Here is a 461373-nt window from a genome sequence, read left to right on the forward strand (position 1 = left end):
TCATAAGCGGTGGCAAATTTTACTTTTTCCTATTTTAAAATTAGAGCTTAAAAAATTCATCCCGACTAACCGAAAAAATCAGTGTCAGATAAAATATATTTTATATTTAAACCAAAAAATAATTAGTAACAGCTTCTTTTTTAGTAGCTCTATGTGAAAAATAATAATAAGTGTAAAAAATACATTTACAAATGTAAACAAATTTTTTTAACAATGACAAATAAATTTTTTTCTTGCAATTTTAAAATAAGAATCGCATTTTTTTTGCCAATAAAAAATGGCAATACTAATTTTTTAAAAATAGTATTGCCATAAGAAGATTGAATTGCTACAATGAATTTCGAATAATTAAGCCCTTTTATTTTAAGATGCTTTAATTGGTTTTCAAAAATCGGAAGCTTTCCTTTTTTGCTTGCAATTGTAATTCTTGGTCTTTTTCAACAAAATTCATTTCAATAATTGCTACTTTTCTGGGCGCTTCGCTCGTTGCGCTGAAATGGGTATGAAGCACATATTGCCATTGATTGTCTTTGTCTAAAAATAAATCGCCGTGACCAGGACCGTTTTCTCCAATTAAATTTCGAGATATAATCGGACTTGATGTTGCTTTTTTCCAAGGACCTAACGGTCTTGTACTGGTTGCATATCCAACGGCATATTCTGGATTTCTAAAATCATTTGCCGAATAAATTAAGTAATATAAACCGCCTTTTTTCAATACTGTAGGACCTTCAGCAACTGGCCAGCTCACATTTTGCGTGTTTTCCCATTGCAATTCTGCAGCGATACATTCTTTAAGTGTTTCTGGTTTAATACTTAAAAGGTCATCGTTTAATTCGGCCACAAAAATTCGGTTTCCATTGGTAAGTCTAACATGGTACAAATATTTTTTTCCGTCATCATCTATAAAAACAAAAGGGTCAATTTGTTTTACGGATGCGGCCAATGGTTCTTTAGAGGTGTTTCTGAAAGGACCAAGTGGGGAATTACTTGTTGCAACAGCAATATTTTCATTAGCGGTATACATCATGTAAAACTGATTGTTATATTTCAATATTTGGGGAGCCCAAAATCCTTGAGAACCATAAGCATCTCCTTTTTTGAGCGCAAGACCGCCTTGAGCGCCAACAGGTCCTTTCCAGTTTTTTTTATCGGAAGACGTATAAACCTGAAATCCTTCTCCGTTTAGTGAGCTGTTTCCAGTTGTTGTTCCATAGAGATAATAGGTGCCTTCATTATAAAAAATGGTTGGATCTGCCAGAAAAATATCTTTTAAAACAACAGCAGGCGGGGGAGTTGTTTTAGTTTCCTCCTCTTTTGGTTGCGAGCATGAATTTAGACTTAGCCCTGTAAATAGAATTATAAATATTTTTTTCATTTGAGTTGATTTGGAATTCGATATTATTTACGAACTGAAAATTGGTAATACGAAACAGTTTGGTATTTCCCCCCTGGTTTTAATGTAATCGATGGAAAACTAGGTTGATTGGGTGCATCCGGAAAATGTTGTGTTTCTAAAGCGAAAGCTGTTCTGAAATCATCTTTTGCTCCAGATTTGAACGTGTTTTTACCTTGCATAAAGTTTCCGCTGTAAAACTGAATTCCAGGCTCTGCTGTATAAATATCCATGGAAATCCCTGATTGGTCTCCGGTAATGGTTGCGGCATGGTTCATTCCTTTTTTGATGGTTCCGCTTAGCACATAATTATGGTCGTATCCTTTTCCGAATTTTAATTGCTCATTAACCACTTCAATGCGTTCTCCAATAGTATGTTTTTCAAGAAAATCGAAAGGAGTTTGTGCAACGTTTTCCAGTTTCCCTGTAGGAATTAAACCGGCATCTACGGGAGTGTATTTATTGGCAAATAATTGTAATTCGTGACCCAAAATACTTCCGCTTCCTTCTCCGTTTAAATTAAAAAAAGCGTGATTGGTCAAATTGACAACCGTAGTTTTGTCAGTAGTGGCCTCGTATTCCATTTTTAAAGTTTTATCAGCCGTAATGGAGTACGTTACTTTTACTTCTAGTTTTCCCGGAAATCCTTGTTCCATATCGGGAGAAGTATAGGTGAAAACTAAAGTATGGTCATCTGTTTTCTCAGCATTCCAAACCACATCCTGGAAACCTTTTTTTCCGCCATGCAGTGCATTTTCTCCATTATTTAATGGAACATTGTATTCCTTTCCTTCCAAAGTAAATTTTCCTTTGGCGATTCGGTTTCCAACTCTGCCAATAGTGGCTCCAAAATAAGGTTCTGTTGATTTTTGAAATCCGGTAACGCTGTTCATCCCCACCACAACATCAGTGAGTTTTCCGTTTTTGTCCGCTACCCATAATCCTACTAATCGTCCTCCGTAATTGGTGAAAGCTGCTTTCAAACCGTTATTTTCAATCCAATATAAGTGCGTATTTTTATTATCTATTACTGCTTCAAAATTTTTAGTTTCTAAAAAAGTCTGAGCGGAATCAGTAGTTGTTTCTTGATTCATTTCTTTTTGAGTTGAATTATTATTTTTATTTTCTTTGCAGGAAACCTGAAATACAGCAAGAATAATCACTGCGTAAATCTGAATTTTTTTCATGTTTTAAAATTTTATATCGTTTAATAAAAACCTATCTAGCGGGAATTTCTAATTTTGTTCCTTCACTAACGGGTTCTCCAAACACTGGAAATCCATTCGAATCCCAGTTTATTTTTTGCATTCTTGGCGCTCTTTTATTTCCGCATCCTTCTCCTGGATTAGAGTTAGCGTGGTACAAAATCCAGTCTTCTTTTCCGTTTGGAGATTTAAAAAACGAATTGTGTCCGGGAGCAAAAACTTGGTTTTTTACAGATTGTTGGAACAATGGTTTCTCTGATTTTACCCAAGAAGAAGCATCGAGTAAATCTCCATTTCCTTGAAAATGCAACAAGCCCAAAGCATAAAAATCGGTCCAACAGCCACTGGCAGAATACACGATAAATACTTTGTCATCGTGCATTAAAAACTGTGGTCCTTCATTGACATTTACCTGAGGCGGATTATTCGGGTCGTTCAAAGCGCCGTGTGTTTCCCAATCGAATGTTGGTGAAGAAATCAAAACCCGATCGCCTTCTATTTCGCAAGGATTTTTCATTTTGGCAATGTAGATATTCTGCTGTCCGTTAGTATCGCCTTCCCAACCGGCCCAAATCATGTAAAGGCTGTTTTTGTAGGTAAAAACATTTCCGTCAATCGCCCATTTATCTGTTTTTGCAGCTATTTTACCTTTAAATTCCCATGTTCCTTTAAAAGGATCTTCTGATTTGTTTTCGATAACATACATTCTGTGGGTATTATTATTTCCATTGTCTGCGGCAAAATAGACGTACCATTTGCCATTGATAATATGAAATTCCGGTGCCCAAATATCTGTGGAATAATCCGTGTTTTTTGGTGCTGTCCAAATGGTTTTACTTTCCGCATTTTTTAAATCAGCCAAGCTTTTTGTTTTCCATAATACCAAACGATTTTGCAAGGTATGGGTGTAATAATAATAGCCATTGTAATAGGTGCTGTACGGGTCTGCACCAGATGGCAAAATAGGATTGGTAAAGGTTTCTTGTTGCGAATAGGCTTCTGAATTACAGCCCGAGGCAATAATATATACAATCAGTATTAAGTATTTTTTCATTATAATTTTTTTAGTCCGATTAATGATTTAGAGCATCGATAACCTCTTTGTTAATAGTTCTTACTTTTTCGAAATCCATTTTGTCCACTTTTCTGTCGTAGGTCATAAAACCATTTACTTCTCCTTCTACGTCAGTAGTTTGCGTATAAACTGCCGCAGAAAATCCAGTTTTGACTAGTTTTTTTAACTCCTTGGCATACTTGATATATTCATTGGTAACTTCGGTAGCGTTTTTGAATTTGATATAACCCCAATTGTCGTTTGCTTTCCACAAATGACCTTCAAGCGGTAATCCTATTCCGCCATATTCACCAAGAACAGTAATTCGTCTGGCATCATAAAGATACAATTCCGGTCCGGGATATTTGTGTAAATCCAAAATATCGCCCGTTTGGAAATGATTTCCTCCGCTGGATGAATTCACTAATCGGCTAGGATCGTGATTCTTGGTCCACTCGGTAATTTCAACCGTTTTGAATTGTCCCCAAGCCTCATTAAAAGGTACCCAAACTACAATACTTGGGTACGAATACAAATGGTCCATAATGGCTTTCCATTCTTTTTTATAAATCTCTTCCGATTTAGGCGTTCTTTGCAATTCAGTACCTTCAAAATATTTTTTGTCTTGCCATATAGGCTGTTCGTCACCACTTGGCATGTCTTGCCATACCAAAATTCCCAGTTCATCACAATGCGTATACCAGCGTTCCGGTTCTACTTTAACATGCTTACGAATCATATTAAAACCTAATTCTTTGGTCTTAACAATATCATATTTTAAAGCTTCATCGGTAGGAGCAGTGTACAATCCGTCTGGCCACCAACCTTGATCTAACGGTCCAAATTGGAAATAATCCTTGTTGTTTAATTGCATTCTAAGCACGCCATTTGCATCTCTTTTAGACCCAATTTTTCGCATCGCAAAATAACTTTTTACTTGGTCGACAACTTTTCCGTTGCTAATCAATTTCACATTGGTTTTGTATAAAAAAGGAGATTCCGGAGACCATAATTTTGGATTATTTAAAACAATTTCTAAGTTTTCCCCAACGGAAGCTTTCCCGGTTGCAATTGTTTTTGAATCATCATAAACGGTCACTTCGATTAGATCACCATAACTCGCCCCCGCAACCTCAGGTTTGATACTAATCACATTTTGATCAATATTTGGAGTAGTTTTAAGCGTTGTAATGTTCTTTTTATTTACTGGTTCTATCCAAACCGTCTGCCAAATTCCCGTAACGGGTGTGTACCAGATTCCTTCCGGATTTTTCACTTGTTTTCCTCTTGGTTGTGTTCCTTCATTGGAAGGATCCCAAACTTTTACCGTTAATTGCTGTGTTGTTCCAGTTATGAAAGGAGTGATGTCAAAAGAAAACGGAGTATATCCGCCAGTATGTGAACCAATTTTAACGCCATTCAACCAAACTTCAGTTTTCCAATCCACTGCACCAAAATGAAGTAAAATATTCTGGCCTTTCCAGTTGGATTCTATGTTGAAAGTGGTGTTGTACCAAAGTTCATTTTTAGCGCCTACTTCTTTCATTACGCCAGACAAACTGGATTCTACTGCAAATGGTACTAAAATTTGACCGTCATATTTTGCAGGAGCTGATTTTCCAACTTCTTGAATAGCGTAGTTCCATAATCCGTTAAGGTTTTTCCATTCCTTGCGCTCCATTATCGGACGGGGATATTCAGGAAGTACCAGTTTTGGATTTACTTTATTCGCCCATTCTGTTTTGATTTTTTCTCCAGCTGGTTTCCATTGTGCGGATAATGATAATCCTAAGCATAAAAAGAGAAGTACTGTTACATTTTTTTTCATCGGTATCTAATTTATTTTGGTGTACCTCATTAAAAAATGAGATACTTTTTTTCTATTTTCTGTTACTAAAAATTACCAGACTATTTAAAAACAGCCTGGTAATCAAACAAACCTAACACAACTAACCTCCTTTTAGTGACGTTTTAAACCATTATAAACGCCCTGTCTTTTTTACCTTTTTGTATTAATTCACCAGTTTTAAAGTGGACCAAGAATACGGTTTGTCACTACTATTGGGTGCAATACTTTCAGTATAATTATTTGTTCCTTTTTCTCTAAGTTCAATGTTGTAGCCTATCCTGGTTTGTTTTGCAGGCATTCCACCTAATACATTCCACGGTATTTTGACTTCTATTCGATACCCGTTTGTAGTTTTGACAGTCGCTGTCGCAATTCCTTGCGAATCCTCTAATTTTTTCCATTTGCTGTTTTCTCCTTCGTATATCGAAAACATATTGGATTGTCCTAATTCCAGTTTGAAAATGGATTTTCCCGAGGCGATTAAATTTCTGTTTTTAGGGTCTAAATACAAATTCAAACCATCGCTTCCGGTTAACGCATCGGTACTTATAATTTGGCTGTCTTTTACCTGGGCAAAAGCATACAGAAATTCAGTGTCATATGTAAAATTGGCTTCTAATTGAGTGTTGCTTTTTTGACCAATAAAAACAGGGCTTTTCTTTTGCCAAACCGCTTCATTGCTTTGTCCGTCAATTATGGCTGTTTCTTTTGTCGCATTGATTTCAGGTATAACGCGTCCTTTTATCATCCAGATTTGGGATGAATTCGAAAATTGATTTGTGGTAGTTAAAGCAACAATCGTATCGTCATCCAACACTTTTATACTGTTCCATAAAGCCGATTTTCCGCTCGAAAGTAGAAATGGAGTAGATTTCCTGTTGAAATTTTTAGCATCATTAGTACCAATAACCACTTTCATATCGGCATTATTAATGTCGTTAGTTGCTCTGTTTTCGGTTCCTTGGTAGGACATCAAAACTTCTCCTGTACTAATTTGTGACAGATGCGGAGCGCCCGCATAAACCGGGTTGCTCAATACTTCTTCCAAAGCATAATTCCTGTTATTGCTATTCGCATCGACGGTTTGTTTCCAGTTTTCTGTAATTGTGTTTCGAATGATATACGGTTTAAACTGATTCTCAACGCTATTGTCCTCAATAGAAAAAACAATTTCATTTTGGTTTTTTAATAGAATCGGAGAGGGCATTCCATCTCTTTTTCCGGCTCTGAAACTCACAATTTCTGGAGTTGTTGACCATGTTAATCCATTATTTGAAGAACGAATCAGCGAAATGTTTTGCTCATTGGAATTGCGGTACACATTTTCATTGGAAAAAAACAATTGAATTTCGCCACTCGGAATTTGTAATGCTGAAGGTTCCCAACAGCCGTTTTCAAACTCAGAACTGGCTTCATACACGATTTGATTTTCTTTCCAAGTCAAACCTCCGTCATAACTTTTAATCGTATTGATAGAAAATTTTGCAGTGCCGTTCCCAGCAATTGGTCTTGGATTATAACAAATCAAAATAGAATTATCCTTTAATTGTAAAATATCAGGTGTGGTCATGTTCACCAAAGTATTCCCGGAAACTACTGTAATGGGTGCGCTCCAAGTGCTGCCAAAATCACTGCTTGTTTTAACTAAAATTGCTCCGCCGGATTCATAAGTGCACATTAATTTCTTGTCGTTTAATTGCACTAATCTGGCGTATCCATTGTAATCCGTATTGTTTTTATCCGAAACCTGAACTAAGGAGTTATAGTCCCAAGCGATTCTGATGCCTTCTACAGCTGGTTTGGACGCAATGTTTTCTACAACTGGTTTTTCATCAATCATATCCGGTGAATCGCTACAGGAAAGTAACGGGATGAAAATAAGTCCTAGAAATGCATAGTTTATTTTTTTCATTTTTTACTTTTTGGGATTCGATTCTGTTTTGGTAATACCAAATTTTTGCACCAAACTATCGTACTCTTTTGTGGATATAGAAATCATGCAGCCGTGTCTTGCTTTTTCAGGTAAACTGTATTTGTCCCAGTCGCTATAAAAAGTATATCCCGATGCTTGAAACCAAGGCCCGTTTAAATTATCTGCAATGGATAATCCATAAGAAACTCCAGGATATTGCTCGTAATACATATACCAAATTTTATCATCTGGAGATGGAATCAACATTGGTGCTTCCCTGAAATTCGGACTGATTGATTCCTGCGGTAAGGAATAAGGCCCTAACAACGATTTTGATTTAGCAATTCGGATGGTTTTTCCCGTTGTCCAATATAAAGTAGGGTAGGTTTCGTCTTTTAAAATCGCGTAATAAGAATCTCCCACTTTTCTGATGAATACATCAATTGTTCCCATGTCCCAATCAAACAATCGATTTGGAGTGCCTTCAAATGTTTTTAAATCTTTGGACATCACATAAAGTGTTCTTTGACTTGCCCAATAGGCTTCCGGATCTTCTTTAGAACCTGGTTTGTGAGGTGTATGCCATGTTAACATAAACTTTGCGGAGTCTTTGTCGTAATATAATTTTGGAGCGCCTATTCTTTGTAATGCGTTAGAATAATCAGGAGTGCTTTTTAGGTTTGGCGTATAAACAGCATGCTTTTTCCAAGTTATTAAATCATCAGAAACCCATATATTAATTTCTGGTGAATCATCGCTGGTGTTGCCTGCTATATAGTATTTGCCGTCTGGACCTTTGCAAATATCCGGGTGTCCTTGATATTCAGGGAAAACTCTTTTGCCATTGTTTAAATTAGTCCAATGCAAGCCATCAAGACTTACAGAATAATACAGTCTGCCGTAATCATTATGAGTCATGTGCGCAAATAAATAGGCTTCGTTCTTCGGTTTTGAACCTTTTTGCACTTGTCCCGGCGGATTGGGTTGCTGCGCAAATAATGCCGTTTCTAACAATAAAACCGCAAGTATTAAAACCGTATTTAGGATTCTGTTTTTCATTCTTTTTGGTGTTATAACCCTATTTTATTGAGTAAAATAGGGTTAGTTTTAACTTTTTTTATTTGGCATTAGCCTCAGAAGTCATTTTTTTAATTAAATCGGTTTCTGCTTTTTTATAAGGCGTACCGTCAGTATGAAATACTTCGTGAAACCATAATTCCGGTTCCGCATCGTATTTTTTAGTCCAGCTGTCCCAAGAGTATTTCGTTTGGCTTTTGCCATCAACAAATCCCCAGTTAATCATCCCTACATTATACTTTCGTGCTATTGGTAAAAAACCTTCAAATGTACTTCCGTTTGGACGCGCCATATATTCGGTACATAACAATGGTTTTCCGTAGCGTTGCAATTGTTTGATTACTTTTTCAAAATCTTGCGGCTTGTTATAATTGTGAAAAGAAATAATATCCGATTGCGCTAATTGCAGTTTGTGCATGGGCAGCATTTTAGTTTCATCACTCCAATCGCCAACCCAAACTCCAGAAGTTAATGGTTGTGATGGGTTTGTTGATCTTGCCCATTGAAACGCTTTTTCTAAAAGAGGCAATATTAAATCTGCTTTGTTTTTAATTTCGACAGCCTCATAGGATGGTCCAGTCATGTTGTCCGGTTCATTCCAAACGTCCCAAGCCAGTACACGATTATCGTCTTTAAATTCAGCTACGGTTTCTTTTACATATTTTTCTAAACGAGGATATTGTGTAGCATCCTGTAATACTTTTTGACCCGGACTTTGTACCCAGCCTGAGTTGTGAACATGCGGTTTTGGGTCGCGTTGTTTACCAGATTTTGGAAATGGATCCCAACACGAATCGAATAAAACAAATACGATTTTGATATGATGTTTATCAGCAATTTCTAGAAAGGTGTTCATTCTTTTGTAAAGACCTTCAGCATCATCTTTGTGCAGTAAATCATGTAGATAAACACGCATGGTATTCATTCCGATTTGTTCTGCCCAACCCAGTTCTTCATCAATTCTTTTAGGGTCAAAAGTATCCTCTTGCCACATTTCCAGTTGATTTATGGCTGTGCTCGGGTTATAATTTGCCCCTACAAGCCACGGCTGTTTTGCATACCATGCATTGGCCTGTTCTTTTGTCCAGATTTCCCTTTTTTCAACAGCTGTTGTTGTTGCATTCTTCTCTTCCTCTGAACTTGATTTCGTTTTGTTACAACTAACTAATAGGATTCCAGCCAACATAAGTGCCAGATACAGTTTTGTTTTTTTCATTATAATTTTTTTTATTGGGACAAGTTTTTGCTAATTTTAGAGGAATGATTCTGGAACCATTCCCCTAAAAATTATAGTCTAATATTCCGGGTGTTGACTCAAATTTGGGTTGTTATCAACCTCTACTTGAGGAATTGGTAATCTTTGATTCTTTCCAACAACAAAGTTTTTGAAATCAGGATCACGAAGTGCAATTTTATCCACAGCAGCTTGAGTGTCTAAATCTCCCCAACGTTTTAAATCTTCCCAACGAACACTTTCGCCAGCCAATTCTAAAACGCGTTCCATTTTTAATTGCTCTAAGAATTTAGTTTTATCATTCCCAATTTCAGGATGCGCAACTGCTAAAGTTCCTATGTTTGCACGAGCTCTTACCATATCTACATATTGGTAAGCACCGGCAGTATTTCCTGTTTCGTTCAAGACTTCGGCGTAACGTAATAAAATATCTGCATAGCGAATTAATCGGTAATTTACTTGGCTGTAATAATCTTCATTGTCTCTGTAATAATCCCTGCTGCCTTTTCTAAACCAAGCTTCAGTTCCCCATTGCCACGTTTTATTGTATGTTTTGTCTCCAAAATCAGCCAATAAACTAGGATAAAACAAAGTGTATCTTAATCGGATATCTAAACCACCGTCTTTGTTTTTTTCTTTTTTGAAAGCGTCAACTAACCACATTCTGGCTTGTCCATCTGACCAACCAATACTTCTTGGAGCAAAAAACTGAGCACGGTTGCTGGAAACAGCAGCACTTGGACCTTCGTCAGTTCCACCTTTTCTTTGGTCTCCAAACTGAATTTCAAAAACAGATTCGCTGTTATTTTCATTCACATCAGTGAAATTATCTCTGTAATTGGATACCAAACTGTATTTTGCACCGGCACCTGAGATTAAATATTCTAAAGCTGTTTTTGCTTCCGTCCATTTGCGTTGTTGCATGTAGATTTTAGCAAGCATTGCTTTTGCGGCACCTTTATCTGGTCTTCCTGTTTGATCTCCAGCCCATTCATCAGGTAGGTCAGTGTATGCATCATTTAAATCAGTTTCTATTTGTGCCCAAACTTCGGTGATGTTTTTTTGTTCCGGACGATCGTTTGGTGTTGATGGCTCTAAAACAATTGGAATGTTTTCCCAAAGGATTGCCGCATAATAGTAATGTAAGGCTCTTAAGAATTTCGCTTCCGCTAAAATTTTCTTTTTGTCGTCTTCATTTTTGAATTCGATTTTTGGAACATTGGCAATTACTTGATTGCATCTGAAAATGGCTTTGTAAGTATCTCTCCACGTTACATTGTTGCCTTCCCAGAAATTGTAATTAATGTAATTAAATCTCGTCCAGTCGGCTAATTCTATCCATGGACTTTGGCTATAGCCTTCGTCTGAGGTTAAATCTAAACGGAAATAAATCCATCTGGCCCATAAACCATCTTTGTAAAACATGGCATAAACAGAATTTATTCCTGCTTGCGCATCACTTTCTGTAGACCAATATTGAGTTGTTGTTAATGTATTTGGGTTGTCAAGTTCCAACTCATCATCACATGAAGACAAGGATAGGAGGTTGAGGAAAACTACAGTTATTAAAAATATTTTTTTCATTATGCTATTTTTTTAAAATTAAAAACTAAACTCCACACCAAATGAATAGGTTTTTAGGTTTGGAAAAGAACCTACATCTACGCCTCTTTCAAAAATATTACCATTACTGAACTCAGGATCTAACCCTAAATATTTTGTAATTGTAATCACGTTCTGTGCTGATAAAGAAAATCTGGCGCTTGTAAGACCCACTTTTTGTAAAATGTTTTCAGGTAGGTTGTAACCAAATCCAATGTATTTAAGTCGGATGAAATCACCGCTTTCTAAAAAACGATCACTATCACCTCTAGCGTTTAGAGTAGTTCCTTTGACAATTCTAGGGAAATCCGTGTTGGTGTTATCAGGAGTCCAAGGTTGAATACCGGCTCTGTAGTTACTATCGTCATCAAAACGGTCAACTGTACTTCTAAATCCGTTATAAACCGTTGCTCCGTGAGAGCCAATCCAGTTCATGGAAAAGTCAAAACCTTTGTATGAAGCACCGGCATTGAATCCCATTTCAAATTCCGGCCAAGGACTTCCTACAATGTCTTTGTCTTCATTTGTAATTTCGCCATCGTCGTTAACATCTTTAAAACGGATGTCTCCAGGTTTTGCATTTGGCATAATTACTTTTCCTGCAGAATTTACATAACTTTGAATTTCATCTTGGTTTTGGAACAATCCATCTGTTTGTAACACATACCACATTCCTACGGCATTTCCTGCTTTGGTGATTGTGTTTCCTTGAATATGTTGGTTTTGTCCGTTACCAAGAGCAACTAATTTATTGTTTAGTTTGGTAAAGTTTATAGAGGCATTGAAGGAGAAATCATTGATTTTTTTGCTGTAGCTTAAATCGAATTCGAATCCTTTGTTTTCTACTGTAGCAGCATTCGAAATAGGATTTCCTCCGTCATTTCCGGTTGTCATTAATATTGGGAATCCAAATAAAACATCTTCGGTACGAGCAATAAAATAATCAGCGGTTAAACGCAAGGAACTGTCAAGCATTCCTAAATCCACCCCAATATTGGTTTGTTTTAGTTTTTCCCAACGCAATTCAGCGTTTGCCAAACGAACTTGAGTAGCTGATGGATATAAAGTTTGTCCGTTACCAAGAACAATAGCACCAAAAGTGTTTATAAAACCTTGGTATTCGTAGTTTCCAATGTTTCCACTTCCTAATTCCCCATAACTGGCTCTTAATTTCAAATCGTTGATAAATTCAGATTTAAAAAACGATTCATTGCTGACTCTCCATCCTAATGAAGCCGATGGGAAATTCCCCCATTTATTGGCATCACTGAATTTTGAAGAACCGTCACGTCTGAAAACAGCATTAAATAAATAACGTTCATCATAGTTGTATTCCAGTCTTCCCAGATAAGAGGTTAATGCAGCTTCGTTTCTAAAACCACCCACTTCTGCTTGATCTCCTAAATTTAAAACATCAAAATACTCTCCTGTGCTTGGATTAACTAAAAGATTTCTTTTGGTACCATAAATTTGGTTGTAATTGTCTTTTTGAAATGTTTGACCTGCCAAAACAGTAATATCATGTTTGCCAAATTCTTTCTTGAAAGTCAATGTGTTTTCCAATAATTTAGTTTCTGAACGACCTTTGTTTTGGTTGATGAACGATTGTTCAAAAGGCTGATTCAACGTCCAATTTCCTAGTTTTCTAATAAAGTTGTAGCTGTCAAAACTGGTTTCGTAACCAAAATTAAAGCGATACTTTAAAAAAGAAGCCAATTTTATTTCCGACCATAAGTTTCCTCTGATTCTGAAATTTTCGTTTGTAGTATCAAGAAAATCAGCTAATGCCAATGGATTTGTTCCAAAAGTATTTGCCACACCTTGTTTTCCGTAACCATAACCTCCAGGATTAGTTTCGTCATAAACTGGAATTGTAGGCAATAATCGGTAAGAATCAATAATCGGATTACCGGACATTTCATCTGTTTTAGAATTACTGATGGCTAAGTTTTGACCGATGCTGAAAATACCTTTTGTACCGCTTGAATTTACTCTAAACGAAACACGGTCAAAATCAGTTGAGATTACAGTTCCTTTATTCCCAAAATAATTCGCTGACATGAAAAAAGTTGAATTGTCTCCACCGCCCGAAAAACTGGCGTTATAATCCTGAAGCAATCCTTGTTGTGAAATTTCTTTTTGCCAATCAGTATTCACATCAAGATTTAAGTTTTGTCTCGGAATACCCGCATTATCATAGGCTTGGAAATTGAGTTTTGAAAACTCTTCCGTTCCCATCAAATCATATTTTGGCATCGTTGAAAAACTCGTTTTAGACGAAACCTCAATTTTTAAAGGTCCTTTTTTTCCTTTTTTAGTGGTAATAATGATTACACCGTTTGCAGCTCTGGAACCGTAAATAGCCGCTGCAGATGCATCTTTTAAAACCTGAATGGTTTCAATATCATTTGGATTGAAATCTCTGTTAGCTGTGGTAATTAAACCATCAACAACATACAGCGGATTTGTGTTTTGAAGATTTTTAAGACCACGAATTTCAATACCGGCTTCTTGACCAGGTCTTCCGCCACCTCGAACTTTAACACCAGTTACTAAACCTTGCAGGCCTTCTGCCATTGTGGTTACTTGTCTTTTCTGAATTTCATCTGCTCTGACTACTGAAATAGCTCCGGTAAGATCTTTCTTTTGTTGCGACCCATATCCTACGACTACAATTTCATTCAATGCAAGAATGTCCTCAGCTAAAGAAATATTAACGACAGTTTCTTTAGTTACCGTAATCTCTTTCGTTTTGTATCCTTGATAAGTAACAACAAGAATTTGACCTGTTTTAGCGGTAATGGTGAAATTTCCATCAAAATCTGTTGCGGTACCATTTGTAGTATTCTTTACAAGGATATTGGCAAGTGGAATAGCATCTCCGTTGACTGCGGATGTTATTTTTCCCGTAATTTTAATTTGCTCTTGAGCATAACTTTGTTGTAGTAAAAAACTAAAAAAAAGTAAGAGGTAATATCTCTTCTTTAAAATTTGGTTGAATTTTGTTTTCATTGATTTTTCATTTTAAATAGTTTTAATTTGTTTTGGTTTTTGAAAGGATTATAAATTTTAATCGTCTCTGATTCGAGCAAAAAAATAATTAAGATTGCTCTCTAATAGAATTTGATTCATTTTTTTCAAATTAATGATTGTGTATTTTTACCAACTTTTTTTTATTGATATAATAATTTTATTGTGAATAAAATATCAATATCTTTTTTATTTGGAAATTCAAATTAGACCATTTTTATTCAAAAAAATTCTATTCATTTGTGTCAATATTTATTAGAAATGATGCAAATACTTGTTTTTTAGCTATAAAATTAAGTCGCTGCAACATTTGGAATATAATTGAGACGATTCGTCGAAGTCGACATTTAAGATAAAATTCACAAACATGCGTAAATTCTTATTATTTTATATTTTTTTAATTTTAACGACGTCTTTTGTTCAGGCGCAAGATTATTATTTTAAGCATTATCAAGTAGAAAATGGCTTGTCTAACAATACCGTTTTATCGTCATTACAGGATGAAGATGGCTTCATGTGGTTTGGTACAAAAGATGGTTTAAATCGCTTTGATGGCTATAGATTTAAGACCTATCGCGGGAATTCTAATCCCATTCATAGTTTAGGAAGTAATTACATTCAGTCCTTGCATGAATACAAAGGGATTATTTGGGTTGGAACAGACAAAGGATTGTATAAATACGATAAAAAATCAGATCGTTTTAGTATTCTCAATGAAGCTATAAATGACCGAATAGCATCGATTGAACATGATGAACACGGGAATATTTGGTTCATTTCCGGGAATATTCTATATAAATATTCAACACTTACAAAAGAAACCACGACATTCAATCCTAACAATTATTTTATAGCGACTTCAATTACCAGAGATGCTAAAGGAGAAATATGGATTTCATCTTTAAATAAATTATACCATTATTCAGAAGAAAGTTTATCGTTTGAAACCATTTTATTAAATAATGATGCTACAGCTAAAACAGCCTACAGAATTACGGTAATTTATGCTTTGGATAAAAACAATATATTAATAGGTACACAGGAAAATGGTGTGCTATCCTATAATCGCATTAGCAAGAGTACAACTGTGCTGCCGTTTTCTGCAAAAGAGTCTTTGTTTGTGCGCCAATTCAAAAAAAATGGAGCAAATGAAATTTGGATAGCCAGCGAATCGGGTGTATTTATTTATAATATCAAAACCAAAAAATACACGAATCTCAAAAAAGATTTTAATGATCCGTTTAGCATTTCGGATAACGCGGCTTATTCAATTACGATTGATAAAGAAAATGGAGTTTGGATAGGAACTTATTTTGGCGGCATCAATTACCATCAAAAACAATACACACAATTTAAAAAGTATTTCCCCAAGAACAATCAAAACTCGATTAGCGGGAGTGCAGTAAGAGAAATTCACAAAGATGAAAACGGGGATTTTTGGATTGGTACTGAAGATGCTGGTTTGAATAAGTTCAATCCAAAAACACAAGTCTTTACTTCGTACAAACCTGGAGCAGGAAAAGGCGCTGTGTCGTATTACAACATCCATGCTTTGATAGCTCGAAAAAATACCATTTGGATTGGAACTTTTGAGCATGGCTTAGATGTTCTGGACAGTAAATCAGGAAAAGTAATTAAACATTATAGTGCTAATAATGAAGTTGGCGGTCTTAGAAGTAATTTTATTTTTAGCTTTTATGAAACCAAAAAAAAGGAACTTTTAGTTATAACTTCGGTAGGGATTTATAAATACAATCCGGTATTAGATAATTTTGACATTCTGAAATTCTTTCCTGAAAACATGCATTATACGTCATTTATGGAAGATAACGACGGGAATTATTGGGCTGGAACGTATAGAGATGGATTGTTATTTTACAATCCTAAAAACAAGAAAAAAGAAATTTTCAGATACAATTATAAAGACACTAAAGGAATTAGCAATAATTCTATCAATTCTATTTTTCAGGACAGTAAAAACAATTTATGGATTGCTACAGAAAACGGATTGAATCTGTTTGATAAAACCACACGAACCTTTACGAAATACAATACCAAAAATGGATTTCCAAGCAATGTTTTCTATTCTATTCTTGAAGATGACCAGAGCAATTTATGGATAACCACTTCGAAAGGCTTAGTGAAATTTGGTCCAAAACAAAACAGTATTAAAATTTATACCACTGCAAATGGCTTATTGAGCGACCAGTTCAATTATAATTCTGCGTTTAAAGATGCTAACGGCGATATGTATTTTGGTAACTTAAACGGAATGATTAGTTTCAATCCTAAAAATTTCAGTAAAAATAAATACGCTCCAAAAACGTTCATCACAGGGTTGCAAATCAACAATCAGGAAGTTCAGGCAACCGATGAAAATTCACCTATTAAAAAATCAATTTCGTACCTGGATGAGCTGGAACTGGAACACGATCAGTCGTCTTTCAATATTGAGTTTGCGGCTTTAAATTATACTGGAGCTGAGCTCACGGAATATTGGTATAAACTGGAAGATGTAAATAAAGATTGGGTTTATTTAGAACGAAATAACAAAGTTTTCTTCACGGAACTGTCTCCTGGAACGTATGTTTTTAAAGTAAAATCACTCAACAGTTTTGGGGTTTGGAGTAAAGAAATTGCTATCACAATAAAAATCCTTCCGCCATTTTGGGCCAGTACGTATGCGTACTTATTGTACTTTATATTGATATGCTATGGTTTGTTTATGATTATTCGTTACTCTAATTATTTGAGTCAGGAGAAAAATAACCGAAAAATAAAACATTTGAATGATGAAAAGGAAAAGGAAATTTATCAAGCCAAAATTGAGTTTTTTACAAATGTTGCCCACGAAATAAAAACACCGTTAACGCTTATCAAAAGTCCTTTGGAAAAACTCTTGAAGTTTGAATATGAAAAGCCCGAGATTCCGCAGAATCTTTCGATAATGAGGAAAAATACCTCCCGATTATTGAAGTTGGTAAATGAACTTTTAGATTTTCGGAAAACAGAAATTGGTGGTTTGAAACTCACTTTTGTAGAAGCTAATATTTCATCAATGGTGAGAAGTATGCATCTGCGATTTAGTCAGCTTATCGAAGAAAAGAATATTGATTTTGAATTAGAATTAAGTGAAAAGGACATTTATGCTTTTGTGGATAAGGAAGCTTTAAAAAAAATAATGAGTAATTTATTTAATAATGCCATCAAATATTCTGAAAATAAAGTCATTGTGAGTTTAATCAGAGATGAGAAAAAACTAAAATTAATAGTCAAAAATGATGGAAATTTGATTCCAAGTCATCTGAAAGATAAGATTTTTGAGCCTTTTTTCAGAGTTGAGAATATGGATAATAATTCCGGAACCGGGATTGGATTATCCTTGGCTCAGTCACTAACGCAGCTTCATAATGGTAGTTTGCAGTTGATTTTTTCTGAAGCAGAAATGAACGTTTTTGAACTCATCATGCCTTTGCATCAGGAAGAAGAATTTATGTTATATGACGAGCAGGCCAAAGATTTAGACGCTAACGAAAATAAAGTGACAGAACCGGAAAACAAGAGCGAAAAAACCACGATTTTGGTTGTGGAAGACAATGAAGATTTGTTGCAATTCATTACTAAAGAATTGCTTCCGTTTTACATCGTTTTTAATGCAAATAATGGAGAAGCAGCGCTGGAAGTGATTCATAATGAAAATATTTCTTTAGTAATCAGCGATATTGAAATGCCAATTATGGATGGAATTACGCTTTGTAAAAAAATCAAAACCAATCTGGAAACCAGTCATATTCCGGTTATATTATTAACGGCAAAAAACTCATTGAAATCTCAAATTGATGGACTGGAAGTAGGAGCAGATTCCTATATTGCCAAACCTTTTTCTATGGAATATTTAAAAGTGCAATCTTTGAATTTAATAGAAAACAGGAAACAAATCATGAAATATTATGCAAGTTCTCCGCTTTCTCACATCAAAAGCATTGCACATAATAAAACCGATGAAGCCTTTTTGAAAAAACTAGACGAAGAAATCATCAAAAACATAACCGATCAAAATCTTAGTGTTGAATCGCTCTCCGAAATCATGAACATGAGCAGATCGACTTTGTACCGAAAAATCAAAGACATTTCGAATTTGAGTCCCAATGAGTTAATCAATATCGTCCGGTTGAAAAAAGCGGCTGAATTGTTGCTGAGTGGAGACTACAAGATGTATGAAATCGCTGAAATTGTTGGGTATAAATCACAAACCAGCTTTGGAAGAAATTTTCAAAAGCATTTCAAAATGTCGCCTTCGGATTATATTTCGATGAAAAAATAAGCAAAAGTACATTAGAATAGAAAACAACGGAACGCTACAGAAATTTCAAGTATTACGCGTAAATTTTATAAAGAATTTCGAATTATTAACGTGCTTTTGTTTTCTATTTGTTCTTTTTTGCCTTGTAAAATCATCTCTGCCAAAATTTTCCCCATAGCTTCAAAATTGGTGGAAATGGTTGTAATTCCATTGGCAACTACCTTTTTTAGAGGAGTTTCGTTATAGGAAATAATACCAAAATCGCGCCCTAATTGTAAGTTTTGAAGCTTTGATTTTTCGATAACACGAACGAGATCTCGGTCATTTGGAATCACATAAACTTCTCCTGCTTCTATAGCTCTATTGTTGAATTCAGTGATGGTTTCGTGGTCAAAAATAAAATTTTCACAAAAGTTTTCGAAACCAATTTTCATTCCTAGAGGTTCTCTAAATCCTGGGAATATCATGATTATTTTATTGTATTTGACTAAGCGGGATTTTGCTTTCATTAAGCCTTCATAGATGTCTTTTTTATGATTTTGATATACTGCAGGAAAGGAATTTAGTCCAGGATTGGTTTGATCTAATATATAAACTTCGTTTACTGGTAGGGTTTTTATAACTGATGCCGCCTCAGCCAAATTGGTAGGCATGATGATGTATTTTGTATAATTTCCATTACTGTCATTTATTAGTTTTTGGAAAACTTGAATATTAAAATGATGAAAGAAAATATCAACCTGAACGTCATTCCCAATGTTTTCCAAGAATGAGTTGTAGATGTCTTCTTTGAAAATATTTAATTCATCAAAAAGTAAAAATATCCTTTGTTTTATGGTAACCGCGATACTTTTTACATAATATCCTTTTCCAGGAATTGCATAAATAATACCTCTTTTTTTTAATTCATCATAGGCCAGTAGAACCGTATCACGAGACAGTGAAAACTCTAAACTGACTTTGTTTACAGAGGGAAGTTTGTCTCCTTTTATTAATTTTCCTTCTTCAATTCCCTTCTCAACGGTAATGATAATTTGTTTGTATTTAGGAATTCCAAGATTATTTTGAATCGAAATAATTTTCATAAATGAATGAATTTTTTCGCAAGATACAAAAACTGGTGGGTACTGGTATGTAACTGATAATAATTATTTTACTTTTGGTTTTCACATTTCATAAATAAATCATGAAAATAAAACACATATCACATTTTAAAGCTAGTTCTGCAATGAAATTATTTGGTTTTACATCAGATGGCGAAGAGGTTTCTCTTTATGAATTGACGAACAAAAACGGAATGCAGCTTAAAGTTACTAATTATGGTGCAACTATTACCTCGTTGAAAATGCCACTGAAAAACGGTGAATTTGTAGATGTGGTTTTGGGTTTTGATACTTTAGAGGCTTACATCAAATCATTTGATTTGGAAAGCGCGCCTTACTTTGGAGCAACAGTAGGAAGATTTGCAGGAAGAATAAATGACAGCGAATTTGTATTAAATGGCGAATCAATTCGTTTAAAAAAGAATTATAAGGATCATTCCTTACATGGTGGAAATAGTGGTTTCAGTCAAAAAATATGGAAAGTCAAAAATATAAATAACGGTAAAAGTCCTTCTATAACGTTAGCTTATTTTAGCCCTCATCAAGAAGAAAATTTCCCTGGGGATTTAACGGTTGAATTGACGTACACTTTATCTGATGCAAATGAATTAATTATAAATTACACGGCATCAACTACAGAAGATACTGTTGTGAATTTAACACATCACAGTTATTTTAATCTTGATGGTCACAAATCCAATGTTTCTGAACAAGAAATAATGGTCAACTCGCATAGATTGTTAGAAACAACCAATGAGAATATTCCAACCGGAAGGTTTTTGAACGTAGCAAATTGTCCGTTTGATTTTACGTCACCAAGAAAGTGTCCTTCTAAAATTGACAATACCTTTATTTTGAATAAAGAAAATGAATTTGCAGCTTCACTTTTCAATAAAAGCAATAATTTGAAAATGTCAGTGTATACCAATCAGCCGGGTGTTCATATTTATGTTGGCGGTAATTGTTTTAATACTTTAAAAGGGAAAGAAAATGCGGATTACCATGCTTTGAGCGGTATTTGTTTTGAGACGCAAAATTTCCCTAATGCACCAAATTACAAGCATTTTCCCAACTCAGTTTTGAGAAAAGAAGAGCTGTATTATCACAAAACCATTTATAAATTTCAATCTTTTTAATATGAAAAAACACATTTTTGTTTTTGGAGTATTTGCACTCCTGGGAATGTTTTTTTCCTATTCAGCCAATGATACAAATGAAACGCCAATAGTTGAACCGCCAGTTGCGGAAGATACTTTTATCAGAGCTGCGGATATTTCTTTTCTGCCGGAAATAGAAAGTTCGGGGACTATTTTATACAACAATACAAAAGCGGAAGATATGCTTACGACTTTAAAAACTGCAGGTTGTAATGCGGTACGAATTCGTCTTTGGAAAAATCCTTCAAACGGACATTCAGGAATGACTGAAGTAAAAGTTTTGGCGGCACGTGTGAAAAAAGCAGGAATGAAAGTTTGGTTAACCGTTCATTATTCAGACACATGGGCTGATCCTGCGGTGCAAACGATACCAGCTGAATGGAAAAATTTGTCTTTTCTAGATTTAAAAACGGCGGTAGCTACTTATACTTCGACAATTATTACAGAAATTAATCCTGATATTATACAAATAGGGAATGAAATAAATAGTGGATTGCTTTGGCCACAAGGTCATTTAATTAATCAGGAAGTTCAATGCCTGGCCTTATTATCTGCGGCAAGTGCAACTATTCGTACCAAAGCGCCAAATACCAAGATAATGATTCATTATGCAGGTGTTAAAGCTTCGGATACTAATTGGTTTTTTAATAAAATTAAAAGTGTAGATTACGATTATATTGGTTTATCCTATTATCCGATTTGGCACGGAAAAGATTTAGAAGTTGTCAAAACGACCATTAATACTTTAGGAAAAATATACAATAAAAAAGTAATTATTGCTGAAACGGCTTATCCGTTTACGTTAGGATATAATGACTGGACCAATAATATTGTTGGTTTAGACACACAACAGGTTTCAGGTTATCCGGCTACTCCTGATGGGCAAAAAAGTTTTGTAATGGCAATAAAAACAGTCGTAAAAGAGTCTGAATACGGCTTGGGATTTGCGTATTGGGGAGGCGAATGGATTTCTTTCAAAGGGAATCAAGCCGCAAATGGCTCTACTTTTGAAAATCAGGCCTTTTATGATTTTAATAATAAAGCATTACCTGTTTTGCAGGTTTTTAATAAATAAGTACACATGAAAAATTCACCAATGTATTTCCGATTCGTTTTGATGTCTTTAATGGTCTCACTGCTTTATTCTTGTAGTACATCCAAAAATATTCAAACAACATCAAAGAGTTCTTTTGCAAAAGGAGCCGATGTGGGATGGTTGCCACAAATGGAAGCCACAGGATACAAATTTTACGATACCGATGGCTCTGAAAAAGATTGCTTGCAACTGCTGAAAGACAGAGGGATGAATACCATTCGCCTTCGCGTTTGGGTAAATCCAAATGACGATAAAGCCAGTGGACATTGCAGCAAGGAAGAAACCGTTGTCATGGCTTTGCGTGCTCAAAAAATGGGAATGCGTATCATGATTGATTTTCATTACAGTGATTCGTGGGCCGATCCAGGCAAACAATTCAAACCAAAAGCTTGGGAAAACCATACTTTTTCAGAGTTAATGACGGATGTGTACGACCATACTTTTGATGTTTTGAGCGCATTAAAATCAGCTGGAGTTACTCCGGAATGGGTTCAAGTAGGAAATGAAATTCCAGGAGGCATGATGTGGCCGGAAGGAAGTACAAAAAATTGGAGCCAATTGGCACAATTACTCAACAAAGGCTATGAAGCAACAAAGGCTATTGATGCTAAAATCAAAGTAATCGTTCATCTTGACGAAGGTAACAATAGTGAAAAATTCAGATGGTTTTTTGATAATGCTACAGCAAATAATGTAAAGTACGATGTGATTGGGCTGTCCTATTACCCTTTCTGGATCAAGAAAGATTATACTGAAACCATTGCGGATTTAGCGAATAATCTTAACGACATGGCTACCAGATATAACAAAGAAGTGATGGTTGTAGAAGTTGGTGGTGAATATGACAAAGTGCAAAACACGTACGAAATGTTAGCAGCAACAATCAAAGCGGTCAAAGCAGTGCCAAATAACAAAGGACTTGGTGTTATTTATTGGGAACCACAGGGAGAAAAGAGTTGGAGTCACTATTCGTTAAGTGCTTGGCAATCTGATGGGAAACCTTCGCCGGCTTTGGATGCGTTCAAAGAATAATTTGGATTAATAAAATTTTAAAAAAGATTTGAAAATGAAGAAAGTAATACACGTTCTGTTTGTATGTTTCACTTTTACACAATTGGCTGTGTCTCAAACACGAGAAGTTAAAGTGTTAGATACCAATTGGAAATTTCAAAAAGGCGATTTTGAAGAGGCAATTAAAGTAAATTTTAATGATTCGAAATGGGAATCCGTAACTGTTCCGCATGACTGGGCAATTTACGGACCTTTTGATAAAAATGTAGACATACAAAAAGTTGCGATTGTTCAAAACGGAGAAAATATAGCCACCGAAAAAACAGGAAGAACTGGCGCTTTACCTCATATCGGGACAGCGTGGTATCGCAATACATTTACATTGCCTAAAGATGTAAAAGGGAAAAAAATAATTTTGCTTTTTGAAGGCGCAATGAGCGAACCTCAAGTGTATTTAAACGGAAAAAAAGTGGGAGAATGGGCGTATGGCTATAGTTATTTTTATTTTGATGTTTCCCAATTTATACAAGAAGGAGCGAACACATTGTCAGTAAAACTAACCAATAAAGAATTTGCTTCCCGCTGGTATCCTGGTGCCGGTTTATACCGAAAAGTAAGTGTTATTATAAAAAATAACGAAAGCATTGACCAATGGGGACAGTTTGTAACGACACCTTTTATAAGTTCAGAACTTGCTAAAGTTAATATTAAGACCAAAGCTTCTGGGGAGAATACTCGTTTAGTCACCACTATTTTTGATGCCGAAGGACATGAACTTAGTTCAGAGGAGTCGATTATGCAATTCGGAAAGGAATTCGATCAAAATTTAAAAGTAGAAAAGCCAAAATTATGGAGTCCCGAAACCCCTTATTTGTACAAAGCGGTTTCCCAATTGTATGTTGGAAAAGAATTGAAAGATGCCATTTCAACCCGTTTTGGAATTCGCGAAATAAAATACGAGGCCAATAAAGGCTTTAGTCTTAATGGAAAGATAACCAAATTTAAAGGAGTTTGTTTGCATCACGATTTGGGTCCGCTTGGAGTTGCCGTAAATAAAGCCGCGTTACGCAGGCAAATGGAGATTCTAAAAGATATGGGCTGTAATGCAATTCGCAGTTCGCACAATATGCCTTCTTTCGAGCAATTGGAGTTGGCGGATGAAATGGGATTTATGTTTCTAGCAGAGAGTTTTGATGAATGGGTATTGCCAAAAGTAGAAAATGGCTACCATCGTTTTTTTGAAGAATATGCCGAAAGAGATATCGTCAATTTAGTGCAGGCAACAAGAAATCATCCTTCTATTGTGATGTGGAGTTCTGGAAATGAAGTGCCTGATCAATGGGGAGAAGCTGGTGTAAAAAGAGCCAAATGGTTGCAGGAATTATTCCATAGAGAAGATCCAACACGTCCGGTAACTGTAGGTATGGACCAAGTAAAAGCTACTATGGAATCTGGTTTTGGAGCTTTGCTGGATGTTCCAGGGTTAAATTATCGGGTACATTTATATGATGAAGCATTTAAAAAATTTCCGCAAGGGTTTATTTTAGGTTCAGAAACAGCTTCAACGGTTAGCTCCAGAGGGATTTATAAATTCCCTGTGGTGCAGGAAAAAATGAAACAATATCCTGATTTTCAATCTTCCTCTTATGACTTGGAAGCCTGCAGCTGGTCTAACGTGCCTGATGAAGATTTTGTGCTTCAAGATGATAAACCATGGGTAATTGGCGAGTTTGTTTGGACTGGTTTTGATTATTTAGGAGAGCCTACACCTTATGACGAAAGCTGGCCGTCCCGAAGTTCTTATTTTGGAATTAATGATTTAGCTGGTTTACCAAAAGACCGCTATTATTTATACCGAAGTCGTTGGAATACAAAAGAATCCACGCTTCATATCCTCCCACATTGGAACTGGGAAGGTCGTGAAGGAGAGATAACCCCCGTTTTTGCATACACGAGTTACAACAGCGCCGAACTTTTTATCAATGGAAAAAGTATGGGTATTCAGACGAAAAACAAAAACACTCCACAGAATCGCTATCGCCTGATGTGGATGGATGTGAAATATGAGCCAGGAACGGTAAAAGTGGTGGCTTATGATGACAATGGTAAAGCTGTTGCTGAAGAAGAAGTACGTACTGCCGGCAAGCCTTATAAAATTGTTTTAGATGCGAACAGGAAAACAATCACTGCCAATGGCGAAGATATATCCTTCGTGACCGTATCTGTAGTGGATAAAAATGGAATTCTTTGTCCTACGGCGACTAACCAATTAAAATTTAAGGTTTCTGGAGCAGGTACTTATAGAGCTGCCTGCAATGGAGATGCTACTTCTCTAGAAATGTTCCATAAAGATACCATGAAACTTTTTAGTGGGAAATTGGTAGTGCTTGTAAAATCGAAAACAACCGCAGGGGATATAAAACTTGAAGTAAATGGTGCTGGGCTTAAGAGCGGAAAATTGAACTTGGTATCTACAAAATAAATAGAAAAGGCAAGTAAGTATTGCAGCGATACTTTTGAAAACAAATGATTTAAAAACAGCAATATAACTAAACGCTACAACTGAAAGTTTTAAAAAAAGTAGCGTATCAATACTAAAATTATGAACGATATTCTAATTAAAAAAACGACCGCTTTCTTTGAAGAAAGTTTTGGTTCAGCCCCAAAAAAAATAGTGCTGTCACCGGGAAGAATTAACATTATCGGGGAACATATTGACTACAATGATGGTTATGTTTTACCGGCAGCGATTGATAAAATTATATGTTTTGCTTTCGAAAAAAGTAATTCCAATACCTCGAAAATTATTGCGATTGACCTTGACGATTCGTTTGAAATCGACGTTACCGATTCAATGGAATTAACCGATAATGTTTGGACGAATTACATTCGAGGCGTTGTCAATCAATTGAAAATTAAAGGGTTTAAATTTGATGGTTTCAACTGTGTTTTTAGCAGTAATATTCCTGTAGGTTCTGGTTTGTCTTCATCAGCGGCTTTGGAATGTGGATTTTTGTTTGGAATCAACGAGCTTTTTGAACTGAAAATAAAACCGGTTGATATTGCCTTAATGGGACAAAGTGCTGAACATTGGGTAGGAATCAATTGCGGGATAATGGATCAGTTTTCGAGTGTTATGGGTTTAGAAAATAAAGTCATAAAAATTGATTGCAAGACCTTAGAATATGAATACCATAATGCTGATTTTAATGATTATTCTTTGATTTTATTCGATTCGAATGTAAAGCATTCCTTAATGACTTCGGCTTATAATGAGAGAAGACAGCAATGTGAAGAAGGTATTGCTATTATAAAAAATAATTTCCCTGAGATAACGAGTTTTAGAGATTGCACGGAAGAACATGTTTTAGGATTGCAACATATAATGAGTGAGAATGTTTTCAAAAGGTGTCTTTTTGTAGTAAAAGAAATCAATCGGGTGAAACTTGCCTGTGAAGCATTAGATAATGGAAAGATTGAAGTTTTAGGGAAATTAATGTTCGAAACACACGAAGGATTATCGGTTGATTATGAAGTAAGTTGTGCTGAGTTAGACATGATTGTGGATACACTCAAAAAGGAAGAAGCCGTAGTTGGTTCCCGATTAATGGGCGGTGGCTTTGGTGGTTGCACTATCAACTTAATCAAAAAAGGACATGAAGAGCGAATTAAACAACAGCTTTCTGCACTTTATTTAGATACTTTTGGAATAGAATTAAAAATTTACGATGTAAAAATCGGAAATGGAACATCACTTTATATCGCGAAATAATGAAAAATTTTGATATCAACGAGGATCCGCACAGACGCTATAATCCGTTAATCAACGAATGGGTTTTGGTTTCTCCACACCGTTCGAAACGCCCTTGGCAAGGACAAAATGAAACAGTAACTTCGGATGCATTGCCGGAATATGACCCAACTTGTTATTTGTGTCCTGGAAATGTTCGAGCAAATGGAATGGTGAATCCGGATTATGAAAATTCTTTTGTTTTCGAAAATGATTTTGCCGCTTTAAAGCAAGAAGAAATTGCATTTGAAGAAAACAAAAACGACCCGAGCGACAGCGAACTGGCGAAGCAAACTTTTTTTAGAGCTAAACCAGAAAGAGGAATTTCTCGAGTGGTTTGCTTTTCGCCAAAACATAATTTGACATTGCCTGAAATGCCAGCAACTGCGATTGAAAACATCATTCATACTTGGCAAAAAGAATATACTGATTTAGGTAATGTGGACTACATCAATCATGTTCAGATTTTTGAAAATAAAGGAAGCGTTATGGGTTGCAGTAATCCGCATCCTCACGGGCAAATATGGGCGCAATCGTCTTTACCAACTGAGGTGGAGAAAACGCAAAATAACTTAAAAACCTATTTTGAAAAACATAACAAAACACTTTTTCAGGATTATTTAACTGAAGAAATGAAACTCGACGAGCGTATTGTTATTGAGAATGATCATTTTGTGGCATTGGTTCCTTTTTGGGCGATTTGGCCGTATGAAACGATGATTGTCAGCAAACGAAATGTGAGTAAAATTACGGATTTCACGGAAACGGAAGTAACCGATTTTGCAGTTATTTTAAAACAATTGACTACAAAATATGATAATCTTTTTGAAACTTCTTTTCCATATTCATCAGGAATTCATCAGTCACCTACTGATGGGGAATTGCATCCGGAATGGCATTTTCACATGCATTTTTATCCACCATTGTTGCGATCTGCAACCGTAAAGAAATTTATGGTAGGATATGAAATGATGGGTGAATCACAGCGGGATATTACGCCTGAGAAAAGTGCCGCGGTTTTAAGAGAACAGTCTAACGTACATTACAAAAATAAGTCATGAAAATAGTTGTTACCGGAGGTTTGGGATTCATTGGTTCGCATACCGTAGTAGAATTACAAAATGAAAATTTTGAAGTTGTTGTTGTTGATAATTTGTCTAATTCTTCGATTGATGTTTTGGATGGCATAGAACGAATTACAGGTAAAAAACCGCTTTTTGAACAAATAGATTTAAGAGATAAAGCAGCTGTTCAAGCTTTCTTTCAGAAGCATGATGATGTGGCTGGGGTGATTCATTTTGCTGCCTCCAAAGCAGTTGGTGAAAGTGTCAAAGAGCCTTTGTTGTATTATGAAAACAATGTTGCTTCGCTGGTTTACATTTTACAGGAGTTACAGAAAAAGCCGGAAGCCAATTTTATCTTTAGTTCATCTTGTACCGTTTATGGTCAAGCCGAAGTGATGCCCATTGCCGAAACTACGCCTGTACAAACGGCAATGTCGCCGTATGGAAATACCAAACAAATTGGGGAAGAAATTATTACCGATGTCACTAAAATAAGTAAAGTCAATGCTATTTTGTTGCGTTATTTTAATCCAATAGGTTCTCATCCATCAGCTGAAATTGGGGAACTGCCTATGGGTGTACCGCAAAATTTAGTTCCTTTTATTACTCAAACCGGAATGGGTTTGCGTGAATCATTATCCGTTTATGGGAATGATTACCCAACGATTGATGGAACCTGTGTTCGCGATTATATTCACGTAGTTGATTTGGCGAAAGCCCATGTCATTGCTTTACAAAGATTAGTGAACAAAAAGAATTCTGAGAAATTAGAAGTTTTTAATTTGGGAACCGGAACCGGAAGCTCGGTGCTGGAAGTGATTAGCGCTTTCGAAAAAGTTAGCGGACAAAAATTACCTTATACCATTGTTCCAAGAAGAGAAGGCGATGTGACTTCGGTTTATGCCAATACCGATAAAGCGAATACTGTGCTTGGATGGAAAACACAGTCAACTTTGGAAGAAGCGATTGCCAGTGCTTGGAAATGGGAACAAAAGGTCAGAAATAGCCATTAAAAATTTATGGAATCCATTTTTTGTTGTGAAACACATATGAAAATGGGATTTAGATAGTAGTTTAAGTGCTTTTTTTTAAGATTTAACCTATACAATAATAATAAATGTAAAAAATACATTTATAAATGATGTAAATAAATATTTTTATTTTACTTTTGACTTTCATAATTCATAAAAAAACAATAAAATTAAAATACATATCACATTTTATATTCAATTCTATAATGGAATTGTTTGGTTTTAAGCCAAGTTGTGTGTAATTTGTTTAAAAAAAAGCAGTATAATTACACTAATAAAAACATTACATATTACAAGACAATAATCTCATTCATTTATATTAATTTCTAAAAAACAAATTACTCATGAACCAGAACCTTGCTTTTGCTGATTACGCAGTATTTATTATTTATTTTATCGTGGTGTCCACTTACGGATATACCGTTTATCGCAAACGTGAGAAAAACGAACATGATGCCAAAGCCTATTTCCTGGCTGAGGGAACATTGACATGGTGGGCTATTGGGGCTTCTTTGATTGCTTCTAATATTTCTGCTGAACAGTTTATTGGAATGAGTGGTGAAGGATTCTTTTTAGGAATTGCAGTTGCCGCTTATGAGTGGATTGCCGCTATTGCTTTGATTATTGTAGCCGTTTGGTTTATTCCTGTTTATTTAAAAAACAAGATTTATACCATGCCTCAATTTTTAAAAACAAGGTATAACGAATCAACTGCGTTAATTATGGCCGTTTTCTGGTTGTTCTTATATGTATTTGTAAATCTTACCTCTATTTTATATTTAGGAGCCGTTGCCATTAATGGATTGGCTGGTGGTGAATATTTACACGCTATTATGATTGGGCTTGCCGTTTTTGCTTTAGTAATCTCTTTAGGAGGTATGAAAGTGGTGGCATACACGGATGTAATTCAGGTTGCGGTTTTAATTATCGGTGGACTGGTTACGTCATATATTGCTTTGACTACAGTTGGACAATATTTTGGTGTTGGAGAAAATGCAATTGCAGGTTTCAAAGTATTGATGCGAGAAGCTCCGGATCATTTCAAAATGATTATCCCGGAACCAACAGCAACTTCTTCTCAAAACGATATTAATAAGTATCTTACTTTTCCAGGAATGATGTCCTATTTGGCGGGTATTTGGATTATTAATCTTAATTATTGGGGTTGTAACCAATACATTACGCAGAGAGCTTTGGGTGCCGATTTACAAACTGCTCGTACCGGTATTTTGTTTGCAGGTATTTTGAAATTATTAATGCCGCTTATTGTTATGTTACCAGGTATTGCTGCTTATGTTTTGTATGAAAACGGACATTTACCTCAATTAGTAGGTGGAAAAGATGGTGCGTATTCTGCTGTGTTGACGTTCTTGCCTACGGGATTAAAAGGATTGTCTGTTGCTGCTTTAACGGCTGCAATTGTTGCTTCTTTGGCTGGAAAAGTGAATAGTATTTCTACTATTTATACCTTAGATGTGCATAAAAAATACATTCAAAAAGATGCAAGTGACAGAAGCCAGGTGAATATTGGAAGATATGCTGTTTTTGCAGCGATGCTTCTTGCTGTTTTGTTTACTTGGAATGATATATTAGGAATTGGTGGTGTAGGTGGATTTACCTATATCCAAAAATATACAGGGTTTATCAGTCCTGGAGTTTTTGCTATGTTTTTCCTTGGTATGTTCTGGAAAAGAACTACTGGAACTGCTGCAATAATAGGGGTGATTTCCGGTTTCTTATTGTCGGTTTTGTTTAACGAATTTGCACCGGCATTATTTGGCACCGAAACATTACTTTACACGGCTTACGCCAATGGAAAAGGTGGATATGAAATACCATTCCACATTTGTATGGGATTGTCATTTATGTTTACAATGCTTATTATGATTGCAGTGAGTTTTGCCGGACCAAAAGTGAATCCAAAAGCTTTTGAGTTAGATACTGAAATGTTCAAGGTAAAACCACAAACAACAGTATTAATCGTAATTACTTTATTGATTATTTTTGCATTGTACGCTAAGTTCTGGTAGTATATAACAACTAGTTTCAAGTTACAGGAATAACTATCATTGCCGTTTAGTTAAGATCAGTTGGTAATCCCAAATGAAAACTTAACTAAACGGCATTTGATTTTAAATGTATTTGGAGTAGGTGACAATAGACTTTGAAAGCGTTTCCACAAAAGAATCTCTGTGCCGTTAAAGTAAATAGAATCGCTGTAAGACAATTTAAATATCAGAATTAGTACTGGTAAATCTTGCGAGATTAGCCGTGTTTCAGGCGGATTAATTGCTCTGTTTTGAGAATTTTCAACTAGTGATTGAAAGAGTTGTATTTATTGCTTATTTAGTAAATAGTAGGCATAAAAAAAGCTTCCGTTAATTTCGGAAGCTTTTTTTATATTTTAAGTGATGCTTTTTAGTCTCTGTTGACCAATGCTTCTTGTTTCCATGTTTTTACGGAAGCAATTCTGCTGTTAGAATAGTCTACTTCGCTTAAGTTGTTACCATTCCAAAAAAGCCATTTTCCAGTTTTTTCTCCATTTTCATAATTAGCAACAGATAATTTGTTACCATTTGTGTCATATGAAGTCCAAAGTCCTTCAAGTTTCCCGTTTTTAAAGAAACCTTCTTGTTGTACTTTTCCATTTTCAAAGTAGTAAGTTGTTTTTACTAATTCACCTACAGCTTCTAATTTTGGATTGTTTTCTTGAGCAAATGCTATACCTGAGAAGATTAATGCGGTTAAGATTATATATTTTTTCATGTCGTTTGGATTTTTAAATTCATATTAGCTTAACAAATATATAAAACATTTTACAATAAAAAAACTTTAAGTTAACAATTTAGTAACATTGGAGTAAAACTTAACATTGAAAATAAAATTTTCAGTAAAAATCTAACACTAAAAAATGGTATTTCTCAATTCATTATTCATAATTAGTCTTAAATTTGCACCCGAGCCTTAAGGGCGAAACAATTTAAAATTAGAATAATGTATAGAAGTCATAATTGTGGCGAGTTGAATGCCTCACATATTAATACAGAAGTTACACTTGCGGGATGGGTTCAAAAATCGCGTGATAAGGGATTTATGAACTGGGTTGATTTACGGGATCGTTATGGAATTACGCAATTAATTTTTGACGAAGGTCGTTCAGAGAAATCAGTTTTTGAATTGGCTAAAACTCTTGGTCGTGAATTTGTAATTCAGGTAAAAGGTACTGTTATTGAGCGTGAAGCTAAAAATAAAAATATTGCAACAGGTGAGATTGAAATTTTAGTTACTCAACTTACTATTCTTAACGCTTCTCTTACGCCTCCTTTTACAATTGAAGATGAAACGGACGGTGGAGAGGATATCAGAATGAAATACCGTTACCTTGACATTCGAAGAAATCCGGTGAAAAACAGTTTGATGTTTCGTCATAAAGTAGCAATGGAAGTACGTAAATACCTTTCGGATTTAGACTTTTGTGAAGTGGAAACACCTTATTTAATTAAATCTACTCCAGAAGGAGCAAGAGATTTTGTGGTGCCTTCTCGAATGAATGAAGGACAGTTTTATGCGTTACCACAATCTCCTCAAACGTTCAAGCAATTATTGATGGTGGGCGGAATGGATAAATATTTCCAAATCGTGAAATGTTTCCGTGACGAAGATTTACGTGCAGACAGACAGCCAGAATTTACGCAAATCGATTGCGAGATGGCTTTTGTGGAGCAAGAAGATATCTTGAATGTTTTCGAAGGATTGACAAGACATTTATTAAAAGAAATAAAAGGTATTGAAGTAGAAAAATTCCCAAGAATTACCTACGAATACGCCATGAAAACATACGGGAATGACAAGCCGGACATCCGTTTCGGAATGGAGTTTGGGGAGTTGAATGAAGTGGCGCAACACAAAGAATTTCCAGTTTTTAATGCTGCGGAATTAGTGGTGGGAATTGCGGTTCCGGGAGTTGGAAACTATACTCGTAAAGAAATAGATGGATTAATTGACTGGGTCAAACGTCCTCAAGTGGGTGCATCTGGAATGGTCTATGTGAAATGTAATGAAGACGGAACCTATAAATCATCAGTAGATAAATTCTACGATCAAGACGATTTAACGGAATGGGCAAAAATCACTGGCGCAAAAGCGGGAGATATGATTTTTGTGCTTTCTGGTCCAGCCGATAAAACGCGTGGACAATTAAGCGCATTGCGTATGGAATTAGCAACGCGATTAGGATTGAGAAACCCGGCTGAATTTGCACCTCTTTGGGTAGTTGATTTTCCTTTATTGGAATTTGACGAAGAAAGCGGTCGTTACCATGCCATGCACCATCCTTTTACATCTCCTAAGCCTGAAGATATGCATTTATTGGAAACGAATCCAGGTAAAGTTCGTGCTAATGCGTATGATATGGTTTTGAATGGAAATGAAATTGGTGGTGGATCGATTCGTATTCATGATAAAGCGACGCAACAATTGATGTTTAAATATTTAGGTTTCACCGAAGATGAAGCTAAGGCTCAATTCGGATTCTTAATGGATGCTTTCCAGTTTGGTGCACCGCCACACGGAGGTTTGGCTTTTGGATTGGATAGATTGGTGGCAATTCTAGGTGGTCAGGAAACAATTCGTGACTTCATTGCTTTTCCAAAAAATAATTCCGGAAGAGATGTCATGATTGATGCTCCGTCAGCAATTGATGATTTGCAATTAAAAGAGTTGCATATAAAATTAGCGTAGTTGTACTTTATCGATTAAATTTGTTAGAAAACGTTGAATATCAATATTTTTACAAAATAAAAAGAGAAGAATGTCTTTCGTATTATATTAAATATTACATTTGCTCCATTATAAATTATTATTACTATTACAATGCGTACAGGTACAGTTAAATTTTTCAATGAATCTAAAGGTTACGGATTCATTACAGACGAAGAAACAGGAAAAGACATTTTTGTTCATGCATCAGGAATCAACGCGGAAGAATTACGCGAAGGTGACAGAGTTAGCTATGAAGAAGAAGAAGGAAGAAAAGGAAAAGTTGCTGCGAAAGTAGCAGTGATCTAAGCATAAAAAAATTAATTTTTTTTGCCTACGAATGTTTAAAAAACGTTCCGAATTATTTCGGGACGTTTTTTTTTATTCAAAATTGTTGTCATTTTCGGAATAAATGAACCTTCTTTTTAGAATTGTTAAATTTTTAAACGTTAAACACATCTTAAGATAAAAATCTTTTCTTATTTATAATTAATAAAAATTGTAAATTTACAACGTTGTAGTTGCGATGTATTTTTGAGTTTTTATTGTTATTTAATAATTTGAAAGTTATCTTTGTGGCTTATTTTTATTCAAAAAAATCGATAATATGCAATCCGATCAATTAAATTATATACCAATTTTAATGCAGTTTGTCCTAGCTGTAGGATTTGTTGTAGGAACTATAATAGTTTCAGGAAAATTAGGCCCTAAAAGATCTTCTGAAATCAAAGATAAGAACTTCGAATGTGGGATTGAATCTGTTGGAAATGCGAGAATTCCATTTTCAGTAAAATATTTCCTTGTGGCCATCTTATTTGTTTTGTTTGACGTTGAGGTGATTTTCTTGTATCCATGGGCAATCAATTTCAAGGAATTGGGAATGGAAGGAATGGTTAAAATGGTGATTTTTATGCTTTTGCTTTTGGTGGGATTTTTCTACATCATCAAAAAGAAAGCATTAGAGTGGGAATAAAAATTTATTTTAAATGCTGAATTTAAATGATGTCATTGTAATTCAGAATTTATAATTCAAAATAATAAAAAATGAGTGATTCAAATATAAATATGGTTGCCCCTCCGGAAGGCGTTGTTGGTGAAGGTTTCTTTGCTACAAAGCTGAATGATGTTGTGGGATTGGCTCGTGCAAATTCTTTGTGGCCTTTGCCTTTTGCAACATCTTGTTGCGGGATTGAATTTATGGCAACAATGGCTTCGCATTACGATTTGGCACGATTTGGTTCGGAGCGAGTGAGTTTTTCTCCTCGTCAAGCGGATATGCTAATGGTAATGGGGACGATTTCGAAAAAAATGGCGCCAATTTTACGTCAGGTTTACGAACAAATGTCAGAGCCTCGTTGGGTAATTGCTGTTGGAGCTTGTGCTTCATCAGGTGGAATTTTTGATACTTATTCTGTTTTACAAGGGATTGATAAAGTAATTCCGGTTGATGTTTATGTTCCGGGTTGCCCGCCAAGACCAGAGCAAATTGTTGACGGTGTTATGAAATTGCAAGAATTGGTTAAAACGGAATCGGTAAGAAGAAGAAGTTCTCCAGAATACCAAGAATTATTAGCTTCTTATAATATCAAATAAAATAATGGCGCTAGAAACGATACAAATCCAAGAAAAATTAGTTGAAACATTTGATTCAGCTGTTTTTGAATTCAATCAGGAAAGAGATATTTTTTCATTTGAGGTCGCTGCTGATAAGATTACGGCAGTGATTCTTTTTTTGAAAAATGACCCAACATTACGTTTTCATTTTTTAACTGATTTGTGTGGGATTCACTATCCTGATAATGATGTTGATCATCAATTTGCAGTGGTATATCATTTGCACAATTGGTACGAAAATAAAAGGATTAAAATTAAGGCATTTATCAACGGTGAAAACCCAGAAATAAAAACGATATCAAACATTTTCTTGAGTTCTAACTGGATGGAAAGAGAAACGTATGATTTTTATGGGATAAACTTCATTGGTCACCCACAATTGAAACGTATTTTGAATATGGATGAAATGATTTCTTTTCCAATGCGAAAAGAATTTCCAATGGAAGATAGCGGTAGAACAGATAAAGATGACCGTTTCTTTGGAAGAACAACCGACAATTATTAAAAACACACACTATTATAATTTTTCACATTAAATAAATGTCAGAACTATTATTACCACCAGAGCATCGCTATGCTAAAAGAATTGCAGCCCAACTAAACGATGACGGAAGCGAGCTTTCGATCTTAAATTTAGGGCCTACTCACCCAGCTACACACGGTATTTTTCAAAATATCTTGTTGATGGATGGAGAAAGAATTCTAGAAGCGGAACCAACCATTGGTTACATTCACAGAGCTTTCGAAAAAATCGCTGAAAATCGTCCTTTTTACCAAATCACACCTCTTACTGATAGAATGAACTATTGTTCATCGCCTATAAACAATATGGGTTGGTGGATGACATTAGAAAAATTATTGGATATTGAAGTTCCTAAAAGAGCGCAATATTTAAGAGTAATTGTAATGGAATTGGCTAGAATCACGGATCATATCATCTGTAATTCAATCCTTGGTGTGGATACCGGAGCGTACACCGGATTTTTGTATGTGTTCCAATTTAGAGAAAAAGTCTATGAAATCTACGAAGAAATTTGCGGAGCTCGTTTGACTACTAATATGGGAAGAATTGGTGGTTTCGAAAGAGATTGGTCACCAGAAGCTTTTAGAAAATTAGATGTGTTTTTAGCGGAATTTCCTGCTGCCTGGAAAGAATTTGAAAACTTATTCGAAAGAAATAGAATTTTTATTGACAGAACTGTAAATGTTGGAGCTATAACGGCTGAACAAGCTATGGCTTACGGATTTACAGGTCCAAATTTACGTGCTGCAGGTGTCGATTATGACGTCCGTGTAGCGCAACCGTATTCTTCTTATGAGGATTTTGATTTTATTATTCCTGTTGGGAAATCTGGAGATACGTACGACCGTTTTTGCGTTCGTAATGCCGAAGTTTGGGAGAGTTTGAGTATCATTCGTCAAGCATTAGAAAAAATGCCAGAAGGAAATGATTTTCATGCTGATGTTCCGGATTATTATCTTCCTCCAAAAGAAGATGTTTACACGAGTATGGAATCGTTGATTTACCATTTCAAAATTGTGATGGGAGAAGTTCCTGTTCCAGTTGCCGAAATATATCATCCTGTTGAAGGTGGAAATGGAGAACTAGGTTTTTACTTGGTTACTGATGGAAGTCGAACTCCATATAGATTACATTTCCGCAGACCTTGTTTTATTTACTATCAAGCGTATCCAGAAATGATTAAAGGATCATTATTGTCGGATGCAATTGTTATTTTGTCAAGTTTAAATGTTATTGCCGGAGAATTAGACGCTTAATAAAATTATAAATGATGAATTGTAAATTAGGAATGGAAGTCAAAAAACATTTAAAATTTAGGATTCAAAATTTGAAATAATAAAAAATGGAACGTACGTATCACAAACAAGAAATAAATATGACTGAAGCATTGATGACTCGCATCAATGAACTAATCAGTCATTATCCTGAAGACAAAAGAAAATCGGCATTATTGCCTGTTTTACATGAAGTTCAAGATGCTCACGAGAATTGGTTGAGTATTGAATTAATGAATAAAGTAGCCGAAATCCTTTTGATTAAGCCAATTGAAGTTTATGAAGTAGTTTCGTTTTATACGATGTACAACCAAAGACCAGTTGGAAAATACATGTTTGAATTTTGTCAAACTTCTCCTTGTTGTTTGAATGGAGTAGAGGATTTAATGGATTATACTTGTGAAAAACTAGGTGTAAAAGTAGGTGAGCCTACTCCAGACGGTCTGTTTGAAGTTAGAGGAGTTGAATGTTTAGGTGCTTGTGGTTACGCTCCAATGATGCAATTAGGCGATTTTTACAAAGAACATTTGACGGCAGCAAAAATCGACCAGTTAATTGATGATTGCAAAAACGATACAATAATATTACACGATAAATAATATGTCACAAAAAATATTATTAGACAAAATAAATATTCCAGGAATTAAAACGTACGAAGTATACCGTCAAAACGGTGGTTATGCTTCAGTAGAAAAAGCCCTAAAAACATTAACGCCAGACGAAGTAGTTGAGGAAGTGAAAACTTCAGGATTGCGTGGTCGTGGTGGAGCAGGATTCCCAGCAGGAATGAAATGGAGTTTTATTGATAAAAAATCAGGAAAACCAAGACATTTAGTTTGTAATGCGGATGAATCAGAGCCGGGAACTTTCAAAGACCGTTATTTGATGGAATTTATTCCTCATTTATTGATTGAGGGAATGATTACTTCCAGCTATGCATTGGGTGCAAACCTATCTTACATCTACATTCGTGGAGAATACATGTGGGTTTATAAAATATTAGAAAGAGCCATTAATGAAGCAAAAGCTGCTGGATTTTTGGGTAAAAATATATTAGGTTCAGGGTACGATTTAGAACTTTATGTTCATTGTGGTGCCGGAGCTTACATTTGTGGTGAAGAAACTGCATTGATTGAATCATTGGAAGGAAAAAGAGGAAATCCTCGTATCAAACCACCATTTCCTGCTATTTCAGGACTTTGGGCAAATCCAACGGTTGTAAATAACGTAGAAACAATTGCCGCTGTGCCTTGGATTATCAATAATACAGGAGCGGAATATGCTAAAATTGGTATTGGACGTTCTACAGGAACCAAGTTAATTTCAGCTTCCGGGCATATCAAAAACCCAGGTGTTTATGAAATTGAATTAGGTCTAAGTGTTTACGAATTTATGAATTCTGATGAATATTTAGGCGGAATGAGTTCTGACAGACCTTTGAAAGCATTTGTACCGGGAGGAAGTTCTGTTCCCGTTTTACCTGCGAATTTAATTTATAAAACGGCAAACGGTGAAGATCGTTTGATGTCATACGAATCGTTAAGTGACGGTGGATTTGCAACAGGTTCTATGTTAGGATCAGGCGGATTTATTGTTTACAATGATACGTCTTGCATCGTTCGTAATACTTGGAATTTCTCTCGTTTTTACCACCATGAAAGTTGTGGACAATGTTCTCCATGTCGTGAAGGTACTGGTTGGATGGAAAAAGTATTACACCGAATCGAAAACGGTCACGGTCGGGAAGAAGATATCGATTTGCTATTGAGTATTCAAAGTAAAATTGAAGGAAACACCATTTGTCCATTAGGTGACGCGGCAGCTTGGCCAGTGGCAGCAGCAATTCGTCATTTTAGAGAAGAGTTTGAATACCATATTCGTTTCCCGGAAAAAATAAAAAATAGAGATCATTTTGTTGCTGAACCTTTTGAAAAAGTAAAGCATTTAGTTTCTAAAGTAATCGTATAAAGTCAAGAATTTCAGAAAATGAAAGTAACCATAGACGGTCAAAGCATAGAAGTAGAACCAGGAACAACAATCCTGCAGGCAGCACGTATGATAGGTGGAGAAGTAGTTCCGCCAGCAATGTGCTATTATTCTAAACTAAAAGGTAGCGGTGGAAAATGCCGTTGTTGTTTAGTGGAAGTTTCCAAAGGAAGTGAAGCCGATCCAAGACCAATGCCTAAATTAATGGCATCTTGTGTAACCGGTTGTATGGACGGAATGGAAGTAAACAGTAAATCTTCGCCAAGAGTAACCGAAGCAAGAAAATCAGTAACGGAATTTTTATTGATTAATCACCCGTTAGATTGTCCGGTTTGTGATCAGGCAGGAGAATGTGATTTGCAAAATTTAAGCTTCGAACACGGGAAATCAGAAACTCGTTTTATCGAAGAAAAAAGAACTTTTGAGCCAGAAAATATTGGTCCAAATATTCAATTGCACATGAATCGTTGTATTCTTTGTTACCGTTGCGTAATGGTGGCAGATCAATTGACTGATGATCGTGTACACGGAGTAATGGATAGAGGAGATCATTCTAATATATCAACTTGTATCTCAAAAGCGGTTGATAATGAGTTCTCTGGAAATATGATTGATGTTTGCCCGGTAGGAGCTTTAACTGATAAAACATTTAGATTTAAATCTAGAGTTTGGTTCAGTAAGCCTTATAATGCACACAGAAATTGCCCTACTTGTTCTGGAAAAACTACCGTTTGGATGTTTGGTGACGAAATCCAACGTGTTACCGGAAGAAAAGACGAATACCATGAAGTAGATGAATTTATTTGTAATGGATGTCGTTTTGATCACAAAGATATTGCAGATTGGACTATTGAAGGACCAAGAGCATTCGAAAAAGATTCGGTTATCAACCAAAATAAATACAACAGAAAATTACAAAAAGTGGAAATCGCTACTGAAGAAAATATTCTTTTAGGTAGAGAAGAAGACCGTAAGAAAATAAGTATGGTCGAAATTCCATTGACTGAGGAAGACATTATTAATCAAAAAAGCTTGGGTAATAATGGATAGTACTATTATCATAGAAAAAAGTGTCATTATTATTGCGGTTTTTGCTTTGACAATGTTAATGGCAATGTATTCCACTTGGGCTGAACGAAAAGTTGCCGCTTGGCTTCAAGATCGTGTTGGACCAAATAGAGCCGGTCCTTTTGGATTGTTTCAACCGCTTGCCGATGGTTTAAAATTATTCTCGAAAGAAGAATTTGAGCCTAATACACCAAACAGATTTTTGTTTTTTGTAGGTCCGGCAATTGCAATGAGTACCGCTTTAATGACCAGTGCCGTAATTCCTTGGGGAGATAAACTGCATTTGTTTGGAAGAGATATTTTATTGCAGGCCACTGATTTAAACATTGGATTATTATACTTTTTTGGAGTTGTTTCAGTAGGTGTTTACGGAATCATGATTGGTGGTTGGGCATCTAATAATAAATTCTCTTTGATGGGTGCGGTTCGTGCTGCTTCGCAAATGGTATCTTATGAAGTTGCCATGGGACTTTCGATGATTGCTTTGTTGATGATGACCGGAACGTTGAGTTTAAGAGAGATTTCAGCGCAACAAGCAGGAATGAATTGGAATGTTTTTTACCAACCGTTATCTTTTATTATATTTTTAATTTGTGCTTTTGCAGAAACGAACAGAACTCCTTTTGACTTAGCGGAATGCGAAAGTGAATTAATTGGAGGTTATCATACCGAATATTCCTCAATGAAAATGGGATTCTATTTATTTGCTGAATATGCTAATATGTTTATCTCTTCTACGATTTTGGCGGTTTTATTCTTTGGAGGATATAATTATCCTGGAATGAGTTGGGCTGTTGAAAATTGGGGTGTAAATATTGCCAACATTATAGGATTTGGTGCTTTGTTTATCAAATTGTGCGGATTCATATTTTTCTATATGTGGGTTCGTTGGACTATTCCAAGATTCAGATACGATCAATTGATGCATTTGGGTTGGAGAATACTAATTCCATTGTCGATCATTAATATTATAATTACCGGAATTGTAATTTTGAGAAGTGAAATTGCAACTTATTTAGGATTTTAATTAGTACCGAAAAGCCCTAGCCCTGATAGCAGTGGAAATCCTTTTATCCTGAACTTGTTTCAGGATCCTGAAACAAGTTCAGGATAAAAGATTGAAACGAATAGCAGGATTAAGCTTCAAATAAAAATAAAAAATGTCAATAGAAAGTATATCCTTATCGGGAAGAAAAAAGCAAGTCTCTAACAAGGAGATGACTTTTTGGGAAAGAATGTATCTTGTTGCGATTGTCAAAGGTTTGATAATTACGATTCAGCATTTGTTCACCAGAAAAGTAACGATTCAGTATCCGGAGCAAGTACGTGTAATGAGTCCGGTGTATCGCGGTCAGCACATGTTGAAGCGTGATGAGCAAGGTCGTGAGAACTGTACGGCTTGTGGTTTGTGTGCGTTGTCTTGTCCTGCGGAAGCGATTACGATGAAGGCTGAAGAACGCAGAGCAGATGAAAAACATTTGTACAGAGAAGAAAAATATGCATCGATTTATGAAATCAATATGTTGCGTTGTATTTTTTGTGGATTGTGTGAAGAGGCTTGTCCGAAAGACGCTATTTACTTGACAACTTCTAAAGTTCTGGTTCCTTCAAGTTATGAAAGAGAAGATTTTATCTTTGGAAAAGACAAATTGGTCATGCCGCTTGAAATGGCAATGAAAAACGCTCAACTTAAAAACGCTAACTAATGTCTACGATACTTATAATTTTTTGTGTATTGGCTGCTATCACATTAGCAACCGCATTTTTGACAATTTTTAGCAAAAATCCGATTCACAGTGCTATTTATTTAGTGATTTGTTTCTTTTCGATTGCAGGTCATTATCTATTATTGAATTCTCAATTCTTGGCGATAGTGCATATTATTGTGTATTCTGGAGCGATTATGATTTTGTTTTTATTCACGATAATGTTGATGAATTTAAATGAGGAAAGAGAAGTGCACCGACCTAGAATTACGCGATTAGGAGCTATTGTTTCTTTTTGTTTAATCTGTTTGGTTTTGATAGCTATTTTTATCAATTCAAAACCTATTGTTGGAGAATATGTAACTACTGGCGAAGATTATCAGTCTATAAAAGTATTGGGTAAAATCTTGCTGAATGAATATATGGTTCCGTTTGAATTTGCTTCCATATTACTTTTAGTTGCTATGATTGGAACTGTTTTATTGTCTAAAAAAGAAAAATTGCAAAAATAAGATGAACAATATTTTAAACCACATTGGTATTGAAAATTATATATTCCTAAGCGTAATACTTTTTTGTATTGGCGTTTTCGGAGTGTTGTACAGACGAAATGCCATTATCGTATTTATGTCAATTGAAATTATGCTGAATGCAGTAAACTTATTGTTTGTAGCATTTTCAACTTATCATCAAGATGCGCAAGGACAAGTTTTTGTGTTCTTCTCGATGGCTGTTGCTGCGGCAGAAGTTGCGGTAGGATTGGCAATTCTGGTTTCTATCTTTAGAAATTTAGGATCAATTACTATCGATAATTTAAAAAACTTAAAAGGATAAATGGAAATGAATACCAATATAGCTTTAGTTTTAGTTCTCGCTCCTTTTTTAGGATTTTTAATCAATGTTTTCTTTGGCAAAAGCCTTGGAAAATCCCTTTCTGGAATAATTGGAACGCTTTCAGTAGTGGTTTCTTTTATTGCGACTGCTTACTTCTTTGGGGGAATTGCAGCGCAACCGGAAGGAATTCGAATTTCACTTTTTGATTGGATCCAAATCAGTAATTTCAAAGTTGATTTTGGATTTCAATTGGACCAATTGTCCATTTTATGGTTGCTTTTCGTAACTGGAATTGGGTCTTTGATTCATTTGTATTCCATAAGTTACATGCACGATGATGAAAATATGCACAAGTTTTTCGCGTATTTGAATCTGTTTATATTCTTCATGATTACATTAGTAATAGGAAGTAACTTATTAGTGTTGTTCATCGGTTGGGAAGGCGTTGGTCTTTGTTCGTATCTGTTAATTGGATTTTGGCATAAAAACCAAGAGTACAATGACGCTGCTAAGAAAGCATTCATCATGAACCGTATTGGTGATTTAGGGTTGTTAGTTGGAATTTTTATTCTAGGGAATTTATTTTCGACTTTAGATTACGCTACTTTAAAAACGGCTATCGCTGGTGCAACGGATCTTAATATGTATTGGCTTTCTGTTGCTGCTTTCGCTTTATTTATTGGAGCTTGTGGTAAATCGGCACAAATTCCATTGTATACTTGGTTACCGGATGCGATGGCTGGTCCAACACCAGTTTCGGCATTGATTCACGCAGCTACAATGGTAACTGCAGGGATATTTATGATTACCAGATTGAATTTCTTATTTGATTTAACTCCAGATGTACAATCGATAATTGCTGTAGTTGGAGCTGTTACTGCTTTAGTTGCTGCAACCATTGGATTGGTTCAAAACGATATCAAGAAAGTTTTGGCTTATTCTACTGTTTCTCAATTGGGATTAATGTTCTTGGCTTTAGGTTTAGGCGCTTATGAAGTGGCTGTTTTCCACGTAATCACACACGCTTTCTTCAAAGCTTGTTTGTTCTTGGGTTCAGGTTCTGTAATTCACGCTTTGCACGGAGAACAAGACATGCGCAACATGGGTGGTTTGAAAAAAGCAATGCCGATTACTTTTGCAACAATGTTGATTGCTTCTTTAGCAATTTCCGGAGTTCCATTATTCTCTGGGTTTTTCTCGAAAGACGAAATCTTATTAGTGGCTTTCCATCATAATATTCCGTTATGGGTTGTGGCTTCGGTTGCTTCTATAATGACTGCTTTCTATATGTTCCGTTTGATGTTCTTAACGTTTTTCCAAGAATTCAGAGGAACCGCAGAACAAAAACATCATTTGCACGAAAGTCCTTCTTTGATTACTATTCCTTTGATTGTTTTAGCAATTTTGGCAACTATCGGTGGTTTGATTAGTTTACCAGGAAACAGTTGGTTGAATCATTATCTGATTCCAATTTTACCAAAATTAGCAACCGCTGAACACCATTTAGGAACTACTGAATATATCTTGATGGCCATTGCTGTTGTGGGTGGATTAGTAGGAATTGGTATTGCTTACGCCAAATACATCAAACAAAATACAGTTCCGACTGAAGATGCTGAAATTACAGGATTTTCTAAAGTGCTTTACAATAAATATTATGTTGATGAATTTTATGACGCTATTTTTGTTAAACCAATTAATTTCTTGTCTCGTTTTTTCAGAGACACTGTAGAAACTGGTTTGTCAGCTTTAGTTTTTGGATTCGGAAAAGTTACCAACGAAATAAGTTACCAAGGAAAGAAAATACAAAATGGAAGCATTGGTCTTTATCTTTTTGTTTTCGTATTAGGGCTTTGTGCCATTGTTTCTTATTTATTTTTAGCTCAATAATCTTATACTATGAATGTATCTCTAATATTAATTATACTTTTGGTTGGTGCGTTTGCAACTTATCTTGCAGGCGATAAACTGGCTTCAAAAGTGGCTTTGTTCTTTGGATTAGCTGCTGCAGGCGCTTCTGTTGTATTATTAAATCACTATAATTTAGGTGAAAATATCAGTTTCATCAACCAGTGGATTACGCAGCCTAATATTTCTTTTGCTCTAAAAGCAGACGGATTATCAATGGCAATGCTGTTATTGACCACAGTTTTGACTCCAATAATTATATTTTCCTCTTTTGGAAATGACTATAAAAATTCAAAATCATTTTATGCTTTAATCTTGTTTATGGCGTTTGCAATGGCAGGAACTTTCTTGGCATCAGATGGTTTGTTGTATTATATTTTCTGGGAATTAGCATTGATTCCAATTTACTTCATTGCTTTAATTTGGGGTAACGGAGATACAGAAGAACGCAAAAAAGCGGTAGTTAAATTCTTTATCTACACACTTGCTGGTTCTTTATTTATGTTGGTTGCTTTTGTTTATATGTATCAAAAATCAGGAAGTCTTTTATTAGAAGATTTATACAAATTAAATTTATCAGCAACGGAACAATTGTGGATATTCTTGGCTTTCTTCTTGGCGTATGCCATTAAGATTCCATTAATTCCTTTTCACACTTGGCAAGCAAATGTGTACCAAAAAGCACCAACTGTTGGGACAATGCTTTTGTCTGGTATCATGCTAAAAATGGGATTGTACAGTGTTATCCGTTGGCAATTGCCATTGGCGCCATTGGCAGCCAAAGAATACATGTATATTTTCATAGGACTTGGAATTGCAGGTGTAATTTACGGATCTATCGTAGCATTGAAACAAAAAGATTTAAAGAAATTATTAGCGTATTCTTCTTTGGCTCACGTTGGTTTGATTGCTGCAGGAACATACACTTTGACATTAGACGGATTGCGTGGAGCAGTTTTACAAATGATTGCACATGGATTTGTAGTTGTTGGATTGTTTTATGCTGCTGAAATTATTTTCAGAAGATACGAGACCAGAGCCATTGGTGAAATGGGAGGTATTCGTACACAATCACCAAAATTCACTTCGATGTTTATGATTTTGGTTTTAGCATCTGTTGCCTTGCCAACTACTTTTAACTTTATTGGAGAATTCACCGTTTTATACAGTCTTTCACAAATTAATATTTGGTTTGCCATTTTAGGAGGAACTACAATAATTTTAGGAGCGTATTATATGTTGAAAATGTTTCAACATGCCATGTTGGGAGAAACCAATTCTAAAGTTTTTGCTGATGTAACGATCAATGAAGGAATAACATTGGTACTTATAATTGGTGTTTTATTCTTTTTTGGGATGTATCCAAAACCAATTACCGATCTGATTACTCCAAGTCTGGAAGAAATTTTAACTCAAATAAACCGAATTAACTAAGTCAAATAAAAAAATGAATACATTAATAGCTATAATAGGATTAGGTGTTTTATGCCTTTTATTTGAAATTTTTAATTTAAGGAAAGCCATTGTTCCAATAACAATACTTGGATTATTGGGAGTGCTGGGTTTAACTATATCTGAATTTAATTCTACGGAGAGTTACTACAACAACATGATTGTTGTCAGTAAATTTTCAAGTACTTTTTCGTCTTTGTTTATTGTGCTTACCATTTTCTTAGTGGCTTTAGGACATAACTTTTACGAAAATCATCAATCTAAAATCTCTGATTATATTGCCATAAAAATATTTTTATTGGCTGGAGCAGTAGCAATGGTTTCTTTTGGGAACTTAGCAATGTTCTTTTTAGGAATTGAAGTATTATCAATTGCGCTTTATATTCTTGCGGCAAGTGATCGTATGAATTTAAAAAGTAATGAAGCGGGAATGAAATATTTCTTGATGGGATCTTTTGCATCGGGAATCATTCTGTTTGGTATCTGTTTAATTTACGGAGCTATGGGAAGTTTTGATGTTACTGAAATCAGCGAATTATCACAATCAGCTGAATTGCCAATTTGGTTCCCAATAGGGATTGTATTGGTAACGATCGGTATGTTATTTAAAGTGGCTGCAGTTCCATTCCATTTCTGGGCACCGGATGTATACGAAGGTTCTCCAGCGTTGACAACAGCATTGATGAGTACTTTAGCGAAAGTAGTTGCTATGGCAACTTTGTACAAATTATTATCTGTTATGAATGCAGATGTTTCAGAGTCATTCAAAATGGTAGTAGTCGTGATTTCTATGGCTTCGATGACCGTTGGTAATATTATGGCATTAAGACAAACGAATGTAAAACGTATGTTGGCTTTTTCAGGGGTTTCTCATGCTGGTTTTATGTTGATGACTTTATTGAGTTTGTCTACATCAGCTGGAAGTTTGTTGTATTATGCCTCAGCGTATTCTTTATCAGGAATCGCAGCTTTTAGTGTAATTTTATACGTTTGTAAAAATAGAGACAACGAAGATGTGGTTAATTTCCACGGATTAGGAAAAACAAATCCATTATTAGCAGCCATTCTTACGGCAGCTTTACTTTCTATGGCTGGTATTCCAATTTTTGCCGGATTCTTTGCTAAGTTGGTTTTGTTCAATCAAACGATTCAAGCAGGTTACTTGGCTTTAGTAATTGTAGCTGTAGTAAATTCCATTATAAGCGTTGGTTACTACTTCAAATTAATTTTGGCGATGTACACTAAAGAACCAAACGAAGAAAGAAAAGGAACTCCGGTTATTATTTATGCTGTTGCTGTTATTGCAATTGTATTGAATATCGCATTAGGTTTGTACCCTTCATTTGTGTTGGATTTATTGGCATAAACCAAAGTTTTTTAAAAATATACAGAAAACCATCAAGAGCAATTTTGATGGTTTTTTTATGAATTACCTCGAATAAAGCCAATCTCTCAATTCCTAATAAAAGTATAATATCGAATTGATTTCAAACTAGTTTTATTAAATTTGTATATACAAATGATTTAATCGTTTACTAAATAAAGAAAGATGGCAAATACATTAAAAATACAAATTTGGTCGGATATCATGTGTCCGTTTTGTTATATAGGAAAAAGAAGAATTGAAGGTGCGCTACAAAATTTCGAACATAAAGATGCAGTTGAAATTGAATGGAAAAGCTTTCAGCTAGACGCTGGCTTTGTTGCTTCTCCCGAGGATAATATGGTAGAGCATTTGGCAGAAAAATATAGAAAAGATACTGATTGGGCTCAAGAGATGCTTGACAATATGACCCAGAATGCTAAAAATTCAGGTTTGGATTTTCATTTTGAAAAAGCGATTATGGCCAATTCATTGCATGCGCATCGCTTGTTGCATTTGGCGAAAAAGTATAATATGGCAAATGATTTAGAGGAATTACTGTTCAAAGCCTATTTGACTGATGGTAAGAATATTAATGATTTGAATACATTGAAGGCATTGGGACTGGAAGTAGGACTAAATGCAGAAGTGATTGATGAAGTATTGCATTCTGATGCTTATAAAAATGAAGTACAGCAGGACATTGCAGCAGCACAATCTATCGGTGTTCAAGGGGTTCCTTTCTTTGTTTTCGATAATAAATATGCTATTTCGGGTGCGCAACATGTTGAAACATTTGTGAAAACACTAGAGAAAGTATGGGAAGAAGGAAAGTTTGATTCAAAAGTAACGCTATTAAATGCTACCGATGGAGACAGCTGCGGAATCGATGGTTGTGATTAAAACTATAAACCTTTTTATTCTAAATTCTCAGAAGCAATAAAAAATCAGTAATTATGAGTGATAGTACAAAAGTAATCCGTTGGGGAATATTGGGATGTGGCGATGTTACCGAACTGAAAAGTGGTCCTGCATACCAGAAAACGGATGGCTTTGAAGTGGTCGCAGTAATGCGAAGAGATGCGGATAAAGCTGCAGATTATGCTAAAAGACACGGAATAAGCAAGTGTTACATGAATGCCGATGATTTGATTAATGATCCTGAGATTGATGCGATTTACATTGCTACACCTCCGGATGTTCATAAATTATACGGACTTAAGGTGGCCGAAGCGGGAAAGATTTGTTGTATCGAAAAACCTTTGGCGCCAAATTATCAAGACAGTCTTGCAATTTACGATGCCTTTGCCGCAAAAAACATTCCTTTGTTTGTAGCTTATTACAGGCGTACCTTACCTCGTTTTGAACAGATAAAAACATGGCTTGATACAGGTTGCATTGGTGAAATCAGGCATATAAGATGGCATTTGAGTAAACCGGCAAATGCTAAGGATTTATCTGGGGAATACAATTGGCGAACTGATACCGCTATTGCTACCGGTGGTTATTTTGATGATTTAGCGAGTCATGGTCTGGATTTATTCACACATCTTTTGGGAAATATAAAACAGGTTTCCGGGTTAAGTCTCAATCAACAAGGATTGTATTCGGCTAAAGATGCAGCGACTGCCTGTTGGCTGCATGAGTCTGGTATTACTGGCTCAGGAAGTTGGAATTTTGGTTGCTATGAACGGGAAGATAAAGTGGAGATTTTTGGAAGCAAAGGAAAAATAACATTTTCTGTATTTGAAAATGATCCTCTGGTACTTTCGAACGAAGCGGGGCAAACAGAAGTATTCATTGAACATCCTAAAAACATACAGTTGTATCATGTTCAGCAAATGCGAGAAGACCTTTTGGGGAATAGTAAACACCCTTCTACAGGTTTAACAGGAGCTCATACGAGCTGGGTTATGGATAAGATTATTGGGAATCTTTAGTGTTTTTCGATTGTTTAAAACCAAAAAAAAAGGCTGTCTAATAAAGACAGCCTCATAATTACTACAATTTATTCAATCACTATTTGGTAGTAACTGTTTCGCTAAATGTTTTACCATTGTAGGTTATCTCAAACGTATATTTACCGTTATGAGCGCTACTCAAGTCAAATATTTTACCTACATAAAGATCAGCAGCCAAAGTTTCTTTATACACTTCAGTTTGATCCGAGTTGTAAACAGCAACAGTAACCGGAACTTTTTCAAGGTTTAAAACATTAACAGTAACGATTCCGTTTTTATTTGCCACAACTGGTTTGTACACTTCAGAAATAGCATTGGCAGACAATTTTGCTTTGTTACCCACTACCTCAATTTTATACTTTGAAATTTTAAGAGCACTTTCTGCTTTCAAGAAGTAGATTCCGTCTGGCAAAGCAGTCAAATCGTATGTTCTGTTGATGTTATCTTCAGAAGTTACTTTTTCCTGATAGATTAAACTGTCATTAGTGTCATAAATTGACAAATCAATTTTCTTAATCTCTTTCAAACTAAAACTTACAGTTTTTCCTTCTTCTTTTATTAAATCCAGTGAAAAATCTGCGTTTCCTGCATGTGCTTGTACGGCAGTCAAAACTACTGCGGCTAATACTAAACTAAATTTTAAAATCTTTTTCATAATCGTAAACTTTTTAGATTTATAATGATATTTATCCGATGCTAAATTACCCTAACCTATTCAGTATGAGTAGTGCTGAATTTTCTATTTTGTGTGCTATTTTACCTTTTACGAAATCGATTAAGGTTAAAAAAGTTAATCGAGTGTCTATTTTCGATAATTTTGTGCTAATTCTAAATACGTATTCGTATGAAAATTATACCACCAGCTTTTGAAATTATTGCTCCATCCTTTGGGAGCTCTTTTTCTTTTTCGAAATATGTTGAAAATGCAAACAGTAAAGCACACTTGTGGCATTATCATCCTGAAATAGAACTGGTTTTTGTTAATGGGGGTTCTGGAAAACGCCAGATAGGAAGTCATATTTCATATTATACCGATGGTGATTTGATTCTGATAGGAAGTAATTTACCCCATTGTGGATTTACCAATGAAGAAACCGGAAACAAAAATGAAACGGTCATACAGATGAAACCGGATTTCTTGGGGAATGGATTTTTTGATATTTCGGAAATGACCAATATTAGGAATCTTTTTAGTCAAGCCAAAGCCGGAATTGCTTTTGAAGGTGAAACTAAAAGAAATATAGGAAAGAAAATAGAGTCGATGGAAGAACAGTCGCAGTTTGAAAGACTGTTGACCATGTTAAGTATTCTAAATGAGTTGGAACTCTCCAAAGAATCTACCGTTTTGAATGCCGATGGATTTTCGATAGAAATGCAAATGCAGGATAATGACCGCATCAATGCTGTTTTTAATTATGTAAAAGATAATTTTCAGGATCATATTACGCTCGAACAAGTTTCGGAATTGGTGAGTATGACGGAACCTTCCTTTTGTAGGTATTTTAAAAAGATAACTAATAAAACCTTTACCAAATTTGTAAATGATTACCGTTTGGTTCACGCCTCAAAATTGCTTGCTGAAAAGCCCATCAGCATTTCTGAGATATGTTATGAAAGTGGTTTTAATAATTTCAGTTATTTCAATAAATCGTTCAAAGAATTTACAGGTAAAAGTGCTTCGCAATACCGTCAGGAACTGAAATCGGTGCTGAAGTAAATAAGAGCTTTATGTGCCTGGATTTTTTCTGCTACAATTTTATGCAGTAGTCAGAATGGGAAAAACTATTTAGGATAACTCGCTATAAATTATTTTGTCGTTGAAAATGATTTTTATTGTTGATGAATTTCTCTCAAGTACTGTGTTTAGTGCTTTTTTTATTTTACAAAAGTAAAAACACACAGTAATATTTTTTTAATATGGAAAGAATTAATGTGTTTTAACGGATTTTTATGTTTTTAATCGATTTTTTAATTTTTAACATTTTTTTCATAATTGTATGTTAATAAATGTAGTAATTTTGGTAATTTTTTTCTCCTTTTTTAAAAACCATTAAGAAGTTTTTAACGTATTTAGAATAAATACCCGGATTCAAAATAGGCATTTTTAGAGTTAGATTACAGCAATTTCAGGATATTTTGCGCTAATTCTTTCGATATATCATCATAAAGTATTTTTAAAAAATATATAAAATTACCATCATGTTCATTTTAGTTTGTTTAAATTTTTAACAAATTTTTAACAAAACTTTCATTTTAAAAATACAAAATCACAGGGTTTCCAAAAAGTATAAAAATATAGATTTTAACAACAAAGCGTATGCATAACTTTACTAAAAGTCAGTCACAAGTTTATTTGTCCTTATTATTTCTGATTCTTTCGCTAACGTTTGCAGTTAGTAGCTTTGCCCAAGCTCCTGCATTAGAAATGGCAAGTGTTACCCCGGCGGCAGATAATGGTAGGGTAACTGCGTACACGGTACAGTTGCAAAAAAACACTAATAATCCTACTGGAAATACATTTGCTAATTACAACACCCCATCGGCTTTATCCACAGCAATGACGGTAACGCAGTTTGCATTTACTAATTCTATATATTTTGGTGATACTGCCGAAGCTCCTTATCAATTATTGAATGGTGTAGGTAATGTTGGTGGTGGAAACGATAATAATCAATATACCAGCTATGGCGCTGCTAATGGTACAGGTCTAGATATAGCAACCAATTTTGGGGTAAGAATTGTCACTGATCTTGCGACTGCGGGTACTCAGCCTGGAAACGGTAGGGTAAAAATGGGTGAAGTAACAATTGTGTATACAAGAGGCACCCAAAACCCTCTTTTGCATTTCAAGGGTCTTGGTGGTGCAATAGGAGGAGTGTCTTTGACTTCTGAGTTTACAATTAAGTCCATATTAAACTCCTCAGGTGCTGAGGTTCTTACAAGTACTAATATTTCGCAGCGTTCAGGTACAAATTTAGTGGTTGATAACGTAACTAAAACAATAAACAATAGTTACACAGGTGTAGACAATCCTGCTACAGTGAATTCAGGTAGAGGTACGATTCAATTTACCGGTAATGATGTACGTACTATTGTGTTAGAAATATATGCAAATAGGAATGGTACTGCCACCAACGTTGCATGGTCGGGAGCTGATGCTTTTTACATTAGTACCTCTATTGGTGAAACAGACTTGCTTGTAACCAAAACCATAAACAATATTACGCCAATTATAGGTAGTAATGTTGTTTTTAATATTAATTCTTCAAATGTAGGTTCTAGCAATGCGACAGGTGTTTCAGTCAATGATTTATTGCCAACGGGTTATACCTATGTGAGCCATATTGCTAGCTCTGGTACATATAACAGTGCAACTGGAGTTTGGACAATAGGAAATTTGAATGACGGTGCAACTAGCAATTTAGCAATTACAGCGACTGTAAATTCTGCCGGTAATTATACAAATACTGCAACTATTTTAGGTAATGAATCAGATCCAGTATTGTCAAATAATACGGCTAATGTTACCCCAATTCCTTTTAGTAGTGCTTCACAAAGAAATTGTAACAGCACAGCCACAACAGTACCAAATCTTAGCTTTCAAAATCCAGTTTTCTTTAGCGGTTCAGATAATGGTGTACCAGATGTTGGGGATGTATATCGTTTTCCTAACGTTACAACAGGTATTGATGCATTGTTAACAATATCAGGTTTGAGTGGAAATGGTGGAACACCAACTCTAACTGCAATAGATCAACCAGCGGTAACTGAGGGTACCGATGGTTTTGACGATGCATTTCAACCATCATTAGCTACCAACGGAGGTAATCCTGCTACAGCAAGTTTCGCTATTAATTTTGTTACGGCAGGAGGAACATTTGCTAATCCTGCAAATATCAACTATTACGTTTCGGCATTAGATATAGATGGAGATGAGGGTACTCTCCGAGAGTTTGTTGAAATGAATAGACCTGATGCTCGATTTAATTCGAACCCTACAAATTTAACTTTTGCTACAACTGCAACTACTTTTAGAGGGACAGCTACAAATGTAACAACTCAGCCAGGTACTGGAGTTACTCCAGAATATGCGTACACTGCTTATTTTGAAAATCGTAACTCAATGGTGTTTACTTTAGGTGCACAGGGAGGCACGACTGTTAATAGGCTTTATTCGCTTTATTTCAGAGATATAACCTATACAAACAGGCAAAGTACTGTTGTAACCTCTCCATTTTTATGTGGTAACGTATCCGTACAAGGAGGTGGTAATGTAGCAGGTTCTACTGTAACACTGAGTGGGCCAAGTAGCCAAACTACCACAACAGATTCAAATGGGAATTATTCGTTTGCTATTCCTGTTGCCAGCTTAGGTACTTATACAGTAACACAAACTAATTTAGCTGGATATACAAATGTTTCAGATGTTCAAGGTGCAAATGACAATATTATAAACAATAATGTTTTCGGTTTTCAATCCATAACAGGTAGAAACTTTGTAGATGGGTCAGCAAATTTAGGTGTTGTTAAAACAGTTAATAATGCTACGCCAAATGTTGGAAGTAATGTCATATTTACGATTGTTGCAAGCAATGCTGGACCAGGTTCGGCTACTTCAGTAATAGTAACAGACCAGCTACCGGCAGGATATACCTTTGTAAGTTCCACCCCATCAACAGGGACATATACCAGTGGAACAGGAGTTTGGGCTATTGGCAGTTTAGCCAATGGAGCAAGTGCCACTTTATCAATAGTAGCCACAGTAAATGCCACGGGAAGCTATGCTAACACAGCAACAATAGCAGCCAATGAAACCGACCCAACCCCAGCGAACAATACGGCAACTAATACACCAGTACCGGTTCCACAATCCAATGTTGGTATCACCAAAACGGCAAGTACCGCTACACCAAATGTGGGAAGTAATGTCACTTTTACGCTAACGGCGAGCAACGCAGGGCCGAGTGCAGCAACAGGCGTATCGGTAACAGACCAGCTACCGGCAGGATATACCTTTGTAAGTTCGACGCCATCAACAGGAACGTATACCAGTGGAACAGGAGTTTGGGCTATTGGCAGTTTAGCCAATGGAGCAAGTGCCACTTTATCAATAGTAGCCACAGTAAATGCCACGGGAAGCTATGCTAACACAGCAACAATAGCAGCCAATGAAACCGACCCAACCCCAGCGAACAATACGGCAACTAGTACACCAGTACCAGTTCCACAATCCAATGTTGGCATCACCAAAACGGCAAGTACCGCTACACCAAATGTGGGAAGCAATGTAACTTTTACGCTAACGGCGAGTAACGCAGGACCGAGTGCAGCAACGGGCGTATCGGTAACAGACCAGCTACCGGCAGGATATACCTTTGTAAGTTCGACGCCATCAACAGGCACGTATACCAGTGGAACAGGAATTTGGGCTATTGGCAGTTTAGCCAATGGAGCAAGTGCCACTTTATCAATAGTAGCCACAGTAAATGCCACGGGAAGCTATGCTAACACAGCAACAATAGCAGCCAATGAAACCGACCCAACCCCAGCGAACAATACGGCAACTAATACACCAGTACCGGTTCCACAATCCAATGTTGGGATCACCAAAACGGCAAGTACAGCTACACCAAATGTGGGAAGTAATGTCACTTTTACGCTAACGGCGAGCAACGCAGGGCCGAGTGCAGCAACAGGCGTATCGGTAACAGACCAGCTACCGGCAGGATATACCTTTGTAAGTTCGACGCCATCAACAGGAACGTATACCAGTGGAACAGGAGTTTGGGCTATTGGCAGTTTAGCCAATGGAGCAAGTGCCACTTTATCAATAGTAGCCACAGTAAATGCCACGGGAAGCTATGCTAACACAGCAACAATAGCAGCCAATGAAACCGACCCAACCCCAGCGAACAATACGGCAACTAGTACACCAGTACCAGTTCCACAATCCAATGTTGGCATCACCAAAACGGCAAGTACCGCTACACCAAATGTGGGAAGCAATGTAACTTTTACGCTAACGGCGAGCAACGCAGGACCAAGTGCAGCAACAGGCGTATCGGTAACAGACCAGCTACCGGCAGGATATACCTTTGTAAGTTCCACCCCATCAACAGGGACATATACCAGTGGAACAGGAGTTTGGGCTATTGGCAGTTTAGCCAATGGAGCAAGTGCCACTTTAGCAATAGTAGCCACAGTAAATGCTACGGGAAGCTATGCTAACACAGCAACAATAGCAGCCAATGAAACCGACCCAACCCCGGCTAACAATACGGCAACTAATACACCAGTGCCGGTTCCACAATCCAATGTTGGCATCACCAAAACGGCAAGTACCGCTACGCCAAATGTGGGAAGTAATGTCACTTTTACCCTAACAGCGAGCAACGCAGGACCAAGTGCAGCAACAGGCGTATCGGTAACAGACCAGCTACCGGCAGGATATACCTTTGTAAGTTCGACGCCATCAACAGGCACGTATACCAGTGGAACAGGAGTTTGGGCTATTGGCAGTTTAGCCAATGGAGCAAGTGCCACTTTATCAATAGTAGCCACAGTAAATGCCACGGGAAGCTATGCTAACACAGCAACAATAGCAGCCAATGAAACCGACCCAACCCCAGCTAACAATACGGCAACTAGTACACCAGTACCGGTTCCACAATCCAATGTTGGTATCACCAAAACGGCAAGTACCGCTACACCAAATGTAGGAAGCAATATCACTTTTACGCTAACAGCGAGCAACGCAGGACCAAGTGCAGCAACAGGCGTATCGGTAACAGACCTGTTACCGGCAGGATATACCTTTGTAAGTTCGACGCCATCAACAGGCACGTATACCAGTGGAACAGGAATTTGGGCTATTGGCAGTTTAGCCAATGGAGCAAGTGCCACTTTAGCAATAGTAGCCACAGTAAATGCCACGGGAAGCTATGCCAACACAGCAACAATAGCAGCCAATGAAACCGACCCAACCCCAGCTAACAATACGGCAACTAGTACACCAGTACCGGTTCCACAATCCAATGTTGGCATCACCAAAACGGCAAGTACCGCCACACCAAATGTAGGAAGCAATATCACTTTTACGCTAACGGCGAGCAACGCAGGACCGAGTGCAGCAACGGGCGTATCGGTAACAGACCAGCTACCGGCAGGATATACCTTTGTAAGTTCGACGCCATCAACAGGCACGTATACCAGTGGAACAGGAGTTTGGGCTATTGGCAGTTTAGCCAATGGAGCAAGTGCCACTTTATCAATAGTAGCCACAGTAAATGCCACGGGAAGCTATGCTAACACAGCAACAATAGCAGCCAATGAAACCGACCCAACCCCAGCGAACAATACGGCAACTAATACACCGGTACCGGTTCCACAATCCAATGTTGGGATCACCAAAACGGCAAGTACCGCTACACCAAATGTAGGAAGCAATATCACTTTTACGCTAACAGCGAGCAACGCAGGACCAAGTGCAGCAACAGGCGTATCGGTAACAGACCAGCTACCGGCAGGATATACCTTTGTAAGTTCCACCCCATCAACAGGGACGTATACCAGTGGAACAGGAATTTGGGCTATTGGCAGTTTAGCTAATGGAGCAAGTGCCACTTTAGCAATAGTAGCCACAGTAAATGCCACGGGAAGCTATGCTAACACAGCAACAATAGCAGCCAATGAAACCGACCCAACCCCAGCGAACAATACGGCAACTAGTACACCAGTACCGGTTCCACAATCCAATGTTGGGATCACCAAAACGGCAAGTACCGCCACACCAAATGTGGGAAGTAATATCACTTTTACGCTAACGGCGAGCAACGCAGGACCAAGTGCAGCAACAGGCGTATCGGTAACAGACCAGCTACCGGCAGGATATACCTTTGTAAGTTCGACCCCATCAACAGGAACGTATACCAGTGGAACAGGAATTTGGGCTATTGGCAGTTTAGCCAATGGAGCAAGTGCCACTTTAGCAATAGTAGCCACAGTAAATGCCACGGGAAGCTATGCTAACACAGCAACAATAGCAGCCAATGAAACCGACCCAACCCCAGCGAACAATACGGCAACTAATACACCGGTACCGGTTCCACAATCCAATGTTGGGATCACCAAAACGGCAAGTACCGCTACACCAAATGTAGGAAGCAATATCACTTTTACGCTAACAGCGAGCAACGCAGGACCAAGTGCAGCAACAGGCGTATCGGTAACAGACCAGCTACCGGCAGGATATACCTTTGTAAGTGCCACCCCATCAACAGGAACGTATACCAGTGGAACAGGAGTTTGGGCTATTGGCAGTTTAGCTAATGGAGCAAGTGCCACTTTAGCAATAGTAGCCACAGTAAATGCCACGGGAAGCTATGCTAATACAGCAACAATAGCAGCCAATGAAACCGACCCAACCCCAGCGAACAATACGGCAACTAATACACCGGTACCGGTTCCACAATCCAATGTTGGCATCACCAAAACGGCAAGTACCGCTACACCAAATGTAGGAAGCAATATCACTTTTACGCTAACGGCGAGCAACGCAGGACCAAGTGCAGCAACAGGCGTATCGGTAACAGACCAGCTACCGGCAGGATATACCTTTGTAAGTGCCACCCCATCAACAGGAACGTATACCAGTGGAACAGGAGTTTGGGCTATTGGCAGTTTAGCTAATGGAGCAAGTGCCACTTTAGCAATAGTAGCCACAGTAAATGCCACGGGAAGCTATGCTAACACAGGAACAATAGCAGCCAATGAAACCGACCCAACCCCGGCTAACAATACGGCAACTAATACACCAGTACCGGTTCCACAATCCAATGTTGGTATCACCAAAACGGCAAGTACCGCCACACCAAATGTGGGAAGCAATATCACTTTTACGCTAACGGCGAGCAACGCAGGACCAAGTGCAGCAACAGGCGTATCGGTAACAGACCAGCTACCGGCAGGATATACCTTTGTAAGTGCCACCCCATCAACAGGGACGTATACCAGTGGAACAGGAATTTGGGCTATTGGCAGTTTAGCCAATGGAGCAAGTGCCACTTTAGCAATAGTAGCCACAGTAAATGCCACGGGAAGCTATGCCAACACAGCAACAATAGCAGCCAATGAAACCGACCCAACCCCGGCCAACAATACGGCAACTAATACACCAGTACCAGTTCCACAATCCAATGTTGGCATCACCAAAACGGCAAGTACCGCTACACCAAATGTAGGAAGCAATATCACTTTTACGCTAACAGCGAGCAACGCAGGACCAAGTGCAGCAACAGGCGTATCGGTAACAGACCAGCTACCGGCAGGATATACCTTTGTAAGTTCGACGCCATCAACAGGAACGTATACCAGTGGAACAGGAATTTGGGCTATTGGCAGTTTAGCTAATGGAGCAAGTGCCACTTTAGCAATAGTAGCCACAGTAAATGCCACGGGAAGCTATGCTAATACAGCAACAATAGCAGCCAATGAAGCTGACCCAACCCCAGCGAACAATACGGCAACTAATACACCAGTACCGATAAATATTATTGATGCAGTAAACGACGGACCAACGACAGTTGCGACAGCCACTACACCAACCACCGTTCAAAACGTAACGGCGAATGACAGGTTAAACGGAGTAGCTGTAACAGCCGCTAACACGGATGTAACACCAATCACGACAGGCCCATTGAGTGTAGACGCTACTGGAGTACTAACATTGGCAGCGAACACCCCATCAGGCACCTATACGATTACTTACCAATTGTGTGAAGCAGGCGCTAACCCAGCGAATTGCGATACGGCAACCGCTACGGTAGTAGTAGCCAATCCGATTGATGCAGTGAACGACGGACCAACGACAGTTGCGACAGCCACTACACCAACCACCGTTCAAAACGTAACGGCAAACGACAGGTTAAACGGAGTAGCCGTAACAGCCGCTAACACGGATGTAACACCAATCACGACAGGCCCATTGAGTGTAGACGCTACTGGAGTACTAACATTGGCAGCAAACACCCCATCAGGCACCTATACGATTACGTACCAATTGTGTGAATCAGGCGCGAACCCAGCGAATTGTGATACGGCAACCGCTACGGTAGTAGTAGCCAATCCGATTGATGCAGTAAACGACGGACCAACGACAGTTGCGACAGCCACTACACCAACCACCGTTCAAAACGTAACGGCGAACGACAGGTTAAACGGAGTAGCCGTAACAGCCGCTAACACGGATGTAACACCAATCACGACAGGCCCATTGAGTGTAGATGCTACCGGAGTACTAACATTGGCAGCAAACACCCCATCAGGCACCTATACGATTACTTACCAATTGTGTGAAGCAGGCGCTAACCCAGCGAATTGCGATACGGCAACCGCTACGGTAGTAGTAGCCAATCCGATTGATGCAGTGAACGACGGACCAACGACAGTTGCGACAGCCACTACACCAACCACCGTTCAAAACGTAACGGCAAACGATACCTTAAACGGAGTAGCTGTAACAGCCGCTAACACGGATGTAACACCAATCACGACAGGCCCATTGAGTGTAGACGCTACCGGAGTACTAACATTGGCAGCAAACACCCCATCAGGCACCTATACGATTACTTACCAATTGTGTGAAACAGGCGCTAACCCAGCGAATTGCGATACGGCAACCGCTACGGTAGTAGTAGCCAATCCGATTGATGCAGTGAACGACGGACCAACCACAGTTGCGACAGCCACTACACCAACCACCGTTCAAAACGTAACGGCGAATGACAGGTTAAACGGAGTAGCCGTAACAGCCGCTAACACGGATGTAACACCAATCACGACAGGTCCATTGAGTGTAGACGCTACCGGAGTACTAACATTGGCAGCGAACACCCCATCAGGTACCTATACGATTACTTACCAATTGTGTGAATCAGGCGCGAACCCAGCGAATTGTGATACGGCAACCGCTACGGTAGTAGTAGCCAATCCGATTGATGTAGTGAACGACGGACCAACAACAGTTGCGACAGCCACTACACCAACCACCGTTCAAAACGTAACGGCAAACGATACCTTAAACGGAGTAGCCGTAACAGCCGCTAACACGGATGTAACACCAATCACGACAGGCCCATTGAGTGTAGATGCTACCGGAGTACTAACATTGGCAGCGAACACCCCATCAGGCACCTATACGATTACCTACCAATTGTGTGAATCAGGCGCTAACCCAGCGAATTGCGATACGGCAACCGCTACGGTAGTAGTAGCCAATCCGATTGATGCAGTGAACGACGGACCAACGACAGTTGCGACAGCCACTACACCAACCACCGTTCAAAACGTAACGGCGAATGACAGGTTAAACGGAGTAGCTGTAACAGCCGCTAACACGGATGTAACACCAATCACGACAGGCCCATTGAGTGTAGATGCTACCGGAGTACTAACATTGGCAGCGAACACCCCATCAGGCACCTATACGATTACCTACCAATTGTGTGAATCAGGCGCTAACCCAGCGAATTGCGATACGGCAACCGCTACGGTAGTAGTAGCCAATCCGATTGATGCAGTGAACGACGGACCAACGACAGTTGCGACAGCCACTACACCAACCACCGTTCAAAACGTAACGGCGAATGACAGGTTAAACGGAGTAGCTGTAACAGCCGCTAACACGGATGTAACACCAATCACGACAGGTCCATTGAGTGTAGACGCTACCGGAGTAGTAACATTGGCAGCAAACACGCCATCAGGCACCTATACGATTACTTACCAATTGTGTGAATCAGGCGCTAACCCAGCGAATTGTGATACGGCAACCGCTACGGTAGTAGTAGCCAATCCGATTGATGCAGTAAACGACGGACCAACGACAGTTGCGACAGCCACTACACCAACCACCGTTCAAAACGTAACGGCGAACGACAGGTTAAACGGAGTAGCCGTAACAGCCGCTAACACGGATGTAACACCAATCACGACAGGCCCATTGAGTGTAGATGCTACCGGAGTACTAACATTGGCAGCAAACACCCCATCAGGCACCTATACGATTACTTACCAATTGTGTGAAACAGGCGCTAACCCAGCGAATTGCGATACGGCAACCGCTACGGTAGTAGTATCCAATCCGATTGATGCAGTAAACGACGGACCAACGACAGTTGCGACAGCCACTACACCAACCACCGTTCAAAACGTAACGGCAAACGATACCTTAAACGGAGTAGCTGTAACAGCCGCTAACACGGATGTAACACCAATCACGACAGGTCCATTGAGTGTAGACGCTACCGGAGTACTAACATTGGCAGCAAACACCCCATCAGGCACCTATACGATTACTTACCAATTGTGTGAATCAGGCGCTAACCCAGCGAATTGCGATACGGCAACCGCTACGGTAGTAGTATCCAATCCGATTGATGCAGTGAACGACGGACCAACGACAGTTGCGACAGCCACTACACCAACCACCGTTCAAAACGTAACGGCGAATGACAGGTTAAACGGAGTAGCTGTAACAGCCGCTAACACGGATGTAACACCAATCACGACAGGCCCATTGAGTATAGACGCTACCGGAGTACTAACATTGGCAGCGAACACCCCATCAGGTACCTATACGATTACTTACCAATTGTGTGAATCAGGCGCGAACCCAGCGAATTGCGATACGGCAACCGCTACGGTAGTAGTAGCCAATCCGATTGATGCAGTGAACGACGGACCAACGACAGTTGCGACAGCCACTACACCAACCACCGTTCAAAACGTAACGGCGAATGACAGGTTAAACGGAGTAGCTGTAACAGCCGCTAACACGGATGTAACACCAATCACGACAGGCCCATTGAGTATAGACGCTACCGGAGTACTAACATTGGCAGCAAACACCCCATCAGGCACCTATACGATTACTTACCAATTGTGTGAATCAGGCGCTAACCCAGCGAATTGCGATACGGCAACCGCTACGGTAGTAGTATCCAATCCGATTGATGCAGTAAACGACGGACCAACGACAGTTGCGACAGCCACTACACCAACCACCGTTCAAAACGTAACGGCGAACGACAGGTTAAACGGAGTAGCCGTAACAGCCGCTAACACGGATGTAACACCAATCACGACAGGCCCATTGAGTGTAGATGCTACCGGAGTACTAACATTGGCAGCAAACACCCCATCAGGCACCTATACGATTACTTACCAATTGTGTGAAGCAGGCGCTAACCCAGCGAATTGCGATACGGCAACCGCTACGGTAGTAGTATCCAATCCGATTGATGCAGTGAACGACGGACCAACGACAGTTGCGACAGCCACTACACCAACCACCGTTCAAAACGTAACGGCGAATGACAGGTTAAACGGAGTAGCTGTAACAGCCGCTAACACGGATGTAACACCAATCACGACAGGCCCATTGAGTATAGACGCTACCGGAGTACTAACATTGGCAGCGAACACCCCATCAGGTACCTATACGATTACTTACCAATTGTGTGAATCAGGCGCGAACCCAGCGAATTGCGATACGGCAACCGCTACGGTAGTAGTAGCCAATCCGATTGATGCAGTGAACGACGGACCAACGACAGTTGCGACAGCCACTACACCAACCACCGTTCAAAACGTAACGGCGAATGACAGGTTAAACGGAGTAGCTGTAACAGCCGCTAACACGGATGTAACACCAATCACGACAGGCCCATTGAGTATAGACGCTACCGGAGTACTAACATTGGCAGCAAACACCCCATCAGGCACCTATACGATTACTTACCAATTGTGTGAATCAGGCGCTAACCCAGCGAATTGCGATACGGCAACCGCTACGGTAGTAGTAGCCAATCCGATTGATGCAGTAAACGACGGACCAACGACAGTTGCGACAGCCACTACACCAACCACCGTTCAAAACGTAACGGCGAATGACAGGTTAAACGGAGTAGCTGTAACAGCCGCTAACACGGATGTAACACCAATCACGACAGGCCCATTGAGTGTAGATGCTACCGGAGTACTAACATTGGCAGCAAACACCCCATCAGGCACCTATACGATTACTTACCAATTGTGTGAAGCAGGCGCTAACCCAGCGAATTGCGATACGGCAACCGCTACGGTAGTAGTAGCCAATCCGATTGATGCAGTGAACGACGGACCAACGACAGTTGCGACAGCCACTACACCAACCACCGTTCAAAACGTAACGGCAAACGATACCTTAAACGGAGTAGCTGTAACAGCCGCTAACACGGATGTAACACCAATCACGACAGGCCCATTGAGTGTAGACGCTACCGGAGTACTAACATTGGCAGCAAACACCCCATCAGGCACCTATACGATTACTTACCAATTGTGTGAAACAGGCGCTAACCCAGCGAATTGCGATACGGCAACCGCTACGGTAGTAGTAGCCAATCCGATTGATGCAGTAAACGACGGACCAACCACAGTTGCGACAGCCACTACACCAACCACCGTTCAAAACGTAACGGCGAATGACAGGTTAAACGGAGTAGCCGTAACAGCCGCTAACACGGATGTAACACCAATCACGACAGGTCCATTGAGTGTAGACGCTACCGGAGTACTAACATTGGCAGCGAACACCCCATCAGGTACCTATACGATTACTTACCAATTGTGTGAATCAGGCGCGAACCCAGCGAATTGTGATACGGCAACCGCTACGGTAGTAGTAGCCAATCCGATTGATGTAGTGAACGACGGACCAACAACAGTTGCGACAGCCACTACACCAACCACCGTTCAAAACGTAACGGCAAACGATACCTTAAACGGAGTAGCCGTAACAGCCGCTAACACGGATGTAACACCAATCACGACAGGCCCATTGAGTGTAGATGCTACCGGAGTACTAACATTGGCAGCGAACACCCCATCAGGCACCTATACGATTACCTACCAATTGTGTGAATCAGGCGCTAACCCAGCGAATTGCGATACGGCAACCGCTACGGTAGTAGTAGCCAATCCGATTGATGCAGTGAATGACGGACCAACGACAGTTGCGACAGCCACTACACCAACCACCGTTCAAAACGTAACGGCAAACGATACCTTAAACGGAGTAGCTGTAACAGCCGCTAACACGGATGTAACACCAATCACGACAGGCCCATTGAGTGTAGACGCTACCGGAGTAGTAACATTGGCAGCGAACACCCCATCAGGTACCTATACGATTACTTACCAATTGTGTGAATCAGGCGCTAACCCAGCGAATTGTGATACGGCAACCGCTACGGTAGTAGTAGCCAATCCGATTGATGCAGTGAACGACGGACCAACCACAGTTGCGACAGCCACTACACCAACCACCGTTCAAAACGTAACGGCAAACGATACCTTAAACGGAGTAGCTGTAACAGCCGCTAACACGGATGTAACACCAATCACGACAGGTCCATTGAGTGTAGACGCTACCGGAGTACTAACATTGGCAGCGAACACCCCATCAGGCACCTATACGATTACTTACCAATTGTGTGAAGCAGGCGCGGACCCAGCGAATTGCGATACGGCAACCGCTACGGTAGTAGTAACCAATCCGATTGATGCAGTAAACGACGGACCAACGACAGTTGCGACAGCCGCTACACCAACCACCGTTCAAAACGTAACGGCAAACGACAGGTTAAACGGAGTAGCTGTAACAGCCGCTAACACGGATGTAACACCAATCACGACAGGCCCATTGAGTGTAGACGCTACTGGAGTACTAACATTGGCAGCAAACACCCCATCAGGTACCTATACGATTACTTACCAATTGTGTGAATCAGGCGCGAACCCAGCGAATTGTGATACGGCAATCGCTACGGTAGTGGTTGCTAATCCAATCGTTGCAAATAATGATGTTACCGGTGGATTACCTGGTCAAACTACTGGTTCAGTATTAGGAAATGATACACTAAGTGGTATTCCTCCAGTTAACCCATCTGATGTTATACTAACAGTAACAGTTACTAATACTTATTTGACTTTGAATCCAGATGGTAGTATAACTATTGCATCTGGAGCACCTAGTGGACCACAAACTTTAGAATATCAGATTTGTGAAATAGGATCTAACCCTTTAAATTGTGGCACAGCGACAGTAACAGTAAATGTTGGTCAATTTGCAATAGACGCATTAGTTGACGATTATACATCTTTACCAATTAACGGAGGTACTGGCGGTACAACAGCTTCTGTATTAGACAATGATAGTATTAATGGTGTTACATTGAACTCTTCTGATGTAATATTGACACTAGTAGGAACTGCTCCAACAGGATTTACTCTTAATGCTGATGGTACAGTAACTGTAGCAGCAGGTCTACCTTCTGGTTTGTACATGTTGTTTTATCAAATTTGTGAGCTAATTAATCCATCTAATTGTGATATAGCTAATGCTAAAATTCTTATTATCAATCCGATTGATGCAGTAAACGACGGACCAACGACAGTTGCGACAGCTGCTACACCAACCACCGTTCAAAACGTAACGGCAAACGACAGGTTAAACGGAGTAGCCGTAACAGCCGCTAACACGGATGTAACACCAATCACGACAGGTCCATTGAGTGTAGACGCTACCGGAGTACTAACATTGGCAGCGAATACCCCATCAGGCACCTATACGATTACTTACCAATTGTGTGAATCAGGCGCTAACCCAGCGAATTGCGATACGGCAACCGCTACGGTAGTAGTAGCCAATCCGATTGATGTAGTAAACGACGGACCAACGACAGTTGCGACAGCCGCTACACCAACCACCGTTCAAAACGTAACGGCAAACGATACCTTAAACGGAGTAGCTGTAACAGCCGCTAACACGGATGTAACACCAATCACGACAGGCCCATTGAGTGTAGATGCTACCGGAGTACTAACATTGGCAGCGAACACCCCATCAGGCACCTATACGATTACTTACCAATTGTGTGAAGCAGGCGCTAACCCAGCGAATTGCGATACGGCAACCGCTACGGTAGTAGTAGCCAATCCGATTGATGCAGTAAACGACGGACCAACAACAGTTGCGACAGCCGCTACACCAACCACCGTTCAAAACGTAACGGCAAACGACAGGTTAAACGGAGTAGCCGTAACAGCCGCTAACACGGATGTAACACCAATCACGACAGGCCCATTGAGTATAGACGCTACCGGAGTACTAACATTGGCAGCGAACACCCCATCAGGCACCTATACGATTACTTACCAATTGTGTGAAGCAGGCGCTAACCCAGCGAATTGCGATACGGCAACCGCTACGGTAGTAGTAGCCAATCCGATTGATGCAGTGAACGACGGACCAACGACAGTTGCGACAGCCACTACACCAACCACCGTTCAAAACGTAACGGCAAACGACAGGTTAAACGGAGTAGCCGTAACAGCCGCTAACACGGATGTAACACCAATCACGACAGGCCCATTGAGTGTAGACGCTACTGGAGTACTAACATTGGCAGCAAACACCCCATCAGGCACCTATACGATTACGTACCAATTGTGTGAATCAGGCGCGAACCCAGCGAATTGTGATACGGCAACCGCTACGGTAGTAGTAGCCAATCCGATTGATGCAGTAAACGACGGACCAACGACAGTTGCGACAGCCACTACACCAACCACCGTTCAAAACGTAACGGCGAACGACAGGTTAAACGGAGTAGCCGTAACAGCCGCTAACACGGATGTAACACCAATCACGACAGGCCCATTGAGTGTAGATGCTACCGGAGTACTAACATTGGCAGCAAACACCCCATCAGGCACCTATACGATTACTTACCAATTGTGTGAAGCAGGCGCTAACCCAGCGAATTGCGATACGGCAACCGCTACGGTAGTAGTAGCCAATCCGATTGATGCAGTGAACGACGGACCAACGACAGTTGCGACAGCCACTACACCAACCACCGTTCAAAACGTAATGGCAAACGATACCTTAAACGGAGTAGCTGTAACAGCCGCTAACACGGATGTAACACCAATCACGACAGGCCCATTGAGTGTAGACGCTACCGGAGTACTAACATTGGCAGCAAACACCCCATCAGGCACCTATACGATTACTTACCAATTGTGTGAAACAGGCGCTAACCCAGCGAATTGCGATACGGCAACCGCTACGGTAGTAGTAGCCAATCCGATTGATGCAGTAAACGACGGACCAACCACAGTTGCGACAGCCACTACACCAACCACCGTTCAAAACGTAACGGCGAATGACAGGTTAAACGGAGTAGCCGTAACAGCCGCTAACACGGATGTAACACCAATCACGACAGGTCCATTGAGTGTAGACGCTACCGGAGTACTAACATTGGCAGCGAACACCCCATCAGGTACCTATACGATTACTTACCAATTGTGTGAATCAGGCGCGAACCCAGCGAATTGTGATACGGCAACCGCTACGGTAGTAGTAGCCAATCCGATTGATGTAGTGAACGACGGACCAACAACAGTTGCGACAGCCACTACACCAACCACCGTTCAAAACGTAACGGCAAACGATACCTTAAACGGAGTAGCCGTAACAGCCGCTAACACGGATGTAACACCAATCACGACAGGCCCATTGAGTGTAGATGCTACCGGAGTACTAACATTGGCAGCGAACACCCCATCAGGCACCTATACGATTACCTACCAATTGTGTGAATCAGGCGCTAACCCAGCGAATTGCGATACGGCAACCGCTACGGTAGTAGTAGCCAATCCGATTGATGCAGTGAACGACGGACCAACGACAGTTGCGACAGCCACTACACCAACCACCGTTCAAAACGTAACGGCGAATGACAGGTTAAACGGAGTAGCTGTAACAGCCGCTAACACGGATGTAACACCAATCACGACAGGCCCATTGAGTGTAGATGCTACCGGAGTACTAACATTGGCAGCGAACACCCCATCAGGCACCTATACGATTACCTACCAATTGTGTGAATCAGGCGCTAACCCAGCGAATTGCGATACGGCAACCGCTACGGTAGTAGTAGCCAATCCGATTGATGCAGTGAACGACGGACCAACGACAGTTGCGACAGCCACTACACCAACCACCGTTCAAAACGTAACGGCGAATGACAGGTTAAACGGAGTAGCTGTAACAGCCGCTAACACGGATGTAACACCAATCACGACAGGTCCATTGAGTGTAGACGCTACCGGAGTAGTAACATTGGCAGCAAACACGCCATCAGGCACCTATACGATTACTTACCAATTGTGTGAATCAGGCGCTAACCCGGCGAATTGTGATACGGCAACCGCTACGGTAATAGTAGCCAATCCGATTGATGCAGTGAACGACGGACCAACCACAGTTGCGACAGCCACTACACCAACCACCGTTCAAAACGTAACGGCAAACGACAGGTTAAACGGAGTAGCCGTAACAGCCGCTAACACGGATGTAACACCAATCACGACAGGTCCATTGAGTGTAGACGCTACCGGAGTAGTAACATTGGCAGCAAACACCCCATCAGGCACCTATACGATTACTTACCAATTGTGTGAAACAGGCGCTAACCCAGCGAATTGCGATACGGCAACCGCTACGGTAGTAGTATCCAATCCGATTGATGCAGTAAACGACGGACCAACAACAGTTGCGACAGCTGCTACACCAACCACCGTTCAAAACGTAACGGCAAACGATACCTTAAACGGAGTAGCTGTAACAGCCGCTAACACGGATGTAACACCAATCACGACAGGTCCATTGAGTGTAGACGCTACCGGAGTACTAACATTGGCAGCAAACACCCCATCAGGCACCTATACGATTACTTACCAATTGTGTGAATCAGGCGCTAACCCAGCGAATTGCGATACGGCAACCGCTACGGTAGTAGTATCCAATCCGATTGATGCAGTGAACGACGGACCAACGACAGTTGCGACAGCCACTACACCAACCACCGTTCAAAACGTAACGGCGAATGACAGGTTAAACGGAGTAGCTGTAACAGCCGCTAACACGGATGTAACACCAATCACGACAGGCCCATTGAGTATAGACGCTACCGGAGTACTAACATTGGCAGCGAACACCCCATCAGGTACCTATACGATTACTTACCAATTGTGTGAATCAGGCGCGAACCCAGCGAATTGCGATACGGCAACCGCTACGGTAGTAGTAGCCAATCCGATTGATGCAGTGAACGACGGACCAACGACAGTTGCGACAGCCACTACACCAACCACCGTTCAAAACGTAACGGCGAATGACAGGTTAAACGGAGTAGCTGTAACAGCCGCTAACACGGATGTAACACCAATCACGACAGGCCCATTGAGTATAGACGCTACCGGAGTACTAACATTGGCAGCAAACACCCCATCAGGCACCTATACGATTACTTACCAATTGTGTGAATCAGGCGCTAACCCAGCGAATTGCGATACGGCAACCGCTACGGTAGTAGTAGCCAATCCGATTGATGCAGTAAACGACGGACCAACGACAGTTGCGACAGCCACTACACCAACCACCGTTCAAAACGTAACGGCGAATGACAGGTTAAACGGAGTAGCTGTAACAGCCGCTAACACGGATGTAACACCAATCACGACAGGTCCATTGAGTGTAGACGCTACCGGAGTACTAACATTGGCAGCAAACACCCCATCAGGTACCTATACGATTACGTACCAATTGTGTGAATCAGGCGCGAACCCAGCGAATTGTGATACGGCAACCGCTACGGTAGTAGTAGCCAATCCGATTGATGCAGTAAACGACGGACCAACGACAGTTGCGACAGCCACTACACCAACCACCGTTCAAAACGTAACGGCGAACGACAGGTTAAACGGAGTAGCCGTAACAGCCGCTAACACGGATGTAACACCAATCACGACAGGCCCATTGAGTGTAGATGCTACCGGAGTACTAACATTGGCAGCAAACACCCCATCAGGCACCTATACGATTACTTACCAATTGTGTGAAGCAGGCGCTAACCCAGCGAATTGCGATACGGCAACCGCTACGGTAGTAGTAGCCAATCCGATTGATGCAGTGAACGACGGACCAACGACAGTTGCGACAGCCACTACACCAACCACCGTTCAAAACGTAACGGCAAACGATACCTTAAACGGAGTAGCTGTAACAGCCGCTAACACGGATGTAACACCAATCACGACAGGCCCATTGAGTGTAGACGCTACCGGAGTACTAACATTGGCAGCAAACACCCCATCAGGCACCTATACGATTACTTACCAATTGTGTGAAACAGGCGCTAACCCAGCGAATTGCGATACGGCAACCGCTACGGTAGTAGTAGCCAATCCGATTGATGCAGTAAACGACGGACCAACCACAGTTGCGACAGCCACTACACCAACCACCGTTCAAAACGTAACGGCGAATGACAGGTTAAACGGAGTAGCCGTAACAGCCGCTAACACGGATGTAACACCAATCACGACAGGTCCATTGAGTGTAGACGCTACCGGAGTACTAACATTGGCAGCGAACACCCCATCAGGTACCTATACGATTACTTACCAATTGTGTGAATCAGGCGCGAACCCAGCGAATTGTGATACGGCAACCGCTACGGTAGTAGTAGCCAATCCGATTGATGTAGTGAACGACGGACCAACAACAGTTGCGACAGCCACTACACCAACCACCGTTCAAAACGTAACGGCAAACGATACCTTAAACGGAGTAGCCGTAACAGCCGCTAACACGGATGTAACACCAATCACGACAGGCCCATTGAGTGTAGATGCTACCGGAGTACTAACATTGGCAGCGAACACCCCATCAGGCACCTATACGATTACCTACCAATTGTGTGAATCAGGCGCTAACCCAGCGAATTGCGATACGGCAACCGCTACGGTAGTAGTAGCCAATCCGATTGATGCAGTGAATGACGGACCAACGACAGTTGCGACAGCCACTACACCAACCACCGTTCAAAACGTAACGGCAAACGATACCTTAAACGGAGTAGCTGTAACAGCCGCTAACACGGATGTAACACCAATCACGACAGGCCCATTGAGTGTAGACGCTACCGGAGTAGTAACATTGGCAGCGAACACCCCATCAGGTACCTATACGATTACTTACCAATTGTGTGAATCAGGCGCTAACCCAGCGAATTGTGATACGGCAACCGCTACGGTAGTAGTAGCCAATCCGATTGATGCAGTGAACGACGGACCAACCACAGTTGCGACAGCCACTACACCAACCACCGTTCAAAACGTAACGGCAAACGATACCTTAAACGGAGTAGCTGTAACAGCCGCTAACACGGATGTAACACCAATCACGACAGGTCCATTGAGTGTAGACGCTACCGGAGTACTAACATTGGCAGCGAACACCCCATCAGGCACCTATACGATTACTTACCAATTGTGTGAAGCAGGCGCGGACCCAGCGAATTGCGATACGGCAACCGCTACGGTAGTAGTAACCAATCCGATTGATGCAGTAAACGACGGACCAACGACAGTTGCGACAGCCGCTACACCAACCACCGTTCAAAACGTAACGGCAAACGACAGGTTAAACGGAGTAGCTGTAACAGCCGCTAACACGGATGTAACACCAATCACGACAGGCCCATTGAGTGTAGACGCTACTGGAGTACTAACATTGGCAGCAAACACCCCATCAGGTACCTATACGATTACTTACCAATTGTGTGAATCAGGCGCGAACCCAGCGAATTGTGATACGGCAATCGCTACGGTAGTGGTTGCTAATCCAATCGTTGCAAATAATGATGTTACCGGTGGATTACCTGGTCAAACTACTGGTTCAGTATTAGGAAATGATACACTAAGTGGTATTCCTCCAGTTAACCCATCTGATGTTATACTAACAGTAACAGTTACTAATACTTATTTGACTTTGAATCCAGATGGTAGTATAACTATTGCATCTGGAGCACCTAGTGGACCACAAACTTTAGAATATCAGATTTGTGAAATAGGATCTAACCCTTTAAATTGTGGCACAGCGACAGTAACAGTAAATGTTGGTCAATTTGCAATAGACGCATTAGTTGACGATTATACATCTTTACCAATTAACGGAGGTACTGGCGGTACAACAGCTTCTGTATTAGACAATGATAGTATTAATGGTGTTACATTGAACTCTTCTGATGTAATATTGACACTAGTAGGAACTGCTCCAACAGGATTTACTCTTAATGCTGATGGTACAGTAACTGTAGCAGCAGGTCTACCTTCTGGTTTGTACATGTTGTTTTATCAAATTTGTGAGCTAATTAATCCATCTAATTGTGATATAGCTAATGCTAAAATTCTTATTATCAATCCGATTGATGCAGTAAACGACGGACCAACGACAGTTGCGACAGCTGCTACACCAACCACCGTTCAAAACGTAACGGCAAACGACAGGTTAAACGGAGTAGCCGTAACAGCCGCTAACACGGATGTAACACCAATCACGACAGGTCCATTGAGTGTAGACGCTACCGGAGTACTAACATTGGCAGCGAATACCCCATCAGGCACCTATACGATTACTTACCAATTGTGTGAATCAGGCGCTAACCCAGCGAATTGCGATACGGCAACCGCTACGGTAGTAGTAGCCAATCCGATTGATGTAGTAAACGACGGACCAACGACAGTTGCGACAGCCGCTACACCAACCACCGTTCAAAACGTAACGGCAAACGATACCTTAAACGGAGTAGCTGTAACAGCCGCTAACACGGATGTAACACCAATCACGACAGGCCCATTGAGTGTAGATGCTACCGGAGTACTAACATTGGCAGCGAACACCCCATCAGGCACCTATACGATTACTTACCAATTGTGTGAAGCAGGCGCTAACCCAGCGAATTGCGATACGGCAACCGCTACGGTAGTAGTAGCCAATCCGATTGATGCAGTAAACGACGGACCAACAACAGTTGCGACAGCCGCTACACCAACCACCGTTCAAAACGTAACGGCAAACGACAGGTTAAACGGAGTAGCCGTAACAGCCGCTAACACGGATGTAACACCAATCACGACAGGCCCATTGAGTGTAGACGCTACTGGAGTACTAACATTGGCAGCGAACACCCCATCAGGCACCTATACGATTACTTACCAATTGTGTGAAGCAGGCGCTAACCCAGCGAATTGCGATACGGCAACCGCTACGGTAGTAGTAGCCAATCCGATTGATGCAGTGAACGACGGACCAACGACAGTTGCGACAGCCACTACACCAACCACCGTTCAAAACGTAACGGCGAATGACAGGTTAAACGGAGTAGCCGTAACAGCCGCTAACACGGATGTAACACCAATCACGACAGGCCCATTGAGTGTAGACGCTACTGGAGTACTAACATTGGCAGCAAACACCCCATCAGGCACCTATACGATTACTTACCAATTGTGTGAAGTAGGCGCGAACCCAGCGAATTGCGATACGGCAACCGCTACGGTAGTAGTATCCAATCCGATTGATGCAGTGAACGACGGACCAACGACAGTTGCGACAGCCACTACACCAACCACCGTTCAAAACGTAACGGCAAACGACAGGTTAAACGGAGTAGCCGTAACAGCCGCTAACACGGATGTAACACCAATCACGACAGGCCCATTGAGTGTAGACGCTACCGGAGTACTAACATTGGCAGCAAACACCCCATCAGGCACCTATACGATTACTTACCAATTGTGTGAAGTAGGCGCGAACCCAGCGAATTGCGATACGGCAACCGCTACGGTAATAGTAGCTAATACAATCGTTGCAAATAATGATGTAACAGCAGCTATAGATGGTGCTGCCGGAGGAATTACGCCTCCATTGACAGGGAATGATACTTTAAATGGAAGTTTCGTGGTAATAGGTACACAACCTGGGCAAGTTACATTGGGAGTCGTTGCTATTCCTATAGGGTTTGTATTAAATGGAAATGGTACAGTAACTGTTCCTCCAAACACCCCATCAGGGAATTATACTATCACTTATACGATTTGTGAGGTAGGCAACAATTCTAATTGTAGCACTGTTTCAAGTATTATAGTTGTAACTAATGGAGCAACAATTATAGCTACTAATAATAGTATAGGTCCGGTTGATGGAATAAAAGGAGGTGATTTAGGAATAAACATTTTGGATAACGATATTTTAAACGGCATGGTAATCAATCCTTCGGATGTGTTTGTAACGCAGATGACTGATGGTCCTATTACAATCAATGCTAATGGAACAGTAACTTTATTACCTAATACTGCAGCAGGTACGTATGTAATAGAATACAGTATTTGTGAGAAAGCAAAACCTTCAAATTGCGCCAGAGCCTTTTTAACAGTTATTGTAGCAGAATCTCCAAAAATATCCATTGTTAAAACTGCAGTCTTTAATGATGAAAATGGAGATGGATTTGCGCAAGCTGGAGAAACGATATCGTATAGTTTTTCAATTACAAACATGGGTAATACTCCTCTTTCAAATGTAATAGTTAAGGATAATTTACCTGGATTAATTCTATCTGGTAATGCTATACCGTTGTTAGAAATTGATGAGACAAATAATACTGCTTATCAAGCTGTATATAGACTAACGCAAAATGATATCAATTTAGGTTCTGTGTCAAATCAAGCAGAGGTAACGGGTGTAAGCCCTAACGGTACTATCGTTAGAGATTTATCGGATGATGCTAGTATGGCGGAGGATAAACCAACAGTTTTAGCTGTAGAAGGTTGTCTAATAGAAATCTTTAATGCAGTTGCTCCTAATGGTAGCGGTGATAATAAGATTTTCCGAATCAGAGGTTTAGAATGTTATACTGATAATACAGTCGAAATATACAACCGTTGGGGAGTATTAGTATTTGAGAGAAGTGGTTACAATAATGATGACAGAGCTTTTAGAGGAATTTCAGAAGGTAGAGTAACAGTTAAACAATCTGAAGAATTACCAGAAGGAACCTATTATTATATTTTGAAGTATAAAGATAGTGCTGCTAACTCTCATGAAAAAGCTGGTTATTTATATATTAACAGATAGTCAATCTAAAATCTCCTTAGTTTTAAATAGAAGAATATGAAAACAAAATTAATATTAATTCTACTGTTGCTGTCTGGTACTATTAGAGCACAGCAAGACGCCCAGTTTACACAGTATATGTACAATACGATTAACGTGAATCCTGCTTATGCAGGATCACGGCAGTCGATGAATATTTTTGCTTTACACCGTACACAATGGGTTGGTTTAGATGGTGCGCCAGTAACCAATACTGCATCAATCAATACTCCTCTGAAAAACACTAATATGGGTATTGGAGTTTCTATTATTAATGATAAAATAGGACCATCTGATGAGAGCAATTTAGCGGTTGATTTCTCGTATAGTATTAATACATCTGAAGAGTTCAAGCTGTCTTTTGGGATTAAAGCATCAGCTAATTTATTGAATATAAATTTTGATAAATTAAATCAATATGATGCAAATGATTATAGCTTTGAAAATAATGTCGATGATAAATTTTCACCAAACATTGGTGTTGGTCTTTATTGGTATTCTGACAAAACATACATTGGTTTATCTGCTCCCAATTTATTAGAAACCAAACATTTTGACAAGTACGCAGGAACAGGTGCAAATTCATATATTGCTAAGGAAAGAATCAATTACTATTTAACTGCGGGACATGTATTTGATTTGAATTACAATTTAAAGTTTAAACCTGCCCTGATGACTAAATTAGTTCAAGGTGCTCCATTACAAGTTGATATATCAGCAAATTTCCTGTTTAATGAAAAATTCACTCTTGGTGCTGCATACAGATGGAGTGCCGCTGTAAGTGCATTAGTAGGATTTCAAGCAACTGATTCATGGTTCATAGGTTATGGATATGATTTAGAAACTACACGATTAGCAAACTATAATTCAGGATCCCATGAGATTTTTTTGCGATTTGAATTGTTTAAAAAATACAATAAAATTACATCTCCAAGATTCTTCTAAATTCAAGATAGTGATATGAAACTAAGCTCTAAATATTTCAGTTATTGTGCAATCCTTTTGTTGTTTACCTTACATGGATTTGGCCAGAATAAGAGTGTCGTCAATGCCGATAAAAAATTTGATGATTACTCTTTTATAGATGCTATCGATACTTATGAGAAAGTAGCAGATAAAGGTTATAAAGATGAAAAAATGTTTCAAAAACTAGGCGACTCCTATTATTTTATTGCTGATTTAGTTAAAGCAGAAAAATGGTACACGGAACTTTTTAGTATGAATGAAGTACAAGAAACAGAATATTATTACAGATATTCACAATCATTAAAAGCAATAGGGAATTATACCAAAGCGGATAAAATGCTTGAAAAATTCATTGCTAAATCTGCCAATGATGAAAGAGGAAAACTTTTTGCAAATCAAAGAAATTATTTAGAAGATATTAAAACAAATTCTGGGCGATACGAAATAGCAGATGCAGGTGTAAATTCGGAATATTCAGATTACGGAAGTTCTTTTTATGATAAGAATCTTATTTTTACTTCTGCCAGAGATATTGGAGGTGTGTCCAAAAATGTATTCATGTGGAATAACGAATCCTTTACCAATTTATATTTGTCTGAAATAAAATCAGATACTGACATGGGTAAACCGGAGTTGTTTAGTAGCAGTATTAATACTAAATTTCATGAATCTACTCCTGTTTTTACAAAAGATGGTAACACGATGTATTTTACCAGAAATAATTATTTAGACGGTAAAAAACAAAAAGATTCCCGAAAAGTTACGTTACTAAAACTTTATAAAGCAACTAAAGTAGACGAAAAATGGGTAAACGTACAAGAACTTCCTTTTAACAGTAATGAGTATAGTGTAGCCCACCCAACTTTGAGCCTTGATGAGAAAACCTTATATTTTGCTTCTGATATGCCCGGAACAAATGGATTGTCGGATCTGTTTACCGTGACTATTAATGCAGATGGAACCTTTGGTAAACCGCAAAATTTAGGTTTTCCAATAAATACTGAAGCGAGAGAAACATTTCCTTTTATTTCACAGGAGAATAAATTATATTTTGCTAGTGATGGTCATCCGGGTTTAGGCGGTTTAGATATTTTTGTTGTAAATCTAGCGGTCAACAACGGAACGAAAACAATTAAAAATATCGGAGCTCCAATCAATAGCTCTAAAGATGATTTTTCATTTTTAATTGACAGTAAAAATCACAAAGGTTTCTTCACTTCTAATAGAGATGGAGGTAAGGGGTCTGATGATATCTATAAATTTACAGAGTTGCCTAAACCTATTTGTGTACAAATATTGAAGGGTGTAATTACGGATCAGGATTCTGGAGCAGTGCTTTCAAATTCAAAAGTTAGCTTGTTTGACGAGAAATTTAATTTGATTAAAGAGATAACTACAAATGCAGATGGTTCATATGCTTTTGATGTAGTATGTGAAAAAATGTATTATGTGAGAGTTCAGAATCAGGATTATGAAACAAAAGAAGGACCACTGACTATAGCTGAAACTTCAGGAGAAACAAGGCATCCAGTGAGTTTGCAAAAGATTAAAAAACCAATTTTGGTTGGTACAGATTTAGCAAAAATGCTCAACATACCAAGGCTTTATTTTGATGTAAATAAGTCTGTTATTAGAAAAGATGCTGCATTTGAATTAGAAAAAATTCTAATAGTATTGAAAGAATATCCAACCATGAAAATAGATATTCGTTCGCATACTGACAGCAGACAAACTGATAAATATAATGAATCTTTATCTGATAGACGAGCACAAGCTACAAAGGCGTGGTTAATTGCCAATGGAATTACTACAGATCGATTGACCGCTAAAGGATATGGTGAATCTCGTTTAATAAATAAATGTGGTGACAATGTTCCATGTACTGAGGAAGAACATCAAGCAAATAGACGTAGCGAATTCATCGTTACATCTATCTAATACATTTCAGTCAAATTAAAAAAATGCCCACAAAAAGGTTCTACTTTTTGTGGGCATTTTTATTTAATAAAATCAAGTAAGATTACGCATTAAAAAAAATTCCCGCTGATACAACTACCAGCAGGAATTTCAAACAAACCATTTATATAACTAACTAACTATCTTCTGTCTATTCTGATGGCTACACTTCCTGATACTCTAGTATCCTCGATTTTGGCTTTTGTACCATTTGTTCTGTAATAGTAGTAGTCATCATCATTCGAGTTTTGGCTGTTGCCATAATCGTTGCTTCCGTTGTTGTTTTGGCTATATTCATAACCTCTACCACCTTTTACGGCTCCAACAATATCAACAATTTGACCACGACGGTTGTAGATAATTTCTAAACCACCCACTCGTTCCAAAGCATAACGGTTGTATGTCATGTAAACTGAACCCACTCGTTTAACTCTATCATTTGAGTCATAGTTGATCATCACGTTTCCAATACGTCTTACTCTGCCCATGTTGTCGTGTTCTACTTTTACACCATAATTTCCGTTGCGAACATTTGCTGGTGCACCATACGTTTTATTCATGCCACCTTTTTTGCTTGCTTTATAATACATACCGCCAGTTGAACCGGTTGAAGGGCGTGTATTAAAATCAAATTGTCCGTCAGCGAATATGAAGAACTCAATTCCTCTTTCTGTGAACACAATTGGGTCGGCGTCTCTAAAATCTACAGGAGATCTTCTTTCTACAGAGAAATCGATTTTCTCTGCTGCGTTTGCTACACTACCTCCAAATACGAAGATACTAGCTACTAAAAGGGTAATTTTTTTCATGATAATTATATTTTAAATTTTGCCTACTCTTGAGCTTTTCGGCTTTCGCTTTTTTTACTTATTTGATTAGGTATATCCAAGTAGCGTGCCAAAGATTTGAATCGTGGTTTTGTATTTTTAGATTAAGAATTGATTTTTTGTTTTTAAAATACTTAAAATCAGTATGTTGTTGTTTGTAAAAAAATATAAAATAATTTTATTCAGAAGCGAATATTAAGATTTTTTTAATACAATTCTTGTTGGACCCGATACGTTCTCTTGTGCTTTTGACGAAGAAATAATCTCAAGAAAAGAGAAATCACCTCATTTTTAAAAATATTTTTATATAAAACTACTTATCAACATTACTTAAAATTAACTTTTGTTACGAACTCGCATCAATGGATATTGAGTAATTTTGTAACATGTATGCTTTAGTCGATTGTAATAATTTTTATGCTTCCTGCGAACGTGTTTTTCAACCGGAATTCGTTGGGAAACCCGTTGCAATATTGTCAAATAATGACGGCTGTGTGATTTCCAGAAGCAATGAAGCAAAGGATGTTGGGGTTCCTATGGGTGCGCCAATATTCAAGATTAGGGAATTGGTAAAAGAGAAAAATGTAAAAGTGTTTTCTTCGAATTATCCGCTTTATGGAGATTTGAGTAATCGGGTGATGGCAATTTTAGGCCAATTTACACCTAATCTAGAAATTTACAGCATCGACGAAGCCTTCCTGAATTTTGATGGTTTGACTATTTCCGATTATCATGATTATGGAATCCAAATGAAAACCCGCGTGCAAAAATGGGTAGGAATTCCCGTTTGCATTGGTTTTGCACCCACAAAAGCATTGTCAAAAGTAGCCAATAAAATTGCCAAGAAATTCCAAGGCAGAACGCAAGGTGTTTATGTTATTGACACGGAAGAAAAGCGCATTAAAGCCTTGAAATGGACAAAAATTGAAGATGTTTGGGGCATTGGTTATCGGATGAATAAAAAGATGAAAGCCAAAAATATTGTGACTGCTCTAGATTTTACAGCACCACAACACGAAGCTTGGATCAGGAAAGAAATGGGCGTAACAGGACTGCGTTTAAAATACGAACTCGAGGGTAAATCCGTTTTGGATTTAGAACCCATTGTTGATCAAAAGAAAAGTATTGCAACCACCAGAAGTTTCCCAAAACAAATTGCTGATTTTGATTTGCTGCGCGAACGTGTTGCCACTTTTGCTGCGGTTTGTGCAGAGAAATTGCGGAAGCAAAACTCCTGCTGTCATACTATTATCGTAATGTTAGTAGTTGATAAACATACGGTGGAAACCTCGAAATATTATTTTAACATGGCGATTACGTTGCCTTATGCATCAAATTCTACACTGACGATTTCCAATGCAGCAATTGATATCTTGAAAAAACTGCACAAAGGAAATGAAACTATAAAATTCAAGAAAGCGGGCGTCATCGTTACCGAATTGATTGATCAGGACAAGAAACAGTTGCAGTTGTTTGACGAGGAAAACCCAAAACATTTGGTGCTGATGAAAGTGATGGATGGCCTCAATAACAAGATTGGAGATAAAAAAGTAAAGCTGGCTACGCAAAATTTAAGTTTGACCTGGAACATGAATCAGAATCATTTGTCACCCAGATACACCACTAATTTTAAAGATATTCTCGAAATAAAATGTCAATAAACAAAGAGCAAAAATTAAATTTTTTTCTGCCTGATTTTGAAAGTGAATTGCGAATTCCTTTCATAAACGAAGGTGTTTCGGCTGGATTTCCATCGCCAGCGGCTGATTTTATGGAAACGAATATTGATTTGAACAAGGAATTGAGTGAAAATCCGTTGGCGACTTTTTACATCAAAGTCAAAGGAAATTCCATGATTGATGCCGGAATCAATGACAAGGATGTTCTTGTTGTGGATAGAAGTTTAGAACCGCAGAACAATAAAATTGCAATTTGTTTTATCGATGGAGAATTTACTGTAAAACGCATGCAACTCGAGAAAGACTGTTTGTATCTGATGCCAGAAAATCCAAGTTATTCTCCGATAAAAGTCACCGAAGAAAACCAATTAATCATTTGGGGAATTGTGACCTATGTGATTAAAAAGGTATAAAAAGCGAGTCGTTACCATTATTAAAATGGAATTTTTAACCATAAAAAAAACCTGTTCAAATAAATGAACAGGTTTTCTGTTTTAAAAACAATTACGTTTTATACGGTATGTTTCGGATTAAATCCGTCTTCGCTTAATTCAGTGTGCACATAATCAGCAACCATTTCAGCTTCATAATCAACTTTTTCTCCTTTAGAAAGTCTATTGATGGCTTTTTCCATAATTTGGTAAATTACAGGAACTACGACCAAGGTTAAGAATAATGAGGAAATTAATCCCCCAATAATTACCCAAGCCAAACCGTTTTTCCATTCAGCTCCAGCTCCAGAGGCTAATGCAATTGGGAACATACCAAACACCATCGCGATAGTTGTCATCAAAATTGGACGAAGACGCGCATGATTCGCTTGGATTAATGCTGTCCTAACCGTTTCACCAGCTTTACGCCTTTGGTTGGTATAATCTACAAGCATAATCGCGTTTTTACAAACTAGACCAATAAGCATGATGATACCTAAAATAGTAAATATATTCAGTGTATTATTGGTTAAAGCCAAAGCCAACATTGCTCCAATAAAGGAAAGCGGAATCGCAAACAATACTACAAATGGATGTGCAAAACTATCGTATAATGAAACCATTACCAGGTAAACCAAGATAATCGCAGCTAATAATGCAATTCCTAATGTACCAAAACCTTCACTTTGGTTTTCCTGATCACCACCCCAAATGTAATTTACACCTGTTGGTTTTTTCAATTTTTCAATTTTTTCTTGCCATTGTGATACAATTGTTCCTGAAGCTACACCCACATTCTGACCTTTTACAGTTACCGATGCCGATTTGTCTCTTCGTTCTAATTCACTTGGTCCAGAACCTTCGGTTACGGTTGCAAATTGATTCAGTTTTATTTGCTGCCCCATATCATTAATGAAGATCAAGTTACTTACATCGGCAATACTTTTTCTGTCGAATGCATTGTACTTAATATTGATGTCGTATTCGTATTCACCAGCTCTAAATCTACCATCAGTATTTCCACTAAAAGCAGTTTGCATGGTAATACCTACTGTTTGCAAACTCAATCCCAGAGCTGCCATTTTATCTCTATCCACTTTTACGTTCACTTCCGGATTTCCATCTTCTACTGATAATTCGATTTCTGTTGCTCCTGGAATGGTACGTAATTCTTTTTCGGCTGCTTTTGCAAATTGCATGGCGCTTTCTACATTTGGACCAGTTACAATTAATCCTAAAGTCGCATCTTCTGCAGTTCCTAAAATACCAACTGGAACCGTTTTAACTTTTGCTCCAACTAATATTTTTTCTAATTTACGTTTTGTTTTTGCAGCATATACATTTGCAGGTTCATCACGTTTGTCTAATCCAACCATTTTAACGTTTATCTCAGACTTGTAAGCAGTTGCTTGCGAAGCACCAAGACCTTCACTGGTTTGACCAATCGTTGTAATTTGACTAAAAACATACTCTTCGTTCTTCAAAAATGCTTCTGCTTTTTGCGTCATGAAATTGGTTTGCTCTAATGAAGCATCTTTTGGCATTTCTATTTGAACTAAAAACTCACCACTATCAGACGCTGCAAAGAATTCTCCACCAATAAATCCACCACCAAATAAACTAATCATAGAACCAAAAAAGATTACTAAAACGATAGCCAGTGTTTTAAAATAATGATCCAAACACCATTCTAATAATCCTGAAACCCAATTTGTAAAGCGTGTTAAATAGCTTTCAAATCCAAGGATGATTTTTCCAAAAAGGTTTTTACCTTCAATGTGTTCTAATTTTCCATATCGTGAAGACAACCATGGAATAATTGTAAATGAAGCTACTAAAGACAACAATGTTGAAATAATTACCGTTACACAGAATTGCGTAATAATGTTAGAAACCAATCCGGTACTCATTGCAATTGGTAAAAATACCACCACAATTACTAAAGTAATCGATACAACGGTACCACCAATTTCCGCAGTTCCATCATAGGCTGCACGAACCTTGTTTTTACCCATTTCCATGTGCCTGTAAATATTCTCCAGAACCACAATGGCATCATCCACAAGAATACCTACAACAAGAGACAGACCTAATAAACTCATTAAGTTTAAAGTATATCCCATCAAATAAATTCCGATGAAAGTAGCAATTAATGAAGCAGGAATAGAGACCATTACAATCAACGAGTTTCTAATACTGTGCAAGAAAAACAACATTACAAGTGCAACTAAAAGTACTGCAATAAGTAAATCATGTACAACAGCATCAGCAGCTTCTAGCGTAAAAATGGTACTGTCTTTTGCAATTTCTAATTTTAAACCATTCGCTTTATAATCGGTTTCCAGTTTAGCAATTGTTTTAACTAATTCTTCACTTACCGCAACCGCATTGGCATCCGATTGTTTAATAATTTGTAAAATAATAGCACTTTTTTGATTGACACGCGCTACTTTTTCAGTGATTTTTTGAGTATCTTGAACATCAGCAATATCACTTAAACGAACTTGAATTCCGTTTTTAGAGGATACAACCAAGTTTCTTAATTCGTCAACATTTTTATATTTTCCAGCCAAACGAATTAATATTTTCTGCTCACGAGTTTGAATGTTTCCTGTTGGAAAATCCAAATTAGAAGATAAAATATTTTGTTGTACTTGCGGAACAGAAAGTCCGTAACCTTGCATTTTTACTGCATCAAGATTGACTTGAATTTCTCTTTCTTGTCCACCAATAATATTTACTTGCGCCACACCTTCTACTCGAGAAATAACGGGTGCTAATTTTTTATCAATTAAGTCGTAAAAAGCAACTTCATCCATTTTTCCGTTGGCACCAATAGTCATAATTGGTAAATCGCTTAAGGAAAATTTACTCAACGAAGGCGTTTCAACATCATCCGGTAAATCACTAAGAATAGCGTTTATTTTACGTTGCGCATCGTTCATAGAGATATTAACATCAGCCGAAGAGGTCAATGTAATAGACACGGTAGACAAACTTTCGTATGACTTCGAGTCTATTTTTTTAATATTTTCTAAGGATGCAATCGCATCTTCAATTTTTTTAGTTACCGTATTTTCTACCTCACTTGGAGACGCTCCAGGATAAATAGTAGCAACAGTAATTACATTGGTTTCGAATTTTGGAATCAATTCGTAGCCCAATTGGCTGTAACTGAACAGTCCTCCTAATGTTAGAATCGTAAATAATACGATAACTAATGAGGGACGTTTTATGGATATTTCTGCTAATTTCATTTTTTTCTTTGCTTTAGGCTTTAAGCTTTAGGCTTTAAGCGGTTTCTTTATGACTTTAAGACTATCGACTTTAAGACTTATTTTATAACGTCCACTTTAGATCCGTCTTGAAGGTTGATTTGACCTGTAACAATTACAGTTTCACCATCAGAAAGTCCGTTTAAAATTTCTACTTTATCACCAAGGATTCTTCCTGCAGTAACCGTTTTCAGTTTAGCAGTTCCATTTTCGATTACAAATATTTCGTTGCTGCTCACACTTCCTACAAAAGCATTTCTAGGAACAATCATCAACGATTGTTTTTGTTGGTTTGAAGCAAATTCAGCAGTTCCGTACATTCCGGCTTTCAAATCATTTGAAGCGTTATTAGCAATTTCTATTTCTACCGGAAAGTTCAAACTTGCATCTGCTTTTGGCGCGATGAAGGTAATTTTTCCAGAGAATGTAGCATCAGGATACACACTTGCTTTTACGGTAATCGTATTGCCTACTTTTAAACCTGCTACTTGATTTTCGTTAACGTTTACTTTTAATTTCAATTTTGAAACATTTACAATGTCAAACATTTGCGTAGCAGCGCCAAGAACTGATCCTGGTTCAATGTATTTTTTGTTTACGATTCCGTTAATTGTCGCTTTGATATTGGTATCGCCAATATTAACTTTTGCTTGTTGTAATCTTGATTTTGAAGTTACCAAATTCAATTTGGCCTGATCCAATTGTTGTTTCGTCACACCACCAGTTTTAAAAGCATTTTCAAAACGGCTGTAATCCGTCAATGCATTTTGATACGAAGCTTCTGCAGTTTGTAAATCAGCCGAAATTTGTTCGCTTCTTACAACTGCTAAAGTTTGACCTATTCTTACTCTGTCTCCTTCTTCAACTAAAACACGAACTACTCTTCCTGGTTTCTCAGCAGAAAAACTCAATTCTTGTAGTGGAGCAAAATTTCCATTTGCAGAAAAATCAAGAGAGACTTCTTCGATTTTTACGGTTGCAACTTTTACAGAAACACTGGCATTTTTCTCTGCAACAATAGCAGTTTTTGCTTCATTTTCTTCTTTGTTTTTCGTTAAAGTATATGCGATAACGCCTAAAGCTGCTAAAATTGCTACTATGATTATTATATTTTTTTTCATTTTTGTTAGTTATTTATAAGTGTTTTTAATTCGCCTTTTGATTTGATTAATTGTATTTCTGCCAGTTTATAGTCTAATATTGCAGATGTATAGTTGTTTTGCGCTTCAGTCAATGAGTTTTCAGCATCCAGTAAATCAGTTAAAGAGGCTAATCCTTGTACATAATTGTTTCTGGTGTTGTCTAAAACTTCTTTAGCTAATTGCGCATTTTCTCTTTGATTGTTGATAGTGGTTAAGCTATTGTCAATTTGCGTTTTTGCATTGGCAAAAGCCAAATCAAGAGATAATTTTGTATCGTTGATATCTTCTTTTATGGTTCTCAAATCAATATCGGCTTGTCTTACTTTGGAACGAGTACTAAATCCAGTAAAAATAGGCACTTTTAAATTCAATCCAATTGAAGAGAAATCAGACCAATACACGCCGTCAGATGGTTTTCCTCCAATAGGCATTTTTGGACCCTGACCAATATAATTGTATCCTGCGTTCAATGATAATGTTGGGTAATATCCAGCTTCAACTGCCTTTTTTTGATAAAATAAAAGTTGTTCTTGTTTTTTCAAAAGCAAATATTCTGTTCTGTTTGCCGTATTTGGAACTTCTGACAATGATTGTGGGCTCACTTCAAATGCCGTTTGTGGAATCTCGATTTGAGTTTCTATTGGCATTCCCATGTAAAATTTCAATGCATTTTCTTGAATTTGAACTGCATTCAAAACTTGTTGACGTTGCGTATTGATGTTTGAAATCCTTACTAAAGTTCGATCCAAATCAATTTTTTTGGCTAGACCATTATCATATTGACCTTTAATGATGTCTTTTACTTTAGTGGTATTTTTATACATACTGTCAATAACAGTCAGTTTTTGTCTTTGAACATAAACCTGATAATAATTATTGGCCACGCGTTCAATTACTTGCTCTTCAGTTAATTGTTCGTTGATTTGGTAAAACTCTCTAGTGGATTTTGCCGCTTTCAAACCTGTAAAAACCGTTTGGTCGAATATAGCTTGTGTCAAAGAAACACCGGCTGTTGAAACCCATTTTTGACCAAAAGCAGCCTGAATGGTTGTTCCCGGTGCGCCAAATCCTGCACCATCAATAACGGTTGTTTGTATTATAGGATTGTAAGTCAAATTACCGTTAGCAGAAATTTGAGGTAACGCTTGTGAACGCACTTCCTGAATTTGGTACTCACTATTTTCTACTTGTAGTTTTGCTTTTTTGGCTTCCGCTTTATTTTCTAAAGCGTAGTTAATCGCTTCTTTTAGCGTAAGTGATTTGACTTCTTGTGCATTGGCGCCAAGTGCAAATGTTAGGGTTAATAGTGTGATTATTTTTTTCATTGTTTATGTAATTGGATTAAGTAAGTTTTTTTCTAATTCGGTAATTCCTTTTTCTGTTGCCATTGCTCTTGTGTGGTATTCTAAAGCATCAAATTCAAGGCTATAAGCTTCTCTTTCTGAAGGTGTGTTCTCGTTAATACTGAAAATTAAGTAATAGTAAAACTTTATATAAGATTCAATATTTAGGCTTTCTCTGTACAAACCTTGTGCAATTCCTTTTTCAATATTCTGTCTAAAACAAAATTCACATTCATCAACTTGAAACTTTAAGGCGTTTTTGTAAACTTCCGGGTAATGTTTTTTTAATTGATAAATAGGTGATGTTTCAGATGATTTAAACATATCATCAAACATGCGTCTGATTTGAAAGTTTTCTTCAATGGCATTGTAGTTTTTAGAAGTTACTTCCTCAATAAGTTGGCGCACTTCTTTGTGAATGATTTGAACACTTTCCTCTATCAATAATTCTTTATTGGCAAAATATTTATAAATCGTTTTCTTGGAAATGCACATTTCACCGGCAATATCATCCATAGTAATACTTTTGAAACCAAGTTTCAAAAACATCTCTTTTGCTTTGGATATAATTTTCTCTTTCATTTTCTTTATTCTTAATCAGTTGTGATTTATTTAAACTGTTAAATTTGGTGCAAATGTAATTTGGAAACTTTGAAAACCAAAATAGTTTCCTTAAATTTTATGTTTATTTAACATTTGCTTTCTTATTAAGCGGTTAATTCTAAGTTTGCCATGAACTTAATGTCTTGTCCTAAAGCTAAACCGCCAGTTTGATTAAATGAAGTAAAGTTCAAACCAAAGTCTTTGCGATTAATATGACCAGTTATTTCAAAGGCAGCTTTTTGATCGCCATCATACGTATTGAATCCAATGAATTCAGCATCAAGCTCCACTACTTTTGTGATGTTTTTTATGGTAAGATTTCCTTTCAAAAAATTGATGTTTTTATTGACTTTTTCGAATGAGGTCGACTTGAAACTAATAATTGGAAACTGCTTAATGTCGAATAAGTCATTCAACCCCAGATGAGTATCTATTTGTTCTAGTTTTGCATCTTTATTATTAACATCCAAAGAGAATTCAATCGAAGCATCTTCTATTTGATTATCCTCAATATCAATATGTCCGTTGAATTTATTTATGGAACCTGCCAGATAAGCAATTATTGAGTGTCTCATTTTTATCAGAACATCTGATTGATTCGAGTCAACTGTCCATTTTGTTTTCATAATTCGTTGCGTTGTATTTGGAATTTATTTTAAAACCGCTAAAGATTTCAAAACGTTAAATTTTCGTTGGCAAATGTAAGAAGGAAACTTTGAATACTAAAATAGTTTCCAATGTATTTTGATTTATTTAACATTTGATGACAAAAGGGAGTTTGTAATGCAAATTGAATACTGTAAATTAGCCAAAAAATTATTTTATGCATTCTATTTACCAGTATCAAGAGTTTCTTTCGGATTATTTGAAATCACAATATGAAACCAAAGAACCGAGAAATCTATACGAACCCATACATTATATATTAGATCTTGGTGGGAAAAGAATGCGTCCGGTGCTTACATTAATGAGTGCAGAGGTTTTTGATGCAGATTATAAAAAAGCGTTACCGGCAGCTTTGGCTGTTGAAGTTTTTCATAATTTCTCATTGGTTCATGATGATATTATGGATGATGCGCCATTGCGAAGAGGACAGGAAACGGTGCACGAGAAATGGAATTTAAACACCGGAATCTTATCTGGTGACGCCATGCTGATTTTAGCGTACCAATATTTCGAACAATATGAACCTATTATTTTTCGGGATTTAGCGAAGTTATTTAGCAAAACCGCTCTTGAAGTTTGTGAAGGTCAACAGTGGGACGTTGATTTTGAAGAAAGAAATGACGTTACCATTCCTGAATACCTGAAAATGATTCAATATAAAACCGCCGTTTTGGTTGCTGCGGCCATGAAAATGGGAGCGATTATAGCAGAAACTTCAGAAGAAAACGCAAATTTAATTTATGATTTTGGACTGAATTTAGGTTTGGCTTTTCAATTACAAGATGATTTTCTAGACGCTTTTGGTGATCCGGAAACCTTTGGAAAACAAGTAGGTGGAGATATTATAGAAAATAAAAAAACGTATTTATATCTTAAAGCAGTTGCTTTTTCAAATGAAGCAGAAGAATTAAGGCGATTGTTCTCCATTCAGCCAGAAGATAATACGGAGAAGATCAAAACGGTAAAAGAACTTTTTAATAGCTCAGGTGCTTCAAAAGCAACTCAAGATGCGATTCAGGATTTTACGTTTAAGGCTTTTCAAACGTTGGATAAAATGAATATCAGCGTAGATAAAAAAGAAATGTTGAAGGCTTTTGGTGAAAACTTAATGGGAAGAAAAGTTTAGATTTTTGATTGCAGAAGTTTTACTTCGGATAAATAATGGTTTATTTCAAAAATCAGTATAATTCAAAAAAATCAAACATTTTGAGCAGTTTCTTAAAATCAAAAATCTAAATTCGTTAATCAACAATCTGAAATCAAATGTTTATAGTTCCAAAAAATACCGATTTACTACTTACTGAAGCAGAAGGCGAAAACTTATATTTGAAATTAATAGAACAAATGAATAAGGATTTTAATTTGGCTAATGAAGCAATTGATTTCCCTTTGAGTATTTCTCCGAATGAATTGAAGTTGCAATTGCATGAGAAAATCTACCGCCTTATTCAATACAAGTTTGCTGAATATCTCAATTTACTTTACATAATTGATGTTTCTGAGGAAGAAATAAAAAAACTAGACGGTTCTGATTTAGTAGTTCTTGCAGAACAAGTCGCTTTTTTGATTCTAAAAAGAGAATGGCAAAAAGTCTGGTTCAGGAATAAGTATTAGTTATTATTCGTATCCAGGTCAGAGTACGTTTATGTTAAAAATAAACTCTGATAAATGGCATAAAGGCACTGCCGTAAATATTATTCTTATCGGTCAAAACATTGTAGCGGGCACCAATTGTTGCATTTCCGGATCGGTAACCTGCACCAATAAACAATCCCGTATTCCAGTAATCTTGTGAATTACTATTGGATCCATCCAGATTTACATTAACCCTTAATTGTTCCAGTTCAGCGGAAAGTTGGATTTCTTGTATTGGATTAAAAAGACCTATAACACTGCCGCCATACAAATGGGAAGCGTAATAATCTCTTTGTTTTAAATATTTATATTGTAAGCCAACACCTAAAGCCACATAATCATTGAAATTGTAAATGGCACTTGGCGCCAATGAAATGTCCGTATAGCCAGAACCAAAGCCTAAACCTATTCCACCTCCAAATTGTACGTTCCTCCAAAACTCATTTTGGGTTTTAGTAGAGGATGTGTTTTGTTGTGCAAACAGGCAACTTGAAAAAAATAGGATAATAATCACCATTAATGATTTGGAATCGTCTAAAAAGCTATTCTTTGTCATAAGTTTTCAGTTTTTTAACATTTTTCAATGTAAAAGTATCTTAAAATAAATTATAAATTTATTCTATTATTGTACTTTTGCCAAACTATTTTAACAAAAAAGTATATTCACTAAATATTATGGATAGGTTTTCATTTTTAAACGCAGCACACACCGAATTTTTCGCACAATTATACGATCAATATTTAGAGAATCCAGATAGCGTTGAGCCAAGTTGGAGAGGTTTTTTTCAAGGTTTCGATTTTGGGATGACTACTTACAACGAGGAGAACAAGGTTGAACAAATCGCTAATTTTGCAGCTAATAATTCAGATATTAATTTAGTATCAGATAAGCTTCAAAAGGAATTTAATGTATTGAAATTAATAGATGGATACCGTTCTCGAGGGCATTTGTTTACCAAAACAAATCCGGTTCGTGAAAGAAGGACTTCATCACCTACACTTGAAATTTCGAATTTCGGACTTTCAGCAGCAGATTTAGATACTGTTTTTGACGCAGCAAAGGTTATCAATATACAACCGTGTACGCTTCAAGAAATTATAACTCACCTTGACACTATATATTGTCAGCATATTGGGGTGGAGTACATGTACATCCGTAATCCAGAAGTGGTGGAGTGGATTCAGAAAAAATTGGGGGTTAATGACAATCAACCTAAATTTTCTTTGGACGAAAAGAAATCAATTCTGAATAAATTAAACCAAGCTGTTTCTTTTGAAAACTTTTTGCATACTAAATATGTAGGTCAAAAACGTTTTTCTCTTGAAGGTGGAGAATCAATCATTCCGGCTTTGGATGCTTTAATTGAAAAAGCAGCCGAAAAAGGAGTAGAGCAGTTTGTAATGGGAATGGCACACCGTGGTCGTTTGAATGTTTTGGCAAATATTTTTGGCAAATCAACCCAAGATATTTTTGGTGAATTTGATGGTAAAGATTACGATCAAGAATACTTTGATGGAGATGTAAAGTACCATTTAGGACTTACTGCTGACAAAGTTACAAGCACCGGAAAAAAAATCAATATCAATTTGGCTCCAAATCCTTCGCATCTTGAAACTGTTGGTGCAGTTATCGAAGGAATTACAAGAGCAAAGCAAGACAAATATTTCCCTAACGATTTCTCTAAAGTATTGCCAATCGCTGTTCACGGTGATGCTGCAATTGCAGGTCAGGGAATTTTGTATGAGATTGTACAAATGGCACAACTTGACGGTTATAAAACTGGAGGAACAATCCATATTGTAATCAATAATCAAGTAGGTTTTACGACTAATTACCTTGATGCACGTTCTTCTACGTATTGTACGGATGTTGCCAAAGTAACACTTTCGCCAGTATTACACGTAAATGCAGATGATGCTGAAGCGGTAGTTCATGCGATGTCATTTGCGTTGGATTTCAGAATGCAATTTGGTCGCGATGTATTTATCGATTTACTAGGATATAGAAAATACGGACATAACGAAGGTGATGAGCCTCGTTTTACCCAACCGGTATTATACAAAATCATTGCAAAGCACAAAAATCCAAGAGATATCTACATGGACAAACTGCTTGCAGAAGGATTGATAGACAGTACTTTTGTAAAAGGATTAGAGCAAGAATACAAGTCAAACTTGGAAGTGAATTTAGAAGAATCGCGTAAAAAAGATTTGACTATTATCACTCCATTTATGAAGAATGAATGGAAAGGTTTTGAGCAAGTTTCAGATGTTGAAATGCTTAAAAAAGTAGATACTACTTTCCCAAAAGAAGGACTTACTGAAGTTGCAAACGTGATTTGTAACTTACCGACAGATAAAAAATTTATCAGCAAAATACAAAAACTGATCAACGACAGAAAAACAATGTTTTTCGAAACGAATAAGCTGGATTGGGCTATGGCCGAACATTTAGCGTATGGTTCGCTTCTGAAAGAAGGATACGATGTTCGTATTTCCGGACAAGATGTGGAGCGTGGGACATTCTCTCACCGTCATGCTGTTGTAAAAGTAGAAGATTCAGAAGAAGAAGTAACCTTGTTGAGTAATTTAGAAGGAGCAACCGGAAAATTCAATATTTTCAATTCTCTTTTATCTGAATACGGTGTTTTAGGATTTGATTATGGATATGCTTTGGCAAACCCAAATACATTAACCATTTGGGAAGCACAGTTTGGAGATTTCAGTAATGGAGCCCAAATTATGATTGACCAATACATCTCTTGTGGAGAAGATAAATGGAACAACCAAAACGGAATTGTTTTATTATTGCCTCACGGATATGAAGGACAAGGAGCAGAGCATTCCTCTGCAAGAATGGAGCGTTATTTACAACTTTGCGCCAGACATAATATGTATGTTGCCGATTGTACAACGCCAGCCAACTTCTTTCACTTGTTAAGAAGACAAATGAAAACGACTTTCCGTAAACCGCTTATTGTGTTTACACCAAAGAGTTTGTTGCGTGATCCAAGAGTAGTTTCTTCTGTTGAAGAATTTGCAACAGGAAGTTTCCAGGAAACATTTGATGATGAAACAGTGAATAAAGCCGATGTGAAAACATTAGTTTTCTGTACCGGAAAATTCTATTACGACATCACTGCCGAAAGAGAAAACAATGGTCGTAAAGATGTAGCAGTTGTTAGAATCGAACAATTATTCCCATTGCCTGTTGAGCAATTAAAAGCGATTATTGCTAAATATCCAAACGCTGATGATTATGTTTGGGCACAAGAAGAGCCAAAAAACATGGGAGCTTACAGTTACATGTTGATGAATTTCGATTTAGTAAAATGGAGATTGGCTTCACTAAAAGCCTACGCAGCTCCAGCGGCTGGAAGTTACACCAGAGCAAAACGTCGTCAGGCCGATGCTATAAAAATGGTTTTTGATAAAAATTTATTTAGATAGAAAAAAGTTTAAAGTTTAAGGTTTAAAGTCCCATTTGTAAAACTTTAAACCTTAAACTTTAAATGATTTAACTTTAAACTTTAAACTAAAAGAAAGATGATTTTAGAAATGAAAGTCCCATCACCAGGGGAATCTATAAAAGAAGTTGAAATTGCAACTTGGTTGGTAAAAGATGGAGATTATGTAGAGAAAGACCAAGCAATTGCTGAGGTTGATTCTGATAAAGCAACATTAGAATTGCCAGCAGAAGCAAGCGGAATCATTACTTTAAAAGCAGAAGAAGGCGATGCAGTAGCAGTAGGAGCGGTAGTTTGTTTAATCGATACTAGTGCAGCAAAACCAGCAGGTGATGCACCAGCAGCAGTTGAAGCTCCAAAAGCTGAAGTTAAAGCAGAAGCGCCAAAAGCGGCTCCGGTAGCAGCAGCTCCAGCAGCAACTTACGCTTCAGGAACTCCATCTCCAGCAGCAAGAAAAATATTAGACGAAAAAAATATAGCGCCAGCTTCCATAACAGGAACTGGAAAAGACGGAAGAATCACTAAAGATGATGCAGTAAATGCTGTGCCTTCAATGGGAACTCCTACAGGTGGTTCTCGTGGAACAGAGCGTACTAAATTATCAATGTTGCGTCGTAAAGTGGCTGAAAGATTAGTTGCCGCTAAAAACGAAACAGCAATGTTGACTACTTTTAACGAAGTAAATATGACGCCAATCAACTTGATTCGTAATGAGTACAAAGATGCGTTCAAAGCAAAACATGGTGGAATTGGTTTAGGATATATGTCTTTCTTTACTAAAGCAGTAACCAGAGCATTAAAATTATTCCCGGATGTAAACTCAATGATGGATGGTGATCATAAGATTGCTTTCGATTTTTGCGACATTTCAATTGCGGTTTCAGGACCAAAAGGATTAATGGTTCCTGTAGTTCGTAATGCGGAGAACTTGACTTTCCGTGGAGTTGAAGCAGATATTAAAAGATTGGCATTAAAAGCACGTGACGGGCAAATCACAGTTGATGATATGACTGGCGGAACGTTCACGATTACTAACGGTGGTGTTTTTGGAAGTATGTTGAGTACACCAATTATCAATCCTCCACAATCTGGAATCCTTGGAATGCACAACATTATAGAGCGTCCAATTGCTGTAAACGGTAAAGTTGAAATTCACCCAATGATGTACGTAGCGTTGTCTTATGACCATAGAATTATTGATGGTCGTGAGTCTGTTGGTTTCTTAGTTGCTGTAAAAGAAGCGTTAGAAAACCCAATGGAATTATTGATGGATAACAATCCTAAAAAAGCATTAGAACTATAGTTTTAAGGTTTTAGAATATAAAAAAATCCTGTTTAGTGTTTCTAAACAGGATTTTTTATTTATTTGTATTACTAACCAATACTATTTATGGCATCAAATAAAAAACAGGCCGCTATCAGCTTTATTTTCATCACAATGTTAATTGATATAACTGGTTGGGGAATTATCATTCCAGTTATTCCAAAATTAATTAAAGAATTAATTCACGGCGATGTTAGTGATGCAGCAAAATATGGTGGTTGGTTAACATTTGCTTATGCGATAACTCAATTTATGTTTGCACCTTTAATTGGTAATTTGAGTGATAAATTTGGTCGAAGACCCATAATTTTAATTTCGCTTTTTGCCTTTTCATTGGATTATATATTGTTGGCGTTTGCCCCAACGATTACATGGCTATTTATAGGAAGAGTAATTGCAGGATTAACAGGTGCGAGTATTTCAACCGCTTCAGCGTATATAGCCGATGTGAGCACGCCAGAAAACAGAGCCAAAAATTTCGGAATGATTGGTGTGGCTTTTGGGCTAGGATTTATAATTGGACCCGTTATAGGAGGAGTTTTGGGGCAGTACGGATCTAGAATTCCGTTTTATGCAGCAGCCGTCTTATGTATGCTAAATTTCTTGTACGGTTATTTTATTTTGCCCGAGTCATTATCAAAAGAAAATAGGAGACCAGTAAATTTAAAAAGAGCCAATCCAATTGGGGCTTTTTTGAATTTAAAAAAATACCCATCGTTATATGGATTATTGATTGCTTTGTTTTTGATTTATGTTGGATCACATGCTGTCGAAAGCAACTGGAGTTATTTCACTATGTACAAATTTAGTTGGGACGAAAAAATGGTAGGGATTTCGCTGGGCGTTGTTGGGGTTTTAGTAAGTCTTGTTCAAGGAGGATTGATACGATGGACTAGCCGAAAATTAGGAAATGAAAAAAGTATTTATGTTGGAATGGTATTATATACTATTGGAATGTTTTTGTTTGCTTTTGCTTCAGAGGGCTGGATGATGTTTCTCTTCTTGGTTCCGTATTGTCTTGCCGGTATTGCTGGTCCAGCATTGCGAGCTATAATTTCAAACCATGTTTTGCCATCAGAGCAAGGGGAAATTCAAGGAACTATTGCCAGTTTAATGAGCGCCGCAACTATTATTGGCCCGCCAGTAATGTCAGGTCTCTTTTATTATTTTACACATAAAGGGGCACCATTTGAATTTGCAGGAATGCCATTTATTCTTGGGGGTTTATTGATGATGATAAGTGGTGTTGTTGCTTATTTTTCGTTGAAAAAGTATAGTGTTTCAAATACAAACAATGATTAAAGTAATCGACAATTGCTTTCCCTTTCATTAAAATATCAGCACCTATAATGCCATGAACCGGTTTTGCCTTGTGTTGTGTTAGCGCTTCATTTACATGAGATAAATCAAAAATAACGAGTTCAAAATCAGAATCTTTCCAAGTACCAAGTTGCAATTGATTTTTTAAAGCCAGTTGCGTAAACATTCCTGTGGCTCCCGCACCAGCGGCTTTTGTCTTTGATTTTTTGGCTTCCAATAAAAACAAATCGACACTCTCAAATCCTACACAGCTGTTTGAAGCTCCTGTGTCTAGAATGAAGTTGCCTATTACACCATTGATTTTTGCTTTTATCAAAAGATGCTGTGTTTTAGTTATCTTAAATTTTACTTTTCTGTAGTTTTCTTTTTTAAGGATATCGTGTAGGTTCTTCATTATGCTGAATTTATTTCAGTGATTTATTTCTGTTTTACAAAGATACATGGAGTTAGTGAAGGAATTGTATGAATCTTTTTAAAACCATTTTTTCGACAACTTTTATTCTTGTAATTTTGTACCCTTAAACTTTACACTTGGAAGCAGCTATAACAATCACCGATACGCATACACATTTATATTCAGAGGAATTTGATCAAGACAGAAACGAAATGATTCAACGCGCTATTGATGCCGGTGTTTCCCGTTTTTTTATACCCGCAATCGATTCTTCCTGCACAGAATCGATGTATGAATTGGAGAAAAATCATCCCAATACTGTTTTCTTAATGATGGGGTTGCACCCAACGTATGTAAAAGACAATTATCAGGAAGAATTGCAACATGTGGAAAACGAATTGGCGAAAAGAAAATTCTACGCAGTGGGCGAAATCGGAATCGATTTGTATTGGGATAAAACCCATTTGCCTCAGCAACAAATCGCTTTCAAAAGGCAAATTCAATTGGCAAAACAATATAAATTACCTATTGTGATTCATTGTCGTGAAGCTTTTAATGAAATTTTTGAAATTCTGGAAGAAGAAAAATCAGATGATTTATTTGGGATTTTCCATTGTTTTTCAGGAACTTATGAGCAGGCATTACAGGCGATTTCGTACAATATGAAATTAGGAATAGGCGGAGTTGTGACTTTCAAAAACGGAAAAATCGACCAGTTTTTGAATCAGATAGATTTGAAACACATTGTTTTAGAAACGGATTCCCCATATTTAGCACCGATTCCTTATAGAGGAAAAAGAAACGAAAGTAGTTACATTGTTAATGTTGTAGATAAGTTAGCGCAAATTTATAGCCTTTCGGCAAATGATATTGCGGCAATAACAACGGAGAATTCTAAAGCTATTTTTGGGATTTAAAGTAGAATTCACCTTATTTTGATATTTTTTTTGTTCATTTGTCCACACAAAAATTGAGAACCAAAATGCAGAAATTTGACGCTATTCGGCCTTTTTATGATTCCGAAATAAACGAGGCACTCCAAGATGTCATCCATCATCCAATGATGAAGGCATTAATGAATTTTACTTTTCCGGATGTTGCAGACGAAGTTTGGAAAGAACAACTCAAAAAAACGCATTCCATTCGCGACTTTCAATGTAATTTTATTTATCAATCGGTTCAAAAAATACTAGAAAAAAGCTCGGAAGGTTTGACTACTTCTGGTTTTGAAAATTTAGAACCCAATACTTCGTATTTATTTATTTCGAACCATCGAGATATACTTTTGGATACCACTTTATTAAATTCGGCCTTGTTTGAACATGGTTTAGTGATGACTGCATCAGCTATTGGAGATAATTTAGTAAAAAAATCTTTTTTAAAGACATTAGCAAAACTGAATCGTAATTTTTTGGTACAACGTGGCTTGACGCCAAGAGAAATGTTGCAAAGTTCAAAGCTGTTGTCCGAATATATTGGAAACTTATTACAGCATGAAAACCGTTCCGTTTGGATAGCACAACGGGAAGGAAGAACGAAAGACGGTAATGATGCCACTAATCCAGGTGTTTTGAAAATGCTGGGAATGGCTTCTGATGAAAAGAATTTGATGGATTATTTCAAGAAAATCAAAATCGTACCGGTTTCTATTTCGTATGAATACGATCCAACGGATGCTTTGAAAATGCCTCAATTGATGGCTGAAGCCAATAATGAAATCTATGTTAAAGAAAAAAACGAAGATTTTATGACCATTCTTAGTGGAGCTTTGGGTCAGAAAAAAAGAATTCACATTCATATAGGTAAAGTTTTGGACACTGAAATAGATGCCATCCAAGCTGAAAACGATAATTCAAACAAGCAAATAGTAGCCTTGGCACAAGTAATTGATGATGCAATATTGAGTAATTATAAGTTATGGCCAACGAATTTTATTGCGTACGATATTGTAAACAAGATTGATACCCATTCGCATCTTTATACAGAAAATGAAAAATCACTTTTCGAACGCAGATTAGAAATGCGTATCGATGAGGAAAATCCAATTGCATTACAAGGATTTTTGGCAATGTATGCAAATCCGGTTATGAATAAATCAAAATATCACGATGTTATCTAAAGCTAAAATACTTTTAATTTATACCGGTGGAACCATTGGTATGAGGAAAGATTTTGAAACTGGAGCGCTCAAGGCATTCAATTTCAGTAAATTATTGCAAAGGATTCCAGAGTTGAAACAATTGGATTGTGATATCGAAACTATTTCTTTCGAAAACCCAATTGATTCGTCGAATATGAATCCTGAAAAATGGGCTAAAATCGCGACGATTATCGAAGAGAACTATGCTTCATTTGATGGATTTGTGGTGCTTCATGGATCAGATACGATGTCGTATTCCGCATCAGCATTGAGTTTTATGCTCGAAAATTTATCAAAACCAGTTATTTTTACGGGTTCTCAATTGCCTATTGGAGATTTACGTACTGATGCTAAAGAGAATCTGATTACCGCCATTCAAATTGCGTCTTTGCGAAATAATGACGAACCGGTTATCAGTGAAGTGTGTCTTTATTTTGAATACAAGTTATACCGAGGCAATAGAACCACAAAGATTAATGCGGAACATTTCAAAGCTTTTACCTCTCCAAATTATCCTGAATTGGTTGAATCGGGTGTGCATTTAAAATTAAACCCGGAATTATTTTTGGCTAACAGCCAAAATAAAGAATTCAAGGTTCATAAAAACTTAGACAATAACGTAGCAATTATAAAAATGTTTCCGGGTATCAGCGAAGCAGTTTTAGCAGCAATTTTAGATATTCCAGATCTTAAAGGAATTGTTTTAGAAACGTATGGAGCAGGAAATGCACCTACTGAAGATTGGTTTTTGAACTTATTAAAAAAAGCAATTGGTAGGGGTTTGCACATCATCAATGTTACACAATGTTCCGGCGGAAGCGTGAGTATGGGGCAATATGAAACCAGTACAGGGATGAAAGAAATAGGTGTGATTTCTGGAAAAGACATCACAACCGAAGCTGCTATAACCAAATTAATGTATTTGTTAGGTCAAAAAATAGCTCAAAAAGACTTCAAAAGTATTTTTGAAACTGCTTTGCGAGGAGAAATAGCATAATAGTTAGATTTTACTTTTCTAACTCATTTTTTTTATGGTTATTTGCAACCTCAAATAAAATAGAGAGGTGTCCGAGTGGTTGAAGGAGCTAGCCTGGAAAGCTAGTATGTGGGTAACTGCATCGTGGGTTCGAATCCCATCCTCTCTGCAAAAAAAACTAATGCTTCCTGAAAGGGGAGCATTTTTTGTTTTATAGCGTGGCAAACTTTTTAGTTTGTCTTAGCGTATAAAACAAAGAAGGATCCGGCACGAAGTGCCGAGCATTAATTTTTTTGTGAGACGCCCTTCTTGGGATCAACGAAGTTAATCTCTAGTTATAGCGTGGCAAACTTTTTAGTTTGTCTTAGCGTTTAAAACAAAAAAGGATCCGGCACGAAGCGCCGAGCATTAATTTCTTCTTTTTAAACATCTTTCAACAAGGAATACACCTTTTTGAATTTCTCAAAACTTTGTTCGTAGATTTTCTTATAATTTCTATTTGGCGAAAAGGTTTTTCCTATTTTATTTTCAGTTGGGATTTCAATAGCAGTAGCTTTAAATCCAATCAAAACGGCTCCCCAAGCAGAAGCTTCGATTGTTTCGGCTACGATTACTTTCATTTGAAAAATATCAGCAACCATTTGCAACCAAAGTTCACTTTTTCCAAAACCGCCACTCGCCATTATGGTGATTTTGTGTCTTTCTTCGGGATTTGGAAGTAAGATTTCGGTAATGCTCAATAGTCCAAATAAGATGCCTTCCAGTGTTGCTCTAATCAAATGCGCTTTGGTGTGGGTAATTCGGATTCCTAAAAGTGTTCCTTGAGCAGATGCATCCCAAATAGGAGCTCTTTCACCTAATAAATAAGGAACAAAAAGTAAACCTTCGGATCCTGCGGGAATTGTTTCAGCTTGTTTGAACAATTCTTCGAAAGATTCATCTGTTTTTAAGATGGATTCTTTGAGCCATTGCAAAACAATTGCGCCATTATTAACCGCTCCCAGTTTCAAATACTGATTGTCCATCAAATGATAACATTGCGTTCGCATTTCTGGGTCAATAAAAGGTTTGTCTGCAGGTAAACGAACTGCGCCGCTGGTCCCAATGGATAACGCCATTCGGCCTGTTTCCATAGCTCCGGTTCCTAAATTTGCCAATACGCCGTCACCGCCACCCAAAATATACTGAAAACCATCGGATAGTCCTTTGGCTTTGTGGGTTGGACTAACAATGGTGGAAAGCTGGGATGCTGCTATTTTCAAATAATCCAAAATATCCGATTCCCATTGTTGTGTATGAATGTTCATTAAACCTGTACCTGATGCCATCGAGGAATCAATTACATATTCGCCGGTAAGATGATGCCAAATGTATTCTTTGATACTAATGAATTTATACGTTTTAGAAAAATTGAGTGCATCGTGATCCTTTAACCAAGCAATTTTGGTCATGGGTGAAAAGGTATGAATTGGAATTCCTGTTTTTTGATAGAAATTTTTTCCTTGTTCGGATTTTTTTAATGCTTCGGCTAATGCATGCGCTCTATTGTCGGCCCAAATAATGGCATCAGTTAGCGGTTCTCCTGTATTGTCTATTGCAATTATACTTTGCATAGCCGAACTAAAACTGATGAACTGAGGCTGAATCCCTTTTGTTATTTCTTGGATGCATCCTAAAACAGCCACTAGAATTTCATCGGGTTTTTGGATGCTCCAATCGGCTTTCGGATGGTACATAGAATAGGATTGACTACATTCCCGAATCACTTTTCCGGTTCTGTCAAAACACACGGCTTTTGTTGCTGTGGTGCCAATGTCTATTCCAATGTAAAATAACTTCATTTTCTTTAGTTTAATTTGGATTATGCGACTAGTAAATTAAGCAATAGTACGCCAATCAATCCCATCACTCCAATGATGGTTTCCATAACGGTCCATGTTTTAAAGGTATCCGAAATACTGATTCCGAAATACTCTTTAAACATCCAAAATCCCGTATCATTTACGTGAGAGCACATTAAACTTCCGGCTCCAATTGATAACACCATCAATTCTGGACTTATTCCTGAGCTTACCACTAAAGGTTGCACAATCCCTGCCGCAGTTAATCCCGCAACAGTTGCTGAGCCCAAAGCTATCCTGATAATCGTAGCCACAAGCCAGCCTAATACTAACGGAGAAAGTGTAGAAGTTTCGAAAAAAACGGCTAAATCAGTACCAATGCCACTGTCAATCAATACTTGTTTGAAAGCGCCTCCGGCCGCAATAATCATAATAATCATCGTGGCGGAACTCAGTGCCGAACTAGATTTATCCATAATGTCCTGCATCTTTCGACCGCGATTGATGCCTAAAAAAACAATTGCAAACAATACTGCAAGAAGCATAGAAGTGGTTGGACTTCCAATAAATCCAAGAATCTGACGTATAGAAGATGTTTCAGGCAAGGTCAACTCGCTTATTGTTGCCATAGCCATTAAGATAACAGGAATCAGAGCCGTTATAAAACTGATCATGAAAGAAGGCATTTCGTTTTCAGCGAATGTTTTACTTTCGAATAATCCTTTGGGTGGATTAGCGACAATCTTCTTAATAAACTCTGGGAACACAATTCCCGCAATCAATAAAGTAGGAATAGCAATTATCAATCCGAATAGCAGCGTTTTACCAATATCAGCCTTGAAAATTACCGCAATGGCTGTAGGTCCGGGATGTGGTGGCAAAAAACCGTGAGTTACCGAAAGTGCAGATGCCATGGCAATTCCAAGATAGATTATAGGCTGCTTCGTACTTTTTGCGACAGCGAAAACCATTGGAATCAAAATCACAAAACCGGCATTGTAAAACATCGAAATTCCTACGGCAAAACCCGTAACTAACATTGCCCATTTGATGTGTTTCACTCCAACAGACCGAATCATCACCGAGCTTATTCGTTGTGCCGCACCACTGTCTGAAAGGATATTTCCCAATATAACTCCAAGAGCAATAATCAAAATCAAAGAACCTAAAGTGCTGCCAATTCCTTGTTGGAGGGAATTTAGGATGTCAGGAAATAGCATGCCTTTGGCAATTCCCACAAAGAAAGAAGCGATAATTAAGGAGATGAACGCATTGAGTTTTACTGCGGATATCAAGACAAGTAATAAAAGAATACTTGCAATTAAGATCAATATTGACATGTACTTGAATTTGAAAAATTAAAAATTAGCTTCGAATTGGTTTGCGGGTTGTGTAAGCTGCTATTCGTTTTTTTCGACTGCATGGCCGCCAAATTCATTGCGAAGTGCCGCTACCACTTTTCCGGAGAACGTATCTTGCATCTGGGAACGGTAGCGCATCATTATCGATAAAGCAATAACCGGAGTAGGAACGCCTAGATCTAAAGCGGTTTCCAGTGTCCATTTTCCTTCGCCTGAAGAGTGCATGATTCCTTTGATACTGTCTAATTTAGGGTCTTTCGAAAAAGCATTTTCGGTGAGTTCCATTAACCAACTGCGCACAACGGACCCGTGATTGAACAGTTTGGCTGTTTTTTCGAAATCTATGTCAAATTCAGAATGCTCAAAAACTTCGAAACCTTCAGCAATAGATTGCATCATTCCGTATTCGATTCCGTTATGAACCATTTTCGTGAAATGTCCGCTTCCTGCTGCACCAGTATAAAGATGTCCGTTTTCGACAGAAATATCCTTGAAAACTTGTGCTACATATTCAAATACGGCTGGTTCTCCGCCTATCATTGTACAAGCACCATTCAACGCTCCCGATGTTCCGCCTGAAGTTCCACAGTCTAAAAAGTCAATACCAAGTTCCTTTAATTGGGAATAACGGCGTTTGGAATCTTTATAGTTAGAGTTTCCGCCGTCAATGATAATGTCGTTTTTTTCTAAAAAAGGAAGCAATGAAGTGATTACTCCATCTACAATTTCACCTGCAGGAACCATTAACCAAATCACTTTTCGAGTATTCAATTTTTGACACAATTCTTTAACAGAATGTGCCGTTGTAATTTCTTCCTGACCGATTTTCTCTACGAAGTCAGTATTGACATCTTGGGCTACTACGTCGTAACCATTTCGCTGTAAATTAAGGGCAAGGTTGAAGCCCATTTTTCCTAATCCTATAATTCCAATTTGCATGGTTGTATTGTTTTAAGTCTGATTTGAAGACGTTTTTGAGTAATCGTTAAAATTTTTAAAGTAAAAATATTGGTTTTAATTTTTTAACAAGCAATTTATTCGAAAAATATTAAACTTGTTGGATTCAATATGTTAATTATTTTTTTTGAGGTTTTGTATCGACTCATTTTTATGAAAGTTTATTTGTTGTCATAATCTATAAGAAAACCATCAAAATGGTATATTTGTAACGTTATAATGAGAATTGAAACCTGAAATGTGTTTTAAACAACCATTGAGCAATTTAAACCCAAAACAATATGCGAATTTTTCTTAGTTGTTTTCTTCTTTTATCGGTTTTGAATGTTTTTTCACAAGAAAATACAACAACTGAAAATGCTCCGGAAATAAAGGTTGATTCCTTGTATAGAGAGGATCAGTTTTATTTTGCGATAACGTATAATACCTTGATGAATAAGCCGTCCGGGGTGACGCAAAGTAAGTTTTCTTCGGGGCTGTCGGCAGGTTTTTTGAGAGATATGCCCATTAATAAAAAACGAACGGTTGCTATAGCTTCCGGTATTGGTTTTTCATATAATAATTACAATCAGAATCTAGCCATTTCTTCACCTGCAGGAACGCCGGTATATACTATTATCGATTCGGATATTGCTTACGATAAAAACAAATTCTCTCTGCTTTCTGTTGATGTTCCCCTAGAGTTCAGATGGAGAACTTCTACTTATGAAAGTCATAAATTTTGGAGAATTTACGGAGGATTTAAGCTGAGTTATTTGCTTTATGACAGGTCTATTTTCAATAGTGCTGATGGGAAAGTGGTAGTGACGGGAAATCAAGATTTCAATAAATTTCAGTATGGCGCTTATATTTCATCGGGTTACAATACGATCAATTTATACGCCTATTATGGTTTGAATTCGCTATTTAAATCTGCTAAAGTCAATGACGAATCGGTTGCTATGAAATCACTGAATATTGGAATTATATTCTACATTTTATAACCACAGCACTAACAAAAGCAACTGAGGAACTGCTCCGAACATAAAACCTATAATCAATTCTTTATTGGTGTGTGCTTTCATTTCTAATCGGGAGGAAGCCACAAAACCATTGAGGAGAATCAGAACAGCAATTGTAAATGTGTTTTGAATTTGAAGGTGTAAACTCAATCCAATTATAAAAACCGTCAAGGAACTGATTGCTATCATGTGAAGGCTCGCTTTTATATTGGCAAACAAAAGAATAAGCGCCAATATAGTGCTCAAAAGTGCGCCTAAAAGAAAAAAATGCAACTCAGGATATCGGTCTATTGTTATGCTTTTTTTTACCAATAAAATAAGCAAAAAGCAGTGAAGTATTAACGGAATTTTGCGTTGAGATACTTCGGCAAGCATTATGGAATCTATGTTTCCTGCCGTGCGTAATAATAAAAATACCAAAGAAGGCAGAATTACCGTTACCACCAGAACTTGAAACAAAACAAATAGTTTTTCTTGACTTACAAAATCAGCACCGCTAAAATAAAGGTAAAACAACGTAGCCATTGCCGGTATGAATATCGGATGGAAAACATAGGAAAACAATGGGAGGATTTTTTTCAAAACGTCTGATTTTTATCTAAAAACAAATATAAGTAATCTGTCAAAATTAGTAAAGCGAATGCTATTGTTTCTTTTTTGTTCTACCGGATGTTTTGTGAAATATATTCTATTTTATAGTTAAACCATTAAGAAATTAAGTTTCATTAAGCGCTACCTCTTAATGAAACTTAATTTCTTAATGGTTTGAAAAAAAATTTTAAATTTTCCACAAAAAAGCCAATAAGCCATTTTTCTTAAATAAACGGAATTGGGTATAATTATAGTGTGTCTAAGTCATCGTTTTGAAAAGAAGTGTTATTTTTGAGGAAGTTTTATAATAGCGAACTATTAAAAGAATAATTTCTATACCAGAAATCTACTCCAATCTCTTTCTAATTCCATGAGCCAGAAAATCCTAAAAAGTATTCAAAATATTCCTGCTACATTCATTGGTAACAACGCTAATTTGGCAATAGAAACCATTTCTATAGACAGTCGTTCTTTGCAAAACGGATCACAGACTTTGTTTTTTGCATTGGTCGGAGCCAATAATGACGCGCATCAATACATCAAAGATTTAATTGCAACTGGCGTTCAAAATTTTGTAGTTACCCATATTCCGGAAGAATGTGAGGGTAAAGCTAATTTCTTTGTTGTTGACAATACACTGGCTGCTTTACAACAATTTGCGGCAAACTATCGCGGTCTTTTTGATTTTCCTATTATCGGATTGACTGGGAGTAACGGCAAAACGATAGTTAAGGAATGGCTTAATTTTTTATTGAGTCCTGATTATAATATCATTCGAAGCCCAAAGAGTTACAACTCACAAATTGGTGTTCCATTGTCAGTAATTGCAATCAATGAGCAACACAATCTGGGGATTTTTGAAGCCGGAATTTCTACCCATTCTGAAATGGAAAAACTGGAAAAAATAATCAAGCCAACGATTGGGATTCTTACCAGTATTGGTTCAGCACATGATGAAGGTTTTATAAGTTTAGAGAATAAAATAAGAGAGAAAATTACCCTTTTTGAAGATTCAGAAGTGGTTATTTACCAAAAAAACGAAATGGTTGATGCCATTATTTTTCCAAAAACAAATGTGTTTACTTGGAGTTTTGACTCACAAGAAGCGGATGTTTTTGTCTATAATGCAGCGATAAAAAACGACAGCACCACCATTCAATACCGATATAAAGTAGATTCATTCGAATTGATAATTCCTTTTCAGGATAAAGCATCTGTTGAAAATGCGATTTCCTGTTTGATGGTTTTATTGTATTTTAAATACGATGAAAAAACCATTCAAAATAGAATGGAATTGTTGTACCCGGTAGAAATGCGTTTGAAAGTCAAGAACGGAATCAACAACTGCAGTATTATTGATGACAGTTACAGTTCCGATTTTCAGTCGTTGAAAATAGCGTTGGATTTTCTCGAAAGTCAAAAGCAATACAAGAAGAAAACGGTGATTCTTTCGGATATTTTTCAAAGCGGTTTGTCTAATGACGAATTGTATGCTAAAGTTTCCCAGTTGATTGTTTCTAATAAAATTGACCGCGTTATCGGGATTGGAGAAACCATTTCAGCATTTGAAAAAAAGTTTGCCAATTGCATAACGTATAAAAATACAGCCGAGTTTATATCAAAATTTGATGATTTGAATTTTGCCAATGAAACCATTCTAATCAAAGGAGCGAGAACGTTTCAATTTGAGGAAATTGTCTCTTTGTTAGAAGAGAAAACTCATGAAACTGTTCTGGAAATCAACCTGAATGCGATTAGTCATAACCTGAATTTCTTTAAATCAAAATTGAAGCCGAATGTCAAAATTATGGTGATGGTGAAGGCTTTCGGATATGGAAATGGCGGTTTTGAAATTGCCAAATTACTGGAACATCACAAAGTGGATTATCTGGGTGTGGCTTTCGCCGATGAGGGAATTTCGCTGAAAAGCGCAGGGATTCATTTGCCTATTATGGTTTTAAATCCCGAAACAACCAGTTTTTCTGCGATTATTCAACACCAATTGGAACCTGAAATTTATAGTTTAAAAGGACTTCATGCGTTCCTTAAAATTGCCGAACAAAAGAATTTAAACCATTTTCCGATACACATTAAGCTCGACACGGGAATGCATCGTTTGGGTTTTGAGAACAATACGATTGATGATTTGATAGCGACTTTAAAAGGAAATCAAACCGTTAAAGTAAAAAGTATTTTGTCACACATGGCCACAAGTGATGACTTGGAATTCAAGGATTTTGCACATTCACAAATAGATTTATTCGAAAAATTATCGTCTAAATTGATGTCAGAATTACAAATAAAACCGTTGCTACATATTTTGAATACTTCCGGAATCAGTAATTATCCGGATTCACAATACGATATGGCGCGTTTGGGAATTGGTCTTTATGGAGTTTCGAATGATGCTGAAGAACAAAAACAGCTTGAAAATGTGGGAACACTCAAATCGGTGATTTCACAAATCAGAAGTATTGCTGCCGGCGAAAGCGTTGGTTATGGCAGGAGATTCATTGCCGAGAAACCTACAAAAATTGCCACAATTCCTATTGGGTATGCCGATGGTATTTCCAGAAGTTGGGGAAATAGTGTAGGTTTTGTAACGATTAAAAAATCAAAAGCAACCATTGTTGGCAGTATCTGTATGGATATGCTGATGGTTGACGTTACTGAAATTGAATGCGCAGAAGGAGATCAAGTAATTATTTTTGGCGAAAGCCCAACGGTAACGTATATGGCACAAAAATTAAACACAATACCCTATGAGATCCTTACCAGTATTTCCCAACGAGTAAAACGAGTTTTTTATAGAGAGTAATAAAATATTGTGTAAAAGACTGTTAATTATGTTAATTTTTTTATTACATTCGTTATTCAAGTATATTTTTAACCTAAAAAAATAAATTATGGGATTCTTTAGTGATTTTAAGGCTTCTTTAATGAAGGGAGACGTTTTAAGTTTGGCAACTGCTGTTGTTATTGGTGGTGCATTTGGTAAAATTGTTGGGTCTGCCGTTGATGATGTTATTATGCCAATTGTAGGTTTGTTAACTGGTGGAATTGATTTTACCCAGAAATTCGTAACCCTGGATGGAAACAGTTATGCAGATTTAGCTGCTGCTAAAACTGCCGGTGCCGCTGTAATTACATACGGAAACTTGGTACAGGCAATTATTAATTTCATCATTATTGCGTTCTTTATTTTCGTTGTTTTAAGAGCTGCTGAAAAAGCTAAAAAGAAAGAAGAAGTTGCTCCTGCTGCTCCAGCCGGTCCAACTCAAGAAGAATTATTGACTCAGATTAGAGATTTATTGAAAAAATAATTTCCGCTACATTATATATTCTAATTTATCCTGAATTAATTTCAGGACTAAACCGCTTCGTAATTGAGGCGGTTTTTCTTTAAAAGTTTGTCTAAAACAGTAGCTGCTTTTTGACCATTAAGAAATTAAGATACATTGAGAAGCACTTTAAAACTTAATCTTCTTAATTTCTTAATGGTAAAAAATTATATAGAACGTTATTTCACAAGCTTTACCATTCAAAAAAAATTAGTACTCGAAACAATTTTACTTTCTTTTTTCATGTCTTTCAATTAAATGTTATAAATTTAACATTTTGTTATTTTTTGTTAACACTCTTGTTTTGATTTCAATATTACTTACTTTTGTACTTCAAATTTAATGTTCACCCGAGCCTGAAAGGCGAACGGACGAAGTAATAATATAAATATAAGATGAGAATAGCAGTTGTAGGCGCTACCGGAATGGTTGGCGAGGTAATGTTGAAAGTTTTGGCAGAAAGAAATTTCCCTGTAACAGAATTAATTCCGGTTGCTTCTGAGCGATCAGTGGGTAAAGAAATTGAATACAAGGGTAAAAAATATAAAGTAGTTGGGATGCAAACGGCAGTAGATATGAAAGCAGATATTGCTTTGTTCTCTGCAGGTGGCGATACATCATTGGAGTGGGCTCCAAAATTTGCGGCAGCAGGAACAACTGTTATCGATAATTCATCTGCTTGGAGAATGGATCCAACCAAAAAATTAATCGTTCCGGAGATTAATGCAACTGAATTGACTGCAGCAGATAAAATCATTGCAAATCCTAACTGTTCTACAATACAAATGGTGTTGGTTTTGGCTCCTTTGCACAAAAAATACAACATCAAACGTGTGATTGTTTCTACTTACCAATCCATCACTGGAACAGGTGTAAAAGCAGTACAACAATTGGAAAATGAATACGCAGGTGTTCAAGGTGAAATGGCGTACAAATACCCAATTCACAGAAATGCGATTCCACAATGTGATTCTTTCGAAGAGAATGGATACACTAAAGAAGAGATGAAACTGGTTCGTGAAACCAAAAAAATCTTAAGTGACAACACGATTGCCGTTACAGCAACTGCAGTTCGTGTGCCAATTGTAGGCGGACACAGTGAAGCAGTAAACGTAGAATTCTCGAATGATTTTGATGTAAATGAAGTGAGAAACATTTTGCATCATACCGATGGAGTGGTGGTTCAGGATAATAATGATACTTATACGTACCCAATGCCAATGTATGCGCAAGGAAAAGATGAGGTTTTTGTAGGTAGAATTCGTCGTGACGAAAGCCAAGAAAATACATTGAATATGTGGATTGTTTCGGACAACTTGAGAAAAGGAGCAGCGACAAACACAATACAAATAGCAGAATATTTGATTGCAGCCAAATTGGTATAAATCAAATTTTATTTTAAAATGAAACCATTTGTTTCGCAAAAATATATTTTGTGAGACAAATGGTTTTCTTTTTTCCTGTTTTTGTTACCTTTGGCTCCAATGAAAAAGAATAAACTCATACTAAGTCTTTCTCTGGTTATTACAGTATTGTTTTCAATGCTGTTCCAGTCATTGCATACGTATGAGCATTTGGCAAAACAGCTTTCCCAAAAGCAATGCCACCATAAATACAATGTTACCGGTACGGAGATAACGCACCAACACCACAAATTAGAGCACTGTTTTGTTTGTGAATTTGCTTTAGGCAGTTACATAACTCCAAAAGATTTCTCCTATCAATTGTATTCCAGTATTGAAGAAATCCCTTATTTTTTTACTGCAACGGAAACCATTATTTCGTTTTCCGGCAGTTTGTATTCCCATCGCGGACCACCTGTAAATAGTTTAAGCTGAATTTATTTCAGCTTCTGTTGAATTTATTTTCCATGCAACGTCATTCATTTGATTTTGTTGGATATTTTTTATTTACTAAATAATTCCGGTCTCGGTTCCCTCTCCTTTGGAGAAAGCTGACAGCAGGAATACTACAATCATTTTCAATGAAAAAATTTATCATAGCCCTATTCTTGGGGTTTTCGGCGATGCTTCAAGCGCAAAATACCCTTTCGGGAACCGTAACCGATTTAAAAAATCAACCCCTAAAAGGCGTTTCAGTCTATGCATCAGAATTGCATAAAGGAACCACTACAGATGAAAACGGAAAATACACACTTTCCAATCTTCCAAATAGAAACTTAAAAATCAGCTTTACGTTCGTAGGATTTGCAACCCAAAATAAAACTATAAACAGTCTTCAAAAAGAAAACACACTTGATGTTATTCTTGAAGAGGCAATTTTTGAAATGGATGAAGTAATCGTTTCTACCGCTTTCAATAAAATACAATCACAGAACGTGATGAAAGTGGAGCATGAAAGCATCAAAAATTTGCAACGAAAAGGGACCGCCACTTTGATTGAAGGATTGGCGACTATTCCCGGAGTTTCTCAGGTTTCTACCGGAACATCTATCGGGAAACCGGTGATTCGTGGTTTGAGCGGCAATCGTGTTTTGGTGTATTCTCAAGGTGTTCGAATAGAAAATCAACAGTTTGGTGACGAACACGGTTTGGGATTGAACGACTCAGGAATAGAAAGCGTTGAGGTAATAAAAGGACCTGCTTCGTTGTTGTACGGTTCCGATGCTTTGGGTGGTGTTTTGTATTTTAACCCAGAAAAATTTGCTGATGCGAATACTTTTAAAGCGAACTTCAGTCAAAAATATTTCTCGAATACCGCCGGAAGCAGTTCTTCTTTAGGTTTGAAAACATCTACAGACAACTGGAAATTCATGGCTCGTGGAAGTTACAACACGCATTCTGATTATAAAATTGCCGATGGTGACCGAGTGACAAATACTCGTTACAATGAAACCGATTTCAAAACAGGAATTGGTTACAGCAATGCCAAGTTCTCAAGTGTATTGCGTTACAATTACAATGAATTGGATTTAGGAATTCCGGAAGATGGAATTGCAGACCAATCGACGAGCAAGAAAACCGGATTTCCAAAACAAGGCGTTTTCAATCATTTATTGAGTTTGAATTCTGTTTTCTTTTTCGAAAAATCAAAATTAGATGTTGATTTGGGTTATGTTGCCAATGATCGAAGTGAGTTTGAAGACAGCAATGTGGCCGTTTTACACATGAAACTGAAGACATTCAATTACAATGCAAAATACCATTTACCAAAAATGGGAAAAATAGAAACTATTGTTGGAGTTCAGGGAATGCACCAAACCAACACAAATTCAGGAGAAGAATATTTAATTCCGGATGCGGTTACGAATGATTTTGGTGTTTTTGGAACGGCTAATTATGAGTGGAATTCCAATGTGTTGCAAGCTGGATTGCGTTTCGACAATAGAAATATTACTACGGATGCGCAAGGAATTGCAGGCGAAGAAGGTTCTTTTGAAGCCATCGATAAATCATACGACAGTTTTAATGCGTCGTTGGGTTATAAAACCAATCTGACTGATGATTTGACGTTGCGTTTGAACGTTGCTTCTGGCTTTAGAGCGCCAAACCTTGCTGAGTTAACTTCAAATGGAGTGCATGAAGGAACGAATCGCTATGAAGTAGGAAACAGTGATTTAGAAACCGAGCAAAACGTGCAAACGGATTTAAATTTAGAATACAAAACGGATCATTTTGAGTTTTTTGTGAACGGATTTTACAATCACATCAATAATTATATCTACACTTCGCCAACAGGAGCAGTGATTGACGAAAATGCTGTTTTTGATTATATTCAGAATAACGCCAAATTATACGGAGGTGAAGTTGGACTGCATTTTCACCCGCATCCATTGGATTGGTTGCATTTTGAAACCAGTTTTGAAACCGTTACCGGCGAGAAACAAAACGGAGATTACTTGCCGTTAATCCCGGCTAACAATTGGAACAATACCATTAGAACCGAATTTAAAATCAAGAACTGGTTAGAAGATGGTTTTGCAACTTTGAATGTTTCCAGCACGTTCAACCAAAAAAATGTAAGTGGATTTGAAACAGAATCAAATGGCTGTAACTTGGTGAATTTAGGTTTTGGCGGAACAGTAAAACTGGGTAAAACCGCTTTTGATGTTAACATCAACGGGAATAATTTATTTGATAAAAGATACATTGCCCATCTTTCCCGTCTAAAAACGGATGGCATTCCAAACATTGGAAGAAACATCGTTTTGGGTGTGAATTTTAATTTGTAATTCATTTGCATGAGCAAAAAAACAAAAAACGCTATTCGAAAGAGTAGCGTTTTTTTGGTTTTTAAGTACTAGGCACGAATTTTTAATTTTTGATAGATGAATGTTAATCGTGATTGAATAAATCTAAATAATCTTTAAAAACATATAACTTGTTTCGTTGTGCTCCAGATATTTCTTTTATGACATCCAGTCGCTCTAAATCTGCCAAAAGTTTATAAGCTGTAACTGATGACTTTTGTAATAGTTCTTCCACTTTTGTTACCTCAATTATTGGCTGAGTATAGAGGTAATCTACTACTTTTCGTGCGTCCATATTGCGATTCCCAAATGACTTTAATTTTTCTTCTAAACTTTTTTGCAGTTGCAAAATGCCATCAAAAGTAGTTACCCCTTTTTTTGCAGTTTCAATAATACCGGTTAAGAAAAATTTTAACCATTGGTTAATGTCGTTGTGGGTTCTGGTTCGCATTAGATTATCATAATATAATATTCTGTTTTTTTCAAAAAAATCAGAAAGATATAAAATGGGTTGTTTTAGGATTCCCTTGCTGACTAGATATATGGTTATAAGTAATCTGCCAACTCTACCGTTTCCATCTAAAAAAGGGTGAATAGTCTCGAATTGATAATGTATAATTGCAATTTTTATTAAATCAGGCAGTGGTGATATTTCATCGTTTGCAAATATTTCAAGATCCGAAATGAACTCATTAATACTAGAGTGAATGGGAGGGATAAAGGTTGCGTCACTAATACTGGCACCGCCAATCCAGTTTTGGCTAGTTCGATATTCTCCAGGTAATTTGTGTTCGCCACGTACACCCTGCAAAAGTATCTTGTGTGTTTGTTTTATAAGTCGGGATGAAAAAGGAAGTTGGTGTAATAGTTTAACCGCTTCATTCATTGCACTGATATAGTTTTGCACCTCTTCCCAGTCGTCTCTTTTATCATAAGCGATTTCTTCTTTGCTTAAAAAAGCTTCTTCCATATTGGTTTGAGTACCTTCAATTTTTGAAGATTGAGTAGCTTCTTTGGCGATATGCATTCTAATAAACAAGTCAATGTTTACGTATTCTGAATACATATCTAATCTGCCTAAATGTCTGTCGGCTTTACTTAGTAGGCGAATAACTTCCATATCATTCAATATCCAGTCTCTGTGAATGGTGTTGGGTTGAAAGCTTTTGTAATATCCTTGATTGATATATTTGCCAGAAGTAAATTTTTCCATTTTGATGATTTAAAAACTTAAACAAATGTATTCTTATTTAAGTAAATCGACAAAAAATTTAAATAACTTTTTCTTTATTTAAGTAAATCGACAAAAAACTTAAATAAGAAATGGGTAATTTAAGTAAATGAAAGAGAATCTTAATTAGTGTTTTTGAACTTAAAAAAAATATTTTATAAAATCACATTTCTCTAAACATCAGTTTTTTTAGTTTTATTTAAGACTTTTCCTCGTTTACAACACTAACTATTTCCTTATTTTTGTAACAACCTAAAACAGAATCTAATGAAATGAGCATGACGGTAATTGGGTAGCAAACACCAATGATGATATGCAAATTACATAGGACCGATGAAAAATAATAAATACCAACATATGAAAAAAACTTTTTTAATAATGGCTGTATCTTCTGCAATGGCGACTTTTGGCCAAAACCAAAAACCTGTAATTTATCCCACAACAAGTAAAGGGGAAATTGTTGACGTGTATTTCGATACCAAGCTTTCGGATCCGTACCGTTGGCTCGAAGACGACAAATCTGCGGAAACTGGTGCTTGGGTAAAAGCCCAAAACGAAGTGACCTATGGTTATTTGGCTCAAATTCCGTTTCGTGATGCGTTAAAATCCCGAATGGAAAAACTGTGGAATTACGAAAAAATAGGCGCGCCTTTCAAAGAAGGAAATTTCACGTATTACTATAAAAATAACGGTTTGCAAAACCAATCGGTGTTGTATAGAAAAGACGCCAAAGGAACTGAAACAGTGTTCTTGGATCCCAATACATTTTCTAAAGACGGAACCACTTCGCTTGGCGGATTGGATTTCTCTAAAGACGGTTCTAAAGTAGCCTATGCCATTTCAGAAGGCGGAAGCGACTGGAGAAAAGTCATTATCATGGATGCCATTACCCAAAAAGTAATTGAAGACACTATTGTCGATGTAAAATTCAGCGGTGTGTCTTGGAAAGGAAACGAAGGATTCTACTATTCCAGTTATGACAAACCAAAAGGAAGCGAATTATCGGCAAAAACTGACCAACATAAACTGTATTTTCATAAGTTAGGAACCGCACAAAAGGATGATAAAGTAATTTTTGGTGCCGACCAAAAACGCCGTTATGTAGGCGGTGGCGTGACAGAAGATGACCGTTATTTGGTTATCACAGCGTCTAATTCTACGTACGGAAACGAGTTGTACATCAAAGATTTGACAAAACCCAACAGTCCTATTGTAACTATTGTAGATAATTTCAAGAGCGACAACAACATCATTGAAAACGAAGGTGGAAAATTATTCATAGAAACCGATTTGAATGCGCCCAACAAACGCATCGTTACCGTTGATGTTAATAATCCAAAACCGGAAAACTGGAAAGATTTCATTGCAGAGACGGAAAATGTTTTGTCTCCATCAACAGGAGGCGGGTATTTCTTTGCTAATTATATGAAAGATGCCGTTTCAGTAGTGAAACAATACGATTATTCCGGGAAACTGGTTCGTGAAATTAAATTGCCGGGCGTAGGAACTGCCGGTGGTTTTAGCGGAAAGAAAAAAGAGAAAACCTTGTATTATTCGTTTACAAATTACATTACTCCGGGTTCTACTTTTTCATTCGAACCACAAACCGGAACTTCGGCGGTGTATCAAAAACCAAAAGTAGATTTCGACAGCGAGCAATACGAGTCCAAACAAGTGTTTTATACTTCTAAAGACGGAACCAAAATCCCAATGATTATCACCCACAAAAAAGGATTGAAACTTGATGGGACAAATCCAACAATGCTGTATGGTTATGGAGGATTCAATGTGAGTTTGACACCAAGTTTCAGCATTGCCAATGCCGTTTGGATGGAAAACGGAGGCGTTTATGCCGTGCCTAATTTACGTGGCGGTGGCGAATACGGAAAGAAATGGCACGATGCGGGAACCAAAATGCAAAAACAAAATGTATTTGATGATTTCATCGCAGCGGCAGAATATCTGATTGCTCAGAAATACACGTCTTCACAATACTTGGCCATTCGTGGAGGGTCAAACGGAGGATTGCTAGTAGGTGCTACCATGACGCAACGTCCTGAGTTGATGAAAGTCGCTTTGCCGGCGGTGGGCGTGATGGACATGTTGCGCTACCATACCTTTACCGCAGGAGCAGGTTGGGCGTATGATTACGGAACAGCGCAGGACAGCAAGGAAATGTTCAACTACATCAAAGGGTATTCTCCCGTACACAACATAAAAAAAGGAATTCAATATCCGGCAACCATGGTCACTACGGGCGATCACGATGATAGAGTAGTGCCGGCCCACAGCTTCAAGTTTGCTGCCGAATTACAGGAAAAACAAACTGGAACAAACCCAACCCTAATCCGTATTGACATCAATGCAGGACACGGCGCCGGAAAATCCGTGGCGGCAACCATTCAGGAAAATGTCGATATTCAGGCCTTTACCTTATTCAACATGGGAGTCGTGTTATTGCCATAGTTGGCTAACAGGATTTATTCTGTCCCGACGCTTCGGGATATTTCAGGATTCATCCTGTCTCGACGCTTCGGGATATTTCAGGAGCTTTTTCCTGCTATCCGTTACAATCTTTATATCCGCCGAAAAGGCGGAAGGAAAAGGATGTCTCCCGATACTTCGGGACTATCAGGGCTAGGCATTCGATTCCTCACACGATTGTCATTGCGAGGAACGAAGCAATCACATCACAAATTGATACAAAATTCAAAAAACGCTATTCGAAAGAGTAGCGTTTTTTTATTAGTTAGTTTTTTTAATATTGATATAAAACAGACTATCTTTCGTACAAATTAAACATTACTTTTTTATAATTATTCATAAAATGTCAAACATTGTAAACGTCACTTGTGCTATTATCTTAATTGAGAATAAAATTTTAGTCGCTCAACGCAGTGATAAAATGAAATTGCCTTTGAAATGGGAATTTCCAGGAGGGAAGCTAGAAGAAAATGAAAGTGAAATAGATTGTATTAAAAGAGAAATAAAAGAAGAGATAAATATTGAAATTGAAGTTCTAAGAAAATTGTCAAATAGCATTTATGATTATGGAAATTTTAAAATTAATTTAATTCCTTTTATAGCGAAACATATACTTGGTGAAATTATATTGGCAGAGCATAAAGATTACAAGTTATTAGAAAAAGTAGAACTATTAAATCTTGATTGGGCAGAAGCAGATTTACCAATCGTTGAAGAATTTTTAAAACTCGAATTATGAACCAAGGACTGTATGAGGAATTAGTTACTAAGCTAATAAACTATAAAATAAACGAATTAGATAAAGATACTTTTCAGGTTAAGAAAACTTCAATAGATAAAGCCGAAGCTGCTCAATTACTATCTCAACATATCGGTAAAACAATTAAACATGCTTTTACTTTAATTAAGGGAGATGATGTTGTAGAGACACAAATTGAGATTGCTAATAAAATTATTTTATTTCTGAAAGAAGAATTAAAAAAAGAAGAGTTTGAGGATGATTTAATAGAAACCGAAGGTAAAATTCTAAAAGCTGTTTTTACAAAAGTGGATGCTCATTTCACTGATTTGGATTTGCATTTAAAAGAAATTACTCCTTACACAAGATTGATTCACAGTGAACTTTTTACAGGTGGAAATTCAGGGACAACTCTCGAAAGTGAATTGAGAAAAGAGATTCTATCTTCAGACAGAATTGATTTATTAGTTTCTTTTATTAAATGGAAAGGAATTAGAATTTTAGAACGTGAACTTAGAGAGTTTACGAGTCGTGGAGGAAAATTAAGAGTAATTACAACTACTTATGTTGGAGCTACAGATGCTAAAGCAGTGGAGTTTTTAGCTTCTTTAGAAAATACGGAAGTAAAAGTTTCATACAATACAGGTAATGAAAGATTGCATGCAAAAGCCTATTTGTTTCAAAGAAATACTGGTTTTCACACAGCATATATCGGCTCTTCTAATTTTTCCCGTTCTGCTTTAACCGATGGTTTAGAGTGGAATCTAAAAGTGACGACTAAAGAAGTGGGGCATATAATTGATAAATTCAAGAAAACATTTGAGGCATACTGGCAAAATTCAGAATTTGAATTATATGATCAAAATATTCATTCTGTAAAATTAGTCGAAGCTTTAAAGCAAGGGAAGTTTTCAAAAGAATATACTTTTACAACATCGTATTTTGACATTAAACCGTTTCATTATCAAAATGAAATACTTGAAAAATTAGAAGTTGAAAGAACGGTTCATAATAGATATAGGAATCTTATAGTTGCCGCTACAGGAACTGGAAAAACAGTTATTTCTGCATTTGATTATAAAAATTTTAGAAGTAATAATAAATCATCGAAGCTACTTTTTGTGGCTCATAGAAAAGAAATTTTACAACAAGCAAAAGCCACATTTCAAGGAGTTTTAAAAGATAATAATTTTGGAGATTTATGGGTTGATGGAATGGAACCAAGTTCAAATGAATATGTTTTTGCTTCGGTTCAAACTTTAAATAATAGATTAAAAGATATTACTCTAACTCCTGAATATTATGACTTTATAATTATTGATGAAGTGCATCATATTTCGGCATCAACTTATAGACCAATAATAAATTATTTCAAACCAAAAGTGCTTTTAGGATTGACAGCAACTCCTGAAAGAATGGATAATGAAAACATATTAGAAGATTTCTGTAATCGTATAGCTGCTGAAATTAGACTTCCTGAAGCATTAAATAAAAAATTATTAAGTCCTTTTCAATATTTCGGTATTACTGATAGTATAGACTTAACTAATGTAAAATGGGAGAAAGGGAAGTATGTAGCAAGTGAATTAACGAGCTTATATACTAAGAACAATATTCGAGTTGGAGAGATAATTCGCAATCTTGATAAGTATACAAATGATATAAATGATGTTCGAGCAATTGGATTTTGTGTGACAATTGAACATGCAACTTTTATGACTGAAAAATTTAATTTAGCAGGATTAAAAGCAGAATGTTTAACGGCTAAGAATTCTAATGAGCGAGATAGAATTAGAGAACAATTCAAGAAAAAAGAATTCAATTATTTATTTGTTGTTGATATTTTTAATGAAGGTGTAGATATTCCTGAAATTGATACAGTTTTGTTTTTAAGGCCAACAGAAAGTTTGACGGTTTTTCTTCAACAATTAGGACGTGGATTACGTTTGTCAGAAGGAAAAGATTGTTTGACAGTTCTAGATTTTGTTGGAAATTCAAGACCTGAATATGATTTTGAAAGTAAGTTTAGAGCGTTAATTGGAAAAACAACAACTTCGGTTCAAAAAGAAATTGAAGATGATTTTCCACATTTGCCATTGGGATGTTCCATAGTTTTAGAGAAAAAGACGAAAGAAACTATTCTTGAAAACATTCGAAAAGCAACATCATTAAATGTAAACCAACTGATAACTAAAATTAGAAATTTTCAACACCAAACTAGTTTGCCTTTAACATTAAATAATTTTATTGAATTGAATAATATTTCAATTGAAACGATTTACAAAAAAGATAGTTGGTCAAGATTATGTCAAAGAGCCGGAGTGATTGAAGATTTTGAGAACATTAATGAAAAACAAATTTATTCTGCAATAAGCAATAAGTGGCTTTCTACAAACTCAACAAGTTATTTCAATTTTATTTTGAAGATTGCAAAACTAGGTTTTAATATTAAAGTCAATGATTTTGATGAAAATCAAAAAACCATGTTGTTGATGTTGCATTATGATGTATGGCAGAATGCAGGAGGATACAATTCTTTAGAAAAAAATATAATCCAAATAGGAAAAAATAAAATTCTCGTTAATGAAATTATAGAAGTTTTAGAAATGTTGATTGATAAAGTTGGTTTTAAAGAAATTGACATTGATTTACCGTATAACCAGCCTTTAAAATTACATGCTCGTTATACAAGAGATCAAATCTTAGCAGCTTTCGGATTGAGTACTTTTGAAAAAAAATCATCTAATAGAGAAGGTGCTGCCGAAAATAAAGGCTTAAATACAGAAATACTTTTTATCAATTTAATTAAATCTGAGGAGAACTTTTCACCAACAACGATGTATGATGATTATGCAATAAGTGAAACATTGTTTCACTGGCAATCGCATAATGCCTATGGACCAGATACAACTAAAGGTATGTCATATATAAATCATCATGAAAATAATAAAAAAATATTACTTTTTGTGAGAGAAAAAGGAAAAGACGAAAACGGAAACACACTTGGTTATGTTTTTATTGGAGAAGGAATTTTTAAAGAGACAGAAGGTTCAAAACCTATGAGTATTAAATGGGAACTTAGTGAGCCAATGCCAAATTATCTTTGGAAAGAATCTGCAAAAATGTCAATAGGCTAATTAATTCAAACTTTATAATAATGACTTCATTTATGATTATTTAGAAAATGAATAACCCAATCCCTTCCTTAAATCCAGAATTTCGCCCTTTTATTTTCCCAATGTTTTATTAATTGGTTCGGTTTTTCATACTGCAATCGGTAAATTTGAAAGAGAACATTAAATATATAAAAACATGACAGTACAGATCAACACAGACAACAATGTAGAAGGACACGCACGTTTGAAAGCTTATATTGCGGAGGAATTAGGAACAGCTTTGGCTCGTTTTGAAGATAAAGTAACCCGTTTAGAAGTGCATCTTGCAGACGAAAACAGTGATAAATTTGGAATCAACGACAAACGATGCCTTATCGAAGCCCGTCCAGTAAATATGCAGCCTGTAGCGGTTACCAATCATGCCGATACTACCGAAAAAGCCTTTCACGGTGCCTTGGACAAAATCAAAAAAGTGTTGGACACTGCTTTCGAAAAACAGAAAGCGTATTAAATAGTTGCCTTTTGGGAAATACCAATAAAAAAATGACACTGTCTAAATAAGATAGTGTCATTTTTTTGTTAGTTATTCTCTGGAGAAACAGGTTGTCTTTTATTTATCAAACAGTAAGGTTGCCAATGTTTCATCCCTTTTATATACATCTTCGTAGAAATGAATTACGCCATCCGCATCTACCCAAGCGGTGAAATAACCAATATAGACCGGAATTTTGTTTTTAAGCGTGTACCAATATTCCTCTCCGCTGTTCATTGCGGTTTCTATCTTTTCAGGATTCCATTTTTTGTCATTTTTCATAATCATAGCGGCAAGTTCTTTTGGCTTGGCTACGCGAATGCATCCGTGGCTAAAAGCGCGGTCTTCTTTCCCAAATAAACTTTTGGATGGCGTATCGTGCAGATAAATCGCATTCGAATTGGGGAATAAAAATTTCACTAATCCCAATGAATTTTCAGGTCCGGGTCTTTGTCTTACATTGCTGTCTTTCCATTCCATGTTGTGCTCGGCGAGGTAATTAGGATTTTTCTCAATGGCAGGAAGAATTTCTTTCTTTAAAATACTGGTCGGCACATTCCAATATGGTCTGAACACAATATATTTCATTGGCGCACTAAAAATCACGGTTTTATGCATGGCTTTTCCCACCACAACTTTGGAGCGTAATTCGGGCTTTCCGTCTCTGAAGAAGGTTAATTCATACGCGGGAACATTGACTACAATTAATTCTTTGGATTTGGTGATATCATTCGAAATCCATCGGCAACGTTCCATATTGACCATGATGGTTTTGATGCGTTCTGCAACAGACACATTCATGTATTTGATATGTTCCGGCAGAATCGTTTTGTTGAGGAGATTGCCACTTCTCTTTTTGAATTTCAAAATTCCTTTGGCTAGTTCAGCATCATATACGGCACTTTTGGAATCTCGGGAAAGATCATCCGTGATAAACAGGCGCGTTCTGATTTGTGCAATGGCTGCGGCACTGTCTCCGGGTTTATAGGATTTGACCGTTGTGTCTATAACGATGGCTTTCCATCCGCCCTTTTTTTCTATTTTGCGGTATTCCTGCAAGACATCTTTAAGCAGGTAATACTGTTTCAATACACCTTTTTCTTCTTTGTTGATTAACGAAGGATTGATTAACAATGAATCTAAATAATTGACATACGATTGTCTTTTTCGAGGCAAAAACCATCCTAAATCCTTTGATTTTTGAGTGCTGATTCCATCGTATACTTTTTTCGTGTAAAAAAAGTACAGTGCGGAGCTCAATAACTCGGTATCAATACTTGCTTTTTGATTGTCCTCCGGATTATCATAAATGTCATCTAATTTTTCCTTGTACGGAATCTCAGTTTCAATTCCTTCCTGACTCAAATTATTCACTTTGTTGTATAGCAAACCTGCAAATTCATTGAGTCCGTCTTTGTCAAACCAGATGTAATGAAATTGATGTTTGCGGTATAATTTTTCTACATCAGCTTGGTAGTTTTTCAGTTTTGGATATTTTTCAAAAAAAGTAGTAAGCTGTGTGCTGTCAAAAGCAATTTCAACGGTATTTAAACTGGTTTGATTCTTAGAGGAATCGGGATTATTTTTCTTTTTACAGGAAACAATAGTCAACAGCATTGTAAAAGCAATAATCAGTATTGGGGAACATAACTTTCTCATAGGTTGAATTTTAACGGGTAAAAGAATTCTTTTAAGGCATTACAAAAATACGTCAAATCCCGTATCGTACTACCAGTGCTGAACGGGCTGTGTTTTTTAAGGTTAAAACAGTATCTTTACTTTTAGAGTAAAATTTAATCTTTTACGGGATTTAAATAGCTGTAAATTAGCTGTTTAATTTTTTTATTTTATTTTTAAACCAAATTTTTTTATCCAATAAATTTCTGAAAATCCAAAAATTATGAAAAAAATAATGTTGTTCTCTTTAAGTATTTTGCTGTTTTCCTCCTTTATTTCTGCAGATCAAGACAATACTAAAGAAAAAGCAAACATCAATTCTACACTTGATGCTTGGCATAAAGCCGCATCAGAAGCTAATTATAATGCTTATTTTAGTTTGATGACAGAGGATGCTATTTTCATTGGTACCGATGCGACCGAAAACTGGAATAAAAAGGATTTTCAGGCGTATGCAAAACCACATTTTGATAAAGGGAAAGCGTGGAGTTTTACTGCTTTGGAGCGCCACATTTATTTTGACAAAACGGGTAAAACTGCTTGGTTTGATGAATTGTTGAATACCCAAATGAAGATTTGCCGTGGCTCGGGTGTTTTGGTAAAAATAGGCAAGGAGTGGAAAATAAAACACTACGTTTTGTCTATGACGATTCCAAATGACAACTCGAGTGAAGTCATAAAAATTAAGGCTTCTATCGAAGATGCGATGATAAAAACATTGAAATCGAAACAATAAATCCGTTTAGCATTTTTGGTAGGATTGCTTTTTTTGCATAAAAAAACCTCTGCTTTTTAGCAGAGGTTTTTTATTATGAATACATCGTATGATTACCAGATTTTGACTCTTTTCTCTGGAGCCAGATACAAGGAATCGGTAGGTTGTATGTTGAAAGCGGTATAAAACTCAGGAATATTTCGCACTACACCATTAACTCTGAATTTTGCCGGCGAATGTGGGTCAGTAGCGATTTGATTTCGCAAAGCTTCGTCACGAGTATTATCTAACCAACATTGTCCCCAGCTTAATAACACGCGTTGTTCACCGGTGAAACCTTCTAATACGGGCGATTCTTTTCCTTCCAGACTCATTTTGTAGGCTTTTATAGCAATGGATAATCCGCCCAAATCCCCTATGTTTTCCCCTTGGGTAAATTCCCCATTCACATTAAGATCTGGAAATACTTTAAAAGCATTGTACTGCGCAACTAATGCGCCTGTTTTTTGTTTGAAAGCAGTTAAATCTTCAGGCGTCCACCAATTGCGCAACACTCCATCACCATCAAAGGTACTTCCTTGATCATCAAAACCATGACCAATTTCATGCCCTATTACCGCGCCAATTCCGCCATAGTTTGCAGCACCTTCCACTTTTACATCAAAGAAAGGTGGCTGTAGTATGGCTGCAGGAAATACGATTTCATTAAGTGGAGGATTGTAATATGCGTTTACGGTTTGCGGAGTCATTCCCCATTCGGTTCTGTCTACAGGTTTTCCTAATTTATTAATTTGTCTGTTGTATTCAAAAGCGGTGGCTTTTTGTTGGTTGCCGTACAAGTCGCCTTTTACGACTTTCAAGGTAGAATAATCTCTCCATTTGTCAGGATAACCAATTTTTGGTGTGAATTTAGAGAGTTTGTCCAAGGCTTGTTTTTTGGTTTCCGGACTCATCCAATCCAGATTTTTTATGCTTTCCCCGTAAGCTTTAAGAAGATTTTTAACCAAAAGTGTTACTTGTTCTTTGGCTTCAGGAGAGAAGTGTTTTTTTACATAAACCTTTCCAACGATTTCACCAAGGCTATTGTTTACTCTGTCAACACCTCTTCTCCATAACGGTTGTTTTACTTGTATCCCGTTAAGGGTTTTGCCATAGAAATCAAAATTTTCATTGTCTAAAGCGGTGTTCAATGATGTTGCCGATCCATGAATGGTATTCCATTTCAGGTAGGCTTTCCAAGTGGTTAAAGGTGTTGTTTTTATGATTGTGTTGAGCGATTTGATGTAATCAACTTGTGCAACGACGATGTTTTGTTGGTTCAGGATTCCGGCGTTCTGTAACATGCTGGCCCAATTAAAATCAGGCATAAGTTGGTTCAAATCTTTAATAGCATATTTGTTGTACAGTTTTACAATGTCACGGGTTTGTTCTTTTTTCATGTGTTGGGCAGCCAAAACAGTTTCTAATGCCATGATTTTTTTAGATAAATCAGGTGCATTGGCTATTCCACCAAGTTGTAACATCTTCTCGATATGGATTACATATTTTTTTTGAATTTCTTTAGATTTCGCATCTTCAAGGGAGTAATATTCTCTATCGGGTAATCCTAAACCACCTTGCCAAGAAATAAGCATGTACTTAGTTGGATCTTTTAAATCTTCCATTACCGAAACGGAAAAAGGAATGTTGCTACCGGATTTATTGGCATATCCAAAATAAGCAGCCAGATCAGTATAGTTGTTTATTGCATCAATTTTTTTGTATTCTGGAAGTAAGGGTGTAATTCCTTTTTGATCCCTCGTTTTAGTATCCATGAAGGCTTCATAAAAGTCCCCAATTTTTTGTTCATCGGAACCGGCTGCAAAATCACCTTTGGAAGAAGCTTCGATAATGGCTTTTACGTCTTCTTGTGATTTTTCATAAACCATATAGCCAGCACCATAAGAGGCTTTGTCATCTGGTATTTTAGTGTTTTTTTTCCAGGTTCCGTTGACATAGGCATCAAAATTATCACCTGGTTTAGTAGATGTGTCCATGTTTTCCTTGTTAATCCCGGAAAGGAGCAGGTCTGATTTTTCAGAAGTGTTAAAAGCACCTAGCAACAAAATGGAAGATACCAACACGAGTTGTGTTTTAATTGGGTATGGTTTTAGTTTCATAAGTTGGATTTTAGAATATAAATGTAATTAAAAAAAGAAACGTTTTTATAATAAATTGATTATTAAACACTTAAAACTAAATTATTTTCAATCAAGAGACTTTAACCATTGGTTTTACTGATTTGTATCGTTTTGTAGATGAAATAGATAAATGTTAAAGCGCTACTACATTGGTGCTTTATAGAAGTAAAAGTGAATTGTGATGTCTATTTCAATGAAAGTAAAATAGGGTGATAAAAGGAGGCAGTCCAAACAATAAGTTTATTTAGAATCATCGGAGAAAAGGAGTTCCGCTAGACGTTCGTCTCTTATGTAGATGTCGTTGTAAAAATTAATTTCTCCCAAATCGTTTACCCAAGCGGTGAAATAACCAATGTGAATTGGAATTTTCTTTTTCAGGATGTAAGGCGTTTCTTTTTCGCCTTTCATTGCCTCATTGATGCGTTCGATTGGCCAATCCGGATCGTCTTTTAAAATCAACAGCGCTAGTTCTTTGGCTTTTTCAATGTTAATGCAGCCGTGACTGTAAGCTCGGTATTCGTATTGAAATAAATCTTTGGACGGTGTATCGTGTAAATAAATATCATCCGAGTTTGGAAAGACAAACTTAACGAGTCCCAAAGAGTTTCTAGGGCCGGGTTTTTGTCTGGGATTCCCATTGTTCCATTCGATATTATGGGTAGTCATATAGTCTTCGTTCAAAGTCATTAAATCCTTTAATTCATTTTCGACGATGCTTTTAGGAATGTTCCAATAAGGGCTGAATACTATTTTGGTTATGTTGCTGCTGAGAACAACTGTTTCGGTCATGTTTTTCCCTACAAGTATTTTTGATTCTAATATATTTACGCCATCTTTTTTGTAAAAGAGTTTATAGGAAGGGATGTTTATAATGATGTGTTCGTCTGCTATTGTGAGCTTTGGGTCAATCCATCGGCAGCGTTCCATATTTGCTATAATGGTTTTAATGTATTTCTCGATGGGGATATTCATGCGTTGAATGTGCTTGGATGCAATGAGATAATCTGTTTTGTAGCCATTTCTCTTTTTATAATTCAAGATACCCACCATTAATTCGGCGTCGTACACATTGCTTTTAGAGTCCAGTTTTAAATCACCCGTAACGGCAAGTCGCTGTCTTATTTGTCCAATGGTTTTTGAGCTGTCTTTTGGTTTGAATACTCTTTCCAATGAATCTATTGCTATGGGATTCCATTCGCCATTTTTCTCTATTTGGCGGTATCTTTTTAATACTTCGCGCAGTTTGTAATATTGTCCAAACAGTTGCTGTTCATTCTTGCTTAATAATTTGGGATCAACTAATAAAGAGTCTAAAAGATTTTCATAGGACAAATTCTTTCTGGGTAAAAACCATCCCATTTCATCTGTTTTTTCAATGTCAATTCCTTTGTATACTTTTTTAGCATAAAAAACATACATGGAAGACAGCATGAGTTCTGTTTCAATTTGGGGTAAATCATCTGAATTAGTATCATTAAAAACAACATCAATTTTTTCTTTGTATGCAATTTGGGATTTTAAACCTTCTTCCTCCAGCTGATTTACTTTGGAGTATAACAAATTGGCAAACTCAATGAGCCCTTTTTTATCAAACCAAATAGAAGTGTAATTTCGTTTTTTGTACAAAGTATTAACGTCCGACTGGTGTTTTTTTAAATTGGGATATTTTTTGAAAAAACGGACAACAGCAGCGCTGTCAATGGATTTGTCATCAGCAGATTCCTGAAAGACATACAAGGCAAAAGCAATCATCTTAGCCGTCAGATTTTCATTTCTGTTATGGTAAACAGTGACAAGCGAAAAGCCAAATAATATAACTGCTATGGATAAAACATATTTTCTCATGGCATAATTATTTATATAAAGGTAAAGAAATATATTCTTGGTGTAAAGTGAATTAACAATGTGTTTGCTTTCAAATCGCTTAATTTTAGCATATTATATTAATTTTCTGATTTTATTTGTTTCAGGAAAATTTAAGGAATGATGAAAAAACAATTGTGTTTATGGAAGACTTTCTTATAAATACGATGCAGCCGAAAAAATAATTTTACAATTGCGAAGGTTTTCGGAATGATTTTCTTTATTTTTTCTCTGGCAAACCATTCGGTCTTATATATTTCCTTAATTTTGCCGAAATATTCTGAAAAAGTGGGAAGCAAAAATAAATTAAAAAGGTTCAAGGAAAACGAAACATTCAATAACGTTTTTCAACCAACGAGAGAAGAGGTAGTAGGAGATTTGTTTCCGCTTAAAGGTAAATGGAATTCGGAATTCTTCAAAAATGATAATCCATTAGTGCTGGAATTAGGCTGTGGAAAAGGAGAATATTCAGTAGGTCTTGCCGAAAGATATCCAAATAAAAATTTCGTAGGAATCGATATCAAAGGAGCACGTTTCTGGCGTGGTGCCAAAACTGCTGTTGAAACTGGATTGCATAATGTGGCTTTCATCAGAACCCAAATTGAATTAATCAACCACATTTTTGCCGAAAATGAAGTGGACGAAATCTGGATTACTTTTCCGGATCCACAAATCAAATACAAACGCACAAAACACAGAATGACCAATTCGGAGTTTTTGCAATTGTATAAAAAAATCCTTAAAAAAGAAGGTGTCGTAAACTTAAAAACCGACAGCGAGTTCATGCACGGATACACTCTTGGGTTGTTGCACGGTGAAGGACACGAAGTTTTATATGCCAATCATAATGTGTATGTAAATGAGGGAAGTCCGGAAGAAGTGACTGCATTTCAAACTTTTTATGAAAAACAATATTTGGAAATTAACAAAGCAATTACGTATATTCGATTTAAAATTAAAGAATAATTTTGCTTTTTTGATCCTCGTATCTTGCCTATGAATTTAATTACTTCCTTGTTTTTGGGTTTTGTTACTGCTTTTGTAGGGATTACACCTCCTGGATTAATCAATATGACAGCCGCCAAAGTGAATCTGAGAGAAGGAAAGATAAGCGCGTATTGGTTTGTTTTAGGAGCGGTAATTGTAATTTTTTTCCAAGCGACACTGGCCATATTATTTGCCAGGTACATTGAAGGCAGACCGGATGTGATTGTTTTACTGCGAGAAGTGGGATTTGTTATCTTTTCAGTGTTAACCATTTATTTCTTGCTGATTGCCAAAAAGCCAAAAGCAAAGAAAGGGAAAATCAAAAAGAAGAGTACTTCTACTCGTTTTTTTCTTGGAATGTTACTCTCTGCACTTAATTTTTTCCCCATTCCATATTATGTTTTTGTAAGTATCACTTTAGCGTCTTATAATTTGTTTGTGTTTGATATTTCCCATGTTTTTATTTTTGTAACAGGTGTGGTATTGGGTTCTTTTCTAGTTTTTTATTTATATATCACTTTCTTCCAGAAAATAGAAGATAAAACCAATTATATGATGAAAAACATGAATACTATCATAGGAAGTATAACTGGATTGATAGCTTTAATCACCTTGATTAATATTATTCGATATTATTTGAGGTAGTTTTAAACAGCATAAAAATACCGTTTTATCTGATTTTATAAATATGTCAAACGACAACTTTTTTGAACGTGTGTACGCTATCGCCAGACAAATTCCTTACGGAAAAGTCACTTCTTATGGTGCTATTGCAAAGGCTTTAGGAACTGCTCGTTCTGCTCGAATGGTGGGCTGGGCAATGAATGCTTCGCATAATCTTGAAGATGTTCCAGCGCATCGCGTGGTCAATCGAAAAGGATTGCTCACGGGTAAACTTCATTTTGACGGAACCAATTTGATGCAGCAATTATTGGAAAACGAAGGTATAGAAGTTGTTGACAACCAAATTGTGGATTTCGAAAAACATTTCTGGCAACCAGAAGTTAGGATTGAGTAATCGGTAAGAGTGAATGCATCAGGTTTGTTGTGGTCCAAAAGCGATATTTTATCGAATAATCGCCCTCAATTTCTTCATCAATAAATGCAATACAAATTCTTTATAATAAGAACTTTTCATAGTATCTTTGTAATCTGAAATCAGTTTAAATAAAGATAATATTCTGGCGCTAAAATGCCAATAGAAAACAGTAAACTAAAAATGAAATTAGATAGAAAAGACATTCTTAAAGCTTTAGAAACGATTACTATAGCTGGAGAAGGGAAAAATATGGTTGAAAGTGGTGCAATAGCAAATGTGATTACTTTTGGTGATGAGGTTGTAGTGGATTTAGTATTGCACACGCCGGCGATGCACATTAAAAAACGTGCAGAAGACGATATCAAAAAAACAATTCTTGAATTAGTATCTCCGGAGGCAAAAATCAAAATCAATAGTAAAGTTGAGGTTCCGGACAAACCAGAAATCAAGGGAAAATCAATTCCAGGAATAAAAAATATTATCGGAGTTGCGTCTGGTAAAGGTGGAGTAGGAAAATCTACAGTTACTGCAAATCTAGCGGTATCATTAGCAAAAATGGGTTTTTCGGTTGGAATTCTGGATGCCGATATTTACGGGCCATCCATGCCAATCATGTTTGACGTAGAAAATGAAAAACCAATCTCTGTAACAGTTGATGGGAAATCAAAAATGAAACCGGTTGAAAGCTATGAAGTAAAAATTCTTTCAATTGGATTTTTTACAGCACCAAGTCAAGCGGTAATTTGGAGAGGGCCTATGGCTTCTAAAGCGTTGAACCAAATGATTTTTGATGCAGACTGGGGAGAATTGGATTTCATGTTAGTCGATTTGCCACCGGGAACAGGAGATATTCACCTTTCAATCGTGCAATCATTGCCAATTACGGGTGTTGTAATAGTAAGTACTCCACAAGCAGTAGCTTTGGCCGATGCTAAAAAAGGAGTTTCAATGTTCATGTCTGAAGCAATAAATGTTCCTGTTTTAGGAATTATTGAAAACATGGCGTACTTCACACCGGAAGAATTACCTGAAAATAAATACTATATCTTTGGAAAAGAAGGTGCCAGAAATCTTTCAGAAGACTTAGGCGTACCATTCCTTGGCGAAGTGCCAATTGTGCAATCTATTCGTGAAGCAGGAGATTACGGTCGTCCGGCTGCGATGCAAACAGGTTCAGTAATCGAAACTGTTTTCGAAGAAATCACTAGAAGCGTAGTACAGGAAGTAGTAAGTAGAAACGAAAGTTTACCTGCGACTGAGGCTGTTAAAATTACAACTATGGCCGGTTGTTCCGCAGTAAAAAAATAGAAGTTAGAATGGTTGAAATGATTTTTAATCTTTCAATTTTCTAATCTTTCAATCTTTAAATAAAGAAAATGACAACAGAAGAATTATTAGTAGAAGTTCAAAAAGCACTCGAAGAAATCAGACCTTTTTTGAATTCTGACGGCGGTGATATCACACTGATTTCTATCGAAGACGACAAACATGTAAAAGTACGTCTCGAAGGAGCATGCACCAGTTGCAGTGTAAACCAAATGACATTGAGAGCCGGCGTGGAAACCACCATCAAAAAGTTTGCACCACAAATAGAAACTGTTGTAAATATTCTATAATATTTTTGGGCGTGACCCTTTTAAGAAAAAAGGCTACTCGATATAATGGGTAGTTGCCTTTTTTCTTAAAAGCGTCGGGTTATCCGCGCTACTTCGGTAGCTGGCTATTATCCCTCACGCACAAACAATTCCCATTCCAAAAGTATACAATTGATTAACAAACCAATTCCAAATTTAAAAAATGGATGTATTAATAAAAATTAAAGATAGAGAAGGAGTAGTGCATGAATTACAGGCTCCTACGGATATGGCCATGAACATCATGGAATTATGTAAAGCTTATGAGCTTCCTGTAGAAGGAACTTGTGGCGGAATGGCGATGTGTGCTTCTTGTCAATGTTATGTTCTTAATGATGTGCCTTTACCGGAAATGGGCGATGATGAAGAAGCGATGCTTTCAGAAGCATTTTACGTAAAATCAAACAGTCGTTTGGGCTGTCAAATACCAATCACGGAAAGCCTCGAAGGATTAGAACTGGAGCTGGCTCCGGAAAATTAAAAAAAATGCATCTCGTTTCTAAAACAAGATGCATTTTTTAGTTTTGCAAAATAGTAGTCGCTTTTGGTAAAATTCGTTCTACAAATAAAGAATATGCTAATTCCGAAGGATGTAATCCGTCTTGAGCTACTAGATTTTTATTGGTCAAACCTTGTCTGGTGATGTCAGTTATATTTATAAATAGTATCGTATTGTCATCGCAGTATTTTTTTGCAAAAGTATTATACTGATCTATTGCTGTAGAAATTGTTGTTTGATTTCCTGATGCTTGACCAAAAGGAGTATAAGCATAATCTGGAATAGAAACCACAATTACATTCGTTTTGTCCCCTTTTGCGAGAGCAATAGCCTTGTTTACTAATTCAGGAAATTCTTTTTCATATAACGAAAAAGGCTTATTTTGATATTGATTGTTAACACCTATTAGCAGTGTGACTAAATCATAATTAGAAGTTGGATTCTGAGTATTTATTGCCGAAATTAAATTCGTGGTAGTCCAACCGGTTTGTGCAATAATTTTTAAAGAATAGGTATTGTTCGAATTTAAATTGCCTAAGCTTTTTGATAATTGTACGGGGAATCTACACGTTTCACAAACACTCTGTCCAATGGTGTAGCTGTCTCCAATAGCTAAATAATTATAGGATTTACCCGGTGTTTGTGGAGCAGTAATTACTGGTGTGGGAGTTGTTTCAGGAATTGGACTTTCAGTGCTGCAACTCGCAATAAAAAGCAGTGAAAAGAACGCAACTATTACTTGGAATTGTTTTTTCATTATTTTGAAATTTGATAGAATTCATTTCTAAATAATAGTTACGTTTATTTGAAAGTATTGGTTTTATGCCAATTCAACATTCATCATAATTGTTTCTTCGATAGCATCCCAAAGTCCGATGCGTTTCTCTAAGGCTAAAATGGAAATTTCTTCTACATCAGACCATTTTTGAGCATCCGTTCCACAAAGTTCTGTTATCATTTTCATTGCCATTGGACCGTGATCATCAGCATCTAATTCGATATGTCTTTCGAAATAATAAATGAGTTTGCTCAAATCAGTTTGCGGGAAATTTTCTTGAAAGTTTTTCAAAATAGCGGTAAACATACTTGGGATTAAATCTTCTCTTCCAAAGGTAAAAGCAGCGGCTATTTCATGAGATTTTCCTTCGTCAATAACTCTGAAAGTAAAGTCTAAGAAGGCTTTAATATTAGGATGTAGATTACTTTTTTTGATGGCAACAAATATGTTTTTAAGCGAATTTACTTCGGATAAAAAATGTTCGATTCCAGAAGTATTTGCTCCACAGGCTTCCATCGCTTCAATATACATTTCATAATGACTTTGGCGACGACCGTCAATTGTCAAATCTGACTCTTCAGCAAGGACTATTTCGTTTATCAAATACCTGGTTTCAGGATTTTCAGTGGCGAACCAAGGAGTTGTTGTACACGTTAATTTAGATTGTAATGCTTTTAATAAAGACATGAAATCCCAAACTGCATACACGTGATTTTCTAGAAAACATTGTAAGTCCTCAATTGTTTTTACTTTTTTATATAAAGAATGTTGTAACAATAGTTCTTTTTGGGGCTGAATGCTATTGTTGATTGTTTCAATATTCATAAGTGGTATTTTTATGTAAATATAAAAAAGCTTCTTGTTTCCAAGAAGCTTTTTCTATCAATTTTATAAATACTTTAATAGTTGTTTATTACTATTTAAAAGCCGGAATTCCAGTGATATCCATTCCGGTAATTAACAAATGAATGTCATGGGTTCCTTCATAAGTAATCACAGATTCAAGATTCATCATGTGTCGCATGATAGAATACTCTCCTGTAATTCCCATTCCGCCTAGCATTTGTCTGGCTTCACGAGCAATATGGATTGCCATATCCACATTATTTCTTTTAGCCATTGAGATTTGAGCTGTTGTAGCTCTTCCTTCATTTCTCAAAACACCTAATCTCCAAGTCAATAATTGTGCTTTGGTGATTTCAGTAATCATTTCGGCTAATTTCTTTTGTTGTAATTGAGTTCCTGCAATAGGTTTGTCAAACTGGATTCTTTCTTTTGCGTAGCGTAGTGCCGTATCATAACAGTCCATAGCAGCACCAATAGCGCCCCAAGCAATTCCGTAACGCGCTGAATCAAGACAGCCAAGTGGCGCTCCTAATCCAGATTTATTTGGTAATAAATTTTCTTTAGGTACTTTGACATTATCAAAAATTAACTCTCCAGTTGATGAGGCACGAAGTGACCATTTGTTGTGTGTTTCTGGAGTAGAAAAACCTTCCATTCCACGTTCTACGATTAAACCGTGAATCCTTCCTTCTTCATTTTTTGCCCAAACAATAGCGATATCAGCAAATGGTGCATTTGAAATCCACATTTTGGCACCATTCAATAGATAATGGTCGCCCATATCTTTAAAGTTAGTAATCATGCTTCCTGGATCTGAACCGTAATTAGGTTCCGTTAATCCAAAACATCCCATGTATTCACCCGTTGCTAACTTAGGCAAGTATTTTTGGCGTTGTTCTTCATTTCCGTATTTCCAAATTGGATACATCACTAAAGAAGATTGTACAGATGAAGTGGAACGAACACCAGAATCACCGCGTTCAATTTCCTGCATAATTAAACCGTATGAAATCTGGTCTAAACCTGCACCACCATATTCTTCTGGAATGTAAGGTCCAAAACCACCAATTTCACCTAAACCTTTAATGATTTGTTTTGGAAATTCTGCTTTTTGAGCATATTCTTCTATAATAGGAGATACTTCACGTTTTACCCATGCACGAGCTGAATCACGTACTAATTTGTGTTCTTCTGTTAGTAAATCGTCTAAGTTATAGTAATCTGGAGCTTGAAATAAGTCTGGTCTCATGGTTAGGTAATTTTTATGTGATGCAAATTTACATAAAGAAATATAACAAAAGCATTAACAAATGTTATATTTTTTTATTTTTATTAAAAATAACGAATTCCTTAATCAAATAAGTTGTTTTTCAAAAAATGATTTTAATAAAAAAAAACATTGTCTACTAATTTACAATAAAATCGTTGATTGGTGTTTGGAATTTGTTTAAAATAAGGAGGTTGACTTATTTAGGGAAGATTCTGAATTACATTTTCAAATAAAAATCCTTTGTCAGTTCAATATATTCTGTTGTGTATTGGTGTCTTGAAGTTTCGATAATTAATTCGTCAACTGTAAAATCAATAGTTTCTTTTCGGTTAAAAGCCAATAAACTGCGCTTGATTTCGGTAGTTGGAGTTCCTTTTACGTGAGTGATTTTCAAAGGATATAATTCGTATGCTGCGGCTAAAGCCAAGAAGTTTTCTTCTTCTTTAAAGGGAATTATGACGGAGAAAACACCGTTTTCAGAAAGTAGTAAAGCGGCCGCTTCGATTAAATCTTCAAAAGGCATTGCATCTGCAAAACGGGCTAAATCGCGTTGTTCATTTTCAGATTTGTAATCGTCAGTATAGAATGGAGGATTGGAAACAATTAAGTCGTATTCGTCTTCTGGTTCTTCTACAAATTCGTCTAAACCGGCATGAAAACAAAATAAACGATCACTCCATGGAGAGTTTTCAAAATTATCTACGGATTGTTCGTAGGCTTCTTCGTCGATTTCCAAAGCGTCAATTTGTTCCGCGTTACTTCTTTGCGCAAGCATTAAAGCGATTACGCCTGTTCCGGCTCCAATGTCTAAAATACTAAATGGATTGTTTTCAATGGGTGTCCAAGCGCCAAGTAAAACACCATCAGTTCCAATTTTCATGGCGCAACGGTCTTGTTGGATGGAGAATTGCTTGAATGAAAACATGATGATTTCAGATTGAGGATTAACGATTTTTGATTTCAGATTTTAGCAACTGAACACTTTGGTTTTAGAGTAACAATTTTTTCGATTAACCGAATAAACAAATAACCGATTAAACTTTTCTAAAAATACATTTCAATAAGTCCTTCCGGTAAATCCATGATAACTTTTTTGTTTTCCCTGTCAATTTTTACAAGGAAATGGTCAATCATAGGAATAAGAATTTCTACTTCGCCGTTTAGAACTTCAAAAAGAGGTTGGGCAGTAGTATCATTTATGGATTCAATTTTTCCAACAATGCCAAGGCGTTTATCTTCAACTTCAAAACCAATTACTTCATGGAAGTAGAATTTATTGCCAGTAAGTTTTGGCAACATATTTAAGGGAAGATATAAGTCGTTGCCTATGACAGCATCGGCATCTTCTTCTGTATTCATATCTTCAAAACGAATTCTAAGAAAGTCGTTTTTGTGCAGTGAACTGCTTTCAATAAAAAAAGGAACCAAGTGTTTGTTGCATTCAACAAACACTGATTCCAAGTTTTCGTATAACTCAGGTTCGTCTGTGTCTAAATAGGCAAGAACTTCCCCTTTGAAACTAAATTTTTTAGCGATTTTACCTAAGTAGAAACAATCTTCTTTACGCATCTTCGCCTTCTAAAATTATGCTTCAGTTGTTTCGTTATTTTCTTCTGCAGCTGGAGCTTCTTCAGCTTCAACTTCAGCAACTTCTTCTTCAACAGCTGGAGTTGCAGCAGCGATAGCGTCGGCTTCTGCTTGAGCAGCTGCAGCTAAACGTTTAGCATTAACATCTTGTTCTGCTTTGAAAGCTTTAGCTTTAACATCAGCTTGTGCTTTTGTCAAACCTTCTTTTTTAGCATCAACTTTTCCAGATTTAGCTTCTAACCAAGTAGCTAATTTTGCATCAGCTTGTTCTTGAGTTAAAGCTCCTTTACGGATACCACCATCAAGGTGATGTTTCAATAAAGCTCCTTTGTAAGAAAGAATTGCTTTTGCAGTATCAGTTGGTTGAGCACCATTGTGCAACCATTTTACTGCGCTATCAAGGTTTAACTCGATAGTTGCTGGGTTTGTGTTTGGATTGTAAGTACCGATTTTTTCTAAGTATTTACCATCTCTTTTTGAGCGAGCATCTGCTGCTACAACCCAGTAAAAAGGTTTTCCTTTTTTACCGTGTCTTTGTAATCTAATTTTTACTGACATAATCTTGTGATTAAATTTTGAGGTACTCGACCTCGATTAATTAAGGGTGCAAAGATACATTTTTTATCGATAAATACTAATTCGATTGGTATTTTAATGAACAGTAATGTTTTAGGTATGTCGATGTTTTTATTTTTTAGTGGAATTTTATTTTTTTAAGGTCTAATGTCATACTTTTGTTTCTCTAAAAGATGCATTTTATGAAAAAATATTTTTTGTTTATTGTCGTGCTTTTTTCTTTAATTTCTTGTGAAGAAGACGTTACTTTTAATAATCCTTCGCTTCAAGGCATGAAGGATAATGTATTTTGGAGAGGAGTACAATCTAAAGCAACATTAGCTGCTGATGGATCTTTGCTTATAGAATCCTTTACTGCAAATGAAACGTTATCCTTAAAAACTACTTCTACCGCGGCCCAAACTTATTTTTTAGGAACCAGTGAGTCTAAAAAAGCGGTTTATACAGTCACTGATGCTACAAATGGGTTGGTTACTTTTTCTACAGGCTTTGGAATTGGAGAAGGGCAAATTGTGATAACTCAATATGATGCCGTAAATAAAACGATTACCGGTACTTTTAAGTTTAATGCTAAAAATACAAATAGCAACTCGTTAGCCAATCCGGTTGTGAATTTTCAACATGGGGTTTTTTATAAGGTTCCTATAGTTAGTTCTCTTGTTCAGTAATATAGAGGAGTTGGTTTTCTAAAACTACTAAAGCATTTCCTTTTTTTGAAATTAAAATAAAAACATAAATAAGCTAATATATAGTAGATTAGAAAAAAATTAGAGTACATTTGTTCTATTATTTAAATAAGTACATATGAATATTTTTGTTGGAAGCCTTCCATTCAGTATTGAGGAAGCAGATTTAAGAGAGTCTTTCGAGGCTTACGGAGCAGTTGATTCAGTTAAAATTATTACTGATAAATTTACTGGAAGAAGTAAAGGATTTGGTTTTGTTGAGATGCCAAATGATGACGAAGCTCAAAAAGCAATTGATGAATTGAACGGTGCTACTGTTCAAGGACGTGCAATTGTAGTAAACAAATCTGAGCCTAAACCAGAAGGTGAAAGAAGAAGTTTTAACAATAACAGTCGTGGTGGAGATTCACGCGGTGGTTATGGTGGTGGAAACAGCCGTGGTGGAGATAACCGTGGTGGTGGAAACAGAGGAGGATATTAATATTTTTTTCTAGCTATAAAAAAAGGTGTCAATTTTATTGACACCTTTTTTGTTGTTTATTATTCTGTTTAAAGCTGAGTAAAAGCTAAAATGAGTGTTGTTTTTCAGGTTGTAATCTTAGCTATTACTCAATTTTTAAACAAAAAACTTTAGGAATTTATAGATTAGCTACTAACCAGTCACCAACTTCACTTGTTTTGTATGCTTTTGAGTCTTTAGAAGCTAAATCCTCTGTTACAATTCCTTGTTCCAATGATCTGTTAACTACAGCTCTGATCGCTTCTGCTTCTTCTTTTAATCCAAAAGCGTCTTCAAACATCATAGCTGCAGATAATACTGTTGCTAATGGATTTGCAATATTTAAACCAGTCGCTTGTGGGTAAGAGCCATGAATAGGTTCGTACAAAGATGTATGTTCTCCTACTGATGCTGAAGGCATTAATCCCATAGAACCAGAAATTACCGAAGCTTCATCTGTTAAAATATCACCAAATAAGTTTTCTGTAATCAATACGTCATACGAATTCGGCCATTGTACCAAACGCATGGCAACAGCATCGACGAATTCATAACTTACAGTTACCTCAGGATAGTCCTTTTCCATGGCTTGTACAGTTTCTCTCCATAAACGAGAAGTTTCTAATACATTGGCTTTGTCAACACAACACAATTTTTTAGTACGGGTCATTGCCAATTCAAAACCTTTCTTAGCCAAACGTTGTACTTCTGCTCTTGTGTACACGCAATTGTCAAAAGCGGTTTCGCCATCGTCTCTTCTTCCTTTTTCTCCAAAATAGATTCCTCCGGTAAGTTCTCTCAAGAAAACCAAATCAGTTCCTTCGATACGTTCTCTTTTTAACGGAGAATTGTCAATTAAAGATGGAAATGTAAATGTTGGACGTACATTGGCGAAAAGGCCTAATTTTTTGCGCATCAATAATAAGCCTTGCTCTGGACGAACAGGAGCGCTTGGGTCATTGTCGTATTTTGGATGTCCAATGGCTCCAAACAAAACAGCATCTGCTTTCATACAAATTTCATGCGTTTCGTCAGGATAAGGAACTCCAACGGCATCAATAGCACAAGCTCCAGTAAGAGCTGGTGTCCAAGTGATTTCATGATTGAATTTTTTTGCAATAGCATCCGAAACTTTTACAGCTTCATTGATTACTTCAGGTCCAATTCCGTCTCCGGCTAAAAGGGCTATGTTAAATTTCATTAGGTCTATTTTATATTAATGTATTTCTATTTATTATTGGGCAGCAACAACATTCAACATTTTTTGGGTTGCTATTATTGCGGCAACTGTTTGGTCTGAATCCAGTCCTCTAGTTTTGAATTCTTTTTCATTATTCGTCCAGGTAATTATGGTTTCGCATAATGCATCAGAACTACTTCCTGGTGGAATTCGTACAGCATAGTCAATCAATTTTGGCAATTCTAAATTTTTGCTTTTATATATTTTTGCCAATGCATTCATGAAAGCATCAAATTGTCCGTCACCTTGTGCATGCTCTTCAATGACTTCTCCGTCTATTTTTAAGCATAAAGTGGTCGAAGGGCGAAGTCCTTTTGCATGTGACAGTACATATGACTCAACAACAACTTTTTCTTGATAGGTTTGGCTGTCTAGAACATCAGAAATGATATAGGGTAAATCTTCTTTGGTAACGGTCTCTTTTTTGTCACCCAATTCAATGATGCGTTGTGTAACTAATTTTAAGTCTTCTGGGTTTAATTTTAAACCTAATTCCTGAAGGTTTTTCTCGATATTAGCTTTCCCGGATGTTTTTCCTAAGGCGTATTTTCGTTTTCTTCCAAAACGTTCCGGAAGTAAATCATTAAAATATAAATTGTTTTTATTGTCGCCATCAGCATGAATACCTGCCGTTTGCGTAAATACATTGTCACCAACGATAGGTTTGTTTGCAGGAATTCTATATCCGGTGAAAGTCTCGACTAATTTACTCACAGAGTATAATGAAGATTCTTTTACACCGATTTCTATTTGCGGTAAAAAGTCATTAATTACGGCAACAGTACTTTCAAGAGGAGCATTTCCAGCACGTTCTCCCATTCCGTTTACGGTTACGTGTAGTCCATGAATACCCGCTTTTACTGCTTCCATTACATTTGCGATGCTTAAATCGTAGTCGTTGTGTGCGTGAAAATCAAAATGAGTTTCAGGGTATCTTGTTATAATTTTCGAAATAAATTCAAAAGTTTCAGAAGGGATTAAAACGCCTAAAGTATCTGGTAATAAAACTCTTTTGATGGGTTGTTTGGTCAAAAAATCTAAATATTGAAACACATATTCATGTGAATTACGCATTCCGTTACTCCAGTCTTCTAAATATACATTGGTCTCAATATTATTTTCTTGAGCTAATGCTATCGTTTGCGCAATTTCGGCAAAATGCTGTTCAGGTGTTTTCTTTAACTGATGTGTTAAATGGTTAAGAGATCCTTTGGTTAATAAATTCTGGACTTTAGCTCCAGTTTTTTTCATCCAATCTATTGAAAGTCCGCCATCAACAAAGGTTAAAACTTCTATTCTATTAGAATATTCTTTCTCATCAGCCCAAGTCATAATTCCTTTTACGCCCTGAAATTCTCCTTCGCTCACGCGTGCTGAAGCAATTTCGATTCTATCAATATTTAATTCTTCCAGTAATAATTGTGCAATGGTTAGTTTTTCTGCAGCAGAAAATGATACTCCCGAGGTTTGTTCCCCGTCACGGAGTGTCGTATCCATTATTTCAATTTTTCTTTTTTTCATTATAAATTTGATGCTAAAAGTGGTTTTGACTTCAGTAATTTGAAATCTTGCTGTTGTGTTTTATAAAAAGGTAAAAGCAGTTATCTGGCTTAACAATACTATTGAGCTTAAGATAACTGCTTTTTATTGTTTGTTTTTAGTAAGGAAGTGCATTGGCAAACCCAACAATCTCTTCTTTGATGTTTTGTAAATAGTCAATATCATCAAAACCATTCAACATATTATTCTTTTTGTATCCATTGATGTCAAAAGATTCTTTTGCGCCAGTTGCTAACAAAGTAATAGTTTGTTCTTGTAAATTGATTTCCAATTCTGTTTTCGGATCCGCTTCAATAGCGTTGAAGATCGTTTCGGCAAATTCCGGACTCACTTGTACCGGTAAAACACCAATGTTTAAGCAGTTTCCTTTGAAGATATCAGCAAAGAAACTTGAAACTACAGCACGAAATCCATAATCGTAAACTGCCCAAGCTGCGTGCTCTCTTGAAGAACCCGAACCAAAGTTTTTTCCGCCAACTAATATTTTTCCGCTATAAGTTGCATCATTCAATACGAAATCTGCTTTTGGAGTGTCATCTCCGTTGTATCTCCAGTCTCTAAAAAGGTTGTCTCCAAAAGCTTCACGTTTGGTAGCTTTCAAGAAACGTGCTGGGATAATTTGATCGGTATCCACATTTTCTATTGGTAGTGGCACTGCACTACTGGTAAGGATATTAAATTTATCGTATGCCATTTGATTTTTGATTTTTGATTAACGATTTATGATTTATGATTTATGATTTATGATTTACCGTGAGGAAAATGTAATCTTAAGCGCTAACTAATATTATTTTATATTCTATAATTTAAACTGAATGTTGTGTCGATTTTAACGAAATCTGAAATGCTACGCCAATTCGCTGAAGCTCGGGTCAAAAATCGTTAATCTACATTCTGAAATCTTTTAAAATAAATCTCTAGGATCTGTTAGTTTTCCGGTAACTGCTGCTGCTGCGGCCATAATTGGACTTGCCAATAATGTTCTTGAACCAGGACCTTGACGACCTTCAAAGTTTCTGTTGGAAGTACTTACTGCATATTTTCCGGCAGGTACTTTATCATCATTCATCGCTAAACAAGCCGAACAACCTGGCTGACGCAATACAAAACCAGCTTCAGTAAGAATGTCTAATAATCCTTCTTCTTTAATCTGAGCTTCCACTACGTGAGAGCCTGGAACTAACCAAGCGGTAACATTATCTGCTTTTTTTCTTCCTTTTACAATTTCTGTAAAAGCTCTGAAATCTTCAATTCTACCATTGGTACAACTTCCCAAGAAAACAAAATCAATTGGTTTCCCAATCATTACGTCATTTTCTTCAAAGCCCATATAGGCTAAAGATTTTTTATATGTTTCGGCGCCACCTTCTACTTGGTTGGCGTTTGGAATATTTTTTGAGATACCAATTCCCATTCCAGGGTTCGTACCATAGGTAATCATTGGTTCAATATCTGCAGCATTGATGTTTAATTCTGCATCAAAAATAGCATCAGCATCCGTTTTTAACGTTTTCCAATATTCAACTGCTTTTGTCCAAGCTTCTCCTTTTGGAGCGTATAATCTTCCTTCAAGGAAATCAAATGTTTTTTGGTCAGGAGCAATCATACCACCACGAGCACCCATTTCGATACTCAAGTTACAAACCGTCATACGACCTTCCATAGACATGTTTTCGAAAACATCTCCTGCATATTCTGCAAAATATCCTGTACCTCCAGAAGTAGTTAATTGAGAAATAATATAAAGTGCAACGTCTTTTGGACCCACACCTTTACTCAACTCACCGTTTACGTTGATACGCATTTTCTTTGGTTTCGGTTGCATGATACATTGTGTCGCCATTACCATTTCAACCTCAGAAGTTCCAATACCAAAAGCAATTGCACCAAAAGCACCATGCGTAGAAGTATGGGAATCTCCACAAACAATAGTCGCACCAGGTAAAGTAATTCCGTTTTCAGGACCTACAACGTGTACAATTCCATTTTTTTGGTGACCTAATCCCCAGTGAGAAATACCATATTCAGCTGCGTTGTCTTCTAATGCCTTAAGTTGATTGGCAGATAATGCATCTTGAACGGGTAAATGTTGATTTATAGTTGGGGTGTTGTGATCCGCAGTAGCAAAAGTGCGCTCTGGATATAATACTGAAATTCCTCTTTCTTTTAAACCTAAAAAAGCTACAGGACTAGTAACTTCATGGATGAAATGACGGTCAATAAAAAACACGTCTGGTCCATCTTCAATTTTACGCACCACGTGCGAATCCCATACTTTGTCAAATAATGTAGTACTCATTTTAATATGTTTTTAATGTATTTTTTTATAGCCAAGTTGGCTAAGATGATAACAATGAAAGCAAAACTAAAAAAAGAATCAAGTCTTTATTTTTTAATATTGCATTATATACGATACCCAAAATCGTATTAGTGAATTTCTTTGCTGATTTTTATCTTTTGGGTTTCTTTTTTATAAGTGTGATTCTTTATTTAGAGACGATAAAAAATCAATTTCTTGCTGTTTTTGATATTTATAGAATCGATAAAAAAAGCTTTTAAAAAGCTATTATATTTATGAATATTTAATTAAACGGAACTAAAATCAACTATTTTTTAATTTTAAATTCACTATTTTACTTTTATTGAAACTGTTTTTCGATGTGATTTTATTAGTTAATGGCATATTTTTTCGACGTATTTCAGTATTTTTTTTTGATGAAATACTACGACATCCAAAAAATCATTACGGACTCTTTTTATCTTTTTAACAAGATACTATCAAGCTGATTTGTTGAAAGTGATTGTAGTTTTAATAGGAGAATAGTACTGGAAAATAAATTTGTTTTTTGTTAATAACTTACTTCTATTCTACCCTAAAAAAAACTAAATTTGAAATTCATTTTTTGTGATTTTTTAAAATCACAAACACTTCAACTCCAGATATGTACTTAATATTCGATACCGAAACTACAGGATTACCAAAGCGTTGGGGCGCTCCCATTTCAGATACGGATAACTGGCCGCGTTGTATTCAAATCGCTTGGCAGTTGCACGATGATATGGGAAAACTCATCGAGCATCAAGATTATTTGGTAAAACCCGAAGGTTTTAATATTCCGTATGATGCGGAACGAATCCATGGTATTTCGACTGAATTGGCGGAAGCTGATGGTATTTCGTTAGCGGAAGTTTTAGAAAAATTCAATATTGCTTTAGGCAAAGCCAAATTTATTGTAGGTCAGAATTTAGGTTTTGACATCAATATTATGGGTTGTGAGTTTTATAGAATGGGTGTTGAAAGCCAAATGAGTTCGATGCCTATTTTAGATACCTGTACGGAAGTAACCGCATCTTTATTGAAATTGCCGGGTGGTCGAGGAGGAAAATTTAAGTTGCCTACGTTGACGGAATTACACTCGTATCTTTTTAACAAACCTTTTGGCGAAGCGCACAACGCTACTGCCGATGTCGAGGCAACTACACGTTGTTTCTTGGAGTTGATTCGTCGTGATGTTTTCACAAAAGAGGAACTGGATGTTCCAGCAAGTTATTTTCAAGACTTTCAAAGTAAGAATCCAAGCGAGATTAAGCTCATTGGTTTAAAACATATCAATCTCAAGGAAGCTTCGGATAAAATTCGTCAGCAGTTTGGCGAAAAACAAGCGCCAGCCGTTTCAAGAGCAGAACTTTCTGAGAATAAAAAAGTACTTATTGATGCGCCTTTCGTGCATTTGCACAATCATACGCAGTTTTCGGTGTTGCAGTCTACGATTAGTATTGCGGCATTGGTAAAAGCGGCGGCACAACAGAAAATGCCTGCGGTTGCCATGACGGATCATGCGAATTTGATGGGTGCTTTTCATTTTGTCCGTGATATTTTATACCATAATAAAGCGGCTGAAGCCAAGAATAAAGCGGCAATCGAAAATGGTGAAGAGCCTACCGAAGTTCCGATGAAACCAATAGTAGGTTGTGAATTTTTTGTTTGTGAAGACCATAAAAATAAGTCGGTTAAGGATAATGGATACCAAATAGTACTTTTGGCGAAGACCAAAAAAGGCTATCATAATTTGGCTAAAATGTCTTCCATCGCGTATACGGAAGGTTTTTATTATGTTCCCAGAATCGACAGGAAAGTCATTCAGGAATTCAAAGAAGATATTATTGTTTTGTCCGGAAATCTTTATGGCGAAATACCAAATAAGATTTTAAATATTGGTGAAAACCAAGCTGAAGAAGCCTTGCTTTGGTGGAAAAACGAGTTCAAGGAAGATTTTTACATTGAAGTGATGCGTCACAATCAGGAAGATGAAAATCGAGTGAATGCGTCTTTGATTTCATTGGCCAGAAAACATGATGTCAAGATTATTGCGACAAACAATACCTTTTATATAGACAAGGCAAATTCAAATGCACATGATATTTTGCTTTGTGTGCGTGATGGCGAAAAGCAGACAACTCCAATAGGTCGTGGTCGTGGCTATCGTTATGGATTGCCTAATCAGGAATATTATTTTAAGTCGGGAGACGAAATGAAGCAGCTTTTTGCGGATTTACCGGAAGCGATTTCGAATCTTTCGGAGATTGTGGATAAAATTGAAATTTTCGATTTGGCTCGCGAAGTATTGCTTCCGAAATTTGAAATCCCAATAGAATTTAATGATCCTGAAGATGAAAAAGACGGTGGCGTACGAGGAGAAAATGCGTATTTGAGGCATCTTACTTTTGAAGGAGCCCGAAGACGATATCCTGTAATTACCGAAGAAATTCAAGAACGATTGGATTTTGAATTATTGACGATATCCAATTCCGGTTATCCGGGTTATTTCCTGATTGTGCAGGATTTAATTGCCGAGGCGAGAAGTATGGGCGTTTCTGTAGGGCCGGGAAGGGGTTCTGCGGCAGGATCGGTAGTGGCGTATTGTTTAAAAATTACGAATATTGACCCGTTGATGTACAACCTGCTTTTTGAGCGTTTCCTGAATCCGGATCGTGTGTCATTACCCGATATTGATATCGATTTTGATGATGAAGGACGAAGCAGTGTAATGGATTATGTGATTAGGAAATACGGTTCGAAACAGGTGGCGCAAATTATCACCTATGGTAAAATGGCAACAAAATCAGCGATTCGTGATACGGCTCGTGTACTGGATTTGCCATTGTTTGAAGCGGATAAAATTGCAAAATTGATTCCGGGAATGATGCCGTCCAAGTGGAATTTAGCGCGCTTTTTGAATGAAGATGAAAATCTGATTAAGAAGGCGGTTCGTCCCGAAGAATATGATAAAATAAAGGAATTAATAGGTCTTGCGAATGAAGGTGATTTGGGTGGAGAAACCATTCAGCAAGCCAAAGTTTTAGAAGGAAATCTGAGAAACACAGGGATTCACGCTTGTGGTGTGATTATTACGCCTAGCGACATTACCAATTTTGTTCCTGTGGCTACTGCCAAAGATTCGGATTTGTATGTGACTCAATTTGATAACTCGGTGGTGGAAAGTGCCGGTTTGTTGAAGATGGACTTCTTGGGTTTGAAAACCCTAACCCTGATAAAAGATACTGTTAAATTAGTAAAATATAGAACAGGAATTGACCTGAATCCCGATGAATTTCCAATTGATGATTTGAAGACGTATGAGCTTTTTCAACGAGGAGAAACAGTAGGGATTTTCCAATATGAGAGTCCGGGAATGCAGAAATACATGAAGGAATTGAAGCCGACAGTATTTCCCGATTTGATTGCCATGAATGCTTTGTATCGTCCGGGACCGATTGCCTATATCCCGAGTTTTATTAAACGAAAAAACGGGGAAGAGCCAATCGAATATGATTTGGATGACTGCGAAGAATTGCTGAAAGATACCTACGGAATTACCGTTTACCAAGAGCAGGTAATGCTTTTGTCTCAAAAACTGGCGGATTTCTCGAAAGGGGATGCCGATGTTTTGCGTAAAGCGATGGGAAAAAAAATGATTGATGTTTTGGCTAAAATGGAACCAAAATTTATTTCGCAAGCGATGGCAAAAGGACATGCCAAAGACAAGTTAGAGAAGATTTGGAATGACTGGAAAGCTTTTGCTGAATATGCATTTAATAAATCGCACTCGACTTGTTATGCTTGGATTGCGTACCAAACGGCCTATTTGAAAGCGAATTATCCTGCGGAATATATGGCTGCGGTGCTTTCGAATAACATGAATGATATCAAGCAGGTTTCGTTTTTTATGGAAGAATGTAAGCGAATGGGACTGCAAGTTTTAGGACCTGATGTGAATGAGTCGTTTTATAAATTTACCGTAAATGATAATTACGCGGTACGTTTTGGAATGGGAGCGATAAAAGGAGTTGGTTCCGGAGCTGTGGCAACAATTGTTGAAAACAGAAAAGATGGAAAATACAAATCGATTTTTGATTTGACCAAACGTATTGATTTGCGTGCGGCGAATAAAAAAGCATTGGAAAATCTGGCTTTGGCCGGAGGATTTGATTCGTTTTTAGGAACCACGAGAGCGCAATATTTTCATGATGATGGTGATGGAATTACTTTTTATGAAAAAGCGATTCGGTATGGATCGAAGTTTCAGGAGAATGAAAATTCCTCTCAAGTAAGTTTGTTTGGAGATACCAGCGAAGTGCAAATTGCAGAACCTATTGTACCACCTTGCGAGGATTGGAGCACAATGGAAAAACTCGCAAAAGAAAAAGAGGTTGTTGGAATTTACATCTCGGGACATCCGCTGGATGATTACAAATTTGAAATGAAATATTTTTGTAATGCCAAGCTTGAAGCACTTAAAAATATGGAATTGCATGTCAGTAAAAACCTGGCATTTGGAGGAATTATCAATAATGTGCAACACCGTGTAGCGAAAAATGGAAAAGGCTGGGGTATGTTTACTCTGGAGGGTTATGACGAAAGTTATGAGTTTAGAATTTTTGGGGAGGAGTATCTAAAGTTTCGTCATTTCTTTATTCAAAATAATTTTACGTTCATGAAAGTGTTGGTAAAAGAAGGCTGGACTGACCGTGATACCGGTAAAAAAGGGGAGCCAAGATTGCAATTTGTAGAAGTAAAACAATTGCAGGATGTGTTAGAAACCTTTGCTAGAAAATTAGTTGTGCTTTTGAATATTGCAGATTTGGAAACTGATTTTATTCATAGATTGAGCCATCTTTTTCAGGATAATAAAGGAGATAATACAGTAACTTTTGAAATCATGGAGTTAGAGAAAACGAAGAAACTCGTTGCTGTTGCTTCTGTTGAGATAGAAAATGAAGAAGTAGCTTTTGTCGATGAAAATGAAGATTCTGAAATGGAAACTCTCGAAATTCCGGAAACAAGTACTGAAGAAAAAATAGAAGAAGTCGAAGAAATAAAAGTGGTGACCAAACTAACCATGGCCAGCAGAAAACTAAAAATCAAGATTTCGAATGAATTGTTAGTGGAACTGGAAAAAATGCAGATTAACTTTAAGTTGAATTAGAGCAGAATGCCTTAGCCCTGATGGAAGCGGCATCCTTTCCTTGTTTTCTTTAGGCAAGGAAAGATACAGCGTACAGCGGGAAGTAGCTCCTGATTATTGCAATCCTAAATGGGTTGAAATGGAGTGATAAGAATTGACGATATATTAATAGTCAAAACTAATTTATGAATGGCGTTTGATTAGTTTTTAATTTCTAAATTTGTACTCGAGTTTGAGACTTAAAATATTCAAACGATAAACTTAAATAAAAATAAATATGGCATTAGCAATAACAGATGCTACTTTTGAAGAAGTAGTTTTGAAATCAGACAAACCGGTAATGGTGGATTTTTGGGCAGCATGGTGTGGACCTTGTAGAATGGTAGGGCCAATCATTGACGAATTAAGTGCTGAATACGATGGTAAAGTAGTCGTAGGTAAAGTAGACGTTGATGCAAACCAAGAATTTGCTGCAAAATACGGAGTGAGAAATATTCCAACAGTATTGGTTTTTCATAACGGAGAAGTAGTAGGGAAACAAGTAGGAGTTGCTCCTAAACAAACTTACGCTGATAGTTTAGACGCTTTGTTGTAATCGGTAGATTATGATTTATATAGAATCTGAAAAGATTCAAAAAAAAGGTTTGGCGAAAGTCAAGCCTTTTTTTGTGGGATTTACAGCGTTCAATCAGGCATATAAAAAACAATGCAGATTAACAGATTAAAAAAAGATTTTGAAATCAGAGAATCAAAGGTGGTTATATTTTCTTTTCAATCTTTAAATTTTTAAATCTTTCAATCTTTTAATATATTTGGAATATGAAAATCGAATCGCAAATAGAGAAAATTTCCAGTTTTCAGCATCTTGAATTGCTGGCTAATCAGGTTGTGGAAGGTTTTATTTCAGGAATGCATAAAAGTCCGTTTCATGGATTTTCGGCAGAATTTGCTGAGCATAAAGTCTATAATGTTGGCGAAAGTACCAAGCACATTGATTGGAAATTGTTTGCCAAAACGGATCGTTTGTACACCAAACGATTTGAGGAAGAAACTAATTTGCGGTGTCATCTTATTATCGATAATTCCTCTTCAATGCATTATCCGAAACTAAAAGGCGGTCAGCAATTTTTTGAGAATAAGATTGGCTTTTCTGTTTTGGCCTCGGCGGTTTTAATGAATCTTTTAAAGAAGCAACGCGATGCTGTGGGACTAAGTGTGTTTTCGGATACATATGAGTACTATGCTCCTGAAAAAGGCAGTGATCGCCATCATAGAATGATCTTAAATACACTTGAAGGGCTTTTAGAGAAACCTGCGACTAAAAAAAGTACTGATACAATTACATTTTTACATCAAATAGCCGAGAAGATTCACCGTCGTTCGATGATTGTCTTGTTTACGGATATGTTTCAGTCCGGAAATGAGGAAGCGCTGTTTAATGCCTTGCAGCATTTGAAACACAACAAGCATAAAGTGGTCTTGTTTCACGTTGTCGATAACAAAACAGAGTTAAATTTTGACTTTGATAATGCTCCAAGGAAGTTTATTGATGTAGAAACAGGAGAAGAAGTAGCAGTTTTTGCGGATAATGTCAAAGAAGAATACGAAAAACAGACAGAAAGTTACTTTAAGAAACTCGCTTTGACCTGCTCACAAAACCGAATAAAGTACATTCCGGTAAGTGTTGGAGAAAGTTTTGAAAAAATTTTAATGACATACTTGGTTGAAAAACAAAACTTTGGATAATAAGGTTAAAATTTATCAATTATTTTTTCAAAAAACGCTTGTGTAAACGGAAATCTATTGTATCTTTGCCACCGCAATAACGCAGAGGTTTGGTAGTTCAGTTGGTTAGAATACATGCCTGTCACGCATGGGGTCGCGGGTTCGAGTCCCGTCCAGACCGCAATATTGGGGAAAGCCTTTCGTAACAGAAAGGCTTTTTTGCCCCTATAAAGTATCTAAAGTTAGTTGTGTTGTTTGCTACGAATTTGTAACTCGTAGCGGGTTTAGTAGTTAGACCAATGAAAAGCTTTCCACTTTTGTGGATAGCTTTTTTGATTTAAAATGAAGCTGGTTTGGTAGTTCAGTTGGTTAGAATACATGCCTGTCATCTCGTCTTTTGGGACGAGACGGGTTCGATTCAAGAACTGTGTTTAAGAATTAGAATGGTATAGATTAAAATACTGGTTTGGTAGTTCAGTTGGTTAGAATACATGCCTGTCATCTCGTCTTTAGGACGAGACGGGTTCGATTCAAGAACTGTGTTTAAGAATTAGAATGTTATAGATTAAAATACTGGTTTGGTAGTTCAGTTGGTTAGAATACATGCCTGTCACGCATGGGGTCGCGGGTTCGAGTCCCGTCCAGACCGCCAGTAATAAAAAAGCTTTTCGTAATAGAAAAGCTTTTTTTGTTTTTGTAAAATTCAAATAGCAATCGATATGTATTTTGTTTACATCATAAAAAATCATCAAGGATTATTTTACAAAGGATTTACACAAGATCTTGGTAAGCGTATTTTAGAACACAATAATGATTTAAGCCGATACACTTCTGGAAAAAGTCCGTGGGTTTTGGTTTATTTCAAAGAATTTGAAACAAAAACAGAAGCATTAAAAGAAGAATTGCGATTGAAAAAGCTTAATGTTGCTTCGATAGAAAGATTATTAACGAGTTTTCAAGTTGAATAGAACGCATGCCTGTCATCTCGTCTTTTGGGACGAGACGGGTTCGAGTCCCGTCCAGACCGCCAGTAATAAAAAAGCTTTTCGTAATAGAAAAGCTTTTTTTGTTTTTGTAAAATTCAAATAGCAATCGATATGTATTTTGTTTACATCATAAAAAATCATCAAGGATTATTTTACAAAGGATTTACACAAGATCTTGGTAAGCGTATTTTAGAACACAATAATGATTTAAGCCGATACACTTCTGGAAAAAGTCCGTGGGTTTTGGTTTATTTCAAAGAATTTGAAACAAAAACAGAAGCATTAAAAGAAGAATTACGATTGAAAAAGCTTAATGTTGCTTCGATAGAAAGATTAATAAGGAGTTTTCAAGTTGAATAGAGCACATGCCTGTCATCTCGTCTTTTGGGACGAGACGGGTTTGAGTCCTCTCGTTCCAAAAACGAGACTACTATAGCGGAAAGCCTTTCGTAATAGAAAAGCTTTTTCTTTTAAAAAGAATTCTTAAAACTAATGGTACATTAGAACAATTCCGATTTATAGTGCCAAACAGTCCATACAAACAATCCCAAATACATTACGCAAACCACAAATTTCATAAAGCTGGAAGCCAGAAAACCTATAAAGGAACCTGCGGCTGCTTTCAAAGCCCGATTATGGTCTTTAAAATCATAAATAAGTTCTCCTATTAGCGCGCCAACAAAAGGACCGATAATGAACCCAAAAGGGATAGGAGCAAGAATCCCAATAATCAGACCGAGGTTAGTTCCCCAGACGCCATAAGAACTTCCGCCAAATCTCTTGGTTCCTTTAGCCGGAATCACGTAATCTAAAACCGATATGATAACAGTGACTAACAATGCAATTCCTAAAATCCAATAATTTGCTGGAACAGCATTCGTAAAATAAAGTAATGCCAACCCAACCCAACTAATGCTGGGTCCGGGTAAAACCGGTAAAAAACTACCAAAAATGCCCAAAATAACACACATGAAACCAAGAACCAAAAGCAGTACATCCATAAATTTATTTTTAGTAATTTTGAAAACACAAAAGTAACACCTGGCCAGCTTATGAAAGATATTAAATTAATAGTTTCATTTTCGATTATCTTCTTTTTTACTTTTTCTTTTTGTGCCGTAAATGCTCAGGAAAAAACTGTAAAAAGCAACGATATGATTTTAAAGGAGGCTATTTACAACGAGAACAGAGTAAAAGTATTAAATTTTTCGATGAAAGAGTTTGACAGGCTTTTTTTTGAGTTTTCCGATAAAAAATCAAATCCAAATTTAGTATTGACAAAAGAGGAATTCTATAAATACACCATTCAGATTGCTATTTTTTCAGATAGATTGGCAGCTTTGTATCCGGATCAAAAAGAAGTCGCCGCCGAAAACAAAAAGAAATGGTTTGCTGAAAACTATGAAGATTATTTGCTTTCGAAGGCCTCTCCAAAAAAATAATTGTATTTTTATAGAATATTAGTCCAATTCAAAAACAAAACCTTGAAGCAGTATTACCTCTTTTTAGTATTTATATTTTTTAATTCCTGTCAATACTTTGACAAGCAAATTCCTTCGGAAAAGGAATTGTTGCAAAAGGAACTGAAATCAATCAACTGGAAAGAAGTCGATGAATACCCATCGGTAGTGGATTGCGAAAAAATAGAAGATAAAAAACAACGCCAACAGTGTTTTTTCGAAGTTTTAACGTTGCTGATTCAAGAGAAATTGAGCGTTGACACCCTCTCGATTCTCTATCCTGAACTGGATACGATTGAAGTAAAGGTTACTGTTTTCCCAAATGCGACCATCCAATTCGAGCCTCAATTCCCAAAAGATTCGGTTGCTTACGACAAAATCAAAATTGACAGTATTCTTAGAGCACGTTTGGTTGATTTTCCAAAAATCAACCCAGCCATTAAACGGGGAATTCCAGTTAAAACACAGTTTATACTCCCTGTAATTTTAAAAGTAGAGTAAGTAATGCCATTTACATTTTCACACCCAGCAATACTTTTGCCATTTTTAAAAAATAATAAATTGTCAGCTACTGCTTTGATTGTTGGCTCCATGTCTCCTGATTTTGAATATTTTTTCAGAATGAAAATGCAAAGCGAGATCAGTCATACGCTTTTAGGGATATTTCTAATTGATTTCCCTTTGGGTTTTATAGTTATGTTTGCCTTTCATGAAATTATAAAACGTCCTCTCATAGAAAATTTGCCAGTATTTCTTCAAAATAGATTACAAGAATTAATGGAGTTCGATTGGGTATCTTATTTTAGAAGTGCTGTATTCACTGTTTTGATTTCCTTTTTTTTAGGAACTGTTTCACATATTTTGTGGGATTCAATGACACATTGGGATGGTTATATAGTACAACAATTTCCTTTTTTTAATCTAGAATTTTTTTCAATACCGTTTTATAAAATTGCACAGCATGCAAGTTCAATAATTGGCTTGTTGTGGATTTTATTTTATATTTATAAACTACCAGAAAAAAATGAAATTACCAAAATAATTAATTTCTATTATTGGTCTTTGTCCATTGTTTTTGCAGTAGTTTTTATTGCTATCCGATTTTATTTTGGAACAGAGTTGGAGAAAATAGGAAATACTATTGTGAGTATTATTTCTCCCACGATACTCGCAATTACTCTGACAGGATTGATTTTTAGAAATAAAAAAACTATTTAGTAAAGCTTCTCCCTTTCCATTCGTATTTTCCAAACAAAGAATACAAAGCTACGCTCACACTAAAAAAAGGATAGAGTAAACTGCTCAAAATCAAATACTTTATTTTGGTTTTGGTTAAAAATTCATTGGCTTTGTAAATCAAAACGGTATCAACTGAAAACTTCAAAGTATATAATAAAAAGACATTCTGAAAAGCAGTTAAACCCAAGACCCAAAAACCAAGAACAAAAAGCCAACTCAGATTTCCCGCAAATACTAACAGCCCCAATCCTTTTCCGAAAGTACTTTGATACGAACTTGTTTTGGATGCCCAACGTACACGCTGATAAAACAACGACTTCCAATCGTTTAATGGTTTTGTAGTGATAATTGTATTTTGAGATTTTAGATAATGAACTTTTTCAGGAAACTGGGCAGTCGCTTTTTGCAACAAGAAAACATCATCACCGCTGGCAATTCCATCGTTTCCTTCAAAACCGTTCAGCTTTTTAAAAAACGATTTGGTATAAGCAAAGTTGGCGCCATTACACATAAACCCTTTGTTGATTCCAAAACTTCCAATTGTTGCTCCTTGTAAACTCGACAAATCCAACTGCTGGAAATGATGCGAAAATGAATTGCCACAATCATACGTTACTGCTCCGGCAATCATAGCAACATCATGAAGCTGAATGTAATTGTCCAAGGTCAATAACCAGTTTGTATTTACTGTACAATCGGCATCGGTGGTGATAATCCAGTCCGTATTTACAATTTGCATTGCGGTTACAATCGCATCTTTCTTGGGCGAATTCGTAACTCTGACGTTATTTATAACCGAAACTTTAAACTTTAAACTTGGAATTTTAAACGCTTCTTCAGAAAAATCATCGACCAAAATCACTTCGAACAATTCCATAGGATAATTCAATTTCGACAAACTCTCCAATAGAATGGGTAGATTTTCGGCTTCATTCCGGAAAGGAACAATAATCGAGAATTTTGTTTTTGGCGTTAAGCCAATATAATCAATAGCATTTACTTTGGTGAAACCATAAATCAAGAAGGCAATCGCAACGCAATACAGGATTATAACGAAGTACAAAACAAAAATCATATTGGATTTTTAGGTTTAAAATTCAAAACATAATAACTGCCAATTATTACCGGCAGAACTACATTCAGAAACCACATAAGTGTGGTTATAAAAATTACTATCCATTCGTTTACGCCAAGAATCCCGAAGAAATAAACGGCTACACTTCCTTTTACAGCAAAGTCCAAAAACTGAAAAGTAGGCAAAGAGGAAGCTAGGAAATAAACGCTTGTAATCGTGGCAATGGCTATTAAATATGGTAAGTCAACATCAAAAGCCAGGAACAAAAAGTAATATTGGTGCGAAAAAACCAGAAAACGACAAATGCCTAAAAAGATATTTTTTTGATGAATGGTTTTTGGGATTTCGTTAATCTTATGAATCAGTTTTTCGATAGAATAGCCTTTAATATTTATTTTTTTCAAAGAAAACAAGATTCCAAATGTCAAAAAACAAATGCCAAACAGAATCATAACGGTTTTTGTAGTAATCACATTGTACTGTGCATTGAAATACAACAACCCGAAAATTCCAAAAATAACAGTCAATATCATTTGGATTCCGTTGCAAATCAGATTCAAGAAAATCACTTTTTTAGTGTTTGATTTATCAAAAAACAATGCTTTTCCGGCATATTCTCCTACGCCGTTTGGCGTAAAAAGTCCCGCGGTTAATGCACCAAGAACTTGTTTTGTTGCTTCGCCCAAAGATATTTTATGGATAAACTCGACTAAGTTTTGCCATTTCAAGATTTCAAAAAACCGATTCAAAACACTCAATAATAAAATAAACGCGATTCCGCCAATGGACTGGTTTTTCTGGAATAAAACAATGAATTTTTGCCAATCCAGTTTGTTGTTATTGGCCAATTGATTGTAAATAAAATAAAACGCACCGCCCACAATCAAAAGTTTGATTAGAAGTACGAGGAATTGCTTAGTTTTGTGTGGAATTGTAATCATTACTGCAAAATAACAAATTAAAATTGGCAAACGAACGCATCATATTAGGAATTGACCCGGGAACGACGATTATGGGTTTTGGATTGATAAAAATTGTCAATAAAAAAATGGAGTTTTTGCAATTAAATGAACTGCAATTGTCCAAATACGACAATCATTATCAAAAGCTGAAAATCATTTTTGAACGTACGATTGAGTTGATTGATACACACAATCCAGATGAAATTGCAATTGAAGCGCCTTTCTTTGGTAAAAATGTGCAATCAATGTTGAAGTTGGGACGCGCACAAGGTGTGGCAATGGCTGCGGGACTTTCGAGAGATATTCCTATAACTGAATATGAACCCAAGAAAATAAAAATGGCGATTACCGGAAACGGAAACGCCAGTAAAGAGCAAGTTGCCAAAATGCTTCAACAACTTTTAGGACTGAAAGAATTGCCTAAAAATCTTGACAGTACCGATGGATTGGCAGCTGCAGTTTGTCATTTTTTCAATTCCGGAAAAGTGGTTGGCGCTAAAAGCTATACGGGTTGGGATGCTTTTGTAAAACAAAACGAAGAACGAGTTAAAAAATAGTAGTCGGTTATCAGTATTCAGTTTGTAGAACTGACCGCTCATCACTGATTACTGACCACTAATTATGTCAGGAATCTATATTCATATCCCTTTTTGCAAGCAGGCGTGTCATTACTGCGATTTCCATTTTTCGACTTCGATGAAGAAGAAAGAAGAAATGGTTTTGGCTATTGCCAAAGAAATTCAAATGCGTAAAAGTGAGTTTGAGAATGAAGATGTCGAAACCATTTATTTTGGTGGAGGTACGCCAAGTGTTTTAAGTTCTGAAGAAATTAATTTTTTGATTGCTGCAGTTTATAGCAATTATTCTGTGATTGAAAATCCCGAAATCACACTGGAAGCCAATCCTGATGATTTGTCAAGCGAACGAATAATTGAATTGTCTAAAAGTAAAATTAACCGATTAAGCATTGGGATTCAGTCTTTCTTTGAAGAAGATTTACAATTAATGAACCGCGCTCATAATTCGGCGGAAGCCAAAAAATGTTTGGAAGAAGCTACCAAATATTTTGACAATATTTCCCTTGATTTGATTTATGGAATTCCGAGAATGAGTAACGATAAATGGAAACAAAATATTGAAACAGCATTGTCTTTTGGGATTCCGCATATTTCGAGTTACGCTTTGACGGTAGAACCAAAAACCGCTTTAAATAAACTGATACAAACCGGAAAAATTGCGGCTCCTAAAGACGAAGTTGCCCAAGAGCATTTTGCTATTTTGGTAGAAACGCTTGAAGCAAATAATTTTATACATTATGAATTGTCGAATTTTGGAAAGGCCAATTATTTTTCTAAGAACAATTCGGCGTATTGGTTGGGGAAAAAATACATTGGAATTGGTCCTTCGGCGCATAGTTATGATGGTGTTTCAAGAAGTTGGAATGTATCGAATAATTCTCTTTATTTAAAATCTATTCAAGAAGACAAATTGCCCAATGAAATAGAAATTCTTTCGACAGCTGACCGATATAACGAATATGTTATGACAGGTTTGCGAACGATTTGGGGCGTTTCTTTGGATAGAATAAAAACGGAATTTGGGGATGAATATTTGGACTATCTAAATAAACAAGTACAGAAGTTTCTTAATGATGATTTAGTTTTTATCGAAAACAATATCTTGAAACCAACACGGAAAGGAAAGTTTTTGACAGATGGAATTGCATCAGATTTATTTTATTTAAATTTGGAATAATTATTTAACCGCAAGGTTCGCAAAGGTTTACGCAAAGTTCACAAAGATTTATTAGTATGACTGAAAATGAATTATCAAGAATTGTATTTGATTGTGCTTTGAGAGTCCATAAGGGACTTGGACCGGGATTATTAGAGAGCGCCTATGAAGAATGTCTATATTATGAACTAAAGAAATTGGGTTTGAATGTTGTAAAACAAAAATCCTTGCCTTTGGTATATGAAGAAGTAAAATTAGAGATTGGTTACCGAATTGACATTATTGTTGAGGATAAATTGATTTTAGAAATAAAATCGGTGGATGCTTTAAATGATATTCATTTTGCTCAATTATTAACGTATCTGAAATTGACTGATTGTAAGCTAGGTTTACTTATAAATTTTAATGTTGTTTTGATAAAAGATGGAATAAAACGAATTGTAAATAATCTTTAATCATCACTTAGTGAGCCTTACGCAAATCTTTGCGCCATTTGCAGTAAAAAAAATATGAAAGTAAAAATCAATAATTTCGTCGTCTATTTGTCAAAAGGCGTGGAAATTAATCTTTAAATTTGACTTTGCGAGCCTTGCGTAAACCTTTGCGACCTTTGCGGTAAAAAAACTATGAAAGCAAAAATCAACAATTTCGAAGTCAACCTATCAAAACCCATTGATATTTCGATTCCGTTGACAAATACAGACGAGAATCCAATTGCTTGGTATATCGACAAGCCAGTAATTGAACCCGTGGTTTTTGGAGATTGGATAGGGAAAGTTTCTGAGGGAAAATCTTCTACTAATTTTAATAATATTTTCTTCAATCCACACGGACATGGAACGCACACCGAATGTCTGGGGCACATTACACGAGAATTTTACAGTATTAATCAGTCGTTGAAACAGTTTTTCTTTTTGGCAGAATTGATTTCGGTTGTGCCGGAAATACAAGGAGAAGATTTGGTAATAACAAAAAATCAGATTGAAAACAGTTTGAGCGGGAAAACTCCGGAAGCCATAATTATTAGAACGCTTCCGAATTTTAAAATAAAAAAATCTTTAAAATATTCCAATACGAACCCGCCTTTTCTGGAGGAAGAAGCTGCGCGTTTCATTCGCGAAAGCGGAATTCAACATTTATTGATTGATTTGCCAAGTGTCGATAAAGAAAAAGATGATGGAAAATTATTGGCACACAAAGCGTTTTGGAATGTAAAAGATGTTAACAATCTAAATGCAGATGCACGATTGGATTGTACGATTACCGAAATGATTTTTGTATCTGACGAAGTGAAAGACGGCAATTATTTGCTGAATTTACAAATCGCATCTTTCGAGAATGATGCGAGTCCCAGTAAACCGGTTTTGTATGCTATTTTAAATGATGAAAAAATAATTTCATAAATGAACTTAGAAAAATATTACGAATATTGCTTGTCTAAAAAAGGAGTGAAGGAACATTTTCCTTTTGACGAAGATACATTGGTATTTAAAGTGGGTGGAAAAATGTTTGCATTATCATCTTTAAGTCAATGGGAAAAAGGACAACCGTCAGTCAATTTGAAATGTGATCCGGAGCACGCCCAGGAATTACGCGCTGAATACGATGACATTCAGCCGGGTTTTCATATGAGTAAAACCCATTGGAATACAATTGCGATAAATGCGTCAGTTCAAGATGTGCTTGTCAAGGAGTTGATTGATCATTCCTATGGATTGGTTTTCAAAAGTTTAACAAAGAAATTGCAGAGCGAAATTCAAGAATTAGAAAATTAGGCATTACTTTTGCGAAAGAATTCAGAATAAAAATTACAAACACATACTGAAATAAATTCAGCATATCATATGAAAGAACAATTTAAGAAGTTTTTAAACGAAGAACAAGACCCAAAAGCTATTGAAAAAATCGCTTCAAAATTGAGTGATTTATTGATGAAAAATGAAGAAATCGGATATATTGCTGTTCAAAAAAAACCAGCGATTACCGTTTTGCCGGATAGTATTGTGATGACCAATAAAAGAATTATCATTTGTCAGCCCAAAAATCTGGGACTTTCAATGAATTTTATTGATTACACTTGGGATGAGATTGAAGGCACTTTTGTGAAAGAAAATATCCTAGGTTCAGAGTTTTCTTTTACAACCAGAACAAATATGGAAGTTTCGATTGATTATATTCCTAAAATCCAAGCTAGAAAGATTTTTACGTATGCCAAAGAACAATTGGATATACTGAAAGTTGGTTCTGTATTAAACGCAACCATGATGGATGAAGTTCTGGCTGCTCCAATGGAAGAAGTGGAGATTATCGAAGAAATGGAAACGGAAGAGGTGACTAGTTTTGCTGAAATAATGCCGATTTCACAACCAAATTTCTCTGCTGAAAATCAGGAATTCGAAGCCGTTTCAACAAGTCCAAAAGACAAATCTTTAAATGATTTATCACAAGACGAACTTTTTGAAAAACTACAGAATTATAAAAAATTATTGGATAACGGATTGATTTTACAAGGCGAATATGATGCTTTCAAAAAGGAAATTTTAAGTTATATGTAGTTTAGAAAAGAATCAAAGAATGAATAATAAAAAACCCGACAACTCTTAAGTGTCGGGTTTTGTTGTTTTTATTATAAAGTTCTTTTCTGCTTTTCCACAAAATTATTGGATTGTAATTCTAATAAATCAGTAGCATTTTTTCGTTGCAAATCATATAATTTCTTATCATCAGCAATATCTCCGTAGACTTTATCGTGCATCGTTGCACTTGTTTTTACTAACAACGTGCGTTGGTATTTGTCTTGTTCGATTGTTGCTTTTAACGCTGTTTCTAAATCTTCTAATTTATAATCGTATTCACCTTTTGGAGAAAGTAATTTTGCAATAATAGGAGAAGTTTCAATGGCTAAAAACAAGAGCATAATAAAAAACGAAGGAAGCCAAGGTAATTTATCCAAGGCGTTGATTCGTGCCATTAAACCATCAAATCCATCAATAATAGGCTGTGTTTCGGTAACTTTCTTGTCTAAATCGGTTTGGAGAGTTTTAGTGTTTTTCTCCATTTCAACAATTTTAGCCAAGTTGGTCTTTTGTAAGGTGTCCAGTTCTTTTTTGGCCAAATCATGTTTGGCAATTTTTTCTTTAAAAACCGGCCCTTTACCTAATTTTTTGGTTCCTGCAGTTCCTTCGGCCTCTGTGATGTACGTTTCATAAAGTGTATTAACTTCTTTTTCTTTCTTGGTAATTTCCGATTTCAAACCTGCTATTTCAGCTTTGTTTTTGTCTAAATCGGACTTGAAATAATTCGCCACTTCCTTTTTGTTATTCAAAGCCATGGCATTTTTCTCTTTCAATAAAACGGTATTGATTTCCTTTTCGAAAATTTTAATTTCCAATGGTTTTGAGATCACTATTGCAATGATTACCGCTAAAATAATTCGGGGAGTTGCCTGCAGAAATTCACTTCCAAATTGGTCTCTTTTTCGAATAGTGGAAACAATAAAACGGTCCAAATTAAAAATAAGTAAACTCCAAACGATACCAAAAGCGATTGCGGGATATATACTGTCAAAAACGGTAAATAGTGCGTAAGAACTGGCAAGAAAAGCCATGACAGCGGTGAAGAAAACAGTGGCGCCAATACCGACGTATTTGGTTTGTTCGCCTTCGGAACAGCCTTCAAGAAGGTCTTTGTCAGCTCCGGAACAAAGGATGAAAAATTGTTTTAACATGATTGATTTTTTTTGATTGATTGATGATTACAAATTTAACGCCAAAAAATCAATATTGGTATAAATAGTTGATATGTTTTTAATTAACGATTTTATATATAAAAATAGAGCCGCTCTTTACGAACGGCTCTATTGGTTTTGAATTAATATTAACTTAAGCTAATGGTGCTCCTGCCATAATTTCGGCGTTGGCAAATTCTTCGAATTTGGCGAAGTTAGCTTTGAACTTTTGAGCTAATTCCACCGCTTTTTTATCGTATAGTTCAGGATCTTCCCAGGTATTTCTTGGATTTAATATTTCACTAGGAACATTTGGACAGGTTTGCGGTTTTGCAATTCCAAATACTTTGTGATTTTCGTAAGCCACATCGTCTAATTCTCCGTTTAATGCAGCGGTAATCATAGCACGTGTGTATTTTAATTTCATTCTGCTTCCTATTCCGTAAGGACCGCCTGTCCAACCCGTATTGATTAACCAAACTTTTACATTGGCATCTTTCATTTTTTTACTCAACATTTCAGCATATTTTGTTGGGTGCAAAGGCATAAATGGTGCGCCAAAACAAGCCGAAAAATTAGGCTGAGGCTCTGTAATTCCAGCTTCTGTTCCTGCAACTTTTGCTGTGTAACCAGAAATAAAGTGGTATGCAGCCTGCCCCGGAGTAAGTTTAGAGATTGGAGGCAATATTCCGAATGAATCGGCAGTTAAGAAAAATATATTTTTCGGATTTTTTCCAATAGAGCCAGGTTGAATGTTATCAATATGGTAAATAGGATAGCTTACTCTGGTGTTTTGTGTGATTGAAATATCTTCAAAATCAACTTCATTGGTGTCTTTATTTAGGACTACATTTTCTAGGATTGCTCCTTTTTTTATAGCTCTAAAAATATCTGGTTCGTTTTCTTCAGAAAGGTTGATGACTTTTGCATAACAACCGCCTTCAAAGTTGAAAACTGTATTTTCATTAGTCCATCCATGTTCGTCATCACCAATTAATTTTCTGTTTGGATCCGCAGATAAAGTTGTTTTTCCAGTTCCTGATAATCCAAAGAAAATTGCAGTATCTCCGTCTTTTCCAACATTGGCACTACAGTGCATTGGTAATGTATTTTTGAAAACTGGTAAAATGAAATTCAATGCAGAGAAAATCCCTTTTTTCATTTCACCTGTGTAACCGGTTCCGCCTATCAAAACTACTTTTCTTGTAAAGTCAAGAATTGCAAAATTGCTTTGACGAGTTCCGTCTATAGCAGGATCTGCCATAAAGCTAGGTACGCAAAGTAAATTCCATTCTGGGTCGAAGTTTGCTAATTCATCCATTTCTGGTCTCAAAAACATATTGTAACAAAATAAATTTGCCCAAGGAGTTTCTGTGATTACGCGAATATTTAATCTGTAATTTGGATCAGAACATACGTATGAATCTCTTACATAAACCTCTTTGTTGGACAAATAGGAGGTTACTTTATTATAAAGTGCTTCAAAAGCATCTGATTCAAAAGGGATATTTACTTTTCCCCACCAAACTTGATTTTCACTGATGCTGTCTTTTACTATATATCGGTCTTGAGGAGAACGGCCAGTATATTCGCCTGTATTTACTGCTAATGCACCGGTTGAGCTTTCAATTCCTTGACCTAATTTTATTGTTATGTCGTGTAATTCTTCAGGGGATAACTGGTAATGAATTTTTGCATTTTCAATTCCTAATTCTTTTAACGAAATCGATTGCGAGAAAAGCGTGTTATTGTCCATAAATTTATTGTTGTGTAGTTTCTTTTTTATAGACTGCAAAAGTAGAAATTATATTTTAGATAGCCTTTGATTCTTCTAATTTTGTGATTTTTTATTCATAATATTCATCAATAAAACGCCCCAGCCCAGTATTAATAGGAGTCCGCCAATAGGAGTGACGAATCCTATAATTTTAAAATCAAAAGAAGTAAGGTCGTTTGTCGCTAATAGATAAATAGACCCAGAGAATAAAATTACACCAAAAAGAACTAAAAAATAGATTGCTTTTTTTGTTTTTTGAGGGATACCTTTCATTAGTCCAAAAAACAATAAAAATAGCGCATGGTACATTTGATAGCGTACTCCGGTTTCAAAAGTAGATAATTGTTCAATAGACAGTACTTTTTTTAGGGCATGTGCGCCAAAAGCACCAAGAATTATAGCAATCATTCCTAAAATAGCTCCTGTTGAAAGTATCCTTTTGTCCATGTTAGTGTTGTTTTTATTGCAAAAGTATCTCATATCTCTTTAAATTAAAAACGTTTTATAAGATACTTTTTTAGTTGTTGATTGATCATAAATCAGGTTTTACAACTCACATAATTTTTTTTGCAACACTATTTGTTATAAATACAACAATTTTGTATGTTTGTGTTATAATTATAAAAAATGAAAACAATTTTAATCATCGGGGCAGGAAGATCAGCTTCATCTTTGATACATTATCTTTTAAGTAAATCAGAAAAAGAGAACTTGCATCTTATAATTGGTGATTTGTCATTGGCATTAGCTGAAAAAAAGACAAATAATCATCCCAATGCAACGGCGATTGCCTTAGATATTTTTGATGAAAATCAAAGAAAAGAAGCGATTCAGAAAGCCAATATTGTTATTTCAATGTTGCCGGCTCATTTGCATATTGAGGTAGCTAAGGATTGTATTGTTTACAAAAAGCATTTGGTTACCGCTTCCTACGTGAGTGATGCTATGCAGGAATTAGATGCTGCAGCCAAAGAGAATAATCTGATTTTCATGAATGAAATCGGGCTTGATCCTGGAATTGACCACATGAGCGCAATGAAAGTGATTGATGAGATTAAAGAAAAAGGCGGAGAAATGCTTCTTTTTGAATCTTTTTGTGGCGGTCTTGTAGCTCCAGAATCTGATACGAATCTTTGGAATTACAAATTTACCTGGGCACCACGTAATGTAGTTCTTGCAGGTCAAGGTGGCGCTGCCAAGTTTATTCAGGAGGGTACTTATAAATACATTCCGTATTGTAATTTATTCCGTAGAACTGAGTTTCTGGATGTTGAAGGTTATGGTCGGTTTGAAGCGTATTCGAATCGGGATTCCTTGAAATATCGAAGTGTGTATGGTTTAGATAATGTGCTTACTTTATATAGAGGAACGATTCGCAGAGTTGGTTTCTCTAAAGCTTGGAATATGTTTGTTCAGTTAGGAATGACTGATGATAGTTACATCATGGAAGATTCTGAAAACATGAGTTATAGAGAATTTGTAAATTCTTTTTTACCATATCATCCAACAGATTCTGTAGAAATTAAAACGCGTTTGATTCTAAAAATTGACCAAGATGACATCATGTGGGATAAATTGTTAGAATTAGATTTGTTCAATCGGGATAAAAAAGTAGGATTGAAGAATGCTACTCCGGCTCAAATTTTAGAGAAAATACTCAGTGACAGTTGGACACTTCAACCTAAAGATAAAGATATGATTGTCATGTATCATAAATTTGGATACGAATTAAATGGCAAGAAAGAACAAATAGATTCAAAAATGGTTTGTATTGGCGACGATCAAACGTATACGGCTATGGCAAAAACAGTGGGTTTACCCGTTGCAATGGCGACTTTATTAATATTGAATGGTAAAATCACGACTCCGGGAGTTCAATTGCCTATTCGTAAAGAAGTCTATGTGCCTATTTTGAAAGAATTAGAAGAATATGGTGTTGTTTTCAAAGAACAATCCATGTCGTATTTAGGATACAATCCGGATAAAGAGTTTAGTTAGTAGTTTTTTTTAGATTTTTAGTTTGATAAATCCGCTCCTTTTGAAGCGGATTTGTTTTTTTACTATTATACTTTTGATTGTAAAGTTATTGGTAAGCTATACATTACTCTGACAGGGACACCGTTCATTTTTCCGGGAATCCAGTTCGGGCATAATTTTAAAACACGTATGGCTTCTTCACCGGTTCCAAAACCAATATCTCTTATGTTTTTTATATCGCTTAAACTGCCGTCTTTTTCTATTATAAAGGTGATGTATACTTTTCCTTTTAAATTAGGTTGTTCTGGAGTTTTAAAATTATTGGCGACAAATTGATAGAATTTCATCATTCCCCCTGGGAAATCTGGTTTTTCCGTTATTCCAGCAGTATTGTAGACTTCATTTTCCCCTTTTTGGACAAACTGATTTTCAGAATCGTACGCATCAATTTCAATTACTTCAGGAGCTCCTTTACTTAAAATCCCCAGAAGTTCCTCGTTTGTAGGCAATTCTTTTTGCTTGGATAGGATAGAAGGTATAGCTCTCTTTTCTATAGGAGTTAGTTCATTGTATTTTTTTTCGCTGGCAACCTTTCCTTTTTCATCTTTGATTTTAAAAGTAGTTTTGTAGTAATACGTTTTAATTAAATTTTCAGATTTTTTAGGAGTAGTTTCTTTTTTTACATTGGTTTCTTGCGCAACGACTTTTGTACACAATAAAAACAATAAGGCAGTTACTACAGGAATTAGCATTACTTTTTTTAATAAAGCTTCTGTTTTTGATGTGGTTTTTGTCATCATGAGTAATCGTTTTTTAGTTATTAAATAATTCAAATTACTGGCCAAGTAAAAAGTTTGGTTCTCGTTTGCTTTCGATAGTAATAAAGATTGGTAAAACGGAACATTGTTATAGGAGGTCACTACTTTCTCGTCAGCAAGAAATTCGTGGTTGAGTTGTATTGCTTTTTTGTAAAAAATAAAAACAGGATTGAACCAAAATACGGTTTTCAATAGTTCGATGAATAAAATATCCAAAGTGTGTTTTTGAGTCACATGTGTGAGTTCGTGCGTGTACAATTCAGCTTCAATTTCACGGTTATTGTATTCCGTTTCGTTGATGAAAATCGTATTCAGGAAAGTGTGTGGCAACGTTTTTTCGGGAACCAAAATCAATTTGGCATTCTTATAGTCAATAGGTGTAGTCGACTTCATTTTAGACGAAATCTTATTGATATTGCTGATAAAACGTATTGCCAAAATAAGTGTTACTAAACCATACAAACTCCATAATCCTATAGACAGATAGTTTGTTTCCTCTAGTATTACTGCGCTTCCTTGCAGTATCTGGATATTTCCCGGATTGACTGTAGGTTGTGTTATTTCCTGAATCACTTCAATGGTTATAAATGGAAGTATCATCGAAAAAACAAGGCTGAACAACAAGTAAAACCTATTGAAAACGTGTGTTTTTTCTTTTTCCAAAAATAGATAATACACTGCCAGTAATACGCATAAAGTAATTGTCGATTTGATTAGAAAGTCGCTCATTTTTTCTTTTTTTGAATTTCACTGTCTATTATTTTCTTAAGTTCTTCCAGCTCCGTTTGAGACAAATTCGTTTCGGTGGTAAAGAAAGAAGCAAATTGCGATGCGGAATTGTTGAAAAAATTACTAATCAATCCGTTGACGTGTTTCGAGAAATAATCGGTTTTCTTTACCAATGGATAATATTCCCGAGAGTTCCCAAATTCATTGTAGGCGACAAATTGCTTGTCAATCATTCTTTTTAATAAAGTAGCGATGGTTGTGGTTGCGGGTTTTGGTTTTGGATAGGCTTCAAGCAAGTCTTTCATGAAGGCTTTCTCGAGTTTCCAAAGGTGCTCCATTACTTGTTCTTCTGCGTTTGTTAGTTGTTGCATGTTTATTTTTTTATTTGGTGTAAATTTCTTGAACAGGTATTCCTTTTTCATAGATTTTGGTTCCCAGTAAAACCCCTTCAGAGTCATAAAATGTCCATTCGCCTGTGGGCAGCCATTCTATTTTTGAATTTATAATGGCTTTATTTGAAACACCTATTTGTTGAATTTTTCCAGTATTGTGATATTTGATGATGTGGCAACTATTTTTTTTATACTTTTCTTTAGAAGTTAATCTATCACTGATGAACTCTTTCCAAGTTCCAATTTTTTCTCCTTTTTTGTACTTTCCTGTTGCGTTGGATTCGATATTCATGAATTTCTCAGTTTGGATCCATTTCCCTGTTTTTAATCCGTTTTTGGTTTGATTAATTTTGCAGCTAGTCAGGCTTAGAACTATTAGAAGAAAGACAATTTTATATTGATTTTGGATTTTCATATTCTACAGATTAAAACATTGCTCTACAAATGTAGAATATAAAATGAAATAAACAAATTTTAAATAAAAATATTTTGATATTCAGGGATTTGCGTTAAGGATGGGAGTGGAAATCCTTTTCATTTTTTTTGTTTCAAAAAATAAAAAGATTGAGAATGGACAGCCTGACCACGCTGGAACGATAGTGGAAGCGTGGGAACGCCCAAAAAAAATCCGCTCTGTGTAGAGCGGATATAGTATTTAATGAAAGGAATTTATTTTGACAACTCCACGAAATATTTGTAAAACAACGGAATGGTTTCAATTCCTTTTAGGTAATTGAAGATTCCGAAATGTTCGTTTGGCGAGTGAATCGCATCACTGTCCAGACCAAATCCCATTAGAATAGTCTTGCTTTTCAGTTCTTTTTCGAATAACGCTACGATAGGAATACTTCCTCCTGAACGCACCGGAATTGCGGGAACGCCAAAGGTTTCGGTGTATGCCATATTTGCGGCTTTATAGCCAATGCTGTCTATCGGGGTTACATAACCTTGTCCGCCATGATGTGGTTTTACTTTTACGGTAACGCCAGCAGGAGCAAGGCTTGTGAAGTGTTTTGTGAAAAGTTCGGTGATTTCCTCCCAATCTTGATTTGGAACCAAACGCATCGAGATTTTAGCGAAAGCTTTGCTGGCAATCACTGTTTTAGCACCTTCTCCTGTGTAACCACCCCAGATTCCGTTAACATCCAGTGTAGGGCGTATGGAATTTCTTTCGTTAGTTACATAACCGCTTTCGCCATAAACGTCATTAAGATCTAATGCTTTTTTATAATTATCTAAATTGAAAGGCGCTTTGGCCATTTCAGCTCTTTCTTCAAGTGATAATTCTGCTACATTATCATAGAAACCAGGAATGGTAATGTGATTGTTTTCATCATGAAGTGACGCAATCATTTTAGCCAAAACATTGATTGGATTGGCAACAGCACCACCATAAAGACCAGAATGCAAATCACGGTTTGGTCCCGTAACTTCTACTTCTACATAACTTAACCCACGTAATCCGGTTGTGATTGACGGTTGTTGATTTGAAATCATTCCGGTATCCGAAATTAAAATCACATCGTTTTTTAGTTTTTCCTGATTGCGTTCTACGAACCAACTCAAACTTTTGGAGCCAATTTCCTCTTCGCCTTCAATCATGAATTTTACATTACAAGGCAAAGTGTTTGACTGAACCATATATTCCAATGCTTTTACGTGCATGTACATTTGGCCTTTGTCATCACAAGATCCACGGGCAAAAATAGCGCCTTCGGGATGAATTTCTGTTTTCTTGATTACAGGCTCAAAGGGAGGAGAAGTCCATAATTCCATTGGGTCTGGTGGTTGAACATCATAATGGCCGTATACTAAAACGGTTGGTAATGATTTGTCTATGATTTTCTCCCCATAAACGATTGGATAACCTGGAGTATCACAAATTTCAACAAAATCACAACCTGCTTTTTCTAAACTTGCTTTTACGGCATCTGCTGTTTCAAAAACATCATGCGAATAAGCAGTGTCGGCACTTACGGATGGAATTTTTAATAATTCGACTAACTCGTTGATAAAGCGATCTTTGTGTTCTTGAACGTATGCTTTAATATTTTCCATTATTTGAATTTTGTTTATATTTCAAAAGTACAAAAAAGAGTATGAATATTTTTTGTGAAATTTACTTTGAAAATTGGAAGTTATGTTTATCTTTGCACCCACAATTGCGCGGATATGGTGAAATTGGTAGACATGCCAGACTTAGGATCTGGTGCCGCAAGGCGTGTAGGTTCGAGTCCTATTATCCGCACAAAAAAAAAGCTTCTCAATCGAGAAGCTTTTTTTGTATGTATTAGAAATTAGATATGAATTTTACCATTTCAATGATACTCTTTTCCTCTTTCAAAGAAAAATTATTCTTTTTTAGATACGTTGCAATCTCTTCTTTTTTCGATGGGAAAAGATCTTGAAGTTCTTTCTTGTTTTTTGGCATCATAACAGCCGTCTCATTTTTTAGACTCAAATAATACTCGTCATTTGTTTTAACATATCTTGCGGATGTGGCAGGAGAATATGAGTTGATAGCTTCTTTTCCTTTTTGAATGGCAATTTTATCTCTTCTGTATAAAGCAACGTCATTCTTATTAAATAATTCAACTAAATATCCATTTACTTCTCCGTCTTTAGTTTTATAATTTAAAAGCTTGATCTTATCCGTGAATGGAATAATAGTTATGATATTAAAAGGCTCCTTTTTCATTAATGAAAAAACTTCCTTTTTTTCATTTTGAACTTCTATCATATCCGTCATCGCATTATAGCGGACCATAATCTGCTGAGGAATCCCAGAAACCTCAGCTAACCTAAATTCGTCAACTAAGTATTCAGACCCTTCTATTTTTGTCATTTCTTTTTTATTCAAAACATCGTTTCTAAATAAAGCCCCTGAAGAGGTAGGATCCATGGTGTCCATAAGTCGTTGTGCATTAATGCTTAATACGGTAAAAAACAGCAATGATGTGTTTAGCAATAGTTTTTTCATGATTTGTTAGTTTTTATTGTTTAGCTTCATTTATCCACGTATTTACTTTCATCTCTAATAATGCTAAAGGCATCACTCCAGATTCCAATACTTTCTCGTGAAATTTTTTAATATCAAATTTTGTACCCATTTTAGCTTCGGCTTTTTTACGAAGCTCTATAATTTTTAACTGCCCTATTTTATAAGACAATGCTTGTCCCGGAATTGCCATATAACGCTCTATTTCCGGAATAATGCTTGCTTCACTTTCAGCCTCATTTTCTAATGAATATTTTATAGCTTGTTCTCTGGTCCAACCTTTAGAGTGTAATCCAGTATCTACTACTAATCGGATTGCTCGGTGCATTTCATTGCCTAACATTCCAAAATATTGATACGGATCTTGATACAATCCAAGTTCTTTACCTAAGCTTTCGGTGTACAAAGCCCAACCTTCGCCGTATGCGCCAAACCAATTGAATTTTCTAAAATCAGGAAGATTGGCATTTTCTTGTTGCAACGAAATTTGAAAGTGATGTCCAGGAATGGCTTCGTGTAAAAACAAGTCTTCGTCTCCATAAAGGTTATAATTTGCTACATCCGGTATTGGAACATAAAAAATACCGGGACGGGAACCATCAGCTGTTCCTTGCATATATTCGGCACTTGCTGTTTTTTCTCTAAAGGCTTCCGTTCTTCTGATTTCAAATTTTGTTTTAGGTTGTAATGCGAATAATTTGTCTACATTCGGTTTGATTCGGGTATAGATACTTTGGAAATTAGCAATCACTTCTTCGGGTTTTTTAAAGGGTTTTAATTCCTTTTTGTTTCTAACTTCCTCAAAGAATGCTAATAAAGTACCCTTGAAACCTACTTGAGCTTTTACTTTTTCCATTTCGGCATTCAACCGAGCTACTTCTTTTAATCCCAATTCATGAATTTCCTCCGGAGTCATTTCGGTTGTAGTCCATTGTTTTACATATGTAGCATACAAATCCTTTCCGAAAGGGAAACTTCCTATTCCACTGGTTGCTCTTGATGCAGGGAGGTATTCATTGGTCAGGAAATCAGCCATTTTTTTATATTGTGGAATCAATTTATCATTGATAGTAGCCGTATATTTTGTGGTTAAGTCTTTTTTTATTGCATCAGAAAAAGTAGCGGGCATCAATTTTATCGACGAGTAAAATAAATTATCTTCGATTTTTGGCGTGGCCATTTCAGCAAATTGTGGAATTAATTTTGTTGTTAATGATTTTGGCAGCACAACTCCTTTAGCCATTCCTTTTTTCATATACACCATAGCCGAATCTATCCAAATGGAATATTTGTCCATCCTTTTTAGGAAATTAGTATAGTCTTTTTCGGTTTTAAAAGGTTGCGCGCTGGTTCCTCCCGCAAACTGCCCCATCGTTAGGTGTGTCCCCCAAAATTGATGTACAGGAAGTAGGTTAGTAGGTTGTTTCAATAAATCTTTGCCAATCTCAACTTCCCATTTTATGATTTCATAACTGTTTTTTTCTTCTTCAGATAGGCTTTCTTTATCGATAGCTTTTAAGGCAGTTTGATATTTGTCAAAAAAAGCTTCTTGCGACTTTCTATAGCTGTCCGTCATTTCAAATTGCAGCTGATCGTTATACTCGTTTTGACCATTTTGCGTTGCGTCCAATGGACTCATAGCGTTTTTATCGTCAAAATAATTTTCTGTCAGACTACCAAAGTCTTCTTTTTTGTCTTCAGATTTACAGTTGACCAGCAATATAGAGGTTGTCAATGTGATGAAAAGTGCGGTTATTTTTCTCATAATGGATGATAGTTAAATAATTGTAGCTAATTTATTCAAAAAAAATTAATTATTTCCCAAATATGTTTCTATTTGTAATGCTTTAACATGGACTTTTTCTGTTTTTAGTTCTTATTCGCAAAAAAAATCCCATCCGCTTTAAAACGAATGGGATCTTAGGTTTCTATTTTTCTATATCTTTAAAAAAAAACAGATTTTAAAAAAATATGTTTTTATCCGTGATACACTCGGGAAGCAATTATTTTATCTTCTCTGATATCTAATACTTCCGCCACCAGTAAATCCTCTTCGCCGGTAACTGTTCTTATGTATTCCATGAAAACGCGGTCTCCATTTGCAGTTAGCGATTTCACCTTATAATTCAAGCTGGGCAAACGCTCAAAAGCATCTTTCCACCATTCTCGTAATGCTTCTTTGCCGGTAACAAAACCGTCGCTTTCCGGTTTGTACATTTTAAGTTTTGGACTAAAATGCACAGCATCTTCATCGTATAAAGACAATAATTTTTCTAATTCTTTATTGTTGAAAGTTTCAAACCATTTAAAAGCAATTGATTGTAGTTTTTCTGGTGTCATACTAATTTAGGATTGAATTTTTAATTAAAAAAATCCCATTCCGTGTAAACGGAAGGGATTTCATTTTTATAATTTCAAAGAAATATTAAACGTTCTTCAAATTGATAATTTCTTGTTCAGTAAGCAATCTCCAGTTTCCTCTTGGCAAATTCTTTTTGGTCAAACCTGCAAAAGAAACTCTGTCAATACGCAATACATCATAACTAAAGTGTTCAAAAATAGAACGAACTACTTTCACGTTAGCGGATCTTAATTGCAAACCAATTTCACTTTTAGCTTCTCCGTCAATGTAACTTACATCTTCCACAAAAACGCGGTGTCCGTCAAGAGTCAACCCTTTGTTTATTTTTTCTAAATCCTCAAATTTCAAGTTTTTGTCTAATGAAACTTGGTAAATTTTAGATGATTTTTGACTTGGTAACGTAAATTTACGAATCATGTCCGTGTCATTCGTGAACAATAACAATCCAGTTGTATTCTTGTCCATTCTTCCCACTGCACCAATTTTTGCAGTCGTAGAACCTTTTACCAGTTCCAATACATTACGATATTCCTGACCTTCGTCCATGGCAGTCGTAAAATTTTTTGGTTTGTTTAGTAAGATATATACTTTTTTCTCCGGTGTCAAAGTAGCACCATCAAAATTCACAACATCTCCAGGTTTAACCATGTATCCCATTTCGGTAACAGGAATCCCGTTTACTTTTACAGTCCCGGATTGAATGTAAATATCAGCATCACGACGCGAGCACGCACCAGAATTTGCAATGTATTTATTCAAACGAATTTCGTCTTTTACTTTCGGTCTCTTTGGTGCTTGATTTGGTTTTTTCTCTACTTTATCAGTAGCGATATCGGCAACTTTAGTATTTACTTTAACTTTTTTCGGCCCTTGAGCGCGCTTCTGCATGGCAGGTTTTGGCTTATTCGAACTTGGTCTTGAGCTAGTTGCTCTTGGACCACTTTTCTTATTATTGCCTTCCTTGTTATTCATAATATTCCAATAATTTGTGCAAAGATACTATTTATATACTTGACAATCAATAACAGCCAATTATAAAAACGCTAACTATCTAGTTTATAAGCTAATTAATACGTTTTAGTTTCGTTTTTTGGAGCTATTCCCGCTATTCATTACAATCTTTTATTTTTTGGCAGTAAAAAATAAAAGGATTTCTCCCGAAGCTTCGGGACTATCGGGGCTAACCAAATGGAGGTGTTTGGAATTTTTGAGAAAATGGTTTTCAACCTTTATAATCCCAAAGCTTAAATAACCTAAACCGTCATCAACAATTTTTTTCCGTGCCATAAAACACTCGGATTAATCAATACAATACAAAAAACACCCGCAACAATAAGGAATTTCAAAGTGTTGTGAAGCAATAAAAATTGTGCTTTTGTGCTTGATTTCCACAAGTAAACCAAGAAAAAAATTAGTACAATCAGACAAGAATAAAAATAAACATCCATGTAACCCACATCGTAAATTTCGATTAAAACATAAACAGGAACAACAGTCAGAATTGTCAAAGCAGTAATGATTTTTTTCGATATTTCTTCGCCGTAAACAATAGGAATCGTTTTGTAATCATTGGCTAAATCACCTTTTAGGTTTTCTAAATCCTTAATCATTTCTCGAATCAACAGTAGCAAAAACAAAAAAGTGGCATGCGAAAAAATAACGCCAAGCTGTCTTTTATAATTTTCAATCTCTTCATATGGAATCCGAGTATAAAAATACAACAGTATGGCAAAAAAAGGTAAAACAGCCAGCAAAGCAGCTGTCAAGTTTCCTATTATTGGGTATTTTTTTATTTTGTGGGAATAAAACCAGATGAAAAATATGTATCCTGAAAAGAATAAAAATACGCGCCACGAAACAAACATAGCCATTAAAGCCACTATAAAATTGAGTGTAAAATAGACGTTCAGTTTTGTTTTTTGACTCACTAATCGATCCAGCATCGACTTATTGGGACGATTGATTAAATCTTTTCGACTGTCATAAAAATTGTTGATGATATATCCGGAAGCAATTGTCAGCGAAGAAGCAAAAACCAATATAAATAAATTGAAATCGAGTAGAATATCCAACGCTCTTTTTTCGGGAGCCAAAATAAATATAGACGAAAGGTATTGTGCCAAAATTATTACCGGAATGTTATAGCCTCTAACGACAGAGAACAAACTGACAATTTTCATCACTAAAAGCTTCTGTTGCCTGCTTAACATTTTTTATTAGTAGTTTTTTGTCAAGTTTTTACATCGGTATAGCAAACTTGCCTATTTATGCTCAAATTTAGGATTTTGTTTTTAAAATCAACTTGATTTCTTTACAAAAACTCATAAACTGGAATTCTTTTAAGAGGATATTGTGAATTACTCCCTTTATTTCGGATAATTCTATAGAGATAAATCTGATTTCATTTGATTGAAAATTAATTGCTTATTAAAGGGAAGAATCAGGATAAATCATTTCACCAAATTTTTTAATTGGTAAAGGTTTACTCAAAAGTGTTTTGACGTATGTATTGTTTTTTGCCCGCGTAATATCGTTAGGGTCTAACGTTGAGGAAAGCATGAAAATTTGAGTTTCCTTTTTCATTCTTCCGAGAGCATTTCGTATTTTAAAAGGAACTCGAATCCATCCATTTCGGGCATTTTAATGTCTAACAGAATTATCAGAGATTCTTCAGCACTGATTTTGTAATTAGTAAGCCATTGAATTCCTTCTTTACCATTATTGGCAGTGCTTATTTCAGTTATACCCAGTGTTTTTCTTAGTAATTGTTTCGTGACAATTTGATCAATTATATTGTCGTCAATTATCAAAACTTTATAATTGGCCCTCATGTTGTATGGGTATCGTTACTGTAAATTTACTTCCTATATTCATTTTTGAATCTACGGTTATGTTTCCATTGAGATTTTCAACAGCTTCTTTTACTAAGTAAAGACCTAAACCCGAACCCCTCTTGCTGTTATTGGTTACAAAAAACATTTCAAAAATTTTGACTTGGTATTCTTTATTAATTCCAATGCCATTGTCTTCAATTTCTATTTTGTAAAATTCCCCTTTGGTATACGTTTTAATAGCAATATAACGCTTCTCTTTTTTCTCGTCAGAATATTTGATAGCATTTGATAGTAAGTTATTCAAGATAATCTTTAATCGCAAACCATCGCTTTGAACTTCATCAACGGATAAGTTTTTTTTGATGTTAATTTCATTCGTTCCCTTAATATAAAAATGTTGAGAAATAATTTCATCTATAATTTCATTTATACTAACAGAAGCTGTAGTTACTTTTTTTCGTTTATTTCTGGAATAATCAATAATATCTCTAATAAATTGGTCTTGCTTATCAAGACTTTGATGCATTAAGTCTAAATAATCTCTAATTTCATCCAAATCATCTTCTAATTTTACAATCTCTATTAATCCTTTCAAAGAAGAGATGGGTGACCTTAAATCATGAGAGGCACTGTATACAAACTTATCAAGCTCTTTATTGGCTATTATTAAATTCCTGTTTTTATCTTCTGTTTCTCGTTTTGAGCGTCTTAGCTTATTAATCATTACAGAATAATAAATACTGACACTTCCAATGATTATTAACGTAAAAAAGATATTGGTAAAAAGAAGGTAGGTTTTAATTAAGCGAGTGCCTTCTCCTAGTGCATCAGAGAAATTACGCTCATTTATAGTTAGTTTGTAGGTAATGCTATTTATCTGTTGGAAAATTTTTTCTTTTTCGTTTGGGCTTAAAGTATTGGTACTTATTTTTTTATGGGCCTCATTTCCAATCAATGCCAATTGGTCAATTAATTGATCTCCTTTTTCCCATTCATTAATCGCTTTTGCTAAAAAAGGAACGGAGTGAAAATGTTGAAATAACCAAACTAAATCATCAAGATCTCTTTCGTCATTTCGGCCAGCTCTAAATCCATCTTTGATTATTTCAATATCGCTATTGTTAACTAAGCCAATGCGCGCAGTTTTATCTCCTATTGGAACACTTAACTCGTCGTTAAATAATTTCCATTGACTGGTGTCATTAGTAAATAAATAGGTGATGAGGTGGCGTGTTGCATCTTTTTGTCCTTTGGAATAATGAGATTCTCCATTTACATACGCTCTGGATGCCGACAAGATTTTAATGGTTAGGTAGTTGATGATAGTCAACGAGGAGCAGGATATAATTACTATAATCAGAGGAATGAAAATATTGCTTCGCTTAAAATTTTCAAGAATTTTATTTTCAGTCATATAGTTTTTTTTGTAGGTAGTGGGGCAAAAAAAATTAGATGCTTAAAGATAAGATGTTTTTTATTGAAAATGTAAGATTTGGTTTAAATTTATTTGTATTGAATAATTTAATTTTTGTTTTTTAAGGTTTTGCCAAAAAAACATATTTTTTTTCAATAAACGAATTGCCACAAAAGCATAAAAAAAACACGATTTTACAAGGTTTTTTGACCCAGTAAATTCGTGTTTTTCTAATTTGAAATTGGTTGTTTTCCACAAAATTGTGCTATCAGCATAAATTTGTGTGAGTATGAAATTTTTTAAAACTGATATACTACTTCAAGTTTGTAATCTTTCAAAGAAGCTTTGGCTTTTTCTAAATCTTCAGTGAAACCTAAGATGTAACCGCCACCACCGGAACCGCATAATTTTAAATAATAATCATTGCTGTCAATTCCTTGTTGCCAAATTCCGTGAAATTGTTCCGGAATCATTGGTTTGAAGTTATTCAAAACTACTTTTGATAATTTCTTGGTATTCATGAACAATGATTTCATGTCTCCGCCAAGGAAATTTTCCACACAAGCATCCGTATATTTCACAAATTGATTTTTCAACATCGCACGGAAACCTTTGTCTTTCAGACTTTCCATGAAAATATTTACCATCGGAGCGGTTTCGCCCACAATTCCTGAATCTAATAAAAACACAGCGCCTTTTCCGTCAAAACTTTGTGTAGGAATTCCGGTTGCTTCAATATTGTCTTTAGAATTAATCAGAATCGGGATACTCAAATAACTGTTTAAAGGATCTAAACCAGAACTTTTTCCGTGGAAAAAACTCTCCATTTGAGAAAATATATTTTTTAATTGCAATAATTTTTCACGGGTCAAATTCTCTAGAACCGTGATTTTATTTTGTGCATATTTATCATAAATCGCTGCTACAAGTGCACCGCTGCTGCCTACGCCATATCCTTGTGGGATACTGGAATCAAAATACATTCCGGTTTCCACATCGTTTTTCAATGTAGTCAGGTCAAAAGTAACTAAGTCAGATTGTTCGTTTTGTAAAGTTTCTAAATACGTTACAAAACGTCTTAAGTGACCATTAGATTTGATGGCTTCTTCAGTTGGATTTTCATCTCTCTTAAGTGCACCATTGTAAAAATTATATGGGATTGAAAGCCCTTTTGAGTCACGAATAATTCCGTATTCTCCAAAGAGTAATATTTTTGAATAAAATAAAGGTCCTTTCATATTGGGTTGTAAATTAACAATTTAAGCTTGATAATTATATGTTGTAACAAATAGTTTTTATAAATCAACTTGATCTCCGCGATTAGCCTCTAGAATTTCAAGATCAATTTCTTCTTTTTGTTCAGGAGATAGTTCTTTCCAGACATCTTTTTTTTGTGCTTTGAAAATGTTTTTTATAGCCTCGATTATCGTTTTGTCATCAGTTTCTAATAACATTTTTATCAATTCTAATTTCTCTGATTGAATATCCATGATTTCAGCTCTTTAAAAAATAAAGATAGGAAAAAAACAGATTAAATCAACGAAGCTCCATTTCCAATTTCGTCACAAATGTACTGACCATTTTGACAATAGCCAACTAATTCGTTCTTAATAAATTGTAAAACTGTTTCGGCCACATTTTCAGGATATAAAACATGCACATTTGCACCGGCATCCAGCGTGAAACAAACCGGAATTTTAGTCTCATTTCTAAATCTCCAAATCGCATTTATAATCTCCAAAGTGTTTGGTTTCATTAGTATAAAATAAGGCATTGAGGTCATCATCATAGCATGCAACGTCAAGGCTTCGCTTTCTACAATTTTGATAAATTCCTCTAAATTCCCACTTTCAAAAATGGTAATCAGTTGGTCCAAGTTTTCATGTGCTTGTGCAAATCGTCTTTCGGCAAAAGGATGGTTGTGCATTAAATCATGCCCAATGGTACTTGAAACCTGCTTTTCACCTTTGTCAACCAGTAAAATAGTATCTTGAAAATTCTTGAAATTAGTATGAATCGCATTTGGAAATTCTAGCCCAAATAAATCAGAACTTCCGGAGATATTTGCATGATTACCCCAAACCACTACTTGGCCTTTTACACTTCTGCAAGCGCTTCCTGAACCCAATCGCGCTAATAATGACGCTTTTTGATAGAAATATTCCTCGGTAATCTCAGGGTTTAACGCTTTTTCTAAACTCATCAAGTTCATCGCCAAAGCGGCCATTCCAGATGCTGACGAAGCAATTCCGGAACTGTGAGGAAAGGTATTCTCTGTATCAATTGTAAAATGGAAGTCTTTTAAAAACGGCAAATAAATTTCTATTCGCTCCAGAAATTTTTGAATTTTTGGCTTGAAATCTTCTTTTGGTTTCCCTTCAAAAAGTAAATCAAAGGAAAATGTACCGTCGTTTTCTTTTTTGGCGAAAGCCAATTTCGTTATCGTTTTGCAATTATTCAAGGTAAAACTCACCGAAGGATTGGCTGGAATTTGATTGTCCTTTTTTCCCCAATATTTTACAAGAGCAATGTTACTGGGCGCGCTCCATTGAAAATTTCCACTTTCAATCGAATGTGTATATTTTGATGGAATAAAATCGTTTGCTGAAATCATGAATGTATAAATTTACGCAAAGATACTTTTTTTGATTTACAAGCAGATTTGTTTATTTGTCGAATTGTACTAATCTTTTGATTAAATTTGGCTCACATTAGAAAAATATAAAAATGAATAAAATTACCCGAATATTAGCTGTTGTTGTTACGTGCCTTGCCATTGGATATTTCTCTGGAATTGTCACCCGTTCTGCTATCACTACTTGGTATCCAACTTTAGTAAAACCAAGTTTTAATCCGCCTAATTGGGTTTTTGCACCAGTTTGGAGTATGTTGTATGTGATGATGGGCGTTGCCGCAGGATTAGTTTGGGATAGAATTGAATCAGAAAAAGAAGTTGTAAAAAAAGCGTTAATTTTCTTTGCAATACAATTGGCACTAAATGCTTTGTGGTCGTATTTGTTCTTTGGTTTACACAATCCAATGTTAGCTGGATTAGAAATTATTGTATTGTGGTTGATGATTTTTGAAACTTACGTTCAATTTGCCAAAATCAATAAAATTGCAGGCTATTTATTACTTCCGTATTTGGCTTGGGTAAGTTTTGCCGCCGTTTTAAATGGAAGTATTTGGTGGTTGAATAGATAAGATCTCGTATTTCAGAAACTTACTTTTGTCTGGGTTGCAATGATATTTTAAAAGTTTATTTGCTTTTGAAATGTAATATTTTGAGACTCATAAATTCCTGAAGCGAAAGTACATTTTGTTGTTCAGCAATTATTTTTGACTTTGGGTCTTTGTTGCAGAAATCTAGAAATTTTCCAATTTCCTCGGGTTGAAGTTGTAATGTGTCGGTATAAAATTCTGGTTCGATTTGGGTTTTTGCAGCCTCTACAAAAGGCAGAACAGGACCTTTTACCTCTGTATCAGTATTCTTTTTCTGGAACAACTTAGCTATCATTCCGCCAATTCTCATTAAATTCATGCCGTTTTCAATGGTACCAGTATAAATGCCAGGATTTTTTAATGATTTAGCATTTTTTTCAAGAGCGTATTGATCTAGTTTGGCTTGTTCCCAATTAGCATCTTTACCAAGCTTTATGGACGGCATGCTTTGAACAACCACTTCTTTAAGCTCTTCTACTTTAGAAGATAAAGTTACTTTAAGAGCACCTTGGTTTAAGATTGCTACTGAAATTTTTATTTCTTTAATTTTATGATTTTTAGCAACAAAAACTAATACATCATTAATTTCAATGTTAATTGCAAACTTTCCATCAGTATCGGTCAAAATAACGGTTTTGGAGGTTGAATTGATTACTTCAACTTTGGTTGCAGCGGTTTTATCAAATAATACTTGTCCCTGAATGCGATTGCTAACTTGTGCTAGACCACTATGGTGAAGAAATAAAATAAAAAAGGAGGCGAGTAGTTTTGTTTTCATAAGTTTCTGATAATACGATAGTAAAGTTATCAGAATCTTCTTAAATAAAACTTACTGAAGTTTTAAACTCTTGTTAATTAAATTTAAATTGCATTAGCCACAATAAATCCGCTCGTCCATGCATTCTGAAAATTGAATCCGCCTGTAATGGCATCAATATTGACAATTTCACCAGCAAAATAAAGGTTTTCATGTAATTTGCTTTCCATTGTTTTGAAGTTAATTTCTTTTAAATCAATTCCGCCGGCAGTTACAAATTCTTCCTTAAACGTGCTTTTTCCGTTGACCTGAAAATTCCCATTCGTCAATTGATTGGCTAGATTTTGCAATTGTATTTTAGATAAATCGGCCCATTTTGTCTCCATTTCAATTCCGGAAGCGAGTACTAAACTTTCCCATAATCTATTGGTTAATTCGAAAGGAGATTTCTTTGAAACTGATTTTTTAGCGTGTTCCTGTTTTAATTCTTTTAGCTTTTTCTCGACATCGGAAGTGTCTTCATCATTCAACCAATTCACGAAAATAGTAAACTGATAATTTTTGTCATGCAAGATTCGGGCGCCCCAAGCCGAGAGTTTCAATATTGCGGGTCCGCTCATTCCCCAATGGGTAATTAACAACGGTCCTGTTGAAGTAAGTTTGGTGTCTTTTACTTTTACGGTTACTTGTGCCGCAACTCCGGGCAATTCTTTTATTCTGGAATCTTTGATGTTGAATGTGAATAGGGAAGGAACGGGGCTGACAACTGCGTGACCAAAATTCTGTAACATTTCCCAGACTTTAGGATTGCTCCCTGTGGCTAAAATTAGCTTTTCGGCAAGATAATTTTCAGTTTGGGTTTCAATTTTCCAAAAATTTTCTCCCGAAACTTCGGGATTGAAAATAGATTGTACACTTTGTCCCGTAAGCACTGCAATTCCTAGTTTTTGTGTTGCTTTTAGAAAACAATCAATAATTGTTTGAGACGAATTCGAAACGGGAAACATACGTCCGTCCGCTTCAATTTTGAGTTCTACGCCATGCTTCTCGAACCATTCAATGGTATCTCCAGAACAAAACTGATGAAAAGGACCGCGTAATTCTTTTTCGCCACGCGGATAAAACTTTACCAATTCATTCGGTTCAAAACAAGCGTGCGTTACGTTGCATCTTCCGCCACCGGAAATTCTAACTTTTTGCAATACTTCAGCTCCGCGTTCCAGAATTGCAACTTTTAATTTTGGATTTTTCTCCACAATATTAATCGCTGTAAAAAAACCTGCTGCGCCGCCGCCTACTATTATTATATCGAAATTCTGGTTCATATTCTATTTGGGAAATCAGTGATGATTCCGTTTACGTTGAATGTTTTTATTTTTTGAATGTCTTCTAATTCATTGATGGTCCACGGGAAAACCTGTAATCCTTTTTCCTGTATTTTTGCCGTGTTTTCTTTTGTCAATAAATGAAAATGCGGATGAATGGATTTTGCCTGAATGAATTTGGCGAAAGCCAAAGCCAAGTCTAAATCGGTTTCCGTTAAAACGCCAATTGGAATTTTATCATTTAAAAACGCCACTTGTTGCAGTGCATTCCAATCAAAACTGGAAATTAAAAACCGGTCGTATTTCCATCCTTTTTTAGTGACGTATTTTTCAATAAGCGAAACTACTTTATCGGTTGCCTCATGACTTTTGAGCTCAATATTGATAAAACAATCTTGGTTTACCAAATCAAAAACCTCCTTCAGAGTTGGGATTTGCTGCTCTCCATTTATTCTAAAGGCTTTCAATTCGCGCAAAGATAATGCATTTACAAAACCTTTTCCGTTGGTCGTTCGGTCAATAGATTCGTCATGAATAACAATTATTTCGCCATCAGCACTCAAATGCACGTCGAGTTCAATGCCGTCCACCTGCATGTCTAATGCTTTTTGGAACGAAATAAAGGTATTCTCGGGTTCATGTCCTTTTGCGCCACGATGTCCAATTTTGAGCATTTTCTTTTATTTTTTGGTAAAGGTAAACATAAAAAAAACGCCTTCATTTCTAAAGGCGTTTGGATTAAATTATTTTAAAAATTATTTTTTCAATTCCAATAAAACAATATCAAATTCAGTATTGATTGTCACTATTCCATTGGAAACGATTGCTTCTTTTCCGGAATAGGCATCTTTTAATGATGTGCCGTCTGCGAAAGTTGAATCTACAGCAAGTTCTTTTGTACCAATTACCAAATCCAATCCAACAACTACTTTATCTGTAAAATCTCCTTTAGAGAAAGTTCTGCTAAAAACATACGGTTGACCCGAAATTTGTTTGTGAATTCCTGCTCCAATCGAAGGATGGTTTCTTCTAAATTGACCTAATTTTTGCCAATGCAACAATGTTTTTTGAGTTTCAGGATTTGATTTGATAGCTTCCCAATTCATAAACGAACGCAAGGTAGCATCGCCTTTTGTTCCTTCGATAACTAAAGAACGAGCGCTTTCATCACCATAATATACTTGAGAAAGTCCAGGACTCAGTAATAATTTTGTTCCGCTTTCTATAGTTTTGGTACGATTTGCATCAAATGGTCCGCCGTCATCATGCGAAGACAAATAGTTCAAAACACTATATCCTTTCAAGTCATTGTTTAGCTTGTTTGAATATTTGGAGAATATAAATTCATAGTCTTTTTGTGCATCCCATTTGAATTCGAAATTGATCATGTTGTTGAAACCATTTTTAAAATAGTTTATTTTTTTGTCTCCAAAATCAAAATCTTGTCCGCCGCTGATACCATAATTGTACACTTCAGCAATGGTGTAAAAAGGATTGTTGTCTAAAACTTTTGTAGGATTGTTTTTCTTCCAAGTTGCAAAAGCATAATCACATTGGATCTTGAAATCAGCCCAAACCGTTTCATCGGTATGTTTTACCGTGTCGCCACGATAACCGTCAATTCCATAATCAGCAATATAATCCGTCAGCCATTTGATGATGTAATATTTTGGTGCTCTTGGATATCCCGTACGAGCAAAAAACGCATCAAGTTCTTTCATTTCTTGTTCGTAACGTCCTTCTTTTTTCCATTTTTCGATTAAAAAAGGAGGTAACGCTACCGCTTGATTGTTTTCTGTTTTTATATCCGGAAGATTAGAAACCAGCGTACACGCAGTTGTATTTTCAAACGATTTGTAATCGCAATTGGGTCCTGTTCGCACCCAGTCATTTGGCCAAACCGTATCTTCGGGAGTTACGGGACCGGTATGATTGATTACGCCATCAAGAATGATTCTGATTCCGTGTGCGTGTGCTTTTTGAACTAATGCAGCCAAATCTTCTTTTGTTCCAAAGTTAGGATCTAAGTTTGTCCAGTCTTTTGCCCAATAGCCATGAAAGCCATAACTTAAACCGGTTCCTTCGTCAACACCATCGTGGATTTGCTCCACTATTGGTGTAAACCAAATGGCATTGATTCCTAATTTATCAAAATAACCTTCGTCAATTTTTTGAGAAATCCCTTTGATATCGCCACCTTCAAAACCACGAAGTTTTCCCGTAGTTTTGGTTCTGTTGAAGTTTATATCATTTGAAGTGTCGCCATTATTAAAACGGTCTGTCATTAAGAAATAAACATTCGCTCCTTCCCAAACGAAAGGTGTTTTGTTACTCTCAGCAATTGTTTGTGTACTGGAGCAACTACTTATTATTGTCATGGTTAATAGTAAAAGTGGGATTGAATATTTTTTCATTTTTATAGCATTAAATGATTATTTTTTTTGAAACATATAAGGAATTATCAAATCGCTTAAATGCTTTACAAGGTTCAAATTACTTAAGTTCTAAAATCAAAACTGACTTAGGTTCTATTATAATTTCGTTTGTAACGTCAAATGTAAGTTCAGAAATTACATCTTTTCCAGTTTTAAAGTCTTTGATGTTTTCTTTGAAACGATGTGTATTGACAGTTTTGGTCTCATTACTGTTGTTCATTAAAATCATCACCGTTTCATCTTTGTTGTATCTAAAATAAACGTAGATGTTATTCTCCGGAATGTAGTGTGTCATTTTTCCAAAATGAACCGCCGCTTTTGTTTTTCTCCAATTGAATAATTTAGAAGTAAAATTAAAATAATCGCTTTGTCCCGGAGTTCTTCCTTCTTTGATGAAAGCATTGTTTTGATCGCCTTCCCAACCGCCAGGGAAATCTTGACGAATATCAGCATCGCCTTTGTTTTTATCACCGGCCATACCTATTTCGCTTCCATAATACAATTGAGGAATTCCACGAACGGTAGCCATCAAAGTCATTGCCATCTTGTATTTTCTGATGTCGTTTCCGTAGGTTTGATTGAAACGATTCGTGTCGTGATTTTCGACAAAAATCAACATATTATTGATGTTTGGATATAGAAAATCATTTGTAAAATTGTCATACATTTTTACCACTCCTTTGTCCCAAGTTCCTTCGTCTTCACTGAACGCTTTACTGGTTGCCTCATATAATGTAAAATCCATTACACTTGGTAAATACGAGTTGTAATTTTGTATTTCAGCGATTTTACTGTCTTTTTGCCAATACGCCATTTGCGCTTGACTTTGCATCCAAACTTCCCCTACAATATTAAAATTGGGATATTCATCGGTGATGGATTTTGTCCATTTTGCAATTCCTTTTGGGTCTGAATAATTATAAGTATCTACTCTAAATCCATCCAAATCGGCATATTCAATCCACCAAATCGCATTTTGAATCAGGTATTTTAAAGTCAGAGGATTCGTCAAATTTAAATCGGGCATCGATGGAACAAACCAACCGTCTATCGCGATTTTTTTATCAAATTTTGAAGCATTAGTGTCGTGGATAACCGTTCTTTTATGATTGGTTTGCGTGTAGGTTTCAAATTGATTAATCCATTCTTTCGTAGGTAAATCTTTCATCATCCAATGTTCAATTCCCCAGTGATTCGTCACATAATCCATTACCAGTTTCATGTCTCTTTTGTGCATTTCGGCAGCTAATCGTACATAATCAGCATTGGTCCCAAAACGTGGATCTATTTTATACACATCAGATTGACCGTAGGTATGATAGGAATGTTTGGCATCGTTATCTTCACAAAGAGGCGTACTCCAAATGGTCGTTGCGCCAAGTTCTGCTATATAATCCAAGTTTTTTATGATTCCTTCAATATCGCCACCGTGTCTTCCGCCCGGTAATTCTCTATTGTATTTTTCTTGGGTAGCAATTTCACTGTCGTTGTTTCTGTTTCCATTGGCAAAGCGATCCGGCATCAATAAATACATCATATCCGAAGAATCAAAGCTTTTGCGTTGCGCTGAATTTTCTCTTCTTTGGCGCAAGCTGTATTTTTGTGTAAACGTTTCTTTGTTATTGTTTTTAAAAGTAAAAACAAAATCAGAAGCTGCCACTTTTTTGGTGTCAATGGTGACAAAAATGTAGTTGGAGTTTTCCGTTCTTTTAACGTTAGTTATTTTTATGCCATTAGAAACCGTGACTTGGTATTGAGAAATGTCTTTGCCATAAAAAAGAATTTGCAGTTCTGGATTTTGCATTCCTGCGTACCAAAAAGGCGGTTCAATTTTGTCGATTTGAGCGTTTAAAGTTAAAGACATAAAAAAAAGGAATAAGGTTATTTTTTTTAGAAAGCTCCTATTTATGAACGGAAACGTACCTGTTTTATGCATTGTGAAATATATTTTATTGACATTTAGATTTTTCGCTAACTTAAAATAAAGTCTTTTACTTTAAAATAGTCAGTCGATTTTATAAAAATTGGAATCCTCAAATTTGAATTAAGAACAGTTATCAATTAAACAATCCCAATGTTATTGGGATTGTTAGTAAGCCTAGCGAGGCTTGGGATCAAGTGATAGAATTAACTACAAGTTCTAGCAATTGTTTATTATACCGTAACTAAATTCTCAGACTTAACGACTACAGACTGACCATTTACTATGATTTTCAATTCTTTGTCGCCATCAATTGAAAAAGTTGTTTCCTTATGGTTAATTGCTACTTTCAAAATTTGATTTCTGAAATTAATTTTAAACGAGTAACCTTCCCATTCTTTTGGAATTTTTGGAGAAAAATGAAGCGTATCTTCTTTAATTCTCATTCCGCCAAATCCTTCCACGATACTCATCCAAGTTCCGGCCATTGAGGTAATATGACAGCCTTCTTCCACTTCTTTATTGTAATCATCTAAATCCAGACGTGAAGTTCTCAAATAGAATGTGTACGCCATATCCATTTTGTCCAATAAAGCTGCTTGAATCGAATGCACGCAAGGCGAAAGTGAACTTTCATGAACGGTAAATGATTCGTAAAATTCAAAATTGTTTTTCAGTTCTTCTTTCGAAAAATGATCTTCAAAGAAATAGAAGCACTGCAAAACATCGGCTTGTTTGATGTACGGCGAACGTAAAATTCGGTCCCAAGACCATTTTTGATTGATTGGTCTTTGGCTTTTATCCAAATCAGCTACGCGAACTAATTCTTTGTCCAAGAAACCGTCTTGTTGCAAATACACGTTATGTTCTTCCGAAAAAGGGAAGTACATATTATCCGAAACTTTTTTCCAAGATTGTAATTCGGAATCCGAGATTTTTACTTTTTCCGTAATTCTTTTGTGATCTGAAGGATATTCCAGAGATACCTTTTGAATTTGTTCGTAGGTATATTCCAGACACCATTTTGCAATATAATTGGTGTAGAAATTATTGTTTACGTTGTTCTCATATTCATTTGGACCCGTAACTCCAAGAATTACATATTGGTTTAAATGAGTCGAAAAGTTGGCTCTTTGATGCCAAAAACGGGCAATTCCTATTAATACTTCCAGTCCTTTTTCAGGGATATAACTATAGTCGCCAGTGTATCTGTAAAAGTTATAAATGGCAAATGCAATGGCTCCGTTTCTATGAATTTCTTCAAAAGTAATTTCCCATTCGTTATGACATTCTTCCCCATTCATAGTTACCATCGGATACAAAGCAGCACCATTAGTAAATCCTAATTTAGCAGCGTTTTCAATGGCTTTATCCAATTGATTGTAGCGGTAGGTCAATAAATTTCGAGCTACTTCCTGATCTTTGGTCGCCATGTAAAACGGAATGCAATACGCTTCGGTATCCCAATAAGTCGATCCGCCGTATTTTTCTCCCGTGAAACCTTTTGGTCCAATGTTCAAACGAGAATCCTTTCCTAAATAGGTTTGGTTCAACTGAAAAATATTGAAACGAATTCCTTGTTGTGCTTTTACATCGCCATCAATTGTAATATCTGACATCTCCCAAATTTTTGCCCAAGCATCAATCTGGTCCTGCAACATTTTCTCGTATCCTAACGCTAATGCGGATTGAATCACTTTCTCCGCTGCAGTAACGGTGTTTTCATGGTTTAAAGAAACTGTGTAACCACCAATTTTTTGGATAGATGATTTTTGGCCTTGAGCCACAATTACATCATAACTAAATTGAATTTTATCAGAAGTTGCATCAATATTAGAGGGAGAAATAGCCGTTTTTTCACCATTAGACAAAATGCTATTTTGCATGAAAGTGGTTACTTTGAAATGTGTTTTGAACGTTTGTGCCGTTACAAAAGCTTCATTTACTGATTTTTTCACCTCAAGTGGTTCCCAGAATTTTTCTTCCCAGTTGGCATCTTCATTGGTTACGCCAGCATCAATATAAGGTTTGTACACTATTTTTGAATCTTTGTTCAAAGGTGTAATTTCGTAATTAATAACCCCAACTTCATCCAAAACAATAGAAAGAAAACGACGAATAGTAACTGCTATTTGAGTTCCGTTTTTCAATGTGGCTTCAAAAGAGCGATTGTACCAACCTTCTTTCATGTTCAACTCACGACGAAAATTTTTGACTTCGGTACAGGTATTCAAATCGAATTTTTCTCCGTTGATTTCGATGTCGATTCCAATCCAATTGGGAGCATTTAAAACTTTTGCAAAATATTCCGGATAACCGTTTTTCCACCAGCCCACTTTAGTTTTGTCCGGGTAATATATTCCTGCGATGTAACTTCCCTGGAATGTTTCTCCAGTATAATTTTCTTCAAAATTAGCACGTTGTCCCATTGCACCGTTCCCAATGCTGAACAAACTTTCAGATGATTTTACGCTCTCTACATCAAATCCTTCTTCTATGATTGACCAATTATCTGGTTTTATATAATCTTGATTCATTCTTTCCTTGTTGTTTAAAGTTTGAAAAATGTATGGTTTAAAGGTTCGATTTTATAGTTTTACCACAGTTTATGGAACCTCTTGTTTTTTATTCTATCTTTTTATTAAGTCTTCTATGAAGTTAGTATCAATTGCCGTGAAATCTTTAAAGATGTATTTTGCTTCATGCAAAATACCAGCTTCACCGATTCCTATACTAGTCATGTTTCCAATATTGGCCGCTTGAACTCCCGCCACTGAATCTTCAAAAACAAAAGCATCTTCCGGTTTTGTTTCTAATAATTTAGCTGCAATCAGGAAAACTTCAGGATCAGGTTTTGCATTGGTCACATCATTTCCATCGACAATAACATCAAAATAAGATAGTATTCCTGTTTTCTCCAGAATGGGTCTGGCATTTTTACTTGCAGAACCCAATGCTATCGGTTGATTTTTTTCTTTTAGAAATTTTAAAATTGGATATACTCCAGGAAGAATCTCGCTTTCGTCCATGTCAACTAAATAGGATAAATACTCTTCATTTTTTTGAAGTAACCATCGGTCTTTATCTTCTTGCGAAGCTTCCACTTTTCCTAATTCTAATATAATATCCAAAGAGCGCACACGGCTTACTCCTTTTAATAATTCATTATGTTCCAGTGTAAATTCAATATTTAACTCATTTGCGATTTTTTGCCACGCTAAATAATGGTATTTTGCTGTGTCAACAATTACTCCGTCCAGGTCAAATATGAATGCTTTTCTATTATTCATGAATTTCAATTTTTGTTCTGTTGTTTACTCTAAGGGTAAGTAAACCGGCAAATATCATCGATACTCCGCCAATTAATAATGCGTAAATAGGTTCGTTTTGAAAAAATTGTTTGACAATAAAACCTAAGATTGTTGCGGCAACAATTTGAGGAATAACTACGAAAAAGTTGAAAACTCCCATGTAATACCCCATTTTTGCTGCTGGTAAAGCGCCAGATAACATCGCATAAGGCATTGATAAAATGCTGGCCCATGCAATACCAACGCCTAACATTGGAATTAATAATAAATATTTGTCTCCAATAAAATAAATAGAAAGTAATCCTACACCACCAGAGCACAATGCCAGTAAATGTGTGGATCGAACCCCTACTTTTTTTGCTATTACAGGCAATAAAAAAGCAACTGCAGCAGCTACTCCATTGTAAACTGTGAAAAGAACTGATACCCAGTCAGCAGCATCATTGTATACTTTTGAAGTCGTATCCGTTGTTCCAAAAATATGTTGTGTAACGGCTTGTGTCGTGTAAATCCACATGGAAAAAAGTGCAAACCAAGAAAAGAATTGAACCCAAGCCAGTTTTTTCATTGTGGTGGGCATGTTCAATAAATCGGTCATGATGATCGTGAAACCATTTTTTATTTGGACAACCCTAAGTCTGGAGGTTACCATGAATAAGATTCCAATCACAATTAATCCGATAAATAAAATGTAGAGTTCTTTAGTAAGTTGGTTTTCGTAAATAATAAACGAAATGATGCTTCCTAACAAAGTCATTACAAGTCCTAGATTGAATTGTCTTTTGATATTCGCTTTGCTTTCAAATTCAGTTTCAATTGGAGCTATTTCTTTAGTGTCTTTGTCTTTTTGTTCAAAAGCTTCTAATTCTTCAGGAGAATATTCAGTAGATTTAAAAACAGTCCACAAAACCGCTAACAGAAAAACAACTCCTCCTATATAGAAGGACCATTTTACAGAATCTGGGATGATTCCTTCAGCTGCAGTATTGCTTACGCCAAAAACATTTGTGAAAATGTAAGGCAGTAAGGAACCGACAACGGCTCCCAATCCAATGAAAAAACTTTGCATCGCAAAACCTAAAGTTCGCTGCTTTTCGGGTAGATTATCCCCAACAAAGGCGCGGAAAGGTTCCATCGAAATGTTGATTGAGGCATCCATCATCCATAATGTTCCAGCGGCAATCCACAACGAAGGTGAATTGGGCATTATAAACAAGGCTATTGATGATAAAATGGCACCTATCAGAAAATAAGGTCTGCGTCGGCCTAATCTGGTCCAAGTTCTATCGCTAAAATAACCAATTATAGGTTGGATAATTAAACCGGTAACAGGAGCAGCAATCCATAAAATAGGGATTTCATCAACCTTTGCACCTAATGTTTCAAAAATTCTTGAAGTGTTTGCGTTTTGCAGTGCAAAACCAAATTGTATTCCTAGAAAACCGAAACTCATGTTCCAAATTTGCCAGAAACTTAATTTACGCTTTTCCATTATCGTAATTTAAAAAAATTAATACGATAAGCGCTATGCTTATCAAAACTTATCTTATTTTCGAAGTAAAAGTTGAAGCTTTGAATGGGTAAATATAAAAATATATTTCAAACATTTGTTTCTCATAAAAAAATTAAAGGAAACATTTTCAACTACAAGGTTGTAGTAATGAATAAACTAACAAATAAAAATTAATTAGTTGATTCTCTTTCTATCAAATGGGTTTCAATTACTTCAGTTTTATAGTTTTCGTCCTCTTCGTCTTCTTCAGATTCGAGTCTTTCAATTAGCATTTTTGCGGCTTTATTTCCCATTTTTATTCCACTCTGGCTTACGGTAGTAATAGTAGGTGTAGAATATTTGGAAATTATACCATCTGTAAAAGCAATAACCGCTAAATCATTTGGCACATTCAGTCCTATTTTATTAGCTGTTTTGATTATAGTAACTGCAAAAAGTTCATTTACAGCAAAAACGGCATCAATAGCTTTGTCTTCCAATAGTTTTCCAATGGTGATTTCGCAGGTATCAATGTCTTCAATTTTGATGATTAGGTCTTCATTAAAAGGTATTCCGTTATCCAGAAGTGCTTTAGTGTAGCCATCAGTCCTTAGTTTTCCTACGCTTACATAATCAACGGTGGTAACCAGGGCGATTTTTTTTCGTCCTTTATCAATCAAGCTTTGAACAGCTTCATAAGCCGCATATTTATCGTCTATAATTACTTTGTCGCAAAGGATATCATTGGTAACTCTGTCAAACATCACAACGGGCATTCCTTGATTGATGACTTCGGTAATATGATGGAAATCGCCTCTGAATTGGGTTTCTTTTGAAAGCGACATGATAAAACCATCAATGCTGCCATTAGCCAGCATTTCCATATTTAAGACTTCTTTGTCAAAGGAATCGTCTGACAGACAGATGATAACGCTATATCCATTTTCATTTGCAACCTGTTCGATTCCGTTAATAACTGTTGAAAAGAAATGGTGGACTATTTCTGGAATAATGATTCCAATGGTTTTGGTTTTTCTGTTTTTTAAACTAAGTGCAATATTGTTTGGCTTGTAGTGGTAAAATTTAGCAAATGCTTGAACTTTTAGTCTAGTTTCTTCACCTATTTCGAGGCTATTTCTCAAAGATTTTGAAACGGTAGAAATGGATACATCTAATTCTTTTGCAATTTGTTTAAGCGTTATTTTCCTTTTCATGGTGAAGATATGGTAAAAAATTATTTCTTAATAAAGATAAAATTAAATTTTATAAATGGTAATTAAACTGATAAAAATTTATGTAAATCAGAAAGTTTTCAACACTATTACGTTTTCGTAAGTCAAATAAAAAGGGGCCTTGTCGAGCGTGACTAAATTTACATAAATTTAACATTCGAAGTAATAGTTAAGGTTGAAAACTCAACAAAAAATTAAATTAATTTAAACAAAAAGTATGAAAACAATTTATAAAAAGTTGTTAATTTTATTACTGCTACTCCCTTTTAGTATTCTGGCTCAGAATACTGTTGGCGGAACTGTTCTTGATAAAGTGTCAGGACAGCCAATTCCGGGGGTAAATGTAAATGTACAAGGTGCCGCTAATGGTGTTTCTACTGATTTTGATGGTAAATATCTGTTATCTAATGTTAAGAAAGGTGATAAAGTAGTATTTTCTTATATCGGATATAAAAATACTGTAGTGGATTATGTTGCCCAAAAATCATTAAACGTTTCTTTAGAAGAAGATGCGAATCAATTAAAAGAAGTTGTAATCCAAGTAGGATACGGAACAGTTAAGAAGAAAGATGCTACAGGAGCTGTAACGGTATTGACAACTAAAGATTTTAATAAAGGACCTGTAACTTCTGCGGATCAAATGATTCAAGGTAAAGTTGCTGGTTTGCAAATTATCAATGGAGGAGGTTCTCCAGGTGAAGGTGCTACAATTAGAATTAGAAGTGGGTCTTCTTTATCTGCAAATAACGATCCTTTATATGTAATTGATGGTGTGCCAGTTGCTGCTGGTGGAGTAGAAGGAAGTAGAAATCCATTGTCTACAATCAACCAAAATAACATCGAATCTATATCTGTTTTGAAAGATGCTTCGGCGACTGCAATTTATGGTTCTCGTGCTTCTAATGGGGTAATTATCATTACTACCAAAAAAGGAAAAGCAGGTGATTTACAAGTAAATTATAACGGAAATTTTCAAGTATCTGAAATCACAAATAAAGTGGATGCTTTGTCAAGTACTCAATTTAGAGATTTCGTAACGGCTAATGGTAATGCTGCACAAATAGCTTTGATGGGTGCTGCTGATACAGATTGGCAAGATGAGATTTACAGAACGGCTATCGGTACAGATCATAATATTTCATTAAGTGGTGGTTCTGATAATATAGTATACAGAGCTTCTGTAGGGTATGCTAATTTAAATGGTATTTTGAAAAGAGATAACATGGAGAGAACAACATTAGGTGTTGGTGTAACAGGTAATTTCTTGGACAATCATTTAAAAATCGAATTGAACAATAATACGTCAGTTATAAACAGTAATTATAGTGACCGAGGTGCTATTGGATCCGCTATTCGTTTTGACCCAACTCAGGTTGTAAGAAATCCTGACGGTACCTTTTTTCAATGGTATACTTCTGCTACTGAAATCAATCAATTGGCTGGAAGAAATCCATTGTCTTTGATTGAACAACAAAATAATTATGGTACTTCATACAGAAGTATTGGAAACATCCAAACGGAATATAAAATGCATTTTTTACCAGAGTTGAAAGCGGTTGCTAACTTTGGTTATGATGAATTAAGTGGTAGATCTTTCGGTAATACCGACGCTAATTACTTAAATGGTTTGTCAGGTTCTGGATATAACAATAGCTATGAAAGAACACAATCTCGTTCGAATAAGTTGATGGATTTATTTTTAAATTACAATAAAAAAGTAGAAGCTATTAATACTGTTTTTGATGTGACTGGAGGATATTCGTATCAAGATTTTAGAGAGTTTTATAATTCTTCAAATTTTGAATTTCAGACTAAAAACACAACTTCACCACCATCTTTTCCATCACGTATTAACTTGCAATCTTTCTTTGCAAGAACAAATATTACTATCGCTGACAAGTATTTATTGACATTGTCTTACAGACGTGATGGAACTTCAAGATTTACAGAAACTAATCGTTGGGCAAATTTCCCTGCTGTTGCTTTAGCTTGGAAATTGAATGAAGAAAACTTTTTGAAAGATGTGTCTGCTATATCTACATTAAAAATCCGTGGAGGTTGGGGTATTACCGGACAACAGGATATTGGAGTTAGTTACCCATCTATTCCATTGTATTTAGCATCTAATACAGCTGCTCAATACCAGTTTGGAAGTGATTTTTATACTACATACAGACCACAACCGTATAACAGTAACTTGAAATGGGAACAAACTACTACTGTAAATGCAGGTTTAGATTTTGGATTTGTGAACAATAGAATTACAGGTAGTGTTGATTTATACGAAAGAACTACTGAAGATTTATTATTGTACACTCAAAACCCATCATTCTTTGGATTCTCTAATTATGATAATTACAACGTAGGTACAATCGAAAATAAGGGAATTGAAATTGCTGCAGAAGTTATTCCTGTTCGTAATGACGATTTTGAATGGAGAATTGGTGGAAACATAACATTCCAAGATTCTAAAATTACTAAGTTGACGACTACACAACCTAATACTCCGGGTATTAATATTGGAGGGTATGAAGGTGCTACAGGAAACACGATTCAAAATCACCAAGTAGGATATGCGCCAAGTTCATTTTATGTATATGAGCAAGCGTATGGTGTAGATGGAAAACCTTTAGATGGTGTGTATATCGACAGAAATAAAGACGGATTGATTACACAACAAGATAAATACCGTTTTCACAAACCTGCAGCTGATGTTTTTTACGGTTTCAATACAAGTGTAACCTACAAAAACTTTGATATGGGAATGAACTGGAGAGGATCTTGGGGTAACTATAATTACAACAACGTAGATTCAAGCAAAGGTTCTTTCAATAACATTTTGATCAGAAATACAGATTTATCAAACGGTGTTGAAAACCTTTTGGAAACAGGATTTAGATCAAATGACACAAAACGTTTCGAATCTGATTACTACATTCAAGATGCTTCTTTTATTAGATTGGATAACGTAAGTGTTGGATATACTTTCAATCAAAAAGAGAATTCTACTTCATTAGTTAAATTGACATTATCAGCTCAAAATGTTTTGGTAATTACTAAATATGAAGGATTAGATCCAGAAATTTCTGGAGGTATTGATGGAAATTTATACCCACGACCAATTACTTTCACGTTAGGTTTAAACGTTAATTTCTAATACAAATAACAAGAAAAATGAAAAAGACACAAATAAAATTATTGGGTATTTCTTTGTTACTGTTGGTGATGTTATTCCCATCGTGTACAGATGATTTGAACCAAGTCCCGGATAGCGCAAATGCAATTCCAGGTGAAGAATTTTTTAGCACGCCAGAGTCGTACAAACAATATCTGGCTAAGTTATACGCAGGATTTGCTACTTCAGGTCAAACTGCAGCTGGTTCTCCTGATATCTCTGGAATTGATGAAGGAGAAAGTCAATATATCAGAGGGTATTGGTTAATGCAAGAATTAACTACAGACGAGGCTGTTATCGGTTGGAATGACGGAACAATAAAAGATCTTCACAATCAGACATGGACTTCTTTAGACCGTTTTATCACGGCTACATTTGCTCGTTTCTCTTTTCAAATTGTAAACTGCAATGAGTTTTTAAGACAAACTACAGATGAGAAATTAGCATCTAGAGGTCTTGATGCTGCTTTAATAGCAGAAATTAAAACGTACAGAGCAGAAGCACGTTTCTTAAGAGCATTGACATATTGGCACTTAATCGATATGTTTGGTGGTGGATCTTTGGTGACTGAAAATTCTCCAAGTACATTCTTTTACCCAGAGTATGCTACAAGAGCTGAATTATACAAGTTTGTTGATGAGGAATTAACAGCAATTACACCTGAATTGAAAGCTGCAAAAACCAATGAAGCGTATCGTGTAGACCAAGCAGCAGCTTGGATGTTACAAGCTAAATTGTATATGAATGCGAAAGTATATATTGGTACTGATAACTACGCAGGAGCATTGCCATTAATTACTAAAGTGATAGGGTCAGGTTATGCTTTGCATACTAATTACAACCAATTGTTTTTTGCTGACAATGATAGAAATGGAGCTCAAAACGAATTCATTTTTGCAATTGCTTTTGATGGTCTTAAAACTCAAACTTATGGTGGAACTACTTTCTTGACGCATGCACCAGTTGGTGGTACTATGAAAGCTTCTGAATTTGGAATCAATGGTGGTTGGGCTGGAGTCAGAACAACATCGGCATTTGTAGATAAGTTTAGTGCCAATACTACTGACACAAGAGGGCAATTCTATACGGATGGACAAACGAAAGAAATCGTTGATATTAGTTCATTTACTGATGGGTATGCTATTCAAAAATTTAGAAATGTAGATGTTAATGGTGTTTCTGGTTCAGATAAGGCAGGGAATTTTTCTGATTCTGATTTTCCAATGTTCCGTTTGGCAGATGCTTATTTAATGTACGCTGAGTGTGCGGTAGTTGGTAAAGTGGGTGATCTTGGAACTGCTAGAGGATATCTAAATGCTTTGAGAACCAGAGCAAATGCTTCAACGATAGCTACTCTTACTGCTGATGCTACGGGTGCAAACTTAGTTCTTGACGAAAGAGCAAAAGAACTTCACTGGGAAGGTCACAGAAGAACGGATTTAATTCGTTTTGGTAAATTTTCAGGCGGTAGTTATATATGGCCTTGGAAAGGAAATGTAGCTGGTGGAGCACCAACTCAAGCGTTTAGAAATTTATTTCCTATTCCTGCTACTGCATTATCATCAAACAGTAAATTACAACAAAACCCTGGATATTAATAATATTTAAAATAAATAGAAAAATGAAAAATATAACTAAATCAGTAATTGCTTTATTCGCGATACTTGCCTTGTCTTGTAGCGTTGAAGATGTAGAAGATAGACCAGTAATTCAAGGAGTTGATACTCCTGAATTAGTTGCGCCTGAAAATGATAAATCATATGTATTACTTGAAGAAAATGCTGATGATGTTGCAGAGCGTTTTGTTTGGACCAAAGCAACTTATGGTGGCGATGTTGAGATAGGATACAAACTTTTAATCGATGTTAAAGGGGGCGATTTTACAAAAGCAATTGAATTAGGAGGAACTTCTGGTGCAACTCAACTCGAAGTTACTGTAAAAACCTTAAATCAAGCAGTAATTGAGTTAGGTGGTATACCTGATCAATTAGGATCTTATGATATAAAAGTAATGTCAAGCCTTGCAGGAGTTGAAAAAATGATGTCTGAAACACCATTGACTATTTTAGTTAATGCGTATACAGGATTAGTGCCATACGCATTTACAGATTGGTATTTAATTGGCGCAGCTGTTGAAGGTGGTTGGGATAATAATGTTGATACGAAACACCAACCTATGTTTAGAGGTGGAACGAATCCAAGTATTTATAAATTTACAGGGTACTTTACTCAAGGAAATTTTAAGCTAATTTCTGAAAAAGGGAGTTGGGCTTCTCAATTAGGGAATGCAGGAAATAATACAATTGAAATTAAAGATAATGCAGGTGAATTTACAATTTCAGCTTCAGGATACTACACTTTTACATTTAATGTTGAAACGTTAGCTTACACTTTAGTTCCTTATAACGCTTCTGCGGCATCAGTTTATTCAAGAATAGGTTTCTTAGGTTCATCAAGAACTGGTTCTGATGTAGGTTGGTCTGGAGATGATTCAGAAATGACTGTGTCAGCATTTAGTCCTCATGTTTGGACACTAAGTATTTCTCTATTTGACGGTAAAGGGAAATTTAGAGCAAACAATGCTTGGGATACTAATTGGGGAGGAGATACGGAATTTTCAGGGTTTACTGGTAATGGTGCTAGTGGAGGAGATATTCCAGTTGCAAAATCAAAATACAAAATTTATTTCAATGATTTAGATGGTAGTTATTTGATGTTGCCAAATCAAGAATAATTTATTTCAAAATATTTAAAGGCTATCTCATAGGTAGCCTTTTTCTATCTAATTTAATTAACACTAAACCATGAAAAAAACTATACTTTTTTTATTGTTTTTCCTTTCAATTGTCGCTTCAGCTCAGCAACAAACAATCGCTTATACCATAAGCCCAGCTACTTTTGAAGAAACGACATCTATTACCATTACCATCAATGGGAATAATGTAAATGAAGCAACTTGGGGAGTTACCGGAAACGCATTATACATGTGGACTTGGTCTTTTGACATCAATGATGCAAACAGTATTGATTGTCCTACTAACGGTACATGGACTGCGTCCAACGAAGCGAATAGGTTTGCTTACAACTCCGTTACGAATACCTATACTAAAACATTTACTCCAAATACCTTTTACAATAGAAATGGAATAGGTAAAATAGGTTTTCTTATTAAAGCTAAGGATGGAACAGGAGATAAAAAATCGCAAGATAATTTTGTTGAAGTTGGTGCCTACCAAGTGACACTAACTGCTCCGGCTGAAAATAGTTCCACAATTATTGCTTCAGGCGGAAGTTTGACTATTTCAGCTACTAATACCGGTGGAAATGCCAGTTATGTATTGAAAGCAAATGGCACAAATTTAAATACAAATGCTGCCACTTCCAGTTATTCCTATAATCATACGAATATTACAGGGAACCAAAATTACGAGCTGCAGGTTACTCAGGGAACAACCGTAATCACTAAAAAGTTCGGTGCTGTAGTCAATCCGGGTACGGTTAGTGAGTCAATGCCAGCAGGTTTATTAGATGGAATCAATTATAATGCTGCTGATGCCACAAAAGCAACTTTGGTTTTAGACGCTCCGTTCAAAGATTTTGTTTATGTAGCAGGAAGTTTCAACAGCTGGCAGCCTACGGCTTCTTATGCTATGAAAAAAGATCCTGTTTCTGGTAAGTTTTGGTTAGAATTAACTGGATTAGTTTCAGGAACAAATTATACGTATCAGTATTGGGTCGTTGATGCTACACCTATTGCAGGCACGCCTTCTTTAGTGAAAACTGCCGATCCGTATTCGACTCTAGTTTTGTCTCCTAATGATGATCCTTTTATTCCAGCTTCTACTTATCCAAATCTTCCGGTTTATCCAGTAGGTCAAGACAGAGAAGTAACGGTATTGCAAACAGGAAAAACGCCTTACGCTTGGAGTAGCGCTACAACTAATTTTGTTAAACCTGCTAAAGAAAAACTGGTTGTTTATGAATTGTTGGTTCGTGATTTTGATGCCAATAGAAGCTATCAAGACTTGATTAATAAAATCGATTATTTCAAAAATTTGAAAATAAATGCGATTGAATTAATGCCTGTAATGGAATTTGAAGGCAATGAAAGTTGGGGTTATAATACCTCTTTTCACATGGCTTTGGACAAATTCTATGGAACTTCTGATAAGTTGAAAGAGTTTGTGGACTTATGCCATCAAAACGGAATTGCGGTAATTCTTGATGTAGCATTGAATCATGCTTTTGGAAGAAATCCAATGCTTCGTATGTGGATGAATGATCCTGACGGAGATGGTTGGGGTTCTCCTTCAACTGAAAACCCTTATTTTAATACAACGGCAATGCACAGTTATAGTGTGGGTGAGGATTTTAACCATCAACAACCCAGAACGCAAAACTATGTGCAGCGTGTCATTAAACAATGGGTAGAAGAATATAAAATTGACGGATTTCGTTGGGATTTAACCAAAGGATTTACTCAGAACTGCCCTGCTAATGTTACTGGTGGTCAAGAAGCTTGTACCGGAGTTAAACAACAAGATAGAGTAGATGTATTGCGAAAATATGCGGATTATTCTTGGAGTTTAGACCCAACACATTATACTATTTTTGAGCACTTGGGTAATGATGATGAAGAGCAACTTTGGGCAAATTACAGAATTAATGAAACGCCAAGTAAAGGAATTATGATGTGGGGAATAATGACCGGTCAATACAATGAATTGTCTATGGGGTTTGCCGGAAATATTTCTCGTATGAACAGTACGAGCAGAGGTTTTACCACAAATAGATTGATGGGTTATGCCGAAAGTCATGATGAAGAACGATTAATGTATAAAAATTTACAATTCGGGAATAGTATTAATGCTGCCCATAATGTAAAAACATTAAATGTAGCTTTGTCTAGAATGTCAGCAATTGGAGCTGTTTCTTTATTGGTTCCAGGACCAAAGATGATTTGGCATTTTGGGGAACTAGGTTGGGAAAATTCTATTTTTGCCTGTAACAATGGAACGGTAAATACTTCGTCCGATGCTACTTCTGGGGATTGTAAATTAGATACCAAACAGCAACCGCAATGGGTTACTAATTGGCTTGGAGATACCAATAGAAGTAAAATTTATAACGATTGGTCCAAAATGATTACGATGAAAACTGTAGAGCCTGTTTTTTCAGGAACTGCAACCATATCGAATACTAGTTCCTTGTATCCAAATATCAAAATTACCAATAGCGTTTTGGCTTCAAGCCAACTTAAAGATGTTTTGATCTTGGCTAATTTTAATGTAACCACACAAAATGTAGCAACTGGATTTCCTTATACCGGTGAGTGGTACAATTTGATGGACAATACAACAATCACGGTGACTAATGTAAATGATCCGATAACAATTCCGGCTGGTGAATACCGAATCTATGGAAACAAAACGGCCTCTTTGGCAATAGTCGATTATGAAAAAACACCAACTGTTTTGTTGTATCCAAATCCGGCTTCGAGTTATTTTACTTTAAATGCTGCAACTTCCAAAGTTCAAATTTTTTCTATAACAGGACAATTGGTAAAATCGTTTGATGCAAATCAATCTGAAGGGAATCAATATATAATTAGTGATTTGAATCAAGGTTTTTATATAGTAAAAGCGTATGATGAGAATAATGGAGTTCAGGTATTGAAGTTCATTAAGGAATAGTACGGTTTGTTTGTTTTAAATGTTTGAAAGGCTGTCTCTACAAAGACAGCCTTTTTTATATAAAAAAACTGCTTCGTTTAGGAAGCAGTTTTTAACAACAATTAAAACTAAAATCTAAATTTTTCCGTCTTTGATTTCTTCTACAATTTCAGGATTCAATAACGTTGAAATATCACCAAAATTAGAGTAGTCTCCTTCGGCAATCTTACGCAAAATTCTGCGCATGATTTTTCCGGAACGTGTTTTTGGTAAACCGGAAACAAACTGAATTTTGTCTAATTTTGCTATCGGTCCAATATGGTCTGATATGTGTTGATTAATCTCTTTACTAAGATTTTCTCTGTCGCGATATTCTCCCGTTTCTTTTAGAATTACAAAACCATACAAAGCATTTCCTTTGATGTCATGAGGGAAACCTACAATAGCACTTTCTGCAACTGCAGGATGTTCATTGATGGCATCTTCAATAGGTGCAGTGCCCAGATTATGTCCGGAAACAATAACTACATCATCTACACGACCCGTAATTCTATAATACCCAACTTCATCACGCAATGCACCGTCTCCAGTGAAATATTTGCCTGGGAAGGTAGAAAAATAGGTGTCTTTATAACGCTGGTGATCGCCCCAAATGGTTCTGGCAATTCCCGGCCAAGGGAATTTAATACACAAACTTCCGGTTACTTGATTGCCTTCAATTTCGTTGCGCTTTTCGTCCATCAAAACAGGTTGAATTCCCGGTAATGGTAACGAAGCATACGTAGGTTTTGTTGGGGTTACAAAAGCAATTGGCGAAATCATAATTCCTCCGGTTTCTGTTTGCCACCACGTATCCACTACAGGACATTTTTTATCTCCTACGTGGTTGTTGTACCAGTGCCAAGCTTCCTCGTTGATGGGTTCTCCTACAGATCCAATTACTTTCAAAGAAGTCAATTGATAGCGTTGTACGTATTCGATGCTTTCTTTTGCCAAAGCTCTAATGGCTGTTGGAGCAGTATAGAACTGAGTGACTTTATGCTTTTCGATGGTTTGCCAAAAACGACTGAAATCAGGATAGGACGGAACCCCTTCGAAAATTACAGTTGTGGCTCCATTCAATAACGGTCCATAAAGAATATAGGAATGTCCTGTAATCCAACCAATATCAGCAGTACACCAGAAAATGTCATTTTCTTCGTAACTAAAAACATTTTTAAAAGTATACGCGGTATACACCATATAACCGGCTGTGGTATGCACCATTCCTTTTGGTTTTCCGGTTGAACCGGATGTGTAAAGGATGAATAAAGGGTCTTCGGCATCCATTATTTCGGCTACATTATTGTCAGAAGCTTTGTCTAAAAGTGGTTGTAGCCATTGGTCACGACCTTCTTTCATATTGATAGTTGAGTTGATTCTTTTGGCAACCAAAACGTTCTCCACACAAGGGCAATTCAATAAAGCTTCATCAACGATACTTTTTAAATCAATGGTTTTGTTTCCGCGATAGCCACCATCAGAAGTGATGACCATTTTACATTCGCTGTCATTTATTCTTGCAGCTACTGCCGAAGCAGAAAATCCTGCAAAAACAACAGAGTGAATGGCTCCAATTCTGGCGCAAGCCAAAGTGGTAATGGCTAATTCTGGAATCATTGGTAAATAAATACAGACGCGATCTCCTTTTTGGATACCTTGTTCTTTCAATACGTTCGCCATTTTACAAACGCGCTCGTACAATTCATTATACGAAATATGCAATGCTGCTTCATTTGGATCATTCGGTTCAAAAATGATAGCCGTTTTGTCTCCTTTTTTAGCAAGATGTCTGTCGATACAGTTTTTTGTAATGTTTACTTTAGCTTCTGTAAACCATTTTATTTCGGCTTCAGCCATATTAAAATCGACTACTTTATCCCATTGTTGGTACCAAGTGAAATTTTCGGAAGCAATTTTATCCCAAAATTTTCTTGGCTCGCGAATTGATTTTTTGTAGTGTTTGAAGTATTCTTCTAAAGTATTAATTTTATAGTAACTCATGATTATTGATAAATTTTATAAATTATAAACCCCTATTTTATATTTTTTTAATGTTGCAATGATTTCGTCCACAATCGATTCGTCATCAATAGTTGACGGAATTTGAAATGACTCGCCATCTGTAATACTGCGCATTAGTTTTCGGAGGATTTTCCCCGAGCGCGTTTTTGGTAATCGCTGTACAATGACTACATTTCGTAGCGAAGCTACAGCACCAATTTGCTGGCGAACCAGTTTAATGATTTCTTGTTCCAATTGATAATGCTCAATTTCGGCGCCTAATTTGGTTACCACCAAAGCCAAAGGAATTTGCCCTTTTAACTCATCCAGAATTCCAATAACAGCGCATTCAGCAACGGATTGGTGGGAAGCAACAACTTCTTCCATTTCCGCGGTTGATAAACGATGTCCAGCCACATTAATGACATCATCCGTTCTTCCGGTAATGAAGATATAACCGTCTTCATCTTTGTAACCACCGTCGCCTGATAGATAATATCCGTCAAATTTACTGAAATAACTGGCTTTAAAACGGGCTTCGTTCTCCCAAATTCCCAACATATTTCCTGGAGGTAAAGGTAGTTTTACGACAACCAATCCTTCTTCATTCGCTTTTAATTCTTCGCCGTTTTCATTAAAAATCCGAATGTCATATCCACAAACTGCTTTTGTTGCGGAACCCGATTTCACTGGCATTTTTTCAATTCCAAGAGAATTAGCAATCATTGGCCAGCCAGATTCTGTTTGCCACCAATGGTCAATTACAGGAATAGGAATGTGCTGTTGGTACCATTCTAATGTGGCATTATCACAACGCTCTCCCGCCAGAAATTGATTTTTAAGATGGCTTAAATCATATTGTTTGATGAATTCTCCATCAGGATCTTCTTTCTTGATGGCTCTGATGGCAGTTGGAGCCGTAAACATGGTGCCCACTTTATGCTCTGAAATTATTCTCCAAAACGTACTCGCATCTGGAGTTTTGATAGGTTTTCCTTCAAAAATTATGGTGGTGTTCCGATTCAATAACGGTCCGTAAAGAATGTAGCTGTGGCCAACTGCCCAACCCATATCCGAAGCCGCCCAAAAAGTTTCGTCTTGGTTTATATTATAGATATATTTCATGGAAAATTTCAATGCCACGGCATAGCCACCGGTATCTCTTACGATTCCTTTGGGTTTTCCTGTAGTGCCGGAAGTGTATAAAATATACAGCGGATGATTGGAATGTAAAGGAATACAAGGTGTTTCTTCGGAGCCGTAAACCAAGGCGTCGTAATCCACATCGTACTTCTTAAACGGAATTCTGGCGCCTAATTTCCTGTTGAAAACAATTACTTTTTTTGGTCGGTGAGAAGCAAGTTCAATAGCTTCATCTACTAAAGGTTTGTACGCAATTAATCGGTCAATCTCTATTCCGGATGATGCCGTTATGATTGCTCTGGGTTTGCAATCATCGATTCTAATCGCTAATTCATGCGGTGCAAAACCTCCAAAAACAACCGAATGAATCACTCCAATTCTCGCACAAGCCAACATAGCAAATGCAGTTTGAGGAATCATTGGCATGTAAATTATGGCAGTATCTCCTTTTTTTAATCCTAGTGATTGCATGCCTCCTGCGAGTTTTGCCACTTCGGTTTTTACTTCTGAATAGGTGTATTTTTTTACGGTTTGTGTTACCGGAGAATCATAAATAAAGGCGGTTTGGTCGCCATATCCGTCTTGAATATGCTTGTCTAATGCGAGATAACAAATGTTCAACTCGCCATCCTTGTACCAAAGCGGATAGCCGTTCTCGTCTTTCGACAAAATTGTTTCCGGTTTACTGTACCACTCAATTTCATCTGCCTGCGCTGCCCAAAATGCTTCCGGTTGGTCGATGCTTCGGGCATAAATTTCTTCGTATTTCATGGTGTTGAATTTGTTTCTTATTGAATTAAATCCTGTACTTGTTCTATTAATTTTTTGACTGAGAAAGGTTTGACCACATATAAATTGGCACCTAATGAAAGTCCTTTTTCAATGTCTTTTTCTTTATTTTTTGCCGAAAGGAAAATGACTTTGCAATGCCGCAATCGCTCGTCTTTTTTTATTTGTTCCAATGTGGCAAAACCATCAACCATGGGCATCATCACGTCCAGAATAATCACATCGGGAAGTTGTACTTCTAAAATATCCAAAGCCTCTTGTCCGTCACGTGCTATAAAAACTTCAAAATTGTTCTTCTTGAAAGTATATTCCAGTGCCATTACAATGTTTGGCTCGTCATCTACAATTAAAATCTTTTTCATTTTTAACTATTTTCTGTTGTGTTATAATTGGGTAACGTAAAGATGAAAGTGGCTCCGTCAGTTACATTATTTTCACTCCAAATACTTCCTTTATGGTGTTCTATAATTTGTTTACAAATGGCTAAACCTAAACCGCTTCCTATTGGTTTTTTAATATTCTGGTTTCTCGATTGATAGAATTTATCAAAAATGGCTTCAGCATCTTCTTCTTTAATTATTTTCCCGTTATTGTGAATTTTGACTTCTATATTGGTTTCATTTTCAAGAATCGAAAGCACTATTTTCCCATTTGTTTCCGAACAAAATTTTATGGCATTCGATAATAAATTATGAATCACCTGAACAATTCGTTCTTCGTCATAGAAAGCTCTTATTTCTTTGTTGGAATCCTTGAATTCAACAGTTATGTTTTTGTTTTTAATTAATTGATTCAAGGAGTCTAAAGTTTTTTTAATCGTTTTTGTGATGTTGTTTTTAGACAAATAAATCTTTTGTTTCCCGGTTTCAAATTTTTCTAAATCCAGAATTTTATCAATCAAACGATTCAAACGATCGGACTCCGAAATGATGTTTTGTAAAAACTGTTTTCTCAATTCTTCCGGAATGTCATCATCGTCATGAAGAATTTCGCTGGCTGCTCGAATGGCGGTAATTGGCGTTCTCAATTCATGGGTAACCGTATCCAGAAATTCATCTTTTTGAATGTCTTTATTGACTAATTCCTGATTCGCATTTTTTAATTGTTCTGATATTTTTTTTAATTCATTCGAAGTGTCTGTCAACTTTTTATTGATAATGATATTTTCTTTGGATTCCTCCAAAATGCGCAAGACTTCCGGCAAACTGATTTTGTCTTCTTTGACCACACTCGATATTAATATTTTGGCGGAAGCCGTACCAATGTGTCCCGTCAATAAATTCTCGGCAAACTTTATAAATCGCGCATCGGCAGTTGTGATATTTTTATCGATGTTGTATTTTAAATTGAAAATAGTCAGCGCTCGTTTTGTTCGGTCTTCACCAAGAAATCGCTGTAGCACTTTTTGAATGTCAGATATGTAAGCGGTTCCTTTCCACACAAAAGCATTTTCGTGATTGGTGATGTATTTGTCAATATCCACAAACATTTCGGCATAATTACGCTCTCTGTAATTCCCTTTGAAACTCACCGATACCGCAGCATAACTCATGATATTAATGAGCAAGCTCCAAAAAACAGCATGTGGTATGGGTTCTAAATAATCCAAACCAAAAAGTTGAAAAGGCTTTAGCAATTCAATTCCCCAAGGCCCTTCCTGAATAAAAAGGCTGGTTGATTTTGTGATTCCTATGGCATACGGAATTAACAGCGTGTAGAAACAGGTTAAAAACCCAAGGATAATTCCTGTTACAGCGCCGTTTTTAGAACCTCTTTTCCAGAATATGGCACCAAAAAAAGAGGGAGCCAGTTGTGCTATAACAACAAATGAAACCAGTCCGATGGACACTAAGGAATAATCCAAAATGAAAATTCTATAGATGGCATACGCCAAAATAATAAGAGAAAAAATTCCTATTTTTCGACTGTTTACAATACGTTTACTGTTCTTTTTTTGTGAAGAGTTTTCCAGTGAACCAATGAAACCATACGGAATCAATAAGTTGTTGCTCAACATGGTGGCGAGAGCGATGGAAGATACAATAATCATCGAAATGGCTGCCGAAAACCCACCCAGAAACACTAAAACAGTCAGTACGTTATTGTCAAAAAGCTGAGGTATCAGTAAGGAATAGGTGTCTGAATTATGACCTTTTCCTTCAAAAAGGATGTTGCCTCCCCAAGCAATTGGAAATACAAAAAGGTTGAAAAGTAACAGGTACAACGGAAAAAGCCAAATCGCTGTTCGAATGTGTGTTTCTTTATTGTTTTCGACAATAGCAGTATGGAATTGTCTTGGCAATAGGAATATAGCAAACATGGATAAAACACAAAGAAAGAACCAGTTGATTCCGTTTGTAATGCCGCCTATGGTGTTTTTTTTATCAAAATCTTTAAGGACAGCAGCTTTTTGATAAATGTCATCAAATCCGTCAAAAACAAAATAGGTAACATAAATACCAACGATTAAGAAGAAAACTAATTTCAAAATGGACTCCATGGCCACGGCAGTTACAATACCGCGTCTTTTCTCGGAAGCATCTACATATTTTGTTCCGTAATAAGAAGCAAATAAGGCCAGCGCCATACAAACATAGGTTGTAGTATCTGTAAAAATATTGGAACTCGCCTGCGTTTTGGTAACAATATGAAAAGTGTCCGAAATTGATTTTAGCTGTAAGGAAATGTATGGTAAGATTCCGAAAATACAAATTATGGTTACCAGTGCTCCCAGAAATCTACTGTTTCCGTATCGTAAAGAAATAAAATCCGCAATACTGGAAATTTTATTTACTCTCGAAATTCGGATAATTCTCTTGAGGATAATCATCCATGTGGGAATAATTAATATGGGACCTAAATAAATGGGTAAATAACCTAAACCGGATTCTGCAGCAACGCCAATACTGCCGTAATAGGTCCAGGCTGTACAATATACGGCTAACGAAAAGGAATAGATGTAAGGATTATTTGTCCATTTAGAATGGCTTCTTTTTTCGGACCAATAGGCAATGTAAAAAAGAATCGACAAATAAAGCATTAATATTAATAAGAGTCCAATGCTATTCATAATATCTTTTTATGATTAAGTACGATATAGCAATTGAAAACAGCCATGCCGAGAAGATATAAATGTATATGATTGGGAATCCAAAAAGTGGTTTTGAACTGTCAAATAACAGCAAGAGTGGCACGTTCAAAGCTAATAGCATTAGCATTGAAAGGATAACCAACTTTTGTTCATGTCTCTTTTTCATAAGAAGATACGGTTTGCTTTGCAGCGGTGTTTGCTTTCGCTTTTTAAAGATTCTGTTTTCGAATCTGGGGTTTTATTTTAAAAATAGACAATCTCTGCAAGTGCATGCAGAGACTGTCTATTATGGAATTCAGTTAGTTGTCTTTTTCGTCATAATCACCCATTAAGGAATAATACCCAAAAGTTCCTAATCCTAAAACGATTAATGGGGTGAGTATAAAAAGGATAATAATTCCGAATACTAAATCCTCTTGTTTTCCTGACATAAATTTTGGTAATCCAAAAGTAAAGATGCAAAAATACGCTGCAGCAGCAGCAAATGCAATCCAAACTAATCCTAATATTCTTTTTATTTGATTCATAGCTGTGTTTTTTATACGTGAGCGTTTTTATCTTTATTTTTGATGTAAATCATTCCAATTACAAAGCTGACTGCAGCAATAACAATTGGATACCAAAGTCCTTCAAGGTAAAACTCCGGATGACCTAAGTCTTTTGCATTGGTTACAAAATAGGTTGAAATAGCAGGAAGTAATCCTCCAAAAATTCCATTTCCTACGTGGTATGGCAATGACATCGAAGTATATCTGATTTTTACCGGGAACATTTCTACCAAGAATGCTGCAATAGGACCATAAACCATAGTTACAAATATTACTTGTACAAATACTAAAAATATCAAAGCCCAATTGTCGCTGGAGTTAATTTTAATAGTTGTTTTGGTTTCTATTTTTGGTTTTCCGTCTACAACTTTAGCCGTACCGTTTTCTAAAGATACCGTTTTTACTTCTACTAATGTCGTTCCATCTGCATACTCTTTGTTGGTTGTATAGATAGAATCCATAGTTTGTTTCTTGTTCTCCTTTAATTCAGCAACAACTTTAGTGTTTGCCACAATTTCGGTTTTATTTTTTACCGATGTGGTTTCGTACATTTGTTTGTAGATTGGTCTGTACAAGACAATAGCCAATAACATTCCGCCCATCATAATGTATTTTCTACCTACTTTATCACTTAACCAACCAAAGAAGATGAAAAATGGTGTACCCAGGATTAATGCAATTCCCAGTAATGTATCTACTTGAGAAGAGTCTATCGCCATTACCGTTTTTAAGAAACTCATCGCGTAAAATTGACCGGTGTACCAAACAACTCCTTGCCCCATGGTTGCCCCAAATAAAGCCAACAATACAAATTTCAAGTTGTAACGATTTCCAAAACTTTCTTTCAATGGATTGGTACTGGTTTTTCCTTCGCTTTTCGCTTTAGCAAAAACTGGAGATTCATCCATGTTTTTTCGAATCAAATACGAAACTCCTACCATGATGATAGAAACCCAAAACGGAACTCTCCATCCCCATTCGTCAAATTGTTCCGGTGTAAGGATATTTCTGGTCGCTAAAATCACCATCAAAGAGATGAATAATCCAACCGTTGCTGTAGTCTGAATCCAAGAAGTCCAGTATCCTCTTTGCCCGACGGGAGCATGCTCGGCCACATAGGTTGCGGCTCCGCCATATTCACCACCCAAAGCAAGACCTTGAAGCAAACGAAGAATTAATACTAATAAAGGCGCCATGAATCCAATAGTTTCATAACTCGGGATACACCCAATCAAGAATGTGGCTCCGCCCATCAATAACAACGTAACCATGAAAGTATATTTTCTTCCAATTAAATCTCCTAATCTTCCGAAGAAGAGCGCTCCAAAAGGACGCACTACGAATCCGGCTGCAAATGTTGCCAAGGTAGATAAGAAGGCAGCTGTAGGATTATCTGAAGGGAAAAACTTAGTTGAAATTACAACGGCTAAACTTCCAAAGATGTAGAAATCATACCATTCGATCATTGTACCCATTGAGGATGCGGAAATGACTTTCCAAATTCCTTTTGTTGATTTAGTACTCATAAATTATATTTTTAAATTAGTTTATAGATAGATTTGAAGTTGCACTACGAATTCCCCTTTTGATCCTGAGATAGTAGATGGAGTCGTGTAAACGGGTCTTGTTGAATATTGTGCAGTGATTTTGGCATGTTGTCCATCCAAGAAAAAGTTAGTTCCAAGATCAAATTGGGTACTGGACTTGTCTAAAGCGTCAAAGCTTTTATACGTAAATGCTCCAAAAGGTTGTACACGAACTTTAGGTTTGTCTACTTTGCTTGGCAATAAAATTCCGGCTTGTGTGTACCAGATATTTCCAGATCCAATAGTAGCTTGTGCATTTCCTGGTCCGGCCAATGCTCTGTTTCCTGTGAAGTTTGGATCAACAGAACCAATATTCATAATGGCTACATTACGTAAATAGTTTGGTCCAAAATCGTAATCATAGAAAACACTGTATCCGGTAACGGCCATTTTGTTTTCTTTTTTTCCAATAGGTAAATCAAGGAAAACATCTGCAGCAAAAAGATTGATATTGTGTTTTTCAATAGTGTTGTTTACGGAAGTTCTGGTAGCATCTGGAGCAGTGTAAAAACCAGCACCAATATTGAATACTTTTTTAGTCCCTAAATAACTTCCTACTTTATAAGGCAGTAAATTAGCTTCTTGATCTAAAAATTGATATTCGAAATAACCTGCTTTAGACCATTTTGTATTTCCGCTGTTTTCAACGGCTACGGCATCACTTGCAGTGGTTACATTAGTAGGAGCTAAGTTTGTAGCGTAAGGTTTGTTGTAGCTCAAACGGTATTCTAATTTACCATATTTACCTTTGGCGAACAAACCCATTTGTCTGGCAAACTGATCTGAATTTTCAATTAATGGCCAGTTGAAGATAGGCGCGTCAATGGTTAAAAAGTTCAATGTAGAAGCCATTGTTGCTCTGGATAATCCCATGTAATAATGCAATCCTCCACCAAGAGATAAGCTGAATTTTTTGTCTTTTTCAGGTAAAACTAATGCGTATTCATTCCAAGCATCGTGAAAAAATATGCCTGGTTTTTTTCCGGCACCGTATCCTCCAGTTCCTGAAGTTCCCGCTGCACCACCATTAGTAAAGGTTTGATTGTTGATTCCAAAGTGCGTTACAATCATGTATCTTTTAGATAATTGAGAGTAGGCAAGAAAACGCAAACGTCTGTTTCCAATGTCGGTTCCGGTTGTTGCCGCTTCATTTCCAATCATTGTTCCGGGGTTCATTTGGCTGGAACGAAACCATATTTGGTTCCATGCAATAAATCGCATGTATTTTGAACCATCCTCGTTCAAATTGAATTTCATTCCGCTGCCGTAATCAACTGAGCCTTGTGAAAAACCTTTTAGGGACAATAAGAGTACTGCCGCTATAAAAAATATTTTTTTCATAAATAAAATTTTGGTTGTTAAATGGTTGGTTAATAAAGTACCAAATTCTATTATTTTATTCTGAAAAAAAATTTAGATATATTTATGTGTAAAGGTATATAGTTAATCTTTGAATCTTTCCCATTTTATAAGCATAAACTTATCTCCAAGTTCCGTTATAATCATACCTGCACCGGAAAGTAATTGTTTGTTTTTTAAATATTCGATTAGTTCTAAGTGGCTAAAAATCTTATAAGTAGGATGGTAGTTGGCGTGAGACGGTTTTTTTATGTTAAATGTCTTTACCCAGTTGCTTACCGTGACGTGGGAAACCCCAATAATTCGCTCGATTTCACGAAAACTCAAGCCTTCGAGATAGAGCTGTAATGCTTTGGTTACATAGTAATCATCAATCTTTTTGCCTATTTTATTTACCGTAAAAAAATAGTTGCATTTTTTACATAAATACCTTTGTTTACTGTTGATTATGCCACTTTTTATAATGTGGTTGCTTTGGCATTTCGGACACGTTAAAAGTTCCATATATATAAATTTTGCATAAATATAGTAATTTAGCAACTATGTAAAAGAGAATTATATAATAAAATCGTTTTAAATTTATTAAAGGCGCATTTTTATTGAAAAAAATGTGTGTGTTTGATAAATTTTATCCTTTTTAAAATAAAGCAATTGTTTAGAATCCCAAATGTGTTTTGAAATCGCTTTGTTTGCAATAGTATCTTTTGTTTTGTATTCAGTAACTCGATGGCATGAAATTTTTGCTGTAAAATTTTTTCATAAAAAACAGTCTAACTAGATAAAAGTACTTATATTTGTAATAAGTATTTATACTTATTTTTTAAAAAGTGTTATGGTACAAGTCGAAGAAGCCTTATCGATAATTGCAAAGAATAGTTGCAAGATGCCCATTAGAAAAATTAAAGTGGCAAAATCACTTGGTTTTATCTTGGCAGAAACAATTTATTCGCCAATGGATATGCCGCCTTTCAGGCAATCAGCGATGGACGGTTACGCTTTTATACATAGTGAATTGCAGCAATTGGATGTAGTAAGCACTTCGCAGGCGGGTGACTTTTCGAATAAAAAAATAAAGGAAAATCAGGCGATTCGAATATTTACAGGGGCTTACGTTCCTGATGATTTGGATACGGTTGTCATGCAGGAACATACTGCGGTTAAAAATAAAACGGTTGAAATAACTAAAATGCCTGTTCGTTTTGCCAATGTCAGAAACAAAGGCGAGCAAATCAAAGAAAACGAACTCGTATTAGAAAAGAATACTTTGATTACTCCTGCTACTATTGGTTTTTTAGCTTGTTTGGGAATCACGGAAATTACAGTTTATGCCAAACCAAAAGTTGCCATTGTAGTCACGGGAAACGAATTGGTGAAAGCCGGAAGAAAATTAGCTCAAGGAAAGATTTACGAAAGTAATTCGATTATGCTGCAATCCGCTTTGCAGGGAATTGGGATTAAGAAAATAGAAATATTCCGTGTGAAGGATAATCTGAAAGCGACAAAAAGAGTGTTGAAAAGCTGTCTTTCTGCGTTTGATGTGATCTTGGTTTCTGGCGGAATTTCGGTTGGGGATTATGATTTTGTAAAAGAGGCACTTTTGTCAAATGGAGTAGAAGAGTTGTTTTATAAAATCAATCAGAAACCGGGAAAACCTTTGTTTTTTGGAAAAAAAGACAAAACGATAGTTTTTGCATTGCCAGGAAATCCAGCGTCAACATTGACCGGTTTTTATATTTACGTTCATCCGGCGCTAAAAATAAGTATGGGTTTTGAAGCTATTTATTTGCCAAAAATTAAACGAAAAATTACGGTTCCGTTTGAAAATACATCCGGAAAATCACTGTTCTTGAAAGGGTTGTATGACGATGAAAAAGTTACTATTCTGGAGAGTCAAAGTTCAGCGATGTTAAACACTTTTGCAACAGCAAATGCTTTAATTTATTTGCCTTATGATGTGGTAGATATTGCAAAAGATCAGGAAGTACAGGTTATACCGCTTTATTGATAGAAAATAATAATCCTAGTAAGGAGTGTAAAGTTGATTGATTAGGTTAATAAGAATATAGTTTGAAGCAAGAAACAAGAGAGAAGATAGAAATAAATTAAGATTGATGATTTAGTATTAAAAGCAGCATCATAATCATGCTTCTTGTTTCTAAGTTTTTTCATCTCTTTAAAAATAAAAAAAAATGCAAGTATCAATTCTTTGTGGAGGGAAAAGTAGCCGAATGCAGTCGGAGAAAGGATTGGTATTGTATCAAAACAAACCTTTTATCGAGCATATTATTGAAGCGGTTTTGCCAATATCGAGTAACATTCAATTGATTACGAATACAAACGATTATGATTATTTAGCATACAAGAAAATAAAAGATATAGTAGTTGATAAAGGACCTTTGGGCGGAATATTTACCGCGTTGGTTCATTCAGAAACGGAGATGAATTTGATATTGAGTTGTGATATTCCGTTGATTTCTAGCGAAATACTATTGGAGTTGATTGAAAAGCATGGTACAAATTTTGATGTTTCTGTTTTTGAAGATACAAATCGGATTCATCCTTTGATAGGAATATATTCAAAAAGAATACTACCTGTTTTAAAAGAGGCAATTGATGTAAATGATTTGAAAATGATGCGCTTCATTTCAAATGTAAAACATCAATTGATTCCGATTACGGATGCCAAAAGACACTTGTTTAAAAATATAAATTCTGTTGCCGAGTTGAACGAATTGAATACCAATTTATCCCAGTTAAAATGAAAAATTCAAATACACCAAAATTGACAATCGTCGGGGCGGGCCCCGGAGATGTGGAGTTGATTACTTTAAAAGCCATCAAAGCGCTGGAAAGTGCTGATGTTGTTTTGTATGACGCCCTTGTAAATGAAGAGTTATTGCAATATGCTACGCAGGCAGAAATCATTTTTGTGGGGAAACGTTTTGGGTGTCATGCGTACAGTCAGGATCAAATTAATGAATTGATTGTTTCGATGGCAAAACGTTTTGGTCATGTTGTTCGATTGAAAGGCGGCGATCCATTTGTTTTTGGAAGAGGAAGCGAAGAGATTGAATATGCTGAAAAATTTGATTTGGAAACAGCAATTGTTCCCGGAATTTCATCGGCTTTAGGCGTTCCTGCATCTAATGGAATCAGTTTGACACAAAGAAAAATTGCCGAAAGTTTCTGGGTAATTACCGGAACTACTTCTGATCATAAGTTGTCTAAAGACGTGGCTTTGGCATCGCAATCCTCAGCAACGGTGGTGATATTGATGGGTATGAATAAATTGGACGAAATTATTTTGATTTATCAAAACAACAGGACCGATGATTTACCAGTTGCCATCATTCAAAACGGAACAAAAGACACGGAGAAAAAAGTGGTAGGAACCATAAGTTCGATTGCGAAATTAGTCGAAGAGCACCAACTTTCCTCTCCTGCAATTATCGTCATAGGTGAAGTGGTGCGAAATGCTTCAAAATTAACGGCTTATTTTCAAGAGGAGAATTTAGAAGATGAGTTTATTTTTCAAAATTTAAATGTAATGTCATGATAGCGGTTAAATATTTTGGCGCCATAGCCGAGAAAACAAAAAGTCAAGGAGAAGAATTTTCTTTTTCGAATATGCCTTTGAAGGATTTGTTGTCTGTATTGAAATATAAATACGAATTGGATTTACTTTCATTTAGCATCGCCATTAATCAAAAAATAATGCAAGATACTTCCAGTTATATTCTAAAAAGTAACGATATTGTAGCTTTATTACCGCCATTTGCCGGAGGATAGTACCCCTAACCCCTAAAGGTGAATTATAAAAGACTAAGATTATGGAAACAGCACGATACAACCGACAAATTATACTTCCTGAAGTAGGAATTGATGGGCAACAAAAACTGCAGCAAGCCAAAGTCTTAATTGTTGGCGCAGGTGGATTGGGTGTGGCTGTTTTACCGTATTTGGCTGCAGCCGGAATAGGGGAAATTGGTATTATTGACGATGATAGAATCGAAGTGACCAACTTGCAACGCCAAGTGATTTACAAAAGCAGTTCCGTGGGAAAAAGTAAAGTTCTCGAGGCAAAAGCTATGGCTTTGGAACTCAATCCTTCGATAAAAATAAAGGCAATCACTGAAAAATTAGATTCGAAAAATGCAATTTTGTTATTCGAACACTATGATATTATAGTCGATGCGACGGACAATCTGGATACTAAATATTTGATTAATGACGCGTGTGGTGTAACCAACAAACCTTTTGTTTACGGCTCTGTTTATAAATTTGAAGGGCAGGTTTCTGTTTTTAATTATGAAAACGGACCTACATACCGCTGTTTATTTCCGGATGAATCCAATGAGGTTAAGAACTGTAATGATGCGGGAGTTATGGGAATATCGGTGGGAATCATCGGCATGTTTCAAGCAAATGAAGTATTGAAAATGGTTTTGGGAATAGGGGATTTGTTGTCTGGAAAATTACTGGTTTATAATATGTTGAATAACGAACAACAGAAGTTTGAGTTTTCAAAAAAAGCGATGCATATTATTGATTTACTAGCTTTCGAAAATAAATATAGCTCAGTAGAAACTGCAACTATTGAAATTAGTGCTGCACTTGCATTGGAACAAATACATCATCCGGAAGTTATTTTTCTGGATGTTCGAAATGCTGATGAATACCCAAAAATAACAATCAAAAATGGGATTCAAATACCGTTAGACCGTTTAGAATCTGAATTGCATCAACTGGAACCGAAAGCGACATTACTTGTTTTTTGCCAATCCGGAATTAGAAGTAAAAAAGCAGTGGAGATTCTTAGAAATAATAATTTCATGAATGCCAAAAGTATTGCCGGTGGCGCTAAAGCATTAGATAAAATAGACGCTTACAAGGTTTTGGAGACTTTGTAAGTATAAATAAAATAAAATCATGAGTAAGAAAACTGTTTTCATTCAAGGACCCATTTCTTCGGAATTTATAGGGCAGTCGATTGCCAAACACCAATCGAAAACCACTATTGGAGCACATAATATTTTTTTGGGTCAAGTCAGAGCCGATGTTATTGACAGTCAAACCGTAGCAGCAATTGATTATACTGCTTACGAGGAAATGGCAGACGAAGCACTCAGTGTGATTAGAGAGAAAGCTTTCGCGCAATTCGATTTGATTTGCATGCACATTTATCATAGTTTGGGTACGGTGAAAGCCGGAGAAATCTGTTTGTTTGTGTTTGTTTCGGCAACGAGAAGAAAGCAAGTGTATGAAGCTACGGAAACAATTGTGAATTGGATAAAAACTGATGTGCCTATTTTTGGTAAAGAAATATTTGAAAATAGTACTTTTACCTGGAAGAAAAATAGTTTGTAGTAATAAAAGTCATAAAGTAACGGAGTCGAAGGTCTTAAGGGCGAAAGTCATAATTTCCGTTGTAGATAGCGATTGTCTTTAATGATTGGCTTAAACATTTTAAAGTACAAAAAAATTAAAAAGTAGTTCGTAGTTTCTATAATTAGTCGTTATCAGATTTAACCTGAAACTTTAAACTTTAAACATTTTAAAAAAAATGGTTGATATCACGCATAAAATAAGTACGCTCCGCACCGCAACAGCTCAAGCAACAGTTATAGTCAGCAAGCAAGAAACTATTGACGCCGTTGTGAATAATCTGGTGCCAAAAGGGAACGTGCTGGAAATGGCAAAAACTGCCGGGTTATTTGCGGTGAAAAACACGCATTTATCGATTCCGGATTGTCATCCTATTCCAATTGAATTTACGTCGGTAGCATATGAAATCAACGAATTGAGCATTGATATTATTTTCAATGTGAAAACGGTTTATAAAACCGGAGTTGAGGTCGAGGCGATGCACGGTGCTTCGATTGTGGCGCTTACGATGTATGATATGCTGAAACCAATTGATAAGAACATCGAGATTTCGACCATTAAACTAATTAGTAAGGAAGGCGGAAAATCATCTTTCAAAAATAGATTTCCATCCGCCATTACAGCGGCGGTTTTTGTTTGTTCCGATTCTATTTTTGCGGGAGATAAACAAGATCGTTCCGGTAAAATAATTGTCGAAAAACTGGAAATTAGCGGCGTGGAAACGACACATTACGAAATCATACCAGATGAAATGGATGTGATTCAAGAGCGAACTAAAGCTTTCGCAAAAGAAAATCAATTGATCATTTTTACAGGAGGAACCGGGCTTTCGCCAAGAGATGTTACACCGCAAGCATTGGAACCGTTATTAGAAACCAGAATTCCGGGAATCGAGGAAGCCATACGCAATTATGGACAACAGCGCATGCCGTATTCCATGCTTTCCAGAACCGTTGCGGGAACTTTAGGCAATTCGTTGGTACTGGCTTTACCGGGTTCAACTAATGGCGCAAAGGAATCTATGGACGCCATATTTCCTTATGTGCTGCATGTTTTTCATATTTTAAAAGGCAATAATCATGACACCAAATAATGCTGTTTTAACGGATGATTTTGGACGTAAACACAACTATTTGCGTATTTCTCTAATTGAGAAATGCAATTTGCGTTGTACCTATTGCATGCCAGCCGATGGAATTGTATTAAGTCCAAAAGCGAGCTTGATGACGGCTGACGAAATTCACGCCATCGCCCAAACATTCGTCAATAATGGTGTTGATAAAATAAGGCTTACCGGCGGAGAACCGCTATTAAGAAAAGATTTTCCTGAAATAATCGCCAAACTGGGGTCGCTCAAAACCGAGATTTCCATTACTACAAACGGAATTCTGATTGACAAACATATAGATGTTCTAAAGCAGTTTAACGTCAAGAAAATCAACTTGAGTTTAGATACTTTGGTGGCTTCAAAATTCCATTCGATTACGCTTAGAAACCAGTTTCAGAGTGTAATTGATAATCTGCACTTGTTGCTGAACAATGATTTCAAAATCAAGGTAAATGTGGTTTTAATTAAAGGATTCAATGACGATGAAATCATTGATTTTATAAAACTCACCCAATTTTTACCCATTTCGATTCGGTTTATAGAATTCATGCCTTTTGCAGGAAATGAGTGGGACAAGAGCAAAATGGTTTCTCAAAAGGAGATTCTGGATCAGGTGCAACATCATTTCCCAGAATCGGATGTAGAGAAATTAGAAGACGATAAAAACTTCACCGCCAGAGAATTCAAAATAAAAAACTACTTGGGAAGTTTTGGGATTATCAGTTCGATAACCAATCCTTTTTGTGACGGTTGCAACAGAATTCGCCTTACGGCCAATGGGAAAATTAAAAACTGTCTGTTCTCCAACTCCGAAACAGACTTACTGACGCCTTTCAGAAATGGCGAAGCGATAGAAGACCTGATTGCTTTTGCCATTAAAAACAAAAAGAAAGTACGCGCAGGAATGACTACTATCGAGGATGTAAATAATCCCGCTTTGAATCAAGACAACCGCAGCATGATTGCTATTGGGGGTTAATACTTCATTATTATTATCAGGAGCTAACCTCGTTATTCGTTGCAACCCATTTGATCTTAAACCCTTTTTCTTGGCGCTGGCAGGAGCTTTTGTGCAAAAAAGAAAGTGAATGCGGTTTCCTGTAAAGTTTACAAGTAAGAAGGAATTATTTTTGAAAATAAGATAATTATCAAAATTGATTTATCAGATTTTTCGGTGATTAAATACTACATTTGAAATAAATAATTGTCTGAAAATTACGAGACCTATCTACTCAATTTAGGGGTGATAAGTCTATAACGCAGTAGTATATACTAGTTAGCGGTAATGCCAGTCAAAACATAAATCATTATATATATTCATTGTGGAAAAAACTCATAAAGACTATCTCACAAAAACTTTCTTAGAAGAATTAAATTATAAAATTTGGTCTACAAAAGGAAGTAGATTTAATGCTAGTTCAAGACTGATAAAAACATCACGACTTTCAAATTTGTCAATTAGCATGCTTTCTATTTATCTAACTGCAGTTGGATTACTTTCAGTCTATAATTTAAGTTTCAACACCATAAATGAAAATTTGATAGCTTATTCTATAACTTATCTTTCTATTTTAACTTTAGTATTTGGACAAATTGAAAACGCTAAAGATTTTACAATGAAAGCAAAAGAATTTCATAACTGTGGTTTAGAATTGTCAAATATATATAATGAACTCAGAATTTATAAAACATTAACTGAAAATCAAACACTACAAGGCAAAGAAAAATTTGCTAAAGAAATTTCAAACGCCTATCAAAGAGTGTTAGAAAAACATGAAAACCATCAACAAATTGACAATGATCGTTTCAGATCTAAAACGGCTAAATATCATGAACTATCAATATTTTCAGTTTTAAAGATTAAATTCATATATTACATACGAACTGCTTTTATTTATCATCTTTTAATTGTTTTACCACCAGTAATAATAATAACATTTTTGATGCACTAAAAAAATTATCATTACCGCTAACAGGTACTATCTTAAAAAACAAATTTTACTTGACTATATTTTTCTAAATTTGTATTAGTAAAGAGGAAGCCTACTGTGATTTTCACTGGATGTTTACCTTGTATAGCCTCAACTTGATTGGGGCTATTTTTTTGTATTGATGCGGCTTTTTCAAAGCCGAGTAAAGAAGAAAGCTCCTGATCCTTTTCTTGGATAGTAAGAATGTAGTTGGGATTATATTTTTCGTTTTTTTTCCATAGATGATAAATGGTCGTGAGAAGTTTTTTTTGAACCGCTACATAGCTTTTCATTTTGATGGCGTGTTTAGCATAGGTTCGTTCATAAAGTTCAAAAAACGCTGGCTCTTGGTACTTCACTGCCGTAAATGCTGGCATAAATAGTGCCCGACGAATGTGTGAATTCCCTTTTTTGGAAATCCTGGTTTTACCCGTAACGCTACTTCCAGACTCGCTCTCTACTACATCAAAACCAGAATAACTAACCAATTGTTTGTAATTCTTGAACAATTCAAAGCCATTAGTTTCTGCTAAAATAGTGGCTAACGTTAGGATTCCAATTCCTTTTATTTGGCAAATGTTATCCACTTTTTGTTTAACGATTTGATCGCTTTCCAGATGGTTTTTTATAATCTTTTCTAGCTCTTTGATTTGTTTGTTAAAGAGTTGGACTACCTTCTTGAGTTGTTTTACAACGGGTTTGATGTCATACATACCAAATTCTAAGGCGTGTAATTGATTGTTAATGACTGTTTTTTGTTCTTGTAAGTTCTGGTGTTGGCGGGTATATTGGCGGAGTTCATAAAAATATTTACCAGCGGGTTGCCATAAATCAAGGCATTGCTCAGCTCCCATTTTTGACAATCCTTTTGCATCTATAGAATCGTTTTTGGACTTCAACCCCATTGAAATTAAATAATGCTTGGCTTTGTTGGGGAGAATTATCGAAACATTATACCCTTTTTCAAACAGGAAAAGAGCGTAGTTCTCGTGATAAACTCCTGTGGCTTCCATGCAAATCACCAGTGGAATTTCGGGTTCTATATGCCACTTTTTAATCCAAAGTAATAACTCCGAAAATCCTTTTATAGTATTGTTAAATACAATACTTGACTTTACAGTAACTTTTTGACTCTCATTAATTAAACTAATACTTCCGTTTACTTTTTTACTTGAAATATCAAGCCCGATGGAATACTTTATGGTCATAATTTATTTATTTTTTAATAAACAAATATCACATTGGTCTTAGCTCATTTTTATACAGCGTCTTAATCCGAAATCAAGCGCTTAAGTACTTATTGTGACTTGAATGTAATAAAACAAAGTTGATTTACCTGTTAGTCAATATCGTCTTGAAAACGTATCTAGCCACGTCACAATTTGGCAACTTTGCTTTGTTTATTGTTAGTTATTAATCAAAGGTATTTTTATTATATTTGAATAGGAAACAAAGATATGAGCAACTACAACAGCTTTGGGTAATTGGCTTAATGGAAAGTTGGTTTTGTATTTTGGGATGCTTTCGTAAACCCGCTGTAAGGAGAAGAACGTTATATGATACTCTATTGCATATCTCTGAAAAATTAAAAAATGTAAACTAACATCTATGGGTTATAACGATGAAATAATTAAATTCTCAATTAGAGGATTTGAACAAACAGGAAAGCCTTTAATCCTTAATGGCACTCATAAGCATGTGTTGAAAAATACACACGAAAACTTTTTTGGCCGTCGTCCTGATTTGAAATTTCACCGATGGGCAGGCAGCTTAAAAAGCTCTCAAGCTCTTGCTTATAATATTTTTTCTGGAATAGATCATGCAATATTTGAATATGATATGTGGGCACTTGATACATTTTCACAACACAAAGCCTGTATTGATGTAGCGATTGAAGATTGTGGCGTAGTAAAAATGTACGAAGTAAAGATGTTCGAGATTGTAAATTCCAGAGGAAAAAATAAAATTTTTAATAAACCCGAGCAACAAAAATATTTTAATCCTGATAATTATAAATGGAACAAGCAAATTGTAGCGCCATTTATATCGTTTATCCAAAGTGTTCAAATACATTTTCTCGATAAACCAATCTATGGCGAAGGATTAAAACAATTGTGTTGTCATCTTCTCGGAATTATTAACGAGATGACTAAAGAGGACGGTAGGTTGATAGGTAAAAAAGTAGAATTATACAGCCTTTGTTTTGATAATCCATTTTTACCACAATTTGAAAAGGATTTAGAAAACTATAAAGACGTTCTTAAACAATTTATTCCTCTTGTAAATAGATTTTTAAAACAAATCAATTTGGAGTCTTTCATTAAGTATCACGGCTTCTTATCATTACAGGAATTTCTACATGAAAACGGTCATCAGCTAGGCTCAGGAAATTGCAATTACGTAGCGAACAGATATTTAAAATCAGGTGATGATTAATAAGAGGTCTCGTTACCCCCGCTACCGCACGAATCCTTTCGTGTGGTTCGTGTAAATTAAAACTAAACTTAATCTTAAAAACAGTAACTATGAGCAGAAATTATAAATTTCATAATCCAGAGGGTTTGTACTTTATAAGTTTTGCAGTGGTAGGTTGGTTAGATGTATTTACTCGTAATGAGTACAAAGATTTATTTCTTGAAAGTGTAGCATTTTGTCAAAAAAACAAAGGATTAGAAATTCATGCTTGGTGCATTATGAGTAATCATGTGCATTTAGTTTTTAGAAGTATAAAGGATCAGAAGCCTGAATTATTGATTGGTGATTTAAAACGGTTTACCAGTCAATCAATTGTAAAAAGTATACAAGAAAATCCAAGAGAGAGCAGAAAAGAATTCTTGTTGGATTTTTTTAAAAAAGAAGCTGAAAAAAGTTCAAATGTAAAACACTATCAATTTTGGCGTCATGATAATCAACCTATTGAGTTGTGGAGCAATAAAGTTATTCAACAAAAGATAGATTATGTACACAATAACCCTGTAGAAGGAGGCTTAGTTTATAAAGCGGAAGATTATGTATACAGTAGTGCTATTGATTATTCAGGTCAAAAAGGATTAATTGACGATGTAGTTGTTTTTAGAATGTTTACTATTTAATGATAACGAACCACACGAAAGGATTCGTGCGGTAGCGGGGGTGGTTTCTATGAAATGGTATTATGAAAAAAGTTCATTATTCCTAGCCCTGATGGTAGCGGCATCCTCGTAATCCCGAAGCATCGGGACTACGAGATACAGCGTACAGCAGGAGGTTTCGTTCTTGAAAAGGCAATCATTCTGCTCCAAATTATAAATAGGTCCGAACCTTTTTAGTAGTTTTACTGTAACACAATTTCAATACTGCACTCTTACTGTAGAACCTATTGTTATTAAAAGCTATACTTTATGAAAAAAATTGTTTTAAGTGCCGTTGTACTTTGTTCAACCTGTATGTTGCAGGCCCAGAACATCAATAAAATTATCAATACAAAAGACGTTACCAAGATAGAGAAAGTGCTTTCGGCGGATGATATGCAAGGCCGAAGAGCGTTTACTCCGGGTATCTATAAGGCTTCCTCTTATATTGAATCTGAATTTAAGAAAATAGGACTGCAAACATTTAACGGAGCGAAAGATTTCAAGCAGGAATTTTCTATGACGGAGTCTAAAAATGTATCCTTAAAGGTGCTGATTGATGGTAAAGCGATAGATAAAGCGGATGTAGTTTCTTTTTCCTACCAACCGCAACTTGCTATGACTGAAAAAAGCGATGTTCAGGTTGTGAAAATAAATGCCGGAGATAAATTTGGCCCGAAATTTTACGAATATTACCAGAGCGAAAAAAATCTTTTGGTTCTTGTGGATGCTTCTTTTAAACCCCGAATCCCAAATATGAGACACATTCCACAAATGACTGCTAGTCCTGGAGGAAATTCGGTGGTGTTTGTTTTTGGTGCAACTGATGCGACTCAATTTTCAATAGAAGGCACCAATACAATCACCAAAAATACATTAAATAACGTAGTGGGCGTTTTGAAAGGCAAAAGCAAACCCAATGAATATGTTGTTTTTTCAGGACATTATGACCATTTAGGTGTGGGTTCCCCTGCAGAAGGAGTGGAGCACGATGCTACCGATTCTATTTATAATGGTGCCAATGATGATGCCGCCGGTACTACAGCCGTAATCATGCTGGCTAAGTATTTCAAGAAACTAAACAATAATGAGCGTACGATATTGTTTACCACATTTGTAGCGGAAGAAATAGGCGGTTATGGCGCACAATATTTTTCGAAACAATTAAATCCGGATCAAGTAATGGCTATGTTTAACTTGGAAATGATTGGAACGGAATCAAAATGGGGTAAAAATTCGGCTTACATTACTGGTTTTGAAAAATCTAGTATGGGAGAAATTCTTCAGAAAAACTTACAAGGATCAGCGTTTAAGTTTTATCCGGATCCTTATCCGGAACAACAATTATTCTATCGTTCCGATAATGCGACTCTGGCAAAACTAGGCGTTCCTGCACATACGATATCGACGTCTAAAATGGACAGCGAACCTAATTATCACAAAGTAAGTGATGAAATAGAAACTCTTGATATGGTGAATATGACACAAATCATTAAGGCCATTGCCATCAGTTCTGCTACTATCGTAAACGGAAAAGATACGCCATCAAGAGTGGACAGCAGTGCTTTGAGTAGAAAGTAGCATAGTTCTTCGGCTTTCTTTCTTGATAAGTAAAGTCTATATAGTAGTAATGGGTAATTATTTTACAATCAGATTGTGAAATAATTACCCATTTTTGTGTTTATCAAGAATTTAAAAATAAATTTTGAGAATAAAGATTATTTTTTATATTTGCATAACTAGTTATGTAATTAATTATACAACATGAAAATATTCGAAAAAACAGGAAAAATGGCTTTGGGTAGTCGGTTACGTTTACTGACCGCTACAGTAACCGAAAACGCAGCCCAAATTTATGAATTATACCAAGTGGAGTTTTCTCCAAAATGGTTTCCCGTGTTCTTTGTCCTTTCAGAAGAGGGCGAAAAGACCATTACCGAAATCGCTAATGAAATAGGACATTCTCAACCATCGGTTACTAAAATCATTCAAGAAATGACGGTTTCCGGATTGGTTCAGGAAAATCTAAAATCAAAGGATAAACGCAGGACTCTCGTGGGGTTAACCCAAAAAGGAACAGTGCTTTCGGAAAAAATCAAGGTGCAATGTACTGATGTAGATGCCGCAATTGAAGGCATTATAACGGAAGCCACACACAACCTTTGGGAAGCGATTGAAGAATGGGAATTTTTGTTGGAACAAAAGTCGTTGTTCAGACGAGTACAGGAGCAAAAAAAACTGCGTGAAAGTAAAGACGTCCAGATTGTGGAATACACTCCTCAATATCAGTCCGCTTTTAAATCGCTGAACGAAGAATGGATTTCCACATACTTTGAAATGGAAGAAGCCGATTATAAAGCTTTGGATAATCCAAAAGAATATATTCTGGACAAAGGCGGGAAGATTTTCGTTGCGTTATACAATAATGAACCCGTTGGAGTTTGCGCACTCATTAAAATGAATGATGCCAACTATGATTTTGAAATGGCAAAAATGGCAGTTTCACCAAATGCACAAGGCAAAAACATCGGAGGATTGCTTGGTCAAGCTGTTGTTGATGCTGCGAAGAAATTGGGTGCTTCCAAATTATATTTGGAAAGTAATACCATTCTGAAACCCGCAATAAATCTATATCATAAGTTAGGCTTCCAGAAAGTAGCTGGGCTAGCCACACCTTACAAACGATGTAATATCCAAATGGAATTAAATTTAAACAATCAATTGTAGAGAATATGAAAAATATAGTAAAAAAAGAAAATGCTACCCCAAAACAATTTTTGGGAGTTGATTTTGTCGTTCTTTCCATTGGTAAAGACTCCATGGTTACAAAAATGCTGTATAAGTCAACTGATTTTGTTCCTTTTCATAAACATCCTAACGAACAGAGCGGTTATGTTATTTCCGGGAAATACAAATTGAAATTCTCTGGAGAAGAATTTTTATTATCTGAAGGAGATACTTATTCGATTCCTGCCAATGTGGAACATTCTATTGAAATTATTGAAGCTGGTCAGGTAGTTGATGTTTTTACACCCATCCGACAGGATTATTTATAAATTGTATAGGATAACGATACCATACAACATTGAGGGAAGTTGCAGTTTTATTTTAATAATCATTAATTATTACTGCAATTCCACCTTGACATTATACTGATTTAAACTCAAAATAGTTTCTATAGATCCAAAAGTGGCAATGCTTCTTTGGTATTCTCTTTCTTTTTTCAAAGCGATTTGTTTCACGCAGTTTTGAAACCGACTCACTTCTTTTAGATTGGTTAAAATTAATCCTGGAACAGGAGCATTTTTTCCTTCTTTGTCTTTGGAAACCATCGTAAAATAAGACGAATTACAATGTTTTACGACTCCAGTTTGAATATTCTCGGCTTCTACTCGAATGCCAATAATCATAGAACTCGTTCCCACGTAATTTACGCTGGCTTTCATGGTCACCAATTCGCCCACTTCAATAGGTTTCAAGAAATTCACCGTATCTACAGAAGCCGTTACGCAATAATTCCCTGAAAATCTGGAAGCGCAGGCAAAAGCAATTTGATCGAGTAAGGATAAAATGTAACCTCCGTGAATTTTACCACTAAAATTAGTGTGCGAAGGCAGCATTAATTCTGAAATGGTGATATGTGAGGAACTTACCGTTTTGAAAGTAGTGTTCATTTGATGCGTTATTTATTTTTACAAATGGCTTTTATAAAGTACCCAGTTTTTCTCCGGCTAATACGACAAAGTTTATTTTTGGAGATTCACATAAAGAACAGCAGTAGTCCTCCGGTAAATCTTTGAATAAAACTCCTTTTTCAATGCCTTGAATAACATCGCCGTATTCTGAATTGTATAAAGTCAAGCACTCTGGACATTGATGAATATCTTGTGTTGTTGTCTCTTTTTTAGTTGCTTTTGCAGGGACTTCAGCAATTTGATTTCCTAATTCATCAAAATATTTCCTGCTCAATTCAATCAAAATGGTTGGCAATTCCAGTTTGTCAACATCTTGCGCATGAACAATGTATTCTTTGGTATTTGGGTCAAAATTTTTAGCATACAAAACATTATACGTGTCTCTAATTTTGATGGATTCCAAGTCTTTTGGCAACTCATTTTTTTCTACTACAATCGAAGTGAAATAATGTCCGTCTCGGTTGTATTCTGATATTCCAAAAGTAAGTCCGTACGTACTGATGTCAAACTGATCCAGCGTTCGAACCAGAAAAGTTTTGAGATTCAACGCCCATTCCATCGCAACGGGTAAGTGCCAGTTGAGTTCCAATAAGGAGTGACGCACGTTAATTCCTTTTTTGCCCAGGAATTTTTCCCAGTCTAATTTTCTGTCTTTTGGAATCCCTTTTATGATAAATGATTTCCAAGGCGTGATGCATATTTTTCCGATTTTACAATCAAAACACAAATCGCACATTTCTTTCAAAAAGTCTAAATCATAGAGGTTATTTCTCCAATACAAACCCAGCCAATATTGGTCAATTCCCAATCGGTTCATGCCTTCGTAATACGGAAATGGGTAAAAAGGAATGTTCAAGGGCTTGTCTATGGTTCTGTTATTGGTGTCCAAAGCATCGCTGACCAATTGAAAAATCATCTCAACAGAATCCGGTTCTTCAATAAGTTTCTTTTCTATTTCATAATATATTTCAGCAATATTCCAGCTGTAAATCAGTACGGGATACATTTCCATTTTGTCCCATTTTGGCAAACGAACGTATAAAAACCAGTAGTCCTCGTGATCCGAAGCAATGAAGTTGATGTGTCCCGTAAACAAAGGAACCAACTGTTGTTTTGGGTCGGTGATATTAACTTTTAGCTTAGGATGTTGCTTGAATTGTTCTAAAATATATAAAAATTTATTTCCCGTAAGCCAAGGTGTGTTTCTAAAAATATCGGTGGAAACATAGGACGAAACAATGTTATTTCCGCTTTTTTCATTGGGATGTACAAAAAGATTTTTACCTACTTTTTCCTTGTCTACCGCCGTAAAATCTTTTGGAAATATAATGTCTTGCCGAGAACCAAAGGAGATGGAATCCAGCCCTTGTTCTAAACCCATATTTACAATTTCTCGCAATTCACCTGGTGAAATCACGCCTCCTTTTACTATTAGTCTTGTCAATTCCATGTTTATTTAGTGTTCAGTATTCAGTAATTAGTGTTCAGTTACTGACTGTAAACTGACCACCGATCACTGACCACTATTATTTATTTTTTGCTAAAATTTCTTTTACTTCGGTTTTACAACTTCCACAGCCCAGTCCGGCGCCGGTGGTTTTGCATAATTCGGTAAAATTAGTCACGCCGCTTTTTATGGCTTCTTCAATATTGCCGCTTCCCACTTGGCTGCAAGAACAAACGAGTTTTCCTAAAACGGGTTTCGCATTCGAACTTCCTCTTAGCAACGTATTTCTTTTGTCGGATAATTCAATTTTGCTTTCAATCATGGTTTTGAATTCGGCAAACTCATTTTTATCGCCCATCAAAATTGCTCCAACTAGTAAGTCGTTTTTGACGATACACTTTTTATAGTATCTTTTTCCCAAATCAGAAAACACAATTTCTTCGTAAGAATCATCATTCTCTGGAATTTCAATTTCTCCAATGCTGCATAGGTTGATGTCTTCGAGTTTCAGGATGTTCATTAAAACGGAACCTTTATAAAAACTGCTGATGTCGCCGGCCATAAAATTTGCCAAAACATCCGCTTGTTCTTCAGCCGCTGAGGTGATTCCGAATAACTGATTGTTGAATTCGGCTATTTCGCCAATGGCAAAAATATTTGGATTCGACGATTGTAAATACTGATTTACTTTTACGCCACGTCCGCAGGAAATCCCTGATTCTTTGGCTAATTCTATATTTGGGATGGTTCCAATGGTGTACACGATTGCGTTTGCCGTAATAATTCGACCACTTTTTAGGGCAATTTCTATTTCATTAGGATTTTCGGTTTCGAATACCGTGCTGACTTCATTATCAAAATATATTTGTATGTCCCGAAGCTGTACTTCTTCGGCCAGTAATTTACTGGAGATTCGGTCTAATTGACGTTCCATTAATCGGGAAGCCCTTTGAATTATCGTGATTTTTACTTTTTTATGTTTTAAGGCTGCCGCCAATTCCAATCCTAATAATCCACCGCCTACAATAACAACATGTTGCTCTTCGGGAGGTAAATTAGTGTCATCTAGATAGTTTTTCAATCGGTCAGCATCTTCTTTTTTTCTGATGGTGAAGCGTCCGGGCAAATGCAATTGCGCATTTTCAGGAATAAAAGGTCGGCTTCCGGTAGCCAATATCAAGGAATCAAAAGTATGAACGATGCCGTCACTGTCCAGAATTGTATTTTCTTTAGTGTTGATGGTATCAATTGAAACATTTGATTTCATCGTGATATTTAGCTTGCTCAGGGCTTCGTCTTTTATTTTCAAAAGTTGCTCCCACGAAAGTTCAGCTGTTACATATTCCGGTAATAAAACGCGGTTATAGAAAGGATTTTCTTCATTCGAAAACACAATAATTTCATCCGAAGTATTGATTTCTCTATAGTTCTGAATGAATCGAAAAGCGGCTGCTCCAGCGCCCACAACTGCGATTTTCTCAAAAGGTTTCACATATTTGGCAACGGAAACGGTGGTGAACTTAAAATCGGGTTCTTTAGATGTTGGATCTACAACGGTGTTGGTCAAATTATTGGTTCTGTTCAAATCATTTTCCAATTGTTTTCCCCAGTGCATCGGCAAGAAAAGAACGCCTTCCCTAATAGAATCAGATACTTTTGCTTTTACGCGAACAGTCCCGTTTTTGCTCGTCACTACTACAATATCGCCGCTTTTTATGGCTGCTTTGTAGGCATCGATAGGATTTATTTCCAGCATCGGACTTGGGATATGCGTCATCAATCGGGATACTTTTCCCGTTTTGGTCATCGTATGCCATTGGTCTCGAATGCGTCCCGTTGTTAAAATAAACGGAAACTGATTGCTGGGTTGTTCCGAGGTATTTTCAATCGCTGTCGGCAGATTAAAAATTGCTTTTTGCGAAGGCGTATAGAATTTTTTATCCGTAAATAAACGAGGCGTTCCGGGATGTCCATAATCTGGAACCGGCCATTGAAAAGTGCCTTCATTTTTTAATCGATTGTAATTTAAAAAGGAAATATCAATACTGGTGTTTTTTGTCATCAGGCAATATTCCTTGTAAATGTCTTCGGTGGTGTTGAAATTAAACCCGCTAAAATTCATTTTTTTAGCAAAACGAGTCAGGATTTCCACATCGGGAAGTGCTTCTCCCGGAGCATTGATGCCTTTTGGTAAATACGAAATTCGTCTTTCCGAATTCGTCATCGTACCTTCTTTTTCTAACCAACCCGCAGCGGGTAATAATAAATCGGCAAATTTTGAGGTATCTGCATTATGAGAAATCTCTTGAACCACGACAAATTTTGCATTAGCCAATGCTTTTTCGACTCTTCTGGAATCGGGTAAACTCACTAACGGATTGGTGCAAATAACCCAAATCGCCTTCATTTTTCCAGATTCTAAGGCGTCAAACATTTCTGTTGCCGTTAATCCCGGTTTTTCGGAGATGTCTTCGACTCCCCAAAAATCAGCAACTTCTTTTCGGTGAACAGGATTGTTCAATTCTTTATGAACAGCGAGTAAATTTGCCATTCCGCCCACTTCACGACCTCCCATAGCATTGGGTTGACCCGTCAATGAAAAAGGCCCAGAGCCCGGTTTTCCTACTTGTCCGGTGAGTAAAGAAAGGTTGAGTAAAGCGGTGTTTTTGTCTACGCCAATAGCACTTTGGTTGAGTCCCATCGCCCAAAGCGAAAGAAATCCTTTGGCTTTACCAATGATATCAGCGGCTAATTTGATATCGTTTACGGGTATTCCACAGAGTTTTGATGCTTTCTCTAGCGAGCTTGCAAGAACTAAATCTTTATATAGTTTGAAATTTTCAGTGTGGTTTTTAATGAAATCAGTATCAGCATATCCTTGTTCGATTAGCCTTTTGGCCAAAGCATGGTATAAAATAATATCAGTCCCCGGAATGATTTGTAAATGCAAATCGGCGTTTAAGGCCGAGTCTGTTTTTCGGGGATCAATTACAATGATTTTTACTTTTGGATTCTTTTCTTTGTGTTGTTCGATACGTCTAAAAAGAATTGGGTGACACCAAGCAGGATTCGCTCCAGTTATCAAAAAGGTATCGGCGAGTTCAATATCGTCGTAAGCGATGGGAACGGCGTCTTCACCAAATGTTTTTTTGTAACCCACCACCGCCGAGCTCATGCACAAGCGAGAATTGGTATCGATATTATTGGTTTTCAGAAATCCTTTTACGAGCTTGTTTACCAAATAATATTCTTCAGTAAGACATTGTCCAGAAATATAAAATCCAACGCTGTCAGGACCGTGTTTTTTTATGATGGAGGTAAAAACTGCCGCTGCACGTTCCAATGCAGTATCCCAGCTCACACGTTCCATAGGATGTGATTTACTCCATCGCATTTCCGGATATAGGATTCGGTCAGAAGTATCATTGACTACATAATGCAGGTTCATCCCTTTGGAACATAACATTCCTTTATTTACAGGATGGTTTTTGTCGCCAGTTACCGATACTCCATTTTTAGAATCATTGGTTACTATAATTCCGCATCCTACTCCACAATAGGAACACGTAGTTTTGATTTCTGAATTTTGCATTATCGAATTTCTTTATTAATAATGAAAGCCTGCATTTGAGTGCTAACTAAGATATTGAAATGTAAAAATAAGTATTTTTACGTATTAATACGTATTAAATCAATATTATTTTATATTTTTGGTTAAAATAAATGAATGCATCCCATCATTTTGTAAACGATTTTTAAATTTTAGCTACGTATGAAAGAAGAATTAGCCACTTGTACCAGTTGCGTAAATGAAAATTGTTTTATAAAAAAGCACCTTCATTTAGAACAAATGAAAAAGTACATTGATAAAAATCGAAGTTTCACTTGTAAAAAATCGCAACAATTTATAATTGAAGGGGCGCCTATTCAAGGTTTGTATTTTATTTACAAAGGAAAAGTAAAGACTGTAAAAACAGGCATTCACGGCAGAGAACAAATTGTGCGTTTGACCAAAGATGGCGATACAGTTGGTTTTAGAGGCTTCGGTACGAGCAAGCGCTACCACATTGGTGCGTATGCTTTAGAAGATACGATGTTGTGTAATTTCAGTAATGAAGACATGCTGGAAATACTTCATAATGTTCCCGAATTTACCTTTGATTTAATGTTGTTTTACGCAGAAGAATTGAATAAAAGCGAGAATAACATTCGAAAAATTGCCCAAATGAACGTAAGGGAAAGAGTCATTGATACCTTATTGTATATTCATAAAAAATTCGGTCAGTTGAACGGTGTTATTGATTTGGATTTATCCAGAAAAGAAATTGCCGATTTTGCAGGAACTACTGATGAGCAGGTAATTAGAGTGATTTCAAGTTTAAAGAAAGAAGTCCTTATTACAACTATCGGTAAGAAAATAGGATTAGTAAATACAGACAAATTAAAATCTGAAATAAAAGAACACAAATACCTTTAGTGTTCAATTTCAGATTAGATCCACCACTCATTTCCCATTTAATTGACATCGAAAGTCTTTAAAAGTCAATTATCAAAACGCCTTTCCAGAAAATCCCAGAAGTTTCTACTTCCTTTTCTACGTATTCAATTCAGCTAACCTCAAGCTATTGCTGCGTTTGTTGCTATTTACTGCTAAAAGGCAGAAATTAAACTGACATAACTACTTTTTTTCTGGTATTAAAAAGCTATTTACAGCTGTTTTTTATATTATACGTAAGTATTTATACTTACGTAAATTTGCTTCATACTAATTAAAACAGATGATTATGCAAAAGATTAAAACCACATCATTACGTATTCAAGGATTAAGCAAAGAAAAAATGTCAAGTAGAACTCTTTCGAAATCTATTTTCTTAGGCATTGCTTTAACATTTTTAAGTTATAACGAAACCAAAGCGCAATTAACAGCAACAGGACAAGTAAGAGAAAGAACAGAACTTAGAGCAGGACAAGGAACGTTGCAGAAAGAAGATGATAAAGCAGGTTTGTTTACTTCTCAAAGAGCGCGATTAAATATAGGTTATACTGGGTATCGTTTTAAAGTGTTTATGGCTTTGCAAGACGTACGCGTTTGGGGTCAAGATGCTTCAACTATAAACAGAACAACTACTGAAGCGAATAACGGAATTTTATTGCATGAAGCTTGGGGAGAGATTATGTTGAATGATACGATTAGTAAAATTCAAAATCTATCTGTTAAGTTTGGACGCCAGGAAATCTCGTATGATGACCAAAAAGTATTGGGCGGTTTAGACTGGTTGCAACAAGGAAGAAGACACGATGCTGTTGTTTTTAAGTTTGCAAATAAAGGTTGGATTGCCGATGTTGGAGCTGCTTTTAACCAAAATAAAGAACTAAACACAAGCACCATTTATAACGGGACAAATCCTGCTTATGGTGCCGGTACAAACGGAATTGGAACGATGTATAAATCCTTTCAGTATGCGTATTTAGGTCGGAAATTCTTCTTTGGTGACGTGTCTTTTTTGTTCTTTAAAGATGATTTCAATAAATACACCAATGTAACTTCAGGAACTCCGGCGGTAACGACCAAAGTATATGGAGAAGGAGTTTGGAGTCGTAATACAACTGGATTTTATTTTAATTCCGCCATTACCAGAAAACTGAATCTTACGGGAAGTCTTTACCATCAAGGCGGAAAGGACAAAGACGGTCGCTCTATAAGTGCCAATCTGGCTTCGATTACTTCAACCTTACAAGTGGGAAGAAAATTATTTGTAGGTCCCGGAATCGATTATTTATCGGGTGATGACGGTACAAAAACTGTAACGGCAACTTCTGATAATAATCGTTTTGATCCACTTTACGGAACACCACATAAATTTTGGGGAAGCATGGATTATTTCTATGCGGCGAATGGCTTTGGAAAACAAGGATTACTGAACTATTTCTTCAAAGTGAAATACAATGTAAAAGACAATTTGAGTCTCTTTTTAGATGTTCATGGTTTTCAAGCTGCGGATAAATTATCTAACGGAGCCGGAGGAGAATTAAGTTCTTATTTAGGAACCGAAGTGGACTTGTTAGTGAAATACAATTTAACCAAAATGATCAATATTGAAGCAGGTTATTCTATCATGAAAGCGACGAACTCTATGGCTTCGGCAGCGGTTAAGAATGTAACAACTCCAGATTTAAGTCCGCAATTTGCGTATGTAATGGTCAATGTTAAGCCTAATTTTTTAGCTAAAAAATAAAAAAATAACTTTTAAATCTTTTTAAAATGAAAAAATCAAATCAACAAATAAGAAGGACTTTCCAAACCATACTATTGATGGTTTTAGTAGTATTCAGCTCCGCTTTTACAACAATAACCGCCCAAAATGATCCGGTGCGATTAGGATTTATTCCACTTACGGATTGCTCGCCAATAGTTATGGCAAAAGAATTGGGTTTGTTCAAGAAGTACGGTGTTGAGGTTGTGGTAACCAAAGAATCGTCTTGGGCGAATGTTCGTGACAAAATCCTGACAGGAGAATTAGACGGAGCACATTGTTTGTATTCCATGCCCTTTTCAGTATACACTGGAGTAGGTGGAAAAGCAGGTTCCGAAATGAAAATTGCAATGATGTTGAATGTAAACGGACAAGCGATTACGCTTTCAAAAGATTTTTGTGGAAAAGTAGGATTCAAACAAATGAATAAAGTGACTCCGGTTGTTGCGGCTAAACTAAAAGCCGAAAAAGAAGTGACTTTTGCAATGACATTTCCTGGAGGAACACACGATTTATGGTTACGCAACTGGATGTCAATTGCAGGTTTGAATCAAAAAGCAGTAAAAATCATTACAATTCCACCACCTCAAATGGTTGCCAACATGAAAGTGGGTAATATGGACGGATTTTGTGTAGGTGAACCTTGGGGCGGCGTTGCAGTAAAACAAGGAATTGGATTTACACAAGTGGCTTCCCAGGATATTTGGAAAGATCACCCAGAAAAAGCTTTGGTGGTAAACAAGGATTTCAGTGCCAAACGCAAAGCCGATTTAGTGAAAGTAATGAAAGCCGTTATGGAAGCCTGCATTTGGTTAGACAATCCTGTAAATCGTAAAAAAGCAGCGGCGATTATCGGTAGAGCACCTTACGTGAACGCTCCGGCTGATGTAATCGAGAACAGATTGATGGGAAATTATGATTTGGGTTGCAACCAAGGAACACAAGTATATGCCAAAGATTATATGTTGTTTCACAAAGGCGGAATGGTGAACTTTCCTCGTAAATCACACGCAATATGGGCGATGGCACAGTTTGTTAGATTCGGATATTTGAAAGAAGCGCCAAATTATGCTGCCATTGCTGATAAATTGATTTTGGATGATTTGTATAAAGAAGTAGCGGCGAGCATGAAAATTAAAGTGCCAAATGACGATATGAAACCATTTGCACTTACAATGGACAAAACGGTTTTTGACCCTGCAAATCCTGCGGCTTATTTGAAAGTTGTAAAAAGATAAATGAATTATTAAACTAAATTTTAGAACCATGTCTGATAAAAACACACTAACTATTGATGGATTAGATTCATCCATCAATGTGGCGACAGAAAGCAAAAAAAGTGTCGCAGCAGAAAATTATAAACTCAAATTAGCCGTAAATGCACTACTTGAAAAATCTAAATCAGGCTTTTTTGCCGGGATTGGTTTGGTGATTTTTGGAGGTTTTTGGAGCCTATTGAGTTATTTTACTCAAGATGCGCTTCCGGGACCAGTGGCTACTTTGACCGTTTTAAAAGAAATGTTAAGCGATCCGTTTTATGATTACGGGCCAAATGACAAAGGAATTGGATTGCAATTGTTCAGCTCTATCAAAACGGTACTTTCTGGATTTTTGCTGGGTTCTTTAATTGCCATTCCAATCGGGATTTTAATGGGAGCCAGCACTATTTGCAAACAAATTTTTTATCCAATCGTACAATTACTCAAACCCGTTTCGCCGCTGGCTTGGTTCCCAATTGGCTTGGTAGTTTTCAAAGATACCGGAATGGCAACCATATTTATCGTATTCATCACCTCATTATGGTCCACGCTGATAAACACTTCTTTTGGAGTGGCGTCGATTCCGCAAGATCATAAAAATGTGGCAAAAGCTTTTGGTTTTTCCAAGATGAGATACCTCACCAAAATCTTAATTCCGTACAGTTTGCCACACATCATTACCGGATTGCGATTGAGTATCAGCGTTGCTTGGTTGGTAATTGTAGCGGGCGAAATGTTGTCCGGTGGTGCAGGAATCGGGTTTTTTGTATGGGACAGCTGGAATGCGCTAAGTCTCGAAAAAGTAATTTCGGCCATTATCATCATCGGGATTGTAGGATTGCTTTTTGACAGAATCTTCACTTTTATCGAAAATAAAGTAGCTTACAAAGCGTAGTTTTAAAATCAGGAAGTTTTTCTTTTGGGCGTGCCCCTTCAGATTGCTTCGTCTGTCGCCTCGCAACTTTGGGTCGTGCTGTATGTTCCCGCTTTTTTTAAGCCGAAAAAAATCGGCTCAAAAAAGAGCTCCACTGCCATCACTCACGCAAACCCGATACATAAAGAATTCACTATAAAAATAACATCGATTTTTAGAGCCAATCTTCAAATCATTAAATAAAGAAATCATGAGTTATTTAGAAATCAAAGATTTAGAAATTTCATTTCCAACACCAAAAGGAAAATATATTGCCGTAAGAGATATCAATCTGTCCATCAAAAAAGGGGAAATTATCTCCATCATTGGACATTCCGGTTGTGGAAAATCAACCATTATGAATGCGATAGGAGGAATGCTTACGCCAACAGGAGGAACAGTAGCATTAGACAATAAAAAAATAAAAGGACCGGGACCGGATCGCGGAATCGTTTTTCAAAATTATTCGCTTTTGCCTTGGATGACTGTTGAACAAAACATTTTTCAAGCCGTAGATTCCGTTATGGATTGCTCCAAAAAAGAGAAACTGGAAATCGTAGAAAAAAACCTAAAAATGGTCAATTTATACGAACATAAAGATAAGTTACCGGGACAATTATCGGGTGGAATGAAACAAAGAGTTGCTATTGCCAGAGCCTTTGCTATTAATCCGGGAGTGTTGTTGCTGGATGAGCCTTTTGGCGCTTTGGACGCCTTAACCAAAGGTTCGATGCAACTGGAAGTGTTGAAATTATGGAATTTAAACAACCGTGAAAAAACCATCGTGATGATTACGCACGATATCGAAGAAGCCTTATTCCTATCCGATAGAATTGTGGTGTTGAATAACGGTCCGGCTTCCACTATCAGGGAAATTGTAGAAGTACATTTGCCAAGACCCAGAAACAAAATCGAAATCGTAAAAATGCCCGAATATATTGAACTAAGAGATAAATTATTACATCTCTTAACCGATAAATTCTCCATTGAAGATATGGGAATGGTGTATAAAAGTTAGTTTTATTTAATTTTTTTGAGTGAAAAATCCCTGTAATGTTAAAACGTTACGGGGATTTTTGTTGGATATATATTTAAATAGGGGACATTGTAAGACGTACGACATAACCGCATTGTAGAGACGCACGTAGAGACGCACTGCAGTGCGTCTCTACGATACGATAAACAGGTTAATTGGGTTTTTAGATCGTAGTATTTATCATCAATCTCAAATATACACTTAAATTTAAAATGTCTTGTAAATGCAATTAAATCAATGATCGTTAATTCGCCAAGTCGTGGTTGATTTGGCACATTTAATTAGAAACAAAAACCGCAAATCACAAACATAAAATCTGTGAATTTGCGGTTGAATACTTTTTTTAGCTTCTACACAAGACATAAAACCGTAATAGGAAAATTAGTCTTATATCTGTGTATGAAGTAAAAACTTTCTAGAGGAATCGAAATGTAGAGACGCACTGCAGTGTGTCTCTACTGTATAATAGGGGATTAGTGTATGAATAACAATTTCTTTAACCCAAATAACCCATTCAAAAAAGTATATTTTTATTTTTTACGTTCCATTTCTCGGGATAGCGTAGGTTGTTTTTCGTTCATGATTTTCGTTACAGTATAGTGCATCCAAATCAAACAAATAGCTGAAAAAAGCAAGATGAATATCCATGAGCTGGACCAAATGCCGGTGGCTGTTAATAAATAGCTGAAGATAATTGGTCCAAAGAAACCGCCTAATCCACCAATCATTCCTACCATTCCACCTACAACGCCAACTTCTGTCGGGAAATATTCCGGAATGTGTTTGTAAACGGCAGCTTTGCCAATTCCCCAAGAAATACCAATCAGAATCACCAAAACTAAGTACACCCACATATTGGCATCAAAACGAATGTGGGTAATTCCTTTAGCAATCAATTCCTTTTTCTTGACATCTTGATTCTGACTCACAACAACTTGTTGCCACGATGTTCGAACCGGAAAAATAGAACTTTGCTGCGGTTGTATTGTCTTTTGAGCAATGGCAAAGTCAGTATCGCCAATTTTCACATTTGAATCAGAAATCATTGTGATTGTTCCTTTTTTGGTGGCCAAAACTCCGGGTCCCGTTGTGGTAATATCCATTTTTGGAATCATCAACAACGCGCTGAGGATTACTGAGGAACCCAATACCCAATACATCACTTTTCGAGCACCAAATTTATCTGATAAATAGCCTCCAAAAGCGCGAATCACCCCAGACGGCAAGCTGAACATGGTGGCGAATAATCCACCCATGACAAGACTCGTTTGGTATACATTCATGAAGTTAGGCAACAACCATTGTGAATAGGCAACGAAACATCCAAAAACCAAGAAGTAATAGGCTCCAAATCGCCAAACACGTACACTTTTTAAGGATTGCAGCATTTGAGAAACGGTTTTGGTGTGGTTCTCTATTTTTTTGTTTTTAGCAAAAATTAAGAAAAATATCCCAATAACGACTAAAGCAAAACCATATATAACAGGCAATAATTTCCAACCATTTTGCGGATCTTCAATTGAAAAATGATTTAATAACGAAGGTGCCAAAAAAGTAGTTATGGCAGCTCCTGCATTTCCTATTCCGAAAATCCCCAATGCTCTACCTTGCCATTCTTTTGGATACCAAATAGAAGTATAGCCAATACCAACGGCAAAGCTTGTTCCTACCATACCAAACAAAAAGCTTAAAAGGGCAAACATAAAAAAACTATCCGCTAATGGCAGTAGAAATAAGGGAATAGAGCAGAGAAGGAGTAGTATGGAGAAAACGTATTTTCCGCCAAATTTATCAGTCAAAATACCAATTGGTAATCGCATAATGGAACCTGTAAGAATCGGAATTCCCAGAAGCCATCCCACTTGTACAACGCTCCACTTGAAAATACCGTTGTCTACCAAGAAAGTGACCAAAACACCATTTAAAGTCCAACAAGCAAAACATATTGTGAATGCCAGTGTATTTAAAAACAAAATTTTATGCGATTGGGATAAAGAGTTTGAAGTTTTCATCGTACCTATATTTTTTACAAATATAAGTACTATTACTTAATTTAAGTAAATTATACGTAAAAATACGTATTTATGTGAATATTTTAAAATTCGATGTATTTATTTCTAAATAGCCATAATTGAATCTATATATTGTAAAATCTTCAAAAAAGTCGTTCTTTTTAGGGTTAAAAACAGTTTAGATTGCCTCAGAAATAGTTTTTAAATATGGAGTTTGGATTGTTTTAAACAACAAATAAAGAAAACAGCATACGTATTCTTGAAAAATAAGTGTTTTTAGAATTGTACTTATATCAAGGAATACTCGTTGGCTTTATTGGAAAGTTCCATTAAGTTTTTGACTTTTAATTTTTTCATCAAATTAAAACGATGCACTTCGGCAGTTCTTTTGCTGATATCTAAAGCTTCGGCAATTTCTTTGTTTCCTTTGCCTGACAATAAAAGTTTAAGAATTTCTCGTTCTCTTTTGGTAATCAACTGCTCTTCGTCCTGCATTGGTTTTGGTTCCTGAATAGAAGTGGAGTTGTTCAGTTGTCCAATTAATATGGATGAAATATCGCCGCTGAAATATTTTCCTCCATTAGCAATAGTCTGTAATGCCTTAAGGAATTCTTCTTTACTGGATCCTTTTAGTAAGTATCCATCGGCTCCGGCTTTGATTGATTTTAATACGTATTCCTCAGATTCATGCATGGACAGCATAACAATTTTAACCAAATTGTTTTGACTTCGTAGTTTTTCGACAACTTCAATTCCTGTCATATTAGGCATACGAATGTCTAAAATTAATAAATCAGGTTTGCAGCTTTCTACTATTTTTAATGCTTCGAGACCGTCGGTCGCTTCGCCGACAACTTCTATATTTGCTTCGTTTTCCAACAATGATTTGATTCCGTCTCTCACAAATACATGGTCATCTGCCAATACAACTCGAATAGTATTACTCATAATTTACTTAATTTTAAAATCTAATTTTTACGTATAAAAACCTAAAAAGTAGGCTAAGATACGTAATTCTTAAAAATAAAGTCCAAATTCTAATATTTATCTTTTATATAGGAATATTGAAGGTGATTCGGGTTCCTTCACCCACAATGGAGTTAAAGAAAACACGACCATTAATATATTGTATTCTTTCTTTCATGAACAGCAATCCCATTCCAGACTCGCTGTTTCGCTTTTTTTCTGCCGTTTCAATGTCAAAACCTTTTCCGTTGTCGTCTATTGTAATGCTCAAAATAGAATTACTATGCGAAAGTTGTACAATAATATGAGAAGAATCGGCATACTTAATTGCATTGTTTATGGCTTCCTGCGTAAGTCTGTAAATATTTATTTCAATTAAAGAATCCAGGCGTTTATCAAAATTAGTTTTGTTGTAAAAAAGAATATTCTTTCCGGTCAGTTTTGATAATTCTTGAGTAAGTTTTGCAAGTGCGGAGTTTATTCCGTGGTCGCTTAATTCCGGTGGCATTAAGTTGAATGTGGCGGTGCGAACACCTTTTATAATATCTAAAGACAGTTTTTTGAGGTATTCAATTTTCTGGGCTGCTTTTTCTTTGTCGTCCAGATTAATGCTTTCCAAACTGAATTTTAATCCGGTGAGCATTTGTCCAATTCCGTCGTGGATTTCTCGTGCAATTCTATTTTGTTCATTTTCCTGATTTTCGACAATTTTACTCGAAATAACCTTCTGCTGATTGATTTTATCGGTTACATTTTCAGTGTTCAATCGCTCGACTTCCTGTTCTGCTTTTTTACGCTCAGTAATATCAAAACAGATAATCAATAATTCGGATTCTTCTTTTTTTATGGTTACCGGAACCATTGATAAGTCCAGCCAAATCGATTCCCCGTTTCTATTGGTAATGTTGATTTCCCCTTGCCAGCCACTTCGCTGTTTTTCAGCAATAATCCGGTCAATACCGATTTGTTCTTTCTCTATTGGAGTTACGACTTGTGAGAAGGTTTTATCAGAAATAAAGGGATTGTATTGCAGTAGTTTAGAGAATTTTTCTCCAATGTGTATCAGTTTTCCATCGGGTGAAACGCGACAATAGAGCAAGGTGTTTTCCATCGCATAATTGAGTGATTTCAATTCTTTGACGGAGTTTTCTTTTATTTCGCTTATGATTTCGGTATCGTGGGCGAGTTTCAAAGCCTTTTTTTCGGAGAACAAAAGTTTAAAAATAAGTGTCTCTACTTTTTTGTTGGTTGGTTTGAAAATAAAAATGAATTCCAATAGCAAAACCAAGAGAGTAAACAGTAAAATTGCATATTCCGTTTTGCTTTGCAACGTTACTTTTTCGAGGGCTTCTTTATCATATTCACCAACAATTTCATTCATTTTCGAAAGGAAAATACTTTCGTTTTCAAGAATATTTTGAACTAATTTTTGATTCTCCTGTTCTTTTGTATGTGATTTTTTGTTTTCTAAAAGTCGGGTTGCAGCATTAAGTATAGTATCAAAATTGGGTTTGATAGCTACAAATAATTTAGTGAGTGCGGGGCTTTTTTCTTTTGGGAAACCAAGGCTGTCATTTCCTTTTTCCAACGCATTATGGTTGAATTTCCAAAGTGAGATTATTTCATTGATTCGGATGATTTCCTGCTGGCTTTTGGAAGTGTCCGTCACGAAATTCAGAATCAAAATCTCCTTTGTCAATTTCTGGCTTAACATTCTTTGTTTTCCGGAAATGTTGATTATTCGCGAATCGCTTCGCTGACTGTTTAGGTTGTATTGTATCAAAAGCTGGCTCAATAATACCGTTATTGCAATCGTCAATAAGGCGAATAAATACAATCGCCTTAAGTTTTTGAATGAAATGGTATCTATGGATGTTGCCACTTTGTTTTTCATAAAGAAATCGAATTACAATCCAAGAGCCTCTTTTATCAATTGAAAGTTTGTTGTGCTAAAGTTGATTTTTAGTGCTTCCTGATGTCCTTTTTCGGACATTTTATTCCAAGTTTTCAGAATGATATTTTTCAGTTTTTCTCTATCGTGTTTGTGTACAAAAGGGTCTAAATAATATTCTAGAAATACAAGACAAATTACATCCTCGAGTAGTTGTGTTTCAGCATCTTTTTTGAGTAATTTTTTTTCGATTAAAAAAGAAACCCGTGCAATAAATTCTTCGGAATAACCTGCTTTTTCTAAAATTGCAGCCGTAGTTTTAGCATGGAATTTTTTCAAATCTTCGCGCCATTTCAAATATCCCACACGGTCCATTGGATAGGATTCCCGGGCTACTTTCCATCGGCAGATGTGTTGTGCTTTGGAAGCAATCTGAACAGCCTCGGATGCATTTGGATAAAAATCCATAAGCCTTTCGTACATTCTGTTAGAATACAATAGTTCCTTTGGATGAGAAACGGATTGGTAGATTTCGTGATTTGGATCTTGTGCATTTTCTGCATCAATCCATGCGCTGGCGTTTTGAAATGGAGTTGCTGTCATTTGAAAAGTTAAAAATCAAAGATACATAATTATTCCAAAAAGCCTACGAAGACCTCATTTTCAACAATTTTTACCGGATAGGTGGCAATTTTTAAATCATCTCCATTCAAATTTGATCCGTCAACAAGAGAGAATGTTTTCTTGTGCATTGGACAGGCAATTTTAGGAATATCATCAGCGGAACCAATCATTCCTCTGGAAAGTACCATTTCCATTTTGTGAGGACATAAGTTTTGGCAAGCGTACCATTCGTTTCTTCGGTCAAATTTTATAATGGCGATTTGTTTGTTTTTGTATTTGATGCAGCCACCACCATTGCTGGGAAAATCAGCAGTTTTTCCTGCCTTGAACCATACTTTTACTTCGTTTAAATTTACGGTTTCGTATTGACTTAGAATGTTTTCCATTTGAATAATCTTTTAATTTTCCTCACCCCAGCCCTCTCCAAAGGAGAGGAATCAAAGGCTAAAAACAGTTAATTAGTTGTGTATTATGTAGTAGTTGTTTTTGTTTTAAAATGACTGATTACCAAGATTTAGGCATTTTTTGATCTCTTAACGGTACAAAAACAATGTTGTCATCGGCTTCGTCAGAATTAGTGAAATGGCTAAAACGTTTCATCATTTCAGGATCTTCAATCGCTTGTTTCCATTCGCATTCGAAAGTATCTACCAAGCCTTGCATTTCTGTTTCTAATGCTTCTACAATTCCCAGGCTGTCATCGATAACTACTTCTTTTAGGTAATCTAATCCGCCTTCCAGTTTTTCCAACCAAGTAGAAGTTCGCACTAATGGACCCGCAGTACGGATGTAAAACATCAAGAAACGATCTAAGTATTTGATGCAGGTCTCTCTGTCAATTTGTTCGGCCAATAATACGGCATGTTTAGGATTTGCACCACCGTTACCGCAGATGTATAAGTTCCAGCCACCTTCAACTGCGATTAATCCGAAATCTTTTCCTCTGGCTTCGGCGCATTCGCGTATACAAGCAGAAACGCCACCTTTTATTTTATGAGGCGAACGAAGTCCTTTGTATCTGTTTTCTAATTCGATAGCAAAACCGGCACTTTCGTCCATTCCGTAGCGACACCAAGCGTTACCCACACAGCTTTTTACAGTACGTAGTGATTTTCCATACGCATGACCGCTTTCGAAACCATTGTCAATTAGAGTTTTCCAAATTTTAGGTAAATCATTTAGTTGCGCCCCAAATAAATCGATGCGTTGCCCTCCGGTAATTTTAGTGTACAAATTGTATTCTTTGGCCACTTCACCGATAACGATAAGTTTGTCGGCAGTTATTTCTCCACCGGCAATTCTTGGTACTACAGAGTAGGTTCCGTTACGTTGAATATTCGCGAGGAATCTGTCATTAGAATCCTGTGCTGTGATGTGTTTATTGGCAGTATCATTGTAAATACTGGAAAATATTGAAGATAAAATAGGTTTGCAAACCTCACATCCATCTCCTTTTCCTACAACTCCTAACACTTCATCGTGGTTCGTGAATTTATTGATTTTTACGATGTCGTATAATTCTTGTCTGTTGTATGCAAAGTGCTCGCAAATAACATCTTTGACTTCTTTTCCTAATGATTTTTGAGTTTCTTTTACAAGGTCAACAACCATCGGTTTGCATCCGCCGCAGCCCGTTGTTGCTTTAGTGTGTTTTACAACATCTCCAAAAGTAGTACAAGTTTCATCAACGATAGAACAGCAAATAGCGCCTTTGGTTACATTTTCACAAGAGCAGATTACGGCAGTATCCGGTAAATCCATTGCACTTCCAAAAGAAGATGCTTCGCCACCTCTCGAACCAAGAATCAAATCTTCTGGGTTTTTGGGTAACGGCATGGCATTGCTGTAAATTTGGAACAATGCATTGTAATCACTTGAATCACCAACTAAAATCCCGCCCAATAAGGTTTTGGAATCTTTAGTAACGTTGATTCTTTTATAAATTCCGCTTAATTTATTTTCGTAAACAATAGCGGTAACTTCTTCATTTTCTATAAATGGATCCCCAAAACTCGCCACTTCAACGCCAATTAATTTTAATTGTGTCGACATGTCGATGGTGTCTCTCATTGTTTTAGCTCCTTTCAGGATTTGTTCAGCGGCAACATCGGCCATTTCATATCCGGGAGCCACAAGACCATAAATCATATGGTTGTAAAGTGCCACTTCGCCTATCGCATAGATAAAAGGATCCGAAGATTGCATCTGATTGTTTACTACAATTCCTCCTCGTACGCCCACTTCCAGCCCTGAAACTCTTCCCAGTTCATCACGTGGTTTTATTCCTGCGGAAATTACCAACATATCTACTTTAAGTAAATCGTCTCCTTCAAACATCATTCCTGTAATAGCATGCTCTCCAGCAATATATTGTGTTGATTTGTTAAGGTGAATGCTAATATTAAGTTCTTCGATTTTTGATTGCAGCATGTCACTGGCGCCTTTGTCCAATTGTCTTGGCATCAATCGAGGAGCAAATTCGACTACATGAGGATTCAGTCCTAAATCATATACTGCTTTTGCGGCTTCAAGTCCTAATAATCCACCACCCAGAACGGCAGCTTCGGTAGCGTCATTTCGTTTTATTTTTTTGGCGTAAGCCATAATTGCATCCAGATCTTCAATGGTTCTGTACACAAAAACACCTTCTTTGTCAACTCCTTCTATAGGTGGTACAAAAGCGGCTGAACCTGTTGCTAAAACTAAGTAGTCGTAAGTATGTGTTTTCTCTAAATGAGTATGTATTGTTTTTTGCTCTCTATTAATATCAGTAATTAATTCGGAGGTGTTTAGGGTAATGTTATTCTCTTCATACCAATTTGATGTTGATAATGATAAGTCGTCAGCGCTTTTTCCTGCAAAGTATTCACTTAGGTGAACTCTGTCGTATGCGCGTCTTGGCTCTTCTCCAAATACGGTGATTTGGTATTCTTCATGTCCTGATTTTGCAATGAATTTTTCGCAAAATTTGTAACCTACCATGCCGTTTCCGACTACTATTACTTTAATCATAATCTAATTAATTAAGTATTATTATGCAAATATAAGTATTAATACTTATATTTAAATACTTAATTTAAATTTTTTTATTCTAAGTAATTTTAAAAAAGGAGATTGAGGGAGTTTTTGTCTTATTTATTCTTTTAAATAATTAGAACATTAGGAATGGTTTCAGCTTTTGGCAGAATTTTAAAAGCGTTATATTTTGTGGGAAATGAGTTGGAGATGTTTAATGCTGGTAGCTAAAAGGAGTGCCTGGTTGGGAATTGTCTAAAAACAAAAAACCCGAATATTTCTATTCGGGTTTTGTGGTACCTCCAGGGATCGAACCAGGGACACATGGATTTTCAGTCCATTGCTCTACCATCTGAGCTAAGGTACCTCGCTATTGCGGGTGCAAATATAGAATGATTTTTAGTTTATCCAAAACATTTTTTAAAAAAAATCAATTCGTACCTTCGCAACATCAAAAACCAAATTATGATTTTAGTTGTCGATGTTGGAAATACCAGAATTAAAGCGGCTGTCTTTGAGGATGCTACCCTTTTTGAAATTTTTGTTTTTTCTAAAATAGAACTTCAAAAAAATATTGAAAATATTTTAAAAAAATTCGAAAAAATAACTGATTTGATCGTTTCGTCTGTTGGAGATGTCGAAAAACAGTCTTTTTTAGCCTATAACAATGTATTGAATGTGCATTTTCTATCCCATGAAGATCCTTTTCCGTTCCTGAATCGTTATGCGACTCCTAAAACTTTGGGAATTGACCGAATGGTTCTTGCAGCAGGAGCCACGCTTCAGTTTCCAAATCAGAATCGGTTGGTTATTGATGCCGGAACGTGTGTTACGTACGATTTTATTGATGAAGAGAATAATTATTTGGGCGGAGCCATTGCGCCAGGATTGCGATTGCGCTACGAAGCGTTACATAATTTTACGGCCAAACTTCCTTTGTTATCATTAGAAAGTCCCAAAGATTTCATTGGAACTTCCACTTCTGAATCGATTCATTCTGGCGTGGTGAACGGTTTCGTCTATGAGATTGACGGTTTTATCGATGAATATAAAGCAAGGTATTCAAATTTTATAATAATTTTAACGGGTGGCGACACAGATTTTTTGGCTAAACGATTAAAAAATACCATATTTGCCAATTCAAATTTTCTTCTGGAAAGTTTGAATCAAACATTTCAATATAAAATCAAAAATGATTAAAAAAATTATAATAAGCGCCTGTTTGCTTTTATCATTAGTGTCTTTTGCTCAAGAAGGAACATCTTCTCCATATTCTTTCTACGGAATTGGGGACGTAAGATTCAAAGGAACGCTTGAAAACCGCTCTATGGCAGGTGTAGCTGTTGAACAGGATAGTATTCACATAAACTTACAAAACCCAGCCAGTTACGCAAATCTTAAACTGACAACTTTTACTTTAGGAGGAACTTACGGGACTACAACTTTAAAAAATAGTACTGAATCAGCTAATGCCAGAAGAACTACTTTGGATTACCTAGCAGTTGGTTTGCCTTTGGGTAAGTTTGGATTAGGTTTTGGATTGATTCCGTATTCTTCTGTTGGGTATAAAATTGAATCTATTTCAGAAACTGGAACAGAAAACAACAAGCGTTTTAATGGGACAGGAGGTTTGAATAAAGCTTTTTTGGGTGTAGCATATAAAATTGCCCCTAATTTTAACATTGGTGCCGATGTGAATTATAATTTTGGAAAAATTGAAACCAATAGTCTTGAGTTTATTCAGGAAGTTCCAATTGGGACGCGCGAATTGAATTCAGCAGATTTATCTGGAGTAAATTTTAATCTTGGAATGATGTATCAAACCAAAATCTATAAAAAAATCACTCTTTTTAGTAGTTTAACGTATTCATTGGAAAGTTCTTTAACGTCTAAAAACACTAGAAATATTTCGACAGTAATCTATAATTCAAATTTTGATTTGGCTGTTGTTGATGTTCTTGGTGATGTTAAAACTGAAGCAAGTATAACAATGCCTAGTAAAATATCATTAAGTGGAGGTATTGGTGAGGCTAAGAAATGGCTTGTTGGCGGTAATGTTTCTTACGGTAAAACTTCGGGTCAGGCAAATGAATATAATGATGAAGCTAATGTAGGGTATGGAAAATATGGAAGCGTTAGTTTAGGAGGATATTACATTCCTAATTATAATTCGTTTTCTAGTTATACAAAAAGAATTGTATACAGAGCCGGTATTAAATATGAAAAAACAGGATTGGTAATCAACTCTGAATCGATAAATGATATGGGTGTGACTTTTGGTTTGGGACTTCCGATAACGGGTAGTTTCTCAAATGTGAACTTTGGTTTCGAATTAGGAAAAAAAGGAACTACAAAAGCAAATCTTGTTCAGGAGAACTATGCAAACTTAAGTGTGAGTTTTTCACTTAATGACAAATGGTTTGAAAAACGAAAATTCAACTAAAAACAAGAATTGGTAGTATTGCCAAATTTCTTCGCCAAGTTCAGCGTATGACTGTAGTCAAAAAAAAGTATATTAAATCAGTTGTCACAGTTTTTGCTGTGACACTGTTTTTTGGTTGCGAAAGTAATTTTAAGGAAATTCAGAAGATTAATTTTTCAGAATTTATCCCAAATAGTGACGCAGATATGGTAAATTTGAAATACACTGATTCCGGGCGAATTACGGCAATTCTTGTAAGTACTAAAATGTTGGATTACTCCAGTGTTGACTTTCCTTTTACGGAATTTCCAAAAGGAATCGATGTTACTTTATTCGATAAAAAAGCGAAGAAAACCTTTATCAAGTCTAATTATGCTATTTCGTATAAAGGCACTAATATTATTGATTTGCAAGGGAAAGTGAAAATTTTCACCGAAGATGGTCAGACCTTAGAAACGGAGCAATTGTATTTTGATCAAAAAAACGAATGGTTCTTTACGGAAAGAAAGTTTAAATTATCGGATCCAAAAGGAACTTCAAATGGACAAGGAATCGATTTTAGCAAAGATTTCAAAGTGATTAATTCTCAAAAAATAACTGGCGAAATAGAATCTGCCGATTAATACAATACATTATGAATTACCTAAAATACACACAATACGTTTATCTAGTTTTTGGCGCTTATTTTATTTATGACGGTGTCACTAAATTAAATGATCCCGAAGGAACGTTTTGGTTGAGTTTTATGATTGCAGGATTGGCTATTTTTATGTTTTTCTTCAGGAGAAAATTTGCCAAAAAATTTGATGACCGAAACAAAAAATCCTAATTAATGGAAGTTAGTATTATCATATTGTGTCTAATACTAAGTGCTTTTTTTTCAGGAATGGAGATAGCCTTTGTCTCTTCAAATAAAATTTATCTTGAAATTGAAAAAAAGCAAGATAATTTCGTTTCAAAAATACTTACAAAGCTTACTGAAAAACCAACTAACTTTATAGTTACCATGCTTATTGGGAATACTATAGCGATGGTGGTGTATGGTTTTTTTATGGGCGAATTAGTGATGCGTTGGTTTGCTGTTTTTGGATATCATTTTTCAGATGGGCTAAGTTTAGTGCTTCAGATTCTGATTTCGACACTAGTCATATTGATAACGGCTGAGTTTCTTCCTAAAGTTTTTTTTCAAATTTACGCCAACTCGTTAATTAAGATTTTTGCAGTTCCGGCGTATGTTTTTTATAAGTTTTTCTATTTTATTTCTACCTTTTTTATTGGAATTTCTGATTTTATTTTGAAGAAATTCTTCAAAACGGAAGGGGATAATATTCAGTTGTATTTCAGTAAAATAGAACTTGGGAATTACATTACCGAACAAATGAGTAGTGTTGAGGATAATGAAATGGTGGATTCTGAAATATTAATGTTTCAAAATGCATTAGAGTTTTCCGGTGTGAAAGCCAGAGATGTAATGAGCCCCCGAACGGAAATTATTGCGGTTGAAGTATTTGATTCAATTGAAAATCTCAAAGAATTATTTATAGAAACTGGGTATTCTAAGATTGTGGTGTATCAAAATTCTCTTGATGATATCATTGGTTATGTTCATTCGTTTGATTTGTTTAAAAAACCAAATAATATCAAGGAAATTGTAATTTCGGTTGAGTTTGTTCCTGAAACTATATTCATAAAAGACGCCATGAATTTGCTTACTAAAAAGCGAAAAAGCGTCGCCGTTGTATTAGATGAATACGGAGGAACTTCAGGAATTATTACCATAGAAGATATTGTAGAAGAGCTTTTTGGCGAAATTGAAGATGAACACGATTCAGACGAAGAATTGATAGAAAAAGAATTAGGAGAAGGAGTCTTTATTTTTTCAACTCGATTTGATGTCCAATATTTGAATGACACTTATAAGTTAGACATTCCTGAAAGTGATTCTTACGGAACACTTGGCGGTTTTATAGTAGATTTTACAAAAGAAATTCCGCAAAAAGGCGATACGATTTCCATAGGCAGCTATCATTTTATAATTGAAGAAGCCACAAATAAGAAAATAGAATTAGTAAAAATGACCGTACAAGACTGATTTTTTTTAGGAAAATAAAATTTCTTGCAAAATAAAACGCTACTAGTATAATTATTAATTAGATAATTGTATTTTCGCAAACTGAATATAAAAATTAACAACAATAAAATGGCAGTTTTACAAAAAATTAGACAACGTTCACTTCTTCTGATACTCGTTATCGGGTTTTGTTTATTAGCATTTATCATAGGTGATATATTCAATAGCGGTGGTTTCAGCAGTACATCAAAAGATGTAGGAAGCATTGATGGAAAAGATATTTCATTCGAAGATTTTAGAGTTAAAGTAAGTAATGTTGAAAAAAGTGGTCAAGGGATTACGTCAACTGAAGCAGCAAACAGAGTTTGGGAACAAGAAGTTTCTATAGCTTTATTAACTTCTGAATTTGATAAATTAGGACTTAGAGTTGGTGAAAAACACTTATTGGAAGTTTTGAAAGCTGATCAAAATATTGGTGGAAATCCTTTGTTCTTGAATGCTGCCGGTGTTTTTGATGTTGTAAAATTCAAAGAATACTTCAAAGCAAATCCTGAACAAGCTCAATTCTTGAAAGATAGAGAGAAAGATGCTGATTTGAATGCTAAATACCAAATGTATAATACTTTGATTAAAGCAGCAGTTTATACAACTGAAAGCGAAGGAAAGTTGAAATATGAAATGGAAGCAAACAAAGTAAACTTTGCTTACGTTGCAGGTTTGTATTCTACAATTAAAGACAGTGAAGTAAAAATTACTGATGCTGAGATTGTTGAATTCATGAAGAAAAATGAAAAAAAATACAAAGCTGACGAGTCTCGTGAAGTAGAATATGTTTTGATCGAAGACAAAGCTTCTGCTGAGGACGAATCTGAAGTAAAAACAAAAATAAATTCATTGTTGACAGGAAGTGTGGTTTACAACCAAGCTACTGGTAAAAACGATACATTGCCAGGATTTAGAACTACTACGAACACAATTGACTTTGTGAATTCAAATTCAGATGTTCCTTATGATTCAACTTACATTGCTAAAAAAGATTTACCGGCTGTAGATGCTGATAAATTATTCAACCTGGCTCCAGGTGCAGTTTATGGGCCATACATGTTTGGAAAATACTACTGTATTTCAAAATCTATGGGAATGAAATCAGGAGTTAATACTAAAGCAAGTCATATTGTTATAGGTTATGAAGGTTCTCAAGCTCAAAATCAAAAAGAGAAAAGAACAAAAGAACAAGCTAAAGCTAAAGCTGAGTCTATTTTAGCTCAGGTTAATGCAAATCCGGATAGCTTCATGATGTTGGCTTTCACAAATTCTGAAGATCAGTCAGCTCAACAAGGTGGTGATTTAGGTTATTTTGGTCCAAACCAATTGCCAAAACCATTTAATGATTTTGTTTTTAATAATGGTATCGGTAAAGTTGGTTTAGTAGAAACTGATTTTGGTTTTCATATTGTTAAAATAACGGACAAGCAAGACGGAATTCGTTTGGCTACTGTAGCTCAAAAAATCGAAGCTTCAGAAGCAACTTCTGATAAGATATTTACTCAAGCAACTAAATTAGAAATGGATGCTGCTGATAAAGATTTTAATAAAGTTGCAAAAGATATGGGACTTAAAGTTACTCCAGCTGTTTCTGTAAAAGGAATGGATGAGAACTTTGGAACATTAGGCAATCAAAGAACAATCGTAAGATGGGCTTTTGAAGATGGAGTTAAAGTAGGATCTGTAAAAAGATTTGAAGTAGCTAATGTAGGTCACGTAATTGCAAAATTGAAAAGTATTGACGATTCTGGTTTAGTAGCCGTTTCAGTAGTTAGACCTTATGTGGAGCCAATTCTTAAAAACAAGAAAAAAGCGGAACTTATCAAAGCTAAAATGTCAGGTTCTTCTCTTGAAGCAATTGCAAAAGCAGTAGGAGGAACGGTACAACAAGCAACTGGTCTTACTATGGAAAACACCATGTTGCCAGGTGTTGGTCAAGAGCCAAAAGTAGTTGGAAATGCATTCGCATTAGCGGCTAATAAATTATCTGCTCCAATTGAAGGAAATACTGGAGTTTATGTAGTGAAAAACACAAGCACAGTAAAAGCACCAGCTTTAAAAAGCCACGCAGCTTATGTGACTAAATTAAAAGCACAAAGCGCTTCAGATGCAAGTAGAGTAATTCCTGCATTGAAAGCTAACGCTAAAATTGAAGACAACAGAATAGATTTCAATTACTAATTTTTGAAAAAGTAATTAATCAAAATAAAAAATCCCGATACATATTGAATGTATCGGAATTTTTATTTTAATGAAGTTTTATTTGTAAGCGTGGATTAATTATGAAACATTAAGACAATATCATTTCATTATACGGAACGATAGTTTTATATCCTTTTGAAACAAAATAGTCAGTTGGATTTTCAGTTGCAATCGCCATAACAAAATCACCTCCCCAAGCGCCAAGACTTTTTATCACGCCATTAAAATCAGGAAATAAAGATTCTTTTATGGTATGTGTTTCCAGAATAATACTCATTTGTACTTCGTGTTTTTGTATTGCTGTAGCAAAAGATTGAATCGTAGTGGCATTCAAAACTTCTGAAGTTATACTGTCATTTAAAGCAATGGTTTTTGCCAGATTGTTTTTTTTATTTATGTTGTATGCCGCTATTGCGGTTTTGCTGCTTTGCTTTTTGTTAAGGTATACAAAGTATAGGTTTTGTGTAAATTCTGGATTAAAGGTTACTTTTTCAACAATGGGATTCCCTTGTTCCAGATGATATAGGATAGGAGTGTTGTTCTGTGCGCAGGCAATATCATAACCACTGCCTCCAAAACTGTTTTTAAGTAGTATAAAGGCGTCGATTTGCAGCCATTGGGCAATATTGTTTATCAAAGTCGATGACGTTCCCAGACCCCAGCTTTTAGGAAATCCAAGTTCAGTAGTTATACGGTATCCGTTTGAATTTAAAATGAAATCAGGATTTAACTTAAAAGCTTCGTGCAAAATAGTCGTAAGTGTTGTTTTTACCGATTCATTTTCAGGATTAACTCCCTTTGAAATATCAGAAAATAAAATAGTGTCTTCAAACCAAATGCTTCCGTCCGCATCATAACTTTTCCAGATTATTTCCTTGTTGTTTCCCTCTTCTATATTGAGGTTTTGCCCCATTTTTGTGGGTAATGCAAATGCTTTTGCGCCATCAAGAACCAGGTATTCTCCTGTGATTAAAAGTTTTCCGTTACTGTAAAATGTTTTTTTCATTGTCTTTGTGAGGAACGAAGCTACCTTGTTTTTTTGTTGCTTCAAGATAAAATTATTTTCTTAAACTTTCAATATAAGTAACCACAGCGCTATGTGAAACAGTATTCTTTTTGAAATATTTTAGGATTAAAACACGTTCTTCATCATTGGCTTCAAACTGGTTGATAATATTGTTCAAATGCATTTTCATGTGTCCTTCCTGAATTCCTGTTGTGGTCAAAGAGCGCAAAGCGGCAAAGTTTTGGGCCAAACCGGCTACGGCTACAAACTGCATTAATTCCTTGGCAGATGGTTTTTCTAACATTTCCAAGGACAATTTTACCAATGGATGTAAGGAAGTTAAACCACCAACAGTTCCTAATGCTAAAGGGATTTCCAACCAAAAAGTAAAAATGCCATTTTCTATTTTGGCATGGGAAAGACTGGAGTATTTTCCGTTTCGGGAAGCATAGGCGTGAATTCCGGCTTCAACAGCACGGAAATCATTTCCTGTTGCCAGAACTACGGCATCCACTCCGTTCATGATTCCTTTGTTATGCGTTACGGCACGGTATGGTTCGACTTCAGCTATTTGAACGGCTTGGACAAATTTCTCTGCAAATTCTAGAGGATTAGGAATGTGTTTTTCTTCTAAATCAGCAATCGGGCAAGAAACTTCGGCTCTTACGATGCAATTTGGAACATAATTCGAAAGGATGCTCATCACAACTTCAATGTCTTTCTCCGTTTCCGTGAACAAGTCATAATTATGTGCTTCTTCTTTTAATGTTTTGGAAAATTGTTCCAGACACGAATTGATGAAATTAGCTCCCATGCTGTCTTTGGTTTCAAAAGTGGCATGCAGCTGAAAATAATTGGGCAATAAATCGGTTTTGTCTTTTAAGATGATGTCTAAAATTCCGCCACCGCGTTTTTGCATATTTGTTGTAATCGATTCTGTTTCTGCGAAAAATTTGCTTTTGTTTTGGGCAAAAAACAAGTTCAATTTTGAAACATCTCCTTTATAGATAAAATGAACCTGGCCAATTTTTTCGGTGTTGATTACGCTTGTTTTAAATCCGCCGCGCGTGGACCAAAACTTAGCAGCTTTTGCGGCAGCGGCAACCACAGAACTTTCTTCAATTGCCATAGGAATCGTGCTGTATTTTCCATTAATCAGGAAATTAGGAGCAACTCCGAGCGGAATGTAGAAATTGGTTATCGTGTTTTCGATGAATTCATCGTGTAATTTCTGTATTTTTTCATCAGAATTCCAGTAGTTTTTCAGCAAGGAAATGGCTTCTGAAGGTGTTGAAAAATATTGATTGGCAATCCATTTAATTTTTTCTTCTTTGGATAATTTAGAAAATCCGCTAATGGCCTTATTCATTCTCAATAGATTATAATATGTATACCTGCAAAGATACGCTTTTAGCTGTTTTGTTTACTATGATAATATCCTCAATAAATGGGTGTTTAGAATATTGTTTTTAACATTTAACACATCGAATGTGAAATTATTGTAAATTTTTCACTAAAATTGACGGTTTTTATATTTAAAGAAATATCATGTATTCGAAAAAAATTATTGCATTATTTTTATTCCTGTGTTTTACTGTTGTTGGCCAACAAAAAATCACAATTGATGAAATTTACAACGGCACTTTTCGTGCTCAAGGAATGGATGAATTACAGTCCATGAAAAATACAAATCAATACACTGTATTGAATTTAGACAACCAGTCCAGAAGTATGCAAATCGATTTGTATGATTTTGCAACTTTAAAAAAAGTAGCTACACTTATAGATACAAAATCCCGCAAAGAACTTTCAAACGGGATTGACAGTTATACGTTTGATGCTTCAGAAAAAATGATTTTATTGGCGTGCAATACGAATCAAATCTTCCGTCACTCCTTTACTGCTGATTATTATTTGTACGATATAGCCAGTAAAAAATTAAAAAAGCTATTTGATTTTCAGGTTCAGGAACCTACTTTTTCACCTGATGGAAAAAAGATAGCATACGCCAAAGAAAATAATCTGTATGTATATGATTTAGCTTCTAATAAATCGACTCCAATTACTACAGACGGACAAAAAAACAGCATTATTAACGGTATTACGGATTGGGTTTACGAGGAAGAATTTGCTTTCGTAAAAGCTTTCGATTGGAGTGCTGACAGCAAAAAAGTGGCTTACATTCGTTTTGACGAAAGTCAGGTTCCGGAATTTTCGATGTCTATGTTTGGAAAAGAATTGTATCCAATGATGCAAACGTTTAAATATCCAAAGGCCGGTGAAAAGAATGCTCTAGTTTCTTTACATATTTATGATGTAAATTCGAATGGGGTAAAAAATGTAAACCTTGGTAATTACACTGATTTTTATATCGCCAGAATGAAATGGACGAATGATGCGAATACATTATGTGCACAGGTATTGAATCGTCATCAAAATAATTTGGATTTGTTGTTTATCGACGGTAATTCAGGAACTTCAAAAGTAGTTTTGAACGAAAAAGACAAAGCCTATGTTGATGTTACGGATAACTTGACTTTCTTGAAAGACAACAGTTTTATTTGGACCAGCGAAAAAGACGGTTTTAATCATATTTATTTATATGATAAAAACGGAAAATTGAAAAACCAACTGACCAAAGGAAAATGGGAAGTGACTAATTATTATGGTTTAGACGAAAAGACAAATACGGTTTTCTATCAGTCTGTAGAAAATGGATCTATTAATAGAGATGTTTACAGAATAGGTCTTGACGGAAAAAACAAAGTGCGTTTGTCACAAAATACAGGAACGAATGCAGCGACATTCAGCCCGAATTTTCAATACTACATCAACACATTTTCTAGTGCGTCACAACCTACGACGTATACTTTGAACGAAGCTAAAGTTGGAAAACAAGTTCAGGTTATTGAGAACAATGAATCATTGGCTTCGAAACTAAAAAGCTATAATTTACCTGCTAAAGAGTTTTTTGTTTTAAAAACAGCAAAAGGTAATGAGCTAAATGCTTGGATGATTAAACCTAAAGATTTTGATCCAACAAAAAAATATCCTGTTTTTATGTACCAATATTCTGGTCCGGGTTCGCAACAGGTAAATAATGAGTGGAACAGTACGGATGATTATTGGTTTATGATGTTGTCACAACAAGGGTATATTGTAGCTTGTGTTGATGGACGCGGAACTGGTTTTAAAGGCGCTGATTTCAAAAAAGTGACTCAATTGCAATTAGGAAAATACGAAGTGGAAGATCAAATTGATGCTGCTAAAGTAATAGGAAATTACGCATTTGTTGATAAATCTAGAATTGGTATATTTGGCTGGTCGTATGGTGGTTTTATGGCGTCTAATTGTATCATGAAAGGAAACGATGTTTTCAAAATGGCAATTGCTGTAGCTCCGGTTACAAACTGGAGATTCTACGACAGTGTGTACACGGAACGTTACATGACGACACCACGGGAAAATGCGAGCGGATATGATGATAATTCACCAATAAACCATGTAGATAAATTGAAAGGAAAATTTCTTTTGATTCACGGTTCAGGAGATGATAACGTTCATGTTCAAAACTCCATGCAAATGATGGAAGCTTTGATTCAGGCTAATAAACAATTTGATTCCCAAATTTACCCAGACAATAATCATGGGATTTATGGTGGAAAAACCAGAATTCAATTGTATACAAAAATGACTAATTTTATCAAAGAAAACTTATAACAGCGCTTTATGACAAACGACTCATTGAATAAGGAAGAATTTTTTGGACATCCAAAAGCGCTTTTTATATTGTTTTTTACCGAAATGTGGGAACGGTTTTCGTTCTACGGTATGAAAGCCTTGTTGATTTTTTATCTGACAAAGTACCATTTGTTTTCGGATACTTCTGGAAATTTACTCATTGGAAGCTATGCTGCTCTGGTATATGCTGTTCCGGTTTTAGGTGGTTTTATAGCGGATCGCTATCTCGGATTTAGAAAAGCGATTGTTTTTGGAGGTATTATGCTGGTGTTAGGTCATATAGGAATGGCTTATGAAGGGAATGCCGCAACTGAATCTATTACTGGCGAAATTACACGGGACGAAACCGCCTTACAAATATTTTACTTTTCATTATCCTTAATAATTGTCGGAGTTGGTTTTCTAAAAGCCAATATCTCTTCATTAGTGGGGGAATTATATGAAACAGGCGATAAAAGAAGAGATTCTGGATTCACTTTGTTTTACATGGGAATCAACTTAGGTTCCTTTATGGCTACGCTAATATGTGTTTGGCTTGGAGAAACGTATGGTTGGAGTTATGGTTTTGGTGCAGCTGGAGTCGGAATGTTTTTTGGATTGTTGACTTTCATTTCCGGTAGAAAACTATTGATGGGAAAAGGCGAATCAAACAATGCTTCTTTATTAGAAAAAAAATCGTTTGGACTTAAAAATGAATGGCTAATTTATATTGGAAGCGTATTGTCGACATTGTTGTTTTGGCAGATGGTTCAAAATCATAATGCGGTTTCATGGGCTTTAAAAATTGCAGGTGGTATTTCCTTTATTTATATTGTTTATTATGCCGTTACAAAGTTAGATGGAAAAGCACGTCACCAATTAATCGCTTTGACCATTCTGATTGTATTTACAATTGTATTTTGGGCATTGTTTGAACAGGCATATACCTCGATGAATTTATTTGCTGACAGGATTTTAGACCGAACTATATTTGGTTATGAAATTTCTGCCGGACAGTTCTTAAGTTTTAATGCCTTATTTATAATTTTGCTAGCTCCAGTTTTTGCTTGGATATGGCCAAATTTAGGAAAATACAATCCTAATACAGCCGTAAAATTTGCTTTAGCATTAGCTTTAGTCGGTTTAGGTTTTGGAGCATTAGTTATGGGAATAAATCTTTCTGGTACAGGAAAAGTAGCGGCAATTTGGCTAATATTAGCGTACCTTTTGCATACATGCGGAGAATTGAGTTTGTCACCGGTAGGACTTTCTGCAGTGACTAAATTATCTCCAGCAAAAATCGTGGGATTCATGATGGGTGTTTGGTTTTTAGCAACAGCCAGTTCAGAATTTATCGCTTCTATCTTAGCTAATATCGCTTCTGTAGATACTTCAAATGGTACAGCACCGGATTTAAATTTAGCAAAACAGAGTTACTTAGTACTTTTTGAATATTTATTTTATACAGGACTTGGTTTCGGATTACTGTTATTGGTACTATCGCCAGTAATCAAAAAATTAATGCACGGAGTAGACAAAGAATTAAACAATTAATAACATGAGTGAAAATACTACAGATCAATTTTTTAAAAGTACCGTTCTAGGACATCCAGCGGGATTATTCGTTTTATTCTTCACAGAGATGTGGGAGCGATTTTCATTCTACGGAATGCGTTCTTTATTGATATTATTTTTAACCGCTTCTTTTACAGATGGTGGTTGGGAATGGACTCGTGAAAATGCTTCTGCATTATTTGGATCCTACGTTGGATTGGTTTATTTATCCACGATGTTAGGTGGTTATTTTGCCGATAAAGTGATAGGTTTTAGATGGGCAGTTGTTGTAGGTGCCAGTTTGATGACTTTAGGACACGCTTCTATGGCTGTTGAAACAGAATTTTCTATTTATTTAGGATTAGTATTGTTAGTTTTTGGAAATGGTTTTTTCAAGCCAAACATGACATCAATCGTATCTGAAATGTACAAAGACCGTCCTGAGAAGAAGGATGGTGCTTATACATTGTTCTACATGGGTGTAAATGCCGGGGCTTTCTTTGGTATTTTACTTTGTGGTTATTTAGGAGAAAAAGTAGGTTGGACGTATGGTTTTGGTCTTGCCGGAATTTTTATGTTCTTTGGAATGTTACAGTTTTGGTTGTCACAAAATATCTTTGGAGACATTGGTTTAAAACCAAACAAAGAAAGCAAAGCGAAAGCAGAAGCTTTGGATACGGATAAAAGAAATCCTTTTTCACCAATACAATTAGCGGCTATTGCATTTTCATCATTATTAGCTTTATTGTGGCTTTTAAATGATCCTGCTTCCAAAATATCCGGAGGAAAAGTAAATGTTTTTTCTTTCTTAGGACCAAATGGTAATTCGATTGCTATAGTTTCAGCACTGGTTGTGTTTATTATATTATTGATATACAGATTTACCCAATATTCTAAAATCACTAAAGAAAAATTAATAGCAGTTACATTCTTTGCATTCCTGACTATTTTCTTTTGGGCAATTTTCGAACAATCTCCAAACAGTTTAACCATTTTTGCTAATGATTATACGGATAGAGTTTTAACAGGTAATTGGAGTGTAGTATTCTTAGTGATGAATTCATTGATTACTATATTACCATTAGTAATTATTACTTGGGTATTGATTCTGTTGTTCAAACAAACATTCAAGTTGTATGCTATTGCAAATATTATTTTAAGTGTTAGTTTTATAATTATTTGGGCAATAGCAATATGGATGTTGGCTAAAGATTATTACACTGCAGGATATTTATCATTGTCTGATGAAACCTTACAGGCGTTGAAAATTGATAAAGTAACTACTGCATTAACCGAAGTTCCAGCAACTTGGTTTTCTACCTTAAACTCCTTGTTTATTATTTCATTAGCACCATTGTTTTCAAAATGGTGGGAAAGTAAATACAATCCTGCGGCTAATTTGAAATACGGAATCGGAATGGGATTATTAGCGCTTGGTATGGCTTGTGTAGCTTTTGGCGCAAGCGGAATCGAAGCGGGTGCAAAAACAGCTTCTGTAAGTATGATTTGGTTGATTTTGGTATATCTTTTCCATACTATGGCTGAATTGTGTATCTCTCCGGTAGGATTGTCTTATGTGAGTAAATTAGTTCCAGCAAGAATGATTGCATTTATGTTTGGAGTTTGGTATCTTGCAGTTGCAATAGGAATGAAAGGAGCTGGTATGTTTGGAGAAAATATTGATAAAATTGCCAATGAACACGGATTGAGTTATTTCTTCTGGATGTTAGCAATAATATCTATTGTAGTGGCTTTGTTCTCAATTTTGATGGGGCCGGTAATTAAGAAATTAATGCATGGTGTTCGATAAATTTTAGGCATTGTTTTTGATTTGTCAATAATTAAAAATTATAAATATGAAGAAAATAATAGTTGCTTTGTTATTGTTTGCGGGATCATTTGCCGCTGAAGCACAAGAATTAGTTTGGGAAACCAATGTCATTAAGGCTATGGACGTTTCTAATAAAACAAAAAAACCAATGTTATTGTTTTTTACCGGTAGCGATTGGTGTGGTTGGTGTATCAGGTTACAAAAAGAGGTTTTGAAAACTCCTGAATTTGCTGCTTGGGCCAAAGAAAATGTGGTTCTGGTAGAATTAGATTATCCTAGAAAAGCACCACAGACTCCTGAGATTAAAAAACAAAATGACGAATTGCAGCAAGTTTTTGCTATTCAAGGATTCCCTACAGTACATTTTGCTAATGTTACAACTGTAGATGGCAAAGTGAATTTTCAAGGTCTGGGAAGTACGGGATATGTTGCTGGCGGACCATCTGCATGGTTAGCTGTTGCAAATGGATTTCTTCAGAAGAAATAATTAGTCATTCAATTTATAATATCCCTTTTCACTCGTAGCGTGAAAAGGGATTTTTTGTTTGATACAAGTTGCCTTCCATTGTTTTTGAATGGTTTTATAATTAGAGGCATCTGCTACGACCATCTTTGGTTTTAAAGCCTGCAACAAGCGTTCAAAGTTTATTTTGGGAGATTGTGTAAGTACAATGATATCCGGATGTATGTTTTTTGGAAAAATACCCGAACTGTCTAAAATGAAAATCTTTTTTCCATTAAAATAAAAAAGGTTTTGCAGTACTTTTTTCTCTCTAAGACTGCTTAAATTCCCTATTCGATAGGACTTTAATATATTGTTTTTTTGAGCAGATTTCAAAATACTGTCATTGGCATAGACCGTAATACTTTCCCCATTTCGTTCTGCCAGTAATGTGTTTCTTTTGATATTGAAAACAATCCATTCCTGTTCGTTTTGAATATTCCATTGAATACTCAAATACGAAATTTGTACAATGATGATTGAAATCAATACCAATACTAATTTGTTGAAATTTGGTTTCTTGAGCCAAATAATTGCCGTTACAACTACCAAATAACTACTAAGTAACAAATAAAAATGCAATGGAATGTCTTGAATTATAAATTGTTCTAAAGATGCAATTGTATTAATGATTTTATTCAAGTAATAAATGCTCCATTCTAGTAGTTGTGAAAGGAATATTGGAATGCTGTTAAGTGCCGCTAAAAGCAAGACTAAAACGCCTAAAACCATTATGATGCTCAATACCGGAATGATAATTAAATTGGTCACAAAAAATAAACCCGGAAACTGATGGAAATAGTAAATACTCAATGGTAAAGTTCCTAATTGTGCAGCAAACGAAACCGTGAGAATATCCCAAATGTATTTTAAGACTTTAGTTTTTGGTATCCAAATTGAGGCTAAAAGCGGTTGCAGCCAAATAATGAAAAACAACGCTAAATAGCTTAGCTGAAAACCAACATCAAATAGAAAAGATGGTTCAAAAAGCAAAATCAGTAATACGGAAACTAATAAAGTGTGGTAAATATTCACGCTTCTTCGTAAGTGATTTCCAATGGCAACAAACGAAAACATGGTTACGGAACGCACCACCGAAGGCGCTAATCCCGCGATGATTCCGAAACTGAATAAAGAGATGAGAATGATGAGTAGTTTTATAAATGAACCCCGTTTAGTATTAGGAATAGGCTTTAGAATGAAAGTGACAAAAATTAAAATGAATCCAATGTGCAGTCCTGATACCGATAATATATGTACCGCTCCGGCATATTGATAATCCCGAATGATTTCCGGTGAAATATCCTGCTGTTGTCCCATTATTAATGCTATGGCAACATTTAATTCAGTTTTGTTGAAGTTGTTTTTTTCTAAATTATGAATAATTCGGGTTCTTAATTTAGAAGAATAATACCAGATGTTTTTCTCGATTTTCGTTCCAATTTTGATTTCATCAACATCAGCATACAGTTGCGCATAGATTTGTTTGTTTTCGAGGTATTTACTGTAGTCAAATTGATTGGGATTATTAGGAGGTTTGTTTTTTGATAAAATCCCTTTAATAAGTAAAGGTGTCCCAATCTTAAATTCATGATGCAAACTATCCTTTTGAATGTTTAGGATGATTCTTCCTGTTTGTTTTTTCTCATCTACACGGTTTATAATGGCAATGTAGCGATCACTAAACGGAGAGCTTTTTAGCTTTTCGCGGATGATTATGGAAATGGAATGCGGTTTTTCAAAAATAGTCGTATTGTGAATATAATTGCTTTTCTGAAAATAATCAATGTGAATTACTTGAGTCGAAATTCCGATAAGAAAAGACAGAAGATATGTTGTCAAACCAAAATAGAAGATCTTCTTGCTTTTGTTTTTGAATAAAAAATACAACACTCCAAAAACACCAATGGATATTGAAAGTAAGATAAACAGTAATGATAGCGGTAGATGAAAGTAGTAGGCGAAAAGGATTCCTGAAATAAATCCAATTGTTATTCTCGCTAAAGGAAAATGGAGTACTTTCATGTATCTAAAGTACGCATTTTTAGCAAGAAAAAACTTTGTTTTTAAAAGTTATATAGCTTTTTAGCTTGACTATAACACCCGATTTAATTGTACAAAGGTTTTTTTATAATAGGGTTCTTTTGTAGAGGAAATAATTACTCCTTTTGAAGTAGAAGAATGAATGAATTTTATCTCATCATCATTGACTTCAATGACGATTCCTACGTGATTTATCTGTGAATTTTTGTTGGTTTTAAAAAATATTAAGTCTCCTTTTTGCGCCTCTTCGCGTTCTGTATTGATAACCTCACCTATTTTTGACTGTTGATAAGAGTTGCGGGGAAGGGTTATGTTATGTGAACTAAAAATGGTGTACATCAAGCCGGAACAATCAAAACCAGCTTTTGTTGTACCTGCATATTTGTATTTTACGCCAAGATTTTCAGCTGCTGCATCAATCAATTCTTCTGCCAAACGATTCGTTTTTCTTTTATCGGATTTCGTTAATTTCTCTTTTTTGGTGTCTGATTTTTTAGAAGTAACTATTGGGGAAGTCGATTTACAAGCCGTAAAAAAAATAAGAATCAATAATAGAAATGCGAAATGTTTCAAAAGAATGTATTTTTGATGAATTTAAATAGTAATAAATTAGTTGTAAACTATTGTAAATCAGAAACAATGAATTTAGCGGTTTTTTCACTGGCGCCAATGCCTCCTAATTTGTCTTCTAATAACGCATATTTTTCTAAAAGCGTATTGCGATGATTGGATTCCAGGATTTTTTTCAGTTCTTCACGAATGCGTTTTGTGGTACATTCCTCCTGTATTAATTCGGTTACTACTTCTTCATCCATTATCAAGTTTACCAATGAAATGTATTTGAGCGTGATGATTCGTTTCGCAATTTGGTAGGAAGCCCAGCTGCCTTTGTAACACACCACTTCCGGAACTTTAAAAAGTGCCGTTTCCAGAGTTGCAGTTCCTGAAGTCACTAATGCGGCAGTTGAATTTCGCAATAAATCGTATGTTTTATTGGAGATGAATTTTATGTTTTCATGAGAAATGAAATTTTTATAAAAAGAGAATTCCTGACTTGGAGCGCCGGCAATTACAAATTGATAGTCGGGAAAATCATTGACAACACTCAACATTACAGATAGCATTTTAGTGATTTCCTGTTTTCTGCTTCCTGGTAAAATAGCGATAATTGGTTTTTCGTCTAATTGATTTTCTTTTCTAAAAAGGACAGGGTCAACTGCGGGTTGGTTGTGAATAGCATCAATCAGCGGATGCCCAACAAACTCGACAGGGAAATGATGTTTGTCCTCGTAGAATTGTTTTTCGAAAGGTAAAATCACATACATTTTATCAATATCGTGTTTGATGTCGGTAATTCTACTTTCTTTCCAAGCCCAGATTTGAGGAGAAATATAATAATGTGTTTTCATACCCAACGATTTGGCCCATTTTGCAATACGCAAATTAAAACCTGGATAATCTATGAAAATAAGAACGTCGGGTTGAAACTCAAGAATGTCTTTTTTGCATATTTTGATGTTATTCAAAATAGTTTTTAAGTTAAAAATCACTTCGATGAAACCCATAAACGCTAATTCCCGATAGTGTTTCACTAAAGTACCGCCAACATTTTTCATCAAATCACCACCCCAAAATCGGATGTCAGCATTTGGATCTTTTTTATACAGTTCTTTCATCAAATTTGAACCATGCAAATCGCCTGAAGCTTCACCCGCTATAATATAATATTTCATGCTTTCTTGATTAGGAGTTTATAAATTTGGATTTCAAACGTATAAAATCATATTTATTTTTAATAATCTTTTTTTTTAATTTGCAAAGATAAACTAATAACATTTCTTAAATAAACATAGTGAGAATTGCCATAATTATCACGGCTAAAACCACTCCGCGAGCCATTGTTTCTTTGTTTATTTTGAGTAAAACACCAAATGCTACTAGTGTAAGAATAGAACCCAATGTTACGATTTTGCCTAAATTCCCCTGTGATTGCATAATTTGAATTCCAGCAATGAAATTAAATTCCGTAAAAAAAGTTATAAAAATATAACTCCCAAGCAGGGTTGTGGCAAATCCAATTAAAAATCCGATAAACAAGTCTGTTTTATTCATTCCATTTCCAGGTGTTAAGTTGTTGTATCGCATGATGCGCCGTCAAATCAAATTGAACAGGAACAACGGATATGTATCCGTTTTGTAAAGCCCATTCATCAGTGTCTTCGCCTTTGTCTTGGTTTACAAATTCTCCGGCAAGCCAGTAATAATCCCTTCCTTGAGGTGTTTTTCTTTTGTCAAATTTCTCTACCCAAAGCGCTTTCGCTTGACGACAAATTCGGATTCCTTTAATCTCTTTCTCTTCTAATTTTGGAAAGTTCACATTCAAAACAACTCCTTCCGGCAGTCCGTTTTCTAAAACTTCTAAGGATATTTTTCGAATAAAAGATTTTATATTGTCAAAATTGGCATTCCAATCATAATCCAATAAAGAGAAACCAATGGCAGGAATTCCTTCAATACCTGCTTCAATTGCAGCACTCATTGTCCCGGAATAAATCACATTTATGGAAGAATTTGATCCGTGATTGACACCGGAAACACATAAATCCGGTTTTCGCTTCAAAATTTCATTTACTGCAAATTTCACACAATCTACAGGTGTTCCAGAGCAGCTGTATTCTTTAAATGGGTCATTTTCTTTAGAAATTTCATTCAAATATAAAGTGCTGTTTATGGTAATGGCATGACCCATGGCGCTTTGAGGATTGTCAGGCGCTACCACAACGATTTCGCCTATTTCTGCCATAACGGCAATTAATGCTCTAAGTCCCGGAGCCGAAATACCGTCATCATTGGTTATTAAAATTAAAGGTCTGTCTTTTTTCATTGTTTTATATTTCAAAAAGGGATTGATTATTGATAATTTTGAAGACAAATGTAATAACACAGAATGGAATGTGTAAACAAAAGATAAAAATATGTTATGTTGATTCATTTAACTTAAAACAAAAGAACATTTTTATATCTTTAACAAAAATTTATGGAGGCCTAGCCACTGTTGGCATAGTTTTTACCGTAACTTACATTAAAAGATTCATGAATACTATTATTAACTTTATGAAAAGAAATTATAAAATACTTCTTGTAGTTGTATGCCTTTCGGTGACATTATTTGCGTTCAAAATGAATGCGAAACAATCATCCGATCCCGAAAAAGATAAATTGCTTTTAGAGTTATTGACGTTTGTTATTGAGAAAGGGCATTATAGCCCAGCCACAATTGATGATACGTTCTCTAAAGGTATATATAAAGATTATATTGAAGCGTTAGATCCCTCTAAGCGATTCTTTTTGCAATCAGATATTGATGAATTTTCAAAATTTGAAACGCAATTAGACGATCAGCTATTGAATAAGGATTTGACTTTTTTCAATTTGACATACGAGCGTTTAATTAAGCGTATGGAAGAAAGTAAAAAGATTTATAAAGATGTTTTGAGTAAGCCTTTTGATTATTCAGTTGAAGAAAGTTTCAATATTGATTATGAAAAAGCACCTTATTCTAAAAATGTTGCTGAACTTAGTGACAAATGGCGTAAACAAATCAAATTATCTACCCTTTCATCTCTTGTTGACAAACAAAAGTTAGAAGAAGATAAAAAGAAAAATGATGCCACTTATCAAGTTAAATCTTTTGATGCTTTAGAAAAAGAAACTAGAGAAAGTTCTGCAAAATCATTAGATGAGTATTTTGGTTTCATTAAAGATTTAGATAGAAATGACTGGTTTTCAGTGTATGTAAATTCTATAACAGCGCGTTTTGATCCGCATACTAATTATTTAGCAGCAGAGGATAAAGAACGTTTTGATCAAAGTATCAGCGGTAAATTAGAAGGAATTGGAGCTCGTTTGCAAAAGAAAAATGATCTTACCGAGATTTCTGAACTTATTTCTGGTGGTCCAGCTTGGAGAGGAAAACAGTTAGAAGCGGGAGACTTGATCATGAAAGTGGCTCAAGGTAATGGTGAAGCGGTTGATGTTGTAGGGATGCGTTTGGATGATGTTGTGAAGAAAATTAAAGGGCCTAAAGGTTCAGAAGTTCGTCTTACTGTGAAAAAAGTGGACGGAACCATTAAGATTATTTCTATCATCAGAGATATTGTTGAAATAGAAGAAACGTATGCAAAATCCAGTATTGTAAATAAAAATGGACTGAAATACGGAGTGATTTATTTACCAAAATTCTACATTGATTTTGAAAATAAAGACGGAAGAGATGCAGGAAAAGACATTGCCTTGGAAGTTGACCGATTAAAAAAATCTGGTGTAAACGGGATTATTCTTGATGTTCGTGATGATGGTGGTGGGTCTTTGTCTACTGTTGTTGACATCGCGGGATTGTTTATTGAACAAGGTCCAATTGTACAGATTAAATCAGCAGGAAGACAAAAAGAAGTTCTTTATGACAGAGATAAAAAAATTGAATGGGATGGTCCTTTAGTAATTATGGTAAATAGTTTCTCGGCTTCGGCTTCAGAGATTCTGGCTGCAGCAATTCAGGATTATAAAAGAGGAATCATCATTGGAAGTAAGCAAACCTACGGTAAAGGAACAGTTCAAAATGTATATGACTTGAATACTTTTGTGCGCAATAGTGCAGTAGGGGATTTGGGTGCAATAAAGACCACTACACAAAAATTTTATAGAATAAATGGTGGGTCTACTCAACTAGAAGGTGTGCAAAGTGATATTGTTATGCCAGATAGATATGCTTATTTAAAAATGGGCGAACGTGACATTGACAATGCAATGCCTTGGGATAAAATTGATCAGGCAGATTATAGTGTTTGGAATAATAATGCCAACTTTAATCAAGCAATTGCCAATAGTAAAAACAGAATTAGTAAAAATCCACAGTTCCAATTAATTGAGGAAAATGCAAAATGGATTGACAGTAGGAGTGAAGAGAATGTTTATAGCTTGAATATTGACAAATTTAAGATTGCTCAAGCCGAAATTGAAGAGAAAGCTAAAAAATATAAGCCAATCGTAAATTACAAAAACACATTGACATTTACTTCTTTACCTTATGAAGCTGAAGTGATGAGTAAAGATGCTTCTTTAAAAGAAAAAAGAGAAATCTGGCATGAATCTTTAGCTAAAGATATTTATGTAGAAGAGGCAATTAATGTTTTGGACGATTTACAGCCTAAATCAATTTCGAAAAAAGATATTCCTGTTAAAATGAAAAAAAATAAACTAGCGAAATCTTAATAAAGAATTTGTTAGTTCATAAAACATACAAGTATTAGTAACTATTACGCTCCAGAAATTCAATGAGAATTTTTGGAGCGTTTTTAGTTTGAGTAAATTATTGATATTTAAAATAGCTTTCAGATGACTTTTTTAGTCAATTTAGACTGCTTGTTTTGATTTTAAAAATAGAAGAGTTGGGAGAATCCTTATACATAGTTAGCAATGAAAAATAGAAAATTATTCGCGTTGATATTTATTATTCTTTACGGAATCCTTTTTTCTTCCTGTAAAAAGGATTTGGATGCAGGTAATCTGGATGCATCTAATGTAAGAAAGGAAGGAGACTTAATTCAGGTTGTCAGTGCTGAAAATAGTGGTGTAAGTTCAGTGGTGAATTTTGATTTTTTACCCTCATCTACAACCAATCAAGTTGTGCAGCATAAGTATTACACTCTGTCTTATAATGAAGCTCATGAACAGGCAGAATGGGTGGCTTATGAGCTAAAGAAAAACTATATTAAGAATAATAACTTTAAGCGTCCTTTTTTTATTGAGGATGCCAAAGTAAAAACGGGTTCTGCTGATTGGAGAAATTATAAAAAGTCAATATATGATAAAGGGCATCTTTGTCCTGCTGGTGATATGGAGTTTGCTTTAGATGCTTATAACGAAACTTTTTTAACTTCAAATATTTCTCCTCAAGTGCGTAATTTTAATAACGGTGTCTGGAATAGATTAGAACAAAAAGTACGTTATTGGGCTGTAAAATATGATGGAATTTATGTAATTACGGGTGGAGTTTTAGAATCTTCATTAATGACAATAGGTAAAGAGAAGGTTTCGGTTCCTAAGTTTTTTTATAAAATTTTATTGGATAATTCTGGTGGGAACATGAAAATGATTGGTTTCCTAATTCCCAATTCAGAAAGTGATAAACCACTATATAGTTTTGTGGTTTCGGTTGATTATATCGAAAAAATGACCGGAATTAACTTCTTTCCAAAATTGAATGACAACATTGAGAATCAATTGGAAAAAAGGACAGATTATAAAAATTGGAGTTTTAATTAACTCTACTGGGAATAAGAATTTTTAAAGTTTTTGTTTTTGCAAAGAGGTAAGCGTATAAATAATTGAAATAAAACTATATACAAGAATGAAATCTTGATAATTAAGGCCTATTTAATTACCACTCGTTTACTTTATTGGCATCCATTTTTATAAATATAAACAACAATATTGTAAAGCCCCAAAGTCCCGAACCTCCGTAAGAAAAGAAAGGAAGCGGAACCCCGATTGTTGGGAAAATACCAACTACCATCGCTATATTTACAAAGAAATGTGTAAATAAAACCCCTGCAACGCAATATCCATATACCCTGCTGAATTTTGTTTTTTGTCTTTCTGCCAAGTATATTATTCTAAGAAATAAACCTGCAAAAAGAGCGATAACTACTAAGGAACCAACAAATCCCCATTCTTCACCCACTGTTGTGAATATATAATCTGTATGTTGCTCAGGAACAAATCCGCCTTTGGTTTGTGTTCCTTCAAGAAACCCTTTTCCAAACCAACCTCCAGAACCAATGGCTATTTCGGATTGATTGGTGTTATAACCGATTCCTTTCAGATCGACTGTTTTGCCTAAAAGTATGTTAAAACGATCCCTGTGATGTTGTTTAAATACATTTTCAAAAACATAGTTTACAGACAGTACAAATCCAGAAATAACCACTAAAAGGATGCTGCTCAGAACAATATTTCTATCGGCTAATCTTGATTTTAAATGAACTAATATTAATGTAACTAATGCTATAAGAATTACATATTGTGGCTCTAATATCAGTGTTAGCACAAATAATAGGATGGTAATAAATCCTGTCCAAACATACCATGACGGTAGCCCTTCGCGGTATAAAACTATGATGAATATGCTGTATATTAAAGCACTTCCGGGATCAGGTTGCGGAAGTATCAGGATGACGGGCAAAAGAATTATTGCAAGAGCTTGTACCTGCCTATTGACTTCTTTTAAATTGATCTGGGTGTCACTTAAATATTTGGCTAATGCTAAAGCCGTAGCCGCTTTTGCAAATTCAGAAGGTTGAATCGTGAAACTGCCTATTGCATACCAACAACGTTGACCCGCTATTGTTTTACCAAATAAAAACAATCCGGCTAATGTAAGTAAGGAAATTCCAAAAATGATACTTGCATATTTTTCATAAAACTTACCGTCAACAGAAAGCACAATGAAAATTAACGGGATAGTCAATATAATGAATATAAGCTGTTTCTCATGAGTGTCCTCCATTGATGAGAGCGAAGACGAATAGATATTTAGCCAACCCAAAATAACTAATGAAACATAGATTATTATGCTTATCCAGTCAATGTTATTTGTTATGCTTTGGTTTTTCATCTGAATTAAATAGCTTGTTTATTCGATTTTGTGGTATCTGTTTTTGCTTTCACTGTTGGAATAGTTGTTTTCTTTTTTAGAAGAGAATCGTTAATTCTTAATTGTAATTTTACGGCTTCTGACAGTCCTCCTAATTTAGCATATCGACTTTGTAAACTTGTTGCAAGAATTCTTTTTTCCAGGTCTACTCTGGTGATTTTTTGTCTTAAATATTTTTCTATCATCAAACTGGCAATTGGTCCAGCTATAGTTGCTCCATATCCACCATTTTCAACCATAACTGCAATTGCAATTTTGGGATTGTCTTTTGGTGCAAAAGCTACAAATATTGAATGGTCTTCCATTTTTACGCGTACTCCTCCAATTTTAGCAAAATTTTCTGCTGTTCCAGTCTTACCACAAATATCAATTCCTTCCACTCGTAGGGATCTTGCTGTTCCTAAGTTGTAAACATCAAATAAACCGCTGATAATTGGTTTGAAATGTTTTTTATCAATTGTGGTTACATGTTTGGTAGTGAATTTTTCGTCAATTTTGTGACCTTCAATTTTCTTGATGATATGAGGCGTATAATAATGACCTTCGTTAGCTATTGTTGCCATCATATTCGCCAGCTGAATAGGAGTCATTAGAACTTCACCTTGTCCAATTGAATTAGAAACAATAGTGGTACTTCTCCAACCACCGTTAGGATAAATGCGTTTGTATGTTTTTGAATCGGGTACGTTTCCTTTTTTACCGGTTGGTAAATCATATCCCATGAATTGTCCAAGACCAAAACTTTTCACGTGTTTGCTCCAAATATCAACCGCTTGTGCAGGTTTTGAATATTTATTTATGGTCTTCATGTAAGCCGTTGCAAAATAGGAGTTGCAAGATTCAAAGATACCTCGGTGTAATTGAAGTGCGCCTCCATGACAGTGACATCCCATAAAACGTCCTCTTGCATAGCTAAAACCTCGATTGCAAAAAACAGTAGTATTGTCATCAATTACTCCTTCTTGTAATGCTACAAGTCCAGTTAAAATCTTGAATGGAGATCCTGGTGGATATTCAGCCAGTAAACCTCTGTCATAAAGTGGTTTTGCTATTGAATCGCGATATAATTCAGTATAATTCTTAGATCGTTGTCTTCCTACTAATATTCCGGGGTCATACGATGGAGCAGTTACAAGCGCCAATATTTCACCGGTACTAGGTTCAATTGCTACAATTCCACCTCGTTTATTAATCATTAATTCCTCTCCATATTTTTGAATTTCAGCATCTATGGTCAGATTTATGTCTTCTCCTTGAACAGCGATAGTGTCGTATTTCCCATCTTTATAAGAACCTATTTCCCTGTTGTATTTGTCTTTTTGAATGTATTTTACACCTTTCACTCCGCGTAAAAGATCTTCGTAGCTTTCTTCAACTCCTTGTTTTCCAATTAAGTCACCGCTATTATAATACGGATTTTTGGCAACTAGTTTTTCATTTACCTGAGTGATGAATCCAAAAATATTGGCTCCAAAATCTACTTCATAATCACGAAGGGAACGTTTTTGAAAATAAAAACCTTCATATTTTCTTATTTTTTCTTGAAACGCAGCAAATTCACTTTTGTTCAATTGAGATAAAAAAACAGATGGCAAGCGCGGACTGTATACTGTAGCTTTTTCAATTTTTTTAATGAAATCTTCTTTTGTAATATTCAATAATTGACAAAATTCTAAAGTATCAGTATTTTTGACTTCTCTAGGAATCACCATGATGTCATAAGATGCTTGGTTAGCAACTAATAACTTTCCTTTTCTATCATACATATATCCTCTTTCAGGATATTCATACTTTTTTTTAATGGCATTGTTTTCAGACTTTAGTTTTAAAGTGTCGTCAACAATCTGCAAATAAAAGATACGCATTACAAGCAAAGATGTAGCTATAATGATTAAAGAAGGCAACAAGACTTTTCTCATCTTTTGTTCGGCTTAATAAGATATATTATGATAATGCAAATAATGATTGTGAATACAGTACTTAATAATGTTCTAATTAGTATATCAAAAATAAAGCTAAACTGGAATGCTTCCAGTAAAAATAACGTAAAATGGTGTATAACAACAGAAAGTAATATGAAAGAGAACCTTTCAGGTGTCAAAACGTCATTTAATTTTACAGTTTGATATTCATAACTTAGACCAAAAGCAAATTTAAAAATAGCGGGTCTAAAATAGGCTAGAACTAAACATGCAGTGGCATGTATTCCGCCTGAATTGCTAAACATATCCATAATAAGTCCAAGTAAGAAACTCGCCACTACAAGGCCAGATTTGTTTCCGTTTACAGGGTAAAGTATTATGAACAATATATAAGGGAAAGGGCTTATATAACCCAAAAAATTCATATTGTTGAATATGATAATTTGAACTGCCAATAACAGAATAAATCGAAAAATATTGACTAACAATGCGCTATTCATCCTTTTCTCTTTTTTCTAAATTAATGATTTCTTCACGATCTTTCCTTTTTATGATATAGACATGACCTAAGTTTGTCATGTCGTTGAATAGTCTGACGTTTATTTTATAATAATTAGTTTCTTCTTCAGTATAGATATTTTCAATAGTACCTATTCCTATATTTTCTGGAAAAATTACAGATTGTCCGCCAGTTACGATTGTATCGCCTTTTCTTATCGCTGCTAATCTAGGAACATCTACCAATTGAACAAATCCAGTACTTTTTCCGTCCCAAACAAGTGATCCAAAGTGATTTGACTTTTTGATTTTGGCATTGATTTGAGATTTTTTATTCAGAATACTGATGACTGTAGAATATTTTGGCGATGTATTCTCTATGATTCCAACAATTCCTAAACTGTTAATTACCCCCATATCTGGTTTTACACCTTGCAATTCTCCTGAATTCAAGGTTAAGTAATTTTCATGGACATTATAGGAGTTGTGTATTACTTTGGAAACAACAATGTCGTCTGGTTTTACCCCTTTAATACTGTCTAGTTTTTTTATTGCAGTAGTATCTTTACGATTGAATAGAAGGCTTCTTAGCTTTGCATTTTCAAGAGCAAGTGCATCATTTTGAGTTTTTAAATTCAAGTATTCGTTAAGGTTATTCACTTTTTCGTACACTCCGCCACTTAAAAAGTTTGCGGAACTAATTATTTTGCTTCTGTGGAAAGAATGGGATTGGATAGTTAGCGATAACGAGATACCCAAAAGCAGCAAAAACAGTAATCTATTACTGTTTTTAAAAATAAAATTAAATATTTGCTGCATTTCTTAACGGTATAATGTAAATAACTGTATGTCTTTTTTTGTAATCTAATTGTTGTAAATTGACTTGTGCTTGAAGGCTTGCAAGTGTAACAAAAACGAATTACTTAATCAAAATGCTTTTAAATTTTGTAATGTTTTTAAGTGCCATACCAGTTCCTCTAACAACTGCTCTTAATGGGTCTTCTGCAATGTAAACAGGTAAATCCGTTTTTTGCGAAATCCTTTTATCAAGCCCTCTTAACATAGATCCTCCACCTGCAAGATAAATTCCTGTGTTGTAAATATCGGCTGCTAATTCAGGAGGTGTTTGTGATAAAGTTTCCATTACTGCATCTTCAATTCGTTGGATTGATTTGTCTAATGCTTTCGCAATTTCTCTATAAGAAACTTCTACTTGTTTTGGTTTACCGGTAAGTAAATCTCTACCTTGAACAGACATGTCTTCTGGAGGAGTTTCTAAATCTTCGATAGCGGCACCAATTTGAATTTTGATTTTTTCAGCGGTACTTTCTCCAACAAAAAGATTGTGTTGTGTACGCATGTAATAAACGATGTCATTTGTAAATACATCACCAGCAATTTTTACTGATTTATCACATACAATTCCGCCTAATGCAATAACTGCAATTTCAGTTGTTCCACCACCTATATCAACAATCATGTTTCCTTTTGGTTGCATGATGTCTATTCCAATACCTATTGCTGCTGCCATAGGTTCATGTATCAAATAAACTTCTTTACCATTTACTCTTTCGCATGATTCTTTTACGGCTCTCATTTCCACTTCAGTAATTCCTGAAGGAATACAAACAACCATTCTTAATGCGGGAGTAAACATTCTTTTTTTCAATGCCGGTATGCTTTTTATAAACATACTGATCATTTTTTCTGAAGCATCAAAATCAGCAATTACACCATCTTTCAAAGGTCTTATCGTTTTAATGTTTTCATGTGTTTTTCCCTGCATCATGTTGGCTTCTTTACCAACAGCGATGATTTTGCCTGAAACTCTATCACGAGCAACTATCGAAGGGCTGTCTATGACAACTTTATCATTATGGATGATTAAAGTGTTGGCGGTACCAAGGTCTATCGCAATATCCTCGGTCATGAAATCAAAAAATCCCATAAGTTTTTTAAGGGTTAAAAGTTATAAATTTGTGACGGGCAAAGTTAAACAAATTAATGTTTAAAATGACGAGTTCCTGTAAATACCATTGCAACTTTATTTTCATTACAATAATTAATACTCAATTCGTCTTTTATAGATCCTCCTGGCTGAATTACAGCAGTTATTCCGGCTTCTTTAGCGATTTCTACACAATCTGGAAAAGGGAAAAACGCGTCGCTTGCCATTACTGCACCATGCAAATCAAAGTGAAAATTATTCGCTTTTTCTATTGCTTGTTGCAAGGCATCAACTCTTGATGTCTGTCCTGTACCTGACGCAATAAGTGTACCGTTTTTTGCAAAAACAATTGTGTTTGATTTTGTGTTTTTACAAATTTTAGAAGCAAAAATTAAATCCTGAATTTCTTGTTCAGTAGGTTCAGTTATAGTAACGGTTCTTAAGTCTTCTTTATTGTCGGTTATGTTGTTTCTTTCCTGAACTAAAATTCCGTTTAAGCAAGTACGAACTTGTTTTTGTGGTAATTCTACTTCGTTTTGGATTAATATAATTCGGTTTTTCTTTTCTTGTAAAATTGCAATGGCTTCAGTATCATATTCTGGAGCAATTACAACTTCGCAAAACAATTTGTTTATTTCTGAAGCAGTAGCAACATCAATTTTTGTATTCGAAATTAAAACACCCCCAAAAGCTGAAGTAGGATCGCAGGCCAAAGCCGCAAGATACGCTTCACTAATGGTAGTTCTTGACGCTAAACCACAGGCATTATTGTGTTTTAATATAGCAAATGTAGGGCCGTCATTTTTGAATTCATTAATCAAATTTACGGCAGCATCTACATCTAATAAATTATTGTAAGACAATTCTTTTCCGTGAACTTTGTTGAACATTGCGTCAAAATCCCCGAAGAAAAATCCTTTTTGATGTGGGTTTTCACCGTATCTTAAAACTTGACCGTTAGCAATGCTTTGTTTGTATATTGTTTCGTCAGTGTTGAAATAATTGAAAATTGCAGTGTCATAATGAGATGAAACATGAAATGCTTTTGTAGCCAATAATTTTCTGTCTTCTAATGTAGTCGCACCGTTTTGTTCTGTTATTAAATCCAAAAGTAAACTGTATTGATCAACCGAAGCCACAATTACTGTATCCTTGAAGTTTTTTGCGGCAGCACGTATCAAAGAAATACCACCAATATCTATTTTTTCAATAATATCTGATTCACTAGCTCCGGAAGCTACTGTTTTTTCAAAAGGATATAAGTCAACAATTACTAAATCTATTTGTGGAATGTTGAACTCTATCATTTGTTGTACATCACTCTCGTTGTCTTGTCGGTTTAAGATTCCTCCAAAAACTTTTGGGTGTAATGTTTTTACTCTGCCACCCAAAATAGAAGGGTAGGAAGTAACATCTTCAACAGGAATTACAGGTATTCCTAAATTTTTTATAAAATCCTCAGTCCCTCCAGTAGAATAAAGTGTAACATTTTGACTGTTTAGTTGTCTTACTATAGGTTCTAATCCTTCTTTTGAAAAGACAGAGATTAATGCAGATTGAATTGTTTTTGTTGTGTTCATTATGTAGTTATAGTTATAAAGTGCAAAAATAGTTTTTTAATGTGAAAATTAAGCCATTTGAAAATGAGATAATGTGTAATTTTTACTCCTATTTCATTGGCAAAGGTAAAATAATTGATTCACACGGCAACGAATGCATTTTTCATTAGGTTTTTGATTAATATTTATGGAATTTTACTTTAATACAAAAAAGATTTTATGCTAGTTTACCTTCGATTATTAAAAGAGAGTTTGGGATTTGCAATGAATGCATTGCGAAACAACAAGTTAAGAACATTGCTTTCTTTGTTAGGAGTTACTATTGGAATTTTTTCGATTATAGCCGTGCTTGCTGCTGTTGACTCTTTGGACAGAAAAATTACAAAAGACTTGAGTAGTTTAGATAAAAATACGATTTATCTAATGAAATTTTCTTTTGGACCTTCAGAGATTCCACAATGGAAAAGAGAGCAATTTCCTAATGTGAAGTACGACGAGTACAATTTCATGAAAGGGGCTATGACTAATACGGACCAGATGGCATATCAAATATTTACTCGAAGAGAGACTATTAAATATGAATCGAAAACAGTAAGTGACATCAATATTGTTCCTGTTTCACATGAATTTATAGATATTCAAGGCCTTGAATTTGATAAAGGGAGGTTTTATAATGAATCTGAAGCTAATTCTGGTGCAACAGTTATTGTTTTGGGAAATGAAATTGCAAAATCCTTATTTGAAGAGTCTGAGCCTATCGGGAAAAATGTTCGTTTGTATGGCAAGCGTTTTACGGTTATTGGTGTCATCAAAAAAGAAGGTTCAGGTTTGTTTGGAGACAGTAATGATACATCAGCGTATATTCCAGTAAATTTTGTTCGTCAGTTGTATGGAGACAACAATACTTCCTTGACTAATGTTATTATTTTTAAACCAGAAAAAGGCGTGGATATGGATGCCTATAAAAGCGAAATATCTCAAAAACTAAGAAGTTTTAGAGGTTTGAAAGCAGGTGAAATTGACAATTTTTTTATTAATGTATTTTCTGGTTTTACGGATCTTATAGATGGGATTTTAGGACAAATGAATGTTGTAGGCTGGATAATTAGTGGTTTTTCGTTACTGGTAGGAGGTTTTGGGATTGCCAATATTATGTTTGTTTCAGTGAAAGAACGAACTAATTTGATTGGAATTCAGAAATCATTAGGAGCCAAAAACAGATTTATACTATTTCAGTTTTTGTTTGAAGCCATAATACTTTCAGTGATTGGCGGAATGATTGGACTTTTTCTGGTTTGGATAATTTCTGTAATCTTGACAAAAGCATTAGATTTCGAATTTGTTTTAAGCGCTGGTAATATTATGCTGGGAACTGGATTAGCTGCTGTAATTGGATTGATATCCGGAATACTTCCTGCCATTTCTGCTTCGAAACTAGATCCTGTGGAAGCGATTAGAACAGGAATGTAAATTATATGAACTTTATTAAAGAAATAAAAAAAACAGCTTTCAGATAATTTTGAAAGCTGTTTTTATTTGTAGTGAAATAGTTAAAAAATAAAAAATCCCGATTGCTCGGGATTTTCATTTATCTAATAGTATTGTTTTGAATCAAATCGATATACAAGTTGATCTTGTCTTTCAATTCTTTTCTAGGTGTAATAAAGTCTAAGAAGCCATGTTCAAGTAAGAACTCAGCAGTCTGGAAACCTTCCGGTAAATCTTTACCTGTTGTGTCTCTTACAACTCTTGGTCCGGCAAAGCCAATTAATGCGCCTGGTTCAGAAATATTAATATCTCCCAACATGGCGTAAGAAGCAGTTGTTCCTCCAGTTGTTGGATCCGTACATAACGAAATGTAAGGCAATTTTGCTTCGGCAAGTTGAGCCAGTTTTACTGATGTTTTTGCTAATTGCATTAATGAATATGCAGCTTCCATCATTCTTGCTCCACCTGATTTTGAAATCATTACAAAAGGCAGTTTGTTTTTGATGGCGTGATCGATTCCTCTTGCGATTTTTTCTCCCACTACAGCTCCCATAGAACCTCCGATAAAGGCAAAATCCATACAGCAGATAACAACATCTTTTCCTTTTGATTTACCAACTCCGGTACGCACTGCATCTTTAAGTTTGGTTTTTTCCATAACATCTTTCAAACGATCTGCATATTTTTTTGTGTCAACAAAATGCAAAGGATCTTTAGAAGTCATGTTTTTATCTAATTCAACAAATTCATTGTTGTCAAATAAAATTTGAAAATATTCTGTACTTCCAATTCTAACGTGAAAACCATCTTCGGGACTTACAAATAAGTTACGAGCTAGTTCATCGGCATCAATAATTTTTCCAGTTGGAGATTTGTACCAAAGTCCTTTTGGAATGTCCATTTTGTCTTCGGTAGCAGTAGTAATCCCTTTTTCTTTTCTTTTAAACCAAGCCATTTTTCTAGTATTCAGTGTTCAGTAATCAGTTCCTGTAATTTATGGTTTAGATTTCAAATCCCGATAGTTACATCGGGATTTGGAATTAAACTTAATCTATTATAGTGTATTTACGTTGTTCAAGTCAGCAAATGCTTGCTCAAGTCTTGCGTTGAAAGTAACTTCACTTTCACGCAACCATTTTCTTGGATCGTAATATTTTTTGTTTGGAGCATCAGAACCTTCTGGGTTTCCAATTTGAGTTTTCAAATAATCGATGTTTTTTACCATGTAATCACGAATACCTTCCGTAAAAGCAAATTGTAAATCAGTATCGATATTCATTTTTATTACTCCGTAGCTTATTCCTTCTCTGATTTCTTCTAATGTAGAACCTGAACCACCGTGGAAAACGAAGTCTACCGGGTTGTGTCCTGTATTGAATTTATTTTGAACAAAATCTTGAGAATTTTTTAAGATTTTTGGAGTCAATTTTACATTTCCTGGTTTGTAAACTCCATGTACGTTTCCAAAAGCAGCTGCAATTGTAAATTTAGGGCTCACTTTAGAAAGTTCTTCGTATGCGTAAGCAACTTCTTCAGGTTGTGTGTATAATTTAGAACTATCAACATCAGAGTTGTCAACACCATCTTCTTCACCACCTGTAATTCCAAGTTCGATTTCAAGTGTCATTCCCATTTTGCTCATTCTTTCTAAATATCCTTTGCAAATTTCGATGTTTTCTTCGATAGGCTCCTCAGATAAGTCAATCATGTGAGAAGAAAATAATGGTTTTCCAGTTTCAGCAAAATGTTTTTCTGAAGCATCTAATAAACCGTCAATCCAAGGCAATAATTTTTTTGCACAGTGGTCAGTATGTAAAATTACGGTTGCTCCGTAAGCTTCCGCCAAAGTATGAATGTGTAATGCACCAGCAATTCCACCAGCGATTGCTGCTTTTTCACCTGCATTAGAAAGTCCTTTTCCTGCATTAAATTGTGCTCCTCCATTAGAGAATTGAATGATAACCGGAGCATTAAGTTTTGCTGCAGTTTCAAGTACACCATTGATCGTATTTGATCCCGTAACATTTACTGCCGGAAGTGCAAATCCTTTTTCTTTAGCATAATTAAAAATTTCCTGAACCTGATCTCCTGTAGCTACGCCTGGTTTTATGTTGTGTGCCATTGTAATTTTTTTAGTTATTTTATTTAGTTTTTAGTTTGCAAAAATAAGAATTAATTAGCATTAGAACGGATAATTTATTCCAAAATTTAAAACGGAGTTAGCAAAATTGTATTCTCTAAACCATCTTTTGTTGGTTTCATTGGCTGGATTGTAGGTTTTAAATCCTAAATCAAAACGAATTACAAAAAAACTCAGGTCGTATCTAAGCCCAAATCCAGTGCCTAATGCGATATCTTTTAAGTCCTTAAATTGTGTAAATGTCGATTTCTCATCCTCTACATTGTCCAATACGTTCCAAATATTTCCTGCATCGGCAAAAAGTGCTCCTTTTAAACTGCCTAATATCTTAAAGCGATACTCTCCGCTAATGGCAATTTTCATATTTGCCTCATTAAAATCGTCTAATGCGCCACTGCTGCCCGGTCCTAAACCATACGGTTGCCATGCTCTGTTGTCATTTGATCCTCCTGAAAAATAACTTCTTGAAAAAGGAATGTAGTCTGAATTTCCAAATGGAATGGCTATCCCGAAAAACGATCGGAATGCAAATATTTTTTCTTTGGATAGATCCCAATGTTTTATGTAATCAAATTCTGTTTTTATGTATTCTGAATATTCTAAATTGAATATTTCATAGTTGCCAGTTGAGTTTTTCTTTTGATTTGTTGTTGCTGCAAAAGCAGATAAAATGGTTCCTGCCGATTCTATTTTTGTTTTAAAAAGATAAAAAGTATTGTCTGTTAAATCTTTTTTGGTTGTTTTTGAGAAAGTGAAACTGGTTGCCAAAATAAAGTCATTTTCCGTAAGCCTAAGTCTTCGCTCTTCAATGCTTTTTACAGACTGAAAATCTTCGGCTTCTAGTGGCTTCAAAAAGTTGGCGTTGCCCGTGAGCACATCATTAGTAAAGCCAGCGGTTCCTTCTTCAATAAGCAAATCTTTATCAATGTCATTGTTATAATAGGATGGATTTGTGTTGTATTCTTTGCTGATTTCATTCAAAGCATTGTAAGAAGAACCGTAAACATTAAAGTAATTCTGTTGATTTAGGTTTCGCACAAACTGAGTGTTGAACAAATCAAATCTGGCGGTATTGTTTCTTTTTGGAGTCCAATTATAGGATAATGCTCCTGTAAAATTCTCTTTGTCTAGACCAATATTTTGTTGTTTTGCAAAACCCATTGTGATTAGTGTAGATGGAATCATGCTTTTAGGAATGATTTTTTCAGTGCTGAAAGGCATGAAAATCCTTGGAATGTTAAGCTTTAAATCCAAACCATATTCAGATACATTGAAGAAATTATTCTTTGGATTCGCTAAATCCTTTGAAGATCCAATATTGCCACGCACAGCTAATTCCAGTGTTTCGGCTCCGTTGAAAACATTTCGAATTGTTTCAGAAACACTTAAGCCCACACCAAAATCCTGTATGTTAGAATGAGTAACATCTAATGTTGTCCCAAAACTATATTTTTTTCGGGGGGTCAAATACACTTTTGCAATCAATGATTGTGCAGTGGAATCTCTTGGGTCAACTTCATATTGTATTGAGGGATAGTTGAAAATTTTAAGATTGTTTAAATACCGAGTTGTCAAGACGGTTTTATAATCGGCAAATAATCCTCCTTTTGTAATGAAGATAGCATTGGTAATTGCTCGTGGCTTGTATCTTAATTTGTTCTGACTGTATAGATTAAAGTTCTTGTAAGTAGTGCTGTCTGTAATTTTTATACTGTTATTGCTTGGGGAATAATCAGTGTAAATATTTACATCACTTATTTTGTATATTTTAAAAGGTTCTGTTCGGGTTGAATCACCATTTTGATATGAATAATTATTAATCATCAGGTTTATATTTGCCTGATTAACTTTTTTAATGGTGTCTATGTCAAAAGTTACATAATTAGGTTGAAAATAATATACTCCGTTGTTCCTGAAATGAGTGGTGATTCTGTTTTTTTCATTCTCAAAATCTTCTGTTTTATATTGATTTCCGGATTTGATAAATGTGTTTGACTTGTTGCTCTCATATAAAGAATCTAAAGCCGGAGTTAAAATAGTAGTTCTCAAGGAATCTAAAAAATAAGCATTTCCAGGAGTAATGGCGTATTTTATCTTGCCCTTTTTGATACTCAAAGTGTCTATTTTGTAATTGGCATTGACATTAAAAAAACCATTGTTGAAGTAGTAGTATTTCAAACGCAACAAAGATTTGTCCGCTCTGTCTTTATCGATAATTACGGGAGGTTCTCCAGTTTTTTTTAAGAAATCATGGATCCCGTGATACCAGAACGATTTTCCAAGTCGATTAACTTGTTTTTCAGAGAGCCATTTTGATTTTCTTCTAAATTTTTCCGGATTATTTGTAAACTTGGCTTGATAGGTTGAATCTGGATTTAGGTTGGCAAGATTGTAAAGATTCAATCTTAAACGGTATCCAAGTAAGGTACTGTTTGGTTTTTGATACAGTTGATTAAAAACATTTTCATCCTTAATTGTTTTGTCATTTACAGTAATTTCGTTTTTTGTAAGCAGAAGTTTTCCATCCGGAACTCTTTTTACAGCGTTACAAGCGCAAATTAGTATTGCAATTAGAATAAATGCAGTTATTTTTGTGGAAGTTTTTTTCAAGTGTTCTAAAATATTTAATTCAAAAGTACATTATTTTATGATTAGTAAAAACCAAATAAAGCTTATAACGAGTTTGCAGCAAAAAAAATATAGAATTGCCAATAAATTATTTTTTGCCGAAGGCGTAAAAGGGATTCATGAACTATTGGAGTCTAATTTTGAATTGGAACATTTGTATACCACCCAAAATGATTTTGAAGAAGTTCCAGCAGCTAAAAAAACGATTATTCAAGAAAATGATTTAAAAAAAATAAGTGCATTAGCAACTCCAAATACTTGTTTGGGAGTTTTTAAAATGCCATTGGAAAAACCAATTATTGAAACCGGTTTAATAGTAGCGCTTGATGCTATTCGTGATCCGGGGAATTTAGGGACTATATTGCGTCTGTGTGATTGGTTTGGTGTTAAACAGTTGTTGTGTTCCAAGGAAACGGTTGATATTTATAATCCAAAAGTTGTTCAGGCAACTATGGGTTCTATCGCCAGAGTTAACGTAAATTATATTGATCTTAATGCTTTTATTGTACAAACAAAACTACCCGTTTTTGGTACTTTTATGGACGGAGAGAATATTTATAAATCGGTTTTGCCCAAAGAAGGAATAATTATTATGGGTAATGAAGCTAATGGAGTTTCTGCAGCACTTGAAAAATTAGTCAAAAACAGACTAACAATTCCTCGTTTTGGAGATCTTCAAAAAACAGAAAGCCTTAATGTTGCCACCGCTACCGCTATAGTATTAAGCGAGTTTTGTAGAGGGTAAGTCTTTAATGGAAAGTAAAATTAATGAAGACTGCTCTGGTTTTCAAGGATTCTATATTGCTTGTCCATGGACTGTTTGGGTCTTTGTCTCGGATTAATTCGTCATTCATCCCAAAAACACCTCTTATGGAAGGAGAAAATATAAAATATTCTGAAAAAAGATCAATTCCGAAACCCAATTCATAATTAGTTGTCCACGCTTTTACTCTAAAGCGTTGTTCTAAATTGTCATCAATTAATTTAGAATTGCTGGACAAGTTTAACGTTGCAGATACACCTCCCACTAAATAAGGACGAATATTCCCTGTTCTAAGTGAGGAGAATTTCACTAATAACGGAAAATGGATGTAAGTACTATTCACTTCCCTAAGCGCATCTCCACTGTTTGTGAAATTTGGATAATATAAGTCTCTTTTGGTATAATAAAGACCTGGCTCAAATCGCAAGTCAATATATTCCTGAAGTTTCAAATCAGCGACGATTCCTACATTAAATCCGGTAGTTCTTTTTATAAGAATATCAGGTCCTACCGTTTTATAGTCTATTTTGAAATCATACGAGTTGAATCCCAGATAAAACCCGTAGTACATTCTCTTTTTTTGAAAATTTTCCAAATTAATAATAGGGTCTCTGCTAAATATGTTTTTAGACTTTTGAGCGTATCCTTTTATAATAAAAGCAAAAAATAGTAAGACAATTATTTTTCTCATGTTTATGCTGAAATCTTCAGTATTATTTTTTAGAAGCTGAGTAAATGGTAGCTACACCAAAAGTTTGTGGTAAGGCTACAACATCTATAAACCCAATTTTTCTTAAAATATTGTTTAATGCTTCTCCATAAGGAAATGCAGCAGCAGATTCAGATAAATATCCATAAGCAACATCATCTTTAGAGAAAACTTTGCCTATTAATGGAAGAATGTTTTTAGTGTAAAAATTATATCCTTGTTTGTAAGGTGTTTTGTCTGGAACCGAAGTTTCTAAAATCACAAATACTCCGTTAGGTTTTAAGACTCTTAAAATTTCAGCTAAGCCTTTTTCTAAGTTTTCAAAATTACGTACTCCAAAAGCAACGGTTATCGCATCAAAATAGTTGTCATCAAAAGGCATGTTTTCGGAGTCTGCTAAAATCATTTCAATAGTATTAGAAAGATTTTTTGAAGCAATTTTCTTTACGCCTACTTCCAGCATTCCTGCAGAGATATCTAGTCCAATGATTTTTTCGGCATTTGTTTGCGCCATCAAAATTGCCAAATCACCTGTTCCGGTTGCAATATCCAGAATAACCTTCGGGTTTGACTTTGAAACTATTTGCAATACTTTTTTACGCCATTTTATATCAATACCGAAAGAAATGACACGATTCAGATTGTCATAATTTCCAGAAATGGTGTCAAACATTTTAGCAACTTGTTCTTTTTTACCTAGAGCTGAATCTTTATAGGGTGTTATTTTTTCTGACATTTTTTTAATTTGTACAAATATAATACAAACTTGACGAACTTAAAATGGGTTTCAAAAATTAGAAACAAGTTTTATTTTTAGTTTTTAAAATAGCTTAAAATCCACAATTCACTTTATTTGAAATATCACTAAAAGTGGGTATTGTAACTAAAGATTTAATTGTACAAATTTGTTATTCAGGAAAATAACCATATTAAATGATTAAAAGAGAACCGATCAACCAAATCAAGTGGATAATTTTAGCGTTTTTTATCTCATTTGTTCTTGTTAGCTGTTTTGAAAACACTGTTTTACAAAGCAGTGTTGTAGTTAAAGCGCAACATACGTTCTTAGGATTAAATTTGTTTTTGGAAATTTTAATTTTTTTCGTCTTTAGTACCTTCGTGGTATTTGGTATTAAAGGCTTTTTTGAGATGTATTCTCAGAAAACTTCAAATGTTATAATCTTCATTTCTGGAGTATTACTAATATTTGTAATTTTTATTTTATGTTATCAAATACTCTTTCAAGAGTAGGTCATCTCTTTGATCAATGGTTAAAAAAAACATCCCGTAAAAAGGATGTTTTTTTGTTTTATTTTCTAATGAATGTCTGGTACGAATAATCATAGAGATGTTTTTCATCCTTCTCATTAAATTCTGATGTTATTATTTCCCATTCATCATCATTAATTTCAGGGAAATGAGCATCGCCTTCAAAGTTGTGATGAACACGCGTTATTTCTATTTTGTCGGTAAAAGGAAGTCCTAATGTATAAATTTCACCACCGCCAATTATGAATGTGTCTTCGTCTTTAGGACAAATTGCTAATGCTTTGTCAATACTGTCAACTATGATACAACCTTCGGCTTGATATTCTTTCTGTCTGGTAATTATAACGTGGGTTCTGTTTGGTAATGGTTTCGGAAAACTTTCAAATGTCTTTCTTCCCATTATAATATGATGTCCGGAGGTAAGAGATTTAAATCTTTTGAAATCATTTGGCAAATGCCAAACCAGTTCGTTGTCCTTACCTAGAGCATTATTTTCGGCAACGGCCGCAATCATTATTATCATAATTGATTTACTGTTATTTAAGGTCGTCGTTGTTAACCTGTGTTTGTAATTGATCTAGTTTTTTTTGTTGTAAAGCTACAAGTCGGTCTATTTGTTCTCTTTCCCAATTTTTATTCATAAAACGATCCGTGATGAAAATTTTTATAAAATGTAAAATAAAAAGGAACAACCATATAGTAATTACCCAAATTGACCAGTGAGAATCTACGGCAATTTCGAAAAATTTATTAGCAATAAATAAAAGCAAACTCCCTAAAACGAAAAGAACAAAATGAAAATACAGTCTTTTTTTTTGTTTAATTCTTCTCCTTGCATACTCGTACTGTTCGTGTAGTTCTTTTTCCATTGATCAAAATTTTGTTTATAAAGGTAAAATTTATTTTGGAAAGTCACTATTTTGCCTGTAGATTATTTAGAATGAAAACGTTTTCTGATTTTTGAATAGTAAATTTAGCCTGCCTATAATTATTGAATTATTCATAAATTAACATAGTTTGGGCTATTCTATTAAATCTTTGGGTTTCTGTTGAAAGTTCAAATTCTTTTATTTCCTTTGTCTTATAAATCTATAAATGAAATAGTTATGGCAATCAAGAAACAATTCGTTAAAACAAAACCAGTTTGCAAAGTTACTTTTTCGGTAGCTGCAAAAGAAGCAAGTCAAGCTTCCGTTGTTGGAGATTTCAATAATTGGAGTGTTGCTGAAGGAGCTTTGAGCAAATTAAAAAATGGTACTTTCAAAGGTGTATTTGATGTAAACAAAGATGCAGCTTATGAATTCAAATACGTTATAGACGGCACATTTGTAAATGAGCCAGAAGCAGATTCTTTTAAATGGAATGAGTTTGCAGGAAATGAAAACGGTGTTTTAGTAGTTTAACTAAAACACCGTTTTTTTATTGGATTAGACCGCAACACTGCCTTTTATCAAGGCATGTGGTTCGTATCCTTCGAGAGTGAAATCATCAAAATCGAATGCAAAGATGTCTTTTATTTTAGGATTCAAAATCATTTTTGGTAATGGTTTTGGCTCACGGGACAATTGCAATTCAAGTTGTTCAAAATGATTGTTGTAAATGTGAGCGTCGCCAAAAGTGTGAATGAATTCCCCTGGCTGCAAGTCGCAAACCTGTGCGATCATCATTGTGAGTAATGCATAAGAAGCAATATTAAAAGGAACACCTAGGAAAATATCAGCACTTCGCTGGTATAATTGACACGATAACTTACCGTCAGAAACATAAAACTGAAAGAAAGCGTGACAAGGAGGCAAAGCAGCTTTATTGTTGGCTACATTTTCATCAAATGATTTTGTTGTGTCTGGAAGCACGGAAGGATTCCATGCCGAAACCAACATTCTGCGACTATTAGGATTGGTTTTTAATTCCTTAATAAGTTCTGAGATTTGGTCAATTTCTTCGCTATTCCAGTTGCGCCATTGGTGTCCATAAACAGGTCCTAAATCTCCATTGGCATCAGCCCAAGCATCCCAAATTTTAACTCCGTTTTCTTGAAGGTAGTTGATGTTTGTATCTCCTTTTAAAAACCAAAGCAATTCATAGATAATAGATTTTAGGTGGAGTTTTTTAGTGGTAACCATTGGGAAACCTTCATTCAGATCAAAACGCATTTGGTAACCAAATACACTTTTCGTTCCAGTTCCGGTACGATCTCCTTTTTGACAACCGTTTTCCATTACGTGTTGTACTAAGTCTAAATATTGCTTCATTGTACTTTATTCTATTTTGCGGTAAGCAAGTTTAGTTTTTATATATTTTTCCGTCTTTCATTACAAATACTACTTTTTCCAGCGTTTTGATAGTATTCAAAGGATTTTCATCAACGGCGATAATGTCTGCCAAAAAGTTTTCTTTGATTTGTCCTACTTCATTTCCAATGCCTAATAACATGGCATTTGTTGTTGTTGCTGATTGTATAGCGGCTAATGCGGGCATTCCGGCTTCAACCATATAACCAAATTCCTTTGCATTTGTGCCATGAGCAAAAACTCCAGCGTCGGTTCCAAAAGCAATTTTGACTCCTTTTTTATATGCTTTGGCAAAAGTAGCTTTCAGCTGTGGGCCAACTTCTCTGGCCTTCGGAACTACTATGTCAGGATAAAAACCAGTAATCTCTGCATTTTTTTCGACTTCTTTTCCAGCCGTTAAAGTAGGAACTAAATAAGTATCGTATTTTTTCATCAATTCCATTGTCTCTTCACTCATAAAGGTACCGTGCTCAATGGTTTTTATACCGCCTAATATGGCTCGTTGCATGCCTTCATCACCGTGTGCATGAGCGGCAGTAAGCATATTATAATCCTTGGCAGTTGTAGTGATAGCTTTGATTTCTTCTAAAGTAAACTGAGGATTTTTACCACTTTTTGCTACGCTTAAAACACCGCCTGTAGCTGTGATTTTAATAACATCGGCTCCTTCTTTATAGCGTTCTCTTACTGCTTTTACTGCTTCTTCCGGAGAATTGATTACACCTTCATGCGGTCCTGGATCGCCTACAAGTTTTCTATTGCTTCCGTTTGTTGGGTCAGCATGTCCGCCTGTTGTGGCAATCGATTTTCCTGCAGTATATATTCTTGGACCTTTTACGATTCCTTTGTTAATAGCATTTCTTATGGAGATATTAACGCCGGTCCCTCCTAAATCACGTACGGTTGTGAATCCGGCCAGAAGGGTGATTTCGGCACAACGAACTGCTTGAAATGCAACGTCAGCCTCGTTGTCTAAATATTTTGACATGTAACTTTTAGTGTCGTGCTCTCCTTCAATATGCACGTGTAAATCGATAAGACCAGGCAATACATATTTGTTTTTTAGGTCGATTTCAATGTCTTCGGGTTTGGATTTAGATACAAACCCATCTTGTATTTTTATGATTTTGTTTTTAGAAACAACTATGGTTTGGTTCGATAACTCTTGGCCAGATTGAGTGTTTAGAATTTTTCCGCAGTGTAAATAATAATCTTGAGAAAATACGACTGTAGAAATAAATAAGGTTACGGCAATAAGGACAAATTTTGTTTTCATAGATTAGTTTTATAACAGATGTCAATAAAAATATATAAAAAAGTGCAGCATTAAATACAGCTGCATTTTTTACGAGGTTAATCGTTTATGTATCAAATAATGCAATAATGAAAATCAAGATAAAGTTATCTTTTCGAGATTTCGTCTCTAATTTTTGCTGCTTTTTCGTAATCTTCATGTGAAACCGCTTGGTCTAATAGTTCATTTAATTCTTGTAAACTGTGTTTAGAATAGGTTTCTCCAGATTGATTGCTTTCCTCTTCATGACCAAAAGTCTCTGGATTAGACAACACATCGTCAATTTCTTGAGAGTCTTTATTGGCTTCCAACGGATTTGCTTTCAAGTATATTCCTGCTTTGTCCAAGATGTTTTTGTAGGTAAAAATAGGAGCATTAAAACGCAACGCTAACGCAATTGCATCGGATGTTCTGGCATCGATAATTTCCTCTATTTTATCTCTTTCGCAAATGATACTCGAATAAAAAACACCATCAACTAGCTTATGAATAATGACTTGTTTTACCACAATATCAAAACGTTCTGCAAAATTTTTAAATAAATCATGAGTCAGAGGACGTGGTGGTTTTATTTCTTTTTCTAATGCAATAGCAATTGATTGTGCTTCAAAAGCACCAATGACAATGGGTAATTTTCTTTCGCCATCAACCTCGTTCAATATCAAAGCATAGGCTCCGTTTTGAGTTTGACTGTATGAAATTCCTTTTATGGATAATTTAACTAAGCTCATAATTCTTAAATGGGTAAGTACAGCGTACTTATTTTTGATGAAAATCAAGTTTCATTTTTTGTTAAAAAAAATGCTACTTAAAAGCAAAGATACAAATATCTTGTTTTTAAGTAGCATTTAAATCGATTTAATGATTTCCTGTTGTTTAGGAATTCTGAGCTTTGAAAGCTTTAAATTTCTCAATTAATTTAGGAACAATTTCAAAAGCATCTCCAACAACTCCGTAGTCAGCTACTTTGAAAAATGGTGCTTCTGGATCGCTGTTGATTACAACTTTAACTTTAGAAGAGTTGATTCCCGCAATATGTTGTATTGCTCCCGAAATTCCAATCGCTATATATAAGTTAGTAGCCACCGGTTTTCCAGTTTGTCCTACGTGTTCTCCGTGAGGTCTCCATCCTAAGTCAGAAACTGGTTTTGAACAAGCAGTTGCAGCTCCAAGAACTGTAGCTAATTCCTCTACCATTCCCCAGTTTTCAGGACCTTTTAATCCACGACCAGCAGAAACTACAATATCAGCATCAGCAATGGAAACTTTTCCAGAACCTTTCTCTACTGATTCTACTTTTACACCAAAATCATTGTCTCCAATAGTTGGGTTAAAATCTTCTTGAGTTAATGTAGATGCATTTTCAAAAACACCATAAGAGTTTTTAGCAAGGCCAAGAACTTTTACGTCTGTTGCAATTTCAGTGATGTTAAAAGCTTTGTTTGAAAAAGCATTTCTTTTTACTTGAAAAGGCGAAGTTGAAACTGGTAATCCTACAACATTTGACGCATAACCAGCTTCTAAAGCTACTGCAACAAGTGACGAAAGATAAATACTATCTGTAGTTGATGAAAGTAAAACTAATTTTACGTTTTCTTTTTGAGCAGCTTGTTTGATAACATCGGCGTATGCTTTTGCTGTAAATCCGGATAATTTATCGTTGTTTACTTTCAATACTTTGTCTACTCCGTATTTTGATAATTCTGAAACATCTCCTGCATTTACTGTTACAGCCGTAACGGTAGTTCCTAAAGTTTCTGCTACTTTTTTTGCGTAAGAAGCTAATTCGAATGCTACTTTTTTAAATTTTCCTTCTGCGTATTCCGCATATATTAATATTGACATAATAATTTTAGATTTTAGATTAACGATTTTAGAATTTTGATTTTAGAAATTAGACTAATGATTCTCGATTTTTATGCTCCCGAAACTTCGGGACAGCAATCAAAAATCGTAAATCTTCAATCAGCAATCAAAACATTAAATCACTTTCGCTTCGTTGTGTAATAAATTGATTAATTCATCTAAATTGTCAGGAGAAATTAATTTCACTGCTGATTTAGGAGCTGGTTTTTCAAATTTCACTGCTTTTGTGTTTACAGTTGCATCCACAGGCTCCAGAATTGTCAAGGCTTTGGTTCTTGCTGTCATAATTCCTCTCATGTTTGGAATGCGTAAGTCTTTTTCTTCAACCAATCCTTTTTGTCCACCAATGATTAATGGTAAAGTAGTAGCAACGGTTTCTTTTCCTCCGTCAATTTCACGAACAGCTTTTACATTTGTTCCGTCAACAGTAAGGTTTGTACAAGAGTTTAGGAAGTTGTATCCTAAAATTCCGGCGATCATTCCAGGAACCATTCCGCCATTATAGTCTAAAGATTCTTTTCCAGCGATAATTACATCGTAACTTCCGTTTTTAATTACTTCAGCAAGTTGTTTGGCAACGAAAAATCCGTCAGTAGGATTTGCGTTTACACGAATGGCTTCGTTAGCGCCTATTGCTAATGCTTTTCTTAAAGTTGGTTCGGTTTCTGGTCCTCCAACATTTACAACAGTTACAGTTGCGCCTTGTTGCTCTTGAAACCAAATAGCACGCGTTAAACCAAATTCGTCATTTGGATTGATTACATATTGTACTCCATTGGTGTCAAATTCAGAATCACCGTTGACAAAGTTAATTTTTGAAGTAGTATCAGGAACGTGACTGATGCAAACTAATATTTTCATAAGTATATATTTTGATTTTTCTAAAAAGCTTTGACAAATTTAAAATAATAATTCGAATAATATACTATGCATGCATAATATTTTTCAATACTATTACGATTTCGTAGCCCGGATAGGAGCGGCATCCTTCCTGTGGCTCCTTTAGCCACAGGAAGATACAGCGGATAGCCGGAAATAGCTCCTGAAAATTATCACTATAAATCATGATTAATTTAAAGTAATTTATGCTTTTAAGTGATATAAAATATTTATTTTTGCTTTTCGAAAATTAGACACATACAACATATAATATGAGAACGATACAATTTAGAGAGGCCATTTGCGAAGCGATGAGTGAAGAAATGCGTCACGATGAGTCCATATACTTAATGGGTGAAGAAGTTGCAGAATACAATGGTGCGTACAAAGCATCTAAAGGAATGCTTGCTGAATTTGGTGAGAAAAGAGTAATTGATACTCCTATTGCTGAACTTGGTTTTACTGGTATTGCAGTAGGATCAGCAATGAACGGATGTAGACCGATTGTAGAATACATGACTTTCAATTTCTGTTTAGTAGGGATTGACCAGATTATAAACAATGCTGCCAAAATGCGTCAGATGACCGGTGGACAATTTAATGTGCCTATCGTTTTTCGTGGCCCAACAGCTTCGGCAGGACAATTAGGAGCGACTCACTCACAAGCATTAGAAAACTGGTTTGCGAATACTCCGGGTCTTAAAGTGGTAGTTCCATCTACTGTTTATGATGCAAAAGGATTGTTGAAAGCGGCTATTCGTGATAATGATCCTGTGATTTTCATGGAATCAGAACAAATGTATGGTGATAAAGGAGAAGTGCCAGATGGTGAATACACTATTCCACTTGGAGTTGCTGATATCAAACGTGAAGGTACTGATGTGACTATCGTTTCTTTTGGAAAAATCATCAAAGAAGCCCATATTGCTGCTGACGAATTAGCCAAAGAAGGAATTTCATGTGAAATTATCGATTTGAGAACCGTACGTCCTATGGATTATGAGACGATTTTAACATCGGTTAAAAAAACAAACAGATTAGTGGTTCTTGAAGAAGCTTGGCCTTTTGCAAGTGTTGCTTCTGAAATTACCTATATTGTTCAAGAACGCGCTTTTGATTTCTTGGATGCGCCTATTCAACGTATCACAACTGCAGATACTCCAGCGCCTTACTCTCCAGTATTACTGAAAGAATGGTTGCCAAATGCAGGTGATGTGGTAAAAGCGGTTAAAAAAGTAATGTATAAAAAATAGATTTTTTTAGAATTTGATTTTTAGATAAACTTTAACAGTCGACGGTCTAAATTTCAAATAATCTAGATGTCTAAATACCTATATTTGAAACTTCATCAATTATTTATTTGATGAAGTTTTTTTTTTGAATGATTATGAAAAAGAATCTCTTATTTCTCTTGTTTTTTCTATTGGTTTCTGCAAGCGCAGTTTTTGCACAAACTAAAGTGAGCGGTATTGTGGTAGACAAATCAAATCAGCCTATACCTTTTGCAAATGTGGTTTTTAAAGGCTCCAGTGAAGGGATTGTGACTAATGAAGATGGGAAGTTTTACCTTGAATCCCAAAAATCATATTCCATTTTGCTGATATCTTCAGTAGGTTTTTCTGAGAAGGAAATTGTTTTAGACAAACTTGTAAATTACAATTTCAAAATTCAGCTAAGTGAAGCCGAAAGTTTGAGCGAAGTTGTTGTTTTTGCCGGAAAAACGTCCAAAAAAAATAATCCTGCGCTAGATATTCTTAGAAAAATTTGGGAAAGAAAACGTAAAAACGGATTGTATCAGTTTGACCAATACCAGATGGAAAAGTATGAAAAAATAGAATTTGACATGAATTCTATTGATAGTGCTTTTATGAAAAACAAACTTTTTAAAGGGATGGAGTTTATTTTTAATCAAATGGACACTTCCAGAGTAACCGGGAAAACCTATTTGCCTATTTTTATAAATGAATCGCTCAATGATGTTTATGGAGATAATAAATTAAAGAAAGTAAAAGAGAAAATAAAGGCCAATAAAACGTCCGGGTTTAATGGGAATCAACAGATTTTATCCTTTGTGAAAGACTTGTATTCAGATTATAATATTTACAACAATTACTTGACTTTTTTTGACAAAAGCTTTACCAGCCCATTGTCTAAAACAGGAATTGATGTCTATAATTATGTATTGAAAGACAGTGCATATATTGACAATAAGTGGTGTTATAATATTGTTTTCTATCCAAGGCGTAAAAATGAATTGACTTTCAAAGGGGATTTTTGGGTGAATGATTCGACATTTGCCATAAAGAAAATCAATATGGCAGTTACCAAAAGCGCCAATATTAACTGGGTAAAAGATATTTATTTAGAACAAGAATTTGAAGTGGTCAGTGATTCTGTTTTCTTATTGACTAAGGATTATCTAATGTCTGACTTTGCTTTAAACAAAAAAGAAAATTCTAAAGGAGTTTACGGGAAACGAACCAGTTTTTATAGAAATCATCAATTTAATAAGGAGCAACCAGTAGCTTTTTATAAAGATGAGGTCAATTATATGGATGACGAAGTCTACAATAAATCTGATGAATACTGGAATGAAAACCGTTTTGAAAACCTAAGCAAGGATGAATTGGGCGTTTATAAAATGCTCGACACGTTGCAAACCGTAGATAAGTTTAAGCGATTGTATAGTTTGGTTTCGATACTTGGAAGCGGTTATGTAGAATTTAAAAACTTCGATTACGGTCCTGTTTTTTCCACATTTGGATACAATGAAGTTGAAGGAGTGCGATTGCGAGTAGGAGGAAGAACTTATTTTGGACCTAACGATCCTTGGCGTATTCAAGCCTACACAGCGTATGGATTTGATGATGATAAATTCAAATATGGACTTTCGGGGAAATGGATGATCGACAAGAAAAACCGAATCATTTTGTCCGGAGGAAATAGGCGCGACATTGAACAAATAGGCGCCAGTTTAACCACCACAAACGATGTTTTGGGCAGAAGTTTTGCTTCGTCCTCCGTATTTTCGTCTGGTAGCAACGGGAAATTGACTAACATCAATTTGACTAACGTTGCGATAGAAATAGAACCCATTAAAAATTTAACGTTTCAAACGGGATTTTCGTATCGTACACTAGAGTCCGCTTCTACTACGTTTAGCTTAGATTATTATACGGATATAGCAAATTCGATTACAGAAAGCGAAGTAAAACAATCCGAAGTTAATTTCCAGGTTGAATATTCGCCAAAGAGAAAAACCATCGGTTTTGGAGTTGAAAGAAGCAATGTTGACAGTCCGTTCAGTCGCTTTTTTGTGAATTACAGTCATGGATTCAAAGGGCTTTTAAACAGTGATTTCAAATATGATAAATTACAATTGTATTACAAACAACCCATAATTATAGGACCTTTAGGAAGAACCAATATTATTATGGAAGTGGGGAAAACCTTCGGGAAAGTGCCGTTAGGATTACTGAGTGTTATTCCCGGAAATCAAACTTATTTCACCATAGAAAACACATTCAGCAACCTAAATTTCTATGAATTTGTGTCAGACCAGTATGCTACTTTGCAGTGGAATCACAATTTCAATGGTCGAATTTTTTCCAGAATTCCGTTTATGCGTAAACTCAATTGGAGAGAAATTGTATCCGTAAAAGGGGTTTATGGAACCATTTCTGATGAAAACAGAGCGATTAATGCTTCGGGTTTAATATACAATGCACCTGAAAAAGTGTATTGGGAATATAGCGCCGGAATTGGGAATATCTTCAAAGTATTTCGCATCGATTTCGCTTGGCGAGGCAATTATCTCAACACGCCGGATACGAATCGTTTTACTGTAAAAGGATCGTTCGGGTTTAATTTTTAGGAGCTATTCCAGCTGTACACTATATCTTTTTATAAGGCGAAGAAAAATCGCCTTATAAAAAGGATGTCGTTTCCATCTGGGCTAAAAAAGCATCAGACTATGCAAGAAGCCATCGACTACCTTTTAGAAAAAGACACCATTTTTAAGTCAATTATTGAACAATACGGAATGCCAACTATTCCCAAAAGACCGCAAGGTTTTGAGACTTTGGTATTGTTAATTTTGGAACAACAAGTATCTATAGATTCCGCCAAAGCTACTTTTTTAAAAATAAAAGCCAGTCAAAAAGCCATAGCACCGGAAATTCTTCTTCACATATCGGACGAGGAATTTAGGAATCTTGGCGTAAGCCGACAAAAAACATCGTATATAAAAGCTTTGGCAACAGCTATATTGAATAAAGAGCTAGATTTAGAAAGTTTGCCAGCCAAAACGGCTCAGCAAGTACGTGAAGAACTTATCAAAATCAAAGGAATAGGAAACTGGACCATCGATATTTACTTAATGTTTTGTCTGCAATCTCCGGATTTATTGCCTTTAGGAGATATTGCGGTCGTAAATACCATAAAGGAATTACTTGATATTCATGATAAAGATGCCATGGAAATTCATGCAATACAATGGAGTCCGTATCGTTCTTATGCAACCTATCTTTTGTGGCATCATTATTTAAAGAAACGAAATAGGAAAGTGGTTTACTAAAGTACTCACTGTTAAAATTTAATCAAGAGATAACATAAATTTTTTATTGTAAAAAGGGATACTTTCCTTACTTTTGCACCCATAAATATAGAAAAGAAAAACTAAAATGACTGCAGACAAATTAACAACTTTCGATGTCTTAATCGAAATACCAAGAGGAAGTAGAAATAAATACGAATATGATTTCGAAATAAAAAGAATGCGTTTTGATAGAATGTTATTCTCTTCGATGATGTACCCGGCTGATTACGGATTTATTCCTGAGACATTAGCATTGGACGGAGATCCATTAGATGTTTTGGTTTTAGTAAACGAACCAACTTTTCCTGGATGTGTAATGGAAGTAAAACCTATCGGTGTTTTCCACATGGCAGATGATAAAGGACCAGATGAAAAAGTAATCTGTGTACCAGTTTCAGATCCAATCTGGAATTCATTGGAAAACCTTTCAGATATTAATCCACACTTATTAAAAGAGATTGAACATTTCTTTCAAGTGTACAAAGATCTTGAAAACAAACAAGTTGATGTTGAAGGTTGGGGAGATGTAAACGAAGCGTACGCGATTATTAAAGAATGTACGGAGCGTTTTAATCAAATTGAGAATAAACCAGAAGGATTATTCAGTATTAAATAAATAATTACCATAATTTTTATAAAAAAAGCAATACTCTGTTAAGAGTATTGCTTTTTTGTTTATTTTCGTTTTGTTACAGTATTAATATTAACCAAAAACCAAACCAAAATTATGAATACAATAATGATTTATTTGCCAATAGCCATGGCATTTATTGGACTGGCATTTATGTTTACAAAACGAGCATGGGTTTTAAAACAAGATCCGGGTGACGGTAAGATGAAAGAGATTTCAGATTACATTTACGAAGGAGCCTTGGCTTTTCTTAAAGCAGAATATAGGTTATTGACTTTCTTTGTAATTGGAGCAAGTGTTGTTTTGGCCGGAATTTCATTTATCGTTCCTACTACACATATATTAATAGTAGTTGCTTTTATTTTTGGAGCTTTCTTCTCTGCTTTAGCGGGGAATATGGGAATGAAAATAGCAACAAAAACAAATGTTAGAACCACGCAGGCTGCCCGTACAAGTTTACCACAAGCATTAAAAGTTTCTTTTGGCGGTGGAACCGTAATGGGATTAGGAGTTGCAGGCTTAGCCGTTTTAGGGTTGACCACTTTCTTTATTTTCTTCTTTCACTTTTTTATGAATGGAATTTGGACTTCTACTGAAGATATGACTATTGTTTTGGAAACATTGGCCGGATTTTCTCTTGGAGCAGAATCTATCGCTTTGTTTGCCAGAGTTGGTGGTGGAATTTATACCAAAGCTGCCGATGTTGGTGCTGATTTAGTAGGTAAAGTAGAAGCTGGAATCCCCGAAGATGATCCTCGTAATCCGGCTACAATTGCAGATAACGTAGGGGATAATGTGGGAGATGTTGCCGGAATGGGTGCCGATTTATTTGGTTCTTATGTTGCGACAGTTTTAGCGGCTATGGTTCTTGGGAATTATGTAATCAAAGACATGGGCGGAAATATTCAAGATGCTTTTGGCGGAATAGGACCTATTTTATTACCAATGGCAATCGCTGGTTTTGGAATTTTATTTTCTATTATCGGAACGATGTTAGTAAAAATTACAGATGATAATGCCAAAGAAGCACAAGTTCAAAAAGCATTGAATATAGGAAACTGGGTTTCAATTATTTTAACAGCTATTGCTTGTTTCTTTTTAGTACAATATATGTTGCCAGAAACCATGAAAATGGATTTTTTCGGAGAAGGGACTAAAGAAATTTCGTCAATGCGCGTTTTCTATGCTACAATCGTCGGATTAGTGGTTGGAGCAGTTATCTCATCTGTTACGGAATATTACACAGGATTGGGGACAAAACCAGTTATGGCAATTGTACAAAAATCGTCAACTGGAGCAGGAACAAATGTAATTGCAGGACTGGCAACAGGAATGATTTCTACATTTCCAACCGTTCTATTATTTGCAGCTGCGATTTGGACATCATATGCTTTTGCAGGATTCTATGGCGTGGCTTTGGCTGCTTCGGCGATGATGGCAACAACAGCAATGCAATTAGCAATTGACGCTTTCGGACCAATATCGGATAATGCTGGTGGAATTGCTGAAATGAGCGAATTGCCAAAAGAAGTACGTACCAGAACCGATATTTTGGATTCAGTAGGAAATACAACTGCAGCAACCGGGAAAGGATTTGCAATTGCTTCGGCGGCATTAACGTCACTAGCTTTATTCGCTGCTTATGTAACGTTTACGGGAATTGACGGAATCAATATTTTCAAAGCGCCTGTTTTAGCCATGTTATTTGTGGGCGGAATGATACCGGTAGTTTTCTCTGCTTTGGCAATGAATTCTGTTGGAAAAGCTGCTATGGATATGGTGTATGAAGTGCGTCGTCAGTTCAGGGAAATTCCAGGAATTATGGAAGGAACCGGAAAACCGGAATATGCTAAATGTGTCGATATTTCTACTAAAGCCGCTTTGCGCGAAATGATGTTACCGGGAATTTTGACTATTGGTTTCCCAATTGCGATTGTTTTACTAGGGAAATTAGTTTATGCGGATAACAACCAATTAATTGCAGAAATGCTTGGAGGTTACATGGCTGGAGTTACCGTTTCCGGTGTACTTTGGGCTGTTTTTCAAAACAATGCCGGTGGTGCTTGGGACAATGCCAAAAAATCTTTTGAAGCAGGAGTTATGATTAATGGTGAAATGACCTATAAAGGTTCTGATGCGCACAAAGCGGCCGTTACCGGAGATACTGTTGGTGATCCGTTCAAAGATACATCTGGACCATCAATGAATATTTTGATTAAATTGACGTGTTTGATAGGTTTGGTGATTGCCCCAATTTTAGGAAATGGAAGTCATACAATTTCTGATAAAGCAGCGTGTTGCGCTTCGACTGAAATGTGTGCTTCAATGTCTAAAGAAGAATGTCTTGCAAAAGGATGTGACAGCAAAACTTGTAAATTTATGAGTGCTTCCGGAGTAGCAACCGAAATGGTTTCTAAAGAAGTTTCTATCGAAAAAACAAATGTTGATGGAAAAGTAAAAGCTACTATTAAAACAAGTATCAACGGGAAAGTTACTATTCAAAAATTTGAAGGAACTGACGAAGAAGTGCAAACTCAAATAGACTCTTTAAAATAATCAGCTAAAAACTATAAATACTAAATGCCTCGCGATTGCGGGGCATTTTTAATTTTACATACTTGAGACCTTTCTAAATATTTAATAGTCCCAATCTCCCCAATCATCATACCAACTAGAAAGTTCAATAGCTGCGATAACTAAAAAAACAACTCCCAGAGAGCCAACGACAATTGCAATATTCCCTATGTTTGTCGCTGTTTTATTAAGAACACGTATGGTTTTCAAATCGCTCTCGGTAAGCGGTATTTTTTCAATTTTACCTTTGGTTTTTAAGTATCCATAGTATATTCCGTCAATTTGTTCAATTCTGATAAATTTGAATATTTTATTGTCTGCATTTACTACTAAAACTTTACTGTCAGCAGTTACAGCTTGCTCTAAAGTTACCGGCGTTTTTTTATAAACACCACAACTTTGAAAAATAAGCGCTATAACTAATAAAAAACAAACGGTTTTGGTTTTTAAACTTTTGCATTTCATGATTTTTAGATTTTAATTAATAATCAGAAAAAACAGTTGATTAATGTCTTGTGTGGTAAACTAAGGGCGGTAAAAGTAAATTAGCTTGACTTTTATTTAAGCTAACAAATTGATACATAAAGATATAAAAATAAAAAATGCCTCGCAATTGTGAGGCATTTTTGTTTGTAGGATGGAATGGTTTTAGAATAATCCGTTCAATTCGGCATCGATACGGTTAAAAATATTTCCTAAATCTTCAGGATTGTCAACAAAATTTATGTTGTCAACGTCAATAATTAATAATTTTCCTTTGTCGTAGGTTTGAATCCAACCTTCATAACGTTCGTTCAAGCGACTCAAATAGTCAATAGAAATTGAGTTTTCGTATTCACGACCACGTTTGTGTATTTGTCCCACTAAATTAGGGATAGAACTTCTTAAATAGATCAATAAATCAGGTGCTTTAACCGTAGATTCCATTAATTCAAAAAGAGAAGAATAATTCTGGAAATCGCGATTGGTCATCAAGCCCATTGCATAAAGGTTAGGAGCAAAAATATGAGCATCTTCATAAATAGTTCGGTCCTGAATGATTTTTTTACCGCTTTCTCGAATTTGCATCACCTGACGGAAACGGCTATTCAAGAAATAAATTTGTAAATTAAATGACCAACGTTCCATTTGATGGTAAAAATCATCCAAGTATGGATTGTCAACTACATCTTCAAAATGCGGTTCCCACTTAAAATGTTTCGCTAATAATCGAGTTAAAGTTGTTTTTCCGGAACCTATATTTCCTGCTATTGCTATGTGCATTACGGTATTGTGATTTTATAATTTGTAATTCCTGCTGATGTAAAAATAGATAAAATTTGGTCCTTGTAACAGAATTTTTTAAACGTTTTTTCTGAAATTTCAATTTCAGTTTTTTTACCTTTTTCTACATCTTCTAAAATCAAAATGGAGTTCTTGGAATAGAGAAACTGGTTTTCGTTAATAATAGTAACAGAATCATAATCAGGAATTATTCCCTTACTTATTATTTTTCCAAAAATATCACATACGTACCAGTTGTTTTTATTATCAATCCAATGAAAGACATTGAAATCCGAAGAATAATTTTTGATATTTTCTGTAAAAGGAACCGAAATGGTTTTGTAGTTATTGCTTAAATAATCATAAAGTCCCAGTTGCTGATTCATAGTATTGTAAACCCACAATTGATTTTGAGAAGCTATTCCAATTGCTGAAGCTACAATAGGAATCGTATGGTCTGAAAAATTGATTTTTTGAGTTTCATTCAATTGATTGTCCAATACAATAACACTGTTGAAATTTTCGTAAAACAATACGATTTTAAGTAGATTTTGCAAGTCAACTGTAGTGATTTTACCCAAAGAAATATTTTTATATTCTAAAGTATCTCGTTTGCTGATTTTAGAAAAAACATTGTTTTTGATGGTGTAATAAAAACCAAACGAATCGTATCCTAAAAACGCATCTCCATCAAAACGAATGAAGTCAATTTTAGTTGGAGTCAATTTTTGGTTCTGACTCGATACTACTGAAAAAGAGGCGATAAAGAGTAAAAATACTAATTTCTTCATGAAAGCGAAATTACGATTAAACCATATACAATTATGATTGTCTTATTATTATTTTAACAGAATACTTGTAACAAAAATAGTATTTTTCAGTCTTATTTATTAAAATCCAAAAGTATGTATAAAGTAATTTTCACATTAGTATTAGCAGTCGCATCATTTATGGGACTTCACGCTCAGGAATTTCAAGGAATGGCAGTTTACGAATCGAAAACGAGTACTTCCGATTTTAAAACGCGAATGGAAGGCAATAAGGAGATGACTCCGGATATGCAAAAAATGATAGAGGAAAGAATGAAGAAAATGTTCGAAAAGACGTTTATTCTTAATTTTGATAAATCGGCATCGATATATAAAGAAGAAGAAAAATTAGATACTCCTGGTCAAGGTGGTGGCGGAATGAGAATGATGATGTCTATGACCGGAGGTGGCGGAACGTATTATAAGAACGTAAAAGAGAAATCATATACTGTTGATAAAGAGTTCATGGGAAAAGAGTTTCTTGTAAAAGATTCGTTGCCTAATTTAAAATGGAAAATGGAAGGTGAAACCCGTGTTATTGGTGGTTACAATTGCTTCAAGGCAACTGCTGTGCGTCCTGCAAGTAAAACCGATTTTAGAAATTTCAGACCCAAAAAAGAAGATGCCGCAACAACAAAACCAGCGGATGCTACTAAGAAAACTAATCTTATGGATGAGTTGGACATGCCGAAAGAAACTATAATTACAGCTTGGTATACGCCGGAAATCCCAGTGAATCAAGGGCCGGAGAACTATTGGGGATTACCAGGTTTGATATTGGAAGTAAATGACGGTAAAACGGTTATTTTATGTTCGAAAGTAGTTTTGAATCCTAAAGTTAAAACCGAAATAAAAGCGTCAACGAAAGGAAAAGTTACTACTCAGAAAGAATTTGACGAAACCGTATTGAAAAAAATGGAAGAGTTCAGAGAGATGAATCAAGGACGTGGCGGAAATGGCGGAATGCGAATGAGAATTGGAGGGTAATAAACGTTTAAATAAAAATCATGAAAAAATCTACAATTGTTTTGTTTTGTTTATTGGCAGTACTTGGTGTAAGCGCACAAGAATTCCAGGGTAAAGCGGAGTATTTTTCGAAAACAATCATAAAGCAAAAAGTTAAAAACTCCGATAGTAAGATTGAAAAAGATGTTGAATTTGATAAGATGATTCAGGAAGCTTTAAAAAAATCTTCTGAAAAAAAATACTTATTTATTTTTAATAAACAAGAAGGGCTATATGAACAAATGGAAGAATTAGAAAAACCTGAGATTGGGAATGCGACAATGTCTATTAAGGTTACTTTTTCAGGCGTTGGAAAAAAATACATAAACCTCAAGGACAAATCAAAAGTTGTAGAGGATGAGATTTTTGGTAAAGAATTTCTAATCGTTGATACGCTTGAAAAGTTAAATTGGATATTAGTAAATGAAACCAAAAAAATTGGTGATTATTCTTGTTATAAAGCAGAAGTTACTGTTCCTGTTACTGAAAAACAAAAGCAGGAATATCAAGATTTTCTAAAAAAACAAGAGAAGAAAATAAGTCTTTTTCCTATGGAAGAACCCAAAGACAAAGTAATAACAGCATGGTATGCTCCTGAAATACCAGTGAGTCTTGGTCCTCTGAACTACTGGGGTTTACCAGGATTGATTTTAGAAATCAATGAAGATGATGTGATTATTCTTTGTTCTAAAGTAACTTTGAGTAACAAAGAAGTCGCTAAAATTAAAGTTCCGAATACTGGTAAAAAAGTTACTCAGACTGAATTTGATGCCATCGAAAAAGCAAAATTAGACAGTATGAAAGACAAAGATGGAAATGTCATTTTTCAAACAAGTCATTAAAAAAATGTATTTTTTATCCATTCCATAAAACCAATCAATGAAAAAAAAGTGTTTTCTTTTGCTAATTTTATTTTCAACAATTTCCTTTGCGCAATCCGTTAAATTAGAAGGCCTCATAACCGATTCAAAAACAGTTGGACTTGAAATGGCCAATGTAATGGCAGTAAATAAAGCCACAAAAGCAATGGATTCTTACGCCATAACAAATGATAAAGGAAAATTTCTTCTTAATCTAAAACCAAATACTGCATATAGCTTAAAAATCAGTTATTTGGGAATGCAGAATAAAGAGTTGGAAATTACCACAACTTCAGAAAATAGCATTAAAAATATTGCCCTTGAAGAAGGCGGAATCGAATTGGATGGAGTCGAAATTGTCCGTGAAATGCCGGTTTCGATAAAAGGAGATACCATTGTTTATAATGCGGATTCTTTTAAATCCGGAACAGAACGAAAACTGGAAGATATTCTCAAAAAATTACCCGGAGTTGAGGTCAACGCTGATGGCGAAATTGAAGTCGAAGGGAAAAAAGTGTCCAAATTAATGGTGGAAGGAAAAGATTTTTTTGATGGTGATACGAAGTTAGGGGTCAAAAATATTCCAGCTGATGCCATTGATAAAATCCAAGTGTTGCGCAACTACAGCGAAATTGGCGCACTAAAAGGAGTGGAGAACAATCAGGATAATGTTGCGATGAATATCAAACTTAAATCAGGAAAGAAAAATTTCTGGTTTGGAGATATGACCGCAGGAATAGGAGTTGCACACGAGGAAAGTCGCTATTTGATCAACCCAAAGTTGTTTTATTACAGTCCAAAATACAGCATCAACTTAATCACGAATTTCAATAATATTGGGGAATTGCCGTTGACAGTTCAGGATTATTTTAAATTCACGGGTGGTTTTAGAGGCATGATGCAAAAAGGTGGTTCCAGTTTTAATGTGTCCTCGAATGATCTAGGAATTTCACTTTTAAGGAATAATCGCGCCAAGGAAATTGAGACTAAATTTGGAGCTACAAATTTTTCATACAGTGTAAATAAAGCGTGGACGTTAAGCGGTTTTGGGATTCTTTCTTCTTCTGAAACAGATTTAGAAACAAAGTCACAAACGAATATTTTACTGCCTAATTCTTCTGAAATTCTTTCTACAGAGAATCGTCAGGAAACGGCAAATCAAAAAAATAATTTGGGATTATTCAAATTGAGTTCCAGTTATAAACCCAGTGCGAGGTTTCAATTTGATTACGATGTTTTAACCAAATTATCAAAGCAAGACGAGAATAATTCACTGTTAAGAGAATCTGTTGTCAACAGTAATTCGAATACAGAAAACATTAATACGTTAAAAAAACAAGACCCGATTTCGGTAAATCAAAACCTGAGTTTGTATTTTACGCAAAGTGACAAGAATATTTTTGCTTTCGAAATGCAACATTTGTACCAAGAGGAAGATCCTTTTTACAATGCTAATTTACAATCGCAACCGTTTAATTTAGCCGATTATATTGCTGGGCAAAACAGAAATAACATCAACCAAAGTCGTTTTGTAAAAACCAGTAAGATTGACGCTAAATTGGATTATTATTACATGGTTACCCCAAAAAGCAACATCAATGTTACGTTAGGAAATACGTATTCCCATCAAAATTTCAACTCCAGTATTTTTCAGATATTGGATAACGAAACTGTCAATAATTTAGATGATATTGCCAATACAAATGATGTAAATTACAATTTCAATGATACGTTTTTAGGATTGCATTATAAGATTTTGAGTGGCAAATTTACCTTTACACCAGGAGTAAGTCTGCATAGTTACAACATGACAAATGAGCAATTAGGAACCAGTAACAGTCAAAATTTCTTCAGAGCATTACCTGATTTCTTGGCTATTTATCAAATCAAAAAAGCGGAAACATTAACCTATAATTTTTCGTATACCAATAATTTTACGGACATAAATCAACTTGCTGAAGGATTTGTTTTCTCTAATTACAACAGTTTGACTAAAGGAAACCGACTTTTGGAAAACGCTACCGCACAAGTGCATTCCTTGCGCTACTTTAAATACAACATGTTTAATTTTGAGAATATTACTGCTTTTGCAAGTTATTCAAAAAGAGTGGATGCTATAAAAACCCGTGCTGTATTCAACGGAGTCAATCAAACGTCATCTCCTTTTAATTCTGATTTTGCCGATGAAACTTTATCCGGAAATGGTTCGTACGGTCGTTCTTTTTTAAAGAATTACAAAGCATCTTTAGGAGCTAATTTGAATTGGTCAAAATTCAATAACATTCAGAATAATGTGTTATCAACAAACGAGAGTTTTACCCAAAGCTATACCTTGAAAGCGTCAACAAATTACAAGAATATGCCTAATTTAGAGTTGGGATATAATATTGTAACCAACGATTATAATAATACTACTTTTTACACCGAAAAACCTTTTGCGAGACTGGATTATTTCTTTTTAAAGAGTTTCTCTTTCGTTGCTGAATATGAGTTTTATCATTATTATAACAACACGAAAACGGTCAATAATGAATATGATTTCTTGAGCGCCAGTTTGATTTATCAAAAGAAAGGCAGCAAGTTAGAATATAAAGTAAGTGGAACTAATTTGTTGAACACAACCTCATTAAATGATGATAATTTCAGCCAGTTTGCCACCAGAACTTCGCAATATACCGTTCAGCCACGCTATGTAATTTTCTCTTTAAAGTATAACTTGTAGGAGCTATTCCTGCTGTACATTTCAATCTTTCTTCAGCAAAGGATTTCTATTTCCTCCCGAGACTTCGGGAAGGGCTAAAAAAAAACCCGCAATCCAATTGAATTGCGGGTTTTAGATATAATTTTTTTAGATGATTACAATCCAAAAGCAGTTTTAACTTGGTCAACAAAATCTAGTTTTTCCCAAGTAAACAATTCAACAGTAACTGTTTTTTCGTTTCCACCTGGAGCAGAAAAAGTTTTAGTAACTGTTTCTGGAGTACGTCCCATGTGCCCGTAAGCAGCAGTTTCGCTATAGATTGGGTTTCTTAATTTTAAACGTTGCTCAATAAAGTACGGACGCATATCAAAAATGGCTTCTACTTTTTTGGCAATTTCACCATTGGTCAAATTCACTTTTGATGTTCCGTAAGTGTCAATAAAAATACCCATTGGTTTAGCAACCCCAATTGCGTAAGAAACCTGTACTAAAATCTCGTCAGCAACACCCGCTGCAACTAAGTTTTTAGCGATATGACGCGTAGCATAAGCGGCACTTCTGTCTACTTTACTTGGGTCTTTTCCAGAGAATGCACCACCACCGTGAGCACCTTTTCCACCGTAGGTATCCACAATGATTTTTCTTCCTGTCAATCCAGTATCTCCGTGTGGTCCTCCAATTACGAATTTCCCGGTTGGATTAATATGGTATTGGATTGCATCATTGAATAAATGTGCATGTGTTGGATTTTTTGCAATAATCCTTGGAATCAATATTTCAACGATGTCTTTTTTGATTTTTGCAAGCATTGTAGCTTCTTCGTCAAAATCATCATGTTGTGTTGAGATTACAATAGCATCAATACGAGTTGGCTTATTGTCATCGCTGTATTCTAAAGTTACTTGAGATTTAGCATCCGGACGCAAATACGTAATTTCGTTATTTTCACGTCTTAAAATAGCCAATTCCTGCAATAATTTATGAGATAAATCAAGTGCCAATGGCATATAATTTTCCGTTTCATTAGTAGCATAACCAAACATCATTCCTTGGTCACCAGCGCCTTGCTCTTCTGGATTTTTTCTGTCAACACCTTGATTGATGTCAGCAGATTGTTCGTGAATAGCAGAAAGAATTCCACAAGAATTAGCTTCAAACATGTATTCGCTTTTTGTGTAACCAATTTTCTTGATTACATCACGAGCGATTTGTTGCACGTCTAAATATGTATTTGATTTTACTTCACCAGCCAAAATTACCTGGCCAGTAGTTACTAAAGTTTCGCAAGCTACTTTTGAGTCAGCATCAAATGCCAAAAAATTATCAATTAATGCATCCGAAATTTGATCTGCAATTTTGTCTGGATGTCCTTCGCTTACAGATTCTGACGTAAATAAATAGGCCATAATAATTATTATTTTAAAATTAAGCGAGAAAAAATAATTGCTGAAAAGGACTAAAGAAGAGTTTCTGCTTTAGCATTTTTTCTACTGAAAAATTTTCAGTATCCATAATGAATTGATTTCATTATGAAGAGGTTGCAATCAGTTCAAATTTTTCCTCTTGTATTCGGGTGCAAATGTATGAAACCATTTTGAATTGCAAATTAATCTTAACTTTTTTTTGCTCATAAATCTTTTCATCTACTTATATAAATACAAAACGGAATCTTGGGTTCGTTTTTCTTTGTATTTTTTTTAAAACTTATTTGGAAAATTCAGAAATAGTTAGCATATTTGTTACAACAAAAAAAGAAACATGAAATTTAATGTGTGTAATATGTCAAAAGCCATTCAGGAAAAGTCCTGTGGGTCGTGTATTGCTTAAATTTAAATTCAAATTTATATAGCAAAAGCCTCCCAAAAAAATGGGAGGCTTTTTTTTTGAACTCTATTTAGCTGAAAATAAAACAATATTAATCATAGAATGAATAACCTGAAAATCCAGAATACAAATAATTTTAAAGTCAAAAATATGATTTGCGCCAATGCCATTATGTGCGTTCGTGTCTGTTGATTCCAAAAGTATAAGTTATAACACAACTTAAAAAACCCTTTTGGATACGCATCTAAAAGGGTTTTTTTATTCAGATTAGTTAATAAGCATAGAGAATTTCAGAATTCAAAAATAATTTAAAACAAAACTAACATCATAAATTAAAAGATTATGAGCACATCAAAACATTTCCCAAAGGCATTTCGGTTACTAAAAAGCTTTAGTTTTAGAACCAAAACTAAAAAGGAAATCGATTCAAAAAATGAATTGACTAATCCAAGATTTGAAATTTCAAAAAATGATCCTTTGGCACAAAAAATAGTGCCGAGTTCATTGCTGTTCCAAATGTATTCAAAAGAAAATGAAGAACTTTTTATTTAAAAAAGTGATGGTTGTTTTAGCTTTTGAATCTTTGATGGTAAATCTCAAATTATGATTTCGACGAAAGATAAAACCCTAATATGGTGTTTTCTCTTTCGTCGGGATAATAATTATGCGTGCGATTTTTTCAAGTCAATTTGCAATAAATCAATTAGAACCAATTTGATAAAAATTTGGTTGTTTAAAAAAATAGTAGTTAATTTGTGCCTTTAAGTTCAAAAACGTATTGAAATGTTATAAAGAAAGGCAGAGGGATTAGACCCGATGAAGCCTTAGCAACCCTTCGATTTATCGAAGAAGGTGCTGCATTCTACCTTTATTCTGTCCCGAATCCTCGGGATATTTCAGAATCTAAAGGAAAGATAACACAAAGAATTCTTCTAGTTCACTTCTAGCTTTCTTTCTAATATTTCCAGACACAAATCAAAAATCATAAAAGATTTGAAATTGGAAAATAAACCAACATCTATTACCGTACAAAATTTCACCACCGAAAGTGGGGCTTTTTATCCTACCTTAAACTTAAGTTTTCAAGTTTTTGGACCGGCTTTACATACCGCTCCAATCGTTTTGGTAAATCATGCATTGACTGGAAATTCCCAAGTTGTGGGAGAAAAAGGTTGGTGGAATGATTTAATTGGTGCGCACAAAACTATCGATACCAATACATATACAATACTGGCTTTTAATGTTCCGGGAAATGGCTTTGATGATGCCGTTATTGAAAATTATTCGGATTTTACTACCAGAGATATTGCCAGAATTTTTATTGAAGGCATTCATTTTCTTAAAATCAAACAGCTTTATGCTATTATTGGCGGTTCTGTTGGCGGAGGAATTGCTTGGGAATTGGTTGCTTTAGAACCAAAAATCACGCAACATTTAATTCCTATCGCAACCGATTGGAAATCGACAGACTGGTTAATTGCCAATTGCTTTTTGCAGGAGCAAATTCTAAAGAATTCTTCAAAACCTATTGAAGACGCTCGAATTCATGCCATGCTTTGCTACCGAACTCCAGAATCTTTTACTGCAAAATTTCAGAGAACCACTAATGAGGAATTAGCCATTTTCAATGTTGAAAGTTGGCTGGATCATCACGGTAAAAAACTTCAAAAACGGTTTCAAATTTCGTCTTATAAAATGATGAATCAATTGTTGAAAACGATAGATATTACCAGAAACAGCAATTCATTTGAAGAAATAACGTCAAAAATTGAAGCTGATATTCATATCATCGGAATCAATTCTGACTTGTTTTTTACGGCAAATGAAAATAAAGCGACTTACGAGGAATTAAAAAAATATAAAAATAATGTCACCTATCAGGAAATCGTTTCCATTCACGGACACGACGCTTTTTTGATAGAATACAAACAATTACACAATTTGCTTCAGGATATATTCTAAGCCAAAAAAACACAACACAATGAAAATATTAAAATTTGGAGGTAAATCTTTATCGAATGGCGACGGAATAAATAAAGTAGTTGCAATTATTACCGATAAAGTAAATCAAGGAGAAGAAATTGCAATTGTAGTATCGGCACGTGGAAATGCTACAGATGAATTAGAAGAAATTTTAGGTATTGCTTCTAAAAACGGAGATTACAAACCCTTTTTTGAGGACTTTAAAAAATACCAACAAGACGATTACCAAGAGGTAGATTTATCTGAGGAATTCAATGTCTTAGAAAAATTATTCGAAGGCGTAAGCTTAATTGGTGATTACAGCAATAAAATTAAAGACCAGATTTTATCAAAAGGGGAGCTGCTTTCTGCAAAATTACTGACGGCTATTTTAGTTGAAAATGGAATAAATGCTCGTTTTGCGGATACTCGCGAATTGATAAAAACAGATTCGAAATTTGGTGATGCACAACCTTTGGAACAAATTTCGAAGAAAAATGTCATCAACTATTTCAAACAAAATAACGGAACTACCGTGAATATTGTTACCGGTTTCATTGGTTCTAATAATAATAATGACACGACCACTTTAGGAAGAAACGGTAGTAATTACACTGCTTCACTGATTGCGAATTACTTAAATGCTGACGAATTACAGAATTATACACACGTTGACGGAATTTATACCGCAAATCCTGAATTGGTGCTTGATGCTAAGAAAATCGACCATTTGACTTTTAACGAGGCGAATGAGTTGGCTAATTTTGGAGCAACAATTCTTCATGCAAAAACCATTATTCCTTTGTTGGAAAAAAACATTCCACTTCGTATTTTGAACACATTCAACCACGAAAATAAAGGAACATTAATCACATCCAATTCTAATAAAGAAGGAATTAAAACACTTTCGGTACTTGAAAATGTATCATTAGTTAATCTGGAAGGAAGAGGATTGCTGGGAAAAACTGGCGTTGATGCCCGTATTTTTAGAGTGATGGGAGACAATGATATCAGCGTAAGCATCATTTCTCAAGGTTCTTCAGAAAGAGGAATTGGTTTGGTCGTTGCCGCTGATAAAGCGACTAAAGCAATGATTGAATTAGAAAAAGAATTCGAAAATGATTTCTATTCAAAAGATGTGAATAAAATTACGGTAACCGATAATGTTTCGGTAATTTCTATCATTGGACAGGATTTGAGCACGTTTCACAAGCCATATACGGCTTTGATAAAAAATAAAATTGTCCCGATTCTTTTCAATAATACCGTTACCGGTAAAAACGTGAGTTTGGTTGTGAAAAAATCGCAACTGAACAAAGCCTTAAACGTAATTCATGGAGAGATTTTTGGAGTTTCAAAGAAAATCAATATCGCTATTTTCGGACATGGATTAGTAGGTGGAACGTTGATTAACCAAATATTGGAATCGGCAGCAACCATCGAAAAAAGGAAAGACATCAAACTGAATGTTTTTGCTATTGCCAATTCAAGTAATGTACTTTTAAATAAAAATGGCGTTACTCCAAATTGGAAAAACGAGATTCAAAACAATGGCTTTTCTTATACTATTGACGATGTAATTGCTTACGCAAATGAGCATCATTTGGAGAATTTGATTGCGATTGATAACACCGCAAGTGCCACATTTGTTGAGAATTACATTCCTTTGGCAGAGAACAGTTTCGATTTGATTTCTTCTAATAAAGTGGCCAATACGTTGAGTTATAGTTTTTATAAAAAATTGCGAAAAGTATTAGCGGATAATCAAAAGAGTTATCTTTATGAAACCAATGTTGGTGCGGGATTACCGTTGATTGATACAATTAAATTATTGCATCTTTCTGGTGAAAACATCACGAAGATTAAAGGTGTTTTCTCAGGAACATTGAGTTATTTGTTTAATAATTTTTCTGCGAAAGACGTTCCGTTTAGCGAAATATTGAAAGAAGCTATTGATAATGGATATACTGAGCCAGACCCAAGAGAAGATTTGTGCGGGAATGATGTAGGTCGAAAGTTATTGATTTTGGCAAGAGAATTAGACTTACAAAATGAGTTTGAAGAAATTGATATTCAAAATTTAATTCCAGAACATCTACGTGAAGGTGATGTTTCTAGTTTTTTAAATAAATTGACGGAATTTGATCCAATTTATGCTAAAATAAAAGCCGAACAAAAACCAAATCACGTATTGCGATACATAGGTGAATTGTCAGGTGATTTGCAAAATGACAAAGGAAATCTGGAAGTAAAATTAGTTTCTGTACCCTCAGAGACGGCTTTAGGCGGATTGAAAGGTTCGGATTCTTTCTTCGAAATTTATACAGAATCGTATGGAGACAGACCAATTGTAATTCAAGGCGCAGGTGCAGGATCAGCAGTAACGGCAAGAGGCGTTTTTGGAGATATTTTGAGATTATCAGATAAAGGGTAAAGATTTAAGATTGTGGATTAACGATTTTTGATTTCAGATGTAAAAAACAAAAATCCGAGTTTTTGCGATAGCAAATCCGTTTTATCCGCGTCTGAATAAATATAATTAATTAAAAAAGGGACAGCCTCCAGTCTTGGCTCCCTTTTCGCCGTGGCGAAAGGGTTGGGGAGGGGATTAATATGAAAATAACACTAAATAGAGTAAACGACAATTTCCACTTTGAATTAAAAAACGAACGTGGTCACATAGTAAATGTAGATAGCCGACCAGAATTTGGCGGAAACGATATGGGCGCAAGTCCAATGGAATTGGTATTAATGGGCGTTGCGGGATGCAGTGCCATTGATATGATTTCGATTTTGAAAAAACAACGTCAGGAAATCACTTCTTTCAAAGCCGAGGTTGAAGGGGAACGTGTACAAGTAGGAGAAGCGAAACCATTCAAGGATATTACAGTAGTATTCTTTTTGGAAGGTCCTATTAATGAAGAAAAAGCAGCGAGAGCCGCACAACTTTCTTTTGAAAAATACTGCTCGGTTTCTAAGACATTAGAGCCAACCGCAACGATACATTACAAAGTAGTTTTGAATAATAAACCATTATAGTTTAATTAAAGATTGGATTTGAATATCCAAACAACTTTAAACTTTAAATTAAAAAATAAAATGAACGAACAAGAATTTGGTTTTGAAACCCAAGCCATACGTACCCAATTAGAAAGAACACAATTTCAAGAACATTCTGTGCCTTTATACTTAACTTCTAGTTTTGTATTTGAAGATGCCGAAGATATGAGAGCTTCTTTTGCTGAGGAGAAAGATCGAAATATTTATAGCCGATACAGCAATCCAAATACCAACGAATTTATAGAGAAAATTTGTAAAATGGAAGGTGCTGAATCGGGATTTGCTTTTGCCTCAGGAATGGCGGCTGTGTATTCAACTTTGGCTGCTTTGTTGAACTCCGGAGACCATATTGTTTCGGCAAGTAGTGTTTTTGGAGCGACACATTCATTGTTTATTAATTATTTTCCAAAATGGGGAATTGAAACATCGTATTTTGACATCGATAAGCCTGAAACCATTGAAAGTTTCATAAAACCTAATACAAAGATACTTTTTGCAGAATCTCCAACCAATCCAGCGGTAGATATTATCGATTTAGAACTGTTAGGTGCTATTGCCAAAAAGCATGATTTGATTTTGATTATTGACAACTGTTTTGCGACACCTTATTTACAGCAACCGATAAAATGGGGTGCAAATTTGGTAGTGCATTCAGCTACAAAATTAATAGATGGTCAAGGTAGAGTTTTGGGTGGAATTACCGTTGGAGATGCTGAATTGATTCAAAAAATCTATTTGTTTTCTCGACTTACCGGTCCTTCCTTATCTCCATTTAATGCTTGGGTATTATCAAAAAGTTTAGAAACTTTGGCGATTCGTTTAGATAGACATTGTGAAAATGCCTTGAAAGTGGCTGAGTTTTTGGAAGGCCATCCCCAGGTTAATAAAGTGAAGTATCCTTTCTTGAAATCGCATCCGCAATACGAAATTGCCAAAAAGCAAATGAAATTAGGCGGTAACATCGTTGCATTTGAAATAAAAGGCGGAATAGAAGCTGGAAGAGCGTTTTTGGATAAAATAAAATTATGTTCGTTGTCTCCAAATTTAGGTGATACGAGAACGATTGTAACGCATCCGGCATCAACAACACATAGTAAATTATCAGTTGAAGAACGTTTGGCGGTGAGTATTACAGATGGTTTGGTACGTATTTCAGTAGGATTGGAAACGGTGAAAGATGTTATTGCCGATTTAGAGCAGGCGCTTTCGTAAAAGTTTTAGTCCCGAAGTTTCGGGAGTAGATTAACGGTTTTTGAAGACGCATTTTGTGCATTTTAAAAATCGTTAATTTCTATTCCGTATTTCTTAAATCAAAAAGTATATTTTTGTTGCAATAAAAGACATGTAGATTTCAGATTACTTTGAAATCTAAAATCAAAAATCGTTAATTTTCAATCTTATATCTTTTAAAATGCTTTCAAAAAAAACAAAATACGGAATCAAAGCATTGACTTTTTTGGCACGCCAGAAAGATCAAACACCGATACAAATTGCTGAAATAGCGAAGAGTGAACATATTTCGATTAAGTTTTTGGAAAGTATTTTACTACTGTTACGCCATTCTGGTTTTTTAGGAGCCAAAAAAGGAAAGGGCGGAGGCTATTATCTGATAAAAGACCCTAAGGAAATAAATATGGCCCATGTCTATCGAATTCTCGAAGGGCCAATTGCATTACTTCCTTGTGCCAGCCACAATTTTTATGAGCCATGTGACGACTGTACGGATGAGGCCACTTGTGCAGTTCGTAAACTAATGACAGAAGTTCGCGACAATACGCTTATGATATTGGAAAACAATACACTGGCTGATATTGCATTTTAGACAATAAATCACAAAAAAATTTTTGTAGTTAAGTTAAAAGTTTTACTTTTGCACAGTAATCTACTATTCCGATAGGGTAATGGATTTAAATAATAAAAAACAGTTGAATTATAAAAGCATGAACAAAGAATTGAAACAGGTTAATGTCAATGTAAAATCGGGAAATACTTTCGCGGAGCGTTTATGGGTTGTAATTCCTGTTGTTTTGCTGATAGGGTTGTTTTCGACATTAGTGTACAATCATTATGCTGAGTTTTCTTGGAATGGTTTTTTGGCTGGTTTTAATCAGGAATTTTTAATCTTTTTCTGTATTGGGATATTTGCGCAATTAGTGGATGGAACTTTAGGAATGGGTTATGGAGCAACTTCTACTTCTTTTTTATTGGCGTATGGAATTCCGCCCGCAATAAGCAGTACAGGAGTTCACGTTGCTGAAATGTTCACTACAGGAGCTTCAGCGATTTCTCATCATCGATTTGGGAATATCAATAAAAAGCTAGTGAGACATTTGTTAATTCCGGGTGTTTTAGGTTCTATTGCCGGTGCTTATTTACTGTCGGATGTGATTGACGGAGATGCAATTAAGCCATTTATAGCCGTGTATATGATTGCGCTGGCCATTATAATTATTAGAAAAGCATTGAAAAAGAATATCATTAAAAAGAAAACTAAAAAATTAGGTGTTTTGGCTTCTTTTGGAGGTTTTATGGATGCTGTCGGTGGTGGCGGATGGGGACCAATTGTGACTTCAACTTTACTTGGAAACGGCAGAAATCCCAGATATACTATAGGTTCTGTAAATGCAGCCGAGTTTGCAGTAGCTTTTGCCAGTGGTGTAACATTTATGCTTTTTGGAGGAATACAAGGATGGCAAGTGATTATAGGGTTGATTTTAGGTGGTGTGATTGCCGCTCCAATTGCCGCTATTTTAGTCAATAAAATAAAGAGAAAACCTATGATGATTTTGGTAGGGATTTTAATTATTGTTTTGAGTTTAAAAACACTGTCTAAATTATTATAAATAGAAACGAAATTATGAGCATAGCAATAACCAATACTTTATTAGATAAAACAAAGGATTTTTCACTTGAAGAAACACTTTCGTTTTTAGCTAATGAATTCAAAGATAAAGTGGTTTTCTCTACTTCTTTTGGGCAGGAAGATCAGGTGATTACGGCTTTGATTGGTCAAAATGATTTACCAATTACCATTTTTACATTGGACACAGGGAGATTATTTCAAGAGACGTATGACGTTTTTCATAAGACATTGAAAAAGTATAAAAAGGAAATTAAAGTTTATTTTCCGGAAGCTTCTGAAGTTGAAAATTTGTTAAATCAAAAAGGACCAAATAGCTTTTACGAATCGGTGGAAAACAGAAAAGAATGTTGTTTCATTCGAAAAGTAGCACCGTTGACTAAAGCTTTAAAAGGAAATGAAATTTGGATCACCGGTTTGAGAGCCGAGCAATCAGAAAACAGAAATGATTTGGCAGCCTTTGAATACGATGCTCATTTCAATATCATAAAATTCAATCCATTATTAAAATGGACTTTGAAAGAAGTGGAGGATTATTTAGAAAAAAATAATGTGCCACAAAACGCTTTACATAAAAAAGGGTTTGTAAGCATTGGTTGTGCGCCTTGTACAAGAGCTATAGCCGAAGGCGAAGATATCAGAGCAGGAAGATGGTCATGGGAATCAAGTCATAAAGAATGTGGTTTACACCAAAAATAAAAAGTTTAATCGTTTATCTGTTTGGTCGTTTAACCGAATAAACAAATAAACAAATTACCAAATAATAATGAGTACCATATTAAAAACAAACGCTTTAGAAAGCGAAGCGATATACATATTTAGAGAAGTAATTTCTCAATTTGACAAGCCGGTTTTACTTTTCTCTGGAGGAAAAGATTCGATTACATTGGTGCGTTTAGCGCAAAAAGCATTTTTTCCTGCAAAAATCCCTTTTCCATTGTTGCACGTTGATACTGGACACAATTTTCCGGAAACAATTGAATTTAGAGACAAATTAGTTGCTGAATTAGGATTGGAATTAATCGTTCGTAATGTTCAGGATGCTATTGACGAAGGTAAAGTGGTGGAAGAATCTGGAAAATATTCCAGCAGAAACAGTTTGCAAACGACTACACTTTTGGATGCAATCGAAGAATTTAAATTTGATGCTTGTATTGGTGGTGCGCGTCGTGATGAAGAAAAAGCTAGAGCTAAAGAACGTATTTTCTCTGTTCGTGATGATTTTGGTCAATGGGATGAGAAAAACCAACGTCCGGAATTGTTTGATATTTTGAACGGAAAAATTGAAAATGGTCAAAACGTTCGTGTTTTCCCAATTTCGAACTGGACTGAACTAGATGTGTGGAGTTATATTGAGCAAGAGCAAATCGAAATTCCATCGATTTACTTTTCACATAAACGTAAAGTATTCTTGAGAGATGGTATGATTTGGTCACATTCTCCATTTGTATACCAAGAAGAAGATGAAGAAATTGAAGAAAGAATTGTTCGTTTTAGAACTGTTGGAGACATGAGTTGTACGGCAGCTGTTGATTCTTACGCAGCAACAATTCAAGAAGTAGTAGGCGAAATCAGATCTTCAACTATTTCAGAAAGAGGAGCCAGAATTGATGACAAACGTTCTGAAGCCGCGATGGAAAAAAGAAAACAACAAGGATACTTTTAGAAAACAATTATAAGGTATGAATTATAAATTATGAATTGTTCCGAGACATTTAAAATTTATAATTCAACATTTAAAATAAAAAAATCAAATTTAGAAGTTTACATAAGGTGTTTTGAAAACCTTAAACTTTTAAACTTCAAACAAAAAACAAGGAATGGAAGTTTTAAAAATAGCAACAGCAGGAAGTGTAGATGACGGAAAGAGTACCTTAATCGGGAGATTATTATACGATACAAAATCGTTGACTACAGATAAGATTGAAGCAATAGAAAAAAGCAGCAAACAAAAAGGATATGATTATCTTGATTTTTCATTAGCTACTGATGGTTTGGTTGCTGAGAGAGAACAAGGAATCACGATTGATGTAGCTCATATTTATTTTTCGACAGCTAAGAAAAGTTACATTATTGCCGATACTCCGGGTCACGTAGAATATACTCGTAACATGGTTACGGGAGCTTCAACTTCGCAAGTTTCTATCATTTTGATTGATGCTCGTAAAGGAGTTATTGAGCAAACGTACAGACACTTTTTTATCAATAATTTATTGAGAGTAAAAGAAGTGATTGTTGCGGTAAACAAAATGGATTTGGTTGATTATTCGGAAGAAGTATACAACAAAATCAAAGCTGATTTTCAGGCATTGAACAGCAAAAGTTCATTCAAAGAGCAAAACGTAAGTTACATTCCGTTGAGTGCTATTAACGGAGGAAACGTTGCGGATAAATCAGAGAACATGCCTTGGTACACAGGACAAACGGTTTTGGAACATTTAGAAGCTTTAGAGCCAGAAGATATTTTTGAAACAGGAAAAGCACGTTTCCCAGTTCAAACGGTTATCAGACCAAAAACGGAAGAGTATCATGATTTTAGAGGATATGCCGGAAAATTATACGGGAACAATATTAAAGTGGGTGATGCGGTAACGGTTCTTCCTTCTTTGACAGAATCTAAAGTGACTAATATTCACTTTTTCGATCAGCAATTTGATGAAGCGACAGCAGGTTCTTCGATTACTTTAGAATTGGAAAATGATATCAATGTTACAAGAGGAGACATGATTGTAAAATCGGATGAGTTGCCTAAAATCGAAAAAGATATCAATACAACGATTTGTTGGATGGACAGCAAAAAGTTAGTTCCAGGAACAAAATATTTGGTACAACACAATACCAACAGAGTTTTGGCAAAAATTGAAAGCGTGAAAAACGTAATCGCTACAGATTATTCTGGAGTTACACCAGCGACTCAATTGGCTATAAATGAAATAGGCGAAGTAAATATTAAATTAAGCAAAGCTTTGTATTTTGATGCCTATAATGACAACAAATCAAACGGCGCTTTTATTTTAATTGATGCTGCAACCAACACAACTGCTGGAGTTGGATTTATAAACTAAATCTAACTTTTGCCAAAAACAACACACAGATGGAAAGTTTTAGAACCGAAATAGAAAATCCGATTGTCCAAAAAGACATTATCGATTTAGAAAGAAAAATTGCTTTATTCCGTGACGGAAAAATTGATGACGAACGTTTCCGTAGCCTTCGCTTGGCGAGAGGAGTTTATGGTCAGCGTCAGGAAGGTGTACAAATGATTCGTATCAAATTGCCTTTTGGTAAAGTGACCAGCGAACAATTGTTGCGAATTACTAAAGTTTCTGATGAATATTCAACCGGACGTTTGCACATTACAACGCGTCAGGATATCCAGATTCACTATGTAAGTTTGGACAGAACGCCACAACTTTGGGCAGAATTAGAGAAAGATGATGTTACACTTCGTGAAGCTTGTGGAAACACCGTGAGAAATATTACGGCTAGTGAAACGGCAGGAATCGATGGAGAAGAACCTTTTGATGTGTCGCCTTATGCGCATGCGTTGTTTCAGTTTTTCTTGAGAAACCCGGTTTGTCAAGAGATGGGACGTAAATTCAAAATGTCATTTTCGTCTTCAGATAAAGATACAGGATTAAGTTATTTGCATGATTTAGGATTTATTCCAAAAATTGTAAACGGCGAAAGAGGCTTCAAAGTAATGTTAGGTGGAGGATTAGGTTCTCAACCAAGTCATGCCGAATTGCTTTCTGAATTTATTCCGGTAAACCAAATTATTCCAACAACTGAAGGCGTTTTGAGAATTTTTGACCGCTATGGCGAAAGAGCAAAACGTTTAAAAGCACGTATGAAATTCCTAATCAAAGATTTGGGAAGAGACGAGTTTTTACGATTGGTGGAAGAAGAGAAAAAAGCCTTGTCTTACCAAACAGTTGAAATCGATACAACTGCTTTTGATGGTGCAATTCCAGCTCCTTTATTGGAAGTTCCAAAAGTAGTAATCGAAGACACAGCAGCTTTCGAAGCTTGGAAAAAATCAAATGTAATCGCGCAAAAACAAGCGGGTTATGTAGCGATTGGAATCAAAGTTTTATTGGGGGATTTTTATACCGATAAAGCAAGATTATTAGCAGATTTGATTAAAAATTATGCGGCTAATGAGTTGCGTTTTACGTTGAGACAAGACATTTTAATTCGAAACGTAAAAGAAGAAAATTTGCCTTTTTTCTACCAAGAATTAGCCAAATTAGATTTTGTGGCTTTGGGTTACAATACCATTTCAGATATTACGGCTTGTCCGGGAACAGATACGTGTAATTTAGGAATTGCAAGCAGTACCGGAATCGCAGTAGAATTAGAAAGAGTTTTAGAAACTGAATATCCACAATACAGCAACAATCAAGAAATCACGATTAAAATCAGTGGTTGTATGAATGCTTGTGGACAACACAATATGGCCGAAATTGGTTTCCAGGGAATGTCTATCAATTCAGGAAAATTAGTGGCGCCAGCTCTTCAAGTTTTATTAGGCGGAGGAAATTTAGGAAACGGAAACGGAAGATTTTCGGATAAAGTAATCAAAATTCCAAGTAGAAGAGGACCTGATGCGTTGCGTTTCATCTTAAATGATTTTGAAGCGAACGGAAACGGACAATCATTCTTGAATTATTATGATACAAAAGGCGAAAAATATTTCTACGAATTTTTGAAACCATTAGCCGATTTGACTAATCTTACCGAAGCTGATTTTGTAGATTGGGGTAATGCTGATAACTACGTGAAAGCAGTTGGAGTAGGAGAATGTGCTGGTGTAGTAATTGATTTAGTAGCTACTTTAATATTAGAAGCCAAAGACAAAATGACTTTCGCACAAGAAGCTTTTGATGAAGGAAAATGGGCTGATGCAATTTATTTAGCATACGCAGGATTTGTAAATGGAGCTAAAGCATTATTGCTTGCTGAAAACCAAAAAACAAATCACCATGCAGGAATTATCGATTTGTTTGACACCGTTTTTATCGAAAGCAATAAAATTGAGTTGAATTCAACGTTCAAAGATTTAGTATACCAAATCAGAGCGAATGAGCCTTCTGCGGAATTTGCGCAAAAATACATTCAAGAAGGAGTTGCCTTTTTTGAAAACATAGAAAAATACAGAGCAAAAGATTTAGCTAATGCATAATACAATACAACCAAAAATAACTTTAGTAGGCGCTGGTCCTGGCGATCCGGATTTGCTTACTCTGAAAGGAGTAAAAGCACTTGCTGAAGCGAATGTGGTTTTGTATGATGCGCTGGCCAATGATGAAATAATGATTCATGCGCCAAAAAGTGCCATCAAAATATTTGTGGGTAAACGAAAAGGTTGCCATGAATATACGCAAGACCAAATCAATCAGTTGATTGTTGATAATGCGCTTACGTACGGAAATGTCGTTAGATTAAAAGGTGGAGATCCATTTATTTTTGGACGTGGAAGCGAAGAAATAGAATTCGCAGAAAGTTTTGGAATCCCTACATTTGTAGTGCCCGGAATTTCATCTTCGATTGCAGTTCCCGCTTACCAAGGAATTTCTTTGACAAAAAGAGGTGTTTCAGAAAGTTTTTGGGTAATTACTGGTACAACTTCTGATAGGAATTTGTCTAATGATGTTGCATTAGCAGCGCAATCGTCAGCAACAGTTGTTATTTTGATGGGAATGAGCAAATTATCACATATTGTTTCTTTGTTCCAAAAAGAATCCAAAGGAGAAACTCCCGTTGCAATTATTCAAAATGGAACTACTCCACAAGAAAAAATTGGAGTTGGAACGATTGACACAATTCAAGTAGTTGTAGCTGAGAATAAATTAAGTTCGCCAGCAATAATTGTCATTGGCGAAGTGGTTAAAGAAAGTAATAAGTTGAAAGGATTTTACGAAGAATTTCTATCAAACGAAATACGATTATAATGGAAAGAAATGAATTATATCCTGTTTTTTTAAAACTACAAAACCTGAACGTGTTGATTGTAGGTGGAGGAAACGTGGGTTTAGAAAAATTATCTTTCATGTTGAAATCAAGTCCGAATGCGAATGTTGAGGTAGTTGCACCAAGGTTTTTGCCGGAACTGGAAGAATTGGTCGAAAGACATCCTTCGGTGAAATTGACTAAAGCCAAGTTCAAGAAAAAAATATTGAAAAAACGCCACATGGTAATTGCTTGTACCGATGATTTAAAAGTCAATAAACGAGTATTTGATTTGTCTCGAAAAAGATATTTGATTTGCAACATTGCTGATACACCAGATTTGTGTGATTATTATTTGGGCGGAATTGTAACCAAAGGAAATGTAAAAATCGCTATTTCAACTAATGGAAAATCACCGACAACTGCCAAAAGATTACGGGAGTTTTTCGAAGAAATAATTCCAGACGATATTAATAAAATGGTCGAAAACCTGAATGAATATCGCAAGACACTAAAAGGAAATTTCGAAGAAAAAGTACAAAAGATGAACGAAATCACCGAAGCATTAAAAAATAAAGAATAAAAACAGCACAAAATAGCGAATGATATTTATCATTGAAAGTAGTAAAAATCAATCGTTAATTTGCAATTAAATAGTTTAGCACAATTACATTACATAAAGAATAAAAAAATGATTAAAACAGACATACTTATAATAGGAGCCGGACCTACGGGTTTATTTGCAGTTTTTGAAGCAGGATTGTTAAAACTGAAATGTCATATTTTAGATGCTTTGCCACAAGCAGGCGGACAATTATCTGAATTATATCCAAAAAAACCTATTTATGATATTCCAGGTTTTCCGGAAGTATTAGCCGGAGATTTAGTAGATAATTTAATGGAACAAATCAAGCAATTCGAACCAGGATTCACACTGGGAGAACGTGCAGAAACCATTGAAAAACAAGAAGACGGAAGTTTTATTGTGACTTCAAATAAAGGAAAAAAATTCCATGCCCCTGTGGTAGCAATTGCAGGTGGTTTAGGAAGTTTTGAACCAAGAAAACCATTGATTGAAGACATCGAATTTTACGAGGATAAAGGAATTAAATACTTTATCAAAAATCCGGAAAAATTCAGAGACAAAAGAGTAGTAATAGCCGGAGGAGGAGATTCTGCTTTGGACTGGAGTATTTTCTTGTCGAATGTTGCTTCTGAGGTAACTTTGATTCACCGTAGAAACGAATTCAGAGGGGCTTTAGATTCTGTAGAAAAAGTACAGGAATTGAAGAACTCAGGGAAAATAAAAATGATTACGCCTGCAGAAGTAGTTGGTTTAAACGGAGCGGAACATTTAGAGTCAATTGATATTGAGGAAAATGGCGCACATAGAACCATTGCGACGGATTATTTTATTCCACTTTTTGGATTAACACCAAAATTAGGTCCTATCGGAGACTGGGGATTGGACATTGAAAAAAATGCCATCAAAGTAAATAATGCTTTGGATTACCAAACGAACATTCCAGGGATTTTTGCCATTGGTGACGTAAATACCTATCCGGGAAAACTGAAATTGATTCTTTGTGGTTTCCACGAAGCCACATTAATGTGTCAGGCAGCCTACCAAATCATCAATCCAGGTAAGAAATATGTATTGAAATACACTACAGTTTCTGGTGTTGACGGATTTGACGGAACCCGTAAAGAAGCTCCAAAAGCCGTGGTGAAAGCCATAGTTTAACAACATAATACAAACTAGTTAAAAAATATAGCGCTAATACTTGCAAGTATTAGCGCTATGTCTTTACTTTGCACTGTTCATATATTTATTGAAAGTTATCACGAAAGGCGGAGGGAAAGACCCAATGAAACCTTAGCAACCCTTTATCTTTAAAGAAGGTGCTACATTCTACTTTATACAGAACCAGTTTCAGTATTTAAGATAGATAACACACGAATACTCACTTAGTATTTCTCAAACCCTTTCTTGACAACATATCGATATTTAGCTTACTGAATTTATTTCAGTATCAGGAGCGAACAATTGGCGTTTTTTTGTTAATACCGTTCCCGCTTTTCGTTGCAATCTTTCTCACCCTGAAACAAGTTCAGGACGAGAAAGGATTTTCACTGCAAACGTAGTTCATCGAACTCCTATGAAAATAGTAATTAAGTGAGGTAATCGGGGCTAAAGAGCTAATATATTGAACTTTTGGAATTAATAATAAGCGCTTAATACTATAATGTTTTGCGAGAATAAAACAAAAGATGTCAACAATTCAAGAAGCTATTAAAAAAAACATACTCATACTCGATGGAGCTATGGGAACCATGTTGCAACGCTACAATTTTTCCGAAGAAGATTTTCGAGGAGAACGTTTCAAAGATTTTCCACATTCCTTAAAAGGGAACAACGATTTATTGTCATTAACGCAACCACAAGCGATTCGTGCCGTTCACGCAGCTTATTTTGAAGCAGGAGCGGATATTGTTGAAACCAATACTTTTTCTGGAACTACTATCGGAATGGCCGATTATCATCTGGAAGATTTGGTATACGAACTCAACTATGAATCAGCAAGAATTGCCCGTGAAGTAGCCGATGAATTCATAGCCAAAAATCCGGATAAACCTCGTTTTGTAGCCGGTTCAATAGGACCAACAAACAGAACGGCCAGCATGTCACCAGATGTAAATGATCCTGGATATAGAGCTGTAACGTTCGATGATTTACGTATTGCTTACAAACAACAAGTAGAAGCGTTGATTGATGGAGGAAGTGATTTGCTTTTGGTAGAAACTATTTTCGACACTTTAAATGCAAAAGCAGCACTTTTCGCTATTGAAGAAGTCAAAGACGAACGCAATATCGATATTCCAATCATGGTTTCAGGAACGATTACGGATGCATCAGGGAGAACACTTTCGGGTCAAACCGTAGAAGCTTTTTTGGTTTCGGTTTCGCACATTCCATTATTGAGCGTAGGTTTCAATTGTGCTTTGGGAGCTGATTTACTGAAACCATATCTACAGACTTTGGCGCATAATACGTCATTCAATGTTTCGGCACATCCTAATGCAGGATTACCAAATGCATTTGGTGAGTACGATGAAACGCCAGAACAGATGCAAGCTTTCATCAAAGAATATTTAGATGACAATTTAGTAAATATCATAGGCGGTTGTTGCGGAACAACGCCAGAGCACATCAAGTTGATTGCTGATATCGCAAAGGAGTATAAACCTAGAGTATCAACAGCGACAATGTAACGTAGAGACGCGATGTATCGCGTCTGAATTATAGCCAGGAATTCTTTGTAATTATTGATTTTAGGGCAAAAAAAAATAAAAAATGGCACAAGCAGAAACTAGAAAAAACCTTGTATTATCGGGATTAGAGCCTTTAATCATCACGCCAGACAGCGTATTTGTGAATATTGGTGAACGTACGAATGTTACAGGTTCTAGAAAATTCCTTCGATTAATCAAGGAAGAAAAATACGAAGAAGCACTTAGCATTGCAAAAGAACAAGTAGAAGGTGGCGCACAAATTATCGATATTAATATGGATGAAGGAATGCTCGATGGCGAATATGCTATGACAAAATTCCTAAATCTTATCGCTGCCGAACCAGATATTTCCAGAGTTCCAATCATGATTGACAGCTCGAAATGGGACATTATCGAAGCGGGTTTAAAAGTAGTGCAAGGAAAGAGTGTTGTGAATTCTATTTCTTTAAAAGAAGGGGAAGAACAATTCATTCATCATGCCAAATTGATCAAGCGCTACGGCGCTGCAGCAATTATTATGGCTTTTGATGAGGTGGGTCAAGCAGATAATTACGAGAGAAGAGTTGAAATTTGCCAACGCTCGTATGATATTTTGGTAAACAAAGTTGGATTTCCTGCACAAGACATCATTTTCGATTTGAATATATTTCCTGTTGCAACAGGAATGGAAGAACACCGCTTGAACGCATTGGATTTCTTTAGAGGAACAAAATGGGTTAGAGAGAATCTTCCACATGCCCATATTAGTGGTGGTGTGAGTAATGTTTCTTTCTCGTTTAGAGGAAATGACACGGTTCGTGAAGCGATGCACTCGGTATTTTTATATCATGCGATTCAAAATGGTATGACGATGGGAATCGTGAATCCAGAAATGCTTTCTATTTACGATGAAATTCCAAAAGATTTATTAGAACACGTTGAAGATGTAATCTTGAACAGACGCGATGATGCCACGGAAAGATTATTGGACTTTGCCGAGAATGTAAAAGGAGATGTAAAGAGTAATGAAAAAACAGTTCAAGAATGGCGTTCGGGAACTATTCAGGAACGATTGACGCATTCGCTAGTAAAAGGAGTTGATGAATTTATAGAAATTGACGTAGAAGAAGCCAGACTTGCAGCAACAAAACCTATCGAAGTAATCGAAATCAACTTAATGGCAGGAATGAATGTCGTTGGAGATTTATTTGGGTCAGGTAAAATGTTTTTACCACAAGTGGTGAAATCAGCGCGTGTAATGAAGAAAGCGGTAGCTTATTTATTGCCATTCATTGAAGCCGAAAAAGATGGTGTTTCGAGTTTTGCAGGTCGTATATTAATGGCAACTGTAAAAGGCGACGTACACGATATTGGAAAAAATATTGTTTCAGTTGTTTTGGCTTGTAACAATTATGAGATTATTGATTTAGGTGTAATGGTTGCGCCTGAGAAAATTATCGCTGCAGCTATAGAACACAATGTTGATATCATTGGTCTAAGCGGATTGATAACACCTTCATTGGATGAAATGGTGTATTTGGCTAAAGAATTAGACAAAAGAAATATAAAAATTCCAGTGATGATTGGTGGAGCAACGACTTCGCGCGCGCATACTGCCGTGAAAATTGCACCACAGTATAGAGAAACGGTTATTCACGTAAATGATGCTTCGAGAGCCGTAACGGTTGCCGGAAATTTATTGAACAGTGAGAAAAAAATATATGCAAGTGACATCAGAGCAGAATATGATGCTTTTAGAGAGACTTTTTTGAATCGTTCGCGTGACAAAAATTTCTTGACTATTGAGCAAGCTCGTGTCAATAAACTGAAATTGGACTGGGAAAATTACAACCCAATGAAGCCTAATTTTATTGGAACAAAAACAATCGAAGTCGATTTGGATGTTTTGGTTCCGTATATTGACTGGACACCCTTTTTTAGAACATGGGAATTGTTTGGGAAATATCCAGCGATTTTAACAGATACTGTTGTTGGAGAACAAGCTACTTCGGTTTTTGCGGATGCCAAAGAAATGTTGGACGTTATTTTGAAAGAAAAGAAACTGACAGCCAAAGGAATCTATGGAATTTTTCCAGCAAATCAAGTGAATGATGATGATATTGAATTGAGTGATGAAAGTGGAAAAGTATTAGAGAAATTCTTGACTCTGCGTCAGCAATCACAAAAAACGAAAGGTGCTCCAAATATCGCTTTATCTGATTTTATTGCTCCAAAAGACAGCGGTAAAACGGATTATATGGGGGCATTTTGTGTAACAACCGGTTTTGGTGTGGACGAATGGGCGGCTGAATTCGAAAGAGATTTAGACGATTATAATTCGATTATGGTGAAAGCATTGGCGGATCGTTTTGCAGAAGCTTTCGCAGAATATTTGCACGAAAAAATCCGTAAAGAGATTTGGGGTTACGCTGCTGATGAAAATTTATCTACCGAGGCTATGATTGAAGAGGTTTATAAAGGAATTCGTCCAGCACCGGGTTATCCGGCTTGTCCCGACCATTTAGAAAAACCAACGATTTGGAAATTACTAAATGTAGAACAAGAAATTGGAGTGACTTTAACAGAAAGTATGGCGATGTGGCCGGCTTCATCGGTTTCAGGATATTATTTTGGAAATCCGGAAAGTAGGTATTTTGGACTTGGAAAAATAAAAGAAGACCAAGTTATTGATTATGCCAAACGAAGAAGCGTATCGACAGAAGTTGCCATGAAATGGCTGAACCCAAATATAGCGGATTAGAAAATAGTTTAAAGTTGAAATTTTGTTTAAAGTTTAAAGTTTAAAGTTGTTCGAGAGAACCTTAAACCTTAAACCTTAAACTTCAAACTAAAGAAAATGAAAGTAACACAACATATAGAAGACGCAAAAGGAGAAACTTTATTCTCTTTCGAAATTATTCCGCCTCAAAAAGGCAAAAGCATTCAGGAATTATACGATAATATTGATCCGTTGATGGAGTTTAAACCACCATTTATAGATGTAACTACTTCTCGCGAAGAATATATTTACGTGGATAAAGGCAATGGTTTATTAGATAAGAAACTGACCAGAATGCGTCCGGGAACGCTTGGAATTTGTGCTTCGATAAAGCATAAATACAACGTAGATACGGTTCCTCACGTGCTTTGCGGTGGTTTTACCAAAGAAGAAACCGAGTATTTATTGGTCGATTGTCATTATCTGGGAATTGATAATGTGATGGCGTTACGTGGCGATGCGATGAAAGACGAGCAATATTTTATTCCGAAACAAGGAGGAAATGATTTTGCTGTTGATTTAGTGAAACAAATAAACCAATTGAATTGCGGGAAATATTTGCACGATGTAATGGATATTGATAATAAAGCCAATTTTTGTATTGGAGTTGCTGGATATCCGGAGAAGCATTTGGAGTCTCCATCCTTACAATCTGATTTAAAAAGGTTGAAAGAAAAAGTGGATGCCGGTGCGGATTATGTGGTGACACAAATGTTCTTTGATAATGCTAAATACTTTGAGTTTGTTGCCAAAGCTAGAGAAATGGGAATTACTGTACCTATTATTCCAGGTATTAAACCAATTGCCGTAAAAAGACATTTGCAAGTCTTACCACAAATTTTCAGAATCGATTTGCCGGAAGATTTAATTCATGCGGTTGACCAATGTAAAAATAATGCGGATATCAGACAAGTAGGAATCGAATGGGCAATTCAACAATCTTTAGAATTGAAAGCTGCTGGAGTTCCGGTATTGCATTATTATTCTATGGGGAAATCAGAGAATATTAGACAAATTGCGAGTAAGGTTTTTTAATTCCCTAATCGTATTTTATAAAAAAAGCTCGTTTAAAATCAATTTTAAACGAGCTTTTTTAGTTGTAAACTACTTCGTAATCTCTCTAAATACTGCCTCCAGATTTTTATTTTTTTGATTCAGTTGAAGTGTTTTCAAACCATTGGCATTAGCAAAATCAAAAACAGCCGGTCGCATGTCTTTATCCGCTTTGAAAGTCAATTCCCAAATCATGTCGTGTGTATTCTTGTAAGAAACAAGATTTTCGATTTTGGCAATAGCTTGTTCCTCTATTTTATAATCAAATTCTACTTCGATAACTTGCTCCTTGTCTTCGGAAATTAAGTGGTCCAGTTTTTTATCGGTAACAATTTTGCCGTTATTGATGATAATAACGCGGTCACAAATGGCTTCAACTTCCTGCATAATGTGCGTAGAAAGGAAAACGGTTTTGTCTTTCCCTACGTTTTTAATCACATTACGAATTTCCATTAATTGATTTGGGTCTAAACCCGTTGTTGGTTCGTCAAGAATCAAAACATCCGGATTGTGTAATAAAGCATTGGCAAGGCCTACACGCTGACGGTATCCTTTGGATAATTGTCCTATTTTTTTATGACTTTCGGTACTTAAACCTGTCAATTGAATTACTTCTTCAATGCGGGATTTGGCTACTTTGTACACATCTGCGTTAAAAGCCAAATATTCTCTCACATACAAATCCAAATACAACGGATTGTGTTCCGGTAAATAACCAATGGAAAGCTGAACGGCTTTTTGCTGTGTGTTTACATCGTTTCCATTTACGATAGCTGTACCTTCATCGGCATTGATATACGTTGTCAATATTTTCATTAAAGTCGATTTTCCGGCTCCATTTGGACCTAAAAAACCAACGATTTCCCCTTTATTAATGGAAAATGAAATGTTATCCAGTGCTTTTTGGGCACCGTAGCTTTTGGATATATTAGTAACTTCTATTGACATGGAATTTTATTTGTTGCAAAAGTAAACAGAAAAAGTATTGATTTATTGTTTTTTGTAGCCCAATAGCTAAAAAGTCCTTTATCAAAGTTTTACAAAGCGAGATGATATTCTATTTTAGATTTATATATTTACCATAAACTATATAGATATGAATTTGAAAAATACACAATCGAGCAGTTTTCTGAAAAACTACAAAAGTATTTTATTGCTACTTGGCGGGATTCTGGCAGGAAGTATATTGGGGTTAGTTTTTGGAAAAGGAGTAGAAGTGATTAAGCCTTTGGGCGATATATTTCTGAATTTATTGTTCACAGCAATTATCCCTTTGATTTTTTTTACGATTGCATCTTCGATTGCCAATTTAGAAAAATCAGAGAAATTGGGGAAGTTGTTTGTAATCGTTATTGGCGTATTTTTAAGCACAGTATTGATTTCGGCCATTTTGATGATTGTTGGCGTATTGTTATTCCCTGTTCAGCAAGATATTATCATTTCCAAAATTCCATTGGAAACAATTCAGGAAAGTTCTACGGGTTCACAAATTACCCAGTTGCTTACTGCAAGTGACTTTTTTGAACTTTTATCTCGAAAAAATATGTTGGCGCTCATTATATTTTCTTTTTTAATAGGATTTGCCAGTTTGCATTCGGGAGAAAAAGGGAAAGATTTCAGTCGTTTCCTAAATTCAGGAAATGAAGTGATGAAGCAATTGTTACACATGATTATGAAAACGGCTCCAATAGGTTTGGGTGCTTATTTTGCGTATCAGGTTGGGATTTTTGGACCGCAATTATTTGGTGCTTACGCAAAACCTTTAGGGCTTTATTATGCAGTTTGTGCTTTTTACTTTGTCGTATTTTTTAGTTTGTATGCTTTTATCGCCGGAGGGAAATTAGGATTTAAAGTATTTTGGAAAAACAATATTACGCCTTCATTAACCGCATTGGGAACCTGTAGCAGTATTGCGACAATTCCGGCGAATCTGGAAGGTGCCGAAAAAATGAATATCCCGAGTCATATCAGGAATGTAGTTATTCCACTTGGGGCACCGTTACACAAAGACGGTTCGAGTATGTCGTCCATTATAAAAATCGCGGTTATTTTTGCCATGTTTGGTAAAGATTTCACAGATCCTTATAATTTACTAGTGGCATTGGGAATTACAGTAATTGTTTCAGTAGTCGAGGGCGGAATTCCAAATGGAGGTTATATTGGAGAAATCCTGGCGATAACCGTTTATGGATTTCCTATGGAGCAAGCTCTGCCGGCAGCTATGATTGTGGGAACCTTAGTAGATCCTATGGCGACCCTGTTGAATGCAAATGGAGATTTGGTTTCAGCGATGGTAGTTACCCGAATTGCGGAGGGAAAAAAATGGCTTTCGGCTAATTTAGCAGCTTAAACGCTTTTTTGGTTTGAATTAGTTGAAAAAAGCATTTAGAAATCAGTAATAAGAGATAGGTTAGAAGTCTCTTTTTTAGGTATTTTGCAATAATAAGCAGCTTTCACAAAGAATTCTTTTTTTGTTACATAAAACAATAATTTTTTTTTGGTCGGTTTGAAATAAGCCCTACATTTGCAGTGTAAATATTAAATATAACACACAACATACAATGTCTAATAACCGTTTTTATTTTAGCAACACTTATTATTTCTTCTTTAGGAAGTAAGGGATTGTGCTATGGTTATTTGAAAACAAACAAACAAATAAAACTAATATACAATCCTGATGAAAATCAGGATTTTTTTTTGAATATAACTGAAATAAGATAAATGAAAATTGATAGAATACGAATCAAAATTTCATTTTCAAATAGAAACAAATAATAACTTAGAATGAGAACTAAGATTGCAATACAAGGTATAAAAGGCTCTTTCCATCATCAGGTGGCACAGGATTATTACTATCAAAATGTTGAGGTAGATGAGTGTTTGTCTTTTGAAGAGTTAGTGGATAGTTTGCTTTCAGGAAAATCAGATCAGGCGGTTATGGCTATAGAAAACTCTATCGCAGGACCAATTATTCCGAATTATGCCTTGATTGATAAAAACAATTTACACATTATAGGAGAGCATTATTTAGATATTCATCAAAATTTAATGGCGCTAAAAGGGCAACAAATTGAGGATATTTTAGAAGTGCATTCACATCCAATGGCGTTATTGCAATGTATGGAGTTTTTGAAAAAGTATCCGGACATAAAATTAGTTGAAGATAAAGATACTGCCGAAACGGCTCGAAGAATACATCAGCATCAGTTGAAAGGAATTGCTGCAATTGCGAGTAAAACGGCTTCTGAAATGTATGATTTAGAGATTTTGGCTCCGGAAATTCAGACGATAAATAATAACATGACACGATTTGTTATTATTAAAAAGGAGAACTCATTTGTTGATGAAAACGAAATAAACAGAGCTTCCATCAAATTTGAATTGGATCACAAACGCGGCAGTTTAGCAGCAGTTTTAAATGTGATGAGTGATTGTAAATTGAATTTAACCAAAATACAATCATTGCCAAAAATAGAAACGCCTTGGAAATATTCCTTTTTTGTGGATGTTACTTTCGAAAAATACGAAGATTATACTAAAGCAAAAGCATTACTGACCATTATGGCGGAATACTTTAAGGTTTTAGGCGAATATAAAAATACAAAGCCCTAATTAGTCATAAAGTTGAAAGTCAAAAAGTCAAAAGAATTTTAAAATATAAAAATGATTGCAACAGCGAAACGTCTGGATATAATTGAAGAATACTATTTCTCCTCAAAACTGCGAGAAGTAAGACAATTGGCTTCTGAGGGGAAACCAATTATTAATATGGGAATTGGAAGTCCGGATTTACAGCCATCACAAGCGGTTGTTGATGCAGTTGTTATGGCAATGCAAGATGAAAATGCACATCAATACCAGAGTTATCAAGGATTGCCGGAATTACGACAAGGTATGGCTGATTTTTATCAGAATAACTTTCAAGTGGCGTTGAATCCAGCTAACGAAATTTTGCCTTTGATGGGTTCCAAAGAAGGAATCATGCATATTTCACTGGCTTTCTTGAATGAAGGAGATCAGGTACTGATTCCAAATCCAGGTTATCCAACGTATACTTCGGTGACGAATTTAGTAGGGGCAGTTCCGGTTTATTATGACTTAAAAGAAGTAAATAATTGGGAACCTGATTTAGAAGCTTTGGAAAAACTGAATTTATCTAAAGTGAAAATCATGTGGATTGGTTATCCGCATATGCCAACAGGAGCAAGAGGAAGTTTGGAGTTGTTTTCAAAATTAGTGGCTTTTGCTAAAAAACATAACATTTTGTTAGTCAATGACAATCCGTATAGTTTTGTTTTGAATGACAATCCGATGAGTTTGTTACAAGTGGAAGGCGCCAAAGATGTGGCTTTAGAATTGAATTCTTTGAGTAAGACTTTTAACATGGCAGGTTGGAGAGTTGGAATGGTTTTAGGAAATGCAGCTTGTATTGATGCTGTTCTAAAAGTAAAAAGCAACATGGATAGCGGAATGTTTTACGGGATTCAAAAAGGAGCAATTGAAGCTTTAAAAAGTGACAAGACTTGGTTTGAATCGATGAATGCGATTTATAGAAAACGCAGAATTCTTACCGAACAACTAGCTGAGAAATTAGGTTGTAAAGTGTACAAAGAAGGAGTTGGATTATTTGTTTGGGCAAAGTTGCCAGACGGAATTACATCGGCAGAGAAATTTATTGATGAAATTTTATATGACAAATCTATTTTTATTACACCGGGGACCATTTTTGGTTCTAATGGAGAAGGATATATTCGATTTGCACTTTGTGTAAAAGAAGAAAAAATACAAGAAGCTATAAATAGATTTTAGATTGTTGATTAACGATTCTAGATTTCAGATTTTCCTTCAAGGTTTTTAAAACATTGTAGGTATAAAAATAAAACGATGAAAGTATTTGTAATAGGAATAGGATTAATTGGCGGTTCGATGGTATTGGACATTAAAACGCTGCATCCTGAAGCCAAAATTTATGGAATTGATAACAACGAAAGTCATTTGGCGGAAGCCTTAGCTTTAGGAGTTGTTGATGGAGCGGCAACATTTGATGATTTAGTTGATGCTGACTTTGTAATCGTTTCGGTTCCTGTTGATGTAGCATTGATTGTTTTGCCAAAAGTATTGGATGTTGTTGGGGACAATACGATTGTTTTTGAAGTAGGTTCAACAAAAACTCCTATTTGTGAAGCGGTTGCCCATCATCCTAAAAGGAGAAATTTTATTGCTACGCATCCTATTGCAGGAACGGAGTTTTCAGGACCTTCGGCGGCGATAAAAGGATTGTTTCAAGGGAAAACGAATATCATTTGCGAAGTAGAGAAAACAACTTTCAAATTACAGGAAAAGGCGTTGGAGCTTTTTACGGCGATGGGAATGAGAATCCGTTATATGGACCCGAAATCACATGATAAACACATTGCATATGTATCGCATTTGTCACATATCAGTGCGTTTATGCTCGGAAAAACGGTAATTAACAAAGAGAAAGACGAACAGGATATTTTTGATATGGCCGGTTCCGGTTTTGAAAGTACGGTTCGTTTAGCCAAAAGTTCGCCAGCAATGTGGACGCCAATTTTTAAACAAAACAGGAAGCAGGTTGTAAAGACATTGGATGAATACATTTCGAATTTATCAAAATTTAAAGAATTATTAGAAAAGGAAGATTACGATGCGATTTATAATGAAATGCAAAGTGTCAATAAAATAAAGGAAATATTAAACGGAATTAATGTAAAAAAATAGACCGTTTTTTGGGGCAGGCGCAGTCTCAGAAAACAGTTTCAAGAAGAAGAACAACACAATAAAAAAATAAAAATTAAAAAAGATGGAAAACAAGAAAGAAATGAGAAATTGGTTGAATGAATTCAATTTGACTCATCCATTTGTAATCGCAGGACCTTGTAGTGCTGAAACAGAAGAACAAGTATTGAAAATTGCACATGAATTGAAAGATTCGGATGTAAGTGTTTTTAGAGCAGGAATTTGGAAACCAAGAACGCGTCCGGGAGGATTTGAAGGTGTTGGGGAAATAGGATTGAAATGGTTGAAAAAAGCCAAAGAACAAACGGGATTGTTAATGGGAACAGAGGTAGCAAATGCTGCTCACGTAAAATTAGCTTTGGAGTATGATATTGATGTATTGTGGATTGGTGCAAGAACTACCGTAAATCCATTTGCAATGCAGGAAATTGCAGATGCTTTAGTAGGAACTAAAAAAATCGTATTGGTTAAGAATCCGGTAAATCCAGATTTGTCTTTATGGTTGGGTGGTGTTGAGCGTTTATACATGGCAGGAATTGAAAAATTAGGAGTAATTCATAGAGGTTTTTCTACTTACGAAAAAACAAAATACAGAAATATTCCAGAATGGCAGATTGCTATCGAATTACAAAATAAATTCCCTGATTTGCCTTTAATCATTGACCCATCTCATATTACAGGAGATCGTAAAATGATTCTTGAAGTAACTCAAGAAGCTTTGGATTTGAATTATGATGGTATGATTATCGAAACACATTACGATCCGGACAATGCTTGGAGTGATGCTGCACAACAAGTTACGCCAGACGCTTTGAAACAAATCTTTATTGATTTGAAAGTTAGAAAAGTAAATGATGTATCGGATGAGTTTACTCAAAAAATGGCTAAGTTAAGAGCTAATATAGATGTTTTAGATGCTACTTTATTGGATTTATTAGGGAAACGTATGAAAGTAGCAGACGAAATAGGTCAGGTGAAAAAAGATGCTAACGTTGCTGTATTGCAAAACAATCGTTGGAACGAAATTCTAGGAAAAATGATTTTAGAGGGTGAGAAAAAAGGATTGACTGAAGAGTTTGTACTGAAAATGTTCAAAGCGATTCACCAAGAAAGTATTGGTCACCAAGAAAAAGTATTGAACGCTTAAAATGATTTAGGAGTGTAGATTAACGATTTCTGATTTTAGATTTCGGTGATGAGAATTTAAATTTTATGAAGTCCCAAGACGTTATGTTTTGGGATTTTTTTGTTTTTAGAGTCTTCTAATGTCAAAAATCGAAAATCCTTTATCTTTGCAGAGTCTTAGATTTTAAATCTGAAATCTAAAATCGTTAGTCTTCAATCAAAAATCCTTTATCTTTGCAAAGTCTTAGGTTTTAAATCAGAAATCTAAAATCGTTAATTTTCAATCAAAAATCCTAAATGACAGGACTCGTATACAAATCTACAGGAAGTTGGTACACCGTAAAATCCGAACAAGGTGATTTTATCGAATGCCGTATGAAAGGTAAATTCCGAATTAAAGGAATCAAAAGTACCAATCCTATTGCTGTGGGCGATGTTGTGGATTATGAACTCGAAGAAACATCAGACACGGTTACGGGAACTATTCATAAAATTCACGACAGGAAAAATTATATCGTACGTAAATCAGTGAATTTATCACATCAGATGCATATTATTGCGTCTAATATTGATCGGGTTTTCTTGTTAGTTACGATTAATAATCCGCCAACGACTTTTAATTTTATTGATCGTTTTCTGGTTACAGCCGAAGCATATGGAATTGAAACGATACTGGTTTTTAATAAAATAGACACTTTTGATGATGCCACACTTGACGAACAATTGTACATGCAGCATGTGTATCAGGAAATAGGGTACAAATGTTTGCGCGTTTCTTCGACTGAAATGAAAGGAATTGAGGAGTTGAAAGAAATGATGATTGGCAAAGTGAGTATGTTCTCCGGGCATTCCGGTGTTGGAAAATCCACTTTGGTAAATGCAATGGAACCTTCTTTGCATTTAAAAACAAAAACGATTTCTGAAGCAAGTAAACAAGGACAGCATACAACTACTTTCGCTGAAATGTATGATTTGTCCTTTAATGCCAGAATCATCGACACACCAGGTATCAAAGGTTTTGGAATTGTAGACATGGAAAAAGAGGAAGTGAGCGGTTATTTCCCTGAATTTTTCAAATTGAAAGACCAGTGTAAATTCAATAATTGTTTGCATAAAGATGAACCGCATTGCGCTATTAAAGCCGCATTGGAAAAAGACGAAATTGCTTGGTCTCGTTATAGGAGTTATCTTAAAATTCTGGAAGGAGACGATGAACATTATCGTACTGATATTCATAATGAAGATAGAATAATCAGTGATAAAACGAGGGAATAACAATATCAAAAATCAATTTCAATTTTAAAAATGAAAATAGTCCTTCAAAGAGTTTCCTCTGCTTCCGTAACTATCGATAATAAAATTGTAGCCGATATCCAAAAAGGACTGTTGGTTTTAGTTGGTATTGAAGATGCCGATACTCAAGAAGATATAGATTGGCTGGTTAATAAGATAACTAACATCCGCATTTTTGGCGATGAAAACGATGTCATGAATTTATCCGTTAAAGACATTGACGGAGATATTATTGTGGTAAGCCAATTTACATTACATGCTTCTACTAAAAAAGGCAATCGTCCTTCCTATATAAAAGCTTCAAAACCAGAAGTTGCTATCCCATTGTACGAGAAATTTGTAAAAAAAATAGAAATGGAATTGGGAAAGAAAGTACAAACCGGAATCTTTGGTGCGGATATGAAAGTACTTTTGTTGAATGACGGTCCAGTAACGATAGTAATTGATAGTAAAAATAGAGATTAAAATGAACTTAAAAAATTCCCAACTAGACGTTGATACTTGGATAAAAGAACATGGCGTTCGTTACTTTAACGAACTGACTAACATGGCACAACTTACAGAAGAAGTAGGCGAGGTAGCCCGAATCATCGCTCGCCGTTATGGAGAACAATCTGAAAAAGAAAGCGACAAAAATAAAGATCTAGGTGAAGAATTAGCCGATGTGGTTTTCGTAGTATTGTGTTTAGCAAATCAAACAGGAATCGATTTGCAGGCTGCTTTCGATAAAAAGATGGATTTGAAGTCTATTCGTGACAAAGACCGTCACAAAAACAACGAAAAACTCAAATAATTTGTGAATTGTAAATTATGAATTGTGAATGAGTAGTGGTAAATTGCGTCCTTAAATTATTTGAGTCGAAAGCTTAAGCTATAACTCATAACTTATAATTAAAAACATGAATTTACTGTTACAAACTTCCCATTCTAATTTACAAGCTCAAATTGCAGTTACCGGTTCAAAAAGCGAAACCAACCGACTATTATTGTTACAAGCACTTTTTCCAAATATTACTTTGGCTAATACTTCCAACTCTGATGACAGTGAAGTCATGCAAAAAGCATTGAAAGGAAACGAGGAAATAGTTGACATTCATCATGCTGGAACGGCGATGCGATTTCTAACGGCTTATTTTGCTGTAAACGAAGGTCGAGAAGTAGTTTTGACTGGTTCTCAGAGAATGACGGAGCGTCCAATAAAAGTTTTGGTGGAAGCTTTGGAACAATTAGGTGCAAAAATATCCTACGAGAAAGAAGCAGGTTATCCGCCTATTCGAATCAAAGGACAAAAAATCACAGCTTCTAAAGTTACTATTCCTGCAAATGTGAGCAGTCAATACATATCGGCATTGTTGTTAGTGGCGCCAAAACTGGAAAACGGTATTGAAATAACTTTAGTAGGTGAAATCACTTCTGTACCATATATCAAAATGACCTTGGCTTTGTTGAATGATTTGTATATTAAAACTAGTTTTGAAGGAAATGTAATTACCGTTTATCCAAAACAAGAAGTGGAATCTAAAGTAATGACCGTAGAATCCGATTGGAGTTCTGCTTCTTACTTTTTTAGTTTAGCAGCTTTGGCAGAAAATGCAACTATTTCATTGACCAGTTATAAAGAAACTAGTTTGCAAGGCGATTCGGCTTTGGTTGAAATCTACAAACAAATGGGTGTTGAAACGCATTTTGATGGAAACAAAATGACTTTGGTTAAACAGTCTAATTTTAAGCCTGAAACTTTAAACTTAGAATTAAATAATACGCCAGATATTGCTCAAACCATTGTAGTTACTTGCCTTGGTTTAGGAATTGGTTGTCATCTTACAGGACTTCACACCTTGAAAATTAAAGAAACCGATAGACTGGAAGCACTACGAATTGAACTGACAAAACTTGGAGCAAATATATCAGTTACAAATGATAGCTTGACGCTTGTGGCTTCAAATGAAATCAATCATAATATTAAAATAGCTACGTATAACGATCACAGAATGGCGATGGCATTTGCACCTTTGGCTTTAAAAGTGCCAATAATCATCGAAAATGCGGAAGTAGTTTCTAAATCATACCCTGATTTTTGGGAAGACATGAAAAAATTAGATTTTAATGTGACTGAAATCGCTTCTTAATTCTCAATGTTTACGGGCCTAAACCTTTGTCGCTTTGTTGCTTTGCAAGTTCGAAACTAAATTAAACAGCAAAACACTTGACAACGCCTATCTCACAATCGTATATTTGCACACGATTTAGAAGTATGACTTCAAAACTCATACTTCATAATCTATAACTCATAACTTTATCAAATGAAATTATCACATTTTCAATTCGATTTACCTAAAGAACTTCTTGCCGAATATCCAGCTGAAAACAGAGACGAAGCTCGTCTAATGGTTATTGATCGTAAAAAGGGAACTATAGAGCATAAAATGTTCAAAGATGTTATCGATTATTTTGATGACGGAGATGTTTTAATTCTGAATAATACTAAGGTTTTTCCAGCGCGTTTGTATGGAAACAAAGAAAAAACAGGAGCAAGAATCGAAGTTTTTTTACTTAGAGAATTAAATTCTGAGCAAAGACTTTGGGATGTTTTGGTAGATCCGGCACGTAAAATCAGAATTGGTAACAAATTATATTTTGGAGATGACGATTCGTTAGTAGCTGAGGTTATCGACAATACGACTTCTCGTGGAAGAACATTGCGTTTTCTTTACGACGGTTCTTATGAAGAATTCAGAAATAAATTAACGGAACTTGGAGAAACTCCAATCCCAAAATACATTTCAAGAGACGTAACTCCGGAAGATGCGGAACGTTACCAAACCATTTATGCTAAAGAAGAAGGAGCTGTTGCAGCGCCAACTGCAGGATTGCACTTCTCGAAACATTTATTGAAAAAACTGGAAATCAAAGGAATTAAATTTGCCGAAGTAACGCTTCACGTAGGTTTGGGAACTTTTAATCCAGTTGAGGTTGAAGATTTATCAAAACACAAAATGGATTCTGAGGAATTAAAAATTACACAAGAAGCGTGTGATATTGTGAATGAAGCAAAAGCTAAAAAGAAACGTATTTGTACCGTAGGAACTACTTCTATGCGTGCCGTTGAAAGCTCAGTTTCGTCACAAAACACCCTGAATCCTTTTGATGGATGGACAAATAAATTCGTTTTTCCTCCTCATGATTTCACGATTCCAACGTGTATGATAACTAATTTCCATACGCCAAAATCAACTTTATTAATGATGGTTTCAGCATTCTGCGGACATGATTTAATGAAAAAAGCCTATGCCGAAGCAATCAAAGAAGGATATAAATTCTATTCTTACGGTGATGCGATGTTAATCATCTAATCTGTCCCGAAACTTCGGGATAATCATATTCTAAATAACAAAATCTCGTCAGTAATGGCGAGATTTTTTTTTGGTGTGCCCCAAGGGTCGGGCTGTACGCTGTATCTTTATTTTCTTAAAGGAAGAAAATAAAGGATGCCGCTTCCATCCCTCACACAAAACAATTTCGGGATGATTTATGATTTGTATTCCTAATTCACTTGATACACCAGTCGTACCGTAATATTAGCCGTTTTGTTTTTGGATTGCGTATTAAAGGAACCACCATAAGAAAAATCTTCCGATGAGTTTTGACCCGTAATTTGAAAAACACCCATATCTGATTTTTTTAGATTTCCTAAACTCGCATCTGCATTTTCAGCAATACTTTTAGCTCTGATACTCGCGTCTTTTGTAGCTTCGGCAATCATTTTTATTTTTAATTCGGCAAGTTTTGTATAGTAATATTCAGGAGGAGAAGAATAAAATTCCACACCAGAATTGATTAACTCACTCGATTGTCTGGATAATTCTTCAATTTTATTTACCTCCTTAGATTGTATACTCACGCTTTGGGTTAAGGTAAATCCAGTGAAAATTTGCTGTCTTGTCGTTCCGTTTTCGTTATAAGTCGTTTCAAAATCTTTATTAAAATTCACCGCAGAAAAAACCATTTCATTCGGAGCAATTCCTTTGCCTGATAAATAGCTTTTTATTTTCTCTCTGTCAGAATCCAATGCTGCGTACGCTTCTTTCAGAGTCACACTTTTTTTAGAAAAAGAACCGTTCCAAACAATCAAATCCGATACGAAATCCTTTTTCCCGGAGCCAGTTACACTTATGGTATCGTTACTTTTATTTCGATTCTGAAAAGCATTCGAAAATAAATAGGAGGAAATTACCACGGCGATAGCAATAATAATAACGTTCAAACTGTTTTTAAGCATAGGTTAAGGGTTTTAAATTCAATCAAATATAGTTAAATAACGAGTTGTTTTTTATTTCCGTATAGTATTCAGGAACTATTTTTTCTCATTCATAATTTTAACTATTTTATGTGTCGTCAATCGGCGATAAGTCTTTTATGCATCAGTCTTTTTTTACTACTTTTACAAACAAAATACAAAATATGGCATTCGAAAATACTCTTGAATTTGCAAAACAACTCGATTCGCAAGATCAATTACATAAATACCAAGATGAATTTATTTTTCCGCAGGTAAATGGAAAAAAAGTAATTTATTTTACGGGAAATTCATTGGGATTGCAACCCAAACGTACTAAAAACTATGTAGATGAGGTGATGAATGATTGGGCAAGTTTAGCTGTTGAAGGTCATTTTTACAGTGAAAAACCGTGGTGGGATTACCACGAACGATTTGCAAATCCGTTGAGTAAAATTGTGGGTGCTTTACCGAGTGAAGTTACGGTGATGAATACCCTAACGGTAAATCTTCATTTGTTAATGGTTTCTTTTTACCGACCTACAAAAACCAGATATAAAATTATTTGCGAAGAAAAAGCATTTCCTTCGGATCAATATATGTTTCAAAGTCAGGTTCATTTTCATGGATACAAACCGGAAGATACGATTGTTGAAATCAAACGTCGTGAAGGGGAACACAACATTCGTTTAGAAGATGTTTTGGCTAAAATTGAAGAAGTAGGTGAGGAGTTGGCTTTGGTCTTAATAGGCGGTGTCAATTATTACACAGGACAAGTTTTTGACATGAAAACCATTACTGCTGCTGGTCATAAAGAGGGCGCTTATGTAGGTTGGGATTTAGCGCATGCCGCAGGAAATATAAAATTGGAATTGCACGATTGGGATGTGGATTTCGCAGCTTGGTGCAGTTACAAATACATGAATTCAGGTCCTGGGAATGCTTCGGGATGTTTCATTCACGAAAAACACCACAACAATTCGGAGTTGCCAAGATTCGCGGGTTGGTGGGGACATAATAAAGAGCGTCGTTTCAAAATGGAACCCACTTTTGACCCAATTCATGGAGCCGATGGTTGGCAAATAAGCAATTTACCGGTACTTTCTCTGGCGCCATATTTAGCATCTGTAGAAATGTTTGATGAAATTGGGATGGACGCTTTAATTGAAAAAAGAGATGCAATTACTTCCTATTTAGAATTCATTCTGCATGAAATTGACAAAGAAGTCGATAGTACTTTCGAAATAATTACACCGTCAAATCCATCAGAAAGAGCGTCGCAATTATCAGTGTTACTTCATGGGGAAGGACGTAGTTTATTTGATTATCTTATGAAAAATGGTGTGATTACGGATTGGCGCGAACCTAATGTTATTCGATTAGCACCGGTTCCATTGTATTGTTCTTTTGAAGACATGTATCACTTTGGACAAATATTGAAATCCGGGATTTTAAAATAGTTTAGACGCAGAATTATATAAAAAATAGTTTAAATTGTATAAAGCATATTAACAGGTTTGAATGTTTCTTTGTATTATTATTAATCGTAAAACTTAAAATTATGAAAGTATTATATTTTATACTAATAGCTGCAGTTGTTGTTTCTTGTCAAAATCAAGGGAAAATGGAAATTGAAAAAGCAAAACTAGCGACTGTAGATTCGATGAAAGTTGAAATTGAGAAACAAAGAGTTATTGATTCCATGCAGGTTGAAATGGCTAAAATTGAGGAAACCAAAATTGAAACCCAAAAAGAAGTTGTCGTTGTTAATAAACCATCGGCTACCACTACCACTACAACAACCACACAAAAGAAAGGTTGGAGCAGTACTGCTAAAGGTGCCGTAATTGGAGCTGGAGTTGGAGCGGCAACAGGAGCAATTATAAGTAAGAAAAAAGTTCAAGGAGCTATAATTGGTGGTGTTGCTGGTGCTGGTATTGGTGCGGGAACAGGAGCTATTATAGACGGAAGTAAAAAGGAATAGATTTATTCTTTTAATAAAAAAGAGTGTATAAGTTCGTATCGAATTTATACACTCTTTTTATTTACGGATGTTCAGTTTAATAAGAATCCATATTTTGGATAATGGAATTGGCTTTAACTTTGATTTTGTATAATTCTTCGGGATTTATTTTATTCAATAAATTCAGCATCATTCCCATGCGTTGATTTCCTTTAAAATACTCTTTTTTCTCATCTAGAAAATTCCAATATAGCGTATTGAAAGGACACGCTTTTTCTCCAAATTTTTCTTTGACATTGTAATGGCATTTGGCACAATTAGTACTCATTTTATTGATGTAACTTCCTGAGGAAACATAAGGTTTTGTAGCAATAATTCCGCCATCTGCATATTGTGACATACCGCGGGTGTTAGGCATTTCGACCCATTCAATAGCATCTATGTAAATGCCCAGATACCAAGCATCTACTTCGTCAGGATTAATTTGTGTGAGTAGTGTAAAATTTCCTATTACCATGAGCCGTTGAATATGATGTGCATAAGCTTCGTCTAAACTTTGATTGATAGCGTGATTCATGCAATTCATTTTGGTTTTACCCGTCCAGAAAAAATTCGGTAATTTGTTGTCGTTTTTCAAGACATTCATTTGGGCGTAATGGGGCATTTCTTTCCAATAAATTCCTCGAATATATTCACGCCAACCCAGAATTTGTCGCACAAATCCTTCTACTTGCGAAAGGGTTATTTCAGTTTCCTTGGCATGATAAAAAGCAATGACAGTTTCGATTACCTCTTTTGGCGAAAGCATTTTACTGTTCATAGCAAAAGACAAACGAGAATGGAAAAGGAATTTTTCATCGGTATGCATCGCATCTTCATAATCCCCAAAATGTTTCAGCAGATTAATGCAGAAATAATCTAAAACCTCTAAAGATTGCTGACGGGAAGTAGGCCAGCTGAAATTATGTTCATCGATGTTTCCAAAAGTAACTATGCCGGCTTCTTTGATTTGGTTTATAATCTTAGAAACGTTTATGTGAAAGTTTTTTTCTGATGGCACAGGAACTTCACCTTTATATTTTTTACGATTATCGGCATCAAAATTCCATTGGTTTCCCACAGGAGTTGAACCATTCATTAAAACGTGGTGTTTTTTTCGCATGTTGCGATAAAAATTCTCCATTAACAATAATTTCTTTCCTTCAAAAAAATCAGAAAGTTCGTGACGCGTGGTGTAAAAATGTTCGGAGTCAAAAGCTTCTGATTCGATTTTTAGATTGGAACAAATCGTTTTTAGTTGTTGATCCAGCCGATATTCGTCGGGTAATTGGTATTCAAATTTTTCGATTTTGTATTTTTCGATACAAACGGCAATGATTTTTTCTAAATCCTGCGGATTATCGGCATCCGTAATTTTAAAATAGACTGCTTGGTGTCCGAGTGCTTGTATTGCGGTGTGAAAATTTCTCATCGAAAGAAAAAATGCCACCACTTTTTGGATATGATGTTTTACATAGTCGGTTTCCTGACGCATTTCGGCAAGGACATAAATAGTATTGTCATCATTTTCCTGAAACCAAGAATGTTCTAAATTCAACTGATCACCAAGGATTAGCCGTAGTTTTGTCATTTTTTATTTTTTAAAAAAGGAAGTGGTTGGAAGTTCTTTTCTTGCGTATTGAAAGCGGTCTATTAATTTAGGTAAACAATATCCATCAAGACCATTTAGTGCTATAACATTTCCTTTGTCAATTTGTAACCAGCCATCTTTATGTTCTAATTCTTCTTCAAAAAATAAATTTTCAATAGAGGCAATTATATGAATCGTATCATTTTCCTTGATGTAATATTCATTCACATATTTGCAATACAATTGAACTGGGCTTCCTTTCACAAAAGGGATTTCAATATTAGGTTTGTACTCTTCTTCTAAATTAGTTTTATCAAATTCAGAAATGCCTAATTCATAATTTGCTGATGTATGGTGCGCATCTTCAATCATATCTACAGTAATATGATTTACGGTAAAATAACCATTTTCTCTTATGTTTTTATATGTATCTCTGGGAACGGTTGTTGGTCTCATGATAAATCCTATCAGTGCCGGATTGCTTCCTAAATGGGTCACGCTGCTAAAAATTGCTACATTAGATTTTCCATCAAGGGATTTTGTAGCCAGAAGATTAGCTGATTTATAACCGGTGCAAGAATTAATTAAATTCAATCTTTCGACTTTCTCCATTTGAGAAATATCATCTCTAGAAATGTGTTTCATATCTTTTTAATTTGGAACAAATATACTTTTTGTTTAATTAATTTTAAAATAAATTAAACAAATAATGGTATTTAATCGATTTTACCAGAATCACACTCGTTTAAATAAATTATTTTAAATAACTTTCAAATCGTATATATTTGTTTATCAATTTATTTAAATATGAAAAAACTTAAAATAGTTCTTCTCGTTTTACTTTCGGTAGTGGCAGTTTTAGTTGTAGCTTTAATTATTTATGGATTTCATCTAAAGCCAAAATATGAAGGCAAATTGCCACTGAAAAATATTCAAAAAGAAACGACAGTTTATTTTGATGAGTTTGGCGTTCCACATATTTATGCGACAAATTCAAAGGATGCAATGATGGCTTTGGGTTATGTTCATGCCCAAGATCGATTGTGGCAAATGGAATTGATGCGTCGTATTGCACCGGGAAGATTATCGGAGATTTTTGGCTCAGTGGCACTAAAAAATGATAAATTCTTTGCAGGACTTGGAATTGAAGAAGCTTCAGCAAAAGCAATTGCAGCTTTGGATAAAAACAGTCCAAGTTATCAATTGACCATGGCATATTTGGATGGAATTAATCAATATTTAGAAGAAGGAACAACGCCAATAGAGTTCAGTTTGGTGGGGGTTAAAAAAGAGAAGTTTACGATTAAAGATGTTTACAATATTTTTGGTTATATGTCTTTTAGTTTTGCAATGGCTCAAAAATCAGATCCGTTATTGACTGATATTCGAAATAAATACGGAATGGAGTATCTCAAGGATTTTGGGATTGATGGTTCGTTTAATACCACCCGAATTAAAAATGCCAAAGAATCATCTCAAGAATATATTGCTATTTCAAAGTCGGTAGCTTCGATTTTAGAGCAGTCCCCAATTTCTCCTTTTATAGGAAGTAACAGTTGGGTTATTGCACCAAAGAAAACGAAAAACGGGAAAGTTATTTTTGCTAATGATCCACACATTGGGTTTTCACAGCCCGGAACTTGGTATGAAGCTCATGTAGTAACGCCAGATTTTGAATTGTACGGCTGTTATTTGGCAGGAACCCCATATCCTTTATTGGGACATAATCGGGACTATGCTTATGGTTTGACGATGTTTGAAAATGATGATATCGATTTGTATCAAGAGGAGAATAATCCAAATGATGCAAATGCTTATAAGACACCAAATGGTTTTAGCGCGTATGAAATTCGAAAAAAAATTATAAAAGTTAAAGATTCTGCAGATGTGGTTTTGAATATTAAAGTGACTCGCCACGGCCCGGTCGTAAATGACTTGATTGATGGTTTGCAGCAAGACAAACCTGTTGCAATGTCCTGGATTTATACACAACAACCCATACAAATTCTTGATGCTGTTTATCAACTTTCGCATGCTAAAAGTAAAGCTGATTTTCAAAAAGGAGTCAGTTTAATAGCGGCACCAGGTTTGAATGTGATGTATGGCGATGCCAAAGGAAATGTGGCTTGGTGGGCAACAGGGAAATTATACAAGCATAATGCGGGCGTAAATCCTAATTTTATTTTAGATGGTGCCAGTGGCAAAGATGATATTAAAGAATATTTGGATTTCTCCAAAAATCCATCGGCGGTAAATCCAAAATGGAATTATGTGTACTCTGCGAACAATCAACCGGAACCCATAGATGGATTTTTATATCCAGGTTATTATCTTCCCGAGGACAGAGCAAAAAGAATTACACAATTATTAGAACCAAAATCAAATTGGGATAAAACTGCAGTAGGGGAAATGATTTTTGATAATACGTCATCAGTTGCTCCAGAAGTGGTTAAGCAGTTAATCTCAAATGTTGATCAGAAAACACTTTCTGAAAACGAGAAAGAAGCTTTGGTTATTTTAAAAAGTTGGAAAGGCTCGAATAACCTTAGTGATGTTGCACCAACAATTTACAATAAATGGATTTTTAATTATTTAAAAAATACTTTCGAAGATGAACTTGGTGCAGCCCATTTCAAGCAATTTTTAGGAACACATATTATGAAGCAAATCATTGCAAAACAAATTGTGAATACAGCGTCGCCTTGGTGGGATAATATAAGTACTAAAAATGAAAAAGAAACCCGAAGTAAAATTATATCACAATCGTTTAAAGAATCAATTGTAGCTTTAGAAGAACAATTGGGAACTTCGGTTGCTGATTGGACTTGGAATAAAGTTCATACGGTAGAACATCAGCATCCATTGGGTAAAGTGGCTGCGCTAAGAAGGATTTTCAATGTAGGGCCTTTTGAGGTTTCGGGTGCTACAGAAGTCATTAATAATTTGTTTTTTGATTTTACCGATGATGGAAATTATATCGTAAAAGGAGGTCCCTCAACAAGAAGGATTATTGATTTTTCGGATATCGAAAACAGCTGGAGCATCCTTCCAACAGGGCAATCAGGAAACCCATTAAGTGCGCATTACAGTGATCAAGCGGAGCTTTATAATACTGGAAAATTTAGAAGAATGATGCTGAATAAGGAGGAGATTGTTAGGACTTCAACAAAATTGGTTTTTATTCCACGTAAAAATTAATAGTTTTAAAGTTCTTAGTCTAATAAAATCAGTAATTTTGCTTAACTTTTTATAAAAAATTAATGCAAATTCCCAAAAAAATAGCGGTTGTAGGTTCTGGATTAGTTGGATCTTTATTAGCTATTTACCTTCGCAAAGCTGGTCATACGGTTCATGTTTTTGATAGAAGCCCAGATATCAGACAAATTCAGTTTTCAGGTCGTTCTATTAATTTAGCTATGTCTAACCGAGGTTGGAAAGCGCTTGATGGCGTAGGAGTGGGAGATGCCGTACGAGAAATTGCCATCCCAATGGATAAACGCGCTATTCATCTTGTTGATAAACTTAATTTTCAAAATTACGGACAAGAAGGAGAATCTATTTACTCGATTTCCAGAGGAACTTTGAATAGAAAAATGATCGATTTGGCGGAAGCCGCAGGAGCAGAATTCTTTTTCGAACATAAAATCTGGGATGTAACCTTAGATGATGCTACTTTGCACATCGGTGAAACCGAAAGAGGTGCTTGGGAAGAAAAGAAATATGATATGGTTTTTGGTGCCGATGGAGCTTTTTCCAGAATCCGTCATCGCATGCAGCGCCAAAGTATGTTTGATTATTCACAAGAATTTTTACCTATTGGATATAAAGAATTAAATATTCCTGCAAACTCGGATGCAACCCATAAACTAGACAAGAATTCATTTCATATTTGGCCTCGTGGAGAATATATGTTGATTGCATTGCCTAATTTAGATGGTAGTTTTACATGTACTTTATTTATGCCTTTTGAAGGAGAAAATTCTTTTGCTTCTTTGAAAAACCAAAAAGAGGTAGAAACTTTTTTTGAGAAAAACCTTCCGGATACCATTGATGTAATTCCTAAACTGACTGAGGATTTCTTTAAAAATCCAACAAGTACATTGGTGACGATGAAATGTTTTCCATGGACTTATGAAGATAAAATTGCACTAATTGGTGACGCTTGTCATGCAATTGTTCCATTTTACGGGCAAGGAATGAATGCGGGCTTTGAGGACATTTCAATTCTTTATGAAATGATTGAAGAATACGGAGATGATTGGAAAACGATTTTCTCGGAATATCAAAAATCCCGTAAACCCAACGCTGATGCAATTGCGGAACTTTCCTATCGTAATTTTATGGAAATGAGTTCTAAAACAGCTGATGAGAAATTCTTGTTGCAAAAGAAAATCGAAAAATCATTCTCAGATAAATATCCCGAGAAATGGATTCCGCTTTATAGCAGAGTAACTTTTAGTGATCGTCCTTATGCCGAAGCTTTGGCTATTGGGGATTATCAAAATGCGATTATGGAGGAGGTTTTGAAAATGGAAAACATCGAGAATATTTGGGATACTGAAACGGTAGAGAATAAAATCTTGGAATTACTGCAATAATTTTTTCGAGTTGTTTGCTTCGATATAGTTGCGATAGATTTTTACTTCCATCGGCACTATTTATTCCTCACGATGTACTTTAGTAAAATCGAATGCAGGTTTGCAAATGGCAATATATTCACAAGGCTCATCAAAAGGATTGGAATATTGCACTCGAGTGTTTTTCTCGATTTTTATAGATTGGCCTGCTTCAAGAATTACAATTTCATTTTCAATGATGAATTGCTTTTTTCCTTTTATGATATAAGTGTATTCTTCAAATTCAGGTGTTTGAAAGGGTTCGCTCCATTTAGGAGGTGCAATCATGTGTGCAATCGAAATTTCGGGATTGTTTGTGGTAGCAATTCCGTGATGCTCTTCGATTAGTTTACCGTCAGTTGTTGGAACTATAAAAGGAGCTTTTTGAATAAAATATTTTTTCATTTTTAATGTTACTTTTTAAAATACCCTTTTAGAGTTTTAATTCTAAAAGGGTATTGGAGAATTTTATTTTTTAAACATTTTTGTCAAAACACCAAAAGCACCTCTAATAAAAGTAGCACTTGTCAATACTTTTAAAACGGATTTCCCTACTACACTTGCTGTACTAGGACCTTTAGCTTCTTCTTTTTCAGATGTTTTTTCCTGTTCTTGTTCTGCAGCTGCTTCTTCAATAACGGTAATTTTTTTATTTAGCATTTCATAAGCGCTTTCTCTGTCAATGAGTTCGCTGTATTTTTTTACCAGTTTAGATCTGTTATTGATTTCTTGAATTTCACTCTCAGTTAAAATATCCATTCTGCTCATAGGAGCACGCATCATTGTTGCTGCAAGTGGTGTTGGAATTCCCTTTTCATTCAGAGCAGTAACGAGTGCCTCTCCAATTCCTAAGCTAGTTAAAATTTCATCCGTTTTATAAAATTCAGATGTTGGATAATTATCAGCGGTTTGTTTGATGGCTTTTCGATCATTGGCAGTAAAAGCCCTTAAAGCATGTTGAATTTTTAAACCCAATTGTGCCAAAACACCACTTGGAATGTCCATTGGGTTTTGAGTGATGAAGTAAATCCCGATTCCCTTGGAGCGAATAAGCTTTACAATAGTCTCTATTTGTTCTAATAATGCTTTGCTGGCTTCATTGAAAATTAAATGAGCTTCATCAATAAAAATCACTAATTCTGGTTGGTCCGAATCTCCTTTTTCAGGCATTTGCTGATAGATTTCAGCCAATAAACTTAGCATGAATGTTGAAAATAATTTTGGTTTGTCTTGAATGTCAGTCAGTCTCAAAATGTTGATGTATCCTTTTCCGTTTTCATCAATGCGCATCAAATCGTCAACGTCAAAAGACATTTCTCCAAAAAATAGTTCAGCACCTTGTTGTTCTAATTCTATTATCTTTCTGAGGATGGTGCCTGTTGTTGAAGTGGAAATTTTGCCATAGCTTTCCTCAATTTCGTCTTTTCCTTCTTCGGTAATATAATTGATTACTTTTTTGATGTCTTTTAAATCCAATAAAGGCATTTTATTGTCATCACAATATTTGAAAATAACAGAAACGACTCCGGCTTGGGTATCATTTAAATTTAGGATTCGAGAAAATAAAACCGGTCCAAACTCAGAGATAGTTGCGCGAAGACGAACACCATTTTGTTCTGATAAACTCAATAATTCAACAGGAAAACTTGCCGTATTATAAGGGATGTTTATTTTAGCATGTCGTTCGGTAATAAATGCTTTCTCTTCTCCTTCTTTTGCAATACCACTAAAATCACCTTTTATATCCATCATCAATACAGGGATTCCAAAGGATGATAATTGTTCTGACAGTACTTGTATGGTTTTGGTTTTTCCGGTTCCGGTAGCCCCTGCAATTAATCCATGACGGTTTAATGTTTTTAGCGGTATTTTTACATGTGCATTGGGTAAAGCTTCTCCGTCTAATATGGCGCCGCCAAGAGTAATACTTTCTCCTTTAGAACTATATCCGTCTGTAATTTGTTGTATGAAATCTTCTTTTTTGCTCATAATAAGTTTAGATTTAAATCATTTGCAAGGTATTATTTTTTTTACAAAACCTGAAATTTTAGTGTATACTGCAGTTTTCCTGCTTTTTTATTGTTAATAATATAAAATATTAGTTTTGACTGAAGGGAGTTAGATATTAAAATATTGTGTTAATATATCATAAAAAAATACGTTATTTTTTGTAAAAGAGTAGATTTGTTTGAGTATTTTGATATAAATGCAAAGTAGTAAATTGCAAATGTGTTTTTGAAATAAATTTAATTATAATAAAATTAAAAAAAGTTTTTTTATTTAAACTAAAAATATAAATTTGCTCTACTACAAGTTTAATATAACTAAGATAATTTATTTAAAACTATTAAAATTAAAAAAAAATGGCAAACGTTAAAAAAGAAAAAGGTGCAAACGGAGGAGGAATGATTTCAGGAATCATTATTGTAGCATGTGTTTTTGTTGGATGGTTAATTTGGAATTTTATAATGGGTAATGGCGCTAATTTCGAAGGCGGTGTTAATACAGGTCACCCATTACCAGGAAATATGTTGGCAATGGTATACAAAGGAGGACCTATTGTACCAATTTTGTTAGGATGTCTTTTGATGGTGGTTGTTTTCTCATTTGAGCGTTATGCTGTAATCTCTAAAGCAGCTGGTACAGGAAATCTTGATAAATTCATGTCAAGTGTACAAAAAGATATTAAAGATGGTAATATTGAAGGAGCTATTGCTTCATGTGACAAACAAAAAGGTTCTGTTGCAAATCCAATAAAATCAGCTTTATTGAAATACCAAGAAGTTAAAAACGAAGGTTTAGATAGCGAAGCTGCAGCTGAAACTATTCACAAAGAAATAGAAGAGGTTACTTCATTAGAAATGCCAATGTTAGAAAAACATATGACTATTCTTTCTACAATGGTATCATTAGGTACACTTGCTGGTTTGTTAGGAACAGTTACAGGTATGATTAAAGCATTTAGTGCTTTATCTGCTGCAGGTACTCCGGATCAAGCTGCTCTTGCAAATGGTATTTCTGAGGCATTGATTAATACTGCTACAGGAATTTCTACTTCAGCTTTAGCAATTATTGCTTACAACTTTTTTACTTCTAAAATTGATACTTTGACTTACTCTATTGATGAGGCAGGTAATACAATTGTAAATACTTACAGACACTACAGAAGTACAAAAAAATAATTAATAATTTAATTTGCAAGGAAATAGTAATCTGAAAAACAGATTCTATTTTCTTGTAAGTATAAAAAAATATATTAATGGCTATAAAAATGAAGAAAAAAGCAGGGTCTACGGACATGACTGCTATGTGTGATGTGGCCTTTCTATTGTTGTCTTTCTTTGTAATGACAGCAACAGCTAAGATACCTGAGGCATTGCCAGTTGATACGCCTGCATCGCAAGTTCAATCTAAGTTGCCAGATGATAATTTAGCTACTATAACTGTAGGAAAAGGAAAAGTTTTCTTTGACTTAAAGGGTAGAGAAGTTAGAAAAAAGGCACTTGAGTTAATGGGACAAAAATACGGTGTTGAATTTACGGAAGAAGAATCTGCTAAGTTTGCTTTAATGGAAGGTATTGGAGTTCCAATTACTAGTCTGAAGCAATTGATTGCAATGAAAACAGGGGATAGAAGTAAGCCAGGTTTACAGCCAGGTGTTCCTAAAGATTCATTGAATAATCAATTACATGAATGGATTTACAATTCTCGTATTGCAAATATTGATGTTAATGATAAAGAATTGCAAATTGCTATAAAAGGTGATGCAAAAGAAGAGTATCCAGCGATTAAACGCGTTATGGATATTTTACAAGATCAGAAAATCAATAACTTCAACCTTGTTACTGGTTTGAGAGCAACAGAAAAATAACTAAAAAAATACACTAAAATGGCTGAATTAAATACCGGCGACGGAGATGGCAAAAAAGGTGGAAAAGTAAGAAGTAAAAAAGCTAACTCAAAAGTAGATTTAACTGCTATGGTGGATTTGGCATTCTTATTGATTACGTTCTTTATGCTTACGACTACGTTGTCTAAACCACAATCGATGCCTTTGGGTTTGCCTGATAAAGAAGATGATCCTACTGATAAACCAATCAAGGTTGATGAAAATCGTACATTAACGGTTTTATTAGGAGACAATGATAAGATGGTTTATTACATGGGTTTATTAGCAACTCCAATTGCTGGTCCTAAAGATATTTCTTATGGTAAAGAGGGTATTCGTAAAGAATTATTGAAAAGAAAACAATCAGTAGTTGAATACACTGGGAACAAAGACAAAGGTTTAATAGTAATTATCAAACCAAGTAAAAAATCAAATTACCGTAATTTAGTAGACATACTAGATGAGATGGCTATTGTAGGCGTACCTTCAAATGCAATTGTAAATGATTTTTCTCCAGAAGAACTAAAATTGTTAGAAGGTAAATAAGATTTTAGCATTTACTCTATAACCTAATAATTAAGAAAAATGAAATTAGATATATTCACAAACCAATGGCTTGATATTGTATTCGAAGGTCGTAATAAAGCTTATGGAGCTTACGAACTAAGAAAAACAAATAACAAGACTACTGTTAGAGCACTTATCTTTGGTGCAATTGTTTTTGCTCTAGCTGTTAGTATGCCACTTATTTTAAGCTTACTACCAGATTCTTCGGAAGGTGATGATACTTTAGATACTAAAATTGTTAGTATCAAATTGCCACCCAAGGAAGAAGTAAAAAAAGATGTTCCACCACCGCCACCACCGCCACCAAAAGTGGATCAAGTAAAATTTGTTAAACCAGTGGTTGCAAAAGCGGAAGAAGTGACAGAAGAACCACCTAAAACTGTCGAAATTAAAGACAAAAAATTAGGTGATGAAACTATAAAAGGAGATCCAGATGCTGTTTTAACAGTTGAGCCGGTTGGTACTGGAACTGCAGCTGTAGTTGAAGAGGTTGATAACCAAATTTATAACACTGCTGGTATTGAGGTTAAGCCTGATTTCCCAGGAGGAATCGATAAATTTTACAAATTTGTTGGTAATAACTATCAAACTCCAGAAGAAGAAGGATTAAAAGGTAAAGTTTACGTTACTTTTGTTGTTGAAAAAGACGGTTCTTTGACTGATATTAAAGTAATTAGAGATATCGGTTATGGAACAGGAAAAGAAGCCATCCGTGTTTTGAAAAAATGTCCTAAATGGACACCGGGTGAGCAAAATGGTAAAAAAGTAAGAGTACTTTATTCTCTTCCAATTACTATTCAATCTGCAGAATAATGTTAAATAACATACTTAATAATATTAAGAAGAAATCGCTTAAAGAGCGATTTCTTCTTGTTTTAGGAATTTTGTTTTTTCTAGTTTACCTTGTTTTAGGTTTATTTATTATCTTTATGAAGAATTTCCCCCTAGCAATGGAGCCTACTTATAGAGTTGCTTTTGGGGCTTTACTTATTGTATATGCTTCTTTTAGATTCTTTCGAATTATTAATGATAATAATAACTAGATCATGAAAAATTATTCTAAACTTCCGTATTTTATATTGTTTTCAATAGTGATATTGGTGTTTGCGTGTAATCAAGCTACTAATAAAAAAGACAAAGAAACAATACTGAAAGGTTCAACCACAATTTATGTAGATGAAACTTTAGCTCCTATTATTGAAGATCAAGTAGCCGTATTTGAAAATGAATATAAAGCTAAAATAAAACTTGTTTCCAAATCTGAATCTGAAACGGTTAATTCTTTATTTAATGAAAAAGCTGCTATAGCTATTTTATCCAGAAGTTTGACAACTGAAGAAGAGAAGATTTTTAAACAAAGAAAAATTAATCCTAAAATAACTATTTTCGCTACCGATGCTGTAGCTTTTATCTCTAATAAAAGCAATAAAGATACTCTTGTAGCGTTAAATGATGTTATTAGTTTTATGCAAGGCAAGCCTGTAGCATCAATCAAAGGATTAGTTTTTGATAACCTTAACTCAAGTACAGTACGTTACATGAATTCTTTGGCTGGTATAAAAGCCATACCTGAAAAAGGTGTCTTCTCATTTAAATCTAATGATGAAGTTATAAAATATGTTTCAGAAAATGAGGGTATGATTGGTGTAGTGGGAGTTAATTGGCTTTCACAACCATTACCAGCAATGCAAAAATATGTTGATAATGTTACTACTTTAGGTGTTAAAGGTCTTAAAGGTGATAACTATTATATCCCGTCACAAAATAATATAGCAGAAGGGAAATATCCTTTGGCACGTGATTTGTATATAATCAATTGTCAAGGTTTTTCTGGATTAGGAATGGGCTTCGCCTCATTTGTTGCTGGAGATGTCGGACAAAGAATAATTTTAAAATCTGGATTGTTGCCGGTTCGTATTCCCACAAGGAAGTTTACGATAATTGGTAAAGACCAAAATGATAAAAAATAAATTAACTACAATTAAAATGAATAAATTAAAATTTTTTAGTGTTGCATTGTTGGCTTCCGCTTTTGCGAGTCAAGCACAAGATATTAATCAGGCAAAAAAGGCTATCGATGCAGAGCAATTTGAAAGTGCTAAATCGATATTAAAATCGATTATCAAAGCAAAACCAAGTAATGGTGCAGCTTTCTTTACTTTAGGGAATGTATATCTTACTCAAAGTGTAGAGGATTCTGCTAAAATTTATTTTCAAAATGGATTAAATACATCTGAAGGAGCTAAATTGAATTATATTGGTTTAGGTCAAATGGATTTAGATAAAAATGATGTGACTGGAGCACAAGCTAAATTTGCTTTGGCTACAAAAGACATCAAAAAGAAAGACGTACAAGAGTATGTTTATATAGCAAGAGCTTACATGAATGTTGCTAAACCGGATTATAAAAGTGCAATTGCAATTTTGAACCGTGCTGTGATAAACAATCCACAAGATGCGCAATTACAACTAGCATTAGGAGACGCTTATTATGGTGATGGCAAACAAAATGAAGCTTATGTTGCTTATAGAAGTGCTTTTCAAGCAGATAATACTTTGCTGAGAGCTAAAATGCAATTGGGTGTTTTGTTGAAAGGTGCTAAATCTTACGACGAAGCTTTGAAAGCTTATAATGAAGTTATTGCTATAAATCCTAATTATGGACCAGTTTATAGAGAATTAGCTGAAACATATTATAAAATAGCACGTAACAAACCTTCTCAAGCTGCTGCAAACTATAAAACAGCGATAGGATATTATGATAAATATATGTCATTAACGGATTATTCTATTCACTCAAGAATGCGTCGTGCTGATTTCCTTATCTTGGTAGAGGATTATGCTGCTCTTGAAGTAGAAGCTAATAAGATGATTGAATTAGATAAAGTTAATCCAAGAATCTATCGTTATTTAGGATATGCTGCTTATAAAAACGGAAATGTTGATGTAGCTATCAAATCTTTGGAAAGCTTTATAGCAGCTCCAGGAAATAAAGCTATCGCTCTAGATTATTTATATTTAGGTTTAACCAAAATTAAAAAAGGAACTAGCGCTGATGGATTAGCAATTGACGCAACAGCTTTTAATGCTGGATTAGTAGATATTAAAAAGGCAGTTGAAATGGAGCCTTTGGCAGTTCAAGATTTAAGTGAAGTTGGTAAAAAATTATTTACGCAAAAACTATATAAAGAAGCAGCTTCAATTTTTGAATTTGGTGCTAATATTGCAGATTCTAAAACGTATCTTGATGATAATGTTTATTATGGTTTATCAAATTATTATGCTAATAATAGTAAAGATGTAAAACCAGATGTTATTGCTTTACAAAAAGCAGATGCTGCTTTCGAAAGAGTATTAGTGGCATCGCCAACATATCATGAAGCTTATCTTTACAGAGCAAGAACGAATAGATTGCTTGATAAAGATGATGTTATGACTAAAAATTATGAGGATTATGTAGCTAAAGTTACTGCTTTAGGTGCTGAAGAAACAGCAAAACCTGCTGTAAAAGCTAAAATTATTGAGTCATACAATAACATCGCTGCTAATTATGCTAATACAGATAAAGCTAAAGCGATCGAATATTTCAGAAAAACATTAGCGCTTGATCCGGCTAATGCTTATGCAACTGAATCATTGAAAACATTGAAATAAGATGCTTGTTTCTTACTTAATAAACCGATAGTTTTTTAACTATCGGTTTTTTTTTTAATTGTATTTTGAAATTTTAATTTTATCAATTGTATTGAATTTTTTTAGAATCATTATGAACCGTAAATTTCTGTTTTTAAAGTTTATTGTTTTAGTTTCTGTTTTCAAATTAACTCATTTTCAAATTAACTATCTTTGCACTTTAAAATAAAATAATGTTATCAAAAGAAATACAATTAGAAGTTAATAAAGGTGCCATGCTTCCGTTAATGGAAGAATTCTATACTATACAAGGAGAAGGATTTCATACTGGGACAGCTGCATACTTTATTAGAATTGGCGGATGTGATGTGGGTTGCCATTGGTGTGATGTTAAGGAAAGCTGGAATGCAGAATTACATCCTCCAACAGGTGTAGATTTAATAGTTACTAATGCAAGTAAATACTCAGAGACTGTTGTTGTTACTGGTGGTGAGCCTTTGATGTGGGATATGACTTTGCTGACGCAAAAGCTAAAAGAAAATAATAGAAAAGTTCATATTGAAACTTCAGGAGCATATCCGCTTACTGGAAATTGGGATTGGATTTGTCTGTCTCCAAAGAAAAATAAATTACCAACACAAACGGTTTATGATAATGCACATGAGTTGAAAGTTATCATTTATAATAAACACGATTTTATTTTTGCTGAAGAGCAAGCTGAAAAAGTGAATAGTAATGCCATTCTGTTTTTACAACCTGAATGGAGTAAAAAAGAAGAAATGACTCCGCTGATTGTAGATTATGTGATGAACAATCCAAAATGGCGTGTTTCTTTACAGACCCATAAATATTTGAATATTCCTTAAAATTTAAAAATCCCAAATGCAAACTGTATTTGGGATTTTTTATCAATGGTAAAAATGGTTTTAACGTTCAATTACCAACCTTTTTTTTCTTTTAATGCTGTGATATGTGCTAAGTGGTGATTTCCATGCCAGGCATAAGTTGCAATTATTTCCTTCAATTGAAATGCTGCGTTATGCTCAGGATGAATAAAGGATTTTTCTAAATCGGATTCTGATAGGCTATTCATTAAATATGCCAAACGAAAGTGTAAACCTTCCAGAAATGAAAGTGTAGGCTGTATAGGCATTGTCAAATTATCATGTAATTCAGCCCAACGGTCTTCATGATAGAATTTTATTGTTGGATTATCCTCGGTCAGCGTCCATTTGATTCTAATAAAACAATTTAAGTGACTATCGGCACAATGATGAATTACTTGACGAATAGTCCAGCCATCTTTTCGATACGGTGTTTCTAGTTGCTCCTCGGTTAAATGAATCACTTCTTTTTTCAATCGTTCAGGGAAACTGGCGATTTCTGCTATTTTATTAGTTAGATATTCGCTGGAATAGCTTTCAGGGACTATAAATTTCCCAATAGGATAACGTAATTTTTCTAATGCTGTATTTTCCATGCTAAAATGTGTTCTTTTAAATTGAAAGTTTGGCTAAATAATCATAATGTTCCCCTTCAAGAATTAACTCGCTTTGTAATCCATTGGCGAAAGCCGCATTTTGCAAAGTGTTATAATCTAAATAAAGCCAAGGGAATTCGTCTTCTTTTTCGTTTTTATAACGTATTGTAAAAGTCAATTCGCCATAATATCCATTACTTGGAATCCATTTTCCGCCATCTTCGTCATTATCAAACATATAAATTATATCCGAAGAATCAATTAGAATTTGTCCGTTTGGGTTTAGCAAACTTCTTAGTTTCTGTAAAAATGTAGTGGTTTCTTTTAGTGTTCCAAAAATGCCGGTACCATTCATTAATAATAAAATGGTGTCAAATTTATTTTCAGGATTGTTAGGGTCCATTTCAAGAATATTTTGAACTTGAACATTTTTCAAACCGCGTAATTTACAGGCTTCAATTGCATTTTTAGAAATATCAATCGAGTGAACGTCAAGATTTCTTTCGTTTTGTAGATACAAACTATGACTTCCGGCGCCACAACCAACATCCAAAACTCTTCCCTTCGCAAGTTGTAAAGCTTTCTGCTCTAGTTTTGGCATTTCGTCATAGGAACGAAATAGATATTCAACACTCATTTCATCTTCTTCGGAAATGGAGGTTTCCGTTATTAAATCTTCCGGGAAATTATTAGTTTGAAAATCGAGTATGGCTTTGCCAAAAAGGTCTTTCATTGTAGTTGATGTGTTAATTTGATGATTTGTTGGTTTGTTTTAAGTAATTTCGCGGAATGTTTTATCGAATAACCGAAAAAACAAATCTACGAATGAACACTATTTTAAACAATCTTCCTAAAGAAGCCAAAGATAAGCATATCGAAAACAAAAAGTATTTCGATAAGCTGAAAAAGAAGACACCAAAGAATTTGGATTACGTGATGCAAGATTTGCATGATGCTGAATTCAAGAAAACGGATTGTTTAACGTGTGCTAATTGTTGTAAAACGACTGGACCATTATTTACGGATGCGGATATTGAGCGTGTTTCAAAATATCTTAGACAAAAACCACAACAGTTTATCGAGCAATATCTTCGTATTGACGAAGACAGAGATTATGTGTTACAAAGTGTGCCGTGTACTTTTCTGGATAATGAAAATGCATGTATGATTTATGATGTTCGTCCAAAAGCATGTAGAGAATTTCCACATACGGATAGAAAAAAGTTTCAACAAATCACGGATTTAACGTTGAAAAACGTAGCTATTTGTCCGGCAGCTTTTAATATTGTAGAGGAAATGAAGAAGAAATTGCCCTTGTAACTAAGTATTAGCAAGTCTTGCTTCTTGTTTCTTTATTTCTTTTTAATATATCAAATATTTCAATCTCATTTCTTTAAAATCGATTAGCCCTTTTTTCCAGCTTTCTCTGATTTTATCTTCCGAAGTCCCAGCTTCTATTTGTTCTTGTAATTTTTTAGTTCCTGCGAGTTTGGTAAAAAAGGGATTGAAGAATTTAGATTTGTCCGTTGTAGTTTGATAGGCTTTAATCAACCATTTTAATTCCAGTCGATTTACTTTTTTAGCTGTAGATAAATCTTCTCCGTAACATTCGATACCATTGTAAACTGGTTTTTGTGCGCCAAAATTTGGTTTAGGAATAAAATTAAAGTCACTTTTAGGTAAATAAGGAGAGCCATAAATCTGAAATTGTTTTTCAGTTCCCCTTCCCACACTCACATTTGTACCTTCAAAAAGACACAAACTCGCATAAAGATTTACGGCTTGATCGTTGGGAAGATTCGGTGAAGGTTTTACAGGTAAACTATAATTCATTTTTCTATTGTAATTAATACAAGGAATAACGGTCAATTTGCATTGCACTTCATTCTTTAACCATTTTTCACCGTTTATCATTTGCGCATATTCGCCAATTGTCATTCCGTGAAGCAAAGGGATTGGATGCATTCCCACAAAACTGGTATATGCAGTTTCAAGAATTGGCCCGTCTACAATACTTACGTTAGGATTTGGTCGGTCTAGAATTAAAAGCGGGATATTATTTTCGGCACAGGCTTCCATGATATAATGTAACGAAGAAATATAAGTATAAAATCGCGCGCCTACATCTTGCAAATCAAAAACCATAATGTCAATTCCGGCTAGTTGTTCTGGTTTCGGTTTTTTGTTATCGCCATAAAGCGAAATAATTGAAAGTCCAGTTTTAGAATCTTTCCCATCAACCACATGTTCGCCTGCATCTGCAGTTCCACGAAAACCATGTTCTGGTGCAAATATTTTTTGGATAGCAATGTTTTTTTCTAATAGATAATCTACTAAATGTGTTTTATTGGATAGAATTCCGGTTTGATTAGTGACAACACCAATTTTCTTATCCTTTAATAATGGTAAATAATGGTTGTAATTATCAGCTCCAGTCTTTATTTCGATAGTTAGGTTGTTTTTAGTTTTTTCTAAAGTTGGTTTTATATTTTCGCTGTCATTTGTTTTCCTTGCAGAACAGGAAGTTGAAATGATTGTTAAAAATACAAAACTAACCGATATTCTTAAAAATGGAATCATATAGTGGTTCAAATAAAATTAATGCCAATTAGTGTAATTCGTGTTTTAGCTGTATTTTTGGCTTTAGCAACGCAAACTGGCGAAGCAAATCCAAATTAGAAAAGCAATTAAATTGAATTTAGAATATTTCATCGCCAAACGACTTATAACCGCTAAAGATTATAAAAGTAGCATATCTGCGCCAATTATAAAAATTGCAATCTCGGCAATTGCCATTGGTATGATTATGATGATTGTTTCAGTAGCAACTGGAATTGGACTACAGCAAAAAATTCGAGAGAAAGTTTCGGCTTTCAATGGACATATCATTATTTCGAATTACGACAACAATCAATCCGAAGTTACGCTCACACCCATTTCTAAAAAACAAGATTTTTATCCAAAGTTTACATCTGTTCCAGGAGTTGAGCATATTCAGGCTATTGCCAGTAAAGCCGGAATTATTAGAACCGAAACTGCTTTCGAGGGAATTATTTTCAAAGGAGTAGGAAATGATTATAAATGGGATAATATAAAGGAATACATTGTTCAAGGTAAAATTCCAAATGTCAATGGTAATTTAAATGAAGAAGTTGTGATTTCTGAGTTTATAGCAAATAGATTGAATTTGAAAGTAGGTGATGCATTTAATACTTTTTTTATGAAAGAGAATGGGTATAACTTGAGGAATTTTGATGTTGTTGGGATTTTTAATTCTGGTTTTCAAGAATTCGACGCTACCTATATAATTGGAGATATTCGTCACATGCAGCGTATCAATAAATGGGCGCCAGATCAAATAGGTGCTTTCGAAGTCTTTGTTGACGATTTTGATACTATAGAAGCTACGGGAGAACAAGTATATGCGCAAACATCATCAACATTAGACAGTAAAACTATAATCGAGAAGTACAGCTACATATTCGAATGGCTTCAACTATTTGATTTCAACATCATCGTTATATTAGTAGTCATGATTCTTGTTGCTACAATCAATATGGTAGTAGCGTTATTAGTGCTTATTCTCGAGCGAACGCAAATGATAGGAATCCTAAAAGCATTAGGGGCCAATAATTGGTCAGTCCGAAAAATATTTCTCTACAACGCCTTCTACCTTATAGTAAGAGGACTCTTCTGGGGGAATCTAATAGGTATTTCATTATTGTTAATCCAACAACAATTTGGGATAATTCAACTTCCTCCTGAGAATTATTACGTCAATCAAGCGCCAGTATACTTAAATTGGGGATACATACTTTTATTAAATCTGCTTACGGTGACCGTTTGTTTCCTGGTATTATTAATTCCTTCCTATATAATAACCAAAATATCACCAGTGAAAGCCATACGTTTCGATTAGGAAATTCTTTTTGGCGTTCCACCTTAATATAAAGAAAGGCGATTCTCTTAGTGGAGAGTCGCCTTTCTTTATATTAAGGAGTCGGGCTATGTGCTACAAGTCCTCGTCCCGCCAAAAAAGGCGAGACTGTGGGCTTTTCGCTGCTATCCCTAACGCGAACTTTGGTTAAGTAGAGCTTTTTGTCGTTTTGATGTGTATTTTGGGACCTTATATATAGGATAGAATGGGAAAGAGAAGTTTGTTACTATATAAGGTAAGAGACAAAATATTTAACCTGTTGTGTTCTTTTGTAGGTATTCTGGCAAGTGGAGCTGTTTTTTAGTGCACAAATTGAAGCTGTCAGCCGTATAAAAGGCAATAAAGCTAGAATTTCCCAAGATTTTATAAAGAAGGGAGAGGCAGTTGAAAGTTGCCCATCTTTATTGGAATAGGAGGTTTTGATTTGAAATCCCATTCATCGGGAGTTAAAAGGCAGTTTATCATAAAAAACTTTACTATTCAAGAATCATGTTTTCAGCGAGTTAAAGGATAGGTTAAGAAAACATGAAAAAAAAGGTTTAAAAAAGCTTGTAAAAGCGAATAAAGGTGCTACTTTTGCACCCGCAATGACGCAGACGTTCTTTAGAATACTGACAAGTAAACTGGATTGAGAGAGGGAATTTATTTTCAAAAAAAGATTCAGAAAAGCTTGTGAGATTAGAAAGAGTTTATTACATTTGCACCCCGCAAAACGCGCAAAGTTCCTTGACAAGCTGATAAGAAAACGGTAGTAAAACGGAGATAAAAATTTCCAAAAAAAACTTCAAAATTTTCTTGCCAGTTAAAAAAGAAGTTGTACTTTTGCACCCGCTTCGAGAAACACTTTAAGTAGTGTTAACGAAGGGAAAAACAAAGAAGAACACGTTCCTAGACATATTGAATTGACAGCCGTTTTGAAAGAGATTTCAAAACAAAAGAATGAGAGTAATAGAATCGAGAGATTTGAAAAAACCACTAGAATTTAGTCGAATAAACAAAGAGAGAAGATTTATCTGATCTCACACAATATACGATGAAGAGTTTGATCCTGGCTCAGGATGAACGCTAGCGGCAGGCTTAACACATGCAAGTCGAGGGGTATAGTTCTTCGGAACTAGAGACCGGCGCACGGGTGCGTAACGCGTATGCAATCTACCTTTCACAGAGGGATAGCCCAGAGAAATTTGGATTAATACCTCATAGTATTATAGAGTGGCATCACTTTATAATTAAAGTCACAACGGTGAAAGATGAGCATGCGTCCCATTAGCTAGTTGGTAAGGTAACGGCTTACCAAGGCAACGATGGGTAGGGGTCCTGAGAGGGAGATCCCCCACACTGGTACTGAGACACGGACCAGACTCCTACGGGAGGCAGCAGTGAGGAATATTGGACAATGGGCGCAAGCCTGATCCAGCCATGCCGCGTGCAGGATGACGGTCCTATGGATTGTAAACTGCTTTTGTACAGGAAGAAACACTGGTTCGTGAACCAGCTTGACGGTACTGTAAGAATAAGGATCGGCTAACTCCGTGCCAGCAGCCGCGGTAATACGGAGGATCCAAGCGTTATCCGGAATCATTGGGTTTAAAGGGTCCGTAGGCGGTTTAGTAAGTCAGTGGTGAAAGCCCATCGCTCAACGGTGGAACGGCCATTGATACTGCTAAACTTGAATTATTAGGAAGTAACTAGAATATGTAGTGTAGCGGTGAAATGCTTAGAGATTACATGGAATACCAATTGCGAAGGCAGGTTACTACTAATGGATTGACGCTGATGGACGAAAGCGTGGGTAGCGAACAGGATTAGATACCCTGGTAGTCCACGCCGTAAACGATGGATACTAGCTGTTGGAAGCAATTTCAGTGGCTAAGCGAAAGTGATAAGTATCCCACCTGGGGAGTACGTTCGCAAGAATGAAACTCAAAGGAATTGACGGGGGCCCGCACAAGCGGTGGAGCATGTGGTTTAATTCGATGATACGCGAGGAACCTTACCAAGGCTTAAATGTAGATTGACCGGTTTGGAAACAGACTTTTCGCAAGACAATTTACAAGGTGCTGCATGGTTGTCGTCAGCTCGTGCCGTGAGGTGTCAGGTTAAGTCCTATAACGAGCGCAACCCCTGTTGTTAGTTGCCAGCGAGTCATGTCGGGAACTCTAACGAGACTGCCAGTGCAAACTGAGAGGAAGGTGGGGATGACGTCAAATCATCACGGCCCTTACGCCTTGGGCTACACACGTGCTACAATGGCCGGTACAGAGAGCAGCCACTGGGTGACCAGGAGCGAATCTATAAAACCGGTCACAGTTCGGATCGGAGTCTGCAACTCGACTCCGTGAAGCTGGAATCGCTAGTAATCGGATATCAGCCATGATCCGGTGAATACGTTCCCGGGCCTTGTACACACCGCCCGTCAAGCCATGGAAGCTGGGGGTGCCTGAAGTCGGTGACCGCAAGGAGCTGCCTAGGGTAAAACTGGTAACTAGGGCTAAGTCGTAACAAGGTAGCCGTACCGGAAGGTGCGGCTGGAACACCTCCTTTCTAGAGCTTTAGTGTTAGCTATATGCACGCTAAAGAAAGAAGACGAAAGTTCAAGTTGGAAACAAATCCCAACGTTTTATTACTCTTGCTGTTAGTTCAAATAATACCATTTAAGAATAAGAGTGTCTCGTAGCTCAGCTGGTTAGAGTACTACACTGATAATGTAGGGGTCGACAGTTCGAGTCTGTCCGAGACAACTATTTAAAGCTTAAATAAAAGAAGAAATTCTAGAGTTGAGGAGTTATGAAATATAAATTCATAATTCATAATTCACAATTCATAATTAGATTGGGGGATTAGCTCAGCTGGCTAGAGCGCCTGCCTTGCACGCAGGAGGTCAACGGTTCGACTCCGTTATTCTCCACTATTCGAGTGAGTAGTAAAGAGTAAAAAGTAATTAGTCAAAAACTAATCACTAATTACTAAGGGCTAATCACTAGAAAAAAGTTCATTGACATATTGAGATAAGAAAATAATAAAAAGTAGAAAGCATTTTTTACTTGTTTATCATTAGACAAGTAAAAGAAACGGTCTCGTTTTAATTAACGAGATTGGTACAATAAGCAAAATAAGGGCGTATGGGGGATGCCTTGGCTCTCAGAGGCGATGAAAGGCGTGATAAGCTGCGAAAAGTTACGGGGATTGGCACACACGATACGATCCGTAAATACCTGAATGGGGCAACCCACTATGTTGAAGACATAGTACACCGATAGGTGGGCAAACCCGCTGAACTGAAACATCTAAGTAGGCGGAGGAGAAGAAAACAAAAGTGATTCCGTAAGTAGTGGCGAGCGAACGCGGATTAGCCCAAACCAATGTTGTTACGGCAATGTTGGGGTTGTAGGACCACGTTATTTGTTGCGGATAGAATTAGAATCTACTGGAAAGTAGAGCCAAAGAAGGTGATAGCCCTGTATAAGTAATAGAAGATAACGATAGTGGTATCCTGAGTAGGGCGGGGCACGTGAAACCCTGTCTGAATTTGGCGGGACCATCCGCTAAGGCTAAATACTCCTGAGAGACCGATAGTGAACCAGTACCGTGAGGGAAAGGTGAAAAGAACCGTGAATAACGGAGTGAAATAGATCCTGAAACCATACGCTTACAAGCGGTCGGAGCCCTTTCGTGGGGTGACGGCGTGCCTTTTGCATAATGAGCCTACGAGTTAACGTTGCTGGCAAGGATAAGTGGTTAAGCCACGGATCCGTAGCGAAAGCGAGTCTGAATAGGGCGCTTTAGTCAGTAGTGTTAGACGCGAAACCGTGTGATCTACCCATGGGCAGGATGAAGCGCTGGTAACACAGTGTGGAGGTCCGAACCGGTTGACGTTGAAAAGTCTTCGGATGACCTGTGGGTAGGGGTGAAAGGCCAATCAAACTCGGAAATAGCTCGTACTCCCCGAAATGCATTTAGGTGCAGCGTTATGCGTAAAGTTATATAGAGGTAGAGCTACTGATTGGATGCGGGGGCTTCACCGCCTACCAATTCCTGACAAACTCCGAATGCTATATAATGTTTCATAACAGTGAGGGCTTGGGTGCTAAGGTCCAAGTCCGAGAGGGAAAGAACCCAGACCATCAGCTAAGGTCCCCAAATATATGTTAAGTTGAAAGAACGAGGTTTGTCTGCCCAGACAGCTAGGATGTTGGCTTGGAAGCAGCCATTCATTTAAAGAGTGCGTAACAGCTCACTAGTCGAGCGGACGAGCATGGATAATAATCGGGCATAAACATATTACCGAAGCTATGGATTTGTAATTTATTACAAGTGGTAGGGGAGCATTCTAACAGGGTAGAAGGTGTGTCGTAAGGCATGCTGGACTGGTTAGAAAAGAAAATGTAGGCATAAGTAACGATAATGCGGGCGAGAAACCCGCACACCGAAAGACTAAGGTTTCCACAGCTATGCTAATCAGCTGTGGGTTAGTCGGGACCTAAGGCGAACCCGAAAGGGACAGTCGATGGACAACGGGTTAATATTCCCGTACTAGTTATTACTGTGATGGGGTGACGGAGTGATGAAAGCGCCGCGAACTGACGGAATAGTTCGTTGAAGTACCTACCTATAAGCTGCGCAGGCAAATCCACGCGGCTTGGGGAAATACGATAGTACTCGGAGTCTTCGGACAAAGAGATAGTGCGCCTAAGGGCTTCCAAGAAAAACCTCTAAACTTCAGGTAATAAGTACCCGTACCGCAAACCGACACAGGTAGTCGAGGAGAGAATCCTAAGGTGCTCGAGAGATTCATGGCTAAGGAATTAGGCAAAATAGACCCGTAACTTCGGGAGAAGGGTCGCCAGCAGCAATGCTGGCCGCAGTGAAGAGGTCCAGGCGACTGTTTATCAAAAACACAGGGCTCTGCAAAATCGTAAGATGAAGTATAGGGCCTGACACCTGCCCGGTGCTGGAAGGTTAAGAGGAGATGTTATCTTCGGAGAAGCATTGAATTGAAGCCCCAGTAAACGGCGGCCGTAACTATAACGGTCCTAAGGTAGCGAAATTCCTTGTCGGGTAAGTTCCGACCTGCACGAATGGTGTAACGATCTGGACACTGTCTCAGCCATGAGCTCGGTGAAATTGTAGTAGCGGTGAAGATGCCGCTTACCCGCAGTGGGACGAAAAGACCCTGTGCACCTTTACTATAGCTTAGTATTGACCTTGGATAAATGATGTGTAGGATAGGTTGGAGACTGTGAAGTGGCGTCGCTAGGCGTTGTGGAGTCATTGTTGAAATACAACCCTTTGTTTATCTGAGGCCTAACCCCGTTATGCGGGGGACATTGCTTGGTGGGTAGTTTGACTGGGGTGGTCGCCTCCAAAAGAGTAACGGAGGCTTCTAAAGGTTCCCTCAGTACGCTTGGTAACCGTGCGTAGAGTGCAATGGCATAAGGGAGCTTGACTGAGAGACATACAGGTCGATCAGGTACGAAAGTAGAGCATAGTGATCCGGTGGTTCCGCATGGAAGGGCCATCGCTCAAAGGATAAAAGGTACGCCGGGGATAACAGGCTGATCTCCCCCAAGAGCTCATATCGACGGGGGGGTTTGGCACCTCGATGTCGGCTCGTCACATCCTGGGGCTGGAGAAGGTCCCAAGGGTTGGGCTGTTCGCCCATTAAAGTGGCACGCGAGCTGGGTTCAGAACGTCGTGAGACAGTTCGGTCTCTATCTACTGTGGGCGCAAGAAATTTGAGTGGATCTGATTCTAGTACGAGAGGACCGAATTGGACAAACCTCTAGTGTATCTGTTGTCACGCCAGTGGCATCGCAGAGTAGCTACGTTTGGAAGGGATAAGCGCTGAAAGCATATAAGCGCGAAACCCACCACAAGATGAGATTTCTTTTAAGGGTCGTGGGAGATGACCACGTTGATAGGCTATAGATGTAAAGGCAGTAATGTCATAGTCGAGTAGTACTAATAACCCGTAAGCTTATGTACGCTTTTCTCCCGTCTTTCGGGACGGGAGAAGAAACTTTCTTTTATCCTGAATTTATTTCAGGAACTTCAATACTTTTTCTTTATCTCAGTATGTTAAGATATTATGTGATTAATTATCAATGATAAATTGTTAATTGTTACAATAATTGCCCAAAGCAATTATAACCTCTTAAGGTGGTTATTGCGGCGGGGCTCACCTCTTCCCATCCCGAACAGAGTAGTTAAGCCCGCCTGCGCAGATGGTACTGCAGTTATGTGGGAGAGTATGTCGTCGCCTTTCTTTGAAGAATCCTCATCATTTATTTGATGAGGATTTTTTGTTTTACAGCGGTGAGACGTGTTCGGCTAACGCCTCGACTCGACGCCTTTCTTTAATCTGAACTTGTTTTTGATTCTTTTAAATCCTAATTATTGTTTTGATCAGGATTTTTTGCGTTTGATAAGGTTGGGTTTTTATAAACTATTCAAATAGGAATGAAGATTACAGCTATTTAATCTCTTTATTTTTAAATAGTTAAATTTTTATTAAAATTTGATTTGTTCATTGGAAATAAAAGAATACTTTTAGAGATTAAAAATATTATACTGTTATATATTAACTACAAAAATCAGTTTATGAAGAAAAAATTACTTTTATTTTTACTATTTCATTTATTATTTGGGTTTACATTAAGTTCGAAAAATTTAAAGGATCTTGTGAAATTACATGATGTGAATTTTGATGTTTCTTCAAAATTGATTTCTACAGATACAATAAAAAAAAATAAAAAATCATTAAGGATTTCAAAAACCAAAGCTGTTTTACCACCACCTTCAACTACTGCAGGTAGTTCTTGTGGCGATGGTGTTAGTTTAATGCAGGTTAATGTTTATGCATTTGGAGCTAATGGTACAGAAACTATTGAATGGTTTACTTCTCAAACATCAACAACCCCTATTTACACTGGAACTATTTACAGTCCAAGTATTAGTTCAACTAGAACATATTATGTGCGTAGTAGGTCAGGAAGTGATATTAGTACACGTGTACCGGTTGTAGCATCAATTTATGTAGCGCCTTCAGGGGTTACTTTGACAGCTTCTCCACCAAATAATACAACTAGTCCTTTATGTTTAGGAACACCTGTTACTTTCACTGCTTCAGGTGGAGCAGATTTATTCGAGTTTTCTGTTGATGGTGTTGTTATGCAAGGTATGTCAACAAATAGAATGTTTACAACTAATGCTTTAACTGATGGTCAAGTTGTTAAAGTAAGGACTAGATATGCAGTTACTATGGATGGATCTATTACTGAGACATCATGGGGAACGGGAGCTTTAGAGGATAATTTTCTTTCTGCACCATTGTCAACTAATGCTTCAACAGGATATTTAAATTCTTTAAAAATAAGTGCTTTAGAAGATAAGGTAGTTTTAGGGATTGCAGGTAAAGTTTTAAATAATAGAAGTATTTTATTATTTCTTGACACCAAAAATGGAGGATTCAATATTTCAAATTATGGTGATGAAGCAGGTTCTGATCCATTAGTTAGAGCCTTTAATATTTTTAATAATAATCCTAGTACTTTCGATTCTTATTTTCAGGCTGATTATTGTTTAGTTATTTCTACAGATGCAGCCGAAACGAATTATTATGCTAATGTTATTGAGTTAAGAACAGGTGCATCTGTTAAAACTTATTTAGGAAGTGCTGCTACAGGTTTTCCTTCAGCAGTAATGGGTGTTAATAAAAATAATAGTGGGATTAATGATTATAATCTTGGTTTTGAAGTAGAAGTTTTAAAATCTCTTATTGGTTATACAACAGGAGATATTAAGTTTTTTGCATTGACAATGAATGATAAAGAAGATGGTAGTCAGTCTGTTACTAATTCATTTTTGAGTCCGGAAAGAACTAGTAATTTAGATTATGGGATTGCTGCCATAGATTATAATCTTAGAGATCCAAATCCTGTAGTTGTTGCTTCAGCTGCATTAACACCTTGTTATTCAGAGGCAAATATTACGATGAATTTTGTTTCAATCCCTACAACGGCCAGCATTACACAACCAACATGTGCTTTGCAAACCGGAACTATTGTAATTGCAACACAACCTGGGGTTGAGTATAGTATAAATGGTACTGTTTATCAAGATTCTAATACATTTTCGGGATTAGTACCTGGGGATTACACCTTATATGTTAGAAATAAATTAGATAATTCTTGTGTGCTTTCATCAGCTACTCCTGCAGTTGTTAATGCAATTCCAACTCCTCCAGTGGTTCCAACAGCGGCAAACGTTATTCAACCTACGTGTGCTACGCCATCTGGAAGTTTAGTTATAACAACGCAAACTGGAGTAGAGTATAGTTTGGATGGTACGACCTACCAATCTTCAAATACTTTTACGGGATTAGTTCCAGGAGGTTATACATTATATGTTAGAAATATAGCAGATAATACATGTGCCGCTTCATCTGGATCAGTATCAACAATTAATGCAGTTCCTACTCCACCAGCAGTTCCAACAACGATGAGTGTTACTCAACCTACGTGTGCTACACCATCTGGAAGTATCGTAATAACGGCACAAGCAGGAGTAGAGTATAGTTTGGATGGGATAACCTATCAAGCTTCAAATACTTTCAATGGACTAGCTCCGGGGTCTTATACTTTGTATGTTAGAAATACAGCGGATACTACTTGCGTAACTTCATCAGCTTCAGCAACAACAATTGACGCAGTTCCAACTCCTCCTGTAGTTCCTACTACAGTAAGTGTTACACAACCAACGTGTGGAACACCATCTGGAAGTATCGTAATAACGACACAAGCAGGAGTAATGTATAGTTTGGACGGCACAACGTATCAAGCTTCAAATACTTTCAATGGATTAGCTTCTGGTAATTATACTTTGTATGTTAGGAATACAGCTGATAATACCTGTGTGACTCCATCTGGGGCAGCAATAACAATTAATACAGTTCCTATTCCTCCTGTAGTTCCAACAACAGCGAGCGTTGTTCAGCCTACTTGTGGAACACCAACAGGAAGCATTACCATAACAACACAATCTGGGGTAGAGTATAGTTTGGATGGTGTAACATATCAAGCTTCGAATGTTTTCTCAGGATTAGCTCCAAGTACTACTTATACTCTTTATGTTAGAAATACAGCAGACAATACTTGTGTAACTTCTTCCGGGTCAGTAACAACAATTAATGCAATTCCAAACCCTCCAGCAGTTCCTACATCGGCTAGCGTTACTCAGCCAACCTGTGGTACACCGTCAGGAAGTATTACTATAACAGCACAATCTGGGGTAGCGTATAGTTTAGATGGTATAACCTATCAAGCTTCAAATGCTTTCAGCGGATTAGCTCCGGGTAATTACACTTTGTATGTTAGAAATATAGCGGACAATACTTGCGTAACTTCGTCTGGGTCATCAACAACAATTAATGCAATTCCAACTGCACCGGTAGTTCCAACAACGGCGAGTATTACTCAACCTACGTGTGGCACTCCATCAGGAAGTATTAGCATAACAACACAAACAGGAGTAATGTATAGTTTGGACGGCACAATGTATCAAGCTTCAAATGATTTCAGCGGATTAGCTCCGGGTAATTACACTTTATATGTTAGAAATACAGCTGATAATACCTGTGTGACTCCATCTGGGTCTTCAATAACCATCAATGCGATTCCAACTCCACCGGTAGTTCCAACAACAGCAAGCGTTGTTCAACCTACCTGTGGAACACCAACAGGAAGTATTACCATAACAACACAAACAGGAGTAGAGTACAGTTTGAATGGTATAACGTATCAGGCTTCTAATGTTTTCTCAGGATTAGCTCCAAGTACTACTTATACATTATACGTTAGAAATACAGCGGACAATACTTGTATAACTTCTTCCGGGTCAGTAACAACAATTAATGCAATTCCAAACCCACCAGCAGTTCCTACATCGGCAAGCGTTACTCAGCCAACATGTGGTATGCCATCGGGAAGTATTACCATAACAGCACAATCTGGGGTAGCGTATAGTTTAGATGGTATAACCTACCAAGCTTCAAATACTTTCACAGGATTAGCTCCGGGTAATTACACTTTGTATGTTAGAAATACTGCTGATACTACTTGTGTAACTTCATCGTCTTCAGCAACAACAATTAATGCAATTCCAATTCCTCCAGTAGTTCCAACTACGGCAAGTGTTACTCAACCAACGTGTGGAACACCATCAGGGAGTATTAGCATAACAACACAAACAGGTGTAGAATATAGTTTGAATGGTACAACGTATCAAGCTTCAAATGCTTTTAGCGGATTGGCTCCGGGTGCTTATATTTTGTATGTTAGAAATATTGCTGACAATACTTGTATAACTCCATCTGGATCTCCAATAACGATTAATGCAATTCCAACTCCTCCAGTAGTTCCAACAACAGCAAGTGTTGTTCAACCTACTTGTGGAACACCTTCAGGAAGCATTACAATAACAACACAAACAGGAGTAGAGTACAGTTTGAATGGTACAACATATCAAGCTTCAAATACGTTCACGGGATTAGTTCCAGGAACTTATACATTATATGTTAGAAATACAGCCGATAACACTTGTGTAACTTCATCTGGATCTGTAACAACAATTAATGCAATTCCAACTCCACCAGTAGTTCCAACAACGGCGAGTGTAACTCAACCTACGTGTGGAATGCCTTTAGGAAGCATAACTATAACTGCACAAACAGGAGTAGAATATAGTTTGAATGGTACAACGTATCAAGCTTCAAATCTCTTCACAGGATTGGCTCCAGGAACTACTTATACTTTGTATGTAAGAAATCTTTCTGATACTACTTGTGTCACTTCTTCGGCATTAACAACAACAATTAATACTATACAAATAGTGCTAGTGCCAACAGCAGTTAGCGTGGTACAACCAACATGTGCTGTGCAATCAGGAACTATTGTAATAACAACACAACCTGGAGTAGCGTATAGTTTAAACGGTATAACGTATCAGGCTTCAAATACATTTGCAGGATTGGCTCCGGGTAATTATACCTTGTATGTAAGAAACACAGCTGATATTAGCTGTTTAAATACATCAACATCTGCGGTAACGATTAATGCAATTCCAACTCCTCCAGTAGTTCCAACAACTTCTAGCGTTGTTCAGCCAACATGTTCCGTTACATCTGGGACTATTGTGATAGCAACTCAATCTGGAGTAGAATATAGTTTGAATGGTACAACTTATCAAGCTTCAAATACATTTACGGGATTAGCTCCAAACAATTATATATTATATGTTAGAAATATTGCTGATAATACATGTTCAGTTCAAAGTCTGACAAGTGTAACTATTAATCCACTTCCTTTATTGCCGTCAACTCCAATTTTGGTTCAAGTTGTACAACCAACATGTTTAGTACCATCAGGAAGCATTACAATTAGTACTCAAGCAAACGTTCAGTACAGTTTAGGTAATGGTTATCAAAACAGCAATGTGTTTAATAATTTGGCGCCAGGGAAATATACAATGAGTGTGCGATTTACAAATAGTATTGCCTGTATAACTATAGGTGCTGAAATAACTATAAACGCGATTCCTCCACAAATTCAATTTGAAACAATAGGTGATTGCGAAAATAAAGAATATGTTATAACAGCAAATCCACTATTAGGCTCATATGATCCAAACAATGTGTCTTATCAATGGAAGGATAATACTGGAGCTCCTATTGGAACTAATTCAAATGTGTTAAACGTAACTGATGTGATAGCATCAACTCCAAGCGGACAAGTAGTGTTTCCTGTAACATATACCCTTACTGTAACTTCTACGAATACGGGTTGTGAAACATCAAATAATGTAGTTATAGAGTCTGTTTATTGTAATATCCAAAAAGGAATTTCTCCTGATGGTAACGGTTCAAATGACTTCTTTGATTTAAGATTGATGGATGTTAAAAAACTGGAAATATTTAATAGATATGGTATCAAGGTTTACAATCAGGCGAATTATACAGACCAATGGAAAGGTCAGTCAAACAAAGGAGAAGATCTTCCAAGTGCTACCTATTATTATGTGATAGAATTCAATAGCGGAGAACCAAAAACAGGTTGGATTTATTTAATCAGAGAAAAACAGTAATTAATAAATTTATTTGTCTGTAAATTTTTAAATAGACCAATAAACCGAAAAATAAATAGATATGAACAAAAAAATATTGATGTCTCTTTTAATTCTTATTGCCTATATGGATGTAAAAGCGCAACAAGACCCACATTATACTCAGTACATGTATAATATGAATGTTATTAATCCAGCCTATGCAGGTTCTAATGAGAGTATTTCTTTTGGTCTTTTATATAGAAAACAATGGGTAAACATTGAAGATTCACCAGCTTCATTTACTTTCGCAGGTCATACTCCAGCGGGAAAGAATGTAGGTGTTGGTCTATCATTTATATCAGATAAGATTGGACCAGTAACAGAGCAAAATGTATTTGGAGACTTCTCTTATACTTTGAAATTAGGAGACACACAAAGATTGGCATTTGGTTTAAAAGCTGGAGTCTCTTTTCACAAAGTAGGACTCAGGGATATTCAATCCAGTTTGCCAGACCCTAATGAAGGTATTTTTGGAGAAGACATCAACGATACATCATTTAATTTAGGATCAGGGTTATTTTATTACACAGATAAATATTATGTGTCTTTTTCGATTCCAAATATGATTAAATCAGCGCACTTAGATTATAATGGACGTGAATATGGTTCAGATGTGTCTCACTATTTTTTAACCGCAGGTTATGTTTTTGATCTTAATTACGAATTGAAATTCAAGCCTTCGTTAATGTTAAAATCGGCGTTTAATGTATCTCCGTCTTTAGATGTTTCCGCCAATTTTTTATATCAAGAGAAATTTGAGATTGGGGCAACTTATAGATTGGAAGACAGTTTTGGCGGAATGGTCAATTTTGCTATCACACCTGAATTAAGAATTGGGTATGCTTACGATCATATTATTTCAGATTTGAAAGTAACTTCTCCATCATCACATGAATTCATATTGTTATATGATTTATTTGAATCGAAAAAAGTTTCACGTTCTCCTAGATTTTTCTAAAATTTAATTTTTATAATTAATGAAAAAAAATACACTTTTACTGTTTTTTGTGCTGGCAGGTTTCTCACTTTGCGCACAAAATAAAGAGACTAAAAATGCAGATAAATTATTTGAAAGCTACGATTATGTTGAAGCTGCTGAAGGATATTTAGCTTTAGTTGAAAAAGGAAATACAGATGCTTATGTGACTAAACAACTTGGTGATAGTTATTATTATATGCACAATACCGTAGAAGCCGAAAAATGGTACGCCAAAGCTGTACAAACAAAACAAGATGCAGAAACGTATTATAGATACGCTCAAATGTTGAAATCTAACGGTAAATACACGGAGTCTAATGCTCAAATGAAAACATTTTCAGCTTTAGCACCAGACGATCAGAGAGCTAAACAATTCAATAAGAATCCAAATTACCTTTCGGTATTGAATAAAGAGAAGCTTTTTGTTGTAGATAAAATTTCAGTTAATTCTCAAAGATCAGATTTTGGAGCAAGTCTTTATGGAGATATACTTTATTTTGCAAGTGCAAGAAATGAAAGTAATAAAATATACGGTTGGAATAACGAACCTTATTTAGACATTTATCAGTCTACTTATAATGCTGATGGAAGCTATTCAGAGCCAATTCCTGTAGATGAATTAAACAGTAGGTTTCATGAAGGTCCTGTTACAATGACCAAAGACGGTAATGTTGTTTACTTTTCAAGCGAAAGTTTCAAAGATAAATTATTCGAGAAAGATAAAACACACAAGCTGAAATTTGGTCAAGTGAATCTTTACAAAGCTGTTAAAGAAAACGGTAAATGGGGATCTATTACTTCACTGCCATTCAATAGTAAAAGTTATTCTATGGGGAACCCATCTATAGATGCAGATGGAAAGGTTCTTTATTTTGCTTCTAATATGCCTGGTTCTGTAGGAGGAACTGATATTTGGAAAGTAACAGTGAATAATGATGGAACATATGGCGCGCCAGAAAATTTAGGAAATAAAATTAACACAGCTGGTGACGAGAATTTTCCTTTTGTAACAGATGATGCTATTTTATATTTTTCTTCAAACGGCTTGACTGGTTTTGGAAGCTTAGATGTTTTTTCTGTTGATTTAAATAAAGATGAGGAACCATATAACATTGGAAAACCTGTAAATACGGAGAAAGATGATTTTGCTTTTACATTTAATAAAGAAAAAAATATTGGTTATTTATCCAGTAATCGTAGTGGCGTAGACCATATCTATAGTTCTATTCCAGTATGTAAAGGGCAGATTCTTAGTGTGGTAAAAAATGCCAAAACTGGGGAGTTATTAGCTAATTCTAAAGTTGTTATTTTAGATGCGACTAATACAGTTTTAGATACTCAAATGTCTAATATGAATGGAGAAGTTCTTTATGACGTAGAATGTCAAAAGCCATATACTATAGAAGTTTTTAAAGATGGTTATGTTTCAAAATCTTTTCCTGTAGCTAAAATTAGTGAAGGAAAAGTTACCGTTGATGCAGTAATTGATCCAATTGAAGTTATAGTTACTGAAACCGAAATTATTTTAAATCCTATTTATTTCGAATACAACAAAAGCAATATAACTAAGAATGGTGCTGCAGAACTTGATAAATTGGTTTATGTAATGTCTCAAAATGATAAATTGAAAATTTATGTTAAGGCACATACTGATTCCAGAGGTACTGATGAATTTAACTTAGATCTTTCTGAGAGAAGAGCAAATGCTACTGTAGCATACATTATTTCAAAAGGAATTAGTGTTGATAAAATAACTGGAAAAGGTTTTGGCGAATCAGAATTTAAAGTGGATTGTCAGGAAAATTGTACCGAAGAAGAACATGCCTTAAACAGACGTTCTGAGTTTATGATTGTGAAATAAGCTACTTATAATAGTAAAAATTAAAAAACAGGATGCCGTTGAGCATCCTGTTTTTCGTTTAATATTATTTTGGTTGTTTTTTAATTAACCGTGAATCGTTTCTTGTTTACCATAATTCGTGATTATCGAAGTTTCAAATTCAATCCATTCCTTCCAGCGTTTGTCTACATCAATGTTGTCAGCATATTTTCGAGCGAAACCCAAGAAAGTGGTATAGTGTCCTGCTTCGGAAATCATGAGGTCTCTGTAAAAAGTGGCTAATTCGACATCTTTTATGTTTTCTGATAAAACTTTAAACCGCTCACAACTTCTGGCTTCAATCATAGCCGAAAATAACAATCGATCACAAAGAGCATCTTTTCGGCTGCCATCTTTTTTCATAAATTTAAAAAGTTCATTTACATAATGATCTTTCCTTTCTCTGCCTAAAGTCAGTCCTTTGCTTTTGATTAAATTATGAACTAATTGCAAGTGATCTAATTCTTCTTTTGCAATAATCAGCATCTCGGTTACTAATTCTTCCAATTCGGAGTTATAAGTAACCAGACTTATCGCATTTGATGCTGCCTTTTGTTCACACCAAGCATGATCCGTCAAGATTTCTTCTATATTCGATTCAACTATATTTACCCAACGAGGGTCTGTGGCTAATTTTAATCCTAACATGATACTGAAATTTATTTAGAACAAAATTAGTGTTTTCTAATCTATTTTTTGTCCAAATGACGGGATTGAACACAAAATAGCATTATTTTGCAATTGAAATTTATAATAATATGAATCAGGTTCAAAAGCTTTTAATTATTGGTTTTGTTTGGCCGGAGCCAAATTCGTCCGCAGCAGGAGGAAGGATGATGCAGCTGATTTCACTTTTTAAAGCACAAGGTTTTAGTGTTACGTTTACCAGTCCTGCGCAAAACAGCGATTTCATGGTTGATTTAGGCGAATATGAAGTGGATAAAAAATCAATTGAACTGAACAATTCCAGTTTTGATATTTTTGTAAAAGAACTGAATCCTGCTGTAGTTTTGTTTGATCGTTTTATGATGGAGGAGCAATTTGGTTGGCGTGTAGCTGAAAATTGCCCGGATGCGTTGCGAATATTAGATACTGAAGATTTACATTGTTTGCGATTGGCTCGCCAGAAAGCGTTTAAGGAAAATCGTTCTTTTAGTACAACTGATTTATTTGTAGAAGAGGTTGCGAAACGTGAAATTGCCAGTATTTTACGTTGTGATTTGTCTTTAATGATTTCCGAATTTGAAATGGAATTATTAGAATCTACATTCAAAATAGATAAAGCATTATTGTATTATTTGCCTTTTTTATTGGAACCAATCATCAGTTCTGAAATAGAGGAACTGCCTTCTTTCGAAAATCGAAAAGACTTTATTTTTATCGGAAATTTTCTTCATGAGCCCAATTGGAATGCCGTTCAGTATTTAAAAGAAACGATTTGGCCTTTAATAAAAAAGCAAGTGCCAGAAGCTGTTTTGAATGTTTATGGTGCTTATCCTTCACAAAAAGTAATACAATTGAATAATGTCAGAGATAGTTTTTTAATTATGGGACGAGCTAGCAACGCTCAAGACGTAGTTAAGGAAGCGCGAGTTGTTTTGGCTCCTTTGCGTTTTGGAGCCGGTATTAAAGGGAAGTTATTGGAAGCGATGCAATGTGGAACACCAAGCGTAACGACTACTATTGGTTCTGAATCCATGCACGGGGATTTGCCTTGGAATGGCTTTATTACGGATGATGTAGCTGATTTTGTCGATGCAGCAGTACAATTGTATCTAGACAAAACAATTTGGGTTAAAGCCCAAAAAAACGGAATTGAGATTGTCAATCAAAGATATTCTAAAGGTTTGTTCGAAACGGACTTTAGTACTAAAATAGAATTTTTACGATCTAATTTTGAGCAACATCGGTTGAGCAATTTTATGGGGGCTATGTTGCAGCATCATACTTTAAAAAGTACCAAATATATGTCTCGATGGATTGAGGAGAAGAATAAATAAAAAATCCCGTCTTGTTTTTAAAACTTGACGGGATTTGTATTTTAAGAACCGAGTTATTACGCAAGCATCGTAACTGGGTTTTCTATAAATTGTTTCAATGTTTGTAAAAATTGAGCTCCAGTTGCACCATCAATTGTTCTGTGGTCGCAAGCTAAAGATAACATCATTGTGTTTCCTACAACAATCTGACCATTTTTCACAACCGGTTTTTCTACAATAGCTCCTACAGATAGGATAGCAGAATTAGGTTGATTGATGATAGAGTTGAATTCTGTAATACCAAACATTCCAAGATTAGAAACTGTAAAAGTACTTCCTTCCATTTCTGTAGGCAATAATTTTTTGTTTTTAGCTCTTCCTGCAAGATCTCTTACGCTTCCGCCAATTTGAGATAAACTCATAGCATCTGTAAAACGTAATACAGGAACTACTAATCCGTCTTCAACAGCTACAGCAACTCCAATATTCACGTGATGGTTGATGATGATAGCATCTTCTCTCCATTGAGAATTTATTTTTGGATGTTTTTTCAATGCTAATGCACACGCTTTTATCACCATATCGTTGAATGATACTTTTGTATCAGGAACGCTGTTAATGATAGCTCTTGATTTCATTGCTTCGTCCATAGTTACCTCAATCACTAAGTTGTAATGTGGCGCAGTGAATAAAGACTCTGCTAAACGTTTTGCAATGATTTTTCGCATTTGCGAATTCTTGATTTCTTCTGTGAAAACTTCTCCTGCAGGTACAAATGGTTTTGCAGCAGCTACAGTTTCTGCTTTGGCTGGAGCAGCACTTGTCGGTGCTGGAGCAGCGCTAGTTTGTGGTGTGAAGTTTTCGATATCGCTTTTTACAATACGTCCGTTTTCACCAGAACCTTTCACTTGAGTCAATTGAATTCCTTTGTCACTAGCAATTTTCTTTGCCAATGGTGATGCTAAAATTCGTTGACCGTCAGTTGATGACTCTTGAACGATTGGTTCCGAAGCTTTTTCTGTTGAAGCAACTTCTTTTTCTTCTGCTACGGCAGGAGCTGCTTGTGGCGCTCCGCCAGTTTTATAATTTTCAGCAATTCCGCTGATATCAGTTCCTGCAGGTCCAATGATTGCCAAAAGACTATCAACTGGTGCAGTATTTCCTTCTTCGATTCCTACGTATAATAAAGTTCCTTCGTTGAAAGATTCGAATTCCATTGTTGCTTTGTCGGTTTCGATTTCAGCAAGAATGTCTCCTTCGCTTACTTTATCACCTACTTTTTTCAACCAGGTAGCTACTGTTCCTTCTGTCATGGTGTCGCTTAAACGAGGCATCGTGATAACTACAACTCCTTTTGGTAATGAAGCTGTAGCAGGTGCTGCAGCTTTAGTAACTTCTGGAGTAGTTGCTGTTTCTTCAGTAACTTTTGTTTCTTCTTTAGCTGGAGCTGCATCAGCTGGTTTTCCTGCTAATAATGCCGAAATATCCTCGCCTTCTTTTCCTATAATTGCTAATAAAGAGTCAACCGGTGCAGTTTCACCAGCAGGGATTCCTATGTGTAAAAGTGTTCCTTCGTTGAAAGACTCAAATTCCATTGTTGCTTTGTCAGTTTCAATTTCTGCAAGGATATCACCTTCGCTTACTTTATCACCTACTTTTTTTAGCCAAGTCGCTACCGTTCCTTCCGTCATCGTATCGCTCAAACGAGGCATTGTAATTATTGTTGCCATAATTGATTTATAGTTTATGAGGTAAAAATGGATAGTTCTCTTGTTCGTATACTACATCGTATAGCTGTTCAATAGGCGGGTATTCAGATTCTTCGGCAAATGTTACACATTCTTCCACTAAATCTTTTACTCTTTGATCAATTGCTTCGATTTCTTCTTCTGTAGCATATTTTTGATCTTTAATTACATCTAAAACTTGAGTAATTGGATCAATTTTTTTATACTCTTCTACTTCTTCTTTCGAACGGTATAATTGTGCATCCGACATAGAGTGTCCTCTATAACGGTATGTTTTCATTTCTAAGAAAGTTGGTCCGTCTCCACGACGTGCTCTGTCAATTGCTTCAGTCATTGCTTCAGCAACTTTTACAGGGTTCATTCCGTCAACTGGTCCACAAGGCATTTCGTATCCTAAACCTAATTTCCAGATATCAGTATGATTGGCTGTTCTTTCTACAGAAGTTCCCATAGCGTAACCATTGTTTTCAACAATGAAAACCACTGGAAGTTTCCATAACATAGCCATGTTAAAAGCTTCGTGTAAAGATCCTTGACGTGCTGCTCCATCACCAAAATAAGTCATAGTAACACCGCCAGTTTCAAAATATTTGTCTGCAAAAGCTAATCCTGCACCTACAGGAATTTGTCCTCCTACAATTCCGTGACCACCATAAAAACGGTGCTCTTTTGAAAAGATGTGCATAGAACCACCCATACCTTTTGAAGTTCCGGTAACTTTTCCTAAAAGTTCTGCCATTACTCGTCTAGGATCAACTCCCATACCTATTGGCTGAACGTGATTTCTGTAAGCAGTAATCATTTTGTCTTTTGTCAAGTCCATTGCGTGCAATGCACCAGCTAATACGGCCTCTTGACCATTGTATAAATGTAGAAATCCTCTAACTTTTTGTTGGATGTATAATGCTGCAAGTTTGTCCTCAAACTTTCTCCAAAGCAGCATATCTTCATACCACTTTAAATATACTTCTTTTGTAACTTCTTTCATCTGAATTTTTCTTTTGCTAAAGTGTTATTGTATTATCAATTTGTACCTATAACGCAAAATAGTTTCCTCCCACAAATTTGCGAAATGCAAAAATAAGACATTCCAAGTAAGAACTAAAATTTAATAGGCAATTTTTGGAATTTTTACAAGAATTTTTTATCGAACATAAATGGAAGCAAGTTTTTCAGGGATTCTGATTTGTAAATTGCGCCAATTTCTCCCATAAAATAGATTTCGATAGGGGTCTCTTGTTTGATTTCGTATTCGGCGATAGATTGTCTGCAAGATCCGCAAGGTGGAATCGGAGCTGTAGTTTGATTCGAGTCAGAAGCAGCTGTAATTGCCATTTTTAAAATTTTGGCTTCCGGATACACTGCTCCGGCATAAAAAATAGCGACACGTTCCGCGCACAGTCCCGAAGGATAGGCTGCGTTTTCTTGGTTGGAGCCTACTACAATTTTACCGTTGTCTAAAACAATTGCAACTCCAACTCTGAATTTTGAATAGGGAGCATAAGCATTTTTTCGGACTTCAACGGCTTGCGTCATTAATTCCTGAATGTCATTTGGTAAATCTTGAATAGAATCGAATACTTTGAATTGAGTGGTAATTGTTATTTCTTTCATACTTTTTTAAGGAAAAAAAATCCAAACTTCATAGTGTTGAAATTTGGATTGTTATTTGTGGATTTTATTTATGTTTAATATTCGTCATATTTGTCTCCAAAATTGAAGGTAAGAGAAAAACGAAGCGTGTTCTCTAAAGGGTTTTTTACTTTTGATGCCGAGAATAAATACGAAACATCTACTTTGACAACATTGTATTTGAAACCTGCTCCAAGCGAGAAAAATTGACGAGCTCCTTTTAAAGGACTTTCGTGAAAATATCCCAAACGCATCGCAAAGGAATCTTGGTACAAATATTCGGCGCCTACAGCATAAGTAACTTCTTTTAATTCCTCGCTAAATCCATCAGGAGCATCACCAAATGATTCGAAAACACCGGAAGTCCAACCAATAGCGCGGTAATTCTGGTTGTTTTGATTGCGTTCTTCAGTTGTTACGGTTCCGTCACCGTTTAAATCAGGATCTTGTGGTGTAGGAACTAATAGTTTGTTAAATTCAACATTGACAGCAACCTTGTTATAGTCGTCTAAAATAAAATCAAAACCAGTTCCTATTTTTAAATTGGCAGGTATGAAGTTGTTGTTAAAGTCATCGTTGTCATAACTGATTTTTGGACCTAAATTTTGAATATTAAATCCTGCTCTCCATCTTCCGTTGAATTCGTTGTACGCTATTTCTTCGGATTGGTAAAAACCGGCTACATCAACAGCAAATGTACTTGCAGATGATGCATCGTTATTATCTGAAGCCACTTTTAGATTTGAATTGATAAACCTTCCTGCAATAGCCATAGAGAATTTCTCGCTTAGCTTTAAGGAATAAGAACCATCGATGGCAAACTCGTTTGGAGAAACTATTCTAGGCGTTTCGTTAGGATCGCCTGTTTCGCGTAATTCAATTTCACCTAAACCAAAGTAACGAAGGCTTCCTGCAAAGGCACTTCTTTCATTTAATTTTTGATAATAGGTCAATTGCCCTAATGATATATCATTAACCAGGTCAGTAAGGTAAGGTGTGTAGCTTATAGAAAATCCTTTTTGGTCCGTTGCAAAAGCATATTTAGCCGGATTCCATTGTTGTGAAAAAGCATCAGCTGATGTTGCAACTCCTACGTCTGCCATACCTGCAGCTCTAGCGTCGGCTGCAACTAATAAAAAGGGAACCCCCGGGTTTATAACTCTATCTTGTGCTTTTGTAAAAGAAATTACAAATAAAAAGATAAAAAGTAATGTTATTTTTTTCATTATTGTAGGAAGTTTTATTAAACAAATATAGTATTTTATTAAAGTATAACAAGTTTTTCAAATTTTTCAGTTTTCTTATTTGTTAGACTTGATTTTACGGTTAGTTTGTAGACATAAACGCCTTTCCCTATTTTATCTCCAAAATCATCTTTGCCATCCCAAGTGATTTCTTTTGATAAAAATCCTTCAGTTGTGATAATTTGATTTTTTGTCCAAACCACTTTTCCTGTTATTGTCATTACTTGAACTTGAACGTCCAATGGTTCAAATGGTCTGTTGTGTGTAAACCAAAACTCAGTATAATTAACGAACGGATTTGGATAATTCAACACATGTGTCAATGTTATCGTTTCATCACCTACAACAATAAACTGAATCTCAGCGGTTATCGGGTTGTTGTATACATCCCACGCTTTGAATGTTATAGTGTGTAATCCCGGAGCTAAATTGCGCAACGGAAACCGGAGAGTTCCACTTGTAAAATCGTCTAATGTTGTTTGATAATAATCATTCAGTACAAAGGGATTGCTTACATCTCCATCAAGAATAGCAACAATATCATGGCCTATTCCGCTTGCCGTATTTATTCCGTTTTCATCTTCAAGCAGTGCAACAAGAAATGGGGATTCATTAGTTGTTCCGCCAGAAACAAAAGTCTCGTCATTCATATATAACTTAACTCTTGGACTAATATTGTCTGCGGTTGCATTTTCATTTATTCCGCCTATTTTTATTGTTGAATCGTATCCGGTTTCGTTCTGTAATAACTGATTTTTTTTGGAATAAAAACTAATCCTTCCGTTGGCCAATGGAACTCTAATGTCTCTTGGTACAACAAAACTAAACTCAAACTGGCCATTAGTGACCGATGCGTTTCCTCTGAATATTGTTTCGCCTAAAACATTGAAATTAATAGGCGGACTATTACCGTCATTGTTATATGTTGTTCTTGAAACTGTTTTGTCAAAAATAGTTGTAGAAACTTCTCCGTTATAATTCGTCAACAAGTTATTGTTTTCATCTGTAACTTCTCCTGTCAGTTTCATTTTTGCCAATGATTTGAAGTCGTCAATGGTTTGGGTAACCGGAATGTCATTTACTTTAGTTAATCTAATTTTTGGCCTTGGAATAGCTAGCATCAATGCTGGATCACCAATATAAAAAACAACATTGGTCGCTGAATTTGGATTGCTGTTTTTTGAAATTCGCAGCGCCTCTGCAATTGAAGTATATTGGTTCGAATTGTACGACAATAAATTTTTTGTCAGAGCGTCGTTGAAATTTTCTGCACTGAATTGTCCAATGGATCGAATGGTTGTAATCATTGCTATTGCTCCGCCTTTAGGATTCCAATAGGTATATTCTCCAGCGGTTGGTCTCAAAGGATTGTCAAAACGGGAAAATTCACAAGTGATAGTTATAAATAAAGGATACTTGTATTGATTGCTCAAGTTCTGTCCATCTGATTTTTCCCAAATGCGTTCGCCTGATAAACCATCTTCGCCACCGTGTCCTAAATAATTAAACACCAAAGCCCCTTTTTCGAAAGCATTGAAGAAGTCCGTTCTTGCTTTTGGATATCTGGAACCTCCTGCGGATGCTTCTTGGACATAAGAATCTAAAAGAATTTTAGTCACATTTAGAAATGGTTTTTCAGAAGCAATTGTATTTGCAAGGCTATTTTGTCTGTTTTGTAAACTGGCATCAGATGCTATATCTGAATCATCAGAAACCAATGCGAAGTTATTTCTCCAGCTTCCGTAGGATTTCAAGTCGTGATATTCGATGACTTTACTTACCATTTCGTCAGCTTGTTTGGTATCATTCACCAGCATTCTGCCCACAGCAATATCAATTCCTCCAAAATACGAAACAACATTTCCTTCTGTAGCATCCATTAATCCAAAAAAATCATCTGAGGCAAAAGAGGATTCACCCGTTGTGCTACTGTTTAAGGCGTGGTAAATGGGCACGACATTAGTGTTGTTTGTGATTCTATTTTTAAAATCATAAGAGGCATCTCCAAAAAGATTGACAAACTTTACTCTTTTCTCCGGTGCCGAAGCATTTTCATAGATGTACTTAATGCAATTTCGGATTGCTGCAACATCTTGCTTTCCCGAAGAAAATTCTTGATAGATGGACTCCAATGGAATTACTTTTACATTTAAATTGGATTGGGTGCGATGAAAAGCGGCTAATTTTTCTGCTTGTGTGGCTAAAAAAGTGGGCGTGATAATCACGTAATCGATGTCTTGGAATTGACCTTGTCCGTTTTTTAATACTGTTCCTTTTAGGTTTTGATTAGTGACTTTTGATTTGGTATCTTTTAAAGGAGTATAATAATCCGAAGCATCTAAAGCAATATATTTTCTGAGTTCTCCCAAGTTTGCTTTAAAATTTATTGTGCTTTGATTTGAGTTTTCGATTGTGGTTACATTATAAATATCGGTGACATCCCAAATTTGTGGAATATCTGTTGTGTTTGAAAGGCTGTAATTCACAATTCCAAAACTTGAATTGGATTGATCGTATTGAAAATGAAACTGTTTTCCGTAGCCTTGCAGTTTTCGCTTGGCGATAAGCCTTATGTTGTCCAGAAAACCTTTGGAACCCGGAACACCATTATTATTGTATTTCAATTTTATTTTTATGTTTTCGGCACCATTAAAGCTGGTGTTGTTTGGTAAAGAACCTAAATAAAACTCAGTTCCGGAATTATTGTTTAAAGCAGGAAAAGAAATGGTGCCAACTGCAGTTCCATTTGCAGTCACATTCAAAGTAGTTGGGGTAAATGCAGCTGAAGCAGCTGTTAATAACACTTTTACAGGAGTTGAAGGATCAAAATTAGGGAAATTAAAATCGAATTCCTGTTCGTCTTTGACTTCAAATGATTCACCAAACCATTGGCGACCCAATCGCGCTACATTAATAAGGTCTACCTCGTGGTATTGTTGATTGTCAAAAGAAGTGATGTTTAAAGTGCTGCTTCCGGAAGGTTGAGCCATAGGAGCGATTCTTTTTCCATCGGCACCTTGAATAGTAATGTAATAATAGGACTTTGTATCGTACAGATTAGTAAAAGTCAAGCTTTCCTGGTTCCAAGTGTCAACTCCTTCGGCATAAAAAAGTATATAATCGTCGTTGTTGAAAATTCCGTCGGCTTCACCATTGATTTGAATTGCGTTTTCGGATAAGTCGTTTGGATAAAAAATACTGTTTGATAGCGGAAGCATTCGTCCGCCATTACCATAAATTTTTATTTTTCGCGGGTCTAATGTATTTGGGTCTAACCCTAATTGTTGTAAAAAAGTTTTAGTGATTTTATATACGCCGGATTTTTCAACATAAAATTGATACCAGTTGCCTTTTGCTAAAACAGAATTGATGATGCTATTTGTGCTTGCGCTTTTGCTGGATTGTGATATTCTGGCAGTATTGGCGTCTACTTCATAGGAAAAAGACTTTATGCGTTTAAAACCGAAATCGTCCTTAATTATAGGTGAAAGATTGATAAAAGCGTCTCTGATGTCTCTTGAAATGCTTACATTTAGAGATGCATTTATTGTTTTAGGAATGTTTTCGGAAGCCAAATCGCCAAGTTGTGAAGTTGTGATTGTTTCGTAAGTTACATTTGTGATTGTGACTTTCGCTTCGTTAAAAGAGATTGGCTCTTTTATTTTTAAGGTATAAAGCAATGCCTTTTGGGAAGCATCATAATGAAAATTATTTCCTGTAAATTGAGGGATAATGACTTTGAAATCACCATAGGACATTTCTTTTTTATCTGTCCATTCAATGACTGCGTCACCTTTAATTTGAGCAAAAGAAACAAAAGGAATCAGGCATAAATAAGCCAAAAGTATTTTTCTCATCGTTTTTTTAACGTGATTAATAGTGAGTTATTATTTATCAGTAAAAATAAACCATTTCGTGTGATTTAAATAATAAATATTATAAATTTGCGTTTTGATATATAATTTATTGTTAAAATTACATCGGCGAAAATTATTTAAAAGTATGATGTTGATTAATGGTTAATTATTATATTGCGGCACTTAAATTATTACCTACTATTATTACCTACTAAAGAGTATGAAAGCAAACAAAATTATGGGCTTACGATTGTTGATATCAATCCTGTTAGTAATTGGTTTTTCCAGTTGCAGTAAAAAGTCCAGCTCCAAAAACACCTCAAGAGCAACCGGTTGGAATATGGACAGCAAAAAAGCAGGTTCAAGTAAAAAACAACAAGCAGGGCCAGGTTTGGTTTTTGTGGAAGGTGGTACATTTACTATGGGAAAAGTAGAGGATGATGTTATGCATGATTGGAATAATACGCCAACACAACAGCACGTTCAGTCTTTTTATATGGATGAGACTGAAGTTACAAACTCTATGTATTTAGATTACTTAGATTGGTTGAAAAGTGTTTACCCACCCACTGAAGAAAATTATAAAAACATATACGAAGGAGCCTCACCTGATACGTTAGTTTGGAGAAATAGATTGGGTTACAATGAAACGATGACTAATAATTATTTAAGACATCCTTCTTATGCAGAATATCCTGTTGTTGGAGTAAATTGGATTCAAGCAGTTGAATTCAGTAACTGGAGAACGCAACGTGTAAATGAAGCGCTTTTGGAAAAAAACGGATATCTTAAAAAGAATGCAAAGACTTTAGATGTAACGGCTGACAGTAATTTTGATACAGAAACGTATTTGAATTCACCTACTTTGGCATACGGAGGAAATGAAGAAATTGTATTAAAAGGAAAAAATGGAGGTAAAAAAGCTCCTAAAGCTGGAAAAGACGGTAAAGTTATTGAGCCTAAAAATGTTTATGCACAACGCTCTTCTGGAATACTTCTTCCTGAATACAGACTACCAACTGAAGCAGAATGGGAATATGCAGCTGCTGCCGATGTAGGACAAAGAGAATACAATATCTATAAAGGTCAAAAAAAATACCCTTGGTCAGGCGGTTATACTCGTTCAGGTAAAAGACAAAGTAAAGGAGATCAGTTAGCCAATTTCAAACAAGGTAATGGAGATTACGGTGGAATTGCAGGTTGGTCTGATGATGGTGCAGATATTACCAATGAAGTTAAAAAATACCCTGCAAATGATTTTGGATTGTATGATATGGCTGGAAATGTTGCTGAATGGGTACAAGATGTTTACAGACCTATAATTGACAATGAAGCGAATGACTTCAATTATTTTAGAGGAAATCAATACACTAAAAATAAAATCGGAGCAGACGGTAAGGTTGAAATTGTTACTAAAGAGAATATGAAATTTGATACTTTAAGTAACGGTAGAATAGTTGCCAGAAAATTCCCGGGTCAAATAGCTCAAGTTCCTGTTGATGAAAAAGAGACGTATTTGAGACAGAATTTCGACAAAAGTGATAATACTAATTACAGAGATGGTGATAAACAATCTACCAGATATTATAACTTTGGATCTTCTGAAGCGGATACTGAAAAACAAAAAGATGAGAAAATCATGTATAACTCACCTAAACACAATGTTACTACAGACAGTTTAGGTAAAATGGTTAGAAAATATGATAAATCAAGCAAGAGAACAACTTTAATAAATGATGAAGTTAGAGTTTATAAAGGTGGTTCTTGGAGAGATAGAGCTTATTGGTTAGATCCTGCACAAAGAAGGTATTTTCCACAAGATATGGCTACAGATTACATCGGTTTTAGATGTGCTATGTCTAGAGTAGGGCCTAAAGCAGACAAGAAAAAAACAGCTAGAAATTAATTTTTTTTATAAAATAAAAATAAAAGCCCTTTGATTAGGGCTTTTATTTTTTTAAATCATTTCAAATGGATATTAGTTACATTCATAGTTTATTTTTAAAATGTAAATCGGTTTCGATTGATACCCGTAAGATTGAGTTCAACTCCTTATTTGTCGCCATAAAAGGGGAGCGTTTTGATGCTAATACATTTGCGAAAGAAGCATTAGATAAAGGTGCTTCTTATGTAATAATTGACGATGAATCTTATTTTATTGACCAAAGAACAATCTTAGTTGATGACAGTTTAATAGCCTTACAGGAACTGGCTAAGTTTCACCGTGAATATTTGAAACTCCCTATAATTGCCCTTACCGGAAGTAATGGAAAAACTACGACCAAAGAACTGATTCATGTTGTTCTTTCTAAAAAAATCAATACTAAAGCTACCGTTGGAAACCTTAACAATCACATTGGTGTTCCGTTGACATTGCTTTCGTTTAATTCAGAAACAGAAATTGGAATTGTTGAAATGGGGGCGAACCACAAAAAAGAAATTGAATTTCTATGTGAATTAGCAAAACCGGATTATGGCTACATCACTAATTTTGGAAAAGCGCATTTAGAAGGTTTTGGTGGTGTTGAAGGAGTGATTGAAGGAAAAAGCGAAATGTATCAGTACCTTTCTGTAAATGATAAACTTGCTTTTATAAATCTGGAAGATCCTATTCAAGTTGAAAAGTCAATGTCGTTAAAGGCCTATTCTTTTGGCATTAATAAAACAAACGCAGATGTAAATATTACCTCAGTCAAAGCAAATCCATTTGTGGCAATAAACTATTCTGATCTAACTATTTCAACACATTTAATAGGCTTGTATAATGCCAATAACATCAATGCGGCGCTAACTATAGGAAAGTATTTTAAAATTGATGATATCGCAATAAAAGAAGCTTTAGAAAGCTATGTGCCTGAGAATAACAGATCGCAGTTATTGACAAAAGGAACTAACCAAATTATTCTGGATGCCTATAATGCAAACCCGAGCAGTATGGCTGTAGCTATTGAGAATTTTCTGCAGTTAGAGAGTTCAAATAAAGCAATGATTTTGGGAGACATGTTTGAGTTAGGAAAGGAAAGTCAGGAAGAGCATAAAGCAATAGTTGACTTGCTTTCAAATGAAGATAACGTGAAATGTTATTTTATCGGTTCAGCATTTTATGCCAATAAATTTGAAAAAAGTAACTTTTGGTTTTACAATACATTTGAAGAATTTTCAAATGATTTGCCAATGACTGAATTCAACAATTGTACTATTTTGATAAAAGGATCCAGGGGAATGGCATTGGAGCGAACTTTAAATTTCTTGACATAAAGAACAGCTGTTTTTATCATAGAACTGCCATCATAGTAATTTATGATGGCATTTTGGTTTTTATTAAATGCTCATTAGAAATCCAATCAGATTTTCTTTTTTATTGAGTCCTAGTTTTTTTCTCAATCGGTAACGTGCCAGTTCTACTCCTCCGTTTGAGATATTCATGATTTCGGCAATCTCTTTCGTTGACATATTCATTAATAGATAGGTTGATAAGTCCAATTCTCGGGGAGATATTGTAGGATATTTTTCCTTTAATCTTTTCAGGAAATCAAAATGTACATTCTTAATGTGTTTTTCTAAGTCTTTCCAGCTTTTGTCTGCGTTAACTTCTTTGGTGATGCTTTTATTCAATTTTGTAAATTGAAACTTAGTAGAATCATCAAAAGATTCGACATTGATATCTTTTAATTTGTAAATGATGCCATTTAGGATTTTGTTTTTCTTAACTACTTGTAGCGAATTATTGACTAATTCTTTATCCTTAGCTAAAATCTTAATTTGTAACTTGTCACTTTTTAATTTTTCAATTTCTTTTTCCAGTTCGTATTGTTCCTGTCTTATTTTAGATTCTTTCTCTAAATATAGTCTTCGCTGCTCTATTGTTTCGTAATATTTGTTTTTTCGTATCTTCATTTTTACTCTGTTGCGAATGAAAAATACAGAAGCAACTATTAGTAAAAGATAAAATAAATATGCCAAAAAATGCCTGTACCAAGGAGGGGAAACAGTAAAAGTAGCAATTGCTTCTTGCGATTGAATCCCATGACTGTTTCTCACTTTTAATTTCATTTTGTAATCACCTTCTCTTAAGTTAGTGTATTCTTTAATTGAAATGGAAGACCAAGCGCTCCATCGATCATCAAAACCTTCCAGTTGGTAAGAGAATTCTACATTCTCCAGATTTTCATAAGTAGGAGACGAGAATGTGAATTTTACGCGATTTGCTGAATAAGGTATTTTGAGCATGTCAATCTTATTTTGCCCGTTTCCTAAGATTATTGTATCTCCAGGATAAGAAAAACTTCGAATAAATGCTATTGGTTTTGACACGGAATAATTCTGTAGTTTCGGATTATAATGGGCTAAACCATCGGTTAAACCAATTAATATATTTTCAGGATTAATCGTGTTTACGGATATGTAGTTGTTTACGAGATTGCCTGTTAAACTGGAAAAAGGCGCAATAGAGTTTTTATAAGTGCCATTTTTCTGTTTCATTAAAACGCCTAATGATTCGCTGAAAATATACCAGATATTGCCATAACTATCTTCAGTTAAAGAATATATTTTTGGGACATCTTTAAATACCACGCTAATTTTTTTATCTTCAAAAAACAAATCTTGTTCTTGTGAATACTTATAAAAACGATTATCTGTTTGAAAGTATACGTTGTTTTTCATTCGTTGTAAACTCCCTATTCCTTTAACTGAGTTGGATAGATTTTTATGTGTTTTTATAGATTTAAATTTGTTTAAACCATCCGATAGGGTTAGCTGGTAAAGTAAATTGTCTTTTTTTAACCACAAATTAAGCTCATCTATTTCAAATGTATTGGCCGATAGGTCAAATCCTTCTACTTGATTTTTATAGCTCCATCCGCCCGATGTTTTTTCAAATATGGTAAATCCGTAGTAGGTTGACCCAATTAAGTAATTAGGGCGGTTAGGAATTGGCTTAAAGCCAAAATGCCCTTTGTTGTCTAATGTTTTAATAACTTTTCCTCCCGAAACCAACAATGCGCCTCTATTATGAGCACAGATTAGCTGGTCGTCTATCACTTGAATATTCCAAGCCTGACCTGTGGTTCCTTCAACAAGTTTAAAAGTGTCTTCTTTAATGCTGTTGCTCCAAGAATGGTAAAAAAGACCTTGATTAGTGGCTACGTAAAGGTTTCCTTTATAAGCAGCAGAAGCATAAACGGTACTTAAATCATAACTGAAACCAAAATAGGTAAATGGAGAATTTTCATTAATAAAGGCAATTCCATTGTCTAGTCCCAGCCAAAGATTGTTTTTACTGTCAATAAATGAAGTCAGTACGGTATTGTTTTGCAATCCCTTTTTATGATTGATGTGCTGAATTATATTTCCGTTTAAGTCGCAAATAATCATGCCGTCTAATACGGAATTCAGAATGATGAACTTATCTTTTATAGTTACCCCGCCAAGGGAACTGTTTTTTTTGATAAAATAATTTGCTTCGGTATTCCATGAAGTGATTTTTTCATTGTCATATATAAAAAGCCCTTTGTCTAAAGTTGTAATAAGTATTTTATTATCTGGCATTGGGAACATTCCCCAGATTTCTGTAGTGTTCAAAACGGTAGTTCCTTTTAACGGAAACAATTTTCCGTTTTTATATTCCAATATTCCTGCAGAAATATCCTGAAAATAAAGTTGGTTTTTTACCTGAAATGAAAATTGAAATCTGTTTGGGGATTCCAGTAATTTAAGCTTCTGGTTTTTGAAAATATAGGCTCTTGTAAACGATTGAAATAGTACTTCTCCTTTATGGATATGAATTTTCCAGATGAAGTCAATCGCTTTGATGTTGTCTTTGTTTATTAGTTTTGAAACTGAAAAATAAACCAGTTTTCCTTTAGAATTAGCTTCGAAATATCCAAATTCATCATAGCCTCCAACAAAAATTCTCCCGGAGTCATCAATCTTCAAACACCTGATGGCAGATAAATTTGGCAAACTGTATTTTTTCCATGATGATCCGTCAAATTGGAAAAGACCATTATTATTCGCAAAATATAAATTGCCGTTTTTATCTTGATCTATGTTCCAGTTTTGAGTACCACCTTTATAGTCGGTTCTTTTATAGTTTCTAATTTCCGGCAAGCCAATATTTTTTACTTGTCCATAGATTGTTGTAAAGGATGATAAAATAAAAAAAATTAGAATATGGAGTTTGGTAAATCTCATGATTGAAGTCTAGGTGTAATGAGTTGATTGTTATTAAAAAAGGGCAATTATTATTGTTTGTAAAACGATGGTTTTTCAATGAATTCAATAAATAAAACGCAATTTCTCTTTATTTCATAAATGTAGTGGTTTTTATTTAAATTAACATTTAAATAACAAAGCAAAAAAATATTTAATCTATTTAAAAACAATTATTTATAAATTTTTTGATGTGTTTTTGTTAAGTATTAAAAATGTATTTGATGTGTTTTTGTAGTAAATAATTAAAATGAATATAGAAAAAATAGTGATAATATTGCTTCAAATTACTAATTAATTAACCAAAATTTTTAGAAATATGAAATTTACAAAACTGTTCATTTTTTGTCTTTTATCTATTCTATTCTCAGTTTATGCACAAGCACAAGATGTTACTGTAAACGGAAAAGTATATGACGAAAACGGGCTGCCCATCCCAGGAGTAAGCGTTTTAATTAAAGGAACTTCCAAAGCTGCGGCTACGGATTTTGATGGGAACTATCAAATTAAGGCCGATTCAAAAGCCACTTTAGAGTTTAGCTATGTAGGCTATATTACTTCAAAGGAAGCCATCAATGGAAGAAGTCGAGTTGATGTTAAACTTAAATCTTCAACAGAAAACTTGCAGGAAGTTGTCGTTGTAGGTTACGGAACTCAAAAGAAAAGTGTTGTTACTGGAGCAATATCGAGCGTAAAAGCAAAAGATCTTGAGAAAGTACCAAATGGTCGTATCGAGCAAGCTTTACAAGGTAGAGTTTCCGGTGTTACTATTGCTGCCAGTTCTGGGCAACCAGGTTCTGGATCAACAATCCGTGTCAGAGGGGTAACTACTTTTGGCGATGGTGGTAATAATCCACTTTGGGTTGTAGACGGAGTTGTTGTAGATGGTGGTGGAATAGGATTCCTTAATCAATCTGATATTGAGTCGATTGAAGTACTTAAGGATGCTGCTTCTGCTGCGATTTATGGTACTCGTGCTGCAACAGGAGTAATTTTGGTAACAACCAAAAAAGGAAAATCAGGAAAAATTTCTGTGAACTACAATGGTTTTTCAGGAATTTCATCTCCAGAAAAAACTTTAAATTTACTGAACGCCACACAATATGGTGCTTTGTTAAATGAAAAATCAGTTGCCGCCGGCGGTCCAGCAATATTTCCTAATTTATCTGCTTTAGGAGTTGGTACAGATTGGCAAAAAGCGATTTTTAATACAAGCGCTTTCCGTTATTCACATGAATTGAGTATCAGCGGAGGATCTGATGTTTCTAATTTTTATGCTTCTTTTGGACTTCAAGAACAAGAAGGAATTGTTTCAACAGAAATATCAAATTATAGTAAAAAGAATTTCCGTTTAAACTCAACACATAAAATATCTAAAGTTTTTACTTTCGGACAAACATTAGGTTTTTCGAGACAAAAAACAATTGGTATTGGAAATACAAACAGTGAGTTTGGTGGGCCGTTAAGTTCAGCAATCAACTTAGATCCAACTACTCCTTTGGTAGAAACAGATCCTGTAAAAGCGAATGATGCACCTTATGCTACTAATCCTGTAATTCGTGATGCAAACGGAAATCCTTATGGAATTTCAAGTTTGGTTGGTCAAGAAATGACGAATCCTTTGGCTTATGCCAAAACAAGATTAGGAAGTTATGGTACTTCAGATGACATCGTTGGTAACGCATATATTGAAGCGGCTATAACAAGTCATATAAAAGTGAGATCAACTTTTGGAGCAAAATTAGCAACATGGGGAGGTCAAGGATTTACACCTGTTTTCTATTTAAGTGCAACTTCAAATGTGCTAAAAAATAACTACAGTAAATATGAAAACAAAAGTTTTGCGTGGAATGTTGAAAACATATTGACGTATACAAATCAATTTGGGGATCATAACTTAACGGTTTTATTGGGTCAGGGATCTTATGTTGATAATATTGGTGGAGGTCTTGGTGCTACATTGTTTGGATTGCCTGTGACCAATTATAAAGATGCCTCTTTTAACTTTGATATACCACAATCTGACAGAAGCAGTTATACGTACGATTCTACGCATCATAAATTGAACTCTTTATTTTCACGTGTGAATTACGATTACAAAGAGAAATATTTAGTTACAGGGATTATTCGTCGTGATGGTTCTACACGTTTCGGTGGTAACAATAAATTCGGTGTATTTCCATCGTTTAATTTAGGGTGGGTTTTAACCAAAGAAGATTTTTGGAAAGAAAGTAAAGTACTTAATACTTTTAAAATAAGAGGTGGATACGGAGTCGTTGGAAACGATGCCATACCAGATTTTAGATACCTTTCTCTAGTTGAAGGTGGTTATAATTATTCTTTTGGAAACGCAGGAGCAATTACGACTGGTTATGCTAACCTTACACTTGATAACCCAGATTTGAGATGGGAGGAAACTTCTCAGGCAAATGTTGGTTTTGAATCCAAACTTTTTAATGACATAAGTCTTACTGTAGACTTGTACAAAAAATCAACCAAAGGGATTTTACGTCCAATAAATATTCCGGGTTATGTAGGTGTGACTGCAAGTCCAATAGGTAATGTTGCCGATATGGACAATAAAGGAATAGAGGTTGAATTAGGATATAAAAAGACTTTTGGTGATTTTAATTTCTCTGCTAATGGGAACGTTGCTTACTTAGAAAACAAAGTTACTTATGTGGCAGCAGATTCTAATTATTTAGTGGGTGATGCTTCTTTTCAATCTATGGGAGCAGTAACAAGAACACAAGTAGGGCAATCGTATAATTCATTTTACGGATTTAAAACAGCAGGTATTTTTCAAAATCAAGCAGAAATTGATGCTTATACAAATTCATCTGGAGGTTTGATTCAGCCAGCTGCCCGTCCGGGAGATTTCCGTTGGGTAGATACAGACGGTAATGGTTCAATTGGAGATGATGACAAACAATTTTTAGGAAGTAATATTCCAAAATACACTTTTGGTCTGACCTTAAATTTAGATTATAAAAACTTCGATTTGATGGCATTTGCTCAAGGAGCAGCAGGAAATAAAATTTTCCAGGGCTTGCGAAGACTGGATGTAGGAAATGCAAACTATCAAACGATTGCTTTAAGCAGGTGGACAGGTGAAGGAACTTCAAATGATTATCCTAGACTAACTAATGATGATACCAATGGAAATTTTGGAAAGATGTCAGATTTTTATTTAGAAAAAGGAGATTATCTTAGACTGAAACTAGTTCAACTTGGATATTCATTGCCTAGTAGTGTGGTGAGTAAAATTGGAGCGAATAAAGTACGTTTTTATTTAACTGCCGAGAACTTATTGACTATTACTAAATACACAGGTTATGATCCAGAAATTGGTGGAGGTGTATTCGGGATAGACAAAGGAATTTATCCACAAGCAAGAACATTTATGCTTGGAGCTAATTTACAATTTTAATACAATCAAGAATTATGAAAACGATAAAATTTAAATATTTATTTATTGCAGCAGCTGTGGTTTCATTCGGTTCCTGTACGGAAGAATTTGTAGATATAACGCCAAAGGGGTCATTTCTTTCGGATAACTATTATGCGAATCAAGACCAAGCTACAGCAGCTTTGGTAGGAGTTTATGATGCGATTAGAAAAAACACGGGTGGTTTTGAAAACATGGTAGGTATGATGAATGCTGGTTCTGATGACTTCTACGCAGGTGGAGGTGGTTCTACAGATGGAGCTGGAATTCAGGGTTTTTCTACGCATACACTTACAGGGACAATTGTTCCGGGAAGTTTTTGGAATGATCATTACCAAGGAATTTTTAGAGCAAACACTTTATTATTGAAATTACCGGGTGTTGCTATGCCAGATGATGTGAAAGCGCGATTTGCAGGAGAATCAAAAGCATTGAGAGCCATGTATTACTTCAACTTGGTTAGATTGTTCAAGAATGTTCCATTATTATTGGAGCCTTTAACCGCTACTAATATGTATGAAGTGGAGCAAGCGACATCAGAAGCAGTTTATGCTCAAATCGAGAAAGATTTGATTGAGGCAATAGCCACTTTACCAACAACTGTTCCTGCTGATACAGAATCTGGACGTCTTACAAAAGGTGCTGCACAGGCATTGCTTGGAAAAGTGTATTTACAAGAAGGTAAAAAATCCGAAGCAGCAGCTATTCTTGCCTTAGTAAATGGTACGCCGGGTGGAACAAATCAATATGGAAATAAATTGTTGACCAATTTTAGTGATTTATGGGTAGTTTCTAATAAGTTTAATACGGAGTCACTTATTGAAGTTTCTCACACTAGTGCCGGTAATTCTGACTGGGGATTCTGGGGTTCAGGTAGAGACGAAGGGAATTCATTGAATGTTATGGTAGGCCCTAGAAGTTATTCAAGACCATCAGGTTCAACAGCACCTGATTTACCATCAGGATGGAGTTTTAATGTTATCACTCAAGATTTATATGACGCCATTAAGTTAGACCCAAGATTTGGTCCTACAATATTAGATTTAAAAGCTTTAAAAGCAGCTGGTAAAGCTGATTATATTGGTGGATATCAAGATACAGGATATTTCTTAAACAAATTCCTTCCTAGAAAAGAAGATGTAAGAACTGGTGGTGGAGCAGCAGAATTGAATTACAGACAAAATTCTTATATCATTAGATTAGCAGATACTTATTTGATGGAAGCCGAAGCATTAGGTTCTGGAGCAAGAGCTCAAGCTTTACTTGATGCAGTTAGATTAAGAGTTGGTTTGCCTTCTGTTCCGGTTACACTTGCAGCCATTAAAAATGAAAGAAGAATGGAACTTGCAGGTGAAGGACATAGATTTTTCGATCTTGTTCGATGGGGTGATGCAGCGTCTAAATTATCAAACAGAGGTTTCGTTGCCGGTAAAGATGAAATTTTTCCTATACCAGTAAGAGAACTTCAAGGAACTAAATTGAAACAAAACCCTGGCTATAATTAATAAAAGATAAAATTATGAAAAAGATAAAATTAATTTTCAGCTTTATACTAGTACTGCTTGTAGCTATAAGTTGTACTGTGGAGGGAATCAACGAAGATACTGCTCTTTTAGGTGCGGAATCATCGGCTAATCTCAATAAGATATTTGATATCAGCACTGATAATTCAGGAAAAGTAACAATAACTCCTACTGCAGATGGTGCTGTTTCTTTCAAAGTAGAATACGGACATGGAACAGTATCGTCAGTTAAAGTAGCTCCCGGAGCAAGTACAACCCATGTTTATCCAGAAGGGAAATATACGGTAAAAATTACTGCGACATCAATTTCTGGAGCGACAACTGAGCAAACATTCCCGTTAGATGTTGTGTATAGAGCGCCAGAAAACTTAGCGGTTACTTTAAATAAAAACATTCACAATTTAAAAGTAAAAGCCAAAGCGGATTATGCAAAATCGTATTTAGTTTATTTTGGAGATGTTCCTAATGAAGTTGGAACGCCATTAGCTACTGATGGAGAAGTTGCTCATGATTATGCAGTTGCCGGAACGTATAATGTAAAAGTTGTTGCGTTAAGCGGTGGCGCTGCCAAAACGGAAAAAACGACACCAACTATTATTTACAATGCGTACGGGTTACCAATTACCTATGAATTAACAACTCAAAATTATGGAGTTGGTGGAACTTTTGGTGGAATTTCAACTGCAGTAATAGCAAATCCTTTTCCAACAGGATTGAACACTAGTGCTACAGTTTGGAAATATACAAAATCAACAGGAGCAGAAACTTGGAGTGGAACTTATACTCCTTTGGATTCTCCAATAGATTTTGCAACTGGAAATAAAATCAAATTATTGATGTATGCAACAGAAGTGGGTAAAAATCTAAATGTAGAATTAGAATGGGCTGTAGGCGGAACTCCTGCAAATGGTGTTGCAGTTTTAAAAGTAGCCAATACTGTTGCCAATTCTTGGCAAGAATTAGTATTTGATTTCAGTACAATTGCAGCAATTCCGGCTAATGCCAAATTTACTCAACTTGTATTTAGATACGATGATTCAGCAAAAGGATCAGGAGAAGTAATTTATATAGACAATATTAGATTAACTAATTAAAAAAAATATGAAAACAAATATCAAATACATTTTAGGGCTTTTCATAGTAGCACTAACATTTATTAGCTGCAACGAAGAAGAGTATAGTTTGGGCGAATTATCGGCACCAGCAAATGTTGTCATAAATGCTGAGGTTGTCGGAGTAGATGCAACGCATCCAAACGGTGATGGTTCTGGAAGTGTAAAAATATCGGTAACAGGAGACAATGCTCTTTCGTATAAAATCGATTATGATGCAAGTACTCCATTGGATTTAGTTTATTTACCAACGGGTAAGGCTACTAAGAAATACACTTCTGTTGGGGTAAACACTTATAGAATAACTGTTGTAGCTTATGGCAAAGGAGGATCTTCTACTAATGTTACTAAAGACGTTACTGTAAGAAGTGATTTTACTGTTGCTCCGGAAATTGTTACTGCATTAACGAATAATGCTTCAAAAAGGTGGGTAGTAGATAAAAGTGTAGCAGGTCATCTTGGCGTTGGTCCTTGGAATGTAGCCTCTATCAGACCAGAATGGTGGGCCGGTGGTGTTAATGAAAAAGTAGCTTCTGCAAATTGTTTTTACACAGCCACTTTTACTTTTGCTAAAGTTGCAGCTTCGGGAACATACTCCTTGCAAGTTACTACTCCGGACGGTGCATTTACAAAAACAGGTTCACTAACAACTCTTCCGGGTATTCCGGGTTCAGGAGATGAAGGATGTTATAATTACGGAGGCGGAACTTCTGCTTTTAGTTTTGTACCCGCATCATCAGGTGCGCCGGTAGTCGTTACTAATGCTGATAATTCAACGTCTACCCAAACGAGTATTTTATTGTCAGGTGTAGATACTTTCATAGGATATGGTGCAGTTCAAAAAGAATATGAAATCTTGGTTATTACATCAACTTACATGTATCTTAGAGTACAAGGAACCGAAACTGGAAATGCTTGGTATCTAAAATTGAAACCAGCACTTTAATAAATTATAAAATGTAAGCTCAGAATTGTCAAAAATTCTGAGCTTTATTTTAATCATAAAAAGCTTTTAAAGGATGGGAAATAATATGGTACTTCAATTTTCGAAAAATAAGAATTATATGTTTTTATTGGCTTTGGCTAATTTTTTCATGTTGTTATCATGCAGTGGTAGTAATAATACCGAAGAAGAAACGGTAACTGCGCCTTCAAACCTTTCGGTTTCAGCAACAGTAGCTGGTGCAACTGCACAAAATCCAAACGGCGATGGAAGCGGAACAGTAAATTTTAACATCAGTGCAACTAATGCGACTTCTTATAAAATTTTACTTGGTAATGGAGAAACTAAAGAGCTAACAAATGGAAGTTTTACTTATACCTATACAACAGCGGGTACAAATACCTATGTTATATATGTGTCAGCATATAATTCAGGAAAGTTTGTTTCTTCCACTATTTCAGTAACGGTTTTTGTGGGTTCTGCTTTAGTTTGGTCAGATGAGTTTAATGTCAATGGCGCTCCCGATAGTTCAAAATGGGGTTATGATTTAGGTGCTGGTGGCTGGGGAAACAATGAATCCCAATATTACACGAACAGACCGGAAAATGTAATTGTTCAGGATGGTTTGTTAAAAATTAAAACGCTGAAAGAAAGTTTTAGCGGAAGCAATTATACTTCGGCTCGAATTCTTTCAAAAGATAAATTTTCGTTCAAATACGGAAGAGTGGAAATTAAGGCAAAACTGGCTTTGGGTGCTGGAACTTGGTCTGCTTTATGGATGTTAGGAAGCAATATAAGCACAACTGCTTGGCCCGCATGTGGAGAAGTTGATATTATGGAACATGTTGCCAACAGCCAAAACAGGGTTCATGGGTCTTTGCATTCTCCTGGACGTTCAGGAAATACTCCTGATACAAGCACGGTTATGGTTCCTAATGCTTCAACAGAGTTTCACATTTATTCTATAGATTGGTCAGCAACATCAATTAAGTTTTACGTTGACAATCAATTGTTTTATACGTTTGCAAATTCGGCGAGTCTTCCTTTTAATCAGAATTTTTTCTTAATCATAAATTGTGCAATGGGAGGGAATTTTGGCGGAGCAATAGATCCTAATTTTACCGCTTCCACTTTTGAGGTCGATTACATTAGGGTTTACAATTAATTATATTTTTGTTTAGTTAGGTCTTCATTGGGAGCTTCTATTTGTAAGTTGGATAGAAGCTCTAATGAAGTGTTATATTTGGTATCAAATATTAATTCATCAAAAAATAGTATACATGAATCAGGTAAAAAAAATAATTGTTTCGGGAGTTTTTTTGCTAATGGGAATTTTTTCTAATGGGCAAACATTGAAAGTGATGACGTATAATATTCGCTTAGATGTCGCCAGTGACGGAGAGAATGCTTGGAGTCTTCGTAAAGATTATTTTATTTCTCAAATTCAATTTTACAATCCTGATATTTTTGGAGTCCAAGAAGCAAGACCCAATCAGGTTGTTGATATTGCAAATTCACTTCCGGAATATAATAATGTAGGTATTGGAAGAGACGGAATTGGGCAAGGAGAATCGTCCAATATTTTTTATAAAAAAGAAAGATTTACAGTTAAAGAAAGCAATACGTTCTGGCTTTCTGAAACACCCAACACAATTTCTAAAGGTTGGGACGCTGCCTACAATAGAGTTTGTACGTATGCATTGTTCAAAGATTTGAAAACAAAACAATTCTTTTGGGTTTTTAACACACATTTGGATCACATTGGCGAAGAAGCCAGAACCAAAGGAATCCAATTAATTCTTTCTAAAATTAAGGAACTAAACACAAAAAATTATCCTGTAATTCTTATGGGTGATTTAAATTCAGAGCCTAAAGAGGACAGAATAATACTGCTTAAAAAAGCAATGGATGACGCAAGAGAAGTTTCGCAAGAGAAACCTTTCGGGCCTTATGGAACATTTAATAATTTTAAACACAACGAACCCGTAACTAAATTGATTGATTATATTTTTATTTCGAAGAATAGCATTTTGAAAGTAAAAAAATATGCCGTTTTGAGCGATTCAAAAGACTTGAAATATCCATCAGATCATTTGCCGGTTTATGTTGAAGTAAACTTTAAATAAAATATGAACACTATAAAAAATACTATGAAATTTTTAGCTGTATTAACCCTTACGTTGCTTATGTCAAAGTGTTCTCCGTCTGGAGATACTGTTGATCCGGCTCCAGCACCTACGCCAACTCCGCCAGTGGCAGTCACAAATGAAATGGATTTTTGGTTGACAAAAGGCAATCAAAGTGCGGTGCTTCAAAAACAAACATCAGTTTTAGCATTTGGCACAGCCTATAATACCTATGCTAATATTGAGGTTGACGATTCTAAAGTGTTTCAAACAATCGATGGTTTTGGATATACCTTAACTGGAGGAAGCGCTCAGGTTATTAATCAATTAAATACCCAAAAGAGACAAGAATTATTAAAAGAATTATTTGGAACCAATGACAATTCTATTGCAATAAGCTATTTAAGAATTAGCATTGGTGCATCCGATTTGAATGCCGCGCCATTTACGTATGATGATTTACCAAGCGGACAAACGGATATGAATCTGGACAATTTTAGTTTGGCACCAGATAAAACGGATTTGATTCCAATGCTGAAAGAAATTGTGGCAATCAATCCAAATATTAAAATAATGGCAACTCCGTGGTCGCCTCCAGTTTGGATGAAAGACAACAATGGTTTTGTTGGCGGAAGCTTGAAGCCGGAATATTATGCGGTTTATGCAAAATATTTTGTAAAATACATTCAAACAATGAAAGCCGAAGGAATTGCTATTGATGCTGTTACGCCTCAAAACGAACCCTTGCATCCGGGTAATAATCCAAGTATGTTGATGATTGCATTGCATCAGGCTGATTTTATAAAAAATCATTTAGGTCCTGCTTTCAAAACTGCAAACTTATCGACTAAAATTGTGGCATACGACCATAATTGCAACAAACCGGAATATCCTATTGCAGTGCTGAATGATCCAGGAGCAAATCCTTATGTTGATGGTTCTGCATTTCATTTGTACGAAGGAGATATAAGTGCTTTGTCTACAGTTCACAGTGCTTTTCCAAATAAAAACATCTATTTCACTGAGCAATACACGTCTTCTACAGGAAGTTTTGAAGGGGATTTGAAATGGCATGTGAAAAATGTAATTATCGGCTCGATGCGTAATTGGAGTAAAACAGCATTAGAATGGAACTTAGCAAATAATGCTTCTTTTGGACCAAATACTCCGGGCGGTTGTACCACTTGTAAAGGCGCCTTGACGATTAACAGCAGTGATAGTTTTACAAGAAATGTAGGATATTATATCATTGCCCATGCTTCTAAATTTGTTCCTGCCGGTTCAGTGAGAATTTCGAGTAACTTTAGTGGAAATTTAAACAATGTGGCTTTTAAAACGCCTAGTGGGAAAAAAGTTTTAATTGTTGAAAATGATGGAAACACTTTCGAAATTTTCAATATCAAATACAATGGAAACTGGGTAAAAACTTCCCTCGAAGCAGGTTCGGTAGGAACATATATCTGGTAAATAAAATAGATAATAATATCATGAAAAGAATAACGACAGCAGTACTTTTGGCAACATCTTTTTTTGCTTTTTCTCAGCAAAAAAGCCAAGCTAAACTCAAATCTTTTTCTACAAAAGACAAAACGATTACCGTTTATACTACAGCAGAAAATACAAAGTTGCGATTAACACAAACCGATAAATTGAGTTTTAGCAGTTCCAAACAACCTTTAGAAACAGAGATTTCTGTTTTTGTGGAATCAACTAAAACATTCCAAAACTTCATGGGAATCGGTGGAGCAATCACGGATGCCAGTGCAGAGGTTTTTGCAAAATTGAGCAAAGAGAAACAGCAAGAACTTTTGAATGCCTACTATGATAAAGAAAAAGGTATTGGGTATTCGTTATTGAGAACCACCATTCATAGTTCTGATTTTTCGAGCGGAAGCTATACGTATATCAAAGATGGAGACAAGGATTTAAAAACGTTCAATATTGATCACGACAGACAATATCGCATTCCAATGCTTAAAGAAGCCATAAAAACGGCTGGTGGAAAATTATTGCTTTATGTTTCGCCATGGAGTCCTCCCGCTTTTATGAAAAGCAATGGCAACATGCTAAAAGGAGGAACGTTACTTCCGGAATACTATCAATCTTGGGCAAATTATTACACAAAATTTATAAAAGCGTATGAGAAAGAGGGAATGCCAATTTGGGGATTGACCGTTCAAAACGAACCTATGGCAACCCAAACTTGGGAATCATGTGTGTATTCTGCAGAAGCCGAAAGAGATTTCTTGAAGAATTTCCTTGGGCCAACAATGAAAAAAGAAGGTTTAGGAAGTAAAAAAATTGTGGTTTGGGATCACAACCGTGATTTGATGAACCAGAGAGCCAATGTTATTTTTTCTGATCCGGAAGCTTCAAAATATGCTTGGGGAATGGGATTTCATTGGTACGAAACTTGGGCAGGAGGAGAGCCAATGTTTGATAATGTTCGAAAAGTACACGAAGCCTATCCATCTAAAAATTTAATGTTTACCGAAGGTTGCGTCGAAAAATTTGATGCTAAGAAATACCAATTTTGGGCAAACGGAGAACGATATGGAACTTCTATGATTAATGATTTTAATAATGGAACTGTCGGTTGGACGGATTGGAATATTCTTTTGGACCAAAATGGTGGACCAAATCACGTAGGGAATTTTTGTTTTGCACCCATTCATGCAGATACTAATTCAGGAGAATTAATTTACACACCTTCGTATTATTACATCGGACATTTTTCAAAATTCATTCGGCCAGATGCTAAAAGAGTCAGTACAGCAGTAAGCCGAAGCAGTTTGATAAGTACTTCATTCCTAAATAAAGATGGAAAAATGGTTACTGTAGTAATGAATCATAGCGATAAAAGTGTTACGTATAATTTAATTATTGCTACTGAGAAAACGGTTGTTGTAATTCCTGCTCATGGGATTCAAACATTAGTGTATTAAATTTTAAACGGTCTTATTCTAAAACCTACTTTATGAAGAAAATAGTTTTAATGGTCTTTATTTCTTTTTCAATTGCCTCGTTTGGACAGGGATTTTTGCATAGAAATGGACAAGAAATTGTCGATGGAAACGGGAAAAATATTGTGTTGCGCGGTTTGGGATTGGGCGGATGGATGGTTCAGGAAGGATATATGCTTCAAACCGGTTCATTTGCTGGTCCTCAACATATAATTAAGCAAAAAATAACGGATTTAATTGGTGCCAAAAACACCAAAGAATTTTATGATGCCTATAAAGCAAATGGAATAACAAAGAGAGATATTGATTCATTGGCGGCTTGGGGTTTCAACTCTGTTCGTTTGCCAATGCATTACAATTTATACACCTTGCCTCTTGAACAAGAAGCGGTTTCTGGTCAGAATACTTGGCTGGAGGAAGGTTTCAAAATGACCGATGATTTATTAAACTGGTGTGCTGCCAATAAAATATATCTGATTTTGGATTTGCATGCAGCTCCGGGTGGACAAGGAAAAGACGCTAATATCTCTGATTATGATTCTGCAAAACCATCACTTTGGGAAAGTACGGCCAATCAGGATAAAATGGTCGCGCTTTGGGAAAAATTAGCAGAGCGTTACAAAGACAATCCTTGGATAGGAGCTTATGATATTATCAATGAACCCAATTGGAATTTTACGGGAACAAATCAAAATGGTTGCGATGAAACATCGAATGCGCCTTTAAGAGCTTTGCAGGTTAGAGTCACAAATGCCATTCGAGCCATCGATAAAAATCATTTGATTTTCATTGAAGGGAATTGCTGGGGGAATAATTACAACGGAATGTTTCCGCTTTGGGATGAAAATATGGCGTTGAGTTTTCATAAATATTGGAATCAAAATGACACAGCTTCGATACAAAAAATGTTGGATTACAGAACCCAATACAATGTGCCAATTTGGTTGGGAGAAAGTGGAGAAAATTCTAATGTTTGGTTCAAGGAAGCTATTTCTTTAGTGGAGGCAAATAATATTGGTTGGGCTTTTTGGCCAATGAAAAAAATTGAAAATTTAGCTGGAGTTACTTCGGTTACAAAAACTCCGGAATACGATCAATTGTTGAAATATTGGAATAATGAAAGAGCTAAGCCTACTGTAGATTTCGCCAAAAAAGGAGTAATGGATATCGCTGAAAACTTCAAAATGAAAAATCTGACCATCAGATATGATGTGATTGATGCCATGTTCAGACAAGTTCAAACAACCGATACTAAGAAATACAAAAAACATTCTTTGCCAGGGAAAGTATTCGCAACTGAATATGATTTAGGACAAAACGGATATGCTTATTTGGATAAAGATGTCGCTAATTATGACGGGACAAAGTTTACTAAATGGAACAAAGGCGGAATGATGCGAAATGATGGCGTTGATATTGAGTCTTGCAATGATACAATGACAAACGGATTTCAGGTTGCCTTTATTGAAGATGGTGAATGGTTGCAATACACGGTTGAGGTGAAAGCTAAAACTACTTTTGATGTTGCTATTCGTTATGCGAGTGAGGCTTCAGGTGGAAAACTTTATTTAGAAGATGAAAATGGAAAAATCTCTGAAACAATAACAATTCCATCTTCAGGCGGAAAAGACAATTGGAAAACGGTGATTTTAAAAAATGTACTTTTAAAACAAGGGACGAATAAAGTCAAAGTACATTTCGAAAAAGGAAATTTCAATTTGAACTTTTTGGAATTTAAAAAGGCAAAAAAATAAAAGCATACAAGACTATAAACTCGTTTCATACTATTCTAAATAGCTAGTGAAACAACAAAGAAATTTGAAATGAAAAAAATAGGAACTACAATTCTTTTATTGGTTTGTTTTATCGGGTTTTCCCAACAAAAAACAATTGACCAAAAAGTGAATGCTTTGCTAAAGCAAATGACACTCGAAGAGAAAATTGGACAACTTAATCAATATACGGGAAACAATCAAGCGACTGGACCTATAACCATAAATCCAAATAAGGAAACCGAAATTAAAAAAGGTTTAATTGGTTCGATGTTGAATGTTTTAGGAACTAAATATACGCGACAGTATCAAGAATTAGCGATGCAATCTCGATTAAAAATCCCATTGTTATTTGGCCAGGATGTGGTGCATGGATACAAAACTACTTTTCCACTTCCTTTAGCAGAAGCTGCAAGTTGGGATTTAGAAGCGATGGAACTTTCAGCAAGAATTGCTGCTGTAGAAGCATCGGCAAGTGGGATTCATTGGACATTTGCGCCCATGGTTGATATTTCTCGTGATCCGCGTTGGGGACGAGTGATGGAAGGTGCTGGAGAAGATACTTATTTAGGTTCGAGAATTGCTTACGCCAGAGTCAAAGGTTTTCAGGGTAATTTAGGTGATGTCAATTCGGTAATGGCTTGCGTGAAACATTTTGCTGCCTATGGAGCCGCTGTTGGTGGGAGAGATTACAACTCGGTTGATATGAGCGAAAGAATGCTTTGGGAAACGTATTTGCCTCCTTTTAAAGCAGCGCTTGATGCGGGTGCCGCAACATTTATGAATTCGTTTAATGACATTAACGGAATTCCGGCTACAGCAAATAAATACCTGCAAAGAGACATTCTTAAAGGAAAATGGAACTTTCAAGGTTTTGTAGTTTCTGATTGGGGTTCGATAGGAGAAATGGTCAATCACGGATTTTCAAAAGACAATAAAGAAGCTGCATTACAAGCAATAACTGCAGGAAGTGATATGGATATGGAAAGCAATGCGTATCGATACCATTTAGCGGAGTTGGTTAAAGAAAATAAAGTGCCAATTGCCTTGATTGATGATGCCGTAAAAAGAATTTTACGTAAGAAATTTGAATTAGGACTTTTTGATAATCCTTATAAATACTCGAATCCGGAAAGGGAACAAACTGCATTGAACAATCCGGAGCACAGAAAAGCAGCAAGGGATATTGCGGCAAAAAGTATCGTGTTGTTGAAGAATGAGAAAAATATTTTACCACTTTCCAAAGACACAAAAACAATCGCTTTTATTGGACCTTTAGTTAAAGAACACAAACAAAATATGGGTTTTTGGGCTGTAGAATTGCCAGAACTAGATTATGACAAACAAGTTGTTTCGCAATGGGAAGGTGTTCAAAATAAAGTAAGTAGTTCAACTAAATTGCTTTACGCCAAAGGGTGTGAAATTGAAGGGGATAACAAAGATGGTTTTGCGGAAGCAATTGCTGTTGCCAATCAAGCCGATGTTGTGATTTTGAGTATTGGTGAAAGAGCAGATATGAGTGGTGAAGCTAAAAGTCGCAGTAATATTCATTTGCCTGGAGTTCAGGAAGAACTGGTAAAAGCGATTCAAGCAACGGGAAAACCTGTCGTGGTTTTGATTAACGCGGGAAGACCGCTTGTTTTTAATTGGACTGCAGATAATGTCCCAGCAATTGCTTACACCTGGTGGTTAGGAAGCGAAGCAGGTAATGCTATTGCTGATGTTTTGTTTGGCGATTACAATCCTTCGGGGAAATTGCCAATGTCTTTTCCAAGGGAAGAAGGGCAAATTCCTATTTATTACAATCATTTTAATACAGGAAGACCAGCTCCAAATGAAACGGCTTTCAATTATGTTTCTGCATATACTGATTTAAAAAATAGCCCCAGATTTCCTTTTGGCTTTGGATTGAGTTATACCACTTTCGAATATTCAGATTTGAAATTATCCAAAAATAAAATTAAAAATACTGAAAAAATCGAGGTTTCATTAAACGTGAAAAATTCTGGAAAAGTAGCTGGTGAAGAAGTAGTTCAGTTGTATTTGAGAGACAAAGTAGGATCAGTTGTCAGACCAATAATTGAACTGAAAGATTTTCAAAAGATAAAACTGAATGCGGGTGAAACAAAAACCATCAAATTTATCATTGACAAAGAAAAGTTATCTTTTTACAATACTGCACTACAATGGATTGCTGAGCCGGGAGATTTTGATTTGATGATTGGTTCTTCTTCTTCAGATATTCGTTTGAAAACGACTTTTGAATTAATAAAATAAAAAAACTCAATCGACAGTATTCTTAGAAATACTGTCGATTGAGTTCTAAAATAAAAAAAAGTATTGACTCTACATCTATTGCCTAACGAACTTGTAGTTATGGTATTTAATTAGGGAAATAGACTTGATGAGAGGGAATTTAATTTAGATGTGCTCTATAGACGATATCCAATTAAATTCTTTTTCAATACTTTTTTAACAACAATTAATAACAATTTTTAATTTTGGTTGACAGCTTTCAAAATACCATCCAGATTTTCTTCTGTGAATTTTCCTCCTGATAATAAAAGAAATTTATTGATTGGCATATCAGCTAACATTGCTTCTAAAAATGAAGCTGCTTTTTTCTCATCTTCCGTTTCTGGTTTTTTATTGGCACCAGTGAAACTTTGAACCAGTTGTTCGTATATCGCTTGACTGTTTGGAGATTTTTTGAATTCCTTAAATAATGATTCACGTGTCAGCACTATTTTTGCAGCTTTTGTAGATTCAATAGTGATGGTTTGTTTTAAAGGCAAATCACGAGAGGAACTTCCAATAAGGATGTCAAATTTTCCTGATTTTATAGCCCAATCATGAGATTTTGAATTGAAATAAGCAAAGTCACGTGAAGTCAATTGAAATGTAACTGTTTTTTCTTCTCCGGCTAGCAATGCTACTTTTTCAAAGTGTTTCAGTTCGTTTTCGGGTCTTGCCACTTCGCTTTCTTGTTCATGAACATAGAGTTGAACTACTTCTTTACCTGCAATTTTACCTGTGTTTTTTACTTTTACTGATATGGTGATTGCATCAGAATCTTTAGCTACTGTAGTATTGGCTTTAATATCAGAATACGAAAAAGAGGTATAACTCAAACCATAACCGAAAGGAAAATTAGGTTCGATTTTCTTTTTGTCATAATAACGGTATCCAATAAAAATCCCTTCACCATAATTTGCATTTCCATCTTTTGAAGGGAAATCCATTGCAGTTGGAGTGTCTTCCAAGCGTGCAGGAAAGGTTTCAGATAATTTTCCGGAAGGGTTTACTTTTCCAGTTAATACGTCAGCAATTGCACCACCACCGGCTTGACCACCAAGATACGCTTCGACAATTGCAGCAACGTCGTTTTTCCATGGCATAGAAACCGCAGCGCCATTCATCAATACCACTACAATGTTTTTGTTAACTTTTGCTACTTCTGAAATCAATTTGTTGTGACCTGCAGGCAAGTCCATGTTGTTTCTGTCAAAACCTTCTGATTCATAACTGTCCGGTAAACCAGCAAAAACAATCACTAATTCTGAATTTTGTGCATTTTGAACTGCTTCAGCAATTTTAGCATCATCTGTTTCTCCGGCAGTATTATACCCTGTTGAAAAGGAAAATTGAGTTCCTTTTGCCATTTTTTGTAATTCATTCAGTGCATTTACAATTTGTGTAGGTCTCACTTGTGAGCTTCCTGCTCCTTGATAACGAGGATTTTTCGCAAAATCACCAACAATAGCTATCTTTTTTAAAGCTGATTTTAGTGGTAAAATCGCATTGTCGTTTTTCAATAAAACAATACATTCGCCACTTACTTGTCTGGCTAATTCATTGTGTTTTACTTTGTCCACAACGATTCCTTTTTTGTGGCTGTCTTTTGCTTTTAGAGTAATGGCAAGTAAATCAGTTACAATTTCATCCAATCTGGCTTCCGCCAAAGTTCCTTTTTTTACCGCTTCAACAATTTTTTTATCATTGAAACCTCCGCTTGCAGGCATTTCTAAATGCAATCCGGCACCAACTCCTAGAGCTCTTTCGTTTACTGCGCCCCAATCAGAAACTACAAAACCTTGTAAACCCCATTTTTCTTTTAGCATTTGATTCAATAAATAGGAGTTTTCAGATGCGTATGTTCCATTAAGTTTATTGTATGAACACATTACCGTCCAAGGTTGTGCTTCTTTTACTGCCATTTCAAAGGCTGGAAAATAGATTTCGTTCAAGGTACGTTCGTCAACATTAGAACTATTAGACATACGTTCAGCTTCCTGACTGTTTGCTGCAAAGTGCTTCATGGAAGTTCCCACACCTTGACTTTGAACTCCATTTATAAAACCGATAGCAATTTTTCCGGCTAGAACTGGATCTTCAGAAAAATATTCAAAGTTTCTTCCACCAAGAGGGGAACGCTTCATATTTACTCCTGGTCCTAATAATATTTGAACATCGTTAGCTTGAGATTCGATTCCTAAAGCTTCTCCCATTTTTTGTGCCAAAGCAGGATTCCATGAGGAAGCAAGTGCAGATGCAGTTGGGAAACACGTAGAAGGAACGCTGTTGGTAAAGTCAAAACCTTCCGCTTTACGTAAACCATGTGGCCCGTCAGTCATAAAAATAGAAGGAATTCCTAGTCTGGTTATGGCTTTTGTGGACCAAGCTGTTTCACCGGAACACAAAGAAGCTTTTTCTTCTAAGGTCATTTGAGAAACTAATTTTTTTGCTTTAGCGCGATAATCTACTGCTTGGGCATACGATTGTGACGACAATGTAAGTCCAATAAGTAGTAAAATGATTTTTTTCATAGTCTTTAATTTGGTTGTTTTTTGGTAACTATTTTAAACAATAATCTTATGTGTTATTTTGACGCAATGTACATCTTTTTTTGATTCACAATGCATTCACTATAAAATTTCACAATTTTTTTTGTAAATGATTTTTTTTTACTATTTTTTTGAGTAAATATGTTTTCTTGTTGAATGGATTTGTTTCTTTGCCGAAATATTTTTTTGGTTTAAATCAAAAAGCAAGAATAACGAGTTTTCAAAATTGGGCGCACTTTTATTTTCTTAAAAAAAATAAACTAAATTGCGTCTTTCAAAGGGTATATTAATTACTAGAATAAATCACATGTTAAAAACCATTTTAGATAACAAGGAAGAATATCAGCCGGGTTTATCAATAGATTGTGTGATTTTCGGATTTCATGACAATCAACTCAAAGTGTTATTGATAAAAACAAAGTACAGCGATAAATGGGCTTTGCCTGGCGGTTTTGTACCTGTAAATGAAGATATTGATGAGGCTGCTGTAACTGTGTTACATGGCAGAACAGGATTGAAAGGAATTTTTTTGAGGCAGTTTTCTACCTTCGGAGCAGCTAGAAGGTGTAGTGTTGATGTTAGTAATGCTGTTCTGGATTTTTACGGAATCCCTTTAGACGAAGGAAAATGGTATGCTAGTCGTTTTGTAACGGTTGGGTATTATGCCTTAGTCGATTTTTTACAAACGGTTCCGCAGCCTGAAGGCAAAAATGAAATTGTGGAGTGGATTGACCATAATGCGGTACCGGAATTGATTTTGGATCACAGACAAATTCTGGATACAGCATTGGAAACCCTTCGCATGGAATTGAATTTGATGCCGGTAGGATATAATTTACTTCCCGAAAAATTTACTATTCCGGAATTACAAAAATTATATGAAACCATATTGGGCCGAAAACTCGACCGTAGAAATTTTCTGCGAAAGATAATGGCAATCGGAATCTTGACAAAGTTGGACGAGAAGAAGAGTAATGTAGCGCACAAAGCTCCAAATTTATATAGTTTCGATAAAGAAAAATACGAAGAAGTCGTTAAGAACGGATTGACGCAGGGTTGGTAATCTTAAAAATAAACATAAAAAACTCCATTAGAAATAATGGAGTTTTTTTGTGTATCGCTATTTTTTTTGTTGAGGTTATCTAATCTTTTTGTATGACCTCCAACTTTTGAACTTGATCCTATTACAGGAGGGAAAATATTAGACATAAAAAAAACTCCATTATTTCTAATGGAGTTTCTTGTGGGCGATGAGGGGTTCGAACCCCCGACCACTTCCGATAGAATCGGAATGCTCTGAAGCAGCTAAACTAATCTTTTTTTGAAATTAGTTCCTGAATTTTAATCCTGCTTTTCCAAGATTTGATTTGTAATTCTCTTTGTTGAGCTAATTCTTTTGTTTCGTGTTTTTCGATATAAACAACTTTCCAATCATTTACGTTGCCGGTAAAACCTTTGCTTTTTTGATTGTGTCGAATAATACGTTCTTCTAAATTAGAAGTGAAACCAATATAATATCTATTTTTAATTCCGCTAAAAAGGATGTAGGTAATGTGTTCCATAAACTATTAGGCATAAAAAAAACTCCATTATTTCTAATGGAGTTTTTTGTGGGCGATGAGGGGTTCGAACCCCCGACCACTTCCGATAGAATCGGAATGCTCTGAACCAGCTGAACTAATCTTTTTTTGAAATTAGTTCCTGAATTTTAATCCTGCTTTTCCAAGATTTGATTTGTAATTCTCTTTGTTGAGCTAATTCTTTTGTTTCGTGTTTTTCGATATAAACAACTTTCCAATCATTTACGTTGCCGGTAAAACCTTTGCTTTTTTGATTGTGTCGAATAATACGTTCTTCTAAATTAGAAGTGAAACCAATATAATATCTATTTTTAATTCCGCTAAAAAGGATGTAGGTAATGTGTTCCATAAACTATTAGACATAAAAAAAACTCCATTATTTCTAATGGAGTTTTTTGTGGGCGATGAGGGGTTCGAACCCCCGACCACTTCCGATAGGATCGGAATGCTCTGAACCAGCTGAACTAATATTTTTTTGAAATTAGTTCCTGAATTTTAATTCTGCTTTTCCAAGATTTGATTTGTAATTCTCTTTGTTGAGCTAATTCTTTTGTTTCGTGTTTTTCGATATAAACAACTTTCCAATCATTTACGTTGCCGGTAAAACCTTTGCTTTTTTGATTGTGTCGAATAATACGTTCTTCTAAATTAGAAGTGAAACCAATATAATATCTATTTTTAATTCCGCTAAAAAGGATGTAGGTAATGTGTTCCATAAACTATTAGACATAAAAAAAACTCCATTATTTCTAATGGAGTTTTTTGTGGGCGATGAGGGGTTCGAACCCCCGACCCCCTCGGTGTAAACGAGGTGCTCTGAACCAGCTGAGCTAATCGCCCTAAACAATTTGGTTACTTTCGTTTCCGTTATTGCGTGTGCAAATATACGCCACTTTTCTAGATTTGCAAGTAAAAACCAAAAAAATTATAAAATTTCTGCTACTACAAAGGTGCTTCCACCAATGTATATAAAATCAGATTTCGCTGCGTTTTCAATTGCTCTTTTATAAGCTTCTGAAACAGAATTATATACTTCGCCTTTCAGTTCGAAAGTTGCTGCTTTTTGTTTTAAAATTAGAACATCCAGCCCGCGAGGAATATTAGGTTTACAGAAATAATAGATTGCTTTTTTAGGGAATAATGGTAAGATTTCATCTAAATCTTTGTCATTTACAACTCCCAAAACAATATGTAAAGTATCAAAATCTTCTTTTTGTATTTGATTCAATACAATTTCCAGTCCGTTTTTATTGTGTGCCGTGTCGCAAATAACTTTAGGAAACTGATTCAATTGTTGCCATCTTCCTTGAAGTCCGGTGTTTTTTACCACGTTCAACAAACCAGATTTTGTATTTTCGAGAGTGATTTTAAATTCGTTTTGACTATTTAAAATAGAAACGGTTTGCAATACCGTCTTTTTATTGTGTATTTGATAATCGCCAATTAAATCAGAAGGATAGGTTTCTGAAATTAAATCAGCAGCAAAATAAATTTCCGAATTGCATTCTTTGGCTTTAGCCAAAAAAACAGGTTTGGTTTCAGGAGTGTATTCTCCTATTATTACAGGAATGTTGGGTTTGATAATCCCCGCTTTTTCGAAAGCAACGGCTTCTAATGTATTTCCTAAAAATTGTGTGTGATCCAATCCTATATTGGTAATCACCGAAACTAATGGAGTGATGATATTGGTAGCATCTAATCTTCCGCCCATTCCCACTTCAACAACGGCGATGTCTACTTTTTCTTTGGTAAAATAATCGAAGGCTAATCCAACGGTCATTTCGAAAAAACTCATGTCATTGGATTCAAAAAAACTTTTGTGCTCATTGATGAAATCAGTGACAAATTCTTCAGATATATCCTTTCCGTTAATTTTTATGCGTTCCCGGAAATCCTTTAAATGTGGTGAAGTGTACAATCCAACTTTATAACCAGCCTCTTGAAGTATGGATGCCAACATGTGTGATGTCGAGCCTTTTCCGTTAGTTCCCGCAACATGAATGCACTTTAGTTTTTCTTGTGGATTATGAAGATGAGCTATGAGTAAATGTGTGTTGGTTAAATCTTTTTTATAGGCCGAAGCGCCCTGAAGTTGGTACATCGGGAGTTGATTAAACATCCAATTTATGGTTTCCTGATAGTTCATTTTTGTAATAAAATAGTAGTTGTTTAAAATATTTTTCGATTTTTTTAGTTTAATAGTACATCGAAAAGTATCTTTAGTGCAAAATTGAAATAATTTTTAGAATTAATGATTAAAATACAATAATATTATATGTTTAGTTTTATACAATTACAGGCCGACACCATTACCAACGCTGCTTCAAACGTAGTTATCGAAAAAATTGCTCCAAATACCGAAATATCCACTTTGGGATTCCTTTTAAAAGGTGGTGTGTGGCTTATCCCAATCGGGATTCTATTATTTTACACTTTCTATCTGATTATTGAACGCTATTTGTACATCAGTAAAGCATCAAAAATTGATGCGCTTTTGATGCGCGATGTTCGGGATAATCTAAATTCAGGAAATCTTGATTTGGCTAGATCCATTGCAGAAAGAAATAATACCGCTTCTGGTAATATTGTAAAAGAAGGTATTCTGGTTATTGGGAGACCTATTATTGAGATTGAATCCAATATGGATCGTGCTGCAGATATCGAAATAGGAGGAATGGAAAAGCATTTAGGTCATTTGGGACTTATTGCCGGTATTGCACCTACATTAGGATTTATTGGAACTATTTCTGGAGTTATTAAAATATTTTACAGTATTTCGGTAACTGAAAACATTAGTATTGGTAATATTTCTGGAGGATTGTACGAGAAAATGATCAGTAGTGGTGCTGGATTAATTGTAGGTATTATTGCGTATAGCGGATACCATTTATTAAACGGTAAGATTGATAATTTTGCTTTAAAAATTCAAAAACAAATATTAGAATTTGTAAATATTATTCAAAGATCATAATATGTCTATAAAAAGAAAAAGAAGATTTCATGCCGAGGTCGCGACTTCTTCATTAAGTGATATTATGTTTTTCCTGTTGTTGTTTTTCTTGATTATATCAACGTTGGCAAATCCTAATGTTATCAAGATGACGCTGCCAAAAGCACAATCTAACGAGAAAACAAACAAGCAATACATTAGTTTATCTGTCACAGAAGATAAAAAATTCTACATCGACAAACAGCCTGTTTTATTTGAAGAACTGGAAACGACCTTGATGTCTAAAATGGATGCGACAAAGGATCAGACGGTTGTCGTGAGAATTCCATTCAATTTACAAGTACAAGACTTAGTTGACGTACTGCAAATAGGAGTGAAGAACAATCTGAAGTTTGTGATTGCCACCAGTCCTAAGTAATTTTTATTAAACGTTTTACAAAGTAATCTTATTAGTTAAGCTGATTTTAAAATAAAAAAAATGCCTCGATATTTCGAGGCATTTTTTATGTAGCTTTATATGATTTTAATTCAAATTGAAATTGTAAACAATCTTACCTACTTGCTTCTCGGGGGCATCGCTGCTGGCGTCCCATCTCGTGTTCATCGCAGCAATTCGGGCTTGATCTAATAAACATTTTGCGGTATTCGTAGTTCCTTTTACACCGGCAACTGCATTTACAGTCCTTCCGGTTCTGTCTACAGAAACTTCTACAACAACTTTCCCTTGTTCATTACACGTGTATTTTGGTGCGGGTTTAGATAATGCTTTTCGGTTTCCTAAGGAGTATCCAACTCCTCCGCCAGAACCACTTCCGGTTCCTCCTCCGCTTCCTGAGCCATAGCCACTGCCAGTTCCTATTCCGGTTCCGGTACCATTTCCTCCGCCTGTTCCTCCACCGGAACCACCCGTTCCATAATAACCGTTAGAACTCAAGCTTCCGTTGGCTTTTCCTTTGTTTCCGGCTGCTTTGTCATCGCCATCGCCACCTTTATTCGAACCTTTTAGAATGCTGGATAAAGCATCATTTGTATTGTTAGAAACTTTAGGTTTTACAACTACTGGTTTTGTTTCTTCTTTTACAACGACTGTTGGTTTTTTAGTTTTTTCTTTCGTCGGAATGACAACCGTTTCTTCGGTGCTGTTTTCCTGAGATAAAATAGCTTCGTCAGGAGTTGATTTTGCAGGCGTTTGTCTGGTTTGATTTTTTACTTCCAAAACTTCGCTTTTATAATTTGCTCCAGAACCTAAATCGCTGTCGCCAAAATTTACTGTAACGCCACCGCCACCGCCGCCACCAGCAAGTTCATCCATGTTTGCGGGAGGCCAAAAGCGGATGAAAAATAAAATTAACAACATTGTCGCATACAAAAGAATGGATAGTGCTAACGATTTCTTTTGATCTGATGAAATGGTGGAACTCATTTGTATTTTAAATTTTAAAAAGTGTATTACTAAAAAACGTTGAAAAGTACTAAAAATTGTCAAGAGTAAAAAGCGACTGCCAGAATATAAATAATATTGCTTTCGCTTAAAACTAGAAATAAGAAAAGGGATTAAATAGATTTTAAAATCTGCTTAATCCCAGTTTCCGATAAATAGTAAAAAAACTATTTTATTTTAAGTAAGCTGCTTCAATGCGATTTCAAAAGCAGTTGCACTAATATTTGTTTTACTTGGATTCAAAGCATGTGCTTTTTCAATTGCTTTTTTGATGATTTCCGAAGTGTCTTGGAAGATTGCTTCATCAGTCATTTGTACTTTCTTTTCCATGAAGTAAGCAAAAACACGCGCCATACCACAATTAGAAATAAAGTCAGGAATTAAACTCACTTTATGATCTACATCTTCCATAATTGGACCAAAAAAGATTGCTGTGTCGGCAAAAGGAACATTCGCACCACACGAAATTACTTCAAGACCATTCGCAATCAAGCTATCAATTTGAGATTGAGTTACTAATCTGGAAGCGGCACATGGAGTGAATATTTCAGCACCAATAGTCCATATTTTTTGATTGATTTCTTCAAAAGGAATCATGTTTTCAGCAACCAGTTTGTTCCCGTCTTTTGCAAGAAATAAAGCTCTTATTTCTTCGAAAGAGAATCCTTCCTCGTTGATTAATCCTCCGTCTCTGTCGATAATACCAATTACTTTAGCACCCATTTCGGCTAAGTAAAAAGCGGCAGCAGAACCTACATTTCCAAAACCTTGTACGATTGCTTTCTTTCCTTTTACATCTCCGCCATAGATTGTATAATAATTACGAACGGCTTCGGCAACGCCATAACCGGTAATCATATCAGCAATAGTATATTTTCTGGAAACATCTGGTGAGAATTTTGGATTTTCAATCACTTTTACTACACCTTGACGCAATTGTCCAATTCTGTTGATTTTGTCTGCTTCGGTCGGTTTGAAATGACCATTAAAAACACCTTCTTGCGGATGCCAAACACCACATTCTTCCGTCATAGGAATTACTTCGTGAATTTCATCTACATTTAAATCTCCACCCGTTCCGTAGTAACTTTTCAATAAAGGAGAAACGGCTTTATACCAACGTTGTAAAACGCCTTTTTTTCTTGAGTCATTCGGGTCAAAATTAATTCCAGATTTAGCACCGCCAATAGCAGGCCCGGAAACCGAAAATTTTACTTCCATGGTTTTTGCCAAAGACAAAACTTCATTCATATCCAACCCTTTTCTCATACGAGTTCCACCACCGGCAGCACCACCACGAAGCGAATTGATGACTGTCCATCCTTCGGCTTCTGTTTCAGCATCTTTCCAATGGAAAACTATTTCAGGTTCTTTATTTTCGAATTTCTTTAATAAATCTTTCATTTGTTGCGATATGTTTAATTTAGGCAAATATAAAAAATAGAATAATGTGAATTATTTATTTTTTTGAATAATTTTAAACAATAATTTTTATTGACCTAATAAATTCTTTTTAAGGTTTTCACCCACAGGATTATCCGAAAGCCAAATTCCAAAGAATGCTTTTTTGAAATCAAATCCTGCTATTTTACCTTTTAATTTGTCGTTTTTGTAAACCCAAAGAGAAGTATCATTAGGATTATAAATCAAATTAAAAATGTCATTCTCTACAATTTCATCGCTTAGCATACCTTTAAGTTGTTCCATTCTTGGCACTAAAGTAGGAAGAACATCTTTAGAAGACTGTTCGAAACCTTTATTTAAATTCCGGGTTAACTTAGCTGATGAAACCATTGAAGAGGTGATTTGTATTCTGATAGCCATTTCAGTATTACTGTCAATAATATCTTTTGCATCTTGGGAAAGTATTGTTAAATATAATGCTTGAACATATACTTCAATCATCATTTTTGATCTGGTTCCAAACCCGTTAAGCTGAAGCGTTTTATTTTGGAATTTTATTTCTCTTGGAATAATAACACCATTGACATCAAATTGGCTTTGCGCTGTAACGATGTTGGATTGAATAAGTAAAAACAGTGTAAATAGGGGTAATAAGAGTTTTTTCATGAGTTGTGTAGGTTAAATTTTTGCTAAAATTAGTCTTTTAAGCGATGAGGGAATATAGTTTAGTTAAAATATTCAATTGTTATAAATAACTCCAGAACTGTGATCTGTTTTTGCACCTGTAACGCTGCTCAAAACATTGATTTCTCCGCGTAATTTTAAAACACCGAGTAATGCAAAAATCAGTGCTTCTTTGAATTCCAATATTTTAGCTGACGGAATAATGAGCTTCATTTTAGGTAAATGATACTGAACTCTCTCTATAAGAAAATCATTGTAAGCACCGCCGCCAGTTATAAAAAGACTTCCGTTTTTATTGGGCAAAGCCAAAGCAATTTGCAACGCCACATGTTCGGTGAAAGTATGTAACTTGTCTTCAATGGGAATGGAATATTTTTCGATAATGGGTAAAACAGTTTCTTTTACAAACTCAAAACCCAATGATTTAGGGTGTTTCTTTTGATAGAAATCCAACGCATTTAGTTCATTTAATAACTCTTTGTTGCAAATTCCGGTTCTTGAAATACTGCCTTTGTCATCATAATTCAATCCTAATTGATTCGCATAAAAATTTAAAACGGTGTTTACAGGCGAAATATCAAAGGCGATTCTTTTGTTATTCTGTTCAAAAGAAACATTCGAAAAACCACCTAAATTCATGCAATACTCATATTCAGAAAATAAAATTCGGTCGCCAATAGGAACCAAAGGTGCGCCTTGACCGCCAAGTTGTACGTCTTGAACTCTGAAATCACAAACGACAGTTTGGTTAATTAAAGTAGCTATTTCGGGTAAATTACCAATTTGAAGTGTGAATCCGTTTTGTGGTTGGTGCAAAATAGTATGTCCGTGGGAACAAACAGCATCGAGGTTTTTTATTTCGTATTTTTCGATAAAATCTGAAATAATAACAGCCAGAAGTTGCGTGTAGTCTTGATTTAATTTTTCGAGAGCAGCTTCAGAAAAACCAACAGCTATTTTCAATTTGTTTAACCAATCAATGCTATACGAAACGGTTTCAGATTCCAGGATTTGAAAGTCCCATTTGTTGTTTTTGACAGTAAAGACAATATGCGCCAAATCGACTCCGTCCAGTGAGGTTCCGGACATAACACCTATAATAGTATACTTTTCTTTAAACATTGGCTAAATTTACGAAATCGTTTGAAATTTGATATTTAATAATTACTTTTGACGACAAATTTAAGAACATTTAATTTACAATAAAAATATGGATTTTAATCTAACCGAAGAGCATTTAATGATTCAACAAGCCGCTAAAGATTTTGCTGTAGCAGAATTATTACCTGGTGTTATTGAACGTGATGAACATTCAAAATTTCCTACTGAGCAAGTGAAAATGATGGCCGATTTAGGTTTTATGGGAATGATGGTCGATCCTAAATACGGTGGGTCTGGTTTAGACAGTATTTCGTATGTTTTGGCAATGACAGAAATCGCAAAAGTGGATGCTTCAGCAGCTGTAATCATGTCAGTTAATAATTCTTTAGTTTGCGCTGGTCTTGAAAAATATTGCAACGAAGAGCAAAAAATGAAATATTTGGTTCCGCTTGCAAAAGGGGAAGTTATTGGAGCTTTTTGTTTATCAGAGCCTGAAGCTGGAAGTGATGCGACTTCGCAAAAAACGACTGCGATAGATAAAGGAGATTATTACTTATTAAATGGTACTAAAAACTGGATTACTAACGGGTCAACTGCATCAACATATTTAGTTATTGCTCAAACGGATATTGAAAAAGGACACAAAGGAATCAATGCTTTTATTGTTGAAAAAGGTTGGGCTGGATTTGATATTGGACCGAAAGAAAAGAAAATGGGAATTCGCGGAAGTGATACGCATTCATTAATGTTTTCGGATGTAAAAGTTCCTAAAGAAAATAGAATTGGTGTTGACGGATTTGGATTTGCTTTTGCAATGAATGTCTTAAATGGCGGAAGAATAGGGATTGCATCTCAAGCGTTAGGAATTGCAACTGGAGCGTACGAAATTGCTTTAAAATATTCTCACGAGAGAAAAGCATTTGGAAAAGAAATTTTCAATCATCAGGCTATTGCTTTCAAACTGGCTGATATGTATGTAAAAGTAACTGCTGCAAAATTATTGGTAATGAAAGCGGCTTGTGAAAAAGATGAAGGTAAAGATATCGCACATTCTGGTGCTATGGCAAAGTTATACGCGTCAGAAATAGCTTTAGAAGTAGCAAATGAAGCGGTTCAAATTCATGGAGGAAACGGTTATGTTGCTGAATATCATGTGGAACGTATGATGCGTGACTCTAAAATTACTCAAATTTATGAAGGAACTTCTGAAATACAACGAATTGTAATTTCAAGAGGATTAGTTTCTTAAAGGATGTAAAATAGTTCATCAAAACCCTTTCCAATTTCGGCTGGAAAGGGTTTTGTTTTTTAAATCGTTTTTTTAATACATTTACTGAAAGAATTTTTTTATGTATGAGGATTTAAAATATTGGTATTTGCGCGATCACAAATTGTTTCGAACATTGAGTTTTGGACAAATTAGACAATTGTGTATTATTACTGGTTTTAAAAAAGCTCAGAAAGGCGAAATTATATATTTTTCTTCGTCAGATTTACCAAGAATTTTTCTGCTGAAAAAGGGAAACATAAAGATTGTGGCAGTTGATGAAGACGGAAACGAAACAATTAAAGATATTATTCAAAAAGGTGATTTATTTGGAGAACTGACTTTGGAAGCTGACAGCCAGTCCAATGAATATGCAAAAGTACTTTCGGATGATGTGGCTATTTGTAGTTTTCTAATGTCGGATTTTGAAGATTTATTGTTGCGAAATCCAAGTCTGGCTTTGTCCTACACAAAGTTCGTAGGGCTAAAAATGAAACGGATTAAGAACAGTTATTCTAATTTGATTTCTAAAGACGCAAAAACCAGATTGTTTCAGTTTCTAAAAGATTGGGCTGAAAAAGAAGGTAAAAAAATAGAAGATAAAGTGGTAATTGAAAATTATCTGACCCAAAATGATATTGCGCAAATTATTTGTACTTCAAGGCAAACAGCAACTCAATTGCTTAATGAAATGGAAACGAATGGTACCATCATTTATAGTAGGAAAGAAATCATTATAACGGATATCCGTAAATTATAATTATTTTAGTGGAACTGTAATCTAGCCGACAAATCTATTCGAAATTGCACAGTAGTTTTACAACATCAAAAAGTAACACTATGAAAAAAATAATTTGTCTGGCTTTATTTGTAATTGGATTATCCGTTCAGGCTCAAAATGATTTGCCAAAATTGGCTACGGAAATTGCTCCACTACTTATTGGAGAAAAAATTCCTAATTTCAATTTAAAATCAGTAGAAAATACAAATGTTAATTTAACAGAATTAATCAGTAAGAAAAGGACCGTTTTAGTATTTTATCGTGGTGGTTGGTGCCCGTATTGTAATGCACATTTAGCGGCATTGGGAGAAGCCGAAAAACAATTACTGGATTTAGGATATCAAATTATCGCGATAAGTCCTGATGCTCCAAAAAGCTTGAAGGTAACGGATGACAAAGAAAAATTAAATTATTTATTATTATCGGACAGTACAGGTGAATTGTCTAAAGCTGTTGGAATTGCTTTTCAAGCTCCAGAAAATTATAAGACTACGATAACTAAAGGTTCCGAAGGTGTGAATAGTTCTTTTTTACCTGTTCCTACGGTGTTTATTTTAAATGTAAATGGTGAAATTGAGTTTGAATACATCACACCTAATTTCAAAAACAGAATTTCAAATGATTTGTTGATTGCCGTTGCAAAATCTTTAAATAAATAATCATGAAAAAGCTACTATTTATTCTAACCGTATTGTGTACTTTTTCTGGCTTTTCGCAAAAGGACAACAAACGAGTGACTCTTTTTAATCTTGAAAAAAATGTGGCTATTCAAGGATATGATCCAGTGGCTTATTTTAAACAAGGAAAAGCAGTAAAGGGGAAAAAAGAAATAACAGCATCGTATGAAGGTGTGGTTTATTATTTTTCGATGCCGGTAAATAAAGAATATTTTTTGAAAAATCCTTCAAAATTTGAACCTCAATACGGAGGTTGGTGTGCCTATGCAATGGGCGATTCCAATGAAAAAGTGTCTATAAATCCAGAGACTTTCAAGATTAGTAATGGAAAGTTGTATTTGTTTTACAATGCTTTCTTTAATAATACATTGAAAAGCTGGAATAAAGAGGAAACCGGATTGATGATGAAAGCGGATGCGAATTGGAGTAAAAGGATTAAGTAAAAAAACAGGAATTATGAAATCAGGTGTATTTTTCTGGATAATGCGACTCGCCGTGGCGGTGATTTTAGTGCAAACTTTGTACTTCAAATTTACAGCGAGTGAAGAATCAGTTTATATTTTTTCTGCTCTGGGAATAGAACCGTATGGAAGAATTGGCACTGGAATAGCCGAGTTGATTACGGTAATTTTGATTTTAATACCAAGAACTTCGTTATTTGGTGCTATAATGGGTTGCGGCGTTATGGTTGGTGCGATTTTTGCTCATCTGTTCGTGCTTGGGATTGAAGTGAAAAATGATGGTGGTACACTTTTTATTTTGGCACTAATTACCTTTCTTTGTTGTGTTACTTTAGTTTTTAAGGATAGGACTAAAGTGATGAATTTGTTGAATTAAAACTTAAATATGCTAATACCTTCTATTAATAATAGTTTAAACGAACTAATTGATTTGCTGAATCAATTGTCTCAAAAAGAATATTCAAATTCTTGTACGGAATTAAGTAATGCAACTATTGGGGAGCATACAAGGCATATTATTGAAATGTTTCAATGCTTAGAAAATCAATATGATTTAGGCATTGTGAATTATGATAAAAGAGAACGAAATACCCGTATTCAAACGGATACTGCTTTTGCTATTGAAAATATTGTGTTGATTCAACAAAATTTAGATAAAAAAAATAAAAACATCGAGTTGCTGCAAATTATTGATGGAGAGGAAATTCGAATTGAAAGCAACTATTTCAGAGAATTACTGTATAATTTAGAACATTGCATTCATCATCAGGCGCTTATTAAAGTTGCTATTTTACAATGTGAAACAGTTATAATTGACGCTAATTTTGGAGTTGCCCGTTCTACAATAGAATATAGAAATCAATGTGCACAGTAAGTTTTGTAGCAACGAATGATAAAATTATCATTACTTCAAATCGGGATGAAAAAACAGTAAGACCGAGTGCAATACCTCCAAGAAGTTATACCGTAAACGGGAAAAATCTTATTTTCCCAAAAGATCCAAAAGCAGGAGGAACTTGGTTTGTGGCTAATGCAGACGGAACAATTTTGGTGCTGTTAAATGGCGCCGACGAAAAACATGAAGTACAACTTCCATATCGAAAAAGCCGTGGTTTGATAGTTTTAGAGATGATCAGCAGTATTTCTCCAAAGGATTTCTGGACAGAAATTGATTTGGAAAACATAGAGCCTTTTACATTAGTTTTATTTCAAAACAATGCTCTTTTTCAATTGCGCTGGAACGGAAAAGAGAAAGAAACGACATCTTTGGACATTCATCAAAATCACATTTGGTCTTCATCGACTTTGTATCCATCAGCGATTCGTGAAAAACGAGCCAATTGGTTTCATACTTTTATGCATGACAATTTTCAAATTTCGGAATCAAAAATGCACTATTTTCATCGCTATACCGAAGAAGGAAATGATGAAAACGGTTTAGTCATCAATAGAAATGAAGAGATGAAAACGTTGAGCATCACACAATCGGTTATTGAAAAAAATAAAGTAGCTATATTGCATTACGATTTGATTGCACAACAGGATTTTTCGACCTCATTTATCACCGTTTAAAGAACTTAATTTGAAACTATTTTTTCATAAAATTACACATTGGGAATATTGGCCTTTCCAGATTGTTTACATTCCAATTTATTTTCTTTGGTCCTATTATTCTATCAAGGCAAAATCTATTTTTTTCTTTAATGCTTCTAATCCAACCATAAAAAATGGAGGTTTTATGATGGAATCCAAAAAAGAAATCTACAATTTGATTCCACAACAATATTACCCAAAAACGGAATTAATAAAAGAAGGAATTGCTCTTGAAAAAATTGTTAATACTATTGAAGAAGCAAAAATAAAATATCCTTTGATTGCTAAGCCAGATATTGGACTGCGAGGATCTGGGGTCAAAAAAATTAATACCATTGATGATTTAAAAGAATATGCTGAAAAAGCAAATTTCGATTACGTAGTGCAGGATTTAATTCCATACGAGAACGAAGTTGGGATTTTTTATGTGCGTTATCCTCATGAAAAAGCCGGCAGAATTACCGGAATAGTTTCCAAAGAATTTCTAATTATTACCGGAAACGGATTCTCTACCGTAGAAGAATTAATCAAAGAAAATTCTCGATACGAACTGCAATTAAAGGTTTTGAAACAGGAATACGGAAAAAAACTACTCGATATTCTACCAAAAGGTGAAAAATTGAATTTGGTACCTTATGGGAATCATGCACGAGGTGCAAAATTCATTGATGGAAGTCATTGGATAACACCAAAATTGACGGAAACAATAAACGAAATGTGTCTGCAAATTCCGGGTTTCTACTTTGGTAGATTGGATGTGATGTACAATACAATTGAAGAATTAGAACAAGGATTGAACTTTTCTGTCGTGGAGCTTAATGGCGCTGCAAGTGAGCCCACACACATTTATGATCCAAAGCATTCTTTGCTTTTTGCATGGAAAGAACTCGCCCGTCACATTACCTATATGTATGAAATAAGCGTGGCAAACCATAAAAATGGCGCTCCGTATTTACTGCATAAAGACGGGATGAAAGAATACAGAATGCATCTGGAACAAAGCAATAAAATTGTAAATTTCTAAAATTATGAAGGCATTAAAAAACATTTTTGTTGGTTTTTTAGTGAGCTTTATCGGTTCGATACCCTTGGGATATTTGAATGTAGTAGGTTTTGAAATCTATTCAAAGCTGGGAATGAACAGTTTGATTCTCTTTTTATTGGGAGTGATTTTTGTGGAGATGTTTGTGATTTATTTCACTTTAATTTTCGCAAAACAATTGGTCAACAATAAAAAATTAATGAAGATTATTGATTTTTTTGCCATTTTCTTTCTGTTGATTTTAGGGTATTCTTTTTATGCTAATTTCAATCAATCAATGGAAGAGCCAGGTATTCTAGAGAAATATGCAATGTATTCTCCTTTCCTGATTGGTGTATTTTTGAACTGTATCAATTTTCTTCAATTGCCATTTTGGACCGGTTGGAACCTTTATTTAATGAATGGGAATTATATCTCCATTGTAAATAAGCTAAAATTATATTATGTTTCAGGGACTTTAATAGGTACATTTTTTGGAATGATGACTTTGGTCTTGATATTAAATACCTTGTCTCAAAACACAACTGGCTTTTCTAAATATGTAATGCCAGTGGTGATTCCGTCATTTTTTGTAGTTTTAGCTATTGTTCAAATGGTAAAAGTCTACAAGAAATATTATGGAAATAAAGTCACATTATAAAAAAATAAATCTCAATATTATGAAAAAAGCATTCCTGTCTCTTTCTTTTATTTTCTTTGGTTGTTTGTCAGCTTCGTCAGTAATTGCTCAAACCGCGAGTGATGCGCAATTAAAAATTGTTGAGGCTGAATATAAAGTAACAGAAAATGACGTTGCCGAGACATTAAAATATTTAGCTTCGGATGAATTGGAAGGAAGGGAAACCGGAAAAGCAGGAATGGTAAAAGCCGCTGATTATTTGGAGCAGTTCTTCAAAAATAACAATGTGAAACCGTATTTTAAATCGTATCGCGATACCTTGTCTACTTTTAAAGAACCGGCTTTCAATATTGTAGGTTTTATTGAAGGAAGCGACCCGGTTCTTAAAAATCAATTTATAATTTTAAGTGCTCATTACGATCATATAGGCTTGGATAAAAAAGGCATAAATGGTGATTTTATAAATAATGGAGCCAATGATGATGCATCAGGAACAACTGCAGTTGCTGAAATGGCAAAATACTTCAGTATTGCCAAAAATAATAAACGAAGCATTCTTTTTGTGTTTTTTGCAGGAGAAGAAAAAGGGTTGCTAGGGTCTAAACATTTAGCCAAAAAACTGAAAGCACAGGATTTTAAATTGTATGCTCAGTTCAATATTGAAATGATTGGTGTACCAATGAAAAGAGATTATCTAGCTTATATTACAGGTTTTGATAAATCTAATATGGCAGGAAAAATCAATGAATATACTGGGAAAAATACGATTGGTTTTCTTCCAAAAGAAGCCGAATATAAATTATTCTACAGGTCAGATAACTTCTCTTTTTATGATGTTTTCAAAGTGCCTTGCCAATCTGTGAGTACATTTGATTTTGAAAATTTTGATTTTTACCATCATGTTTCAGATGATTTCAAAGCAATGGATATTCCGCACATGACTTCCTTTATTCAGGAATTATTGCCTGCTGTAACGCAAATGGTAAACACTCCGACACAAGAAATCATAATGATTAAATAGTTTAAGAAACTGCCTGACTCATATCATACGCCAAAATAAAGTACTCGTTATTGTTGAATTGAAAATCTCCAATAATAGTCCATTTTAGTTTTTCGGTATGCGCTTTCGTAGACGGAATGTTGATTTTGTTGATGAAAGTTAAGGCCAATGGGTATTTATGAAGCATGTGTGTTCTCATGAATTCAAACAGCGGCGTTATCAATCCCTTGCCGCGATATTCTTTGTGAATGCAAATGGGGCCATATTGAAAACTATTGTTTGTGGTGATTTCAAAATCCAAAAAGGTCAGCTCCTTAAACAAGGAACTCATATACTTGAAAATGGGCCATTGTTTGAAAAAATCCCAACTTCCTGCAAAAATGTAAGCAATGATTTTGTTATTGTCTTTGGCAATAAATAAGTTGTTTTCATTGATGACTTCGGTTAGTTGTTCAATGGTAAATGGCGTGGTAACAAACCCGGAAGCTTTTTCTTCTTCGGATAGATTAGCTACAAGATACAATTCCTGTAATGCCAATACGCCATCAATATCACTTATTTTTGCAGTTTCGAATTGTATGCTTTCTGTCATTTTATGAAAATTCAGATGTTAATTTGGTTTGTCAAAAATAAGTAAAATTATAGGAATCTTTAATTTTTATTACAGCAAGAATCCTTTGCGTAAAGCATTAGTTTTTTATCGTTTTTGTTTATTTTTGCTCTATGAAAAATATTATCATCACAGGAACAAGTAGGGGAATAGGATTTGAGTTGGCATTGCAATTTGCCAATGCTGGACACCAAGTATTAGCCATTTCCAGAAAAATTCCTCAAGCTTTATTGGGCAACGAAAATATTACTTGTCTTTCGGTTGATTTAGCTACTGAGTCTGAATTAGTGAAAGTAAACGATTTTTTATCCAAATCTTGGAAACAAATAGACGCAGTCATTCATAACGCAGGAAGTTTATTGCTAAAACCTTTTTCAGAAACAACTCAAGATGATTTTGAAAATATCTATAAAGTCAATGTTTTTGGAGTTGCTAATTTGACTCGAATTTGCCTGCCTTATTTACAAAAAGGAAGCCACGTAGTGACTATAAGTTCTATGGGTGGGATTCAGGGAAGTTTAAAATTTGCCGGATTGGCAGCCTATAGTTCAAGTAAAGGAGCTGTTATTACGCTATCAGAATTACTAGCAGAAGAATACAAAGAGCGTGGAATTTCTTTCAATGTTTTAGCTTTGGGTTCTGTGCAAACAGAAATGCTGGCAGAAGCTTTTCCAGGCTATCAAGCTCCAATAACAGCGGGTGAAATGGCAAATTATATTTATGATTTCACCTTGACCGGAAATAAATATTTCAACGGCAAAGTGTTGCAAGTTTCTTCTACAAATCCATAACTCATAATTCCCAAATTGTTTTGAGCGAAACTTTAGCCAGATACATTCCAGAGCATGCGGTAAAACCCGTTTTCGAACTTATTGTTGCCAATCAAGTGCATCTTAAGATTGTAAACGAGCGTCAGACGCGTCATGGGGATTATCGAAAAGGGTTAAATGGAAAGCATGAAATCACGGTAAATTCAAATCTGAATAAATACAAGTTTTTGATTACGTTGATTCATGAAATCTCGCATTTGGTGGCTTTCGAAAAATTTGGTAGAAATATAAAACCTCATGGTAACGAGTGGAAATATTCTTTTCAACGCTTGATGATTCCTTATATACGACCAGAAATTTTCCCGAATCACTTATTGCCTTTATTGGCGAGGCATTTCAAAAACCCGACAGCCAGTAGCGATACGGATGCTACTTTGGCTTTGGCACTGAAACAATTTGATCAGCAAAATGATAAAAATTATGTGTTTGAAATTCCTTATGGAAGTGTTTTCCGAATCCAAAACGGAAAGATTTTCAAGAAAATAGCCATAAGAACCAAGCGTTTTGAATGCTTGGAAATGAGTTCCGGAAAGACTTATTTATTCAATCCTAATGCTGAGGTAGAATTGTTGAAATCAAGCTAGATTTACTCTTTCAAATATGCTTCTCGTACTTTTTTGAATAAATTAGAAGAATAAACAAAGGCAACGACAGCTTCGTTATCGGTTCTGAAAATTTCTTCTTTGGTTCCTTCCCAAGCTTTTAAACCATCTTTTAAGAATAGAATTTTCTCTCCTATTTCCATCACAGAGTTCATATCGTGCGTATTTATAACCGTTGTGATATTGTATTCTTCGGTGATTTCTTTGATAAGATTATCAATCAAAATAGCCGTATTTGGATCTAAACCAGAGTTTGGTTCATCACAAAACAGGTATTTTGGATTGTTTACAATCGCGCGTGCAATCGCAACTCTTTTTTGCATTCCTCCCGAAATTTCCGAAGGTAGTTTTTTATGGGCGTCTGTTAAGTTGACCCTTTTTAATACAAAGTCTACGCGCTCCTGAATTTTTGAATTATTATCTTTGGTGAACATTTTCAACGGAAAACCTACGTTCTCTGCAACTGTCATAGAATCAAACAAGGCACTTCCTTGAAATACCATTCCTATTTCAGTTCGTAAATCACGTTTCTCATCTGGATTTAATTCAGAATAAATTCTCCCGTCAAATGAAATTGTTCCAGATTCAGGAGTGTGAATTCCTAGAAGACTTTTAAGCAAGACGGTTTTACCAGAGCCACTTTGTCCAATAATTAAATTCGTTTTTCCTGTTTCAAAAATCGTGGAAACGCCTTTAAGGATTTTGATACCGCCAAATGATTTTTCTATGTTTTTTACTTCTATCATGAGCCAAGTAACAATTGAGTTAATATGTAATTAAAAGTAATTATGGTAACTGAGGTCCAAACAAAGGATACGGTACTTGCGCGTCCTACTTCGAGTGCGCCACCTTTCATATAATACCCGTGAAAAGAAGGGATAGTTGCTAATAACATGGCAAAAATCAATGTTTTAAGGAAAGCATAAACGATGTGGAATGGAATAAAATCCAATTGAGCCCCATTTATAAACTCGTCACTTGAAGTAAATCCGCCATAAACACCAGCCATCCAGCCACCCAAAACACCCAGAAACATACTGATTCCAATAACGAAAGGATAAAGTAGTAAAGCTATTATTTTTGGGAAAACCAAATAGTTTAAGGAGTTAACTCCCATCACTTCTAGAGCGTCAATTTGTTCGGTTACTCTCATGGTTCCAATACTTGATGTGATAAAAGAACCCATTTTTCCAGCCATAATCACTGAGATAAAAGTAGGTGCAAATTCTAATATTACAGATTGTCTTGTGGCAAAACCAATAAGGTATTTTGGAATTAATGGATTGGTCAAGTTCAATGCAGTTTGTATGGCAACAACACCTCCAACAAAGAAAGAAATGAATGCTACAATACCAAGGGAACCAATAATTAAATCATCTATTTCCTTAAAAATTAGATTTCTCATCACAGACCATTTTGTCTGTTTATTGAAAATTTCTTTTAGCATTAAGAAGTATCTTCCTATCTGCGTTATATATCGAATGAGCATCATAGTTTTGTGAATATGGGCTAAATTACAAAAATAGTTATGAGTTATAAGTTATGCGTTCGTAGTTTTCGTTAGAAAATTTTTTCTTTCATTTTCTTCAAACGATACTTGCGAATAAATTTAGCTTGTTCTGCGGTTACCAATAATGGTGTTTTAGCTGCTTTTGCTTTCCAAAAACCTTTGATGTAATCTAAAAAAAGTAATGGTTTCTTTTTCATCATCGCCAGTTTAGCAGAAGCTATCGAAGTGATTAAAAATCCGTAGCCTAAAGTATAAAACGCTTCTCCTTGTTTGTAACGGGCTGTTTTGTTATAATTAGCTCCAGTTGGTTTTAGGTGTTTTACGATTAATGAGGAATCAGTAACTACTTTCCATCCGTAAAATTTTGACAATAATTCATCAACAGTATCCCAACCCATAGCTGGTTTTAAATTTCCTATTTGTTGGAAACATGCTTTTCTATAGGCTTTAAACGCACCACGAATATGATCTTTATCGGTTAGATTTTCCAGAATCCATTCGCCATTTTTTTCAATGTAGGCAAATCCGCCAGCCATTCCTATTGTTGCATCTTTTTCGAAAATATTTAAAATAGTCTCGAAATAATTGTTGGGTAGAATTAAATCAGCATCCAGTTTTACGATAACATCATACTCTTCGTCCAATGTTTCGAATCCTTTATGAAAAGCCTGAATAACTTTACTTCCCGGTAAATGTATTGCGCTGGAAGTTTTGTTTACTAAAGAGATAAACGGATTTTCTTTGGCGTAAGCGGTTACGATTTCAGCTGTTTTATCAGTAGAATTATCATTGACAATCACTACTTTTTTTGGTAAAACAGTTTGAGAAATCAAAGAATCTAAAGTTAAAGCGATGAAAGCTTCTTCGTTATGAGCCGGAATAACAATATAATAATTCATTTAAAATATTTTTGAATGAAGATTAACGATTCTTGATTTCAGATTTTTACATCCATTATCACAATCATAAATCGACATTCGTTAATCAACAATCTTAAATCTTAGCCCTTTCAGCGTAAACGATATAATATCTATTGGTGAACTTTCTCAATAAGGGACGAAGACCAAATTTCTTTACGGGATTGGTCCATTTTTCGCGGTCGATTATTTTCCAACCTGTTTTTTCCAAAAGCCAGTCCAATTGCCAATCTTCAAATTCATGGTAATGTCTGTCCCACATATCGGTTTTGCTTCGATAAGCTGGTGAAAACCACAAGCGCATTGGGATAGATATAAAAAGTTTATCTGATTTTATTTCGCTTAAAATCGTGTAAGGGTTTAGTAAATGTTCAAAGATTTCGAAAGCGGTTACCACATCTTTTTTTTCTGTTGAAAATACGGATTGGTCTTTGTCTAAGTCTTCTCCTGTTGTATTTGTAACTGCAAATCCTTCGGATTTCATGATTTTAGAAAAAGGATTTTCTACGCCTAAATCTAATATGGTTTCTGAAGTTGAGACGTGTTTTTTTAGAAATTCTAAAGTATGTTTGAATCTTTTATTGGGAAACGTTTTTTCGTACATGTTTTTTTGATTTTGCCGCTAGGGCACGAAGGCACAAATATAGTAATAAATGTGTTTTTGGGCATTGTTTTTTAGCCCGGATGGGAATGAAAATCCCGGAGCTTCAAAATGTAGTTTTTCAAGGTGCAAAAAGCGACAGAATGAAGCTTTCTTGCACCTTAGAAAAACAAGTTTTGTAGTGAGGAATTGTAGTGTACAGCCGGATTAGCTCCTGATTGTTGTGTTCCTCACAATTTTAATATCTGTAAACAAATGCGTTGATGTTCATTCCTGCTCCTACGGATGCAAAGATTAGAACATCGCCTTTTTGTATGGATTGGTTTTCTATTTCTCCGCGAATTAACAAGTCGAAAAGAGTAGGAACGGTGGCTACACTGCTATTTCCTAGTTCATGAATGCTCATGGGCATGATATCTTTTGGAACGGGTCTGTCGTATAATTTGTAAAAACGTTGAATTATAGCTTCATCCATTTTTTCATTGGCTTGATGGATAAGGATTTTTTTTACGTCATCAATACCTAATCCACTTTTGTCCAAACAACTTTTCATTGCAGCAGGAACTTGGCTTAATGCAAATTCGTAGATTTTACGTCCGTACATTTTTATGTAACGAATGTCTGGATCTAAATCTGGGTTGTATGATTTGCCAAAGAACAAGTAATTAGCTTCATCATTTGCGTAAGTAGCACTTTCGTAAGCTAACATTCCGGTTTCATTATCAGAAGCTTCAATGATAGAAGCACCGGCGCCATCAGAATAAATCATGGAGTCTCTGTCATGCGCATCAACTACTCTGGAAAGGGTTTCAGCACCAATTACCAAACAGCGTTTTGCCATGCCGGATTTTATAAATGCATTGGCTTGAAGTACGCCTTCAATCCAGCCTGGGCATCCAAAAAGGATATCGTAAGCAACGCATTTTGGGTTTTTAATTTGTAATTTATTTTTAACACGTGTGGCTAAACTCGGAATCATATCGGATTGAGTTGTTCCAGATTTTACATCACCAAAATTATGAGCAAAGATGATATAGTCAATCGTTTCCGGATCAATTCCTGCATTTTCTATTGCTTTTTGAGAAGCAAAAAAAGCTAAATCAGAAGAAGTGTATTGGTCTTCGGCATAACGTCTGTGTTCTATACCGGTAATTCCTTTAAATTTATTAATGACTACTTCATTAGGGTATCCAAAAGCTGTTCCGTCTTCATTCAAAAAAACATGTTCACTAAAGTCAGTATTGCTTACTTTTTTCTCAGGAATATAACTTCCTATTCCAGTTATTTTTATTTTCATCGGGTTGTTTTTCCAAAAATTCAGGCTAATTTAATGATAAATAAATTAGTACACTCACAAAATTTACTATGCATGCATATAATTGTGAAATAATAATTTATTGGCAAAAATATTGATTATTTTATTACGAATTGCAAAAAACGATGCGATATTTATTTCCTAATTGTTGCAATTGATAAAATTGATATTTTGAGGATTAGGATTTCATGTTTATTTACTATGAAGTCTATGTTAAGTTATTTATCGCAGTTTTTTTAGCTGTAATCTTAATTTTGTAGGATTATAATTTCTTTATTAAATGTTATTGGTTTTGTAAGTTTTTTTATATTTTTGATAATTATAAATAACTAATTAATAAAAAAATAAAAAAAAATGAAAAAAATTATTTTATTGTTTTCTATGATTTTAACTGCAACTTTAGCAAGTGCTCAAGTTGATGTTATCACAAAACACAGTGGTGAAATCGTAAATGGAAAAGTTATGCGTGTAGATGAATACACGGTTGTTTTTAAATATGATGGTGAAGATGCTGAAAATTCTATCGGGAAATATGCAATTGAAAAAATTGTTTATGGTAAAAGTGGTAGAGTAGAAGAGGTTACTGAAAAAATAGTTGTTGCTGGTGAAGCTGATTGGGAAAAAGTGATTATTCTTGAAGAAAAATCATACATCGCTGGTTTGAAAAAAGTAGGCGAAGTTAGAGGAAAAACAGGGATGATTAATCTTCAAACAGGTAATACAGGTGACAAAAAAGCAGAGAAAAAGCTTAAAATGTCCGCTGCAATATTGGGTTGTCCTTTTGTATTGATGATTTCTGATAAAACTACAGTTGGAGCAAATTCTAATCAATTTGGTGGAACACAAGCTATAAAAACTGGTTTAGGATATAAATACTAGATTTAGAATGTTCTTATAAAAAAATGCCTCGATATTCGAGGCATTTTTGTTTTTTTTAAAATTAATTCAAAAATTAGTTTTCCATGTACGCTTCAATTGGTGCGCAAGAACAAACTAAATTTCTATCACCGTACGCTTCATCTGCTCTACGAACGGTAGGCCAGAATTTATTTTCGGCAATGTATTCTAATGGAAATGCAGCAGCTTCACGAGTGTAAGGGAAATTCCAAGTATCAGTAGTAACCATCATTAAAGTATGTGGCGCATTTTTCAACACATTATTTGGATTGTCTAAAGTAGCGGCTTCAATTTCTTTTCTGATAGCAATCATGGCATCACAAAAACGATCTAACTCTTCTAAGTTTTCACTTTCAGTAGGTTCAATCATTAAAGTTCCGGCAACTGGGAACGAAACGGTTGGAGCATGAAAACCATAATCCATCAAACGTTTAGCAATATCAGTTACTTCAATTCCTTTTTCTTTAAATGGACGGCATTCCAAAATCATTTCGTGTGCCGCACGACCCATTTCTCCAGAATACAACGTATCATAGTGACCGTTTAATTTCTCTTTAATATAGTTTGCATTTAAAATTGCATATTCAGTAGATTTTTTCACACCTTCAGCACCAAGCATGCAGATGTAACCATACGATATCAAACAAACCAAAGCAGAACCCCAAGGTGCGGCAGAAATAGCTGTAATAGCGTTTTCTCCACCTGTTGGAATTACTGGATTTGTAGGTAAAAATGGCACAAGTTGTGGTGCAACACATATTGGTCCTACACCAGGTCCTCCGCCACCGTGAGGAATAGCGAATGTTTTGTGTAAGTTCAAGTGACAAACATCAGCCCCAATAGTTGCAGGATTTGTTAATCCAACTTGAGCATTCATGTTGGCACCATCCATATATACTTGTCCACCGTTATCGTGGATCAATTGTGTGATTTCTTTGATTGCGCTTTCAAAAACACCGTGAGTTGATGGATACGTTACCATCAAGCAAGAAAGATTGTCTTTGTGAAGAATTGCTTTTTCACGTAAATCTTCTACATCAATATTTCCATTTTCCAATGTTTTAGTAACCACAACTTTCATTCCTGCCATAGCTGCCGAAGCTGGATTTGTTCCGTGAGCCGATGATGGAATTAAAGCAATGTTTCTATGGTGATCTCCTCTAGATTGGTGGTACGCACGAATAACCATTAATCCGGCATATTCCCCTTGAGCACCTGAATTAGGTTGTAATGTTGTTCCTGCAAAACCAGTAATAACATTTAATTGTTGTTCTAATTTAGCCAGCATTTCTTGGTATCCTTGCGCTTGGTCTAATGGAGCAAACGGGTGAATGTTATTCCATTGTGCCATGCTTAAAGGCAACATTTCTGAAGCGGCATTCAGTTTCATGGTACAAGATCCCAATGAAATCATGGAGTGATTCAATGCCAAATCTTTTCGTTCCAGCATTTTGATGTAACGCATCAAAGCGGTTTCTGAATGGTGTTTATTGAAGACATCGTGTTGCAAGAACGTTGATGTTCTGTTTACATTTTCTGGGAAATGATTGGTTTCTGATAAACTGTCAATTGTAGTTGCCTGAGTACCTTTTGCGGAAGCGAAAACAGCAATAATTTTATTTAAATCAGCAATGCTTGTAGTTTCGTTCAAAGAAATTGAAACTGTATTTTCGTCGATGTAATAAAAGTTGATTTCGTTTTGTTCAGCAATCGCTTTTACTTTTTGGGCATCAGCCTTGATAACAATTGTGTCAAAGAAAGCAGTATTGGTTTGTTGTAAGCCTAATTTTTCTAATGCATTTGCCAATGTTGCTGCCGAAGCATGTACTTTATTAGCAATGTATTGCAAGCCTTTTGGGCCATGATAAACAGCATACATTCCTGCCATAACTGACAATAGAACTTGTGCTGTACAAATATTTGAAGTGGCTTTATCACGTTTAATGTGTTGCTCACGTGTTTGTAATGCCATACGCAAAGCACGATTTCCATCCGTATCAACAGTTACACCGATGATTCTTCCTGGCATGCTTCTTTTGTATTCTTCTTTTGTGGCAAAATAAGCAGCGTGTGGACCACCGTAACCTAACGGAATTCCGAAACGTTGCGTAGTTCCAAGAACTACTGCAGCGCCCATTTCTCCCGGAGGAGTCAGTTTTGCCAAACTTAAAATATCAGCAGCAACGGCTACTTTTATTTCGCTTGCAGCCGCTTTAGCGATAAATGCGGTATAATCATGAACTTGTCCAAATTTCCCTGGATATTGAAGGATTGCTCCAAAATATTCCGATGAAAAATCGAATGATTCATGGTTTCCAATCACTAATTCAACCCCGATTGGCGTAGAACGTGTTTGCAAAACCGATAAAGTTTGTGGTAATATTTCCTCAGAAACGAAAAATTTATTGATGTTGTTTTTCTTTTGGTCGCGAGAACGAACGTCAAAAAGTAACGCCATTGCTTCAGCAGCAGCAGTTCCTTCGTCTAATAAAGAGGCATTAGCGATTTCCATTCCGGTTAATTCGATAACCATCGTTTGAAAATTCAAAATCGCTTCTAAACGACCTTGTGCGATTTCAGCTTGATACGGCGTATAAGCAGTATACCATCCTGGATTTTCAAATACATTTCTTTGGATTACCGCAGGGATAATGGCTGCATTGTATCCTAAACCAATGTACGATTGAAAAACTTTATTTTTATTCCCTAATTTTTGAATGTGATTTGCAAACTCATATTCAGTCATTGCAGGCTCTAAGTCCAAATCAGATTTTAAACGAATATCACTTGGGATAGTTTCATGGATCAATTGGTCAAGTGTTGCTGCCCCAATTGTCTTCAACATATGTTCTAGATCATTTTCTCTTGGGCCAATGTGTCTTAATGCAAAAGCGTCTGTTTTCATTATATATAAAATGGGTTGTGTGTTTCTTGTTTTAAAAGGCTGTAAAAATAAATATTAATCTGCTATTAAAAGACTTTTTTAACTTGATTTTCTGTGAATTTTTCAACTAAAAGCCATTCTTGTTAACACTTTGATTAATTTTGTCTAATGAGGTTTTTGAAACTAATATTCGATTTTTACATTAATAGTAGCATTCACGTGGGTTTGTCTTGTTATGCCTTGGTTAGAATGACGCAACACATGTTCCACATTCCAGTAGATGAGCCAGTTGCTAACTTTGCTTTTTTTGGAACAATTGTAGGATATAATTTTGTAAAATATGATGCACTGGCTAGAGTTCAAAGATTACAAATGCGTAAGCAGTTAAAAACGATTGCTTTATTTAGCTTTTTTGCTCTTTTTTTAGTCGGATATTATTTTTTTCTGCTGCAAAGGATAACCCAAATAGTCGCAGTAGTTTTCTTGAGTGTTACATTATTGTACACACTTTCCTTTTTTCCAAATAAGAAAAATGCCAGGAATTGGGCAGGTGTTAAAATTTATATTGTAGCATTGTGTTGGGTTGGAGTGACACTGGCTTTGCCAGTTTTGAATGCTGATGTTCCAATTACTTCCGATTTTTATTTAAAATGTATGCAACGCTTTATCTTGATTTTTGTATTGGTACTTATTTTTGAAATTATTGATTTGGCAAAAGACGATCCGCATTTAAAAACAGTACCGCAGCAAATAGGGGTGAAGCGCACTAAAATATTAGGGTTGTTGCTTTTACTTCCGTTTTATTTTTTAGAATTTTTTAAAAGTAATTTTGACAAAAATCAATTGATTATCAACCTGATTTTAGTGATAATCATTTCATTATTTATGCTTTTTGCAAATGAAAAACGGTCTAAATATTACACTTCCTTTTGGGTAGAAAGTGTCCCGATTGTTTGGTGGTTATTGCTTCTCATTTTCTGATAAAGCTTTCAATGTTTTATTTCTTTCGATGATAAAATTAATCATGTGATTTTTTAAAAACAATAAATCAAATAATTCTCCAAAAAATCCATAGGGAACTTCATAATGTAATTTATCCTTCATTATAGTAACTCCGTCTTTTTCATTAAATATATGTTCATGTCGGAATGATTTGAATTTTCCTTCTTCCATTTCATCAACAAAATAGTCGTATAAATTCATGGCTGTGATTCGGCTTTTATGAGTCAAATAAACACCAAAATGTTTGCCTCGCCAAGTAACGGTTTCGTTGTAATTAATTAACCCGGAAGTGATTCCGTCAATTGCAGTTTCTTTAGTGAAATTGACAGATTCTTGGTGTGTGTCAATATCTCTGGATAGATCAAAAACAGTTTGTATTGGGGCATTTATTTTAGTTAAAACCTTAATAGTTGTTATCATATCAAATGTTTTTTGTTTTTAATAATACATTTAAAGTAATTCAAGAATAAATTGTTGTTTTTAGCTTTCTGTGCTAAAAGTGTATTAAAAAACCCGAAGCATTATACTTCGGGTTTCAAATATTTATACTTATACCAATCCTGCTCTTCTCAATAATGCTTCCGGTTTTGGTTCTTGTCCTCTAAAGCGTTTGTACAAAATCATCGGATGTTCTGTTCCGCCTTTAGACAGCACGTTTTCTTTAAATTTTGTGGCTACTTCTTTATTGAAAATACCTTTTTCCTGAAAATATTCAAAAGCATCAGCATCCAGAACTTCGGCCCATTTGTAGCTGTAATAACCAGAAGAATAACCGCCTTGAAAAATATGGGAGAAAGAGGTGCTCATCGCATTTTCTTTTACTTCAGGATACAATTGTGTGGCTGCAAATTGTTCGGTTTCAAAAGCTTTGATGTCTTTGATATTGGAAGGATCTTGCGCATGCCACCCCATATCCAATAATCCAAAACTCAATTGACGCATCGTTGCAATTCCTTCTTGGAAACTGGCGCTTTCTTTAATTTTATGTACTAATTCCATCGGAATCATTTCGCCAGTTTGATAATGATAAGCAAACAAAGCCAAAGCTTCCGGTTCGTAACACCAGTTTTCTAAAATCTGACTTGGTAATTCTACAAAATCCCAATATACACTTGTTCCGGATAAACTTGGGTATGTCGTGTTTGCCAACATTCCGTGCAATGCATGACCAAATTCATGAAACAAAGTCGTTACTTCGTTAAAAGTTAATAATGATGGTTTTGTTTCGGTAGGTTTCGTGAAATTGCACACAATTGAAATATGCGGTCTTTCGTTGATTTCCTTTTTGATGTATTGCGATTTAAAAGACGTCATCCAAGCACCGTTTCTTTTGCCTTTTCTTGGAAAGAAATCAGCATAAAAAACAGCAACCAGTTGGTCTTCCTCGTCTTTTACTTCGTATGTTTTTACTTCCTCATGGTATTTATCTACTTCGAAAATTTCTTCGAAAGTGATTCCGTATAATTTTTGCGCTACTGCAAAAGCACCGTCCAGAACTTTCTCTAATTGAAAATAAGGTTTTAATATTTCATCATCTAAATTGAATAATTGTTGCTTCAATTTCTCCGAATAATACGCGCCATCCCATTTCTCTAGTTGTTCGATTCCGTGAAGTTCTTTTGCGAAAGCGGTTAATTGTGCAAATTCTTTCAAAGCTGCCGGTTTCGCTTTTTCCAATAAATCATTCGAAAATGTTTTCACTTTCTCCGGACTTTCTGCCATTCGTTCTTCAAGTACAAAATGAGCATGAGTGGCATAACCTAAAACCTGAGCTCGGTCAAAACGCAATTTTGCAATTTTAAGTACAATTTCCTGATTGTCAAATTCATTGTTTTGAAAACCTTTCGCGCCAAAAGCGATTGCCATTTTCTTGCGCAATTCACGATTATCAGCATAGGTCACAAACGGAACATAACTTGGGTAATCCAGCGTGAAAATCCAGCCTTCTTTTTCTTGGCTTTTAGCCAAAGAATGAGCGGCTTCGATAGTTCCTTCCGGTAAACCGGCTAAATCAGATTCATTTGTAATATGCAATTGATACGCTTGTGTTTCGGCCAAAACATTTTCGCCAAACTGCAAACTCAATTTCGATAATTCTTTGTCTATTTCTCGCAATTGATTCTTTTTGTCTTCTGGCAAATTCGCTCCGTTTCTGGAAAAGCTTTTGTATTTTTTATCCAAAAGAGTGGTTTGTTCTGGATTTAGATTCAGTTTTTCTCGTTGCTCATAAACCGTTTTTACTCGGGCGAATAAATCAGGGTTAAGGCGAACGTCATTTCCAAATTCAGATAATAACGGAGAAACTTCCTGAGCGATTTTTTGAATCTCATCATTGGTTTCTGCTGAATTTAAGTTGAAAAAGATACTTGAAATTCTATCCAAAACATCTCCGCTGAAAGCTAGTGCTTCAATGGTGTTTTCGAAAGTAGGCTGTATGGGATTTCTAACAATAGCATCGATTTCGGCTTTTGCCAATTCGATTCCTTTTTGAAAAGCAGGAAGAAAATCTTCGTTTTTAATTTTCGAAAAAGGCGCAGTATTATACTTTGTATTGAAATGGTGGGTTAAGATGCTCATTTGTATTTTTTAATAAAAATAATTCGATGTTTAAAGATAACAAATGTACGGATTTAATGAAAAAAATGAAGTTGATAAAGCAATTGATTTATTTCAAAATGCCATTGCTGATTGTGTTATTTAAATGTTATTTATTTCGTTTCGCAGTGATAAAGCCCTAAATTGTAAAAAAAGATGCGTTTCTGAAGAGACAAATCAAAACAAGAAATAAATATTCAAAGAAAATATGAACTATCAAATTACAATAAATAGCGCAAATACTGTAGACGAAATTGAAACCTATTGGACAAATGATGATTATATTAAACTGCTTGAAAAATTCGATTATCCGGATGCTTCAGATGCGGATGCTTCCAGTTTAAGAGAACTATTATTTATGGCAATTTCTGATTTTGAACCCAAAGAGGCTGCCGTAATCGTATTAGAATATAAATTATCAGAGCATTTAAACGAAGGGCAAATTCACCAAATTTCTAATGATATGTTTTTGGATAAAGTGTGTGAAGAATATCCTGAAATAGGATTACATTCAACTCTATTTCATATTAATCAATTGCTTTTTAAAGCGTATAACGGTAAATTTCCCAATGCAAAAGCAACAATTATAACGGTTACAATTGCGCCATTAGAAAGTGAAAATGAGATGCAATTGACCAAAGAGAATGTACTTAAATTATTGAGCAAAGGATTGTCTGACAGTAATCTTATCAAACGATTGTTTGATCACGCGATGAATGAAAATGCTCCTTTTCCGGAAGCTGAGGATGTTTTGTGGGATTTAACAACTGTGGATAATCTGAATTATACCATTACCACCTCTGAGTATTGGCTGAATAAAGAAGATATAATTGCTTCGGAATTTGAAGGGGTTTTAGAAATAGCAGTAGATGTTGAATAAGTGATTCAAGATTTAAATAAAAAAGCTCCATTACGGAGCTTTTTTTATTTTTTTAGACTTTCAGCAGCTATGTTAACCGCTTCTTTCAATCCTGTTTTGTATTTAATTATTTTTTCCATCACATTTTTATTGTGGCTTCCTATAATTTGAGCGGCAAGAATTCCTGCATTTTTTGCACCGTTTAATGCTACAGTTGCTACGGGAACTCCGCCTGGCATTTGTAGAATAGATAACACACTATCCCAACCATCGATTGAATTGCTTGATTTTATAGGTACGCCAATTACTGGAAGTGGCGACATAGAAGCTACCATTCCTGGCAAATGCGCTGCTCCGCCAGCACCTGCTATTACTACCGAAATTCCACGAGTGTGTGCATTGTTGCTGAAATCAAATAATTTTTCGGGAGTTCTGTGTGCCGATACAATATCGACTTCTATTTCTATATCGAATGCTTTTAAAATGTCTATTGCTTCTTGCATTACGGGCATATCAGAAATGCTTCCCATGATTACGGCTACTTTCATTATTTTTTATTTAAAGATTTAAAGATTTAAGTATTTAAAGATTTTTTGAAAAACTCAATTTAGTTGGTATTCTGAATTTTTCAATCTTTTATTTTTTTCAATCTTTCAACTAACTTATTACTCTTATCGTGTTTTTTACATTTTCAGCTATTCTTCGAGCTTCATTGATGTCTGGATTTACTATCGTTACATGTCCCATTTTTCTAAAGGGGCGTGTTTGTTTCTTTCCGTAAATATGTGGCGTAACACCGTTCCAACCTAATATTTTTTCAATATTTTCATACACCACATCACCGGAATAGCCTTCTTCACCTGAAAGATTTACCATAATTCCAGCAACTTTACTGTCGGTATTTCCCAAAGGCAAATTAAGAATTGCTCGCAAATGATTTTCAAATTGTGAAGTATAACTGGCTTCAATGGAATAATGACCTGAATTGTGTGGGCGAGGAGCAACTTCGTTTACAAGGATTTCATCGTCTTCAGTTTGAAACATTTCAACTGCTAATAAACCAACATGATTGAACTTTTCGGAAACATTCAATGCGATTGCTCTTGCTTTTTCGGCTACTTTATCATCAATACGAGCCGGACAAATGACATATTCCACTTGATTGGCTTCTGGATGAAATTCCATTTCTACCACTGGATAAGTTTTTATTTCGCCTGATGGATTGCGACAAACGATAACGGCTAGTTCATTTTTGAACGGAACCATTTCTTCAGCAATACATTCTACATTGGCTAAATTGTCTAAATCCGAGATTTGTCGAATCACTTTTACACCATTTCCATCATAACCAAATTCCGTACATTTCCATACAAAAGGTAGTTTTGTTTTAGAATCCAAAATATCAACAATTAGACTTTTTAGATTCTCAAATCGTTTGTAATTTGCTGTTGGAATTGTGTGTTGCGTGTAGAAATCTTTCTGAATTCCTTTGTTTTGAATCAATTTCAACGTTTTTGGTGAAGGAAATACTTTTACTCCCTCTTCCTCTAGTTTTACTAAAGCTTCAAGATTTACCAATTCAATTTCGAAAGTTAAAACATCAACTTTTTTACCAAAGTTATACACCGTTTCAAAATCCATTAAATCACCTTTAAAGAATTTATTACAGGCTATCTTGCATGGTGCTTCATCACTTGGATCAAGAATATAAGTTTGTATGTCGAATTTTCGGGTGTCAAACAACAGCATTTTACCAAGTTGTCCTCCGCCGAGAATTCCCAATTTAAAATCAGAAGAAAAATAATTCATTGTGTAGTTGTATGTTTATGCAAAGATACTTTATAATGATTGAATCCGAAAATGCTATTTTATTTTCTTCATAATTTCTATTGTATCATTTGTTGCTTTTAATACATTTTGACTCGTTTTTTTGTGGAATTTACTTAAAATTAGAAATTAATGCCCATTTATCAATTGTCAAATCCGAATTCTGTATCTTTGCGCATTATTTTAAACACGAAAATAATGATACAACTTCACGATAAACAATTTGTTCCGTTTATTTCTGCCAAAGAAATTGATTTTGCCATCGCTAAAATGGTTTCGCAAGTAGAAGCTGATTTTGCTGATGAAACGCCGGTATTTGTGGGAGTATTGAATGGAGCTTTTATGGTTGTTTCTGATTTTATGAAACAATATAAAAAACCATGTGAAGTATCTTTCATTAAAATGGCATCATACGAAGGAACTTCTACCACAAACGAAGTGAAACAATTAATAGGTATAAATCAGGATTTAACTGGACGTTCTGTTGTCATAATCGAAGATATAGTTGACACCGGAAATACATTGGTTGAACTGAAAGAATTATTCAAAAAGCAAAATGTAAAACATTTTAAAATAGCAACACTTTTTTTTAAACCTGAAGCATACACAAAAGACATCAAAATAGATTACATTGGGATTAGAATTCCAAATAAATTTATTGTGGGTTTTGGCTTAGACTACGATGGATTAGGAAGAAATTTACCCGAAGTATATAAACTAAAAGAATAACGACACAACAACATGACTAACATTGTTTTATTTGGAAAGCCAGGAGCTGGTAAAGGAACTCAAGCGGAGTTTTTGAAAGAAAAATACAAATTAACACATATATCAACGGGCGATGTATTTCGTTTTAATTTAAAAAACGATACAGAACTTGGCAAACAAGCAAGAGTATTTATGGATGCTGGAGATTTAGTTCCAGATGAATTGACTACAAAAATGCTGATTGATGAGGTAAATAAACACCCGGATACTAATGGAATATTGTTTGACGGATATCCAAGAACAATTTCACAAGCCGAAGCTTTAGACGCATTTCTAACGTCAATAGGTTCTAAAGTTGCAGCGACAATTGCACTCGAAGCCGATGATGAGATTCTGGTAAAACGTCTCTTGGAAAGAGGGAAAACAAGTGGTAGAATTGATGATCAAGATGAAGAAAAAATCAGAAATCGCTACCAGGAATACAATGAAAAAACAGCGCCTTTAATGAGTTATTATGAGGAGCAAGGTAAATTTTATGCAGTAAACGGAATAGGTACAATCGCTGAAATTACAGAAAGAGTAAGCAACGTGATTGATAATTTATAGGAGCAATTCCAGCTGTACATTACAAGTCCTCGTTAAAAAATCTATTTTTCTAAGCCATAAAAGGAGCTTCCTTTGGTCGCTCTTTTTTGACAAGAAAAATTAGCTTTTTTAACTCTGGGCTTTTCATTCCCATCTGGGCTAAAATCCAGACTGGAGATTTCAGAAAATCAAATTCAGAAATCAGATTTTAAATAAAAAACGAATCAACTAAAAAATTGGAAATACTAATAATATTTTTTCTAATACTATTAAATGGGGTTTTCTCTATGTCAGAAATCGCATTGATTTCAGCAAGAAAAAACAGATTAGAGACCGCGGCAAAAAAAGGGAATAAAAGTGCTAAAATCGCATTGGATTTGGCGAACTCACCAAACAAATTTTTATCAACCGTACAAATAGGAATAACGCTAATAGGAATTCTTACCGGTATTTATAGTGGTGATAAAATCACAATGGATGTAGAGACTTTTGTAAGCGGATTTGAATTTTTAAAACTATACGCACCATCAGTTGCGGTGGGGATTGTTGTAGTAGTTTTGACCTTTTTCTCTTTAGTTCTAGGAGAATTATTACCTAAAAGAATCGGTTTGAATCATCCGGAATCCATTGCCAAAGCAGTGGCATTACCCATGAAAATCGTTTCAATTGTAACGGCACCATTTATTTGGTTGTTAACACATTCTACAGATTTTTTATTGGATATTTTACAAATAAAGCCTACCGCTGACGGTAAAGTAACCGAAGAGGAAATAAAAGCGATAATCAAAGAAGGAACCGAAGGAGGAGAAGTTCAAGAAATTGAACAAGATATTGTGGAGCGCGTTTTCCATATTGGAGACAGAAAAATAAATTCATTGATGACACACAGGAAGTCAGTGGTTTTTTTACCTTTGCATTCTGATAAAGAACAGGTTAAGGAATTTATGCTGAAAGAATTGCATTCTATTTATCCGGTTTACGGTGAAAATTATGATGATATTGTTGGAGTCGTTAACCTGAAAAATATTTTCGCCCATTTTGAAAATGAAAACTTCAATTTGGCGGATATAATGACCGAAGCTCCTTTTATGATGGAGCAAACCACCGCATATATAGCCTTAGAAAACTTTAAAAAAACAGGGATACATTATGCATTTGTCTCAGATGAATATGGTGTTTTTCAAGGAGTAATTACTTTGAATGATATTTTGGAAGCATTGGTTGGTGATGCTTCTGATTTTTATAAAGATGATTTTCAGTTGATTGAAAGAGAAGACGGAAGCTGGTTGGTTGACGGACACTATTCGTTGCATGATTTCTTGACTTACTTTGAATTAGATGAATTAATCAATGATTATGAAGTAACCACAGTGAGTGGATTAATAATGACGGAGCTCTCTCATATTCCTAAACAAGGAGAAAAATTGATTTGGCAAAAATTTGAGTTAGAAGTCATTGATATGGATGGCGTGAAGATTGATAAAGTGATGGTGAAAGCATTAAAAAATTAAATAGCTTAGGATTAAATTGCTCAAAATGAGTACTAAATGCTAAAGCTGAACATTGAATATTAGAAAAAATGACTGAAGGGAATTTTGTAGATTACGTTAAAATATATGTTTCTTCCGGAAAAGGAGGAAAAGGATCTACGCATTTGCATAGAGAAAAATTTATTGAAAAAGGTGGGCCAGATGGAGGAGATGGAGGTCGTGGAGGGCATGTTTATCTTGTAGGAAACAAAGGTCTTTGGACATTATTTCACCTTAAATTTGCGCGTCATATTAAAGCCGGTAATGGTGGAGATGGAAGTGGAGACAGAAGTACAGGTGCAGATGGAGATGATAAATTCATTGAAGTTCCATTAGGAACGGTAGTAAAAGATAAGGAAACCGGAGAAATATTATTTGAAATTACCGAAGATGGTGAAAAGCAAATACTTTCTCGTGGTGGAAAAGGTGGTTTAGGAAACTGGCACTTTAGAAGTTCTACCAATCAAACACCTAGATATTCACAACCAGGTTTGCCTGGTGTTGAAATGGACGTGATTCTAGAACTAAAAGTACTTGCTGATGTAGGTTTGGTAGGTTTTCCTAATGCAGGAAAATCAACTTTATTGTCTGTATTGACTTCTGCTAAACCAAAAATTGCAGATTACCCTTTTACAACCTTAAAACCAAATCTTGGAATTGTTGCGTACAGAGATTTTCAATCTTTTGTAATTGCGGATATTCCCGGAATTATAGAAGGAGCTGCCGAAGGAAAAGGATTAGGGCATTATTTCTTGCGTCACATTGAACGTAATTCAACGTTACTTTTTCTGGTTCCTGTTGATACGCCGGACATCAAAGCTGAATATGATATTTTAGTTAACGAATTGACAAAATACAATCCTGAAATGCTTGATAAAGAGCGTTTGTTGGTGATTTCTAAATGCGATATGCTTGATGATGAGTTGAAAGCAGAATTAAAAACAGAATTAGACGTTGCTTTCAAGGATGTACCATACATGTTTATTTCTTCTGTTGCTCAACAAGGACTAACAGAATTGAAAGATAAATTATGGAAAATGTTGAATGACTAATTCTTGATTTTTTAAATAAATTATAAAAGCCGTCTCTTATGATATATGAGACGGCTTTTTTATTGTTATTTCTCACTAGTTTTTATTCTGATTCCTTTGGTGTGACTGCTAAATTCAGGCGCATACATATTTTGAATAGTTGTAATTCCATTTGAGAAATCACCACTGTTGTTTACCCGAACATCGTATTCCAGAACATAAGTTCCTTTGTTTATTTGGTCAAAAAAGAAATGAGTTGCGGCATCTTTGGTACTTTTATAAAAACCCAATCCACCTTTGTAATGGTAAGCCGAAAGTACATCTACGGGTTCAAAACAAGAAGCACGCATGTCTTTTAAATGCACAAATTCCATATCTTCTTTGGCAGAAATTACTAATCTAACTGTAACTAAATCTCCAATTTTTAATGGATTATTTGAATTGATTCGTTCCAATATTTCTCCTTTGTCGGTATTTTTCTTTACATACAATTCTTTAGAAACTGATAATGCAGTGCCAGAAGTGGTTTTTATTTTATCTAATTCTTCAAAGTATTGCCAGTAAACACCTCCAAAACCTGGAACTTTCGATTTGTTTTCGATGGAAATAGTTGCCATTTCTTTTTTGATTTCTTCTGCTTTCCAATTGAGTTTTACGTAGCCTGTTTCTGCTTCTTTTTCGTTTTCAGCTAATTTTTTGCTTAGAATCTTTTCCGTCCCAATTTTAAAAATTGTATTGTCTTTTACGCTCAACCAATCGGTTCCTTGCATCAATAAAGCATAAATTGCTTCGGTGGTGGATTTTGTGGAGGGCCAGTTTTTGCTTTGCTTGTTTTTTAATAACCAAGCCTTCATGGCATCCACCGATTTGGTGTCATTACTAATTTCAGCGAAGGCCTCAATCAAGAGTGCTTGGGTTTCTATCGGGGCCTGATACCAATACCAGCCTGATTTGTTGGCAATCCAATACATTCCCCAATCTTCGTTGTTAGAAGCGGTTTCTTTTAAACTTTCTAGAATTTTTTTGGCAGTTTCTTTTTCGCCAAAGCGATTTAAAGTCAAAGCAGCCAATCCTTTTTCGTATAATGAATAGGTCAACCAATCTTTTTTAGCGGTTTCGAGATACAATTTAGTCGCTTTCTTTAACGTATCCGAAAGCGGATAATTTTCAAGGTAGAAACTTCGGGTATATAAATAATGTAAATCGGAATGCGGATTGAACCAAATCAATTTTTCGGTTGTTTTTAATTTTTCCGTTCTGGTTTTATGGTATTGCAAAAACTTTTGGTCTAAAAACGGAATTCCGGTTACAGCAATTTTTTTGATTTTGGAGGTGGTATTTTCATTATTACTTAGTTTCGAAAGATGTCCTAAACCTGCTAAAATATGTCTGGTTATGTATTCATTTTCGGTACTTCCTTCAAACCATGCGAAACCTCCAGACGAATTTTGTTTTTGTTTCAGCTTATCAAAAGTTGTTTCTTGTGCATTTTTCATTTTTTCTAAATCGAAAAGTAAAGCAAGATTTTTCTTTTTCTCTTCTTCGCTTTTAGCGTCATTTAACCAAGGAGTTTCAGCAAGAATCATTGCTTTTAATTCTTCGTTTTCTTCCAGTTTTGAACTCAATCTTCCGTTCTTTCTCCAAGTTTCGAATAGATTATCGATTTTTGGATTGCCGGAAATAATTTCAGAAGCCAGAGCATTCGCATAATATCTGGCGAAGGTTTGTTCTGTACTTTCGTTTTCGTATTCCATCAAATACGGTAATGATTGAATGGCAATCCAAGATGGGTTAGATGTGTATTCCAATGTAAATTGATGATTTCTTAAAGTGATCGAAGTATTGGTTTTTAAATTCTCGAAGAAGTATTCTTTCTTGGAGTTTTCTCGAACCCAAATCGGAATACTTTCAGTAACTAACATATTGTTGGTTAAAACTGGAAGTATATTTTCTTCACCATCCGAAAAATTGCCTGCTTTTGCCAAAACTTTATACTGAACGCCTTGCAAACCTTCTGGAATATAGATTTTCCAACTGACACTCGTATTACCAAACGGAGCGATTTTGATGTTTTTGACAGCATTGCTATTTGCCATTTTGACATCAATAGTTTGCATTGTCGTCGCATCAAAGAGTTGCAAAAGAGCAATTCCAGTTTTGGTTTCATTGGTGATATTGGCAATCTTTGCAGTGATTACGATACTGTCTTTTTCTCTAAAAAAGCGAGGAAAATTAGGAGTGACCATTAGTTCTTTTTGAGTAATGACACTTTTCTCTAAATAACCTGAAACCGCCTCTTTGTTATGCGCTAACAATCGGAGTTTCCAAGTGGTCAAAGCTTCAGGCGAAGTAAAATTGAAACTTACTTTTCCTTTCGAATCTGTTTTTAGATTCGGATAAAAGAAAGCAGTTTCCGAGAGGTTTTTTCTGGCTTTGACTTGAGTCAAGGATTCTAATGCTTTTTTGGTAGTGATAATAATGACGCCGTTAGCTCCTTTGGGACCGTATAATGCAGTGGCTTTTTCGCTTTTTAGAACATCAATAGCAATAATATCGGTCGGAGAAATTAATCTGAATTGTTCTTCAGTTATTGCTTCGCCATCAACGATATACAAAGCATTTTTGTAGTTACCTGAAATACTTGAGTTTCCTCTTATTGTAATGCCATTTACTTTCCCCTCTAATTTCATTTCATTTCCTGCGAAGTTGTAAATTTGATTGTCTGCTTCTTCAAGAACTACTGCTGCAGCCGCAGTTAAAGATTTCTTTTTTACACTACCATACCCAACAACCACAACTTCTTCTAAACTATTACCGGATTTCTCTAACTGAACATCTATGGTTGTAGAGTTAACGGTAATTTTTTTGGTTAGCGATCCAATATGAGAGAAACTTAATTCTTCTCCCAGAGCAGCTTCGATTTGATAATAACCATCAAAGTCAGTTTGAGTACTACGTTGAATTCCATTTACAGTAACTATTACGCCAGCAAATGGCTCTTCTCCATAGAAAACAATTCCTGAAATCATTTTTGCATTTAGTGGTTTTTTACTTTTATTATTTAGCTGTTTTTGATATTCTTTTAGTTGCATTGTTGTGAAAGAATCGTTGATGTTGAATCCAAACCACATTAATTTGGTAGTTTCGTAATTCAGGTCTATGCGATTTAAAATAGGATTCAGATTCCGAATGTAACTCGATGTCTTATCAAATCCTAAACCCGTTTTAAAGTTAGCAGAGTTGTAGTTATAGTCATTGAATTTCAAACCATTCCAATCTCTTTTGGCAAACTGATCTAAAGAACTGTCATACATTGAGGCTAAAACTTCAGCTTCTTTAGTAGTGTTAGATGTTTTTAATTGAAATGACCAATTTTCAGTGCTTCCGGGTTGTATTTTGTTTCTAAAACTTTCTACAGTAAATTCTAATTTGGGTTCTTCTTCTTCTTCTTCTTCTTCTTCTTTGAGAATTACTTCTATTTGGTCGTAGAAAGTTTGATTTTCAAAAATACTTTCAAAACCGATCTTCACACTTTTTTCAAATTCTTTTTTTAGTGGAATTTTGATAATAGTTTCATTGTTTTGCAAGTGGAAAGTATTTTCAAAATAAAGGGAACTTTGGTAATTTCCGGAAGCCGTGATATAAAGTTCAGGGATAACCGAAGTTAATTTTACTAAAACAAAACCATCTTTTTTAGCATCAGTGTTAATTTGTTCAGCGACAAATAATTTACTTGAATCAATTTCGTCTTTGCTTTGTGCCAATTTGAAATTAGAAATGGTTTCTATTGGATTCTCAAAAGCATCTTTAGCAGAAAAAATCACTTTGTAATTCCCGGATTTGTAATTTGAAATGAAATCCAAAACTAATTTCTTGTCTTTTTCAGTGTCAATTTTTTTAGAAAAGACAAGAATTTCTGTGGGTTTTACAGCGTTTGGTTGATTATTGTATTCGTACGGGAAGTAGCGCTCAAAATCTTCTTTTGAGATAGTTTCAATTTCTGGTCGCGGAAAAACGCTGGATTTAAATTTAGTCGAAAAAGGACTCACATAATAGAGTTTTATTTCGCCTTTTGAAGCTAAAAATTCTCCATTGAGATTGGTGCTCTTTAGTTCAATTTCATTTTCATTTTTGGTTTCAATTCGGTTTGGGATAGTTGCAGTAAGCATCAAAGAATGATAGCCAATCCTAACATTTGTTTGGGTTTGGTGGGTTTCGCCATTACTATCCGTAACGGATGCAGATATGTAGTATTCAAAAATGGGTAATTGTTCTTTGGAGGTATTTTCAAATGGTTTGGCAATGAAATTTATTTCGAATTTTCCTGTAGTATCTGTTTTAGTTTCGCCAACTAGAATACTTTCTGATTTGCCGTTTTGGTTGTGATAGTAACCGTTGTTTAAGGTGTACGGAATAAGTGTGACCTTGTAGGTTACTTTTGCATCGGAAATGTTGCTTCCTGCAAAAGCTTTGGCAAGTCCATTTACCCTTACTTTTTGATTGACTTGATATGCATTTTTAAAAGGCTCGAAAGTCACTTCAAATTTAGGACGTTTGTATTCTTCAACTTTGAAATATATTTCAGAATTGTCATAATTTACAGTATCCCAAAAAGGATGTTCGTCTTTTGTTTTAACAAAAATAAAATTTGTATCATTTTTATCCGGTTTGTTAGCTATCATTCTGAAATTTCCTGTCAGTCCATTTTTAGGCAATAAAAATTCTCCGGAGAAAGATCCGTATTCATTTGTAGTCACATTGAATTCTTTAAAAACAGTGCTGTTTGGGTCTTTAATTGTAATTTTGAAAGTAGTTTTTGCAACAATACTCGTTTTGTCTAGTTCTTTTCGAAAAGCAATTCCCTTATAATAAACCGTTTGTCCGGGACGATAAATGGCGCGGTCCAAATAAAATTCGACTTTGCCTTTTGCTTTCTGGTTTTTTACAGAAGCGTAATCATTATAATAGTAATTCGAGTAACGACTGCTCAGTAATAGAGAATCGTTTTCAGTTGTAAATTCAATAAGGCTATAATTACGGTTGTTGTTTTCTTTGAGATAGGTTGCTGCGCCATTTTTGTCGGTTATAATAGTTTGATTTAATAGTTTTATAGAAACATTTTCTAAAGGTTTTCCAGTTTTTCTGTCTAACACCTGATAATTTTCTTTCTTATCATTTTCCGAAGTTAATACTGCAATATTTGAAACTGTAATAGTTTCATAAGCAAATGCTTTAGTATTCTTGATGTCTGAATCACTTTCAAAATATACCAAATAACTGCCTGTTTTTAATGGCGGTAAAAGTACTTCAGTGCTGTATTCGAAATAATTATTCTTTTTTTCAAGTTCATAGTTTTTAGATGTAATTGGTTTTTTGTCTTTAATTATTGCAGCTACTAAACTGTCTTTGTTGTGAGGGGAGTTTCGGAAGTCTTTAGTCATGTTTTGGTCTATTTTAAAGAAAGAAACCGAAAGGCGATTTAGATTTTTATACCTAATAAATGCTCTGGTGTTTTCATCAGTATAACTGAATTTTTGAAGTTGAATATTCAGTGATTTAGAACTAATATTTTGTTTCTTTTGTAGCGCCAGTTTGTGTGCATTTGAACGATTATTAATGCTAATAATGCTGTCAAGAGTTGCAACGGCTTTAATGTTATAATCCGGATGTATTTCTTTAGATGCTAAATTGTTGAGAATAACGGCTTTTTCTAACTGAATTTTTTGAGTCAGAATTAGGTCTTTAGATTCTCTTTGAATTGCATTCAAGGATTTCATAAATGTTTCATCAGAATCTAATAAAACGCGCGTGCAAAATTGAATTCTGTCGAATTGGTTTTCTAAATCAGGAACGTTTCTCTCTTGTTTTTGATACAATTCAAGTACTTTTTTTAGTTTTTCATTTTTGACAAAATCAAAATTTAGTTGTAAAAAAGATGCTGAATTTCCTAAAAGTTCTTTTTCAAACGATAAGAATTCCTTTTTTTGAACTTCCCAATGCGGAATCTGCGGAGTAAGTAACGCAATGTTTTCTTTTAACAAATAGTTAAACAGATTGTCTTTTTTCGTTTTATCTTCATCATTATAATCAAAAACAAGAAGGTAATTACTCAAGGAAGTATGTTTTAATATGGCCTCGTCCAGAAGTGTTTTTTCTAAAGCACGATTAATTTGTTCCGAAATGTCTTTTGAAGTCCAAGTTAAAAATTGATCATCAAAACTTACAGTATTCGTTCTGTTGAACAGTAAATAGTAGTTTTGCTTTTGATAATCGATCAAACATTTAGCATAAACTAAATTCAAAATCGCTTTCGATGGAACTGAAGCGTTATTTATTTCAGTTTTTAAATTGTTTATAATTTTGGTTTGCGCATCTTCATCCAAAACTTGCAAATATTTGGATTCATAGAAAAAACATTTGATCATTTGCACTTCGTTTTTATCTCGAGATGCTTTTTGATGAATTTTTGAAACTATTTCATTGGCTGATTTTATTTTTCCTTCGTTTTCATATTCAATTACTTTTTCCCAGTTTTTGTCATAATTTTGCGCCCATAGAGAAGTGCTAATAAATATAAATACTAAAAAAATATGTTTCATAGGGTGGTTTTAAAATAGTGAAAAATATTCTCAATAGAGGTTAAAGTGAGATTAGAAAATATTTCCTACTAAATTACTAATTTTTACTTAAAAACAAATCTTACTTCTCATATTTCCCTATTTTTGGACAATGAAACAGATTCTTTATTTATTTTTATTTTTACCGGTTATAGCGTGGTCTCAATCCAATTTTGATAAAGCAGAAAAACTGTTTAAAGAGGAAAAGTACGAACAGGCACAATCCCTGTTTGAATCTGTTTTGAAGTCCAATTCTTCAGATTTGAAAACAATCGAATATTTAGGAGATATCGCAGGTTATTATAAATCATGGGATAAAGCGATTGTTTATTACAAAAAACTAAAAATTTTAAAACCTTCAGAAGCCGATTATTATTATAAATATGGTGGAGCTTTAGGGATGAAAGCCAAAGAAACAAGTAAATTCAAGGCGCTTGGTATGATTGATGAAGTCAAAGGTTCTTTTGAAAAAGCGATAAGTCTTAATCCAAAACACATTGAATCACGTTGGGCTTTGATCGAATTATATATTCAGTTGCCGGGAATTGTAGGAGGTAGTGAATCCAAAGCTATAAAATATTCAAATGAATTGTTGCGATTATCACCTGTTGATGGTTATTTGTCCAGAGGTCATATTGAGGAATATTTTAAAAGATATAAAGTTGCAGAGCAACAGTATAAAAAAGCGATACTTATTGGAGGTTCAAAAATAAGTTATCAAAAGCTAGCTAACTTATACAAGAACAAAATGAGAGAGCCAGAAAAAGCAAAATTAGTATTAGAAACCTATAATAAAAAAAGTTCAAGATAGATTTTAATCTCTCTGGAATTCAACAACCATAAACCAAAAATTAGAATGCGTACACATTTTATAGCTATCGGAGGAAGCGCCATGCACAATCTGGCTTTAGCATTACACAACAAAGGGTATCAAGTTACGGGAAGTGACGATGCTATTTTTGAACCATCAAAATCAAGATTAGATAAAAAAGGAATTTTGCCTCCAGAATTGGGCTGGTTTCCAGAAAAAATAACATCAGATATTGAAGCAGTTATTCTTGGCATGCATGCAAAAGCTGATAATCCTGAATTACTAAAAGCTCAAGAATTAGGACTTAAAATATATTCTTATCCGGAGTTCTTGTACGAACAATCAAAAAATAAAACACGTGTAGTCATTGGCGGTTCGCATGGAAAAACTACCATAACTTCAATGATTTTACATGTGATGCATTACCATGATATAGCAGTAGATTATATGGTTGGCGCACAATTGGAAGGTTTCGATACGATGGTACATCTTACGGAGGAGAATGACTTTATCGTTTTGGAAGGAGATGAATATTTGTCTTCGCCAATTGATAGAAGACCCAAATTTCATTTGTATCAGCCAAACATCGCCCTAATTTCAGGAATTGCTTGGGATCATATTAATGTTTTTCCAACGTATGAGAACTATGTAGAACAGTTTGAAATTTTTATTGGCAAAATTACCAATGGCGGAATTTTAGTTTACAATGAAGATGATGCTGAAGTAAAACGTGTGTCCGAAGCTGCTACGAACCCAATCCGTAAACTAGCGTATCATACTCCAAAATATTCTGTTAATGATGGTGTGACACTTCTAGAAACACCAGAAGGCGATATGCCAATTGAAGTTTTTGGAGCACATAATCTTAATAATTTGGCTGGAGCCAAATGGATTTGCCAAAACATGGGAGTCGATGAAGCTGATTTTTATGAAGCCATTGCCAGTTTTAAAGGCGCATCAAAACGATTGGAAAAAATTGCAGAAAGCAAAACAAAAGTTGCCTATAAGGATTTTGCGCATTCACCAAGTAAAGTTGCCGCAACTACTAAAGCGGTTAAAGAGCAATATCCAAACAGAACTTTGGTGGCTTGTCTAGAATTGCATACGTACAGCAGTTTGAATGCGGAGTTTCTAAAAGAATATGAAGGTGCATTAGAATATGCGGATAAAGCAGTAGTTTTCTATTCCCCTGACGCTGTAAAAATCAAACAGCTTGAAGAAGTTACATACGACCAAATTGCTAAATCTTTTAATCGTGAAGATTTAATTATTTATACGAATCCAAAAGATTTCAAAGACTATTTATTTAATTTAAATCTTGAAAATTCTGCTTTGTTGTTGATGAGTTCCGGTAATTATGGCGGATTAAACTTTGATGAGGTAAAGGAATTGGTAAAGTAAAAGTGATATGAGTGATACTATAAGAATTTCTAAAACTACAAGTGAAAATCCGGATTTTATAAATCTCATTGGCGCATTAGATAAAAGTTTGTGGGAGCGTTATCCGGAATTGAAAACAGATTATTGGGGTAATAATATTATTGAATTAAATCCAAATGTTGTTGTTATTTATTTGGAAAACAATCCTGTAGCGTGTGGTTGTTTTAAGAAATACGATAAGGATACAATTGAAATAAAGCGTATGTTTGTTTCTCCTGAAGCAAGAGGAATGGGTTTAGCTCAAAATATTTTACGTGAGCTAGAACTTTGGGCTCATGATTTAGGATATTCATTTTCTGTTTTGGAAACATTATACAAACAAAAGGAAGCTATCGCTTTATATCAAAAAACAGGATATAGCATAGTTGATAATTATGAGCCATATGTGGGTTTAGAAAATAGTATTTGCATGCGGAAACAAATTTAAATAACAAATGAATGGCTGAAAATTCCTTTTTTCCTATAACGAATTGGTCCGAAGATGATAAGCCACGAGAAAAACTAATGCTGAAAGGCAAAAGTGTTTTAAGTGACGCAGAATTGATTGCCATTTTGATTGGATCAGGAAGTAGAAACGAATCGGCTGTTGATTTGAGTAAAAGGATTTTAGCAAGTGTAGACAATAATTTGAATGCATTAGGTAAATTATCCATTTCGCAATTAATGAATTTCAAAGGAATTGGTGAAGCGAAAGCCATTTCAATTATAGCTGCTTTAGAATTAGGAAGAAGAAGGAGGGCGGAAGATTCGGTAGAATTAAAGAAAGTGACTTCCAGTAAAATCATTTTCGAAATCATGCAGCCTATTATTGGTGAATTGCCACACGAGGAATTTTGGATCATTTATTTGAATAACTCGAATAAGGTTATTTCGAAATCCCAGTTGAGTAAAGGCGGTATTACCGGAACATTAGTAGATGTTCGCATCGTTTTTAAAACAGCGCTAGAGATGGGTGCAACCGGATTAATATTGTGCCACAATCATCCATCGGGAACTCTGATTCCAAGTGATGCAGACAAACAGATTACAAGAAAATTAAAATTGGCAGGCGATAGTTTAGAAATAAAAGTACTAGATCATTTGATTGTTACTGAAAAAAACTATTTTAGTTTTGCTGATGAAGGAATATTTTAAAACATAAAATGAAACATACTATAATAACTGATGTTTTCTTTGATTTAGATCATACGCTTTGGGATTTTGATAAAAATTCAGAGTTGACATTTGAGACTATTTTTAATAAAAATCATCCCACAATTGAAACCAAAGTTTTTATTGAAAAATATGTGCCAATAAACCAAGAATGTTGGAAGCTATATCAATATGATAAAAT

At 35.6% G+C, this 461373-nt stretch carries 355 protein-coding genes, 10 tRNA genes, 3 rRNA genes, 1 pseudogene and 2 riboswitches (1 of these 371 cut by a window edge); of the genes and pseudogenes, 214 read left to right on the forward strand and 155 right to left on the reverse strand.

All coding sequences use genetic code 11. The annotated features are described in order from the left end of the window. Window positions 1-373 precede the first annotated feature (373 nt). The 9 genes from C8C87_RS00250 to C8C87_RS00290 all read right to left on the reverse strand — a co-directional run bounded on the left by C8C87_RS00250 (window position 374) and on the right by C8C87_RS00290 (window position 14341). A complete protein-coding gene (locus C8C87_RS00250) occupies window positions 374-1378 on the reverse strand; it encodes a glycoside hydrolase family 43 protein (RefSeq protein ID WP_121340724.1) in 1005 nt (334 codons plus the stop codon). 23 nt (window positions 1379-1401) lie between these two features. Beyond that, window positions 1402-2583 carry an aldose epimerase family protein gene (locus C8C87_RS00255; protein ID WP_121340725.1) on the reverse strand — a complete coding sequence of 394 codons (1182 nt, stop codon included), beginning with the start codon at window positions 2581-2583 and terminating at the stop codon, window positions 1402-1404. Between the two features lie 31 nt (window positions 2584-2614). Beyond that, window positions 2615-3655 (reverse strand): family 43 glycosylhydrolase, encoded by a 1041-nt coding sequence (locus C8C87_RS00260; RefSeq protein WP_121340726.1) that lies wholly within the window; start codon window positions 3653-3655, stop codon window positions 2615-2617. Between the two features lie 19 nt (window positions 3656-3674). Then, window positions 3675-5483 carry a glycoside hydrolase family 2 protein gene (locus tag C8C87_RS00265; RefSeq protein WP_121340727.1) on the reverse strand — a complete coding sequence of 603 codons (1809 nt, stop codon included), beginning with the start codon at window positions 5481-5483 and terminating at the stop codon, window positions 3675-3677. 184 nt (window positions 5484-5667) lie between these two features. Then, the gene (locus tag C8C87_RS00270; RefSeq protein WP_121340728.1) at window positions 5668-7416 is read right to left on the reverse strand and encodes a sugar-binding protein; all 1749 of its coding nucleotides are present in this window, start codon (window positions 7414-7416) and stop codon (window positions 5668-5670) included. A gap of 3 nt (window positions 7417-7419) precedes the next feature. After that, window positions 7420-8475, reverse strand: coding sequence for a glycoside hydrolase family 43 protein (locus C8C87_RS00275; RefSeq protein WP_121340729.1), 1056 nt, complete (start codon window positions 8473-8475; stop codon window positions 7420-7422). A gap of 58 nt (window positions 8476-8533) precedes the next feature. Continuing rightward, window positions 8534-9709, reverse strand: coding sequence for a cellulase family glycosylhydrolase (locus C8C87_RS00280; RefSeq protein WP_121340730.1), 1176 nt, complete (start codon window positions 9707-9709; stop codon window positions 8534-8536). 78 nt (window positions 9710-9787) lie between these two features. Then, complete coding sequence (locus C8C87_RS00285) at window positions 9788-11311, reverse strand: RagB/SusD family nutrient uptake outer membrane protein (RefSeq protein WP_121340731.1); 1524 nt, start codon at window positions 11309-11311, stop codon at window positions 9788-9790. Between the two features lie 18 nt (window positions 11312-11329). Further along, window positions 11330-14341, reverse strand: a complete 3012-nt coding sequence (locus C8C87_RS00290; protein ID WP_121340732.1) for a TonB-dependent receptor — start codon at window positions 14339-14341, stop codon at window positions 11330-11332. A gap of 385 nt (window positions 14342-14726) precedes the next feature. Here C8C87_RS00290 and C8C87_RS00295 point away from each other — a divergent pair, with 385 nt between their 5' ends. Further along, window positions 14727-18683: a two-component regulator propeller domain-containing protein gene (locus C8C87_RS00295; RefSeq protein WP_121340733.1), complete on the forward strand. Its 3957-nt coding sequence runs from the start codon at window positions 14727-14729 to the stop codon at window positions 18681-18683. Between the two features lie 65 nt (window positions 18684-18748). Here C8C87_RS00295 and C8C87_RS00300 read toward each other — a convergent pair whose 3' ends face one another. After that, on the reverse strand, window positions 18749-19747 hold the full coding sequence (locus C8C87_RS00300; RefSeq protein ID WP_121340734.1) for a GntR family transcriptional regulator: 999 nt from the start codon (window positions 19745-19747) through the stop codon (window positions 18749-18751). A 101-nt stretch (window positions 19748-19848) separates the two neighbouring features. Between C8C87_RS00300 and C8C87_RS00305 the strand changes: the two genes are divergently transcribed. The 8 genes from C8C87_RS00305 to C8C87_RS00340 all read left to right on the forward strand — a co-directional run bounded on the left by C8C87_RS00305 (window position 19849) and on the right by C8C87_RS00340 (window position 30944). Further along, window positions 19849-20901, forward strand: a complete 1053-nt coding sequence (locus tag C8C87_RS00305) for an aldose epimerase family protein (protein WP_199074754.1) — start codon at window positions 19849-19851, stop codon at window positions 20899-20901. Window position 20902: 1 nt separating this feature from the next. Continuing rightward, the gene (locus C8C87_RS00310) at window positions 20903-21997 is read left to right on the forward strand and encodes a glycosyl hydrolase 53 family protein (RefSeq protein ID WP_121340735.1); all 1095 of its coding nucleotides are present in this window, start codon (window positions 20903-20905) and stop codon (window positions 21995-21997) included. 6 nt (window positions 21998-22003) lie between these two features. Next, on the forward strand, window positions 22004-23050 hold the full coding sequence (locus tag C8C87_RS00315) for a glycosyl hydrolase 53 family protein (RefSeq protein WP_233549980.1): 1047 nt from the start codon (window positions 22004-22006) through the stop codon (window positions 23048-23050). A 34-nt stretch (window positions 23051-23084) separates the two neighbouring features. Beyond that, entirely contained in the window at window positions 23085-25511 is a 2427-nt protein-coding gene (locus tag C8C87_RS00320) for a DUF4982 domain-containing protein (RefSeq protein WP_121340736.1), read from the forward strand. Between the two features lie 120 nt (window positions 25512-25631). Then, window positions 25632-26801 (forward strand): galactokinase, encoded by a 1170-nt coding sequence (galK, locus tag C8C87_RS00325; protein ID WP_121340737.1) that lies wholly within the window; start codon window positions 25632-25634, stop codon window positions 26799-26801. Next, the gene (locus C8C87_RS00330) at window positions 26801-27880 is read left to right on the forward strand and encodes a UDP-glucose--hexose-1-phosphate uridylyltransferase (protein WP_121340738.1); all 1080 of its coding nucleotides are present in this window, start codon (window positions 26801-26803) and stop codon (window positions 27878-27880) included. Before galK ends, C8C87_RS00330 begins: the two co-directional genes overlap by 1 nt. After that, window positions 27877-28896, forward strand: coding sequence for a UDP-glucose 4-epimerase GalE (gene galE, locus C8C87_RS00335; RefSeq protein ID WP_121340739.1), 1020 nt, complete (start codon window positions 27877-27879; stop codon window positions 28894-28896). The genes C8C87_RS00330 and galE overlap by 4 nt, the downstream gene beginning before the upstream one ends. A gap of 362 nt (window positions 28897-29258) precedes the next feature. After that, entirely contained in the window at window positions 29259-30944 is a 1686-nt protein-coding gene (locus tag C8C87_RS00340; RefSeq protein WP_099713784.1) for a sodium/sugar symporter, read from the forward strand. 388 nt (window positions 30945-31332) lie between these two features. Here the strand turns inward: C8C87_RS00340 and C8C87_RS00345 are convergent, their stop codons facing one another. After that, window positions 31333-31680, reverse strand: coding sequence for a toxin-antitoxin system YwqK family antitoxin (locus C8C87_RS00345; RefSeq protein WP_099713783.1), 348 nt, complete (start codon window positions 31678-31680; stop codon window positions 31333-31335). 228 nt (window positions 31681-31908) lie between these two features. On the opposite strand from C8C87_RS00345, the gene aspS reads away from it, so the two are divergent. The 18 genes from aspS (at window position 31909) to C8C87_RS00435 (ending at window position 49340) form a co-directional block, all read left to right on the forward strand. Beyond that, window positions 31909-33654: an aspartate--tRNA ligase gene (gene aspS, locus C8C87_RS00350; protein ID WP_121340740.1), complete on the forward strand. Its 1746-nt coding sequence runs from the start codon at window positions 31909-31911 to the stop codon at window positions 33652-33654. Between the two features lie 132 nt (window positions 33655-33786). After that, window positions 33787-33981: a cold-shock protein gene (locus C8C87_RS00355; RefSeq protein ID WP_007137066.1), complete on the forward strand. Its 195-nt coding sequence runs from the start codon at window positions 33787-33789 to the stop codon at window positions 33979-33981. Between the two features lie 298 nt (window positions 33982-34279). Then, window positions 34280-34645 carry an NADH-quinone oxidoreductase subunit A gene (locus C8C87_RS00360; protein WP_099713781.1) on the forward strand — a complete coding sequence of 122 codons (366 nt, stop codon included), beginning with the start codon at window positions 34280-34282 and terminating at the stop codon, window positions 34643-34645. Between the two features lie 71 nt (window positions 34646-34716). Beyond that, window positions 34717-35265: an NADH-quinone oxidoreductase subunit B gene (locus C8C87_RS00365; RefSeq protein ID WP_066335808.1), complete on the forward strand. Its 549-nt coding sequence runs from the start codon at window positions 34717-34719 to the stop codon at window positions 35263-35265. A gap of 4 nt (window positions 35266-35269) precedes the next feature. Continuing rightward, window positions 35270-35791 carry an NADH-quinone oxidoreductase subunit C gene (locus C8C87_RS00370; RefSeq protein WP_099713780.1) on the forward strand — a complete coding sequence of 174 codons (522 nt, stop codon included), beginning with the start codon at window positions 35270-35272 and terminating at the stop codon, window positions 35789-35791. Window positions 35792-35826: 35 nt separating this feature from the next. Continuing rightward, window positions 35827-37065 (forward strand): NADH-quinone oxidoreductase subunit D, encoded by a 1239-nt coding sequence (locus tag C8C87_RS00375; protein ID WP_099713779.1) that lies wholly within the window; start codon window positions 35827-35829, stop codon window positions 37063-37065. 86 nt (window positions 37066-37151) lie between these two features. Beyond that, a complete protein-coding gene (locus tag C8C87_RS00380; protein ID WP_073205034.1) occupies window positions 37152-37682 on the forward strand; it encodes an NAD(P)H-dependent oxidoreductase subunit E in 531 nt (176 codons plus the stop codon). Window position 37683: 1 nt separating this feature from the next. Further along, the gene (gene nuoF, locus C8C87_RS00385) at window positions 37684-39051 is read left to right on the forward strand and encodes an NADH-quinone oxidoreductase subunit NuoF (protein WP_099713777.1); all 1368 of its coding nucleotides are present in this window, start codon (window positions 37684-37686) and stop codon (window positions 39049-39051) included. A gap of 18 nt (window positions 39052-39069) precedes the next feature. Beyond that, window positions 39070-40119 carry a 2Fe-2S iron-sulfur cluster-binding protein gene (locus C8C87_RS00390; RefSeq protein WP_121340741.1) on the forward strand — a complete coding sequence of 350 codons (1050 nt, stop codon included), beginning with the start codon at window positions 39070-39072 and terminating at the stop codon, window positions 40117-40119. Next, entirely contained in the window at window positions 40112-41164 is a 1053-nt protein-coding gene (gene nuoH / locus C8C87_RS00395; RefSeq protein ID WP_099713775.1) for an NADH-quinone oxidoreductase subunit NuoH, read from the forward strand. Before C8C87_RS00390 ends, nuoH begins: the two co-directional genes overlap by 8 nt. Window positions 41165-41297: 133 nt before the next feature. Then, window positions 41298-41843 (forward strand): NADH-quinone oxidoreductase subunit I, encoded by a 546-nt coding sequence (locus C8C87_RS00400; protein ID WP_121340742.1) that lies wholly within the window; start codon window positions 41298-41300, stop codon window positions 41841-41843. After that, a complete protein-coding gene (locus tag C8C87_RS00405; protein WP_091172454.1) occupies window positions 41843-42355 on the forward strand; it encodes an NADH-quinone oxidoreductase subunit J in 513 nt (170 codons plus the stop codon). The genes C8C87_RS00400 and C8C87_RS00405 overlap by 1 nt, the downstream gene beginning before the upstream one ends. 1 nt (window position 42356) lies before the next feature. After that, the gene (gene nuoK / locus C8C87_RS00410; protein WP_066079401.1) at window positions 42357-42677 is read left to right on the forward strand and encodes an NADH-quinone oxidoreductase subunit NuoK; all 321 of its coding nucleotides are present in this window, start codon (window positions 42357-42359) and stop codon (window positions 42675-42677) included. A 6-nt stretch (window positions 42678-42683) separates the two neighbouring features. Continuing rightward, the gene (gene nuoL, locus C8C87_RS00415; RefSeq protein ID WP_121343246.1) at window positions 42684-44567 is read left to right on the forward strand and encodes an NADH-quinone oxidoreductase subunit L; all 1884 of its coding nucleotides are present in this window, start codon (window positions 42684-42686) and stop codon (window positions 44565-44567) included. 9 nt (window positions 44568-44576) lie between these two features. Then, entirely contained in the window at window positions 44577-46019 is a 1443-nt protein-coding gene (locus tag C8C87_RS00420) for a NuoM family protein (RefSeq protein WP_121340743.1), read from the forward strand. 13 nt (window positions 46020-46032) lie between these two features. After that, window positions 46033-47403 carry an NADH-quinone oxidoreductase subunit N gene (locus C8C87_RS00425; RefSeq protein WP_121340744.1) on the forward strand — a complete coding sequence of 457 codons (1371 nt, stop codon included), beginning with the start codon at window positions 46033-46035 and terminating at the stop codon, window positions 47401-47403. Between the two features lie 183 nt (window positions 47404-47586). Further along, a complete protein-coding gene (locus tag C8C87_RS00430; protein ID WP_121340745.1) occupies window positions 47587-48303 on the forward strand; it encodes a DsbA family protein in 717 nt (238 codons plus the stop codon). A 53-nt stretch (window positions 48304-48356) separates the two neighbouring features. Next, window positions 48357-49340 carry a Gfo/Idh/MocA family protein gene (locus tag C8C87_RS00435; protein WP_121340746.1) on the forward strand — a complete coding sequence of 328 codons (984 nt, stop codon included), beginning with the start codon at window positions 48357-48359 and terminating at the stop codon, window positions 49338-49340. A gap of 79 nt (window positions 49341-49419) precedes the next feature. Here C8C87_RS00435 and C8C87_RS00440 read toward each other — a convergent pair whose 3' ends face one another. Then, window positions 49420-50016: a hypothetical protein gene (locus tag C8C87_RS00440; protein WP_121340747.1), complete on the reverse strand. Its 597-nt coding sequence runs from the start codon at window positions 50014-50016 to the stop codon at window positions 49420-49422. 189 nt (window positions 50017-50205) lie between these two features. On the opposite strand from C8C87_RS00440, the gene C8C87_RS00445 reads away from it, so the two are divergent. From C8C87_RS00445 to C8C87_RS00460, 4 genes are all read left to right on the forward strand, one after another. Next, entirely contained in the window at window positions 50206-51078 is an 873-nt protein-coding gene (locus C8C87_RS00445) for an AraC family transcriptional regulator (protein WP_121340748.1), read from the forward strand. Window positions 51079-51678: 600 nt separating this feature from the next. Then, window positions 51679-75450: a gliding motility-associated C-terminal domain-containing protein gene (locus tag C8C87_RS00450; RefSeq protein WP_121340749.1), complete on the forward strand. Its 23772-nt coding sequence runs from the start codon at window positions 51679-51681 to the stop codon at window positions 75448-75450. 36 nt (window positions 75451-75486) lie between these two features. Then, window positions 75487-76413, forward strand: a complete 927-nt coding sequence (locus C8C87_RS00455) for a type IX secretion system membrane protein PorP/SprF (protein ID WP_121340750.1) — start codon at window positions 75487-75489, stop codon at window positions 76411-76413. Between the two features lie 15 nt (window positions 76414-76428). Then, window positions 76429-78372, forward strand: coding sequence for an OmpA family protein (locus tag C8C87_RS00460; RefSeq protein ID WP_121340751.1), 1944 nt, complete (start codon window positions 76429-76431; stop codon window positions 78370-78372). A 158-nt stretch (window positions 78373-78530) separates the two neighbouring features. Here the strand turns inward: C8C87_RS00460 and C8C87_RS00465 are convergent, their stop codons facing one another. Continuing rightward, on the reverse strand, window positions 78531-79199 hold the full coding sequence (locus C8C87_RS00465) for a hypothetical protein (protein WP_121340752.1): 669 nt from the start codon (window positions 79197-79199) through the stop codon (window positions 78531-78533). Between the two features lie 404 nt (window positions 79200-79603). On the opposite strand from C8C87_RS00465, the gene C8C87_RS00470 reads away from it, so the two are divergent. Further along, entirely contained in the window at window positions 79604-80878 is a 1275-nt protein-coding gene (locus tag C8C87_RS00470) for a Y-family DNA polymerase (protein ID WP_121340753.1), read from the forward strand. Continuing rightward, the gene (locus C8C87_RS00475) at window positions 80869-81309 is read left to right on the forward strand and encodes a LexA family transcriptional regulator (protein ID WP_099713767.1); all 441 of its coding nucleotides are present in this window, start codon (window positions 80869-80871) and stop codon (window positions 81307-81309) included. The genes C8C87_RS00470 and C8C87_RS00475 overlap by 10 nt, the downstream gene beginning before the upstream one ends. A 98-nt stretch (window positions 81310-81407) precedes the next feature. Here the strand turns inward: C8C87_RS00475 and C8C87_RS00480 are convergent, their stop codons facing one another. The 5 genes from C8C87_RS00480 to C8C87_RS00500 form a co-directional block, all read right to left on the reverse strand. Beyond that, complete coding sequence (locus C8C87_RS00480) at window positions 81408-84584, reverse strand: efflux RND transporter permease subunit (RefSeq protein ID WP_121340754.1); 3177 nt, start codon at window positions 84582-84584, stop codon at window positions 81408-81410. Window positions 84585-84661: 77 nt separating this feature from the next. Beyond that, entirely contained in the window at window positions 84662-85723 is a 1062-nt protein-coding gene (locus C8C87_RS00485; protein ID WP_099713765.1) for an efflux RND transporter periplasmic adaptor subunit, read from the reverse strand. A gap of 5 nt (window positions 85724-85728) precedes the next feature. Beyond that, window positions 85729-87069: a TolC family protein gene (locus C8C87_RS00490; RefSeq protein WP_099713764.1), complete on the reverse strand. Its 1341-nt coding sequence runs from the start codon at window positions 87067-87069 to the stop codon at window positions 85729-85731. Between the two features lie 3 nt (window positions 87070-87072). Further along, window positions 87073-87669, reverse strand: coding sequence for a TetR/AcrR family transcriptional regulator (locus C8C87_RS00495; protein WP_099713763.1), 597 nt, complete (start codon window positions 87667-87669; stop codon window positions 87073-87075). A 125-nt stretch (window positions 87670-87794) separates the two neighbouring features. Further along, entirely contained in the window at window positions 87795-88316 is a 522-nt protein-coding gene (locus tag C8C87_RS00500) for a YceI family protein (protein WP_121340755.1), read from the reverse strand. Between the two features lie 197 nt (window positions 88317-88513). On the opposite strand from C8C87_RS00500, the gene C8C87_RS00505 reads away from it, so the two are divergent. Both C8C87_RS00505 and C8C87_RS00510 read left to right on the forward strand, forming a co-directional pair. Next, the gene (locus C8C87_RS00505) at window positions 88514-89482 is read left to right on the forward strand and encodes a polyprenyl synthetase family protein (RefSeq protein WP_121340756.1); all 969 of its coding nucleotides are present in this window, start codon (window positions 88514-88516) and stop codon (window positions 89480-89482) included. Window positions 89483-89619: 137 nt separating this feature from the next. Next, on the forward strand, window positions 89620-89970 hold the full coding sequence (locus C8C87_RS00510) for a hypothetical protein (RefSeq protein WP_121340757.1): 351 nt from the start codon (window positions 89620-89622) through the stop codon (window positions 89968-89970). A gap of 34 nt (window positions 89971-90004) precedes the next feature. On the opposite strand, the gene C8C87_RS00515 is transcribed toward C8C87_RS00510, so the two are convergent. Next, complete coding sequence (locus C8C87_RS00515; RefSeq protein ID WP_233549981.1) at window positions 90005-90547, reverse strand: hypothetical protein; 543 nt, start codon at window positions 90545-90547, stop codon at window positions 90005-90007. A 119-nt stretch (window positions 90548-90666) separates the two neighbouring features. Between C8C87_RS00515 and C8C87_RS00520 the strand changes: the two genes are divergently transcribed. From C8C87_RS00520 to C8C87_RS00530, 3 genes are all read left to right on the forward strand, one after another. Continuing rightward, complete coding sequence (locus C8C87_RS00520; RefSeq protein WP_121340758.1) at window positions 90667-93441, forward strand: 2-oxoglutarate dehydrogenase E1 component; 2775 nt, start codon at window positions 90667-90669, stop codon at window positions 93439-93441. A 96-nt stretch (window positions 93442-93537) separates the two neighbouring features. After that, on the forward strand, window positions 93538-94761 hold the full coding sequence (gene odhB, locus C8C87_RS00525) for a 2-oxoglutarate dehydrogenase complex dihydrolipoyllysine-residue succinyltransferase (protein WP_121340759.1): 1224 nt from the start codon (window positions 93538-93540) through the stop codon (window positions 94759-94761). An 87-nt stretch (window positions 94762-94848) separates the two neighbouring features. Further along, the gene (locus C8C87_RS00530) at window positions 94849-96084 is read left to right on the forward strand and encodes a TCR/Tet family MFS transporter (protein ID WP_121340760.1); all 1236 of its coding nucleotides are present in this window, start codon (window positions 94849-94851) and stop codon (window positions 96082-96084) included. On the opposite strand, the pseudogene C8C87_RS00535 reads toward C8C87_RS00530, so the two are convergent. Further along, window positions 96062-96496 (reverse strand): annotated as a pseudogene (locus C8C87_RS00535) (retropepsin-like aspartic protease); the annotation flags it as partial. The gene C8C87_RS00530 and the pseudogene C8C87_RS00535 overlap by 23 nt on opposite strands. A 149-nt stretch (window positions 96497-96645) precedes the next feature. Between C8C87_RS00535 and C8C87_RS00540 the strand changes: the two are divergent. From C8C87_RS00540 to C8C87_RS00555, 4 genes are all read left to right on the forward strand, one after another. Then, on the forward strand, window positions 96646-97413 hold the full coding sequence (locus tag C8C87_RS00540; RefSeq protein WP_121343248.1) for a TatD family hydrolase: 768 nt from the start codon (window positions 96646-96648) through the stop codon (window positions 97411-97413). A 65-nt stretch (window positions 97414-97478) separates the two neighbouring features. Further along, complete coding sequence (locus C8C87_RS00545) at window positions 97479-98615, forward strand: 1-acyl-sn-glycerol-3-phosphate acyltransferase (RefSeq protein WP_121340762.1); 1137 nt, start codon at window positions 97479-97481, stop codon at window positions 98613-98615. Then, window positions 98605-99633 carry an asparaginase gene (locus tag C8C87_RS00550; RefSeq protein WP_121340763.1) on the forward strand — a complete coding sequence of 343 codons (1029 nt, stop codon included), beginning with the start codon at window positions 98605-98607 and terminating at the stop codon, window positions 99631-99633. The genes C8C87_RS00545 and C8C87_RS00550 overlap by 11 nt, the downstream gene beginning before the upstream one ends. Window positions 99634-99694: 61 nt before the next feature. Next, window positions 99695-99781 (forward strand) — tRNA-Ser (locus C8C87_RS00555). 253 nt (window positions 99782-100034) lie between these two features. On the opposite strand, the gene C8C87_RS00560 is transcribed toward C8C87_RS00555, so the two are convergent. Genes C8C87_RS00560 through gnd form a run of 3 tightly spaced genes read right to left on the reverse strand, consistent with a single transcriptional unit; the run spans window position 100035 to window position 103753 of the window. Then, the gene (locus C8C87_RS00560; protein ID WP_121340764.1) at window positions 100035-101453 is read right to left on the reverse strand and encodes a gluconokinase; all 1419 of its coding nucleotides are present in this window, start codon (window positions 101451-101453) and stop codon (window positions 100035-100037) included. 20 nt (window positions 101454-101473) lie between these two features. Beyond that, window positions 101474-102793 (reverse strand): gluconate:H+ symporter, encoded by a 1320-nt coding sequence (locus C8C87_RS00565; RefSeq protein WP_121340765.1) that lies wholly within the window; start codon window positions 102791-102793, stop codon window positions 101474-101476. A 60-nt stretch (window positions 102794-102853) separates the two neighbouring features. Next, window positions 102854-103753, reverse strand: coding sequence for a phosphogluconate dehydrogenase (NAD(+)-dependent, decarboxylating) (gene gnd, locus C8C87_RS00570; RefSeq protein WP_121340766.1), 900 nt, complete (start codon window positions 103751-103753; stop codon window positions 102854-102856). Window positions 103754-104052: 299 nt separating this feature from the next. On the opposite strand from gnd, the gene C8C87_RS00575 reads away from it, so the two are divergent. Beyond that, window positions 104053-104754, forward strand: a complete 702-nt coding sequence (locus C8C87_RS00575) for a porin family protein (protein ID WP_121340767.1) — start codon at window positions 104053-104055, stop codon at window positions 104752-104754. On the opposite strand, the gene C8C87_RS00580 is transcribed toward C8C87_RS00575, so the two are convergent. Next, the gene (locus C8C87_RS00580) at window positions 104749-105354 is read right to left on the reverse strand and encodes a hypothetical protein (protein ID WP_121340768.1); all 606 of its coding nucleotides are present in this window, start codon (window positions 105352-105354) and stop codon (window positions 104749-104751) included. The two genes, C8C87_RS00575 and C8C87_RS00580, sit on opposite strands and share 6 nt — an antisense overlap. A gap of 379 nt (window positions 105355-105733) precedes the next feature. Between C8C87_RS00580 and C8C87_RS00585 the strand changes: the two genes are divergently transcribed. The 5 genes from C8C87_RS00585 (at window position 105734) to C8C87_RS00605 (ending at window position 112896) form a co-directional block, all read left to right on the forward strand. Further along, window positions 105734-108181 (forward strand): bifunctional UDP-N-acetylmuramoyl-tripeptide:D-alanyl-D-alanine ligase/alanine racemase, encoded by a 2448-nt coding sequence (locus tag C8C87_RS00585; protein WP_121340769.1) that lies wholly within the window; start codon window positions 105734-105736, stop codon window positions 108179-108181. Window positions 108182-108269: 88 nt separating this feature from the next. Further along, a complete protein-coding gene (gene mscL / locus C8C87_RS00590; protein ID WP_099713747.1) occupies window positions 108270-108686 on the forward strand; it encodes a large conductance mechanosensitive channel protein MscL in 417 nt (138 codons plus the stop codon). 413 nt (window positions 108687-109099) lie between these two features. Further along, entirely contained in the window at window positions 109100-110089 is a 990-nt protein-coding gene (locus tag C8C87_RS00595; protein ID WP_121340770.1) for an aspartate-semialdehyde dehydrogenase, read from the forward strand. A gap of 99 nt (window positions 110090-110188) precedes the next feature. Further along, window positions 110189-110542, forward strand: coding sequence for a hypothetical protein (locus C8C87_RS00600; protein WP_099713745.1), 354 nt, complete (start codon window positions 110189-110191; stop codon window positions 110540-110542). Window positions 110543-110688: 146 nt separating this feature from the next. Continuing rightward, window positions 110689-112896 (forward strand): TonB-dependent receptor, encoded by a 2208-nt coding sequence (locus C8C87_RS00605; RefSeq protein WP_121340771.1) that lies wholly within the window; start codon window positions 110689-110691, stop codon window positions 112894-112896. A gap of 103 nt (window positions 112897-112999) precedes the next feature. Here C8C87_RS00605 and C8C87_RS00610 read toward each other — a convergent pair whose 3' ends face one another. Further along, window positions 113000-114127, reverse strand: coding sequence for a Fic family protein (locus C8C87_RS00610; RefSeq protein ID WP_121340772.1), 1128 nt, complete (start codon window positions 114125-114127; stop codon window positions 113000-113002). 396 nt (window positions 114128-114523) lie between these two features. Between C8C87_RS00610 and C8C87_RS00615 the strand changes: the two genes are divergently transcribed. From C8C87_RS00615 to C8C87_RS00630, 4 genes are all read left to right on the forward strand, one after another. Beyond that, window positions 114524-116611, forward strand: coding sequence for a prolyl oligopeptidase family protein (locus C8C87_RS00615; RefSeq protein WP_233550054.1), 2088 nt, complete (start codon window positions 114524-114526; stop codon window positions 116609-116611). Between the two features lie 361 nt (window positions 116612-116972). After that, the gene (locus tag C8C87_RS00620; protein ID WP_233549982.1) at window positions 116973-117368 is read left to right on the forward strand and encodes a (deoxy)nucleoside triphosphate pyrophosphohydrolase; all 396 of its coding nucleotides are present in this window, start codon (window positions 116973-116975) and stop codon (window positions 117366-117368) included. After that, window positions 117365-120505, forward strand: a complete 3141-nt coding sequence (locus C8C87_RS00625; RefSeq protein WP_121340774.1) for a DEAD/DEAH box helicase — start codon at window positions 117365-117367, stop codon at window positions 120503-120505. The genes C8C87_RS00620 and C8C87_RS00625 overlap by 4 nt, the downstream gene beginning before the upstream one ends. 175 nt (window positions 120506-120680) lie before the next feature. After that, complete coding sequence (locus C8C87_RS00630) at window positions 120681-120995, forward strand: HPF/RaiA family ribosome-associated protein (protein ID WP_099713737.1); 315 nt, start codon at window positions 120681-120683, stop codon at window positions 120993-120995. Between the two features lie 99 nt (window positions 120996-121094). Here C8C87_RS00630 and C8C87_RS00635 read toward each other — a convergent pair whose 3' ends face one another. Continuing rightward, complete coding sequence (locus tag C8C87_RS00635) at window positions 121095-122675, reverse strand: murein L,D-transpeptidase (RefSeq protein WP_121340775.1); 1581 nt, start codon at window positions 122673-122675, stop codon at window positions 121095-121097. Window positions 122676-122916: 241 nt separating this feature from the next. On the opposite strand from C8C87_RS00635, the gene C8C87_RS00640 reads away from it, so the two are divergent. Beyond that, the gene (locus C8C87_RS00640; RefSeq protein ID WP_121340776.1) at window positions 122917-123429 is read left to right on the forward strand and encodes a nuclear transport factor 2 family protein; all 513 of its coding nucleotides are present in this window, start codon (window positions 122917-122919) and stop codon (window positions 123427-123429) included. A 92-nt stretch (window positions 123430-123521) separates the two neighbouring features. Here the strand turns inward: C8C87_RS00640 and C8C87_RS00645 are convergent, their stop codons facing one another. Together C8C87_RS00645 and C8C87_RS00650 are read right to left on the reverse strand one after the other, a co-directional pair. Further along, complete coding sequence (locus C8C87_RS00645; RefSeq protein WP_121340777.1) at window positions 123522-125567, reverse strand: M13 family metallopeptidase; 2046 nt, start codon at window positions 125565-125567, stop codon at window positions 123522-123524. Between the two features lie 261 nt (window positions 125568-125828). Beyond that, window positions 125829-127433, reverse strand: a complete 1605-nt coding sequence (locus tag C8C87_RS00650; protein WP_121340778.1) for a murein L,D-transpeptidase — start codon at window positions 127431-127433, stop codon at window positions 125829-125831. 306 nt (window positions 127434-127739) lie between these two features. Here C8C87_RS00650 and trmB point away from each other — a divergent pair, with 306 nt between their 5' ends. The 6 genes from trmB to C8C87_RS00680 all read left to right on the forward strand — a co-directional run bounded on the left by trmB (window position 127740) and on the right by C8C87_RS00680 (window position 131592). Then, on the forward strand, window positions 127740-128417 hold the full coding sequence (gene trmB, locus C8C87_RS00655) for a tRNA (guanosine(46)-N7)-methyltransferase TrmB (RefSeq protein WP_099716209.1): 678 nt from the start codon (window positions 127740-127742) through the stop codon (window positions 128415-128417). Window positions 128418-128447: 30 nt separating this feature from the next. Continuing rightward, window positions 128448-129083, forward strand: a complete 636-nt coding sequence (locus tag C8C87_RS00660) for a LysE family transporter (RefSeq protein ID WP_099713732.1) — start codon at window positions 128448-128450, stop codon at window positions 129081-129083. A gap of 43 nt (window positions 129084-129126) precedes the next feature. After that, window positions 129127-129456, forward strand: coding sequence for an MGMT family protein (locus C8C87_RS00665; RefSeq protein ID WP_199074752.1), 330 nt, complete (start codon window positions 129127-129129; stop codon window positions 129454-129456). A 201-nt stretch (window positions 129457-129657) separates the two neighbouring features. Then, window positions 129658-130785 (forward strand): Mrp/NBP35 family ATP-binding protein, encoded by a 1128-nt coding sequence (locus C8C87_RS00670; protein WP_121343250.1) that lies wholly within the window; start codon window positions 129658-129660, stop codon window positions 130783-130785. A 68-nt stretch (window positions 130786-130853) separates the two neighbouring features. Next, window positions 130854-131093, forward strand: a complete 240-nt coding sequence (locus C8C87_RS00675) for a NifU family protein (protein ID WP_091172742.1) — start codon at window positions 130854-130856, stop codon at window positions 131091-131093. A gap of 181 nt (window positions 131094-131274) precedes the next feature. Further along, window positions 131275-131592 carry a 2Fe-2S iron-sulfur cluster-binding protein gene (locus tag C8C87_RS00680; RefSeq protein WP_073205174.1) on the forward strand — a complete coding sequence of 106 codons (318 nt, stop codon included), beginning with the start codon at window positions 131275-131277 and terminating at the stop codon, window positions 131590-131592. 37 nt (window positions 131593-131629) lie between these two features. Here the strand turns inward: C8C87_RS00680 and C8C87_RS00685 are convergent, their stop codons facing one another. The 6 genes from C8C87_RS00685 to C8C87_RS00710 form a co-directional block, all read right to left on the reverse strand. Further along, the gene (locus C8C87_RS00685; protein WP_121340779.1) at window positions 131630-132367 is read right to left on the reverse strand and encodes an SGNH/GDSL hydrolase family protein; all 738 of its coding nucleotides are present in this window, start codon (window positions 132365-132367) and stop codon (window positions 131630-131632) included. Window positions 132368-132430: 63 nt separating this feature from the next. Then, window positions 132431-133213 (reverse strand): DUF3050 domain-containing protein, encoded by a 783-nt coding sequence (locus C8C87_RS00690; RefSeq protein WP_099713729.1) that lies wholly within the window; start codon window positions 133211-133213, stop codon window positions 132431-132433. A gap of 91 nt (window positions 133214-133304) precedes the next feature. Next, window positions 133305-134483, reverse strand: a complete 1179-nt coding sequence (locus C8C87_RS00695) for an acyl-CoA dehydrogenase family protein (protein WP_099713728.1) — start codon at window positions 134481-134483, stop codon at window positions 133305-133307. Between the two features lie 238 nt (window positions 134484-134721). Continuing rightward, window positions 134722-135429, reverse strand: a complete 708-nt coding sequence (locus C8C87_RS00700; protein ID WP_121340780.1) for a tRNA1(Val) (adenine(37)-N6)-methyltransferase — start codon at window positions 135427-135429, stop codon at window positions 134722-134724. A gap of 119 nt (window positions 135430-135548) precedes the next feature. Then, window positions 135549-136073 carry a ribosome maturation factor RimM gene (gene rimM, locus C8C87_RS00705; protein WP_121340781.1) on the reverse strand — a complete coding sequence of 175 codons (525 nt, stop codon included), beginning with the start codon at window positions 136071-136073 and terminating at the stop codon, window positions 135549-135551. Window positions 136074-136088: 15 nt separating this feature from the next. Further along, window positions 136089-136649 carry a 30S ribosomal protein S16 gene (locus C8C87_RS00710; protein ID WP_099713724.1) on the reverse strand — a complete coding sequence of 187 codons (561 nt, stop codon included), beginning with the start codon at window positions 136647-136649 and terminating at the stop codon, window positions 136089-136091. A gap of 200 nt (window positions 136650-136849) precedes the next feature. Here C8C87_RS00710 and C8C87_RS00715 point away from each other — a divergent pair, with 200 nt between their 5' ends. Next, window positions 136850-137335, forward strand: a complete 486-nt coding sequence (locus C8C87_RS00715) for a DUF6252 family protein (protein WP_121340782.1) — start codon at window positions 136850-136852, stop codon at window positions 137333-137335. A gap of 136 nt (window positions 137336-137471) precedes the next feature. Continuing rightward, window positions 137472-137834 carry an RNA-binding protein gene (locus C8C87_RS00720; protein WP_099713722.1) on the forward strand — a complete coding sequence of 121 codons (363 nt, stop codon included), beginning with the start codon at window positions 137472-137474 and terminating at the stop codon, window positions 137832-137834. A 157-nt stretch (window positions 137835-137991) separates the two neighbouring features. Here C8C87_RS00720 and leuB read toward each other — a convergent pair whose 3' ends face one another. The 4 genes from leuB to leuC form a co-directional block, all read right to left on the reverse strand. Further along, on the reverse strand, window positions 137992-139053 hold the full coding sequence (gene leuB, locus C8C87_RS00725) for a 3-isopropylmalate dehydrogenase (RefSeq protein WP_121340783.1): 1062 nt from the start codon (window positions 139051-139053) through the stop codon (window positions 137992-137994). Between the two features lie 33 nt (window positions 139054-139086). Further along, entirely contained in the window at window positions 139087-140613 is a 1527-nt protein-coding gene (locus C8C87_RS00730; protein ID WP_121340784.1) for an alpha-isopropylmalate synthase regulatory domain-containing protein, read from the reverse strand. Window positions 140614-140749: 136 nt separating this feature from the next. Beyond that, window positions 140750-141346: a 3-isopropylmalate dehydratase small subunit gene (leuD, locus tag C8C87_RS00735; protein ID WP_121340785.1), complete on the reverse strand. Its 597-nt coding sequence runs from the start codon at window positions 141344-141346 to the stop codon at window positions 140750-140752. A 210-nt stretch (window positions 141347-141556) separates the two neighbouring features. Next, window positions 141557-142951 (reverse strand): 3-isopropylmalate dehydratase large subunit, encoded by a 1395-nt coding sequence (gene leuC, locus C8C87_RS00740; protein ID WP_099713718.1) that lies wholly within the window; start codon window positions 142949-142951, stop codon window positions 141557-141559. A gap of 643 nt (window positions 142952-143594) precedes the next feature. Here leuC and dnaE point away from each other — a divergent pair. From dnaE to C8C87_RS00775, 7 genes are all read left to right on the forward strand, one after another. Continuing rightward, window positions 143595-148139, forward strand: a complete 4545-nt coding sequence (dnaE, locus tag C8C87_RS00745; RefSeq protein ID WP_121340786.1) for a DNA polymerase III subunit alpha — start codon at window positions 143595-143597, stop codon at window positions 148137-148139. Between the two features lie 256 nt (window positions 148140-148395). Next, complete coding sequence (gene trxA, locus C8C87_RS00750; protein WP_099713717.1) at window positions 148396-148713, forward strand: thioredoxin; 318 nt, start codon at window positions 148396-148398, stop codon at window positions 148711-148713. A gap of 224 nt (window positions 148714-148937) precedes the next feature. After that, window positions 148938-149864: a DUF58 domain-containing protein gene (locus tag C8C87_RS00755; RefSeq protein WP_099713716.1), complete on the forward strand. Its 927-nt coding sequence runs from the start codon at window positions 148938-148940 to the stop codon at window positions 149862-149864. Window positions 149865-149950: 86 nt separating this feature from the next. After that, window positions 149951-150024: transfer RNA gene (locus C8C87_RS00760), tRNA-Asp, on the forward strand. Window positions 150025-150418: 394 nt separating this feature from the next. Then, window positions 150419-150495, forward strand: a tRNA-Asp gene (locus C8C87_RS00765). A gap of 67 nt (window positions 150496-150562) precedes the next feature. Beyond that, entirely contained in the window at window positions 150563-150811 is a 249-nt protein-coding gene (locus tag C8C87_RS00770; protein ID WP_099713715.1) for a GIY-YIG nuclease family protein, read from the forward strand. Window positions 150812-150940: 129 nt separating this feature from the next. Continuing rightward, window positions 150941-151189, forward strand: a complete 249-nt coding sequence (locus C8C87_RS00775; RefSeq protein WP_121340787.1) for a GIY-YIG nuclease family protein — start codon at window positions 150941-150943, stop codon at window positions 151187-151189. Window positions 151190-151329: 140 nt separating this feature from the next. Here the strand turns inward: C8C87_RS00775 and C8C87_RS00780 are convergent, their stop codons facing one another. Further along, the gene (locus tag C8C87_RS00780; RefSeq protein WP_099713713.1) at window positions 151330-151830 is read right to left on the reverse strand and encodes a DUF456 domain-containing protein; all 501 of its coding nucleotides are present in this window, start codon (window positions 151828-151830) and stop codon (window positions 151330-151332) included. Between the two features lie 51 nt (window positions 151831-151881). On the opposite strand from C8C87_RS00780, the gene C8C87_RS00785 reads away from it, so the two are divergent. The 3 genes from C8C87_RS00785 to C8C87_RS00795 are packed head-to-tail and all read left to right on the forward strand — an operon-like array spanning window position 151882 to window position 153507. Then, entirely contained in the window at window positions 151882-152271 is a 390-nt protein-coding gene (locus tag C8C87_RS00785; RefSeq protein ID WP_121340788.1) for a hypothetical protein, read from the forward strand. A 42-nt stretch (window positions 152272-152313) separates the two neighbouring features. Continuing rightward, window positions 152314-152790: a hypothetical protein gene (locus C8C87_RS00790; protein WP_121343251.1), complete on the forward strand. Its 477-nt coding sequence runs from the start codon at window positions 152314-152316 to the stop codon at window positions 152788-152790. A gap of 3 nt (window positions 152791-152793) precedes the next feature. Beyond that, on the forward strand, window positions 152794-153507 hold the full coding sequence (locus C8C87_RS00795; RefSeq protein ID WP_121340789.1) for a DUF4184 family protein: 714 nt from the start codon (window positions 152794-152796) through the stop codon (window positions 153505-153507). Here C8C87_RS00795 and C8C87_RS00800 read toward each other — a convergent pair. Together C8C87_RS00800 and C8C87_RS00805 are read right to left on the reverse strand one after the other, a co-directional pair. Beyond that, window positions 153500-154603: a glycosyltransferase gene (locus C8C87_RS00800; RefSeq protein ID WP_121340790.1), complete on the reverse strand. Its 1104-nt coding sequence runs from the start codon at window positions 154601-154603 to the stop codon at window positions 153500-153502. The genes C8C87_RS00795 and C8C87_RS00800 overlap by 8 nt on opposite strands. Next, on the reverse strand, window positions 154600-155544 hold the full coding sequence (locus C8C87_RS00805) for a hypothetical protein (RefSeq protein ID WP_121340791.1): 945 nt from the start codon (window positions 155542-155544) through the stop codon (window positions 154600-154602). The genes C8C87_RS00800 and C8C87_RS00805 overlap by 4 nt, the downstream gene beginning before the upstream one ends. A 23-nt stretch (window positions 155545-155567) precedes the next feature. On the opposite strand from C8C87_RS00805, the gene ruvC reads away from it, so the two are divergent. The 6 genes from ruvC (at window position 155568) to C8C87_RS00835 (ending at window position 159854) form a co-directional block, all read left to right on the forward strand. Further along, on the forward strand, window positions 155568-156122 hold the full coding sequence (ruvC, locus tag C8C87_RS00810; protein ID WP_091172893.1) for a crossover junction endodeoxyribonuclease RuvC: 555 nt from the start codon (window positions 155568-155570) through the stop codon (window positions 156120-156122). 64 nt (window positions 156123-156186) lie between these two features. Beyond that, window positions 156187-157320, forward strand: a complete 1134-nt coding sequence (gene hemW / locus C8C87_RS00815) for a radical SAM family heme chaperone HemW (RefSeq protein WP_121340792.1) — start codon at window positions 156187-156189, stop codon at window positions 157318-157320. A gap of 56 nt (window positions 157321-157376) precedes the next feature. Continuing rightward, complete coding sequence (locus C8C87_RS00820) at window positions 157377-157754, forward strand: GxxExxY protein (RefSeq protein ID WP_099713708.1); 378 nt, start codon at window positions 157377-157379, stop codon at window positions 157752-157754. Between the two features lie 171 nt (window positions 157755-157925). Further along, the gene (locus C8C87_RS00825) at window positions 157926-158702 is read left to right on the forward strand and encodes a cyclase family protein (RefSeq protein WP_121340793.1); all 777 of its coding nucleotides are present in this window, start codon (window positions 157926-157928) and stop codon (window positions 158700-158702) included. Next, entirely contained in the window at window positions 158703-159074 is a 372-nt protein-coding gene (locus C8C87_RS00830; protein WP_121340794.1) for an MmcQ/YjbR family DNA-binding protein, read from the forward strand. A gap of 69 nt (window positions 159075-159143) precedes the next feature. Next, window positions 159144-159854 carry a PH domain-containing protein gene (locus C8C87_RS00835; RefSeq protein ID WP_099713705.1) on the forward strand — a complete coding sequence of 237 codons (711 nt, stop codon included), beginning with the start codon at window positions 159144-159146 and terminating at the stop codon, window positions 159852-159854. A gap of 71 nt (window positions 159855-159925) precedes the next feature. On the opposite strand, the gene C8C87_RS00840 is transcribed toward C8C87_RS00835, so the two are convergent. The 3 genes from C8C87_RS00840 to C8C87_RS00850 form a co-directional block, all read right to left on the reverse strand. Continuing rightward, window positions 159926-161026, reverse strand: a complete 1101-nt coding sequence (locus tag C8C87_RS00840; RefSeq protein ID WP_121340795.1) for a DUF4407 domain-containing protein — start codon at window positions 161024-161026, stop codon at window positions 159926-159928. Between the two features lie 154 nt (window positions 161027-161180). Then, on the reverse strand, window positions 161181-162782 hold the full coding sequence (gene pckA, locus C8C87_RS00845) for a phosphoenolpyruvate carboxykinase (ATP) (RefSeq protein WP_121340796.1): 1602 nt from the start codon (window positions 162780-162782) through the stop codon (window positions 161181-161183). Between the two features lie 75 nt (window positions 162783-162857). Next, window positions 162858-163250 carry a DUF423 domain-containing protein gene (locus C8C87_RS00850; protein ID WP_121340797.1) on the reverse strand — a complete coding sequence of 131 codons (393 nt, stop codon included), beginning with the start codon at window positions 163248-163250 and terminating at the stop codon, window positions 162858-162860. 180 nt (window positions 163251-163430) lie between these two features. Between C8C87_RS00850 and C8C87_RS00855 the strand changes: the two genes are divergently transcribed. Beyond that, window positions 163431-164801 carry a saccharopine dehydrogenase family protein gene (locus C8C87_RS00855; RefSeq protein WP_121340798.1) on the forward strand — a complete coding sequence of 457 codons (1371 nt, stop codon included), beginning with the start codon at window positions 163431-163433 and terminating at the stop codon, window positions 164799-164801. Between the two features lie 65 nt (window positions 164802-164866). On the opposite strand, the gene C8C87_RS00860 is transcribed toward C8C87_RS00855, so the two are convergent. The 4 genes from C8C87_RS00860 to C8C87_RS00875 all read right to left on the reverse strand — a co-directional run bounded on the left by C8C87_RS00860 (window position 164867) and on the right by C8C87_RS00875 (window position 168777). Continuing rightward, a complete protein-coding gene (locus C8C87_RS00860) occupies window positions 164867-166327 on the reverse strand; it encodes a M56 family metallopeptidase (RefSeq protein ID WP_121340799.1) in 1461 nt (486 codons plus the stop codon). Next, window positions 166324-166698 (reverse strand): BlaI/MecI/CopY family transcriptional regulator, encoded by a 375-nt coding sequence (locus C8C87_RS00865; protein WP_099713699.1) that lies wholly within the window; start codon window positions 166696-166698, stop codon window positions 166324-166326. The genes C8C87_RS00860 and C8C87_RS00865 overlap by 4 nt, the downstream gene beginning before the upstream one ends. A gap of 10 nt (window positions 166699-166708) precedes the next feature. Further along, the gene (locus C8C87_RS00870) at window positions 166709-167011 is read right to left on the reverse strand and encodes a hypothetical protein (RefSeq protein ID WP_147402353.1); all 303 of its coding nucleotides are present in this window, start codon (window positions 167009-167011) and stop codon (window positions 166709-166711) included. 377 nt (window positions 167012-167388) lie between these two features. Then, window positions 167389-168777, reverse strand: coding sequence for a dipeptidase (locus tag C8C87_RS00875; RefSeq protein WP_121340801.1), 1389 nt, complete (start codon window positions 168775-168777; stop codon window positions 167389-167391). A 108-nt stretch (window positions 168778-168885) separates the two neighbouring features. Here C8C87_RS00875 and C8C87_RS00880 point away from each other — a divergent pair. Further along, a tRNA-Leu gene (locus C8C87_RS00880) sits at window positions 168886-168967 on the forward strand. A gap of 42 nt (window positions 168968-169009) precedes the next feature. Here the strand turns inward: C8C87_RS00880 and C8C87_RS00885 are convergent. The 10 genes from C8C87_RS00885 to C8C87_RS00935 form a co-directional block, all read right to left on the reverse strand. Further along, window positions 169010-169699, reverse strand: a complete 690-nt coding sequence (locus C8C87_RS00885; RefSeq protein WP_143394870.1) for a hypothetical protein — start codon at window positions 169697-169699, stop codon at window positions 169010-169012. 13 nt (window positions 169700-169712) lie between these two features. Next, complete coding sequence (locus tag C8C87_RS00890) at window positions 169713-171482, reverse strand: DUF885 family protein (RefSeq protein ID WP_121340802.1); 1770 nt, start codon at window positions 171480-171482, stop codon at window positions 169713-169715. Window positions 171483-171694: 212 nt separating this feature from the next. Continuing rightward, the gene (locus C8C87_RS00895) at window positions 171695-172057 is read right to left on the reverse strand and encodes a nuclear transport factor 2 family protein (RefSeq protein ID WP_099713694.1); all 363 of its coding nucleotides are present in this window, start codon (window positions 172055-172057) and stop codon (window positions 171695-171697) included. An 85-nt stretch (window positions 172058-172142) separates the two neighbouring features. Further along, window positions 172143-173051: a pseudouridine synthase gene (locus tag C8C87_RS00900; RefSeq protein ID WP_099713693.1), complete on the reverse strand. Its 909-nt coding sequence runs from the start codon at window positions 173049-173051 to the stop codon at window positions 172143-172145. 281 nt (window positions 173052-173332) lie between these two features. Beyond that, the gene (locus C8C87_RS00905) at window positions 173333-174289 is read right to left on the reverse strand and encodes a geranylgeranylglycerol-phosphate geranylgeranyltransferase (RefSeq protein WP_121340803.1); all 957 of its coding nucleotides are present in this window, start codon (window positions 174287-174289) and stop codon (window positions 173333-173335) included. 369 nt (window positions 174290-174658) lie between these two features. Further along, on the reverse strand, window positions 174659-174910 hold the full coding sequence (locus tag C8C87_RS15865) for a response regulator transcription factor (RefSeq protein ID WP_233549983.1): 252 nt from the start codon (window positions 174908-174910) through the stop codon (window positions 174659-174661). Further along, a complete protein-coding gene (locus C8C87_RS00915; RefSeq protein ID WP_121340804.1) occupies window positions 174894-176327 on the reverse strand; it encodes an ATP-binding protein in 1434 nt (477 codons plus the stop codon). Before C8C87_RS00915 ends, C8C87_RS15865 begins: the two co-directional genes overlap by 17 nt. Before the next feature lie 299 nt (window positions 176328-176626). Further along, on the reverse strand, window positions 176627-177565 hold the full coding sequence (locus tag C8C87_RS00925) for a mevalonate kinase (protein ID WP_099713688.1): 939 nt from the start codon (window positions 177563-177565) through the stop codon (window positions 176627-176629). Between the two features lie 57 nt (window positions 177566-177622). Then, window positions 177623-177817, reverse strand: coding sequence for a hypothetical protein (locus C8C87_RS00930; protein ID WP_121340805.1), 195 nt, complete (start codon window positions 177815-177817; stop codon window positions 177623-177625). Window positions 177818-177858: 41 nt separating this feature from the next. Next, window positions 177859-178941 (reverse strand): diphosphomevalonate/mevalonate 3,5-bisphosphate decarboxylase family protein, encoded by a 1083-nt coding sequence (locus C8C87_RS00935; RefSeq protein WP_121340806.1) that lies wholly within the window; start codon window positions 178939-178941, stop codon window positions 177859-177861. Window positions 178942-179054: 113 nt separating this feature from the next. Here C8C87_RS00935 and C8C87_RS00940 point away from each other — a divergent pair, with 113 nt between their 5' ends. Next, entirely contained in the window at window positions 179055-179531 is a 477-nt protein-coding gene (locus tag C8C87_RS00940; RefSeq protein WP_121340807.1) for a TspO/MBR family protein, read from the forward strand. A gap of 55 nt (window positions 179532-179586) precedes the next feature. Here the strand turns inward: C8C87_RS00940 and C8C87_RS00945 are convergent, their stop codons facing one another. The 9 genes from C8C87_RS00945 to C8C87_RS00985 all read right to left on the reverse strand — a co-directional run bounded on the left by C8C87_RS00945 (window position 179587) and on the right by C8C87_RS00985 (window position 192004). After that, window positions 179587-180327, reverse strand: coding sequence for a hypothetical protein (locus C8C87_RS00945; protein WP_121340808.1), 741 nt, complete (start codon window positions 180325-180327; stop codon window positions 179587-179589). 83 nt (window positions 180328-180410) lie between these two features. Beyond that, complete coding sequence (locus C8C87_RS00950; RefSeq protein WP_121340809.1) at window positions 180411-181631, reverse strand: NAD(P)/FAD-dependent oxidoreductase; 1221 nt, start codon at window positions 181629-181631, stop codon at window positions 180411-180413. Then, window positions 181628-182305, reverse strand: a complete 678-nt coding sequence (locus tag C8C87_RS00955; protein ID WP_121340810.1) for a glycerophosphodiester phosphodiesterase family protein — start codon at window positions 182303-182305, stop codon at window positions 181628-181630. Before C8C87_RS00955 ends, C8C87_RS00950 begins: the two co-directional genes overlap by 4 nt. 81 nt (window positions 182306-182386) lie before the next feature. Next, window positions 182387-184045, reverse strand: a complete 1659-nt coding sequence (locus tag C8C87_RS00960; protein WP_121340811.1) for an alpha-amylase family glycosyl hydrolase — start codon at window positions 184043-184045, stop codon at window positions 182387-182389. A 79-nt stretch (window positions 184046-184124) separates the two neighbouring features. Then, entirely contained in the window at window positions 184125-185930 is a 1806-nt protein-coding gene (locus tag C8C87_RS00965) for a glycoside hydrolase family 13 protein (protein WP_233549984.1), read from the reverse strand. Window positions 185931-186220: 290 nt separating this feature from the next. After that, entirely contained in the window at window positions 186221-188524 is a 2304-nt protein-coding gene (locus tag C8C87_RS00970) for a glycoside hydrolase family 65 protein (protein ID WP_121340813.1), read from the reverse strand. A 93-nt stretch (window positions 188525-188617) separates the two neighbouring features. After that, the gene (gene pgmB, locus C8C87_RS00975) at window positions 188618-189277 is read right to left on the reverse strand and encodes a beta-phosphoglucomutase (RefSeq protein ID WP_099713678.1); all 660 of its coding nucleotides are present in this window, start codon (window positions 189275-189277) and stop codon (window positions 188618-188620) included. Beyond that, a complete protein-coding gene (locus tag C8C87_RS00980; protein WP_121340814.1) occupies window positions 189270-190790 on the reverse strand; it encodes an MFS transporter in 1521 nt (506 codons plus the stop codon). The genes pgmB and C8C87_RS00980 overlap by 8 nt, the downstream gene beginning before the upstream one ends. Window positions 190791-190981: 191 nt before the next feature. Next, the gene (locus tag C8C87_RS00985) at window positions 190982-192004 is read right to left on the reverse strand and encodes a LacI family DNA-binding transcriptional regulator (RefSeq protein WP_099713676.1); all 1023 of its coding nucleotides are present in this window, start codon (window positions 192002-192004) and stop codon (window positions 190982-190984) included. A 235-nt stretch (window positions 192005-192239) separates the two neighbouring features. Between C8C87_RS00985 and C8C87_RS00990 the strand changes: the two genes are divergently transcribed. The 4 genes from C8C87_RS00990 (at window position 192240) to C8C87_RS01005 (ending at window position 200890) form a co-directional block, all read left to right on the forward strand. After that, window positions 192240-195179 (forward strand): TonB-dependent receptor, encoded by a 2940-nt coding sequence (locus tag C8C87_RS00990; RefSeq protein ID WP_121340815.1) that lies wholly within the window; start codon window positions 192240-192242, stop codon window positions 195177-195179. Between the two features lie 17 nt (window positions 195180-195196). Beyond that, window positions 195197-196795, forward strand: a complete 1599-nt coding sequence (locus C8C87_RS00995) for a RagB/SusD family nutrient uptake outer membrane protein (protein ID WP_121340816.1) — start codon at window positions 195197-195199, stop codon at window positions 196793-196795. Window positions 196796-196818: 23 nt separating this feature from the next. Next, a complete protein-coding gene (locus C8C87_RS01000; RefSeq protein ID WP_121340817.1) occupies window positions 196819-197931 on the forward strand; it encodes a SusE domain-containing protein in 1113 nt (370 codons plus the stop codon). Between the two features lie 70 nt (window positions 197932-198001). Beyond that, on the forward strand, window positions 198002-200890 hold the full coding sequence (locus tag C8C87_RS01005) for an alpha-amylase family glycosyl hydrolase (protein WP_121340818.1): 2889 nt from the start codon (window positions 198002-198004) through the stop codon (window positions 200888-200890). Window positions 200891-201004: 114 nt separating this feature from the next. Here the strand turns inward: C8C87_RS01005 and acs are convergent, their stop codons facing one another. The 8 genes from acs to C8C87_RS01050 all read right to left on the reverse strand — a co-directional run bounded on the left by acs (window position 201005) and on the right by C8C87_RS01050 (window position 211932). Continuing rightward, window positions 201005-202912, reverse strand: coding sequence for an acetate--CoA ligase (gene acs, locus C8C87_RS01010; protein ID WP_121340819.1), 1908 nt, complete (start codon window positions 202910-202912; stop codon window positions 201005-201007). Window positions 202913-202927: 15 nt separating this feature from the next. Continuing rightward, on the reverse strand, window positions 202928-204847 hold the full coding sequence (locus tag C8C87_RS01015) for a propionyl-CoA synthetase (protein WP_255415490.1): 1920 nt from the start codon (window positions 204845-204847) through the stop codon (window positions 202928-202930). Then, window positions 204844-205206 (reverse strand): response regulator transcription factor, encoded by a 363-nt coding sequence (locus tag C8C87_RS01020; protein ID WP_099713669.1) that lies wholly within the window; start codon window positions 205204-205206, stop codon window positions 204844-204846. The genes C8C87_RS01015 and C8C87_RS01020 overlap by 4 nt, the downstream gene beginning before the upstream one ends. A gap of 2 nt (window positions 205207-205208) precedes the next feature. After that, window positions 205209-207914, reverse strand: coding sequence for a sensor histidine kinase (locus tag C8C87_RS01025; RefSeq protein WP_121340821.1), 2706 nt, complete (start codon window positions 207912-207914; stop codon window positions 205209-205211). Between the two features lie 320 nt (window positions 207915-208234). Beyond that, the gene (locus tag C8C87_RS01035) at window positions 208235-208462 is read right to left on the reverse strand and encodes a DUF6814 family protein (RefSeq protein WP_099713667.1); all 228 of its coding nucleotides are present in this window, start codon (window positions 208460-208462) and stop codon (window positions 208235-208237) included. A gap of 11 nt (window positions 208463-208473) precedes the next feature. Beyond that, window positions 208474-210009 carry an MFS transporter gene (locus tag C8C87_RS01040; RefSeq protein WP_099713666.1) on the reverse strand — a complete coding sequence of 512 codons (1536 nt, stop codon included), beginning with the start codon at window positions 210007-210009 and terminating at the stop codon, window positions 208474-208476. A gap of 21 nt (window positions 210010-210030) precedes the next feature. Then, the gene (locus C8C87_RS01045) at window positions 210031-211410 is read right to left on the reverse strand and encodes a porin (protein ID WP_121340822.1); all 1380 of its coding nucleotides are present in this window, start codon (window positions 211408-211410) and stop codon (window positions 210031-210033) included. Window positions 211411-211512: 102 nt separating this feature from the next. Continuing rightward, on the reverse strand, window positions 211513-211932 hold the full coding sequence (locus C8C87_RS01050; protein ID WP_099713664.1) for a helix-turn-helix domain-containing protein: 420 nt from the start codon (window positions 211930-211932) through the stop codon (window positions 211513-211515). 328 nt (window positions 211933-212260) lie between these two features. On the opposite strand from C8C87_RS01050, the gene glp reads away from it, so the two are divergent. The 9 genes from glp to C8C87_RS01095 all read left to right on the forward strand — a co-directional run bounded on the left by glp (window position 212261) and on the right by C8C87_RS01095 (window position 219873). Continuing rightward, window positions 212261-213433 (forward strand): gephyrin-like molybdotransferase Glp, encoded by a 1173-nt coding sequence (glp, locus tag C8C87_RS01055; RefSeq protein ID WP_121340823.1) that lies wholly within the window; start codon window positions 212261-212263, stop codon window positions 213431-213433. A 184-nt stretch (window positions 213434-213617) separates the two neighbouring features. Then, window positions 213618-214190 (forward strand): molybdenum cofactor guanylyltransferase, encoded by a 573-nt coding sequence (locus C8C87_RS01060; protein WP_121340824.1) that lies wholly within the window; start codon window positions 213618-213620, stop codon window positions 214188-214190. Further along, window positions 214187-214984: a uroporphyrinogen-III C-methyltransferase gene (gene cobA / locus C8C87_RS01065; protein WP_121340825.1), complete on the forward strand. Its 798-nt coding sequence runs from the start codon at window positions 214187-214189 to the stop codon at window positions 214982-214984. The genes C8C87_RS01060 and cobA (C8C87_RS01065) overlap by 4 nt, the downstream gene beginning before the upstream one ends. After that, window positions 214981-215217 carry a MoaD/ThiS family protein gene (locus C8C87_RS01070; RefSeq protein WP_099713660.1) on the forward strand — a complete coding sequence of 79 codons (237 nt, stop codon included), beginning with the start codon at window positions 214981-214983 and terminating at the stop codon, window positions 215215-215217. The genes cobA (C8C87_RS01065) and C8C87_RS01070 overlap by 4 nt, the downstream gene beginning before the upstream one ends. Before the next feature lie 41 nt (window positions 215218-215258). Continuing rightward, window positions 215259-216338 carry a HesA/MoeB/ThiF family protein gene (moeB, locus tag C8C87_RS01075; protein ID WP_121340826.1) on the forward strand — a complete coding sequence of 360 codons (1080 nt, stop codon included), beginning with the start codon at window positions 215259-215261 and terminating at the stop codon, window positions 216336-216338. A gap of 19 nt (window positions 216339-216357) precedes the next feature. Further along, window positions 216358-216795: a molybdenum cofactor biosynthesis protein MoaE gene (locus C8C87_RS01080; RefSeq protein WP_121340827.1), complete on the forward strand. Its 438-nt coding sequence runs from the start codon at window positions 216358-216360 to the stop codon at window positions 216793-216795. A gap of 196 nt (window positions 216796-216991) precedes the next feature. Further along, window positions 216992-217906 (forward strand): bifunctional molybdenum cofactor biosynthesis protein MoaC/MoaB, encoded by a 915-nt coding sequence (gene moaCB / locus C8C87_RS01085; RefSeq protein WP_121340828.1) that lies wholly within the window; start codon window positions 216992-216994, stop codon window positions 217904-217906. Beyond that, the gene (moaA, locus tag C8C87_RS01090) at window positions 217893-218900 is read left to right on the forward strand and encodes a GTP 3',8-cyclase MoaA (protein WP_121340829.1); all 1008 of its coding nucleotides are present in this window, start codon (window positions 217893-217895) and stop codon (window positions 218898-218900) included. Before moaCB ends, moaA begins: the two co-directional genes overlap by 14 nt. Window positions 218901-219243: 343 nt before the next feature. Next, the gene (locus C8C87_RS01095; protein WP_158589726.1) at window positions 219244-219873 is read left to right on the forward strand and encodes an SLATT domain-containing protein; all 630 of its coding nucleotides are present in this window, start codon (window positions 219244-219246) and stop codon (window positions 219871-219873) included. Between the two features lie 32 nt (window positions 219874-219905). On the opposite strand, the gene C8C87_RS01100 is transcribed toward C8C87_RS01095, so the two are convergent. Next, window positions 219906-221099 (reverse strand): IS110 family transposase, encoded by a 1194-nt coding sequence (locus tag C8C87_RS01100; protein WP_233549985.1) that lies wholly within the window; start codon window positions 221097-221099, stop codon window positions 219906-219908. Between the two features lie 400 nt (window positions 221100-221499). Here C8C87_RS01100 and C8C87_RS01105 point away from each other — a divergent pair, with 400 nt between their 5' ends. From C8C87_RS01105 to C8C87_RS01125, 5 genes are all read left to right on the forward strand, one after another. Beyond that, window positions 221500-222327: a hypothetical protein gene (locus tag C8C87_RS01105; RefSeq protein WP_121340831.1), complete on the forward strand. Its 828-nt coding sequence runs from the start codon at window positions 221500-221502 to the stop codon at window positions 222325-222327. 89 nt (window positions 222328-222416) lie between these two features. After that, window positions 222417-222983: a transposase gene (locus C8C87_RS01110; protein ID WP_121340832.1), complete on the forward strand. Its 567-nt coding sequence runs from the start codon at window positions 222417-222419 to the stop codon at window positions 222981-222983. A 288-nt stretch (window positions 222984-223271) separates the two neighbouring features. Beyond that, window positions 223272-224582, forward strand: a complete 1311-nt coding sequence (locus tag C8C87_RS01115; RefSeq protein ID WP_121340833.1) for a M28 family metallopeptidase — start codon at window positions 223272-223274, stop codon at window positions 224580-224582. 183 nt (window positions 224583-224765) lie between these two features. Beyond that, window positions 224766-225728 carry a bifunctional helix-turn-helix transcriptional regulator/GNAT family N-acetyltransferase gene (locus C8C87_RS01120; RefSeq protein ID WP_121340834.1) on the forward strand — a complete coding sequence of 321 codons (963 nt, stop codon included), beginning with the start codon at window positions 224766-224768 and terminating at the stop codon, window positions 225726-225728. A gap of 5 nt (window positions 225729-225733) precedes the next feature. After that, window positions 225734-226057, forward strand: coding sequence for a cupin domain-containing protein (locus C8C87_RS01125; RefSeq protein WP_121340835.1), 324 nt, complete (start codon window positions 225734-225736; stop codon window positions 226055-226057). A gap of 69 nt (window positions 226058-226126) precedes the next feature. On the opposite strand, the gene C8C87_RS01130 is transcribed toward C8C87_RS01125, so the two are convergent. From C8C87_RS01130 to C8C87_RS01140, 3 genes are all read right to left on the reverse strand, one after another. Beyond that, window positions 226127-226675, reverse strand: a complete 549-nt coding sequence (locus C8C87_RS01130) for an acyl-CoA thioesterase (protein WP_099713651.1) — start codon at window positions 226673-226675, stop codon at window positions 226127-226129. A 31-nt stretch (window positions 226676-226706) separates the two neighbouring features. Next, entirely contained in the window at window positions 226707-228146 is a 1440-nt protein-coding gene (locus C8C87_RS01135; RefSeq protein ID WP_121340836.1) for a rubredoxin, read from the reverse strand. Between the two features lie 76 nt (window positions 228147-228222). Next, complete coding sequence (locus tag C8C87_RS01140; protein ID WP_121340837.1) at window positions 228223-231735, reverse strand: nitrate reductase; 3513 nt, start codon at window positions 231733-231735, stop codon at window positions 228223-228225. A gap of 180 nt (window positions 231736-231915) precedes the next feature. On the opposite strand from C8C87_RS01140, the gene C8C87_RS01145 reads away from it, so the two are divergent. The 5 genes from C8C87_RS01145 (at window position 231916) to C8C87_RS01165 (ending at window position 237587) form a co-directional block, all read left to right on the forward strand. Continuing rightward, complete coding sequence (locus tag C8C87_RS01145) at window positions 231916-232620, forward strand: Crp/Fnr family transcriptional regulator (RefSeq protein ID WP_099713648.1); 705 nt, start codon at window positions 231916-231918, stop codon at window positions 232618-232620. A 307-nt stretch (window positions 232621-232927) separates the two neighbouring features. Beyond that, entirely contained in the window at window positions 232928-234379 is a 1452-nt protein-coding gene (locus C8C87_RS01150) for an alginate export family protein (protein ID WP_199716363.1), read from the forward strand. A 26-nt stretch (window positions 234380-234405) separates the two neighbouring features. After that, window positions 234406-235635, forward strand: a complete 1230-nt coding sequence (locus C8C87_RS01155) for a CmpA/NrtA family ABC transporter substrate-binding protein (protein ID WP_099713647.1) — start codon at window positions 234406-234408, stop codon at window positions 235633-235635. 28 nt (window positions 235636-235663) lie between these two features. Continuing rightward, window positions 235664-236551 carry a nitrate ABC transporter permease gene (gene ntrB, locus C8C87_RS01160; RefSeq protein ID WP_121340838.1) on the forward strand — a complete coding sequence of 296 codons (888 nt, stop codon included), beginning with the start codon at window positions 235664-235666 and terminating at the stop codon, window positions 236549-236551. Window positions 236552-236780: 229 nt separating this feature from the next. Next, a complete protein-coding gene (locus C8C87_RS01165) occupies window positions 236781-237587 on the forward strand; it encodes an ABC transporter ATP-binding protein (RefSeq protein WP_099713645.1) in 807 nt (268 codons plus the stop codon). Window positions 237588-238135: 548 nt separating this feature from the next. On the opposite strand, the gene C8C87_RS01170 is transcribed toward C8C87_RS01165, so the two are convergent. From C8C87_RS01170 to C8C87_RS01200, 7 genes are all read right to left on the reverse strand, one after another. Then, a complete protein-coding gene (locus tag C8C87_RS01170; protein WP_121340839.1) occupies window positions 238136-239617 on the reverse strand; it encodes a nitrate/nitrite transporter in 1482 nt (493 codons plus the stop codon). Between the two features lie 288 nt (window positions 239618-239905). Beyond that, window positions 239906-240565 carry a response regulator transcription factor gene (locus C8C87_RS01175; protein WP_121340840.1) on the reverse strand — a complete coding sequence of 220 codons (660 nt, stop codon included), beginning with the start codon at window positions 240563-240565 and terminating at the stop codon, window positions 239906-239908. 103 nt (window positions 240566-240668) lie between these two features. After that, window positions 240669-242477 (reverse strand): ATP-binding protein, encoded by a 1809-nt coding sequence (locus C8C87_RS01180; RefSeq protein ID WP_121340841.1) that lies wholly within the window; start codon window positions 242475-242477, stop codon window positions 240669-240671. Window positions 242478-242489: 12 nt separating this feature from the next. Next, window positions 242490-243077, reverse strand: coding sequence for a DUF4202 domain-containing protein (locus C8C87_RS01185; protein ID WP_121340842.1), 588 nt, complete (start codon window positions 243075-243077; stop codon window positions 242490-242492). Window positions 243078-243106: 29 nt separating this feature from the next. After that, window positions 243107-243484, reverse strand: a complete 378-nt coding sequence (nirD, locus tag C8C87_RS01190) for a nitrite reductase small subunit NirD (RefSeq protein ID WP_121340843.1) — start codon at window positions 243482-243484, stop codon at window positions 243107-243109. A 118-nt stretch (window positions 243485-243602) separates the two neighbouring features. Further along, entirely contained in the window at window positions 243603-246110 is a 2508-nt protein-coding gene (gene nirB / locus C8C87_RS01195; RefSeq protein ID WP_121340844.1) for a nitrite reductase large subunit NirB, read from the reverse strand. Between the two features lie 297 nt (window positions 246111-246407). After that, window positions 246408-246480, reverse strand: a tRNA-Phe gene (locus tag C8C87_RS01200). A gap of 98 nt (window positions 246481-246578) precedes the next feature. Here C8C87_RS01200 and C8C87_RS01205 point away from each other — a divergent pair. From C8C87_RS01205 to C8C87_RS01230, 6 genes are all read left to right on the forward strand, one after another. After that, a complete protein-coding gene (locus C8C87_RS01205; protein WP_121340845.1) occupies window positions 246579-247313 on the forward strand; it encodes a type III pantothenate kinase in 735 nt (244 codons plus the stop codon). Further along, complete coding sequence (locus C8C87_RS01210; protein WP_121340846.1) at window positions 247306-248556, forward strand: hypothetical protein; 1251 nt, start codon at window positions 247306-247308, stop codon at window positions 248554-248556. Before C8C87_RS01205 ends, C8C87_RS01210 begins: the two co-directional genes overlap by 8 nt. A gap of 47 nt (window positions 248557-248603) precedes the next feature. Next, a complete protein-coding gene (gene lptC / locus C8C87_RS01215) occupies window positions 248604-249158 on the forward strand; it encodes an LPS export ABC transporter periplasmic protein LptC (protein ID WP_121340847.1) in 555 nt (184 codons plus the stop codon). 11 nt (window positions 249159-249169) lie between these two features. Continuing rightward, the gene (locus C8C87_RS01220; protein WP_099713633.1) at window positions 249170-249364 is read left to right on the forward strand and encodes a hypothetical protein; all 195 of its coding nucleotides are present in this window, start codon (window positions 249170-249172) and stop codon (window positions 249362-249364) included. 3 nt (window positions 249365-249367) lie between these two features. Further along, entirely contained in the window at window positions 249368-250627 is a 1260-nt protein-coding gene (locus tag C8C87_RS01225) for a hemolysin family protein (protein WP_121340848.1), read from the forward strand. 108 nt (window positions 250628-250735) lie between these two features. Beyond that, window positions 250736-252832 (forward strand): peptidylprolyl isomerase, encoded by a 2097-nt coding sequence (locus C8C87_RS01230; protein WP_121340849.1) that lies wholly within the window; start codon window positions 250736-250738, stop codon window positions 252830-252832. A 109-nt stretch (window positions 252833-252941) separates the two neighbouring features. Here the strand turns inward: C8C87_RS01230 and C8C87_RS01235 are convergent, their stop codons facing one another. Both C8C87_RS01235 and C8C87_RS01240 read right to left on the reverse strand, forming a co-directional pair. After that, complete coding sequence (locus tag C8C87_RS01235; protein ID WP_121340850.1) at window positions 252942-253859, reverse strand: GYDIA family GHMP kinase; 918 nt, start codon at window positions 253857-253859, stop codon at window positions 252942-252944. 52 nt (window positions 253860-253911) lie between these two features. After that, window positions 253912-255228 (reverse strand): hydroxymethylglutaryl-CoA reductase, degradative, encoded by a 1317-nt coding sequence (locus C8C87_RS01240; protein ID WP_121340851.1) that lies wholly within the window; start codon window positions 255226-255228, stop codon window positions 253912-253914. A 179-nt stretch (window positions 255229-255407) separates the two neighbouring features. Here C8C87_RS01240 and C8C87_RS01245 point away from each other — a divergent pair, with 179 nt between their 5' ends. The 4 genes from C8C87_RS01245 to C8C87_RS01260 are packed head-to-tail and all read left to right on the forward strand — an operon-like array spanning window position 255408 to window position 261451. Continuing rightward, entirely contained in the window at window positions 255408-257579 is a 2172-nt protein-coding gene (locus C8C87_RS01245; RefSeq protein WP_121340852.1) for a S9 family peptidase, read from the forward strand. A 9-nt stretch (window positions 257580-257588) separates the two neighbouring features. Next, window positions 257589-259133 carry a peptide MFS transporter gene (locus C8C87_RS01250; protein WP_121340853.1) on the forward strand — a complete coding sequence of 515 codons (1545 nt, stop codon included), beginning with the start codon at window positions 257589-257591 and terminating at the stop codon, window positions 259131-259133. Between the two features lie 4 nt (window positions 259134-259137). Then, window positions 259138-260943 carry a peptide MFS transporter gene (locus C8C87_RS01255; RefSeq protein ID WP_099713626.1) on the forward strand — a complete coding sequence of 602 codons (1806 nt, stop codon included), beginning with the start codon at window positions 259138-259140 and terminating at the stop codon, window positions 260941-260943. 46 nt (window positions 260944-260989) lie between these two features. Next, window positions 260990-261451 (forward strand): thioredoxin family protein, encoded by a 462-nt coding sequence (locus C8C87_RS01260; RefSeq protein WP_099713625.1) that lies wholly within the window; start codon window positions 260990-260992, stop codon window positions 261449-261451. On the opposite strand, the gene C8C87_RS01265 is transcribed toward C8C87_RS01260, so the two are convergent. The 5 genes from C8C87_RS01265 to surE form a co-directional block, all read right to left on the reverse strand. Next, a complete protein-coding gene (locus tag C8C87_RS01265; protein ID WP_121340854.1) occupies window positions 261452-263491 on the reverse strand; it encodes a ComEC/Rec2 family competence protein in 2040 nt (679 codons plus the stop codon). 69 nt (window positions 263492-263560) lie between these two features. Then, the gene (locus C8C87_RS01270; protein ID WP_099713623.1) at window positions 263561-264082 is read right to left on the reverse strand and encodes a C40 family peptidase; all 522 of its coding nucleotides are present in this window, start codon (window positions 264080-264082) and stop codon (window positions 263561-263563) included. A 47-nt stretch (window positions 264083-264129) separates the two neighbouring features. Next, window positions 264130-265242: a lipid-A-disaccharide synthase gene (gene lpxB / locus C8C87_RS01275; RefSeq protein ID WP_121340855.1), complete on the reverse strand. Its 1113-nt coding sequence runs from the start codon at window positions 265240-265242 to the stop codon at window positions 264130-264132. A gap of 106 nt (window positions 265243-265348) precedes the next feature. Further along, window positions 265349-265621, reverse strand: coding sequence for a hypothetical protein (locus C8C87_RS01280; protein WP_099716204.1), 273 nt, complete (start codon window positions 265619-265621; stop codon window positions 265349-265351). Then, window positions 265614-266393, reverse strand: coding sequence for a 5'/3'-nucleotidase SurE (gene surE, locus C8C87_RS01285; RefSeq protein ID WP_121340856.1), 780 nt, complete (start codon window positions 266391-266393; stop codon window positions 265614-265616). Before surE ends, C8C87_RS01280 begins: the two co-directional genes overlap by 8 nt. Before the next feature lie 209 nt (window positions 266394-266602). Here surE and C8C87_RS01290 point away from each other — a divergent pair, with 209 nt between their 5' ends. Then, window positions 266603-268780: a carboxy terminal-processing peptidase gene (locus C8C87_RS01290; protein WP_121343253.1), complete on the forward strand. Its 2178-nt coding sequence runs from the start codon at window positions 266603-266605 to the stop codon at window positions 268778-268780. Between the two features lie 204 nt (window positions 268781-268984). Continuing rightward, the gene (locus C8C87_RS01295) at window positions 268985-269833 is read left to right on the forward strand and encodes a DNA/RNA non-specific endonuclease (protein WP_121340857.1); all 849 of its coding nucleotides are present in this window, start codon (window positions 268985-268987) and stop codon (window positions 269831-269833) included. 115 nt (window positions 269834-269948) lie between these two features. Here the strand turns inward: C8C87_RS01295 and rodA are convergent, their stop codons facing one another. The 6 genes from rodA to purH all read right to left on the reverse strand — a co-directional run bounded on the left by rodA (window position 269949) and on the right by purH (window position 277171). Continuing rightward, window positions 269949-271184 carry a rod shape-determining protein RodA gene (gene rodA, locus C8C87_RS01300; RefSeq protein ID WP_099713620.1) on the reverse strand — a complete coding sequence of 412 codons (1236 nt, stop codon included), beginning with the start codon at window positions 271182-271184 and terminating at the stop codon, window positions 269949-269951. 5 nt (window positions 271185-271189) lie between these two features. Continuing rightward, the gene (mrdA, locus tag C8C87_RS01305) at window positions 271190-273142 is read right to left on the reverse strand and encodes a penicillin-binding protein 2 (RefSeq protein WP_121340858.1); all 1953 of its coding nucleotides are present in this window, start codon (window positions 273140-273142) and stop codon (window positions 271190-271192) included. After that, window positions 273139-273645, reverse strand: coding sequence for a rod shape-determining protein MreD (locus C8C87_RS15875; RefSeq protein WP_121340859.1), 507 nt, complete (start codon window positions 273643-273645; stop codon window positions 273139-273141). The genes mrdA and C8C87_RS15875 overlap by 4 nt, the downstream gene beginning before the upstream one ends. Further along, window positions 273638-274462 (reverse strand): rod shape-determining protein MreC, encoded by an 825-nt coding sequence (gene mreC, locus C8C87_RS01315; protein ID WP_099713617.1) that lies wholly within the window; start codon window positions 274460-274462, stop codon window positions 273638-273640. Before mreC ends, C8C87_RS15875 begins: the two co-directional genes overlap by 8 nt. 100 nt (window positions 274463-274562) lie before the next feature. Further along, a complete protein-coding gene (locus tag C8C87_RS01320; protein WP_035668436.1) occupies window positions 274563-275591 on the reverse strand; it encodes a rod shape-determining protein in 1029 nt (342 codons plus the stop codon). Window positions 275592-275644: 53 nt separating this feature from the next. Further along, entirely contained in the window at window positions 275645-277171 is a 1527-nt protein-coding gene (purH, locus tag C8C87_RS01325) for a bifunctional phosphoribosylaminoimidazolecarboxamide formyltransferase/IMP cyclohydrolase (RefSeq protein WP_121340860.1), read from the reverse strand. A gap of 198 nt (window positions 277172-277369) precedes the next feature. Here purH and C8C87_RS01330 point away from each other — a divergent pair, with 198 nt between their 5' ends. Continuing rightward, window positions 277370-278620, forward strand: a complete 1251-nt coding sequence (locus C8C87_RS01330; protein ID WP_121340861.1) for an ABC transporter permease — start codon at window positions 277370-277372, stop codon at window positions 278618-278620. 118 nt (window positions 278621-278738) lie between these two features. Here the strand turns inward: C8C87_RS01330 and accD are convergent, their stop codons facing one another. From accD to C8C87_RS01345, 3 genes are all read right to left on the reverse strand, one after another. After that, window positions 278739-279593, reverse strand: coding sequence for an acetyl-CoA carboxylase, carboxyltransferase subunit beta (accD, locus tag C8C87_RS01335; protein ID WP_099713614.1), 855 nt, complete (start codon window positions 279591-279593; stop codon window positions 278739-278741). A 99-nt stretch (window positions 279594-279692) separates the two neighbouring features. Next, window positions 279693-280760 (reverse strand): class II fructose-bisphosphate aldolase, encoded by a 1068-nt coding sequence (gene fbaA / locus C8C87_RS01340; protein WP_099713613.1) that lies wholly within the window; start codon window positions 280758-280760, stop codon window positions 279693-279695. A 60-nt stretch (window positions 280761-280820) separates the two neighbouring features. After that, entirely contained in the window at window positions 280821-283388 is a 2568-nt protein-coding gene (locus C8C87_RS01345) for a BamA/TamA family outer membrane protein (protein ID WP_121340862.1), read from the reverse strand. A 37-nt stretch (window positions 283389-283425) separates the two neighbouring features. Between C8C87_RS01345 and C8C87_RS01350 the strand changes: the two genes are divergently transcribed. After that, entirely contained in the window at window positions 283426-284151 is a 726-nt protein-coding gene (locus C8C87_RS01350) for an RNA methyltransferase (protein ID WP_121340863.1), read from the forward strand. Between the two features lie 4 nt (window positions 284152-284155). Here C8C87_RS01350 and C8C87_RS01355 read toward each other — a convergent pair whose 3' ends face one another. From C8C87_RS01355 to C8C87_RS01375, 4 genes are all read right to left on the reverse strand, one after another. Beyond that, window positions 284156-284860 carry a porin family protein gene (locus tag C8C87_RS01355; protein WP_099713611.1) on the reverse strand — a complete coding sequence of 235 codons (705 nt, stop codon included), beginning with the start codon at window positions 284858-284860 and terminating at the stop codon, window positions 284156-284158. A 22-nt stretch (window positions 284861-284882) separates the two neighbouring features. Further along, window positions 284883-285614, reverse strand: a complete 732-nt coding sequence (gene ubiE, locus C8C87_RS01360) for a bifunctional demethylmenaquinone methyltransferase/2-methoxy-6-polyprenyl-1,4-benzoquinol methylase UbiE (RefSeq protein WP_099713610.1) — start codon at window positions 285612-285614, stop codon at window positions 284883-284885. Between the two features lie 573 nt (window positions 285615-286187). Further along, window positions 286188-286670 (reverse strand): dihydrofolate reductase, encoded by a 483-nt coding sequence (locus tag C8C87_RS01370; protein WP_121340864.1) that lies wholly within the window; start codon window positions 286668-286670, stop codon window positions 286188-286190. Between the two features lie 13 nt (window positions 286671-286683). Then, window positions 286684-287016, reverse strand: coding sequence for a 2TM domain-containing protein (locus C8C87_RS01375; RefSeq protein ID WP_121340865.1), 333 nt, complete (start codon window positions 287014-287016; stop codon window positions 286684-286686). A gap of 237 nt (window positions 287017-287253) precedes the next feature. On the opposite strand from C8C87_RS01375, the gene C8C87_RS01380 reads away from it, so the two are divergent. Continuing rightward, window positions 287254-287550 (forward strand): isoamylase early set domain-containing protein, encoded by a 297-nt coding sequence (locus tag C8C87_RS01380; RefSeq protein WP_099716199.1) that lies wholly within the window; start codon window positions 287254-287256, stop codon window positions 287548-287550. Between the two features lie 24 nt (window positions 287551-287574). On the opposite strand, the gene C8C87_RS01385 is transcribed toward C8C87_RS01380, so the two are convergent. The 5 genes from C8C87_RS01385 to C8C87_RS01405 all read right to left on the reverse strand — a co-directional run bounded on the left by C8C87_RS01385 (window position 287575) and on the right by C8C87_RS01405 (window position 292459). After that, window positions 287575-288399 carry a thymidylate synthase gene (locus C8C87_RS01385; protein WP_121340866.1) on the reverse strand — a complete coding sequence of 275 codons (825 nt, stop codon included), beginning with the start codon at window positions 288397-288399 and terminating at the stop codon, window positions 287575-287577. Between the two features lie 31 nt (window positions 288400-288430). Further along, window positions 288431-289714, reverse strand: coding sequence for an amidohydrolase family protein (locus C8C87_RS01390; protein WP_121340867.1), 1284 nt, complete (start codon window positions 289712-289714; stop codon window positions 288431-288433). 125 nt (window positions 289715-289839) lie between these two features. Beyond that, the gene (locus C8C87_RS01395; protein ID WP_121343254.1) at window positions 289840-290463 is read right to left on the reverse strand and encodes a bifunctional nuclease family protein; all 624 of its coding nucleotides are present in this window, start codon (window positions 290461-290463) and stop codon (window positions 289840-289842) included. Between the two features lie 145 nt (window positions 290464-290608). After that, on the reverse strand, window positions 290609-291577 hold the full coding sequence (locus C8C87_RS01400) for an electron transfer flavoprotein subunit alpha/FixB family protein (protein WP_099713606.1): 969 nt from the start codon (window positions 291575-291577) through the stop codon (window positions 290609-290611). A 135-nt stretch (window positions 291578-291712) separates the two neighbouring features. After that, window positions 291713-292459, reverse strand: coding sequence for an electron transfer flavoprotein subunit beta/FixA family protein (locus C8C87_RS01405; protein WP_121340868.1), 747 nt, complete (start codon window positions 292457-292459; stop codon window positions 291713-291715). 290 nt (window positions 292460-292749) lie between these two features. On the opposite strand from C8C87_RS01405, the gene C8C87_RS01410 reads away from it, so the two are divergent. From C8C87_RS01410 to C8C87_RS01430, 5 genes are all read left to right on the forward strand, one after another. Beyond that, window positions 292750-293730, forward strand: a complete 981-nt coding sequence (locus tag C8C87_RS01410) for a pyruvate dehydrogenase complex E1 component subunit beta (RefSeq protein WP_091204253.1) — start codon at window positions 292750-292752, stop codon at window positions 293728-293730. Window positions 293731-293864: 134 nt separating this feature from the next. Further along, window positions 293865-296351 (forward strand): DUF5686 and carboxypeptidase-like regulatory domain-containing protein, encoded by a 2487-nt coding sequence (locus C8C87_RS01415; protein WP_121340869.1) that lies wholly within the window; start codon window positions 293865-293867, stop codon window positions 296349-296351. A 99-nt stretch (window positions 296352-296450) separates the two neighbouring features. Then, a complete protein-coding gene (locus tag C8C87_RS01420) occupies window positions 296451-297053 on the forward strand; it encodes a DNA-3-methyladenine glycosylase (RefSeq protein WP_121343255.1) in 603 nt (200 codons plus the stop codon). A gap of 106 nt (window positions 297054-297159) precedes the next feature. Then, window positions 297160-297690 (forward strand): inorganic diphosphatase, encoded by a 531-nt coding sequence (locus tag C8C87_RS01425; RefSeq protein ID WP_099713603.1) that lies wholly within the window; start codon window positions 297160-297162, stop codon window positions 297688-297690. Window positions 297691-297801: 111 nt separating this feature from the next. Further along, window positions 297802-300261: a sodium-translocating pyrophosphatase gene (locus C8C87_RS01430; RefSeq protein ID WP_121340870.1), complete on the forward strand. Its 2460-nt coding sequence runs from the start codon at window positions 297802-297804 to the stop codon at window positions 300259-300261. 81 nt (window positions 300262-300342) lie between these two features. Here the strand turns inward: C8C87_RS01430 and C8C87_RS01435 are convergent, their stop codons facing one another. The 3 genes from C8C87_RS01435 to C8C87_RS01445 all read right to left on the reverse strand — a co-directional run bounded on the left by C8C87_RS01435 (window position 300343) and on the right by C8C87_RS01445 (window position 302333). Then, window positions 300343-300744, reverse strand: coding sequence for a hypothetical protein (locus C8C87_RS01435; RefSeq protein WP_121340871.1), 402 nt, complete (start codon window positions 300742-300744; stop codon window positions 300343-300345). 183 nt (window positions 300745-300927) lie between these two features. After that, complete coding sequence (locus C8C87_RS01440) at window positions 300928-301542, reverse strand: deoxynucleoside kinase (protein ID WP_099713600.1); 615 nt, start codon at window positions 301540-301542, stop codon at window positions 300928-300930. Beyond that, window positions 301542-302333, reverse strand: coding sequence for a hypothetical protein (locus C8C87_RS01445; RefSeq protein WP_121340872.1), 792 nt, complete (start codon window positions 302331-302333; stop codon window positions 301542-301544). Before C8C87_RS01445 ends, C8C87_RS01440 begins: the two co-directional genes overlap by 1 nt. Window positions 302334-302447: 114 nt before the next feature. Between C8C87_RS01445 and C8C87_RS01450 the strand changes: the two genes are divergently transcribed. Genes C8C87_RS01450 through C8C87_RS01460 form a run of 3 tightly spaced genes read left to right on the forward strand, consistent with a single transcriptional unit; the run spans window position 302448 to window position 306938 of the window. Further along, window positions 302448-303338, forward strand: a complete 891-nt coding sequence (locus C8C87_RS01450; protein WP_121340873.1) for a GLPGLI family protein — start codon at window positions 302448-302450, stop codon at window positions 303336-303338. A 20-nt stretch (window positions 303339-303358) separates the two neighbouring features. Beyond that, window positions 303359-304198 carry a GLPGLI family protein gene (locus C8C87_RS01455; protein ID WP_121340874.1) on the forward strand — a complete coding sequence of 280 codons (840 nt, stop codon included), beginning with the start codon at window positions 303359-303361 and terminating at the stop codon, window positions 304196-304198. A gap of 37 nt (window positions 304199-304235) precedes the next feature. Then, window positions 304236-306938 (forward strand): carboxypeptidase-like regulatory domain-containing protein, encoded by a 2703-nt coding sequence (locus C8C87_RS01460; RefSeq protein ID WP_121340875.1) that lies wholly within the window; start codon window positions 304236-304238, stop codon window positions 306936-306938. Window positions 306939-307072: 134 nt separating this feature from the next. On the opposite strand, the gene metK is transcribed toward C8C87_RS01460, so the two are convergent. Continuing rightward, window positions 307073-308323 carry a methionine adenosyltransferase gene (gene metK, locus C8C87_RS01465; RefSeq protein ID WP_121340876.1) on the reverse strand — a complete coding sequence of 417 codons (1251 nt, stop codon included), beginning with the start codon at window positions 308321-308323 and terminating at the stop codon, window positions 307073-307075. 760 nt (window positions 308324-309083) lie between these two features. Between metK and C8C87_RS01470 the strand changes: the two genes are divergently transcribed. The 17 genes from C8C87_RS01470 (at window position 309084) to metF (ending at window position 329662) form a co-directional block, all read left to right on the forward strand. Continuing rightward, entirely contained in the window at window positions 309084-309293 is a 210-nt protein-coding gene (locus tag C8C87_RS01470) for a hypothetical protein (RefSeq protein ID WP_099713594.1), read from the forward strand. 231 nt (window positions 309294-309524) lie between these two features. After that, window positions 309525-309662: riboswitch (SAM riboswitch) on the forward strand. Window positions 309663-309740: 78 nt separating this feature from the next. Beyond that, entirely contained in the window at window positions 309741-310703 is a 963-nt protein-coding gene (locus C8C87_RS01475) for an alpha/beta fold hydrolase (protein ID WP_233549986.1), read from the forward strand. 19 nt (window positions 310704-310722) lie between these two features. Next, entirely contained in the window at window positions 310723-313137 is a 2415-nt protein-coding gene (gene thrA, locus C8C87_RS01480; protein WP_121340878.1) for a bifunctional aspartate kinase/homoserine dehydrogenase I, read from the forward strand. A 179-nt stretch (window positions 313138-313316) separates the two neighbouring features. Then, complete coding sequence (locus tag C8C87_RS01485; protein WP_121340879.1) at window positions 313317-313742, forward strand: OsmC family protein; 426 nt, start codon at window positions 313317-313319, stop codon at window positions 313740-313742. 60 nt (window positions 313743-313802) lie between these two features. Continuing rightward, window positions 313803-314975 carry a PLP-dependent aspartate aminotransferase family protein gene (locus C8C87_RS01490; RefSeq protein WP_121343256.1) on the forward strand — a complete coding sequence of 391 codons (1173 nt, stop codon included), beginning with the start codon at window positions 313803-313805 and terminating at the stop codon, window positions 314973-314975. 199 nt (window positions 314976-315174) lie between these two features. After that, entirely contained in the window at window positions 315175-315585 is a 411-nt protein-coding gene (locus C8C87_RS01495) for an Rrf2 family transcriptional regulator (protein WP_099713589.1), read from the forward strand. Window positions 315586-315703: 118 nt separating this feature from the next. Then, window positions 315704-316606, forward strand: a complete 903-nt coding sequence (locus C8C87_RS01500; RefSeq protein ID WP_099716196.1) for a sulfite exporter TauE/SafE family protein — start codon at window positions 315704-315706, stop codon at window positions 316604-316606. 14 nt (window positions 316607-316620) lie between these two features. Next, window positions 316621-317322 carry a phosphoadenylyl-sulfate reductase gene (locus C8C87_RS01505; RefSeq protein WP_121340880.1) on the forward strand — a complete coding sequence of 234 codons (702 nt, stop codon included), beginning with the start codon at window positions 316621-316623 and terminating at the stop codon, window positions 317320-317322. A gap of 67 nt (window positions 317323-317389) precedes the next feature. Then, the gene (gene cysD / locus C8C87_RS01510) at window positions 317390-318289 is read left to right on the forward strand and encodes a sulfate adenylyltransferase subunit CysD (protein ID WP_099713587.1); all 900 of its coding nucleotides are present in this window, start codon (window positions 317390-317392) and stop codon (window positions 318287-318289) included. 154 nt (window positions 318290-318443) lie between these two features. Continuing rightward, entirely contained in the window at window positions 318444-319688 is a 1245-nt protein-coding gene (locus C8C87_RS01515) for a sulfate adenylyltransferase subunit 1 (protein ID WP_121340881.1), read from the forward strand. A gap of 29 nt (window positions 319689-319717) precedes the next feature. Further along, window positions 319718-321808, forward strand: a complete 2091-nt coding sequence (locus tag C8C87_RS01520; protein WP_121340882.1) for a HEPN domain-containing protein — start codon at window positions 319718-319720, stop codon at window positions 321806-321808. Beyond that, window positions 321801-322577 carry a uroporphyrinogen-III C-methyltransferase gene (cobA, locus tag C8C87_RS01525; RefSeq protein ID WP_121340883.1) on the forward strand — a complete coding sequence of 259 codons (777 nt, stop codon included), beginning with the start codon at window positions 321801-321803 and terminating at the stop codon, window positions 322575-322577. Before C8C87_RS01520 ends, cobA (C8C87_RS01525) begins: the two co-directional genes overlap by 8 nt. Beyond that, window positions 322577-323158 (forward strand): bifunctional precorrin-2 dehydrogenase/sirohydrochlorin ferrochelatase, encoded by a 582-nt coding sequence (locus tag C8C87_RS01530; protein WP_121340884.1) that lies wholly within the window; start codon window positions 322577-322579, stop codon window positions 323156-323158. Before cobA (C8C87_RS01525) ends, C8C87_RS01530 begins: the two co-directional genes overlap by 1 nt. A 108-nt stretch (window positions 323159-323266) precedes the next feature. Beyond that, on the forward strand, window positions 323267-324319 hold the full coding sequence (locus C8C87_RS01535) for an NAD(P)/FAD-dependent oxidoreductase (RefSeq protein ID WP_099713582.1): 1053 nt from the start codon (window positions 323267-323269) through the stop codon (window positions 324317-324319). 92 nt (window positions 324320-324411) lie between these two features. After that, a riboswitch (SAM riboswitch) is annotated at window positions 324412-324531 on the forward strand. A 315-nt stretch (window positions 324532-324846) separates the two neighbouring features. Next, a complete protein-coding gene (locus C8C87_RS01540) occupies window positions 324847-325848 on the forward strand; it encodes a homocysteine S-methyltransferase family protein (RefSeq protein ID WP_121340885.1) in 1002 nt (333 codons plus the stop codon). Window positions 325849-325930: 82 nt separating this feature from the next. Then, entirely contained in the window at window positions 325931-328609 is a 2679-nt protein-coding gene (gene metH, locus C8C87_RS01545) for a methionine synthase (protein WP_121340886.1), read from the forward strand. A gap of 96 nt (window positions 328610-328705) precedes the next feature. After that, window positions 328706-329662: a methylenetetrahydrofolate reductase [NAD(P)H] gene (gene metF / locus C8C87_RS01550; protein ID WP_099713579.1), complete on the forward strand. Its 957-nt coding sequence runs from the start codon at window positions 328706-328708 to the stop codon at window positions 329660-329662. 69 nt (window positions 329663-329731) lie between these two features. On the opposite strand, the gene gldA is transcribed toward metF, so the two are convergent. Next, window positions 329732-330628 carry a gliding motility-associated ABC transporter ATP-binding subunit GldA gene (gene gldA, locus C8C87_RS01555; protein ID WP_121340887.1) on the reverse strand — a complete coding sequence of 299 codons (897 nt, stop codon included), beginning with the start codon at window positions 330626-330628 and terminating at the stop codon, window positions 329732-329734. Between the two features lie 148 nt (window positions 330629-330776). Between gldA and C8C87_RS01560 the strand changes: the two genes are divergently transcribed. The 10 genes from C8C87_RS01560 (at window position 330777) to queA (ending at window position 341211) form a co-directional block, all read left to right on the forward strand. Next, on the forward strand, window positions 330777-332030 hold the full coding sequence (locus C8C87_RS01560; RefSeq protein ID WP_121340888.1) for a dicarboxylate/amino acid:cation symporter: 1254 nt from the start codon (window positions 330777-330779) through the stop codon (window positions 332028-332030). 434 nt (window positions 332031-332464) lie between these two features. Next, window positions 332465-333292: a prephenate dehydratase gene (locus tag C8C87_RS01565; protein WP_099713576.1), complete on the forward strand. Its 828-nt coding sequence runs from the start codon at window positions 332465-332467 to the stop codon at window positions 333290-333292. Between the two features lie 51 nt (window positions 333293-333343). Further along, window positions 333344-334489 (forward strand): aminotransferase class I/II-fold pyridoxal phosphate-dependent enzyme, encoded by a 1146-nt coding sequence (locus tag C8C87_RS01570; protein ID WP_121340889.1) that lies wholly within the window; start codon window positions 333344-333346, stop codon window positions 334487-334489. 75 nt (window positions 334490-334564) lie between these two features. After that, window positions 334565-335422, forward strand: a complete 858-nt coding sequence (locus tag C8C87_RS01575) for a prephenate dehydrogenase (RefSeq protein ID WP_121340890.1) — start codon at window positions 334565-334567, stop codon at window positions 335420-335422. Window positions 335423-335504: 82 nt separating this feature from the next. Further along, window positions 335505-336587, forward strand: coding sequence for a bifunctional 3-deoxy-7-phosphoheptulonate synthase/chorismate mutase type II (locus C8C87_RS01580; protein WP_099713573.1), 1083 nt, complete (start codon window positions 335505-335507; stop codon window positions 336585-336587). Window positions 336588-336862: 275 nt separating this feature from the next. Beyond that, on the forward strand, window positions 336863-337840 hold the full coding sequence (rsgA, locus tag C8C87_RS01585) for a ribosome small subunit-dependent GTPase A (protein WP_121340891.1): 978 nt from the start codon (window positions 336863-336865) through the stop codon (window positions 337838-337840). Window positions 337841-337870: 30 nt separating this feature from the next. Continuing rightward, on the forward strand, window positions 337871-338323 hold the full coding sequence (gene dtd / locus C8C87_RS01590) for a D-aminoacyl-tRNA deacylase (protein WP_121340892.1): 453 nt from the start codon (window positions 337871-337873) through the stop codon (window positions 338321-338323). Window position 338324: 1 nt separating this feature from the next. Further along, on the forward strand, window positions 338325-338651 hold the full coding sequence (locus C8C87_RS01595) for a nucleotide pyrophosphohydrolase (protein ID WP_035668323.1): 327 nt from the start codon (window positions 338325-338327) through the stop codon (window positions 338649-338651). A gap of 106 nt (window positions 338652-338757) precedes the next feature. After that, a complete protein-coding gene (gene aroA, locus C8C87_RS01600; protein WP_121340893.1) occupies window positions 338758-339987 on the forward strand; it encodes a 3-phosphoshikimate 1-carboxyvinyltransferase in 1230 nt (409 codons plus the stop codon). A 174-nt stretch (window positions 339988-340161) separates the two neighbouring features. Then, the gene (gene queA, locus C8C87_RS01605; RefSeq protein ID WP_099713566.1) at window positions 340162-341211 is read left to right on the forward strand and encodes a tRNA preQ1(34) S-adenosylmethionine ribosyltransferase-isomerase QueA; all 1050 of its coding nucleotides are present in this window, start codon (window positions 340162-340164) and stop codon (window positions 341209-341211) included. Between the two features lie 191 nt (window positions 341212-341402). On the opposite strand, the gene C8C87_RS01610 is transcribed toward queA, so the two are convergent. Then, window positions 341403-342137 (reverse strand): SIMPL domain-containing protein, encoded by a 735-nt coding sequence (locus C8C87_RS01610; protein WP_121340894.1) that lies wholly within the window; start codon window positions 342135-342137, stop codon window positions 341403-341405. A gap of 182 nt (window positions 342138-342319) precedes the next feature. Between C8C87_RS01610 and kynU the strand changes: the two genes are divergently transcribed. Both kynU and C8C87_RS01620 read left to right on the forward strand, forming a co-directional pair. Further along, complete coding sequence (gene kynU, locus C8C87_RS01615) at window positions 342320-343594, forward strand: kynureninase (RefSeq protein WP_121343257.1); 1275 nt, start codon at window positions 342320-342322, stop codon at window positions 343592-343594. A gap of 101 nt (window positions 343595-343695) precedes the next feature. Beyond that, a complete protein-coding gene (locus tag C8C87_RS01620) occupies window positions 343696-344118 on the forward strand; it encodes a glycine zipper family protein (RefSeq protein ID WP_121340895.1) in 423 nt (140 codons plus the stop codon). 76 nt (window positions 344119-344194) lie between these two features. Here C8C87_RS01620 and C8C87_RS01625 read toward each other — a convergent pair whose 3' ends face one another. Further along, a complete protein-coding gene (locus C8C87_RS01625) occupies window positions 344195-345727 on the reverse strand; it encodes a cryptochrome/photolyase family protein (RefSeq protein ID WP_121340896.1) in 1533 nt (510 codons plus the stop codon). A gap of 3 nt (window positions 345728-345730) precedes the next feature. Continuing rightward, complete coding sequence (locus C8C87_RS01630) at window positions 345731-346372, reverse strand: flavin reductase family protein (RefSeq protein WP_121340897.1); 642 nt, start codon at window positions 346370-346372, stop codon at window positions 345731-345733. 162 nt (window positions 346373-346534) lie between these two features. On the opposite strand from C8C87_RS01630, the gene C8C87_RS01635 reads away from it, so the two are divergent. Continuing rightward, the gene (locus C8C87_RS01635; RefSeq protein ID WP_121340898.1) at window positions 346535-348925 is read left to right on the forward strand and encodes a penicillin acylase family protein; all 2391 of its coding nucleotides are present in this window, start codon (window positions 346535-346537) and stop codon (window positions 348923-348925) included. A gap of 62 nt (window positions 348926-348987) precedes the next feature. Then, window positions 348988-350325: an NAD(P)/FAD-dependent oxidoreductase gene (locus C8C87_RS01640; protein WP_099713560.1), complete on the forward strand. Its 1338-nt coding sequence runs from the start codon at window positions 348988-348990 to the stop codon at window positions 350323-350325. 60 nt (window positions 350326-350385) lie between these two features. On the opposite strand, the gene C8C87_RS01645 is transcribed toward C8C87_RS01640, so the two are convergent. After that, on the reverse strand, window positions 350386-350748 hold the full coding sequence (locus tag C8C87_RS01645) for a cupin domain-containing protein (RefSeq protein WP_099713559.1): 363 nt from the start codon (window positions 350746-350748) through the stop codon (window positions 350386-350388). 63 nt (window positions 350749-350811) lie between these two features. Further along, on the reverse strand, window positions 350812-352332 hold the full coding sequence (locus tag C8C87_RS01650; RefSeq protein ID WP_121340899.1) for a helicase HerA-like domain-containing protein: 1521 nt from the start codon (window positions 352330-352332) through the stop codon (window positions 350812-350814). Between the two features lie 374 nt (window positions 352333-352706). Between C8C87_RS01650 and C8C87_RS01655 the strand changes: the two genes are divergently transcribed. The 7 genes from C8C87_RS01655 (at window position 352707) to C8C87_RS01690 (ending at window position 359298) form a co-directional block, all read left to right on the forward strand. Next, window positions 352707-353525, forward strand: coding sequence for a MotA/TolQ/ExbB proton channel family protein (locus C8C87_RS01655; protein ID WP_099713558.1), 819 nt, complete (start codon window positions 352707-352709; stop codon window positions 353523-353525). 77 nt (window positions 353526-353602) lie between these two features. Further along, window positions 353603-354214, forward strand: coding sequence for a biopolymer transporter ExbD (locus C8C87_RS01660; RefSeq protein ID WP_099713557.1), 612 nt, complete (start codon window positions 353603-353605; stop codon window positions 354212-354214). Window positions 354215-354232: 18 nt separating this feature from the next. Further along, window positions 354233-354778, forward strand: a complete 546-nt coding sequence (locus C8C87_RS01665; RefSeq protein WP_099713556.1) for a biopolymer transporter ExbD — start codon at window positions 354233-354235, stop codon at window positions 354776-354778. Between the two features lie 39 nt (window positions 354779-354817). After that, window positions 354818-355612, forward strand: a complete 795-nt coding sequence (locus C8C87_RS01670; protein ID WP_099713555.1) for an energy transducer TonB — start codon at window positions 354818-354820, stop codon at window positions 355610-355612. A 233-nt stretch (window positions 355613-355845) separates the two neighbouring features. Then, on the forward strand, window positions 355846-356769 hold the full coding sequence (locus C8C87_RS01680; RefSeq protein ID WP_099713553.1) for a PstS family phosphate ABC transporter substrate-binding protein: 924 nt from the start codon (window positions 355846-355848) through the stop codon (window positions 356767-356769). A gap of 16 nt (window positions 356770-356785) precedes the next feature. Next, complete coding sequence (locus C8C87_RS01685; protein ID WP_099716194.1) at window positions 356786-358453, forward strand: tetratricopeptide repeat protein; 1668 nt, start codon at window positions 356786-356788, stop codon at window positions 358451-358453. Window positions 358454-358665: 212 nt separating this feature from the next. After that, a complete protein-coding gene (locus tag C8C87_RS01690; RefSeq protein ID WP_099713552.1) occupies window positions 358666-359298 on the forward strand; it encodes a 7-carboxy-7-deazaguanine synthase QueE in 633 nt (210 codons plus the stop codon). A 71-nt stretch (window positions 359299-359369) separates the two neighbouring features. Here C8C87_RS01690 and C8C87_RS01695 read toward each other — a convergent pair whose 3' ends face one another. Together C8C87_RS01695 and C8C87_RS01700 are read right to left on the reverse strand one after the other, a co-directional pair. After that, a complete protein-coding gene (locus C8C87_RS01695) occupies window positions 359370-359912 on the reverse strand; it encodes a YfiT family bacillithiol transferase (RefSeq protein WP_121340900.1) in 543 nt (180 codons plus the stop codon). A gap of 16 nt (window positions 359913-359928) precedes the next feature. After that, window positions 359929-360645, reverse strand: coding sequence for a bifunctional 2-polyprenyl-6-hydroxyphenol methylase/3-demethylubiquinol 3-O-methyltransferase UbiG (locus tag C8C87_RS01700; RefSeq protein WP_121340901.1), 717 nt, complete (start codon window positions 360643-360645; stop codon window positions 359929-359931). A gap of 92 nt (window positions 360646-360737) precedes the next feature. Between C8C87_RS01700 and C8C87_RS01705 the strand changes: the two genes are divergently transcribed. Next, window positions 360738-361232 (forward strand): YkgJ family cysteine cluster protein, encoded by a 495-nt coding sequence (locus C8C87_RS01705; RefSeq protein ID WP_121343258.1) that lies wholly within the window; start codon window positions 360738-360740, stop codon window positions 361230-361232. Between the two features lie 42 nt (window positions 361233-361274). Here the strand turns inward: C8C87_RS01705 and C8C87_RS01710 are convergent, their stop codons facing one another. Continuing rightward, the gene (locus tag C8C87_RS01710) at window positions 361275-362492 is read right to left on the reverse strand and encodes an exo-beta-N-acetylmuramidase NamZ domain-containing protein (RefSeq protein WP_121340902.1); all 1218 of its coding nucleotides are present in this window, start codon (window positions 362490-362492) and stop codon (window positions 361275-361277) included. Between the two features lie 112 nt (window positions 362493-362604). On the opposite strand from C8C87_RS01710, the gene C8C87_RS01715 reads away from it, so the two are divergent. The 9 genes from C8C87_RS01715 to C8C87_RS01755 all read left to right on the forward strand — a co-directional run bounded on the left by C8C87_RS01715 (window position 362605) and on the right by C8C87_RS01755 (window position 378848). Beyond that, the gene (locus C8C87_RS01715) at window positions 362605-363831 is read left to right on the forward strand and encodes an ABC transporter permease (RefSeq protein ID WP_121340903.1); all 1227 of its coding nucleotides are present in this window, start codon (window positions 362605-362607) and stop codon (window positions 363829-363831) included. Between the two features lie 1048 nt (window positions 363832-364879). Next, window positions 364880-366393 (forward strand): 16S ribosomal RNA (locus C8C87_RS01720). Window positions 366394-366516: 123 nt separating this feature from the next. Then, window positions 366517-366590: transfer RNA gene (locus C8C87_RS01725), tRNA-Ile, on the forward strand. A 93-nt stretch (window positions 366591-366683) separates the two neighbouring features. Further along, window positions 366684-366757, forward strand: a tRNA-Ala gene (locus C8C87_RS01730). A 193-nt stretch (window positions 366758-366950) separates the two neighbouring features. Beyond that, window positions 366951-369834: ribosomal RNA gene (locus C8C87_RS01735) — 23S ribosomal RNA — on the forward strand. Between the two features lie 170 nt (window positions 369835-370004). Continuing rightward, window positions 370005-370114: ribosomal RNA gene (gene rrf / locus C8C87_RS01740) — 5S ribosomal RNA — on the forward strand. The 16S, 23S and 5S rRNA genes sit together here with 2 tRNA genes alongside, the layout of an rRNA operon. 335 nt (window positions 370115-370449) lie before the next feature. Next, window positions 370450-375987, forward strand: coding sequence for a gliding motility-associated C-terminal domain-containing protein (locus tag C8C87_RS01745; protein WP_121340904.1), 5538 nt, complete (start codon window positions 370450-370452; stop codon window positions 375985-375987). A 61-nt stretch (window positions 375988-376048) separates the two neighbouring features. Then, window positions 376049-376966 carry a type IX secretion system membrane protein PorP/SprF gene (locus tag C8C87_RS01750; RefSeq protein ID WP_099713546.1) on the forward strand — a complete coding sequence of 306 codons (918 nt, stop codon included), beginning with the start codon at window positions 376049-376051 and terminating at the stop codon, window positions 376964-376966. Window positions 376967-376985: 19 nt separating this feature from the next. Then, window positions 376986-378848, forward strand: a complete 1863-nt coding sequence (locus C8C87_RS01755) for an OmpA family protein (protein WP_121340905.1) — start codon at window positions 376986-376988, stop codon at window positions 378846-378848. A gap of 84 nt (window positions 378849-378932) precedes the next feature. On the opposite strand, the gene C8C87_RS01760 is transcribed toward C8C87_RS01755, so the two are convergent. Beyond that, window positions 378933-379514: a tRNA-(ms[2]io[6]A)-hydroxylase gene (locus C8C87_RS01760; protein ID WP_099713544.1), complete on the reverse strand. Its 582-nt coding sequence runs from the start codon at window positions 379512-379514 to the stop codon at window positions 378933-378935. A gap of 110 nt (window positions 379515-379624) precedes the next feature. Between C8C87_RS01760 and C8C87_RS01765 the strand changes: the two genes are divergently transcribed. Beyond that, window positions 379625-380866, forward strand: a complete 1242-nt coding sequence (locus C8C87_RS01765; RefSeq protein ID WP_121340906.1) for a glycosyltransferase — start codon at window positions 379625-379627, stop codon at window positions 380864-380866. A gap of 56 nt (window positions 380867-380922) precedes the next feature. Here C8C87_RS01765 and C8C87_RS01770 read toward each other — a convergent pair whose 3' ends face one another. The 5 genes from C8C87_RS01770 to porU all read right to left on the reverse strand — a co-directional run bounded on the left by C8C87_RS01770 (window position 380923) and on the right by porU (window position 389326). Next, on the reverse strand, window positions 380923-382575 hold the full coding sequence (locus tag C8C87_RS01770; protein WP_121340907.1) for a pyruvate dehydrogenase complex dihydrolipoamide acetyltransferase: 1653 nt from the start codon (window positions 382573-382575) through the stop codon (window positions 380923-380925). 7 nt (window positions 382576-382582) lie between these two features. After that, on the reverse strand, window positions 382583-383581 hold the full coding sequence (gene pdhA, locus C8C87_RS01775; protein ID WP_099713541.1) for a pyruvate dehydrogenase (acetyl-transferring) E1 component subunit alpha: 999 nt from the start codon (window positions 383579-383581) through the stop codon (window positions 382583-382585). Between the two features lie 143 nt (window positions 383582-383724). Then, window positions 383725-384207, reverse strand: a complete 483-nt coding sequence (gene cdd / locus C8C87_RS01780; protein WP_121340908.1) for a cytidine deaminase — start codon at window positions 384205-384207, stop codon at window positions 383725-383727. A gap of 74 nt (window positions 384208-384281) precedes the next feature. Then, window positions 384282-385451 carry a type IX secretion system outer membrane channel protein PorV gene (gene porV / locus C8C87_RS01785; protein ID WP_121340909.1) on the reverse strand — a complete coding sequence of 390 codons (1170 nt, stop codon included), beginning with the start codon at window positions 385449-385451 and terminating at the stop codon, window positions 384282-384284. Between the two features lie 38 nt (window positions 385452-385489). Next, window positions 385490-389326, reverse strand: a complete 3837-nt coding sequence (gene porU / locus C8C87_RS01790) for a type IX secretion system sortase PorU (RefSeq protein ID WP_121340910.1) — start codon at window positions 389324-389326, stop codon at window positions 385490-385492. A gap of 220 nt (window positions 389327-389546) precedes the next feature. On the opposite strand from porU, the gene gldJ reads away from it, so the two are divergent. Then, a complete protein-coding gene (gldJ, locus tag C8C87_RS01795; protein ID WP_099713537.1) occupies window positions 389547-391232 on the forward strand; it encodes a gliding motility lipoprotein GldJ in 1686 nt (561 codons plus the stop codon). Between the two features lie 65 nt (window positions 391233-391297). Continuing rightward, the gene (gene murF, locus C8C87_RS01800; protein WP_121340911.1) at window positions 391298-392584 is read left to right on the forward strand and encodes a UDP-N-acetylmuramoyl-tripeptide--D-alanyl-D-alanine ligase; all 1287 of its coding nucleotides are present in this window, start codon (window positions 391298-391300) and stop codon (window positions 392582-392584) included. 63 nt (window positions 392585-392647) lie between these two features. Here the strand turns inward: murF and C8C87_RS01805 are convergent, their stop codons facing one another. Continuing rightward, the gene (locus C8C87_RS01805) at window positions 392648-395521 is read right to left on the reverse strand and encodes a triple tyrosine motif-containing protein (protein WP_121340912.1); all 2874 of its coding nucleotides are present in this window, start codon (window positions 395519-395521) and stop codon (window positions 392648-392650) included. A gap of 337 nt (window positions 395522-395858) precedes the next feature. On the opposite strand from C8C87_RS01805, the gene C8C87_RS01810 reads away from it, so the two are divergent. From C8C87_RS01810 to bglX, 10 genes are all read left to right on the forward strand, one after another. Continuing rightward, window positions 395859-398969 (forward strand): TonB-dependent receptor, encoded by a 3111-nt coding sequence (locus tag C8C87_RS01810; protein ID WP_121340913.1) that lies wholly within the window; start codon window positions 395859-395861, stop codon window positions 398967-398969. 14 nt (window positions 398970-398983) lie between these two features. Continuing rightward, window positions 398984-400492, forward strand: a complete 1509-nt coding sequence (locus C8C87_RS01815) for a RagB/SusD family nutrient uptake outer membrane protein (protein WP_121340914.1) — start codon at window positions 398984-398986, stop codon at window positions 400490-400492. Window positions 400493-400506: 14 nt separating this feature from the next. Continuing rightward, window positions 400507-401604 carry a hypothetical protein gene (locus tag C8C87_RS01820; RefSeq protein ID WP_147402354.1) on the forward strand — a complete coding sequence of 366 codons (1098 nt, stop codon included), beginning with the start codon at window positions 400507-400509 and terminating at the stop codon, window positions 401602-401604. 7 nt (window positions 401605-401611) lie between these two features. Continuing rightward, entirely contained in the window at window positions 401612-402568 is a 957-nt protein-coding gene (locus tag C8C87_RS01825) for a hypothetical protein (RefSeq protein WP_099713531.1), read from the forward strand. A 73-nt stretch (window positions 402569-402641) separates the two neighbouring features. Next, window positions 402642-403730 (forward strand): family 16 glycosylhydrolase, encoded by a 1089-nt coding sequence (locus C8C87_RS01830; protein WP_233549987.1) that lies wholly within the window; start codon window positions 402642-402644, stop codon window positions 403728-403730. Between the two features lie 160 nt (window positions 403731-403890). Then, window positions 403891-404691 (forward strand): endonuclease/exonuclease/phosphatase family protein, encoded by an 801-nt coding sequence (locus C8C87_RS01835; RefSeq protein WP_369869854.1) that lies wholly within the window; start codon window positions 403891-403893, stop codon window positions 404689-404691. 3 nt (window positions 404692-404694) lie between these two features. Beyond that, window positions 404695-406158 carry a glycoside hydrolase family 30 beta sandwich domain-containing protein gene (locus tag C8C87_RS01840; protein WP_233549988.1) on the forward strand — a complete coding sequence of 488 codons (1464 nt, stop codon included), beginning with the start codon at window positions 404695-404697 and terminating at the stop codon, window positions 406156-406158. Between the two features lie 20 nt (window positions 406159-406178). After that, window positions 406179-407636 (forward strand): glycoside hydrolase family 30 beta sandwich domain-containing protein, encoded by a 1458-nt coding sequence (locus C8C87_RS01845; RefSeq protein ID WP_121340916.1) that lies wholly within the window; start codon window positions 406179-406181, stop codon window positions 407634-407636. Between the two features lie 32 nt (window positions 407637-407668). Then, window positions 407669-409408, forward strand: coding sequence for a cellulase family glycosylhydrolase (locus C8C87_RS01850; protein WP_121340917.1), 1740 nt, complete (start codon window positions 407669-407671; stop codon window positions 409406-409408). 69 nt (window positions 409409-409477) lie between these two features. Further along, a complete protein-coding gene (bglX, locus tag C8C87_RS01855) occupies window positions 409478-411703 on the forward strand; it encodes a beta-glucosidase BglX (RefSeq protein WP_121340918.1) in 2226 nt (741 codons plus the stop codon). 218 nt (window positions 411704-411921) lie between these two features. On the opposite strand, the gene C8C87_RS01860 is transcribed toward bglX, so the two are convergent. Beyond that, window positions 411922-414252, reverse strand: coding sequence for a glycoside hydrolase family 3 C-terminal domain-containing protein (locus tag C8C87_RS01860; RefSeq protein WP_199716364.1), 2331 nt, complete (start codon window positions 414250-414252; stop codon window positions 411922-411924). Window positions 414253-414577: 325 nt separating this feature from the next. On the opposite strand from C8C87_RS01860, the gene C8C87_RS01865 reads away from it, so the two are divergent. After that, a complete protein-coding gene (locus C8C87_RS01865) occupies window positions 414578-415333 on the forward strand; it encodes an NUDIX domain-containing protein (RefSeq protein ID WP_121340919.1) in 756 nt (251 codons plus the stop codon). Between the two features lie 181 nt (window positions 415334-415514). On the opposite strand, the gene C8C87_RS01870 is transcribed toward C8C87_RS01865, so the two are convergent. The 7 genes from C8C87_RS01870 to C8C87_RS01905 form a co-directional block, all read right to left on the reverse strand. Continuing rightward, window positions 415515-415586, reverse strand: a tRNA-Arg gene (locus C8C87_RS01870). Continuing rightward, a complete protein-coding gene (locus tag C8C87_RS01875) occupies window positions 415581-415832 on the reverse strand; it encodes a GIY-YIG nuclease family protein (RefSeq protein WP_099713525.1) in 252 nt (83 codons plus the stop codon). Before C8C87_RS01875 ends, C8C87_RS01870 begins: the two co-directional genes overlap by 6 nt. 49 nt (window positions 415833-415881) lie before the next feature. After that, window positions 415882-415953 (reverse strand) — tRNA-Arg (locus C8C87_RS01880). Beyond that, on the reverse strand, window positions 415948-416199 hold the full coding sequence (locus C8C87_RS01885; protein WP_099713525.1) for a GIY-YIG nuclease family protein: 252 nt from the start codon (window positions 416197-416199) through the stop codon (window positions 415948-415950). Before C8C87_RS01885 ends, C8C87_RS01880 begins: the two co-directional genes overlap by 6 nt. Window positions 416200-416314: 115 nt before the next feature. Next, on the reverse strand, window positions 416315-416566 hold the full coding sequence (locus C8C87_RS01895) for a GIY-YIG nuclease family protein (RefSeq protein WP_121340920.1): 252 nt from the start codon (window positions 416564-416566) through the stop codon (window positions 416315-416317). 49 nt (window positions 416567-416615) lie between these two features. Continuing rightward, window positions 416616-416690, reverse strand: a tRNA-Val gene (locus C8C87_RS01900). 85 nt (window positions 416691-416775) lie between these two features. Continuing rightward, window positions 416776-417996, reverse strand: coding sequence for a folylpolyglutamate synthase/dihydrofolate synthase family protein (locus tag C8C87_RS01905; protein WP_121340921.1), 1221 nt, complete (start codon window positions 417994-417996; stop codon window positions 416776-416778). 129 nt (window positions 417997-418125) lie between these two features. On the opposite strand from C8C87_RS01905, the gene C8C87_RS01910 reads away from it, so the two are divergent. Further along, window positions 418126-418821 carry a MotA/TolQ/ExbB proton channel family protein gene (locus tag C8C87_RS01910; protein WP_099713491.1) on the forward strand — a complete coding sequence of 232 codons (696 nt, stop codon included), beginning with the start codon at window positions 418126-418128 and terminating at the stop codon, window positions 418819-418821. 1 nt (window position 418822) lies between these two features. Beyond that, a complete protein-coding gene (locus C8C87_RS01915; protein WP_121340922.1) occupies window positions 418823-419218 on the forward strand; it encodes a biopolymer transporter ExbD in 396 nt (131 codons plus the stop codon). A 105-nt stretch (window positions 419219-419323) separates the two neighbouring features. Here C8C87_RS01915 and C8C87_RS01920 read toward each other — a convergent pair whose 3' ends face one another. The 4 genes from C8C87_RS01920 to C8C87_RS01935 form a co-directional block, all read right to left on the reverse strand. After that, complete coding sequence (locus C8C87_RS01920) at window positions 419324-420223, reverse strand: energy transducer TonB (protein WP_121340923.1); 900 nt, start codon at window positions 420221-420223, stop codon at window positions 419324-419326. Window positions 420224-420418: 195 nt separating this feature from the next. Then, window positions 420419-421645, reverse strand: coding sequence for a Glu/Leu/Phe/Val dehydrogenase dimerization domain-containing protein (locus C8C87_RS01925; RefSeq protein ID WP_121340924.1), 1227 nt, complete (start codon window positions 421643-421645; stop codon window positions 420419-420421). Window positions 421646-421732: 87 nt separating this feature from the next. Further along, a complete protein-coding gene (locus tag C8C87_RS01930; protein ID WP_099713487.1) occupies window positions 421733-422311 on the reverse strand; it encodes a chalcone isomerase family protein in 579 nt (192 codons plus the stop codon). Window positions 422312-422383: 72 nt separating this feature from the next. Next, window positions 422384-423451, reverse strand: coding sequence for an anhydro-N-acetylmuramic acid kinase (locus tag C8C87_RS01935; protein WP_121340925.1), 1068 nt, complete (start codon window positions 423449-423451; stop codon window positions 422384-422386). 88 nt (window positions 423452-423539) lie between these two features. Here C8C87_RS01935 and C8C87_RS01940 point away from each other — a divergent pair, with 88 nt between their 5' ends. The 10 genes from C8C87_RS01940 to C8C87_RS01985 all read left to right on the forward strand — a co-directional run bounded on the left by C8C87_RS01940 (window position 423540) and on the right by C8C87_RS01985 (window position 430891). Beyond that, window positions 423540-424679 (forward strand): acyl-CoA dehydrogenase family protein, encoded by a 1140-nt coding sequence (locus tag C8C87_RS01940; RefSeq protein WP_121340926.1) that lies wholly within the window; start codon window positions 423540-423542, stop codon window positions 424677-424679. 127 nt (window positions 424680-424806) lie between these two features. Next, complete coding sequence (locus C8C87_RS01945) at window positions 424807-425457, forward strand: Crp/Fnr family transcriptional regulator (RefSeq protein WP_233549989.1); 651 nt, start codon at window positions 424807-424809, stop codon at window positions 425455-425457. Window positions 425458-425537: 80 nt separating this feature from the next. After that, the gene (locus C8C87_RS01950) at window positions 425538-426137 is read left to right on the forward strand and encodes a peroxiredoxin-like family protein (RefSeq protein WP_121340928.1); all 600 of its coding nucleotides are present in this window, start codon (window positions 425538-425540) and stop codon (window positions 426135-426137) included. Between the two features lie 2 nt (window positions 426138-426139). After that, window positions 426140-426598: a YHS domain-containing (seleno)protein gene (locus C8C87_RS01955; protein WP_121340929.1), complete on the forward strand. Its 459-nt coding sequence runs from the start codon at window positions 426140-426142 to the stop codon at window positions 426596-426598. A 13-nt stretch (window positions 426599-426611) separates the two neighbouring features. Next, window positions 426612-426992, forward strand: a complete 381-nt coding sequence (locus C8C87_RS01960) for a DoxX family protein (RefSeq protein ID WP_121343263.1) — start codon at window positions 426612-426614, stop codon at window positions 426990-426992. A gap of 9 nt (window positions 426993-427001) precedes the next feature. Next, complete coding sequence (locus tag C8C87_RS01965) at window positions 427002-427490, forward strand: DinB family protein (protein WP_113636783.1); 489 nt, start codon at window positions 427002-427004, stop codon at window positions 427488-427490. After that, window positions 427478-428188: an NRDE family protein gene (locus C8C87_RS01970; RefSeq protein ID WP_121340930.1), complete on the forward strand. Its 711-nt coding sequence runs from the start codon at window positions 427478-427480 to the stop codon at window positions 428186-428188. Before C8C87_RS01965 ends, C8C87_RS01970 begins: the two co-directional genes overlap by 13 nt. Before the next feature lie 10 nt (window positions 428189-428198). Next, window positions 428199-429233 (forward strand): D-alanine--D-alanine ligase, encoded by a 1035-nt coding sequence (locus C8C87_RS01975; RefSeq protein ID WP_121340931.1) that lies wholly within the window; start codon window positions 428199-428201, stop codon window positions 429231-429233. 4 nt (window positions 429234-429237) lie between these two features. Next, complete coding sequence (locus C8C87_RS01980) at window positions 429238-429891, forward strand: hypothetical protein (protein ID WP_121340932.1); 654 nt, start codon at window positions 429238-429240, stop codon at window positions 429889-429891. Window positions 429892-429910: 19 nt separating this feature from the next. After that, complete coding sequence (locus C8C87_RS01985) at window positions 429911-430891, forward strand: M28 family peptidase (RefSeq protein WP_121343264.1); 981 nt, start codon at window positions 429911-429913, stop codon at window positions 430889-430891. A 1-nt stretch (window position 430892) separates the two neighbouring features. Here the strand turns inward: C8C87_RS01985 and C8C87_RS01990 are convergent, their stop codons facing one another. Next, a complete protein-coding gene (locus C8C87_RS01990; RefSeq protein ID WP_121340933.1) occupies window positions 430893-431462 on the reverse strand; it encodes a GNAT family acetyltransferase in 570 nt (189 codons plus the stop codon). 131 nt (window positions 431463-431593) lie between these two features. On the opposite strand from C8C87_RS01990, the gene C8C87_RS01995 reads away from it, so the two are divergent. Both C8C87_RS01995 and C8C87_RS02000 read left to right on the forward strand, forming a co-directional pair. Then, window positions 431594-432271, forward strand: a complete 678-nt coding sequence (locus C8C87_RS01995) for an SDR family oxidoreductase (RefSeq protein ID WP_121340934.1) — start codon at window positions 431594-431596, stop codon at window positions 432269-432271. A gap of 20 nt (window positions 432272-432291) precedes the next feature. Next, window positions 432292-432894, forward strand: coding sequence for a SprT-like domain-containing protein (locus C8C87_RS02000; protein WP_113636767.1), 603 nt, complete (start codon window positions 432292-432294; stop codon window positions 432892-432894). A gap of 2 nt (window positions 432895-432896) precedes the next feature. Here C8C87_RS02000 and C8C87_RS02005 read toward each other — a convergent pair whose 3' ends face one another. From C8C87_RS02005 to C8C87_RS02025, 5 genes are all read right to left on the reverse strand, one after another. Then, the gene (locus C8C87_RS02005) at window positions 432897-433658 is read right to left on the reverse strand and encodes an ABC transporter ATP-binding protein (protein ID WP_099713472.1); all 762 of its coding nucleotides are present in this window, start codon (window positions 433656-433658) and stop codon (window positions 432897-432899) included. Next, window positions 433655-434404: an ABC transporter permease gene (locus C8C87_RS02010; protein WP_099713471.1), complete on the reverse strand. Its 750-nt coding sequence runs from the start codon at window positions 434402-434404 to the stop codon at window positions 433655-433657. Before C8C87_RS02010 ends, C8C87_RS02005 begins: the two co-directional genes overlap by 4 nt. 68 nt (window positions 434405-434472) lie before the next feature. Continuing rightward, window positions 434473-435321: a glycosyltransferase family A protein gene (locus C8C87_RS02015; RefSeq protein WP_121340935.1), complete on the reverse strand. Its 849-nt coding sequence runs from the start codon at window positions 435319-435321 to the stop codon at window positions 434473-434475. A gap of 94 nt (window positions 435322-435415) precedes the next feature. Continuing rightward, window positions 435416-435943 carry a methyltransferase gene (locus C8C87_RS02020; protein WP_099713469.1) on the reverse strand — a complete coding sequence of 176 codons (528 nt, stop codon included), beginning with the start codon at window positions 435941-435943 and terminating at the stop codon, window positions 435416-435418. A 235-nt stretch (window positions 435944-436178) separates the two neighbouring features. After that, the gene (locus tag C8C87_RS02025) at window positions 436179-437237 is read right to left on the reverse strand and encodes a 3-oxoacyl-ACP synthase III family protein (RefSeq protein WP_121340936.1); all 1059 of its coding nucleotides are present in this window, start codon (window positions 437235-437237) and stop codon (window positions 436179-436181) included. 372 nt (window positions 437238-437609) lie between these two features. Here C8C87_RS02025 and C8C87_RS02030 point away from each other — a divergent pair, with 372 nt between their 5' ends. Beyond that, window positions 437610-438134: a hypothetical protein gene (locus tag C8C87_RS02030; protein WP_099713467.1), complete on the forward strand. Its 525-nt coding sequence runs from the start codon at window positions 437610-437612 to the stop codon at window positions 438132-438134. A gap of 73 nt (window positions 438135-438207) precedes the next feature. On the opposite strand, the gene gcvP is transcribed toward C8C87_RS02030, so the two are convergent. Next, window positions 438208-441057: an aminomethyl-transferring glycine dehydrogenase gene (gene gcvP / locus C8C87_RS02035; RefSeq protein ID WP_121340937.1), complete on the reverse strand. Its 2850-nt coding sequence runs from the start codon at window positions 441055-441057 to the stop codon at window positions 438208-438210. Window positions 441058-441204: 147 nt separating this feature from the next. Here gcvP and C8C87_RS02040 point away from each other — a divergent pair, with 147 nt between their 5' ends. Continuing rightward, complete coding sequence (locus C8C87_RS02040; protein ID WP_121340938.1) at window positions 441205-442017, forward strand: hypothetical protein; 813 nt, start codon at window positions 441205-441207, stop codon at window positions 442015-442017. On the opposite strand, the gene C8C87_RS02045 is transcribed toward C8C87_RS02040, so the two are convergent. After that, window positions 441997-442458 (reverse strand): SRPBCC family protein, encoded by a 462-nt coding sequence (locus C8C87_RS02045; RefSeq protein ID WP_315167230.1) that lies wholly within the window; start codon window positions 442456-442458, stop codon window positions 441997-441999. The genes C8C87_RS02040 and C8C87_RS02045 overlap by 21 nt on opposite strands. A gap of 129 nt (window positions 442459-442587) precedes the next feature. Next, complete coding sequence (locus C8C87_RS02050; RefSeq protein WP_121340939.1) at window positions 442588-444615, reverse strand: M3 family metallopeptidase; 2028 nt, start codon at window positions 444613-444615, stop codon at window positions 442588-442590. A 226-nt stretch (window positions 444616-444841) separates the two neighbouring features. Here C8C87_RS02050 and C8C87_RS02055 point away from each other — a divergent pair, with 226 nt between their 5' ends. Then, entirely contained in the window at window positions 444842-445513 is a 672-nt protein-coding gene (locus C8C87_RS02055) for a hypothetical protein (RefSeq protein WP_121340940.1), read from the forward strand. A gap of 44 nt (window positions 445514-445557) precedes the next feature. Here C8C87_RS02055 and purE read toward each other — a convergent pair whose 3' ends face one another. After that, window positions 445558-446040: a 5-(carboxyamino)imidazole ribonucleotide mutase gene (gene purE, locus C8C87_RS02060; protein ID WP_121340941.1), complete on the reverse strand. Its 483-nt coding sequence runs from the start codon at window positions 446038-446040 to the stop codon at window positions 445558-445560. 109 nt (window positions 446041-446149) lie between these two features. Next, the gene (locus C8C87_RS02065) at window positions 446150-447301 is read right to left on the reverse strand and encodes a 5-(carboxyamino)imidazole ribonucleotide synthase (protein WP_121340942.1); all 1152 of its coding nucleotides are present in this window, start codon (window positions 447299-447301) and stop codon (window positions 446150-446152) included. 216 nt (window positions 447302-447517) lie between these two features. On the opposite strand from C8C87_RS02065, the gene hpt reads away from it, so the two are divergent. From hpt to obgE, 4 genes are all read left to right on the forward strand, one after another. After that, window positions 447518-448048 (forward strand): hypoxanthine phosphoribosyltransferase, encoded by a 531-nt coding sequence (gene hpt / locus C8C87_RS02070; RefSeq protein ID WP_099716186.1) that lies wholly within the window; start codon window positions 447518-447520, stop codon window positions 448046-448048. Between the two features lie 12 nt (window positions 448049-448060). Then, window positions 448061-448633: an adenylate kinase gene (locus C8C87_RS02075; RefSeq protein ID WP_099713460.1), complete on the forward strand. Its 573-nt coding sequence runs from the start codon at window positions 448061-448063 to the stop codon at window positions 448631-448633. Between the two features lie 215 nt (window positions 448634-448848). Further along, entirely contained in the window at window positions 448849-450123 is a 1275-nt protein-coding gene (locus C8C87_RS02080; protein WP_121340943.1) for a hemolysin family protein, read from the forward strand. A gap of 68 nt (window positions 450124-450191) precedes the next feature. Next, complete coding sequence (gene obgE, locus C8C87_RS02085; protein WP_099713458.1) at window positions 450192-451193, forward strand: GTPase ObgE; 1002 nt, start codon at window positions 450192-450194, stop codon at window positions 451191-451193. Between the two features lie 65 nt (window positions 451194-451258). On the opposite strand, the gene C8C87_RS02090 is transcribed toward obgE, so the two are convergent. Beyond that, window positions 451259-457771 (reverse strand): alpha-2-macroglobulin, encoded by a 6513-nt coding sequence (locus C8C87_RS02090; RefSeq protein WP_121340944.1) that lies wholly within the window; start codon window positions 457769-457771, stop codon window positions 451259-451261. Window positions 457772-457901: 130 nt separating this feature from the next. Here C8C87_RS02090 and C8C87_RS02095 point away from each other — a divergent pair, with 130 nt between their 5' ends. The 5 genes in view from C8C87_RS02095 to C8C87_RS02115 are tightly spaced (at most 45 nt apart) and all read left to right on the forward strand, a layout consistent with a single transcriptional unit that may run on beyond the window. Continuing rightward, window positions 457902-458600, forward strand: a complete 699-nt coding sequence (locus C8C87_RS02095; protein ID WP_121340945.1) for a lipopolysaccharide assembly protein LapB — start codon at window positions 457902-457904, stop codon at window positions 458598-458600. Window positions 458601-458645: 45 nt separating this feature from the next. Then, window positions 458646-460001, forward strand: a complete 1356-nt coding sequence (murC, locus tag C8C87_RS02100) for a UDP-N-acetylmuramate--L-alanine ligase (RefSeq protein ID WP_121340946.1) — start codon at window positions 458646-458648, stop codon at window positions 459999-460001. Window positions 460002-460008: 7 nt separating this feature from the next. Continuing rightward, window positions 460009-460467 (forward strand): GNAT family N-acetyltransferase, encoded by a 459-nt coding sequence (locus C8C87_RS02105; protein ID WP_121340947.1) that lies wholly within the window; start codon window positions 460009-460011, stop codon window positions 460465-460467. Window positions 460468-460478: 11 nt separating this feature from the next. After that, window positions 460479-461174: a DNA repair protein RadC gene (radC, locus tag C8C87_RS02110; RefSeq protein WP_121340948.1), complete on the forward strand. Its 696-nt coding sequence runs from the start codon at window positions 460479-460481 to the stop codon at window positions 461172-461174. Between the two features lie 8 nt (window positions 461175-461182). Continuing rightward, window positions 461183-461373, forward strand: partial view of a YjjG family noncanonical pyrimidine nucleotidase gene (locus C8C87_RS02115; protein WP_121340949.1) — the start only. Its footprint extends 499 nt past the window's final position; the window shows 191 of its 690 coding nt (coding positions 1-191); the start codon lies at window positions 461183-461185; the stop codon falls past the right edge of the window.

The sequence above is a fragment of the Flavobacterium sp. 120 genome, from assembly GCF_003633605.1.
Classification (GTDB): Bacteria; Bacteroidota; Bacteroidia; order Flavobacteriales; family Flavobacteriaceae; genus Flavobacterium; species Flavobacterium algoritolerans.

Excerpts from the sequence above, each read along its gene's own strand:
- C8C87_RS00250 (WP_121340724.1), bottom strand. The coding sequence starts at position 1,378 with ATGAAAAAAATATTTATAATTCTATTTACAGGGCTAAGTCTAAATTCA.
- C8C87_RS00255 (WP_121340725.1), bottom strand. The coding sequence starts at position 2,583 with ATGAAAAAAATTCAGATTTACGCAGTGATTATTCTTGCTGTATTTCAG.
- C8C87_RS00260 (WP_121340726.1), bottom strand. The coding sequence starts at position 3,655 with ATGAAAAAATACTTAATACTGATTGTATATATTATTGCCTCGGGCTGT.
- C8C87_RS00265 (WP_121340727.1), bottom strand. The coding sequence starts at position 5,483 with ATGAAAAAAAATGTAACAGTACTTCTCTTTTTATGCTTAGGATTATCA.
- C8C87_RS00270 (WP_121340728.1), bottom strand. The coding sequence starts at position 7,416 with ATGAAAAAAATAAACTATGCATTTCTAGGACTTATTTTCATCCCGTTA.
- C8C87_RS00275 (WP_121340729.1), bottom strand. The coding sequence starts at position 8,475 with ATGAAAAACAGAATCCTAAATACGGTTTTAATACTTGCGGTTTTATTG.
- C8C87_RS00280 (WP_121340730.1), bottom strand. The coding sequence starts at position 9,709 with ATGAAAAAAACAAAACTGTATCTGGCACTTATGTTGGCTGGAATCCTA.
- C8C87_RS00285 (WP_121340731.1), bottom strand. The coding sequence starts at position 11,311 with ATGAAAAAAATATTTTTAATAACTGTAGTTTTCCTCAACCTCCTATCC.
- C8C87_RS00290 (WP_121340732.1), bottom strand. The coding sequence starts at position 14,341 with ATGAAAACAAAATTCAACCAAATTTTAAAGAAGAGATATTACCTCTTA.
- C8C87_RS00295 (WP_121340733.1), top strand. The coding sequence starts at position 14,727 with ATGCGTAAATTCTTATTATTTTATATTTTTTTAATTTTAACGACGTCT.
- C8C87_RS00300 (WP_121340734.1), bottom strand. The coding sequence starts at position 19,747 with ATGAAAATTATTTCGATTCAAAATAATCTTGGAATTCCTAAATACAAA.
- C8C87_RS00305 (WP_199074754.1), top strand. The coding sequence starts at position 19,849 with ATGAAAATAAAACACATATCACATTTTAAAGCTAGTTCTGCAATGAAA.
- C8C87_RS00310 (WP_121340735.1), top strand. The coding sequence starts at position 20,903 with ATGAAAAAACACATTTTTGTTTTTGGAGTATTTGCACTCCTGGGAATG.
- C8C87_RS00315 (WP_233549980.1), top strand. The coding sequence starts at position 22,004 with ATGAAAAATTCACCAATGTATTTCCGATTCGTTTTGATGTCTTTAATG.
- C8C87_RS00320 (WP_121340736.1), top strand. The coding sequence starts at position 23,085 with ATGAAGAAAGTAATACACGTTCTGTTTGTATGTTTCACTTTTACACAA.
- galK (WP_121340737.1), top strand. The coding sequence starts at position 25,632 with ATGAACGATATTCTAATTAAAAAAACGACCGCTTTCTTTGAAGAAAGT.
- C8C87_RS00330 (WP_121340738.1), top strand. The coding sequence starts at position 26,801 with ATGAAAAATTTTGATATCAACGAGGATCCGCACAGACGCTATAATCCG.
- galE (WP_121340739.1), top strand. The coding sequence starts at position 27,877 with ATGAAAATAGTTGTTACCGGAGGTTTGGGATTCATTGGTTCGCATACC.
- C8C87_RS00340 (WP_099713784.1), top strand. The coding sequence starts at position 29,259 with ATGAACCAGAACCTTGCTTTTGCTGATTACGCAGTATTTATTATTTAT.
- C8C87_RS00345 (WP_099713783.1), bottom strand. The coding sequence starts at position 31,680 with ATGAAAAAATATATAATCTTAACCGCATTAATCTTCTCAGGTATAGCA.
- aspS (WP_121340740.1), top strand. The coding sequence starts at position 31,909 with ATGTATAGAAGTCATAATTGTGGCGAGTTGAATGCCTCACATATTAAT.
- C8C87_RS00355 (WP_007137066.1), top strand. The coding sequence starts at position 33,787 with ATGCGTACAGGTACAGTTAAATTTTTCAATGAATCTAAAGGTTACGGA.
- C8C87_RS00360 (WP_099713781.1), top strand. The coding sequence starts at position 34,280 with ATGCAATCCGATCAATTAAATTATATACCAATTTTAATGCAGTTTGTC.
- C8C87_RS00365 (WP_066335808.1), top strand. The coding sequence starts at position 34,717 with ATGAGTGATTCAAATATAAATATGGTTGCCCCTCCGGAAGGCGTTGTT.
- C8C87_RS00370 (WP_099713780.1), top strand. The coding sequence starts at position 35,270 with ATGGCGCTAGAAACGATACAAATCCAAGAAAAATTAGTTGAAACATTT.
- C8C87_RS00375 (WP_099713779.1), top strand. The coding sequence starts at position 35,827 with ATGTCAGAACTATTATTACCACCAGAGCATCGCTATGCTAAAAGAATT.
- C8C87_RS00380 (WP_073205034.1), top strand. The coding sequence starts at position 37,152 with ATGGAACGTACGTATCACAAACAAGAAATAAATATGACTGAAGCATTG.
- nuoF (WP_099713777.1), top strand. The coding sequence starts at position 37,684 with ATGTCACAAAAAATATTATTAGACAAAATAAATATTCCAGGAATTAAA.
- C8C87_RS00390 (WP_121340741.1), top strand. The coding sequence starts at position 39,070 with ATGAAAGTAACCATAGACGGTCAAAGCATAGAAGTAGAACCAGGAACA.
- nuoH (WP_099713775.1), top strand. The coding sequence starts at position 40,112 with ATGGATAGTACTATTATCATAGAAAAAAGTGTCATTATTATTGCGGTT.
- C8C87_RS00400 (WP_121340742.1), top strand. The coding sequence starts at position 41,298 with ATGTCAATAGAAAGTATATCCTTATCGGGAAGAAAAAAGCAAGTCTCT.
- C8C87_RS00405 (WP_091172454.1), top strand. The coding sequence starts at position 41,843 with ATGTCTACGATACTTATAATTTTTTGTGTATTGGCTGCTATCACATTA.
- nuoK (WP_066079401.1), top strand. The coding sequence starts at position 42,357 with ATGAACAATATTTTAAACCACATTGGTATTGAAAATTATATATTCCTA.
- nuoL (WP_121343246.1), top strand. The coding sequence starts at position 42,684 with ATGAATACCAATATAGCTTTAGTTTTAGTTCTCGCTCCTTTTTTAGGA.
- C8C87_RS00420 (WP_121340743.1), top strand. The coding sequence starts at position 44,577 with ATGAATGTATCTCTAATATTAATTATACTTTTGGTTGGTGCGTTTGCA.
- C8C87_RS00425 (WP_121340744.1), top strand. The coding sequence starts at position 46,033 with ATGAATACATTAATAGCTATAATAGGATTAGGTGTTTTATGCCTTTTA.
- C8C87_RS00430 (WP_121340745.1), top strand. The coding sequence starts at position 47,587 with ATGGCAAATACATTAAAAATACAAATTTGGTCGGATATCATGTGTCCG.
- C8C87_RS00435 (WP_121340746.1), top strand. The coding sequence starts at position 48,357 with ATGAGTGATAGTACAAAAGTAATCCGTTGGGGAATATTGGGATGTGGC.
- C8C87_RS00440 (WP_121340747.1), bottom strand. The coding sequence starts at position 50,016 with ATGAAAAAGATTTTAAAATTTAGTTTAGTATTAGCCGCAGTAGTTTTG.
- C8C87_RS00445 (WP_121340748.1), top strand. The coding sequence starts at position 50,206 with ATGAAAATTATACCACCAGCTTTTGAAATTATTGCTCCATCCTTTGGG.
- C8C87_RS00450 (WP_121340749.1), top strand. The coding sequence starts at position 51,679 with ATGCATAACTTTACTAAAAGTCAGTCACAAGTTTATTTGTCCTTATTA.
- C8C87_RS00455 (WP_121340750.1), top strand. The coding sequence starts at position 75,487 with ATGAAAACAAAATTAATATTAATTCTACTGTTGCTGTCTGGTACTATT.
- C8C87_RS00460 (WP_121340751.1), top strand. The coding sequence starts at position 76,429 with ATGAAACTAAGCTCTAAATATTTCAGTTATTGTGCAATCCTTTTGTTG.
- C8C87_RS00465 (WP_121340752.1), bottom strand. The coding sequence starts at position 79,199 with ATGAAAAAAATTACCCTTTTAGTAGCTAGTATCTTCGTATTTGGAGGT.
- C8C87_RS00470 (WP_121340753.1), top strand. The coding sequence starts at position 79,604 with ATGTATGCTTTAGTCGATTGTAATAATTTTTATGCTTCCTGCGAACGT.
- C8C87_RS00475 (WP_099713767.1), top strand. The coding sequence starts at position 80,869 with ATGTCAATAAACAAAGAGCAAAAATTAAATTTTTTTCTGCCTGATTTT.
- C8C87_RS00480 (WP_121340754.1), bottom strand. The coding sequence starts at position 84,584 with ATGAAATTAGCAGAAATATCCATAAAACGTCCCTCATTAGTTATCGTA.
- C8C87_RS00485 (WP_099713765.1), bottom strand. The coding sequence starts at position 85,723 with ATGAAAAAAAATATAATAATCATAGTAGCAATTTTAGCAGCTTTAGGC.
- C8C87_RS00490 (WP_099713764.1), bottom strand. The coding sequence starts at position 87,069 with ATGAAAAAAATAATCACACTATTAACCCTAACATTTGCACTTGGCGCC.
- C8C87_RS00495 (WP_099713763.1), bottom strand. The coding sequence starts at position 87,669 with ATGAAAGAGAAAATTATATCCAAAGCAAAAGAGATGTTTTTGAAACTT.
- C8C87_RS00500 (WP_121340755.1), bottom strand. The coding sequence starts at position 88,316 with ATGAAAACAAAATGGACAGTTGACTCGAATCAATCAGATGTTCTGATA.
- C8C87_RS00505 (WP_121340756.1), top strand. The coding sequence starts at position 88,514 with ATGCATTCTATTTACCAGTATCAAGAGTTTCTTTCGGATTATTTGAAA.
- C8C87_RS00510 (WP_121340757.1), top strand. The coding sequence starts at position 89,620 with ATGTTTATAGTTCCAAAAAATACCGATTTACTACTTACTGAAGCAGAA.
- C8C87_RS00515 (WP_233549981.1), bottom strand. The coding sequence starts at position 90,547 with ATGACAAAGAATAGCTTTTTAGACGATTCCAAATCATTAATGGTGATT.
- C8C87_RS00520 (WP_121340758.1), top strand. The coding sequence starts at position 90,667 with ATGGATAGGTTTTCATTTTTAAACGCAGCACACACCGAATTTTTCGCA.
- odhB (WP_121340759.1), top strand. The coding sequence starts at position 93,538 with ATGATTTTAGAAATGAAAGTCCCATCACCAGGGGAATCTATAAAAGAA.
- C8C87_RS00530 (WP_121340760.1), top strand. The coding sequence starts at position 94,849 with ATGGCATCAAATAAAAAACAGGCCGCTATCAGCTTTATTTTCATCACA.
- C8C87_RS00545 (WP_121340762.1), top strand. The coding sequence starts at position 97,479 with ATGCAGAAATTTGACGCTATTCGGCCTTTTTATGATTCCGAAATAAAC.
- C8C87_RS00550 (WP_121340763.1), top strand. The coding sequence starts at position 98,605 with ATGTTATCTAAAGCTAAAATACTTTTAATTTATACCGGTGGAACCATT.
- C8C87_RS00560 (WP_121340764.1), bottom strand. The coding sequence starts at position 101,453 with ATGAAGTTATTTTACATTGGAATAGACATTGGCACCACAGCAACAAAA.
- C8C87_RS00565 (WP_121340765.1), bottom strand. The coding sequence starts at position 102,793 with ATGTCAATATTGATCTTAATTGCAAGTATTCTTTTATTACTTGTCTTG.
- gnd (WP_121340766.1), bottom strand. The coding sequence starts at position 103,753 with ATGCAAATTGGAATTATAGGATTAGGAAAAATGGGCTTCAACCTTGCC.
- C8C87_RS00575 (WP_121340767.1), top strand. The coding sequence starts at position 104,053 with ATGCGAATTTTTCTTAGTTGTTTTCTTCTTTTATCGGTTTTGAATGTT.
- C8C87_RS00585 (WP_121340769.1), top strand. The coding sequence starts at position 105,734 with ATGAGCCAGAAAATCCTAAAAAGTATTCAAAATATTCCTGCTACATTC.
- mscL (WP_099713747.1), top strand. The coding sequence starts at position 108,270 with ATGGGATTCTTTAGTGATTTTAAGGCTTCTTTAATGAAGGGAGACGTT.
- C8C87_RS00595 (WP_121340770.1), top strand. The coding sequence starts at position 109,100 with ATGAGAATAGCAGTTGTAGGCGCTACCGGAATGGTTGGCGAGGTAATG.
- C8C87_RS00600 (WP_099713745.1), top strand. The coding sequence starts at position 110,189 with ATGAAAAAGAATAAACTCATACTAAGTCTTTCTCTGGTTATTACAGTA.
- C8C87_RS00605 (WP_121340771.1), top strand. The coding sequence starts at position 110,689 with ATGAAAAAATTTATCATAGCCCTATTCTTGGGGTTTTCGGCGATGCTT.
- C8C87_RS00610 (WP_121340772.1), bottom strand. The coding sequence starts at position 114,127 with ATGGAAAAATTTACTTCTGGCAAATATATCAATCAAGGATATTACAAA.
- C8C87_RS00615 (WP_233550054.1), top strand. The coding sequence starts at position 114,524 with ATGGCTGTATCTTCTGCAATGGCGACTTTTGGCCAAAACCAAAAACCT.
- C8C87_RS00620 (WP_233549982.1), top strand. The coding sequence starts at position 116,973 with ATGTCAAACATTGTAAACGTCACTTGTGCTATTATCTTAATTGAGAAT.
- C8C87_RS00625 (WP_121340774.1), top strand. The coding sequence starts at position 117,365 with ATGAACCAAGGACTGTATGAGGAATTAGTTACTAAGCTAATAAACTAT.
- C8C87_RS00630 (WP_099713737.1), top strand. The coding sequence starts at position 120,681 with ATGACAGTACAGATCAACACAGACAACAATGTAGAAGGACACGCACGT.
- C8C87_RS00635 (WP_121340775.1), bottom strand. The coding sequence starts at position 122,675 with ATGAGAAAGTTATGTTCCCCAATACTGATTATTGCTTTTACAATGCTG.
- C8C87_RS00640 (WP_121340776.1), top strand. The coding sequence starts at position 122,917 with ATGAAAAAAATAATGTTGTTCTCTTTAAGTATTTTGCTGTTTTCCTCC.
- C8C87_RS00645 (WP_121340777.1), bottom strand. The coding sequence starts at position 125,567 with ATGAAACTAAAACCATACCCAATTAAAACACAACTCGTGTTGGTATCT.
- C8C87_RS00650 (WP_121340778.1), bottom strand. The coding sequence starts at position 127,433 with ATGAGAAAATATGTTTTATCCATAGCAGTTATATTATTTGGCTTTTCG.
- C8C87_RS00660 (WP_099713732.1), top strand. The coding sequence starts at position 128,448 with ATGAATTTAATTACTTCCTTGTTTTTGGGTTTTGTTACTGCTTTTGTA.
- C8C87_RS00665 (WP_199074752.1), top strand. The coding sequence starts at position 129,127 with ATGTCAAACGACAACTTTTTTGAACGTGTGTACGCTATCGCCAGACAA.
- C8C87_RS00670 (WP_121343250.1), top strand. The coding sequence starts at position 129,658 with ATGAAATTAGATAGAAAAGACATTCTTAAAGCTTTAGAAACGATTACT.
- C8C87_RS00675 (WP_091172742.1), top strand. The coding sequence starts at position 130,854 with ATGACAACAGAAGAATTATTAGTAGAAGTTCAAAAAGCACTCGAAGAA.
- C8C87_RS00680 (WP_073205174.1), top strand. The coding sequence starts at position 131,275 with ATGGATGTATTAATAAAAATTAAAGATAGAGAAGGAGTAGTGCATGAA.
- C8C87_RS00685 (WP_121340779.1), bottom strand. The coding sequence starts at position 132,367 with ATGAAAAAACAATTCCAAGTAATAGTTGCGTTCTTTTCACTGCTTTTT.
- C8C87_RS00690 (WP_099713729.1), bottom strand. The coding sequence starts at position 133,213 with ATGAATATTGAAACAATCAACAATAGCATTCAGCCCCAAAAAGAACTA.
- C8C87_RS00695 (WP_099713728.1), bottom strand. The coding sequence starts at position 134,483 with ATGAGACCAGACTTATTTCAAGCTCCAGATTACTATAACTTAGACGAT.
- C8C87_RS00700 (WP_121340780.1), bottom strand. The coding sequence starts at position 135,429 with ATGTTTTCATTCAAGCAATTCTCCATCCAACAAGACCGTTGCGCCATG.
- rimM (WP_121340781.1), bottom strand. The coding sequence starts at position 136,073 with ATGCGTAAAGAAGATTGTTTCTACTTAGGTAAAATCGCTAAAAAATTT.
- C8C87_RS00710 (WP_099713724.1), bottom strand. The coding sequence starts at position 136,649 with ATGTCAGTAAAAATTAGATTACAAAGACACGGTAAAAAAGGAAAACCT.
- C8C87_RS00715 (WP_121340782.1), top strand. The coding sequence starts at position 136,850 with ATGAAAAAATATTTTTTGTTTATTGTCGTGCTTTTTTCTTTAATTTCT.
- C8C87_RS00720 (WP_099713722.1), top strand. The coding sequence starts at position 137,472 with ATGAATATTTTTGTTGGAAGCCTTCCATTCAGTATTGAGGAAGCAGAT.
- leuB (WP_121340783.1), bottom strand. The coding sequence starts at position 139,053 with ATGAAATTTAACATAGCCCTTTTAGCCGGAGACGGAATTGGACCTGAA.
- C8C87_RS00730 (WP_121340784.1), bottom strand. The coding sequence starts at position 140,613 with ATGAAAAAAAGAAAAATTGAAATAATGGATACGACACTCCGTGACGGG.
- leuD (WP_121340785.1), bottom strand. The coding sequence starts at position 141,346 with ATGGCATACGATAAATTTAATATCCTTACCAGTAGTGCAGTGCCACTA.
- leuC (WP_099713718.1), bottom strand. The coding sequence starts at position 142,951 with ATGAGTACTACATTATTTGACAAAGTATGGGATTCGCACGTGGTGCGT.
- dnaE (WP_121340786.1), top strand. The coding sequence starts at position 143,595 with ATGTACTTAATATTCGATACCGAAACTACAGGATTACCAAAGCGTTGG.
- trxA (WP_099713717.1), top strand. The coding sequence starts at position 148,396 with ATGGCATTAGCAATAACAGATGCTACTTTTGAAGAAGTAGTTTTGAAA.
- C8C87_RS00755 (WP_099713716.1), top strand. The coding sequence starts at position 148,938 with ATGAAAATCGAATCGCAAATAGAGAAAATTTCCAGTTTTCAGCATCTT.
- C8C87_RS00770 (WP_099713715.1), top strand. The coding sequence starts at position 150,563 with ATGTATTTTGTTTACATCATAAAAAATCATCAAGGATTATTTTACAAA.
- C8C87_RS00775 (WP_121340787.1), top strand. The coding sequence starts at position 150,941 with ATGTATTTTGTTTACATCATAAAAAATCATCAAGGATTATTTTACAAA.
- C8C87_RS00780 (WP_099713713.1), bottom strand. The coding sequence starts at position 151,830 with ATGGATGTACTGCTTTTGGTTCTTGGTTTCATGTGTGTTATTTTGGGC.
- C8C87_RS00785 (WP_121340788.1), top strand. The coding sequence starts at position 151,882 with ATGAAAGATATTAAATTAATAGTTTCATTTTCGATTATCTTCTTTTTT.
- C8C87_RS00795 (WP_121340789.1), top strand. The coding sequence starts at position 152,794 with ATGCCATTTACATTTTCACACCCAGCAATACTTTTGCCATTTTTAAAA.
- C8C87_RS00800 (WP_121340790.1), bottom strand. The coding sequence starts at position 154,603 with ATGATTTTTGTTTTGTACTTCGTTATAATCCTGTATTGCGTTGCGATT.
- C8C87_RS00805 (WP_121340791.1), bottom strand. The coding sequence starts at position 155,544 with ATGATTACAATTCCACACAAAACTAAGCAATTCCTCGTACTTCTAATC.
- hemW (WP_121340792.1), top strand. The coding sequence starts at position 156,187 with ATGTCAGGAATCTATATTCATATCCCTTTTTGCAAGCAGGCGTGTCAT.
- C8C87_RS00820 (WP_099713708.1), top strand. The coding sequence starts at position 157,377 with ATGACTGAAAATGAATTATCAAGAATTGTATTTGATTGTGCTTTGAGA.
- C8C87_RS00825 (WP_121340793.1), top strand. The coding sequence starts at position 157,926 with ATGAAAGCAAAAATCAACAATTTCGAAGTCAACCTATCAAAACCCATT.
- C8C87_RS00830 (WP_121340794.1), top strand. The coding sequence starts at position 158,703 with ATGAACTTAGAAAAATATTACGAATATTGCTTGTCTAAAAAAGGAGTG.
- C8C87_RS00835 (WP_099713705.1), top strand. The coding sequence starts at position 159,144 with ATGAAAGAACAATTTAAGAAGTTTTTAAACGAAGAACAAGACCCAAAA.
- C8C87_RS00840 (WP_121340795.1), bottom strand. The coding sequence starts at position 161,026 with ATGTTAAAACAATTTTTCATCCTTTGTTCCGGAGCTGACAAAGACCTT.
- pckA (WP_121340796.1), bottom strand. The coding sequence starts at position 162,782 with ATGGACAATAACACGCTTTTCTCGCAATCGATTTCGTTAAAAGAATTA.
- C8C87_RS00850 (WP_121340797.1), bottom strand. The coding sequence starts at position 163,250 with ATGGACAAAAGGATACTTTCAACAGGAGCTATTTTAGGAATGATTGCT.
- C8C87_RS00855 (WP_121340798.1), top strand. The coding sequence starts at position 163,431 with ATGAAAACAATTTTAATCATCGGGGCAGGAAGATCAGCTTCATCTTTG.
- C8C87_RS00860 (WP_121340799.1), bottom strand. The coding sequence starts at position 166,327 with ATGAGCGACTTTCTAATCAAATCGACAATTACTTTATGCGTATTACTG.
- C8C87_RS00865 (WP_099713699.1), bottom strand. The coding sequence starts at position 166,698 with ATGCAACAACTAACAAACGCAGAAGAACAAGTAATGGAGCACCTTTGG.
- C8C87_RS00870 (WP_147402353.1), bottom strand. The coding sequence starts at position 167,011 with ATGAATATCGAATCCAACGCAACAGGAAAGTACAAAAAAGGAGAAAAA.
- C8C87_RS00875 (WP_121340801.1), bottom strand. The coding sequence starts at position 168,777 with ATGGAAAATATTAAAGCATACGTTCAAGAACACAAAGATCGCTTTATC.
- C8C87_RS00885 (WP_143394870.1), bottom strand. The coding sequence starts at position 169,699 with ATGAAAAAACTATTGCTAAACACATCATTGCTGTTTTTTACCGTATTA.
- C8C87_RS00890 (WP_121340802.1), bottom strand. The coding sequence starts at position 171,482 with ATGAGAAAAATAACCGCACTTTTCATCACATTGACAACCTCTATATTG.
- C8C87_RS00895 (WP_099713694.1), bottom strand. The coding sequence starts at position 172,057 with ATGACACCAGAAAAACTACAATCAATTGCTTTTAAATGGTTTGAAACT.
- C8C87_RS00900 (WP_099713693.1), bottom strand. The coding sequence starts at position 173,051 with ATGAATAACAAGGAAGGCAATAATAAGAAAAGTGGTCCAAGAGCAACT.
- C8C87_RS00905 (WP_121340803.1), bottom strand. The coding sequence starts at position 174,289 with ATGTTAAGCAGGCAACAGAAGCTTTTAGTGATGAAAATTGTCAGTTTG.
- C8C87_RS15865 (WP_233549983.1), bottom strand. The coding sequence starts at position 174,910 with ATGAGGGCCAATTATAAAGTTTTGATAATTGACGACAATATAATTGAT.
- C8C87_RS00915 (WP_121340804.1), bottom strand. The coding sequence starts at position 176,327 with ATGACTGAAAATAAAATTCTTGAAAATTTTAAGCGAAGCAATATTTTC.
- C8C87_RS00925 (WP_099713688.1), bottom strand. The coding sequence starts at position 177,565 with ATGAAAGGACCTTTATTTTATTCAAAAATATTACTCTTTGGAGAATAC.
- C8C87_RS00930 (WP_121340805.1), bottom strand. The coding sequence starts at position 177,817 with ATGGATATTCAATCAGAGAAATTAGAATTGATAAAAATGTTATTAGAA.
- C8C87_RS00935 (WP_121340806.1), bottom strand. The coding sequence starts at position 178,941 with ATGATTTCAGCAAACGATTTTATTCCATCAAAATATACACATTCGATT.
- C8C87_RS00940 (WP_121340807.1), top strand. The coding sequence starts at position 179,055 with ATGAATAAAATTACCCGAATATTAGCTGTTGTTGTTACGTGCCTTGCC.
- C8C87_RS00945 (WP_121340808.1), bottom strand. The coding sequence starts at position 180,327 with ATGAAAACAAAACTACTCGCCTCCTTTTTTATTTTATTTCTTCACCAT.
- C8C87_RS00950 (WP_121340809.1), bottom strand. The coding sequence starts at position 181,631 with ATGAACCAGAATTTCGATATAATAATAGTAGGCGGCGGCGCAGCAGGT.
- C8C87_RS00955 (WP_121340810.1), bottom strand. The coding sequence starts at position 182,305 with ATGCTCAAAATTGGACATCGTGGCGCAAAAGGACATGAACCCGAGAAT.
- C8C87_RS00960 (WP_121340811.1), bottom strand. The coding sequence starts at position 184,045 with ATGAAAAAATATTCAATCCCACTTTTACTATTAACCATGACAATAATA.
- C8C87_RS00965 (WP_233549984.1), bottom strand. The coding sequence starts at position 185,930 with ATGTCTTTAACTTTAAACGCTCAAATCGACAAAATTGAACCGCCTTTT.
- C8C87_RS00970 (WP_121340813.1), bottom strand. The coding sequence starts at position 188,524 with ATGAATCAAGATTATATAAAACCAGATAATTGGTCAATCATAGAAGAA.
- pgmB (WP_099713678.1), bottom strand. The coding sequence starts at position 189,277 with ATGAATAATAGAAAAGCATTCATATTTGACCTGGACGGAGTAATTGTT.
- C8C87_RS00980 (WP_121340814.1), bottom strand. The coding sequence starts at position 190,790 with ATGGAAAAGCGTAAATTAAGTTTCTGGCAAATTTGGAACATGAGTTTC.
- C8C87_RS00985 (WP_099713676.1), bottom strand. The coding sequence starts at position 192,004 with ATGAAAAGGAAAATAACGCTTAAACAAATTGCAAAAGAATTAGATGTA.
- C8C87_RS00990 (WP_121340815.1), top strand. The coding sequence starts at position 192,240 with ATGAAAACAATTTATAAAAAGTTGTTAATTTTATTACTGCTACTCCCT.
- C8C87_RS00995 (WP_121340816.1), top strand. The coding sequence starts at position 195,197 with ATGAAAAAGACACAAATAAAATTATTGGGTATTTCTTTGTTACTGTTG.
- C8C87_RS01000 (WP_121340817.1), top strand. The coding sequence starts at position 196,819 with ATGAAAAATATAACTAAATCAGTAATTGCTTTATTCGCGATACTTGCC.
- C8C87_RS01005 (WP_121340818.1), top strand. The coding sequence starts at position 198,002 with ATGAAAAAAACTATACTTTTTTTATTGTTTTTCCTTTCAATTGTCGCT.
- acs (WP_121340819.1), bottom strand. The coding sequence starts at position 202,912 with ATGAGTTACTATAAAATTAATACTTTAGAAGAATACTTCAAACACTAC.
- C8C87_RS01020 (WP_099713669.1), bottom strand. The coding sequence starts at position 205,206 with ATGAAAAAGATTTTAATTGTAGATGACGAGCCAAACATTGTAATGGCA.
- C8C87_RS01025 (WP_121340821.1), bottom strand. The coding sequence starts at position 207,914 with ATGAATAGCATTGGACTCTTATTAATATTAATGCTTTATTTGTCGATT.
- C8C87_RS01035 (WP_099713667.1), bottom strand. The coding sequence starts at position 208,462 with ATGAATCAAATAAAAAGAATATTAGGATTAGTTTGGATTGCATTTGCT.
- C8C87_RS01040 (WP_099713666.1), bottom strand. The coding sequence starts at position 210,009 with ATGAGTACTAAATCAACAAAAGGAATTTGGAAAGTCATTTCCGCATCC.
- C8C87_RS01045 (WP_121340822.1), bottom strand. The coding sequence starts at position 211,410 with ATGAAAAAAATATTTTTTATAGCGGCAGTACTCTTATTGTCCCTAAAA.
- C8C87_RS01050 (WP_099713664.1), bottom strand. The coding sequence starts at position 211,932 with ATGGAACTTTTAACGTGTCCGAAATGCCAAAGCAACCACATTATAAAA.
- glp (WP_121340823.1), top strand. The coding sequence starts at position 212,261 with ATGGTACAAGTCGAAGAAGCCTTATCGATAATTGCAAAGAATAGTTGC.
- C8C87_RS01060 (WP_121340824.1), top strand. The coding sequence starts at position 213,618 with ATGCAAGTATCAATTCTTTGTGGAGGGAAAAGTAGCCGAATGCAGTCG.
- cobA (WP_121340825.1), top strand. The coding sequence starts at position 214,187 with ATGAAAAATTCAAATACACCAAAATTGACAATCGTCGGGGCGGGCCCC.
- C8C87_RS01070 (WP_099713660.1), top strand. The coding sequence starts at position 214,981 with ATGATAGCGGTTAAATATTTTGGCGCCATAGCCGAGAAAACAAAAAGT.
- moeB (WP_121340826.1), top strand. The coding sequence starts at position 215,259 with ATGGAAACAGCACGATACAACCGACAAATTATACTTCCTGAAGTAGGA.
- C8C87_RS01080 (WP_121340827.1), top strand. The coding sequence starts at position 216,358 with ATGAGTAAGAAAACTGTTTTCATTCAAGGACCCATTTCTTCGGAATTT.
- moaCB (WP_121340828.1), top strand. The coding sequence starts at position 216,992 with ATGGTTGATATCACGCATAAAATAAGTACGCTCCGCACCGCAACAGCT.
- moaA (WP_121340829.1), top strand. The coding sequence starts at position 217,893 with ATGACACCAAATAATGCTGTTTTAACGGATGATTTTGGACGTAAACAC.
- C8C87_RS01100 (WP_233549985.1), bottom strand. The coding sequence starts at position 221,099 with ATGACCATAAAGTATTCCATCGGGCTTGATATTTCAAGTAAAAAAGTA.
- C8C87_RS01105 (WP_121340831.1), top strand. The coding sequence starts at position 221,500 with ATGGGTTATAACGATGAAATAATTAAATTCTCAATTAGAGGATTTGAA.
- C8C87_RS01110 (WP_121340832.1), top strand. The coding sequence starts at position 222,417 with ATGAGCAGAAATTATAAATTTCATAATCCAGAGGGTTTGTACTTTATA.
- C8C87_RS01115 (WP_121340833.1), top strand. The coding sequence starts at position 223,272 with ATGAAAAAAATTGTTTTAAGTGCCGTTGTACTTTGTTCAACCTGTATG.
- C8C87_RS01120 (WP_121340834.1), top strand. The coding sequence starts at position 224,766 with ATGAAAATATTCGAAAAAACAGGAAAAATGGCTTTGGGTAGTCGGTTA.
- C8C87_RS01125 (WP_121340835.1), top strand. The coding sequence starts at position 225,734 with ATGAAAAATATAGTAAAAAAAGAAAATGCTACCCCAAAACAATTTTTG.
- C8C87_RS01130 (WP_099713651.1), bottom strand. The coding sequence starts at position 226,675 with ATGAACACTACTTTCAAAACGGTAAGTTCCTCACATATCACCATTTCA.
- C8C87_RS01135 (WP_121340836.1), bottom strand. The coding sequence starts at position 228,146 with ATGGAATTGACAAGACTAATAGTAAAAGGAGGCGTGATTTCACCAGGT.
- C8C87_RS01140 (WP_121340837.1), bottom strand. The coding sequence starts at position 231,735 with ATGCAAAATTCAGAAATCAAAACTACGTGTTCCTATTGTGGAGTAGGA.
- C8C87_RS01145 (WP_099713648.1), top strand. The coding sequence starts at position 231,916 with ATGAAAGAAGAATTAGCCACTTGTACCAGTTGCGTAAATGAAAATTGT.
- C8C87_RS01150 (WP_199716363.1), top strand. The coding sequence starts at position 232,928 with ATGCAAAAGATTAAAACCACATCATTACGTATTCAAGGATTAAGCAAA.
- C8C87_RS01155 (WP_099713647.1), top strand. The coding sequence starts at position 234,406 with ATGAAAAAATCAAATCAACAAATAAGAAGGACTTTCCAAACCATACTA.
- ntrB (WP_121340838.1), top strand. The coding sequence starts at position 235,664 with ATGTCTGATAAAAACACACTAACTATTGATGGATTAGATTCATCCATC.
- C8C87_RS01165 (WP_099713645.1), top strand. The coding sequence starts at position 236,781 with ATGAGTTATTTAGAAATCAAAGATTTAGAAATTTCATTTCCAACACCA.
- C8C87_RS01170 (WP_121340839.1), bottom strand. The coding sequence starts at position 239,617 with ATGAAAACTTCAAACTCTTTATCCCAATCGCATAAAATTTTGTTTTTA.
- C8C87_RS01175 (WP_121340840.1), bottom strand. The coding sequence starts at position 240,565 with ATGAGTAATACTATTCGAGTTGTATTGGCAGATGACCATGTATTTGTG.
- C8C87_RS01180 (WP_121340841.1), bottom strand. The coding sequence starts at position 242,477 with ATGAAAAACAAAGTGGCAACATCCATAGATACCATTTCATTCAAAAAC.
- C8C87_RS01185 (WP_121340842.1), bottom strand. The coding sequence starts at position 243,077 with ATGACAGCAACTCCATTTCAAAACGCCAGCGCATGGATTGATGCAGAA.
- nirD (WP_121340843.1), bottom strand. The coding sequence starts at position 243,484 with ATGGAAAACATTCTAAGTCAATACGAAACCGTAAATTTAAACGAAGTA.
- nirB (WP_121340844.1), bottom strand. The coding sequence starts at position 246,110 with ATGATTAAAGTAATAGTAGTCGGAAACGGCATGGTAGGTTACAAATTT.
- C8C87_RS01205 (WP_121340845.1), top strand. The coding sequence starts at position 246,579 with ATGATTTTAGTTGTCGATGTTGGAAATACCAGAATTAAAGCGGCTGTC.
- C8C87_RS01210 (WP_121340846.1), top strand. The coding sequence starts at position 247,306 with ATGATTAAAAAAATTATAATAAGCGCCTGTTTGCTTTTATCATTAGTG.
- lptC (WP_121340847.1), top strand. The coding sequence starts at position 248,604 with ATGACTGTAGTCAAAAAAAAGTATATTAAATCAGTTGTCACAGTTTTT.
- C8C87_RS01220 (WP_099713633.1), top strand. The coding sequence starts at position 249,170 with ATGAATTACCTAAAATACACACAATACGTTTATCTAGTTTTTGGCGCT.
- C8C87_RS01225 (WP_121340848.1), top strand. The coding sequence starts at position 249,368 with ATGGAAGTTAGTATTATCATATTGTGTCTAATACTAAGTGCTTTTTTT.
- C8C87_RS01230 (WP_121340849.1), top strand. The coding sequence starts at position 250,736 with ATGGCAGTTTTACAAAAAATTAGACAACGTTCACTTCTTCTGATACTC.
- C8C87_RS01235 (WP_121340850.1), bottom strand. The coding sequence starts at position 253,859 with ATGAAAAAAACATTTTACAGTAACGGAAAACTTTTAATCACAGGAGAA.
- C8C87_RS01240 (WP_121340851.1), bottom strand. The coding sequence starts at position 255,228 with ATGAATAAGGCCATTAGCGGATTTTCTAAATTATCCAAAGAAGAAAAA.
- C8C87_RS01245 (WP_121340852.1), top strand. The coding sequence starts at position 255,408 with ATGTATTCGAAAAAAATTATTGCATTATTTTTATTCCTGTGTTTTACT.
- C8C87_RS01250 (WP_121340853.1), top strand. The coding sequence starts at position 257,589 with ATGACAAACGACTCATTGAATAAGGAAGAATTTTTTGGACATCCAAAA.
- C8C87_RS01255 (WP_099713626.1), top strand. The coding sequence starts at position 259,138 with ATGAGTGAAAATACTACAGATCAATTTTTTAAAAGTACCGTTCTAGGA.
- C8C87_RS01260 (WP_099713625.1), top strand. The coding sequence starts at position 260,990 with ATGAAGAAAATAATAGTTGCTTTGTTATTGTTTGCGGGATCATTTGCC.
- C8C87_RS01265 (WP_121340854.1), bottom strand. The coding sequence starts at position 263,491 with ATGAAAGTACTCCATTTTCCTTTAGCGAGAATAACAATTGGATTTATT.
- lpxB (WP_121340855.1), bottom strand. The coding sequence starts at position 265,242 with ATGAAATATTATATTATAGCGGGTGAAGCTTCAGGCGATTTGCATGGT.
- C8C87_RS01280 (WP_099716204.1), bottom strand. The coding sequence starts at position 265,621 with ATGAATAAAACAGACTTGTTTATCGGATTTTTAATTGGATTTGCCACA.
- surE (WP_121340856.1), bottom strand. The coding sequence starts at position 266,393 with ATGAAAAAAGACAGACCTTTAATTTTAATAACCAATGATGACGGTATT.
- C8C87_RS01290 (WP_121343253.1), top strand. The coding sequence starts at position 266,603 with ATGAATACTATTATTAACTTTATGAAAAGAAATTATAAAATACTTCTT.
- C8C87_RS01295 (WP_121340857.1), top strand. The coding sequence starts at position 268,985 with ATGAAAAATAGAAAATTATTCGCGTTGATATTTATTATTCTTTACGGA.
- rodA (WP_099713620.1), bottom strand. The coding sequence starts at position 271,184 with ATGAAAAACCAAAGCATAACAAATAACATTGACTGGATAAGCATAATA.
- mrdA (WP_121340858.1), bottom strand. The coding sequence starts at position 273,142 with ATGAGAAAAGTCTTGTTGCCTTCTTTAATCATTATAGCTACATCTTTG.
- C8C87_RS15875 (WP_121340859.1), bottom strand. The coding sequence starts at position 273,645 with ATGAATAGCGCATTGTTAGTCAATATTTTTCGATTTATTCTGTTATTG.
- mreC (WP_099713617.1), bottom strand. The coding sequence starts at position 274,462 with ATGCAGCAAATATTTAATTTTATTTTTAAAAACAGTAATAGATTACTG.
- C8C87_RS01320 (WP_035668436.1), bottom strand. The coding sequence starts at position 275,591 with ATGGGATTTTTTGATTTCATGACCGAGGATATTGCGATAGACCTTGGT.
- purH (WP_121340860.1), bottom strand. The coding sequence starts at position 277,171 with ATGAACACAACAAAAACAATTCAATCTGCATTAATCTCTGTCTTTTCA.
- C8C87_RS01330 (WP_121340861.1), top strand. The coding sequence starts at position 277,370 with ATGCTAGTTTACCTTCGATTATTAAAAGAGAGTTTGGGATTTGCAATG.
- accD (WP_099713614.1), bottom strand. The coding sequence starts at position 279,593 with ATGGCTTGGTTTAAAAGAAAAGAAAAAGGGATTACTACTGCTACCGAA.
- fbaA (WP_099713613.1), bottom strand. The coding sequence starts at position 280,760 with ATGGCACACAACATAAAACCAGGCGTAGCTACAGGAGATCAGGTTCAG.
- C8C87_RS01350 (WP_121340863.1), top strand. The coding sequence starts at position 283,426 with ATGATTAGTAAAAACCAAATAAAGCTTATAACGAGTTTGCAGCAAAAA.
- C8C87_RS01355 (WP_099713611.1), bottom strand. The coding sequence starts at position 284,860 with ATGAGAAAAATAATTGTCTTACTATTTTTTGCTTTTATTATAAAAGGA.
- ubiE (WP_099713610.1), bottom strand. The coding sequence starts at position 285,614 with ATGTCAGAAAAAATAACACCCTATAAAGATTCAGCTCTAGGTAAAAAA.
- C8C87_RS01370 (WP_121340864.1), bottom strand. The coding sequence starts at position 286,670 with ATGATAATAATGATTGCGGCCGTTGCCGAAAATAATGCTCTAGGTAAG.
- C8C87_RS01375 (WP_121340865.1), bottom strand. The coding sequence starts at position 287,016 with ATGGAAAAAGAACTACACGAACAGTACGAGTATGCAAGGAGAAGAATT.
- C8C87_RS01380 (WP_099716199.1), top strand. The coding sequence starts at position 287,254 with ATGGCAATCAAGAAACAATTCGTTAAAACAAAACCAGTTTGCAAAGTT.
- C8C87_RS01385 (WP_121340866.1), bottom strand. The coding sequence starts at position 288,399 with ATGAAGCAATATTTAGACTTAGTACAACACGTAATGGAAAACGGTTGT.
- C8C87_RS01390 (WP_121340867.1), bottom strand. The coding sequence starts at position 289,714 with ATGAAAACAAAATTTGTCCTTATTGCCGTAACCTTATTTATTTCTACA.
- C8C87_RS01395 (WP_121343254.1), bottom strand. The coding sequence starts at position 290,463 with ATGAGCTTAGTTAAATTATCCATAAAAGGAATTTCATACAGTCAAACT.
- C8C87_RS01400 (WP_099713606.1), bottom strand. The coding sequence starts at position 291,577 with ATGTCAATATTAATATATGCGGAATACGCAGAAGGAAAATTTAAAAAA.
- C8C87_RS01405 (WP_121340868.1), bottom strand. The coding sequence starts at position 292,459 with ATGAAAATATTAGTTTGCATCAGTCACGTTCCTGATACTACTTCAAAA.
- C8C87_RS01410 (WP_091204253.1), top strand. The coding sequence starts at position 292,750 with ATGAGAACGATACAATTTAGAGAGGCCATTTGCGAAGCGATGAGTGAA.
- C8C87_RS01415 (WP_121340869.1), top strand. The coding sequence starts at position 293,865 with ATGAAAAAGAATCTCTTATTTCTCTTGTTTTTTCTATTGGTTTCTGCA.
- C8C87_RS01420 (WP_121343255.1), top strand. The coding sequence starts at position 296,451 with ATGCAAGAAGCCATCGACTACCTTTTAGAAAAAGACACCATTTTTAAG.
- C8C87_RS01425 (WP_099713603.1), top strand. The coding sequence starts at position 297,160 with ATGACTGCAGACAAATTAACAACTTTCGATGTCTTAATCGAAATACCA.
- C8C87_RS01430 (WP_121340870.1), top strand. The coding sequence starts at position 297,802 with ATGAATACAATAATGATTTATTTGCCAATAGCCATGGCATTTATTGGA.
- C8C87_RS01435 (WP_121340871.1), bottom strand. The coding sequence starts at position 300,744 with ATGAAATGCAAAAGTTTAAAAACCAAAACCGTTTGTTTTTTATTAGTT.
- C8C87_RS01440 (WP_099713600.1), bottom strand. The coding sequence starts at position 301,542 with ATGCACATAGCAATAGCAGGAAATATAGGTTCCGGAAAAACAACTTTA.
- C8C87_RS01445 (WP_121340872.1), bottom strand. The coding sequence starts at position 302,333 with ATGAAGAAATTAGTATTTTTACTCTTTATCGCCTCTTTTTCAGTAGTA.
- C8C87_RS01450 (WP_121340873.1), top strand. The coding sequence starts at position 302,448 with ATGTATAAAGTAATTTTCACATTAGTATTAGCAGTCGCATCATTTATG.
- C8C87_RS01455 (WP_121340874.1), top strand. The coding sequence starts at position 303,359 with ATGAAAAAATCTACAATTGTTTTGTTTTGTTTATTGGCAGTACTTGGT.
- C8C87_RS01460 (WP_121340875.1), top strand. The coding sequence starts at position 304,236 with ATGAAAAAAAAGTGTTTTCTTTTGCTAATTTTATTTTCAACAATTTCC.
- metK (WP_121340876.1), bottom strand. The coding sequence starts at position 308,323 with ATGGCCTATTTATTTACGTCAGAATCTGTAAGCGAAGGACATCCAGAC.
- C8C87_RS01470 (WP_099713594.1), top strand. The coding sequence starts at position 309,084 with ATGAGCACATCAAAACATTTCCCAAAGGCATTTCGGTTACTAAAAAGC.
- thrA (WP_121340878.1), top strand. The coding sequence starts at position 310,723 with ATGAAAATATTAAAATTTGGAGGTAAATCTTTATCGAATGGCGACGGA.
- C8C87_RS01485 (WP_121340879.1), top strand. The coding sequence starts at position 313,317 with ATGAAAATAACACTAAATAGAGTAAACGACAATTTCCACTTTGAATTA.
- C8C87_RS01490 (WP_121343256.1), top strand. The coding sequence starts at position 313,803 with ATGAACGAACAAGAATTTGGTTTTGAAACCCAAGCCATACGTACCCAA.
- C8C87_RS01495 (WP_099713589.1), top strand. The coding sequence starts at position 315,175 with ATGCTTTCAAAAAAAACAAAATACGGAATCAAAGCATTGACTTTTTTG.
- C8C87_RS01500 (WP_099716196.1), top strand. The coding sequence starts at position 315,704 with ATGAACAAAGAATTGAAACAGGTTAATGTCAATGTAAAATCGGGAAAT.
- C8C87_RS01505 (WP_121340880.1), top strand. The coding sequence starts at position 316,621 with ATGAGCATAGCAATAACCAATACTTTATTAGATAAAACAAAGGATTTT.
- cysD (WP_099713587.1), top strand. The coding sequence starts at position 317,390 with ATGAGTACCATATTAAAAACAAACGCTTTAGAAAGCGAAGCGATATAC.
- C8C87_RS01515 (WP_121340881.1), top strand. The coding sequence starts at position 318,444 with ATGGAAGTTTTAAAAATAGCAACAGCAGGAAGTGTAGATGACGGAAAG.
- C8C87_RS01520 (WP_121340882.1), top strand. The coding sequence starts at position 319,718 with ATGGAAAGTTTTAGAACCGAAATAGAAAATCCGATTGTCCAAAAAGAC.
- cobA (WP_121340883.1), top strand. The coding sequence starts at position 321,801 with ATGCATAATACAATACAACCAAAAATAACTTTAGTAGGCGCTGGTCCT.
- C8C87_RS01530 (WP_121340884.1), top strand. The coding sequence starts at position 322,577 with ATGGAAAGAAATGAATTATATCCTGTTTTTTTAAAACTACAAAACCTG.
- C8C87_RS01535 (WP_099713582.1), top strand. The coding sequence starts at position 323,267 with ATGATTAAAACAGACATACTTATAATAGGAGCCGGACCTACGGGTTTA.
- C8C87_RS01540 (WP_121340885.1), top strand. The coding sequence starts at position 324,847 with ATGTCAACAATTCAAGAAGCTATTAAAAAAAACATACTCATACTCGAT.
- metH (WP_121340886.1), top strand. The coding sequence starts at position 325,931 with ATGGCACAAGCAGAAACTAGAAAAAACCTTGTATTATCGGGATTAGAG.
- metF (WP_099713579.1), top strand. The coding sequence starts at position 328,706 with ATGAAAGTAACACAACATATAGAAGACGCAAAAGGAGAAACTTTATTC.
- gldA (WP_121340887.1), bottom strand. The coding sequence starts at position 330,628 with ATGTCAATAGAAGTTACTAATATATCCAAAAGCTACGGTGCCCAAAAA.
- C8C87_RS01560 (WP_121340888.1), top strand. The coding sequence starts at position 330,777 with ATGAATTTGAAAAATACACAATCGAGCAGTTTTCTGAAAAACTACAAA.
- C8C87_RS01565 (WP_099713576.1), top strand. The coding sequence starts at position 332,465 with ATGAGAACTAAGATTGCAATACAAGGTATAAAAGGCTCTTTCCATCAT.
- C8C87_RS01570 (WP_121340889.1), top strand. The coding sequence starts at position 333,344 with ATGATTGCAACAGCGAAACGTCTGGATATAATTGAAGAATACTATTTC.
- C8C87_RS01575 (WP_121340890.1), top strand. The coding sequence starts at position 334,565 with ATGAAAGTATTTGTAATAGGAATAGGATTAATTGGCGGTTCGATGGTA.
- C8C87_RS01580 (WP_099713573.1), top strand. The coding sequence starts at position 335,505 with ATGGAAAACAAGAAAGAAATGAGAAATTGGTTGAATGAATTCAATTTG.
- rsgA (WP_121340891.1), top strand. The coding sequence starts at position 336,863 with ATGACAGGACTCGTATACAAATCTACAGGAAGTTGGTACACCGTAAAA.
- dtd (WP_121340892.1), top strand. The coding sequence starts at position 337,871 with ATGAAAATAGTCCTTCAAAGAGTTTCCTCTGCTTCCGTAACTATCGAT.
- C8C87_RS01595 (WP_035668323.1), top strand. The coding sequence starts at position 338,325 with ATGAACTTAAAAAATTCCCAACTAGACGTTGATACTTGGATAAAAGAA.
- aroA (WP_121340893.1), top strand. The coding sequence starts at position 338,758 with ATGAATTTACTGTTACAAACTTCCCATTCTAATTTACAAGCTCAAATT.
- queA (WP_099713566.1), top strand. The coding sequence starts at position 340,162 with ATGAAATTATCACATTTTCAATTCGATTTACCTAAAGAACTTCTTGCC.
- C8C87_RS01610 (WP_121340894.1), bottom strand. The coding sequence starts at position 342,137 with ATGCTTAAAAACAGTTTGAACGTTATTATTATTGCTATCGCCGTGGTA.
- kynU (WP_121343257.1), top strand. The coding sequence starts at position 342,320 with ATGGCATTCGAAAATACTCTTGAATTTGCAAAACAACTCGATTCGCAA.
- C8C87_RS01620 (WP_121340895.1), top strand. The coding sequence starts at position 343,696 with ATGAAAGTATTATATTTTATACTAATAGCTGCAGTTGTTGTTTCTTGT.
- C8C87_RS01625 (WP_121340896.1), bottom strand. The coding sequence starts at position 345,727 with ATGACAAAACTACGGCTAATCCTTGGTGATCAGTTGAATTTAGAACAT.
- C8C87_RS01630 (WP_121340897.1), bottom strand. The coding sequence starts at position 346,372 with ATGAAACACATTTCTAGAGATGATATTTCTCAAATGGAGAAAGTCGAA.
- C8C87_RS01635 (WP_121340898.1), top strand. The coding sequence starts at position 346,535 with ATGAAAAAACTTAAAATAGTTCTTCTCGTTTTACTTTCGGTAGTGGCA.
- C8C87_RS01640 (WP_099713560.1), top strand. The coding sequence starts at position 348,988 with ATGCAAATTCCCAAAAAAATAGCGGTTGTAGGTTCTGGATTAGTTGGA.
- C8C87_RS01645 (WP_099713559.1), bottom strand. The coding sequence starts at position 350,748 with ATGAAAAAATATTTTATTCAAAAAGCTCCTTTTATAGTTCCAACAACT.
- C8C87_RS01650 (WP_121340899.1), bottom strand. The coding sequence starts at position 352,332 with ATGAGCAAAAAAGAAGATTTCATACAACAAATTACAGACGGATATAGT.
- C8C87_RS01655 (WP_099713558.1), top strand. The coding sequence starts at position 352,707 with ATGGCAAACGTTAAAAAAGAAAAAGGTGCAAACGGAGGAGGAATGATT.
- C8C87_RS01660 (WP_099713557.1), top strand. The coding sequence starts at position 353,603 with ATGGCTATAAAAATGAAGAAAAAAGCAGGGTCTACGGACATGACTGCT.
- C8C87_RS01665 (WP_099713556.1), top strand. The coding sequence starts at position 354,233 with ATGGCTGAATTAAATACCGGCGACGGAGATGGCAAAAAAGGTGGAAAA.
- C8C87_RS01670 (WP_099713555.1), top strand. The coding sequence starts at position 354,818 with ATGAAATTAGATATATTCACAAACCAATGGCTTGATATTGTATTCGAA.
- C8C87_RS01680 (WP_099713553.1), top strand. The coding sequence starts at position 355,846 with ATGAAAAATTATTCTAAACTTCCGTATTTTATATTGTTTTCAATAGTG.
- C8C87_RS01685 (WP_099716194.1), top strand. The coding sequence starts at position 356,786 with ATGAATAAATTAAAATTTTTTAGTGTTGCATTGTTGGCTTCCGCTTTT.
- C8C87_RS01690 (WP_099713552.1), top strand. The coding sequence starts at position 358,666 with ATGTTATCAAAAGAAATACAATTAGAAGTTAATAAAGGTGCCATGCTT.
- C8C87_RS01695 (WP_121340900.1), bottom strand. The coding sequence starts at position 359,912 with ATGGAAAATACAGCATTAGAAAAATTACGTTATCCTATTGGGAAATTT.
- C8C87_RS01700 (WP_121340901.1), bottom strand. The coding sequence starts at position 360,645 with ATGAAAGACCTTTTTGGCAAAGCCATACTCGATTTTCAAACTAATAAT.
- C8C87_RS01705 (WP_121343258.1), top strand. The coding sequence starts at position 360,738 with ATGAACACTATTTTAAACAATCTTCCTAAAGAAGCCAAAGATAAGCAT.
- C8C87_RS01710 (WP_121340902.1), bottom strand. The coding sequence starts at position 362,492 with ATGATTCCATTTTTAAGAATATCGGTTAGTTTTGTATTTTTAACAATC.
- C8C87_RS01745 (WP_121340904.1), top strand. The coding sequence starts at position 370,450 with ATGAAGAAAAAATTACTTTTATTTTTACTATTTCATTTATTATTTGGG.
- C8C87_RS01750 (WP_099713546.1), top strand. The coding sequence starts at position 376,049 with ATGAACAAAAAAATATTGATGTCTCTTTTAATTCTTATTGCCTATATG.
- C8C87_RS01755 (WP_121340905.1), top strand. The coding sequence starts at position 376,986 with ATGAAAAAAAATACACTTTTACTGTTTTTTGTGCTGGCAGGTTTCTCA.
- C8C87_RS01760 (WP_099713544.1), bottom strand. The coding sequence starts at position 379,514 with ATGTTAGGATTAAAATTAGCCACAGACCCTCGTTGGGTAAATATAGTT.
- C8C87_RS01765 (WP_121340906.1), top strand. The coding sequence starts at position 379,625 with ATGAATCAGGTTCAAAAGCTTTTAATTATTGGTTTTGTTTGGCCGGAG.
- C8C87_RS01770 (WP_121340907.1), bottom strand. The coding sequence starts at position 382,575 with ATGGCAACAATAATTACAATGCCTCGTTTGAGCGATACGATGACGGAA.
- pdhA (WP_099713541.1), bottom strand. The coding sequence starts at position 383,581 with ATGAAAGAAGTTACAAAAGAAGTATATTTAAAGTGGTATGAAGATATG.
- cdd (WP_121340908.1), bottom strand. The coding sequence starts at position 384,207 with ATGAAAGAAATAACAATTACCACTCAATTCAAAGTATTCGATTCTATT.
- porV (WP_121340909.1), bottom strand. The coding sequence starts at position 385,451 with ATGAAAAAAATAACATTACTTTTTATCTTTTTATTTGTAATTTCTTTT.
- porU (WP_121340910.1), bottom strand. The coding sequence starts at position 389,326 with ATGAGAAAAATACTTTTGGCTTATTTATGCCTGATTCCTTTTGTTTCT.
- gldJ (WP_099713537.1), top strand. The coding sequence starts at position 389,547 with ATGAAAGCAAACAAAATTATGGGCTTACGATTGTTGATATCAATCCTG.
- murF (WP_121340911.1), top strand. The coding sequence starts at position 391,298 with ATGGATATTAGTTACATTCATAGTTTATTTTTAAAATGTAAATCGGTT.
- C8C87_RS01805 (WP_121340912.1), bottom strand. The coding sequence starts at position 395,521 with ATGAGATTTACCAAACTCCATATTCTAATTTTTTTTATTTTATCATCC.
- C8C87_RS01810 (WP_121340913.1), top strand. The coding sequence starts at position 395,859 with ATGAAATTTACAAAACTGTTCATTTTTTGTCTTTTATCTATTCTATTC.
- C8C87_RS01815 (WP_121340914.1), top strand. The coding sequence starts at position 398,984 with ATGAAAACGATAAAATTTAAATATTTATTTATTGCAGCAGCTGTGGTT.
- C8C87_RS01820 (WP_147402354.1), top strand. The coding sequence starts at position 400,507 with ATGAAAAAGATAAAATTAATTTTCAGCTTTATACTAGTACTGCTTGTA.
- C8C87_RS01825 (WP_099713531.1), top strand. The coding sequence starts at position 401,612 with ATGAAAACAAATATCAAATACATTTTAGGGCTTTTCATAGTAGCACTA.
- C8C87_RS01830 (WP_233549987.1), top strand. The coding sequence starts at position 402,642 with ATGGGAAATAATATGGTACTTCAATTTTCGAAAAATAAGAATTATATG.
- C8C87_RS01835 (WP_369869854.1), top strand. The coding sequence starts at position 403,891 with ATGGGAATTTTTTCTAATGGGCAAACATTGAAAGTGATGACGTATAAT.
- C8C87_RS01840 (WP_233549988.1), top strand. The coding sequence starts at position 404,695 with ATGAACACTATAAAAAATACTATGAAATTTTTAGCTGTATTAACCCTT.
- C8C87_RS01845 (WP_121340916.1), top strand. The coding sequence starts at position 406,179 with ATGAAAAGAATAACGACAGCAGTACTTTTGGCAACATCTTTTTTTGCT.
- C8C87_RS01850 (WP_121340917.1), top strand. The coding sequence starts at position 407,669 with ATGAAGAAAATAGTTTTAATGGTCTTTATTTCTTTTTCAATTGCCTCG.
- bglX (WP_121340918.1), top strand. The coding sequence starts at position 409,478 with ATGAAAAAAATAGGAACTACAATTCTTTTATTGGTTTGTTTTATCGGG.
- C8C87_RS01860 (WP_199716364.1), bottom strand. The coding sequence starts at position 414,252 with ATGAAAAAAATCATTTTACTACTTATTGGACTTACATTGTCGTCACAA.
- C8C87_RS01865 (WP_121340919.1), top strand. The coding sequence starts at position 414,578 with ATGTTAAAAACCATTTTAGATAACAAGGAAGAATATCAGCCGGGTTTA.
- C8C87_RS01875 (WP_099713525.1), bottom strand. The coding sequence starts at position 415,832 with ATGGAACACATTACCTACATCCTTTTTAGCGGAATTAAAAATAGATAT.
- C8C87_RS01885 (WP_099713525.1), bottom strand. The coding sequence starts at position 416,199 with ATGGAACACATTACCTACATCCTTTTTAGCGGAATTAAAAATAGATAT.
- C8C87_RS01895 (WP_121340920.1), bottom strand. The coding sequence starts at position 416,566 with ATGGAACACATTACCTACATCCTTTTTAGCGGAATTAAAAATAGATAT.
- C8C87_RS01905 (WP_121340921.1), bottom strand. The coding sequence starts at position 417,996 with ATGAACTATCAGGAAACCATAAATTGGATGTTTAATCAACTCCCGATG.
- C8C87_RS01910 (WP_099713491.1), top strand. The coding sequence starts at position 418,126 with ATGTTTAGTTTTATACAATTACAGGCCGACACCATTACCAACGCTGCT.
- C8C87_RS01915 (WP_121340922.1), top strand. The coding sequence starts at position 418,823 with ATGTCTATAAAAAGAAAAAGAAGATTTCATGCCGAGGTCGCGACTTCT.
- C8C87_RS01920 (WP_121340923.1), bottom strand. The coding sequence starts at position 420,223 with ATGAGTTCCACCATTTCATCAGATCAAAAGAAATCGTTAGCACTATCC.
- C8C87_RS01925 (WP_121340924.1), bottom strand. The coding sequence starts at position 421,645 with ATGAAAGATTTATTAAAGAAATTCGAAAATAAAGAACCTGAAATAGTT.
- C8C87_RS01930 (WP_099713487.1), bottom strand. The coding sequence starts at position 422,311 with ATGAAAAAACTCTTATTACCCCTATTTACACTGTTTTTACTTATTCAA.
- C8C87_RS01935 (WP_121340925.1), bottom strand. The coding sequence starts at position 423,451 with ATGTTTAAAGAAAAGTATACTATTATAGGTGTTATGTCCGGAACCTCA.
- C8C87_RS01940 (WP_121340926.1), top strand. The coding sequence starts at position 423,540 with ATGGATTTTAATCTAACCGAAGAGCATTTAATGATTCAACAAGCCGCT.
- C8C87_RS01950 (WP_121340928.1), top strand. The coding sequence starts at position 425,538 with ATGAAAAAAATAATTTGTCTGGCTTTATTTGTAATTGGATTATCCGTT.
- C8C87_RS01955 (WP_121340929.1), top strand. The coding sequence starts at position 426,140 with ATGAAAAAGCTACTATTTATTCTAACCGTATTGTGTACTTTTTCTGGC.
- C8C87_RS01960 (WP_121343263.1), top strand. The coding sequence starts at position 426,612 with ATGAAATCAGGTGTATTTTTCTGGATAATGCGACTCGCCGTGGCGGTG.
- C8C87_RS01965 (WP_113636783.1), top strand. The coding sequence starts at position 427,002 with ATGCTAATACCTTCTATTAATAATAGTTTAAACGAACTAATTGATTTG.
- C8C87_RS01970 (WP_121340930.1), top strand. The coding sequence starts at position 427,478 with ATGTGCACAGTAAGTTTTGTAGCAACGAATGATAAAATTATCATTACT.
- C8C87_RS01980 (WP_121340932.1), top strand. The coding sequence starts at position 429,238 with ATGAAGGCATTAAAAAACATTTTTGTTGGTTTTTTAGTGAGCTTTATC.
- C8C87_RS01985 (WP_121343264.1), top strand. The coding sequence starts at position 429,911 with ATGAAAAAAGCATTCCTGTCTCTTTCTTTTATTTTCTTTGGTTGTTTG.
- C8C87_RS01990 (WP_121340933.1), bottom strand. The coding sequence starts at position 431,462 with ATGACAGAAAGCATACAATTCGAAACTGCAAAAATAAGTGATATTGAT.
- C8C87_RS01995 (WP_121340934.1), top strand. The coding sequence starts at position 431,594 with ATGAAAAATATTATCATCACAGGAACAAGTAGGGGAATAGGATTTGAG.
- C8C87_RS02005 (WP_099713472.1), bottom strand. The coding sequence starts at position 433,658 with ATGATAGAAGTAAAAAACATAGAAAAATCATTTGGCGGTATCAAAATC.
- C8C87_RS02010 (WP_099713471.1), bottom strand. The coding sequence starts at position 434,404 with ATGATGCTCATTCGATATATAACGCAGATAGGAAGATACTTCTTAATG.
- C8C87_RS02015 (WP_121340935.1), bottom strand. The coding sequence starts at position 435,321 with ATGAATTATTATATTGTTATTCCGGCTCATAACGAAGAAGCTTTCATC.
- C8C87_RS02020 (WP_099713469.1), bottom strand. The coding sequence starts at position 435,943 with ATGTACGAAAAAACGTTTCCCAATAAAAGATTCAAACATACTTTAGAA.
- C8C87_RS02025 (WP_121340936.1), bottom strand. The coding sequence starts at position 437,237 with ATGAAAATAAAAATAACTGGAATAGGAAGTTATATTCCTGAGAAAAAA.
- C8C87_RS02030 (WP_099713467.1), top strand. The coding sequence starts at position 437,610 with ATGAAAAAAATTATTTTATTGTTTTCTATGATTTTAACTGCAACTTTA.
- gcvP (WP_121340937.1), bottom strand. The coding sequence starts at position 441,057 with ATGAAAACAGACGCTTTTGCATTAAGACACATTGGCCCAAGAGAAAAT.
- C8C87_RS02040 (WP_121340938.1), top strand. The coding sequence starts at position 441,205 with ATGAGGTTTTTGAAACTAATATTCGATTTTTACATTAATAGTAGCATT.
- C8C87_RS02045 (WP_315167230.1), bottom strand. The coding sequence starts at position 442,458 with ATGATAACAACTATTAAGGTTTTAACTAAAATAAATGCCCCAATACAA.
- C8C87_RS02050 (WP_121340939.1), bottom strand. The coding sequence starts at position 444,615 with ATGAGCATCTTAACCCACCATTTCAATACAAAGTATAATACTGCGCCT.
- C8C87_RS02055 (WP_121340940.1), top strand. The coding sequence starts at position 444,842 with ATGAACTATCAAATTACAATAAATAGCGCAAATACTGTAGACGAAATT.
- purE (WP_121340941.1), bottom strand. The coding sequence starts at position 446,040 with ATGAAAGTAGCCGTAATCATGGGAAGCATTTCTGATATGCCCGTAATG.
- C8C87_RS02065 (WP_121340942.1), bottom strand. The coding sequence starts at position 447,301 with ATGAATTATTTTTCTTCTGATTTTAAATTGGGAATTCTCGGCGGAGGA.
- hpt (WP_099716186.1), top strand. The coding sequence starts at position 447,518 with ATGATACAACTTCACGATAAACAATTTGTTCCGTTTATTTCTGCCAAA.
- C8C87_RS02075 (WP_099713460.1), top strand. The coding sequence starts at position 448,061 with ATGACTAACATTGTTTTATTTGGAAAGCCAGGAGCTGGTAAAGGAACT.
- obgE (WP_099713458.1), top strand. The coding sequence starts at position 450,192 with ATGACTGAAGGGAATTTTGTAGATTACGTTAAAATATATGTTTCTTCC.
- C8C87_RS02090 (WP_121340944.1), bottom strand. The coding sequence starts at position 457,771 with ATGAAACATATTTTTTTAGTATTTATATTTATTAGCACTTCTCTATGG.
- C8C87_RS02095 (WP_121340945.1), top strand. The coding sequence starts at position 457,902 with ATGAAACAGATTCTTTATTTATTTTTATTTTTACCGGTTATAGCGTGG.
- murC (WP_121340946.1), top strand. The coding sequence starts at position 458,646 with ATGCGTACACATTTTATAGCTATCGGAGGAAGCGCCATGCACAATCTG.
- C8C87_RS02105 (WP_121340947.1), top strand. The coding sequence starts at position 460,009 with ATGAGTGATACTATAAGAATTTCTAAAACTACAAGTGAAAATCCGGAT.
- radC (WP_121340948.1), top strand. The coding sequence starts at position 460,479 with ATGGCTGAAAATTCCTTTTTTCCTATAACGAATTGGTCCGAAGATGAT.